We start from the raw sequence: 461373 nt of genomic DNA on the forward strand, positions 1-461373 counted from the left end.
CAACGAGCGCGACATGAATTCCGAACTTTCTTCCTCTACCCCGGCGGCGCCGGACGCCGATGCGCGCAGCACGACCGGTCGTCAAACCGGCAGTCCGCTTCGCCAGGTCTTCGCGCGCTACAAGGTGCTCGCGCTGCTGTTCGCGGTCGTGGCGATCTGGGCGTTCTTCTCGGTGCTGACCGACGGCGCGTTCGTCACGCCGCGCAACGTGTCGAACCTGCTGCGACAGATGTCGATCACCGGCATGCTCGCGTGCGGCATGGTGTTCGTCATCATCGCGGGTGAGATCGACCTGTCGGTCGGCTCGCTGCTCGGGCTGCTCGGCGGCGTCGCGGCGATCCTCGACGTGAACCGCCACTGGCCGGTCGCCGCGACGGTGCCGGCCGTGCTTGTGCTCGGCGTGCTGGTCGGGCTCTTCAACGGCTGGTGGTCGACCTACCGGCGCGTGCCGTCGTTCATCGTCGGGCTCGGCGGGATGCTCGCGTTTCGCGGGATCCTGCTGGGCGTGACGGGCGGCTCGACGATCGCGCCCGTATCGGACGGCTTCGTGTTCATCGGGCAGGGCTACCTGCCGCGCGTGGCGGGGGACGGCCTCGCGCTGCTGCTGTTCGCGCTCGTCGCGCTGCTGGTCGTGCGGCAGCGCGGCACGCGGCGCCGCTACCGGCTCGCGGTCGCGCCGCTGTGGCAGGACGTCGTGAAGGTCGCCGGCGCGGGCGCGGTGCTGTTCGCGTTCGTCGCGACGCTCGACCGCTACGGCGGCATTCCGGTGCCGGTGCTGCTGCTGCTCGCGTTGCTCGGCGCATTCTCGTGGATCGCGACGCAGACCGTGTTCGGCCGGCGCATCTATGCGGTCGGCTCGAATCTCGAGGCGACGCGGCTGTCGGGCGTCGATACGGATCGCGTCAAGCTCGCGATCTTCGCGTTGATGGGGCTGATGTGCGCGTTCGCCGGCATCGTAAACACCGCGCGGCTCGCGGCCGGCTCGCCGTCCGCGGGCACGATGGGCGAACTCGACGCGATCGCCGCGTGCTTCATCGGCGGCACGTCGATGCGCGGCGGCTCGGGCACCGTCTATGGCGCGCTGATCGGCGCGCTCGTGATGGCGAGCCTCGACAACGGCATGTCGATGCTGGACGTCGACGCGTACTGGCAGATGATCGTCAAGGGCGCGGTGCTGGTGCTGGCGGTATGGATCGACGTGGTGTCGCGGTCGAACCGGCGGTGATACGGCGGTCAACGACGGAAAACATGAAACGGAACACGGTTCCCATGCCCGGCGTCTCCACGCTGGCGGCCGCGCCGCTCGCGAAGCCGCCGGATGGCTGCAAGCCGCGACGTTCGTCAAGCCGGTTGCGGCACGGGTTCCGCGTCGCCGCGGCACACGCGGTTTCGTCCCTGGCGCTTCGCCGCATATAACGCAAGGTCTGCCTGATGCGCGAGCGCGTCGACGGACGTCGGGTATGCGCGATGTCCGGTCGCGCACCCGATGCTGACCGTGAAAGCCGGGACTGCCTCGGCGAATTCGGCGAGCCGGTTGCGTTCCACTTCCCGGCGAATGGCTTGCGCGACTTTCGCGGCGCCGCTTTCATCCGTGTCCGGCAGCACCGCGACGAACTCTTCGCCGCCGTAACGCGCGGCGATGTCGCCGCGCCGCCGTGTATGGGTGCGAATGCATTCGGCCAGGAATCTCAGTGCCGTGTCGCCTTGCGCATGCCCGTATCGGTCGTTGTACTGCTTGAAGTGGTCGGCATCGATGAACAGCACGGACAGGCTGCCGTCGGTGCTGCGCTGGAGCCGTTCCCATTCGTCGGCCAGCGCGACATCGAGCGCGCGGCGGTTGTGCAGGCCCGTCAGCGGATCGGTGCGGGTGAGGTCGGTCAGCAGGGTCTGCTTGCGAAGATTGTCCCGCAACGCGAATGCGAGCAGCCAGACGACGGCGCAGAAGAGCGCGCAGATGATCGATGCCGACACGCCGACCGACCACGACATCCGTATGAAGCCGGCCAGCACGTCGTGTTCGGCTGGCGCGACGACGGCAATCAGCGGCGTGCCGGGCACCCGCTGGAACGTATAGAGCCGCAACGTTCCGTCGATGCGCGAATGGGCGGCATAGAAGCCCGCGTCCTGGCTCAGCATGCGATCGAAGGCTTTCGAACGGCGCAGGCGGACCATCTGGTGGTCGCTCAATCGCGGATTCCTGGCCAGGATGGTGCCGTCCGCGCGCAGGATCGCGCTGATGCCGTGCGGCCCGACGTTCAGTCGCGACAGCAGCTGATCGAAGTAGGCGAGGTCGATGGCGACTACCGCGATCCCGTTGAACGCGTGGTCCGGCCGTTCGATGCGCCGCGACAGCGCGATGGACTCCGTGCCGCCGCGCGAGCGCGCACGATAGGCCTCGGACACGTAAAGGCCGACATTCGCCGCGTCGCGATGAACCTTGAAGTAGTCGCGATCGCTGAAGTCCCAATGGTGAGACGGGCCGCAGCACCCGTCGATCAGCCGGCCGTACCGGTCCGTCACGCCCATGCCGGTCACGTATTGCGCTGCCGCGCGCTGGAACAGCAGATCGTGCCGCAGCCCGGCGTCCATGCGCCGGACCGCCGGCCTGCCGAGATCGGCGGCGAGCGACATCAGTGCGTTGTTGGACGTGTCGACGGTTCGCGCGATCTCGCTGACCAGCACGGCGGCGACATTGCGCGATGTCTCGTGCGCGTGCTCGACGGCTTCGTTTTTCGTGACCCAGAGCGTCATCGCGCTGATGCTCAGCGCCGCGAGCGACATCAGTGTGCCCAGCGCGCCGACGACAAGATGGTTTCGTCCCGCCCAGTCGGCGATTTTCTCGATGAAAGTGGATGCGGACATGCTCGCGCTCGTGGGGAATGCCCGGTGCGATGACCGAGGCTGCGCTGAAATCCGGGTTAACGGCAAGTCGGCGAGGAAATCGAGGTCCGCATGCGAAGCGAATCGGCGCGACGTGGCCGCAAACGTGTGCGGCCAGCCAGCCGGTTGTGCCGAATCCGGTATGTCAGCCGGGTGCGCGCGGCACGGGGGCTTCGGCTTGACGTTTCGTGGGCAATGCCGGGTCGACCGGTTCGCTCGACAGGGCGCGTATCGGAAAGAGTGGGCCGGCGACACGGCCGACCGGCGAGTCGATCGTTTTAGCAGCGAGGTCGAGATCCGGGGATTGCGCCACGATTGTCACGCGCACGTCTGCCCGTCGCCAATCCGCTGCCCTCATGCACTTTGTCGATCAACGATCGTGAAGCCCGTATCGATGCGCACCTTGTTCCCGGGTGCTTCGGGCTGCGAATCGACTGCAAGGCGCGCCAGCAGCGCCTCGGCCGTCTTCATGCCGATCGTCGTGCCATCGATGCGAACCGTCGATAACGACGGATAGACGTGTGCGGCAGTCGAGAGATCGCCGAAACCCATGACGGCAAGATCGCGCGGCACGTCGAGCCGCCGGCTGGCTGCCTCGGCAAGCACGCCTTGCGCGAGCGTATCCGAGCTGCAGACGACGACGTCCGGCGATGCCGCGGCCAGCATCCGGCTCAGGCCCTCGCGGCCGGCCTGCAAGGTCGCCGGTGCGGGCAGGACTTCGAATGCAGGCGGCGCGATGCCTTGCCGGGCCAGCTCGAGCTTCACGCTTTCGCACCGGCGCAGGCCGCGCGGATCGTCGACCGAGACGATGCCGAACCGCTTGTATCCCTTGGCAACCAGATGGCGTGCCACTTCGCTGCCGACCCGTTCGTGCGAGAACCCGATCATCATGTCGATCGGTTTGTCGGTCAGATCCCAGATTTCGACGACCGGAATGTTCGCTTTCGACAGCCGCTTGATCGTCGCCCTCGTGTGGCTCGTGCCTGCCAGCACGATGCCGTCCGGCCTGCGTCCGAGAATGGCTTCGACCAGTGCCTCTTCGCGCGCCTTCGAATAGGCGGTCAGGCCGAGCAACGTCTGGTATCCCGACGCGGCGAGCCCGTCCATGATCGCCTGGACCGTGTCGGCGAAGATCGAGTTTGCGATGGTCGGCAGCAAGATGGCCACGAGCCGGCTTCGATTGCTGGCGAGGCCGCCGGCGAGCAGGTTCGGAACATAGCCGGTCGCGCGAACGGCATCGAGCACTTTCTTCTGCGTGTCGCTGCGAACGAGTTCCGGACGATTGAGCGCGCGCGACACGGTCATCGGCGCGACGCCTGCCACGCGCGCCACGTCGATCAGCGTCACGCTTCCACTCGTGTCTGCGGCGGCAGCCGACTGGCGTTCGTTCTTTCTTGCCATCTCCATGCGTCCTGCGTTGGTCTGTTCTCACATCGTCTGCTTCGGCGGGCCGGGTTCCGTCGACATCGTGCAGCGGAAAGGGCGGGGCCTGGCGTCAGACCGGCATTAGAGCACGAAGCCGGGCGTCGCCGGGTAATGGGGCTGGAACCTGTGTTTTCCAATGTCGGTGTAAACGATGATGATTGCGCAATCATATCGACCTTGAATGATTGCGCAATCATTGTATGATCATGTCCATCGACAAGAGACATAGCGAAGATCAAGGAGACGACAGTGGCAATCGACCAGCGCGTCGGCAGGCGAACGAACGTTCGATGGTTCATCCTCGCGATGATTTTCATCGTCACGGTGTTCAACTACGTCGACCGGGCGACGTTGTCCATCGCGGCGCCCAGCCTGCGCCACGACCTGGGCTTCGATGCACTCACGATGGGGATCGCATTTTCGGCGTTCGGGTGGGCCTATACCGCGCTGCAGATTCCGGGCGGGCTCGTCCTTGACCGGCTCGGCGCGCGGCTCGTGCTCGGCGTCAGCCTGATTGTCTGGTCCGCGCTCACGTTCGTGCAGGGCTACGTGCATCTGTTCGCGTCCGCATTCGCCGCGTTGTTTGCGTTGCGATTCCTGATGGGGGTGGCCGAGGCGCCGGCGTTCCCGTGCAACAGCCGGCTCACGGTGATGTGGTTTCCGAACGCGGAGCGAGGGCTCGCCACGTCGATCTTCCAGTTGGCGCAGTACTTCGCGCTTGCCGTGTTCACGCCGGTGATGACCTATACGGTTAGCCGCTGGGGCTGGCACTACGTGTTCTTCACGACGGGCGCGATCGGCGTGCTGATCGGGCTCTGGTGGCTGAAGTCGGTTCGGGAGCCGCAGTGCGACCACCGCGTGAATGCGGCCGAGCTGGACTACATCGCGTCCGGCGGCGGGCTGCCGACGATGGGCGACAGCCCGCGGCCGTTCAAATGGCGCGAGGCCGGCGCGATCGCGGCCAACCGCATGATGATCGGCATCTATATCGGCCAGTTCTGCCTGACGTCGATCACGTGGTTCTTCCTCACCTGGTTTCCCACGTACCTGATCGAAGCGAAGGGCATGTCGATCCTCAAGGTCGGCCTGGTCGCCGCGTTGCCCGCCGTCGCCGGGTGCATCGGCGGCCTGATCGGCGGACTGTGGTCCGACTGGATGCTCAAGCGCGGCTTCAGCCTCACGGCCGCGCGCAAGACGCCGATCATCAGCGGTCTCGTGCTGTCCAGCACGATCGTCGCGGCGAACTACGTCCACTCGACCACGATCGTCATCCTGGTGATGTCCATCGCGTTTTTCGCGAAAGGCGTCGGCAATCTGGGCTGGTGCATCGTCGGCGATGTGTCGCCGAAGCATGCGATGGGCATCAGCGGCGGCATCTTCAATTTCTGCGGCAACCTCGCGAGCATCGTCACGCCGCTTGCGATCGGCTGGATGATCGAGCGCACCGGCACGTTCGAAGTCGCGCTCACGTATGTCGCGGCGCTCTCGCTGCTGGGCGCGTTCTCGTATCTCTTCATCGTCGGCAAGCTCGAGCGCATCGAAGGCGATGCGTCCGATGCGGCAGCCCAAGGCGGCGCTGCGGCCGTCTCTCTGAAGCCGACACGCAGCAGCTGACACCACGTACCGATTTTCTCTCGCCAAAGGCCCTGTTCATGCATACCTCGTCCTCCCTCGTCTCCGGCACGTCGAACGACCGGATCAAATGGGTTCGCGTCGCGTCGACGTTTCTTCCGCTGGCCAATCCGATCAGCGATGCAAAAGTGCTGACCGGCCGCCAGAAGCCGATGACGGAAATCGCGATTCTGTTCGTCGAGATCGAAACCGCCGACGGTCACCGCGGTCTCGGCTTCAGCTACTCGAAGCGGGCGGGCGGCCCGGGTCAGTTTGCGCATGCGAAGGAGATCGCGCCGACCCTGCTGGGCGAGGACCCGAGCGACATCGCGCGATTGTGGGACAAGCTTGCGTGGGCGGGCGCGTCGGTCGGCCGCAGCGGCATGGCGGCACAGGCGATCGGTGCATTCGACGTCGCGCTGTGGGACCTGAAGGCGAAGCGTGCGAACCTGTCGCTGGCCAAATTGCTCGGCGGGCATCGCGATTCGGTGCGCTGCTACAACACGTCCGGCGGTTTCCTGCATACGCCGCTCGATCAGTTGCTGACCAATACGGACGCGTCGCGCGAGAAAGGCATCGGCGGCATCAAGCTCAAGGTCGGCCAGCCGGATTGCGCGCTCGACATCCACCGCGTGCAAACCGTGCGCAAGCATCTGGGCGACGCGTTCCCGTTGATGGTCGATGCGAATCAGCAATGGGATCGGCCCACTGCGCAGCGCATGTGCCGCACGTTCGAGCAGTTCGGCCTGGTCTGGATCGAGGAGCCGCTCGACTGCTACGACGCCGAAGGTCATGCGGCACTGGCCGCGCAATTCGACACGCCGATCGCGACCGGCGAGATGTTGACCAGCGTGTCGGAGCACTGGGAATTCATCCGGTTGCGTGCGGCCGATTACCTGATGCCGGACGCGCCGCGCGTCGGCGGCATCACGCCGTTCCTGAAAGTAGCGGCGCTCGCCGATCATGCGGGACTGATGCTTGCCCCTCACTTCGCCATGGAACTGCATGTGCATCTTGCCGCCTGCTATGCGCGCGAGCCGTGGGTCGAGCATTTCGAATGGCTCGAGCCGCTGTTCAACGAAAGGCTCGAAACCCGCGACGGCAGGATGATCGTCCCCACGCGCCCGGGGCTGGGCGTGACGCTCAGCGATCGCGTCGCAGGCTGGACGGTTGACGAAGCGGAATGTGGAACCCGGGCCTGAAGTGACGCCGGCGATGTCCCCGGGCGATGACGGGGACGTCTTTCCATGCTATCCGGCCATACCAATCAATGGCGCGTTGGTGCAAGTGGCGGGTTGTGGCCAAATGCCGACCTAGGTTGTCGGTGACGCGTTGTGTCGCTTGCCAAAGCGGGCACGATAATCGCTCGGTGACACGCCTACCTGCTTGGCGAACGCGCGCTGCAGCGCGTCCACGCTTCCGAATCCTGCGCGTTCCGCTATCCGTTCGAGCGGCCAGTCGGCCCGCTCCAGCAGAGCCTTCGTGCGTTCGATCCGTGCTGCCAGGACGAACTGCGCGGGCGATCGTCCGGTTTGCTCGTGGAAATGGCGGGCGAACGTCCGCTCGCTCATGTGCAGGCGTGCTGCCAGGGCGGGCACGCTGAGATTGCCTGTCGGGTCATCGACGATGGCGGTGAGCAGCGACCGCATGCGCGGCGTCGCGTTCGCCTGAATGTCGAGTCCGACGCTGAACTGTGCTTGTCCGCCGGGACGGTGCATGAAGAGCACGAGTTCGCGTGCGACCGCGAGCGCGGTCGGTGCGCCGCAGTCTGCTTCGACAAGCGCGAGACACAGGTCGATGCCAGCCGTCACGCCCGCCGAGGTATGGAACGGTGGATCGCTGACGTAAATCGCGTCCGGCTCGACGCGAGCGTCAGGACATAGTGCCTGCAGCGTCGAACACTGGGCCCAGTGCGTGGTCGCACGTTTTCCGTTTAGCCATCCGCCTGCGGCAAGCACGAATGCACCCGTGCAGATGCTGGCGATTCGCCGCGTGTTTGCGATGCGCGTGTGCAACCACGGCAGCACACCGGCTTCCGATGCCGCGTGCCGTAGCGCAGCATCGCTGCCACCGGCGATGATGATCGTGTCGATGTGCTCGGGCAGTGCCGTGAGTGCGATCGGGCCGGCAAGTCGCAAACCGGCGTGCGTAAGGATGTCGTCGCCGAGTTGCGATGCGAGCGTGAGCCGATAGGGTTCGGCATGATCCGGCAGGTAACGGTTCGCGACCGCGAACACTTCCATCGGACCGGTGATGTCGAGCGACTGCACGCCTTCGAAGCCGACGACAACGATGTCGCGGGCCGGACGGATTGACTGAGACATGGCAGAAAGTGCGGTGGAGTTGTCCTTGTGACCGCATGCATGATCCTTGTAATGTTCCGGACGTGCAATCGATTAGCGTGGGCGGGCGATGCCGGGAAGAACGAGGAGCAGGACGACGCGCACCACGGTGGCGCTGTTTGCCTGCGTGCAGTTTTGCACGTGGGCGTGGAGTGTGTCGACGCATGCGCTGGCTGAGCGCATGTTGCCGGCCACACAAGCGCTGACGGTGTCCGCGCCAAAGGACGGGCGCAAGCGGCCGCTCGTTGCGATCGTCGCGGACAACACCGGAACGGAGACGACCGATTTCATCGTTCCCTATTCGATCCTGAAGGCGTCCGGCGCGGTTGATGTCGTCGCCGTGTCGGTCGACGCTGGGGCCGTCGAATTGATGCCCGCGCTGCGCATGCTGGCCGATACGAACTTCGACCGGTTCGATGCCGCGATACCTGCCGGGGCCGATGTTGTGATTGTGCCCGCGATGCATCGTGCCGACCGACCGGTGGTAATGGCATGGCTGCAAAAACAGGCCGCTGCCGGTGCGACGATGGTGGCGATCTGCGATGGCGCGGCGGTGCTCGCGAATGCCGGACTGCTGCGACATCGTACTGCGACGTCTCATTGGTACTCGCGCGACGGCCTGCGCCGCCGGTTTGCCGAGACGACCTGGGTTGACGATCGCCGCTACGTGATGGACGGCAATGTGATGACAACGAGCGGCGTGTCGGCGTCCGTTCCCGCCTCGCTTGCTCTGGTGAGCGCGCTTGCCGGGCCCGCGGCGGCGCGTGAGACTGCACGGAACATCGGTGTGCAAGCCTGGAACGACGATCACGACGGCAGCCGGTATGGGTTGACCGCGCGTACGATGGCGACCGCGCTGACGAATCGCGTAGCGTTCTGGCGGCACGAGACGTTCGATCTGCCGGTTGAGCCGGGTTTTGACGAATTGCCGGTCGCGTTGACCGCGGATGCGTGGGTACGGACGTGGCGCAGCGATGTCGTTGCGACGGGAGAGGGGCGGGAGGTTGTATCAAGGCACGGGTTGAGGTTGTTGACCCGGCCGGCAAGTATCGAGCACGAGCGCGTTACGATTCCGGATGGGCGGCGTGGCGATGCCGTGCTGCCCGGTGCGCTGGGAGATATAGCGGTGCGCTATGGCGCCACGACGTCAGACTGGGTTGCGCTGCAGCTCGAATACGCGAACGAATAGGATCAGGCCGGCCCGGCCGCGTCCGTCTCGGCGTCGAACGACGCATCCGCGATACGCGCGCGTTTCAGCGAGCCGGCCAGCTTCTCGATCGCGTTCAGGTCCAGCGTATCGAGGTGCTCGCGCACGTCCTGCACGAAGGCTGCATGATCCGGCTCGTCCGCATACTGAGCGAGCCAATCCTCGATATCGGTGAGCCGCCCCTCGCCGACGAGCAGGATCAGCTCGTCGAGCGCATCGGTGGGCGGGCCGTGGATCGCGTGTGCGGCGATGGCCGGTTCGGCATCGTCGGCCGGATGAAACCGCCGGACGAGCTCCGACGCCGGCACGAGCGCGTGCCCGTCGGCCGGCGCGACGATCGCGAACGAGAACGACGTGCCGACGCCCGGCCGGCTGGCGACGGCCAGTTCGCCGCCCATCGCGGCGACGATGCGCTGCGCGATGAACAGGCCGAGCCCGGTTCCGCCGTTTACGGCCTGCACCTGCTGGTAGGCGCGAAAGATGTCGCGGGTTCCGCTGATGTCGATTCCGATGCCGGTATCGGCGACTTCGAACAACAGGCGCCATGCATCGCCTTCCCGCGACGCGTGAACCGACAGCGTGACCATGCCGTCGCGCGTGAACTTCGACGCATTGGACAACAGGTTGAGCAGCACCTGCTGCAGTCGCATGCCGTCGATCGATACCGTGCGCGGCACCGCCGTGGCCGGCCGGTAGACGAACCGGTTGTCCTGCTGCGCGCACAGCGCGACCGCATAGTGGCCGATGTCGTCGAGCAGGCCGGGCAGGTCGGTCGTGTCCGGTGAAACGCCGAGCGGTTGCAGTTCTGCTTTCGTGAACGCGAGCAATTCGTCGATCAGTGCGAGCTGGTAGCGGATGCTGCGGTCGATCGACCGGATCAGCCGCGCCTGGCCGCGCGTCGCGCTTTGCAGCAGCAGCTTCGCGTAGCCGTTGATGGTGGACAGCGGCGCGCGCAGGTCGTGGCTGACATAGCCGAGCGTCTCGATCTTCTGCTGCATGTGCGTCGTCACCTGTTGCAGCGCGTCGTTGAGCGCGAGCGTGCGCTTCGCGACCTCGTCGCGCAGCCGATCCTGTTCGGTGAGCTGCCAGTGTTCGAGCCGCTTCCTCGCCTCGGTGCGCTGACGGCCCACGTGGTGGATCCACGCGGCCAGCACCAGCAGGTGCGTGGCGAGCCCGATGATCGCGACGACGGGGTTGGGCGTGATATCGGACTTCAGCCAGGACAGCATCGGCGGTAGCGCACCCAGGCCGTCGAGCGTGCGCAGCATGATGTTGAAGCTGGCGAACGTGACCGCGATCAGCATCACACGGCCCGTCGGCGTCCGGCGGATCGCTAGCGTCAGCGCGATGCCGATGTTCACGAGCGTCAGCACGGTGTTCAGCCGCACGCAGAACCACGTGAAGGTCAGCAGGTCGCCGAATGCGGCGCCGGCCATCCCCGCGCATTCGAGGCAGAGCATCGTCACGTAGACGGCACGCATCGGTAGCCGTGCCTTCTCGCGATGCGCGACCGTCAGGACGAACACGATGAAGAGCGCGATCGCCAGGTATGCGAAGATCGGCCCGCTGCGCGCGGCCCACTCGCGCGCGCCGGGCCACAGATACAAGCCCGTATAACCGCGGTACGCCGCTTCGAACAGCGTCGTGCACAAGGCGATCGCGGCCAGCAGATGGAACACGCTGCTGCGCGAAAAGAACCCGATCAGCAACGCGCACCATACGAGTGCGAGCAGCCCGCCGAAGAAACCGAAATCCCACATCGCGGCGCGCAATTCCTGCGCATTCCACGCTTCGCGGGTGAACGCCGCCGGCGCGAGCCGCATCTCCCTGCGCGACGTGACGCGTATCAGGACGGGCACCTGTTCGCCCGGACGCAGCGTCATGTCGAGTGTCGGATAGCGGGAAGGCGGGTGGTTCGCGTCGCCGCGGTCGGCCGGGAAACGGCTGTCGAGTGCCCACTTGCCGTTTTGGCCGACATAGAAGTCGACCTGGTCGACGCGCGCGTCGCGAATCACCAGCACCAGCGGGCGCGCCGCGTTGTCGCGGTTGGCCAGCGTCGCGCGAACCCACCAGGCCGACCGGGAGAACGAGACGTTGAACGAAGGTGTGGTTGCCGCGGGCGCGCCGGGAGACGGGGCGGCGAGCCGTGCGGCGACCTGGTCGACGGACATCGTCGTGCTGGCGTCCTCGAATACCGACACCGATTCCAGTTGTGCGGGGTCGGGCGTCGATGCGGCCCGGGCCGTCGCGCAGGTGACGGCCAACGCCATCAGGAGCGGCAGCAATGCGCGACGTCCGGCTGCCCAGGCCGCGTATGGCCTATGCATCGCCGTGGTGCTCCCGGGGCGTGGCGGGCGAATTGACCGCGTTGCGCTGGCGTCGCCAGTCGGACGGCGTGATGCCGAAGCGTTCGCGGAACGCCGTCGCGAAATTGCCCGGCGTGGAAAACCCGATTTCCTCGGCGATGTCGCCGATCCCCATCGACGTTTCCGCGAGAAAGTGCATCGCAGCCCGCAGGCGCGTGTCGCGCAGGTACTCGAACACGGTCTGGCCGAGATTGTCGCGGAACACGCGCGACAGGCGTTTTTCGTGCGTGCCGACTTGCCGGGCGAGATCCTCGAGCGCCGGCGGGTGGCGCAGGTCGCGCAGCAGGACGCCGCTCGCCGCGCGCACCAAGGCCGTGTCGGGATTGTCGGGAAGGTCGGGCAGATGCGTAAACGGCTGGTTGCGCCGCACGCGCTTCAGGTGATTGCGGATTCGGGCAATCACCTCCACCGGTTCGAACGGCTTGACGATGTAGTCGATCGCGCCGGTTTCGAGCCCCGCGATGCGATCTTCGAGATCGCCCGCGGCCGTCAGGATGATGACCGGGATGGACTGCGTGGACGGCGTCGACGCCAGCAGCCGGCACGCGGCGAAACCGTCCATGCGCGGCATGCGGACGTCCATCAGGATCAGGTCGGGCGCGATCGCCTGCGCACGATGATAGGCCTGCAGCCCGTCGAACGCGACGCTGATCCGGCACCGCGCGGTACGCAGGATCTCGGTCAGGAGCCGCAGGTCGTTCGGGCGATCGTCTACGACAAGAATATGTGCGCCAACGAGATCCGGCGTGGCGCGAGGCGACGCCGGACTGGACGTGCGGGATGACATGGTTGCGAATGCGTAGGGAAGCCAGACCTGGTCAGACGGGAAGCATCTTTGTGCTCGATTGTTGCAAAAAATTATATGCCGACAACGGCATCGACGGTGGGGATTCCGTGCGGTCTGTGGGGGCATGTTGGACGCGGCGCCGCGCGTTCCCGGCAACGGCAAGCGACCTGAAAGAAACGAAGTGGAAAAACATGCCGAATGCCTTTTAAATATCGGTCTTTATTTCCGCTTTAATGGGTATGAAATCGAATTTGCATGAATAATAAATTTGTGCGCGTTGTGTCGAGAAATCCGATGTGCTTGACGGAATTGAATGTCTCAATTAGCCACTCTCTTGATTAAGATTTTGTCGATGATCGGTCGAAATTTCTCTCACGTTTAAACCGGATTCGAGTCGCTATGTATGAATGTAAATGTTGTCCGCTCGGGAAAAGATTTTTTCCGCTCCGGAAAAGGTTTGTTTGGACGAATGCCCGCACACTAGGCCGGATGCGGCTGGAATCGGTTCTTTCGATACGGGCCGATTCCGCTTGAATTTTTGCCGCTGCGGCATCCCGAGACGCGACATTCAATGTGACATTGAATAATGTCATTCTCGATATGTGGGAGCGCGACAGCGGCAGGGTGATCGGCACGAGGGTAATGCAAATTTCATAATTCCGCGAATGCGTTGATATATAAGATAAGCCAGCGGGTTCTGAGGTTGGTTTGGTTGTGATGCATCGAGCAAGAAGAAATCGTCAAAGAAATTCGATCGGTTAATTGGATGCAGGGGTTGTTCGGCAAGTCGCCGATTTTCCGGAAATCCGGAAAAATCGTTTGACGGCCGGGCGGAAAGGGGTGAGTGGCTTCGCGTTGGCAACCCGGCGGTTTGTTCCACCCCGGGCGGTCGCGCGCGGCGCTCCATCGAATCAGGCGGGCACGAAAAATATGAGCACGACAAGCATGGCAGGTCAGGGTCCCGGTTCGATCGAACCGGGGCCGGCTGTCAGCGCCAGCGATCCGGCGGCGCATGCTTCAGACCCGGGGACCACACGGTGTCATCCTCCTCCTGAATGAAACATGACGGGCCGCCTGCGGTGCGGGCCGGCATCCGTCCATCCGGCGTCTGAACGACGCCTTCCCATGAGATTCGAGGTCGCCCTGCGTTCGGCGCGACGGTGCACGCACGCGCGGATTCGCGGTGCGCGGAGCATCGCGCCGTCGTTTTGCCGGCGACATCGGCTTCCATGACTCGATAACCGGCGATCGTCGTCGCGCAGCGTGCCGAACGGGCACGTGCGGCGTTCGGTCGCGCGATCGCGACGTGTATCGCGAGTGTCGTGCAGCGCTGTGCATCAATTTGTTTAGTGGTACGAAGTTGAAAAGCGGAGCGTCGCGAGGCAGGCAAAAGCGGGGAGGATGCGCTCTTTGCCGGCCGTCGCGTTCGCTGTTGCGTCATCCAGCACATGAGAACCGAGGGAAGACAAGATGAACAAGTCGTTCAAGTCGATCTGGAACGAAGCATTGGGGGCCTGGGTTGCGGCGTCGGAGCTCGATCGCGCGCGCGGCAAGCGCGTTGCTTCGTCGAGTAGCGCGCCGGAACTCGCCGCGAACGGGTGTGCCGCGACACGCGCGGGCATGCTGTCACCCCCGTCGCCACGGCGGCTGGCCGTGCTGATGGCATCGGTGTATCTCGGCTTGTTCCATCCCGCCGCCCATGCGCAGTATGCGCAGGACGGCGGCTCCGCCACCGGCGGCATCACTTCGATTTCGATCGGCGTCGGCTCGGTCGCCATGCAGCAAAACTCGACGGCGCTGGGCAACCTGTCGAGTGCGACGGGCCTTTCCGCCACCGCGTTGGGACCGGGCGCACACGCGACCGGTAACGCTTCGACTGCTGTCGGCATCAACGCGCAGGCGACCGGCGTCAACAGCGCGTCGCTCGGCGTGCAGGCGATCGGCTCGGGCGACTATTCGGTTGCCATCGGCAACCTGTCGAGTGCGACCCAAAGCGGCTCGGTGGCGATGGGTAGCGGCGCGGCCGCGACCGGCGTGTCGGCCATCGGGCTCGGCAACAATGCGCTGGCCTCCGGCCAGTATGCGGCGGCGCTCGGTCTCGGGGCGAGCGCGGTCGGGGTCCAGAGTGTCGCGCTCGGTTATGCATCGCATGCCACCGATACGGGCACGATCGCGATCGGCAATCAGTCGACGAGTTCGGGCGCGGCCGGGGTGGCCGTGGGCAGCGGTGCGCTGGTGACCGGCAATTCCGGCGTCGCGATGGGCGTCAACAGCGGCGCGAAGGGCGCGACGTCGATTGCGATCGGCTGGGGTGGCACGGCCGGCGTGCCGGGATCGGGCACGCAGTCGCTCGGCATCAGCTCGATCGCGCTGGGCTCGAGCACGACGGCCGGCGCCAATCAGGCGGTGGCGGTCGGCCTGAGCGCCAATGCGTCGGGCGTCAGTTCGGTCGCGATGGGCGTGCAGTCGACCGCGACGCAGCAGTTCGCTGTCGCGCTCGGCAATCTCGCGCTCGCGAGCGGCATATCGGCGACCGCGTTGGGGCCTGGGGCGACGGCATCGGCCGTGAATGCGACGTCAATCGGCATCAACAGCGTCGCGGCGGCGGGTTCCACCGTCGCCATCGGCGACACCAATTCGGTCGCTGCCGCGGCGGGCGCGGGTTCGATCGCGGGCGGCAACAACTCGAAGGTGCTGAGCGGTACCGGCGCCGTCGCGCTCGGTGAGGGCCAGACGGTCAGCGGCAACGGCGCGGTGGCCATCGGCGACCCGAGCACCGCGATCGGCACCGGCGCGGTCACGGCCGGTTCGAACAACACGGCGAACGGCGACGGCGCGGTGGCGATCGGCAATTCGAACAACGCGCAGGGCACCGGTTCTCTTGCGTTCGGCAATACGTCGACGGCGGCAGCGGCGGGCGCGGTGGCGTTCGGCGCGTCGGCCGTGGCGAACAACGCAAACGATGTCGCGCTCGGCTCCGGTTCGGTGACGGCCGCGCCGAATCCCACCGCGACCGGGACCATCGGCGGCGTCACGTACAGCTTCAACGGCGTCAATCCGACCAGCGTCGTCAGCGTCGGCGCAGTGGGCAGCGAGCGCCAGATCACCAACGTCGCGGCGGGGCGGATCAGTTCGTCGAGCACGGATGCGATCAACGGTTCGCAGCTCGATGCGACGAACCAGGCGGTCAATTCGTTGTCGACGTCGACGTTGACGAGCATCACCTCGTTGTCGACCGGGGTTTCGTCGTTGTCGACGGGCCTGAGTTCAACCAACAGCGCGGTGACTTCGTTGTCGACGTCGACGTCGACCGGCATCAGTTCGCTGTCGACGGGCCTGAGTTCAACCAACAGCTCGGTGACTTCGCTGTCGACTTCGACATCGACCGGTCTGTCGTCGGCCAATAGCGCGATCACTTCGCTATCCACATCGACTTCGACGGGGTTGTCGTCGGCTAACAGCGCGATCACTTCACTGTCCACGTCGACCTCGACCGGCATCAACTCGCTGTCGACGGGCCTGAGCTCGACCAACAGTTCGGTGACCTCGTTGTCGACCTCGACGTCGACCGGTCTGTCGTCGGCCAACAGCTCAATCACGTCGCTGTCCACGTCGACCTCGACCGGCATCAGCTCTCTGTCGACGGGCCTGAGTTCGACCAACAGTTCGGTGACCTCGTTGTCGACCTCGACGTCGACCGGCCTGTCGTCGGCCAACAGCTCGATCACGTCGCTGTCCACGTCGACGTCGACCGGCATCAGCTCGCTGTCCACCGGCCTGAGCTCGACCAACAGCTCGGTGACCTCGTTGTCGACCTCGACGTCGACCAGTCTGTCGTCGGCCAACAGCTCAATCACGTCGCTGTCCACGTCGACTTCGACGGGCATCTACTCGCTGTCGACGGGTCTGAGCTCGACCAACAGTTCGGTGACCTCGCTGTCGACGTCGACGTCGACCGGTCTGTCGTCGGCCAACAGCTCAATCACGTCGCTGTCCACGTCTACGTCGACCGGCATCAGTTCGTTGTCGACGGGCCTGAGCTCGACAAACAGTTCGGTGACCTCGTTGTCGACGTCGACGTCGACCGGTCTGTCGTCGGCCAACAGCTCGATCACGTCGCTGTCCACGTCGACGTCAACCGGCATCAGCTCGTTGTCCACCGGCCTGAGCTCGACCAACAGCTCGGTGACGTCCCTGTCGACGTCCACGTCGACCGGCATCAGCTCGCTGTCGACGGGCCTGAGTTCGACCAACAGTTCGGTAACCTCGCTGTCGACCTCGACGTCGACCGGCCTGTCGTCGGCCAACAGCTCGATCACGTCACTGTCCACGTCGACGTCAACCGGCATCAGCTCGCTGTCCACCGGCCTGAGCTCGACCAACAGCTCGGTGACGTCCCTGTCGACGTCGACGTCAACCGGCATCAGCTCGCTGTCGACCGGCCTGAGCTCGACCAACAGCACGATCACGTCGCTGTCGACGTCGACGTCGACCGTCGTCGGCTCGTTGTCGACCGGCCTGAGCTCGACGAACAGCAACCTGACATCGCTGTCGACCGCCACGTCGACCGGGATCAGTTCGTTGTCGACCGGCCTGAGCTCGATCGCGAACAACAACACGAATCTCGGCAACAGTACGGCGGGCGCGATCGGCGGCGGCGCGACCTACAACCCGACGACCGGGGTGATCTCGGCACCGTCCTACGTGACCTACAACAAAGACGGTTCGACGACGATCAACAACAACGTCGGCTCGGCGATCGACAACATCAACGCGAACGGCATCAAGTATTTCCACGCGAACTCGACCGCGCCGGACAGCCAGGCGCTCGGCGTCGACAGTGTCGCGATCGGCCCGAACGCGATCGGGAAGGTGGACGGCAGCATCGCGCTCGGCGCCGGTTCGGTGGCCGACCGTGCGACGGTGCCGGCCTCCGGCATCATCCGCAACGGCAGCGCGTCGATTCCGTTCAACACGGCCGACCAGACCTTGCTGGGTGCGGTATCGGTCGGCGATGCGGCCAGCAAGACGTATCGCCAGATCACCAACGTCGCGGACGGCACCGGCCAGCAGGATGCCGTGACCGTGCGGCAGTTGGCCGGCGCGATGCAGTCGTTCGCGGTCACGAGCCAGAAGTATTTCCACGCGAACTCGACCGCGGTGGATTCGCTCGCGGTCGGTGCGGATTCGGTCGCGGTCGGCCCGACGACGGTTGTCAACGGGGATAACGGCGTGGGCATCGGCAACGGTGCGATCGTCGACGCCACCGCGCCGGGCGGCGTGGCGATCGGTCAGGCCGCAAGTTCCGCACAGGCCGACGCGATCGCGCTCGGCAGCGGCGCGACGGCGACCGGTGCGCAGTCCGTCGCGCAGGGTGCCAATGCGGTCGCGGCCAGCGTGGGCAGCGTCGCGCTCGGATCGGGCGCGCGCAGCAACGCGACCGACGCGCTCGCGCTCGGCGCCGGTGCGTCGGCGACGCTGGCGAACAGCGTCGCGCTCGGCGCGGGTTCGCTGACCACGGTCGGCGCGCTGACGAACTACATCGCGTACGGCCTGAGCAGCCCGCAGTCGTCGTCCGGCGAAGTGAACGTCGGCAACCGGCAGATCACCGGTCTCGCCGCCGGCAAGAGCGGCACCGACGCGGTGAACGTGTCGCAGCTCGACTCGGTCGCGAACCAGCTGACGACGCTGATCACCCAGCGCACGTCGAACCTCGGCGGCTCGTACACGACGAATCCGGCCGGCACGAACGTGACGCCGGGCTCGACCGGGGCGAACTCGTCGGCGGGCGGCTCGGGCGCGGTCGCGTCGGGCTCGAACAGCACGGCGGTCGGCAACGCTTCGCTGGCGTCCGGCAACGGGTCGACCGCGATCGGGGTCGGGTCGACCGCGTCGGGCAGCAATTCGACGGCGATCGGCACGGGCAGCAACGACGGCGGCCGTTCGAACGTCGTCGCGGTCGGCTCGGCGGATTCGGCGCGCCAGGTGGTCAACGTCGCGGCGGGTACGCAGGGTAACGACGCAGTGAACGTCAATCAGCTGAATGCGGTATCGAACCAGTTCACGCAGTCGCTGAACACGGTCAACAACCAGCTCACGCAGATGCAGCAGCAGATCCAGCAGACCGATTCGATGGCACGTGAAGGGATCGCCGCAACCGCCGCGATGGCATCGATCCCGCACATGGACCGCGACTCGAATTTCGCGATGGGTGTCGGTACGGCGACGTTCCAGGGTCAGAAGGCCATGGCAGTCGGCATGCAGGCGCGCATCACGGAGAACCTGAAAGCGACGGTGAATGGCGGCTTCGCCGGCAGCCAGCGCGTCGTCGGCGCGGGCATGTTGTATCAGTGGAAGTGATCGCGCAGCGGTTCGTTCCGGCACGGACTGCCGGAGCGAACCGCGCCGAACGCAAACGCACGCGAATGCGGCCGCGCGATCGCGCCGCACGCGCTGCGCCCATCGCATTTTCGGAGTAATCAAGTGAAAAACATCCATCTTGCACTGCTGGTGTCCGTCGTTTCCCTCACCGCCTGTTCGAGCGCGTCGGGGCCGACGTACAACGCATACGAACTGCAGCCGAGAGACGGCATCCGAACCTTCCGCGTCGACTGCCACGGCATCCTGTCGAGCGCCAAGACCTGCATGAAGGTCGCGACGCGCATGTGCGGCAACGAGGCCGTGCGCCTGGTCGATTCCACGACGCCGTACCGCGATGGCGCCGATCCGCACTCGATCGCGTTTCAGTGCGGTGCGGCACCCGCGCCGGTCGCCGCGGCCGCTGCGCCGGCGCCTGCCCCGGTCGAGAAAGTGAGCCTGACCGGCGATGCGTACTTCGCGACCGACTCGGCAGTGCTGACGTCCGCAGCCAGCGCCGCGCTCGACAAGCTGCTGAACCGGCAGGGCGACAAGCATTTCGCGCGCGTGGAAGTGGACGGCTATACCGACGCGACCGGCTCGGATGCGCACAACCAGGCGCTGTCGAAGCGCCGGGCCGATGCGGTCGCGGCGTATTTGCGCGAACACGGGCTGAAGGCGGATTCGTTTGCAGCGACGGGGCATGGAGAAGCCGAGCCGGCAGCCTCGAACGATACCGCCGAGGGAAGGGCGCGCAATCGCCGTGTGGAGATTTCGCTGCAGAAGTAGCGACCGGGCTGCCGCAGGCGTGACCGTCGGAATCGACCGGACTGCTTGCTTGCGGCAGCGATGCCCTCCGGAAACGCGGGCCGTGGCGGAACGAAACGCGTCACGAGGTGCGGCTGCCGGCGTCGGTGCGAACGCCTACGCCTACGCGTTGCGCGGGATTGCGCACATACAATGGAGGTGTCCGTCGGCAGGCACTTCACCATGACTTTGGTGACGCGCAGGCCGATTCACCTGCGAACCTCCAAGACCGACATGGAAATCAAATGGATCGAGGATTTTCTCGCCCTCGCGCAATATCAAAGCTTTTCCCGGGCGGCTGAATTTCGCAACGTCACGCAATCGGGCTTCAGCCGCCGCATTCAGTCGCTCGAGCAGTGGATCGGCGCCGAGCTGATCGACCGCAGCAGCTTTCCTCCAGTGTTGACGCCGGCGGGGCGCCTCTTTCGCGAGACGGCCGAAGACGTGCTCAGCCGGTTGTTCGACACACGAGCGATTATCCGAACCGAGCAGCGAATTGCCGGCAAGAGCTTGCAGATCGCCGCGGGCCACACGATCGCGCTGAGTTTCCTGCCGGCCTGGCTCAAGGCGCTTGCACCGCATTTCGGCGAGGTGCGCGCGCGCGTCATTCCGACGAACGTCCATGACTCGATCCTGATGCTCGTCAACGGCAACTGCGAGCTCATGTTTGCCTATCACCATCCGGAGCTTCCGCTCCATCTCGACCCGGCGAAGTACGAGCACCTGACCGTGGGCCTCGACACGTTGATGCCGGCGTGCAGGCCAAACCGTCGATCGGCGCCGGCCTTTCGCCTGCCCGGAACGAAGCAGAACCCGCTGCCGCTTATTTCGTATACGGAAACCAGCTACTTCGGGCGGTGCCTCGCGTTGCTGCTCGGTCGCGCAGCGGATGCGCCGGCCTTGCAGTTGCACTACGAGTCCGACATGGCCGAGGTGCTGAAGAAACTCGTGATGGAAGGCGAGGGCGTCGCGTGGCTGCCCAGGAGCGCGATCGCCGCCGAACTGGCGGCCGGCGAACTCGTACCGGCCGGGCCGGCGGCGTGGAACCTGGAAGTCGAGCTGCGCGTATATCGCGACGTGTCCAATCGCAGTGAATTCCTGGACACGCTCTGGCAGCATCTGCGCGCGGAGCCTTCCCGGCTCGTCTAGGGTTTTCCCGCCTTATGCGGAACTCGCATACCGCCATGATGCACCGGCATCATGGTTTTATCGACCGTCCCTACCATTCGTTCCAACGGCAAATGTGACGCGTGGCCCGCGTCGCGCGGCCCTATTCGCAGCGCTCGTCGATCGCCTCCCGGCGGTCGGGCGCCACCCACGGACGGATGGACATGAAAAATCGCCTTACCTTAAGTATTGCAGTCGGCATGATCCTCGGTGTCATCGCCGGCTATGCGTGTCACACGAGCATCTCGGACCCGGGCACGCTCAAGACGATTGCCGGTTATTTCTCGATCGTGACGGACATCTTTCTGCGGCTGATCAAGATGATCATTGCGCCGCTGGTCTTTGCGACGCTCGTTTCCGGTCTCGCGGGCATGGACAGCGGCGAAGACGTCGGGCGCATCGGCCTTCGATCGGTCGGGTGGTTCGTCTGCGCATCGCTGATTTCGCTGGGCCTCGGCCTGGTCATGGCCAATGCGCTGCAGCCTGGAGCCGGTCTGAACCTCACGGAAACCGCGGGCGAGGTCAATGTCGGCTTGAATACCGCCGCGCTGAACGCGAGGGATGTGATCACGCATGCCTTCCCGACCAGCCTGCTCGATGCGATGGCGCGCAACGATATCCTGCAGATTCTGGTGTTCTCGGTCTTTCTCGGCATCGCGCTGAGTGCGCTGAAGCACGACAAGCGGGTCGGCATCGTCATCCAGTCGATCGACGGCATGGTACCGGTGATGTTGCGCCTGACGAACTACGTGATGCGCGCGGCGCCGCTCGGTGTGTTCGGTGCAATTGCTTCGTCGGTCACGCTGCGCGGGCTCGATGTGATCTACACGTACGGAAAGCTGATTGGTTCGTTCTATCTCGGGCTGCTGATCCTCTGGACGATTCTGATCGGCGTCGGGTATCTGTTTCTCGGGCGACGCGTCGGGGGCCTGCTGAAAGCCGTACGCGAACCCGCGCTGATCGCGTTCTCGACCGCGAGCAGCGAGGCCGCCTATCCGCGCCTGACCGAACAACTCGAGAAGTTCGGCGTCGACAAGAAGGTGGTCGGTTTCACGCTGCCTCTGGGTTACGCGTTCAACCTGGACGGTTCGATGATGTATCAGGCGTTTGCGGCCATCTTTATCGCGCAAGCCTTTGGCGTTCATATGCCGCTCTCGCAGCAGATCTTCATGTTGTTGATTCTCATGTTGAGCAGCAAAGGCATGGCAAGCGTACCGCGCGGATCGGTGGTCGTTGTCGCGGCGGTCGCGCCGATGTTCCATTTGCCGGCCGCCGGCGTTGCAATGGTCCTGGCGATCGACCAGATTCTCGACATGGGCCGTACGATGACGAACGTGATCGGCAACAGCGTGGCGACGGCGGTGATCGCGAAGTGGGAGGGCAGGCGAGCAGCGAAGTCGAGCGATGCCGTGTTCGACCGGTCGGAGCTGAACGCATGACGGGCCCGGAAATCATGAATGCCCGGCGAAAATTCGGTGTGGTCGGTGGCCTCGGGCCGCTGGGGAGCGCCGACGTTTTCTTCAAGCTGGTGAAGGCAACGCCTGCATCGTCCGACGAGGAGCACGTCGAGCTGATCTTCGAGCAATACCCGTTCAAGGGATCGGGGGCGGGCAGTGCGGCGACCATCGAACGCAAGCTGTACGTGTTCGACATGATTCGGGCGTTCGAGATGCGCGGCGTGACGACGGTGGTGCTTCCGTGCTTTCTGAGCCACACGTTCATCGACGAGCTGAAGGCGAATACGCGCCTGCCTATCGTGGATATCGTGGAAGCCGTTCGCAGCCACGTACAGTGCAAGTATCCCGACGCGACGCGCATCGGCGTGATGGCCTCGGACTACGTGCGGGCCAACGGACTGTTCGACAGGTACTTCCCGTTACCGCAATTCGAAATCGTCTATCCGCGCTCGCACGAGGGTATCGACCTCGTGACCGAAGCCATCTACGGATCCGATGGCATCAAGCGCGGCAATCTTCGGGGCCGTCCGGCCGAACTGTTGCGCCGCGCATGCGAGGACCTTGTCGATCAGGGCGTACAGGTCATCGTCCCCGGCCTGACCGAGATTGCGCTGGTCGCGGATGAAATCGGCCCGCAGCGGGTGCCGCTCGTGGATTCGAATCTGGCGTATGCGCAGTACGCCGTGACCGGGCAGTCGGGTTCGTGCGCGGCGACGTTCAAGATCGGCGTGGTCGGCGGCGTTGGACCGGCCGCGACGGTCGATTTCCTGGACAAGATCGTTCGCAACACGCCAGCGTCGCGCGATCAGGAACATATCAAGCTGCTGGTCGAACATAATCCGCAGATTCCAGACCGGACCGAAAATCTGGTGGGCACCGGCGCGGATCCGACGATCTCCTTGTACGCGACATGCAAGAAGCTCGAGGACGGCGATGCCGACGTTATCGCGATTCCGTGCAATACCGCGCATGCGTTTGTCGAGCGGATTCAGCCCTACCTCGGTATTCCGATCGTCAATATGCTGACCGTCACGGTCGCCTACCTGCGCGACACCTGTCCGGCGCTGCGGGAAGTTGGCGTGCTGGCGACGTCCGGTACGATCGAAAGCGGTGTCTATAAAAAGGCACTGGAGTCGCAAGGGCTTCGGCAAGTGGCGCCGGGGCCGGCGTTGCAGGCGCGCGTGATGGAAGCGATCTACGGAAAGCAGGGCGTCAAGGCCGGCTTCACGACCGGACAGTGCGAGGAAGATATCGGCGCCGCCATCGAGGCACTGATTGCCGAGGGCGTGAGCGTGATCGTGCTTGGATGTACCGAACTGCCGATCCTGCTTCCGGGCGGAGAATACGTCGCGCGGAACGGGAGTCGGGCAACGCTCGTCGATCCGACCGACGTGCTCGCCCGCACATGCATTGCCTATGCGATGGCGGCGGGCGGCTGAGCCGGCTTCCAGTTTGGGGCCGGCATCGATGACGCGATCGATGCCCGTCGGGCTCGAGGCGTGGTTCAAGCGCCTCGGCATTGGATCAGGTTTTGTCGGCATCGCCGGCGCCCGGCCCGGACACGCGCGTGACGAAATGGCGTCCGGACGAGGGCGCCGCCGCGTAGTCCTTTCCTTGTACGAGGAAAATGCGTCATTCAGCAACCGGACCGCACTCGATATTCTTGCGGCGGCAGTGGGCGCACCCGCCGATCATCGTTCAGCGTGCACTGTCGATGATCGAACCACCGTCCGGCGTGAGGCTGTATCCCGTCAGGAACTGTGCGTCCTTGCTCGCCAGGAACAGGACGACCGGCGCGATGTCATCGTCTGGCGTTCCGAAGCGGTCGAGCGGGTTGGTCGGTGGCGGCACGTCGGCGTCTTCGCCCCACGTTTGCGCCAACGGCAGCACGTTATTGACCGTGATCTTGTCCGCCGCCCATTCGCGTGCGGCGGTTCTCGTCAGCGCGCGCACCGCTTCTTTCGCCATGTTGTACGGACCGTACCCGGCCAGCCCCATGACCCCGGCCATCGAGCCGAAGTTGATCACGCGACCTTCACCGCTCGCTTTCAGGTGCGGGTAGGCCGCCTGCATCATTCTCAGGTATGAGATGGGACCGAGTTCGAAGTTCCGCTGGAGTTTCTCCACCGACAGGTCGACGATCGACGAGAACGGTGCCGATGGATCGAATGCGTTGTTGACGAGTATGTCTATTCCACCGCAGGTTGCGACTACCTTGTCGACGGTTGCGTTGATCTGGTCGGCATTGCCGAGATCGCACGGCACGCCGAGCGCGTTGCCGCCGGCAGCCTCGATGTCGGCCACGACCGCATCGACGTTGGGGGGGTGAGCGAGACAACCGCTACCGTGGCGCCCTCGGCTGCGAACCGTTTCGCGGTGGCGCGTCCGATTCCTCGGCCGGCGCCCGTGACGATGGCAATTTTCCCGCTGAGTCGGGCCATGACGTTCTCCTTCAGCTAACTGCTGTGTGATGCATCGTCGCGACCGGGCCATAAGGCGACGGGATGTCGCGCGCTGCGTTTTGCGTGGTGAATGAAACGAAGAGGCATGCGAGGCCGACCGCTGCCGGCAGCGCACCGGCCGGCTTGCGAACCCCGACGTGTGCCAGTGCCGAGAGCAGCAGGTGATAGAAGATGCCGGCGTAGGCGAGATCGCTGAGCGGCACGCCAATGCGTGTGAGGATGGCTGCCACGGCGAGAATCTTCGCGATGGTCAGGATCGAGACGAGGTAGGCGGGGTAGCCGAATCCGGCGAGGATCTTGCGAACCCGATCCCGCTTGACGATGTATAGCGTCGCGGACGCTAGATATAGCAGCGACAGCAATGCCGTGCTGATCCAGTATGCGTAATTTACCGCCATTTTTACGGGTTCCTGAAGTTTGTCGATATCGACGTGACTCAAGAATGTCGTCTAAGATGAAAGCCCGCAAGTAGGATGATTTTCTGTCTGCTGGTATGGAAAAGATGACTAATGACGACGCCGGCGAAGTGAACATGCACGACGAAATGCGGCGTGCATTTGCGTTGCTGTCAGGCAAGTGGAAGCTGGAGATCATGTGGTTGCTCAACCAGCGAATCTATCGATTTGGAGAACTACGAAAATCGATTCCGGGCATTACGCAGCACATGCTGACGGCGCAACTTCGGGAACTCGAAGCGGACGGCCTGATAACCCGCACGGTTTTCGCGGAAGTGCCGCCGCGCGTCGAATACGAAATTACCGCGAAGGCGCGTGGGCTGGGACCGACGATGGAGGCGCTGACAGCGTGGTGGAACGAATATGGGCGCAGCGTGCCGGTCAAGCCGACGACGCGCGGACGCAAAGCCAACGCAGTCAAGTCGAAACCGGAATGACCATGGGCGTTTCCGGGCCTTCGCTCCGGCCATGGAAAACTGTATGAATATACAGTATAGTATCCGTCGAATTCGAGCCGCGCGGGCGCACCCCTTGCGGCACGTGCGCCGCGCCTGCGGGTATCCGCCGCAGCGTTCCGGCACCGTGAACTCTGGCTAACTTATTCAGACGGGCAGGCAAATTGTCATCCAGCAATCTGATCCGCATTCGCGGAGCACGTCAGCACAATCTCAAGAATATCGATCTCGACCTGCGTACCGGCGAAATGACGGTCGTCACCGGCCCGTCGGGCTCCGGCAAGTCGAGCCTCGTGTTCGACACGCTGTACGCGGAAGGCCAGCGGCGCTATGTCGAGACGTTCAGCGCGTACGCGCGGCAGTTCCTCGACCGGATGGACCGGCCGCAGGTCGAGCGCGTCGACGGCGTGCCGCCCGCGATCGCGATCGACCAGACCAACCCGGTCCGCAGTTCGCGTTCGACCGTCGGCACGATGACCGAGCTGAACGACCACCTGAAGCTGCTGTACGCGCGCGCGGCCGAGTTGTTCGACCGCCAGACCGCGCGGCAGGTGCGGCACGACACGCCGGAGACGATCTACGCGGATCTCGTCGCGCGCACGCAGGCGGACGATCCGCGCGTCGTCGTCACGTTCCCGGTCGAGCTGCCGGAAACGGCATCCGACGACGAAGTCGCGCAGTGGCTGTCGGCGAGCGGCTATACGCGCGTGCAGGCGCAGCGCGAAGTCGCGTCGCCCACCGGGCCGCGCAAGGTGCTCGACGTGGTGGCCGACCGCTTCCGCGTGCAGCAGGCCGACAAGGTGCGCGTGGTCGAGGCGATCGAGGCGTCGCTGAAGCGCGGCGGCGGGCGCGTGAACGTCTACGTGCTCGCGCCGGAGCCGGAAAACGCCGGCGGCGCGGCCGCGGAGCCGCAGGTGTGGCGCTTTTCCACCGGGCTCCATGATCCCGACAGCGACCTGCGCTACGCGGAGCCGCAGGCGGCGCTGTTCTCGTTCAACTCGGCCTACGGCGCGTGCGAAACCTGTCGCGGCTTCGGCCGCGTGATCGGCGTCGATCTCGGCCTCGTGATTCCCGACGCGCGCAAGACGCTGCGCGGCGGCGCGATCAAGCCGATGCAGACACCCGCGTGGAAGGAGTGCCAGGACGACCTGATGCGCTACGCGGCGAAGGCCGGGATCCAGCGCGATACGCCTTGGGCCGAGCTGTCGGACGCCGAGCGCGACTGGGTCGTCAACGGGTCGCCGGACTGGAACGGCAAGTGGCAGAGCCAGTGGTACGGCGTGAAGCGCTTCTTCGGCTACCTCGAATCGAAAGCGTACAAGATGCATATCCGCGTGCTGCTGTCGAAATACCGCAGCTACACGCCGTGCGACGTGTGCGGCGGCGCGCGCCTGAAGACGGAATCGCTGCAATGGCGGCTCGGCTCGAAGGCGAACGCCGATGGCGTGCTCGCGCCGGCCGATCGCTTCATGCCGCGCGGCGTCGACTGGAGCCGCGCGCAGCTCGAAGCGCTGCCGGGCCTGACCGTGCACGACCTGATGCTGTTGCCGATCGAGCGCATCCGCCGCTTCTTCGATGAAGTCAGCCTGCCGAGCGCGCTGCTCGACGATGCGCTGAAGCTGCTGCTCGCCGAAGTGCGTACGCGCCTGAAATACCTGTGCGACGTGGGGCTCGGCTACCTGACGCTCGATCGGCAGAGCCGCACGCTGTCGGGCGGCGAGGTGCAGCGGATCAACCTGACGACGGCGCTCGGTACGTCGCTCACGAAAACGCTGTTCGTGCTCGACGAACCGAGCATCGGGCTGCATCCGCGCGATCTCACGCGGATCGTCGAGGCGATGCATCGGCTGCGCGACGCGGGCAATACGCTGGTGGTCGTCGAGCACGATCCATCGGTGATGCTCGCGGCCGACCGGCTGATCGACATGGGGCCCGGCCCGGGCGAGCGCGGCGGCACGATCGTCTATGACGGCACGCCGGGCGACATCCGTTCGGCGCACACGCTGACGGGTGAATATCTCGGCGGCCGCAAGCATGTCGCGCACGCGTCGAACTGGGCGCGCCGGCCGGTCGATGCGCACACGCCGCGCATCGTGCTCGACGGCGCAAGCGAACACAACCTGCGCGATGTAACGGTCGAGATTCCGCTGCAACGGCTCGTTTGCGTGACCGGCGTGTCGGGTTCCGGCAAGTCGACACTGCTGCAGGACGTGCTCTATCCGGCGATGGCGCGGCACCACGGCAAGGCGACCGAGTCGCCGGGCGCGTTCCGCGGCCTCACGGGCGCCGACCAGGTGGGCGATGTCGTGTTCGTCGACCAGTCGCCGATCGGCAAGACCACGCGCTCGAACCCGGCGAGCTATGTCGGCGCGTTCGACGAGATCCGCAAGCTGTTCGCGAAGGCGCCGCTCGCGCTGCAGCGCGGCTACGGCGCCGGCACGTTCAGCTTCAACTCGGGCGACGGCCGCTGCCCGACCTGCGGCGGCTCGGGCTTCGAGCACATCGAGATGCAGTTCCTGAGCGACGTCTACCTGCGCTGCCCGGACTGCGACGGCAGCCGTTACCGCGCCGAGATTCTCGAAGTGCGCATCGAGCGCGACGGCCGTGCGCTGAACATCGCCGACGTGCTCGACCTGACCGTCAGCGAAGCGGCCGCGTTCTTCGCGACCGACGCCGAAGTGCTGCGCGTGCTGCAGCCGATCGTCGACGTCGGGCTCGAATACGTGAAGCTCGGCCAGCCGGTGCCGACGCTGTCGGGCGGCGAAGCGCAGCGGCTGAAGCTGGCCGGCTTCCTCGCCGAATCCGCGGCGGCCGGCAACGGCCGCCGGGTGGTCACGGCAGAGGCGCGCGTCGCGCGTGCGCGCTTGTTCATGTTCGACGAGCCGACCACCGGGCTGCACTTCGACGACATCGCGAAGCTGATGCAGGCGTTCGGCAAGCTGCTCGCGGCCGGCCATTCGCTGATCGTGATCGAGCACAACCTCGACGTGATCCGCGCAGCCGACTGGCTGATCGATCTCGGCCCGGAAGGCGGCGATGGCGGCGGCCTCGTGCTGTGCGCGGGCACGCCCGACGACGTGAAAGCCTGCGCCGAGTCGCATACGGGCGTGGCGCTGCTGCAGTACGACCGCGCGATGGATGCCGGCATGGCACTCGCCGACGAAGGCGTGCCGCTGCAGGCCGCGCTGAACGCCGCGCGCGCGCGCCGTGCGATCGAGGGCGAGGACGTCGTGCGGATCGTCAACGCGCGCGAGCACAACCTGAAGTCGCTCGACGTCGATATCCCGCACGGCAAGTTCAACGTGATCACCGGCGTGTCGGGGTCCGGCAAGTCGACGCTCGCGTTCGACATCCTGTTCCACGAAGGCCAGCGGCGCTACCTCGAATCGCTGAATGCGTATGCGCGCTCGATCGTGCAGCCGGCCGGGCGCCCCGAAGTCGACGCGGTGTACGGCATTCCGCCGACCGTCGCGATCGAGCAGCGGCTGTCGCGCGGTGGCCGCAAGAGCACGGTCGCGACGACGTCCGAAGTCTGGCACTTCCTGCGGCTGCTGTATGTGAAGCTCGGCCTGCAGCATTGCATCCACGACGGCACGCCGGTCACGTCGCAATCCGTCGAATCGATCGCCGCGCAGTTGCTGCGCGATCATCGCGGCGAGCACGTTGGGCTGCTCGCGCCGCTCGTCGTCAACCGCAAGGGCGTGTATACGGATCTCGCGAAGTGGGCGAAGGCGCGCGGCAGCACGCACCTGCGTGTCGACGGCGAGTTCGTGACGGTCGACCCGTGGCCGAAGCTCGACCGTTTCCGCGAGCACACGATCGAGCTGCCGGTGGCCGATATCGTCGTGTCGCCGGACAACGAGGCCGAATTGCGGCAGCGGCTCGACGAGACGCTCGAGCTCGGCAAGGGCGTGATGCATCTGCTCGCGCCGCTCGACGGGCTGCACGATGCGATGCGGAACGATCATTCGACCGCGCGCGTCGGCGCGGTCAAGGTGCTGTCGGTCAAGCGCGCGTGCCCGGTGTGCGGCACGAGCTACCCGGAGCTCGACCCGCGGATGTTCTCGTACAACAGCAAGCACGGCTGGTGCACGACCTGCGTTGGCACCGGCGTCACGCTCACGCGCGAACAGCGCGCGGCGTATGACGATACCGTTGTCGCCGAGGACGGCCGCGGCCGCGAGCAGACGCTGCCGTCGGACGAGCAGGAGCCGGAAGGCGTCGGCAACGAGCCTTGCCCGGATTGCAGCGGCACGCGGCTGAACCCGTCCGCGCGCGCGGTCACGTTCGACGCGCATCCGATCGTCGAGGTCGCGCAGTGGACGGTGTCGGACACGCGCCGCTGGATCGACGGGCTGCAGCTCACCGGGCGCGATGCGCAGATCGCACGCGACATCGTTAGCGAGATCGGCAGCCGCCTCGCGTTTCTCGAGGAAGTCGGCCTCGGCTACCTGAGCCTCGATCGTGCGGCGCCGAGCCTGTCGGGCGGCGAAGCGCAGCGCATCCGGCTCGCCGCGCAGCTCGGCAGCAACCTGCAGGGCGTCTGCTACGTGCTCGACGAACCGACGATCGGCCTGCATCCGCGCGACAACCAGATCCTGCTGGACGCGCTGCGCAAGCTTGGCGACAAGGGCAATACGCTCGTCGTCGTCGAGCATGACGAGGACACGATCCGCCGCGCCGATCACATCATCGACGTCGGCCCGGGCGCCGGCAAGCGCGGCGGCACGCTGGTCGCGCAGGGCGCGGTCGCGGATCTGGCCGCGCAGTCCGATTCGGTGACGGGGCGACTGCTCGCGCAGCCGATGACGCATCCGCTGCAGCCGCGCCGTAGTGTGAGCCTGCCGGGCAAGAAGGGCGGTGCCGCGGTGCCGGAGGCCTGGCTGACCGTGCACGGCGCCAGGCTGCACAACCTGCGCGACGTCACGGCCGGCATTCCGCTCGCGCGGCTCGTCGCGGTGACGGGCGTCAGCGGGTCGGGCAAGTCGACGCTCGCGCGCGACGTGCTGATGACGAACCTGCTCGACGCGGTCGGCCGCTCGGTGCTGTCGTCGCCGGCCACGCGGCGCGCGCGCAAGGCCGCGCAGCAGGATGCACCGGCGGCCAACCGCCGCTCGAGCGTGCTCGCGCGCAGCGCGCCACGGCCGTCGCTGAACGTCACGCATGCGTGGCAGGGCTGCGCGTCGCTCAGCGGCTGGGAGCAGATCGATCGCGTGCTCGAAGTCGATCAAACGCCGATCGGCAAGACGCCGCGCTCGTGTCCGGCCACCTACATCGGCGTATGGGACACGATCCGCAAGCTGTTCGCGGATACGCTGGAGGCGCGTGCGCGCGGCTATACGGCGTCGCGTTTCTCGTTCAATACCGGCGACGGGCGGTGCCCCGCGTGCGAAGGGCAAGGCGTACGCACGATCGGAATGAGCTTCCTGCCCGACGTGAAGGTGCCGTGCGACGTGTGCCACGGGCAGCGTTTCAACCCGGAGACGCTTGCCGTCACGTGGCGCGGCCGGAACATCGGCGACGTGCTGACGATGGAGATCGACGAGGCGGTGGGGTTTTTCGCACCGATCTCGAACATCGCGCATCCGCTGCAGCTGATGAAGGATGTCGGCCTTGGCTACCTGACGCTCGGCCAGCCGTCGCCGACGTTGTCCGGCGGCGAGGCGCAGCGCATCAAGCTCGTCACCGAGCTGACCAAGGTGCGCGACGACATCACGCGGCGCGGCCAGAAGGCACCCCACACGCTGTACGTGCTCGACGAACCGACGGTCGGCCTGCACATGGCGGACGTCGCGAAGCTGATCCGCGTGCTGCACCGGCTCGTGGATGCGGGGCATAGCGTCGTCGTGATCGAGCACGACCTCGACGTGATCGCGGAAGCCGACTGGATCATCGATCTCGGGCCGGAGGGCGGCGTGGGCGGCGGCACGATCGTCGCGGCGGCGCCGCCGGAAGCGCTTGTGCAGGTGAGCGCCAGCCACACCGGGCAGGCGCTCAAGCCCGTGCTCGCGCGCACGGGTTCGGATGAGGGAGAAACCGAGCGCCAGGGAGAAGCGCGGGTCGGTTGAACGCGACGCTTCGAATGAGCGGCCCCGGTGTCTGGCGAGACATCGGGGCCGTTTTTACGTCAGGCGGTTTTCGATCAGGCTGGCGGCGCGACGGATGCGCCGGTGATGCCATGCCGTCGCAGCGAATCTGCGACGAAGCCCGACGCCTTCATTTCCTCGACAAATTCATTCAGCACCGCTGCGGCTGCCTCGCCGCGGCTCTTCGGCACGCCCATCGCCTGCCGGATCACCATGAAGCGCTCGTCGAGCAGGCGCAGGCCTGCGGCCTTAGCTGCGTCGGCTTCGAGCTGCTGCTTCACGCCGGCCGCCACTTCCAGCTGCTGATCGACGAATGTCTGTACGACGGCCTGCGACGTCGGCGCGCGCACGATCTGCGCAGCCTTCAGCTCGCGCGTGAGGAACAGGTCGTACGCGCTGCCGTTGCCGACGGTTACACGGTTGTGCGGCTGGTCGACGTCCTCGTTCGCGCGGATCGGCGAAGCGTCGCGCACCAGATAGAAACCCTCGATCAGCACGTACGGCGCCGTGAACGCGACCGTTTCGCCGCGCAGCGGATCGACCGCGAAGAAGCCGAAATCGGCGCGCTCATCGGTCAGCGCCTGCACCGATTTCCCGGCCGCGTCGAACACCACGAGTTCCAGCTCGGCCGACAGGCGTTCGGCGAACGCGCGCGCCAGGTCGATCGACACGCCGAACGGTTCGCCGGTCGCCGGATCGCGGTTCGCGAGGATCGGGTTGCCGAGATTGATCGACGCGCGCAGCTTGCCGGTCGGCGTGAAGGCGGAGAGAACGGAAGGGGCTAGGGGCATGAGGGGGCTCGTTGAGGTCACCTGGGCGGTCAGCGGTTGAGGAGGGGGGATGCGCGACTGTGCGCCGGCTTCGAGCTTATCACCCGCTGGAGATTCAGCGGGCCGCGGCGCATACCTGTTATGACGCGCCGCGGCGGGACGCCCAGTCCGTAGTGATTCGCCGCGCCGCCCCGGGAACGTTGCCGTCACTCCGTTGGTTGAATCCGCCATTTTCGGGCACCAGAATTCGTGATATTGGGGGCAAGTCACTGGCTACGGAGGTTCTCCCTTCGGGTGAACCTCCCTTGCTTCCCGCCGCTGTCTTTATTTAGTATGCGGAATACGAGTCCCGAGACCTTTTGGCGTGCGTCGAGCGCCGCCCCAGCCAACAAGGACAGTCATGCAATCGCGGTCAGCGGCTCCTTTCTACGTCGTGGTGGTCGGCGTTGCTATCGCGTTCGCGTTGATGGGCTTGTGCACGCTCCAACTGCTGCAAAGCCGCCACGACGCGCTTGACCGCGCGCGGGAGACGTCGCGCAACCTTGGCTTGATCGCCGAACGCGACATCGAGCGCAATTTCGAACTCTACGACCTCTCGCTGCAGGCGGTGATTCAGGGTTTGCGGCGTCCGGACGTGATGGAGGCCTCGCCTGCCTTGCGCCGCGGCGTGCTGTTCGACTATGCGATGACCGCCCAGTATCTCGGCTCGATGCTGGTCCTGGATGCCGGCGGCAATATCGTGCTGGATTCCGCCAACGATGTACCGCGCAAGGGCAACTTCTCCGATCGCAAGTACTTCACGATTCACCGCGACAACCCGAGCGTCGGCCTCTATATCAGCGATCCGTATACGTCGCGCTTGCGCGGCGGCAGCCCGAGCATCGCGCTGACGCGTCGGATCTCCAGCCCGGACGGCTCGTTCGCCGGCATCGTGATGATCGCGGTCAACCTGGAGTATTTCCGCACACTGTTCGCGGGCTTGTCGCTGGGATCGCACGGCTCGATGTCGCTGATCGACAAGGACGGCCTGATGGTGATGCGACATCCGTACGATCCGCACATCGTCGGACGCGACATCAGCCATGCCAAGACGTTCCGGCGTTTTCGGTCGGCCCCGGAGGGCACGTTCTCCGAAACGGCGTCGATCGACGGCGTGCGCCGGCTCTACTATTTCAAGAACCTGCCGAACCTGCCGCTGATCCTCATGGTCGCGGAGGCCGAGCAGGACATCTATGCGGCATGGCGGAATCGCGCGGTGACGATCGGCATGCTGGTCGCCGCATTCGGCGTGGGGTTCATCGCGCTGGCGGTCGTGCTCAGCATGCAATTGCGCCGCCGGATGCGCGCGGAATCGGAACTGGTGTTGTTGGCCCGGACCGACGGCCTGACAGGATTGAACAACCGCCGCACCTTCGGCGAGATCCTCGACCAGGAGTGGCGCCGCGCACGCCGGGGACGCTGCGTATTCTCGCTGCTGTTCGTCGACGTCGACCGTTTCAAGTCCTACAACGATACCTATGGGCATCAGGCGGGAGACGATGCGCTGGCCGCCGTCGCGCGGTGCATCGGCGAGAATATCCGCCGCCCCGGCGATGTCGCCGCTCGCTACGGCGGGGAAGAGTTCGTGGTGCTGCTGCCGGATACGCCGGATACCGGGGCCGCGCAAATCGCGGAAAGGATTCGTGCTGCAATTGACGGGCTGGCACTCGAGCATGCCGGCAGCGAATTCGGGCGTGTGACCGCCAGCATCGGGCTGGCGAGCTGGACGTCGGATCAGGATGGCGAGGCCAGCGCCTTGATCAAGGCCGCCGACGAAGCGCTGTACTACGCGAAGGCAACCGGCCGGAACAAGATCGCTACTTTCCAGGCAGGGGGTTGACGGGGATCGGACTATTGGGAGCGGCGCCATGAAACCCGTTGCTGTCGTATTGCACGGTTCTACCAGCGCAGGGAAGAGTCGCTTGGCAAGGGCACGCCAGGATAGGTCGGACATCAAACGAAACGCTCGCATTTCGGTCGGTTGCCCGAGATCGCGACCGACAGCTGCCGACTGCGGATTCAACCCGTCGATGCAACGAATTGATGAAATCGCTCACCCGGCGCGCTCAGTCCACAAGCGCTTTACCGGAGGCGTCCTTGATTTTCGCCTTCCACTGCTTGCGGATTTCGGATACGACCGGATCGGGAAGCGAGATGTAGTCGAGCTCCGTGGCAGCCTGATTGCCATTGCGGAAGGCCCAATCGAAGAACTTCAGCGTTTCCGCGCCCTGTGCCGGCTTGTCCTGCTTCGCGTATAGCAGCACGAACGTCGCGCCGACGACCGGCCATGCGTCCTTGCCCGGCTCGTCAGTCAGGATCTGGTAGAACGACTTCGACCAGTTTGCACCGGCAGCAGCGGCCTTGAACGTTTCCGTCTTCGGCTCGACCACCGTGCCCGTCGAGTTCTTCAGCGCGGTGTAGATCATGTTGTTCTTCTTCGCGTACGCCCACTCGACGTAGCCGATCGCGCCCGGCAGGCGCTGCACGAAGGCCGCGACGCCGTCGTTGCCCTTGCCGCCCGTGCCCGTCGGCCAGTTGACCGTCGTGCCTTCGCCGATCTTCGATTTCCACTCGCCGTTGACCTTCGACAGGTAGTTCGTCCAGATGAAGCTCGTGCCCGAGCCGTCTGCGCGGCGAACCACTGCGATGTCCGTATCCGGCAGCTTGACCTTCGGGTTCAGTGCGGCGATCGCCGGGTCGTTCCACTTCTTGATCTTGCCGAGGTAGATGTCGCCGAGCACCGGGCCCGACAGCGTCAGCTCGCCTGCCTTCACGCCCGGCACGTTGATGACCGGCACCACGCCGCCCACCACCGTCGGGAACTGGAACAGGCCTTCCTTCGCGAGCTCGTCATCCTTCAGCGGAGCGTCCGAACCGGCAAAATCGACCGTCTTCGCGTTGATCTGCTTCATGCCGCCCGACGAACCGATACCTTGGTAGTTGACCTTGCCGCCGCCGGCCTTCTTATAGGCGTCTGCCCATTTTGTGTAAATCGGTGCTGCAAACGTGCTGCCTGCGCCCGTGATATCGGCAGCTTGAGCGGCGATGGCAACAAGGGCGAGGGTGCAGGGAACCAAGGTCCGGATCTTCATCTAACACCTCCTACGGTCGGCATGGTGGTTTACACGCTACCGCCGGCTTGTGTGCACTTTGTGACTTGCGACGATGTCGTTGTAATTGCCTGCCGCTGCAAGCATCGCCACTGCCGTCGGACAGATCGGAGCTGGCGATCAAGCTTGTTGGGTCAGGCAACAGGCAACGATCCAGGCGCCGCCCACATGCCGGTTTAGATCTGGAAGTCTGATTTATCGAGTCGGACGTGCCGGCCGTCGTTCGGCAATGCATGTCGGTTGACAGCGACAGTGATCTTCTCGCGATTGCATTCGAATGCGATGAGCAACTGCTCGGGTGTAGCTGTGCTTGCGCCGAGCCTCTCTCGAATGACGTCCGCCGGGAGCTTGATTGCAACGTACCCCCAACCCGGGCCATAGGCAGAGAACGACAGGCTCAGATCGTCGCAGACGATCGGGTGCGTCAGACAAGTGGCGGAGTCCGTGATGGCGCGCGGTAAGTGATCTCGCATCGAAGGGTGATAGGAGTATCGCATCTCGATGCGAAAACTCAAGGAGCGTGTCCGTGCCCGATGCGCCAAGTTCAATTCCCGTCACTGGCCACAATGGTGGCCAATGCTCGATCGCCGTCGCGTTGGGCAGTGTCTTCAGCGGGAAAGATGTGCTGACTGAATGCGATCAGTTTGAACCCGGATCCCACGGAACGCGGAACTGTGATGCCCCAGTGCCAACCTCCATCTTGTTCGAACACGTGGAGGACGGGGGGCGTCTGGCTCAGTGCGGGTGAAGAAGTCGTGATGGCGTGCTCTCCCGTCATGGAGCGACTGAGAGGCAACTGCTGCGAAGTCGCGAATTCAGTCTACGGGCATTTATGTTGCGGTGCAATATCTGGAATGTTACGAAGATGTCGATACGCCAAACGCCACAATTTTGAAATATTGATGTGCTGCTTGAGCATAACTGGCATATTGGTACGACGATTAAGATTTTCGGAGGCTTCATGGATGGCGGTGCGCTTGTGTGGGCAGGAGTACCGCATAACAGCGATGGGGTGGTCTTTCAGATTCGCGTGGGGCGCGGGCTTCAGCGTTTTCATATTTCGCGGATGGTTCTTGAGAAGGCGCTCGATCTTGAGCGATTGGCGTCCGACGCGCGGCAGCTCGAGTGCTTCTATGAACACTTGGCCCCGATCCTGGGCGTTGCACGGAAGGCGCGCTCGAACGCCAAGGCGGATACTGTTCCGCTGAACATTGCCGATTTCGCCCGAACGGCCAAGACGGGGGCCGGACAGGATGCTTGGGCAGTGACGCGACGAGCACCGTAGAGGGAGCAACGTCGCGTGTGGGTTGGGCGCGGCCAGTATGTCCGGCGGCTGGGCTGGGTAGGGAGCGGCTGAACGCCATGGCAGCGTGTCGAGACTACCCCGCATCCGGCTCATTCGCCACCCGTTCGAGCACGCGCGCCACGATCCGGTCGCACTGCTCGCCGCCGATTTCGAACGCGTCGCGCTCGACGAGATCGACGTCGTGCGCCAGCGATTCGCGCAGCAGGCTCTTCGCGCGAAAGTGCCGGCTGCGCACGGTCGCTTCGGGGATGTCGAGGCATTGCGCCGTCTCCTCGACGCTCAATTCCTCAACCGAACGCAGGACGAACACGACGCGCAGCGCCTGCGGCAGTTCGTCGATCTTGCGTTCGATGAGGGCACGCATCTCGGCGCGCGCGGCCGCCTTGTCGGGAGAATCGGAATCGTACGCGGTCATCGCATCGAGGTCGTGAGCGGTCGCGTCCACCATCGGGATCACGTTCTGACGACGCGCTTCCCGGCGCAGGCGGCCGAAACATTCATTGAGCACGAGCCGCGACAGCCAGGTGAACAGCGTGGAATCGCCGCGGAACCGTGCAATCGAACGGTAAGCGCAGAGGTACGCCGTCTGCAACGCGTCCTCGGCTTCCGCGTCGTCGTGCAACGTGGCGCGAGCCAAACGGTACAGGCGCCGGTTGTGCCGGCGCATCAGCCACTCGAACGCGGAGCGCTCGCCCGCGACAATGCGGCGAACCATCTCCCCCTCATCGTCAGGACCATGTGCCGCGCGGGAACCCGCCTTGTTGGTCATGAAGCCTTCGTCCAGGTTCGATCGAGCCGTCTCATCGGACGGTCAGCGTGGCGCGCATCGCGGGATGGAAGTTGCACCGGTACGGATAGCTGCCCGACTTCCGCGCAACATAGCTCCACGATGCATTCGGCGCGATGCTCTGCGAATCGAACGCCTTCGAAGCCGAGCTCGCCGTATGCGGGAACAAGTCCTTGTTGATCCACACCACGCGGTCGCCTTGATGCACGGTGAGCGCCGGGGGATTGAAGCGCATCTGTTCGATGACGACGACGTAGGTCCCCGGCGCTGCCACGGCCGCGCCGGCCGACGTCATCCCGAACGCGGCGGCGCACGCGCAGGCAAGCACGAAGCCGCCCGCGCGTGTTGCCTGCCGGCGCTCGTTTGCCGCGTCAGTAACCCCCTTTCTCATGGCTCTTGCCCAACGTGGCCTGCAATCGCTTGGCATGGTCAAGGTGCGCGACGAACGCCGGCCGCACCTTGACGAGGAGCGCTTTCAGCTCCGCGTTCTTTGCGTTCGGGATCAAGGTCTTGTCGAGCGCGTCGATCACGGATTCGTGATACGTCACTTCGTGGTCGATATACGCCTGGTCGAAACCCTTGCCGCTCAGCGTTTTCAGATTGGCGAGGTTGGCGTCGCCGCCTTGCTGAAGGCTTTGGCTCGTCGCGTTCGCTTCCGGCGTCACGCCGAGCTTGTGGACAAGGTCGGTGGCGGCCTGGTTGACGCCGGTGTGGTCGGTGATCATCCGCTGCGCGAATGCCTTGACGTCCTTCGAATGCGTTTTCGACTCCGCCAGCTTGCCCGCATCGATATCGACCTGGTTGGCGGTCACGACGATGGCGGCGATTTGCGGGTCGGTGGGGCCGCCGCCTTGCGCCCAACAGGGCGCGCTGGCTAGGGCCAGTGCGGCGAACGATACTGCGGCGATCATCTTCATAAGGTATCTCCTTTGGGTTTCGAAAGTGTCCGATTCGGACTTGGATACCGGTTTAGATGTCACGTGTGCGCGCCGCGTTTCAGCGGCGAACGCGAAATCGGTATGACAAACGGGAGGGGGCTGGGGCTGCCCAGTACCGCCTCGGGCAGTGGCGGTCCGTCCAGTCCATCATAGGCACAGCTTGAACCTCCGACCACCTGAACCCCATTCAGTGCGCACTGAGACATCCCCAGAACGGTTTCGCCAAGGCTGCGCTAGCTCTGTCGCGTTGACATAACGCCTGTTTCCTCGGGCGGCTCCTGGTGTGGCTGCTTTTGAGCGCGGGGCTGACATTCGCAGAAATTCACTGAAGGGCAGGAACGAGTCGGTAATGGACGATTCCGAACAGGATGAGCGTAGGTCTTGGCCTGGCTTTCTGGATGGGGCCTCGTCAGATAACGCGCAGGTACTGCTGCGTCATTGGGGTGACGTTTGCAGGTACGGCGGTGGGTTGCGAGCTCATGTGACCGGGAAAATTTTCTTTGGCGGCCGAGTTTGCCAGCGGCCCAGACGGGTAAGCGCGAAGTTCGCCATTCGGCCAGTAGCTGGAGGTCGCGATCGGCGTGGCCAACCATATACGGACTCTCGATCGACCAAGCTGGTTTGCCGACAACCGGCTTCATACTTTGCTCGGGTACACTCGTGCCTCTGCCACACGCACCGCAAGAGCATGGACAGTCAGCTTTGGATCATTTGCGGGCTTACATTCGTAATCCATGTGATCGCGACATTGGCCTATGCTGTGCGGATCGCCGGCGTTCGCACGCGCCGTATAGCCTTGTCGTTTTCTTTGTTCGGAATCATCGCGCTGGTTTCCCGGACAGCCAACTCCTTTCAGGGGCCGTTCATCGCGAAACGGGTCGAAATAGATATCGCCCATCGGATGGGGAGTGGGTTACTCACCGACTTTCGGCTCTTCCTGCTGACCGCTACCGTGGCGAGCATTGTTGGATCATTCCTGATTCCGACGTTCCAGCGTTATTTCAGCCGAGCCGTCGAACACTTTCAGGTAAACCGCTCGATTCCTCGGTTGCTGTTGGACGCATGCAGTCGTGCAGGTGTTAGCTATCTTCGCATCGGTGCTCGATTTCCTTCCCGGAACAACGTAACGCAACTGGCCGCGAGTACCGGCGTGTCTTGGCAAGTTGTCGTGCTGAACATTGTTGCAATGGCAATATGGACAGTCGGTGTGTTTGCATCTCTGTATGCGGGTTACCTGAAACCCGACCTGAGAGTGACATGCGCGAATCTATCGTCTGTCATCAACGGCTTCGCGACCGTGGTATTGGCAGTCGTCATCGATCCGCAAGTTTCAGTAATGACCGACGATGTCATCGAAGGCCGGATATCAGAAAACAGCTTTCGGCGGGCCATCACGACGCTCGCCGGCGCACGTGTTCTCGGTACGCTATGCGCCCAGGCGGTGCTCGTTCCGGCGGCACTGGTCATCGTCCGCGTTGCTGAACTCATTTAACGCGATAACCTGAGTTTATCAGCGCGCACAACCTGCCTGCGCGAAGTTCGCCGTTCGGCCAGTTGCCCGAGAAGACAGGCGGCAGCTGCCGGCCAACACATGCCCATCTGAGCTACTGGAAAAACTGTCGGTGCATCTTCGTGAATGCAGCAGGCGTCGGTTGGGTTTGTAACCACTCCAGAACCAGCCGACCGCATTCAGCGCTGCTCGAAGACGATGTGTCCACAACGTAATCGTAATGTCGGTTAGCGTGAATCGAGTCAAATTGAGACTCAGCCAGTCCGATCTTACGGTCGCCGCGGGTCTGTTCGCGCTCGATCAGGACTTCGAGCGCACAAAAAACGCCAATAACGAGTACCGGTAGCCCGATCAGGTCTTCAAGCATGTAGCGCCACGCATCGGACGAGAGAACATGATCGACGATCACGGGTTGGCCGTGTCTGGAAAAGGTGGCAGCCGTGGCATTAATTGCTCGACACAGGGCTGCCACGCGAATTCGTGCCAACTGTTTTTCGACTTCCCAATAGTTGGCAGGCTCCATCCCTCGGAATACATCAAGCTCGACATGCAAATGATGCTCGTCCAAGTTCTCGCACAGATACTTGGACAGCGTACTTTTGCCCGAGCTGCTTGGACCGTTGAGTACAACGATGGCCCCCGGGGGGCGCAGCGTTTCGGTGATTGGCATCAAGGAACCCATCGGAAGCCTGCGAACGCAGGAGATCACTCGATTGTCTTCGAAGTGAAGCACACCGTGTCGAACATCGGTCCCTGGTCGATAACGGCCCCAAAAAGGGAGAGCGTAGGTTCTGGCGTAGCTTTGTGCCCAGTGCCTTCTCAAATAAGGCACAGGTACTGCTGCATCATCAGTGCCTGCACGTCAGACATCATTCGAACCATCGCCGACCGTCCAACAAGTCACGAAATCGCCGCTCGCCGTCGCTTCGATGGCGCTTGCGTTTGTTTGTTCGCTGTATCCTCGTCGTCAATGCAGCGGCCACGAACTGCCGCATGCATCCTCACCGGATCGAATGCGTTTTCCGTGTCGTGAAGAACCGGGCGGCAATGAACCCGGATCGGAATCAATACGAACGCATTGGTGTTTCCACCGATATGGAATACGCCGGGCAGGCCGATGTAGCAGAGGTGGTGCAGATAATAAATCCGAGGCCAATTATGACGACATCTGCAACAAACGGAATGAATAACGTATCGCCTGAAACGACCGAAGCGGCAGCAGTATCCGACGACGCGCCCGCCGCACCGTCGATCCTGCTGGTCGACGACGAGCCCAACGTGCTGTCGGCGCTCAAGCGCGTGTTCCGGCCCGCGCGCTACGACATCCTGACTGCCGACAGCGGCGACGCCGCGCTCGAGATACTGGCGTCGACCGAAGTCGACCTGATCGTGTCCGACATGCGGATGCCGCACATGAACGGGGCGGAATTTCTGGCCCGCGCGCGGGCGCTGTATCCGGACACGATGCGTATTCTGCTGACCGGCTATTCGGAGATCGCGTCGGTCGTGCAGGCCGTCAACGAAGGCGGCGTGTATCGCTATCTGAACAAGCCCTGGGACGATCACGACCTGTTGCTGACCATCGAACAGGCGCTGGAGCAGCGGCGTTTGCGCCGCGAAGCGGCTCGGCTGACTGCGCTGACGGAAGCGCAGAACGAAGCGCTGCGCCGTTTCAACACGGAACTCGAAACGCAGGTTCGTGCGCGTACCGAGGAACTCGGCCAGACCGTGATGTTCCTCGAAGCGGCGCAACGCGACCTGAAAAGCAGCTTTACGGCGATGGTCCAGGTCTGCGCGAGCATGATCGAGTTGCGTTGCGGGACCGCCAGCGGACACGCGATGCGGGTCGGCGAGATTGCGCGCCGGCTCGCGCTGTCGTCCGGGATGAGCAGTCTGCATGCGCAGGACGTCTATTTCGCGGGGCTGCTGCATGGCATCGGCAAATTGTCGCTGCCCGACGAATTGCTGCACAAGCCGACCACGCGGATGACGACGGACGAACACAGCCTGTTCCAGCAGCATCCGCTGCGCGCGCAGATGGTGCTGACGCCGGTCGCGCAATTGCACAAGGTCGCGTCGATCGTGCTTCACCAGTACGAGCGATTCAATGGACGCGGCACGCCGGACGGGCTGGCCGGCGACACGATCCCGCTCGGCTCGCGGATCATTGCGATCGCGCGCGATTTCGAAGGGCTGCGCAACGGCGAAATCGGGGCGCCGCATTCGGTCGAGCAGGCGCTCGATGCGTTGCGGTCGCAAGCCGGCGTGCGTTACGACCCGCAGATCGTCGAGCGCTGCATCGAGCTGATGCGGGACCCGGCGAGTCTCGGCATCGCGGCGTCGGTCTCGGAGATCAAGTCCGCGCAGTTGCGCGAAGGGATGCAACTCGCCGACGATCTGCGCACGCATCGCGGCGTGCTGCTGATGACCAAGGGCAGCGTGATGTCGGCGCACCAGATCGAGCTCGTGCGCCGCTTCGAGACGAGGGAAGGGACGCCGTTCGATATCCTCGTTCTGGCCGGTTCGGCCGCATCGATGCAGGCGCCCGGCGCGGGCGCGTCGCCCGGCTGACGCCGGCCCCGCGGCCCGATGGCTGCGGGTCGCACCGGACCGCGCGTCGCGGCAACGCATTCACATCGATTCGGGCGCTTGATCATGCACGGCACCTACGACCTTCTGCTCGTCCTGCTGTCGCTCGCCATCGCGACGCTGGCCTCCTATACGGCGCTCGACCTGGCCGCGTTCATTTCGTTGCTCGACAACCCGAAACTCAAGCGTGCGTGGCTGGGCGGCGGCGCGGTGGCGATGGGAACCGGGATCTGGTCGATGCATTTCGTCGGCATGCTCGCGTTCTCGTTGCCGATCCCGCTCGGCTATGCGTTGCAGGATACCGGCGCGTCGCTGGCGATCGCCGTGCTCGTGTCGTATTTCGCACTGAATGTCGTCACGCGCGCACGGCTGGGCTGGCGGCGACTGTGCGCGGGCGGCGCGCTGATGGGCGCCGGGATTGCCGGCATGCACTACACGGGGATGGCTGCGCTGCACATGCGGCCCGACATTCGCTACGATCCCGCGCTGTTTGCCGCATCGATCGGCATCGCGGTGATCGCGTCGACCGCCGCGTTATGGATTGCGCAGGCGCTGCGCGTGCAGCAGGCGCGTCATGCGACCGCGCAACGGGTCGGCGCGGCCGTCATCATGGGCATCGCCATTACCGGCATGCACTATACGGGGATGGCGGCCGCCCATTTCGCGCCGGATGCCCGATGCGGCGCCGCGAACGGGATCGACGCGCCGTGGCTCGCGACGACCGTCGCGCTGTTTACGATGGCGACCCTGATCGTCACGCTGCTGTTGAGCCGCTTCGATGCGCGCACAACCTTTTTGCGCGGGATGACCGATACGCTCGAGCGGCTCGTGCGATTGCGCACCGCGGAACTCGAACGCGCGTTGCGCCGTTACGAGCAGACGACGGAGATGCTGCAGCGCACGCGCGAGAACATGGCGACCGAGATCGACGAACGCAAGGCCGCGCAGGCGCGGCTCGAACAGGAGAAGGAAGAGCAGCGGCGCCTGCTGCATGCGCTCGAGGAAACCCACGTGCAGTTGCTGCAGTCGGAAAAGCTCGCGTCGATCGGCCAGCTCGCGGCGGGCGTCGCGCACGAGATCAATAATCCGATCGGCTTTGTCAGCGCGAACCTCAATACCTTGAAGACCTGGGTAAGAAGTCTGCTCGACGTGGTCGCGGCGCATGAAGCCGTGCTGCCGCAGCTCGACCCGGCCGCCCGCGACGCGCTGGCGGCCATGGGCCGCACCGCGGATCTGGACTACGTCCGCGACGAGATCGTGACGCTGATCGACGAATCGATCGATGGCGCGGTGCGGGTGCGGCGCATCGTGCAGGACCTGCGCGATTTCTCGCGCCCGGCCAACGACGAGTGGAGCGTGGTCGATCTGCATGCAGGCCTCGAGAGCACGCTCAATGTCGTCCATAACGAACTCAAGTACAAGGCCGACATCGTGCGCGATTACGGCGACGTGCCGCACGTCGAATGCCTGCCGTCGCAGTTGAACCAGGTATTCATGAACCTGCTGGTCAACGCGGCGCAGGCGATTCCCGAGCGCGGCGTCGTCACGATCAGCACGTCGAGCGATGGCGAACAGGTGTCGGTCGCGATCAGCGACACCGGAACGGGCATGGCGCCCGACGTCGTCCGGCGGATCTTCGATCCGTTCTTCACGACGAAGCCGGTCGGGCAGGGAACCGGGCTTGGATTGTCGGTCTCGCACGGCATCGTCGAGCGCCATCGCGGCACCATCGACGTGTCGAGCGAGCCCGGGCGCGGCACGACATTCCGCGTGAGGCTGCCGGTCCGGCAGGCACGCGACAACGCGAACGTGGCGGCACTGGAGCAGCGGGCATGAGGATGTGATCGTGGGCGCTGCACGTGTGCGGTCACGCGCGCTCGAATCCGTTCGGGGGGCCGTTGCGGAACTTCGATGGCAGCGTCGTCGTCGCGTCAGAGGCGGCTTGCGCCGCTCAGGTCAAGCCGGCCGGGACACGGGTTGACGCGCTATCCGGCGAGCGTCGGCCGCGCGACGTTGCCGATCCCGGTCGACGAACCCGGCTGCTCCGCCGCGTCATGCGCGACCGGCAGCGCGACACACACATAAAGAAACGCGCGCCGTTCGCGATCGGGCAGCACTTGCGGCCCGTAGCTGATCGTGACCGCGCCGTCGTTGATCTCGCCGGCCTGCGCGAAACGCCACGCGCCGGGATCGCTGTCGAGCAGGAATTCTGCGCGTGCATACGCATGCGGCTCGAACAGCGCGGGAATCGCCACCGGGCGTCCGTCGAGCTTGTCGAGCAATGCTTCGACCACGTTGAAGCCATAGCCGTCGCGCACGATGTCGCAGATGAAGCTGCCCGCGATGCGCGGATTCAGTTCGATCACGTGCGGCACGCCGTCGTGCACGATGCAGTCCAAATGCACGGGCCCCCACGTGAGCCCGGCTGCTGCGGTGGCGCGCGTGCCGACATCGATCAGCGCGCGCAGCGTGTCGGCATCGAGGTCGAGTTCGGACGTATAGCCGCGTTCGAGAAAGCCGGTGCCATGCCGCTTCAGCTTGCGAAGCGCGCCGACATAACGACCGTCGAAATACTCGATGCAGTATTCGCTGCCGCTCAGGAATTCCTCGATCACGACGCGCTCGGTCGCGAGCGACTGCGCATCGGTTTGCGCGGCGGCGAGCGCGTCGAGCTGCGCGCGCACTTCGGCGATGTCCTCGCAGCGCCGGACGCCGTCGCTCGCCGATCCTTCCGACGGCTTGACGACGACGGGAAAGCGCAACGGCGCGGCTGCGGCCGCGAGCGCCGCCGGCGCGGCCAGCGTGCCCGCGACGAATTGAGCGGCCGGGAGGCCGTGCGCAGCGAGCAACGCCTTCTGGTTCGACTTCGATACGGCGTGCGCGACGTGCCGCGCATCGGGGCCGGGCAGGCCGAGCGCGTCGGCGACCCATGCGGCGGTGCGCGCATAGGTGTCGTGCGCGGTCGTCACGCGCAGCGTGTCGATTTCGTCCGGAAAACGCGTGCGCAGCCAGCCGGCGAGCTGGCCGGCGTCGGGCGCGAGGTTGACCGTTTCGACACCGTCGGGAAAGACGCCGTCGAGACGATGGCCGGGCGCGGTGATGACGGTCACGGCCACCTGACGCGCGAGCGCGGCGCGCACGAGCGCGAGGCTGCTGCCGGTGGCGCGTGCGCCGATCACGATGAGTCGCTTCATGCGGGCTCCTTGAGCGAGGGCGGGAGAGTGGGGCCGCGGCGCGCGCCGGCTAACGCACGCGCCTGCGCAGGCGCTGCGCTTCGAGGCGCGGCAGCAGGTGCTGCACGACGCGCGGCAGCGTATAGATCGGCAACTGCGCGCACGTGAACACGAGCGCCATGGTCGGCGTCGCGGCGAGCCCGAGCGCGGCCCACATCAGACCGACGTTGCGATTGGCGACGATCAGCGCGACGTTGAGCCGCGTGCGGACGTCGCCGGGCGTGAGCCCGTACGCGATGATCTGGAAGCCCGCGTTGACGGCGAACGCGAGTGCGATCGCGGTCAATGCACGGTGCGGCGCATCGATGATCGATTGCTGCATGCCGGCCATCGTGCCGAGCGCAAACACCAGCAACGCGACGACGACGATCGCGTCGATGGGCATCGCGTAGCGGTCGAGCCGCGAACCGGCAAAGCGCCGCACGAGCAGCGCGACGCCTTCGGCGCTGCCGATCAGCAGCGCCAGCCGCAACGCGAGGCTTACGGGCGAGATCGACACGGCCGCATCGTGGCTGAACCAGGCCGTCAGCAGCGGCGCGGTGAGCGGCACGAACGCCATCGACGCGAGGGTCGCAACGAGCGCGACGCTCGCGTCGAACGACAGCATCCGTGCGATCGTCGACGTGCCGCTCGACGGCGGCGCGCAGTACGCGATCACCAGCGCCACGACCCAGTCGTACGGCATGCCGGCGAGCCGCGCCGCGATGCCGAGCGCGATCGGGCACGCGATCATCGTCACGGCAGGCAACAGCAGCGACACGGCCGGCCGCCGCGCGACCGCGCGCACGGCGCTGGGCTCGACGCGCAGCAGCGTGCCGAGCACGAACAGGAACACGGTGACGGGCATCAGCGGCCGCGCGAGAGCCGCGAGCGGCGGAACCAGCAGCCCGAGGCCGACGCCGCACGCGAGCACGGTCGGGCCGCGCCGCACCGTCGCGGCGATCAGTGCGCGCACGGGCGAGCCTTGGGCCGACGGCGAACGGAGGTGAAGCCGGAGCAGACAGCGGATGGCATGCGGATTCCTCGGAAAGGGGCCGGCCGGCACGGAATATCCGCTAGGCTAATCCGGATGATCGGCGAAGTAAAATGATATAAGATGAATCAGTAACAATAGAAAGTGATATGAACATACCTCTGCTCGAAACCTTCCGGGCTGTCGTGCAGGAAGGCAGCGCGTTGCGTGCGGCCGAACGGCTGGGCTGCACGCAGTCGAACGTGACCGCGCGGCTTCGCCAGCTCGAAGAGTCGCTCGACGCGCCGCTGTTCGACCGGCATGGCAAGCGGCTGGTGCTGAACGAAGCCGGGCGCCGGCTGATCCCGTATTGCGACCGTATCCTGCGTCTCGTCGACGAAGCGACGCAGGTGGTGCGCGAGACGCCGGTCGCGCGCAGCTTCCGGCTCGGTTCGATGGAAAGCACGGCGGCCACGCGGCTGCCGGCGCTCGCCGTAGCATTGAAGGCACGCGATCCGGCACTCGGTCTCGCGGTGCAGATCGGCAGCGAGCCGGAACTGGCCGACGCGCTGCTGCGCGGCCGGATCGACGCCGCGCTCACCGCGCGCGCGGTCGTCCGGCCCGGGCTGCGCTACGAGCCCGCGTTCGCCGAGGACATGGTGCTGGTGAGCGCGGCCACGGTCACGCGCCGGCAGTTGCTGGCCGACAACACGGTGCGGCTGCTGGCGTTTCACGACGGCTGCCCGTATCGTGCGGTCGCGGAGCACTGGCTGAAGGCGCGCGGCTTCGCGATCGAGTCGGTGTCGTCGTTCGGCACGTTCGGCGCCATCCTCGGATGCGTGGCGGCCGGCATGGGCGTCGCGATCCTGCCGAAGGGGATCACGACCGGGCACGTGGCGCGCAAGGAGTTGCGCGCGCACGCATTCGACGACCTCGACAGCGTGACGACCTACCTCGTCACGCCCGAAGCCACGCCCGCGCTGCCCGAACTCGACGCATTGCGCGCAGTGCTCGGCCGGCAGGCGGGCGCGCTGCTCGCGCGCTAGCGCCGGCGAGAGCGGGCAACGCCCGCCGCGCTATGCCGGCGCGACGGCGCGTTCGTCGGCGAAGAAATCGGCCTCGATTTCGCGGATGCGCCGGCAATCGTCGAGCAGCCGCTCGAACGTCGGGCTATAGAGGCCGACCGTGCCGAGCGCCGTCTGCAGGTCGGTGGTCACGCGCAGCGTGTCGCCGACCTTGATCCATTGCTTGAGCCCGACGAACGACGGCAGCGCCTGGATCGCCTGCCACGTGAAGTCCTGCGCGAGCACGCCGTTGCGCGACGACAGCAGCAGCACATGCCCGCAGTAGCCACGAAAATCCGCAGGCGCGGCGACTTCGCCGAACAGCCGCTCCGGATGCAGCACGGCTTCGACCGCGGCCGACACGTGATTCTCGCCGCTGACCGCGCTCGTCAGCCGCGGATCGAGGCTGCCGTGCAGCCGCGCGTTCAGCTCGACGATCGTCGGGCCGTCGGCGGTATCGAACAGCTCGAGATGGGTCGGCCCGAAGCGTACGTCGAGCGCGTCGAGCACGTCGGCTGCGTAATCGAGCAGCGGCGCGTAGCGCGGGTCGGCATGGTTCAGCACCAGCATCTTGTCGAGCCGCGGCGCGTGCGTGCGGTCGCGGTGCACTTCCCACAGGCTGACCACCCGATGGCGGCCCTCGAACGACACCGAATCGACGATGTATTCCTGCCCCTCGGAATAGCTCTGGATCACGATGTCGTCGTTCGGCTGGTTGTACAGCGAACGGGTGGCCAGCACGTCGCGCGCGGCCTCCTCGACCTGCGCAAGCGTCCGACAGATCTTCACGCCGGCCACGCCCGCGCTGCGCGCCGGCTTGACCACGAGCGGCAGCGTGCCGTGCGCGCGCGCCCAGGCGAGCGCTTCGTCGACCGACGTACTGTGGAAGTGCGCCGGTGCGCGCAGGCCGGCTTCCCGGATGCGCTCGTTCATCACGAACTTGTCGCGCCGCGCGGTCGACGTCGCGAGCGGGTTGCGATACGGCACGCCGAGCCGCTCGGCCAGCGTGTCGGCCAGCTCCAGCGCCGCGTCGAGGCCGTGCAGTACCGCGCCGATCCGCAAGTCGGCGAGCTGCGCGAGCGTCGCGTCGAGGTCGCCGTGATGCTGGACCTGGCGGATGTAGTCGGACGGGACGAACTGGTTCCGGTAGATTTCCGGCAAATCGGGGTCGCTGATCACGTGCACGCAACGGATGCCGTATGCGCGAAAGGCGGGCGCCAGATAGGCGGCCGTCGACGCGCCGTCGACGATCAGGACGGTGTCGATGAAGCGATGCTGCATGGATTCCTCGCTCGGCTGTGGGATCGGTTGAAGAGAGGCGGTCTGCACGTGCTCAGGCCCGCGTGCGGGTGTCCGGTGCGTCGCTGGGCCAGCGCGCGGCCAGCACGATGCAGACGGCGACGAGCACGGCCGCAATGGCGAACGCGCGCGACGCGCCGGCCACGATCGCCACGCCCTGGCCCGCAACCAGCGCGCCGAGCGCCGCGACACCGACGGCGGCGCCCACCTGGCGCGCGGTATTGAGGATTGCGGAAGCCGTGGCCGAGCGGCCGGCGTCGACGCTGCCGAGCATCGTCGACGTCAGCGCGGGAATCGCGATACCGCCGCCGATCGCCATCGCCGCGAGCCCCGGCGCCAGCAGTGCGTACGGCGTGTGCGCGGCGAGCGTTTGCCACAGCCACACGTAGCCGGCGAGCGACACGGCGAGGCCGACGATGACGGTCGTGCGGAACCCGTACCGGACGGAGAGTCGCGCACTCGCGAGGTTGGCGAGCATGATGATCGTGAGCGGCGCGAGCGCGAGCCCCGATTCGGTCGCCGTGAAGCCGCGTGCGTTCTGGAAATAGAGGCTGAGCGAGAAGATCAGCCCGTAGAACGCGGCATTCGTGACTGCGCCGACCGCGAGCGTGCCCGGCACGCGCGCGATCCGAAACAACGCGAGCTGCAGCATCGGCGCGGTCACGCGCCGCTCGATCGCGACGAACAGCGCGCCGAGCACGACCGACGCGGCCAGCGCGCCGGCCGCATACGGGTCGCCCGGCCCGTGCGCGCCGGCCCGGATGATTCCGCCCGTCAGCAGCCCGAGCACAAGCACCGCGACGATCTGGCCGGCCGGGTCGAACAGCCGTGTGCGCGCGGCGACCGAATCCTGCACGTGGCGCAGCGTGAGCCACAGCCCGACCGCGCAGATCGGCAGGTTGATGAAGAAGATCGCGCGCCAGCCGAACGAATCGATCAGCAGGCCGCCGAGCGTCGGCCCGGCCGCGCTGATCGCACCGCCCGTCGCGCTCCACCACGCGACGGCCTTCACGCGGGCGGCGGCGTCGTTCGCGCAAGCGTGCGTGATGAGCGCGAGCGACGTGGGCAGGATCATCGCGGCGCCGACGCCCTGCGCGACACGCGCGGCGATCAGCGCCGCCAGCGACGGCGCCAGCGCACAGCCGAGCGACGCCAGCAGGAACAGCGCGAGGCCGTACGCGAACAGCCGGCGGCTGCCGAAGCGGTCGGCCAGCGTGCCGGACGTCAGCAGCAGCGCGGCGAACGACAGCGTGTACGCATCGACGATCCATTGCAGCCCGTGGACACTCGATCCGAATGAATGACCGAGGCTCGGAATCGCGACGTTGACGACGGTCACGTCGAGCTGGACGATCGCGAAGCCGAGGCTTGCGGCCGCGACGGTCGGGAAGATCGCGCGCAGCGACGTGCGGTGCGACGGCGCGGCGGCGGTCAGCGCGCTGTCGAGCGCCGGAACGCGTTCGCTCATCGCGGCTTCCGGGCCGGGTAGTTCGGGAGGCAGTACAGCAGGCGGTATCGGTTCATCTGGCGGGTTTCCGTATGGCGGATGGAGGGAGCGGTTGCCCGTCGAAGGCCCGCCGCATCATCGAATCCGACAGAAAACTAGCATCGACCCGCTAGCGAATACAAATAATAACCAGCGATTTTTTAACAAGTATTCGTGTTAAAGACGGGCTCGATCGATGCGGCATGACATCAGCCGCGTTGCTGAACTTATATCGATAATTTTTGTTTGCAATCGACTTAATATCATTTCGCAACGGGATGACGGTCTCCTAGTCTTGTCGAGCGCTTCGCACCGAGGACGGCGAAGCGCGGCGGTGGTGCCATACCGCCCTTCGACCCAGGATATTGATACGAGAGACCTATGACCTATCTCGCAGATGAACGCATCGTTTTGACGGCAGTGGAGTCCGGTCACATCCGGAAGACGCTCGGCGCGCTGGCCTACGACCCGGCCGGCGGCGCCGGCTACATCAGCGTTGTACGCAAGCTCGCGTACAACGCGTTTCCCGACCGAATCGTCGACGCATTCGACCGCGCGAAGGCGCCGACCGCGGACGCGCACGGCTCGATCGAGATCGACAACCTGCCGATCGACGACGACGTGACGGGCAGCCCGAGGTTCGAGGAAACCGGCCGCTCGTTCAAGGCCGGCGTGCTGAGCGAGAACGTGCTGGTCGCACTGAGCACGCTGGCCGGAGAGCCGTATTCGATCGCGCACGAAGGCCGCGAGCTGGTGAACAACCTGACGCCGCACAAGACGACCGCGCGAGACTATACGGGCCTCGGCTCCGAGGTCGAGCTCGATTTCCATATCGAGAACGCCGCGCAGGCGCACATGCCCGAAGGCGACACGTCGCCGTTCGCGTTGCTGCTGCTCGGCGTGCGCAGCGAAGCCGGCGGCGGCCCGTACACGCGGCTCGCCGATGCGCGCCGCGCGCTGCAACTGCTGTCGCCGGACGATATCGCGCAACTCTACGGCGAGCACTACATCATCCGCGTGCCGTACCGGTGGCGCGGCGCGTCGCCGACGCCGCGCGACAACACCGACCTGAGCGCCGTGCTGTCGGGGCCGCTCGACGCGCCGCGCGTGACGGTCGCGTTCTATCCGGACATGGTGCTGGCGGTCAATACGCGCGCGCAGGAAGCGCTGGCGAACCTGTATCGCGCGGTGCGCGAGGTGTCGTTCGGCGTCCAGGTGTCGCCGGGCAAGCTGGTGCTGATCAACAACCATTTCACGCTGCATTCGCGCGATCGCTTCGATCCGCAATACGACGAGAACGACCGCGCGTTTCGCTGGGTGCAGCGCGTGTTCGTCGCACGCAGCCTGTGGAATTTCCGCGCGTTCACGCCGCTGCAGGCGCGCGTATTCGATCCGAAAGCGCTGTACGCCGGCGAGTCGCAAGCGGCGCGCCCGGCACCCGTCGCGCAACCGGTGCCTCAGCGAGCGGCCGCAGCCGAACTCGAAGCGACACCCGCGTGAGCGGGCCGCGAACGCAGGGCGGGGCGGCGGCGTGCGCTGAAAATCGTTCCGCTCGCGTTCGCCGCATGCATCATCGAACAGGAAGGAATCCGGAAGACATGAGAAGAACAGCATTTCCCGTTGCGCGCGCCGCTCGCGTGCTGGCCGCCATCCTGATCGGCGGCAGCGTCGCCGCGCAGGCCGCGACGTTCGACCTGAGCCCCGAGCAGCCGGGCCGGCAGCGCGGCACCGTGAACCCGGCGGTCGAACAGGCGTTGCCGGGCGGTTTCAAGTTTGCCGAAGCGCACACGCTGACGATCGGCATCGCGCCGAACCTGCCGCCGCTCAGCACGTACGCGACCGATGCGCGGACGGTGGTCGGCTTCGATCCCGATCTCGCGCAGCTCATCGCCGACAGTGCGGGGCGCAAGCTGAAGATCGTGCCGCTCGCGTGGGCCGACTGGCCGCTCGCGCTGCAGTCCGGCAAGGTCGACGCGGTGATCTCGAACGTGACGGTCACCGAGCAGCGCAAGGAGAAGTTCGACTTCTCGACCTATCGGAAGGATCAGCTCGGCTTCTATGTGAAAACCGGCAGCCGGATTGCCGCGATCCGCGAGCCGAAGGACGTCGCCGGGCTGCGCGTGGTGACCGACTCAGGAACCAACCAGGAAAAGATCCTGCTTGAATGGAACCGGCAGAACGTCGCGCGCGGCCTCGAACCGGTCGCGATCCAGTATTACGCCGATTCGGCGGAGCGCTGGGTCGCGCTGCAGTCGGGCCGCGTCGACACGATCTTCAGCGTGAATTCGATGCTTGCGTACCAGGCGTCGCTGCGCGGCGATGCGAAGCTGATCGGCACCGTGAGCGGCGGTTGGCCGCGCACCGCGGACATCGCGATCACGACGCGCAAGGGCAGCGGCCTCGCCGATCCGCTGACGGCCGCGATCAATGCGCTGATCGCGAACGGCAGTTACCGGAAGGTGCTCGACCGCTGGCGTCTCGACGCCGAAGCGATCGACCAGTCGCAGACCAATCCGCCGGGGCTGCCGCGCACCTGAGGGACGAACGCAGCGACGCTCAGGTGATCGGCCATTGCAGGATGACGATCCCGTCGTTGTAGTCGCTGTCGGCGCCGTCGTCGGCCCCGAGCCGGCCGAGCCGCGCCGCGATGGGCCGATCGATTTCGGCAAGGGCGGGGAAGAGGCCGCCCGCGATCGCCAGCTTACCGGTACGTCCAGAGCCGATGCAGCACGAACGTCGTCGGCGGGATCAGCAGCGCGATCACGACGACGCTCATTGCGCGCGACACGTCGAGCAGTTCGGCGGCACGCGCGAGCAGCAGCGTTTCGACGAAGCCGGCCAGTGTGACCGTGAGAAAACGCAGCGCGTTGCGCGTGCGTACCGTCGACGAAAAGCTCCACAGCGTATTCGCGAGATACGAGAACGCGGTGGCGCACAGGAACGCGACGGCATTCGCGGCCACCAGCGTCGCATCGAACAGCGTGAACAGGGCCGCCGCGACCAGCGTATGGATCGCGGTCGAGCAGAGCCCGGACACGCCGAAGCGCACGAGCCGCGTGCGCTCGGCGTAGAGCAGGTTGATCATGGCCGTTCGTGCGCGTCAGCGTGCGCCGATCCGCGCCCGGGCCGGCTGCACGCGCCGGCGAGCAAGCTGGCGGCGCGCGTCGCGTGCGACCGGCAGTTCGATCACCTTGCCGTGCGCCTGGTAGCGGCGGCGGATCAGGTAGACGGGCCGTTGCTTCGACTCGTCGTAGATCCGCCCGATGTATTCGCCGACGACGCCGATCCCGATCAGCTCGATGCCGCCGATGAACAGCGTGACCGAGATCAGCGACGCGTAACCGAGCACCGGATTGCCGAACAGCAGCGTGCGGAAGATGACGAACGAGCCGTACAGGAACGCGAGCGCGGCGATGCCGACGCCGATGTAGGTCCAGCTGCGCAGCGGCACGGTGCTGAAGCTGGTGATCCCTTCCAGCGCGAAATTCCACAGCTTCCAGCCGGAGAACTTCGAGTGTCCGGCGCTGCGCGGGTCGCGCTGGTATTCGATGATCACGGTCTGGTAGCCGACCCACGCGAACAGCCCCTTCATGAAGCGGTGCCGCTCGGGCAGGCTGCGCAGCGCGTTCACGACCTTGCGGTCCATCAGCCGGAAATCGCCGACGTTTTCCGGCAGTTTCACATCCGACAGCAGGTTGTGCACGCGGTAGTAGATCGCGGCCGCGGTGCGCTTCGCGAACGAATCGCACGCGCGGTTGCTGCGCTTGGCTGCGACGACTTCCGCGCCGTTGCGCCAGTGTTCGATCATCACCGGAATCAGGCTCGGCGGGTCCTGCAGATCGGCGTCGAGCGGGATCACCGCGTCGCCGGCGGCTTCGTCGAGGCCGGCCGTCAGCGCCGCTTCCTTGCCGAAGTTGCGGGTGAGATCGATGACGCGCACGCGCCGCTCGCGGGTGCTGATCCGGATCAGGCGTTCGAGCGTGTCGTCGCGACTGCCGTCGTTCACGCAGACGATCTCGAAGCGGATCGCGTCGATGGCCGTCAGCAACGGAATCACGACGTCGAAGAAGTGCTCGACGGCCTCGCCTTCGTTATAGAACGGCACGACCAGCGAAACGAGCGGCGTGTAGAGTGATTCGCGCATGATGGTTCCCCTTGTGATGTCGCTTCACCGACCCGCGCCGATCGTCGGGCGGCCGGCGCGGTGCAATCCGTACGCCGGGCGGTGGTGCGATCGGACCGGATGCGTGAACCCGGTCTCGGTCGAGTTGTCGCGTGCGTCCGGCATCGACGGCACGTCGTGTCTTTCCTGTGCGATCCGGCTGACGAGCAGCGCGAGCGATGCCAGCGTGACGAGCGGCAGGAACTGGAACGACAGATGCGGCACGACCGCGAGGCCCGCGAGCGGCATCGGCCACAGCAGCATCAGCCATTCGCGATCGAAGCGCCGCCAGCCGTGCGTCCACGCATAGCGCGCGTACCACGCGATCACGAGGCCGTACCAGGTCAGGTCATAGTCGTACAGATAAGGGCTGACGAGCAGGCATGCGCATGCAAGGGTCGCGGCGCGCAGCGCATAGGAACACGCGCCGCGCCATGCATAGACGACGGCGATGGCCGCGGCCGCAGCCGACAGCAGCTGAAGGCCGCGCGCGACAATCGCGGGCCAGCCGGCCATCGTCGCGAGCGCGAACACGGACGGCATGCGCGCGAGCTTGGCGTGACCGGTGCCGACGATCGCGTAGACGTTGCCGATCACGTGCGCGAACGTGATCCACGGACCGACGCCGAACGCGAGCGTCGCGAGCGCGACGCTGCCGGCGATCGTCGCGGCCCACGCGGCCAGCGCGCGCCATTGGCCTGCGCACAGCAGCGCGAGCGGGAACAGCACCGCGAGCTGCGGTTTCATCGTCAGCAAGCCGAAGCAGATCCCGGCGCACACGGGGCGGCGGTTCAGCACGAGCAGGCCGACGCCGGCGAGCGTCGCGGTAAAGAGGCTGGTCTGTCCGACGATCACGGTGAGGAACGCGCCGGGGAACGCGAGCGCGCACAGCCACGCGGCATCGCGCTGCACGGTCGCGCGGATCGTTGCCGCGAACAATGCATAGGTGCCTCCGAGGCACAGCACGAGCGCGAACATGTACGGCATCCAGCCGAGCGGCAACACGAACAGCAGCGTGGTGGGCGGATAGAGCCATGGCAGCGTGCCATCCGCGATGCTTATCGTCGGGATCGCGAGCTTCTGGACTGCGAACAGCGCGGGGAAATGCCATGCGTCGGCGCCGTGTCCGTGCGCGGCGAGCCACGCGGCGCTCCAGATCGGCGAGAAATCAGGCGACAGCGGTTCCGGTGCGGCGTGGTGCGACAGGAACAGGCGGACCAGATAGATGCAGACGAACAGCAGCTCGGTCAGCAGCACGGCACCCGCATAGAGGCGCACGCGATCGCGATTGAGCCAGTGCGGATAGCGGCGCGGGCCCGCGATCGGAAGTTCCGGATGCACATCGATGGCCGGATGCGCGTGACGGGCGAACGAAGGCGCTTTCATCGCACGCTCCGGGATGCGAGCGCCGTGCGGCGCACGACGACGAACAGCACCGCGAGCAGCACCACCGGCCCGATCTGCGGCAGCTTCATCAGCCGGTTCAGCATTTCGAAGATCGGCAGCAGCCACGCGAGCACGAGGATGCCTTGGTCGCCGGGCAGCCAGCCTTCGTCGAGGCCGTGCGCGATCAGGCAGAAGATCGCGATGCCGAGCCACGTCAGTTCGTAGTGCCACAGATACGGCGTCGTCAGCAGCGTGGCGACCGCCAGCACCGCGCCGCGCAAGCGCATGTCGCACGTGCGGCGCCATACATCGATAGCCGCGGCGATCGCGAGCAGCGCGACCGCCGCTTGCGCGGCCAGCGCGGCCGCCACCGGCGCACCGGCGAGCCGCAGCGCGGCGAACGGTGTCGGCGACGCGAGCCAGTACGACGCGAGCATGAAATGCTGATCGCGTACCGTCGACATGGCGTGGCTCAAGCCGTGCAGCGCGCCAGGGCCAGCCAGTGCAATCCCGGCGGCCGCGAACAGCGTCGCGCTGATCGCCGCCGCCGCGAACGTGCGCCACGCACGCGCCGCGATCAGCACGAACGGGAACACCACGGCCAGTTGCGGCTTGATCGCGAGCAGCCCGATCACCACGCCGGCCGCGACCGGGCGCTTGCCGAGCAGATGCAGCGCGAGCGCGGCGAGGCCGGCGGTCAGGATGCTGTTCTGTCCGAACAGCGCGGACAAGCACACCGCCGAATACGCGACCATGACGAGCGCCGCGGCGCGCGGGTGGGGAAGATGCGCGCGCAATCCCGACAACCGCGAGACGGCGAACGCGTAGCATAAAAGACTGCCCGCGGAAAAGAGGAAGTAAGCGGGCAGGAAAGGCACAAGGGCAACCGGCGCGATGAACAGCAACATCGTCGGCGGATAGAGCCAGGGAAGCGGCCGGTTTTGCAGATACGCACCGAAGTGCGCGAACTCGGCCTGCAGGAATGACGAAGGGTCGTAGGCCGATGCGGCATGGCCTTGCAACACGAGATGCGATGCGGTCCAGAAGACCGAAAAGTCGGTGCCCGGGCGGGCGGTGGCGTTCGACGTGAAGCCGTCGGTCACGACGCCCCAGACAACCAGCAACGATACGAAGAGCATCAGCATGATGCAGCTGTACGGAATGATCCGGTCGGCTGTCAGCCATTGAGCACAGCGTATTGCGCGATCGCGCGTTCCACGATTGGCTGTGTACATGATGCCCCGTCTGTAGTGGTGGCTGCGTGGTCTGTCGCAGCGGTTTCATGTTGTCGTGCCTGCGGATCGAATCGCTCTGAAACGGCGTTGTCCGGTGAATGCATTGTTGAAGAAAAAATCGCGTGTTGCAAATCACCCACTGACAGCCGGGATTTCGATGTGCCGGTAACCGGCGTGAAAACCGCGTTTTCAAGTATGAGAAATCGACACGGCCGGGTTTCGTGTATCTGGTTTGAAACATTCCGCTTGTTTCATTTTGTTACACCCCGCCAAACGCGCGGCACGCGACCGAATTTCCGCGTTCGGGAAAATCCTGACGAAATTTTTTGCGCCCTTTGTGCAGCACGTCGGCGAGCGTTCCGGCCTGCCGCGCATGCGGGAGCGGATATATCAAATCTGAAACATTTCCGGCATCGCGCTTCCGGCCGGAGAAGGCGGGGATCGCCGGAACCCTTGATACGTCTGGATTTTGCCCGGGATGGCCTGCTCTTTGCGTAAGCGTTGGCACGGCAGTCGACGATGTGACGACCGGGCGGTTCCAGGAACAGACAGATGGAGCCGGCTTCGGAATCACCTGCGGAAACGAAGGCCGGAGCGCGTCGGGGAACACGCAGCTCCAGGTCGATGAACCGCGAGAACCGTTGTCGATCGACCGATGAGACCCGGTATTTCCAGGGCAATAAGAAATCGGCATGGCAGCACATGGGGAATAAAAATGAAAGACCACAGCACACAGCGGCCCGCGAGCCGCGACAAAGACGAGTTGCTGCATCGCCGGGAGTTCGACTCCCGTTCAATTGAATACCGTGCGTCGAACGGCAGCCACGCCGTTCCGGTCGATCGGCATGCCCGGTTTATCCGGCTGATCGAACCGTCCGCGCATCTCTTGCGTTCCCTCTTGCTGAAATCCGTTCACACGGACAGGTGTGCGCATCCCTGTCCTCGCAGCTGAGCGTCACGTTTCGATTTTCTTGTAGTGCCGGTGGTGCCCATCCCCAACGTCCTGACAGACGAAGGGTTTTTTGTAGCAGTCCGAAAGGAGAATGCTCATGTCTAGTTTTATCGAAAAGATCGCCTGGTTCATCGAGGATCAGGACGGCGTGACGGCCATTGAATACGGCCTGATCGCCGCGCTGATCGCGATCGGCATCATCGCCGCGCTGACGACGGTCGGTACGGATCTGAAGACCGTATTCGGTACGGTCGCAGACGATCTGGACTCGGTAGTAGCAGCCATTTGATGGACGGTACGAAGAACGGCTCGTCTGAATCGTTCGTCGGCACCACACGGCATCAACGACATTCCTCGACGTATCGACGCCAGATCAATCGATCCAGCCGGCACGCGAGGGCTTTGAAAGTAACTACGCAAGGAGATCATCATGTCCAAGTTCATTCAGCAAGCCAGCCGTTTCGTCCGCGATGAAGACGGCGTGACGGCCATCGAATACGGCCTGATCGCTGCACTGATCGCCATTGGCATCATTGCCGCGCTGTCGACGGTCGGCAAGGACCTCAAGACCGTGTTCACCACGATCGCGGACGACCTCGATTCGGCGGTCGCAGCCATCTGATGGACCGTACCGCGGGCGGCTCGGCTGGTGCAGTGCTCGAGCCGTCCCCGGTCTTCTGATCAACCCGGAACCGGAGACCATCATGCAAGCCATTGCGCGTGTCGTATGCCGCTGGATCGACGACGAGCAGGGCGTGACGTCGATCGAATATGCGTTGCTCGGGTCGATGTTCGCCGTCGCGGTACTCGGCAGCGTCGTCACGCTGAAAGGCTCGCTTGCCGATACGTACGAGGTGATCGCGACGGCCGTGACGGCTGCCGTGACCACTGCGCTGGCAATGGTCTCCTGATCCATCGATTCGACCCGCGAGGTTCGCCATGTTACCTGTTGCGCCGCCTTACCCGGTTCCGTTATGCGTGACGCTGCTCGCGGTCGCCGCGGCCAGCACGGACATCGCGACCCGACGCATCCCGAACCGCCTCGTCGCGATCGGACTCGTCGGCGCGCTGGTCGCCCAGTGCCTGCTGCACGGCGTCCAGGCAGGCGCACTCGGATGGCTCGCCGGCGCTGCGACCGGATTCGGCCTGCTGCTGCCGTTCTACCTGTTGCGCGGGATGGCGGCCGGCGACGTGAAGCTGATGCTCGCGATCGGCGCATGGGTCGGCGCGGAAATGACGTTCTACATCGTGCTGGCCACCTTCGTGGCCGGCGGGATCGGCGCCATCGCGTTCGCGCTGTTGCGCGGCCGCATGCGCCAGATGTGGGCGAACGTCCGCGCGCTGATCGCGCGGCGCTCGCAAGGGGCAAGCACCGGGGCCGCCGACAGCCCCGCGGAATTCGCTTCGGTCGGCACGCTGCCGTACGGCGTGGCGATCGCAGCCGGCACGCTGGGCATGCTGTTCGCGTCGTGCGCATAGCGCGACGAATCCGCAACGAGGACGGAACGACCATGAACACGAACCACACCGAACCGAGACGCGACGCGCAGGTGGCCCACCTGCCCGACCCGTTGCCGTCGCGGGAGGCCTATACGAAACTGGGCTCGCAGTTGCCGGCGGCGCCGCGCACGCTCGAGGAAACCGGGCTGAGCATGACGTTCGTCGCCGGGCTCGTGCTGAAGTCGACGCTGATGCTCGGCCGTCCGTCATACGGCGATCTGGTCGAGCGGCATTGCCTGCCGCTCGCGGTGCTCGACGACGTCTTCGCGTTCCTGGTGCGCGAGCATCTCGTCGAGCTCACTCATCGCGGCGCGACCGATCTCGACGTGACGTTCCGCCTGACCGACGCGGGCCGCGTGCTTGCGCTGGAGGAACGGGCGCGCAGCGGCTACAGCGGGCCCGCGCCGGTGACGCTCGACGCGTATCTCGAATGCGTGGCCGTCCATTCGGTGCGCAAGCTGCACATCGGCCAGAGCGACGTGTGGGCTGCGTTCGAAGGCATCGTGATCGACACGGCGGTCCTCGACGCGGCGGCCGCGGCGCTGAATGCGGGCCGCCCGCTGCTGATCTACGGCCCGGCCGGCAGCGGCAAGACCTTTCTCGCCGAGCGGCTCGGCACGCTGATGCACGGCCGCGTGCCGGTGCCGCACGCGATCTGTGCGGCCGGTGAAGTGATCCAGATCTACGATCCGCTCGTGCATGTCGACGCGCCATCGCAACCCGGCGGCCCGTCGGTCGATCGCCGCTGGCGCCTGTGCCGGCGGCCGGTCGTGCTGTCCGGCGGCGAACTGACGCTCGAAGAGCTCGATCTTCGCCGCGACGAGGCCGCGGGCTTTTACCAGGCGCCGCCGCACATGAAGGCGAACATGGGCATGTACATCATCGACGATCTCGGCCGTCAGCGCGTCGAGCCGCGCGACCTGCTCAATCGCTGGCTGCGCCCGCTCGATCGCGGCGTCGATTTCATGACGCTCGAGTCGGGCAATCGCTTCGTGTTGCCGTTCGACGTGTGGCCGGTGTTTTCGAGCAACCTGTCGCTGGAATTGTTCTGCGACGACGCGTTCCTGCGCCGCCTTGGCTCGAAGCTTCACGTCGGTCCGCTGTCGATCGACGACTACCGCACGGTGTTTGAGGCGGCCTGCGCGTCGCTCGGCCTCGTATCGGCGAGCGATGCATTCGACTACCTGCTGCATCGGCTGCACCTGCCGACCGGCAAGGCTTTTCTCGCGTGCTTTCCGGCCGACCTGCTGCGCCTCGTGGCCGCCGGCGCGCGGTATCGCGGCGACCCGCCCGAGGTGACGCACGACGCGTTGTACGACGCGTGGGCGAGCTACTTCGGCGCCGCCCCCGAACGGGACGGCAGCCATCCGCCGCCCATCGAGCGCGGTGGCCGTACGTTCGTCACCGGTTGAGCCGTTTCTTTCACGAATCGTCGAGGAGCATTGCCATGAAAAACAGTCGAGCGCTCATGATGCTGGTCGTCGCGATGGTCGCGGGTCTTGCCGCGGTCGTGTTCGCGTCCCACTGGCTGGTGCAGACATCCACGAGCTCGGTCACGCCGGTCGCGGTGGCGACCAACGACCTGAACCTGGGCGAACCGCTCGGGCCGAACCAGATCCACCTGGTGAGCTGGCCGTCGGGCAGCGTTCCGACCGGCGCGTTCACCGATACGAAAGGGCTCGAAGGGCGCGTCGTGCGCACCAGCCTGTCGCGCGGCGAACCGGTGATCGAGTCGAAACTCGCGCCGGTCGGCACGAAGGGCGGGCTGTCTGCGGTGATCGCCGACGGCAGCCGCGCGATCACGGTGCGCGTGAACGACGTGGTCGGTGTCGCGGGCTTCGCGCTGCCGGGCAACTACGTCGACGTGATCGTCAACACGCAGGAGCAGCAGGGCAAGACCGACGGGCAGAGCATCTCCAAGATCGTGCTCGAGCACATCCTCGTGCTCGCCGTCGCGCAGCAGGTCAGCCGCGACGACACGGCGCCGAAGGTGGTCAACGCGGTGACGCTGGAAGTCACGCCCGACCAGGCCGAACGGCTCGACCTCGCGCGCAGCGTCGGCACGTTGTCGCTCGTGCTGCGCAACCAGGTCGACCAGAAGACGCTGAACACCGATGGCGCGACCAAGCTGACGCTGCTGGGCAAGGAACCCGCGCCCGAAGCGCTGCCGGCTCCCGCCCACGTGCGGACGGTGCGCGTGCATGTCGCGTCTCGCGCGGCGCCGGAAGCGCGGCGCGACTGCGTCGGCGTGCTGACGGGCGTGAAGGGCAGCGTCGAATGTTTCTGAAGCAGATCAACACATCCAGATAGATAAACAGCCTGGCCGTCGGCACACGGTGGCCTTGGAAGTCGACAACCGGCACGGCGCCGGTCTCTCGGGGATCAGACAAAATGAAGATCAAACCGCAACGTACAGGTACTGGCCCACTGCGGACGCGCGTCGCACGGGGCACGATGATGGCCGCGATCCTCTGTTCCGGATGGCTGACCGTCTATGGCGCACTGGCCCAGGAAGGCATCGAATCGGCCGTGCTGACGAAGGGCGGCGCCAGCGCGCCGACCGCGGTCGGCAAGGGGCCCGTGCAGATGACGATCAGCATGGCGGCGGCACCGGTCGCCGCGGCCGCCGCGTCGTCCGGGCCGCTGCGCGGGCCGAACTGCATCGGCGCGGTGCGCGATTCGACCAGCGTCAGCGTGCCGCTCGGCAAGTCGCTGCTGGTGCCGATGCCGGAGCCGGTCCGCAATCGGACGATCGGCAATCCGGCCGTCGCGCAGGCGACGATGGTGTCGCCGCAAACGCTGTACATCCTCGGGCTGTCGGTCGGCACGACCAACATGATCGTGCAGGGCAGGAGCGGCGCATGCCGCGTGATCGACGTGGCGGTCGGCGCGGACGCCGGCGGCCTGCAGGCATCGCTGCAGCAGCTGATGCCGGGCGAGCGCGACATCCATGTGACGACCGCGGCCGGCACGATCGTGCTGTCGGGCAACGTGTCGAGTTCGCAGGCCGCGCAGCAGGCCGTACAGATCGCGCATGCCTACGGCGACAGCGCCGGCGAACCCGCTGCGGGCGGCAAGGCGGGCGGCGGCGTGCTCAACATGCTGAGCATCACGTCGCCGCAGCAGGTGATGCTCGAGGTGAAGGTGGCCGAGGTGTCGAAGACGCTAATCAACCAGATGGGCAGCGCGTTCAACATCCAGGGCGGGTTCGGTTCGTGGAGCGGCGCGCTGGTCAGCAACCTGCTCGCGGGCGTCGCGAGCGGGGCCATCTTCAACAAGGCGAACAACAAGCCGTTCAGCATCGCGGCCGACGCGCAGAACACCGACAACCTCGTCAAGATCCTCGCGGAGCCGAATCTCGTGACGATCAGCGGCCAGGAAGCCACGTTCCTCGCCGGCGGCAAGATCTTCATCCCGATCCCGCAAAGCAGCGGCAACGGCACGTCGTCGATCACGCTGCAGGAAGAGGAGTTCGGCGTCGCGCTGAAGTTCACGCCGACGGTGCTGTCGAACGGCCGGATCAGCCTGAAGGTCGCACCGGAGGTGTCGGAGCTGTCGCAGACGGGCGTCACGCTGAGTGCGTCCAACATCGGCGGCACGTCGATCCTGCCGCTGATCACGACGCGGCGTGCGTCGACGACGGTCCAGATGAGCGACGGCGAATCGTTCGCGATCGGCGGGCTGATCAAGGACAACGCGAGCGGCGCGCTGAAGGCGATCCCGGGGGTCGGCGAAGTGCCGGTGCTCGGCGCGCTGTTCCGCAGCACGTCGTTCCAGCAGGATCGCACCGAGCTGATCTTCCTGATCACGCCGCACCTGGTTAAGCCGCTGCAGACCGCGGACGTGCCGATGCCGACCGACAGCTTCTCGACGCCGAACGAAGCCGACGTGTATGCGACGGGCAACATGGAAGGTCGTGGCGGGGTCCGCAGGGCGGGCGCACAACCCGCGAACGGCGCGGCAGCTGCACCGCAGGCTCCTGCCCAGGCACCGGTACCGGCGCCGGCGCCGCAATCGGAAGCCCCGGCCGGTCGGGCCGCCGCACTGCCCGCGCCGCGCGCGCCGCAAGGCGCGGACGCGCAGCCGCCGGTGCCGGTCGAGCCGCAGAAGGCGCCCGCGCCAGTGGCGGCAACCGCGCCGCAGCACGACGCGGCAAATGCGGCAAATGCGGCAAACGCGGCAAACGCGGCAAACGCGGCAAACGCGGCAAACGCGGCCCGCATCGCGCATATCGAAGCCGCCGCCGCGCGCCTCGCGGCGGCCGGCCCCGACACGCCGGCCACGCCGGCGGCGCGACCGAAGCACCGGATGCCTGAGGCTGCCCGAGCGCAGGTCGCGCACGCGGAACCCCAGTCCACCGATCGTTGAAGCCATCCAAGGGGACGTTCATGAAATCCGCCTACCTCGTATTCGTGCGCCGCGCGGCGCTCGCCGTACCGCTCGCCTTCGCGCTTGCCGGCTGCATGTCGTCGACCCCGGTGTGGGACACCCGCTTCGGCGAGTCGGTCCGCGCCGTGATGCAGGCCCAGATCATCGATCCGCATGCCGCCGAACACGCGGCGTCGCCGGCGGTGGTCGACGGCGGCGCGGCCACGGCCGCGCTCGACAACTACGACAAGTCGTTCAAGCAGATCCAGCCGCCAGCCAATGCGTTTGTGATCGGCATCGGCAAGGCCAGCCAGTAACGACGGCACGCTCAGGGAGAACGCCATGACCAGCGCAGTTCGTTATCCGAAAGTCACGCGTCGAGGCCTGCATCGCCAGCGCGGCGCCGTCGCGATCATCGTCGGTCTCGCACTGGCGGTGATGATCGGGTTCGTCGGCCTCGCGCTGGATCTCGGCAAGCTGTACGTCACGCGCAGCGAACTGCAGAACAGCGCCGATGCGTGCGCGCTGTCGGCTGCGCGTGACCTGACCACGGCCATCAGCCTGTCCGTCGCCGAGGCGAACGGCATCGCCGCCGGCCACCTGAATTTCGTGTTCTTTCAGAACAAGTCGGTGCAGATGCTGACGAATTCGAACGTCACGTTCAGCGATTCGCTGACCAATCCGTTCCTGCCGAAGAACTCGGTCACGACGCCGGCGAACATGAAGTACGTGCAGTGCACCGCGACGTTGAGCAACATCGCGCACTGGTTCATCGAGGTGCTGAACGTGCTGCCGGGCACCCAGCTCGCGAACGCGGCGGAAGTATCGGCGAGCGCGATCGCGACGGTCGGCGGCGGGCAGACGACCTGCGCGATTCCGGTGTTCGTGTGCCGCGCGACGGGTGCGCCGTCCTACAACGTCGGCGACTGGCTCACGTCGCCGTCCGGTTCGTCCTACGGGCCCGGCAACTTTGGCTGGGCGGCGCTCGACGGCTCGACGAACGAACCGACCATCTCGAGCGAGCTGTCGGGCAACACCTGCAATATCAAGAGCCCGCCGGACCTCGGCAGCACCGGCCTGAAGTCGGCGTCGCTGCGGGCATGGAATACGCGCTTCGGCATCTATACGAACGGCGCGAACGGCTCGAGCGGCCAGCCCGACTTCACCGGCTACGCGTATGTCGGCCCGAACTACGGGCCGCCCGGAACGGCGGGCATCAAGGGCGACGCGTACACGCAGTTCGTGACCGACCGCACGACCTACAAGCCCTACCAGGGCGACGGCACACCGCCGTCGGGCAGCGGGATCTCCACCAACGGCACCGTGACGGCGAGCAACTACCAGACCAACGGCGGCGATCGCCGCGTCGCGCTCGCGCCGGAGGGCGACTGCTCGACGCTGAACGGGAGCAGCGGCAAGGTGCACGTCACGCAATGGGATTGCGTGCTGATGCTCGATCCCTTGCCGTTCAGCCCCGGCAGCGGCGGGGTCATAGCCCACCTCGAATACCTCGGCTCGTCCGTATCCGGCAACAATCCGTGCGCGACGCACGGCTTGCCCGGCAGCGGCAGCGCGTCCGGGGTCCAGGTGCCGATGCTCGTTCAATAGGGAGAGGCGATCATGAAAAGGCCCCCGTTTCGCCGTTCGCGCACCCGTGGTGTCGCTGCCGTCGAGTTCGCGCTCGTGCTGATGCCGATGATCGTGCTGGCGACCGGCGTGGCCGAGTTCGGCCGCGCGATCTACCAGTACGAGACGCTGACCAAGGCGACGCGCGACGCGGCACGCTACCTGTCGGTCTGGCTGCCGACCGACAGCGCGTATCCGGTGTCGGCTGCGCAGTGTCTCGTCGTCTACGGCAGCACGACGTGCGGCGCGTCCGGCACCGAGCTGGTGCCGGGGCTCACGACCTCGATGGTGACCATCTGCGACGCGCAGCATACGACCGGTTGCAGCGACGCGTCCGACCCGGCTCAGTTCGCGAACCTGCCGACCTACGACGCGAACAACAACGCGGCGAGCGGCACGGCGACGGGCAGCATCAACGTCGTCGAAGTGAAGATCACGGGCTACACGTACCAGCCGATCCCGGCGTACCCGGGGCTGACGTCGATCACGTTCGGCAACATCGTCACCGTGATGAGGCAAGTGTCATGAACGCGCGCCATTTCCCCCCGTCGCGCCGTCGCGCCCAACGCGGCTCGACGATCGTCGAGTTCGCGCTCATCGCGTCGATCCTGATCATGCTGCTGATCGGCATCTTCGAATTTGGCCGCGTGCTGTTCTACTGGAACACCGCGAGCGAGGCCGTGCGCCTCGGCGCGCGCACGGCGGTGGTTTGCGACGTGAATGCCGCCGGCGTCGCGAAGCGGGTGACGAAGCTGCTGCCGCTGCTGTCGACCGCGAACGTGTCGGTGAATTACTCGCCGGCGAGTTGCGATGTGAACACGTGTTCGTTCGTGACCGTGAGCGTGACGAACGTCACGGTCAAGACGATGATCCCGTTCGTGAACGTCACGCTGACGATGCCACCGTTCACGACGACGCTGCCGCGCGAGAGCCTGAGCTCCGCGACCGGCGGCACCGCTTGCAATTAATTGAACAGACGAGGCACACGAAATGATCAATATCCTCGTAGCTTCCGACGATACCGCGCGGCTCACGCAGATCGCGCGCCTCGTGGCCGACTGCGGACGCTATCGCGCGACGCGTGCGACCGGACGCCCGTCACAGATCGAACACCGCAGCGACGGACTCGACGCGTTCGACATCCTGCTGGTCGACGGCACGTCGCTCGACCCGTCGGAGCTGTCGGCGATCGAGCGGATCTGCCGTGCTCACGCCAGCCTGACCTGCATCCTCGTGACGGCGGACGCGTCGCCGCACGTGCTGCTGGACGCGATGCGCGCGGGTGCACGCGACGTGCTGCAGTGGCCGCTCGATCCGCAGGCGCTCGGCAACGCGCTCGGGCGTGCCGCCGCGCAAAGCACGCGGCGCGACACCGACGATACGCGGATCGTGTCGTTCATGTCGTGCAAGGGCGGGGCCGGCACGAGCCTGGTCGCCAGCAACGTCGCGTTCGAGATCGCCGAGGGCTTCAAGCGCCGCGTACTGCTGATCGACCTGAACCAGCAGTTCGCCGACGCGGCGTTCCTCGTCAGCGACGAAACCCCGCCGTCGACGCTGCCGCAGCTTTGCGCGCAGATCGAGCGGCTCGACAGCGCGTTTCTCGACGCGAGCGTCGCGCACGTGACGGAGAACTTCCACGTGCTCGCCGGCGCCGGCGACCCGGTCAAGGCCGCCGAGATGCGCGAGGACGCGCTCGAATGGATCCTGGGCGTCGCCGCGCCGCGCTACGACTTCGTGATCTTCGACGTCGGCGTCTGCATCAATCCGCTGTCGATGGTTGCGCTGGATCGCAGCGACCAGATCCAGCTCGTGCTGCAGCCCACGATGCCGCACGTGCGCGCCGGCCGCCGGTTGCTGGAGATCCTCGTGTCGCTCGGCTACTCGACCGACCAGATGCGACTCGTCGTGAATCGCGCGACGCGCGCGAGCGACCGCACCCGCACCGCGCTCGAGGAAGTGCTCGGCTTGCACGCGGCGTGCACGATTCCCGACGACGCCGACACCGTGCTCGAAGCGATCAACCAGGGGCATCCGGTATCGCGGCTCGCGCGCAGCACGGCGGTCGTGCGCGCGCTGCAGGGTTGCGCGAAACAACTCGTCGACGGGGAAGTGCGCGCGGGGCACGGTGCGGCGCGCAGCGAGCCGCTGATGTCCAGGCTTTTCGGCCGCAAGGCCACGCCGAAGCTCAAGTCCATGTAATTCTTTCGGGGAAACCATCATGTCATTGCGCGAACAGATGTCCTTGCACCGGGCGCAGCCGCTGGCGGCGGGCAGCGAACCGGCCGGCCCGGCGCATTCGTCGGTACGCGACGCATACCAGAAGCTGCGCCGCGAAATTCACCTCGCCGTGCTCGAGCGCGTCGAACTGGAGCGCCTGTCGCGGCTGCCGCAGGAGCAGGTCCGGCAGGAAATCTCCGCGCTGATCGCACGCATCCTCGACGACGAACGGACGCCGGCGAACGACATCGAGCGGCGGCAGCTCGCGATCGACGTGTACGACGAGATGTTCGGCTTCGGCCCGCTCGACGCGTTGCTGCGCGACCCCGGCATCTCCGACATCCTCGTGAACACGTACCGGCAGGTCTATGTCGAGCGCTGCGGCCAGCTCGAACTGACTGACGTGACGTTCTACGACGACGCGCACCTGATGAAGGTGATCGAGAAGATCGTGTCGCGCGTCGGGCGCCGCATCGACGAATCGAGCCCGATGGTCGATGCGCGGCTGCCGGACGGTTCGCGCGTGAACGCGATCATCCCGCCGTCGGCGATCGACGGGCCGCTGATGTCGATTCGTCGCTTCGCGGTCAACCCGCTGATGATGGACGACCTCGTGCGCTACCACAGCCTGACGCCGCCGATGGCCGAGCTGCTCGATGCGCTGTCGCGCGCGAAGGTGAACGTGCTCGTGTCGGGCGGCACGGGCAGCGGCAAGACGACGCTGCTCAACATCCTGTCCGGCTTCATTCCGCGCAACGAGCGGATCGTGACGATCGAGGACGCCGCCGAGCTGCAGCTCCAGCAGCCGCACGTGCTTCGGCTCGAAACGCGCCCGCCGAACATCGAGGGCAAGGGCGAGATCACGCAGCGCACGCTCGTGCGCAACGCGCTGCGGATGCGGCCGGACCGGATCATCCTCGGCGAAGTGCGCGGTGCCGAAGCGCTCGACATGCTCAACGCGATGAACACCGGCCACGAAGGCTCGCTCGCGACGATCCACGCGAATACGCCGCGCGACGCGCTGACGCGGCTCGAGAACATGATCAGCGTGTCCGGCCTGTCGCTGCCGCCGAAGACGATGCGCCAGCAGATCGCATCGGCGATCTCGGTAGTCGTACAGGCGGCGCGGCTGACGGACGGCAAGCGCAAGATCGTCAGCATCCAGGAGCTGACCGGGATGGAAGGCGACATCATCAACATGCAGGAGATCTTCACGTTCAAGCGCACGGGCGTGGACCGCGACGGCACGGTACGCGGCCACTTCTGCGCGACCGGCGTGCGGCCGAAGTTCGTCGAGCGGCTGCAGGCATTCGGCATCAACCTGCCGGATTCGCTCTACGACCCGTCTCAGCGCTACGAGACGGACTGACGGCCCGTCGCCGCTTGTGAACCGGGGAGGCTTCATGAACACGATCTTTTACGGTTTTGTGATTCTCACCTTCGTCGCGGTCGTGCTCGCGATCGAAGGCGCCTATCAATGGTGGAACGCGCGGCACGGCAGCGCCGCGCGCCGGATCGAATCGCGCATTCGCTCGATGTCGGCCGGCGGCAACGTGCAGCAGGAGCGGCTGTCGATCCTGAAGAAGCGAATGCTCGACGATTCGAAGCCGTTCGACCGCCTGCTGCTGCGCATGCCGCGCGTGCATGCGCTCGATCTCGTGATCCAGCAATCCGGCCTCGACTGGACGCTGCCGAAGCTGATCGTGCTCAGCGCGGTGTTCGCGGCGCTCACGTGGCTCGCACTGAGCTTCGCGACGTTGCCGCAACTGGCCGCGCTGCCGGTCGCGATGTTTGCCGCATGCGTGCCGATGATGTACGTGATGCGCCGCCGCGGGCGCCGCATGCTCAAGCTCGAGCGGCAATTGCCGGACATCTGCGACATGATCGCGCGCGCGCTGCGTTCCGGTCATTCGTTCACGGGCACGCTCGGGATGGTCGGCGACGAGTTTCCCGATCCGATGGGCGGCGAGTTCCGGATCACGTTCGACGAGGTCAACTACGGCGTGTCGCTGCACGACGCGCTGATGAACCTCGCGACGCGCGTGCCGGTGCAGGACCTGCGCTATTTCGTGATCGCGGTGCTGATCCAGCGCGAGACGGGCGGTAACCTGGCCGAGCTGCTCGACAGCATCGCCGGGCTGATCCGCGAGCGCTTCAAGCTGTTCGACAAGGTGCGCGTGCTGTCGGCGGAAGGGCGGATGTCGGCGTGGATTCTCGGGCTGCTGCCGTTCGGCACCGCCGCGGTGATGGCGCTGGTTAACCGCGAGTTCCTGTCCGTGCTCTGGGAGGATCCGGCAGGGATCAGGATGGTCGGCACGATGCTGGTGTCGATGCTCTTCGGCCTGTTCTGGATCCGCCGTATTGTCCGGATTCGCGTCTGACGCGCGAAACGAATAACAAACCGTTGCGAGGTTGTCATGCAAAACCTGAGCGTGGTCCATGCCGTGATGCTGGGCGGCTTGTTCCTCTTCGTGGCCGGCGGGGTGCTCGTCGCGATGCTGCTGTTCGCGCCGCGCAGCATCCAGCGCCGGCTCCAGCAGGCCGGCGGGGCCGGTGCGGGCACGGGTGTCGTCGCGGGCGCCGGCGACGGCGACGACATGACGTCGCGCTGGGTCGCGAAGCTGGTGGAGCTGTCCGCCCCGATCTCGAAGCTGTCGGTGCCGACGGACGGCTGGGAGAATTCGCCACTGCGCATCCGGCTCATGAATGCCGGATGGCGCAACCAGAGCGCGGCCGCGCTGTATTTCACCGCGAAGACGGTGCTCGCGCTCGCGTTGCCGTGCGTGGCGCTGCTGGTGCTGATCACGACTCGGCTCGGCGACGAGCGCGCGCTGCTGTCGGTGATCCTTGTGGCGCTCGCCGGGATCGGCTACTACATACCGAACATCGTGCTGTCGCAGCGGGTCAAGGTGCGCCAGCAGAAGATCTTCGAGGATTTTCCGGACGCGCTCGATCTGCTGACGGTATGCGTCGAAGCGGGGCTGGGGCTCGACGCGGCGCTGATGAAGGTGAGCGAGGAACTGCGATTTCGCAGCGAGGTGGTCGCGAGCGAACTCGACCTGCTGCTGCTCGAGATGCGCTCCGGCTTCACGAAGGAGAAGGCGCTGCGCAATCTCGCGTTGCGGACCGGCGTCGAGGACATCGAGTCGTTCTGCGCGATGCTGATCCAGGCCGATCGCTTCGGCACGAGCATCAGCGAATCGCTGCGCGTGCTGTCGGATATGCTGCGCACGCGGCGGCGGATGCGCGCGGAGGAGCGTGCGGCGAAGATCGCGCTGAAGCTGCTGTTCCCGCTGATCTTCTGCATCTTTCCCGCGCTGATGATGGTGCTGCTCGGGCCGGCGATGATTCACGTCTATCGTGTGCTGCTGCCGACGTTCGTCAGCGTCGCGCCGTGAGCGGCGGGCAGGCGCTACTTCGAGCGCATCGATAAAAGATTTGCGTGCCGGCCCCGACACACCCGCCGGCCGGCACGGCAACAGGCTTCATGGAGACTCTCTCCCCAGGCGGCGCCGCGAGACAGGTTGACCATAGCGGCGTCAAGGCAACCTGGACCCATGGTCGGCCATGGAACAAGCCGTAGTCCACCGCCCTGATCGGCTGCCCCCTACTGCTTACCTTGAAGACCGCCCGCGGCAGCGAGGCGGTCGCGAGCGAACCCGGCCTGCCGGTCGGGCCGGCGCTCATCCACTACTGTCGCGTGTGGCTGCCGACGTTCGCCGGCATCGCGCCGCGAGTGGCGGCCGCAGCAGTGGCACCGGATCGTACGGGTGATCGCGATGACCGGCCTGACCGTGTTCCTGGTTCCTGATCTACCAGTGGATCGATCGCAAGGCATCGCGACCTGAAAGCAAACTGGAAGCTCGTGGTGAATACCACGGTTCGGTCACGTTGTCCGCGAGGCGGAGGACACGTCCGATCATGTCCGATCCGCTCGAATGTTTCATTCCTGGCGGCAATCGCATCGATACCTTGAGTTTCATCATCCGCCGCGCTACATTGCCGCTCGCAGAATTCCGTACGGACACCTGCGCACCCTGTAACGCGTACGTAAGGAACCCCGATGGGGCAACAGGCGGAAGGCAACGACGACATTCCCGACGGCCCGGCCGGCCGTGACGCACTCGCGCCGGTCGCAGGGGCCGCCGCGTTGCTGGTCGCCGCGCTCGGCACGCTGAGCGCCGTCGACATCCTGCCAGTCGACCTGCGCTGGTGCGCACCGCTCGCAAGCGCATGGTGCAACGTGCTCGTCGTCGCGATCGGCGTGCTGCTCGCCGACCGCGCGCGCCGCCACCCGCCGGACGGATCGGCTGCCGGCCTGCTCACCGACTGGTTGAGCAGTGCGTTCCGCCGCAAGCAGGCGCCGGCGCCTCCCGACAACCCGTGGCCGGCGATTGTCGCTGCGATCGACTGGCGGCCGTGGGCCGTCACGGCAAGCGCCGCGCTCTCCGTCGCGATTGCCGCGCTCGCATGGCAGCCACCGTCGCCCGCCACGCTGATCCGCGCGATGGCTGCCCCCGAACCCACGCTCGCGGCCGGCGCGGCATGCATCGTCCTCGCCTTTCTCACGCTCGTCACCGAACGCCATCATGCGGCGGCCGCATGCGGTTCGGCGGTATCCGCATCGCTCACGCGGGCGCTGCGCGTGGCGCTCGTCACCGCGCTTACGGGCGCCCTGGCCGCGGCATGGTTCGCATTCCGGCACCGCGCGGCAGACGGGCTCGTGCATGCCGTTGCGCTGCTCAACGCCGTCGTAGCCGCCGAACTGGCCATCCGCGGCGTGCTGTCGTGGTTTGCGGCGCGACGCGGCGCCGTCGTGCCGACCAGCGCGATCGCCGGCCTGCTGAGCCGTCGCCCGTCGCCGTTCGCGTCGCTCGGCGCCGAACTGCGCGATCGTTACGGCATCGACCTGCGGCAAAGTTGGGGCTGGCGCAGTTTCGTGCGGCTGCTGCCCGGCGCGCTCGGCGCCACCATCGCCTGCGCGTGGCTGCTCACCGCCGTCGTCGTACTGAACCCGGAGCAGCGCGCGGTCTATGAACGTTTCGGCGCGCCGGTCGCGGTCTGGCAGCCCGGCCTGCACGTCGGCCTGCCCTTGCCGTTCGGCCGTGCGCGCATCGTCGACAACGGCGCCGTGCACCAGGTCGCGATCGCGGGCAGCGCGAACGACGGCAGCGCCGACACGCCTGCCGCGCTTGCGGACGGCCCGACGCCCGAACGCCTCAACCGCCTGTGGGATGCGCCGCATCCGTGGGAAACCACGCAGGTGATCGCCGGCGCGAACGGCGACCGCCAGAACTTCCAGATCGTCAACGCCGATGTGCGGGTCGACTACCGTCTCGGCCCGACCGATGCCGACGCCCGTGCGGCGCTCTATCGCACGATCGATCCGGAAAGCACGGTGCGCGTGAGCGCCAATCGCGAACTGGTCCACTACCTCGCGTCGCATACGCTCGAATCGCTGCTCGAGACGAATCAGGCTGCGATGGCCGACCATCTGAAGCGCGCGATCCAGCAACAGCTCGACCGGCTGCAGAGCGGCGTCGACGTGATCGCGGTCGTGATCGAGAGCGTGCACCCGCCGACGGGCGCGGCGGCCGCCTTTCACGACGTACAGGCCGCGCAGATCCGCGCACAGGGCAGCGTCGCGCAGGCGCGCGGATTCGCGGCCGGCCTGCTCGGCAACACGCAGCAGCAGGCGTTCGCACGGGTCGCGCAGGCCGAAGCGCAAGCGGGCGATACGTTGTCGTCGGCGCGCGTGCAGCGGATCGATTTCGACGCCGATCTGGTTGCTTACCGGCTCGGCGGCCCCGCGTTTCCGTTCGAGTATTACCTCGACCGACTGCAACGCGGCCTGCGCAATGCACGCATGACGATCATCGACGACCGGCTTGCCGACGGCACGCGGGCGACCGTCGACCTTCGCAATACTCCCGCCGGCGATCTGGCCGGCATCCATTGACATGTCGCGGCGATTTCCGCGCGGGCGGCGCAAGTCGGCGGCAGGCCGTGCCGCCGCACCGCACGCGTGCGACGCCGCACCCGGGGTGACATCGTGAGTCTGTTTCATTCGCACGCGCATGATCATGCGCACCACGGCCATGGCCACGACCACCACGCGCATCGCGGCGCACCGCAACCACCCGGCGCGTTCCGCCTGCGCGTCGCCGTCGCGCTGCTGTGCGTGCTCGTCGCGCTCGCGGTCGCGAGCTTCGTGCAGGTGCGCGCCGGCGAGGCATCGGTGATCACGCGCTTCGGGCGTCCCGTGCGCGTGCTGCTCGAACCCGGGCTGGCGTGGCGCCTGCCTGCGCCGATCGATGCGGTGACACCCGTCGACCTGCGCCTGCATACGACGTCGAGCGGTCTGCAGGACGTCGGCACCCGTGACGGACTGCGCATCATCGTCGAGGCCTACGTCGCGTGGCGCGTGCCGGCCGATGCGCACGACATCGGGCGTTTCATGCGGGCAGTCGGCAACGAACCGGACGAAGCGGCACGGCAGATCCGCTCGCTCGTCGGTTCCGTGCTGCAGACGACGTCCGCCGGGTACGACCTCGCGTCGCTCGTGAACACCGATCCGGCACAGGTGAAGATCGGCGAATTCGAGGACACGCTGCGCCGGCAGATCGACGCGCAGCTCTATGCGGCCTATGGTGTGCGCGTTGCCCAGGTCGGGCTCGAGCGGCTCACGCTGCCGGCCGTCACGCTCGCCGCGACCGTCGACCGGATGAGCGCGGAGCGCGAGACCGTGGCCGCGCAGCGCACCGCGGACGGCAATCGCGAGGCCGCGCAGATCCGCTCCGACGCCGAGCGCGACGCCCGCATCGCGCTCGCCGATGCGAACGTGAAAGCGGCCGACATCGAAGCGCAATCGCGCAAGGACGCGGCCGATATCTACGGCAAGAGCTATGCGGGCAACCCGCATCTGTACACGATGCTGCGTTCGCTCGACACGCTGAACTCGGTGGTCGGCACCAATACGAACCTGATCCTGCGCACCGATGCCGCGCCGTTCCGCGTACTCGTGCAGGGTCCGGCCGACGCGTCGGGCCCGGCCGCGCCGGCGCCCAAAGCGCACAAGGCCGCACGATGAGCGTCCAGTCTGCAGCGCCGCTCGGGCCCGGCGCCCAGGCCGTGCGCCTGTCGTTCTGGTTCGTCGCCGCGCTCGCGGTGCTCGCCGCATGCGCGTGGGCCGGCTCGAACATCCGGCGGATTCCGGCGGACAGCCGCGCAGTCGTGATGCGCTTCGGCGCGCTTGTGCGCACGCAGGACGCCGGGCTCGTGATCGCGTGGCCGCGACCGTTCGAGTCGGTCTTGCTCGTGCCGGGCACCGCACGTGTGCTCGAGCAGAAGATCCGCTCGCTCGACCGCGATCCGCGGGCGCTCGTGCCGTCCGCGTCGGGCGGCGCGCGGCTGCCCGACGCGCTCGCCGGTTCCGGCTACGTGCTGACAGGCGACGGCGGCGCCGTCGCGTTGAGCGCGGTCCTCTACTACCGGGTCAGCGATCCGTACGCGTATGTGCTGCAGCAGGACCGTCTCGACGCGGCGCTCGAGCGGATCGTGTCCGCGTCGGCCGTCGAGGTCGCGGCGACCCGCGATCTCGACGCGATCCTGGTCGCACGCCCCGAACAGTTGGCCGCCGACCGGCAGATGGCCGCACGTCGCGAACGGCTGCGCGGCGATCTCGCCGACGCGATCGCGCGGCACCTACGCGCGCTCGACGCGGCGCACGCGGGGCTCGGCATCGAAGTCGCGCGCGTCGACGTGCAGCCCGCGTTTCCCGGCGCGGCAGCCGATGCATTCAACTCGGTGCTGACGTCGCTGCAGCTCGCCGAGCGGACCATTGCCGAAGCCCGTACCGCCGCCGAACAGCGGCGGCAGGACGCGCAGCAGGACGCCGACCGGATCGTCCAGGATGCACAGGCACGCGCGACCGAACGCGTCGCGACCGCGCAGACCGACACGCTGGAAATCCGGCAGCTCGACGCGACGCTGCGCGAGAACGGCGATCCGGGGCTGCTGGCGCGGCTTTATCGCGATCGCGTGCAGCGCGTCCTGTCGAAAGCAGGGCGCGTGACGACGATCGATCCGCACGACACCTCGAACCTGATCCTGCCCGGGAGCGCCCGATGAATCTGCTCGCCGAACCGGCCGCGCGGTCGGACCCCGTGCCCGCCGCGACGGTGTACGCGCTATCCACCGACGAACGTCGCACGATCACGCGGCAGATCGCGCTGGCGCTGCTCGCGGGCGGGTTGCTCGTGCTGTCGTTTGCGTGGCGGACGCTGTCGGCCGGCGGCGAAACGCTCGCGCAAATGCTTGCTGCGCTCGCATCGCTGATCGTCGCGGGGCCCGTCTTTGCGAGCGCGTGGCACAGCCTGCGCGCGCCGAGCCTGCACGGCGTGACCGATCGCCTGATCGCGCTCGCAATGCTTGCCGCGTGGGCGATCGGCGACATGACGACGGCCGCATTGCTGCCGATCGTGATGACGTTCGGGCACGCGCTCGAAGAGCGCAGTGTGCTCGGCTCGCAGGAAGCGATCCGCGCGCTCGGCCGGCTGACGGCCGGCCGGGTGCGCCGCATCGGCGCAGACGGCAGCGTTGCCGAAGTCGCTTACGACGCGCTCCGCGTGGGCGACCGGATCGAAGTGGTGGCCGGCGCGCGCATTCCGGTCGACGGCGTCGTGTATGCCGGCACGTCGAGCGTCGACAACGGACCGATCACGGGCGAATCCGTGCCGCTCGACGTCGACGAAGGCAGCGTCGTTTATGGCGGTGCGCTGAATCTCGACGGCGTGCTGCGCATCGAGGTCACCCACACCGGCAAGGATTCGACGCTCGGCAAGATCATCGCGCTGATGCAGCACGCGGAACAGGCGAAGCCGCCCGTCACGCAGGTGCTCGAGCGGCACATGGGCGCCTATCTCGCGCTGGTCCTGCTGATCGCGGCGATCGTCTGGTTCACGTCCGCGAGCGCGTCGGCGATGCTCGCGGTCATCGTGGCCGCATGCCCGTGCGCGCTGGTGCTCGCCGCGCCGTCCACGGCCATCGCCGGGATCGCGGTCGGCGCGCGGCACGGCATCCTGTTTCGCAACGCCGCCTTCCTCGACAAGATAGCCGAGGTCGACTCGCTCGTGATCGACAAGACGGGCACGCTCACCCGCGGGGAATTGCAGGTCCGGCAGGTGTGGCTGCAGCCCGGCGTCGACGGTGTGCAGGCGCGCGCGCTGGCCGCCCGGCTCGGCGAAAGCAGCGCGCATCCGGCGAGCCGCGCGCTCGTCCGCGATGCCGCCGCGTCCGGCCTCGCGGGCGCAGCCGTTGCGCCGTTCGAGCGGACCCGGGAATTGCGCGGGCTCGGCGTCGTCGCCGACACACCGGACGGCACGGCGGTACTGGGCCGGCCCGCGCTGCTTGCCGATCATGCCAGTGCGTTGCCGCCGCCTCCCGACGGTTTCGACGGGCCGCTCGTCGGCCTCGCGCTCGACGGGCGGCTGCTCGCGTGGTTCGGTTTTGCCGACACGCTGCGGCCCGACGCGCATGATGCGCTCGCCGAGCTGCGTGCGCTGGGCCTCGCGCGGCAGACGCTGCTGACGGGCGACCTCGAGCCCGTCGCACGCAAGGTCGCGGCCGAGACCGGCATCGAGCGGGTGGTCGCGCAGGCGCTGCCGCACGACAAGCTCGACTACGTGATGCGCGAGATTGGCGCCGGCCTGCATCCGCTCGTCGTCGGCGACGGGCTGAACGACGTGCTGGCGATCAAGGCCGGCTCGACCAGCATTGCGATGGGCGACCACGGCGTGGACATCGCGATCGCGTCGGCCGACGTCGTCCTGCTTGGCGACGACCTGCGGCGGATTCCGACCTGCATCCGCCTCGGCCGGCACTGCCGGCGCACGGCGACGACCAATGCGGCGATCGGGCTCGCGTGGACGCTCGCGGTGATCGCGCTGGCCGCGACCGGCGTGCTCGGCGCGGTGTGGGCCGCGATCCTGCACAACGTCGGCACGTTCATCGTGATTGCCAACGCCGGCCGGCTGCTGCGGATCGACGAGCCGGCGCGCGCCGCATGAACGAATAGACGATCGAAGGGCTGGTGCAGGGCGGCAGGCTGTCGCCGTTGCAGCATCAGCGCGTCACGGCCGCCCTTCGCTCGGCACTTCCGCCGCCTTGCTGAGCTCGCCCATGATGATCTGCGCGATCACGTTGGCCGGCGCGCGTCCATCGGGCGCGGCAGCCGTGTTCGTCCACGTGACGATCGTCGTTTTCGTGACCGGGTCGTAGCCCATGAAGGTATTGAAACCCGGTATCTCGCCCGTGTGTCCGTAGAACGTGCCGAATTTGGCCAGGCCCATGCAGTAGCTCGGCGACATCGGGTCGGACGGATTGAGCGGCGTGCAACTGGCGAGTCGTTGCGCCTGCAGGTTGGCGTTCAGGTAGCCGCCACCGACCATCCGCTGCACGTACGCGGCCAACTCCGTCACGGTCGAAATGCCTGAGCCGGCCGTCCATGCCCACGACGTGTTGACACCGGTCACGTTCGTCGGTTGCAGCGTGCCGTTTTTCGCGGCCGCCTGGCGTTCGGGCGATAGTGCGTCGCTATCGGTCGTCTCGGCATTGGTGCCCCATTGATAGCCCTGCGGAGCCGGCGCCGGCAGCGACGTATTGTTCTGCGGCGGAAGAAACGTGTTGGTCAGGCCGAGCGGCGCAAAAAGACGCGCGTTCATCGCATCGGCCGCGCTCATGCCGGTGAGTTGCTCGATGATGAGCCCGAGCAGCACCGTGTTCGTGTTCGAGTAGCGAAAATCCGTACCCGGCGCGAAATAGACCGGCTGGTTGTCCGCGATGTCCAGCAATTCCGCCGTGGTCCATACCTTGTCCGGCTGCGCATCGAGCGTCTGGTTGAACGCGAGATTGGTCGAGTAGTTGTAGAGGCCGCTGCGCATGGTCAGCAACTGCTCGATCGTGATCGAATTGCCGTTGGGCACGTTCGCGATGAACTTGCCGACGGTGTCGCCGAGGCTCAGCCGGCCTTCCTGGACGAGCTGCAGAATCACCGTGCCGGTCCATGTCTTCGTCACGCTGCCGACGCGAAAGTGTGCGTTCGTCGGGATCGGCGTATTCGACCCTCGCACGGCCGTGCCGAACGATTCGAGCCAGTTGCCCTGCGGCGATTGCACGAAGACGACCGCGCCGGGCGTCATCGTGTCCGCGAGCAACGCGTTGATCTGCGGGCGCGCCGCGTTCGCGTAGGCGGGCACGCTGGAAGTCGGCGAATTGTCGCCGCCACACGCGGACACGGTGACGCCGATCACCACGGCCGGTGCGACGGCAACGATGCCATGCACCAGCCGCTTCGCCGCGTTCGACAAAAACCGGGAGCTTGCTGAAGTAGCCATCGCGCATTCCCTTCCTGTTCGTGACGTGCTGCTCTCCTTGCTTCTCCAGAACTATAGGACAGGCGCGCCTGTGCCGGCGGCGCGCCTTTTATTCGTCTTGGGATAACGATCCGGTGCGCTCATTCGATCGCGAGCATCACTGGAAGTGATGCACATAGCGCAGCACCATCCGCGTCCCCTGCGGGCGGTTGCGCGTAAAGGTCTCGAAGTACGCGTTGAACAGCAGGTGATCGTGCGGCGAGAAGCTGACCATGGCACCCGGGCCGATCGCGAACACGGCCTCGCGCGTGCCCGGCACGTCCTGCCCGTTCTCCTTCATGTCGGTGGTCTGGCGCAGCCAGTAGCCGTTGAGCCCCAGCCGCAGGCCGGGGCGCACTTCGTACTCGGTCGCGAAATTGGCATGGATCGCCTGGCCGGCCTGGGTCGACGTCACGTCGGGGCCGAGCGACGTGGCCGGCTGATGGTTGGTCGCGTTCCACAGATAGTGCAGCCGCCATGACACGGTCCATTTGGGCGTCAGCCACAGCGTCGCCGCCCAGTACGGATCGAACGACCAGACATGACTGCCCGGGTTGATCGCGCGCGACGGATCGTACGCGCCGGTCGGTGCGATGAACTGGAATTCCACGCGCTGCGCGAAGCGCGGGCCCTGCGCACCCATCACCGGGTCGAACTGGATGAACGGGCCGATCAGCAGGTCGCCGAAACCGGCGCGCGCATTCAGCGCGACGTTGCCGATGCCGTCGTCGGACCGCGCGGACGCGATCCACGGCAGGATCACGTCGAGGCCCGGATGCATCCCGGCGAACGTCAGCGGCGACTGGTAGACGAGCTGGCTCAGCCCCGCGAACAGATCGATGTCCTGCTTCGGCAGGCCGACCTTGTTGCCGGCATTGTCGTTGACGCGGCCGGCCGTGTAGTACTGGAAGTACTGCGTACCGTACCAGCCGGAGCCGGCCGGCGGCATCCCGTCGAGGAAACTGGTCATGCCGAGGTTGACCGACGGCAGATCGGTCGCGTTGGCCGGCGCGTGACCGGTCATGCCGGCGATCGCGAGGCCTGCGACGACGAGCAGGCGAGAGCCGAATTTCATGTTCACCATCTCCTGTGTATTTATTCGTATAGCTAATTAAACGGTGCGTAAAAGATCGGGATGATCGGCGATCGCACGATACTGGCCGGCATGGAACACGAGCGGCGCCTTGCCGAACGCATCGAACTGCTCGATCTGGCCGATGAAGAGCAGGTGGTCGCCGCCTTCGTAATGACCGATATTGCGGCACACGAAGCACGCGCTCGCGCCGTCGAGGCAGGGCACGCCACCGGTATCGGCATCCACGTGAAGCACGCCGTCGAACTTGTCGGCGCTGGGCGTCGCGAAGCGGCGTGACAGGTCGATCTGGTCGTGCGCGAGGATGTTGATCGCGAAGTGGGTGGCCGCGACGAAATCGGGGCGGCTCGGCGCGACCTTCCGGAGGCTCCACAGCACGAGCGGCGGATCCAGCGACAGCGACGAGAACGAATTGGCCGTGAGGCCCACCTTGCGCCCGTCGGCCGCGCACGTGGTGATCACGGTGACGCCGGTCGGGAACTGCCCGAATACGGCGCGCAATTGCATCGGGTCGATGGCCGGACTGCCGGTAACGGTGGTTTCCATGTCGGTCACTCCGAACGTGCGCTGTGTTCGCGGATCAGCGCCGCGCAGGCCGACGGCTCGAACCACCACGGCGAGAACCGGCGCGGGTCGTCGAAGCCGTCGACGATCGCCGCGGCGAGCGAAGGCAACTGGCCGGCCGCGCCGAGCAGTTCGAGGATGTGCGGCGGCGGCGGCGTGAGCAGCGAGTTGGTCCAGCGCACGACATGCTGCGCGTAGGCCCAGTAGCCTTCGAACGTCTGCTGCATCCAGTCTTCGCCGAACGGCGCGGCCTCGCGCGCGACGATCGCGTCGAAATACGCGTGCGCGCATTTCGCGGCGTTGTTCGATCCCTGGCCGGTGATCGGATCGTTGACCACCACGGCGTCGGCCATCCCGAACACCGTGCGGCCCGACGGCAGCCGGAAGAACGGCTTGCGCACCGTCGGCGCGAAGCGCCCGGACAGCGTGCCGTTCGGATCGGTGAGCTCGACGTCGCGGCAGCGTTCGAATTCCCACGGCACGTAGTGCTGCAGGAACGACAGGCTCCGGTCGAGATGCTGTTCGGGTGTCTTCACGTCGGTCCAGCAGTCGAGCGGCCCGCCCGGAATGCCCTCGAACACCATGATTTCGCACGGGCCTGTCGTGGTCAGCGCGGGGAACACGAAGTACTCGCCGATGCCGGGCAGCAGGTTGAAGCGCACGCGCGAATACGGCTGGCTCGGCGTCATCCCTTTCACGTAGGTGAGGGCGAGCGCGCGTTGCGGGCGGTCGAACGCGCTGCGCGCGTCGTCACGGCCGAGCAGGTTGACGATTTCGCCTTTGCCGGCCGCGAGCAATACGAGGTCGTGGCTGCGCGCCAGTTCCTCGAGTTCGGGCACGCCGACGTCGCCAATGCGCACGTCCGCGCCGCGACGCCGGACGCCATCGAGCCAGTCGGCCATCTTCACGCGCTGGTCGACGGACTGCGCATAGCGGGTCAGCCGCGACGACCAGTCGATCGCCTTGCGGCCGTTGCCGTCCGGATGCGGCACCGCGATGCCGATGCCTTCGACGGACGGGCAGGCTTCCTCCCACGTGTTCAGGCCGAGATCGCGCTCGATCTGCAGCGCGGTATGGAACATGCATTGGCTCGACATGACCTTGCCCGAGCGGATCTGCTCGGCGTCGCGGTTGGTCGCGAGCGTGACGTGGTAACCCTGGTCGAGCAGGGCGAAGGCGAGTTGCAGGCCGGACTGGCCGGCGCCGACGATAGCGATGCGTCTCATGGGAATGTCCTTGGGTGGCCGGATTCCGGCCGAAATGGTTGCAGGGAGCGGTGGCGAAGCGCGGTCACTCGGCCAGGCGTGGAATGGCCGGCACCGCCTGCTCCGGGCCCATCGCGGAATAACCGCCGTCCACCGCGTAGTCGGCGCCCGTCACGAAGCTCGCCGCGTCGCTGCACAGGAACGTCACGACCTGAGCGACCTCCGACGGATCGCCGACACGGCCGAGCAGGTGAAACGGCGCGGCGACGCGATCGGTCTTCGCGCGGTCGCCGCGCGTCATCTCGTCCATCACGCGCGACCACGTCCACCCCGGCGACACCGAGTTGACGCGAATCCGATCGGGCGCGAGATCCATCGCCATGCTGCGCGTGAGCTGGCGGATCGCCGCCTTGGACGTCGGATACAGCCAGCGGCCGGTTTGCGCGCACCGGGCCGAGATCGAACTGAAGTTCACGATCGCGCCGCCGCCGCGCCGCGCCATGTGCGGGTGAACGGCCTTCGCCAGCATCGCCGCCGACACGACGTTGACGTCCATCGCGGCGAGCCAGTCGTTGCGGGTCGCGTGGATGCCGTTGTCGACGTAGCTGCACGCGAGGTTGACGAGTACGTCGATCGCGCCGAACCGTTCGGCGATGGCCGATACCGCATGCTCGATCGCGCGGTCGTCGGTGATGTCGATCGCGACGAACATCGCGCGTTCGCCCAGCGAATCGGCGACGCGTGCGCCGTTCTCCGCATCGAGATCGAGTATCGCGACGCACGCGCCGGCGCGGCTCAGGTCCTGCGCGACCGCGGCGCCGATCAGCGTGGCGCCGCCGGTGACGATCGCGACTTTGCCAGCAAGGGCTGTCATGGGGTATCTCCCGGAATCGATGGGTGAGGGAAGGGCGGCATCAACGCGCACCCGGCGCCGGCTCGCTGTCCTGCCAGCGGCGCATCAGGCGGTTCGACGGCACGGTCTCGTCGAGCAGCTTGCGGGCCGTTTCGGCGCCCGCGACCGGCAGGCCGGCCGGGTCGAGCAGGCCGATCTGCACGAGCACGCTCGCCTGATCCCAGTAGATGTGTTCGTGATAGAGCTTGTCGCCGCGAAACTTGACGATCGCGACGAGCGGGATCTCGACCCGCTTGCCGGTCGGCGCGACGCCGGGCAGCATCCAGTCGATCTCGGTGGTGTGCGTGAAGCGGAACAGCAGCTCGTCGACGATCTGGCTCGCGCCGATCGTGCGCGAGATCGGCGTGATCGTGGTGTCGGGCGGATTCGCATGCACGAAGTGATGCGTGTAGAAACGCTTGAGCTCGTCGTAGCCGACGCCGCCCGTCAGTGTCGGAATATGGTTGACGTATGGCTCGGCGACCATCGTGGCCATCGTCGCGTCGACGTTGCGCGTGTCGAATTCGTGCTTGAGATGCGCTTCCCACAGCGCGGAGAGGTCGTAGTGCGGGCCGAGCGCACCGCGGAAGGCGGCGATCGCGCGCTGATGGGCCATGGTCGCGGCAGCCTTGTCGAAATGATCGCCGCCGATGCGGGCGAACGCGTGATCGACACCCGGATAGACATACACTTCGACGCCTTCGCGCCCGCCCAGCGCTGCGGCGATGCGCTGCTGCGCGTCGGGCGGGCAGAAGCGGTCTTGCCCGGCAATCTGCAGCACGAGCCGCCCGCGCAGTTGCGCAGCCTCGTCCAGTGCATGCTCGATGCCCACGCCGTAATAGCTGACCGCCGCGGCCACGCCCGGCAGCCGGCACGCGGCGAGATACGCGAGCTTGCCGCCGAGGCAGTAGCCGAGCACGCCGGCCGCGCCCGTGCATTCCGGCCGTTGCGTGAGCACGCTCAGCGCGGCGCCGATGTCCTCGACGCCCTTGTTTTCGTCGTACTCGCGGTACAGGGCCATCGCGCGCTCGACATCGGCCGCGGCGTGGCCGAGCTCGATGCCGGGAGACTGGCGCCAGAACAGGTCGGGCACGAGCACCGTATAGCCTTCCTCCGCGAAGTAGTCGGCCGTTTCCCGCATGGTCGCGTTCGCGCCGAAGATCTCGTGACACAGCACGATGCCCGGCCCCGTGCCGCCGGCCGGCGTGCTCAGGTATGCGCAAAACGTCCCGCCGTCCGGCGACGGAATCTCGATGTGACGTCCTTTCATGTGTCCCTCCATGCTGTTGGTGTTCGTGACGGGCCCAGTATTGGCGGACGAAACGCGCGTTTCTATCCGCTTTCTTCGGCCGGTATCCGAGAATTCCGGAAACCTGACGATCCGGCCGCCGCGCCTGGACGCGCGCGCGGTCGACTGCGGGTATGTGCGGATGCGGAAGTCCCGCACAGTTTTCTACGATGCGCGAACGGTCCGCTTCTTGCGTCGTTTGCGCGGGACTTGCGTGTGTGGATGGCCGGACTGTCCGGATACGCCGGGCGCTGTCCGGATCGTGCGACGGATTCCCCGATACCGGGAACGCATGCACGGCGCGAGTGCGATCGAGCATGACGGGAGAACTTCGATGGCGCAATTTTCCGAAACCGGCTGGCTTGCCGACGCCGCCTGTTTCAATCACGACAACCTGATGCTGCAGTCGAACGATGTCGACGAAGTTCGCGCACGCGTCGCCGATGTCTTCAAGCCGCATCGGCTCACGCCGACCGGCGAATCGCGCGCGCTGCACAGCTGCATGCATCATGCGCGCTGGGGCAACCTGTCGCTGAACCTGCTCGATTACGGCGGCGGCGTCAGCATCGAGCCCGGGCCGCTCGAGCATTTCTTCCTGTTGCAGATCCCGCTGCGCGGCGACGCCGAGATCGAATGCGGCTCGACGCGCTTCGTGTCGTCGCCGGGCACCGCGTCGCTGATCTCGCCGACGCTGCCGCTCAAGATGCGGTGGGGCGATGCGTGCCCGCAAGTCATCCTGCGCATCGAGCGCGAGGTGATGGAGCGGCACGCGCAGCGGCATTTCGGCGACGAGCGGCGCGTACCGGTCGAATTCGAGCCGGAATTCAGCCTGTCGTCGCCGCAGGGGACGTGCCTCGCCCAATTGCTGCCGATCCTCGCCGGCGCGATCGCGACGGACGCGCATCCGCTGCGTCACCCGCTCGCGTTCGAGCAGCTCGAATCGACGTTGCTCAACCTGCTGCTGCACGGCCACCCGAACAGCGCGCGCAACGGCACGCGGTACCTGCCGATGGCGCTCGCGCCGTTCTATGTGCGGCGCGCCGAGGAGTACATCCGCGCGCATCTCGACGAACCGCTGACGATCGAACGGCTCGCCGAACTCGCCGGCGTCAGCCCGAGCACGCTGTTCGCGGGCTTCCGGAATCGCCACGGGATCACGCCGATGGGCTTCGTGCGGCAGTTGCGGATGCAACATGTGCGCGAGGAACTGCTGGCCGACGACACGCCGGGGCTCGCGTCGGTGACGGACATCGCGCTGAAATGGGGGTTCGCGCACCTCGGGCGGTTCGCGATCGAGTACAAGCGCGCGTTCGGGGAGTCGCCGTCGGCGACGCTCAGGATGCGGCGCGTGCGGGGGTGAAGGAAACGGCAGGCCCGCATTCAGCGCGCCCGTCCGCCGATCATCAGGCCGGCGCCGTACCGGTCGATTCCCGCACGACGAGCTCAGGCGTACCGATCGTATGCACGGCCGCGGTCGGCTCGATCCCGTCGATCATGTCGAGCGTCAGGGCGATCGCGCGCGCGGCGATCAGTGCGGTCGGGAAACGAACCGTCGTCAGCGCAGGACGGAACTGGTGGGCGAGCTGGATATCGGTCATGCCGACGATCGACAGGTCGGCCGGCACGCGCCGGCCAAGATCGGCCGCCGCCTGCATCGCGCCGATCGCCATCAGGTCGTTGGTCGCGAACAGCGCGGTGAGGTCGGGCTTCGCGCGCAGCAGCGCGGCGGCCGCCTCGTAACCGCCTTCGATCGAGTCGTGCGCCGACACGGTCGTCACCGCGTCCGGCGGATGGCCGCGTGTCGCGAGTTCGTCGGTAAAGCCGCGCAGCCGCATCGACTGCGGGCCGCCCGAACCCTTGCCGACGAGCGCGCCGAACGCGCGATGCCGCAGCCCGGACAGGTGCGCGGCCGCGAGCGCGCCCGCCGCCGCGAAATCGACGGTCACGCAGGGCAGCGCGCGCGACGCGTGCACGTGCTCCCACATGCACAGCACGATCGCCGCACCATGGCGCGCGATGTCGGCGAGTTCGGCCTCGGCGAGGTCGGTGTTCATCACGATCGCGCCGGCCGCAAGCGTGCCGGCGATCCGCTCGAGATAGTTGCGCGTGATCGCCGGGTCGTCGTCGGTATTGGACACCAGCAGGTAATGGCCGCGCTTGCGCGCCTCGCGCTCGGCGGCGAGCACGAACTCCGGATAGAACGGGTTCGTGATGTTCGACAGCATCAGCGCGAGCGTCGACGTGCGGCCCTCGGCGAGCGCACGTGCGGTGAGATTCGGCCGATAGCCGAGCTCGCGAATCGCCGCCATCACGCGTTCGACGGTCGCCAGCTTCACCTTCTGCGGATTCCGCAGCACGTTCGAGACCGTCGCCGCGGTGACGTTCGCGCGTCGCGCGACTTCCGCGAGCGTTACCATGCGCGGCCACCGGCCTGGCGGGCAGCGCCGTGCGGGATGGATGAAGCGGGGGTGTGTTTGCTCATATTCTGGGAGCGCATCCCACAAGTTGCACAGGGGCAGGCGATACGCTAATTTCTCGACACATCACATGAAGGAGACGACATGGTACGGCGAACGAGGCGGATCGCGCCATCGGAATTTAAGCGTTTAAATTTTTCGATTCGACACGCGTGATTCAAGAGAGGAGGGCGCGATGACCGCCATTTCATTGAAGGACGTCTCGAAGCGCTACGGCGACCATGCGCCGGTGCTGCGCGACGTGAACCTCGAGATCGCGTCGCACGAGTTCTGCGTGTTTCTCGGCCCGTCGGGCTGCGGCAAATCCACGCTGTTGCGGATGATTGCCGGGCTCGAGGACGTGAGCGAAGGCGAACTGCGAATCGGCGGCGCGCGCATGAACGACACGCCGCCGGCCGAACGCGGCGTCGCGATGGTGTTCCAGAGCTACGCGCTGTTTCCGCACATGACCGTGTTCGACAACATCGGTTTCGGGCTGCGTATCGCCGGCGTGCCGAAGGACGAAATCCGCCGCCGCGTGACCGAGGCCGCACGCGTGCTGCAGCTCGACGCGCTGCTCGAGCGCAAGCCGAAGGCGCTGTCGGGTGGCCAGCGGCAGCGCGTCGCGATCGGCCGCGCGATCGTGCGCGAGCCGCGCGTGTTCCTGTTCGACGAACCGCTGTCGAATCTCGACGCGACGCTGCGCGGGCAGACGCGTGTCGAGATCGCGCGCCTGCATGCGCGCTTCACGCAATCGAGCTCCGTTTACGTGACGCACGACCAGATCGAGGCGATGACGCTGGCCGACCGGATCGTGTTGCTGCACGCGGGCGACGACGTCGCCCGCTTCGGCAGCATCGCGCAGTCCGGTGCGCCGCTCGAGCTGTATCACCGGCCGGCCAACCGCTTCGTCGCGGGCTTCATCGGCTCGCCGCGGATGAACTTCCTGCCGGCGGTGGTCGTATCGAACGATGCGCACGGATGCCGGCTGCGTCTGGATGGCACGGACGAAGTGCTGACGTTGCACGACCGTCCGTTGCCGTCCGGCGTCGGCCCGGGCGCGCGCATGACGCTCGGCATCCGTCCCGAGCATCTGTCGGCCGGCCCGGCCGGCGACGCCGGGCTGCCCGCGATCGTGCGCGAGGTCGCGCTGGTCGAGCAACTGGGCGAAGCGGCCTACGTGCATCTCGACCAGCCCGGCGGCGTGCCGCTGCTCGCGAAGCTGCCGGGGCAGGCCGCGCTGCGGCGCGGCGAGCGCCATGCGTTTCGCGTGCCGCCGGCGTGCTGCCACCTGTTCGACGAGGCCGGACTCGCATTACCGGCCGTGCGTGCCGAGGCGACCTTCGCCTAGCGGCGCGACGCCGATCCGCCGCGCGCGACGCGGCACCCATCACACCAATACCAGGAGACAACGATGAGATTTCGTGCGAGCCGACTGCTGCTTGCCCTGACGACTGCCGCCGCGTTCGCCGCGGGTACGGCCGACGCGGGCACGCTGAAGGTGAACGTAGCCGCGCGCGGTAACCAGCGCGCAACGTGGCAAGCGGTGTTCGACCAGTTCCACAAGGCGAATCCGGACATCGACCTGAAGGTCAGCTACGTCGGCGAGGAGGCGTACAAGGTGCAGATGTCCGGCTGGCTCGCGACCGATCCGCCCGACGTGCTGAGCTGGAACAACGGAGAACGCCTTGCGTACTTTGCGAAGCGCGGGTTGATCGAGGATCTTGCGCCGGACTGGCAAAAGAACGGCTGGAACGACGCGTATGCCGCCGTGAAGCAGTCGTCGACCTATGGCGGCAAAATCTACAGCCTGCCGCTCGGCTATGACGCGTATGGCCTGTTCTACCGCAAGGATCTGTTCGAGAAGGCAGGCATTCATGGCGAGCCGGCCGACTGGGCGCAGTTTCTCGACGCATGCCGCAAGTTGAAGGCGGCGGGCATTGCGCCGATCGCGGTGGCCGCGCGCGATGCGTGGACGCTTGCCGCGTGGTTCGACTATCTCGACCTGCGGATCAACGGCTACGCATTCCATCAGAAGCTGATGTCGGGCGACGTCGCTTATACCGATCCGCGCGTGCGTGCCGTGTACGCGGCATGGAAGAAGCTGATCGACGACAAGTATTTCATCGACAACGCGCTGTCCTACGATGTCGATTCGCTGAGCCCGTTGATCGTCAACGGTCAGGCCGCGATGACGCTGATGGGCACCTGGTATTCGGCGGGCTTGCTGAGCGCGACGCGCAACCCGATCAGCTTTTTCCGCTTCCCGGTGATCGACGCGTCGGTGCCGCTTGCCGAGGACGGCCCGGTCAACGTGCTGATCATCCCGGCGAAGGCGCACAACAAGACGGATGCCCGGCGCCTGCTCGCGTTCATCGGGCAACCTGCGATCAACGGCGAATTTTCGAAGGGCATGGGGCAGCTGCCGTCGAACAACAAGGCGCCCGAGCCGCAGGACCCGATCTCGAAGATCGGCTTCCACACGCTGGCGACGACGCCGGGCGGCATCGCGCAGTTCTACGACCGCGACATGACGAAGGAAATGGCGGACGAGGGGATGAAGGCGATGCAGCAGTTCCTGTCCGACCCGACGCAGCTCGACGCGATCCTCCAGCGCCTCGAACAGACCCGCAAGCGCATCTACCGGAAGTAGCGCGCCGCTCGACCGGACCGGCCCGGCCGGTCCGGCGCTCCGTCGTCACCGTCATGTTCGTTTCGTCGAAGGTCACATCATGTCAACCAGCCTGTCCGAAGGCGCCGCGCGTCGCGACGCCGGCCCGCAGCGGCCTGCCCGCGCGACGCTCGCGCGCCGACGCAACCGCGCCGCGCTGCTGTTCGTGCTGCCGGGTTTCGCGCTCTTCACCGTGTTCGTGCTGTACCCGATCGTCAGCAGCATCTGGCTGAGCTTTCATCACTGGGACGGGATGACGCCGATGACCTATGCGGGGCTCGACAATTATCGCGAGCTGCTGCAGTCCGACACGTTCTACGTCGCGCTGAAGAACAACCTGGTCTGGCTCCTGCTGTTTCTCGCCGCACCGCCGCTCGGCCTCGCGCTCGCGCTTTACCTGAACCAGAACGTGTTCGGGATCCGGCTCGTCAAGTCGCTGTTCTTCGCGCCGTTCGTGCTGCCGGGCGTCGTCGTCGGCCTCGTGTTCTCGTGGTTCTACGACCCGACGTTCGGGTTGCTCAAGCTGGTCGTCGGGCACGGCATCCCGGTGCTCGGCGATCCGCGCTATGCGACCTACGGCGTGATCGTCGCGGCGCTGTGGCCGCAGATCCCGTTCTGCATGATCCTCTACCTGACCGGGCTCACGGGCATCAACAGCGAAATCGTCGAGGCCGCACGGATGGAAGGCGCGCGCGGCTTCACGCTGCTGTGGCACGTGATCCTGCCGCAGTTGCGCCCCGCCACGTTCATGGCGGTGGTGCTGACCGTGATCGGCGCGCTGCGCAGCTTCGACCTGATCTCGGTGATGACGGGCGGCGGCCCGTTCGACAGCTCGACCGTGCTCGCGTACTTCATGGTCGACCAGGCGATCAAGTACTACCGAGAAGGCTATTCGGCCGCGATCGCGGTGGTGCTGTTCGCGATCATGCTCGTCTATATCGTGTGGCAGCTGCGCAAGCTGGTGCGCGTGGAATCTTAGGGTCTGTTTACATATGGAACGCACAAGCGAATGCCCGAAATCGCTCGTAGGGCAAGAAGTGAGGAGCGCCGTTTGGCCGAGCCAAACGCCCCGAAGGAAGTCCCCTTGGGGGACAAGCGACGAGCGACGCCGCCATACGGGCGATTTCGGGCATTCCCGTGGAATGTATTTTTTAATTTGGGGTTGCCACGAGAACGACCGCTCGCCGCGTTGCGCTCCTTGCGAATACGTCAGTATTCGCGGCGTCACGCGCCTCGCGAGCGGCCGTTCTCGTGGCAACGCTTGTGCGTTCCATATGTAAACAGACCCTAAGGACCGCCATTCATGTACCCGATGCCCGTATCACGCTGGGGACGTTCGTCCCGCTGGCTGTACCGCCTGTCGCTGCCGTGCGCGCTCGTGCTGTGGCTCGTGCCGCTGCTCGCGGTGCTCGTCACGTCCATTCGCTCGACCGACGAGGTGATGGCCGGCAATTACTGGGGCTGGCCGAAGCAGTTCGCGTTCGTCGACAACTACGGCACCGCGCTCACGCAGACGCCGATGCTCCACTACTTCGCGAACAGCCTGCTGATCACGCTGCCGTCGGTCGCCGCATCGATCCTGCTCGCGTCGCTCGCGGGCCATGCGCTCGCGAACTACCGGTTCCGCGGCAACGCCGTGCTGCTCGGGCTGTTCGTCGCCGGCAATTTCGTGCCGATCCAGATCCTGATGATTCCGGTGCGCCAGATCATGCTCGACATCGGCCTCTACAACACCGTGTGGGCGCTCGTGCTGTTCCATACCGCGTTCCAGACCGGGTTCTGCACGCTGTTCCTGCGCAACTTCATCCGCGAGTTGCCGTTCGAGCTGATCGAGGCCGCGCGCGTCGAGGGCGCGTCCGAGTGGGCCATCTACTGGCGCGTCGTGCTGCCGCTCGTGCGGCCGGCGCTCGCGGCGCTCGCGATCCTCGTGTTCACATTCGTGTGGAACGACTACTTCTGGGCGCTGTGCCTCACGCAAGGCGACGATGCGGCACCGATCACCGTCGGCGTCGCCGCGCTCAAGGGGCAGTGGACCACCGCCTGGAACCTCGTGTCGGCCGGTTCGGTGCTCGCCGCGCTGCCGTCGGTCGCGATGTTCTTCGCGATGCAGAAGCACTTCGTCGCAGGGCTCACGTTCGGCGCGACGAAAGGCTGAATCCGTCCACCCCTTCCTCTTCCTGCAAGGAATCCACGATGCACCTCGGCGTTTGCTACTACCCCGAACACTGGCCGCGCGAACAATGGGACCGCGACGCGCGGCGGATGGCCGAACTCGGCCTGACGCACGTGCGGATCGCCGAATTCGCGTGGAGCCGGATGGAGCCGGAGCCCGGCCGCTACGACTGGGCGTGGCTCGACGAAGCGATCGACACGCTCGCGCGCCAGCACCTGAAGATCGTGCTCGGTACGCCGACCGCAGCGCCGCCGAAATGGCTCGTCGACCGTCATCCGGAGATCCTGCCGGTCGGCGCGGACGGCACCGTCCGGCAGTTCGGTTCGCGTCGCCATTACGACATCTCGAGCCCCGTGTATCGCGAACACTGCGTGCGGATCGTCGACGCGATGGCGCGGCGCTACGGCGCGCATCCGGCCGTGATCGCGTGGCAGACCGACAACGAACTCGGCTGCCACAACACGCTGCCGAGCTACACGCACGCGGCGTTGACGGTTTTTCGCGCATGGCTCGCCGCGCGCTACGGCGACGTCGGTGCGCTGAACCGCGCGTGGGGCAACGTGTTCTGGAGCATGGAGTATCGCGGCTTCGACGAGATCGAACTGCCGCACCATACGCCGACCGACGCGAATCCCGCTCACGTGCTCGATTTCCGCCGCTTTCAGTCGGACGAGGTCGCGCGCTTTCATGCGGCACAGGTCGATGCGATCCGCGCGCACGCGCCGGGGCGCGACGTGCTGCACAACTTCATGGGCTTTTTCACCGAGTTCGATCACTACGCGTTCGCGCGCACCGGGACCGGGCTCGATGTCGCCGCGTGGGACAGCTATCCGGTGCCGCGCACCGAAGTGCTGCCGCTCGACGAGCAGGACAAGCATCGCTGGGCCCGCACGGGCCATCCGGACGTGTCGGCGTTCTCGCACGATCTGTATCGCGGCGTCGGCAACGGCCGGATGTGGGTGATGGAGCAGCAGGCGGGGCCCGTCAACTGGGGGCCGCACAACCCGGTGCCGCATGCCGGTGCAGTGCGGCTGTGGACGTGGGAAGCGTTCGCGCACGGCGCGGAACTCGTGTCGTATTTCCGCTGGCGGCAGTATCCGCACGCGCAGGAGCAACTGCATTCGGGCCTCAATGCCCCCGACGACAAGCTGTCAGCGGGCGGACATGAAGTGGCGCGCGTGGCCCGCGAGCTGGCCGCGTTCGACCGCGCGCTTGTCGAGGGCGCGGCCGCTCCAGCGCGCGTCGCGCTGCTGTTCGACTACGAGGCCGACTGGATGATCCGGATCCAGCCGCACGGTGCCGATTTCGACTATCAGCAGCACGCGTTCGACTGGTATCGCGCGCTGCGCGAGCTGGGGCTCGACGTCGACATCGTCGCGGCCGATGCCGACGTGTCGCGTTATGCGCTGGTCGTCGTGCCGACGCTGCCGGTCGTCCCGGATAGCGTCGCCGCGCAGGTCGCGCGCGGGGGTACGCACTGGCTGTTCGGGCCGCGCACGGGTTCGCGCACGGCCGACTTCGCGATCGTGCCGGGCCTTGCGCCCGGCAAGCTGCGAGACGTGCTGCCGATGCGGATCGCGCAAGTCGAATCGCTGCGGCCGTCGCTCGCACCGCGCGTCGCGTTCGACGGTATCGACGGTCACGCGGTGAAATGGCGCGATCACGTCGACATGGACGCGGCGACCGGAATCGACGTGCTCGCGGCGTGCGACGACGGCGTACCCGCGCTGGTGCGGCGCGCGCACGTGACGATGGCGACCGCGTGCTTCGATCGCGCGCTGTTGCGCGCGATCATCGGCCGCTGCGCGCGCGATGCCGGATTGTCCGTGGCGGCGCTGCCCGACGGCCTGAGATTGCGCCGGCGCGGGCGCGTCGTGTTCGCGCTGAATTACGGCGACGCGCCGTGCACGCTGCCCGCGCCGGCCGGCGCGCGATTCGTGCTCGGCGGCCCGGAACTCGGCGCGGTCGACCTGGCCGCATGGGTCGAGCCGGACTGACGCGATGCGATTGCTGCGGTCGCTGCATGCGCATTTCGGCGGCCTGGCCGGGATCGCGCATTTCGTTCCGCTGTCCGCCGCGGCGCTGATGCTCGGCGTCGCGATGTCGTTTACCGCGCCGTACCTGTCGCTGTTCGGCGTCGAGGCGGCCGCGATGTCGCCGTTTCTCGCGGGCGTGTTCATGACGCTGATCGCGGCGAGCGGCGTCGTCGCGAGCGCGTGGGCCGGCCGCTGGTCCGATCGCCGCGACCGGCACCGGCCGCTGCTCGTCGTGTCGCTCGCGGCCGCTGCGCTCGGGTTCGCGCTGCTGTGCGTGCTGCGCGCGCCGGTGCCGGTGATCGCGGCCGGCACGATCCTGCTCGGCGCGGGCGCCGTGTCGCTGTCGCAGATCTTCTCGTTCGCGCGGGCGGTGCTGCCGGTCGACAGCGACGCGCAGCGCGAGCTGGCCTCGGCCGCACTGCGCACGATGTTGTCGGTCGCATGGGTGTTCGGCCCCGCGCTCGGCGCGCTGATCCTCGCGCAGGCGGGCTTCACCGGGCTCTTTCTCGCGGCGGCCGCCGGCTTTGTCGCGTGTGCGGTGATCGTCGCGCGGATTCCGGAACCCGCGCGCCGGCCGGCGGCGGCCGATGCGGACAGGGCAGCCACGACGCGTGCATCCGGCAGCGATCCGGTGCTGCCGGACGAGCACGCGCCGGTCGACGCGGCGCCGGCCGTCGTCGCGCCGCGCGCAGTCGTGCTGCGCACGCTTGCCGCACTCATGCTGATCGGGCTCGCGGCGAACGCGACGATGATCGTGCTGCCGCTGTATATCGTGCGCGGGCTGGGCGGCACACCGACCAACGTGTCGGCCGCGCTCGGCCTCGCCGCGTTGCTCGAGATCCCGATGATGCTGTGGCTCGGCGTCCGTTCGACCCGGCTGAACAAGGCGCGCTGGCTGACGGGGTGCGCGGCCGTGCATGCTGTGTACTTCGCCGGGCTCGCCGCGGTGACGCGCGTCGACGCGATCCTGCCGCTGCAACTGCTGAGCGCGTGCGTGGTCGCGATCACGTCGTGCCTCGGCATGACGCGCGTGTGCGACCTGATGCCGACGCGCCCCGGCACCGCGACCGCGATGTTTTTCAGTACGGCGCGCGTCGGCTCGATCGTGTCGGGTGTGCTGTCGGGCGCGTGCGTCGACCTGTTCGGCTATCGTGCGACGTTCGCGGGCTGCGGCGCGCTCGCACTCGTGGCGCTCGCGCTGCTCGTTCACGATGCGCGCGACCCGCAGGCCGGCGCAACACGCGTGCCGAAGCGGCCGCGCGGCCGCTTCGACGCACCGCACTGACGCGCGGCGCGCGCCAGTGCGGTGGCGGGTCAGCGTCGCCGGTATGCGTCGAGCGACGACAGCGCGTGGCCGTGGAAGTCGAACAGCGTGTTGTTGTCCCACTGATCGCCCGCGCCGAGCTTCCAGCCGACGCCCGGTGTCGGGATCCATTCCGGTTCCCACCAGAACACGCCCGAGCCGCGGTTGCCCGGCACGCCCTTCACGATGTCGACCACGGCCGAGAGGAACTGCGCCTGCCCGGCCGGCGACGGCGGGAAAGCCGTCGATCCGGTGTTCGTCATCGCGTTCGGCTCCGAATCGCCATCGCTCGTGGTCCACGGATACGCGGTTTCCACGACGATCAGCTCCTTGTCGTAGCGCACCGCGAGATCGTTCGCGTTGTTGCGCAAGTCGTCGAGCGCGCCTTGCCATTGCGGGTAGTACGACAGGCCGATCACGTCGAACGCGACGCCGCGCTGCGTCGCGCTGTCGAACCACCAGCGGCTCTTCCCGTTGTCGCCGCCGCTGTCGACGTGCAGCATCACCTTGATGCGCGGATCGACGGCCTTCACCGCGTCGTGGCCCGTCTTCAGCAATTGCGCGAGGTTGTCCCACTGATCGTAGCGACCGAGCGGCCACAGCATGCCGCCCGTGATCTCGTTGCCGATCTGCACCCACTCGGGCCGCACGCCGACGCGTTCGAGCCGGCGCAGCACGTCGGTCGTGTACGCGGACAGCAACGCACAGGTGTCGGCCAGGTTCTTGCCGGCCCACGCATGCGGCGGGTATTGCTTGCCCGGATCGGCCCACCAGTCGCTGTAGTGGAAGTCGATCAGGATGCGCATCCCGAGCGCGGCCGCACGTCGCGCGAGCGCAATGGCGTGCGCCGCATCGTTGTAGCCGGCCGCGGCGCTCTGGTTCGCGGGGAAGAAGTCCGGGTTGCCGGGGTCGTTCCAGACCTTGATGCGGATCGCGTCGACGCCGTGCGCCCGCAGGATCTTCAGGCAGTCGCGCGCGGCGCCGCCGCGGTCGAAGAAGGTTGCGCCATGGGCTTCGAGTTCCGGCAGCGTCGATACGTCGGCACCCATCGCGAACGGGCTCGCCGCCGCGCCGCGCGCGGTGCGTTGCGCGAAGGCCGGCAGCGGGCCGGCCAGGTCGAGGCACGCGAGCGCCGCGGTTGAAACGCTCCAGCGCAACATCGATCGTCTGTTCATCGTCATCCTCCAGTAATGGGCCCGGTCGCTCGACGGATCACGGGCTTCTGAGATTTAAGCGCTTAAATTTTCGACCTCGATACGAGGCCGGATCGAGCGTAGCGCAGTCGCCGTTGCACACGCAAAGAACGCATGCGTTGCCTACTATCTGGCGATGGCGATGGCGATGGCGATGGCGATGACGACGCAAACCGTACGACGTGCACCGGAGCGCATGCGCTTGTCGTTCATGCGTCGAGCGTGCGCCCGGTCGCCGCGATAAACGTTCGTACCGCGCTCAGCCGCGAGGGCGCGCTACGCGCGAACCGCCACACGATACCGGGTCGTCTGCCGATAGGTGTCGCGGCCGAACCGGCGGTGAGGTGGCCGGGCCGGGATGCTGCGGGCGCGGGCGCGGTCGCGATACGCTCTCGGCGTCCGCGCGTGGCGCCTGCCCGCGTGTCCTTGTCTGGCGCGCCGGCAGGCGCATCGCGCTACGAACGGTCGCGATTCCGTGCGCGCGTCGCACCGGTAATGACCGCGATGCCGAACAGAACGACGGCCACGATCGCGATGATGTGCTGCGAGACATGCAGCGTCGTCAATCCCCACGCCACGCCGCCGATGAAAATGATCCATCCGACCAGGTAGATAAGCAGGGTCATCGTTTTTCTCCTTGCGGTTTGGTTTCATAGCGCGGACTGCTGGCGCGCGGCGTGCCGAAACGTGAAACCCGGCGGCGTTTGCTCGTACCCGTGCAGCCAGCTGTCGAAAGCTTGCAAGCTGTAATGCGTACCGTTGATTTCAATCGTTTGCATCCGACCCGATGCGTACCGCAGCTCGGCGGCCTGCTTCAGCCCTTTCGGATCGAAGGTGCCGCGCCAGCCGTCATGGCGCCAGCTCGAGATGCCGATGTGAATTTCGCCTGATTTGCTTGTCACGTCGATGCCCGGAGGTTAGTGGATGCCGTCGCGAGCAGCAAAGTACGTGCCGCCGCGCGGCACGTACTTTGCTTCGGGTGGAGGATCATCAGTTCGGGCCAACGGCGAGCGAAGCCGACACCTTGCCGTTGGTCCGTGCGCTGCGGCGCGAACGGGCCGGCTTGCGCCGCAGCGGCGCGCTCGGGCTGCAGCAGATCAGCGAACTGAAGGTGACGCCCGGCATCGATTTCGCGGGTCCGCTGCCGGCCGACGTGCAGAAGACGAGCATGATTTCGTCCGCGATCGCCGCGCATGCACGGGCAGCCGACGCGTCGCGTGCATTCGTGGCGTTCCTGAAGACCGCGCCGGCCGCGGCCATCCTGCAACGCAGCGGTCTCGATCCGCGGTGACGCGAGCGCCCGGACGGCGCTCGCGACGAGACGTTCGAAGCGGGGAACGTTCCGCCGACGCGCCGCGTGTCGGCTACGCCGCCGACAACGTGATCGACACGCCCGTCGCCGTATAAACGGGCGTCGCCTTGAACCCGTCGACCGTCACCGTCGAGAACTTCGCCGAACCGGCTGCGCCATCGATCAGCGCGATGGTGTCGCCGGCTTTCGGCGCATAGCCGTTCACGAACTTCACGTGCAGCGTGCCGCCCGCGACGGTGAGCGCGCCGCCCACGCGCAGGCGCCCGCCGCCGTTGCCGTCGATGTCGAGTTCGAGCGTCGTATTGTCGAGCTGCGTATAGCGGGTCGCGACCGTCACGGGCGCGCCTGCCGCGATCCGGATGCCGCCGCCGGCGCCGACATACACGTCGCCGTTGCCGAACGCTTTCGCTGACGCGGCAGCGAGCGTGCCGCCGCCGACCTGCGTGCCGCCCGTATAGCTGTTGTTGCCGGCCAGCGTCAGCGTGCCGGTGCCTTGCAGCGTCAGCTTGCCGGCGCCCGCGATGTCGTTGCGCCACAGGTCGGCGGCGTTGAGTCCGCCCTTCGACGCGTCCATCGACACGATCACGTTGCCGTTGAATGCACCGTACCCATCGGCGGCGGCGAACAGGTTCAGGCGGCCCCAGCCTTCCGCATCGTCCATCACAGGGAAGCCGGACGGCAGTTCGGTGGTCTTCAGCACGACGCGCCGCTGGTCGGCGCCCAGATACGGGAAGCGCGTCTGCAGCAGGATCTCGGCGCCCTTCGGCACGACCGGCGGCGCGTCGGTCGATTCGATCGCGCCGAAGCCGAACGTCATGCGCCGCATGAACGCCGCCTTGCTCGTCGCGTAGTTGGCAAACCGGTCCGTCGTGGTCGTGCCCGAGCGCGCGAACGTCGTGAACGTCGCATCGGTGGTGCCGGTGAGCTGCTGCAGCGTCTGGTGCGCCTGGCCATACGCGGCTTGCGCGTCGCCGGTGTACGCGGTCAGGTTGGCCGCGCTGACGGCCAGCGCGAGCATGCGGCCGCCGATCACGTCGAGCGGCGAGTGCATGCCGGCCAGAATCCGGTTCTCGCCCAGTTCGAGGCCGCGGCCGACCATTTCCTGGAATCGCTCCGGCACGAGCCATGCCATCGTCATCGCATCGCGCATCGCTTCGGCTTCGTGGCCGCTGATGAAACCGCCGTCGGTCGCGGGCGTCGTGCTTTCCGCGGGAACGAGCGTCGGCGCGACGACGACGCTCGTGCTCCAGCGATACGGTCGCGCATACTTGTAGAAGCGCTTCGCGGGTTCGGTCGACGCGTTGTTGCCCATCTCGTTGAGCAGGTCGACGACTTTCCCAAAATTCGCGTTGCCGCTGCTGCCGACGCCGACGTTGTTGCCGCTGTCGTTGTACAGGACGGTCGTGGCATCGGCGGGAACGCTGGTGATGCTGGTCGTCTGCTGCGCCGCGGTGCGCCATGCCGTGGTGAGCGGGCCCATGCCGTCGGTCACGCTGTAGCCCTTGCCGCGCCGGTCGTCGTAGTACGCGGCATCCGCCTGCTGCTGCGTGCGCGCGGTCGTCGCGTTGACCACGTACTGCACGTTGGCCGACAGCACCGTGCCGTTCAGGATCGTGCCGCACGGTGTGCCGCTGCCGGGCAGTCCCGAGCAGGTGGACGGCGAGATGGCCGGAAACGCGCCGTTGGCCGGCGCGGTGACGCCCGCATCGACCAGCATGGTCGACGGTTGCCACAGATCGAGGAAGCGGCTCACCACGCGCACGGCGGCGTTCGTCGACAGCGTCGCATAGCGCGCGTCGCCACGCTGGTTGGTCGCGATGTTGTCGACGAAGGCCGCAACGCTCGGCACGGGCGCGCTGTCGACGAAGCCGGGGTCGGCCGGCGGCGCCGGAACTGCCGCAGTTGTCGGGTTAGTCGAGACGACATCGTCGCCGCCGCCGCAGGCAGCCAGTACGATCGCGCTCGACAGGGCTGCGACGTGCAGCGGGAAACGGCTTCGTGATGCAAACATGCAAGACTCCATCCTGATGATCGAAGATGGCGAATTGTGGTGGTCGATCGTGACGCGGCGGTTAAGGATTTGCTTCGATTCGTTTGTGCGCGTGAGCGTGTCTCATCCTCTCGGGATGATGTTTAGTCAGCGTTCCTGAACGGCATGAGCGTTGGAGGAAAAGCGCCGGTCGATGCCGGTACGTTCGTCGCGGGAACGAGCGGGCCGTCGCCGTGTACGGCCGGCCTGCCGTCACCATCGAAACCGGCGTGTCAGTCGGGCACGCCGGTTTCGTCGATGAAGCGCATCGCGTAATGAAATTGAAAGAAACGGGCGCGCGATCAGTCGAGCCCGCCCTGGCACAGGTACTTGATCGACAGGTAGTCGTCGAGGCCGTGGCGCGAACCTTCGCGGCCATAACCCGATTCCTTCACGCCACCGAACGGCGCGGCCTCGCTCGCGAGCGCGCCCTCGTTGATGCCGACGATGCCCGTTTCGAGCCGTGCCGACACGCGCGCGATCCGCCGGACGTCCTGCGTGTAGAAATACGCGGCGAGCCCGAACGGCGTGTCGTTCGCGGCGCTGACGGCTTCGTCCTCGGTGTCGAACGGAAACAGCGCGGCGACCGGCCCGAACGTCTCCTCGCAACCGAGCTGCATGCCGGGAGTCGCATCGGCGAGCACGGTCGGCGCGTAATAGTTCGGCCCCAGTTCGGGCAAGCGCCTGCCGCCCGTCAGTACGCGGGCGCCGCGCTCGACCGCATCGTCGACGTGACGCGCGATCTTGTCGACCGCGCGCGCGTTGATCATCGGGCCGATCTGCGCGGCCGGGTCGGTCGCCGGCGCGACTTTCAACGCACCGACCCGCGCGGCGAGCTTCGCGGCGAATGCGTCGTAGATTCGCGCCTGCACGTACACGCGATTCGGCGACACGCACGTCTGGCCGCCGTTGCGGAACTTGGCGGCCATCAGCCCGTCGACGGCGGCGTCGAGCTCGGCATCGTCGAACACGATGAACGGCGCATTGCCGCCGAGCTCGAGCGACAGCTTCTTGAGCGTCGCGGCCGATTCGCGTGCGAGCAGCTTGCCGACGGGCGTCGATCCCGTGAACGTGATCTTGCGTACGCGGCCGTCGGCGAGCCAGTCGGCCACCGCGTTGATGCCGTGCTCGCGCGATGCGGCGATCATGTTCAGCACGCCGGGCGGCACACCGGCTTCCTGCGCGAGGAACGCCAGCGCGAGTGCCGTGAGCGGCGTGTCTTCGGCCGGCTTCGCGACGACCGTGCAGCCGGCCGCGAGCGCGGGCGCGATCTTGCGCGCGATCATCGCGAGCGGGAAATTCCACGGCGTGATCGCGGCGACGACGCCGATCGGCTCCATGACCGCACTCAGCCGCTTGCCGCGCTGCTGTTGCGGAATCAGGTCGCCGTACGTGCGGGTCGCTTCCTCGGCGAACCACATCACATACGACGCGCCATACGCGACTTCGCCGCGCGCTTCGGCGAGCGGCTTGCCTTGTTCGCGCGACATCAGTTTCGCGAGATCCTCGGTGTGCGCAACGATCGCCGCATGCCACGCCCGCAGGATCGCCGCGCGTTCGCGGGCCGGTGTCGCGCGCCACGCGGGCAGCGCGCGCGCGGCCGCGTCGGTCGCGGCCCGTGCGTCGGCGGCGCCGCTGTCGGGTGCGTCGGCGACGCGCTCGAGCGTTGCCGGATCGGTGACCGTGAAGTGACGGCCGTCGAGCGCGTCGCGCCACGCGCCGTCGATCAGGTTGGCACTGCGAACGAGTTCGGTGCGAGAGAGGGTAAGTGACATGGCAGGTCCTTGGATGAGGGCGGCTCGACGGCGGCCGGCGGACCCGTCGCGACGACGCGCGTATGGCGCGCGGCTGCGCTCGGGGTAGCCGCCGCCGCTCGTCAGTGCCGGTCGCCGAACAGAGACTCGAGCGGATAGTGCCGCTTGACGAACGGCGACTTGATGATCACGTAGCTGAAATACTTCTCGATGCCGATGTTCTGCTCGAGCAGCCCTTCGACGATCGTCTGGTAATGGCTCACGCTGCGCGTGACGAACTTGAGCAGATAGTCGTAGCCGCCGCTCGCGAGATGGCATTCGACGATCTCGTCGACATTGCGGATCGCCGCGACGAACCGGTCGAAGTCCTCGCGCCGGTGGTCGGCCAGCGTGACCTCGGTAAACACCACCTGCACGTCGCCGAGCTTCTCGAGCTGGATGTGCGCGCCGTACCCGGCGATGTAGCCGGCTTTCTCGAGCCGCTTCACGCGGATCAGGCACGGGCTCGGCGACAGTCCGACTGCATCGGCCAGTTCGACGTTGGTCATGCGCCCGCGCTTTTGCAACTGGGAAAGAATGCGCAGGTCGATCCGGTCTAGCTTGCTATCCGTCATGTTCGCGTGAGAAGGCAGAAATGGAATGTCCGGTTACTTTAGAGTCGAACGGTAGCCGCCACAAGCCCGGCTTTCCCTCGCCCGATTCACGCCCGACTCACGCCGGCTGCGCGTGGGCGGCGTCGAGCGCGCGCTGCACGCCCGCGTCGGCCAGCACGTCGTCGAGCGTCTTGCGCAAGCGATCGAACATCAGGTCGAATTCGCCGGCGGTAAAGCTCAGCGCCGGCGCGAAACCGAGCACGCCGTCGCCGAACGCGCGGAACACGATGCCGTTCGCGTACGCGGCCGCCGTGATCCGGTCGGATAGGTTCAGCGCCGGGTCGAAGCGCGTCTTGCGCGCCTTGTCGGCTACCAGTTCGAGCGCGCCGAGCAGGCCAACCGAACGCGCATCGCCGACCAGCGGGTGATCGCGCAGTGCGGCAAGGCCCGCCGCGAAGCGCGGCGCCATCGCCTGGCCGTTCGCGAGCAGCCCGCCGTCGTGATAGAGCTTCAGCACCTCGAGGCCGATCGCGGCGCTGACCGGATGCGCGGAATACGTCTGGCCATGCCCGACCACCGCGGAATCGGTGCGACTGCCCGCGATCCCTTCATAGATCTCGTCGGACATCAGTACCGCGCCCATCGGCGCATAGCCGGCCGTCAACCCCTTGGCAACGGTCATCAGGTCCGGCTCGACGCCTTCGGTCTCGCACGCGAACAGCGGGCCCGTGCGGCCGAAGCCGGTGATCACCTCGTCGGCCACGAACAGGATGCCGAGGCGCCGGCATGCGTCGCGCATCGCCTTCAGCCAGCCTGCGGGCGGCACGATCACGCCGCCCGAGCCTTGCACCGGCTCGCAGAAGAATGCCGCGACGTTGTCCGCGCCGAGTTCCGCGACCTTCGATTCCAGCGCGGCGACGGATGCGGCGATCAGCGCCTGCGGATCGTCGCCGAGCGGGTGGCGATACGGGTAGGGCGACGGAATGTGGTGCTGGTCGGCGCGCGGCAGGTCGAAATGTCGATGGAACGCCGGCAACGCGGTGAGTCCGGCGCCGATCGACGACGAGCCGTGATAGCCGCGCTCGAGCGCGATCATGTGCTTTTTCGACGGGCGGCCGGTGGCGTTGAAATAGTGCGTGATGAAGCGCACCGCGGAATCGACGGCGTCCGAGCCGCCGAGCGTGAAGTACACGCGGTTGAGCGACGCGGGCGCGAGGGCCGCGAGCCGCTCGGCGAGTTCGATCGCCGGCTGCGACCCGAAGTGGAAATAGCCGGTTGCGTACGGCAGCTTCGCCATCTGGTCGGCTGCCGCCTTGACGATGCTGTCGCGGCCGTAGCCGACGTTGACGCACCACAGGCCGGAGAACGCATCGAGCAGCGTGTGGCCGTCCGCGTCGCGCAGGAACACGCCGTCGGCGGATTCGAGCACGGTGACGCCGCGCGCTTCGTGCACGCGATAGTTGACGACGGGATGGATCAGGTGTTGACGATCGGCTTCGATCAGCGCGGATTGGGTCATGGCGGGGCGGGACTCTCGTCGGGTGTCAGAGGTGAACCCATCCTAACGAGCGAGAAAGCCCCGCGTGCCTTCAATTTGCAGCCTGAAACGTACGGATGCGGCGTTTGCACGGGGCGCATCGACATTTTCTGCTGCGCCCCCGGCCCGGCGCGGGTCACCCGTTCAACCCGTTCAATCCGTTCAATATCCGCGCACGCGATCGACGACGCCGATCATCGGCTGTCCTGCACGGTGGCGCGCGAGGTTCGCGAGCACGGCGTCGACGGCCGTGTCGGGCCGCGTCGCGCTGGCAATATGCGGCGTGATCCGGATGCGCGGATGCAACCAGAACGGATGGCCGGCCGGCAAAGGTTCGGGGTCGGTCACGTCGAGGATCACGCTGTCGAGCCGGCCGCTGTCGAGCGCCGCGAGCAGCGCGTTCGCGTCGAGTTGCGGGCCGCGTCCGACCTGCACGAGCGACGCGCCGTCCGGCAGCGCGTCGAACACGCGCGCGCCGAGCAACCCGCGCGTGTCGTCCGTCAGCGGCAGCAGGCAGATCAGGATGTCGGTGCGCGCCAGGAACGCATCCAGCGCCGTGTCGCCCGCATGGCACTCGACGCCGTCGAGCGTGCGCGGCGTGCGGCTCCAGCCGGCGCACGGGAAGCCGAAGCGCCGCAGCATGTCGAGCACGGCCTGGCCGAGCGTGCCGAGCCCGAGCACGCCGATGCGGCGCGACGCGGCCGCGCACACCGGCCGCTCGTGCCATACCTGCGCGCGTTGCTGCGCCGCGTAGTCGAACAGGTCGCGGTGGATCGTCAGCACGGCCTGCGTCACATACTCGACCATGCCGTCGACGATGCCGGGCTCGATCATCCGCACGACCGGGATGTGCGCGGGCACGCGCGACAGGTCGAACTGGTCGATGCCGGCGCCGACGGAGAACACGATCTCGAGGTTCGGCAGCAGCGCGACCGGATCGTCGGGCGGTTGCCATGCAGCGAGGTAGCGCACCGCGTCCGGATCGCCGATGTCCGGCCAGATCCGGAACGCGAGATCGGGCGCCTGTTGCGCGAAGCGGCGTGCCCATTGCGCGCCGCGCACCGGATCGGCCTTGTAGACGAAGCTCGTCTCACCCATCGCTCAGCCGAGCGCCTGGTTGACGATCGCGAATGCGCGCAGCGCCGGATCGCGCGCGGGCGCCGCGCCGCGCACCATCGCGACGACCGTGTCGACGCGAGGCAACCCGAGCCCCTGCAACCAGTCGGACAGCCCGCTGTCGCCCGGCGCGTCGAGGCGCACGAACATGCCCTCGTGCAGCGCGAGCCAGTGGCTGATGAGCGCCTGCGCGCGCAGCGCATCCGGCGCGATCACCGGGCCGATCGCATGGCCGCGGCCGAACCGGCGAAACAGCGCGAAGCCGAGCAGTTCGCCGTCGCGATCGAGCGCGATGCCGTTGGCGACGCCGAGCAGCGCATCGATCACCCCGTCGCGCGGATAGCCGGCCGCCCGCGACGCGAGCGCGGCGAGTCGCGGGCCGTCGTTCGCGCCGATCGGCCGCAGTCGTTCGCCGGGCGGCAGCGAGATCAGCGGCGGCTGGAACGCGGCGCCCTGGTGCTGATCGATCGTGTCGACCACCTCGAATCCGAATTTCTCGTACAACGGTTCGCCGGCTGGCGTCGCATGCAGAAAGACGGTCCGCTCGCCGAAACTGTCGACGATCCGCGCGAGGAGTTCGCGGCCGATGCCGCGGCCCTGGTACTCGGGCGACACGATGACCATGCCGAGCGACGCGTGCGACTCGCCGAAACGCCAGCCGAGCGCGGTGCCGACGACGCCGGTCTCGTCCTCGGCGACGAAGCCGCTGCCGAGCTGCAGCACGAAGCGCCAGTCGTCGACCCGATGCGGCCAGTTGAACGCTTCAGACAGCCGATGCGCGGCGGGCAGGTCGCGTTCGGCGAACGGGCGATAGGTAAGCGTGCGGGAAGGGTTGAGGTCGGCCACGCCGGACTCCGGATCGGTAGGAATGACGCATCCACTCTGCCAGCGGCGGTACGGCGCGGATAGGACGATTCGCCTGTTTTACGCCGGCAGCGGCCGGTTGCGCGAGATCGACGCAAACCCGCTCGACCAGCGCGACGGAACGCGCGCTTCGTGCCGCGCGGGACGGTCATTCCGGCAGCTTCTGCTGCGCACGCGCCAGTACGATTGAAGCAGTGCGAGGTGCGGCGCGTTGCTGTCTCGCAGCATCCCGCGCACGGTCCGGGCGGCGCCGCAGATCGTGCCGTGCAGGCCCGGCAACACGCGGCGGTTCTGCGTTTTGAGCGGCGCGGAACGACGTGCGAAGGATTTTTTGCCTTGATTCAATTTCGTTCAACCCAGCCCGTCCCCGGCCCTGCCGGGGCTTTACACCGACAGGACGTCACATGATCAACTTTGAACCGAAATTCATCACGTTCGACTGCTATGGCACGCTGACCCGCTTCCGGATGGGCGACATGGCGCGCGAGATTTACGCGGACCGGCTCTCTCCGGTCGATCTCGAGGAATTCGTGCGCGTGTTCTCCGGATACCGGCTCGACGAGGTGCTCGGTGCCTGGAAGCCGTACCGCGACGTCGTCGTCAATGCGATCCGGCGCACCTGCGACAGGCTCGGCGTGAAGTTCGACGAAGCCGAGGCCGAACGCTTCTATCTGGCCGTCCCGACCTGGGGGCCGCACCCGGACGTGCCGGCCGGCCTGTCGCGGCTCGCGAAGAAGTACAAGCTGGTGATCCTGTCGAATGCGTCGGACGACCAGATCATGAGCAACGTCGACAAGCTGGGCGCGCCGTTCCACGCGGTCTTCACCGCGCAGCAGGCGCAGTCGTACAAGCCGCGCATGCAGGGTTTCGAATACATGTTCGGCAAGCTCGGCTGCCAGCCGCAGGACGTGCTGCACGTGTCGTCGAGCCTGCGCTACGACCTGATGACGGCCGAGGATCTCGGCATCAAGCACAAGGCATTCGTCAATCGCGGCCACGAGCCGGGCACGCCGTTCTACAACTACTACGAGGTATCCGACATCGGCCATCTCGCGACGCAGCTCGGTCTGTAAGCGACCGTCGCCTGCCGCGTACCCGGGAGAACCCGGGTACGCGGCAGGCTGTCGGCGTCAGAAGATCACGTAGACCTTGCGCATCGTTTCGCGCACCTGCCACAGCCCTTCGGTATTCGCGGCGAAGAACAGCGTGTCGCCCGCGCCGAACTCGGCCGCCTCCTCGCCGTTCGGCGCAAACGTGCCGGCACCCGCGAGGAAATGCATCACCTCCGCTTCCTTCACCGTGCGCCGGTAAGTGCCCGGCGTGCATTCGAATACGCCGGTGTCGAACGCCTCGCTGCCCGGGATGACCACCTGGCGGCCCGCCACGCGGGCGGGCTCGGTGCCGGGCAATCCGGCCGTGCCCCAGTCGTCGGGCAGATCGGCTTCGTGCAAACGGGAAATCTTCTGAACTTTCATGCGTGTTTTCCTGGAGACGGTGGAGAGGGCGGCTCACTGCGGCATGCGGGCGTCGCGGCCGACCAGGACATTCGGCTCGCCTCGACCATCTCCGGCTCGCGGACGCGCAGCAAATCATGCTGCGCAGACGGCCCAAAACGGTCGAATCGTGTCGTGCAGCCGCCCCGAATCGCGACAACCGGCATTTTGGCGGTGCTTAAATGAACTCAATACGCAAGACGTTGCGCTCGCCACCAGCCGGCGGGCGCGGCGGGATTCTCGAACCACGCTGGACCCCAGGACCCACTTTCCACAGTCAGGAGCAGTTCGGATGAGCGACGATATCGACAACGGCGGCGACAAGGGCGGCTTTACGCGCCGCGACATGATGCGGGTCATGGCAGCGAGCGGCATGATGGCCGTTGGCACCGGCGGGCTGCTGATGGGGACGAAGTCAGCGTTCGCCGCGCCCGCGCCCGTGCCGAAGCGCGGCGGCAAGATCCGGGTGGCGAACGAATCGAGCTCGACGGCCGATACGCTCGATCCGGCCAAGGGCTCGACGGGCGCCGACTACATCCGCTTCTTCATGTTCTACAGCGGCCTCACGCAGCTGGATGCAAGCCTGACGCCGCAGATGAACCTGGCCGAGTCGCTGCAGACGACCGACGCGAAGACCTGGATCATCAAGCTGCGCAAGGGCGTCACGTTCCACGACGGGAAGACGGTCGGCCCGGCCGACGTCGTGTTCTCGCTGATGCGCCACAAGAACGCGGCCACTGCATCGAAGGTCAAGACGATCGCCGACCAGTTCACCGACGCGAAGGTGACCGGCCCCGACGCGGTCACGCTCACGCTCGCCAGCGCGAACGCGGACCTGCCCGTGATCCTCGCGACGCCTCAACTCGTGATCGTCAAGGATGGCACGACCGACTTCACGACCGGCATCGGCTGCGGTCCGTACAAGCTGAAGTCCTTCAAGCCCGGCGTCTCGACGGTCGGCGTGCGCAACGACAGCTACTTCAAGCCCGGGATGCCGTATCTCGACGAGGTCGAGCTGATCGGCATCAGCGACAGCGCCGCGCGCCTGAACGCGCTGCTGTCGGGCGACGTGCAACTGGTGAATGCGATCGATCCGCGCTCGACGCAGCGTGTCGCGTCGACGCCCGGCTATGCGCTCAAGGAAACCAAGTCGGGTCTTTATACCGACCTCATCATGCGCAGCGAAAGCCCGCTGACCGCGAACCCGGATTTCGTCGAGGGGATGAAGTACCTGTTCGACCGCGAGCAGATTCGCTCGGCGGTGTTCCGCGGCTACGCGGTGATCGGCAACGATCAGCCGATTCCGCCGGGCCATCGCTACTTCAACGCGTCGCTGCCGCAACGACCGCACGATCCGGACAAGGCGAAATTCCTGTTCCAGAAGGCCGGCGCGCTGGGCGTCGCGCTGCCGCCGATCTACGCGACGTCGGACGCGAACGGGTCGATCGAAATGGCCGTGCTGCTGCAGCAGGCCGGCCAGAAGATCGGGCTGAACCTGCAGGTGAACCGCGTGTCGCCCGACGGCTACTGGTCGAACCATTGGATGAAGCATCCGCTCGGCTTCGGCAACATCAACCCGCGCTCGAGCGCCGACGTGCTGTTCACGCAGTTCTTCAAGTCGGATGCGCCGTGGAACGAGTCGGGCTGGAAGAACCCGAAGTTCGACCAGTTGCTGCTCGCCGCGCGTTCGGAGACCGACGATGCGAAGCGCAAGCAGATGTATGGCGACATGCAGGTGCTCGTCGCGCAGCAGGGCAGGATCGGCATCCCGGCATTCATCAGCTTCCTCGACGGGTACGACAAGCGCCTCGCGGGCCTCGGTTCGATCCCGACCGGCCCGATGATGGGTGGCATGTTCGCCGAGCACGTGTGGTGGACCGCTTGACGCCGCTGCGTGCCCGCGTTGCGTTGCCGGCGCGGGTTCCCGCTCCGGCAACGGACGCCCTTTCCGGGAGTGCCGCGCCATGAACCGTATCCTGCTCGGACTGATCGGCCGCCGCATCGCGGTCACCGCGCTGACGCTGCTGATCGTGTCCGTGATCATCTTCACGATCACGAACCTGCTGCCGGGCGACGCCGCGCAGGCCGCGCTCGGCCAGTCCGCGACGCCGGAGACGGTCGCCGCGCTGCGTCAGCAGTTCGGCCTCGACATGCCGGCCCACGTGCGCTACGTGCACTGGCTCGCGGGCCTGATGCACGGCGATTTCGGCCGCTCGCTGTCGAGCGACATGCCGGTGTCCGACATGATCGGCGGCCGCTTGCCGAAATCGCTGACGCTCGCGGCGATCACGACCGCCGTGTCGGTGCCGATCGCGCTGCTGTTCGGCATCCTCGCCGCGGTCAAGCGCGGGTCCGTGATCGATCGCGTGATCAGCCTCGGCACGCTGTCGCTCGTCGCGACACCGGAATTCCTGATCGCGACGGTCGCCGTGCTCGTGCTCGCCGTGAAGCTGCACTGGCTCTCCGCACTGTCGTACAGCGGCCCGATCGAAAGCGTCCACGACTTCCTGCGTGCCTATGCGATGCCGGTGCTGACGCTCTGTGCGGTGGTGATCGCGCAGATGGCACGGATGACGCGCGCCGCGGTGATCGAGCAGTTGAGCGCATCGTATGTCGAGATGGCCGTGCTCAAGGGGGCGAGCCCCGCGCGCGTCGTGCTGCGCCATGCGCTGCCGAACGCGATCGGGCCGATCGCCAATGCGATCGCACTGAGCCTGTCCTATCTGCTCGGCGGCGTGATCGTCGTCGAGACGATCTTCAACTATCCGGGCCTGGCCAGCCTGATGGTCGATGCTGTCGGCAACCGCGACTTCCCGCTGGTGCAGGCGTGCACGCTGATCTTCTGCGTGGCCTATCTGATGCTCGTGCTGTTCGCCGACCTGTGCTCGATCGTGTCGAACCCGCGACTGCGGACCTGATCGCCCACCATTCTCCCGAGAGACGGACCATGCACCCGACCGAACCCGTACAACGCAGCAGCGCGCTGCCGCCGCCCGGCGATCCGCTCCCGTCGTGGGGCGACCCGCCACCGCCCGCCGCGCCTTCCCCGGACCGGCCGCGCAAGCGCCGCGCCATGCGCCTGAGCCTGACGACGGGCGGCTGGGTCGGCCTGTCGATGGTCGGACTGATGCTGTTCATCGCGGTGTTCGCGCCGCTGCTCGCGCCGCACGAGGTCGGCTCGATCGTGACGCCCGACGTGTTCGCACCGTTCGGCGCGAAGTTGCCGTTCGGTTCGGACTTCCTCGGCCGCGACATGTTGAGCCGGATCCTGTACGGCACGCGACTGACCGTGCTGCTCGCGCTCGCGGCGGTGCTGCTCGCCGCGCTGTCCGGCACCACGCTCGGGCTGCTCGCGACGGTGTCGGGCCGCGTGGTCGACGAGACGATGAGCCGCGTGCTCGACGCGCTCACGTCGATCCCGTCGAAGATGTTCGCGCTGATGATCGTCGCCGCGTTCGGCTCGTCGCTGCCGCTGCTGATCCTGACCGCGGCGATCAGCTACATGCCGGGTTCGTACCGGATCGCGCGCGCGCTGGCGGTCAACATCAGCACGCTCGAGTTCGTGCAGGTCGCGCGAGCACGCGGCGAGAGCGCGCTGTATATCGCCTGCGTCGAGATGCTGCCCAACATGATTCACCCGATGCTCGCCGACACCGGGCTGCGCTTCACGTTCGTCGTGCTGCTGCTGAGCGGCCTCAGCTTTCTCGGGCTCGGGGTGCAGCCCCCGTATGCGGACCTCGGTTCGCTCGTGCGCGAGAACATCGCAAGCCTCGGCGACGGTTCGGCCGTCGCGATCATGCCCGCCGTTGCGATCGCGATCCTGACGGTGGGCGTCAACCTGTTGATCGACGGCTTGCCGCATCGCGGCCGCCGCAAGGCCGCGGCCGGCGCTGCGGGAGGACACTGATGCGACACGAATCGAACCCGCTCGTCGAGGTGCGCGGGCTGCGCGTGGTCGGCGGCCGGCCGGGCGGTGCGGAAACGACGATCGTCGACGGCGTCGACTTCGATATCCGGCGTGGCGAGGTACTCGCGCTGATCGGCGAATCGGGCTCGGGCAAAACCACGATCGCGTTGTCGCTGATGGGCCACGCGCGCGCCGGTTGCCGGATCGCCGGCGGCTCGGTCAAGCTCGACGGCAAGGACCTCTGCACGCTGTCCGCGCAGGCGCTGACCGCGCTGCGCGGCCGCCGGGTCGCCTACATCGCGCAGAGCGCCGCCGCCGCGTTCAATCCGTCGCGCACGATCCTCGACCAGGTGATCGAGAGCGCGCTGATCCACGGGACGATGACGAAGCGCGACGCGCAGGCGAAAGCGGTCGAGCTGTTCCGCGCGCTCGCGCTGCCGGAGCCCGGGACGATCGGCAAGCGCTATCCGCACCAGGTGTCGGGCGGGCAGTTGCAGCGGCTGATGGCCGCGATGGCGCTGATCACCGATCCGGAGCTGGTCATCCTCGACGAGCCGACGACGGCGCTCGACGTGACCACGCAGATCGACGTGCTGCAGGCGTTCAAGAGCGTGATCCGGCGCTGCGGCATGAGCGCCGTGTACGTCTCGCACGATCTGGCCGTCGTCGCGCAGATGGCCGACCGGATCGTCGTGTTGAGCGACGGCGTGATCCGCGAATCGGGCGATACCGAACAGATCCTGCATGCGCCCGCGCATCCGTACACGCAGAGCCTGATCGCGGCGGTGACGCCGGGCGAGGCCGAACGGGACGCGAAGCCCGCGCCGGCGCCGCTGCTAGACGTGCGCGGCGCGGTCGCCGGCTATGGTGGCCGCACCGCGAAGGGCTGGCCGGCGAAAGTGATCCTGCATGAAGTCGACTTGCGCATCGGGCGCGGGCAGACGGTCGGCGTGATCGGCGAATCGGGTTCGGGCAAGACGACGCTCGCGAAGGTGATCGCGGGCCTGGTGCCGGCCACGGGCGGGCAGATTCTGCTCGACGGCGAGCCGCTCGCGCGCGATGTCGGCAAGCGCACGAAGGAGCAGCATCGCCGCGTGCAGATCGTGTTCCAGAACGCGGATACCGCGCTCAATCCGGTGCATACCGTCGAGCGCACGCTCGCGCGGCCGCTCGCGTTCTATCACGGGATCCGGGGTGCGCGCGCACGGCGGCGCGTCGCGGAACTCCTCGAACTCGTGCGGCTGCCGCAGGCGGTCGCCGGGCGACGCACCGGCGAGCTGTCGGGCGGGCAGAAGCAGCGCGTGAACCTGGCGCGCGCGCTCGCGGCCGAGCCCGACCTGATCCTGTGCGACGAAGTCACGTCGGCGCTCGATACCGTGGTCGGCGCCGCGATCATGGATCTGCTGCGCGACCTGCAGGCGAAGCTCGGCGTGTCGTACGTGTTCATCACGCACGACATCGCGAAAGTGCGCGCGATCAGCGACGACATCGTCGTGCTGTATGCGGGCCGCCGTGTCGAGACGGGCAGCCGCGACGCGCTGTGCGCACCGCCTTACCACCCGTACTCGCACCTGCTCGTCTCGTCGGCGCCGGAGCTGCGCGCGGGCTGGCTCGACGATGCGGCCGAGCGCTGCCACCGTCCGCTGGTGCCGATCGGCGCGAGCGTCGATGAAGCCGAACTGTGTCCGTTCCTGTCGCGCTGCTCGATGCGGGTGGACGGCGTCTGCAACCGGACCGCGCCCCCGCTGTGCACGCTCGACAACGGCGCGCAAGTGCTGTGTCATCGCAGCGAAGAAGACCTCGTGCGCTTCCAGGCACAGCCGGTGGCGGTCGTCCTGCCGGTGCAACCGGCGCGCCTGTAGCGTGCCGCACCCTTCGTTCATCGCACGCGCCTGCGCCGGCGATCGGCTTTCCGCATGGTGTGCTGCGGCAGTCGCACAAAACGGTGGATTGCACGCGCGCCGTGCGCGAATACGGGGCAACTGCGCTTTTTGACGATGATTAAATGGCTTTCAATGGGCGATCGCCGATCGTCGTCGCCGGAATGCTCGAGAAGGATGCGATGAAATTCGAATCGTACTGGCTGGATACCCGCCCCGCGTTTCGCACCAGCTGCGAAGGGCCCGTCGAAGGGCGCGCCGACGTGGTCGTGATCGGCGGCGGCTTCACCGGCCTGTCGGCCGCGCTCGCGCTCGCACAGCGCGGCGTATCGGTGATCGTGCTCGAAGCCGCGCAGGTCGCGGGCGAAGCGTCCGGCCGCAACGGCGGCCAGTGCAATACCGGCGTCGCGCAGGACTACGCGTCGCTCGTCGCGCGGATCGGCGCCGAGCAGGCGAGGCAGTTCTATCGCGCATACGAAAGCGCGGTGAAGAGCGTCGAGACGATCGTCGCCGAACACGCGATCGACTGCGACTTCCGGCGTGCAGGCAAGCTGAAGCTCGCCGCGAAGCCGCAGCATTTCGCGGGGCTCGCGAAGACATTCGATGCGTTGCGGCGGGACGTCGATCCGGACATCGAACTGATCGAGCCGTCGCAGATCCGCGACGAAGTCGGCTCCGACGGTTTCCACGGCGGGCTGTTGCAGCACAATGGCGCGCAGATGCACATGGGCAAGTTGGGCGTCGGGCTCGCGCAGGCTGCCGTGCGGGCGGGCGCACGCATCTACGAGCACGCGGCCGTCACGCAGCTCGAGCGGCTCGAAGGCGAGCGCCACGTGATCACCTGCACGCGCGGCACGATCGTCGCAGACCGCGTGCTGGTCGCGACCGGCGCATCGCAACACGGCCCGTTCGCATGGTTTCGGCGGCGTATCGCGCCGGTCGGCAGTTTCATCGTCGTCACCGAGCCGCTGCCCGACGCACAGCTGAGCCGGCTGTTCCCGCACCGCCGCGCGTACGTGACGTCGCGCCAGATCGGCAACTACTTCCGCGTGACGCCCGACAACCGGCTGCTGTTCGGCGGCCGCGCGCGCTTCGCGATGTCGAGCCCGCGCTCCGACGCGAAAAGCGGCGACATCCTGCGTGCCGGCATGGCCGGCTATTTCCCGGAACTGGCGAACGTGCGACTCGATTACTGCTGGGGCGGGCTGGTCGACATCACCGCCGACCGGCTGCCGCGCGCGGGCCAGCACGACGGGCTCTATTACTCGATGGGCTATAGCGGCCACGGCGTGCAGATGTCCGTGCACATGGGCCGCGTGATGGCCGACGTGCTGTATGGCGCGGCCGCATCGAATCCGTGGCGCGAGCTCGACTGGCCGGCGATGCCCGGCCATTTCGGGCACGCGTGGTTCCTGCCGTTTGTCGGCGCGTATTACCGGATGCAGGACTTCCTGCATTGAAGCGAGTGCCCGGGGGATTCGATATGACAGTGCGATTCGTTCGTCTTGCTGAAGCCGGCCGGCGCCCCGTCGCGTTCCGGACCGACGGCGGGATCGTGAACGGGCTCGAAGGCGATACGTTGCTGGTTGCGATGCCGACGCAGACCGGTCACGTGCGGCAGTCCGGGTTCGGGCCCGAGGAGCGGGCCGGATGCTGCCTGACGGGCGCATGCCACGATTGCCGGGTATGGGCCGCCGACGGTGCGCGCCTCCGCGCATGCACGACCGTTGTCGCGTCGCCCACTGCCGCGCAAGCGGCCGCATGAGGACGGCGAGCATGGTCACCCTGTTCCACGATCCGCTCGACGCGGCGACGATCCGCACCGCGAACGTTGGGCGGACAGTCTCGCCGGCGATCGGCGACGTGCTGCGCACCATCGATGCGTCGTTCGCGCAGCCGCTGAACCTCGACACGCTCGCAGCGGTGGCCGGATTGAGCGTGTCGCGTTTTACTGCGCGTTTTCGCAGCGAAGTCGGGTTGTCGCCGCATCGGTATCTGTGTCTGGTGCGGGTACGGCGCGCGCAGGACTTGTTGCGCGCCGGTCTGGCACCGTCGGTCGTGGCGACCGAAGTCGGTTTCTTCGACCAGAGCCACCTGTGCCGGCATTTCCGGCGCGTGCTGGGGATGACGCCGCGCGATTACGTGGTCGCGCGGCCGGGTGGCGCGCCGGCGCGAATGTCGCCGATGCGCACGCGCGTTGAACGACGCGACGCGTGCTGTCATGCCGTGTAGGCGCCAGGCGCGGAGGGCGTGCATGCCCGGCGCGCCCGTGGCCGAAGAGCGCGTGCGTCGAACCGGCCTGGCGAACACTACCCGTTTAAAAAGATTAATTATCCTGATCGTTTCGAATTGAGAATCCCCGGGAACAACGATTTCCGATACCGCGCGACGGGTTCCGACCGGATCGTCGCGCAATGCGCAGGAGCAGAAATGACCGCAGCGTTCGTGTTGCACCGTGCCGACGGCACGCCTTCTTCAACCGTCTTTCGCAGCGGGGCATTCGGCGAGCACGACCCTTTTGCGCGGCATCGGGAGATCGCCTGGGAAGGGCCCGACTCGATGGCGGCGGGGCGTATCAGCTTCGTCGGCGAACTCGATATATCGAGCTTTCCCCACATCGAAACCATCGTCGTTGTCGAAGGCGTGCTGACGCTCGAAGCGGCGGGGGCGGCGCCGCTGGTGCTCGGTCCGCGAGAGGGCGCAGTCATCGGTAGCGGCACGGCGCTTCGCGTCAATGCGGAATCGCACGTGCTTTTCATGTTCTGCGCAGCCGCTTGCGGGAAACCGACGAAGCGCGGCCTCTTCCCGTTGCGCGCCGACGCTGACTTCAAGCCGTCCGCATCGCTGCCGGCGGAGGTGCTGCTTGGCCCCGCTCCGCAGTGCCGCAGCGACAATGTCTTCATTGACGACGGCGCGGAATACTGCGCGGGTACGTGGGATTCGACGCCCTACCATCGGATCATTCGCCCGCATCGCGTGAACGAGTTCATGCAGCTGCTGGACGGCAGCGTACGGTTCGCCGCGCCTGACGGCAGCGTGCTGTCGCTCGGTGCCGGCGATGCGCTTTTCATACCGCGGGGCACATCGATCGGTTGGGAAAGCAGCGATCGTGTGGCGAAATTCTACGTCGTGCAAAACGTCCGCGCATCAACCGAACGAGAATGATCATGTCGCCTCCGCTGCGCCATATACAAACTTCACCCACGCCGCCCGCCGCGGCCGACGTCGTCGTGATCGGCGGCGGCATCATCGGCGTCTTTACCGCCTACTATCTGGCCCGGCGAGGCGTTTCAGTCGTCCTGGTCGAGAAGGGGATGATCGGGGCCGAACAATCGAGCCGCAACTGGGGCTGGTGCCGGCAGCAGAATCGCGACGCCCGCGAATTGCCGATGGCCAGCAAGAGCCTCGATCTGTGGGAACGATTTGCCGTCGAATCCGGTGAAGACACGGGCTTTCATCGCTGCGGGCTGTTGTATCTGAGCAATGACGAGGCCGAGCTGTCACGTTGGTCCAGTTGGGGCGAGTTTGCAAAGACCGCCGGCGTGACGACGTCCATGCTCGACAGCCGGCAAGCGAGCCAGCGGGGTCACGCAACCGCGCGGACCTGGAAAGGCGGCGTCTTCTCGCCCACCGACGGCACGGCCGACCCCGGGAAGGCCGCGCCGGCCGTGGCGGCTGCACTCATGAAGCTCGGCGGCAGCGTCCACCAGCACTGCGCGGCTCGCGGCATCGAGCTGGAGGGCGGCCGGGTCAGCGGCGTCGTCACGGAGGCAGGGGTCATCAAGACCAGGACGGTGGTGCTTGCCGGTGGCGCGTGGGCGTCGTCGTTCTGCCGCCAGCTCGGCATCCGTTTTCCTCAGGCATCGATCCGCCAGTCGATCCTGAGCGTGTCCCCTGTCGAACATCGGTTGCCGGATGCGCTGTTCACCTCTGGCGTGTCCATTACGCGCCGCAGCGACGGACGCTATGCACTGGCCATCAGCGGCCGCGCGCGCGTAGACGTGACGCCGCAGTTCCTGCGATTCGCGCCTCATTTCGTGCCGATGTTCGCCAAGCGCTGGCGCAGCCTGCTTCCGGGAGGCCTGGAAGGCGTGCGCGGCGGCCATGAAACGCTGAAGCGGTGGCGGCTCGATGCACCGACACCGATGGAGGCAGTGCGCATCCTGGATCCGAAGCCCGACATGCCGACCGTCAACGAAACGTATCGCCGTGCCGTCGAACTGCTGCCCGAACTTCGCGAAGCAACGATCACGCACGCGTGGGCCGGGTTCGTCGACAGCACGCCGGACGGCGTGCCGGGGATTGGCGAAGTCCCGGGCGTGCCGGGCTTGATCCTCGCAGCAGGCTTTTCCGGCCACGGCTTTGGCATTGGCCCGGGCGCGGGGCACTTGATCGCGGATCTCGCTACCGGTGCGCAACCGCTGGTGGACCCCGTACCTTATCGGCCGGGCCGATTCGGCGATTCCGCATGGGGCAAGGTCGCCGATTTTTAGTTCGTGGGCGTCACGCGGCAGACGGTAGCGGCATCTGAACGATGCCCTTTGGTCGGCAACCGGAACTCGGCGTCAATTCCGCCAGGGCGGGAGGGTAAAGGCTTGTTTCGCTGCTTCCAGAAAGACGCGCTGACGGATCGTCAGGCCCTGGCGCGTCGGCATCAGTGCCATGACCGGTGCGGAATCCAGGCGCCATGCCGGCAACACGCGCATCAGTTTTCCGTCCGCGATCAGCCGTGCGCAATCCCATTCGGATCGCGCGACGATTCCGAGGCCGTCGACTGCCCAGTCGGTGATCACGTTGCCGTCGTTCGACGACAACGCGCTGTTCAGCCGGACCGTAACGGCTTTGCCTGCCCGTTTGCCTGCGGCATCGTGTTGAGTGAAACGCAGGCGGGTCACGTCTTCGTCGTTCTCTCTCAAGCTCAGATATTCGTATCGAACGAGTTCGGACGGATGCCTGAGCGTCGACAGGCTGCGTGCAAGGGCAGGGCTTGCGCACAGGAGGCGGTCGTTCGGGGCCAGAAAATGTCCTATCCACGACGACCCTTTGATGTGGCCGATGGAAACGACCACGTCGGCGCTCGACGCGGCTGCGAGCGGGCTTTCGACCAGTACGAGCGAAATCGCGAGATTCGGGTGCGAGCGATGCAGGTCCCGAACCAGTGGTGCGACATAGCGGCGGCCGAACCCGAACGGTGCCACGACGCGCAGATGGCCGGTTACGCTGCCCGACTCACCGGAAACGCGCGACGGAATCGACTCGATTCGTTCGAGGATCTCGATGGCTTCCTGAACGAGGCGCTGACCTTCGTCAGTGACGGAAACGCCTCTGGCGGTGCGCGTGACGAGGCGTACCCCCATCCGCTGTTCGATGCGCTGAAGGCGCACCGTGACGGCGGGCGGTGTGAGATCCAGCAGCCTTGCGGCGGCGGCAAGCGATTGCGATACGCCAAGCGCACGCAGCAGTTGCATGTCTTCCAGTTGAAGCATTAAGAACTCTTTAACGATGGGTTCATTGGATATTAAACACGACGAAAATATTTTTTCCTATAGTGGGTCGCGTGTGCTCGACACCAGCGTGGACCGATCGACGCTGCCGGAGGACTGATGCGGTGTCCATATAAGTCTGGAGAGTGTGATGCATTTCGGTTCTTATTGGCTGGATACGTCCGAGCCATTCGTCAGTACCTCACCTGACATGCGTGGCGGAAGTTGCGACGTGGTTGTGGTGGGTGGGGGGATTACAGGCTCAGCGGCTGCATTGGCGCTAGCAAAAAAAGGCGCGCGCGTCATCGTCTGCGAAGCGGGAACCGTGGGGCAGGCGGCGTCGGGCCGCAATGGCGGCATGTGCAACAACGGCTTCGCGCAGGATTATGCGTCGCTGTCGCAGCGGATCGGTGCCGAATTGGCCAACCGGTTGTATCTGGCGTTCGACGCGGGTGTCGACACGGTCGAGCGGCTGGTCAGGGAAGAGTCGATCGACTGCGATTTCGTTCGCCGGGGAAAGCTCAAGCTCGCGGCGAAGCCGGAGCACTTCGACAAGCTCGTGCGAAGTCAGGCGTTGCTCGCGGAGAGCGTGGACCCGGATACGCGCATCGTGACGAAGGCAGAGCTGCGTGACGAGATCGGCTCGAACCGTTATCACGGCGGGTTGATCTTCGAGAAGAGTGCCGGGATGCACGTCGGACGCTACGTGCGTGGCCTGGCGAACGCCGCGCAAGCGCGTGGCGCGCACATTCTGGAGCATGCGCCGGTTCTCGGGTTAAAGAGGGACGCGGGTGGCGCATACGCGGTGCGAACGCCGCTCGGAGAGATCCGTGCGCGCCAGGTGCTGCTGGCGAGCGGCATTTCGCAGGTGGGGCCGTTCGGCTGGATCCGGCGCAGGATCGTGCCGGTCGGCGCTTTCATCATCGTCACCGAGCCTTTGCCGCACGAACTGCTCGACAGGTTGCTGCCGACCCGCCGCATGGCCACCGACACCAAGAATTTCGTCAACTTCTTTCGCGTCACGCCCGACAACCGGATGCTGTTCGGCGGGCGCGCGCGTTTCGCGACGTCGAATCCCCGTTCGGACGAAAAAAGCGGGCTGATCCTGCGGCAGCAGATGGCCACTGTGTTTCCCGAACTGGCGAACGTGCGCATCGACTATTGCTGGGGCGGCATGGTCGACATGACGGCCAACCGCCTGCCGCGCGCGGGCCAGCGACACGGCGTCTACTACTCGATGGGCTATAGCGGGCATGGCACGCACATGGCCACGCTGATGGGCACACTGATGGCGGAGATCATGGACGGGCGCGCGGATCTCAACCCGTGGAAAGGTTTCGACTGGCCCGCTATTCCCGGTCACTTCGGCAAACCATGGTTCTTGCCGTTCGTGGGCGCGTGGTACCGACTCAAGGACACCTTACAATGAATTCACCTGCCAATTCGCCTGTTCGTCACCTGATGCAAGCTGGAAGGCTGGATCGGTTCTTCATCGACGGCGAATGGATCGTGCCCGACGGCGGCGATCTGTTCGCGGTCGTCTGCCCGTCCACTGAAGACACGCTGTGCGAAATCCCGCTTGGGAACGCACGCGACGCCGACCGCGCGGTACAGGCCGCGCGCAACGCGTTCGAACGCTGGTCCGCGACTTCGCCACAGGAACGCGCCGCGCTGCTCGACCGCGTTCATGCGCTGATACTCGAGCGTGCGGAACTGTTCGCCACGGCGCTCGCGATGGAAATGGGCGCGCCGATCGGCTATGCGCGCGGCGCCCATGTGCCGCTCGCGGCTGAACATATTCGGGTTGCGCGTGACAACCTGGCCAGCTACCCGTTCGTCACCCGCCGGGGGACGACCGCGGTCGTACGCGAGCCGATCGGCGTGTGCGCGCTGATCACGCCGTGGAACTGGCCGATCTATCAAATCACGGCAAAGGTCGGCCCGGCGCTTGCGGCAGGTTGTACGGTTGTCCTGAAACCCAGCGAACTGTCGCCGCTCAGCGCGTTGCTGTTTGCGGAAGTCATTGCCGATGCGGGCGTTCCCGCGGGCGTATTCAATCTGGTGAGCGGCAGTGGAACGGAAGTGGGCGCGTCGCTTGCATCGCACCCCGAGGTCGACATGGTGTCGATCACCGGTTCGACGCGCGCCGGCGTGCTGGTCGCACAAGCGGCTGCTCCGACGGTCAAGCGCGTCGCGCAGGAGCTTGGCGGCAAGTCGCCGAACATCGTGCTGCCCGACGCTGACCTGGCGCGTGCGATCCCCCCGGGCGTTGCCGCCGCGTTTCGGAACATGGGGCAGTCGTGCAGCGCGCCGACCCGTCTGATCGTGCCGCGCAATCGGCTCGGCAGGGTCGAGGAACTGGCCGTCGAGGCAACGGAACGGATGGTCGTGGGCGACCCGTTCGCCGACGCGACAACGCATGGCCCGCTGGCCAATCGTCCGCAGTTCGACCGGGTTCAGCAGATGATCGAAGCGGGCATCGACGAACGAGCGAAGCTCATCGCCGGCGGCCCCGGACGGCCCGCAGGATTCGACAGGGGCTTCTATGCGCGGCCGACCGTCTTTTCCGATGTCCGCACCGATATGACGATTGCACGGCAGGAGATCTTCGGGCCGGTCCTCGCGATCCTGCCTTACGATACCGTCGAAGAAGCGATCGCCATCGCGAACGACACGGTGTACGGGCTCGGCGCACATGTGCAGGGCACCGACGACGCACTCGTGCGTGCGGTGGCTGCGCGCATCCGGTCGGGGCAGGTGCATCTGAACTATCCGGCATGGGACCCGCAAGCGCCGTTTGGCGGGTACAAGCAATCGGGGAACGGCCGCGAGTACGGGATCGAAGGGATGGAAGAGTACATGGAGGTCAAGTCGATCCTCGGGTTCTACGATTGAAGCAGCCGCTGCGCCTGAACGAGGCGGCAGCACAGATTCGAATCCGTTTGCTTTCCAAAGGTGCAGAAATTGGAATTTCCCATCATCCCCGAAACGTCGCTGAGAACGCATCACGCACACTGGGCGCAACTGCGCCGCGACCTGCATGCTCATCCCGAGTTGCGATTTGAAGAACACAGGACGGCCGACGTCGTTGCCCGCGAGCTTGAAGACATCGGCTATGCGGTGACGCGTGGGCTGGGAGGCACGGGAATCGTCGCGAGCCTGCCCGGTTCGAACCCGGGCCGGGGGATCGTGCTCCGTGCGGACCTGGATGCGCTGCCGATCCAGGAAGCGAATGACTTCGCACACGCATCGGGCGCGCAAGGGATCATGCATGCGTGCGGGCATGACGGCCATACCGTGATGTTGCTGGGGGCGGCGCGCATCCTGAAGGACTTGCCGCAGTTGCCGGGCACGGTTCATTTCGTGTTTCAGCCCGGAGAAGAGGGCGGCGCGGGCGCGCGCAAGATGATCGACGACGGGCTGTTCGAGCACTGTCCGACGGAAGCGGTATTCGGCATGCACAACTGGCCCGGTTTGCCTGCCGGGCATTTCGGGTTGCGCACCGGCCCGATCATGGCCGCGGGCTCCCGGTTCAGGATCACGGTAACGGGCAAGGGCGCGCATGCGGCGCAGCCGCATCTGGGCGTCGACCCCATACCGCTCGCGTGTTCGATGGTGCTGCAGTGTCAGACCATCGCTGCGCGGCACAAGGATCCCGTGGATCCGGCCGTCATTTCCGTCTGCATGTTCCAGGCAGGCAGTACCGACAATGTCATTCCGGACAGCGCCGAGTTGCGCGGGACGATTCGCACGCTGTCGTCGGCATTGCAACTGAAGCTGCAGCGCGACGTCCAGCTCATGTGCGAGGGGCTGGCCTCCGCGTATGGTGCGCAAGTCGAGGTGACGTTTTTTCAATACTACCCCGCGACGATCAATACGCCGGCGGAGACGGCACTCTGCGAAGCGGTCATTCGCGAGACGTTCGGCGACGCACGCCTGTACCGCGATGTGCCCCCGAACATGACGTCGGAAGACTTCGGCTTCATGCTCGAGGAGCGGCCCGGCGCTTATGTGCTGATCGGTAACGCCCCCGAAGGCATGGCGGCGCCGGCGCTGCATCACCCGAAATACGATTTCAACGACGCCATCATTCCGGCCGGCGTCCGGTATTGGGTCGCTTTGGCGCAGCATTACTTCCGCACCGTGTAACGCGGCGTTAAGCCGCATTGAACGGTAATGCGCGAAGGCGCCATGGGGGCTGCGGGTGGGCGCGAGATGCGGCAGCCGCGCGGCTGAATCAAGCAATCGTGCTGCGCAACGGACCGAACAGTTCAATGCCGTCCGATTTGAATATTAAAGACGAGTTAACGATGGGTTTATTGGTTGTTAAGCACGGCCAAGACATTCCTTCCTATAGTGCGTTCGATGAACTTGCCGGTGGGCGTGCCACGGACGCTGAATGCCAGGCGCGGATGCTGCTCACGCCCGGTGACACCCGCTCGCGCCGCGTTGCGCGCCCGGTTGCGGAACAACACGATCTGGAAGGGACGGTTGATGAAACAGGAACGCGATATCAACGTTGCGCTGTCGATGACGAAGCCTCGCTATCGAAGATTCGCTCCGGCCGACATACCAGCGGCCCACGCTCTTTCGATGGCGCTTGCCTGGCCATTCAGAGCGGAGGACTGGCAGTTTTCAGCCGATACGTCGATCGGGTTCGTGGCTGAAGAAAGCGGCATCGTCATTGGTACGGCAATGTGCTGGAAGTACGGCGCGGACCGCGCTTCCCTCGGACACGTCATCGTGTCGTCCGCGCACCAGGGCAGAGGTATCGGACGCGTGTTGATGGAAACCGTCCTCGAAGAACTCGGACCACGGATGACGTTCCTGCATGCAACGCCGGCCGGCCAGCCTCTTTACGAAAAGCTCGGTTTCAACGTGTGCGGATCGCTGGATCAATATCAGGGAAACGTCGGCCACGCTGCCCCGGTTGCATTGCTCGATGGCGAGCGACTGCGCGCCGGGACGCCTGCCGATTTGCCGCGTCTCATCGAACTGGATGCGCGCGCTTCCGGTCTCGAGCGCGATGCGCTTCTGTCGGCATTGCTGAAGCGGGCGGAAAGCGTCGTGCTCGAACGTGACGGCGAGATCGTCGGATTTTCGGTGCTGCGCCGCTTCGGCCGCGGTTATGTGATCGGCCCGGTGGTCGCGCCGGATTCGCGCGACGATGCGCGCGCGGGGGCTTTGATCGGCTACTGGCTGACGCGTCGAGAGAGCGAATTCGTTCGTATCGACGTGCCTTCGGGAACAAGCTTGCCGGGCTGGATGAACGAGCAGGGATTGAAGCGAGTGGACACCTGCTCGAAGATGGTCCGCAACGCGCCCGCCGGCGCATACGGCGGGGCGCCCGATCCGGCATGCAGGCTGTACGGGCTTCTCAGTCAAGCCATGTTGTAGGCCTCGGCCGGTCGGGCAGGTCGCGCGTCGCCGGATGCTGCCCGTGCGTGTCAAGGCATGCACACCGGCACGCATCACGCTCGCTGCGCGAGCGCCTTCACCTGGTCGGCCGACATCGCGCCGCGATAGACGCGGAACTCGTCGATCGAGCCGTTGAAGAACGGATCGGACGGATACTGCGAACGTCCGATCCAGTTCTGCGCGGTGTGCCCGATGCGCCAGGGCGCGAAGATGACGTCGCTCGCCGTGCCGATCGCGTTGCCGTTCAGATAGAGCGTCGCCGTCGTTGCCGCCAGCGTGACGGCCACGTGCGCCCATTGTCCGGCCGGCAGTGCGGCGTTGCCGTCGATCGCGCGTTCGCCATGTCCGCCATTGGTCGTGATCGCAAAGCGCATCGTCCCGCCATGACTCCTCGGCGTGACGAACAGATAGCGTCCGGTGCCCGAACCGAAATCGAAGAGGCGCGCCCACGTCTGTCCGCCGTTCCAGTTCACCCAGGCCGCGATCGTGAAATCCGACACGTCGGCGACGATGTCGTTCGGCAGCGCAACGTAGCCGGTCGAACCGTCGAGCGACACGGCGTTGCCGGTTTTCCCGGGTACATGCGACACGCCGCCGGCGAGCGTACCCGCATGACCGTTGCCGGACGAGTCCGCGGCGGCCGTGCCGCCCGTTTCGTCGAAGGTCAGCAGCGTATGCAGTTGCAGTGCCGTCGACGCGGCGACTTCCGCCGAATTCGCGGTTTCACCCGACGCGGTCTGCGCGCTGATCACGTAGTACCAGGTGCCCGTCGCCGGGCTGTCCGTGCAGGTCAGCGGATCGACGATGCCGCTCGCGACGGTCGTGTAGGGGCCGCCCGAAGCGGATGCGCGCTTCACGTCGTAGCTTGTCGCATTCGCCACGCCCCACCACGACAGCACGACCTGTCCGGCGGCCGGCCACGCGGTCAGACCGCTCGGCGCGGCGGCGGGCGCGACCCGATCGCGCGTGCAGGTGAGCGTGCCGTAGCCGAGCTGATCGTAGCCGCCGCTCGCTTCGCCGTAGTTGCCGCCACCGCCTTCGGGCTGGAGCGCGAGCGCGAACTTCGTCGACCACGGCGCCGACAGCCCCTTGCGGTTCACGTAGTGGTTGTAGACGAGCGCCCAGCACGGACGGATCGTCCCCTGGCTGGCGGTCGAGAATTGTGCCTGCGTGACATCGACGTTCGCGTACTGGACGTACGGCACCGACAGAAACGTGCCGTCCGGCTGCACGAGGTTCGCCTTCGCGACGTATTCGGCGCCGGCGAGAAAGCGGTTGTTGTCGTAACCGTACAGGTCGATGCCCTGGTTCCACGCCATCTCGCAGATCGCGCCGCCAAGCGCGATGCCGAGCGTGTTGTGCCCCTGGTCGCGGCCCGACTCCTGCCATTGGCCCAGGTGGCCGGGGTGCACGTAGTAGACGGCCTGCGCGATCGCGCCGTTGCCGGGCCCGTCGATGAAATAGTTGACGGCCTCGTCGAACTTCGCGTGATCGTCGCACAGCACGCCGATCGCCATGAGCGATGCGAGGTTGCACAGATCCCAGTTGGCCCAGTAGTGCGTGATGTCTGTGTTGTTGTGGCGATTCAGGAAGTCGGCGTTGATCGGGTAGAACTTGTCGACCATCATCGTCCGGAACGCGGCGAAGTCGGCCGCCGCCCAGCCGGGATAGGTGCGCATGATTTCGCCGGCGTTGGCGAATTCGTAGCCGTAGATGCCGGCTGCCAGATCGACGTTCGAGTCGCCGGCGAGATTCTGCAGCGTCGACGACCACGCGTTCATGATCTGCACGGCCTTGTCCGCATACGCGGCATTGCCCGAGATCTTCCAGCGCAGCGCGCATGCATAGGCGGCTGCGATGTCCTTGTACAGCACCGGGTAGTTCTGCGTGCCGGTGCCGCCGCGCGTCACGACGGCCTGCGGTCGCGGCGACCACGACAACTGTGCATGACCGTTCGTAATCAGCCTGTTCCAGCCGTCGAGCCAGGGCGACGCGGCGGCCGATACCTTTTGTGCGATCCGGTCGAAATCGGCTTGCGTGTGCAGCAATCCCGGATGCGCGAATGCTTGATCCGTGGCGATGCTCGCGTTGCCCGTCGCCACGCGCGCGAGCGCGCGGTTGCCAGCAGTGGTGGGGGCGATGCCGGGGGCACTCTCGGTTGCCTCCGTGCCGCCGCACGCTGAAAGCGCGAGCGCACCGATGCTGTAAAGGAAGGTGCGACGGGAGATGCTCGTACCGGATCCGAACTGAAATGGCGTGTCGTTCATGGTTGCGTCGTGCGTTGAAGAGACCCGGTTGAAACAAACGATTCGCGCGACGGTGGACGGGGCCGGCCGCGGCTCGCACACACGGCAAGCGAGCGGGGCGACCCTCCGTCGAATGTCGCCTCGAGCGACGACGAAATCAGTCGTCGCATAACGACGCGGATTGTAGCGGAAGCAACACCCTTCGGGAGCGCAAATTTGTCACGGGACAACTCGTTTATCCGATATCGATTGTCACGGATTCGTTGATTAACATGCTAATAAAACGGAAACGAATGACGATTGAACCGTTTGCGAGATATTATCGTCGCCGGCCTGCGAGCAGGAGACGCTTCACGTGTGCCGATCGATACCTGGCAGCTATTTTTATGGTTGTCACACAACCGACAACATAATGAGCTTTCCGCGTACGGCATGCCAGCCCGCGGGCCAGTGCAACCCCATCCCGGCGCAGCAACGCCGGCGTCGCTCGACGTACTAAAAACCGGAGAACAACACGATGACGAGCAGGATCGCAGTCCTTGACAATCGATTCGCACGACGCGCGGTTTGGATGGCTTCACTTGCCGCGCTGGCCGGCGCGGGCGGGATGGTCGTGCCGGCCACGGCCGCGACGACGGTCGGCACGCAGTGGGGCACCGTCAGCGAGCCGGCGCTGCCGACGCGCGTATGCGGCACCGTCGCGGCGCAGCTCACGCCGGCCGGCGGCTCGGTCGACGCGCTCGACTCGACCGCATCGAATGCCGAACACGATACGACGCGAATCCAGAACGCGATCGCGCAATGCGCGGCCGGCTCCGCCGTGCATCTGACCGCCGGCGCGAGCGGGCAGACAGCGTTCATCAGCGGGCCGCTGACACTGAAATCGGGCGTGACGCTGTGGCTCGACAAGGGCGTCACGCTGTTCGCGTCGCGCAATCCCGCGCTGTATGACAACGGTGTCGGCACCTGCGGCACGGCGACCTCGAGCAGCAAGAAATCGTGCAACCCGTTCATCAGCGCGTCCGGCACGGTGAATGCGGCGCTCGTCGGCGATGGCGTGATCGACGGGCGCGGCGGCAGTCTGCTGACGAGCGGGCCGAATGCGGGCCTGCGCACATGGTGGGACGTCGCGTACCAGAACAAGACGCAAGGCTTGAACCAGCAGAACCCGCGGCTGCTGGAAGTGAAGGGCGGCAGCAACTTCACGCTGTACCGGATCACGCTGCAGAACTCGCCGAACTTCCACGTCGTGACCAACGGCGTGACCGGTGTGACAGCGTGGGGCATCAAGATCGTCACACCGAGCGCGGTTTACACGAAGAGCGGTTACGCGTGCCCGACCGGCACCCAGCCTAACGAGACGACGCCCGCGACCTGCTTCACGCCCGATACGGTGAAGAATACCGACGGCTTCGATCCGGGGCAGTCGAGCCAGGTGCTGCTCGCGTTCTCTTACATCAGCACCGGCGACGATCATGTCGCCGTGAAGTCGAGCGCGTCGCCCGGCGTGAAGCAACTGACGATTGCGCACAACCACTTCTACTACGGCCACGGCATGTCGATCGGCAGCGAAACGAATGCCGGCGTGTCGGACGTGGACGTGCGCGACCTGACGATGGACGGCTTCGACAGCCCGAACGGCAACGGCCTGCGGATCAAGTCCGATTCGTCGCGCGGCGGCCTGGTGAACAACGTGCGCTTCGCGCAGGTCTGCATGCGGAACGTCGCGCGGCCGCTCGTGTTCGATCCGTTCTACAGCACGTCGACCGGTACGCTGTATCCGGATTTCAAGAACATCACGGTTCAGGATTTTCATTTCGTCGGCAGCACGAAATTCGGCGGCGGAAAGGTCAGGTTCTCCGGCTACGAAGCGAACGGGCAGCACTTTCCGCTCGGCATCACGCTGAACAACGTGGTGTTCGACGGCACGCAACCGACGTTCGAGCAGGACGTCGCGACGCACTATACGCTCGGACCGGGCGCCGTGAGCTTCTCCGGCTCGATCGTCACGTCGAGCGCGAACGACGTGACGGTCACGGGCACGCCGGGTACGTCCGCACCGTACGACTGCAGCGCTGCGTTTACGACGCTGAAATCCGTCGCGCCGACTTCGCCGATCTGATCCGCATTTTTTTAAAGACCGCGCCACGTTCCGCCGGTATGATCGCTGCGCTCGCGAACGACGCCCGTGGTCAGTGCATACCGCCTCGCGCGCAACCAGCATCGCCAGCACAGCAATACAGGACGGCCGCCGGCGGCGCGCCGCTCCACGATCGGGCCGAATCGGCCAGCAGCACGACGGAGCATTGAACAATGGCAACGGGGACAGGGGCGGCGCGACACGCAATGGCGATCGCGGCCGGGGGAGCATTGTGCGTGGCGGCAGCGGGCGCCGCGCACGCGCAGGCATCGAGCGCAGCCGCGACGCCGCAGGCCAACGCGGCGGCCGTGCTGCCGGCAATCGACGTGAAAGGGCAGGCCGACGCCTCGTCCGTCGGGCTCGTCGGGCTGCGAACCACGGCCGGAACGAAGACCGACACGCCGGTGGCCGAGATCCCGCAAACGATCAACATCGTGACCGCGCAGCAGATCGAGATGACCGGCGCGGCCAACCTGAACCAGGCGTTGCGCTACGTGCCGGGTTTCGCGACGTTCGGCGCCGACAGCCGGACCGACTGGTACGCGGCGCTGCGAGGCTTCACGCCGACGCTGTACGTCGACGGCGTGCCGGCGCCGAATACGACCACCATCGCGAACTGGCGTGTCGATCCGTACACGATCGACTCGATCGCGGTGCTGCGCGGCCCGACGTCGGTGCTGTACGGCGCGGGCGAGCCCGGCGCGATCGTCGACGCGCACACGAAGCTGGCCGACGGCGAGCGCGTTCGCGAAGCCGGCGTGCAGATCGGAGACTACGCGCGCAAGCAGTTCATGCTCGACGTCGGCGACACGCTCGACCCGGACGGCCGGTATGCGTATCGCTTCGTCGGCGTTGCCCGCGACGGCAATGCGCTGACCGGCCCGCATGGCGACCGGCGCGTCGCGCTGGCGCCGTCGTTCCGATGGCGGCCGAACGCCGACACGTCGCTGACGTTCTCCGCATCGTTCCTGCAGGACAGCAGCGACATCACGTCGAGCTTCCTGCCCGCGTCGGGCACGGTGCTGCCGAACCCGAACGGACGCCTGTCGCCGGACATCTACATGGGCGACCCCGGGTTCAACGACTACCGGAAGAAACAATGGTCGCTCGGCTACACGCTGGAGCACCGCGTGAATGCGATGTGGACGCTGCAGCAGGACGTGCGCTGGTCGCACCTGTCGCTCGACGACGCGACGGTGTTCGGCAATGGCCTGGCGCCTCGCAGTACGACCAACATGATGCGTGTTGCGGGGCTGTTCCAGCTCAACTACAGCCGGCTCGATATCGACAACCACGCACAGGCGCGCTTCGGCACGGGGCCGCTCGAACACACGCTGCTGCTCGGCGTGCAGTTCGACCGGCAGACGACGACCAACAGCGTGTGGCTCGCGGTGGCGCCGTCGCTCAACCTGTACCACCCCGTCTATCGGCCCGTGACGGCCGCGATCTTTTCCGGCCCGACATCGCTCGGCCATGTCGACCAGTACACGGCGATGAACGCGTTCGGCGTGTACGCGCAGGACCAGATCCGGTGGAAGCGCTGGACGCTGACGCTCGGCGGCCGTGAGGACTGGGCGAATGCGCGGTTCGACGACCGGACGGCCGGCACGCAGACGCAGCAGGACGTCAGTGCGTTCTCCGGGCGTATCGGGCTCACCTATCAGGGCGACGCCGGGTTGTCGCCGTACGTGAGCCATTCGACGTCGTTCGATCCGGTCATCGGCGTGCGCCTGTACGGTGGCGGCTTGCCGAAACCGACGCGCGGCACACAGACGGAGGCCGGGCTGCGCTGGCAGCCGCCCGGCAAGAACCTGATGCTGGGCGCGGCCGTCTATCAGATCGACCAGACCAACGTCGTGACGCCGACGCCGGTGAATCTCGACCCCACCGGCACGTCGTCCGTGCAGACCGGCAAAGTGCGCTCGCGCGGCATCGAGCTGAGCGCGGTGGGCAAGGTGACTCGCGAGCTGTCGATCGTCGCGTCGTATGTCTATCAGGACGTCAAGAACGTGCAGGCGAACGACGCGTCGCTGAACAACTGGCCGGTAGCCGTGCCGCTGCCGCGGCAGATGGCGTCGATGTGGGCCGACTGGACCTGGCATACGGGCGCGCTGTCGGGCCTCGGGATCGGCGCCGGCGTGCGCTACCAGAGCGCGTTGGCCGGCGCAACCGACAATTCGCTGACGGTGCCGAGCACGACGCTGTACGACCTGGCGATGCACTACGACATGCCGCACTGGCGCTTCGCGTTGAACGTCGCGAACCTGTTCGACCGCCATTACATCAGCGGCTGCCAGTCATACGCCGCGTGCGTGTTCGGCAACGAGCGGACCGTGCTGGCCAGCGCGAAATACAACTGGTAATCGCGATCGGGCCGAACCCGGCCTATGCGCCGCGTTGCGGTTCCCGCGTCGCGGCGGGCGTGCCTGCGTTGCGCTGGCGGCGCCACTCGGTCGGCGTGATGCCGAACCGTTCGCGGAAGGCGGTCGCGAAATTCGCCGGCGTGGAAAAGCCGATTTCCTTCGCGATGCTGGCAATGCTGAGCGACGTCGAATCCAGCAGATCCTGCGCGATGCGCAGCCGCTCGTGTCGCAGATACTCGAACACCGTCTGGCCGAGATTGTCGCGAAACGCGCGCGACAGCCGCTTTTCATGCGTGCCGACCGCGCGCGCCAGTTGCTCCACCGTCGGCGGATCGTTCAGCGTGCGCGACAGGTGGCGGATCGCCGCGCGCACGATGATGTCGTCGTCCTTGCCGGCCTCGAACGGGCTTTCCGTGTCGACAGGCCGTTCGGGCTTCGCCCGCGCGAGCTGCACGCGAATCCGTGCGAGCACTTCGGCCGGCTCGAACGGCTTTACCACATAGTCGACGCCACCGATTTCCAGCCCCTCGAGACGTTCGTGCAATTCGCCGGCCACGGTCAGGAAGATGACCGGAATCGTGCACGTCAGCGGATCGGCGGCAAGCAGCCGGCACGCGGTGAAACCGTCCATGCGCGGCATGCGGACATCCATCAGGATCAGGTCGGGCATCAGGGCCTGCGCGCGCTCGCACGCTTGCGCTCCGTCGAATGCGATGCTGATCCGGCACCCGGTGCTGCGCAGGATGTCGATCAGCAAACGCAGCTGGTCGGGTTGATCGTCGACGATCAGGATATGGGTGTCGCTCAATGCGGAGATCGATGGAGGCATCGTGCACCTGTTCTGGAAAGGCTGCTGGCTGCGTTCCTGCGGGTGGTCGGCCCGGTTCGGATATTAGTTGGAAGCCGCGCGATGAAGACGCGCAAACGCATCGCACGCTCGCATCGACATCCGGATTTCGCCGGACGACGCGGCAGGCAACCGGCCGGCGCGATACACGGCGTTCGTTGTTTTGATCGCTGAGCCGGTAAAGACGCAGAGCATTGCCGTAGTCGCGCCTGGAATGCAAGCGGCTGCCGGTATCGATGCGAGCGGAATTGTAGGAGCATATTTCGATTCCCGCCAGACGCGTTGACTCTATTTACGCCATTTCACTTTCCGGATTTGCCGTCATGTGTTGCGGTTTCCACGTGTGTCCGACGCGCAATCATGCAGTCGGCCGGTTTTTCGGCAGCGATTTGTCTGGTGGCATTTAATTCGCATCCGCTCCGGCAAAGTATTTATCCGTTTCTAAAAACATTTCGATTAATCGCGGTGGCGCGAAATCGTTTGCGCGATGGCTATGTTTTACCTAACTCATTGAATATAATGGGTTTTACAATCTATAAAGAATGTCGCCTTTAATAAAAACCAATCGTGTCTCATAATTCGTCCGAGCTTTGAATGACGGGTAGCGCAGGGCAACGGAAGGCACGGCGGGTTGTGACGGACGTTGCGCGATTCGGGTCCGGGGCATCATTTGATGCGCGTTCGAACGAATGTTCGTTGCACGGAAACGAAAATCCGGCTGTTGCAGATGAAATAAAAGAAACGGGGTTGGTCGCGGTCGGCGCGACATCAAATCAGGGTTGTTTATAACGGCGAGTTGAATCTCCGGATTCAGTCGGGAGCGAACTCGTCCATAAACAACACTATGTATTCCTGACGTAATTATCGGATTAACGGAACGGGCCGTAAGACGAACGGCGTGCCCGGGCCTTCGAACGCCTTGTCGATGCGTGTCGCCTTCGACATGGCCAGGCCGGGCATCGGAAACAGGTTCCGAACGGGAGTCGCAATCGAAGTCGTAGCTGTCAATAAAAATCAGTAGTCCGTATTCAAACCAGACGAATCAAAAACGGAGCAGAACAGCATGAAGAGGAATCAGATTTCGGCGCTCGCCGCCGCGATGTTCACGGGTGCAGGTGTCCTGATCGCGGGCGTCGCGCACGCAGACAATTTCGTCGACCGCGGCAACCCGGACAACGCGTTGAACGGCCAGTGCATCGACGGGACGAATCCGCTCTGCGTGGCAACGAAGAGCGGGAGTTTCGTGGCGGTGAGCACCGCAAACGTGACGATGGGAACGAATGCAAAGGCCGGCACCAGCGGCATCGCGATCGGCGACCAGTCGAATGCAGGCAGCAACGGCGGCACCGGCAGCGGCGGTGCGATTGCGATCGGCGTCGGTTCGCAGGCGCTGGCGAACTCGTCGATGGCGATCGGCACGGTGGCGGTTGCGCAAGGTAATACGGCACTCGCGGTCGGCCGCCAGTCGGCTGCGGTCGGCGATTTCTCGATGGCGCTCGGCAACGTCGCGGATGCGCACGGCACGAGCTCGATCGCGCTCGGCCACTCGGCGCTGGCCAGCGGCGATCGCTCGATTGCGATCGGCGGCGCGAATCCGACCACGAGCGACGGCGTATCGAACGGCGCATCCTACGATGCGGCGACGCAGACGCGCGCGGGCGGCACGCAATCCGTGGCGATCGGTGCCGGCGCGCAGACGAACGACAACAACCAGGTGGCGATCGGCTCGGGCAGCGTCGGCGCGAACAACGGCGGCACGCCGGTGTTCGGCGGCACGGCCGCGCCGGTCGGCGGCGCGGTGTCGTTCGGCGCGCTCGGCAGCGAACGCCAGCTCAAGAACGTCGCGGCTGGCGCGGCCGATACGGACGCCGTCAACGTCCAGCAGCTGAAGAACGTGAACAGTGCGCTCGGCACGAGCATCAGCAACGTCGACGCACGCGTGACGTCGGTCGGCAATTCGCTGTCGACCACGATCTCGAACGTCGACCAGCGCGTGACCAGCGTCGGCAACAGCCTCAGCACGAGCATCGTGTCGGCGACGCAGAACGTCGTGAAATACACCGACAATTCGCATGCGGCGATCGCGCTCGACGGCAGCAACGGCACCACGATCGGCGGCGTCGCGGCCGGCGTGGCCAATACCGACGCGGTGAACGTCGGCCAGTTGAAGGGCAGTATCGCGCCGCTGCAAACGTCGATTTCGACGGCGGCTTCGAACATCACGAACCTGCAGAACAGCGTATCCGGCATCAACACGTCGCTGAGCACGGCGACCTCGAACATCGGCAACCTGCAGGCGGCCGATACGCGCAACGTGAAGTACGACGGCGCGAGCGGGTTCGACTCGGTGACGTTCGCCGGCACGAACGGCACGACGCTGCACAATGTCGCGGACGGCAAGGACGTGCACGACGCCGTCAACGTCGGGCAACTGAACGGCGGCCTGGCTTCGCTCAGCACCAGCGTGACGAACAACCTCAGCACGACGCTCGGCAACCTGAGCACGTCGATCACCAGCCAGATCGGCAACGCGACGAAGAACGCCGTGCAGTACGATGACGACGCGCACGGCGGCGTCACGCTCGGCGGCCAGGGCGCGCAGGCGCCGGTCGGCCTGCACAACGTCGCGGACGGCACGGCCGCGAGCGACGCCGTCAACGTGGGTCAGCTCGGCAAGGCGACCGACACGCTCAATCAGTCGATCACGACCGTCGGCAACCAGGTCACGGCGAACACGGGCAACATCGCGGCGCTCCAGCAGGATGCGCTCCAGTGGAATCCGAGCCTCGGCGCCTACGATGCGAGCCATGGCGGCACCGGCCCGCACCTCATCAGCAACGTCGCGGCCGGCAAGAACGGAACCGACGCGGTCAACGTCGACCAGTTGACCACGGCGATCCATGACGGCACGAGCCAGCTCGATGCGCTGGCCGTGAAGTACGACGATGCGAGCAAGCAGCAGGTTTCGCTCGGCGCGGGCAACGGCGGCAGCCCGGTGCGCGTGACCAATGTCGCGGAAGGCAACGTGGCGTCCGGCAGCACGGACGCGGTGAACGGCGCGCAACTGCGCCGCGCGATCGACGGTACCGCGGCCGCGCTGGGCGGCGGCGCGACGGCGAACCCGGACGGCTCGATCAGCGCGCCGGCCTACAAAGTCGGCGGCGGCTCGTTCAACAACGTCGGCGACGCGCTCACGAACCTCGACGGCCGCGTCGGCAGCAACACGACGACGCTCGAGAATCACGAAACGCGCATCGGCAATGCCGAAACGAACATCGCCGGCAACACGGCCGCGATCGCCGGGCTGCAGCAGGACGCGCTGCAGTTCGACCCGAAACTCGGCGCATACAGCGCGGCGCGCGCCGGTGCCCCGACGAAGCTGACGAACGTGGCCGACGGCAACGTCGCCGCGGGCAGCACGGATGCGGTGAACGGCGGCCAGCTGTCGGGCGTGAAAACCACGCTCGAGCAGCAGATCACGCAGGTGTCGAACCAGACCGGCGAAGCCGTGAAGAACGTCGTCAAATACGATGTCGACACGAACGGCAACCGGCTGAATTCGGTATCGCTCGTCGGCGGGGACGCCAATTCGGCGGTCGTGCTCAAGAACGTCGCCGCAGGCACCAGCGACACGGACGCGGTGAACGTGAAGCAACTGAAGGACGTGCAGTCGAATCTCAACCAACTCGGCGCGCTCGCAGTGCAGTACGACGACAGCTCGAAGAGCTCGATCACGCTCGGCGGTGCGGGCGGCACGCGCATCACCAACGTGAAGGCCGGCACGCTCAGTGCAACCAGCACGGATGCGGTGAACGGCTCGCAGCTCTACGCGACCAACCAGCAGGTCTCGAAGAACACCACCGATATCGCGAACCTGCAGGGCAACGTGACCAACATCGCGAACGGCAAGGCCGGCCTCGTGCAGCAGCAGGATCCGAACGGCGCGATCACGGTCGGGAAGGATTCCGGCGGCACCAGCGTGAACTTCTCCGGTACGTCGGGAGACCGCGTGCTGACCGGTGTCGCGGCCGGCGTGAACGCCAACGACGCGGTCAACATGGGGCAGTTCAACGAAGCAATGAAGAGCGCGGCTGCCAACGACCAGATCCGCGCGGTGGCGACCGATGCGAACACGTCGTGGATCGCGCGTGCCGATGCAGGCTCGATCGGCTCGACGGCGACCGCGACCGGGAAGAATGCGGTGGCGGTCGGCCAAGGCTCGGTTGCCGATCGCGACAATTCGTTCTCGGTCGGTGCGAAGGGCAGCGAGCGCCAGATCACGAACGTCGCGGCCGGATCGGCGCCGACCGACGCGGTGAACGTGCAGCAACTGAACGACAACCTCACGTCGGCTTCGACGCAGGCGAAGAGCTACACCGACCAGCGCATCGGGCAGGTGTACAACTCGTTCAACGACCTGAAGAAGGACATGTACGGCGGCGTGGCGTCGGCGATGGCGGTGGCCGGCCTGCCGCAACCGACGGGCGCGGGGCGGTCGATGGTGTCGGCGGCGACCTCGAACTATCACGGGCAGCAAGGGTTCGCGGCCGGGTATTCGTACGTGACGGAGAGCAATCGCTGGGTCGTCAAGGCGTCGGTGACGGGCAATGCGCGGTCGGATTTCGGCGCGGTCGTCGGCGCGGGTTATCAGTTCTGACGCAGAGAGCCGTCTGTTGAATGGTCGGCAGCGGCGGGCATGCGGGTGATGCCTGACGCCGCCGACGAGTGCGGGGCCCGGGGTCGGCATGTCGACCCCGGGCTATTTCGTTTTGCATGACCACGCGGGTCGATGCAACAAGCCGCGTCGCGGTTACCTGCCATCGTCGCGATGATCAATCCACAACCTTGAACACCCGATTCTTCTCGATCACGACAGCCTTCGGCAGTTTGCCGTCGTCCCCGTCCGCTGCGTCGGCGCGTAGATGCCGTTCGTCGAGTGTCGGACCGGTATAGCGACTGCGCGGCCGGATCACCTTGCCAACGCGCAGCTGCTCGATGCAATGCGTGAGCAGCCCGACGCTGCGTGCGATCGCGAACAGCCCGAAGGCCGCATCGCGCGGCAATCGAAGCTGCACCGACAGCATCGCGAGCGCGACGTCGATGGTCGGCCGCTGGCCGGTGAGCGTCATTACCTTGTCGATGAAGCGGGCGAGTTCCGGCGGCGGATCGAGCCGCGCGAGCAACGCGGCCGCACGCGGGTCTCCATCGGGGTACAGATGATGACCGAAACCGGGAATCGGAATCGCGGACTTCAGGTGATGGTCGACCACGTGCTCGGCGCCGAGCCGTTCCACGTCGTCGAACACCGCGCGCACACGACCCGATGCGTCGCCGTGCAGCGGGCCCGACAAGGTCACGAGCCCGGTCAGCAGGCAGCCGGCGAGCGACGCGCCAGTCGACGCGGTGATGCGCGCGGCGAACGCCGAACTCGTGATCTCGTGATCGGCCACCAGCACCATCGCGCGGCGCAACAGATCCGCGCCACGACTGTCCTGGCCCCAGCCCGCCGCGAGCCGCTGATGGGTCCATAGCAGGCTGCCATCGTCGTGCGCGCCGAATGCGCGCGACACGATCGCGACGAGCTGGCCCGCCTCGGTGTGCAGCGCACTGTCGAGCCGGCCGAGCGTCGAGTGGCCGTGGGCGGCCAGTGTCGCGAGCATCGTGAACGCACACTGGCGATCGCGCTCGCCGGGCGGCAAGGCAACCTCGGGCGCGTCGAACGACACAGGCGTGGTCGCATTCCACAGCAGCGCAGCTGTTTCCTCTAGCGTGGCGCTCTCCGACAGCTGAATGCTGTCCCGGCCGCGATACCACGGGCGGCCCTTCGAAAAGGTGGTGATGCTGCTGTAGATACAGGGCTCGGCACCGAAGATCGTGCTCGCCGCCAGCGCCGCACGCTTGCGGCCGACCTGTTTCTTGCGGCACAGCGCGATCACGTCCTCGGCGCGATACAGGCTCTTGCGCGGATCGTCGGGATCCTGCATCACGGCGATGCTGCCGCGGCTCGCATACGCGTAGACGGTCTGCGCCCGCACGCCGAGCCGCCGCGCTGCTTCCGTCAGAGTGATCCAGTTGTGCATGAGGAGTCGTGATGAGGACGCGGCCGGTGCCCGGCCGCTTGCGCCGACTATAGACCGGGTTCAGTTGAATGTCATCTCGGCCGGGCGCCGCTCGAGCACCTCGACGAGGATCCCGCCCGGCGCCAGCACGAAACAGCCGCGCACGCCGGCGCGAATCCGCGTCACTGGCTGGACAATCTCGGCGCCGTGCTCGACCAGGTGCGCGTATGCGGCATCGAGATCCTCGACCCGTACGCCGAAGTGATCGATGCCCTGCACCCGCGGGCCGTCGGGCACGGCGGCCGATCGCGCGTCGGGCAGTGCCGTGATGAACAGGTCGACGGTGCCGATGCGCAGGTCGACGCGGCCGGGGCGCCGCACGATTTCGGCGTTCAGGCAGCGCGCGAACCACGCTGCGGTGGCCTCGGCGTCAGCGGAGCAGAGTTGCAGGTGATCCCATTTGAATTCGATCATGGTCGTGGACTGACTGTATATGAATCGCCGGAGTGGCAGGTGGAGAGGGTCGAACGGGGTCAGAGCTCGATGCGCGACAGCTTGCCGAGCAGCACCGAATACGACAGCGTGCCGACGAGGCAGATCGCGCCCATCAGGTTCAGCGCCCAGAAGAAGCTGCCGGTGTGCTGGGTCACGTAGCCGATCATCAGCGGCGTGGTGACGGCCGCGATATTGGCTGCGAGACTCGTGATGCTGCTGGTGAGCCCGACATAGCGTTTCGGCGCGATCTCGCATACGGCGGCCCAGGACATCGAGCCGATTCCCTGCGCGAAGAACGCGACGGTCAGGATCGCGATCACCAGCGCGTTCGAGTGCACGAAGTTGACGAGCACGATCGACGCGCCGAGGAAGGTGCCGATCACGAGCGGGGCCTTGCGGGACGACGACATCGACACGCCGCGCCGGATGCAAAGATCGGACAGGTAGCCGGCGATCAGGATCCCCAGCGTCGCACCGATGAACGGCATCGCCTGGAAGAAGCCGACCTTGATCATCGACATGTGCCGTTCCTCGACCAGGTAGGTCATGAACCAGGTCGTGAAGAACACCAGCAGCGTGTTGTTGCAGAACTTGCCGAGACAGATCGCGAGGATCTGCCGGTAGCCGAGCAGGCGCAGCGCCATGCGCCAGTCGAAACGCTCGCGCGCGGCCGCGACCGGACGTCCTTCGCTGATGTACTGCAGCTCGGCCGCGTTGACGCTGCGATGTCGCGATGGATCGCGATAGAGCCGGTACCAGACGATGCTGAACAGGATGCCGAAGCCGCCGGTGGCAAAGAAGACGGCGCGCCAGCCGAACGCCGACGAGATCCAGAGCAGCAGCCCGGTGAAGAGCGGCGTGCCGACATACTGGCCCATCACGTAGACGCTCGTCGCGAAACCTCGCTCCTGAACCGGGAACCACATCGTCACCGCGCGCGCGTTCGACGGAAAGGCGGGCGCCTCCAGCGCACCCATCGCAAGACGCGAGCCGAGCAGCATGTGATAGCCGTGCGCAAACCCCTGGGTCAGCGTCGCCAACGACCAGCCGACGAGCGACAGCGCATAGGCGACGCGCGAGCCGAGCATGTCGGCAAGCACGCCTGCGGGCAGCAGCGCGATCGAGTACGCGAGGCCGAACACCGCGAACAGCTCGCCCATCTGGACGCGAGTGAGCGCGAGATCCCTCGACAGTGCCGGTGCGACGATGCCGAGCGCCGAGCGGTCGACGTAGTTGAGGATGGTCGCTACCAGCAGCATCGACAGCACGCCGTAGCGCACCCTCGATCTTCTGGCGACGTCCGCGCGCGTGTCGAACTCGCGCATGACCGATACCTGCTCTTCTGCGGCTTTCAATGTCGTCTCCTGATTGTGGGCCGGCGCATGGTTGTTGTGCGCACCGGCGATCGTCCGGTCAGCCGCGCCCGACGAAGGGCATCGCGCTCGCCATGATCGTCATGTTCAGAATGTTGGCTTCGAGCGGGAGGCTCGCCATCTGCACGATTGCGTCCGCAACGTGCGCCACGTCGACGCGCGGCTCGGGTGCGACGCGGCCGTCGGCCTGCAGCACGCCGCTGTTCATGCGCTCGGTCAGCGACGTGGCGGCGTTGCCGATGTCGATCTGGCCGCATGCGATGTTGAACGGCCGGCCATCGAGCGCGAGCGAGCGGGTCATGCCGAGGACGGCATGCTTGCTGGCCGTATAGGCGATCGTGTTTGGGCGCGGCGTGTGCGCGGAGATCGAACCGTTGTTGATGATGCGGCCGCCTTGCGGGGTCTGGCGCTTCATCTGGCGCCACGCGGCGCGTGCGCACAGGAAGACGCCCGTCAGGTTGGTCGCGACCACGTCGTTCCAGAATTCGAGCGAGTAGTCGTCGAGCGGCACGGCGCCAGCATTGCGACCGGCATTGTTGAACAGCACGTCGAGGCGCCCGAATTCGCGCTCGATCTGCGCGAAGCTGGCGTCCACCGACGCCTCGTCGGCCACGTCGGTCGGGATCGCCGCGGCCACCCCGCCGGCCTGTTCGATGATCTCCTTCGTCGCCAGCAGCGGTTCGATGCGCCTGCCGAGCAACGCCACGCTGAATCCGGCTCGCGCCAATGCGGCGGCCGCTGCCTGGCCGATTCCGGTGCCGGCGCCTGTCACTGCCGCGATTTTTTTCCGTGCCTGCATTTTCACGACCTCGTCTTCAGTCCGTTGAACATGCAAAAAGCATTGCGCGGCGGCGATTCCCCGGCAATCTTGATTCTTTGAATCAATATCAACCGCCCCGTCGCGACGGGGCAGCATCAGGGTTTTCCTGAGTTCGCGGACACGCCGCTCACGAGCCGACACGGCGTGACAAGGCAACCGGAACAGACCCTGCAAGCCTGAGGCCGATACCGCGCAGACACGTTGATTGAATCAATCAATATTGACCTGCGCGGCGTGCGCTTCGTAGGCTGTGCTCCGTTTTCCGACCCAAGGACGAGACCATGCCTGACAACAATCGCACCCGCCTCCTGGTAGCGCGACGGGTTCCTGCGGCCGTGGCCGCACGTGCCGAATCCGAATTCCATGCCTATGTGACAGACGCCGACATGGACGCGCCGTCCGTCGTCGAGTTTTGCAACCGCTACCACCCGCCCGCGATCCTGGTCGGCAAGAAATCGGGGCTGCAGGCCGAGCACATCGCGGCATTGCCGCCGAGCGTGAAGATCATCGCGAACGCGAGCGCCGGCTACGACCACATGGATGTGGCCGCCGCGCGCGTACGCGGGATCGTGGTCAGTAATGCGCCCGACGCGCTGACCGAGTGCACGGCCGATTTCACGATGCTGCTCATGCTTGCCGCGTGCCGGCGTGCATCGGAGTACGAACGCATCGTGCGCGCGGGGTGGGGCAAGTCGTTCGGCATGACCGATCTGCTCGGCACCCGCGTGAACGGCAAGACGCTCGGGATCGTCGGCTTCGGCCGGATCGGCCGCGCGGTTGCGCGGCGCGCACGCGGCTTCGGGATGCGGATCGTCTATACGGACAGGCGGCCGGCACCGCCCGAGGTCGAGGCGGGCGCGCGCTATTGCGCGGATCTCGACACGCTGCTGCCGCAGTGCGACATCCTCACGCTGCATGTGCCGGGCGGCGGCACGCCGTTGATGACGCGCCGCGAGTTCGGCTTGTTGCGCGACGGTGCGGTGTTCGTCAATGCGGCGCGCGGCAGTCTCGTCGACGAGGATGCGCTGTACGACGCGTTGACTTCGCATCGGCTGTTCGGCGCCGGACTCGACGTCTATCGGAACGAGCCCAATATCGATTCGCGCTTCGCCGCGCTCGACAATGTGTTTCTGTCGCCGCACATGGCCAGCGCGACGATCGAGACGCGTGACCAGATGGGTTTTACCGCACTCGACAACGTTGCGGCGGTGCTGGACGGGAGGGCGGCACCCAACGCGCTGTGAAGGGCGCGGCGGGACAACTCATCCATGCCGGGGTTGCCGATGACCGCAAGCCCCGGCTGACCGCCGATCCCTCACTTCACTGCCCCCTCGGCTACCGGCACTTCATTGATGTCGGTCCAGCCGATGTTCGAGAATCGAACGTTGCGGCATGTTGCATCGTCGCGGGCCGATGCGGCGGCGGGTAGCGAGAATGCGGTCGCAAGCATCCCGGACGCATGGACGTTCTTGAGCGCGAAGTACCGCCACTCGACCTTCCGGCGCTCAACACGCCCACACAAGCGCGATCAATTCACCCCGACCGCACGCCACGCGCGCGCGACCGTTGCGCTCTCGGCCGAGTTCGCGCCATACAGGTCGTTCGCCGCCTGGATCGACGCACGCCGCGCGCTCGGGTAGCTCGAGTTGGCGTTCAGGTACACGGTCAGCGTCCGGTACCAGATCTTGCCGGCCTTTTCGCGGCCCAGGCCGCTGAAGGTCGTGTCGCCGTTGCAGACCAGCTGCGTCCTCGACAGACCGGTGTCGGTCGACGGCACCGCCGGGCCTTCCGACAGCAGGTAGAAGAAGCGGTTGCCGACACCCGACGTGAAGTGCGGATCGTGGCGCGGATTCGACCACGAGAAGCCGCCGGACGGATAGCAGCTGAACGACCGGCCATCGAGGTCCTGCTTGTACATCTTGCGCAGGCCGCCGCTCACCGCGCGCGCGCCGATCACGTAGTTGCCGGGATCATTCGGGTTGTTCGCAAAGAACTTCACGAGCGTGCCGAACATGTCGGAAGTCGACTCGTTCAGGCCGCCCGCGTCGCCCGAATAGTTCAGGTTGGCGGTGGCCTCGGTCACGCCGTGGCTCATCTCGTGCCCGGTCTTGATCAGATCCTGCGCGTCGAGCACGGTGCCCGTGCGTGCGTCGACGTAGTACAGCACGGCATCGCCGTGCGCATCGGTTGCCTTGCCGTATACGCGCACCGCGTAGGCCAGTGCCGGCGTGCCATCGCGCGCGAATACGACGAGTTCCGCGTCATCGACGCGGCGCACGTCCGAGTTGAAACGCGCGGCCGCGATGCGCCTGACCCTGGCCGCGCCCACGTCGGGCGCGTTGCGCACCACGAAGCGGTCGCCGACCTTGCCGATCTTGCCGGCGAGATTGATCGGTGCAGGCTGGGTCAGGCTCGCTTGCTTCAGCTGCCCCTGGTTCGATTTCAGCGCACATTGATTCGTCGCTTCCGACGATGGGCGCTCCGCGCCTAGCCTTCTAGACTTCACTGCATTCTGGTCGGTGCCAGTAGGAGTCGTCGTGTTTCAAGGGCAAAGCTTGCGTGTTTCGCCGCTGGGCGATAACGGCATTTTCGAATTGTGCTTCGATCGTCAGGGCGAATCCATCAACAAATTCGACCGCAGGACCATCGATGAATTGCGGCAGGCCAACCAGTACCTGCTGAATCAGGCGAGCCTGCGCGGTGTCCTGGTGACCAGTGCGAAGGACGTTTTCATCGTCGGTGCGGATATCACCGAATTCGGGGCCAAGTTCGCGCAGCCAGCGGCCGCTATTGCGGCTGACGTGGCCGGAAGCAACGAAGCATTCATCCAGTTCGAAGACCTGCCGGTTCCTTCCGTGGTGGCAATCAATGGCTTCGCATTGGGCGGTGGCCTCGAATTTGCGCTGACCGGCGCAATGCGAGTCATGTCGAGTGAGGCACGGATTGGTGTGCCAGAGGTGAAGTTAGGTCTGTTCCCCGGATTCGGGGGCACGGTCCGGCTGGTGCGCATTGCAGGGGCTGCGGTGGCGTGCGACTGGGTTGCCGGCGGCAAACCTGCCACGCCGGCTGCGGCCTTTGCAGCCGGCGTGGTGGACGATATTGCGGCGCCGGACGAACTGCGCTCCCGTGCGATCCATTTGCTTGAGCGGGCGATTGCCAACGAAGTCGATTGGCAGGCACGACAGGATCGAAAGCGCAAGCCATTGTCGATGGAGGCAGGGCAAGCCGCAGCTGCTTTTGAGCAAGCTCGCGCCATTGCAGGCGAACGTGGCTCGCCGCACCAACCTGCTGCGCTGGCAGCAGTCGCCATGATGGCTGAGGGGGCGGCCCTTGACCGTGCTGGCGCCCTGGCTTTGGAAGCGCAGGTGTTCGGCGAGATCGCTCGTACTCAAGCCGCGTCGTCAATGGTTCAGACCTTTCTGAACGAACAGGCTGTCAAGAAGATCGCGCGCAACCACGCAAAAGGGGCGGACAAAGTGTCTCGCGCGTTGGTGCTGGGCGCGGGGATCATGGGCGGCGGGATAGCGATTACCCATGCCCTGCGGAAGATCCCGGCCCGTATGTACGATCTGCAACAGCGAGCGCTCGACCAAGGCATGGCCGAGGCTCAAAAGCACGTTGCGCGTCAGGTCAAGACCGGGCGCCTGAGCGAATCCGCAAGCCTCGAGATTCTGTCGGCTGTCCAGCCGCAGCTGGATCTTGCGGGAATCGGCGAGGCGGATGCCGTGGTCGAGGCGATCGTCGAGAATCTGGACATCAAGCGCAAGGTCCTGGCGAATCTGGAGCCGTCGCTCAAAGAAGGGGCGATCCTGCTGTCCAACACGTCAAGTCTGCGCATCGACGACATTGCGGCGCCGCTCGAGCGTCCTGAACGGTTTGTCGGCATGCATTTCTTCAATCCGGTACCGATGATGTCGCTCGTGGAAGTCGTGCGCGGCACGCGTACCTCTGATCAGGCCGTGGCGACCGCAGTGGGCTACGCAACTGCCCTGGGAAAAACTGCCATTGTCGTGCGTGATTGCCCCGGGTTTCTCGTCAACCGGGTGCTGACCGCATACATGCGTGGCTTTCTGAGGCTGGTTGCGGACGGCGCGGACTTCGAGCAGGTCGACAAGGTCATGGAGTCCTTCGGCTGGCCGATGGGGCCGGCCTATCTGGAAGACGTGGTCGGCATGGACACGGGTAGCCATGTCAACAACGTCATTTCAGCTGGCTATGCGGACCGCATGCCCGAGTTCGCTGACGACGCGCTGCGAGTGATGGTGCGCAACGGTCGGTTCGGTCAAAAGAACGGCCTGGGCTTTTACCACTACGAGGCGAGTGCGACCGGCGGCAAGCCGCGACGTACATCTTCAACGGATGCACACGCGTTGCTTGCACAGCTGCAATCCGGGGGACGCCGGGATTTTACTCGCGAACGGATCATCGACCGCATGATGCTCCCGATGGTGCTCGAGGCAGCGCGAACATTGCACGAGGGCGTGGTCGGAACTGCGGCGGAAGTGGACCTGGCGATGCAGCTTGGCCTCGGCTTCCCTGCCTATGCCGGTGGCCCCCTCAAATATGCCGACTGGCTGGGCCTTGCCGAAGTGGTGCGCCGTTGTGACCAACTGAGTGCACTGGGGCCGGCCTACGAGCCCAGCCAGCAACTGCGCGAGATGGCGTCGGCAAACGAGCGCTTCTATCCGATTACTCAATGAGGGCTTGACGTGCACTTCCAGCTTCCCGAAGACGTTCAGCAAATGCGGCAAACGCTGCGCCGGTTCGTAGATGAGCGGATACTCCCTCTCGACAACGAGTATCAGCGCATCGCCGATTCCGGCCGCTTTCCGACGGAGGTCGTCGAACCGCTCAAGCAGCAGGCGCGCGACGCAGGTCTCTGGAATTTGTTTCTTCCGGGTCTGCTCGACAACGAGCCGGGTACTCGCTTGACCAACATGCAGTATGCGCCGCTGGCCGAGATCATGGGCCGCGTTCCCTGGGCTTCCGAGGTCTTCAACTGTAACGCGCCGGACACCGGCAACATGGAGTTGCTGCACCTCTTCGCGAATCCCGCACAGCGGGATCGATGGCTGGTTCCGCTTCTCGAGGGGACCATCCGCTCCTGCTTCGCCATGACTGAACCGGATGTGGCTTCGTCAGACGCGACCAATATCCAGACGTCCATCAGGCGCGAGGGCGACGAGTACGTCATCAACGGGCGAAAATGGTTCACCACGGGCGCGATGCACCCCAATTGCAAGTTGGCTATCGTGATGGGGGTGACCGATTTCGATCCGGACGCGGCCAGGCATTGCCGACATTCGATGGTGCTTGTTCCGATGGACACCCCGGGTGTGCGCATCGTCCGCAACGTGCCGATCATGAGCCACCATCTGCCAGAGGGGCACTGCGAAATCGCGTTCGAGAACGTGCGCGTGCCGGTGTCCAACCTGCTTGGCGAAGAGAACAGCGGGTTCGCATTGGCGCAAGCCCGCTTGGGACCGGGGCGAGTCCATCATTGCATGCGAACGATCGGTCAGTGTGAAGTCGCGCTGGACTTGATGTGTGAGCGAGCGCTCTCGCGCCGCGCGTTCGGCAAGACCTTGTCGGACTTCGCCAACATTCAGGACTGGATTGCCTATTCGCGCGTCGAAATCGATCAAGCTCGTCTGTTCGTTCTGCAGGCGGCCTGGAAGATGGATACCTATGGCAACAAGTCCGCACATCTGGATGTTTCGGCCATCAAGCTCGTGGCGGCACAGCTTCAGACGCGGGTCGTCGATCGAGCGATTCAGGTATTCGGTGCGATGGGTATCACGCCCGACACGCCGCTGGCTTACCTCTGGTCCTGGGGGCGGGCAATGCGCTTCTTTGATGGCCCGGACGAGGTCCACCTGCGCGCCATCGCTCGAGCCGAGTTGGCGAAGGCCAAGGAACAACTCGGGTCAACGGCACCGTACTACCGTCACCACTGAAGACGCGCTGTCTGTCATGCCCATGCCATCCCGGGCCACGGTCTGGCTGTGACGGGGCGACGGAACATCGTCCCTCGCCACTCGCCCGTACCGGCCGTACTCGATGTGTTCGTCGGTGTGGCCAACACTGTCGCTTAGGTACGCGGCAGTGCCGCTGATTCTGAGGGTGGCGTGAATGCCGTCCTCATCAAACGTAACGCCAGCTTTCAAGGAAGTTGAACGATGAAGACTCGTATCACTGAGATGTTCGACATCCGCTACCCGATCATTCAGGGCGGAATGCAATGGGTTGGCACCGCCGAAATGGCTTCCGCGGTGTCGAATGCAGGTGGGTTGGGCATCCTCACGGCGCTCACTCAGCCGACGCCGGACGCGTTGGGCGCCGAGATCGATCGCTGCAGGACGATGACCAACCTCCCGTTCGGCGTCAACCTGACCATTCTGCCTACGGTGAAGCCGCCTCCGTATGACGAGTATCTCGACGTGGTGATTGCGAAGGGCATTCCGGTGGTCGAGACCGCCGGTAGCAGTCCCAAGGAATTCACCGCACGCTTGAAGGCAACTGGCGTTCGGGTGATCCACAAGTGCACGAGTATTCGCCACGCACTCTCGGCTGAACGCAATGGTGTCGACGTTGTCAGCATCGACGGCTTCGAATGTGCCGGTCACCCGGGCGAAGATGATGTCGGGGGATTGGTGCTCATTCCGCTTGCGGCACAGGTGTTGAGCATCCCGGTGATTGCGTCCGGCGGCATCGCTGATGGCCGGGGGCTGGCTGCAGCATTGGCCTTGGGGGCGGAGGGCGTAAACATGGGAACGCGCTTCTGCGCGACCGTCGAAGCACCGATCCACGAAGACATCAAACATGCACTGGTGTGCGCCAATGAGCGGGAGACGAACCTGATCTTCCGGACCTTGCACAATACCGGTCGGGTTCTGCGTAACCAAGTGTCGGATGAAGTCGTCTCGATCGAACGCCGTCCGGGCGGATGCGAGTTCAAAGACATCCAGCCCCTGGTCTCTGGTCAGCGGGGGCGCGCCACGTTGCAAAGTGGACAGGTGAACGCCGGCCTCGTATGGGCAGGACAGACTGTCGGCTTGGTCAAGGATATTCCGACCTGTGGTGAACTGCTGGAGCGGATGGTGGCCGATTGCCGCGCTGCACTCGCGAGCGCAGCCAGCCGGGCAAGTGGAGCTGCATCATGCTAGCGCTGCGCGTGCACGGATTTGACGGTCTTCATCAATGGGCGCTCGAGCAGGCACCGGAAATTTCGCCCGGTGTCGGTGAAGTCCAGGTCAGCGTTCTGGCAAACGCGATTTCGTATGTGGATTTGCTCTTTGCACGAGGAGGCTACCAGGTAAAGCCGCCGCTGCCGCTCGTACCCGGCACCGAGTTCACCGGTGTCGTTGCGGCCCTTGGTCCCGGCGTCGAGGGTGGGTTGCAAGTGGGGCAGCACGTGGTGGGAATGACTGTTGGCGGAGCATGGGCTGAGCGCACCAATGTGCCTGCGAGTGCCCTGGAGGTCTTGCCCCCGCATGTGGACATGCACGCGGCATCGGCGCTGCCCGTTACGTATGCGACGGCACTGTATGCGTTGAAGCACCGCGGAGCCCTCCAGATGGGGGAGACCGTTTTGGTACTGGGTGCGGCAGGAGGTGTCGGCCTTGCTTGCGTGCAAGTCGCGAAGGCACTTGGTGCAACTGTCGTTGCCGGTGTGACCGGCGACGAAAAAATGAAAGCCGTCCAGCAAGAAGGGGCTGATCACGTCGTCGACGTTGGCCATACTGAATGGCGTACCGCCGTGCAGGCGGCCGTACCCGAAGGAATCGACGTCGTGGTCGACATGATTGGCGATTCGTTCACGGAGACGGCCTTCCGCACCCTTCGATGGGAAGGGCGTCATTTGGTCATCGGCTTTGCCGGCGGCAATATTCCCGCAATCCGCGCCAACTTGCCGCTACTCAAGGGCGCCTCGCTCGTCGGCGTGGACATTCGCCAGTTCCGGGAGCGCGAGCCTGACCGCGCACGAGCCAATCTGGCCGAAGCGGTTGCGATGCTGGCAGCCGGTCGGCTTCGACCGCGCGTGGCCCAGGTTTATTCCGCTCTCGATTGGGCAAAGGCGATCAGGCAAGCACAGGATGTTTTGACCGTGGGCCGAGTCGTGCTGGACTGGGGCACGAATACGCAGAAGGCACCAGGCTGACCGCAGGGAGAACTGCGGCGAATTGACCGGCCGGCTGGCGTTCTATTAGGAAATCACATCTATGACGATCCAATTCAACCGCTCGTGGAGTGATCCCGATCTCGAGCAGTATCGCGACACCGTCGTACGGTTCATCGAAGAGGAAATGCTTCCGCACGACGAGGCGGCTCGCCATCGCGGACACGTCGGGCATGACTTGTGGCGGAAAGCTGGAGCACTCGGGATCCTGTGTGCCGATCTCCCGGAAGAATGGGGCGGCGCGGGGGGCGACTTCCGGCACGAAGCCGTATTTCATGAAGAGATGGCTCGACGCGCGCTCTCGGGGATGAATGCCTCCGTGCACGCGATCGTGGCTCACTATCTCTTGAACCACGGCACCGAAGCGCAGAAACGTCGCTACCTGCCGCGCCTGATATCGGGCGAACTGGTCGGCGCGATTGCGATGACTGAACCGGGCGCCGGATCGGATCTGAAGGGTATTCGTACTCGGGCCCAGCGCGGGCAGGACGGATGGTGCATCAATGGCGCCAAGACGTTCATTTCGAACGGTTTGCTGGCTGGCCTTGTTTTGGTGGTGGCGAAGACGGAGTCGGGTGAGGGTGCTCGCGGCATTTCGATCTTCCTGTTGGAGACAGCCGATTGCGCCGGCTTTCGGGTCGGACGGTTGCTGGACAAGATCGGCATGAAGGCGCAAGACACCGCCGAGCTGTTTTTCGACGACGTGTTTGTCAGTGAGGACCAGATCCTCGGCGGACTGCCTGGACAGGGGTTTTACCAGCTCATGGCGGATCTTCCCTACGAACGGTTGCTCATCGGCGTGATGGCCCTGGCAGCAATGGAGGGGGCGTATGAGGAAACACTGGCCTATGTGCGTGATCGGCAGGCATTCGGGCAGGTAATTTCCACGTTCCAGAACACCCGATTCAAGCTCGCGGAGATCGCCACGGAAATACAGGTCGGACGGGCATTCATCGATCGTTGCGTGCAGGACTTGCTGGTCGGCCGGCTGGACACGGCAACAGCGTCAATGGCGAAACTCTGGGGTTCAGAAGCACAGGGGCGAGTGGTTGATGCGTGCTTGCAGTTGTTCGGCGGTTACGGCTACATGAACGAATACGTGATTGCCAGGATGTACACCGACGCCCGGGTTCAGCGCATCTACGGTGGCACGAGCGAGATCATGAAGGAAGTGATCGCACGCGCATTGTGATCGTGCAGGTTGCGTCGAGCGTAAAGCACGGCGTATGAATTGCAAGCGAGGCTCTACGAATTGGTCAAGTTCGTAGGGCTTTTTGTGTTTCCGACTCGCGCTGGAATTTCGGCGGACGCTTTAAGATCAGCATCTGCGCGTGAAATTTCACACCCATAAAAGTATGATGGACTACTAATATAATGGCCTATTTTGAATCAACGATATTGAGTGAAGCGGGCTAGAGGCCGAGCACGCTCACACGTGTGTCATCAAACACGCATGGTAGGGCGTTTGAGCGAAGGCGGGAATACCCGCCACACCCGATCGGGGTGGCGGAAGAAGTACATTCTCAAGAGTTCCCCTGGACTGGCGAGCTCGACGTACACGCATCGTCGACTGCCGCGCCCAGCCAAACGAACCACTCTGGTTTGCGTGGCTGAGGGCTGTCCCAGCCAGTACTCGACAAGCGCGTGCAGGGATTTTGCTCCTGTACTCATTTGATCACCAATCTCGTCCTTGGAGCTCGTCCCGATGCTACTCGAAAAAATACGGGAAGAGGATTCGGGCGCGCCTGGTACATCAGGAGTTTTCGCGAGCGAGATACTGCTTTCGCAATTCGCCCTTCTGCAGTTTTCCGGTAGGAGTTCGTGGCAACTCGTCGACAAAGTCGACGCTCTTCGGTGCCTTGTATGAGGCAATCCGTGACTTCGCGAAGTCTATGATCTCCTTCTCGAGCTCCGTCGTTCCCGCATAGCCTTCTGCGAGGGTGACGACAGCCTTTACGCGTTCCCCCATCTCCGGATCGGGGATGCCGATTACTGCCACGTCCAGAATGGCCGGATGGAGTGCGAGTGCGTTTTCGACTTCCTGCGGATAGATATTGACTCCGCCAGAAATGATCATGAAGCCTTTTCTGTCGGTGAGGTAAAGGAACCCATCTTCGTCGACATGTCCGATGTCGCCAACCATCGTCCACGTCGAGTGAATCGGGTGTTGGGTCGCACGTGTTTTCTCCGGATCCTTGTGATACGAGAATGGCATCGTTTCACGCTCGAAATAGACGAGCCCATCCGATCCGGCGGGCAGCTCGTCGCCGCTCTCGTCACAGATGTGAATTTTGCCGAGTATCGAACGCCCGACAGACCCGGGTTTTTGCAGCCATTCCGATGGGCTGATGGTCGTAATCCCGTTCAACTCCGTGCTCGAATAGAATTCGTAGAGTACCGGCCCCCACCAGTCCATCATCTTGCGCTTCACGTCGACAGGGCATGGTGCCGCCGCGTGTATTGCAACCTTCATGCTGCTGACGTCATGCGCACCTCTGATGTCGTCCGGGAGTTTCAACATCCGGACGAACATTGTCGGAACCCATTGGCTGACGTTCACGCGATATTTCTCGATTGCCTCGAGTGCTGCTTCGGCATCGAATTTGTCCATGACGACGACGGTGCCGCCCATGGCCTGAATGGCAGCGCAAGTCCGCAGGGGGGCAGCATGATAGAGCGGAGCCGGGGAGAGATAAACCGTGTCGGTGCCGCACCCGAAATGTCCGCCAAACATGGCTACCATGCTGTCGCCGGCGTCCGATACTTGACGGTCGGGCAGCGGAAGTCGAACCCCCTTCGGACGTCCGGTCGTTCCCGACGAATAGAGCATGTCCGCGCCCCGGGGTTCATACTCGGGACGCTCCGAGGACGCCGTTTCCAACACGGAACTCAACGAAACCGAACCGGGCAGGGCCACGTCAAAATGCACGACATGCGAAAGAGACGGGAGGTCGGCCCATGCACGCGCGAGATCCTGCCCCACGTCTCCGACAAAGAGACATTTCGCCCCCGAGTTCTGGAGGATGTACTCGATTTCCTCGCTCTTGAGATGGAAGTTTATCGCCGCGACGTAGAGCCCTGAGCGCTGGGCTGCCCAGTAGACGTCGAATATACGGTGATCGTTCTCCGAGAGGATGGCGACGACGTCACCTCTGTTCATTCCTTGCGCGCGAAGCCAGTTCGCAATCCTGAGAGACCGGCCTTCGAGCTCGGAAAAAGTGACATGCAGCCCTGATGCAGCCATGATCACGGCCGGCTTCGAGGGGTGGGTTTGGGCGTGCGTTCCGGGGTACATTGCTTTTAGGGAAGTAGAGTTTCTCTGGAGATGAGATCCAGCCTGGATGGCATTGCGGATCAACAAGAAGGCGGCATCGAGGGCGACTTCCGGATCACGCAGGAGCGCTCGGCGTTTGCGAAAACGCGAATGAAGCCCGGGAAAACGGGGGGGCGCGTCGCTGCAGGGCAGGCGCCGCAACCGCACCGAAAAGTTCGTGATGAGTCGACGATTAGCGACTCCATGAGCATGTTGACCTGGCACATCGTCTGTCTCCATCTTGCATCGTTCTACGAACAAGGGCTCCATGCGACCGCCGCTCTTTCGGCACTGACGTCAGCGCACCACCGGCCCAAATCCTACTTTGAAGTATATACAATACTTCGACGTAAGAACAATGTCGATTGTGTGTTTGTGTGTCGCCGGTAGAGACAGCTACTAAAGCGGGCTATCGATATATACCGTGGTGCATCGGTTGATTCATTGCACGTCGGTGACATCTTCACGTGCGACCACCGATTTCTCGTACCAACCGCCATAGCAAGGCATTGTGCACGGCGGGTTATGGTCCTTTGTAATGTTGTTCATATGAACTAGTTCGTCATGGAACCGGTCCTGCGTCACTTCCTGGGCCTTGCCATTGGGGTATCTGCTGAGTCGTTAGTTCTGCGCACTGCGATCTCGTCTATTTCGACGATGGTCTCACCTACGCGAGTGCGCGCCTAATCCGTGTGCCGGCCGCGGTGCGCAACGTTGGCCGACACACTCAGACAAGGTGGAGACAACATGACCGACGAATATCAGACAACCTCGAGCTTCTACAGAGGGTTGGCCGCGACTAGCATCGTGGGCGCGGTGGTGGCTTTTGGCCTCGCTGCTTGTGGGGGGGAGGTTGACAACGCTGCAGCGCCAACGCCGACGCAGACGGCACCGACTACGATGCAAGTGCGGAATGCTGCGAGCGCATGTTCTGCTCTTGCTGGCGCCGGCGTTCCGGCCAGCGCCATTGCACTGCCGACGCAAGGCGCAACCATCACATCGGCGTCGCTCGTTGCAGCCGACAACACGACGGGCCTTCCGGACTACTGCCAAGTACTGGGCAAGGTGCTGGCCACCAATTCCTCGGATCCGGCGATCAACTTCGAAGTCAATCTGCCGACCACCTGGAATTTCAAGGCTTTGCAACTGGGAGGGGCCGGCTTCAACGGGCTGTTGGTAACTGGCCTGGGTGGGCCGATTGGAGGCATACAAAACTGGCCATCGGACGAAAAACAGCCGCTCGCCATGAATTACGTGACGTTTGGCAGCGATGGCGGAACGACTCCGGACGGGACATTCGGCCTCAATGCTCAGGCACTGGCGAATTATGGCGGGGAAAGCGTCAAGCGCACGCATGACACGGCGCTTTATATTCTCAAAGCTTTCTACAAGACCGTGCCGCATCGGATGTACCACATTGGTGGGTCCAAGGGCGGCCACGAAAGCCTGGTCGCCGCGCAGCGGTACGGTAGCGATTATGACGGAATCGTCGCCTACTATCCTGCGAACCAGAATCAGGCCATGGTGATGTCATGGTTCCGCATGTGGAATGCCGCGTACGCTACGCCTGGAGGCGCACTCGATCCGGCCAAGCAGGCTCTGGTGAGAACCAAGGTGCTAGCCGCGTGCGACGGCCTGGATGGTGTGGTGGACGGTATCGTGAGCAACACTGCGGCTTGCCAGGCCACATTCTCGATCAACAGCTTACGCTGCTCGGGCGGAGCGGATACTGGCGATACCTGCCTTTCCGACGCTCAGATCAACACCTTGATGACTGCCGCGACGCCAATGGAATTTGCTTTCCCGCTGGCCAACGGAGTCACGAGCATTGGACCCTACCCAGTGTTCCAAGGTGGTGACGTGGAGAGAGCGCTGTTCGACCCCTTTGGGACCGACGGTACTCATACCGTGTACTACAGCCTCGACGAACCGGTCATCAAGTACTTCGACCAGCAAAATCCGAATGCCACGAGCACCGGTTTTGACTACCGTGCGTGGCAGCCGCGGGTCACGCAGTTGTCCAATGAGCTGGATGCGACAAATCCGGATATCGATGCGTTTCACCTGAAAGGCGGAAAGCTGATCCTGGTGCAGGGCACCACCGATATGTTGGTGACGCCCAATCAGACGACCGCTTACTTCAATAAGGTCGCAGCGCGTTACGGAGATTCGGCGAGCAGCTTTGTTCGGTATTACGTCGCACCGGGATTTGGCCACGCGGGCGGCACGTTCGCCTTGCAATGGGACCCGCTGACGGCACTGGACGGCTGGGTGGAATCGGGGCAAGCGCCCATCAATCCTGTCGTGACGGACGGCAATCCTGCCACCAAAGGACGCACCCGTCCATTGTGCGAGTACCCACAGTTCCCGAAGTACAAGGGAGCAGGCGACGCAAATAGTGCGTCCAGCTTCGTGTGCGCCGACAGCTAAAGGACGCGACTCGGCTTCTCCAAAAGAAGCCGAGTCCATGCGAATGTCTGGCCAGCTCATCCGGTGAAATGGGTGAGATGACCGGGGCGGGTGTCAGGTCGTGTGGTTGGGGCAAGGTGCTGCAGCGCCGAATCGGAGGAACTCGCCCTGTCAAGCCTTGCTCGCTTTGCCGGAGATCGAGTAGAGGTATTGGAGCAAGCCAGCTTACTTGATGGTAAACGGCTATCCGGAAACAAAAAAATATTCTTATATTTGGTTAGGAGATCTATGTATGAAAAAGCCGTTCTATCGAAACCTTCTCTGCACGGCCCTCTTCGGTGCATTCTCGGTTGCGAGTCATGCGCAAAGCACCGTTACGTTGTATGGCGTCATCGACGAAGGCGTGGTTTTTCAGAGCAACAGCGGGGCCGGCAAGCGGGTCTCTCTCGACTCGCTGGGCGGCATCTTCGGCAGCCGGTGGGGGATGACGGGCAGTGAAGACCTGGGCGGCGGCCTCAAGGCGATCTTCACACTCGAATCAGGCATCAACCTGAACAACGGTGCATTCGGACAAGGTGGAACTGCATTCGGCCGCCAGGCATTCGTGGGTCTCAGCAGTGATCGCCTCGGGAGCCTTACCCTCGGGCGGCAATATGACATGATCTTCTATTTCCCGGAGGCCCTGACCGCCGAAGGGCTGCTCGGAGGCCCGGCCTCGTCGCATCCGGGGGATCTCGATAACGCCGCCAATACTGTTCGCGTGAACAACGCGATTCGCTACATGAGCCCGACATTCAACGGGTTGAAATTCGGTGGCGAATACAGCGTCGGCGGTGTTGCCGGCAACTTGACGGCCAATAGCGGCTACTCGGTCGGCGCATCGTATGAATACGGCCCGTTCAAGGTTGCGGGCGCGTACGAATACTTCAAGAATCCGACTTCGGCGACGGCCGGATCGGGCTTCTTCACCGACAATGCCAGCGGTGCATCGCCGCTGGCATTGTCACTCAACTCCGGATACAAGAGCGCGCAGTCCTTCCAGAATGCGATCGTGGCGGCCAACTACAAGATCGGGGCACTGACGCTGGCGGCGTCATACTCGAATATCCAGTATGGTCATCTCAACGGTGAGTTGCTGGGCGGAACGGCACGCTTCAACAATTTCGACATCGGTGCGCAGTATCAGTTTTCACCGTTCTTCTTCGCCGGCATCATGTACAACTACTTGAACGGCCGGAGTGTCGGTACTGCCAGTGGCGCGACCATTGGTGGTCAGCACTATAACCAGGTCGGGCTGATGGCTGACTACTTCCTTTCCAAGCGTACGGACGTCTACTGGACCATGGGCTGGCAACGTGCGTCCGGCATCTCGTCGACTGGCGCGCCCGCCGTTGCGGATTTCGCCAACTACGGCGATTCGTCGAACAATCATCAGATTCTGATTCGCGCTGCGCTGCGCCATCGATTCTAAATCCGAGCGGGGTTGCATGCGGCCGCGTCCACGAGACCGTGCCGCGTGCAACTCTCCGCGATAGTTGTGCTTATCCGGTCGACTGTCTGCATTGACGGCGAAGATCGAAGCACCAATGGAGTCTTCGGTGCTTGACAGTGGGAGAACATCGTCCCAATATCTACTCACGAGTAGAGTGAGTACTTTTAAGTATTTTTTTGATTCGTGACGTTTACCAAGACGCCTGAGAGACGAGTCGTACTTTTATCCGAATGGAGATTGGCATGCATATCGAGGGATTGGCTGCAATTGTGACCGGTGGCGCATCCGGACTTGGCGGTGCGGTAGCGCGCTTGCTGGCGGAGAAAGGCGCCAAGGTCACCATTTTCGATCTCAATGAGGAGTTGGGTCGCGCCTGCGCGAAGCAAGTTGGCGGCAATTTCATCAAGGTCGATGTGTGCGACGAGGTTGCGGTCGATGCTGCGCTCGCAGAGGCGGAGGGACTCTATGGAAAGGCGCGCTTGCTCGTGAACTGCGCCGGCATCGGGCCGCCGGGAAAGGTCATCAATCGCGATGGATCACCGCTCGCGCTTAACGACTTCGCGCGGATCGTCAACATCAACCTGATGGGGACGTTCAACGTCTTGTCAAAATTTGCGGCTCGGTTGCATACGGAGGCGCCGATTGGTGAGGAGCGCGGCGTCATCATCAATACTGCGAGCGTGGCAGCGTTCGACGGACAGATCGGTCAGCCCGCTTATGCCGCGTCGAAGGCAGGTATTGTCGGTATGACGCTTCCCATTGCACGCGAGTTTGCGCGGTACGGGATTCGGGTCATGACGATCGCTCCCGGCATTTTTCTTACCCCGTTGTTGGCCAGCTTGCCGCAGGATGCTCAGGATTCGCTTGGCAAGCAGGTTCCGTTTCCGAGTCGTCTCGGGCAACCGGACGAATTCGCCAAGCTCGTGCAGTCCATCGTTGAGAACTCGATGCTCAACGGAGAGGTGATTCGGCTCGACGGCGCAATCCGGATGGGGCCGCGGTGATGTATTGCAGGTGCGGGCGGCGCCTTTAAATTGTGCGCTACAAGCAGTCGCTCTGAAAATATGCTTGTGATCGCCATGCGGTAGACGATCGGAAACGTTGTTGAAACGTCCGATCGTGAAATATAGGAACGTGTATGAATGGAGAAAGCTTGCTGGTCGACATTGAGGATGGCATTGCAACCCTTGCACTCAATCGACCGGAATCCGGAAATGCAATCGATTTGCCTCTCGCCCAGGCGCTCATGAGGGCAGCAATCCAGTGCGATCAGGATCCGTCTATCCGATGTGTCGTACTCACGGGCATGGGGCGGCTCTTCTGCACAGGGGGCGATCTGGGCTCGTTCGGGGCGGTCGGTAATGACCTGCCCGGATTTCTGAGCGAGCTGGCAGGTACGCTTCATCTTGCGCTTTCGCGTTTCATGCGGATGCCCAAACCGCTTCTCGTCTTGGTCAACGGGCCCGCCGCCGGGGCTGGCTTCAGCCTGGCAATCGCTGGAGACATTGTCATTGCCGGGCGCTCCGCGCATTTCACTCCTGCATATGGCGCGGTTGGACTCAGTCCGGATGGCGGGATGTCTTGGCAACTTCCCAGGCTGGTGGGATTCAGGCGCGCCCAGGAAATGCTGCTGTTGAACCAGCGTGTTCGGGCCGATGACGCACAGGCCATGGGGCTGATCAATCGTGTCGTCGATGATGAAGATCTCGTGAGTGAGGGGCGAGCGATCGCGCGTACGCTCGTCGAATCCGCGACGAAGGCAATTGCCGCATGTCGTGAGCTGCTGCTCGAATCGTTTCACGGGGAGTTCGAGGCTCACCTCGAGCGGGAAGCGCGCTCGATCGCCGCGCTCGGTGCGGGAGACGAGGCTGGCGAAGGCATTCGAGCTTTCACCGAACGGCGAAAACCTCAATTTCATCGAGGCGTCTGAATCGGCTGAAGTGCCATCCCGGCGATCGCCGTGCGGAAACCTGAGCCATGCCAGTCCGCGGGAGTGGCTCCCGCGGACTTCCGGGCACGCACGGTAGGGCGGCGTCTTGGATTGGCCGGAAACGTGCAGCACGCATGCCCTGATACGTGCGCGGCCAACTTGATATCGAGAAGGCATGTTCAGCGCTTTCGCGCAGAAAGAAGGCGAGGCAGCGCTAAATTGTGACGCGGCAACTGACAGCAGTCGCCGGATGCAGGAGTGGATATGGCGGGATCGGGTCAGGCGCCGCGGTTGCGCACCGACCACGACTTCATCGTGCTCGCAGGCCGTTCAACAAGATGGAGGTGGCCTGGCGAGCGATTTCCTCCGCGGTCATTTGTCCGTCTTCGCGATACCACCGGCCAATCCAGCTCAGCGCGCCCGCGACGACGAAGGCACCGAGCTTGGGCTCGATCGGGGCGAAGGCTTTCTCCTCGATGGCCTTTTCGAGCAGAATCCGGAACTCATGATCGATGTCTGCCTTGAGCCTGCGAAGCTTGACCCGGTTCTCCGGAATCAAGGATTCTTCACCGATGCGAATGACGCACATGCCGAAATCCATCGTGACGATCTTCGCGTATTCGAGCATGGCCGCTTCAAATTTTTCGACTGCGCTGCCACCCGTCACCGTGATATCGCGGATCGCCTGTTGCATCATGTCCAGGCCCATGCGTACGCATTCGAACAGGATTTCGTCCTTGTTCTTTGCATAGTAGTAGACCGTCGGCTTCGTGATGTGGAGCCGTTCGGCAACCTCGTCCAGAGACGATGCGTGAAACCCCTTTTCATTGAAAAGACGTGCGGCGGTTCGAAGAACGGCCAGCCGTTTTCGTTCTCTTTCGCTTTCGCGAGCTTCAGCCTTCTTCCACGGTGAAGCGGTAGCGCCCATGAAGACTCCCTCAGATTCGTCGTGTCCGCCTCCCGTGAACGTCTGCCTTGCACGAGGCAAGTAACGGATCGACACGCGGCGGCGGTAACCGCAGTATGCGAATGGCGGATACTACCATGGCGTCGAATCTATACTTTCGGGTAGTGCTGCGCGTCATTGAGTCTTCCGGGGCGGCGTATTGCCGACCCGGCATCGCGAGGCGCGGGCGTCGGCGCGATGCCGTTTCAAGAGACGCTCGTTATCCGGGGCACCCGGATAAACGAGCCAGTCGGTGTCCTACTCCGTGACGAACGTGGCAACCTGGTCCAGCGGCGCCCTTTCGGTTCGAAATGCATTCGCGGGATGCGAAGGATCCGCATATCCGAAGGAGATGCCGCAGACGACGCGTCGCTCCGGCGGGATCGACAGGATCTCGCGCAGGACGTGCGCTTTGGACGCAAGGGCGGCTTGTGCGATCGCCGACACGCCAACGCTCGCTGCAGCGAGCATGAAGTTGTTCACGTACGCGCCGCAATCGAGAACACCATAGGTGCCGAGCAGTGCGTCGGTCGTGATGACGGCCACATGCGGCGCGCCAAACAGCCTGAAATTCTCTTCGGCTTGACGAGCGGAAGCCTCGCGGTCTCCGGCGGTGATGCCCACACTTTCATACAACTGCAAGCCGCAGGTGCGTCTGCGATCGCGGTACACGCCGCGATATTCCGCTGGCGGAGCGATTTCCCACTGATCGTTGGGTAGCGCGGATGCCGCCTGTAATGCGGAACGAAGCCGATGCGTGGCAGCGGGCCTGGTGACGATGATTTGCCACGGCTGCGAATTGCACCAGGAAGGCGAGCGTTGTGCGATCGAGAGAATCGCGTCGATCGTTTCGGCAGGCACCTCCCGGGAGAGATAGCCGCGGCAACTGAATCGAGCGTCGAGAACGGATCGCAGAGCGTCGAAAAGGGGCGTGTCTGTCATGGGTCCTGTCGCGCATGCGCGCGCGTGTTCGTGTCGGGGAATCTCATTGGTCTTTGAAGACCGGTCTGCGTTTCTCCAGGAAAGCAGCAATACCTTCTTTCGCGTCGTCGGTTTCGAGCACACGCCGCATCAGTGCGGCTTCCCTGTCCATCCCGGCCTGGTCGGCAGGGCCGTCGGTCGCGGGAAGGCTGGCGAGGATGCTCCGATACGCGATGGCGCCGAACCCCGCCACCTCGGTACCTAACGCTACCGCATGGTCCAGTAGAGCAACACGGTGTTCTTTCACGAAGCTCACGAGCCCCCACATCAGGGCTTCCTGAGCGTTTAGCACTCGTCCGGTCAGCATCAATTCCGCCGCGCGCGAACGACCGACGACGGCCGGCAGGAATTGAGTTCCGCCGTATGTCGGCATCACGCCCAACCGGATTTCCGGCATCGCGAACGTGGCGTTATTCACCGCGGTCCGCACGGTGCACGCGAGCGCGAGCTCCAGTCCTCCGCCAAACGCGGCGCCGTTCATCGCCGCGATCGTGAACAGCGGCGATTGCGAAAGTCGCAGCAGCAGATTGCGAATGCGGTCGTTTTTCCTGGCTTGCTGATCCCACGTCTCGATGGCGTTGTCTTTCAGATCGCTACCGGCGCTGAACGCACGCTCTCCTTCGGCCGATATCAGCAGAAATCGCGTGCCGTCCCGTTCCACTGCGTCCAGACAAGACTCCAGTCCGTCCCAGACTGCTCGATTGAGTGCATTCAACCGATCGGGACGGGTGATGGTGAAGACGGCACCGGACTCGATGCGCTCAAATCGGAAATCCAAAGTCGCTCTCCGCGGAGCGGGCGCCGCCCGGACGGCACCCGCGAAACACCAGCGACATCACTTGCCGCTGCCGAACACGCCGGCCATGAGCTCGTAGCGCGTGCCGTTGAATTGCATCAACTGCAGCTTTTTGATCGGATAGGCATCCGTCGGCGACGTCTGCACGTTGATCCCGGGTTGAAGCATCGGCAGGGTCATGTTCAGGCTCAGCGCCTGCTTCATCACATTCTCTCGCGTGAGATTGTCGCCCGCCTGCTTCAAGGTTTGCACCAGAGTCTGGGCAATCGAGTAGCCGAGCACGTTCAGCGTGTCCGATACATCACCCGCGGGGTAGTACTGCTTCATGAAGGCCGCGTAATCCTGGTACTCCTTGGTTGCCTTCGTGGCCAGATCCGTCGGGTCCCTCAGATAGGTCGCGCTGATAACGCCTTTGGACGCGCCAAAGCCAGCCGGCTTGAGAACCGAGCCCACGGAGCTTGCCGAACTGACGACATACCGAGCCGGTTGCCAGCCGATTTCGGCCGCTTTCTTGATGGCCATGGCCGAGAACTTCGGCGTGGTCAGCAGAATCAGCGTATCGGCGCCCAAGCCCTTCATCGACACGATCTGGCTGTCGACCGTCGGGTCGGTGGTCTCGTATGTCTGGAACGAGACCACCATCGACTTGGCCTTGCTTCCCAGGCCGTCGACGATGCCTTGGTAATAGTCTTTGCCGAAGTCGTCGTTCTGCATCAAGATCGCGACCTTTGCATTCGGCTGGGTTTGCAGGATGTGCTGCGCGTATGCGACGGCCTCGGCGTGGTTGGTGGGCTGCCAGCCAATGGTCCACGGGTTCTGCTTGACCTCGCCGAAGCGGATGGCACCCGAGCCAACGAAAAGTTGCGGCACCTTCTTGACAGTCAGGTATTTCTGAATTGCGAGATTGTTGGCCGTCCCGAGCGGCAGGAAGATAGCCAATACTTGATCCTGTTCGACCAGCTTGCGAGCCTGTTCGACCGTTTTGGATGGCGTGTAGGCATCGTCAACCGAGACGAAATTGATCTTGCGGCCATTGACCCCGCCTTCGGCGTTGATCTTCGCGAAATAGGCTGCAGCCGATTTGCCGATCGTGCCATAGGCCGACACCGGGCCCGAGTAGGGCAGGATGTTGCCGATCTTGATCTCGGTATCGGTGGCGCCGGGATCGTATTTCTTTTGGGCGTAGGTCTCGGTCGTGACCAGCATCAGGGATGCGGCGGCCAGGCCTGCGATAAACGCTCTGCGGTCGATTCGGACGGTCATGTTGTCTCCTGGAATGCAGGGTGCGGATGCCCCTAGGGTTTTTTTTGCTAGTAGTCCCTTGGCATCCTAGGCGCGGCGCAGCCGGCACCCCATCGTCGGAAGCGACGAATTGCACATCGGCAGGCAAGCTGTTCAGCGTACGATGCCCAACCGGCGCGCGATCGCCACAGCCTGGGTGCGGCTGCGGCTGTTGAGCTTGGTGTTGATGTTGCGAAGATGTGTGCGTACGGTACTGTCGGAAATGAACAGCTTTTCGGCCATCGCGGTGTTGGAGTAGCCCTCCGCGAGCAGTTGGAGAACTCGGATCTCTTTACGCGTAAGCGGTTCCGTGGGCCCCGATACTGCCTGGCCGATGTCGGCTTCGTCGTCGGCACCGACCGGGCCCAGGCGGTCGGCCAGACGCTGGACGTACTCCTGCAAGATCGGGTCCTGGGCGGAATCCGCCGAACTCGATTGCATGCGATGCAGGAGCGGCGCCACGATGGGCCCTTCATCCAGCAGCAAGCGGACGAATCCCTCTCGGCAGGTTTCCTGCAGAAGCGGATTCGCCCAGTTCATCGCTCGACCCACGTCACCATTGCGGAAGAAGGCGAGCGCCAGAAACAGGCGGAGTTTGAGGGCGCGATGCTGGCGGCCGGACTGCTGGGCAAGTCGCAACTGGGCTTCGAGTGGTTGCACCAAGGAATTGGGATCTCCGGCATGGAGATCAAGTCGCATCTGTGCGATGAATGCATCATCGACGTCTTGTGCGGGCTTCGTATCGGAATTGAGGGCGTCCAGCGCCAGGGCCCGTCCCAATTCCTCGCGCGCTGCGACAGCGTGACCTTGCAACGTCAGAAGTCTCGAACGTTCCAGCTTCGCGCTGGCAGTGACGCGTGGCAACTGGCGCTGATGGCCGAGGTATTCGAGCTCTGTCAGCGTTAGCAACGCCGTATCGACTTCTCCGCGCAAGAACGCAAGACGCGCGCGCAGGCGGTGACTGGAGATCATGTGGTCGGGCAGCCCGACATCCCTTGCCAGGGGCAGGTAGACGTTCAGCAGGCGTTCGGCCGCCACGAGATCGTCGGCTTCGTAAAGAGCGCCCGCATAGGGTACGCCGGCCCATGCATTGCCATGCGCGTAGTTGTAAGCGGAGGTGCTCGACGTAGCCGTGACCGCCATACGAAAGCGGGCCGTCGCCTGGCGCAGATGGCCTTCGCGCAGGTCCAGCATGCCCCCGACGGTCTCGGTGTACATGCGGTTGAAGGCTCCGTCTGCCTGGGCATGGCGTGCGTCCTCGAGGAAGCGGTGCGCCTCCTTGCGCTCGCCGATGACCGACAGGATATGCGCCATCGCATTGAGCAGCACACTGTCGACGAAGGCATTGCCGGTCGGTAGTCGAGCCAGGCCGCAATGTCCCGCTTCATTGGCCTCTTCGTAGCGATCCATCATCGCCAGCAGCACCGGAAGGAGTGCCCGGACATGAGCCTGAACCTGCGGATCGTCGCGTTCCTGGCAGCCGGACTCTTCCAGCCACTTCATCGCGGTCCAGGGGCCCTGACTGAAGCAGCGTGCCCATACCGCGATCACCTGCAGCCGTGGTCGAGCGCGCAGCAAATCGGGCGTGACCGTGGCAAACCAGCGATCGAGCAGGCGCATGCGGCCTTGTTCGAGGAGCCCGTGCGCATGGTGCTCGAGCAGTTCCAGCGCATGCGGATAGTCCCCGCCGGCAATAGCGTGGTCGATCGCGGGCACGGGCCGCTGCTGCGACTCGTACCAGCCGGAGGCGGCCAGATGTAGTCGCGCGGCGTCGTCGGGGCGTTCCCGCTCGAGCTGACGGCGCAGGAAGTCCGCGAACAGGCTGTGGTACCTGAACAGATCGGGCGCATCTTCCACCGGGATAAGAAAAACATTGCCGCGGTGCAGCGACTGCAGCATGGCATCGCAATCCACCGGCGGGAGCAACGCTTGGCACACCGGCGCGCTGAGGTGATGCAGCACGCTCGTGCGCAGCAGAAACTCCCGCACGACGGGCTCTTGCTGCGAGAACACCTCTTCGGTGAGATAGTCCGCCACATCGCGGTCCGACGCGGATAGTCGGGCGACGACATCTGCGGACTGGTCTGAACGTTGCAGCGCCAACGACAGCAGCCAAAGGGCCGCTACCCAGCCTTCGGTCTTTCCAAGGACGCGGTCCAGCGTTTCCAGCGATAGCTCGGCTCCTCGCAGCCTGAAGAATTCAGCGGCCTCCGAGGGCGAGAAACGCAACGAATCCGTTTCGAGCTCCAGTAGCAGGCCCCGCGCGCGCAGGCGACCGACGCCAAGGTCGGGCAGGTTGCGCGAGCCGATGATCACTTGGCCGTTGCGCGGCAACTGCTCCAGCAACTCTCGCACCAGGCCGAGCACGCCGCCTTCCCGGATGACCTCGAAATCGTCCAGGAACAACGCGTAGGGGGTTTGTTCCGAAACCAGTTGAGCCAGCGGATCCTGCGCGGCGGCCCCTCGCTCGAGGCCCATTTGGCCGAGTGCGGCTGACAAGCCGGCCAGAAAACGCGGCACGTCGTTGTCGGCGGCATCCAGCGTCAGCCAGGCCGTCGCCACCCCGCGATCTTCGAGTGCTTCGCGGATCTGGACCATTGCCATCGTTTTGCCGAATCCGGCGGGGGCACGCACGAGGATCAACTTGACCGCGCCGGCGTTGGCGAGTCGGCCGGCGACGCCTGCGCGCTTCACCTCGGCCGCGCGTTGCACCAATGGTGCCAGCTTGGCTAGTGAAATCATCGGCGTGGTCTGGTGGGAGGGATGGACGGACACTGGAGGCGCAGAAGTGGATCGCATACTGGGATGTGTCGAATTGTTGCGTGTGAAGGTCTGGCGTGCACTCGTCTCTTCCGACGATGGTATCGCACCAGGTGCGTCCCTAGACTACGAATCGCAGTGGACGGATGGCCGTCCAGCAGACATTGCTCTCACTATGCATCTCGATTCTTCTATTGCTGCCGTCGTGACCGGTGGCGCGTCCGGCCTCGGGGCTGCAACGGCCCGTCGTCTGGCGACCATCGGTGTCAAAGTCGCCGTGTTCGATCTCAACGCCCAACTGGGTGAGGCCTTGGCCAACGAAATCGGAGGGATCTACTGCTCCGTGGACGTCACGTCCGAGGAGCAGGTGGATGCTGCTTTCGCCAGGGCGCGTGCTGCACACGGTCAGGAACGCGTCATGATCAACTGCGCCGGTATCGGCCACCCCGCGAAAACGGCGAGTCGCGACAAGACCACCGGTACCGGGCGGCATTTTCCGATGAGGGATTTCGAACGGGTCATCCAAATCAACCTGCTCGGGACCTTTCGCTGTGCGGCAAAGTCTGCAGCAGGCATGCTCGATTTGCCCCCGGGCCCGGACGGAGAGCGCGGCGTCATCGTGAACACCGCGTCGGTCGCCGCGCAGGATGGCCAGATGGGGCAGGTAGCCTACGCGGCGTCGAAAGCAGCGATCGCAGGTATGACGCTGCCGATCGCCCGTGACCTGATGGACGACGGTATCCGTGTTAACAGCATTCTCCCCGGCATCTTCGACACGCCGCTGATGCAGGCCGCGCCGGACAAGGTGAAGGAGGCGCTGGCCGCGTCGGTTCCGTTCCCCAAACGGTTCGGTTCGCCGACCGAATTCGCTCAGATGGTCGAAATCACGATTACCAATGGATACCTCAACGGCGAGTGCATCCGCCTCGACGGCGCGATTCGCATGGCGCCGCGCTGACCAATCCCTTCATTACCGCAGGAGAAGTATTCATGGCTGAAGCATATATCGTCGCTGCTCGCCGCACTGCTGGCGGCCGTCGCAATGGCCGCCTGTCGGGCTGGCATCCTGCCGACCTGGCGTCCGTCGTCCTGGACACCCTGGTGGATGACGCCGGGATCGATCCGGCTGCAGTCGAGGACGTGATCATGGGCTGCGTGGGGCAGGCCGGCGAGCAGTCGATGAACATCGCCCGCAACGCCGTGCTGGCATCCACGCTGCCGAATTCGGTGCCCGCGACGTCGGTCGACCGGCAGTGCGGTTCATCGCAGCAGGCGCTGCATTTCGCGGCGCAGGCCGTGATGTCGGGCACCATGGACTGTGTGATTGCAGCGGGCGTCGAGAGCATGACGCGCGTGCCGATGTTCACGCCCAGCGAACTTCCGCGCAAGGCGGGCTTGGGCGTATACAACAGCCCGCGCATGGACGAGCGATTCCCCGGCGTCGAGTTCAGCCAGTTCTCCGGCGCCGAGATGATCGCCCGGAAGTATGAACTGACCAAGCAGCAACTTGACGAGTATTCGCTCGAGAGCCACCGGCGTGCTGCCGTGGCAACGCGAGAGGGGCGTTTCGAGCGCGAGATCATCGCGCTGGAAGCCCGTACCAAAGAAAGCGGTGCTACTGGTGAAATGCATGCCGCGGACGAGGGCATCCGCTTCGATGCAACCCTCGAAGCCATCGCTGGCGTGAAACTGCTGCAGGAAGGCGGCGTCATCACTGCGGCCAATGCCAGCCAGATCTGCGACGGTGCCGCTGGCGTCCTGGTGGTCAGCGAGCGTGCCCTCAAGACCTTCGGGCTCACACCCATCGCACGCGTGCATCACATGTCGGTGATGGGCCACGATCCGGTCATCATGCTCGAGGCGCCCATTCCCGCGACCGAGATTGCCTTGCGCAAGGCCGGTCTGAACATTCGGGACATCGATGCCTACGAGGTCAACGAAGCATTTGCTTCGGTGCCTTTGGCCTGGCTGCAAGCGATCGGTGCGGATCCCCAGCGGCTGAACGTCAATGGCGGCGCGATCGCCCTGGGCCACCCGTTGGGCGCGTCGGGAACCAAGCTGATGACCACGCTGATCAACGTCCTTCAACAGCGCGGTGGTCGCTACGGCCTTCAGACCATGTGCGAAGGCGGTGGCATGGCGAACGTCACGATCGTCGAGCGCCTCTGATACAGCGCCGCGGGCCAGCCAGGCCCCACCCATGGAGACTGGGATGCAACAAAGACAAGAATGCGCGGAGGCGCCTTTGCTCACGGTGGACAGTGTGTCCGTGCGCTTCGGTGGGATCGTGGCACTGGACCGTGTCAGTTTCGATGTGCGTCGGGGCGAAGTTCGGGGCTTGATTGGCCCGAACGGCGCAGGCAAGAGCACCTTGTTCAACTGCCTGTCCCGACTCTATCGCTGCGACAGCGGCACGATCCACTTCGATGGCCATGTGTTGTCCCGAATGCCGCGACATCGCATTGCGAAGCTGGGCGTGGGTAGAACCTTCCAGAATCTGGCGTTGTTTCGAACCATGACGGTGCGTGACAACGTACTGGTCGGCGTCCATTCGCATCACCACAACGGCTTCCTTGCGGACGCGCTTCGACTGCCGGCGGCTGTCGGCACCGAGCGCGCGGCCCAGGCACGCGTGGATGAAGCACTGGAGCTCGTCGGATTGCAGGCGTTTTCCGACCGGATCGTCGCCGACCTGCCGTTCGGAACACAAAAGCGGGTCGAACTGGCGCGTGCGCTTGCAAGCGAGCCGTCGTTGCTATTGCTGGACGAGCCGGCATGCGGCCTGAACCATGAGGAGCTCAGCGGTCTCGGCGAACTGATTCTGGACATTCGCAAGCGCCTGAACCTTACGGTGTTGCTGGTGGAGCACCACATGGGTCTGATCATGGGTGTGTGCGACCGAATCGTCGCGTTGAACTTCGGTCGCAAGATCGCCGACGGGAGCCCCGAGTATGTGCGCAACCATCCCGATGTGATTCGGGCCTATCTCGGAGCGGAAGAAGGGGAGACGGCATGACTCGGCTCTTGGAAATCCGCGATCTGCGGGCAAGCTATAACGCATCGCAAGTCTTGCACGGCATCGACATGAACGTGGAAGCCGGTCAAGTGACGGCTCTGCTGGGCGCCAACGGAGCTGGCAAGACGACCACATTGCGCGCGATCTGCCGCTTCATGGCGCGTACAAGCGGCAAGGTCACGTTTCGCGGGCAGCAGATCGAAGACCGTTCGACTGAACAGATCGCTGTGCTCGGCGTCGGGCATGTGCCTGATGGCCGCGGGACGTTCCTGGGGCTGACGACCAAGGAAAACCTGTATCTGGGGTGTCATGCGCGCAAGGACCGGCGGGCAGTCGAGGAAGACGTCGAGCGCATGTACGACTACTTTCCCCGTTTGAAGGAGCGTCGCGCGCAGCAGGCCGGCACGCTTTCCGGTGGGGAGCAGCAAATGCTGGCGATCGCGCGCGCGCTGATGGCGCGCCCCGGGTTGCTATTGCTGGATGAGCCTTCCTTCGGCCTGGCGCCGATGATGGTGCGGGACATTTTCGCCATCATGCGCCGCATCCGTGACGAGCAGCAGGTTGCCATCCTGCTGGTTGAACAGAACGCGCGGATCGCACTGGAGCTGGCAGACACGGCCTATCTGCTCGAGTCGGGCCGCATCGTCAAGCACGGCACCAGCGAGTCGATGCGCGGCGACGATGCCGTGCGTCGCGCCTACCTCGGAGAGTGAGCATGGAGTCTTTCATTCAACAACTGGTAACCGGATTGTCGACAGGCGGTATCTATGCCTGCCTGGCACTCGCGCTCGTCATGATCTACCAGGCGACACATCAAGTGAACTTTGCGCAAGGCGAGATGGCGATGTTCTCGACCTTCATCGCGTGGGCGTTGATTCAGGCAGGCGTGCCGTACTGGGGTGCGTTCTTCCTCACGATCGTGTTGTCTTTCGCGATGGGGGCGGCATTGGAGTTCGTCGTGATACGGCCGTTGCACAAGGCGCCCGAATTGAGCGTGGTGGTGGTGTTCATCGGTCTGCTGGTGATCTTCCATAGCCTGGCCGGTTGGCTGTTCGGCAGCCAGATCAAGGCGTTTCCGAGCCCGTTTCCGAAAGATGCGTGGTTCGGAAGTGCGCTGATGTCGGCTCATCAGGTCGGGACGATCTTCGTTGCGCTGTGCATCGTCGCCGCACTGTTCACCTTCTTCCGCTTTACCACGCTGGGTCTCGCAATGCGCGCCGCTGCGCAAAACCCAGGCTCGTCTCGTCTACTGGGCATTCGTGTGGGCCGGATGCTCATGCTCGGATGGGGCTTGGCCGGTGCAATCGGCGCGGTTGCCGGAATGATGGTCGCGCCGGTGGTTTTCCTCGACCCCGGCATGATGAGCGGCGTCCTGATCTATGCGTTCGCGGGGGCGCTCATCGGGGGCATCGACAACCCGATCGGTGCCGTGATCGGCGGGTTCCTGGTCGGGGTGCTTGAAAACTTGATCGGTACCTACGTAGTCGGCACTGAGCTCAAGCTTTCGGTGGCGCTGGTTCTTATCGTCGTCGTCCTCATCGTACGGCCCGCGGGTCTGATGGGGCGTCGCATCGTGCAACGTGTCTAAGCCATGAATCCGAAGTCCATGACCTCTCATCCCGCTCCCTTTTCGGGACCCGCGCGCAGTCAGCGTGCCCGTTTGCCGCGAAGTCTGATTCTGCTGGCTCTCGCGATCGTCCCCGTGTTCGTCGCTCATGGATATGTCCTGTTCCAGATCACCATGGTGCTTTCCTATGCCGTCGCACTGGTCGGACTGAACATGCTGACCGGTTACAACGGCCAGATCTCCTTGGGACACGGCGCGTTCTATGCGATCGGCGCCTATACCGTCGCCATCCTGATGGACAAGGCCTCGGTTCCCTACTGGTTTTGCATTCCTGCCGCCGGCCTGGTGTGCTTGCTGGTCGGGTACCTGTTCGGTCGCCCGGCGCTGAAGTTGCAGGGGCTCTACCTGGCGCTCGCGACCTTCGCTCTGGGTGTGGTGACGCCGCAGTTGCTGAAGTACAAGTACCTGGAACCATGGACCGGCGGCGTGGGCGGTATCGTCTTGACCAAGCCGGATGCGCCGTTCGGTCTGCCGCTCGATTCCGATCAGTATCTCTACCTCTTCGCGCTCATCGTAGCGGTGGTGGTCTTCGTACTGGCCCGGAACATGATCGACAGCGGGACGGGGCGTGCCCTGCGCGCCATTCGCGACCACGAGATCGCCGCCGAGTCCATGGGAATTGACAACCGGCACTACAAATCCATGACCTTCGGCGTATCCGCTGCATTTACCGGCATCGGCGGGGGGCTGTCTGCGCTGGCCGTTCAATTCGTTTCACCGGATTCTTTCACGATGTTCCTGTCCATTTCGCTTCTGGTCGGCGTGGTCGTCGGTGGCATCGGTACGCTTTGGGGCGCGCTGTTCGGCGCCGCTTTCATCATGTTCGTGCCGAGCGTTGCCGAGACGATTTCCAAGGATGCGGCCTGGGGAATCTACGGTCTGGTATTGATCCTCTTTGTCTTTGTTCTGCCAGGCGGCGTGATGGGGCTGATCACACGCGTGCGCACGCGTCTGCAGGGGCAAGGGGGGGAGCAAGCATGAGCTGCAACCTCGAGTTCGATCCGGTTGTCCTTGCCGACTACCTGCAAACTTGCATGCCGGAACTGCTTGGCCGGATGGACCTGCAACGCATTGGGGGCGGCCAGTCCAATCCCACGTTTTTCGCCACTTTCGAAAATGGTCCGCGCCTGGTCCTGCGCAAGCAGCCGCCCGGGGAACTGCTCAAGTCGGCGCATGCGGTAGATCGAGAGTTTCGTATCTTGCGCGCGTTGCATAAGACTGACGTACCGGTACCCCATGCACTCCTGTACTGCGAGGACCGCGAAGTCATCGGAACGCCGTTTTATGTGATGGAGCGTCTTGAAGGCCGGGTCATGAGCAACTACGCAATGCCCGAAATTGACCCGGGACAACGGCGCAGCTATCTGTTCGCCCTGGCCGAAACGCTGGCTCAGCTGCACGCAGTCGATTGGGCCAGCGTCGGTTTGGCCGACTACGGAAAGCCGGGCAATTTCTTCGCGCGTCAAATTGATCGCTGGACTCGCCAGTGGCAGGCATCCAAGATCCAGGACAACCCGGATATCGAACGTCTGATTGAATGGCTGCCGAGTCATATTCCGCCGGGCGACGAAACGACGATTGCCCACGGAGACTTCCGCCTTGGCAACGTGATGTTCCACCCGACCGAGCCGCGCGTGATCGCGGTGCTGGACTGGGAACTCTCGACACTGGGCCACCCGTTGGCGGACGCGGCGTACAGCAGTTTGCCGTGGCTAACCGAGCCGGACGTGTTCGAAGGTGTCAAGGGCCTGGATCTGCAGGCATTGCATCTGCCTGCCCAGCAGGAGTACCTCGCAGCCTACTTGGCCGCCAGCGGCCGACGGGACGCTGTTCGCCCGTTCCATCATGCGTTTTCGCTTTTCCGCTTTGCCGTGATCCTGGAGGGAATCACAGCACGAGCGAAGGCCGGAAACGCCGTCGGCGATGACGCCGTGGCGGTCGGCCGCTTGTCGTCTCGCTTTGCGCGCTATGCGGCGGAATTGATCGCAATCGATAAGGGAGCGCAATGATGGCTGGACCCCTTGCAGGATTGAAGGTTGTGGAATTCGCAGGGATTGGCCCGGGCCCTTTCTGCGCCATGGTGTTGGGCGACCTGGGCGCAGACGTGGTGCGCATCGCACGGCCCGGTCAGTCGCCTGACGCGCGTGACGTGACTACCCGCAACAGACGCACCGTACAACTGGATCTGCGTACCCCTGGTGCGAGGGAACAGGTCATGTCATTGATCGGCGCGGCCGATTGCCTGATCGAGGGATTCCGGCCCGGCGTGATGGAGAGGTTGGGTTTGGGGCCACAAGACTGCCTTGAGGCCAACGCTCGGCTGGTCTATGGCCGGATGACAGGGTGGGGGCAACATGGGCCTCTGTCACAGTCGGCAGGGCATGACATCAACTATATCGCCCTCTCCGGCGCACTCAACGCGATCGGTCGGCCCGACGAGGCACCGCCGCCGCCGTTGAACTACGTGGGCGATTTCGGTGGGGGCGGCATGCTGTTGGCCGTTGGACTGCTGGCGGCATTGCTCGAGGCGAAGGGTTCCGGCCGCGGTCAGGTTGTCGATGCGGCGATGACGGATGGTACGGCGTTGTTGTCGGCTTTCCTTTACGGACTCCGGGCCATGGGGCAATGGGGTAACCCGCGCGGTGAAAACCTGCTCGACGGCGGCGCCCATTTCTACGATACGTATGCGTGCGCAGACGGGAAGTTCATCGCGATCGGTGCCATCGAGCCGCAGTTCTACGCAGAACTGCGTGCACTTTGCGGACTTGATGATCCATTATTCGATGAGCAATTGGACGCCGCACGGTGGCCGCTGTTAAAGCTACGCTTGGCAAACGTGTTCCGCACGCGTACTCGACAAGCGTGGTGCAACCTTCTTGAGGGCACCGATGCCTGCTTTGCGCCCGTGCTGGATTGGGATGAGGCACTCGTGCATCCTCACAACGTTGCGCGGGAGACCTATCTGACTGTAGATGGGGTGGCTCAGCCGGCACCGGCACCGCGATTCTCAAGGACCGTCAATGGGACACCGCAGCCGACACGGTCCGCGTCGATACAAGAAGCATTGGCGACTTGGAGCGTCAACGCGTTTCCCGGTGCAGCGTGATCTGTGCCGTGCCCGTTTCAACGCATCGCGTCAAGCGTCTTTCACCTGGCTGGCACCATGTCCTGTTTCGCTGGCCGATACGTATTGCGGCTCGGCCCATGATCATCGGGTGAGCCGGCCTTGCCACCGTCCTCCGTGACGTCGGCGCGGTTCCACCATCCCCCACCCAGAGCCTGAAAGAGCGCGACGACATCCGAATACCGCGTGGCCCTGGCCCGGACCTCGCTGATGCGGGCCTGCTGGTAGGTCCGTTCAGCGTCGAGGAGGGCGAAATGGCTGATTGCGCCGCAGCGGAACTGGCGCTGTGATGCGGCGAGGCTATCCGCAGCGGCGCGTTCGGCCGCGACTTCGGCATTGACCGCGTTCGCGTCCGATTGCAGCGATCGCAATGCGTCCGCCACGTTCTGGAACGCGGTGATGACCGTGTTGCGATATTGCGCAGCCGTTTCATCGAAAGCGGCAATCGCTGCCCGGCGTCGGTGCAGTAGCGTGCCGCCTTCGAAGAGCGGTTGCATCAACCCTGCGCCGAGGTTCCAGATCGCGGTTCCCGGTCCAAACAAGGCATTGGCGCTCGCGCTGCCGTACGCGGCGCTGAGCGTCAGTTGCGGCAGCATATTGGCGGTGGCAACCCCGACCTCGGCGCTCGCTGCATGTAACAGCGCTTCCGATGCGCGAATATCGGGACGCTGCTCGACGAGCTGCGAGGGCAGACTGACGGGCAAGGTATCGGGCAACTGCAACGACTCGAGATCGAACGTCTCCGTGGGTTCCTCGCTGGGAAAGCGACCGAGATAGGCGGTGAGCTGGTCGCGGGTCTGGGCAAGCTGCTTTTGCAGCGGCGGCAATTGGGCGCGCGCCTGAGCAAGCGCGGCGGCCTGAGCCAGCACGGCGGTGTTGGCCGTCGCGCCGATCGCGAATTCGCGTTTCAGCCCTGCGAGTTCCTGTGTTTCGATGTCGATGATCTCCTGCGTCGCGGCAATCTGTGCGCGCAAGGAGGCGTCCTGCATCGCCGTCATCACGACGTTCGAGGTCAGCGTCAGATAGCTTGCCTCGAGTTCGAATCGCTGGAATTCGGCCTGTGCGGTCAGTGATTCGATCCGTCTGCGTGTCCCGCCCCAAATGTCGAGAAGATAGGTGACATTCACGGACGCGGTCTTGAGCGTGAAGACCGGGATCCTGTTGCCCGTGCCGAGCGACGCGGCCGAAATCCGTTCGCGCGTGATCGACGTGCCGGCGCTCACCGTCGGAAAGAGCGATCCTTCGCCGGCATAGCGTTCTTCGTTCGCCACGCGCAGCGCAGCCTGCGCGGCTTGCAGGCTCGGATTGGCCGCCAGCACACGTTCGATGATCGCGTTGAGCGCAGGTGAACGGAACAGCGTCCACCACTCGCCCGAAATGTCGCGCCCCTGCACGAAGCGCTGCGCTTCGCCGCCATGGACATCGGACGCGACGGTCTGCTCCGGCAGCGGCTCACGCGAATAGCCATTGACTTGAGGCGGCGCCGGCCTCACGAAGTCGGGCCCGACGGCGCACCCGGCAAGCATCGCTGCCGAGAGCGCGACGCACACCATGCCGCTTCCGAATCCAGCACCGGCCCACGGAGGATGATCGTGACGTGATGTCATGGATTGCGACTCCGTGTGGGCGCTGCCGCTTGCGGCGTCGCGAGCGGAGTCGGCCGCACCACCGCGCCCGGGCCGAGCTTGAGGAGATTGCCGACGACGACCGATTCCCCGTTGACGACGCCTTTGAGCACCGCGACGAACGGCGCGTAGTCGGCGCCCAGTGTGACGTAGCGCTGCTCGAGATGGTTGCCGGGGCCGACAATGTAGACGTACTGACCAAGCTGGTTCGAGCCGACGGCCACCTGCGGCACCAGCAGGGTGTCGGGCTGGTCGGCGACATGCAGTCGCACGTGAATGAATTGCCCCGGCAGCAGCGTATGGTCGGGGTTCTCGATCGTCGCGCGCGCGGTGATGGTGCCGGTGCCGCGCACGATGCTGTTGTCGAGAAAGGTGAGCCTGCCGTGGTATTGCAGCGTGCGGGTCTGACCGACGATGACGTCGGCCGGAATCGCACCCTTCGACTGGCGCATTTGGATTTCCGGCAGATCGGTGTCCGGGGGATTGAAGGTCGCATAGATCGGGTCGAGCTGCACGAGGGTGTTCAGTTGCGTCCCCGCGGTGCTGATGAGCGCGCCTTCATGGACCTGGCTCAGGCCGAGACGGCCGGCAAAGGGGGCGCGGATCCCGGTGAAGTGCAGGTTGAGCTGCGCCGTTTCGATGAGCGCGCGGTCGGCCGCGACGGCCGCCTTGCCCTGATGCTCGCTGCTCGCCGATTGCTGAAGCGTATCGGTCGACACATCGCCTGTCTCGCTCAGTACCGCATTGCGGCGATGGCTGGCGGCGGCATATTCGAGCGCAGCCGCATCCTTTTCCGCCTGCGCCTTCGCCGCGTCGAGCGTCGCTTGATAGGTGCGCGGGTCGATCTGGTACAGGAGTTCGTTGCTGGTCACGTCGGAGCCGTCCGGCACCGCTTGCTTCAGCAGATAGCCGGTCACTTGCGCCTGAAGCGTGACGGTGCGAATGGCATCGGTGGTGCCGACATACTCGAGAAAGACCGGTACCGTCCGCGTGACGACCGGGGTGACGGGCACCTCGAGTATGGCGACCGGCCTGGATGGAGGCGGGTCGCCGGCAGCGCCGTGTGTGCCGCGCGGAATGAACAGCGGGACGCACAGAGCGACAACCGCCGCAAGGGCTGCGGCAACCAGACTGAACCTGCTGAGTTTCATCGTGGCCTCGCTGTCGCATCATTCCCCGGGCGGTGGCTGGCCGTGATGCTCGCGCGCGTGTCCGAGTCGCTCGAGCAACGCTTCCCGCAGCCGTTCGATGACTGCGTAGAAGATCGGCACGAATGCGAGGGACAGGAGTGTGGCCGCGAGCATGCCGCCTACCACGGTGGTGCCGATCGATCGTCGGCTCGCGGCGCCGGCGCCGGTCGCGATCATCAATGGGACAGCGCCGAAGATGAAAGCGAAGGCCGTCATCAGGATCGGGCGCAGACGCAGGCGTGCCGCCTCGGTCACCGCCTCGACGATATCGAGGCCTGCCGCGCGGCGCCGCTTGGCGAATTCGACGATGAGGATGGCGTTCTTTGCCGCGAGTCCGATCAGCAGAACGAACCCGATCTGCGCATAGATGTCGACCTGCATGCGGCGCAGCCAGAGCAGCCCCAACGCGCCGAACAATGCGAGCGGCACCGTGAGGATGATGGTGAAAGGCAACGACCAGCTCTCATACTGCGCCGACAGGAAAAGGAACACGAAGACGAGCGCGAGCGCGAACACGATACCGGCGACCGATCCGGCCTTCAGCTCCTGATAGGTGATGCCGGTCCAGTCAATGCCGAAATCCGCGGGCAGCACGCGGGCGGCGCGCTCCATCGCGGCGATCGCCTGACCCGAGCTGTAGCCGGGCGCTGCGCTGCCGGTGATCTCTGCCGCGCCGTACACGTTGTAACGAGGGACCGTCTCGGGGCCAACCATCGACTGGAGCTCCCCAAGCGTGCCGAGCGGCACCATGCCTTGCGCGGAATTGCGCACATAGAGGCGCGACAGGTCGCTTCTGTTTCCTCGTGCGACGCTGTCCGCCTGAAGTATGACCTCGAAATTGCGGCCGAACAGTGTCACATTGTTGACGAAGAGCGAGCCGAGATAGATCTGCATCGTCTGGAACACGTCGTTCATGTTCAATCCAAGCAGCTTGGCTTTGTCGCGGTCGAGATGGAAATTGAATTGCGGTGTCGACGTGTTGAAGCTGGTCAGGAGCGTGCGCGCGTCAAGTTCCGGCTGTTTGCGCGCCTCGGCGAGAAAGGCCTTGGCCGCCTCGTCAAGCGCAATGCTGCCGCGGCCTGTCTGATCCTCGATCTCGAAATCGAAGCCGCCGAAGGTGCCCAGTCCGGAAATGGCCGGTGGGTTCAACGCGAGCGATACGGCCTCGGAAATTCGGGCAAGTTTGGGCTGCACGGTCGCAATGAGGTTTGCGACACTCTGCTTCTCCCCGCGCTCGTCCCACGGCTTCAGGATCACGAACTGGGCGGCGCTGTTCGACGCGGTGGCCCGCGTGACGAAATTGAGGCCGCTGATGGACAGCACATTGGCCACGCCGGGCGTCGCCCGGAGAATCTGGCGCGTTTGCTCGACGACGGCTTCGGTGCGTTGCAGCGACGCACCGTTCGGCAATTGCGTAATCACATAGAAATAGCCCGGGTCCTCGATCGGCAGAAACGCATGCGGAATCGTCGAATAAAGCAGATAGGTGACGCCGAGGCCACCCGCGAACAGCGCAAGTGCGACCCAGCGCGCGCCGATCAGTTGGCGCACCGAACCGGCGTATCTTTGTCGCGCCCAGTTGAAGCCCCGGTTGAATGCGCGGAACAGCACGAACCGACGCCGCTCGTCATGCCGCAGCAGCACGGCGCAGAGGGCGGGGCTGAGTGTCAGCGAATTGAACGCCGAGAGCATCACGGAGATCGCGATGGTCAGCGCGAACTGATTGTAGAGCCGGCCCGTGATGCCCGGCAGGAAGGCAATCGGCACGAACACCGCACCGAGCACCGCCGAGGTGGCGACAATCGGCCCTGTCACTTCCCGCATGGCCTGCTTCGCCGCCGCCATGGGCGCAAGCCCACTCTGGAGCTGGCGCTCCACGTTCTCGACCACGACAATGGCATCGTCGACCACGAGGCCGATCGCGAGAACCATGCCGAGCATGCTGACCGTGTTCAGCGAAAAATGGAGGATCAGCATGATCGCCAGGGTGCCGATGAGTGCCACTGGAATGGCGATCATCGGTATCACGGTGGTCCGCCAGCTCTGCAGGAACAGATACACCACGCCGAGCACGAGCAGGAGTGCGAAGCCAAGCGTTTTCATCACTTCGATCATCGACGCGGAGACGAACATGGTCGTGTCGTAGGTGATTCCCCACGCCATGCCTTTGGGGAACCGCCGCGCAAGCGTTTGCATCGTCGTCTTGACGCGCTTGTCGAGATCCAGCGCATTGGCAGTCGGCAACTGGAAAACGGCGAGCAGCACCGCCGGGTTTTCGTTCACGGATGCACTCGACGTGTATTGCTGCGCGCCCAGATCGGTGCGCGCCACATCGCGCAGATGCACGGTGGCGTCGTTTGTGGTGCCCGAGCGCAGCACGATGTCGCCGAATTGCCGCTGGTCCGCAAGCTGGCCCTGCGTGTTGATCTGATACTGGAACGTCGTGCCGGGCGGCGACGGCGCTTCACCGAACTTGCCGGCGGCGACCTGGACGTTCTGCTCGAGGATCGCATTCCGGACATCGGTCGCTGTCATGCCGAGCGCGGCGAGCTTGTCCGGATCGAGCCAGATGCGCATCGAATAGCGGCGCTCGCCGAAGATCGTGACGTCACTCACGCCGGGCAGGCGCTTGAGCGAATCGACGACCTGAAGATAGGCGAAGTTGCTGAGCGTGACCGGATCGATCGAGCGATCCGGCGAATAGAGGTTCACGGCCAGAACGAAGTTCGGGTTCTGTTTCTGGATGGTGATGCCGGTCTGGGTGACGATGCCGGGCAACTGCGCTGTCGCCTGCGATACCCGGTTCTGAACGTCGACAGCGCCGATATTGATGTCATAGCCGACATCGAACGTGACCGTGATCGTCGAACTGCCGTCGTTGGCGCTTACCGACGAGATGTAGCTCATGCCCTCGACACCGTTGATCTGGGCTTCGAGCGGCGTGGTCACGGTATCCGCGACGACCTGTGCGCTTGCGCCCGTATAGGTCGACTTGACGAGAACCTGAGGCGGCGTGATTTGCGGAAACCGCTCGACCGGAAGGTTGAACCAGGCAATAAGTCCCGCAAGCACCATGATGATGGCGATCGACGATGCGAAGACCGGACGCTCAATGAAGAAGTCGACCATTGACCGCGCCCCCTTGAGAGGGGTAGGTTTTTGCGAAACGCAACGGTATAGTTTCCACCGCAGCCCCGGAATGTCAATAGATTGCGATCGCAATGCAAACAGCCTTGGTTCCTAAGACGAAATCTGGAGGCCGCCCGACGCGGCAGGAGTCGGAGGACCGCTTGCAGCGCCTGCTCGACGTTGCCAGGCGGCAATTCCTGACCGCGGGCTATCGCGAGACGAGCCTGGAAGGCATCGCGCGCGAGGCCGGCGTGGCAAAGAAAACCCTCTATGGCCGATTCGGCAGCAAGGCCGGTTTGTTCGCCACGATCGTCGACACGCTGCGACGCTCATGGGTCGCGGAACTGCAAGGCCTCGTGCTTGAATCGAATCGTCCCGAAACCGTGCTCGAGACTGTCGCGCTCCACCTGCTGGAGGTGGGCACGCGGCCCGACATGATCGAGTTGTACCGCTTGCTGTTGCTCGATGCGCACCGCGTTCCCGAACTGATCCGCGGTTATTACGATAAAGGGGGCGGTCTGAGCGGGATGGAACCGCTCTCCGACTACCTTCGCGAGGCGGTTGCGGAACGCGTGCTGACAATCGAAGACGTTACCCTTGCTACCGAGCAGTTCGTCTATCTGGTGCTCGGCGGCATCCGGACCAGGATGCTGCTTGGGGCCGCCCGGCGCCCCAATGCGTCTGCGCGCGCCCGTATCGCGCGACAAGCCGTGCGTATTTTCTTGGCCGGGTGCGCCACGTAGTCGTTCCGGCAGGAAACATCGCGACGCTGCGTGCTGAGGATGCCGGGAATTTTTGAGCCTGAAGGCGAGTCCAGGGAGCCGGGAAAGGCAGGATTGTCGAGACTGCCGGGACTGTCGTCCCGCGAGGCGGTGACAGGCCGACGGTACCTGCCAACATCGACAGGTTGTTCCGCTGTACTGCGTGCGACATTATTTGTGTGATCATTGCGAGCCTGCACCTCTTGCGTTCCGTGCAATCAAGGCGTCGCCGCTGCGCGTCCAATTCCAGCCCGCAGCGGCGTAAAAGGCCAGGAATCGGTTTCTTCGCAATGGTTACCTTCCGCAGCGCAACGACGAGGCGACGAACCATGACATCCAGCAGACTCGAGCAAATGCAGGTCAATCTCACGTTGGCCTATGTCCTTAACAATGCAGCAACCGATAAGTTCGGGAACGAGATCCAGCATCCAACTGTCAGGCAGGTCAGGGAGATCATCGTGGATCGCCTGAACGGATCAAAAAAGACCCAGAACAATCGGTTCGAAATTGTTTGGGGGCCTGCCATCGTGAATCCGAATGGTTTTGCTGCCAATGTCACAGCCGTCTTGCAATTGGCAGGCACCAACGAGTATTCAGTGGTGACAAGCGGCACCGATTTCCGATCCTGGCTTGATATTCTGGGCGATTTTTCGTATGGCTCACTTGAACCGTTCAGCGCGTATGTGCCGAACTGCCCGTCGGACGCACGCATCTCGGCGGGTACAAACGGAGCGCTGTTTCTCGTATTGGGGCAGGCTGATTCAAGCGAGACAAAGCTCGCCGACTTCCTGAGGACTCTGCAACCGTCATCGGTAATCAACGTTATCGGGCACAGCCTCGGAGGAGCGCTGGCATCCGCGATCGTGTTGTACCTGAAGAATCAGAGCGGCTTGCAGACTCACACGTACCACTGCCAGACGTTTGCCGGCCCGACAGCAGGCAACAAGGCGTTCGCCGACTATTTCAACGAGCAAATGCGAGGCAATGCGGTACGCATATTCAACTCGCTGGATATCGTGCCGATGGCATGGAATGCGGACGATATTCTGAATGTGAAAACCGTCTACAGTAACGCCGGCATTCTGAACCCCATTCCGACCCCGATTGATATGAAGCTTAAGGTCGATGCGGTCAGCCTTGTTACAAGGCCTCTGAATTACAGCCAATGGGGAACGTCCGATCCTTCAGGGCCCGTGACGCCTGTAATGCAGTACAAGCTTGACGGGAAGGTGAATAAGGATATCGGAAATAATGATACAGAGGATTCGAAATTCCAGGCGCAAGTTGGCTATCAGCATATCTTCGAATACATTACCTGCCTGGATATGGCTTTTGCCGATATAGACATTCCCGGGCCTGGCGTCGGAGATGCGAAGTGAGTCTCCAATGAATCGGTGAGGCTGCGTGTGTCTTAAGCCGCGCAAGAACGCGTGGACAAAGCCCAAACCGAGGGTAAAACGCCAGCGGGAAGTAGTGCGAAGCAAAACACATAAGAAAAAGTTATACGCAGTGTGAAAGCCCGCTTCGGCGGGTTTTTTTATGCTCGGTTTCTGCTGGACGCGAACCGGACGCATGTAGGCAACCGGGGGAAGCGGGGACCAATGAGGCAGGTGATCTGGATAGCGTAAGCGGCCTGAGCTGCGGGGCTCAGCGTAGATGACCAGCCGGCGGGGCGCTCGCCTACGAATCATTCAGGGGCATCCGGAAGATCGGGGCGGAGTTCGGCCTCGATCTGATCGATTGTTGGCAGGCCTGTCTCCAGCGACGCTGGTACCTCCCGCATGAGTTGATACTCGGCCACGCCCATCGGTTTGGTCACGCCACGCAGCGCGTATTCTGCGACAAGCCGATTTTTCTCCTTGCACAGAAGCAGGCCGATAGTTGGCTGGTCTTCCGGTGCCTTGACCTGCGCGTCGAGCGCGGAAAGGTAGAAGTTCAACTGTCCCGCGTATTCCGGCTTGAACGGCGTCGTTTTCAGTTCGACGACGACATAGCAGCGAAGCTTGAGATGGTAGAAGAGGAGATCGATGAAGAACTCGTCGCCGCCTACCTCCAGTCGGTACCGACGCCCGACGAATGCGAACCCGGCGCCCAACTCGAGAAGGAAACGTGTGATGTGCTGCGTGAGCGCACGTTCGATGTCGCGCTCTTGGGCATTCTCGGTCAGTCCGAGGAAGTCGAAGATATAGGGATCCTTGAGCGCGTCACGGGCGAGATCCGACTGCGGAGGCAGCAGCCGGTCGGCGAAATTCGTTACGGCGTTGCCGGCGCGCGCATGGGCAGCCGTCTCGATCTGCCGCGTCGTCAGCTCGAGTCGCTCGGCCGCCCGCCACGGTTGCAGCTTGCCGTCTGCCACGTCCTGAATGACCTTGAACCTGTCCAGCTCGCGCATCGTTATCGTGATCCGTTCCGTTGCAGCCATCGAAGGCTCCGGCGCTGGACACCCGGCGGCCGAACAGCTTACGCGGCACGAAAGCGGACATTTCTATGTAGCCAGAACACGACATTTCTACTTTGCTCTTACAATCAAAAAATTGATCATCAGCATTATGTCAAATAAAAACATCCTAATAATAAAATCCTAAGGCGGAACGCATGCCGCTCTGACACCGGACACCGGCGCATTGTGCGCGCTGCAAACCGGCGATCACGCGATGCTCGGCCGGAACCCGATCGATGTGACGCCGGCAGGCCTGCAGTCCGACCTGCTGCGTCGGGCGATCCGCACGCTCGCCGACAGCCCGTCGTACGATGCCATCGTCGTGATCGAGAGGTGATCGAGAGCTCGTCCAGCATCGGGATGCCGGACCTGACGGCCGGCGCTGTCCGCGATGCATTGCCCGGCACCGACAAACCGGTGGTCGCGTTCGTCAGCCCGCATGCGCTGGCCGTCACGCGCGCGATGAACCGGCTCGGCGTCCCGGCGTTCGTGTCGCCGGCGAGCGTCGGCAGCGCAATGGTCACCATGCGGGAAACCGGGTGCTGGCACCTGCGCGCGGCTGCGGCCGAATCAGCCGCCGAAGCGGGCACGGTCGACGTGAACGACCTGCCCTCCGGACTGCTCGACGCAGCACAGGCCAAGGCGCTGTTCGCACGATTCGGCGTGACGCCCGCGCGCGAGCGCATCGTCCGGACTTCTACTGATGCCGAGCAGGCTGCGCGCGATTTCGGCGATCGCGTCGCGCTCAATCTGCTGTAAAACCGCATCACGCACAATAGCGACGTCGGCGGCGCTGCGGTCGCCCTGACCGCCGACGAGGTCGCCGCGCGGCTCGCGCGCATGCGCTGTGAGGTCGAGACCGCGGCCGGCACCGGCACCGGCGATCGACATCCACCTGCGCCGTGTCGATCTTGCCCGGCAACTCGACTTCCCCGAGCCGGGCGAATCCAACCGGCGTTTGATTCGTCACGGCAGGTCAGCCTTCGCCTCTCGGGACTCGTACCGACTATGCATGGGCAGAATCGTGCAAAATACTCCGCATCTGATATGCCGGGGTTTGCACGTGGGGATCAACTTCGATTTGACTGACTTGCAGGCGTTTCGCGCGGTGGTGGAGATGGGAAGTTTCCGAAAAGCCGCCGACGCAGTAAGCATTTCCCAGCCTGCATTAAGTCGTCGGATCGACAAACTCGAGGCAGCGCTTGGCGTGCGTCTCTTTGAGCGTACCACGCGTAGCGTCACGCTAACCATCGTCGGCCGTGTATTCGCCCAGAGTGCTGAACAACTGCTGGACGATCTCGACGTCGCCCTGCTTGGCATCCGCGATGTGTCATCGAGCCGCCTTGGTCATGTGACCATCGCATGCGTGCCGTCGGTGGCCTACTACTTTCTGCCGAACGTGATCGCGAGCTATCATCGCCGCTTCCCGCGCATCAGGGTCAAGCTGCTGGATGCGAGCGCGAACGAGGTGCTGAGCGCCGTCATCAACGGCGAGGCCGATTTCGGCGTGAGTTTCATGGGCAGCCAGGAGCCCGAGATCGAGTTCAAACTTCTGCTGCAAGAACGGTTTGTTGCCGCGTGCCGGCGCGACCATCCGCTCGCGCGCAAGAAGCGCGTGACCTGGAACGAGCTTTACGAGTACGAGTATGTGTCGGTGGACAAGACTTCCGGCAACCGCCTGTTGCTCGACCAGGCCCTGACGACCGTCGCGCCGCGTGCGCCGAGCGTGTGCGAAACGCGCCACGTGACGACCATGCTCGGGTTGATCGAAGCGGGGCTCGGCGTCGCCGCGGTACCGTCGATGGCGATGCCCGGACATGACCATCCCGTACTCACGAGCGTGCCCCTCGTCGAACCGGTGGTCAAGCGCCGGGTGGGCATCGTGAAGCGACGCGGACGCCCGCTCACGCCGGCCGCGGAGGAGTTTCACCGGGCGATCGTCGACGCGAAACGCGCTGGCGCCGCAAGCAGCGATGCATCGAGGAAGACCGCATCGTGAGGCTGGCAAGACCGCTTCATTCGCTCTACGTGCAGGTCCTGATGGCGATGGTGCTCGGCGTGACCGTCGGCCACTTCTGGCCGTCGGCAGGCGCAATGCTCAAGCCGCTCAGCGATGCATTCGTCGGCCTCGTGCGGATGATGATCACGCCGATCGTGTTTTGCACGATCGTCTCCGGCATCACATCGCTGGCGAACGGAAAAACCATTGGGCGCACGATCGTCTGCGCGCTCGTGCTTTTCTATCTGCTGACCGCCGTCGCGCTCGCATTCGGGCTCGTCACCGCATTCGTGCTGCGGCCCGGCGCCGGCATGCACGTCGACGTGCACCATCTCGATTCGAGCATCCTTGCGCAATATTCGCAGCATGCGCAACCGCACGGGCTCGTCGAGTTCGCGCTGAGTGTGATCCCGGACACGACGCTCGGCGCGTTCCAGAAAGGCGAAGTGCTGCCGGTGCTGCTGCTGTCGCTGCTTTTCGGTTTTTCGCTGAATGCGTATCCGCAGGCCGGTCGGCCCGTGCTGGTGCTGATCGACGGCGTCGCGCAGATCGTCTTTCGCGTGCTCGCGATGATCATGCGACTCGCCCCGCTTGGCGCATTCGGCGCGATGGCCTTCACGGTGGGTCGCTTCGGTATCGGCTCGGTCGGCTCGCTCGCGAGGCTGATGGTGTCGTTCTACGTGGCCTGCGTGCTGTTCGTCGCGCTGGTGCTTGCGCCGCTCGCACGACTGCACGGTTTCGCGTTGTGGCGCCTGTTGCGCTACATGCGCGAGGAATTGCTCATCGTCCTCGCGACCTCGTCCACGGAGCCGGTGTTGCCGCGGCTGATCGTCAAGCTGGAGTCGCTGGGTTGCGACAAGGGCGTCGTCGGGCTCGTGCTGCCGGCCGGCTACTCGTTCAACCTGGACGGCACCGCGATCTATCTGACGCTCGCGGCATTGTTCATCGCGCAGGCGTGCGACGTGCCGCTTTCCGCCCCGCAGATCGCGGCGCTGCTGGCCGTCATGCTGCTGACGTCGAAGGGTGCGGCCGGCGTGTCCGGCAGCGGGCTCGTCGCGCTCGTCGCGACACTCGCCGTGATGCCCGACCTGCCGGTTGCCGGCGTCGCGCTTCTGGTGGGCATCGATCGCTTCATGTCCGAAGCGCGTGCGCTGACGAGCGTCATCAGCAATGCGTGTGCGGTGATCTTCGTTTCGTCGTGGGAAGGGGCATGCGATCGTGCGCGTCTCGCACAGATGCTGAGCGCGGCCGAGCCGGCGTGCCCGAACGGCGCCGATGATGCTGCGGCCGACGCCGGGCGCGACGGGAAGGCTGTCTGACGCACGCCTTCCCGTGGTTCGTGCTCAATGTGCGGAGACGGAATCCAGCCCGGTCGATTTCACTTCCGCTTGTACGTCGGGCGACGCGAGAAAGTCGAGGAGCGCCTTCGCTTCCTTCGGGTGCTGCGCGCCGACGGGGATGCCGGCGGCGAAGCGCGTGACGGACTGCAGCGATTCGGGAATCTTGCCGACGAAGGTCGCGCCCTGGACGGGCAGCAGTTCGCTCACCTGCTGGAAGCCGATTTCGTAGTCACCGTTCGCGACCACGGACGCGACCGGGATCCGCGGGATCATCTTCGCCTTCGATTTCACCTGGTCCTCGATGCCGAGCTTTTTGAACAACTCCCGTTCGATGTAGACGCCGCTTGCGCTGTCCGAGTAGGCGATCGACTTCGCATGCAGCAGAACCTGCTTGAGGCCCTCGGTCGAGCTGATGTCGGGTTTCGCCGTGCCGTCGCGCACGACCATGCCGATGCGCGAATCGGCCAGATCGACGCGCGATCCGGGGATGACCTTGCCTTGCTCGATCAGCTTGTCGAGCGCATAGCCGACCATGATCACCGCGTCGGCAGGCTCGCCGCGCACGAGCCGGTTCGGGATCGCTTCGGGCGACTTGCCCATCGACGGACCGAGCGCGGTGTCGAGCGTGTTGCCCGTGCGGGACGCGAACTGCGGGCCGAGCAGCTTGTAGGCGGCGGTGAAGCCGCCCGAGCTCATCACGTGCAGGTCGGCGGCCTGCACATTCGCGGCGACTGCAGAGGTGGCGACGAGCGCGGTCGCGCACAGTTTCAGGAGCAGGTTTTTCATGGTCGTGGTCGTGCTGAGTCGGGGTTGGTTGCTCGGCATGGGGCGTCAGTGCGCAGGCGTCAGCGTCACCGTCTGCCGACGATAGATTGCGAACGTCGCAAGCAGCGCACACACCGCGGCGAGGCTCATCCAGTAACCCGGTGCGGCCTTGTCGCCGGTCATGTGAATGAGCGCCGTCGAGATGGCGGGCGTGAAGCCGCCGAACACGGCCGTCGCGAGGCTGTAGGCCAGCGAGAAGCCTGCCACGCGCACCTCCACCGGCATCACTTCCGTCAGCGCGACGATCATCGCGCCGTTATAGATCCCGTACATGAACGAGAGCCACAGGAGCACGAGCAGCATGTTGACGAACGACGGCGCGTGAGCCAGCAGCGACAGCGCCGGATAGGCGGTCGCGATCGCGAGTACCGTCATGCCGACGAGCAGCGGCCGGCGGCCGATCCTGTCCGACAGCGCACCGCCGATCGGCAGCCACACGAAATTCGACACGCCGACGCACAGCGTCACGAGCAGGCTGTCCGCGGTGCTCAGATGCAGAACCGTCTTGCCGAAGGTCGGCGCGTAGACCGTGATCAGGTAGAAGCTCGTGGTCGTCATCGCGACCAGCATCATGCCCGCGAGAACGATGCCCCAGTTCTGGACCAGCGTACCGAATACTTCCTTCATGCCGGGACGATGCTGACGCGCCTTGAACTCCTGTGTTTCCTCCAGGTTGCGACGCAGCATGAAGATGAACGGCACGATCATGCAGCCGACGAAGAACGGGACGCGCCATCCCCACGCGGCGATGGCCGGTGCGCTTAGCCATTGATTGAGCGCGAAGCCGAGGCCCGCCGCGACGACGATCGCGACCTGCTGGCTGGCGGACTGCCAGCTCGTGAAGAAGCCCTTGCGGCCGGGCGTGGCCATCTCGGCGAGATAGACCGATACGCCCCCCAGTTCGGCGCCTGCCGAAAAGCCCTGCAGCAGTCGTCCGATCAGCACGAGCGCGGGCGCGAGCAGGCCGATCGTCGCATAGCCCGGTACGAACGCGATCAGGATGGTGCCGCTTGCCATGATGGCCAGCGTGACGATGAGGCCCTTGCGGCGGCCGACGTCGTCAATATACGCGCCAAGCACGATCGCGCCCAGCGGCCGCATCAGGAAGCCGGCGCCGAAGACGGCGAATGTCATCATCAACGACGCGAACTCGCTTTGCGCGGGAAAGAACACGTTGGCGATTTGCGTGGCATAGAAGCCGAACAGAAAGAAGTCGAACTGCTCCAGGAAATTCCCGGCCGTTACGCGGAAAACCGCAGTGGCCTTCGAACGTCCGGTCGAAAGGCTAGATGAGAGGTGCATCGGGGGTGTCTCCAGAAATGCGCGGGGGCTGGTCGATTGTCGTTTTGGAAATATTCGCCCAGAGTCGGACAAACGATAAGTGCAATCTTTGGAATGATTGATGCGTTTAGATTATCAATCGATGCCCTGACCTGCTCCCGTCATCGAGTCCGGTGACGCCCCCTTTGATCATTGATTTGCAACAGAATTAATTGGGGTCGCAAAGAAAGACCGGACGGGGGCAAGCGATGCCTAAGCGGAATAAGGCAAAAGCATCAAAGGCCCCCCGATTGCCACCTCGCAATCTCCCGGATACATGCACGTCGGCGTAATCGCACACGCCGCCTTCACAGCCCCTTCGCCAGCGCGCGCAAGTCCTGGGCAAGATCCGCCAGCACGTGCGGCGCTACCCTCGCGCGCCGCTCGATCAGCATGCGCACGCTGCGCATGTCCTGTCCGCGAGCGAGCGTCACGCCACCCGTCACGACGCCGTCGCGCAAACCGAACAGCACGCACGCAGAACCGGCAAGATCGCCGCGCACAACCCATGCGTCTGCCGCGACATCACCCGCGAACTGCACGTTCACGCCGCATTGGTCGGTCCAGAACCACGGCACATGCGACGCATCGTCCGGCACACCGAGCATCGCGGCGGCCGCGCAAGCGGCTTGGCGGTTCGCGTTGTCCCAGGTTTCGCGCCGCACGGCGCGCTCGCCCTGCGCATGTTGCTGCGCGACGCTGTCGCCTGCCGCGAACACGTCCGGATGCGACGTCCGGCACGCGGCGTCGACGAGGATCGCGCCGTCGGTGCGCAGGCCCGCCGCGCGTGCCAGCGCGTCGTCCGGTTCGACGCCGATCCCGTAGACGATCGCATCGCCGTGCAGTTCGGCATCGTCATCGAGCGTCAACACGAATTCACCGGCATCGCGCGCGGCGCGGACGACCCGCCGCCCGGTCAGCACGTCGACGCCGCGCGCGACATGCAACGCACGCAAATGCTCGCGCACGATCGGTGGAGCACATCGTTCCATCACGTCGTGTGCCTGTTCGATCACCGTCGCGCGCACATCCAGATCGACCGCACTGGACGCAAGCTCCATCCCGATCACGCCGCCACCGACAATCAACAACCGCCTACCCGCGTGCAACGCGCGGCCGAGCGCACGTGCATCGTCGAGCGTGCGCAACGTGTAGACGCCATCACCGAGCCGATCGAGCATCGGCAGCCGACGCGCGCGTGCACCGGTCGCCAGCAGCAGTTTGCCGAAATCGAGCGTCGTACCGTCGGCGAGCGTCATTGCGTGCCGATCGGGATCGATGGCCACGACGCGCGTACCGAGTCGCAATTCGATCCGCTGTTCGTCATAGAACGACGCAGGGAACAGCGCGATGCGCGTGTCGCCGGGCTTTACGAGCACGTCCTTCGACAACGGCGGCCGCTCATACGGCAGATGGGCCTCGTCGCCGATCAGCACGATGCGCCCGTCGAAGCCGCGTCGCCGCAGTTCAGCTGCTGCGGTCGTGCCGGCCTGCCCCGCGCCGACGATCACGCAGTCGCGCGTCGTCATCGCGCCCCTCCCGACACGTGCCGGATGCCGCGAATGCCGAGTCCCGCGTCGGCCTGGATCATCACGCCGGACAGCGTCCGGTTGTTCGCACGCGACGCGAGCAACACGAACGGCCCCGTGAAATCAGCCGGTGCCGGAAAGAACTGCAGCGGCAGAATGCTCGCGATCGCTTCGGGCGTACGCGAATCCATGATGCGCTGCTGGGCCTGACCCAGGGCCGCGGGCCCCCGCAGGTCGCTTGCCATCCCGCATGGCGCGACGCCGTTCACGCGAACGCGCGGCGCAAGCTCGTACGCGACCTGCCGGATCAGCCCCGTCGCGGCGTGCTTGCTTGCCGTGTACAAGGGCCCGCCGCCCCCCGGATAGAACGCCGAGTTCGACAGCGTGAAAATCATGCTGCCTTCCGACGCCAAGAGCGCATCGGCCGCGGCCTTCGCGCCGAGCAGATAGCCTTTGACGTTCACCGCGAACAGCTCGTCGAAGCCGCCTTCGAGACGTTCGGGCGACAGCGACAACAGGCTCGCGCCGTGATCCCACAACGCGGCGTTGCCAACGAACACGTCGAGTTTGCCGAAGCGCGCGAGCGTGGTTTCGACTGCGCAGCGGTTGTCCTCATAGCTGCGCACATCGCCTTCGACCACCGCGACATCCGCGCCGAAGCGTGCGCGCAGCGCTTCGGCCTTCTCCGCCGATTTCTCGAGCACGCCGACCCGCGCGCCTTCGGCGACGAAGCGTTCGACGAGCGCAAGGCCGAGCCCCGACCCTCCGCCCGTGATCAATGCAACTTCATCCTGCAGCCAGTTCATGCTGCCTCCGGTTCGTCTACGTACAGCGCGCCCGCGTCGACGACGACCGCAAACGTCTTCAGCGGTTCGGTCGCGGGCTGGCACAGTGCCGCGCCGGTCTTCAGGCAGAAACGCGCGGCATGCAGCGGGCATTCGACGGTCGCGTCGTCTTCGACATAGCCGTCCGACATCGAAGCGTTGCCATGACTGCAGCGATCGGACAGCGCATAGAACGCCCCCTGCACGTTGAACACCGCGATCGCTCCGTGCGCGCCGTTCACCTTGATCGCACCGCCATCGCCGAGCGCATCGGCGGAACCTACGAGAATTCGAGCCATGGTCAGAAAAGCACACTCAGGTTATGGGAAGACAGCACCGCCTGGTCGAGCACGATCTCGCGGCGGCAGACTTGCCAGCCGGCGACGTTGCCCGCCCGGCGCACGCGGTCGCGCCGTGCGCCGACGTAGAACGTCTCGTCGCGCTCCTTCTGCGAGCGGTACAGCAGATAGTTGACCTGCACGTCGTATTCGTCCGGCGCGTCGGCAGGCTCGATCCGCACGTTCGCGAGCAGGTGCCGCGTGCGCGACGGCGGTTCCTCGGCCCACGCCATGCCCGTCTCGAGTCGCGCAATCCGGCGTTCGAGCTGCGCGTTCGAATCGTTGAAGATCCACGTCGTCGGCGGTTGCACGCCCTTTCGGCGGTCGCGCGTCTGCGCGTTGACGGTCGTGCGCATCGTGTACCGCACGTCGTCGCTCAGCAGTTCGAGCCAGTCGCGGAAACGCCAGGCATCGAGGCATTCGGCCTCGCGGTACAGGAACTGCGTGATCTCGTGATGCAGCGCGAGCGTCACCGGTGCGCGTTCAATCGTGGCGGCCTCGCTCATTTCATCAGCTCCTGTTCGTATTCCCGGGTGCGCCTCTCGACCTCGTCCCAGGTCTCCGACTGCAGCAGGTCGGCCCAGCGGCGGTACATCCCGCGCGCGGCCGTTTCCGAGAAAATGTAGTTCGTGATGCCGGGAATCCCGTCGCCGCGCACGCGCTCGCCGCCGAGCCCCATTTCCATGCAGAGCCGTGTCTTGCGCGCACGGCTGCCGCGCAGCACTTTCTGCACTTCCACCCAGTTCTCCGAATCGTCCTGTTCGAGGAAGCCGGCCGGCCCGAACGCGCGCGTTGCGCTGCGCTCGAACGCGGCCTTCACGTCGTCGGACGCTTCCTTGTCGGCGATGCAGAACGCCCACACCTCGACCTGGTTCGGGCCGCGCGGATGCCACACGCGCAGCGTCGCGGTGCCGTTCAGCCAGGACATCGTCGGGAACAGGTTGTTGTGGCCCGCGAGCCGTCGAGCACGCACGTCGCCGAGGCGGGCCTTCGCTTCGTCGTAGGTATCGCGGAAGTATTGCGAGACTTCGCCGTCGACCCATACGTTCGCGTCCGGCTGCTCGGTGAAGAAAAAGCCGCTGCCGTGCCCGGCCTGACCGTACTGCAACGCATCCTTCGCGGTCTCCCACACCGGGCGCGCAGTCTGTCCGGCGCCGAGCGCCTTGTCGCCGCCCGCCTTCGCGCCGAGCACCTCGACCGCTGACGCGTGCGTAAACAGCGCGTGATACTGGTCGCTCGCGAATTGCTCGGCCGGGAATTTCCAGTTGCAGTCGATCACCCACTTGTGCACGCCGCCGACGATCTCGGTGCCGCCCGCACGGCGATCAAGCACGCCGTCGAGATACCACGCGATGTCACCCATGTACGTGTCGAGATCGGGAGCGGCCGCGTCCCAGTTGCCGAAGACCAGCCCCTTGTAGATCGCGACCCGCGTCACTTCCTGCAGCCCGAGATGCTGCTTGCAGAGCCCCTGCGGAAACGCGCGTTCCTCGAGCGGCACGTCGATCAGTGCGCCGTCGGTGCCGTACGACCAGCCGTGATACGGGCATGTGAACGAGCGCGTGTTGCCGGAATCGGCGAAGCTCACGCGCATCGAGCGATGCCGGCATTGATTGAGAAACGCCTTCACCGAGCCGTCCTTCTGCCGTACGACGACGATCGGATCCTCGCCCATGTACGTGTTGAAGAAATCGCCGGCGTTCGGGATCTGGCTGACGTGCGCGAGGAACAGCCAGCAGCGGCCAAAAATGCGTTCGAGCTCCAGCGCGTAGATCGCCGGGTCGGTATAGATCGACGACGTCACGCGACCGTTCTTCGCGTCGACGAGCGCGTCGATATCAAGCTTCTCTGTCATTTGCGTCTCCTCCGTGGCACCATCCGTTCCATACGGACAGGCACGCGACGATGATCGTCGGCCACGCATCCGTTGTGAAATAGTTTGTTTGTTTGCCGTTAGACGTTTTGACGATGACAGCCGAATGGAACTCCGACACCTGCGCTATTTCGTGGCCGTCGCCGACGAGCTGAACTTCACACGCGCCGCGCAACGGCTGCATACCGCGCAGCCGTCGCTGAGCCAGCAGATCCGCGATCTCGAGGACGAGATCGGCACGCAGTTGCTCGAGCGCTCGAAGCGCAAGGTGGAACTGACGGAAGCGGGCCGCGTGTTCCTGGCGGAAGCACGGCTCGTGCTCGCGCAAGCCGATCGCGCGGTCGAACGCGCACGGCAGGCAGGCCGCCAGCAGGCGCTGACCGTGAAGATCGGGTTCGTGCCCGCGGCGGAGGTCGCGATCTTTCCCGCGATCCTGCCGAAGCTGCGGATGCAGTTCCCGGGCGTGCATGTCGAGCTTCGCAGCCTGCCGACGATGGAGCAGGAAGATGCGCTGTTGCGCGGCGACATCGATATCGCATTCATGCGCCGGCCGATTCACGCTCCAGGCCTGCACGCGGAAGTCGTGCTGACCGAGCCGCTCGTCGTGCTGATGCCGGCCGGCCACCCGCTTGCCGCGCACGCACGGGTCGAGCCGGCCATGCTCGACGGTCAGCCGTTCATCCAGACCAACCCTGCGTATGCGGGCCAGCTGTACGACATCGTCGGACGGTATTTCGCCGATCATCGGATCGCGCCCGACGTCGTGCAGGTCGCGACGAACATCCTGCTGAACCTGAATCTCGTCGGCATGGGGCTCGGCGTCGCGTTGCTGCCCGCGTATGTCGACGCGCTCGCGGGCGAATCGATGTGCTGCCGCCCGCTTGCGGACCCCGCGCCCGACATCGACCTGCTGATGGTGACGCGCACCGAACCGCATTCGCCGGAGCTCGACGCGCTGATCGACCTGATGCGCCGCGCACCGTTCCGGCGTCACGGCTGAACGCGGCATACCGACGTGCAAAAGCCGCGCCGCATACTGCACGTTGCAGCTCGCGGCGCGGCCCGACAGTCCTGCGCGGCCGTCACACCTGATGCAGGCGCGTCAGCCGCCGAGGAATTCGATCACCATCCGGTTGAACTTCTCCGCATGCTCCCACTGCGCCCAGTGGCCACATCGGCTGAACACGTGCAGTTCGGCGTTCTGCATTCCCCATACGAGACGCAGGCCGATGTCGAGCGGCACGAAGCGGTCGTCGCGCCCCCAGATCACGAGCGCAGGCGCCGAAATCTCGCCGAGGCGCGGGCCGTAGTCGGTGAACTGCTTCGGATTCGCCGCGAGGCTCTTCACGAAATTCTCGAGATGATCGCGGCGTGCGAGGATGTTCGCGAGGCGCGCCTGCATCAGATCGTCGGTCAGGCTGCTCGTGTCATACACGAAGATGTTCAGCATCTGCTTCAGGTTGTCGAGCGTCGGCTCGCGATACACCTTCTGCAGCAGCTTGATGCCCTCGGTCGGCATCGGCACGAACTGGCTCGGGCCGCCGGTGCCGCCGCCCATCAACACCAGCTTGCCGACCTGCTGCGGATACAGCAGCGCGAACGCGACCGCGCTATGGCCGCCCATCGAGTTGCCGACGATATGCACGCGCTCGATGTCGAGCGTATCGAGCAGCGCCTTGAGCGCGCGCGCGTTCAGCTCGGAGCGCGAACCCCTGTTGACGATCGTGTCGCTCTTGCTCCAGCCCGGGCAGTCGAGCAACACGACGCGATAGCCGGCATCGACGAACGCGCCGACGTTGCGGTGGAAATTCGCCCAGCCACTGGCTCCGGGCCCGGAGCCGTGCAGCATCACGACCGTCTCGCGGCCCTGCCCCGCGTCGTTGTAGTGCAGCTTCAGGTCGTGCTCGCCGAGCTTCACCTGCACGAACCGGCTCGTGCCTTCATCCGTCAATGTGTTTCCCTGCTGCGTCATGTCGTACCTCGTTCGTTCATGCATCGATCAAGCGAATGCACGCATGCGCATCCGCCGCTGAAAAACACGAAGCGGCGTGCGGCGGCCGCCTCGTCCCCGAAAAACAACCCCTACTCGGCTGAGAGCACGGACACCCCCGCACGATCGCGAGCGACGACGGTCAACGCCGACAGCGCCGCAACGACGACGAGCGGGATGCTCGACGCCATCAGCATCGTCGTGCTCTCGCCGAGCGCGAGCAGTTGTCCTGCGACGAACGGACCGAGGATCGAGCCGAGCCGCCCGACCGCGACGGCCGCACCGACGCCCGTGCCGCGCATGCGCGTCGGGTAGATCGCGCTCGCGAGCGCATACAGCACCGACTGCCCGCCGACCAGGAACATCCCGCACATCAGTGCACCGCCGGCAAGCCACCGGGCATCGCTCGCACCCGTTAGCAGCGCGAGCGCGCACGCGATACCGACGTACATGCCGACCACCGTACGGCGCCGGCCGATATGATCCATCAGGCTCGCGATGCCGATCGCGCCAAGCCCGCCGCCGACGTTGAACATCACCTGCACGAAGCTCGATTGCGCATGGGTGAGGCCGCGCGTCATTACCATCGACGGCAGCCAGTTCAGCAGGAAATACAGCACGACGAGCGTGCCGAGATAGCTGACCCACAACGTGGCCGTCGTCGCCGCGCGGCCTTCACCCCACAACGCGTGCGCCACGCTCGCGTCGGCCGGGCCCGCCGCGTCCGCGCGCGTCGCGGCGAACTGCGCCGACTCGTTCAGCCATAGCGCGAGTAGCGGCAACACCAGCAGCGGCCCGATCCCGCCGACGTAGAACACGTGCCGCCAGCCGGCCGGATCGGTGCTGACCACGCCGATCGCGGCGCCGAGCGCCGCGCCGAACGGCATCCCGCAGTACATCGCGCCGACCGCCGTGCTGCGCTGCCGCGGCGGCACCGCTTCCGAGCACAGTGCGATCAGGTTCGGCATCGCCGCGCCGAGCCCGAGACCGGTCAGGAAACGCGCGGCAAGCAGACTCTCGAAGTTCCACACATGGGTGGTTGCCAGCGAGAACACACCGAACAGCGCGACCGACAGCATCAGCACGCGCTTGCGGCCGAACCGGTCCGCCAGCCGCCCGCCGAGCGCCGCGCCCGGCAGCAGTCCGAGCGCGCCCATTCCGAATGCCCAGCCCATCTGGGCGGCGCCGAGCGAAAATTCATGCGCCATCCGCGGCGCGGCGATGCCGGCCGATTGCAGGTCCAGTCCTTCCAGCAACGCGACGAGCAGGCATAAGCCGATCGTGCGTGCACCGCCAGCGCGGCCGTATTCCGACGTGTTCATGAAAAGTCTCCAATGTGATTGGCATCGCTCTTTGCGGCGATGTCGATGAAGGTGCGGCGGTTGCCGAACACAAACCGAAGGGCCGCGCCGCCACGGCCCCTCGCGGCGTCAACCGTGCGCGCGCTTCAGGTCGAGCGCGACGTCGACGATCATGTCCTCCTGCCCGCCGACCATCCGGCGCTTGCCGAGCTCGACGAGGATGTCGACCGTCTTCAGCCCATATTTCTTCGCCGCCGCCTCCGAATGGCGCAGGAAGCTCGAATAGACGCCCGCATAGCCGAGCGCGAGCGTCTCGCGGTCCACGCGAACCGGGCGGTCCTGCAGCGGGCGCACGATGTCGTCGGCCGCGTCCATCAGCGTGTAGAGATCCGTGCCGTGGTGCCAGCCCATGCGTTCGGCCGCCGCGATGAACACTTCGAGCGGCGCATTGCCGGCGCCGGCGCCCATGCCGGCGAGACTCGCGTCGATCCGGTCGCATCCTTCCTCGACCGCGACGATCGAGTTCGCGACGCCGAGGCTCAGGTTGTGGTGCGCATGGATGCCCGTCTGCGTGTCCGGCTTCAGCGCGGCCTTGATCGCGCGGAAGCGATCGCGCACGTCGTTCATGTTCAGCGCGCCGCCGGAATCGACCACGTAGATGCAGGTCGCACCGTAGCTTTCCATCTTCTGCGCCTCGACAGCCAGGTTCTCCGGCGTCGTCATGTGGCTCATCATCAGGAAGCCGACCGTGTCCATTCCGAGCTCACGCGCGTATTCGATGTGCTGCTTCGAGATGTCCGCTTCCGTGCAATGCGTCGCGACGCGCACGACGCGCGCGCCGGCATCGTAGGCGGCCTTCAGGTCGTGGATGGTGCCGATGCCCGGCAGCAGCAGCGTCGCGATCTTCGCGTGCTCGACGACGTCGGCCACCGCCTCGATCCATTCGAGATCGCTGTGCGCACCGAAGCCGTAGTTGAAGCTCGATCCTTGCAGGCCGTCGCCGTGCGCGACTTCGATGCTGTCGACTTTCGCGTGGTCCAGCGCACGCGCAATGTCCTGCACGTTCCGGATCGAGTACTGGTGACGAATCGCGTGGCTGCCGTCGCGCAGCGTGACGTCGGAGATGTAGAGTTTCTTGCTCATCGAGAAGCTTCCTTACGCACTCAAGCGTTGCAGCGACTGCGCCATGCGCTCGGCGGTCGCGAGTGCGGCGGAGGTCATGATGTCGAGATTGCCGGCATACGCGGGCAGGTAGTGCGCGGCGCCTTCGACCTCGATGAAGATCGACGTCTTCAGCCCGCTCACGCGGCCGAGGCCCGGGATGTTCAGCGGCGCGGATGCGGGAATCTCGTCGAACTGCACCGCCTGCTTCAGCCGGTAGCCAGGCACGTACGCCTGCACCGCGCGCGCCATCGCCTCGACGGAGGCGGCGATCTTCTCCTGATCGGCCGGCTCGGACAGCACGTACACGGTGTCGCGCATCATCACCGGCGGCTCGGCCGGGTTCAGGACGATGATCGCCTTGCCGTGTGCCGCGCCGCCGACCGCCTCGATCGCCTTCGACGTCGTCTCGGTGAATTCGTCGATGTTTGCGCGCGTGCCGGGCCCGGCCGACTTGCTGCTGATCGACGCGACGATCTCCGCGTAGTGGGCCTTCGCGACGCGCGACACGGCCGCGACCATCGGAATCGTCGCCTGCCCGCCGCAGGTGACCATGTTCACGTTCGGCGCATCGAGGTGCGCGTCGAGGTTGACGACCGGCACGCAGTACGGGCCGATCGCCGCGGGCGTCAGGTCGATGCAGCGGATGCCGGGCTTCAGCGCGCGCAGGAAGGCGTCGTTCTTCACGTGCGCACCGGCCGACGTCGCGTCGAACACGAAGTCGATGTCGTCGAATACCGGCAGCCGCGCAAGACCTTCGACGCCTTCATGCGTGGTCGCGATGCCGAGGCGGGCCGCACGAGCGAGGCCGTCGGACGCCGGATCGATGCCGACCATTGCGGCCACTTCGAGATGCTTCGCGTGCCGCATGATCTTGATCATCAGGTCGGTGCCAATGTTGCCCGAGCCGATGATCGCGGCCTTGAGTTTCTGAACGCTCATGGAAATCCTCAATCGATGAAGGTGGCGCGCACGCCGCCGAGGCCGGCGATCTGCGCGGTGAACGTGCCGGGCGACTTGACGGCGACCATCGGCCCGAGCGCGCCGGTCAGGATCACGTCGCCCGCGCGCAACGGCGTGCCGTGTCGCACCATCCGGTCGGCGAGCCAGACGGCCGCGTTCAGCGGATTGCCGAGGCACGCCGTGCCGCTGCCGCGCGACAGCACCTCTCCGTCCGACGACAACGTCATCTCGCAGCCCGCGAGATCGACATCCTTCAGCGGCACCGGCCGGCTGCCGAGCACGAACAGCGCGCTCGACGCGTTGTCCGCGACGGTGTCGACGAAGCGGATATCCCAGTCCTTGATGCGGCTGTCGACCACTTCGATCGCCGCGAGCGCATACGCGGTTGCGCGCTGCAGGTCGGCGAAGGTGTGCTTCTCGTGCACGAGATCCTGTTCGAGTACGAGCGCGATCTCGGCTTCGACCTTCGGCTGGATCAACCGCGACAGGCGCATCGGTTCGGCATCGCCGTAGGCCATCGATGCGAACAGCGTGCCGAAATCGGGCTGGTCGACACCGAGCTGCTTCTGCACCGCGAGCGAGGTCAGGCCGATCTTGCGGCCCACCACCCGTTCGCGCCGCAACGCGGCGTTCGCCTGCTGGATCGCGTACGCGGCTTCGGCGCTCTGCTCGCCGATCTCCGCGCGCAGCGGATCGATCGCGGTTCGTTCTCGTTCGGCGTCGCGCAGGCGGTTTGCCAGCGCGTCGATCTGTTGTTGGGTCAGCATGTCGTCACTCCTTGTCATTCGATCTCGGCGCGGGGTCGCCCGCGGACCAGCCGTGCATCGCGGCGAAGCCCGCGATCCATTCCGGAATCGGTCGGTAGAAATCCCGCACCGCGCGATACGGGCCTGCGGCCGCCAGCGCGGCGAACGCGGCGACCCACGCGCGGATCTCGTGCGCGGACTTGCCGCCGTCGCGTGTGATCGCGTCGTTGGTCATCCCGTCAACGGCCTTCAGTTCGCCGCGCACAAGCACGTCGAGAAATGCCTGGTCCCATTCGGGATTGAGCGCGTGCAACGGGCTGTCACCCGCGGCGAACGCGCGCGCGGCGGCGACCGTGCGCGCCTGGCGCGCGGCACGCGCGTCGGCGTCCGGATTGCGGCCGGCGATCAGCCGCTCGGCCATCTCGGGGCTTGCGGTCGCGAGTTCCGGCACCGGCGGCTCGTGCGAGATGCCACCCGAGCCGACCACGAGCACGCGCTTGCCGGTGCGCGCGAAAAAGCGGCCGATCGCGTCGCCGAGCAGCCGTGCGCGGCGCAGCGTCGCCATCGGCGCCGCGACGGAGTTCACGAACACGGGAATCACCGGGTAGCGGTCGAGGCCACCCGTCAGCACTTCGAGCGCCTGTGCGAAACCATGATCGATCTGCATCCGGTACGACACCGACACGTCGACGTCGCTATCGAGCACGGCTTCGGCCAACTCGCGGGCGAGCGCGGCCGGCACGTTCAGCGGGCCTGCAAGGCTCCGGTAATCGCCGACCGACTCCGCGGCGATGCCGATGCAGAACGGCGGCATCAGGTCGTAGAAAAAGCCGTTGTAATGATCGGGCGCGAACAGCACGATGCATTCGGGGGCGAACGCTTCGACGCGTGCGCGCGCCGCGGCCTGCGCACGTTCGACTTCGGCCACCACGTCCGGCGCCGGATCGAAAGAGCCGACCAGCGGCGTATGGGACAGGCATTCGAGCAGGATCGGCATGTCACACCCCCGCCCGTTGCGCGGCCGCCGCATGCACGACCGCCTCGGCCTGCGCCGACTGCACGGTCGGCACGCTGTCCGTCAGATGCAGCAACGACGCCAGTTCGACGATCGCCGCCGACACCTCCTGCGGCGCGCATACGCCCGCGACGAAACGGTCCGGCCGCAACAGCACGACCGACTGCGGGATCCGGCTGAACCAGTCCTTCAGCCGGCCCGTCGTATCGCCGATCGCGATCACGCCGTCGGGCACGTCGGCCGCGTAGTCGAGCTGCACGTCCGGCTTCGCGAGCACGAAGCACGCACCGAGCCGCTCCCACACCGCGCGCGCCGCGTCGGTGAGCCCGAAGGTCGGGTCGCTGCCCCAGCCGATCACCGCGAAGCGGTTGCCGATCGCATCGTCGAGTCGCACCGTGCGGCCGTCGGCCGTGCGCACGCGCGGCTGGATGAACATCCGGCCGACCGGCGACCGACCGAACGCATCGCGGCCGTAAACGAGTTGCCCGAACCACGAACTGCGCTTCTGGCTCATCAGGCCGAGCAGCCGCCCCGGCGCGGTACCGCCCACGCGGTCGAGCAACCGCGCGAGCGCGCCGCCGTCGCGTGTGCGTTGCGGCAGCATCACGACGCCGGCTTCGTAGCGCGGCATCGGCTTGAAGCGCATCTCGACGAAGTAGCGCTTCGCGGCCGGGATCACGCCGAGCGTGCGCACGAACCCGTCGCGTACGAAGCGGCCGAGCCGCGTCGTCGGCGCGAAGATGTCGCCGGCCACTTCCGACAGATGAATCATCGAACGCGCATGGTCGCGCCGCTCGAGCGTGTAGCTCGCGAGCAATTCGGGCCGGGCCCATCCCTTGGCGACCATCGCGAGCTTCCAGCCGAGATTGCTCGCATCGCGAATCCCGCTGTTGTAGCCCTGCCCCTGCCAGACCGGCATGATGTGCGCGGCGTCGCCCGCGAGCAGCACGCGGCCGATGTCGAAGCGACGTGCGAGCCGTGCGTTGTGTGTGTACACGCGCTTGCGGATGGTGTCGACCTTGTCCGGATCGGCGACCACCTTGCGGATCAGCGCGGCGAGGTTGTCCGGGCGCGACAGCTGTTCCTCGGTCTCGCCGGGCATCACCATGAACTCGAAGCGGCGGATCCCGTGCGGCAGCGCGGCCGACACGTAAGGCCGTTCCGCATCGCAGTGCAGGTACACGTGCGGCGAGCCGAGCGGGTCGTTGCGCACGTCGACGACAATCCACTGGTTCGGCTTCGTGCGGCCTTCGAACGGCACGTTCAGCGCACGGCGCACGAAGCTGTTGCCACCATCGGCGCCGACCATATACGCGGCGCGCACGGTCTTCTTCGCGCCCTGCGCGTCGACGATGTCGATCGTCACGCCGTCGCGGTCCTGCGCGAACGCGTCGACGCCATACCCGAACAGCACGTTGACGTGCGCGAAGCGCTTCAGCCCGTCGTACAGCACGCGATCCGCGAGCGGCTGGATGAATGCGTTGCGGCGCGACCAGCCGAATTCGTCGGTACGCGGCTCGATCGACGCAAAACAACGGCCGCTGCCGGTCACGAAGCGCATCCAGTGATCGGGGGTCGTATGCGGGAGCAGCGCGTCGACAAGGCCGACGGTCTGGAACACGCGCAGCGCCTCGTCGTCGAGGCCGATTGCGCGCGGGTAATCGATGATCTGCTCGAGCTTCTCGATGATGATCGTGCCGACGCCTTGCTGGCCCAGCAGGTTCGCGATCATCAGGCCGACCGGGCCGGCGCCGACGATCGCGACGTCGGTCGCGATGACAGGCGGATGGGCCGATGCGGGCGCAGCTTCGTGTTGGGCGGGCATTCGTGTCTCCTGCAATGCTGTTTCTGTCCGGCGCGGCATGCGGCCGCGCGTCTCCACCTTCGAACCGGCGCCGCCGCAAATCAGGCTCTGCTACGATGAACGGGTCTTCGCCGACGCCATTCACCGGGCCTTCTTCGCCGTCCAGTCATCCGGTTTCGAACAAAGTCTAAGGAGCGCGATACCGCGCCTCAACAATTTGAGCGGAACGTGCATCTGATGCACGTCATTGATTCATAAGGACTTTATTGTGTCGAAATACACCAGCGTGCGCGGGCTCGCACGTGGCCTCCAAGTGCTGCGCGCGCTCAACGCAATGGAGAACGGGCGGGCGACGAGCCAGCAGATCAGCGAGGCAACCGGGCTGCACCGGACCACCGTGCGGCGGCTGCTGGAAACGCTCGTGGACGAGGGCTGCGTGCGGCGCAGCGTGTCGGACGACAGCTTTCGGCTCACGCTCGGCGTGCGCGCGCTGAGCGAAGGCTTCACGGATGACGAATGGATCGCGACGGTCGCGCCACCGGTGATGGCACAGCTCACGCAGCGCGTCGTATGGCCGTCCGATCTGACGACGCCCGACGGCGACGCGATGATCATCCGCGAGACCACCCACCGTTTCAGCCCGCTGTCGTTTCACCGGTCGATGGTCGGGCGACGACTGCCGATGCTGCAAACCGCAGCCGGTCGCGCGTATTTCGCGGCCTGCCCCGATGCCGAACGCGAGGACATCCTCGCGCTGCTGCGTGTGAATGCCGACAACGACGAACAGCGCCGCCTCGCGCTTGACGACACCTATGTCGCGAACCTGATTCGTCAGACGCGCGCGGACGGGTTCGGGCTCAATGCGAGCGACTGGGGCGCACAAAAGAAGATCGGCGCCGTCGCGGTGGCGATCGCCGCGCACGGACATGTGCTCGGCAGCCTGAATGTGATCTACCTGTCGAAGGCGATCGCGTCGGCCGAAGCGATCCGTCGCTTCGTACCCGAACTACAACGCGCGGCACGGGACATCGTCGCGGGACTCGAAAGCGAGGCCGGGAAGGGCTGACCATGGTGCCTTGCGCGACACGCGTGGCGTGCTGCGTTCACACGACTGCTGGCTGCGCATCGCACAAGCTGATGTAATCCGACACCGCCCGTCAAAACCCGCTCGAACGCGTAACGCCTTTGCTACACTGCCTGACATTCACCCTACGCAACAAGAATTACTTCCCGCGAGTCGGAATTCGATCGATTTCGACGAGATTGATTGCGGATTTCCGCGCTTTCGAATCGAATCACACTTCGGCGACGAACCGGTCACGATCCGTCGTTTCAGGCGATCGCGAGCCGGCGCAAACTGATGTCGGCATTCATCGCGCGCAAGCAAGACCGTCTGCGTATCGCCATGCCACGAACACCACCGCAGGCTCCTCGCATTCGCACAGCCCATGACGCCAGACAATCCGGTTTCCGAGGTACAGCGGCTCGTACAGCGCGGCGCCATTGACGAAGCCCGACGCGTGCTCGACAACCTGGGCGCCACCGACGGTACCAGCGCGCAATATTTCCATGCCTGCGCGCAGTTCCACTACTTCCTCGGGGAGTTCGAAGAAGCCGTCGACCGGTGCCTGACCGTCACGCAACGCGCGCCCGGCTATACGAACCACCGGCTGATCTTTTTCCATGCGTGCGCTCACCTCGGCAGAATCGACCTGATCGACGCGCAGTTCGAAGCGCTCGTGCTCGGTCTCAACGAGTGGGAGCGTCAGCAAGTGCTGCTCGAGATTCTGACCATCTCCGGCCGAGACGACGAAGCGATAGCGAGATCCGCGTCGTATCAGGCGGCGCACCAGGCAGGCGCGATCCCGCACGCCACGGCCATTCAGTTGCGCAAAAGTCGCAGCACGTCACTCATGCGCGCTCACGGTATCGCCGCGGGCCTCGGCGAATATGCATCCAGCTTTACGAGCCGATCAGCCGTGGCGGCGATATATGGCATCAACGATCCCGGCTACTGGTGCGGCGACACGCCGTTGCCGCGCGTGCTGCGCTACATCCGTGGCGGCGGTTTCGGCGACTGGATCCAGTTCCTCCGCTATCGCGCGCTGCTCGCGCAGGTCGGCACCGAGCTCATCTGCCATGAACCCTGGCCATGCCCGGATATCAATCCGGCCTGGTTGAACGACTATCGCGACGTCGGGGCCCGCGATCTGCTGGCGCCCCTCGCGGGCAACGCTCCGCTCGACGACATGTGGGCGACGCCGTTCTCGCTGTTCACCGCGATGTTCCCGCTGGCCGGTTACCTGCCGGCACAGCGCGCGATGGTCGAATCGACGCCGTCGCCCGAACTGTCGGAGCAAGTGGAACGCATTCGCCGCGCCGCGCGCGGACGTCCGCGCTGTGCGCTGTTCTGGTCTTCTAACGAATCCGCTCACGGGGATTTCGCATGGAAGAGCCTGCGCCTGCACCAGATACGTCCGTTGCTCGAAAACCAGGAGATGCACTGGATCGTCTTCCAGCGCGGTCTCGAAATGCAACGCTGGCTTGCCGACGATCTATCGCAGACGACAACCAACCTCGACTCGACGACCGATCTGCATGCGCTTGCCGAGCTGCTGTCGGCTGCGGCAGACGTAGTCATCAGCGTCGACAGCGGCCCGTTGCACCTTGCCGCCAGCCTCAACCTGCCGACCATTCTGCTGTCGCCGCTCCACGGAGACTGGCGCTACGAACGGTTACCGACGTCAACGCCGTGGTATCCCGGTGTCCGCATCGTTCGGCAACCGGCAATCGGCGCGTGGGATGCAACGGTCGCCGATGCCCGGTGGCTACTCGACGGATGGTGCCGGACCGGAAGGTTGGCGTGAGCTTCGCCCGGTAGCATCACGCCGACGCCACCAGCGAATTGAACGACGTATCCCAGAACGGCGCGACATTGGCCGGCCCATCCAGCACGCCGATCCGGGCAAACACATCCGCGACCTGCTGATGCTGCGCCACCACGTCGGGCGTCACCGGCCGCAGCGCGTAGTCGTCGCTGCGCTGCTCGAACATCGCGACAAGATCGGCAACCGGCACGCGCGTCTCGCGGTTCTGCACGAGCGCATAGTCGCGGAAATGCCCGTTCGCCCACGCATACGCGCGGCGAAACCGCAGCAGCAGATCGCCAGTCGCCGCACGACGGCGCGCGTCGTCGAGCGTGCGAGGGTTCGCGTAGACCGGGAAATTACCCGACAGATAGCCCTTCCCCGTCTTCAGCACGCGCGCGCCGTAGCGGTTGCGCGCGAGCTGGCCGTTATAACCGTAGATCGCCCATGCGTCGATGTCGCCGCGGTCGTAGGCGGACAATCCGTCGGTCGGCGACAGGTTGATCGGCTGGATGTCATCGAAGCTCAGGCCGGCCTCCGCAAGCTGGCGATACAGGAAATAGTGCGACGTCGTTGCGCGCACATAGCCGACACGCTTGCCCTTCAGGTCCGCGATGCTGCGGATCGGCGTGTCCTTGCGCGCGAGCGTGACCTGGTTGTTCAGATCTTCGCGCGCACGCGAGATGAACCGGACATTGGCCTTCTGGCGCGCGGCGAATACCGCCGGAATTTCGCTGCCCGAACCGATATCGAGCGCATCCGCATTGAGCGCCTCGATGTGCAGCACGCCGTTGTTCAGCTCGCGCCAGTCGATCCGGTATGGCGTGTCGCCGAGCCCGGCCGCCTGCAGCAGCGCGCGCCAGCCACCCTTGTAGGTCGCGACGCGCAACGTCGTGCCGGCGAGATCGGCGTTGATGGCCGGCGCCGCGAACGCGGCCCGCGCGGCCATGGGGGCCGCCACGACCGCGACGCCGGCGAGCAGCAGGCGGCGGCGTGCCGCCGAAATTGACGACATCGGATACTCCTGTCAATCGGATGGGAAGTGAAAACCGTCGCGTCAATGAAGCGCCGGAAATCCGTGGCGCTCGGCCAGCAGTTCGAGGATGCGGCGCGCGACCGGATGCCCGACTCTACCGTCACGCATTGCACGGCCCTACCAACGTTTTGCGGAATCGATATGCAGGCGCGCTTAGCGCATCGGCCGTTCGCCGCACAGAGGGCCGTTGCATAAAAGCATCGCGAGCCGGGCGGCATGGATTGCGCACATCGAACGATTTCATCGATCGATATGACGGCGCTCGCACGTTTTCGACGATCGACGTTCGCCGTCGGTGCGATGCGTTCGCCACAGCATGCGTGCCGGACGCGATCGCGGCGCACGTGCCGGGCTTGCGGCAATGCACATTACAAATCGACCGCGCAGCGATTTACAAACCACGGATCGACCGTTCATCGGCGCGCCCGTCGTCAATAGCATCGTGATCCTCGCAGACGTACCCATAAAAACAGAGGATAGTCATGATCAAAAAATCGGTAGTCCTGGGTTTGGTTTCGATCGGTTCGGTCAGCGCGCATGCGCAGAGTTCGGTCACGTTGTACGGCGTCGTCGATGCCGGTATCGCCTATACGAACAACCAGGGCGGCGCCAGCAACATCCAGCAGACCAGCGGCAAGCTGAGCGGCAGCCGCTGGGGCCTGAAAGGCGCGGAGGATCTCGGCGGCGGCGTGCAAGCAGTCTTCACGCTAGAAAGCGGGTTCCGGCCGAGCGACGGCGGGCTTGGCCAGGGCGGCCGCCTGTTCGGCCGCTCCGCGTACGTGGGCCTCGGCAAGAAAGGCCTCGGCACGCTGACGCTCGGCCGCCAGTACGAGCCGATCACCGATCTCGTCGCGCAGTACTCGGGGTCCGGCTTCTGGTCGCCAGCCACGCACGTGGGCGACAACGACAACATGAACCAGAGCTTCCGGCTGAACAACGCGGTGAAGTTCCGCAGCGACACGATCGCCGGCTTCACGGCCGACCTGCTCTATGCGTTCAGCAACCAGGCGAACGGCGGCGCGGGCACGGGCTTCTCGAACAACAACGCGTGGGGCGTGTCGGCGAACTACGTGAACGGCCCGCTGTCGGTGGGTGGCGGCTATGTGCGATTCAATCATCCGAATGCGACGTCGAATACGAGCGGCGCCGTGGGCGGCGCGACCTCGACAACCGGCAACGACTACAGCGGCGCGTTTTTCTACGGACTGAACGGCGGCGTGCTCAAGCAGCAGATCGGCGCCGTAGGCGCGAACTACGCACTCGGCCGCGCGATACTGGGCTTCGCATGGAGCCACACGCAGCTCGATTATGTCGACGGTTCGTCGCGCAAGTTCAACAACTACGACGTGAACGCGCGCTACCAGATCACGCCGGCGGCCACGCTGATCGGCGTCTATACGTTCACCGACGGGCGCGCGAGCGGCTTGCCGGGTACCGGCGGCCAGACGCTGAAGCCGCGCTGGCACCAGTTCACGCTCGGTTTCGACTATGCGTTGTCGAAGCGCACTGACATCTACCTGTCCGGCATCTACCAGCTCGCGGCCGGTGATCCGAGCACGGCCACGGCGGGCGGCTATCGCAAGATCGCAGCGATCTCGAACATCGGCAGCGCGTCGTCGACGAACCGCCAGGTCGCGCTCGTCAGCGGGCTGCGCGTGAAGTTCTGACGGCACGCGCATCGGGCGCGGCGCGATAAGCAAAGCGGGAATCGTTGTTTGTCGCGTCGCGCCCGGTTGCCGAGAATGTCGGTTTCCCCGCGTGCGGCCCCTGGATGCGCGAACCGCGCAGGCTTCGTGCCGCGATCCGCGGCCGGGCGGGCTATGACGCGGCGCGATCCGCTCGCCGGAGCAACCGGCATCGTTCCCGGGCGAACCGCCGCAGCGCATACCCCGCAAGAAACCCATCATGAGCGACACCTCCCTCGCAGCCCCCGTCGCGACGCCGGAATCCGCAGCACGCCCAGCGCCGAGCGCCGGAAGATTGCGAAACCCTCGAACGGCAGTTCGCGACGCGCCTCGCGTGGCGCGGCATCCTGCCCGATCGCGTTCGCAAGATCGGGCAACACGGCGAGCGCGTCGCGCAACGCGGATCGACGGCATCACAGGCAGTCATTCGGCAAATTCTTGTTCGAGAAGATCGGGAACGTTGCTGCGTAGCGCGATTGCGGCACCCACGACACGGTGCACGCGCAGCGCCGAAAAGTAAAGGGACGCACCCGGTGCGCGTGAAAAACCGATTTCAGATTTCGTTATGCGCGTGCCGAGAATGGTCACGCACCATCGCGTCAGTGCGGGATACCCCAGCGCCGCACGGTCGCGCGTTCGAGCGTGTCGAACACGAGGTTCTCGACGAGCAGGCCGATCACGATGACCGCCGCGAGACCCGCGAACACGCGGTCGGTATACAGCTCGTTGCGGTTCTGGAAGATGTACCAGCCGAGCCCGCCCTGCCCCGCGCTCGCGCCGAACACGAGTTCGGCCGCGATCAGCGTGCGCCACGCGAACGCCCAGCCGACGCGCAAGCCCGACAGGATCGACGGCAGCGCGGCCGGCACGAGGATCAGCGCGATCTGGCGCAGGCCCGTGAGGCCGTAGTTGCGCCCGGCCATCTTCAGCGTAGCCGGCACGCCGGCGAAGCCCGTGTACATGCTGAGCGCGAGCGGCCACAGCACCGCATGCACGAGCACGAACAGCAGGCTGCCGGTGCCGAGCCCGAACCACAACAACGCGATCGGCAGCAACGCGATCGACGGCAGCGGATTGAACATCGACGTAAGCATCGTCAGCAGGTCGCGACCGATGCGCGTCGATACCGCAAGCGATGTCAGCGCAAACGCGAAGAACACGCCCAGCGCATAGCCGCGCAGCAGCACCGACATCGAGATGCCTGTCTTCACGAGCAGTTCGCCCGACTCGATGCCCTGCACGAACGCGGCCAGCGTCGCGCCGAAGGTCGGCACGAGCAGATCGTTCGCGACGATGCGCGCGACGATCTCCCACACGGCGATCAGCACGAGCGCGATGATGCTGCGACGAAACCACGCGGCGCCGGCGATGCGGCGCAACAGCGGGGCTGGCGCCGCGCGTTCGGCGTCCGGCAGCGTATCGAGCGTGCGCGCGTATTCGGCGCGAACGGGCGGCAGCGGCGGCAGGACCGGCTCAATCGTACTCATGATGCGGCTTCCTCCGTCGTCGGCGCGTTCGTTAGATCGGTATCGAACAGCAGGCGATGGATTCGCGCGACGTTGTCGCGGAATTCGCCGGTGCCGACGCTGTCGAGCGAATGCGCGTGACTGTTGAGTTCCGCGCGCACGCGGCCCGGATGCGGCGACAACAGCAGGATCCGATTGCCGACGACGAGCGCTTCCTCGATCGAATGCGTGACGAACAGCAGCGTGAAGCGAAACTCGTCCCACAGCCGCAGCAGTTCCTCCTGCATCTTGCGGCGCGTGAGCGCGTCGAGCGCGGCGAACGGTTCGTCCATCAGCAGCACGCGCGGCTGCATCGCCAGTGCGCGCGCGATCGCGACGCGCTGCTTCATGCCGCCCGACAGCGTGTGCGGATACGCGTCCGCAAACGCGCTCAGCCCGACCTTGTCGAGATAGTGCAGCGCGCGCTCGCGTGCCTCGGCGCGCGGCAGCTTTGCGGCGGCACGCAACGGGAACGCGACGTTCTCGACGACCGTCTTCCACGGCGGCAACTGGTCGAATTCCTGGAACACCACGACGCGGTCGGGCCCCGGCCCGCGCACGGGTTTGCCGTCGAGCGCAATCGAACCCGACACGGGCTCGATGAAGCCGGCAATCGCCTTCAGCAGCGTCGATTTCCCGCAGCCCGACGGGCCGAGCAGCACGAAGCGGTCGCTGCCGTACACGTCGAAGCTCACTTGGTGCGTGGCGCGAACGATCCGTGCGCCGCTCCGGTATTCGAGGCTCACGCGGTCGATGGCGAGCAGGCGTTCGCTGTGTGCGCCGGCTTGCGCGGCATCCGACGCGGGCCGGATTGCGGCACGCGTGTCGGGCACGGTCTGCGCGGCCGGCAATGCGCCGCCGCGCGCCGCAAACGGCGGCAACCAGGTTCGGGGAGAAGTGGCGTTCACGATCGAAACTCTTGCGGGAAAAACGTCAACATACGGCCAGGGATTGTGCGGACCAACCAACGATTGCACATATCGAAACCGTGCCGACGCATAAGCGTCGATCGCGGCGTCGAAGCGGCGGCGCCGCTCAACTGCCGCCGGCGGTCGCCGGATCGTCGAAGAAGTAGTCGCGCCACGACTTCGGCTCGTTGCGGATCGCGCCGGTGCGATGCATGAACTGCGCGAGCGGCAACGTGTTCTGCGGCGCAGTCTTGAACTGAACCTGCGGATTGCGCAGGATCTTCAGCAGCAGCGCGCGATCGATCTTCGACGCGTTCACGCGGATGTAGGTATCGGCTGCGCGCTCGGGATCGGCAGCGATCTGCCGGGCCGCGTCGGCCAGCGCGGCGACGAACGCGCGGTAGGTCTTCGGGTTGTCGTCGCGGAATTTTTCGGTGGCGTACAGCACCGTTGCGGAGCTCGGGCCGCCGAGCACGTCATAGGAGTTCAGCACGATATGCGCATTCGGGTTGCCGGCGAGTTCCTGTTCCTGGAACGGCGGATTGCCGAAGTGGCCGGTGATCACGCTGCTGTTCGCGAGAATCGCGGCCGTCGCGTCGGGGTGCGGAATCGCCTGCGTGAGCGCGTCGAGCTTGTCGAACTGCTTGTCGCCCCACTGCTTCGCCGCCGCATACTGCAGCACGCGCGACTGCACCGATACGCCGACCGCAGGCACCGCGATGCGGTCCTTCGCGCCCAGGTCGGCGATCGTCTTCACGTTCGGGTTGCTGCTGACGAGGTAGTACGGGAAATTGCCGAGCGACGCGACGCCCTTCACGTTCTGCCGGCCGCGCGTGCGATCCCATACGGTCAGCAGCGGCCCGACGCCTGCGCCCGCGATATCGACCGCGCCGGACAGCAGCGCGTCGTTCACGGCCGCGCCGCCCGACAGCCGCACCCAGTCGACCTTGATGTCGACGCCGGCCTTGCGCCCTTCCTTTTCGATCAATTGCTGGTCGCGCGCGACGTTCAGCATCAGGTAGACGACGCCGAACTGCTCGGCGATGCGGATGCGGCCTTCCGCGTGCGCGGCTTGCGGGGTGATGGCGCCCGCGAATGCGAGCGCGGCGGTGAGCGTGGCCGCCAGCGCGCGTCGCGCCGGCAAAAACGAAAACGACATCGGAACTCCGGTCTGGATGGGGCGGAAGAATGACGCGGCACGCGCCTCAGAAAGGCGCGTCGCCTTCGATCGTCGTGCGGTACAGCTTGCGGCGCAGGTGGTCGGGCGTGCCGGCGGCGAGATGCATCAGCGAACGGTTGTCCCAGAACACGAGATCGTGCTCGCGCCACGGGTGCCGGTACAGGTGCCCGGCACGCACGCTGTGCGAGAACAGTTCGTCGAGCAGCGCGCGGCTTTCGTCTTCGGGCAGCCCGACGATGCGCGTCGTGAAATGCTCGCTGACGAACAGCGCTTGGCGGCCCGTTTCCGGATGCGTGCGCACGACCGGATGGACGACCGCGTCGACCTGCGCGATCTGCTCGGGCGACAGGTTCGGCCGCCACGGGCTGCGCGCCTGCAGTTCCGCATAGCGCGCGAGATACGTATGCTCGGCGCGCCGCCCTTCGACCGCGCGGCGCAGGCGGGCCGGCAGCGTGTCCCATGCGAGATGCATGTTTGCGAACAGCGTGTCGCCGCCCTCCGCCGGCAGTTCCTGCGCGTGCAGCAGCGAACCGAGGCTCGGCTTTTCCTTGTACGACAGGTCTGAGTGCCAGAAATGGCCCGCGTCGCCGAGCCCGATCGGCGTGCCGTTCTCGACGATGTTCGACACGATCAGCACCTCCGGGTGCCCGGCGAGCGCGAACTGGTGCAGCACGTGGATCTGCAGCGGGCCGAAGCGGCGGCTGAACGCGACGTGCTCGCCCGGCGTGATGCGCTGGTCGCGAAACACCAGTACGTGATGGTCGAGATGCGCGCGATGGATGCGCGCGAAACCGTCGGCGTCCAGCGGACGAGACAGGTCGAGGCCGACCACTTCGGCGCCGAGCGGCGCGTCGAACGGAATGATGTCGAAGCGTTGCACCGCACTGCCCGGCCGCGAGGCGGGCAGATGCCCGGCGGACAGCGATGCGGCGTCGCGGATGGCGGTAGTCGTCACGGCACGGCCCCTGATTCGGTCAAAACGCGAATCTACGAGTGCGTGCCGGACTGCGTCAACGAAGCGATTCGGATACGTTTATCTGCTGCGGTCATAAAGATCGCTGCTCGCGCATACGCGCGGCAACGGGAGGTTGCGCACGGCGCGAAACGGTCCGATCCGAACCGTCAGGATTCCGTCGACGGGTCGGGCACGCGCACGACGCCATCCGGATATCGAAGGTCGATCAACCCGTGTTTGTCGCGGATGCCCATCGGCGGCACGACCTCCACGCTCGCGCAGTCGACTCCTTCGCAAACGACCAGGCTCGGTGCGGGTGTCGCGCCGCTGCCGCGCTTCGGCCTCCTGTTGACGCTGCGCCTCCTCGGCGTCGTAGATCGCCTGCTGCTCCGGCGCGACCGTCGATGCGAACGGAGTTGACGTATGCCGCACGAAGCGTACGGTAGGCACCAAACGCGCTCGCACACATCTCGCCCGGCGACGCCGCACGCGGCGCCCACGCCTGTTCAGCTCACCCTGTCCCGCACAAGGAGTCCGACCATGCTTACGCAGAAAACGAAAGACATCGTCAAGGCGACGGCCCCCGTCCTCGCGCAACACGGCTACGACATCATCAAATGCTTCTATACGCGCCTGTTCGATGCGCATCCGGAGCTGAAGAACGTTTTCAACATGGCGCACCAGGAACAGGGGCAACAGCAGCAGGCGCTGGCCCGCGCCGTCTATGCGTATGCGGAGAACATCGAAGACCCGGGCAGCCTGGCCGCCGTGCTGAAGAACATCGCGAACAAGCACGCAAGCCTTGGCGTGCGGCCCGAGCACTATCCGGTCGTCGGCGAGAATCTGCTCGCCGCGATCAAGGAAACGCTCGGCGATGCGGCTACCGACGACATCATCTCCGCGTGGGCGCAGGCTTACGGCAACCTCGCCGACGTGCTGATGGGCATGGAAAGCGAACTGTACGAACAATCGACCGACCGCGTCGGCGGCTGGACCGGCTGGCGCACCTTCGTCGTGCGCGAGAAGCGGCCCGAGAGCAGCGTGATCACGTCGTTCATCCTCGAGCCGTCCGACGGCAAGCCGGTCGCGAACTTCGAGCCCGGCCAGTACATCAGCGTCGCCGTCGACGTGCCCGCGCTCGGCCTGCAGCAGATTCGCCAGTACAGCCTGTCGGACATGCCGAACGGGCATACGTACCGGATCTCGGTGAAACGCGAAAGCGGCGGCACTTATCCGGCCGGCTATGTGTCGTGCCTGCTGCACGATCACGTGAACGTCGGCGACGAGATCAGGCTGGCCGCGCCGTACGGCAGCTTCCACATCGACGTCGACGCGAAGACGCCGATCGTGCTGATCAGCGGCGGGGTCGGGCTGACGCCGATGATCAGCATGCTGAAGCGCGCGATCCAGGATCCGCAGCGACAGGTCGTGTTCGTGCACGGCGCGCGCAACAGCGGCGTGCACGCGATGCGCGACCGGCTGCGCGAAGCGGCGAACACGTATGCGAACTTCGACCTCGTGGTGTTCTACGACGATCCGCTGCCGCAGGACGTCGAAGGACGCGACTTCGACCGCAAGGGCCTCGTCGACGTGAACGCGATCAAGGATACGATCCTGCTGCCCGACGCCGATTACTACATCTGCGGCCCCGTTCCGTTCATGCGGATCCAGCACGACGCGCTGAAGCAGCTTGGCATCCCGGAAGCGCGCATCCACTACGAGGTGTTCGGGCCGGACCTGTTTGCCGAATGACGCGACGGGCGGCAGCGACGCCGCCCGGATCCCGTGCTGGCACTTCGTGAGGGTGACGCCGTCGCCCGACCGCGCGAGCGTCGGATACACGTGCATGCTCGCGCGACACGTCGGCCAATCGCGTACCCGCCCGGATACGAATACGTCATTGGCCACGATTCCACGCCATTCGGTTCCCGATCGGAAACGAAATGATTATCCCGTTGCCCGCATGACACTTTCGTTCCTGTACGGATACGAATGAATGCCCGCACCCGCGAGTTGTGCAATACTGTTCCCGATCAGATACGAAGCACGGAGAACGTCATGTCGGAGATCCGGTCCGTCAGCACGATCGGCGCACTCGCCAACCTCATCCGCGCGGCGCGGCTCCAGCAGGGGTTCACGCGGGACGAACTCGCGAACGCCACGGGGCTCTCGCCGAAGTTCATCAGCCAGGTGGAAGCCGGGAAGCCGACCGCGCAAATCGGCAAGGTGCTGCTGCTGCTCGGCGAGCTGGGCGTGAGCCTGCTCGCGCAGTCGTCGATCGAGATTTCGGCTGAAAACGCGCTCAAGGCCGCTCAACGCCGCAGGAGCCGCCATGGTGGCTAGAACGCTGATCGCGTCCGCAAACGGGCTGTGCATGGGCCGGCTGACCGACGACAAAGGCGTCTGGTCGTTCACGTACGACGCGCAGTGGCTGGCATCGCCACGCGCGTATCCGCTGTCGCCTGCTTTCGCGCTGCGCGCCGGCACCTTCACCGACAGCTCGACCGATCGCCCGGTCCAGTGGTTCTTCGACAACCTGCTGCCCGAAGAAGGCATGCGGATGTCGCTCGCGCGCGAGGCGAAGGTCGATGCCGCCGACGCGTGGGGCCTGCTCGCGTACTTCGGGCGCGAATCGGCCGGTGCGCTCACGCTGCTGGCCGAAGGTGAGCAGGAAGCGGCCGGCAGCATGCAGCCGTTGCCGCTCGACGAACTCGAGCGGCGCATCCGGGCAATGCCCACACGCGCGCTGACGGCGACCGCGCCCAAGCGCATGTCGGCGGCCGGCGCGCAGCAGAAGCTGCTGCTGATCCTGCGCGGCGACGCGCCGGACTACGCGCTGTTCGAGCCGATCGGCAGCGAGCCGTCGATGCATCTGCTGAAGCCGGACATGCGCGCCGCCGGCTACCCGCATTCGGCGATCAACGAATTCTTCTGCATGAAGCTCGCGAAGCGGATGGGCCTCGACGTTCCCGACGTGCATTTTCTGCGTGCACCGTCAGCGTGCTACGTGATCGACCGTTTTGACCGCGATACTGCGGCGGAACCGGCCGGACGCCTGCACACGATCGATGCGATGCAATTGCTCAACTACGATCGCGGCTTCAAGTACCAGCGGGCGAACGCGGCGGAACTCGGCCGCGCGATCGGGCAGACCAGCACGCGCGCGCTGGCGCGCCTGTCGGTGTTCCGCTGGACGATCTTCAACGTGGTGGTCGGCAATGGCGACGCACATCTGAAAAACCTGTCGTTCTTCGTCGACGCGCGCGGCTACCGGCTGGCGCCGTTCTACGACATCGTCAGCACGGTCGTCTATCACACGCCCACGCACCGGCCCGACCATCGCGGCGATCATTGGCCGCATTGCGAACTGACGATGCCGCTCGGCGCGGCGACACGATTCTCCGACATCGACACGGGCGCGCTGATCGCATTCGGCCACGCGCTCGGGCTCAAGGAGAAGGCGGCCGAAGACGAGCTTCGGCGGTTTCTCGAACCGCTCGACCGCAGCGTCGCGCAGACGCTCGATGAAGTGCGCGAGATCGCCCGCCCCGACGCCGGGGAAATCCGCCTGCTGAACTCGATTGCCGCGATGCCGATCGCGGAGATGCGCCGTGCGCTTCGCCAGATGCGCGGTTAGGAGGCTGCGGGCGGGTAGTAAGCGGGTTGAATGATCCTGCCCTCACCAGTGCTCGCGCGTCGGCCGCGATGCCATTGCGGCCCGGCGATGCGAGATGACCGTTACAACGTTGCAAGACTGCCGGCCGCATTCATTCGCATCAAAGACATCAGGATAAGTATTCTTATCACAATAGGCTTGTTGACGATTCAAACTTGAATTTTCCAGAACGCCCCGCATGCACGGGGCGCGGCCCGCTCAACGCCCGATCGGCAACCCCGTCGGCTCGATCCAGCCGAGCTTGTACGCGATGAGCAGCGACAGGAATAGCGTGACCGACAGCCCGACGCGTGCCGCGAGCGACCACGCCATTCGCTTGGACCTTCCGCGATCGTGATTCATGAAATACAGCGCGAAGATCAGGCTGGCGATGATCAGCGCGAATGCCACGGAAACCAGCAGAGTTTTCATTTGTGCTGCCCTTGAAGATCGGAATCGGCCTGAATCAGTTCGGCCAGTTTATGTCGTTCGTCGGCGATCTCGCCGACGCCTGACGCCGGCCAGTCCAGCGCGACGCCATTGCCCAGCGAATCGCGCACGAGTGCCTGGTAGCGCCGGTCGTTGATCCGGCCGTGGTCCATCGCTTCCGAGATCTCGTGCCGGAACGGCGGCGGGAAGCTCGCGTACGCACGCGACAGCGCCGCATATTGTCTCGCATCGATCTCTTTCGACGATGGTATGACAGTCCAGATCACCACGGCCACGATGGCCGTGAAAGGGATCGCCGTGTAGCGAAGAATGAACTTGGTCGGGGTCATGAAGCGGTGGGCAGAAGTGATCGCGAATGCGGGCCGCGCGGCAGCGAAGCTGCAGGCCGGCTGCACTGCACGTCATTGTACTGAAAGCCCTATCCGGATAACAGAGTATGATAATGACATTATCATGTTCATCACATGATTCGAGAGACCCGGTGCCCTGCGCAGGCGGCCTGCCTGCACGGCCGTCCGGCGCCGGTCTTCCCGTCCGTGCCCGCGATCCGCGGCGAGTGAGTGAAGCCCCTATGCCAGCGCAGTACTTTCGAAACCTGACGGGAAAACACCGCAGCGCGACCGCGAACCGTCAGCTCGGGTTTTCGCTGGCGTTCGTCGCCGGCGCGACCAATGCCGGCGGCTTCCTCGCGGTCAGGCAATACACGTCGCACATGAGCGGCATCGTATCGGCGATCGCCGACCAGACGGCGCTCGGCGACGTGCAGCTCGCACTGGCCGGCATCAGCTCGCTGGGTTCGTTCCTGGTCGGCGCGAGCTGCTCGGCGATCCTCGTCAACTGGGGGCGCCGTCGCGGCCTGCAAAGCCAGTTCATGCTGCCGCTGCTGGTCGAGGCCGCGCTGCTGCTCCTGTTCGGGCTGCTCGGCAGCCACCTCGCGCTGTGGGAAACGTTCTTCGTGCCGGTGACCGTGACGCTGCTGTGCTTCATCATGGGGCTGCAGAACGCGACGATCACGAAGCTGTCGGGCGCGGAGATCCGCACGACGCACATGACGGGCATCGTGACCGACCTCGGCATCGAACTGGGGAAGCTGTTCTACTGGAACCGGTCGGCCGTCGACGTCGACGCACACACGGTGATTGCCAACCGCTCGAAACTGAGGATTCACGCCACGATGCTCGTGTCGTTCTTCGTCGGCGGCCTGGCCGGCGCGATCGGCTTCAAGCATGTCGGTTACGTGTCGACCGTGCCGCTCGCCGCCGTGCTCGTCACGCTCGCGATCGTGCCCGTGATCGACGACCTGCTCGCGTTGCTCGGCCGCAGACGCTGATCGGGCACCAGGGTGGCGCTTCCGGTGGCGGCGCCGAAATTTGATCGATTATAATTTGATTAACATACCGACCACCCTCGCCTCGCAATGGAAACGAAAACCGCCCGCTTGACCGTCCTGATCGACCCCGCCAAGAAGGAAGCCTTCGAGATGCTCTGCGCGGAGCAGGATCTCACGCCGTCGCAAGTCGTGCGGCAGTTGATCCGCGAGTATCTCGACCGGCACGGCGTGACTTACAAGACCAAGAGCGCGCTCGGCAAGCGCGTGAAGTAAGCGCGGCCGCACAGGCCGCACCAGCGGCGCCGATTACGTACCGGTTACGCGCCAATCTCCCATCGCCCATGCGGTTGCGCACGCCGGACCAGCCGCTGCGGATCGACGCCTTCCCCGTTCTTCATGCGCCTTGCCGTGGCCGCCAGCTTGAGCTCGCCGGCCCGCGCACACGCGAGGGCGCGCTCGAGCAGGATGCGCAGCGACGGCAGCCGGCGGTCGTCCTTCCATGCGAACGCGACGAAGTTGTTGTCGTCACCGCACGGAACCAGCGCATACGACGCACCGAATACCGATCTCAGCCGCTCGAGATGCTGCGGCAGCGCCGGATCGTCGTCCATCAAGTTGATCGCGAGCACGCCGGTTTCGCTCAGGCGCGCGCGGCACGCGTCGAGGAATGCCGTGCCCGTACACCGGCCCGGCATGCCGTCGGCAACAAACGCGTCGTGCAGGATCACGTCCGTCCGGATGTCCGCCCTTTCCATATGATCGGCGCCGTCGGCGCACACTACCGTGAACCGTGCGCTATCGGCAGGAATCCTGAACACGTCGCGCAGCGCGATCACGTCCGGGTTGATCTCGACCGCGTCGATTGCCGCACCCGGCAGGTGCCGGTAGCAATACTTCGCCAGCGAGCCGCCGCCGAGCCCGAGCATGCAGATGTGCGCGGGCTCGGGCTGCAGCAGCAGGAAGCCCATCATCACGCGCGTATAGCCGAGCTCGAGCCGGACCGGATCCCTGCGCGACATGCAGCTCTGCGTGCCGAAATGATCGAAGTGCAGCGACACCGCGTGCTGCGTCTCCAGCACGAAAGGCCGACCGTCGTTCAAGGGCGTCGACAGGAATCTGACGAACGCGTCGTAGGAAGTTCGATCCTCGGCCATGCCCGGGTAGCCAGATGCAAGCGGTTGATTGAAGCGTGCGCGCTCAGACCTTCTTCAGATAGCAGGCCTTCAGCATGAAGGCACCCATGTCGGTCTTGCAGTCGATTTCGTGATCGCCGCCGACGATCCGGATACTCTTGACCTTGGTGCCCATCTTCAGCGTGATCGACGAGCCCTTCACGCGCAGGTCCTTGATCAGCACGACCGAATCGCCATCCGACAACACGTTGCCGTTCGCGTCCTTGACGACGTCGCCCGCCGGTTCGTCGCCCGCGTCAGCACCGGCGCCGGCCGACCATTCGTGGCCGCAGTCCGCGCACACGGTCAGCGTGCCGTCCGGGTAAGTGTTTTCCATCGCGCATTGCGGGCAGGCGGGGGCGGCGTTCATTGCAGCTTCCATTCGGGAGGAGTTCGGGTCGTCGATAAAAAAATGCCGGGCGAGCAGGCTGCGCACCCGGGCGGCAGTGCGGTCGGGACACACCCGCCGACGGAGCGACGGGCCGCCGTCGATGCACACGACATTATAATGCAATTCACATAACCGAACCGATGCATTATAATCCTCGACTTCACGACATTCTGCGAACTTGAAGACTGCTTCACTGCGGATGTCGGCATGTTCGCGCCGGATAGCGCGCCTCAACCACCCGATCGGCACGCCGCGACCCTGCGGGAAATCGTGAAATGCCGGCTGCCCGATGTACGCGACACGCGCCGCGCCACCGCGTTTCGCGCGTTCCCGGCGCGCTGCCGGCCCGACGCCGCGTGCCGCCCCCGACCACCCGCCCAGAGGCCTTCCAACATCGTGGCAACCGTTGTGTACGTTCAAATCGGCCCCGCGTGGAACCGCAATCGCGGCGGCGCCGCACGCGACGCGACCGTCGACGCGGCATGCCGCTTCGAAAGCGACATCCTGCTGATTGCGAACGGGCACAGCGGCAACGCGAAGGACGGCGGCGCAATCGCGTCGCTGCAGGTGCACGGCGGCACGGCGGCCCAGGTGCTGGCCACCGGCCCCGACGAGGAAGCGGCGCTTCACGCGCTGTTGCCCTTGCTGCAGGCGGGCTGACGCTTGCAGCGTCAATCTCACGGCATTGCGCCGTCCACTCCGAATCTCCATTCCCCGAGGAAGCGATGAGCGACAACGACACGTCAAACACCCCCAACCTGTCAGCCTCCGCAATCTGGGCGCTCGAACGCCTCGCCGACGTTCGCTATGGCCGCGATGCGCCGGCACTCGGCTGGTCGATCGCGCGGGAACTCGTCAGCGCAGGCTTCGTCAGCCACCCCGTGCACGGCCGCTCCGGCGCGTCGATCACGACCGAAGGTCGGACCTTCCTGAAAAGCCGGAAGTAGATCGCCTGCGCCCCGCCGGACTTGGAGCCGGTGCCGGATGCCGACGATCGCGAGCCGTCGCGCATTCGATTGAAACTTTTGAGCATTTATTTGGCGATTTTACGTCTTACAAGGATCAATCTGCGCTTCTAAAGTGGAGTCACCCCGAACGAACGGGCCTCAACTTTCCGATCAAGGAGCCAGTCATGAGCCGCATCGCCATTCCCGCCATCGAATCCGCCACCGGCGCAACCGCCGACGTGTACGCACAAGTCCGCAAGATCGCCGGCGGCACCGTCCCCAACCTGTTCGCCGCCGTCGGCCATCTCGCGCCGAACGCGCTCGCGGCCGTACTCAACGCCGAAGGCGTGCTCGCCGGCGGCACGTTGAGCAAGCAGGATCTCGAAACGATCAAGCTGCTCGTCAGCGCCGACACCGGGTGTGACTACTGCGTCGCCGCGCACAACCTGCTCGGCAAGATGACCGGCTTGTCGGCCGACGCGCTGCGCGCGATTCGCTCGAGCCAGCCGAATACCGGCGACGCGAAGCGCGACGCGCTGATCCGCTTCGTGCTGAACCTGCAACGGACCAGCGGCACGATCGCGGACGACGAATTCGCGGCGATCCGCGAAGCCGGCTACACGGACGCGCAACTCGCGGAAATCTCGCTCGCGATCGCGCTGACGATCTTCACCAACACGTTCAACCGCATCAACGACACGGTCGTCGATTTCCCGCCCGTGAAGTAAGCACCGCGGTATCGCCGGCATTCGGGACGGCATCCGGTCCCGATGCCGGCTCCCGCCTCCCGCCTCCCGCCTCCGTTTCGACCGCGCCCGTCGCCGGCCCCGTTGCCGCGACGGGCGCGCTGCGTCGATGACTGCGATGGCGCCGGATATGCCGCCCCATTCCCGCCGGGAATGGAAGTTATGCGCGGGCGCCCGCTACCGACGCGACAGCGCTTCGCCGAAGATGGGTTCCACGACGAGCCGATCGCTCGCCCGCCACGCAACCCGACTTCCATCCACGCACAGGAGATTCGCCATGTCGCTCCAGGACAAACTCGACGCATTCAAGGCCGACTTCAAGGCCGGCAAGCCGCCGTACAACGCGCCGCCCGAAATCCACCCGATCATGGAACGCGCGACAGCCGAACTGATCGCGAGCGGCCAGGCCGCCCGCGCAATCAAGGCCGGCGATCCAGCACCGACGTTCCGCCTGAAGGACCAGGACGGCAACGACGTGTCCTCGGCCGACCTGCTCGCGAAGGGGCCGCTCGTCGTCACGTTCTATCGCGGCGTCTGGTGCCCGTATTGCAACCTCGAACTGCAGGCGCTGAACGAAGCGTTGCCGCAGCTCCAGGCGCTCGGCGCGCACGTGGTCGCGATTTCGCCGCAGACGGCCGTCAACAGCCGCAAGTCCGTCCGCACGAATCATCTCGACTTCCCCGTGCTGGGCGACGTGAACGGCGAGACGGGCGCGGCGTTCGGCCTGCGCTTCAACCTGCCCGACTATCTGGTCGACCTGTACAAGATGCTGAAGAACGACCTGCCGGCATTCAACAACGATCCTGGCTGGACGCTGCCGATGCCGGCACGCTACGTGATCGGTCAGGACGGCGTCGTGCTGTACTCGGAAGTCAATCCCGACTACACGCATCGCCCCGATCCGTCGGACATGTTCCCGGTCATCGAAAAGGCCGTGCACGCCTGAGCGCGAGTCGCCGCGCCACCGCACGTGGCGCGGCGGCTGCTCCTGCCTTGTAGTTCAATTTGGAGTCCTTCATGACTGCACGCACTTTTCTCGTCACCGGCGCGACCAAGGGGATCGGACGCGCGCTTTCCGAACGGCTCGTGCGCACCGGGCATCGCGTCATCGGCCTCGCGCGCGACGGCGCGGATTTCCCGGGCGAACTCGTTCGCGTCGATCTCGCCGACAGCCGGGCGACCGATGCCGCGCTGAAAGCGCTCGTGCAGCGGCACACGATCGACGGCATCGTGAACAATGTCGGCCTCGTGCGCCCGCAGTCCGTCGGCGACGTCACGCTCGACGACCTCGACGACGTACTCGCGCTGAACCTGCATCCGGCCGTCCAGACCGTCCAGGCGCTGCTGCCCGGCATGCGCGAGCGCGGCTGGGGCCGCGTCGTCAACATTTCCAGCCTGACCGTGCTCGGCATCGTGCAGCGAACCGCGTATGCGGCGGCGAAAGCCGCGCTCGTGAGCTTTTCGCGATCGTGGGCGCTGGAACTCGCGAGCACGGGCATCACGGTCAACGCGGTGGCGCCCGGGCCGACCGAAACGGAACTGTTCCGCGCCAACAATGCACCGGGCAGCGAGGGCGAGCGGCGCTATCTCGCCGCCGTCCCGATGGGACGCTTCGGCAAGCCCGACGAAATCGCGGCGACGATCGCGTTCCTGCTGTCGGACGACGCCGGCTTCATGACGGGGCAAACGCTCTACGTCGACGGCGGCGCGTCGATCGGCAAGGCAGCGTTCTGAGCGGCGGCCGCGGTTCGACGGAACCGGTGCCCCTGCCCGGGCACCTTCATCGCACCGGCGCCGGCTCGCCCTCCGCCAGCGCCTGTTCGACGAATTCGACGAACGCGCGGGCGCGGGCCGTCACGAGCCGACCGGCCGGAAACACGGCCCACAGGTCGACCGGCGGCAGTTCCCAGTCGGTCAGCACGGCCTGCACGGCGCCGGACGCGAGCTCGGGCGAGAACATCCAGCGCGACGCGACCGCCAGCCCCATGCCGCCGATCACGGCGGTCCGCATCCCTTCGGCCGCGCTCACGCGCAGCCGCCCGGAAACCGCCACCGCGACTTCGGCACCGTTACGGCTGAACGACCAGGCTTCGCCGCCGCCACGCTGCGAATACACGATCGCCTGGTGACGGGCGAGATCGGCCGGCGCTTTCGGGATGCCCGCCCGCGCGAAATACGCCGGCGTGCCGACGACGAGCCGCGGGCTGCGCGCAATGCGGCGCGCGATCATCGACGAGTCGATCAGCGTGCCCATCCGCAGCGCGACGTCGGTGCCCTCTTCCAGCAGGTCGATGTTGCGGTCGTCGAGCGCGAGGTCGATCTCCAGATCGGGATGACGGCTCAGGAACGTGTCGAGCAGCGGCAGCACATGCAGGCACGTGAAGCTCACGGCGGCGCTCACGCGCAGCTTGCCGGACAGGCTCGCAGACGCATCGCGCACCACGTGCTCGGCCTGGTCGGCCTCGCGGATCGCCAGCTTCGCGTGTTCGTAGAAACGCTGTCCGGCGTCGGTCGTCGTCAACCCGCGCGTCGAGCGCAGCAGCAGGCGCACGCCGAGCCGCTCCTCGAGCTGCGCGATCGACTTCGAGATGGCCGGCTGGCCGAGATTCATCCGCTTCGCGGCCGCCGAGAACGAACCCGCTTCCACGACGCTGACGTAGGTTTCCATTGCCGCGAGTCGATCCATGCGCTGCTTCTCCGTGTCCGTGTTCAGTGCGGCATCGCCGTTCGGCACGCGCTGCGTGTGTCGGCAGCCACCCGCGCAAATTGTAGTACGGTGCTCCCGTCTCGCCCGCCGGCCGTGCGGTTCGCCGGAATAGCAGCTATCGCCGCGAGCCGGCTTCTTCAGCGCGCGGCCCGCGCGCGCATTGAAGGTGTCACGCGCCGCGGCGGCAAACGCAGCGAGCACCGCCCGCTTCCTGCCTACTCCGCGTCGCCGGCGACGCGATCGTCCGGTGCCGCTGCGCCGCGCCGGTCGCCGCGCGACTGGCGCCGCCAGTCGCCGGGCGTCATCCCCGCCCAGCGCGTGAAGACGCGGCGAAAGGCGGCCACCGACTGGTAACCGACGTCGGCTGACACGGCCTCCGCGCTGGCCGATGGCTGGCGCAACGCATTCGCGGCGAGGCTCATCCGGATGTCCATCAGCAGGTCGGCGGCCGAGTGCCCGAGCTTCGACTGGAAATGACGCATGAAGGTCGCGCGCGACATGCTGCACAGCGCGGCCAGCTCGGGCAGCGTCCACGGCCTCGCCGGATCGTCGAGCATCGCGACGATCGCGGGCGCGAGGCGCGGATGGCCGGCCAGTGCCAGCAGGCCGGTCGGCGCCTGCCCCGAATCGCTGATCGCGCGCAGCGCGAGCGCAAACAGCGCTGCCGACAGTGCGTTCAGGATCGCGAGACCGCCGAGCTGCTGCTCGAGCGATTCCGCGCGCATCAGTTCCACGAGGGCGGTCAGCCGCGCGGTGGCGGCCAGCGCATCGGGCGTCCGGCTGTCCGCCGCCGCGCGCACGACGAGATCCGGCGGCAGATGACGCCGGATCAACCGGTCGTGCGGCGGCGCGACCACGAAACGCCCGCACAGCATGTCCAGCCGCTCGCCCGTGCCCGCGTTCTCGCCGATCAGGACGTGACCGCCGGGCCGCGCGAACGCCGGCACCGGCGGCAGCCCGCTGCCGTCGTGCAGCACGTGCGGGGAGCCGTGCGGCAACAGCACGAGGTCGCCGCCGCCGAGTTCGCGCACCGTGCCGTCGTCGGGATTCTCGAGGATCGCGCGGCCGCGCAGCACGACGTGGTACGGAATCTCGCGCGCCGGCGACCGCTCGTACGTGATCGCCCACGGCGCGCCGAACGCGCAGCGGATTTCGAGCTTCCCCGTGACCGTGACGAGCGCCATGAAGCGGCTGAGCCAGTCGAATTCGAGCGTCATGTCGAGTGGTGGAGGCAGATCGGGAATGCGGCGCGCGCACGACGCGCGCTGCGTGAAAGCCCGATTATCGCGCGGGAAGCCCGAGTAATCGCGTCCGGCCGCGTTGCGGGCGGCGGCAGCGCGCGGGTTATTCCGCGGGGGAATGGGTTTTATCGCCCCGACCGGTCTTCTGACGAACGGCGTTCGGGACGACCATCGAGTCGTCCAACACCCGTTCCAAGGAGAACACGATGAACAAGCTGTTCAATCCGCTGAAGCTCGGTCCCGTCACACTCAACCACCGTGTCGTGCATGCGCCGGTGACCCGGATGCGCAGCGGACCGGGCAACGTGCCGGGCGACCTGATGGTCGAGTACTACACGCAGCGCGCGACCGATGGCGGCCTGCTGATCACGGACGCCACCGCGATCTCGCCGCTCGCGATCGCATACGTAGACGCACCGGGGATCTATACCGACGCCCAGGTCGCGGGCTGGAAGCGTGTCGTCGACGCCGTGCATGCGAAAGGCGCGCGCATCTTCCTGCAGCTCTGGCATGCGGGCCGTCAGGCCCATCCGGCCAACACCGGCGGCGTGACGCCCATCGCGCCGTCCGCGCGGCGCTCGCTCGAGCATGCGGCGATCCGCGACGCGCACGGTGCGATCGCCGAAGCCGAGCTCGTCGAGCCTCGTCCGCTCGCGCTGCACGAGATCCCGGGCATCGTCGAGCAATTTCGCGCCGGCGCGCAACGCGCGAAGGCCGCCGGTTTCGACGGGGTCGAACTGCACGCGGCGAACGGCTACCTGCTCGACCAGTTCCTGCTCGACGGTGCGAACGACCGCACCGATGCCTATGGCGGCCCGATCGAGAATCGCGCGCGATTCCTGTTCGAAGTCGTCGATGCGGCGGTGTCCGTCTGGGGCGCCGGCCGCGTCGCGGTACGGCTGTCGCCGAGCGGCTCGTACGGCACGGTATCCGACAGCGATCCGCACGCGACCTTCGGTTATGTCGCGCTGCGCCTGAACGACTACGGCCTCGCGTATCTGCACGTGATCGAGCCGCGGATTCGCGGCAACGAGGAAAACGCGGCCGCGAGCGAACACGACGTGTCGGCGAAGGATCTGCGCCAGGCGTTCCACGGCACGATCGTCGCGGCAGGCGGCTTCACGCGCGACAACGCGGAACAGATCCTCGCGGACGGTCACGCCGACCTCGTCGCGTTCGGCCGCATGTTCGTCTCGAACCCCGATCTGCCGGAACGGCTCAGGACCGGCGCGCCGCTGACGCGCTACGATCGCGCGACATTCTATGGCGGCGATGCGCGCGGGTATACGGACTATCCGTTTCATCGGGAAGCATCGGCTGCATGATGCCGACGATGGTCAGCGGCGACAGGTGGCGGCCCGCATGTCGGCGCGGCAGTCCACGCGGCCAGTCTGGAGGACATGCCGCGCGAACCATCGGCGTTGCGCGCGCTCACCGCGGCAAGGGGGTTTGATATCATTTCAGCGCTCTGCCTTGCCGGCCATCAGATCGCTGGCGGCTCAGCGTTCACCCCCTTCCGGAAACCACGATGCCGCCCGTCTCCTCCCCGCCCGTTCTCGACACGCCGCGACTCGTCCTCGAAGGCCATCCGCTCGGCGACTTCGACGCGCTCGCCGCGATGTGGGCCGAGCCGGACGTCGTCGCGCACATCTTCAACGGCGAGCCGTCTGCGCCGCGCGACTCGTGGATGCGCATGCTCGCGTATCGCGGGCTGTGGCCGCTGCTCGGCTACGGATACTGGGCGATTCGCGAGAAGGCGTCGGGCCGCTATGTCGGCGATCTCGGTTTCGCGGATTTCCACCGGAACATCGAGCCGTCGGTTCGCGGCGTGCCAGAAGCCGGCTGGGCGCTCGCGACCTGGGCGCACGGCAAAGGCTACGCGACCGAGGCGCTCGCAGCCGCGCTCGCGTGGCTCGATGCGCAGCAACGGTTCGAGCGCAGCGTGTGCTTGATCGCACCGACCAACGTTACGTCGATCCGTGTAGCTGAGAAAGCCGGTTACGGCGAGCCGACGCGCATCCGCTTCAACGACGCCGATTCGTTGATGTTTTCGCGCAAGAGCCGGTAGACGCGGGCGTCCCGGCCTCCGGTAGCCGAGTCACTCCGCTACCGGTTCGTAGAAATGCTTGAAGAGGCTGGTGTCCATCGGCCAGCAGTTACCGCGTTCATCGAGCAGGATCCAGTCGCCCGGCTTCACCGAACGCCAGCCTTCCGGCGTCGCGACCGCCCACGTGCCGTGACGGGTCTCCACCCGGTCATGGTCGCGGTTGCCTGATCACGCACCCTCGCCAGCTCCGCGCCAGATATCGCGCCGAACCGTTTCGGCCGAAGGCGCGAGCCCACACTCGACCTGCTGTGGGCCCTTGCCTGCCGCGCCGGCGAAGTGGTCAGCCGGGAAGACCTGACGTTGCTGTTGCGCGGCATCGCGTTCGACGGCCTCGATCGCTCGATCGATGGCCGCATCTCGAAGCTGCGTCGCAAACTGTGTGACGACGCGACCGAACCGAAGCGGATCAAGACCATCCGCTCCAAGGGCTATCAGTTCAGCAAGCACGCGTGGGAATGACGCAGCATGTGTGCCGACGTGCGGCATCGCGCGACGCGTCAAGGCCTCGCGCCGGCCGGTGCATCGGGTCATGTACCCGTCGTCTTCTCGCCGGGCGAGGTAACAGGCAACTGCGCATCGCGCGCGAGCCCTTGCGCGAACACCTTCAATCCTTCGAGCAACGGCGTCAGCGCATCCCACAGCGCTTCATCGTGCAGCAGCCGGTACGCGCCGCGCACGCCGGGCGCGACGTGTTCATGCTGCGACGGCTGCCATGCGCCGACATGATGCAGCGCGTCGGCGGCCGCGAACACGGCCTTGCCGAACTGCTCGGGCGGAATGCGCGACAGCGCCATCAGCAGCACCGCGAGATTCTGCATGCCGCTCTGCATGCCCGGCTTGTCGAGCGTGTCGACGAACGTGTCGGCCAGCCGCGCATTCGCGCTGACGACCTCGTTCGCGAAATGCAGGAAGCCATGCCGGTGCAGGCTGCCGAGCAGGTGTTCGAGCGCGTCGTGCGCACTGGGCTCCGACTGCGGAGGCGTGATGTCGGGGGGCTGGCGTTCGGTCATCTGCTGTGCTCCGGATGGGGCGCCAGGCAGCCGTCGCTCCGGCAGCCCTGCGTGCGCCGAATTCGTGTCGTTCGTCGTTCATCGAGCCGGCTGCAACCGGCTCGCAACCCGCGTTCGTCGCGCGGATGCCGTCCACTCTGCGACGCCTCGACAGAAATGACAAGCGGTTGAAAAATCGTCCGCAGTTCCCGTGCTGATCGTTCCGCAGCCGTGCTGCGCGCCCGTTCTACCGTCATGTCCGTCGCGATTCGGGCGGATCGTCAGCCGAATCGCGTTCGTGATCGGCGCCCGGTTCGCTCTCCTGCGCGGCCACCCGCTTCGCCATTTCGAGGTAGGTCCGCGCCATGGCGCGCAACTCGTCCTCCGATGCGTCCTCGATCCCGATCAGCCGGTCGCTGGCTGCATGCGTGACGGCAACGAGCTCGTCGAGCTTCAGGTGCATCGCGACGCTGTCGCGGTTCTGGTTGCGCTGCAACAGGAACACCATCAGGAACGTGATGATCGTCGTCCCGGTATTGATGACGAGTTGCCACGCATCCGAATAGTGGAAGACCGGCCCGGTGGCGAGCCACAGCACCGTGACGGCAACCGCGCTGCCGAACGCGACCGGCGAACCGGCCCATACGGTCACATGAGACGCGAAGCGCTCGAAAAGGCGCGTGACGGGATGCCGTACCGTGACCGCGCGGGGATCGGCCGAGGCCCGGTCGCCCGCGCCGGGCCGGTCGCAGGATGGATCGTTCGATTCACGCATGGTGCCTCCCGAGTGATGGTGGATCTCGGCGCACGCGCGGGGCCGGCCGCGAACGGCGGCACGGCGTTCGGTCCCGTATGCGGGCGTCGTCGAGCGGACGAGCATCTCGCATGCCCGGTAGCCTCGTTCATGGCCTCCATCGCATTCGGAGCATCTTGCGGTCACGCGCTTGCCTTCCGCGTTGATCCGCAGCGCCAGCTGGCGGCCGTGCGGTCGGGCAACGGCGAACGCAGCGGCAAGGGCGGGAAGGACGGCAACGGCGAATCGTAAGGAAAGCGTGCGGAACGGCGCGGCGCCCTAACCGATGTCGACGTCGCCCTGCAGCGCGAGCGCCGTATTCACGAGTCCGACCTGCGCGAGCGTGAACGGGAAATTCCCGCACATGCGCCGCGCCTTCACGTCGTATTCCTCCGACAGCAGCCCGACGTCGTTGCGCAAGCCGAGCAACCGCTCGAACAGCGCACGCGCGTCGTCGTCGCGCCCCTGCATCCGGTAGACCTGCGCGAGCCAGAAGCCGGCCGCGAGAAATGCGCCTTCGTCGCCTTCGCAACCGTCCGCGAAACGCGGCGGGCGATAGCGGAACGGCAAGCCGTCGTCGACCAGTTCGCGTTCGATCGCGGCGACCGTCGCGACCACGCGCGGGTCGGACGCGTCGAGCATCCCCGTGAGCGGAATCAACAGCAGGCTGATGTCGAGCCCGTCGCCGTCGAAACGGTCGACGAAGCGGCCGAGCTGCGCGTGGTAGCCGCGCGCAAGCACGTCTTCACGGACGGTATCGGCCCAACGCCGCCACACACCGAGCGGCGCGCGGTGGTCGAACGCGCGCGCGGAACGGTACGCGCTTTCGACGGCGGCCCACACCATCACCTTCGACGACGTGAACAGGTGCCGGCCGCTGCGCACTTCCCAGATCCCCTCGTCCGGTTCGCGCCAGATCGTCGCGAGATGCTCGATCAGCCGCCGCTCGAGCATCCATGCGTCGTCGTCGGGCGGCAGCCCGTGCCGGCGCGCCTGGTACAGCGCTGCGAGCACCTCGCCGTAAACGTCGAGCTGCTGCTGCTCGGCCGCCGCGTTGCCGAAGCGCACCGGCCGCGCGCCTTCGTAGCCGGCCAGATGAGCGGCCTCCCATTCGTCCGCGCGGCGCCCGCCGTCGGCCGCATACAGCACCTGCAGTTGCGACGGATGATCGGCGATCGCGCGCACGAGCCAGTCACGCCAGCGTGCGGCCTCGTCACGGTAGCCGCAGCGCACGAGCGCACGCAGCGTGAAGCTCGCGTCGCGCAGCCAGCAGAATCGGTAATCCCAGTTGCGCGCGCCGCCGAGGCACTCGGGCAGCGAACTCGTCGGCGCCGCGACGATGCCGCCCGTGCGCACGCTCGACAGCAGCTTCACCGTGATCAGCGCGCGCTCGATTGCGTCGCGATACGGCCCCTCCGCCGCATTGCAGTCGGACCACGCGCGCCAGAACGCGTGCGTGTCGCGCAGCGACGCGTACGCATCGGGCACCGGCGGCGGCCGATCGTACGAGCGCGCGTAACCGATGCAGAAGTCGACGCGCTCGCCCGCCGCGACGCGCTGCGTGCCGACGAGCCGGTCGCTCTGCACGTCGAGCCGCGCGTCGGTGTCGAGCCACATCGCGTCGCCGCCCGTCATCATCCGCCAGCGCCGGCCGAAGCGGCGGCACCACGGCAGCGCGCGACCATAGTCGAAGCGCACGCCGAGATCGATGTCGAGTTCGACCGTCCCGCGTTCGCCGCGCACGCTGCGGATCAGGCAAGGATCGGGCGCGGCCCAGCTCATCCAGTCGATCACGACGATGCAGCCCGACGCAGTGTCGAACGTCGTTTCGAGAATCGCGGTGCCGGGCAGATAGCGGCGCGTCGCACGGGCCGACCGATCCCGCGGCGACAGCCGGAACCGGCCGTTCTCCGGCGTGCCGACGAGTGCGGCGAAACACGGCGGCGAATCGAAGTCCGGCCAGCACAGCCAGTCGATGCTGCCGTCGCGCGCGACGAGCGCGGCGCTGCGGCCGTCGCCGATGAGCGCGTAGTCCTCGATCCGCATCGCGCTCACCGGTTCCACTTGCGCGCGGCGGCGAGACCTGCCGCGAGCACGGCGACGGCCGGCTCGGAACGTTGCTGGCCGCGCACGGCCGTATGCGCGAGATCGCGGTCGAAACAGCCGGGCGTAATACCGTTCGCGACGATCGCCGTGAGCGACGACCAGCCGACGCAGCGCTCGCGGCACGGACGACGTGCGGTGTGCACGATTGCATCGGCCGCCACCTCCGGCGCGTAGACGGGCGCCACGGGGCGCGGATCGCGCGCCAGCAGCGCGACGTTCGCACCGCGCCGCGCGAAGGCGTGGGCGGTCGCGCGGCCGACGCCGGCGCTCGCGCCCGTGATCGCGACGGTTTTCACGTTCGGACCCTCCCTTTTTAGGGTGGCTGGCATGCCGCCGCCGCTTCGCGACAGCCACACCGGAACGCGATCTGCGTAGCAAGCGGCGTGCCGTATCGCGCACCGCCCTTGCGATCGGTGCGCCAGCCGCGCTCGGGCGCCAGATTTACAACGGGCTGTAACACGCGGAACGTTGTGCACGCAACGCGCTGGTCGCATGCTTCCGCACCGGGTGCGCACGGGAATTGCTCCAGCGCGACTTGCTGTCCTCATGTCGTCGAACTCGGCAAGGAGTCGCGTTGCCCGTCCCGCCGCCCATGAAAGCGCGCCATGCCGCGTGCATCGCCGTGCCGGCCTGCGCCGTCGCGCCGGCCGCCGCGCGTGCGGCCGGCGAGCCGCTGCCGCTCGCGTATGTCGTGCACGCAGCCGGGCCGGCCGCGCAGCCCGTGTTCGTGCTCGGCTGGGCGCTGCTCGCGCTGTGCGCGTTCGTCTGCATCGCGATCGCCGTGCTGCTGCTGGTCGCGCTGTTTCGCCGCCGCCCGCCCGCCGGCGGTCAGCGCGACGGCCTGATGTTCGTGGCCGTCGGCAGCGCGATATCGATCGTGCTGCTGTTCGGCGTGCTCGTCTACATGCTGCGCGTGCTCGGCGCGGTCGCATCGCCGCCGCGACCGCCCGCGCTGACGATCGTCGTGACCGCATACGACTGGTGGTGGGCCGCCCGCTATCCGGACAACGCGGACAGCGCGGGCGGCGCCACGTTCGTCACCGCAAACGAGCTGCATATCCCGGTGGGCGAGCCCGTCGCGATCGAGCTGAAGAGCGCCGACGTGATCCACGCGTTCTGGGTGCCGCAGCTCGCCGGCAAGACGCAGACGATTCCCGGCCAGACCAACCGGCAATGGTTGCAGGCCGACCGGCCGGGCGTCTATCGCGGGCAGTGCTCGCAATACTGCGGCGCGCAACACGCGCACATGGCATTCGAGGTCGTGGCCGAGCCGCCCGACGCGTTCCGTGCATGGCTCGCCGCGCAGCGGCAGCCGGCGCCGGCTGCCGCCACCGGCACCGAACGGCGCGGCCAGCGCGTGTTCGCCGCGCGCTGCGCGGGTTGTCACGCGGTGCGCGGCACCGACGCGACCGGCGACGCGGGCCCCGATCTCACGCACGTCGGCACGCGCCGGCTGCTCGCGGCCGGCACGCTCGACAACACGCCTGACAACCTGCGCCGCTGGATCGCGCATGCACAGCAGATCAAGCCGCAGACGCTGATGCCGTCGATCGCGCTCGCACCGCGCGACGCCGACGATCTCGCCGCGTATCTCGCGACGCTGCACTGAACGGAGGACGCCGATGGACGTTGCCCGCGACACGCCCGTCCCGCTCAGCCGCGTGCCCGACCTCGGCGAAGCGCCGCCGGGCTCCGCGCACGAGCGCGCGCTCGCCGGGCTGTGGGAATCGGCGCCCGGCTGGCGCGGCTGGCTCGGCACCGTCGACCACAAGCGCATCGGGCTGCGCTACATCGTCACGGCGTTCGTGTTCCTGCTGCTCGGCGGCGTCGAGGCGCTCGTGATGCGCATCCAGCTCGCGCGGCCAAACGCGACGCTGCTCACGCCTGCTCAATACGACTCGCTATTCACGATGCACGGCGTCACGATGATCTTCCTGTACGCGCTGCCCGTGCTGTCCGGCTTCGCGAACTACCTGTGGCCGCTGATGCTCGGCTCGCGCGACATGGCGTTCCCGCGGCTGAACGCGTTTTCGTACTGGGCGTTCCTGTTCGCCGGGCTGTTCCTGTACGCGAGCTTTCCGCTCGGTGCGGTGCCGGACGGCGGCTGGTTCAACTACGTGCCGCTCACGTCGCTCGACTACAGCGCCGGCGCGAACATCGACATCTATGCGCTCGGGATGATCCTGCTCGGCATCTCGACGACCGGCGGCGCCGCGAACTTCGTCGTCACGCTGCTGCGGATGCGCGCGCACGGCATGTCGATCGACCGGCTGCCGATCATCGTGTGGGGCACGCTGACGGCGTCGGTCGCGAACCTCGTCGCGGTGCCGTCGGTGAGCCTCGCATTCCTGCTGCTGTGGCTCGACCGCAATGCGGGCACGCATTTCTTCGACGTCGCGCACGGCGGCCGGCCGCTGCTGTGGCAGCACCTGTTCTGGATGTTCGCGCACCCGTGGGTCTACGTGGTCGTGCTGCCCGCGATGGGCATCGTGTCGGACGCGCTGCCGACCTTCTGCCGGCGGCCGCTCGTCGCGTACGAGGCCGTCGCGGTATCGACCGTCGCGACGATGCTGATCGGCTTCGAGGTGTGGGTCCACCACATGTTCGCGACGGGCATTGCGCCGCTCGCGCTCGCGTTCTTCGGCGCGGCGAGCATGCTGATCTCGATCCCGAGCGCGGTCGCGGTGTTTGCATGGATCGCGACGATCTGGACCGGCCGCCCCGTGTTCCGCACGCCGTTCCTGTATTTCGCGGGCTTCGTGCTGATGTTCGTGATCGGCGGCGTATCGGGCGTGATGACGGCCGCCGTGCCGCTCGACTGGCAGCTCACCGATACGTATTTCGTCGTCGCGCACCTGCATTACGTGCTGCTCGGCATCAACGTGTTCCCGGTGCTTGGCGGGATCGCGTACTGGTTCCCGAAGTTCACCGGGCGAATGATGAACGAACGGTTCGGCCACGTGACGTTCTGGGTCGTGCTGGTCGGCTTCAACCTCGGCTTCTTCCCGATGCACATCTCGGGGCTGCTCGGGATGCCGCGCCGCATCTACACGTATCCGGCGGGGATGGGCTGGGACACGTCGAACCTGCTGACGACGATCGGCTCGTTCGTGTTCGGGCTGGGCATCGTGATGTTCATCGTCAACGCGCTGGTGAGCGCCCGGCACGGCGCGCGCGCCGGCGAGAATCCGTGGGGCGCGGCCGGCCTCGAATGGTCGGTCGCGTCGCCGACGCCCGTGTACAACTTCGCGGTACTGCCGCTCGTCGCGTCGCGGCATCCGCTGTGGGAAACGCGTGACGATGCGCGGCGCACCAGCGTGCATGTCGGCTACCGGCTCGCGGACGGCCGCGAGGCGCTCGCCGTCACGCCGCTTGCGGCCATGCCGAACGCGATCCTGAAGATGCCCGACGACACCTGCGTGCCGTTCGTGCTCGCGCTGCTCGCGACCGGCGTGTTCGCGGCGATGCTGGTGCGCTCGCCCGCGCTCGTCTGCGTGGCCGTGGCCGGCTGCGCGATCGCCACCAGCGCGTGGCTGTGGCCGCGTCGCACGCTCGGGCAGCGCAGGCGATTGCCGGCTCGCGACCTCACGCAGGCACCGGCGGCGGCGGCCGGGCCTCATCCCGACGCGCCGTCGTCGGCCACGGTGCCGCGCGGCGCGCCGACCGCATGCGTCGAACCGCTGCCGGTCGGCAGTTGCGGCGAGCGCGCGGGCGGCTGGTGGGGCGTCGTGACGCTCGTCGTGACCGAGGCCGGGCTGTTCGGCTACCTGCTGTTCTGCTATTTCTACCTGCAGTCGCAATCGGCCGCGCCGTGGCCGCCCGAAGGGATGCCGAAGATCGGGTTCGCGGCCGGCAACACGGTCGTGCTGCTGTCGAGCAGCGTGTTCGTGTGGCTCGCCGAGCGCGCGGTGCGGGCCGGCCGGCGGCGGCGCGCGGTGGCGGCGCTCGTCGTCGCACTGGTGCTCGGCACCGTGTTCGCACTCGTCCAGCTGCACGAATGGCGCGACCATCCGTACGGGCCAACCGCGCATCTGTACGGCAGCCTGTACTTCACGATCACCGGGTTCCACCTCGCGCACGTCGTCGCCGGTCTCGCGATCCTCGCGCTGCTCGCCGGGTGGACGGCCGCCGGCTTCTTCGGCCGCGAGCGGCGCGTCGCGCTGACGGTCGGCGGGCTCTACTGGCATTTCGTCGACATCGTGTGGCTGTTCATCTTCACCGCGCTGTACGTGTCGCCGTACTGGCTCGGGAGCGCGGGATGAACGGCGCGCGACGCGCGTGGACGCCGCTGCTGGCGATCGCGGCCGGCCTCGTCGGCGCACCCGCGCTATGGTTCGCGCAGATGCTCGTGTCCGAAACGCTCGCGTCGACCGCGTGCTACCCGCTCGGCGTCGCGCAGGCCGTGCCGCGCTGGGCGCACGTAGGCGTCTGGCTCGCGCTGATCGCCGCGTGCGCGTTCGCGCTGGCCGCGGCGTGTGCGACCTGGCTCGCGCGCGCATGGCGGCACCGGCGCGATGCCGACGCGCCCGCCGCGACGCACGACGACAGCACGCGTTTTCTTGCGCGCTGCGGCATGCTCGCCGCGCTCGGGTTCGTGACCGGTCTCGTGTTCACCGGGATCGTCACGGCTTTCGTGGGGCCTTGCAGTCCATGGCGCTGATCGCGTTCGCATCGTCGTTGCACGTTCGGCGCCGCCGCGCCGGTGTCGTGCTGGCCGCTTGCATCGCGCTCGCCGGCTGCGGCCGGGCCGACGAGAGCGGCATGGCCGACGATGCGACCGAAACGGCATCGTCGGCTTCGGTGCCGGCGGCAGAGCCCGCGTCCGACTGGCATTACGTGCGGATTCGTGAATCGGCTGCGGCGGCCGGCGCATCGATGTCGGCGCGTGCGAGCGAGGACCCGCGGCTTTCGCAACCGCGTGCCGCCGCTGCGTCCTCCGCCGCTTCCGCCGCGCCGCCGGCGACTGCTTCGGCGTCGGCAGCCCGCCGCCCGACTATCGCGGCCGCCGCCGCGGACACCGACGCCGCGACGATCGCGCGCGGCCGCTATCTCGCGCTCGCCGGCGACTGCGCGGCCTGCCACGACGCGGCCGACCACACGCCGTACGCGGGCGGCCAACCGGTGAATTCGCCGTTCGGGCCGATCTACGCGCCGAACATCACGCCGGACCCGGCGCACGGCATCGGCCATGACACGCTGCGGCAATTCGACGATGCGCTGCGCCGCGGCGTGCGCGCGGACGGCAGCCGGCTGTATCCGGCCATGCCCTACCCATCGTTCGCACGGCTGAGCGCCGACGACGTGCGAGCGCTGTATGCGTATTTCATGCGCGGCGTCGCGCCGTCCGCGAACGTGGTGCGTGTCACGCGCCTGCCGTTTCCGTTCGACCAGCGCTGGGCGCTCGCACTGTGGGGTTTCGCGTTCGCCAACCACGACCGGTTCGTGCCGTCGCCGTCGCGATCGCCGGAATGGAATCGCGGCGCGTATCTGGTGCAGGGGCTCGGCCACTGCGGCGCATGCCATACGCCGCGCGGCCCGGGTTTCAACGAGCGCGGCTACGACGAGCACAGCACGGCGTTCCTGACCGGCGGCATCAACGATCACTGGTTCGCGCCGAACCTGACCGGCGCGGACACGGACGGCCTCGGCCGCTGGTCGGCCGATGACATCGCCGCCTTCCTGAGCAGCGGCCATGCGGCGCGCGGCGCGGTGTTCGGCGCGATGGCACCCGTGGTCGGCGAGAGTACCGCGCTGCTCACCGACGCCGATCGTTACGCGATCGCCACCTACCTGAAATCGCTGCCGGCGCGTCCGACCGCCGCGACGAATCCGCTGGGTGTCGGCACCGCGCGGCTGACGGCCGCCGGCCCGCGTCCGGAAGGCGGCCAGCAGGCGCCCGGGGCCGGTGTGTACGCCGCGTTCTGCGCGCGCTGCCACGGCGCCGACGGTGCGGGCGTACGCGATCACGGGCCGCCGCTCGCCGGGAACCCGGCCGTGCTGGCGGCCGATCCGACGAGCACAATCCGCATCGTCGTCGAAGGCGCCCGGCGGTAGCCCCGGGCCGCTGCGGCGCATGCCGGCGATGCGCGGCGTGCTGACGAGCAGCGAGATCGCGGCGGTGGTCAGCTATGTGCGCGGCGCGTGGGGGAATCGTGCCGCGCCAGTGTCGGAGCAGGAGGTCAGGCGGTTGCGGGAAGCGATTCGCAAGTAGCGCGGGGGACGTCCTGCATCAACGCGGTGCGCCGGCTTCCCTGGCGGAAGCGAGTCCCGATCGGGCAGGTCGACGCGCCGACCGCAATCGCACGCGTATTCGACATCCCGGCAGCCCGTGCGCGACTCGCCGAACTGCGCTGCGCGGCACGCTCGCGACAGCCGGAATGTCGTCAAGCCCGCTTTTCTCAGAACGGCAACCGGCTGGCGAACTGCGTGACGGCGTCGCGCGACCGAAGCATGGTCTTGTCGCCAGCGAACTGATCGAACAGGGCCTCGTGGGCGGCATGCGAGCTTGACCCGCTTCGCGACCGGTAGGTCGCGGCCCAATCCTGCAACGCGGCGAAAGCATCGGCGGAGCCGCCGCGACGAATGCCGCGCCGCCGAATATTGGCCACGCATTCGGCTTCGTCGATGCACAGCCAGATCAGCGCGCTCGCATCCCGCTTGACTTCGTCGACGAGCCAGCCGTAAATGCCTTCGATGATCCAGCGATCGGCGCCCGCGGCCTGTCGAACCAGCCGAATCGCGTCCGCCCGCTCGCGGGCAGCGTTGTAACCGCCAGGAAGCCAATGGATCTGATCGAGATCGACGCAGGGGGCGCCGATGTGCCCAGCGATACGTTCGGCCAGCCAGCTCTTCCCGGAACCCGAATTGCCGATGACGAGCGTTCGGCTCAAGTCCATCGCGCACGCATGCATGAAAGTCGTCCTTCCCGGCCTCGAATAACATTCACCATTCATTGAAAACACAACCGATGCGACTCCGACACCTCCGATCCCGCTTGGGTAAGTTTGCCATGCCGGCGCTGCCGTTTGCGCTGTTTCCGTCGGTAAGCCGTGCCGAAGCCGGTGAACTGGGCGGCATCGCGATGGCTGCGTTGACGGTTGCGTCGGTGTTCTGGGTCGTGCTGACCCTGGTGGTCTTCGTGCTGCTCCGTCGCCGAATGCCGATATTGAAGCGGCTCGCCTGCACCGTACTGTTTTTCTTCCTGCCCGCGTTGCTGCTCGGCGGCGAACTCCTCAAGGAATACGCGCTGGACGGATACAGCGGCCGGGACGAGGTCACGACCCAACCGCTGGTGGTGCTCGGGGCGACCTTCCCGCCCGGAAGTCACGCCGTCTACGACGGAGCCGGCGGCTTTTTCGGCTGGGGTGCAAAGCGCGCGCTGCAGTCCATCCATAGCCCGCACCCTGTCCTGCTCGGCAACGTTCCGATCGACGGCCTGATTTTCATCCCCGAGAACTGTTGCGACCGGGCCAGGGCCGAGGTCAGCGCCGGCACGATCATCGACGGCCTGCCTTGCGGCGACGCGGTTTTCGACCTCACCCCGACGGGACCCGCCTTGCGGTCGTGCTTCATGGCCGCGCCAGTCTTGTGGCGCGGGAACCAGTTGGTCGCCGGATCCTTTGTCGACCTGACGGCACCGCTGAGCATGCAGGGATTGCAGGACACGAAGTAGATTTCAACGGCACAGCCACCGCGTCGTCAGCCACACCCAAAAATGCGCGCGGCCTGCTCCGCCGCGCGCATCCGGTCGCCCGCCCTTACTTGCACGAATAGTTCGCCGCGTCCTTGATCGAACCCGAACCGTTGTACGTGGCCTTCGCCGGATACATGCAAACGGGCTGGCTGGCGCTGCCGTCCGCCGACGCCAGCTTGATGCTGGTCGGTGCGTTCCCGTGCTCGACCCAGTCGACCAGCTTCGCATACAGGTCCTGGCGGTCGGCATGCGGCAGCGGCACCGTATTCGCCGTCTGCGTGGGGCCGGCCGTACCGGTGACGCCGCCGTAGCCGCTGCAGTGCCCCATGCCCGGAACCAGGAACAACCGGTCGAACTGCTGCACGGCCGGGATCCCGCCCATCCGGCTCGCCACGCGTTCGTAATAGTTGATGCTGCCCGACGGCGTGATCAGCGGGTCGGCGAGGCCGTGATAGTGCAGCACCTTCGCACCGGCCTTCACGAGCCCCGACAGGTCCGGATTGTCGGTATTGATGTTGCCGAACGACGTCTGCAGCGCGATGCCCTGATCGTATGCGTTCGCGAGGCCCGCATAGTTCAGGTTCTTCCACTTGTTCGCGCCGTTTCCGGTCGCGTTCGTGAAGTTCGCGCCTGCAATCGTCGGATCCTGCAGTTCCAGCGCAACCAGGTCGGTCGAGATGCTGAACGGCGACGATCCGGCCAGCGCCCCGGTGAGGGTTCCGCGCATCAGGCCGAACCACAGCTGATTGCTGGCCAGCGACGTTGCCGTGCCGATGTCGGCAGCCGGGCTCGGCACCGAACCGTCGCGCGTCATTCCATACCAGGTCTTGTTCATCGCGGTCGCTTGCGCGGCCGTCACGCACGCGGCCGTCACGTTCGTTCCGGTGACGGCGCCGATCTTCACGCCGGCGCACAGCACGTTCGCGTCCTGCGTCGGATCGTAGCGACACTGGGCCGGGTCCATCGGATAACCGAGATGCTGGCCGCCAACCGAATCGCACGCACTGACAGCCGCCCCCGACAGCAGCGTCTGCTGCGCGTCGGTCAACGTCATGCCGCCCAGATCGTTTTGCGCGACGACCTGCGGATAGAGCTCGCCCGTAATGAACTTCGACCAGTTGAACGCAGGCGCGCCGTTCAGATAGCCGTCGTAGTCGGACGGGTTGTTCTGCACCTCGTTGTAGCCCTGCCGGCCGCCCGTCGAACAGCCGTCCCAGTACGCATACTTCTGCGGCGTCGCGTAGTAGGCCGCGACCAGCGCCTTCGTCTTCAACGCCAGTTCGTGCAGGCTGCGCTGCGCGAAGTCGCCCCACAGCGTCGTGTTGATCGTTCCATCCGGATTCATCGCAAACGAACCGTTCGGGATGGCATGCCCGGTATCCGTCGTGCCGACCACCGCGCCCTCGGCGGCCGCGATCGTCGCCGCGCCCGGCACGCCGCCGGCGCTGGCGATCTGCGTCGGGTCGTCATAGGCGCCGCCTTGCCACCCGCCGCCGCCGAGGTTGTGGATCCGGTGATTCCAGTTCGCCGGCGTCGGCAGCCAGATTTCCATGCCGATGCCCGCCGACGTCGACGGTGCGCCCGCCGGGCCCGCGTTGCCCGGGCCGACGTTCAGCTTGACGAGGCACAGATCGCTGCCGGCCACCGGTGTCGCGGACGTGGCGGCCGACGCAGCAAGCACGAGCGGGTCGCCGGCCTTGAACGACTTCACGGCAATCACGGTGGTGTTCGCGTCCGGCGCGAATCGCGCTTTCATCGTGTCGTTGCATTCCAGCGCGACGGATGTCGTGCCGCTTCCGGACGTTTCAACGTCGTGATCGTTACAGCCGGACAACGCCATGGTTCCTATTGCGGACGCAACAGCCACCACCCCCAAACGCCGTGCCCTGCGACTGCTCTTGCCGCTGATCGTCGACTCCATACCGTCCCTCCGTGTTCTTTCGAGTTATTTGCATGATTGAAAGCGAACCGGCGCGCACCGATTCGCTCCGTGGTCGTTCAAAGCGAGCCGCTCAGAACATGTGCCGGATACCGGCCATCACCCCCACCTGGTTTTGCCCCGGCGCGGGCGTCGTGCCGCCACCGCCGGCACTGATCGTGAATGCCGCGTGCGCGCTGTTGGCGAGATACGCGCCCTGCAGATAGACGGCCGTCTGCTTCGACAGGAAGTAGGTGCCGCGCAACGCGCCGAGCGTCGCGCGCGCATCCTGGCCCGACACGTTGACGTGATAGACGCCGCCGTCGACCAGGAAAGCCGGCGTCACGTAGTAGTTGGCGGTGAGATAGAACAGGTTCGAGTGCACGTTCGGGCCGCCCGACGAACCGGTGTCGACCCAGCGGCCGATCCACCCGCCGCCGACCTTCACGCCGAACGCGTTGACGTAACCGTTGAGCTGCGCGCGATCGTCCTTGTCGCCGTTCGACGTCAGCGGCATCGGCTTGACGCCGTCGAAGAAGTTCGCGGCGGCCGTCGCGCCGCCGCCGCGCTGTTCTTCATACGACGCGGCCGCGCCGAACGACGTCGAATCGTATTTCAGCATCGCGGACCACAGCCGGCACACGGTCATGTCGCCGGGCGTCGGGCCCGCGCACGTGCCTTGACCCGGCGAGTTTCCGGTACCGGCCGAATCGCGACCGAACGAATACATCGCGCCTGCCGTCAAGCCGCCGAACTTGCCGCGCCACGCAACGGCATTGTCGGCGCGGCCGTTCGGGATGTACGCGTCGAGGGACGGCAAGCCGTAGATGTTCGGGCCGAGCAGGTCGGAATCGAGCACCGCGTAATACGTCATCGTGTACTGACGGCCGAACGACAGCGTGCCGTATGGGCTTTCGATCCCCACCCAGCTTTGCCGGCCGAACAGCCGGCTGCCTTGCCCCATCGTGCCGTTGCCGACGTTGAAGCCGCTTTCGAGCGCGAAGACGGCCTTGTAGCCGCCGCCGAGATCCTCCGACCCGCGCAGCCCCCAGCGCGACGGCAACTCGCCGGTGATCGAAGGCATGCGCACGATGCCCTTCCCTTGGGCATTGGCGTGCGACACGTATTCGACGCCCGTATCCACGACGCCATACAACGTCACGCTGCTTTGTGCAAAACCGGCCGTCGCAAATCCGAGCAAAGCTCCGCCTGCGAGATGCTGAAATCTCATGCTGTCTCCAAACCTTGATATGGGTAAGTCCGATTCCTACGGATGACTGATCAATAATCCGGAATCGTTGAACTTTTTCCCCGCTGACTCGGTAAAGCCCCCGTCGGTATCCGCCGGGTTGAAACGCGGGTTCTTCTCTGAAAAATGCGAATGGACCGGATCAAGCACGCCATGCACGTCGAGCGTCGACACGCTGTGGTTCGACTCGCCGCTGGCTTCCGGCCGATAGGGAATGTAATCGGGGGGCGTCTCCTTGTTGCATGGTTCCGTTCGGGTTTGCAACCTGTTTGCGGCGATAGTAGCGACCACAAATTGGCCAGTCCAACACCGAATGGGTATCGGTTTATATCTGAGAGGTATGCAAGGGTTGCTCGCCCTTATTTGGTGCAGATACGGTTGTCGCATCGAATGAATCCATCTGCAAACCGAACTAATTTACCTGCTAAAGCCGGCCACACCCGCGTTGAAGCTGCCGTAGAATGTGGAAAGCCAATTCACGGCCCCGCGGCTTCATCCCCTCTCTCCACTCGACGGCAAGGAACATGGAGCTACGCCATCTGCGCTATTTCGTTGCTGTCGCCGAAGAACGCAGCTTCACGCGGGCCGCACAAAGGCTGCACATCGCGCAGCCGCCGTTGAGCCGGCAGATCCAGCAACTCGAACAGCAACTCGGCGCGTTGCTGTTCGAGCGCGAATCGCGCCCGCTGAAACTCACCGAGACCGGCCGCTTCTTCCACCAGCACGCAGTGCAGTTGCTCGAGCAAACGGCCGAGCTCGAATCGATGACGCGCCGCGTCGGCAAGATCGAACGCAGCCTGTCGGTCGGCTTCGTCGGCTCGACGCTGTACGGGATGCTGCCGAAAGTCATTCGCCGCTATCGACAGCTGCATGCCGAGGTCGAACTGAGCCTGCACGAGATGTCGACGATGGATCAAATCAAGGCGCTCAAGGAAGGCCGCATCGACGTGGGATTCGGGCGCATCCGCCTCAACGACCCGAGCGTGCGCCGCGTCGTGCTGCGCGAGGAACCGATGATCGCGGCGCTGCCGCTCGGCCATCGGCTGTGCGAAACGAACGCGGCGCTGTCGCTGCACGACCTGCTCAACGAAACGCTGATCGTGTTTCCGAAGGCGCCGCGCCCGAGTTATGCGGACCAGGTGCTCGCCGCGTTCCACGATCGCGCGCTCAAGCCGGCGCGCGTGCTGGAGACGCGGGAACTGCAGATCGCGCTCGGGCTCGTCGCGGCGGGCGAAGGCGTGTCGATTGTGCCGAAGAGCGTGTACGGGCTCAAACGCGACGACGTGTCATACCAGGAGCTGGACGACACGCGGCTCGTGTCGCCGATCATCATGAGCATGCGCATGCTCGACGCATCCGACGACATCGAACGCATGCTGCGGCTCATCTACGACCTGTACGACGAGCAAGGCATGGCGTATTTGCCGGCGGCGGAACGCGACGATCCGGCCGCGCCGGGCTGAGCCGGCGCGTGGCCGCCGCGATCACGCCGGCAGCACGGCCACCGCCTTGATCTCGACGATATAACCGGGCGACCCGCCCAGCATGTGCGCGCCGACCGCCGTCCATGCCGGCTTCGGATGCGCATCGAGGTAGCGGTCGCGCACCTGCATGAACAACGGCAGGTCGCGCATGTCGGTATGGAACGTCGTCAGGTCGACCACGTCGTTGAACGATGCGCCGGCGGCCTCCAGCACGAGCTTCAGATTCTCGAACGCCTGCACCATCTGTGCTTCGCGGCCTTCGACCAGCTGCATCGCCGCGTCGCGGCCGATCTGGCCGGATACGTAAAGCGTATCGCCGACTTTCAGGCCGGGCGCGTAGCCGATTTTCTCGTACACCGCTTCCATTCCCGCCGGAACGAAGGCTTTGCGATCACGCATGGATGTCTCCGTGGCCGGCGTCTTTCCGCCGGCCGGTTGGTTGTCGATGAACACGTGCAAGCGGCTTCACGGCACGCCGCTCAACCCGTATCGCCGCCCGCGACCGGCAGCACCGTGCCGGTGATGTAGCTCGCCTCGTCGGACGCGAGGAACAGGATCGGCGCGATCTGCTCGTCGAGGCTGCCGTAGCGCTTGAAGAACGTCGAATCGTTCACTTGCCGCACGGCTTCGGCCATCCACGCCTGTTCCTGCTCGCTGTCGCCGGCCGCATTGCGCGGCACGCGGCGCGGCGGCGCACTGGTGCCGCCCGGCGCGGTCGCGACGACCCGGATGTTGTGCTCCGCGTATTCCATCGCGAGCGCCGCCGTCAGTGCATTGACGCCGCCTTTCGCCGCCGAATACGGCACGCGGCGAATACCGCGCGTCGCGTTCGACGAGATGTTGACGATCGTGCCGCCGCCGCGCGCGAGCAGGTGCGGCAGCACCGCGTGGCAGGTATAGAGCGTCGGCATCAGCGAACGGCGTATTTCCGCGTCGATCTGCGCCGGCTCGAACTCGGCGAACGGACGCATGCGAATCGCGCCGCCGACGCCGTTGATCAGGATGTCGATGCCGCCGAACGTCTGCACCGCGCAGGCGATCGCCGCGTGCGCGCCTTCGTACGTTTCGAGATCGGCGACGAATCCGGCCGTCTCGCCCTGCGGCGCTTCGGCCGCCACCTCGGCGACGAAATCCGCGCGATCGACGAACAGCACCCTGCCGCCTTCGGCCGCCACGCGCAGCGCGACGCCGCGGCCGATGCCCTGCGCCGCGCCGGTGACGACGACGACCTTGCCAGAGAAGCGTTGCATGATCAGGCCGCCTTTGCCGTGACGTTGGGGGTGAACTTCTCGTAGTGGAAGCTGTTGGGCTTCACGCCTTCGTCGTCGAAGTACTTGCGCACCGCATCGACCATCGGCGGCGGCCCGCACAGATACACGTCGACGTCGCCATCGTTCAGCGCGTCGGCCGGAATGTGCTGCGTGACCCAGCCCTTGCGCGGATGGCTCGACTCGGCGTCCGCGATGACGGTCGCAAAACTGAAGTTCGGCAGCTTCGCCGCCAGCGCCTCGATCGCGTCGACCAGCACGAGGTCGAGATCGCGCGTCACGCCGTAGATCAGGTGCACCTTCTGCTGCGAACCGGTGCGCACCAGCACTTCGAGCATCGACAGGAACGGCGCGAGACCCGTGCCGCCGGCGAGGAACAGCAGCGGCCGCTGCACGTCGCGCAGGTAGAAGCTGCCGAGCGGCCCGTGCAGTTCCAGCGTGTCGCCCGGCTGCGCGGATTCGAGCCACGTGCTCATCACGCCGCCGGGAATCTTCTTGATCAGGAAACTAACCTTCGCGTCGGCCGGCGCCGACGAGAACGAATAGGAACGGTGCTGGCCGCTCGCGGGCACGTCGATGTTCACGTACTGGCCCGGCAGGAACACCGGCGCGGCGGTGCCGACATCGAGTTCGAGCACGACGGCCGCATCGTTGTGCTGCTCGACCTTCGTCACGGTCGCGGCAAAGCCGCTTTGCCCGGTCTTGCACGCGACCGACGACGTCGGCACCGCGATCACGCAATCGCTTTGCGGCACCATCTGGCACGTCAGCACGAGGCCGCCGTCCTTCTCGTCTTCGGTCAGCGCATCGTCGATGTAGTCGTCGCCAAGGTCGTAGCTGCCGCTTTCGGCGCGGCACTTGCAGGTGCCGCACACGCCGTCGGAACAGTCCATCGGCAGGTTGATCTTCGCGCGGAAGGCGGCGTCGAGCACCTTCTCGCCGGCCTTGCAGTCGATGAAGCGGGTCACCCCGTCCTCGAAATTCAGTGCAATCTTGTAACTGGACATGGCATCACCTCCACTTCATTTCATGACAAAGCAACGGCGTCAGACGTGGTAGACGTCGAGCACCTGCCGGATATAGTCGTTCTTCAGCTCGATCTTCTTGTGCGAAATCAGCAGCGCGTCGCCCGCCTGGCGCAACGTGACGAACATCGTGCCGAAGAAGTGATCGGTCACGCGGTAGCGATGGTTCAGCGTGTGAAAGTTGTAGCGCACGTCGACTTCGTACTCGCGTTCGGCCAGCACCTCGACGTTCGTCACGTTGTGGCTGGTGCGCGGCTCGGGCGTCGACGCGCCGCTGCGCTCGGTCTTGATCCGGAACACGCGATCCTCGAGGCCGCCGCGATCCGCGTAATACATCAGCGAGATCTGACTCTGGTGGTCGTCGGTCGGCCGATCGTCGTCGTCCCACGCGGGCATCCAGTACGTGACGTCTTCCGTGTAGCAGGTCAGCCACTCGTCCCACTGGCGATCGTCGAGCAGGCGCGCTTCGCGATACAGCGTCGCGCAGACAGTCCGGTAATCGATGTTCATGCCGCCACCTCCCCGCGTTCCTTTTTCAGCGCATCGCGCATCACATGCACCCAGTGTTCGTGCTGGCACACGAACAGCCCTTCGTCCTCGCTGCGCTCGCCCGAGATGCGCGGGTTCAGCCCCATCTTCTTCGCGTTCTCGTCGGGGCCGTCGACCCACAGCGGCGCACCGCGCGACAGGTCGTTCCACATCGCCGTGATGCCCGCATAGCCGGCCTGGCACGCGCGAAACTCCTCGAGATCGTCGGCGGTGCCCATGCCCGTCACGTTGAAGAAATCCTCGTACTGGCGGATGCGGGTCGTACGGTCGGCTTCGCTCTCGCCCTTCGGCGCGAAGCAGAAGATCGTGACTTCGGTCTTGTCGACGCCGAGCGGCCGCACCACGCGAATCTGCGTACTGAACTGATCCATCAGGAACACGTTCGGGTACACGCACAGGTTGCGCGTCTGGTTCACGATGAAATCGGCCTGAACTTCGCCGACGCGCGCCTTGATCTCGTCGCGATGCTGATACACGGGCCGCACTTCCGGGTTCATCGTCTGCGTCCACAGCAGGATGTGGCCGTTGTCGAAGCCGTACACGCCCGCGACCGACTTGCTCCAGCTGTTCGCGTCGACGGCCTTGGTGCCGTCTTCCTTGCGGCGGCCCATCGTCGCCGCGTAGTTCCAGTGCACGGTGCTGACGTGGTAGCCGTCGCAACCGTTCTCCATCTGCATCTTCCAGTTGCCTTCGTAGATGTAGGACGAGCTGCCGCGCAGCACTTCGAGCCCGTTCGGCGCCTGGTCGACGATCTGGTCGATGATCACGCGCGCTTCGCCGAGGTAGTCCTCGAGCGGCAGCACGTCGGCGCTGAGGCTGCCGAACAGGAAGCCGCGATAGTTCTGGAAGCGCGCGACCTTCTTCAGGTCGTGCGACCCGTGCGTGTTGAACTGCACCGGATACTCGGTCGTCTTCTCGTCCTTCACCTTCAGCAGCTTGCCGGTGTTCGAGAAGGTCCAGCCGTGGAACGGGCACGTGAAGCTGCCCTTGTTGCCGTGCTTGCGGCGGCACAGCATCGCACCCTTGTGTGCGCACGCATTGATGACCGCGTGCAGCTCGCCGGTCTTGTCGCGCGTGATCACGATCGGCTGACGGCCGATCCACGTCGTGTAGTAATCGTTGTTGGCTGGAATCTGGCTTTCGTGCGCCAGATACACCCAGTTGCTCTCGAAGATGTGCTTCATCTCGAGCTCGTACAGCTCCGCGTTGGTGAAGATGTCGCGGCGGCAGCGGAATACGCCGGCCTCTTTGTCATCCTGCACGGCAGTGGCGAGCAGGTGATCCAGTTCGTTGGCTTGGTCGATCGTGGCAGACATGTTGGCTCCTCCCATGCGCGTGCCGGGTCCTGCAAGGCACGCTCGCATCGGTATCGATTGAATCTCGCGGGGACCCGGCGGCGGCGCATCCGCGCCGCGCCGTCGGGCGGTTACGCCGTCGCGTCAGCGCGCAGGCGGTGGACGATCTGGTTGTCCTTGCCCTGTACCAGCGGCGTCAGCACGAAGTTGAACTCGATGTCCTGGTACGCATCGGTCTTCATGCCGAGCGCCGTGCCGCCGGTCTTGTCGACGACGGGCGGAATCAGCTCCTCGCGCGTCGCATACGCGAAGTCATCCCAGATCAGCGGATCGCCGTCGATGTTGAACTGCGTCGTCAGCTTGCGGTGATCGTTGCTGTCGACGAAGAAGTGCACGTGCGCCGGGCGGTTGCCGTGGCGGCCGAGGCCGTCCAGCAACTGCTGGGTCGCGCCCTGCGGCGGGCAGCCATAGCCGACCGGCATCAGCGTGTGGAATTCGTACTTGCCGTCCGCGCCCGTCTTCACCGCGCCGCGCAGGTTGAAATCGGTCTGCGCGCCGGTCGGGTCGAAATGCGAATAGAAGCCTTTCGAGTTCGCGTGCCAGCATTCGACCAGCGCGCCGGCTACCGGCTTGCCGTCGAGACCGGTCACCGTACCGTGGATCACGAGCGGGCCCGCGCCTTCGTCGGCGTCGAGGTCGATCTTCGACACGCCGTCGCGCACCGGTGCGCCCGCCACATACAGCGGCCCTTCGATCGTGCGCGGCGTGCCGCCGTCGAGGCCGACCGCCTTGTCCTCGGCGTCCATCCGGATGTCGAGATACTTCTCGAGGCCGAGGCCGGCCGCGAGCAGCGCCGCTTCGCCGTCCTGGCCGAGCTTGTTCAGGTAGTTGACGCCGGCCCACACCTCATCGGGCGTGATGTCGAGATCGTCGATCGCCTTGAACAGGTCGCCCAGCAGCCGCTGGACGATCTGCCGGGTCCGCGCGTTGCCGCCGTTCCCGCCGGCGTTCGACGCGGCCTTCAGCAGATCCTGCACTTCGTTGGTATCGAAAACTTTGACGCTCATGATGGTGTCTCCACGTGTATTTGGGGGAATGACGGCCTTGCCTGACTCGGGTTACCGCGCGACTTTCGTCAGCCCGTCGCGGGTGAAGCGCCTGACCTTGTCCTCGTCGAGTTCGATGCCGAGACCGGGGCCGCCCGGCACGGTCAGTTCGAAATCGCTGTAATCCAGCGGCTGCGTCAGGATCTCTTCGGTGATCAGCAGCGGCCCGAACAGTTCGGTGCCCCACTGCAGGTTCGCGAAGCTCGCGAACAGATGGGCCGACGCGACCGTGCTGAACGCGCCTTCGAGCATCGTGCCGCCGTACAGCTCGATGCCCGCCGCGTCCGCGATCGCGGCCACGCGCTGCGCGGCGAACAGCCCGCCGCTCTGTTCAATCTTGATCGCGAACACGTCCGCGCCGTGATGCTTCGCGATGTCGAATGCGCTGTCGGGGCCTTGCAGGATTTCATCGGCCATCAGCGCGACCGGGAAGCGGCGCATCAGGCGCGCAAGCGCCGCGGCGGACGCGACCGGTTGCTCGACCAGTTCGCAGCCGGCATCGGCCAACGCCGGAAGCGCGCGCACGGCCTGCGTTTCGCTCCATGCCATGTTGACGTCGACGCGCACCGACGCGCGATCACCGACGGCCTTCTTGATCTCGGCCACGTGGCGGATATCCGCGTCGAGCGCCTTCGCACCGATCTTCAGCTTGAACACGTTGTGGCGGCGCAGGTCGAGCATCCGCTCGGCTTCGGCGATGTCGCTTGCCGTATCGCCCGAAGCCAGCGTCCACGCAACCGGCAGGCGGTCGCGCCGGCGGCCGCCGAGCAGTTCGCTGACCGGCACGCCGAGCCGCTTGCCGTGCGCATCGAGCAGCGCGGTTTCGAGCGCGCTCTTCGCGAAGTGGTTGACCTTCGCGAGCTTGCCGAGGAACGCCATCAGCGTCTGGATGCGCGTCGCGTCCTGGCCGACGATCGCAGGCGCGAGGTACGTGTCGATCGCGAGCTTCATCGCCTCGGGGCTTTCGGGACCGTATGCCATGCCGGCAATCGTGGTGCCTTCGCCGATACCAGTCACGCCGTCGCTGCAGAACACCTTCACGAGCATCAGCGTCTGGCCGTGCATCGTGGCGACCGACAGCTTGTGCGGACGGATCGTCGGCAGGTCGACGAGGCGGGTTTCGATGCGTTCGATGGTGACGGAGGACATGGGGCACGCTGCGTGTGGGGAGTTCATGGGACGGATTTATACGCGCCGCGCAAATGGAGCGTCCAATACTTTTGGGCGTGTTTTTCGATACCTGTCAGGTATCGAGATTCGACTGGATACGCGAAATATTGCGATGCGTCATACCTTATTTGGCTAGATATATGGGCCGGAAGGCTTGATGGAACAGGGTCATGCGCGCTCGGGCCACTGCTTGCGCGAGCGCGTGACGCGGCTGCTGTCCGGGCCGGGGAATACGGCTGAAACCCGCGGCCCGCCGGGAGGGGATCAGGGTTTTCCTGAGGGAACGACGGCGCGGTTGGCCTTCGGTTTTCGGGCGTGCGGAAACGACACGCCCTTCGCCTGGCGGTATCGGAGTGTCCAGTTTCCGCACACGTCAACGCGTGCACCCACCGACCGGCGCGGGCGCGGCGGGTGGGAAGAAACCCGGATAGCTCCGCTTCCTCCCGGCCGCCTACCCTCGCGCGCATGCCGGTCGGGGCCATCCAATGCCCGATCCGGCGAGTCGGAATTTCCTCAGGAGCGTAAATGGATAGCAGCAGCAATACGGCACTGTTCGACGCCGACGTCTGGCACGGCAAGACTTTCAACGGGCGCTGGCACGCCAGCCCGCACGCGGCTGACGTGATCGAACCCGCGACCGGCAACACGCTCGGCCGCATCGGCCTCGCGGACGGTACGGCGGTGGCCGACGCGGCCGCCGCCGCGCATCGCGCGCAGCCCGCTTGGTGCGGCCTGCCGTACGACGAGCGCGCGGCCGTCCTGCGCCGCGCGGCGGCCGTCGCGGAAATGCACTTCGATTCGATCGTCGACTGGCTCGTGCGCGAAAGCGGATCGACGCGCGCGAAGGCGTCGTTCGAAACGACCGTCACGATCAAGGCGCTGCACGAGGCGGCGGGGTTGCCGTCGCGCGCGGCCGGCGAAGTACTGCCGTCGGCGGCCGGCCGGCTGTCGCTCGCGCGGCGGCGTCCGCGCGGCGTCGTTGGCGTGATCTCGCCGTTCAATTTCCCGCTGTACCTCGCGATACGCGCGGTCGCGCCGGCGCTCGCGCTGGGCAACGCGGTCGTGCTGAAGCCCGATCCGCGTACCGCCGTGTGCGGCGGCGTCACGATTGGCCGCGTGTTCGAGCTCGCCGGCCTGCCGGAAGGCGTGCTGCACGTGCTGCCCGGCGACGGCGCGGCCGGCGCCGCGCTGGTTGCCGATCCGAACATCGCGATGATCCAGTTCACCGGCTCCACCGCGGCGGGGCGCAAGGTCGGCGAGGCGGCCGGCCGCTACCTGAAGAAGGTGTCGCTCGAGCTCGGCGGCAAGAACTCGCTGATCGTGCTCGACGACGCCGACCTCGACCGCGCCGTCGCCAATACCGCATGGGGTGCGTATCTGCATCAAGGCCAGATCTGCATGGCGACCGGCCGCGTGCTCGTGCAGCGCGGCATTCACGACCGCTTCGTCGCGAAGCTCGTCGAGAAGGCCCGAAGCCTGCGCGTCGGCGATCCCGCGACCGCGGACGTCGGCCTCGGCCCGCTGATCAATGCCGCGCAACGCGACCATGCGGCGAGCCTGGTGGACGCGGCCCGTCGCGCGGGCGCGTGCGTCGAGACGGGCGGCGGCCATCGCGACCTGTTCTTCGAGCCGACCGTGCTGAGCGGCGTCGCGCCGGGCAATCCGGCGTTCGACGAGGAGATTTTCGGTCCGGTCGCGGTCGTCGTGCCGTTCGATACGGACGAGGACGCCATCGCGCTCGCAAACCGGAGCGAATACGGGCTGTCGATGGCGATCCTGTCCGCCGACGTCGGCCGGGCGCTCAGGATCGGCGAGCGCCTGAACACCGGGCTGCTGCACATCAACGACCAGACGGTCAACGACGAAGTGATCAACCCGTTCGGCGGCGTCGGCGCATCGGGCAACGGCTCGAGCATCGGCGGCGCCGCGAACTGGGAGGAGTTCACGCAGTGGCAGTGGCTGACGATCAAGGGTGAAGCGCCGCTGTATCCGATTTGACAAGGAAACCGAACATGTACACGGAAAACGATTCACGCGTCGTCACCGCGGCGGTCGCGCGCGCTGCCGGCGCGCCCTTCTCGATCGAATCCGCCCGCCTGCGCGCGCCGCGCGGCGACGAGGTGCGGGTGCGCGTCGTCGCGACGGGCCTGTGCCACACCGACCTGATCGTGCGCGACCAGTATTACCCGGTGCCGCTGCCGGCCGTGCTCGGTCACGAGGGCGCCGGCGTGGTCGAGGCAGTCGGCCCGAACGTGACGACGCTCGCCGCGGGCGATCACGTCGTGCTCACCTACGGCGCGTGCGGCCACTGCCCGTCCTGCGTCGGCGGCCACGGCGCGTATTGCCGGCACTTCTTCGGGCTGAATTTCGGCGGCGCCGACGCCGACGGACAGACCGCGATCCGCGACGAGCACGGGCAGCCGCTGCACGATCATTTCTTCGCGCAGTCGTCGTTCGCCAGCTACGCGCTCGCGCGCGAGAACAACGCGATCAAGGTGCCGCCGGAAGCGCCGCTCGAACTGCTCGGGCCGCTCGGCTGCGGGATCCAGACCGGCGCCGGCGCGGTCATCCATTCGCTCGCGGTGCGCCCGGGCAGCAGCTTCGCGAGTTTCGGCGCGGGCGCGGTCGGCATGAGCGCCGTGATGGCAGCGCGCGTCGCCGGCGCGACGACCATCATCGCCGTCGACATCGTGCCGTCGCGGCTCGCGCTGGCCATGGAGCTCGGCGCGACGCACACGATCAACAGCAAGGAAGTCGACGTCGTCGACGCGATCCGGGCGATCACCGGCGGCGGCGTCGACTTCGCGCTCGAATCGACCGGGCTGCCCGCCGTGCTGTCGCAAGGAATCGAAGCGCTCGGCTCGCGCGGCACGATGGGCGTGGTCGGCGCACCGAAGCTCGGTACGAAGGCGGAATTCGACGTCAACAACCTGCTGCTCGGTGGCCGCTCGATCCGCGGCATCGTCGAAGGCGACAGCGTGCCGCAGACGTTCATTCCGCAGCTCGTCCAGCTCTATCTGCAAGGGCGGTTTCCGTTCGACCGGCTGGTGAAGTTCTATCCGCTCGAACAGATCAATCAGGCAGCGGAAGACAGCAGCAACGGCATCACGCTCAAGCCGATCCTGCGTTTGCCGCATTGAGCGCGGGGGCGCTGCCGGCTGCCGGGGCCGCTCGGCGGCACGTGGCGGCGCTTTTTTCGGGAAAATACCCCGCTTCGGGCGCCGGGCTATATTACGCATTCGCGCGACACGCCGGGCCCGCACGCCCGGCCTGGACATTCGACCCTAAATGGAGCGCAGCGTGAAGACGCTACCCGAATCCCCCTCGCGGGCGGTCGACCTCGACCGGCTCCGCGTCCGCTTCGCGGCGGGCGAGCCGCTGCCGGAAACGGCGTTGCCGGCCAGCGTCGCGCGCTCGTGGCTGCGTTCGCGCGACGCCGGGCTCCGGCCGTGGCAAGCCGCCCGCTATGAAATGCAGCGCGAGCTCGACGAATCGCGCGCGGACCGGCGGCTGTACCGCTGCGTCGCGCAGGAAATCGAGCAGCTATGGGCCGCGTTCGGCGGCAGCGAGTGGACGATCTTCTGCGTCAATCCGCGCGGCACGATCGTCCATGCGCGACGCAGCCCGCATTGCGACGACGCGCTGCTGACACCGATCATCGCCGGGCGCCGGATCGTCGAACCGAACATCGGCACGACCGCGCCAAGCTGCGTGATTCACGACGGCACCGAGACGGTCGTCGCGGGCGCCCAGCACTATCTCGACGAATTTTCGCGCGTGTTCTGCCTCGCGGTGCCGCTGGTCGGTTTCGATGGTGAAGTGATTGGCGCGCTGGACATCACCGGCGTCGGCCGGCGCAATGTCGTACAGCTGCGCGAGCAGTTCCGGCACGCGGCGCTGTCCGCCGAGCAGCGGCTGTATGCGATGCTGCGCGACTGCCACCTGCTGCAGGTGCAGTACGATCCGCGCTGGCTCGGCACACCGCTCGCGGGCGTCGTCGCACTCGACGAGGCGGGCCGCGTGCGCGCGGCGAGCCGGCTCGCGCGGCAGATGCTCGACCTCGCGCCTGCCGGGTCGATCGAACTGCGCGATCTCCGGCAACTCTTTCCCGGCGCGACACCCGCGCAGCAGCGTCGTTTGCTGACACCGGCGCGTACGCCGCAGCGGATCGCGCGCGACGACGGCAGTCACGTCTGGGTACGGGCCGTGCGCGCGCCGCTCGATCGGGCGACGATGCTGCGGCAATCCGATACGCTGGAAGACGCCGCCGACGTGTGCGGCACGGCGCCGGCCGCCGGCCCGCAGGCAAGCCTGCACGAACAGTCGCTCGACGCGATCCGCCGTGCGGTCGACGAGCACGACGGCAATGTGTCGGCCGCCGCGCGGCAACTGGGCATCTCGCGCACCACGCTGTACGCGAAACTCAGGCAGCTCGATGCAGCGGGAATCACGAACGACGGGCCGCATTGACGCGACGTGTGGCGATGGCGCCTACGCCACCGCCCGTTTCGCATGAAGGCGCAACGCGAGCCACGCGAACCCGGCCGAGCACACGCCGACCACGCCGCCGAACGTGCCGACCCAGGGCAGCCCGAAGTCGCTCGCGATATGGTTGCCGAGGAGCGCGCCGGCGCCGATGCCGATGTTGTACAGGCCCGAGTAGATCGACACCGCCAGGTCGGTCGCCTCCGGCGCCAGTTTCAGCACCCACGCCTGCATCGCCAGGCCGAAACAGACGATCGCCCCGCCCCAGACGAGCGTATGAACGGACAGCGTGACAATGTTCAGCGCGCTCGGAAACAGGATCAGCAGGCAGCCCGACAATGCGACGATCGACGCCAGCAGGAAATCGTCCGGCCGGTGCGGATAGACGCGATTGAAGCAGAGTGCGGCCGGCATGCCGGCGATGCCGAACAGGATCAGCACATACGTGATCCGGCTGCTGCTGGCATGGTTGACGCTCTGGACGAAGGGCTCGATGTAGGTATACGACGTGAAATGCGCGGACACGACCAGCACGGTGATCGCGTACAGCGCCACCAGTGCCGGCTTGCGCAGGAACACGCCGATGCTGCTCAGGGAGCCGGCGCCCTGGCTCGGGAGTGCCGGCAACGTCGCGCGCAGCAACAGCAGCGCAATGCCCGCCGCGCCCGCGATGATCAGGAACGTAACGCGCCAGCCGAACGCCTCGCCGATCACGCGCCCGAGCGGAATGCCGGCGACCATCGCGATCGACGTGCCCATCGCCAGCAGGCTGAGCGCGCGGCTTTTCCGGTCGCCCGGCGCGAGCCGCACGGCCAGCGGGACGGAAATCGACCAGAACACGGCATGGGCGCACGCGATGCCCAGCCGGCCGACCATCAGCACCGCGAAATTCCACGCGACGCCGGTGACGACGTGGCTGCCGATAAACCCCAGCAGCGCCCAGGTCAGCAGCTTGCGACGCTCGACATGACGCGTGGCCAGCGTCAGCGGCAGGGACACGACGGCGACGGCCCACGCGTAGATCGTCAGCATCAGGCCGACGTCGGTCGGCTGCATGTGAAGACTGTCGCCGATCGCGCTGAGCAGCGCGACGGGCACGAACTCGGTGGTATTGAAGATGAAGGCAGTGAGTGCCAGGGCCAATACGCCCCACCACGCATGCTCGGAACTGACGGCGTCCGGTGTTGCCATACTTGAGATCGACAAGGGTTGGGGGCGCGCACGGCGCGGCAAGCCCGGCCCGGCGCATCGCCGCGATTGTAACAGCGGCGATCGACACGTCGCGGCGGCAGGACATGGCGATGACACGGCCGCGCGCCGATAATGGGTCGACAGGATTTTCGCGGACGATTCGCCCGAACGTTATCGGGCTGGGAGATTCACATGCGCATTGAAACGTCGTTTCTGTTCGATCTCGACGGCACGCTCGTCGACAGCGTCTATCAGCACGTGCTCGCGTGGAAGGAAGCGCTCGATGCCGAGGGCATCGAACTGTCGGTGTGGCGCATCCACCGCAAGATCGGCATGAGCGGCGGCCTGTTCCTGAATCAGCTGCTGCGCGAGACGGCGGGCGACATCGACGCCGAGCGCGTCGAACGGCTCGCCCGGCTGCATGCGGCCGCATACCAGCGGCTGCGCGCGCAGGTGCGGCCGCTGCCGGGCGCGCGCGAATTGCTGGCCGCGCTGTCGGCGGCGGGCATTCGCTGGGCGATCGCCACCAGCGGGCGGATGGAAACGGCCGCCATCAATCTCGAGGCGCTCGGCGTCGATCCGGCCAGGAACGTCGTCGTCACGCGCGACCAGGTCAAGTACGCGAAGCCGGACCCCGACCTGTTCCTGACCGCGGCCGCGCAGCTGAACGTGCCGATCGAACACACCGTCGTGGTCGGCGACAGCATCTGGGACATGCTCGCCGCCAGCCGCTGTCGCGCACTCGGCGTCGGGCTGCTGTCGGGCGGGTACGGCAGCGACGAACTGGAACGCGCGGGCGCGCTGCGCGTGTATGACGATCCGGCGGATCTGCTGTGGCATCTCGACGAAATTGCCGCGCGACCCTGAATCGCCCGGATCGCCGAAAACACCTTCGCTGGATTGATGTCGATCGCATCGCGCCTCATGCGGGGCTGCATGTTGTGGCCGCGATCGACGCCCGCGAGCAACGCTTCGTTCTCGGTCAGCCAGTCGGGGCCGTCGGCCGTCGACACGACCAACTCGATGCGCGCGTCGTCGACATACACCTGCACCTCGTCACACCACGCGCCGCTTTCGTCGTAGACCGCATTAAAACTGTCACCGCTGCGATAGCAAATGCGTCAATTCGCGCTCGCCAGACTCACCGAGGACGGCGGGCCTTACAGCGCATGGGTTTCGACCTCGTGAAATCAGCGTGTCTCGGCTTGGCCGACTGGATCTTCGCTCCGCCGGGCATGACGCCTTGGCTCCCGTCGGGCGGCTCACGGCCAGCTTCGGCCGCCCAGACGGTGCGCGCGGGCGCGGCCGCTTCCGCGCCGACATGAGACGGCCATCGAGGATAAAAGGCCTCAGCTGGATGGACTTACCGCTCGCTCCTCCGTGCCCACTTGGCGACAAGTGGCAAAGCGGCATGCAGCCGCACAAAAACAAAAACCACGGGGCGAGGCCCGTGGCAATTCACTATCGGCGCAGCCTGACCTGCCAGGACGGGCTTGCAGTGTACTATTCGTACGTTCCAGTAGAATGCCGCCTGCGTACTGCGCTTGCTGGCAACATTGACGGTCTTCGTCTGATCGCGATTCTTGTAGGTCGCGTGCACCGTATAGCGGCCGGGACGCAGCTTGACCAGCATGAACGGGCCGAGCGAATCGGCCTGCAGCACCTCGTTGTTGTGCGCGTCGACGATCGGACGTCGACATCAGCGAGAAAGTCAGATCCCTGTCCGAAGAACTGCATCGACAGCGGCCAACGGGTTTGCTCTCGCTCCAGCGCCTTCGATTCGTCCTGGCCGACGCCGCCCGACACGTAGGATAGGTCGCCCTGATGCTGGATCTGCGGCAAGCCGCCGGCACAGCTGCCGTCAATGCCGGTGCCGCCGACCGCCCCAGTGGCCTGCGTCGCAAACGCGCTGCCGGCAACGCCGGACACGAAGGCTGCTACAACGGCTGCGGCGACAACCATACGCTTGTTGCTTTGTACTTCCATGGCATTCCCCCCTACGTCTGAACATCTGGATTGCACGGAAAATCGCGGGTACGTTCGCCGCCCGCGTGCGCGCTCCTCCTACGAACCGGCTATTTACCTCCGAGCCACTGACCACAAGCAGTACTTATTGAAAAACCATTCATGTTTCCCAGTAAATTGCCGTGGTTGCTGGCTTTTTCTGGTTGTTATTCGGCGGCCTTCAGCGATGTCCCGGCTCAAGAACCGGATCGAACCGAAAGCGCATATCTGCCGCGCATGTCGGTGACGCCGATGTTGACTTGCGGGAAAGCGCCGCGCCTGACGGAACGGATGCTGGATGGGAAGCCCCCGAACAGTTCGTCGATCTGCCGCTGTAAGCGGTAGAACTCGCTGAAGAGGTCGTTCCCGAAGTAGAGAGACCACTCATGGTCGTATCCTCCTTCACGATGGTGGAAAGAGGCGAACGGGCACACGCACTCCAGTTCGCCTGCCAGGCCTCTGGCAAACAAATCGAAACACGCAGCGCGATAACGCGACTGCTTGAGCGACACCCAGAATAGGAACGTCCGCGCGAAATTTCAAGGAGATGCGCCAGAGGGTTGCAAGGGTGCGAAGGCTGTCGGGACGCTGCGAGTTTCACTCACTGAATCGGCGGCACCGAGCCGAGCTTTTGTGCGAGCAGGCGTTCATAGACGCCAAAACTCAGGTCGACCTCGGCCTGCGCAACCGTGTTCACCGTCAGCGTCAGCTGCTCGGGCAGCAAGCCGAGCACGGTAGCCAGCGCCACCTCTAATTGTGCGGCGCACAGGCGGTCTTCCGCCACGGTGGTGCCGACAAAGATGTCATAAGCCTTGTCCTGATCCCGGAACACGACTTCCACGAGCCGCGCACGAGCGCTCATGTTGTTTTCGATTGCAAGACGCGCTACGTTGGCGACCGTGCGCAACGTCTCTGTCGGAAAACCTCTTGTCGAGCGAAGTCTCACCCTGTGTTTGCCCAGTGTCAGCCATTCCACGTCGAAATCCATACCCGTCTCCTTATAAAAAAACGCAATGCGCGTCGAGAATAAGGGCGGCAAAGGGGATTTCAAGGCCCGCGCGACATGACCCTGCGGCCATCCAACGCACCCCTCTTGAAATTTCGCTTGGGCGTTCCTATTCTGGGTGTCGCTCAGGCAGTCGCGTTATCGCGCTGCGTGTTTCGATTTGTTTGCCAGAGGCCTGGCAGGCGAACTGGAGCGCGTGTGCCCGTTCGCCTCTTTTCAGCATCTTGAAGGAGGATATGACCATGAGTGATCTCTACTTCGGGGACGACCTCTTCAGCGAGTTCTACCGCTTGCAGCGGCAGATCGACGAACTGTCCAGGGGCTTCCCATCCAGCATCCGCTCCGGCAGGCGCGGCGCTTTCCCGCAAGTCAACATCGGCGTCACCGACGACACCATCGAGATCGTCGCTTTCGCGCCCGGGATGAGGCCGGCTGAACTCGACGTTTCGATCGACAAGGGCCTGTTGACAATCAGCGGCGAGCGCAAGCCATCAACGCCCGATGGCGATAGCGACCGCAAGGTCCACGCCCAGGAGCGCTTTTCCGGCACCTTCAGGCGGGTCATCGAACTCCCGCAGAACGCCAACCCCGACAAGGTGCAGGCGCGTTATGTGGATGGCTGTCTGTGCGTGACGGTCAACAAGCAGGAGTCGTCCAAGCCCCGGTCGATTACGGTCCAATGATTTGAGGAGAGAGCCATGAGCGATACCACTCAAGTTATCGAACGCGATCAGCAAACCAGCGTGACGCCCAGCACGCAGGCGAAGTCCGTGGAACGTCGGGCGACCATCGTGCCGGCCGTCGATGTCTTCGAGGACCAAACGGGCATCACGGTTGTGGCCGATCTGCCCGGCGTCTCGAAGGACCGGCTAGATGTGAAGGTGCAGGATGGCAACCTCGTTATCGAGGCGGAGGCCAGCGTGCCGACACCCGACGGCTTGCGGCTGCGGCATGCCGAAATCCAGGCGCCTGGCTACTTCCGTGCCTTTACACTGGGTTCGGATTTCGACACGACAAAGATCGAGGCGCACCTGCAGGACGGCGTGCTGACACTGCACATTCCCCGTCGCGAGGAAGCGCGCCCTCGTCGCATCGAGGTCAAGGCCGGATAACCCGGAGCACGCCATTACGACAATCAGGAAAGCGGGTGACGCCGACGCGGCGCCACCAGCGCGCTTGTGGGAGTTCGTTATGGAAAACGTCACACGGGAGCCCTGGAAAGGGCACCAGATCAACATCCGTGCAGTGCCGGTTCGATACATTCAGACGCCGGCATCCGCTCCTGATGGCTATGTGGCGGTGGTGCAGATCTGCCTGAACGGCGAGGTGCTGGCGGACTGGCACCTGCCGCGTTACGGTGAACTATGGCGCAGTCGGCAGGAAGCCGAGCGCGAAGCCATGCAATACGCCGTGCGGCTGATCAATCGTGGTGTATTCGATGAACCGGTGCAAGCGTTGGGTTTGGCCTCGTAGCACGTTGGAGCGACGTCGGACCTTCCCACGCATACTTCATGCAAATCATCATGCAATTCGTAGGAGGATGAAATGAACACTGAGCTGAGTAAATGGAACCCGTTCAAATTCCTGCGCAAAACGCAAACCGAAAAGGTTGGCGAGCAATCGTCATCCAACGCGCCAACGTCGAAGCACTGGCCGGCCGAGTGGCCCGATGTGTCGCGGCTCCTCTCGTCGGACCCGTGGCACGCGATGGGTGAATTGCTGCGCGATCCGTTCGCAGGCTTCGGCGGTCTTGACCGATGGTTCGGCGACTTCAGCTCGTCGCGCTTCCAGCCGCGCATCGATGTCGTCGACGACGGCGACGCGCTGCGCATCACCGCCGAGCTGCCGGGAATGGATCGCGAGGATTTGCAGACGTCCATCGAAGACGGCGTCCTGGTCCTGCGTGGCGACAAGAAGCAGGACACGAGGAGCGAGGAAAACGGCTGCTATCGGCTGGAACGGTCGCACGGCTCATTCACGCGCACGATTCCGCTGCCCGATGGGGTCGATGTCGACAAGGTGGACGCGAAGTTTGATAAGGGCGTCTTGACGCTTCGATTGCCGAAGACGGCTTCCGCTCGCTCCGCAGTCAGGAAGATCGAGATCAACTAAAAACCTTCTGCACGTAGGATCGAACGGTAGCGTGCCCCGGGCGGCGTGGTATTCATTCGCTACGCCGCCCGGCGACACTGCGGGATCGACACCGCTAACGGCGAGCATACTACACGCTCGGAAGAAGCTCGCAAGCACGCACCAACGAACAAGGAAGCCTGCGAGCAACCAGGGGTAGCTGGAAACAACGCGGCGATAGCAGAAACCACGAACAATCTGGAGGGACACAATGAATGACATAAGGAATGTGGCCAACAGACTGATGGACGCACTCCGGTGGGAGCCGCGCGTCCTTGGCTTTTACGAGCGTTTCGAACAGGCTGTCGCGCACATCCTGAGCACCGTCATTTCCGTCATCATCGCCATATCACTGTGGCAACTCATCCGTGCGGTAGGCGTATTGCTCGTTCGGGAAGCGCTGAACCCGCTGGATCATGCCGTGTTCCAGACGGTCTTTGGCATGATCATGACGTTGCTGATTGCGATGGAATTCAAGCACTCCATCATCCGCGTGATGCTTCGACGTGACCATATCGTGCAGGTGAAAACGGTCGTGCTGATCGCTTTGCTCGCGATTGCGCGCAAATTCATTATTCTTGATCCGAACACCGATCCGGAACGGATTGGAGCCTTGGCCGCTGCCCTTCTGGCTCTGGGCGGGGTCTATTGGCTCATGCGTCAGCGCGATGATCGGGTTGAAGTGGAAGGCTTGCCGGACTGACATTGACTGACGACGCTCTCACAGCGGGACGCCGAACAGACTCGATTGAAAGGGCTACAGGCCGGGTCGAGAGGGATCCTGCGGCGCGGACAGCCGCGGCGGTGAGCGACCTTTGCCCGCGATCCGCAGGCGTCCGGAAAGGCCGACAGCGGTGAGTCCGCGCGTCAGGATCGACTGTCTGATGTCGACGTGAAAGCTGCCCGTCGCACATTGCATCCGACCGTCTCTTGCGGGTCGGGTGGCACCGATCGGGACGGCGGGGAAAGGATCTCGTTGATTAGCGCATCGATCTCCTATGCGAAGTCTCTGACGCGAATTGACGACATTATTTTGGTGAGACTGTCGACAAAGTCGTCAATTCAAGCGCCAGATACGATGAAGCGTGAGGATTCTGGCTCGATGCCGGTCAATCATCATCAATGCGCTTGTCAATCAGGTAGCGACCGCGCTCGACGCCCGCGAGCAACGCTTCGTTCTCGGTCATCCAGTCGGGGCCGTCGGCCGCCGGCACGACCAGTTCGATGCGCTCGCCGCCGACATACACCTGCACCTCGTCGCGCCACGCGCCGCTGTCGTTGCGCCGCGCCCACACGCGGATCTCGTGGCCGCGATACGGGTCGCGAATCTGTGCGTCCTGTTGATGCTGCACGGTGGCCTCCAGTGCTTGTCTGCGATGACGATGCAAAAAGCGATGCAAAAAATGCGCGCTGCAAAGCCGCCGCGCGCCCCGTCGGCGCTGCGCGCACGCGCCGTGCCCGGTGCCGGCCGGCACGCGGCTTGCGTCCTCCCTGATTGCGCGTCGAACCGCTACCGGCACGCGCCGTGTGCACATGGGGCGCTTCCTCACCCGGCAATCGGACGGCGAACCGGGCACCGATGCCGTCCCTGTTTCGCCCCCGCGAACCGGCGAACCGGAATGCGCAGCGATCCGCCAGCCTGCGGATCGACCATCCCGACACTTCGCCAAGGAGTTTCGTGTGAACCAGACGACCGACCTGCTCTCCTATCTCGTGACGAGCCAACTGGCCACGCGCATGCGGTCCGGCGCATGGCTCACGACCGGTCAGCTCGTCGGCGCGCAGCGCGCGTGGCTCGCGTGCCATCACGCCGAACGCAGCTGGCTCGCCCGGATCAGGATCGCGAACGCGTCCGCGACGATCGCGCAAGGAATCTACGACATCGCGGTCGCGAACGGCGATCCCGACAACGGCGAACGCGTGCGGCTCGACGCGGATTCGCCGGAACTGCACGCGCTGCGCGCACGTTGCGATGCACTGTTGCAGCGCATCGACGGCGATCGGGACCTCGACCCGCAATGAGCGCGCGGAACCCCGATCGTGTAAAAACGACAGTCCCCGACCACCGGCATCCCGCCCAAGCCCCGTCGCACGGGAAACCGCGCCGCAGGCACGCGCGTTGCGGCGAAGCGCCGTCACCGATCGCCACCGCCCGCCCCGCGCCATGGACTCCACGCCGACCTTCGCTCCGCACATCTATTTCTGCGACGCCCGCCTCGTCGGGCCGCTCGACGCGTGGCCGCAGACGTTCGCGCGAATCGCGGGAATGGGCTTCGATCACGTGCTCGTCGGTGCATTCTGGGCCGCGGGCGTCGCCGGCTTTCCGCGCCACGTGGCCGATTTTCGCCGGCCGGCCCAACCGTTCGCGACACGCGCGAGCGCGCTCGAGACGTTCTCGCGGCTCGCGCAGCTCGCGCACGGCCACGGGCTGCGCCTGCTGCTCGAAGTCGTGCCGGATCGCATCGCGCGCGAGAACCCGCTGCGCGCCGAGCATCCGGACTGGTACGTCGAGCGTACGCACGACGACGCGCTGATCGATCCGCGCGGCACCGCACACGCACTGGACGTCGCGCACGCGAACCTTGGCGACGAGGCGGCACGCGACGCGCTGTCGGCGTGGTGGTGCGCGCACCTCGCCACCTTCGCGGATGCGGGCGCGGCCGGCTTCCTGATCGACGCGCCGCATCATCTGCCGGCCGACTGGTGGCCCGGCTGGCGCGCGGCGCTGCGCCGCGCGCGCCCGGATGTCGCGGTGCTGGCCGCCGTGCCCGGCCATGCGCGCGACGCGCTCGCGCAGCTCGAAGCGGCCGGGTTCGACGCAGTGTTTTCATCGGTGCGCTGGTGGGACCTGCGCGCACCGTGGTTCGCCGACGAACACCGGCTGCTGCGGCGCATCGGCTCGCCGATCGCGTTTCCCGACGCGCTCGACGGCCCGCGCCTCGCCGACGACTGGCCCGACGCGCCGGACGATACCGTCGCACGCGCGTACCGCCGCGCGCTGTGGACGGCCGCGGCCGTCGGCACCGGCTGGCTCGTGCCGATGGGCTTCGAGCACGGCGTCGCGCTGCCGCTGATGGCGCGCGACGCGGACGCCGGGCGCTATCGCGCCGCATTCGAGCGCGCGCGCTTCGACCTGTCCGGCACGATCGCCGATGCGAACGCATGGCGCCGCGCGACGCCCGTAGCAGCCGCGCGCGGCGAAATCGCGCAACTGAGCGCGCCCGGCGCACCCGCAACGGTGCTGCTGCGCGGCACCGGGCCGTCGCTCGAACACGACGAAGCGGCACTGCTGATCGCGTTGAATCCCGATCTAGACGCGGCGGTGACGGTCGATCCCGCGACGATCCTGCCCGGCGTACCGGGCGGATTCACACGCGTCGTCACGCAGCATGGCGCGCAAACCCACCCGCCGGCCGCGCTCGAACCCTTCACGCTCGGGCCCGGCGCGTACGCGATGCTGCATGCGTGGCAGGCGCCGCCCGTCACGACGCTTCCCGACGATGCGCGCGAGCGCACGGCGCTGTCCGATGCACTCGTGGCCGACCGGATCGCGATCGAGCGCGTCGAGCCGTCGGTCGATGGCGGCCGCTTCGCGGTCAAGCGCGTGATCGGCGAACCGCTCGTTGTACGCGCATCGATCTTCTCGGACGGGCACGCGCATCTGGCGGCCGCGCTGCAGTGGCGCGCGGACGGCGAAGACGGCTGGCGCGAAGTGCCGTTCGAAGCCGAACCGAACGACCGCTGGCACGCGTGCGTCACGCTCGATCAGCTCGGCCGCCACGCCTTTCGCGTGATCGCGTGGCGCGACGACTGGGCGTCGCTGGTCGACGACGTCGCGAAGAAACACGCGGCCGGCCAGGACGTGACACTCGAACTGCGCGAAGCGCAGCTGCTGCTCGCGACCGCGCTCAAGCTCGCCGAGCCGGCCGATGCACGCGCGGTCGCGCAGATGGAACGCCTCGTCGCCGAGTTCAAGGACGCGCCGGCCGACGCCCGCCTCGCGCTGCTCGGCGCGGCGCCGCTCGCCGATGCGTTCGCGGCGCTGCGCTACCGCCCGTTCGTCACGCACGACGAAACCACCTACCCGGTCGACGTCGAGCGCCGCGCGGCGCGCTTCTCGAGCTGGTACGAGATGTTCCCGCGCTCGGCGAGCAACGATCCGCATCGGCACGGCACGTTCGACGACGTGATCGCGCAACTGCCGCGCATCCGCGACATGGGTTTCGACGTGCTGTATTTCCCGCCGATCCACCCGATCGGCATGGCCGCGCGCAAGGGCCGCAACAACAGCCTGACAGCCGGCCCCGACGATGTCGGCAGCCCGTACGCGATCGGCTCGCCCGACGGCGGACACACGGCCGTGCATCCGCAGCTCGGCACGCTCGCGTCGTTCCGCACGCTGGTCGATGCCGCGCGCGCGCACGGGCTCGAGATCGCGCTGGATTTCGCGATCCAGTGCTCGCCCGACCACCCGTGGCTCGCCGCGCATCCGGGCTGGTTCGCGTGGCGGCCCGACGGTTCGCTGCGCTTTGCGGAGAATCCGCCGAAGCGCTACCAGGACATCGTGAACCCCGATTTCTACGCGCCGGATGCACTGCCCGGCGTGTGGCTCGCGTTGCGTGACGCCGTGCTGTTCTGGGTCGACGCGGGCGTGCGGATCTTCCGCGTCGACAACCCGCACACGAAGCCGCTGCCGTTCTGGGCATGGATGATCGACGACGTGCGCGGCCGGCATCCGGACGTCGTGTTCCTGTCCGAAGCGTTTACGCGGCCGGGCATGATGTACCGGCTCGCGAAAATCGGTTTCTCGCAGTCGTACACGTACTTCACGTGGCGCGAGTCGAAGCGCGAATTCATCGATTACCTGACCGAGCTTGCGACCGGCCCCGCGCGCGAATTCTTCCGGCCGAACTTCTTCGTCAACACGCCCGATATCAACCCGCGCCACCTGCAGAACGCGCCGCGCACGCAGTTCGTGATCCGCGCGGCGCTCGCGGCGACGCTGGCCGGTTCATGGGGCATGTACTCGGGCTTCGAGCTCGGCGAATCGGCGCCCCTGCCGAACAGCGAGGAATACGCGAACGCGGAGAAGTACGAACTGCGCGCGCGCGACTGGAGCCTCGCCGCGCACATCGGTACAGAAGTCGCGCGGCTGAACCGCGCACGGCGCGAGCACCCGGCGCTGCAGACGCACCTCGGCATCACGTTCGCCGACGCGGACAACGACATGGTGCTGGTGTTCGTCAAGGCCACACCTGCGTTCGACAGCGTGATCGTCGTCGCGATCAGCATCGACCCGTGGCATCCGCAGGCCGCGAACTTCACGCTCGATTCAGCGCTGTGGCGCGGCTTCGGGCTCGTCGACGGCGAACCGCTCGATGCGCTCGAACAGGACGCCGCGCAAGCGGAAACGTGGCGCGGGCATCGCCAGTACGTGTCGCTCGATCCACATGTGCGGCCGTACGCAATCTGGCGGCTCGCGCCGTCTCCGGGCGCCGCGCGGGCGGCGGCGCCGATGTCGGACCACGCCCGATCCCCTTCGGGAGCCCACGCATGATGAAACGAGAAGATTCCCTCGACGACGTGCGCCGCGCGCAGTTCCCGTCGCTCGCGCCGGCCGGCACGCCGCGCCGGCGCCGTGCGCGCCGCCGCGCACCCGCGCTCTGCGCGGACGACCCGCTGTGGTACAAGGACGCGATCATCTACCAGGTGCACGTGAAGTCGTTCTACGACTCGAACAACGACGGCATCGGCGATTTCCCGGGCCTGATCGCGAAGCTCGACTACATCGCCGAACTCGGCGTCGACACGGTCTGGCTGCTGCCGTTCTACCCGTCGCCGCGCCGCGACGACGGCTACGACATCGCCGATTACCGCGACGTGCATCCCGACTACGGCACGCTCGCCGACGTGCGGCGCTTCATCCGCGAAGCGCATGCGCGCGGCATCCGCGTGATCACCGAGCTCGTGATCAACCACACGTCGGACCAGCATCCGTGGTTCCAGCGCGCGCGCCGCGCGAAGCCGGGCTCGATGCACCGCGACTACTACATGTGGTCCGACACCGACACGAAATACGCGGGCACGCGGATCATCTTCCTCGATACGGAAACGTCGAACTGGACGCACGATCCGGTCGCCGGCCAGTACTACTGGCACCGCTTCTATTCGCACCAACCCGACCTGAATTTCGACAACCCGGCCGTCGTGCGCGAGGTCATGCAGGTGATGCGCTTCTGGCTCGACCTCGGCATCGACGGGCTGCGGCTCGACGCGGTGCCCTATCTCGTCGCACGCGAAGGTACGAACAACGAGAACCTGCCGGAAACGCACGCGATCCTGAAGCGGATCCGCGCGACCATCGACGCCGAGTATCCGAACCGGATGCTGCTCGCGGAAGCGAACCAGTGGCCGGAAGACGTGCAGGAATATTTCGGCGACGAGGACGAATGCCACATGGCGTTCCACTTCCCGCTGATGCCGCGCATCTACATGTCGATCGCGAGCGAGGACCGCTTCCCGATCGTCGACATCATGCGGCAGACGCCTGCGCTCGCGCCGAGCAACCAGTGGGCCGTGTTCCTGCGCAACCACGACGAACTGACGCTCGAGATGGTGACCGATTCGGAGCGCGACCTGCTGTGGCAGACCTATGCGAGCGACCGGCGCGCGCGGCTGAACCTCGGCATCCGGCGCCGGCTCGCGCCGCTGATGGAACGCGACCGGCGACGCATCGAACTGATCAATTCGCTGCTGCTGTCGATGCCCGGCACGCCCGTCATCTACTACGGCGACGAGCTCGGGATGGGCGACAACATCCACCTCGGCGACCGCGACGGCGTGCGCACGCCGATGCAGTGGTCGTCGGACCGCAACGGCGGCTTCTCGCGCGCCGACCCCGAACTGCTGGTGCTGCCGCCCATCATGGGTTCGCTGTACGGCTATGACGCGGTCAACGTCGAGGCGCAGACGCGCGACCCGCATTCGCTGCTGAACTGGACGCGCCGCATCCTGTCGACGCGCCGCGCGTCGCAGGCGTTCGGGCGCGGCACGATCCGCTTCCTGCGCCCGGAGAACCGCAAGGTGCTCGCGTACCTGCGCGAGCTCGACGGCGACGATCCGGTGCTGTGCGTCGCGAACCTGTCGCGCGCGTCGCAGGCGGTCGAGCTCGACCTGTCCGAATTCGCGGGCCGCGTGCCGATCGAGATGACGTCGGATTCGCCGTTTCCGCCGATCGGCCAGCTCCCGTATCTCCTCACCTTTCCGCCGTACGGGTTCCTGTGGTTCGTGCTCGCCGAGCACGGGCGCGAACCGTCGTGGCGGCAGCCGCATGCAGAGCCGCTGCCCGAATACGTGACGCTCGTGATGCGGCGCGACGAGGCGCGGCCGGACGTCGCGCAACTGCACACGCTCGCGCACGATGCACTGCCGTCGTGGCTCGCGCGGCGGCGCTGGTTCGCGTCGAAGGATCGCACGATCGGCGACGCGCGGCTGAACGTCGTCACGCCGGTGCCGGGCGAGCCGTTCCAGTACGCGGAGGCATGGGTCACCTCCGGCCGGCATGGCGACGTCGAACGCTACGTCGTGCCGCTTGCGGCCGCGTGGGGCGGCGAGACCTCGCAGCCGCTGTTCGCGCAGCTCGCGCTGGCGCGCGTACGGCGCGGCCACACGGTCGGCTACCTGACCGACGCGTTCGCGCTGCCGTCATTCGCACGCGGGATGCTGCGCAAGCTGCGCGACGGCGCGACGGTGCCGACCACAGACGGCGGACGGCTCGAATTCCTGCCGGAAGACGCGCTCGCCGCGCTCGATCCCGGCGACGACGCCGAAGTGCGCTGGCTCGCGGCCGAGCAGAGCAACAGCTCGCTCGTGATCGGCGACGCGATCGTGCTGAAGCTGGTGCGCAAGGTCGCGCACGGCGTGCACCCCGAAGCGGAAATGAGCCGATACCTGACGCGGATCGGCTATGCGAACACCGCGACGCTCGCGGGCGAAGTCGTGCACGTCGATCCGGACGGCACGCCGCACACGGTCGCGATCCTGCAGCGCTATGTCGACAACCAGGGCGACGCGTGGACGCGTTCGTTCGACTTCCTGCGGCGCGCGATCGACGAGCTCGCGCTGCCGGCCGCCGACGAAGAAGAAGCGGCCGAAGAGGACGAAGAACCCGAGGCGCTGCTCGGTTATGCGTCATTCGCGGGCATCGTCGGCACGCGGCTCGGCCAGCTGCACGTCGCGCTCGCGCAGCCGTCCGACGATCCCGCGTTCGCGCCAGAACGCGCGACGCCCGACCATGTCGACGGCTGGTGCGCGGACGCGATCGCGTCGTTCGAGCAAGCGCTCGACGTGCTGCGCACGCGGCTCGATGCGCTCGATCCCGTGATGCGCGCTTCCGCCGACGTCCTGCTCGCGTCCCGCGACGCGGCCGTGCGCGCGCTCGGCGAACTCGTGCCGCGCACGCTCGATGCGCAATGCACGCGGATTCACGGCGATTTCCATCTCGGCCAGGTGCTCGACGTGCAGGGCGATGCGCTGCTGATCGACTTCGAGGGCGAACCGGCGCGCCCGCTCGACCGGCGCCGCGCGAAATCGCATCCGCTGCGCGACGTCGCCGGTCTCCTGCGCTCGCTGTCGTACGTGAGCGCGATCGCGCAATTCGCGATCGAGAAGGCGCCGCCGCAGGCGGCCGGCCGCAAGCGCGCGCTGTTCGACCGCTTCGGGCAGGCCGCCGCCGATCGCTTCGTCGAATGCTATCGCGCGGCCGCCGAGCTGGCGCCCGCGCGCTTCGTCGACCCGCGCTACGCCGATCGCCTGCTCGCGCTGTTCCTGATCGACAAGGCGTCGTACGAGCTGTGCTACGAAGCCGCGAACCGGCCCGACTGGCTGAGCGTGCCGGTCGGCGGGCTCGCGGCGCTCGTCGAACGCCTGCTCGACGACGGCAGCACACCCGACGACGGAGGCACGCGATGACCGATACGCTGTTCGAACGCGCCGATATCGATGCGCTGCTCGCCGGCCGCCATCCCGATCCGTTCGCATGCCTCGGCCCGCACGGGCAAGCCGACCGGATCGTCGTGCGCGCGCTGCTGCCCGGCGCCGAACGCGTGCGCGCGCTGTCGCCGGACGGCGACGAACTCGGCGCGCTCGCGTGCGTCGATCGCGCCGGCTGCTTCGCGGGAACGATCGCACGCAACGGCGATGTTTCCCGTTACCGGCTCGCGATCGACTGGCCTGACGCGCGGCAGGTGACCGACGACGCGTATGCGTTCGGCACGCTGCTCGACGACGCGGCGCTCGCGCGTTTCTCGGCCGGCGACCCGGCTGCCGTGCTCGACTGCCTCGGCGCGACGCCCGCGCGCATCGACGATATCGACGGCGTGCGTTTCGCGGTATGGGCGCCGAACGCGCAGCGCGTGTCGGTGGTCGGCAATTTCAACGCGTGGGACGGGCGCCGTCATCCGATGCGGCTGCGGCGGCCGTCGGGCGTGTGGGAGCTGTTCGTGCCGGGCATCGGCGCGGGCGAGCACTACAAGTACGAGCTGCGCGCGCCCGACGGGCGCGTGCTGCCGAACAAGGCCGATCCGTGTGCACGCGCGACCGAAGCGCCGCCGCACACGGCGTCCGTCGTCGCCGACGTCGCGGCGCTCGACGCGTTCGCATGGCACGACCACGGCTGGATGCACGCGCGGCCGCACACTGACCGCTACCGCGTGCCGTGGTCGATCTACGAGGTGCATGCGGAATCGTGGCAGCGCGTGCCCGAGGAGATGGACCGCAGCGCGACGTGGGACGAGCTTGCCGAGCGGCTGATTCCGTACGTGCAGGGGATGGGCTTCACGCACGTCGAGTTCATGCCGATCGCCGAATACCCGTTCGGCGGCTCGTGGGGCTACCAGCCGCTCGCGCAGTTCGCGCCGTCGGCGCGCTTCGGGCCGGTCGACGGCTTCGCGCGGTTCGTCGACCGCGCGCATGCGGCCGGCATCGGCGTGATCGTCGACTGGGTGCCCGCGCACTTCCCGGACGACCCGCACGGCCTCGCGCAGTTCGACGGCAGCGCGCTGTACGAGCACGCCGATCCGCGAGAAGGCTTGCATCCCGACTGGCACACGTGCGTGTTCAACGTCGGGCGCACCGAAGTCGGCGCGTTCCTCGTCGCGTCGGCGCTCGCGTGGGCGCGCCGGTATCACGTCGACGGCATCCGCGTCGATGCGGTCGCGTCGATGCTGTACCGCGACTATTCGCGCAAGGAAGGCGAATGGGTGCCGAACGTGCACGGCGGCCGCGAGAACCTCGAATCGGTCGCGTTCCTGCGCCTGCTGAACGATACGATGCACGGTGCGGCCGCACCGGCCGGCGTCGTCACCGTCGCCGAGGAATCGACCGCGTGGCCGGGCGTCACCGCGCCGACCGGCGACGGCGGGCTCGGCTTCGACTTCAAGTGGAACATGGGATGGATGCACGACACGCTCGCGTATCTGCGCGAGGACCCCGTGCACCGCCGCTATCACCACGACCGGATGACGTTCGGGCTCATCTATGCGTTCTCCGAGCGCTTCGTGCTGCCGCTGTCGCACGACGAGGTCGTGCACGGCAAGGGCTCGCTCGTCACGAAAATGCCGGGCGACGCATGGCAGAAGCTCGCGACGCTGCGCGCGTATTTCGGCTTCATGTGGGCGCACCCCGGCAAGAAGCTGCTGTTCATGGGCAACGAATTCGCGCAATGGGCCGAGTTCGCGCACGACGCGACGCCGCACTGGGACCTGCTCGACGCGCCCGCGCATCGCGGCGTGCAACGGCTCGTGCGCGACCTGAACCGCGCGTATGCGGCCGAACCGGCGCTGCATGCGCTCGACTGCCACGCGGCCGGCTTCGCCTGGCTGATCGGTGACGATCGCGACAACAGCGTGTTCGCGTTCGCGCGCCGCGACGAGGCCGGGCACATGGTGGTCGCCGTCTGCAACTTCACGCCGGTGCCGCGCACCGGCTACCGCGTCGGCCTGCCCGCGCCCGGACCGTGGCGCGAATTGATGAACACCGATGCCGCATCGTACGGCGGCACCAACGCCGGCAACGACGGTACTGTGCAAGCCGAGGCCGTCCCCGCGCACGGCGAGGCGTGGTCGGCCACGCTGCGCCTGCCGCCGCTCGCCACGCTGTGGCTGAGCCCCGCCTGATTTCCCGCGCCTTCGACACGGAGATTCGCCCCCATGCCGACCGCCCTGCCTGCCCGTCTCGAATCCGGCCGCAGCTATCCGCTCGGCGCGACCTGGGACGGTCTCGGGACCAACTTCGCGGTGTTTTCCGCGCACGCGCAGCGCATCCAGCTCTGCGTGTTCGATCCGACCGGCCGCAAGGAACTCGCGCGCCTCGACCTGCCCGAGTGCACCGACGAGGTGTGGCACGGCTACCTGCCCAACGCGCATCCGGGCACCGTGTACGGGTTTCGCGCGGACGGCCCGTACCAGCCGCAGAACGGCCATCGCTTCAATCCGACCAAGCTGCTGCTCGACCCGTACGCGCGCAAGCTCGTCGGCCACTTCCGCTGGTCGGACGCGCTGTTCGGCTATCGCGTCCATTCGAACCGCGCGGACCTGTCGATGGACCGCCGCGACTCGGCGCCCGCGATGCCGAAGTGCGTGGTGGTCGACGAGGCGTTCGACTGGGGTAACGACCGGCGCCCGCGCGTGTCGTGGCGCAACACGGTGATCTACGAGACCCACGTGCGCGGCGCGTCGATGCGGCGCGCCGGGTTGCGCCCGCCCGAACGCGGCACCTTCTCGGCGTTCGCGCATCCGGCGTTCATCGATCATCTGCTGTCGATCGGCGTGACGACGGTCGAGCTGCTGCCCGTCCACGCGTTCCTGCAGCAGCGCGCGCTGGTGAACCGCGGGCTGCGCAACTACTGGGGCTACGACACGGCCGCGTTCTTCGCGCCGGAGCCCGCGTATCTCGCGACGCGGCGGCTCGACGAGATGCGCATCGCGATCCGCCAGCTTCATGCGGCCGGCATCGAGGTCGTGCTCGACGTCGTCTACAACCATACCTGCGAGGGCAACCAGCTCGGCCCGACGCTGTCGTGGCGTGGCCTCGACAACGCGAGCTACTACCGCCTCGTGCCGGGCGACCACCGCCTGCATGTCGACGAGACGGGCTGCGGCAACACGCTGAACCTGTCGCACCCGCGCGTCGTGCAGATGGTGATGGATTCGCTGCGCTACTGGGCCAGCGCATTCAACGTCGACGGCTTCCGCTTCGATCTCGGCGTGACGCTCGGCCGCGAGGAGCACGGCTTCGATCCCGGCGCGGGTTTTTTCGACGCGTTGCGGCAGGACCCGCTGCTCTCGCAACGCAAGCTGATCACCGAGCCGTGGGATCTCGGCCCCGGCGGCTACCAGCTCGGCCGTCACCCGCCCGGCTTCGCCGAATGGAACGACCGCTTTCGCGACACCGTGCGGTGTTTCTGGCGCGGCGACGCCGGCCAGCGGCCCGAGCTCGCCGCGCGGCTCGCGGGGTCGGCGGACCTGTTCAACCACCAGCGGCGCCATACGTGGGCATCGGTCAATTTCGTCACCGCGCACGACGGCTTCACGCTCGCCGATCTCGTGTCGTATGCGGCGAAACACAACGACGCGAACGGCGAGGACAACCACGACGGTCACGGCGGCAACTGCAGCGCGAACTGGGGCGTCGAAGGGCCGACCGACGATCCGGCGATCCGCGCCGTGCGCGCGCGCGTCGCGCGCTCGATGCTCGCGACGCTGTTCACCGCGCTCGGCACGCCGATGCTCGTCGCCGGCGACGAATTCGGCCGCACGCAGCACGGCAACAACAACGCGTACTGCCAGGATAACGAAATGTCGTGGCTCGACTGGGATCTGGCGCGCAGCGACGAAGCCGTGACGCTGATGCGCTTCGTGTCGCGGCTCGCCGCGCTGCGGCGCATGTATCCGGTGATGTCGGCGCCGCGCTATCCGTCGGGCGATCGCGACGGCGCGCCGGGAATGGCCGAGATCGGCTGGTTCGACGAGCGCGGCGATGCGCTGACCGTGCCCGCGTGGCAGGACCGCGAGCGCCGCGCGCTGACGATGCGGCGTGTCGGCACGGGCCGCACCGGCCGCACCGAGGCGCTGCTCGTGATACTGAACGCGTCGTCCGAGACGATCACTTTCGCGCCGCCCGCGCCCGTGCTCGATTATCGCGTGCTGGTCGACTCGGCCACGCCGGACGCCGGCCCGCGCGCGTGGCCGGCCGACGGTCTCGAGGTCGCCGCGCACGCGGCCGCGATCGCGGTCGCGCCCGTGACGCCGCCCGGCCCGCCTTCGTGAGGATCGCCATGACGTCAGGTTCCGCCCGTCCACCCGGCACGCACGCGTTCGAATCGTCGTTCGGCGCGACCTGCATCGATGCCGATCACACGCGCTTCCGGTTGTGGGCGCCCGCGAGCCGCACGGCCGCCGTCGAGCTGCACGACCAGCGCGACCACACGTTCGCGATGACACCCGTCGGCGACGGCTGGTTCGAGGCGGTCGCGCCGTGCGGCCCCGGCACGCTGTATCGCTACCGGCTCGACGGCGAGCTCGCGGTGCCCGATCCCGCGTCGCGCTTCCAGCCTGCCAGCGTGCACGGCCCGAGCCAGGTCGTCGATCCGGCCGCGTATCGCTGGTGCCACGACGCGTGGCGCGGCCGCCCGTGGCACGAGACGGTGCTGTACGAGTTGCACGTCGGCGCGTGCGGCGGCTACGCGAGCGTCGCGCGGCGCCTGCCGGCCATCGCCGCGCTCGGCGTGACCGCGATCGAGCTGATGCCCGTCAATGCGTTCCCCGGCGCGCGCAACTGGGGCTACGACGGCGTGCTGCCGTTCGCGCCCGACGCGTCGTACGGACGGCCCGAGGAACTGAAGGCGCTGGTCGATGCCGCGCACGGGCTCGGGCTGCAGGTGTTCCTCGACGTCGTCTACAACCACTTCGGCCCCGAAGGCAACCTGCTGCCGCGCTACGCGCCCGCGTTCTTCCGCGCGGACCGGCAGACCGCGTGGGGGCCCGCGATCGACTTTTCGCGCGCGCAGACGAGTGCATTTTTCATCGGGAACGCGTTGTACTGGCTCGACGAATACCGTTTCGACGGGTTGCGCATCGACGCCGCGCACGCGATCGACAACGACGCGTGGCTGCGCGAACTCGCGCGCCGCGTGCGCGCGTATGCGGGCGACGCGCGCCACGTGCACCTGGTGCTCGAGAACGAGCGCAATACGGCGAGCCTGCTCGGGCCCGGCGGCTTCGACGCACAGTGGAACGACGACTTCCACAACAGCGCGCACGTGCTGCTGACCGGCGAGCGCGCCGGCTACTACCGCGCTTACGCCGATGCGCCGCTGCGCCATTTCGCGCGCACGCTCGGCGAAGGCTTCGCGTACCAGGGCGAACCGTCGCCGCTGCACGACGGCGCCGCGCGCGGCGAGCCGAGTGCGCACCTGCCGCCGACCGCGTTCGTCACGTTCCTGCAGAACCACGACCAGATCGGCAACCGCGCGTTCGGCGAACGGCTGCGCGCGCTCGCGAACGACGATGCGGTGCGCGCAGCCACCGCGCTGATGCTGCTCGCGCCGCCGATCCCGCTGCTGTTCATGGGCGAGGAAGACGGCAGCACGCAGCCGTTCCAGTTCTTCACCGACTATCGCGGCGCGCTCGCCGACGCCGTGCGCGAAGGCCGGCGCCGCGAATTCGCGGCGTTTCCCGCGTTCGCCGACGCCGTGCATCGCGCCGCGATTCCCGATCCGAACGACATCGCGACGTTCGTCCGCTCGTCGGCGAGCCACCCGGCCGACGACACCTGGCCCGACGCCGCCGCATGGCGACGCTTCTATCGCAGCGCGCTGACGGTTCGCGCAGCACTCGTGACGCCGCACCTGGCCGGCGCGCGCGCGCTCGGCGTCGACCTGCTCGCGGGCGACGGCAATCCGCCGGCGCTCGTCGCGCGCTGGCGTCTCGGCGACGGCAGCACGCTGACGATCGCGCTGAACCTCGGTTCGCACGACGCGGCGCTGCCCGCGCTGCCGGTCGGCAAGATCGTGTTCGAGACGCCGCCGCGCGCGCGCGACCGGCTGCCCGACCAGCGGCTGCCGCCACGGACCTGCATCGCGTGGCGCGACGGCGCAGTCAATCACGATGCGCTCAATCACCGCGCGAACGGGCGGAGGCGATCATGACGACCGACGTCTCGATCGCGGAACTCGCCCGTGCGGCCGGACTGGACACCGACTGGACCGACGCGGGCGGCGTCGCGCGGCGGGTGGACGACGAAGCGCTCGTCGCGCTGGTCGATGCGCTCGGCTGGCCGTGCGGCACGGCGATCCAGCGGGTCGACAGCGCGGCGGCGCTCGCCGATGCGAACGCGGAGGCGCCGCGCATCGTCACCGGCGACGCGGGCCTGCCGCTGATGCTGCCGGCGACGATCGCGCCGCCTGGCGCGCGCTTCCGGATCGCGCTCGAGACCGGCGGGCATGTCGACGGACGCGTAGACGCGCACGGCACGCTGCCGCCACTCGCGATGCCCGGCTATCACGTGCTCGACATCGAAGATCAGCGCATCGGGCTCGCGATCGCACCGCCGCGCGCCCGCCCGTTCGATGCGCGCGCAGCAGGCGCCGACAGCCGCTGGGGCATCGCAGCCCAACTCTACAGCCTGCGCCGCACCGGCGACGACGGTGCGGGCGACTACACCGCGCTCGCGCGGCTGGCCGCGCACGCGGCGCGGCACGGCGCGCAAGCGGTGGCGATCAGCCCGACGCACGCCGGCTATCCGGCGCTACCCACACATGACAGCCCGTATTCGCCGTCGTCGCGGCGCTGGCACAACGTCGCGTATCTCGACTGCGACGCGGTGCCGGGCGCCGAAGCCGCGCGTCACGTGCCCGACGCGGCCAATGCGATCGACATGCCGCTGATCGACTGGCCGCGCGTACTGCCGATGAAGCTGCGCCGCCTGCGCGCGCACTTCGATGCATGGCGCGCCGGCGACGATCCATCGCGCGACGCGTTCCAGCGGTTTCGCGCGACGGGCGGCGCGGCGCTCGACGCACATGCGCGCTTCGATGCGCTGCAGGCGTTCTGCATCGAACACGGGATCGGTGCGGACTGGCGGCATTGGCCGGCGCCGTGGCGCATGCCGGCCTCGGCCGAGGTCGACGCCTTCGCGCACGCGCATGCCGACACGATCGCGTTCCATGCATTCCTGCAATGGTGCGCGGCGCGCGCGCTCGGCGACGCCCAGCACGTGGCGCGCGGCGCCGGCATGGCGACCGGGCTGATCGCCGATCTCGCGGTCGGCTCCGATCGGGCCGGCAGCGACGCGTGGGCGCACGGCCCGACGCTGCTGCGCGGCGTGTCGCTCGGCGCGCCGCCCGACCTGTTCAATGCGGCCGGCCAGGCGTGGGGCGTGACGACGTGGACGCCCGCCGCGCTGCGTGCGGACGGTTTCGCGCCGTTCGTCGAGTTGTTGCGCGCCGCGTTCGCGCATGCGGGCGGCATCCGCATCGATCACGTGCTCGGCTTCGCGCGGATATGGATCGTGCCGGACGGCGGCACGCCGCGCGACGGCGCGTACCTGCGCTATCCGGTCGACGACCTCGTGCGGCTCGTCGCGCTCGAAGCGGCCCGCCATCGCGCAATCGCGATTGGCGAGGATCTCGGCACGGTGCCGGCCGGTTTTCGCGAGCGGCTCGGCGCGCAGGGCATCGCGGGAACGCGCGTGCTGTGGTTCGAGCGCGACGCGAGCGGCGCGTTCCGGCCGCCGTCGGCGTGGGATCGCGATGCGATCGCAATGACGTCGACGCATGATTTGCCGACCGTGGCCGGCTGGTGGCGTGGGGTCGATCTGGGGTGGCGGCGGGTGGCGGCCGACGCCGCGAAACAGCGCAACGCAGCGGGCGCGCACGATGTGGCCGGCACCGCGCCGAGCGATGCGAGTGCGCATGACTCGAACGAAATCGTGCAACACGCAGCGCTCGGGCACGACGCCGTGCCCCGCACGGAAGCAGGCAGCACCGCGCCCGCCATGCCCCCGCCTGCGTCCCATTCCGACCTGATCGCCGCCCAGGCGGAACGCGCAACCGAACGCGCGGCGCTGTGGCGCGCGTTGCAGCACGCGGGCTGTGCGCCCGCCGACCGTGCTGTCCCGCCGGCCAGCGCGCCGCCCGTTGGCGCCATACTCGCGTACGTCGCGCGCAGCCCGTCGCCGCTCGCGATCCTGCCGCTCGAGGATCTGCTCGCGCTGGACGCGCAGCCGAACCTGCCGGGGCCGCCGTGCGGCCATCCGAACTGGCGGCAGCGCCTGCCGCGCGCGATCGACGCGCTATTCGACGCCGACGTGCGCGAACGCATCGCGGCCATCGTGCACGCACGCCGTTCGCGCGAGCGCGGCCCATGACACCGCGCGCGACGCTGCGGCTGCAGTTGCATGCGGGCTTCACGTTCGACGACGCAGCCGCACATGTCGACTACTTCGCGCGGCTCGGCGTGAGCCACCTGTACCTGTCACCGGTCTCGACGGCCGAACCCGGTTCGCTGCACGGCTACGACACCGTCGACTACGGCGCGCTCAGTGCCGAACTCGGCGGCGAGGCCGGCTTCGTCCGGCTCGTCGACGCGCTGCGCGCACGCGGCCTCGGCCTGATCGTCGACATCGTGCCGAACCACATGGGCGTCGGCGGATCGTCGAACGGCTGGTGGAACGACGTGCTCGAATGGGGGCCCGCGAGCCCGTACGCAAGCTACTTCGACATCGACTGGCATCCGCCCGACGCGACGCTCGACGGCAAGGTACTGCTGCCCTGCCTCGGCGCACCGTACGGCGACGCGCTCGCGGCCGGCGACATCGCGCTCGGCGCCGATCCGGCCACCGGGCGCTTCTTCGTTGCGTGCCCGGGCAGAAGGCTGCCGGTCGCCGCCGCCACCTATGCGGACATCCTGCGCGTCGCGAACCGCGCGGACCTGAACGCGCTCGCCGAACGCTTCGACGCCGCGCCGGCACGCGACAGCGCGCGGCTGGCCGCCGCGCACGCGGCGTTGCGCGATTACGCGGCCGCGCACGGCCCGCATGCGCTCGACGCGGTGCTGCGCGGCGCCGATCCGCGCCGTGCGCGCTCGCGCGCGTGCCTGCACCGGTTGCTCGAACGCCAGCACTACCGGCTCGCGTGGTGGCGCACGGCCGCCGACGAACTGAACTGGCGGCGCTTCTTCGACATCGCGACGCTCGCGGCCATGCGCGTCGACGACGATGCAGTGTTCGACGCCGTCCATGCGCTGCCGTTGCGCCTGCATGCGGCCGGGCTCGTCGACGGCGTGCGTGTCGATCACGTCGACGGCCTCGCCGATCCGCGCGCGTACTGCCGCCGGCTGCATGCGCGACTCGCCGCGCAGCGCGACGCGCGGCCGTATGTCGTGGTCGAGAAGATCCTCGCGCGCAGCGAGACGCTGTGCGCCGACTGGGCCGTCGATGGCACGACCGGCTACGACTTCATGAACGACGTCGGCGCGCTGCTGCACGATCCGGCCGGCGCCGCGCCGCTGGCCGCGCACTGGGCGGCTATTTCAGGTTCGTCGCGCACGTTCGCGCAGGAGGCGCTCGACGGCAAGCGGCGCGTGCTGATGCGTCAGCTCGCCGTCGAGCATGCGCGCGTCGCGCGTGCGTTGCACGGCATTGCGCGCGCCTCGCCCGCGACGCGCGACGTCAGCCTGATCGCGATTCAGCGCGTGCTGCGCGAACTCGCGGTGCGGCTGCCCGTGTACCGGATGTATCCGGCGCGGGACGACGAGCCGTCGAACGCCGACCGCCGGGTGCTCGCGCATGCCTATGAACGCGCATGCGCGGCCGTCGATCCGGCCGACCGTTACGCGCTCGACCGCGTCGCCGCGTGGCTCGGGTTGCCGGTCGTGCACGTGCCGCGTGCGGACGCCACCGCGCTGCAGGCAGCGCGCGTCGCATTTGCGCAGCTCACCGCGCCGCTGGCCGCGAAGGGCGTCGAGGATACGGCCAACTATCGCTACGGCCGGCTGCTGTCGCGCAACGAGGTCGGCGCCGACGCGGACGACTTCAGCCTGTCGCGCGGCGCATTCCATGCGCGCAACCGGCGCCGCGCGCGCACCATGCCGCATACGCTCGTCGCAACAGCCACGCACGACCACAAGCGCGGCGAGGATGCGCGTGCGCGACAGGCCGTGCTCAGCGAGATGCCCGACGCGTGGCGCGCGGTGTCGCTCGACTGGTCCGCGCTCAACCTGTCGCATCGCGGCGGCGCGCAGCGCGACCTTGCGTGGGCGCCGGGGCCGGCCGCCGAGGCGACGCTGTATCAGACGCTCGTCGGCTGCTGGCCGCCGGAACTCGCACCCGACGATGCAACGGCTCTCGCGGCGCTCGCCGACCGCGTGGTGCGGTGGCAGACGAAGGCACTGCGCGAAGCGAAGCAGCATACGGACTGGCTCGCGCCCGATGCGGACTACGAGCGCGGTTGCGAAGCGTTCGTTCGCGCAATCCTGACGCCGCGCGGCGCCGGCGATTTCGTGCACCGGCTGCATGCGTTCGTCGCGCGGATCGCGCCGGCCGGCGTCGTCAACAGCCTCACGCAGGCCGTGCTGCGGATGGCGTCGCCCGGCGTGCCCGATCTCTATCAAGGTACCGAGCTATGGGACCACTCGCTCGTCGATCCGGACAATCGGCGCGACGTGCCGTTCGCGACGCTCGCGGCCGAACGGGTCGACGGGCCGGTCGCGTCGTACCTGCCCGCATGGCCCGATGCGCGCGTGAAACGGGCGCTGGTCGAGCGGATGCTGGCGCTGCGCGCGCGGTGGCCGGCGACGTTTGCTGATGGGGCGTATGTCCCGTTGCGCGTGCGCGGCAAGCTCGGGCGTCATGCGGTTGCGTTCGCGCGGTGCGACGATGCGGCCACCGTGGTGATCGTGACGACGCGGCTCGCGTGCCGGCTGCTCGGCGAAGCGCCCGGGTTGCCGCGTGTCGAGCCCACGCTATGGGGCGATACGGCGGTCGTGCTGCCGCGCGGAGCCGACGGGCCGTGGTCGGACTGGCTGAATGCGCAGGACGAAATCGACGCGGCGGGCGGCTTGCTCAGGCTCGATCGCTGTCTGGCTGCGATGCCGGTTGCGGTGCTCGTTGCGGCGCATGCCGGCGATTGAAACCCGCTTGGACGTGGGTAGCACGTGCCGTACCGGAATCGATTTTGCGCAAATCACGCCGCAGATAATCGATTTTGGACGCCCGTAATCGATTTCCGACCGAAACTGCCGTCCGTAATCGATTTTGTGCAGGCCCCGATACCGCTTGCATCTTACGACCACTCTTCCGGCGGCAACGCGCCGCCGTCGTCCTCCCAAAGCGGCTTGCCCGCCGCGTCGCCGCCGCTCGTGGTCACTGGCCCGCTCGCGCCGCGTTCCTGCCGCCGCCGCGTCTCGCGCGACGTTGCCTTGGCCGCCCGCGTATGCGTCGGCGTCGGCGTATGCTGCCCGCCGCCGCGACGCTCGTCGGCCGATCCCGGATCCTTCTTCGTCTGTCGCGCATTCGAAACCGCGTTCATCTTGCTTCTCCCGTGTCATAAAAACCGGTCGAACGATCGCAGCAATTTCGATGCCGCCGCCAGGCAAGCATGTTGCTATGCGTACTTACCCCGTATCCATTCCCGGAGATGACGATGCCGACAGACTGCAACACGCCGCCCGCCACGCGCCATCGGCTCGGCGAATGGTTGGCCCGCGAGGAAGCGCACATGGCCGCGTTCCGCGAAAAGATCGCGGCCGACGCCCGCGCAAATGCCGGCGAGCATCTGCGCACGCCGGCCGTACAGGATCTCGCGCGGTTGTTCGACGACGATCCCGTGCTGCGCATGGCTCTGACCCGCGCGATCGACGAGGCCGTCGAAGCCGGCCGCCGGCTCGGCTACGCATCGATCGCCGAGCTGATGACCGTGATCGACCACCTGATGAGCTACACGCCGCCGTTCAGCGAATCGAGCCTGATCGTGTGCCCGCTGAACGCGTTCCTCGACTGGCCGATGTGCATGCCGTCGGGCCACGCGGTGTTTCGCGACGCAGCCGTAAACGCGCAACTGAAACGCGTGCTGAACGTGTGGTGCGATTTCCTCGGCGGCCCGCATTCGCGTGCGCATCTCGACACGTCGGCACCCGACGGCTGGTTCTGCGACGAAGCGCGCCAGCGCATCGGCCTGTCGCAGTTCCGGTATCGCGACGACCAGCCGCACGGAGGCTTCGATTCGTGGAACGACTTCTTTACGCGGCGCTTTCGCGATGGCGCACGGCCTGTCGCCGCACCCGACGATCCGCACGTGATCGTCAGCGCGTGCGAGGCCGCGCCGTATCACACCGAGTCGAACGTGAAAATGCGCGACACGTTCTGGATCAAGGCGCAACCCTATTCGCTGCGCGACATCTTCGCGCCCGCGTGGCTGCCGCTCGCCGAACGCTTCGTCGGCGGCGATCTCTACCAGGCCTATCTCAGCGCATACAACTACCATCGCTGGCATGCACCGGTGCGCGGCCTCGTCACGCATGCCTACCGGATCGACGGCACCTACTACTCGGTCGCCGAAGCGGAAGGCCCGGACCCGGCCGGGCTCAACGACTCGCAGGGCTACATGACGGCTGTCGCCGCACGCGCGATCGTCGCGATCGCGAGCGACGATCCGGGCGTCGGCACCGTGGCGGCCGTATTCATCGGAATGGGCGACGTGTCGTCGTGCGTGATCGAGGCCGTGCCGGGCCAGCGCGTCGACAAGGGCGACGAGATCGGCTACTTCCAGTTCGGCGGCTCGACGTACTGCCTGCTGTTCGAGGCCGGCGTGATCGACCGCTTCCTGTACGCGCCGCCGTTCGACGGCCACACGCCCGTCGTGCCGGTCAACGCGCCCGTCGCGATCGCACGGTGAACGCCGCGCCTGCGTCAGTCCGTCATGTGTCGGTGACGTCGGGCTCGCCCGCGTCATTGCGCTGCACGCACTGCAGGACCGACAGGCCGTCGGCCGTCAGCGCGGGCCGGTGCTCGCCCGACGCGTCGTCGTGCTGCATCACGATCAGGTGCTGTTCGACCAGCGCGACGACATCCTCGCGGTCGGTCTGGATCTGTTCCGGTGCGCGATGCACCAGGAACAGCGCGGAAAATTCGTGGGCAGTCAGCATGCTCGTTTCCCCGTTGAAGGCTGCGCGCGATGCGACAACGGCGTCGCATCGGCATGCGGCGCACATTGCGCGCCGGCGTCGGGAAAATGCACGCAGGGACCATGCCAATGCGCACGATGCGACGACCGTCCACGCCGCCCGCGCGCGGCGCGATGTGGCACTGCGAAGCGTCCGGCGGTCGGTGCAAAGTTTTCAACCGCATGTAATGGCGGACGCCAGCCAGAGCAAACGTGCGAGGAAACAGCCAACGGGTCAGGACTGCCGCGGGCGAGACAGGCCGGCCCTCGCGGTGCCCGTCGGCGCGCGGAAATAGCCGCTATGCAGCACCAGGCCGCCAGTGCCGTCGGCCAGCGCTTCCGCGCACGCGGTTTCGATACGCGCACGGCCGCGTTCGAACGCCTCGCGCAGGTCGGCTTCCAGCGCGGAAGGCGCGCCGAAATGATCCTCGAGCGCCTCGGCCGTGATCGCCCAGGTTTCCGGTTGGCCGTCGACGTCGACAGTGAAGCGCAGTTGCAGCGCCGCGCCGTCGAACTCGGGCGGCACGTCGGCCAGCGTGACGCGGCGGGTGGAATCGGCCGGCATCGGTTTATGCGCCCCGCGCCGCGAGACGATCGACCAGCGCGCCGTTGAACGCGGGCAGGTCGTCGGGCTTGCGGCTCGTGATCAGGTTGCCGTCGCGCACGACCTCCTCGTCGACCCACTTGCCGCCCGCATGACGGATATCGTCCTGCAGGCTCGGCCAGCTCGTCATCGTGCGCCCGTCCACGAGCCCGGCTGACACAAGCAGCCAGCCGCCGTGGCAGATCGCGGCGATCGGCTTGCCGGCGCCGACGGCCGCCGTCACGAACTCGCGCGCCGCGGGGATCATCCGGATCGCGTCGCCGTTCACGACGCCGCCGGGCAGCACGACCGCATCGTAATCGCCCTCGCGCGCATCGTCGAACGTGCGGTCGACCTTCACGCGCTCGCCCTTGTCGACGTGCCTGAATCCCTGGATCTCGCCGCGCTTCTGCGAAATCACGTCGACCTGTGCACCTTCGGCCGCCAGCGCACGCTGCGATTCGACGAGTTCGGCTTCCTCGAAGCCGTCGACCGCGAGGATTGCCACCTTGCAATGGTCCAGCCTGCCGCTCATGAGCGCCTCCGTCGGAATGGCGGCACGCGTCGTGCCGTGCCGGTCGTGCAGCAATCCGCGTGCCGGCCGTGCCCCGGATTGCGCGCGTCAACGCATCGGCCGGGGTTCGACCCGCGACCGGACGACAGCCGCGCGCGCCCGCGCCGATACGGTTACTGCAGGTGACGCGCCGTGTCGAGCATCGCGTCGGTCAACTCGACCGTCAGCGTCACGTTCTCGTCGACGTCGGGGACACGGTCGAGCATGTCCTGCACGGTGTCGTGCAGGAGCGCATGCACGCGCCTCCGCGTGCTTTCGTCGAGATCCGCATAACGCTCCATCGTGTCGCAGTCGAGCACGAGCACGACCGAATGCCGCGCGGTCTCGGGCGGCGGCTCGGCCGCCAGCGCCCACGCCGCATGAAACATGATCCTGCCCGTTGCGACGTCGACCTGAACCGTCGTATCGAGATCGTCGGCGTCGATCGCCTCGCCGTCGGTCTCATCGTTCCCCAGCCAGATCCGGGAATTCGATTGCATGATGTCCTCCTGCGTGGTGGCGGGATGGCATGTCCAGCTTGTCTTTGTCAGCAAGACCCATGCCGCCGGCGGCACGGGTTCGCCGCGCATGCGATGCGCGCCGCACGGCACGCGATTTGCGTCGCCAACATCCGTACTACGTCCCTCTGACCCCATACGGAGCCCATCCAATGTCTTCAGCTTCCGCTTCCCACGCGCACGGCAAGCGCCTGACGCGACACCCGGGTCGCGCCCGCAATACCGATCCGCAACACCGCAAGCGCTGGTCCGGCGAAGTCACGCAAAAGAGCGACGCGCTCGACATCGAGCCCGACATCTTCAAGTCCGACGATCCGGGCGCGATCGCCGCGTCGCTGAAGCGTTCGGCCGAGCACAGCCGCCGCCGCAAGGCATCGCCGTTCCAGTCGGCGATGTCGATGCTGAACTTCTACGTGAACCGCGCGGGCCGCAACCTGCCGAAAACGCGCCGCGCGACGCTGGAACGCGCGAAGCGCAAGCTGCGCGAGGCATTCGGCCGCAAGCCCTGACGGCGCGCGCGACCGCCGTATCGACCTGCCCCGGCTACACGCATGCACGAAACGCTGTGGTACCTGATCATCGGCGCGGTGCTGCTGGCCATGGGCATCGCGACGTCCGCGCTGCGCCACCTGCCGTGCAGCGCCGCGATGATCTATCTCGCGCTGGGCGTCGCACTCGGCCCGACCGGCGCCGGGCTGCTGAATCTCGACCTCGCGCGCGATGCGCGGCTGCTGCGCGAGATCGTCGAAGTTGCGCTGCTCGTATCGCTGTTCGCGATCGGGCTGCGGCTGCGCGTGCCGCTGTCCGACAAACTGTGGCTCGTGCCGTGCCGCCTCGGGCTGCTCGCGATGAGCATCACCGTGCCGCTGCTCGCCGCATGCGCGGTGCTCGCGCTCGGGCTCGACCTGGGCCCCGCGCTGCTGCTCGCGGCGATCCTCGCGCCGACCGACCCCGTGCTCGCGCACGACGTGCAGGTGCACGACCCGGGCGATCGTGATCTCGTGCGCTTCGCGCTGTCGGGCGAAGGCGGCCTGAATGACGGGATCGCGCTGCCGTTCGCCCTGGCCGGGCTCGCGCTGTGCGGCGCGCACGACGCGACGCACGGGCTGCCGCCGCTGTCGGGCGCGTTCGCGCTCGCCGCGCTGTGGGGCATCGCGGGCGCGGCCGCGATCGGCGGCGGCCTCGGCTGGGTGACGACGAAGACGATCGGCTGGCTGCGCACGCGTCACGCGCAGGCGCTCGGCCTCGAAGGCTTCTTCGCGCTCGCGCTGATCGTGCTGTCGTTCGGCGCCGCGCAGTTCGCGCATACGTTCGGGTTCATCGCGGCGTTCGCGGCCGGCGTCGCGATGCGCCGCGTCGAGCATCGCGCAAGCGGCGACCGCACGCCGCGCGAAGTGATCGGCCAGATCGATTCGGCGGACGTGGTCGCGACCGAGAAGCATCCGGATAAAGCGCACGCGTACATGGCCGAATCGGTGCTCGGCTTCACGATCGAACTCGAACGGATCGCGGAAGCCGTCGTGATGACGATGATCGGCAGCGTGCTCGCGACGCTGCCGGGGCCGCTGATCACGTGGGGCACGGCCGCGCTGGCCGCCGTGCTGTTCGTCGTCGTGCGGCCGTTCGCGGTGCTGGCCACGCTTGCCGGTTCGCGCGCGACGCTTGCGCAGCGGCGACTGATGGCGTGGTTCGGGATACGCGGGATCGGCTCGTTCTACTACCTGCTGTTCGCGCTGGAGCTCGGGCCGTCCGGCACGATACGCCCGCTCGCGGCGCCCGTGCTGGCCATCGTGTCGGCGTCGGTGATCGTGCACGGAATCTCCGCAACGCCGCTGATGAACTGGTATCACCGGCTGCAGCAGCATCGGCGCTGACGCGCTCACGACGCGTCACCGAGCCGAGCGCGCATTGACGCAGTGATCCGCTGGCGCGTGTCGGCATAGCCTTCCCACGGATCGTGTTTCAGCGTGTCGAGACGCGCGCGGAGCGTATCGATCGTCCATTGCGCACCACCCGTCGTATCGGGTACCTCGTCCCAGCCGAGCGGCACCGACACGCCCATGCCGGGCCGCGCGCGCACCGAATACGCGGCGATCGTGCTCGCGCCGCGGCCGTTGCGCAGATAGTCGACGAAGATCTTGCCGCGCCGGTGGCGCGGCCCCATCGTCGCGGTGAAGCGATCGGGCAGCGCACCGGCGACATGCTGCGCGATCGCGCGCGAGAATTCCTTCACGTCGTCCCATCCCGCGTGCCGCGTGATCGGCACGACGACGTGCAGCCCCTTGCCGCCGCTCGTCTTGCAGAACGACGCGAGGCCGAGCTCGTCGAGCAGCCCGCGCACGAGCTGCGCGGCGTCGATCATCGCGCGCCACGGCAGCGCCGGATCGGGATCGAGGTCGAACACGATACGGTCCGGCCGCTCGATGTTCGATGCATGCGCGTTCCACGTGTGCAGCTCGATCGTGCCCATCTGCGCGGCGCCGAGCAGCGCATCGACGCTGTCGATCGACAGCAGCGGCCCGTGGCCGGGATCGAGCCCTTCGTGCTGCGTGACGAACGGGATCTCGCGGCGCTCCGCATGCCTCTGGAAGAACAGCTCGCCCGCGATGTCGCCCGGCGCGCGTACGAGCGAGACGGGCCGGCCCTTCAGGTCCGGCAGCAGCCACGGCGCGACCCATTGCCAGTAGTGCGCGAGATCGATCTTGCGCGTGCCGTGCGGCGGATCGAGCACGCGATCGGGATGCGTGATGCGCACGCGGCCGACCTGGTCGGCGCCGGATTCGCCGCGCGCGCTGCCGGAGGCGGCCGGCGATCGCACGCGCCGCCTGGGTCCGTTCGCCGTATCCGTGCGAGGTGCGCGTTCAGGTTGGTCGTGCGCGGCGTGGCGTTCTCCCATCGTCGTCTCCGTTTCGGTGCGGCGCGGCATCTCGCGGACGATCCGCGACGCCGGCTTGTCGTCGCGCAGCGCGATGAACGCCGCCTGCCGCACGATGCCGTCGCCCGTCCATTCCGCGAATTCGCATTCGGCAACGAGCGTCGGCTCGATCCAGTGCACGTGCGTGCGCGACCGTTCGCGCGGCGGTGGGTCGAACGGCGTCGTGTCGCGTTCATGCTTGCGCAAGGTGGCGGCGAGCCGGTCGAGCATCCGTGCATCGAACCCGGTGCCGACGCGGCCGACATAGTGCAGCGGCGGCTTGCCGCGCCGCCTCCTGCCGTCCGGCGCCGGCTCATACACGCCGAGCAGCAGCGCGCCGAAGCCGTGCCGGCTGCCCGACGGTTCCGTGTAGCCGCCGATCACGAACTCCTGCCGCCGCCGGCATTTCAGCTTGATCCATGCGGACGAGCGGCCCGCGCGATAGCGCGAATCCGCACGCTTGCCGACCAGCCCTTCGAGTCCCGTGTCGCACGCGCTCGCGATCAGCGACGCGACATCGCCGCCGAGATCGGGCGAGTAGCGCAGTCGCGCGGGATCGCTGCCGGCCAGCAGCGGCTCGAGCAGCGTGCGGCGCGCGGTGAGCGGCGCATCGCGCAGGTCATAGCCGTCGAGATAGGGCAAGTCGAACACGAACAGCGTCACCGCGTCCGAGCGTCCCGCGCCGAGCGCGTTCTGCAATGCCTGGAAATCGGGCAGGCCGGTTTCGCCGAGCACGACGGCCTCGCCGTCGAACCACGCATTGCCGAGATCGAGCGCGGCGAGCGCGTCGCACTGCGCGCGCAATTTCGCGGTCCAGTCGCGGCCCTCGCGCGTCATCAGCGCGACGTGCCGCCGCGCACCACGGCCCGAGACGCGCGCAAGAATCCGGTAGCCGTCGAACTTCACTTCGTAGCGCCAGTCGCCGTGCGCGGGCGGCCCGTCGACCAGCGTCGCGAGTTGCGGCGCGACGCGCTCGGGCAGCGGTGCGCGGACGGCGCCTTCGACGCGCGCCGGTTCGACCGCCGGCCTTCGATCGTTGCCGTCGCGCCGCATACCGCGTGGGCCGCGCGCGTCGGGCGAAGCGGCGCGGCCGCTGCGCGACGCGCGCGAGCGTGGCGGCGCATCGGCGGCCCCCGCTCCGCTGCCATGCACGCTGCCCGGCCGCTGCGCGACGACGTCGAATTCATCCGCGTCGCGCGCGTCATCGTCGCGTTCCTTGATCAGCAGCCACTGCTGCTGGCGCCCCTGCTGCCGACCGCTGCGCACGAGCGCCCAGCCGCCGTGCAGCTTTTCGCCGTCGAGCCGGAACGTCAGCTTGCCCGCGCGATAACCGTCGCGCGCGTGCGCGATGCCGCCGTCGGGCGTCCACGTGCCTTCGTCCCACACGACGACCGAGCCCGCGCCGTAATGCCCGGCCGGGATCTCGCCTTCGAACGACGCGTATTCGAGCGGATGATCCTCGACATGCACGGCCAGACGCTTCACCGCCGGATCGACGCTCGGCCCCTTCGGCACGGCCCACGATTTGAGCGTGCCGTCGAGTTCGAGACGGAAGTCGTAATGGAGCCGCCTCGCGTGATGTTCCTGGATCACGAACCGCAACGGACGGGTCGTGCGTGCGGACGGTTGCACCTTCTTCGATTCGGCATCGCCGTTCGCGCGACGCCCCCCGTGCGCGCCTTCGGGCTCCGGCGTTGCGTCGAAACGGCGTTTGCGGCGATAGGGATCGAGCTTGCCGGGCATCGCGTCACCTCGTGTCGTGCGGCGTCATGCGGCGTGTTTCCGGCGCGCGGAGGTTTTCTTCGCCGCAGGCGCGCCTGTGGCACCCCGCTTCGCGGCCGTGCGTTTCGCGGTGGCTTTCGCGGTGGCTTTCGCGGCGGCGTGCGTGACGCGTGCCTTCGCGGCCGGCTTGCGCCGCCCGCCGCCGGCTCGCGACGTGGACGGTGCGGCATCCTCGTCGCCTGCGCCGCCGGCTGCACGCGCGCCGCCGCCCTTCAGGCTGCGCTTCAACAGCTCGGTCAGGTCGACGACGTTGGACGCCGCGCGCCCCGTTTTCGCCGGCCGGTCCTCGATCGCCTCGACGCTGCCCGCGCGCACCTTGCGCTCGACCAGCTCGAGGATGTCGTCGCGGAACGTGTCGCGGTATTCGTCCGGCGTCCAGGTGCCCGACATGTCGTCGATCAGCTTCTTCGCCATCGCGAGCTCGCGCGCGCTGACGCCCGCGCGCTTCGCGTCGGCAGCCGGCACCGAAAGCTCGTCGAGCGGGCGCAGTTCCTCCTGCCAGCGCAGCGTATCGAGCGCGAGCAGCGGCCCGACCGGGATCAGTGCACCGAGATGCTGCCGATCGTGCATCACGACATGCGCGATACCGACCTTGCCGCTGTCCTTCAACGCGTCGCGCAGCAGCGCATAGACTTTCTCGCCCTTGCGGTCGGGCACCAGGTAGTACGGCGTGTCGAGATACAGGAACGATACGGCGTCCTCGTCGACGAACGTGACGATGTCGACGCTCTGCGTCGATTCGGGGTTCGCCGCGCGGATCTCGTCATCGGTCAGCACGACGTAGCGCTCCTTCTCGTACTCGTAGCCGCGCACGATGTCCTCGCGCGCGACCTCCTTGCCGGTGCGCTTGTTGATCTGCCGATAGCCGACCGGGTCCATCGAACGCTTGTCGAGCAGCCGGAACGACGGCTTCACGGTGCGCGTCGCCGGGAACAGCTGCACCGGCACGTGAACGAGCCCGAAGCTGATCGCGCCTTTCCAGATCATGCGTGCCATGCGTGTCCTCCTTGCGGCGTCGTTGGCCTCGTCCGTGGCCAACGCTATGGCCTGCGGCAGCGGCTACGGCGCACGATGCTCACGCGCCCGTTGCGCTCCAGGATCGCCGCGTCGACGTCGGCCAGATCGGTCGCGCCGATCGTCTGCCGCACGCTTTCGCGTATGTCGGTCGGCGTGATCAACGCGGCGCGCATCTGCGCGTCGTCGAAGCGGCCGTTGCGATACAGCTCGCGCTCGGCACCCACCAGCAGCCGCTCGAGCCGGCGCGAGCGCACGCATGCCCAGCCGATCGCGCGATGCAGCAGCGCGATCGCGAACGAGGCCGCGACGGTTGCCACGAACGGCGACGCACCGACCACCGCACGACTCAGGATCGCGCCGAGCAGGATCCCGACCACGTAGTCGAACGGCGAACGCTGGCCGAACGCGCGGCGCCCGGCGATGCGGATCAGCACGAGCGCGACCACGAATATCACGATCGCGCGCAGCGCCATCTGGCCGGGGCCGAGCATCCGCCCCTGTCCGAATAGCGCGACGACGGCGTCCATGATCGCGGGGCGCTATGCCGGCGGCTCGGCCGCCTGCGCGTCGCGCGCCCACACGCGGTGCCGGCCGATATCGCCCGGGAATGCGCGCGGCACCGCGTCGAACTGGTGCGACTTCGCGCTACCGTATGGCCGCGCGGGCGGCGGTATCTTGCCAGCGGGTGGGGGATGCGTCATCGAAAGGTCCTCATGCAGTTCGGTGAGCGGCCGACGCGCGCGCAGCCGCGCCGCGGCGCGCGCGGGCGGCAGGACAGGCCCGCGCAGCGATCGCGACCGTGCCCCGCGGGTGTCGGCTCCGGCGTCAGGGCGCGCGCAGTGCCGCGTCGAATTCGGCGCGCGTCACGTCGAGCGCCACATTGCATTCGATCGCGGTGTCCTCGACGCGCGGCTTGCGCTCATCCACCGCGCGTCGCGCACTGTCGCACAGATGCGTGCGCACGCGCAGCCGGTCGGCCGCGTCGAGCGACGCGTAGCGCGTGATCACGTCCGGATCGAACCGCAGGTCGACCGCGCAGCGCCATTCGCGCGCGCTTTCGTCGACCGGCTCGCGCACCCACGACACCTGGATCGTCAGCCGCCCGGACGCGTCGTCCGCATGCACGACGACGGTCGATTGCGACGGGAAGCCGATCGCGAGCGCGTGCTCGAGTTCCGCGACGCGCTGCGACCGGTCGGGCGCGCTACTCATCGTCGCACGACCCCCAGCAGCAGCGTCACCAGGAAGATCACGACGAAGATGTAGAACAGAATCTTCGCGATCTCGGCAGCACCGGCCGCGATGCCGCCGAAGCCGAACACGGCCGCGACGATCGCGATGATGAAAAAGATGATGGCATATCGCAGCATGGATACCTCCTGGATGACAGCACTCGTCACAGCACGCCGTCGTCGTCGTTCACGCATCGTGCTTGTGCCTGGGTTTGCCGTGTACCGGCGTGGAAGCCATTTTTTCCAGCTCCTTCTCGCTCATCGACCTGGCCATCGACTTCGCCGGCGACTTGAGATCCTTCATTTTCGTGTCGCCGCGCTTGGCCGACAGCGCCGCCCCGGCGGCACGCTGCTGGGCCTGGGATTTTGCTGGCATGGTTGCGCTCCTCTCGTTGACACGCGCGATAGGTCGGGATGTCGACGCGACAGGCGGCACGCGCGCGGTTTGGGCCGCCCGACCCGTCACGCGGCATCGCGCCGCCGCAGGTCGGCCGGCGGAATCTTCATTGCCTGGCGATACTTCGTCACCGTGCGGCGCGCAAGCAGGATGCCGCGGCCCTCGAGGTTGTGCGCGAGCGCGACGTCGGACAGCGGTTCGGTGTGCCGCTCGGCCGCGATCATGTCGCGGATCAGCACCTTCGCGGACGCTGCCGAGCACACGCCCTTGCCGGCCGCCTCGAGCTTGCGCGGGAAGAAGTGCTTGAATTCGAATGTGCCATGCGGCGTGGCCATGTACTTGTTGCCCGTTGCTCGCGACACGGTCGATTCGTGCAGGTCGAGTTCTTCCGCGATGTCGCGCAGCACCAGCGGCTTCATCGCGATCTCGCCGTAGCGGAAGAAATCGCGCTGCCGCGCGACGATGCATTCGCCGACGCGCTGGATCGTGTCGAAGCGCTTCTGCACGTTGCGGATCAGCCAGCGCGCTTCCTGCAGTTGCTGGCCGAGCGGCGAATCGCGCTCGCCGCTCGACTGCGCGAACAGCGTCGCATAGCGCTCGTGCAGGCGCGCGCGCGGCAGCACGGCCGGGTTGATCGTCACGATCCATTCGTCGCGCACCTGGCGCACGATCAAGTCGGGCACCACGTAGTCGCCGCGCGTGCTGCCGTAGTGATTGCCGGGCCGCGGGTCGAGCCCGCGCACCAGCGCGCAAGCCGCATGCATCGCCTGCTGGTTGCAGCCGATGCGCCGCTGGATCTCGGCCGTCTCGCGGCGCGCGAGCCGTTCGAGATGCTCGCGCGCAATCGCTTTCGCTTCCGCGAGCGCCGGCGTGCCGGCCGGAATCGCGTCGAGCTGCAGCACCAGGCATTCGGACAGCGAGCGCGCGGCGATGCCCGGACGGTCGAGCATCTGCACGAGCCGCAGCGCGATCGCGAGATCCTGCTCCGACAGCAGCAGCGCCGGATCGGCCGCGACCAGCAGTTCGGGCAGTTCCTGGCGCAGGTAGCCGTCGTCATCGAGCGCGTCGATCACGAGGCGCGCGGCTTCGCGGTCGCGTTTGTTCAGCGGGTAGAGCCGCAACGCATCGTGCAGTTGCTGGTTCAGCGACGGCTCGGCCGCCATCCATTCGCCGGGCGACAGGCCGTCCGCATCGTCGCCCTGGCGGCCCGTGCTACGCGGCGCGGGCGCGGCCGTCAACGGCACCTCGCCGTCAGGCGGGCGCACGTCGTCCGGTTCGGGCGCCGCTTCGGGCGCGGCCGCTTCGGCCGTCTGCCCGGGCGCATCGGCGGCGGTTTCCTCGTCGCCCTGGCCGTCTTCGAGAAACGGATTCTGGTCGAGCGCCTGCCGCAATTCCTGTTGAAATTCGAGCGAGGACAACTGCAGCAGCCGCAGCGACTGCTGAAGCCTCGGCGTAAGTGCCAGATGCTGTCGCATCTGCAGCGCAAGCGAGACGGTCATCGAAAGCCCTCCTGACGTTTCGGTTCGCGGTATTTCGTCTACAGGATTCATGCAGCTTTCGTGCCAGCCCGGCCAGGGGCGGCTCGTCACGGTTTTCGCGGATTCGTACCCCGTCGCACAGCCCGCCGGAGCCGCTTTTTTACAAGCCGGCGGCAAGTTTTGGGCATGCATTTCGCGCGTCAGAAAACGCACCCGCCCGCCTGCACCGTCCCCGCTTCGCATCGACGCGATCGACCGCCGAGCGATCAAGAAACGCCGTGGTCAGCGCCGGCAGATGGTGCAGCAGCCACGCGGCGTCGGTTCAGTACTGCATCGGCGGCGGCGTGCCCGGCAGCGGCGGGGCGCCCTGCACGCCGTTCGGGCCCGGTGGCGGCACGTCGGCCGGTTCGCCGCCGCCCGCCCCCTGCGGCATCATGTTGCCCGGCGACGGACGCGTCTCGTAACGCGTGTTCGCGTCCGGCATCGTCGCGGTCGGCGGCGCAGCGTGGCCGTCGGGCGGCGCGGGCGGCGCGGCCCGCGTGCCGTAAGTGGTGGTTTGCGTGCACGCGACCAGCGCGCACGCGGCGGCAATCACGCATGCGCCCACGCGTATCGTCTGAATCGTGCTCATCGGATTCCTCCCTCGGATCGACGGCTCAAAGCCGGTTGAAATGGAAATCCCCCGCATACGCGGTGGATGCGCGGCGCGCCATCATCGCGTCGAATTCGGCCGCGACGCGCGTGAGCGTGCCGCGTTGCCGCCCGATGTCGGCCTGTTCGAGCGCGGTGAATGCATCGATGTCGAAGGTCACGGTCAGCGACACCGGATGACCGTCGGCGCGAAAGCCGATATGCAATGCGCCGGCCGGTTGCTCCTCGACATGGAACGGCATCGCGCGCGCCTCGAAATGGCGGCCGAGCGTCTCGGCGATGTCGCGCAGCATGCCGGGTTTCACACGAATGCTCATCGCATGCCCTCCTTTCGCGCCGGCGTCGCCTCGCCCGCCGGCGGTGCGTTGTCCTGGCGGATGGTCCGCAATCTGCGTGCCGTCCGTTCGCGGCGCCCGCACGCATCCATCCATGCCGCCGATACGCCGGAGCGCAGCCACGCGCAATGCGCCGTGTCTTCGCTACACCGTTCGCTGCAAATCTTGCAAGCATGCCGCTACGCGTCGTACGCGGCCATCACGAGCCACAGCTCGCGGCCGTCGTCCTGCACGCGCGCCGCGAGCGCATACGAATCGGCCGGCTCGCATGCGCACTGCAGCGCGAACCGCGCCGGCTCGGTCGAGCCGAATGTCTCGTCGCCGAGCGGCCGCACGTCGGCCTTGCCTTCGAACATCCGGCGCTCGGGCCGGTAGATCAGCGGTTCCTGCTTCCATTCGCTGAAATGACTCTTCACCGAATTGAATTCGCCGCCGCATACGTTGACTTCATAGCGCACGCCTGGTCGTCGTTTCGGAATCATTGTCGTGGCTCCCGCTCAATGTGTGCACGGCAGGCACCGATTGCGCCGCGCGTGGTCGTCACCTTCATCGTCGTCGCCGTCGACATGGCAAGTCGCGTGCCGCGCCGCGATTCGGGAACGGCCGTTGCGGAGAAATGCGCGTCATCGCCAACGACACGGAGCCTCGCCATGAAGGATTCGACCCGGTCCGGCCATCATGCGCCGGCGCGCGAGCGGGGGACCGACCCGTCGCCGCCGCTGAAGCACCAGGATCGCACCCACACGCGTCATTCGGAACGCCATATCGACCAGCAACTCGAGGACACGTTTCCGGCCAGCGACCCGCCTGCGACCGGCGGCGTCACGCGCATCGAGCCGGACACGCCACCCGGCACGCATGACGAAGGACCGTGGCAGGACAAGCGCGAACGCGGCGGCGAATGACCGGCCGTGCATGCCGGACGGCATGCGGTTTGCTGAGGAATCGCCCCCAATCCGCAAGGAGGACTTCATGCATCGCGTCAACGAAATCATGTCGCAGGACGTCGTGCGCATCGCGCCGACCGATTCGATCCGTCATGCGGCGCAACTGATGGAGCGCTACGACATCGGCGCGCTGCCCGTGTGCGACAACAACCGGCTGGTCGGGATGGTGACGGACCGCGATCTCGCCGTGCGCGCGATCTCGGCCGGCAAGCCGCCGGAAACACGGATCCAGGAAGTCGCGTCAGGCCCGATCGAATGGTGTTTCGACGACGATTCACTGGACGAGATCCAGCACTACATGGCCGACGCACAGTTGCGCCGCCTGCCCGTCGTCGATCACGACAAGCGGCTGGTCGGCATGCTGTCGCTCGCGGACATCGCGACGCGCACAGCGGGCCCGGCGCGCGACGACGTCGCGAACACGCTCGAAGGTGTGTCGCAACCGAAGCGGACGTGACGGGGCAGATCGCCGCTTCGCCCCGCCCCGACCACCCGCGCGACCCGCGGCCCGCACGGGCACGGCCGCGCTCACACAGCCTGGAGGAAACCATGCAGACTTCCGATCAAGGACAGACCCGCATCATCGGCAAGGGCGCCGCGACGGCGGCCGGCCCCGGCCCCGACGTGATGGCCGCCAACACGCTGGAAGGCGACAAGGTCTATACGACCGATGGCGACGATGTCGGCAAGATCAAGGAAATCATGCTCGACGTGCGCTCGGGCCGCGTCGCGTACGCAGTGCTGTCGAGCGGCGGCCTGCTCGGCATCGGCGACAAGCTGCTCGCGATCCCGTGGAGCGCGCTGACGCTCGACACCGAGCGCAAGTGCTTCCTGCTGTCGGTGTCGTCCGAACGGATCCGCAACGCGCCCGGCTTCAACAAGGACCATTGGCCGGCAATGGCCGATCCGCAATGGGCCGAGCCGCTGCACGCGTTCTACGGCAGCGTGCCGTACTGGAGTGCCGGCGACGAGCTCGGGCTGACCGACCCGACCGAAGAGTTGAACGATCCGCGCACGCGCGGCGACCATCACTGAGCGCGATGATGCGGTGCCGGTTCGCCGGCGCATCGCTCGACATGCCCCGCACGCGCGGGGCATTTTTCATGCGCACCGGGCGTGCGGCGCACGGGCCGCGATCGCGGCCGGCCGCACGACGCGTTACGACCGGTGCCGCAACGCGTCGATCACGATGGAAAACGCGCGCGATGCCTGGCGACGGCTCGGATAGTACGCGTGGAAGCCGGGAAAGACCGGACACCAGTCCGGCATCACGATTTGCAGGTCTCCGCTGCGGAGGTGATCGCGCACGACGTCCTCGGCGACGAACGCGATGCCGAATCCGTCAAGGGCCGCCTGCACCATGTGCGGCTGCGTATTGCAGGTAATCCGGCCGTTCACGCGCGCCTGAATCTCGTTCTTGCCCTTCCTCAGTTCCCACGCGTAGATGCCCTTCGCAGTCGCGAGCCGCAACGTGACGCAGTCGTGATCGAGCAGGTCCTGCGGTGTTTTTGGCGGCTTTCGGCCGTCGAGATAGGACGGCGCCGCGACCATCGCCATCCGGATGTCCGGGCTGATGCGCACCGCGATCATGTCCTTCGCCACCTGGTCGCCGTACCGCACGCCGATGTCATAGCGTTCCTCGACGATGTTCGACAGCCCGTAGTCGACCGACAGCTCGATGCGGATGTCCGGGTAGTCGGGCAGGACTTTCCTGAGTTTCGGCCAGATGACCGTGTCGATCGGATGCTCGGTGGCCGTGATGCGCACGACGCCGGCCGGCTTGTCCCTGAAATCGGAGAGCGCGGCGAGCTTCGCCTCGATCTCGTCGATGCGCGGTGCGACCGCCTCGAACAGCGCTTCGCCCGCCTCGGTCGTCGACACGCTGCGCGTCGTGCGCGTCAGCAGCCGCACGCCAAGCCGCGCTTCGAGATCGCGAACGGTCTGGCTGAGCGTCGACTGCGACACGCCGAGCCGCGCCGCCGCGCGCGTGAAGCTCCGGTCGCGAGCCACCGCGAGAAAGACGAGCAGGTCGTTGAGATTTTCGCGCGCCATGTCGGAAGGCTCCTGTCGAAACGGACGCCAATCCTAGCACTGCCCAGGGCGCCGCGAGCCGATTCATCGGCGTGGCTAATAAGTCCAAGCGGGTCACGCTACTTAATCGATCGCGCATGCATCGATAGACTGCGAAGCCGTCGGGTCCGCCGCGTCGCTGCACCGCCCGACGGCGCCGTCCCCTATTTTCCGGAGTCGAACATCGTGAATACCCGCCTTTTGCCCGTCATCGCCGCGCTTGTCGCTTCCAGTCCTCTGCTCGCACACGCGCAATCCGCGCCGGGCCTGACGCGCGAGCAGGTTCGCGAGGACATGATTCGCTACGCGGCGGCCGGCTTCAACCCCGCGCACGCGAATCCCCGCACGTGGGTCGACGATGCGCAGGCCGCGTCGGCCAACATACTGGCTGCACGCAACGACGCCCCCCGCACGCGTCTGGCCGGTCGCGGCATGGCCGCCGGTTGCGACTGAGTGCGCAACCGGTGCAAGACAGGCCCGAATGAACAAGCTCGTCGCCCTGTTCATCTGTTCGCGTTCAGTCATGGCTCAACCCGTTTCAGGCAGCGCCGATAATTTTTACAAAAGCGACAAGGTGTCCGTACCGAAGATCGCGTGAACCTGATTCCGTTCGACACGCTGACCGCGTTCTTCCGACGCAATCTGGCCTGAACCAATTTCCATCATGCAATCCGTTTCCACTCCCTCTTCAGATCGCGGCGCGACACCCGACAGCACCGCAGCGTGGGGCGCCGTCCTCGCGATGTCGCTCGGCGCGTTCGCGCTGGTCGCTTCCGAATTCATGCCGGTCAGCCTGCTCACGCCGATCGCGCGCGACCTGCACGTCAGCGAAGGCCAGGCCGGCCAGGGCATCGCCGTATCGGGCGCATTCGCGCTGGGGACGAGCCTGTTCATCGCGTCGATCGCCGGACAGCGCGATCGCAAACGGATGCTGCTGTCGCTGACGCTGCTGATGATCGTATCCGGAACGGTCGTCGCGTTCGCGCCGAACTATGCGGCGTTCATCGTCGGCCGCGCGCTGATCGGCGTGGCGATCGGTGGCTTCTGGTCGATGTCGGCCGCGACCGCGATGCGCCTCGTGCCGGACCGGCACGTCCCGCGAGCGTTGGCGATCGTGAATGGCGGCAATGCGCTGGCGACCGTCGTGGCGGCCCCGCTCGGCAGCTTTCTCGGCGGAATCGTCGGTTGGCGATGGGCGTTCTTCTGCGTCGTGCCGGTCGCCGCGATCGCGTTCGGCTGGAAGCTGGTCAGCCTGCCGTCGATGCAATCCGCGCAGCGCGGCAGGCCCGGCAACGTCGCGCGGCTGCTGGCCCGGCCGCCGGTCGCGCTCGGCATGGCGGCAGTCGGCCTCTTCTTCATGGGGCAGTTCGCCCTGTTTACCTACCTGCGCCCGTTCCTCGAAACCGTCACGCACGTGGGCACCGCCACGCTGTCGCTGATGCTGCTCGTCATCGGCGTGGCGGGCGTCGCGGGAACGGTCCTGATCGGCGGTTTCCTGAAGAACGGGCTCTACCGGACGCTCGTCGTCACGCCGGCGCTGATGGCCGCGATTGCCGTGGCGCTCACGTTCTTCGGCGAATCGACCGCGGCAACCGCCTGCCTGCTCGGTCTGTGGGGCCTGCTCGGCACGGCGGCGCCCGTCGGCTGGTGGACGTGGCTCGCCCGCACGCTGCCGCACGATGCGGAGGCCGGCGGCGGGCTCATGGTGGCGGTCGTGCAGTTGGCGATCGCGCTCGGGGCGACGGGAGGCGGGCTGCTGTTCGACCTGCACGGCTACCGGGCGACGTTCGCGACGAGCGCGGCGCTGCTCGTGCTCGCCGGCGGGCTGGCCATCGCGGCAGGCCGGTCGGCCAAGCGCGCTGCGCAGCGCAGCGACGACTGACGGCCGCATGCTCGACCGTGCGCTCGACGAAGCCGGGATCGAGCGCACGCATGTCTACCTGACGAACGCGGTCAAGCATTTCAAATGGGAACCGCGCGGCAAGCGGCGGCTGCACAAGACGCCTGCGCAACGCGAAGTGGCCGCATGCCGCTACTGGCTCGAGCGCGAACTCGACGCGGTGCGGCCACGCGTGATCGTCGCACTCGGCGGCACCGCGTTGCGCACCGCATCGCGCCTCGCACACGACATGGACCACGGCGGCAGTCGCGATGCCCATGGAGACGCCGGATGAACGGGCTGGTCGAAGACGCACGGCCGGCGGCGGGCGCCGCGAAGCCGTGGTACCGGCGGCTCGACCCGTCACATCATCTTGGCGCGCGAGCGTTCGGCACGGGCCGCGTCGGCCGCCGATTCGATCTTCTTCACGAAGCAGGCCGCACGCGCGGCCCGGGCTTGAATCGGGCACGCGTTACCGCGCGCCCACCTTGCGTTCGAGCGCCTGCGCCATGCTCAGGTGATGCCTGAGCGTCGGCAGCGTGGCATTCGCGAACGCACGCAGGTCGGCGTCCTTGCCGTCGCGCGCCTCGCTTTCGAACAACGCGACGGCCTTGCGGTGCGCGTCGGGGCCGACCGCCGCGACATACGCGACATCGAAGTCGCGACCGCTCTTGCCGCGCAGCGCCTCGACGTCGGGGTCCGCGATCTGTTCGGCCTGCGGCTTCATGCCCTTGCGCGCGGCGATTTCGTTGAGCCGCGCGTTCGCCTTGCCGTGATCGGCCACCATGCGCTGCGCAAACGCGCGCACCTCTGGCGACTGCGCCTGCTTCAGCGCGAGCTGGCTCGCCTGCACTTCGGCCTTGCCGGCCATCGCGGCCTTGTCGATGAATTCCGCGTCACCGCCTTGCGGCGCCTTCGCGATTCGCGCGTCGCCCGCGCCGGACGCCGGATTGATCAGGTCGCCCGGCGGATGCGAATGCGACGCGGGTGGCTCGCTCGGCATCTGTGCGCGGGCCAACCCCGGGACGGCGAGTACACACGCGGCGAGTGCCGCGATCGTCCAGTTGGGTTGTTTCATACAATTTCTCCTTGCAATTGCGTAGAGGCGGCGTCCGCGCCGTCATGTCGCTCGCGCCGTCCGACGCGGGCAGCACGTAGCAGTCGATCAGTTCGTCCGACCGCCCGACGCGGCCTCGTCGGGCCGGCGCACCGGATCGAAGTCGCGCCATTGGCCGTCCTGCCAGTCGCCTTCGACGCGCTCGATCGATGCAGCGCCGTTCGCGCGCAGCACCTCCTCCGCGGTGTTCGCTGTGTCGGTCGTCACGCGCGCCGCGAGGATCACACCTGTTTCGCTGTGCGCGAGCGTGCCCTTGCCTTCGGCCGGCTCGCCGCGCATCCGGCCGAGCGCGCCGACCAACGCGCCGAGATAGGCGCCGGCCAGCGCGCCGGCGGCCGGCACGAACCAGTAGCGCACGCCGAGCGCATAGGCGACCAGCCCCACGACGATGCCGATCAGCAACCCGCAGAGCGTGCCGACCATGGCGCCGCGGCCGCCGGGCTTCGCCGCCGTATCGGCATACACGTCGCCGCCGATCGGAAAGCGCGCATGCTGGCCGCCCGGGTTCAGAAAGAAGATCGACACGTCGTCCGACCCGAACGCGCGCTCGTAAAGGTGGCGCGCCCCACCTTCCGCTTCATCGAACGTCGTGAAGCGGCCTGCGACGATCATCGCCATGCTCGTGCTCCTCGTGACGATAGTGCGCCGCGCGCGGTGGCGCACGGCGCGCGGGGCGGCGCTTACATCAGCCGCCCCAGTTCCTTCGCTACGGATGCCGGCGTGCCGTACTCGCGATCAGGAATGCGCGTAAGCATGTCGATCACGTCACGGCCCGCATGCGAGCGCTCCGCGCACTGGACGACCTCCGCCTTGCTCGCCGGATAGTCCATCCCCTTCAGCGCCTTCTGCACGTCGACCGGGCTCGGCGCCTTGCCGTGCCCAGTCTGGTGGCCGCCCTTGTCGTGATCCTGCTGTATGCGCTCGCCTTCGTGCGCGCGCGAGTGACTGAGCTCGTGGCCCGTGTGCAATCGGGATGTCATCGAAACCTCCTTCGGAAAACGTACCGGACTCACGTGGAAGCGCGCCGCGAACGCGCCAGCGCGGCCACCACGAGCGCCGCCGCGCCGAGCACGACCGCGCTCGCGAGCTTCGGTCGCTGCACCACCGCGTTGTATGCGCAGCCGCGCAGCACGTACCCTTCCATGCCTTCGCGCTCATGCAGCGCATGGCGCGACTCGTACAGCGCGTTGTCGTCGCGCGGCCGCGCGGGCCGCACCGTGCGCTGGGCACGCGAGAACAGCGTGGCCGCGACGCGATCGAACAGGCGCGGCGCGTGGTACGCGCTCGCCGATGCGAATTTCGCGGCGCCGCCGACGAACAGCGTGCGGCGCACATGCGCGGCCGCGAACAGGATCGCGTCGGCCACGAGGCCGGGGTCGTAGATCGGCGGCGGCAGCTTCGCCTCGACGTCCATGTAATTCTTCGCGTGCATCACGAACATCGTATCGATCGCGGCCGGCTTGATCAGCGTGACGGACACCGGCAGGCGATCCGATTCCATCTCGAGCCGCAGCGAATCGGTGAAACCCTTCACCGCGTGCTTCGACGCCACGTACGCGCTTTGCAGCGGCACGGGCGCGTCGGAGGCCTCGCTGCCCATGTTGATGATCGCGCCGCCATGGAAATCGCTCTTGCGACGGAAATGATCGGCCGCGACCAGCGAGCCGTGCACGACGCCCCAGTAATTGGTGTCGAACAGCCGGCGCTGGTCCTCGAGCGGCACCGCGGCCGCTGCACCGAAGATCGACACGCCCGCGTTGTTGATCCACGTGTCGATGCCGCCGTACGTGTCGACCGCCTTCGCGGCCGCGCGCTGCAGGTCCTCGAGGTTGCCGACGTCGCCGGCAACCGGCACCGCGAGGCCGCCGTGCTGGCGGATTTCCTCGCACAGCGTGTTCAGCGCATCCTCGTTGCGCGCGAACAGCACGAGCTTCGCGCCGCGCCGTGCCGCCTTGCGCGCGGTGACAAGGCCGATGCCGCTGGTCGCGCCGGTGATCACGATCGTCTGTTCGCCGACCGGTTTGAGCATGCAGTTCATCCATGGACTCCTTTTACGGCGCCGCCGTCACTTGGGCCGGATGGTCAACTGGTCGTGCACGTTCCGCACGCCGTCGATCTGCTTCACGACGCCGACAGCCTGCGTGCGTTGCTGCTCGTCGGGCACGCTGCCGGTGAGCGTCACCGTGCCGCGCCGCGTCTTGACGTGGATGTCGCCTGATGAAAGGCCGTTCGTGCCGACGAGTTCGGCCTTCGCCTTGGTCGTGATCGTCACGTCGCGGATCTTCGTGCCGGTCGTCGAATGTGACGACGACTCGGACGACGAAGCGGCGCTATCGTCGCCGGCGGCGAGCACGTTCGGCGCGACTGCCGCGCAGGCAGCGGCCGCCGCGATCGCGACGGCCATGCCGATGCGCTTCGCGGGTTGACGACGAAATCGCGGGGAGCGGGCCAGCAGTGGGAATACCTTCAACGTGACCTCCTTTCGTCAGGGCCGGCATTGCCGGCGGGCACCGGGCACCGCGCAAGGCGCGTGCCGCGGCGCCGGTGCCGTATGCGCCTGACTGACGCCGACCGGAAGTCCTTTCATCCAACGCGTTGTAATTTTTTCGGCGCACGGTTGCCGGGCATGACGATTGCCGGACGACGGGAAACGGGCGCGCATCGGCGTGGCCCCGACAGCGGACACCATGCAGGAAATCGCATCGATCAGTGAATACGCATCGGCGCGGGCAAGGACATGCGCGCGGAATCCCCGGGCATGACGGCGCACGACGGCATGCGCAGCCTCAGCCGTCGCGCTTCGTCACGTGCGCGATCTTGTGCGCCAGTTCGCGCACGTCGACGGGCTTGCACAGGTAGCCGTCGAACCCGGCTTCGAGCGCGCGGCGCTCGTCGGCAAGGCCCGCGTGCGCGGTTACGGCCAGCACACGCACGGCGGGCGAACCGCTGCCGCCGTTCATCGCACCGTGCCGCAGCGCGTCCAGCAGCCAGAAGCCGTCGCCGTCCGGCATCGCGAGATCGGACAGCACGACGGTCGGCCGCATGTCGGCGACCACCGCGAGCGCCTCCCTGCCCGACGACGCGATCGAGACGGCCGCGCCGAAGGTGGTCAGCGCGGCGGTCAGGCTCGCGCGCGTCGTCGCATCGTCGTCGACGATCAGGATGCGCTGCGTATCCAGCATGAGCGGCTCGCGATGGCCGGCCACCTGCGCGCCCCCCCAGGCCATCACGCCCATCGGCTGCCAGCCGGTCGGCAGCGTCACCGTAAAGGTCGCGCCGCGATTACGGCCCGCGCTCTCGACGGCGACGCTGCCGCCGTGCAGTTCGACGATATGCCGCACGATCGACAGGCCGAGTCCGAGCCCGCGCCGCGACGATGCGGGCGAATCGTCCGCGCGGCGGAACATGTCGAACACGAACGGCACGAACTCCGCCGCGACACCCTGCCCCGTGTCGGATACGGTCAGCACTACGCGCGCGTTGTCGCGCGCGAGCGCAACCGTCACGGCGCCGCCGCCCGGCGTGAACTTGAGCGCGTTCGACACGAGGTTCGACAGCATCTGCCTTAGCCGCTCGGCATCGCCCGACACGATGCAGGTGGCCACGGCGCAGTCGAACTCGAGCGTGATGCCGGCCGACGACGCCGCTGTCTGGAACGCGCCGACCGAATCGGAGAACAGCCGCACGACATCCACCGGCATCGCGTCGAGCTGCAGCTTGCCGGTCGCGAGCGACGATGCGTCGAGGATGTCGCCGACCATCCGCGTGAGCGAGCGCGCGCTGCGGTCGATCGCGTCGATCGCCTGCTGCTGCAGCGTGTTGTCGCCCGAATTGCGCAGCACCTCGATCCAGCCGTAGATCACGTTCAGCGGCGTACGCAGTTCGTGCGACACCGTCGCGAGCAGTTCGTCCTTCAGGCGATTCGACGTAGCGGCCCGGTCGCGCGCATTGCGCGCCCCTTGCAGCGAACGCTGCGCGCGCAGGTCGCGGCGGCGCTGTGCGCCGGCTTCGCGCAGCGTCAGCGACAGCGCGACACAAGCGCGCGCATCGCCGTGCACCGGACACGCCGCGACCGTCGCACGAAAGCGCCGGCCATCGCGTCGCACGCACAGCAGGTCGATCGGCCCGACCGCTTCGCGCATGTCGTCAAACGCTTCGAAGAACGGCCTGCGTTTCAGCCAGCGCATCGCAATCAGTGTTTCGAACGCACGCCCGCGCGCATCGCTTTCGTCATAGCCGAACATGCGCTGCGCGGCCGGGTTCCAACTGACGATTCGGCCGTCGGCGTCGATGCCGACGATCGCGTCCGGCGACGCGTCGACGACCGCGCGCTGCAGCCGCAACGCGTCGGCGCGCGCGCGATCCGGGCCCGCATCGCGCAGCAGCAGCACGGCCCCCGCGACATTGCCGTCGGCATCGCCGATCGGCGACGCGACCTCGACGATCGGCACCGGCTCGCCGCCGTCCGCATGCAGCCAGTGCCGATCGGACACTGTGCCGGCACCGCCGAGCGCCCGATCGAGCGGCGTCGCCTGCACACGGCGGCCGTCGCGGTCGAACACCCGCAGCACGTCGCGCGCGGCACGGCCTGTCGCATCGCCCGGCCTGCAGCCAACGAGCGCGGCCGCGGCCGCGTTCATGTACGTGAGCCGTCCGTTCGTGTCGGTTGCGATCACACCATGCGGCAGCGCCTGCAACACGGCCTCGAGCCGCCGATGCGCGGCCGCCTCTCGCCGGCGCGCGTCGTCGTTCGTGACTCGCGCGTGTCGCAGCATCGACGCGATCGCGCACACGAGCGCGCCGACCAGGACGAGCGTGCCAAGCCGGACGAGCCGTTCGGGCAGCGGCTCCGTGTAGGCGGCCGGATCGGACAGGAACAGCGTCCACGCCAGCATGCCGCTGACGACGGTCGCGACCATCCCGAACAGGAACGAGGTGGCCCATGCGGTGCCTGCGAGCAGCGGGTAGTACAGGACGAACGGCAGGTTCACGCCACCGAAGCGGATCGCCAGCGCCTGCAGCACGGTCGCGATCGCGACCAGCATCACGGCCGTCGCGTAATTCCCGGCGTGTGTCCGCGAGAAATCAATCATCAGGCATGCTCCCGCCGGCCGCGCCGCCGCGCGTGACGACGATGCGCGGCACCAAGCGGGAACGGGTGCATGAGCGCGATCGCGGCGGCATCAGGAATCCGGCTTTTCTGCTTCGTCTTCCAGTTGCGCGAGCCGGTTGTAGATCGTCTTCAAGCTGACGTCGAGCACCTCGGCCGCCTGCGCCTTCACGCCGCCGCACTGCGCGATCGTACCGAGGATCAGCTTGCGGTCGACCTCCTCGAGCGGCGTGCCGAACGGTACGGTCACACGATCCTCGTGCGAGTCGACCATGTTCGACAGCTCGTCCAGGATCGGCGGCGGCAGCGTGTCGATCACGTCCGCATCGCTGAAGATGCCCGCGCGCTGCACGAAGTTGCGCAGCTCGCGCACGTTGCCGGGCCACGCATAGGTTTTCAGCGCCTCGCGCGCGGCCGGCGCGAAGCGCAGGTTCCGGCCGCTCTCTTCGTTGAACCCCTGCAGGAATGCATCGGCGAGCATCGGGATGTCGTCGCCGCGCTCGCGCAGCGACGGCAGCGGAATCGGAAACACGTTGATCCGGTGGAACAGGTCGGGCCGCAGCTTGCCGTCCGCCATCGCGGCTTCCGGGTCGCGGTTCGTCGCGGCGACGATGCGCACGTCGACGTCGATCTCGCGCGTCGAGCCGAGCCGCGTGAGGCGCCCCGTCTCGAGCACGCGCAGCAGCTTGACCTGCGATTCGAGCGGCATCTCGGTGATCTCGTCGAGAAACAGCGTGCCGCCGTCCGCGCGTTCGAAGAAGCCCTTGTGCTGGCGCTCCGCGCCGGTGAAGCTGCCGCGGTCGTGGCCGAACATCTCGCTCTCGACCAGGTTCGCCGCGATCGCGCCGCAGTTCACCGCGAGAAACGGGGCGCGGCGGCGCAGGCTCAGGTCGTGCACCGTCTGCGCGGCCAGTTCCTTGCCGGTGCCCGATTCGCCCGTCAGCAGCACCGACGCCTCGGTGCGCGCGACACGGCCGATCGCGTCGTAGACGGCCTGCATCGCAGGCGAGCTGCCGAGCATGCGGCCGAAGCGGCCGAGACGCTTCAGTTCCGAGCGCAGCTCGGCGATTTCCTCGTGCAGCGCGGTCGTGCGCGGCACGCGCGCGAAGATGCTGTTGAGCCGCTGCATGTTGAGCGGCTTCACCAGATAGTCGGTCGCGCCGCGCCGCAACGCGTCGATTGCGGTTTCGAGGCTCGCGTGGCCGGTGGTCAATACCATTTCGCAATGCGAGCGCTTCGGCAGCGCGTCGAACAGGTCCATGCCGTTACCGTCCGGCAGCACGAGATCGCACAGCACGAGGTCCGGCGTATGCGTCGAGACGAGCGTGCGCGCTTCCTCGAGCGTCGCGGCCGTATCGCACGCAAGCTGCTGCGTGCGCGCAAGCGTCGCGAGCATCGTGCGCGTATCGGCATCGTCTTCGACGATCAGGACATAAGGCATCGAGGCTCCTTGTGATGCGGCCCCGGCTTAAGCGCTGGCGCTGGCCGGAACCGCGACGGGCGTGCAGCGCAATCCCGCGACAGGCACACGACAGTACACATTCCGCGCTGCACACTAACGAGCAGACAAGCTGTCCTGCCATGACGTACGAATGCTTAGAAGTATAGAAGAAGCGCGTTGCGCATTCGCCCGTCATCGAATAAATCTATCCGTTCACGCAGCCCGCATTGCGAGATTCAATGTCCCGCCGCCGGCATAAGCAGTAAGCTCGGTTCATGAAATAGGGCGCGTGCCACGTCATTTTTTCATCCGATCCGGACGCGTTCGGTCAGATCTTCCCCATCCGAAGTCACGCCATGTCGAAATCCGTCGATGACGGCATGCGGCTGTCCGGCCGCTCGCGTTCGATCCAGACCCTGTTGCTGCAGGTGTCGCGCGTGGCCGCGACCGGCGTCGGCGTGCTGATCGTCGGCGAGAGCGGCGCCGGCAAGGACATCGTCGCGCGGCTGTTGCACGACATGAGCCCGCGGCGGCGCGGGCCGTTCGTCCCCGTCAACTGCGGCGCGATCCCGCACGACATCGCGGAATCGCATCTGTTCGGTCACGAGAAAGGCAGCTTCACCGGCGCGATTGCCCAGCATGTGGGCCTGTTCGAGGCCGCGTGCGGCGGCACGCTGTTTCTCGACGAGATCGCCGAGATGCCGGCCGAGTTGCAGGTCAAGCTGCTGCGCACGCTCGAATCGAACACGATCGTGCGGGTCGGCGGCCACGAATCGATTCCGCTCGACATACGGATCGTCGCGGCCACGCATCACGATCCTGTCGAGGCCGTGCGCAGCGGGCGCCTGCGCGAAGACCTGTTCTTCCGGATCGCGACGGTCGCGCTGCACGTTCCCGCGCTCAGGAAGCGCGGGGACGACGTCGGCGACATCGCGCTGCAGATCGTCGAGCGGTTGAATGCGCGGCACCGCACGCGCAAGCGGCTGTCGATGCAGGCCATGAAGGCGCTGCACGCGTACACGTGGCCCGGCAACGTGCGCGAACTACGCAATGCGCTCGAGCGCGCGTTCATCCTCGCGGACGAGCAGATCGAGCTGCAGTTGCCGCGCCGCCAGCCGCCGCGCGAGGAAGTGCGCCACAACGCGATGACGCTGCATATCGGCACGACGCTCGCGCACACGCAGCAGCGCTTCATCTTCGCGTCGCTGCAGCATTTCAAGGGCGACAAGCCGCGCACCGCGAAGGCGCTCGGCATCAGCCTGAAGACGCTATACAACCGTCTCGCGTTGCTGCCCGAGCACGAGCGCGACGCGGCCAGCGCGGACGGCGCGCCGCCCCCGAACGCGACGAGCGCCGCCAACGCCGCCGCGCCGAACCTGCCGCATCACTGAGTGACGCCGCGCGGCGTCACTTGCGACGCGACGTCGTGCAGTGCGTTGTCCCGGTCGCGCACGCACCGCCCGATGCCGACGCACTCGCATGCCGCGCGGCGCGCGATCGCGGCCGGGCTGCCTCGCGCATGAGCGGTCAGTGACGCGGTTCGCGGTCGCGGTCGGCGGTGCTGCCCGGCTCGGGATCGCGCGCGACCGGCTCCGTCGGCGTGACGGTCCGTTGGTCGGGATGCAGCACCATGCCCGTATCGTGCTCGCCGTCGCGACGCACGCGCACGCGGTTCTCGACGTCGCGCACGCACATGCAGTTGTCGGCGATATCCTCGATGTCGTGCTTCATCCAGCGCGCGGGCACGGTGCCGTCGAGTTCGACGCGGCCGTCGTGTACCTGGACCTCGACGTCGCTCACATCGATGTCGAGCGCATGCGCGAGCCGCTCGCAGACATCCTCGCGGATACGTTCGTCCGAACGCGTATAGCCTTTCGGCCCGCGACGATGGCGCAATGCCTCGCGCTCCGCGTCGCCGCCGAAGCGCGACACGTCCCGTGCACCGCCACCGTAGCGCGGATCGTCGTCGCGCTCGCCGCCGTACCAGCCCGGCCGGTGATGGCCACGAAACTCCGGACGGTCGCCGCTGTACTGCGCACGGCTTTCTCCGTGGCGGCCGGGGCCGCGCTCGGTCTCCCAAGCCACGTGGCGCGACGCACCCGGCTCACCGTGCCAATCCGCGCCGTAACCGCGGCTGCGCTGTTCGGCCGCCGGCCGCGCCGAGCGTTCGCTCCACTCGCTGCCCCAGTCTTCCGGGCCGACGTCTTCGTTCGCGAAACGGCGGTATGCGGACGCATCGTCGTCGTCCTGACGAGATGCCGCGTCATCGGGAATGCCGTGCTTGCCGGCGCCCCGGTACGCGCGTTCGCCACGTTCCTGCCAGTCGGGCGGGCCGCCGCGCTCGCCCTGTCGTCCGGGATATCGTCGTTGCATCGTGTCTCTCCTTGATCGCGCCTGCGCCGCGAACGGCCCCATGCCGCTCCGCGGCCTGGTTCGGTCAGTGCAAATCGCGTGCCGCGGCCGTTGCCGGCGCACGACAGATGCGCGGCGCGACGATGATCCGTCGCCGGCCAGGGCGCCCCTGGCCGGGCGCCCCTATCTGCAACGCGATTGCAGTTTTTGCGCACGGCGGCACTACGCACCGCCGGAATCCGGTTCATCCGGGTCCTCCGGTTCGCCGGTGCGGCCAAGCTCGTTCAGCCACCCGGTACGGTCCGGCCCGATGTCCGCGCCGTCCTCCAGCGTCGAGTCTCCGTCCGCCGACGCGCGTTCGCCGGTGCCCGCGCGATCGGTATCGCTGTCGAGCGACGCATCGCCGCGCTCGAGCGCATGATCGTCGAGCGGCGAATCGACGTCGAACGGATGACGCCGCGCGCCGGCCATGTCGCTGCCGCTGTCTGACGAATCGCTCGGCCCCAGCGCGCGGCCGTCGCGGCCGCGCCGCGCGTTGTCGTCGTCCGGGCCGGCCGGTTCGTTGTCGGGGTCCAGTGTGCTGTTCATGTCGATCTCCTTGCCTGACGCGTCGCCGCACGCGGCCGGGCGGTCGCGGCACGGCATGCGGGTCGCATGGCCGGGCAAGCGGCATGCCGCACCGGGCACCCGCCGGTACGTCGGCGACCATTTTTCGGCGCGCATGCCGCGCGGCACGGATGATGCGCGTCGTCCATTGATCAGCCGAATCGAGCCCCTTTACGCTTTCGGGGTGCCAATCCGGTTCGTATCGCCATATCGCCGCGGGCGGGCCGCGATTGCCCGCCTGCATTCGACCTTTCGCTCCGATGACGACAGACGACACCGTGCCTCACTCGCATCAGTTGCCGCCCGGGTTACCCGATGCGCGCGACCTGCTGCACCGTTTCGCCGAGTTCCGTTTCCAGACCGTGGTCGAGTCGATCACGGACTACGCGGTCTTCATGCTCGACCCGGATGGCAACGTCGCGACCTGGAATGCGGGCGCGGAACGCATCAAGGGCTACCGCGCCGCCGAGATCATCGGCCGCCACTTCTCGCGCTTCTATCCGCCCGACGCGATCGCGGCCGGCCGCCCGTCGCACGGGCTCGACGAGGCAGCCGCGCATGGCCGCTTCGAGGACGAGGGCTGGCGCGTACGCAACGACGGCTCGCTGTTCTGGGCGAGCGTGACGATCACGGCCGTGCGCGACTCTACCCATCAGCTCCGCGGCTTCATCAAGATCACGCGCGACATGACGGAGCGCAAGCGACTCGAGGAACTCGAAGCGTCGACGCACCGGCTCAGCGTGTTCATCGCGATGCTCGCGCACGAACTGCGCAACCATCTCGCACCGCTGCGCCATTCGGTCGGCGTGCTGCAGAGCCTGCCCGATCCCGCGCCCGCGCTCGCGCAGTGCCGCGACGCCGTGGATCGCCAGATCGGGCAACTGACGCGGCTTGTCGACGATCTGCTCGACGTCGGGCGCATCACGGCCGGCAAGGTCGAACTCGACGACCACGCCTTCACCGTGCGTGACATCGTGTGCCGCGGCGTCGAGAGCATCCAGTCGAAACTGGCCGTGCGCGGGCAGCACATCCACGTCGATCTGCCGGCCGAATCCGTGGTGCTGCACGGCGATGACGCGCGGCTCGTCCAGGTGCTGCACAACCTGCTCGACAACGCGTCGAAATTCTCGCCGCGCGGCGGACGCATCGACGTGGGCGCGCGCGTCGACGGGCCTGTCATCGCGATCCAGGTTGCCGATCACGGCGTCGGCATCGCGGCAGGCGCGCTCGAAACGATCTTCGACCTGTTCGAACAGGAAGGCATGCCGGGCCGGCGCCCGTCGGACGGTTTCGGACTCGGGCTGGCGATCTGCCGATCGTTCGTCGAACTGCATGGCGGGCGGATTTCCGCGGAAAGCGACGGGCCGGGCCACGGCGCGACGATTACCGTGCGGCTGCCGATCGAGCGCATGGAACGCTTCGCGCCCGCCGATACGCCCGCGCCGGCGGCACCCGTGCGGCCGGCCACCGCACCGCTGCGCATCGTCGTGGTCGACGACAACCGCGACTCGGCCGACACGCTTGCCGTGCTGCTGCAGGTGAAGGGACACGCGCCGAGAGTCGCGTATAACGGCGACGACGCGCTGGCGCTCGCCGTCGACTACGCTCCTCAGTTGATGTTCGTCGACCTGTCGATGCCCGACATCGACGGCTTCACGCTGCTGCACGCGCTGCGCGCGCTCGACACGCTGGCGAACACGACCTGCGTCGCGCTGTCCGGCCATGCGCGCGCGTCCGACCTCGCGCGCACCGAGCGGGCGGGTTTCGACGACCACCTCGTGAAGCCCGTCGAGATGGCGGTGCTCGACGCGCTGCTGCAGCGCGTCGCACGCAACGCGCAGGACAATGCATGAGCGCGCACGCAGCGCACGCGTGCATGCGTGCATGCGTCATGAGCTTGAGCTTCAACTTCACCCAGCCCGGTTCGCGTACGTCGAATGCGCCGCGGTCCACCTTCCGGGTCCGGCACGTATCGATGCGCATGTCGCCGATGCCGGGTTGCGTCGGGCCGGGCGCCACGCTCAATGCAGCGGTGCAAACGCAGCCTTCAGGCTCGCGACGATCATCTGCATCGCGATCGCAGCGAGAATCATCCCCATCAGGCGCTGCGTGACAGCCGTCACGCGCGGCGACAGGTAATGGCCGATCAGCGGCGCCGACAGCAACGCGACGGCCAGCAGCACGAGAAACGCGGCGAGCCCGAGTGCGAACGCAAGTTCCTGCCCGCTCGAGAACGCGCTGTGCCCGAGCACGATCATCGTCGCGATCGTGCCGGGGCCCACGAGCAGCGGAATCGTCAGCGGATAGATCGCGATGCTCTCGGCCGCCGCCGGATCGGCGCCTTCGTCATCGCCCGGCGAATGCTGGCGGCTCGGCGCGCCGTGCAGCATCGATAGCGCGATCAGCAGCACCAGCAGCCCGCCCGCGAGGCGGAAATCGTCGATCGTCAGGCCGAACACGTGCAGGATCGTGCCGCCCGCGACGGCCGACACGATGCAGCCGGTCGTCACGCCGATCGCGGCCGTCAGCGCGACCTTGCGGCGCACGCCGTCCGCCGCGCCTTCCGTCAGCGACAGGAACACCGGGATGTTCGCGATCGGGTTCATGATCGCGAACAGCGCCGCGAACACCTTGATGGAAAACGTCAGGTCGAAGGCCACAGGTCCGCTCCCGTATTGCTCGGCAAATCGAAGGAAAATATCGATTCGTTTCCGGTGCGCGGCGCGCGCCATGCTGATACGATCGACGCACCGCGTTCATGCACGACGGAGGGCCCCGACCGATGCAAGCCACCGATACCTTCATGGATCACGAGATTCGCGTCGAAGCGACGCGCAACCCGAACGGCGCGTGGGTCGCGCAGGTGCGGATCTTCCGCGACGGCGCGCCGGTCGACCTGCCGGCGCCCGAGCTCGTCACGCCCGAATGGCTCACGTGCGATGAAGCGCTGCGCGGCGGCATCGACCAGGGGCGCGTGATGATCAAGACGCATGACCGGTAACGGCGATCGGTTCATCGGCGGGCATCGCACCGGTAGTCAGTCAGTCGTCCGCACAGCTCGCGTGCATCGCACGATGCGATCACGCGTCGAAATCCAGGTCGCCGATCAGGATCTCGCGGTCGCGCTGGGTCCGTGTGCTGAAGTCGACCGGCAATTCCATCTGCCATCGTTCGATCGTGACCGGCAGCGCCGCGAGATAGCGATCGAAGCGGCTGCGGTCGGGCTCGGCCAGCAGCGCGTCGATCGCGTCGTCGCGCCACGCGAGCCGCACGTTCAGCCGGTTCGACAGCCCGGGCGTCGACGTGAGGCCGATCACTTCGACGCAGGTCGGGCTGCCTTGCCCGTCGTGCGGCACGACGTCGACCTTCACTTCGCCAGGCCGGTACAAGCCGAGCACGCGCGCCGCAATGTGCGGCGCGAACTCGGTTTCGAAACGTGCGCGGACGTCGGAATTCATTTCGCCTCCAGGGTCGCATCGTGTGGTCAGGCCGCTGTCACGCGGCTGCAATCTGCCGCTCCAATGCCGCTTCCGCCTTCAGGCTGTCGAGATCGCGACCGACCGTCGCGACCGCGAGCCGTACGTCGCCGCGCCAGTACGCGATCGAACAATCGTGCGCGCCGAGGTCGCCGTCGATCTCGACGCGGTCCCATTGCTCCGCATGCCCGACATAGTTGATCGTCATGTCGTAATGCTGGCTCCAGAAGAACGGCACTGCGTCGAACGGCCGCTGCTGCCCGAGCATGTTGCGCGCCGCGACGATGCCCTGCCGCTCGGCGACGACCCAGTGCTCGACGCGAATGCGCTCGCCCGTCAGCGGATCGGGCCAGCGCGCGATGTCGCCGGCCGCGTAGATGCCGGGCGCACTCGTCTGCAGAAAGCGGTCGACGGTCACGCCGCGCTCGACGGCCAGCCCCGCGTCCTGCGCGAGCGCCACGTTCGGATGAACGCCGATGCCGACCACCACGAGGTCGGCCGGCAATACGTCGCCGGTCGATAGCGTCACGCTGTCCGGCGCGATCTGCGCGGGCGTCGCACCGAGATGGAACACGACGCCGTGCGACTCATGCAGCGCCTTGATCGTGTCGCCGAGCGCATCGCCGAGCACACGCGCCATCGGACGCGCTTCGGGTGCAACGACATGCACGTCGAGCCCGCGCGTGCGCAACGCAGCCGCCGCTTCGAGCCCGATGAAGCTCGTGCCGACCACGACGCAGCGGCGCGCGGTTTTCAGCTTGCCGATCAGCGCATCGCAATCGGCGCGCGAGCGAAGCACGCATACGTGCGGCAGATCCGCACCGGGCACGGTCAGCCGGTTCGGCTCGGCGCCCGTTGCAAGCAGCAGCGCACCGTACCCGACGCGGCTGCCGTCGGCCAGTTCGACCGCATGCTGCGCGGGATCGATCCGTGCGACACGCGTGTCGCACCGCACGTCGATGCGATGGTCGGTATAGAACGACGGCGCGCGCAGCGGCAGCCAGTCGGCCTCGGCCGTGCCCGCGAGATAGTCCTTCGACAGGTTCGGCCGGTCGTACGGCGGATCGCGATCGGCGCTCAGCAGCGTGACGGGATGCGGATAGCCTTCCTGCCGCAGCGTCACGGCGGCCGCGATCGCAGCGGCGCCGCCGCCGACGATCACCACCGATGCGGGCAACCCGGCCGCATTCAGCACAGGCGGCGCGGCCGGCTGCGCATCGAGCACGACGGCGCGGCCGGCGCGGCGTTCGACGCGCCAGCACGGCAGCCCGTCGAGCGCCGGCGCGCGCAGCAATCCGCCCGTGCGCAGGCAGAACGCCGCGTGGTGCCACGGGCAGCGGATCGTGTCGCCGACCAGCAGGCCGTCGGCCAGCGGCGCACCGTAGTGCGGGCATTGTGCGCCCACGGCAAACAGTTCGTCGGCGCGGCGGATGAGCAGCACCGCTGCGTCGCCGACATGGCCCTCGATCATCGCGCCGTCGGCGAGATCGTCGAGCGCGATGCCCTGCGCGAGATCGGGGCGTGAAGACGAGGAATCGCTTCCGGACATGACGTCGCTCCCTGAGAGTCGGGTAACGATCCCATTATCGGCGTCCTTCATGAAAAGAACAGGTACAGACGACCCCGCAGCGCACGCAAACACCGACTGTAGCTTGTACGCGGTCCATGACCGGCGTAGAACGTCATCAACGTTGCGGCGCAGCACACCGCTGCCATCCGCGAAGGTTTCCGCACGGCCCGCGCAATCCGCGTGCCACGCCCGCCGTCATTCCGTCACCAGGAGCGCTACCCGATGGCCACCGTCCTGTGCGTGCTCTACCCCGATCCCGTCGACGGTTATCCGCCGCGCTACGTGCGCGACGCGATTCCGGTCATCACGCAGTACGCGGACGGACAAACCGCGCCGACGCCGGCCGGCCCGCTCGGCTTCAGGCCCGGCGAACTCGTCGGCTCGGTATCCGGCGCGCTCGGATTGCGCGAGTACATGGAAGCGCACGGTCACACGCTGATCGTGACAAGCGACAAGGACGGCCCCGACTCCGAATTCGAGCGCCGGCTGCCCGACGCGGACGTGGTGATTTCGCAGCCGTTCTGGCCTGCGTACCTGACGGCTGAACGGATCGCCCGTGCGCCGAAGCTGAAGCTCGCGCTGACGGCCGGCATCGGCTCGGATCACGTCGATCTCGATGCCGCGGCGCGCGCGCACATCACCGTCGCCGAAGTCACCGGCTCGAACAGCATCAGCGTGGCCGAACACGTGGTGATGACGACGCTCGCGCTGGTGCGCAACTACCTGCCGTCGCATGCGGTCGCGCAGCAAGGCGGCTGGAACATCGCCGATTGCGTATCGCGCAGCTACGACATCGAAGGGATGCATTTCGGCACGGTCGGCGCGGGGCGCATCGGTCTCGCGGTGCTGCGCCGGCTGAAGCCGTTCGATCTGCATCTGCACTACACGCAGCGGCGCCGGCTCGACGCCGCGATCGAGCAGGAACTCGGGCTCACGTATCACGCCGATGCCGCATCGCTCGCCGGCGCCGTCGATATCGTCAACCTGCAGATCCCGTTGTACCCGTCGACCGAGCATCTGTTCGACGCGGCGATGATCGCGCGGATGAAGCGCGGCGCGTACCTGATCAACACCGCGCGCGCGAAGCTGGTCGACCGAGACGCGGTCGTGCGCGCCGTCACGTCCGGGCATCTCGCCGGCTATGGCGGCGACGTGTGGTTTCCGCAGCCGGCGCCGGCCGATCATCCATGGCGGGCGATGCCGTTCAACGGGATGACGCCGCATATCTCCGGCACGTCGCTGTCCGCGCAGGCGCGCTATGCGGCCGGCACGCTGGAGATCCTGCAGTGCTGGTTCGACGGGAAGCCGATCCGCAATGAATACCTGATCGTCGACGGCGGCACACTCGCGGGAACGGGCGCGCAATCGTACCGGCTGACCTGATGCGACGCGCGACGGCGCGCCCTGGCCGCGTGGTCAACCGAGGCAGGACGCGGCGAGCTTGCCGACGGTGACGACCGCGCGCTCGATCTCCGGCGACCACGGGCTGCTGTAGTTCAGGCGGATGAAGTTCCGGTAGCTGTCCGCGATCGAGAACATGTAGCCGGGCCCGATCGTGATCCCCTGCTCCAGCGCGAGCTGGTACAACCGCATCGCATCGACCTGTGCCGGCAGCTCGATCCACAGCACGTACCCGCCCGCCGGGGTCGAAATGCGCGTCCCTTCCGGAAAGAACCGCGACACCATCGTGCGCATCAGGTTCGCCTGCTGTGCATACGCCTTGCGAATCCGCCGCAGGTGATGCTCGTAGCCGTCCCGTTCGAGAAACTCCGCGATCGCAAGCTGCGGCAGCGACGGCGTCGCGAGCGTGTTCAGGAATTTCAGCTTCTCGACCTGTTCGCGATAGCGGCCCGGCAATGCCCAGCCGATCCGGTACGCGGCCGTCAGGCTCTTCGAGAACGACGAGCAATGCAGAACGATGTCATCGCGGTCGAACGACTTCAGCGTGCTCGGATGCATGTTGCCGAAGTACAGTTCGTTGTACACGCCGTTCTCGATGATCGGCAGGTCGGCCTTCGTTGCGAACGCCACCAGTTCGCGCTTGCGCTCGTCGGGCATCTGGAAGCCGAGCGGGTTCTGGAAGTTCGGCATCACCATGCACGCGGCGATCGGCTGCGACTTCGCGATCGCGGCCAGTGCCGCAATGTCGATCCCGTATTCCGGATGCGTCGCGACCTCGATCGCCTTCATCCCCATCCGCTCGATCGCATGCAGCATCGCGTAGAACGTCGGCGATTCCACCGCGATCGTGTCACCCGGCTTCGCGACCGCCTGCAAACACAGGTTGATCGCCTCCGTCGCGCCGACCGTCACGATGATCTCGTTCGGGTCCACCGACATCCCGTTTTCCAGGTAGCGGCGCGCAATCTGCCGGATCAGCCGCGGATGGCCGGGCGGCAGCCCGTCCGTCACGCCCCACAGCGACTTGTCGCGGCCGGCCGCATATGCGTAGCGGTTCAGCTTCTCGAACGGAAACAGGCTCGGGTCCGGATATGGCGAGCCGAGCGGCACCGCGTCGTCCGTGCCGATCGAGCGCAGCGTCGACAGCACGAGCCGGCTCACGTCGACCGACGACGAGATCGCGATCGGCTTCGACGGCCGCAGCTCGCGCACGGGCGCATGACTGTCGTCGCGACGCAGGTTCACGAAATAGCCCGACTGCGGCCGGCTTTCCAGCAGCCCGCGGCTTTCGAGCAGCAGGTACGCATGCAGCACGGTCGTGATGCTGATCCGGTGCTGCTGGCTTGCCTGCCGCACCGACGGCACACGATCGCCGTGTCGATACACGCGTTGCCGGATGAGTCGCTCTATGTCGTTTGCAAATTTCTCGTAGAGCTTCATCCGCCTCGCCCCGCCGGCGGTGAACCGACCTGCAATGCATGGGCGTTCCGGCCGCGCCGATGCACGAAGCCGGATAGCCGTGGCCGGCCGCGGGCGTCCCGGTTCGAGCCTCGTCCGTTACCGAAATTGAAGGCGGATAGCAATGCGGATTCCATCAAGACAAGGATCGGCATCCTACTGCTTCAATTCGACGAATGTAAGTGACAGTTTGACGATCAAACGTCAAATTCGGTCGACGTGGTGAACAGATTGAAATGCCACGGCATGGCACCACGCGATCGCGCGGTGCTGCATCGTCGCCCGGCGTTTTGTATTTCTGATTGACGTCAGCCGGCGCCGACGCGATGCGTGGTCGGCCCGGCGATGCGCGGGCCTGCGCGAACTCAAGCGTCGTCGACGTTGTCCGCATAGTGGTCGATCGCCACCTTGCACTCGTCGAACACCACCGTCAGCAGCTCGATGTCGTTCGACTCGACCCACTTCCTGATCTGCAGGAAATAGCCGGTGCCGAGATCGGCGATGCGGGCCGGATCGTCGGTCGTCACGTCGACGGTCGCGAGCGCGCGGTTGCCGGGCAGCGGCGACAGCGTCGCCGCAATGTCGAAGCGCCGGTACGATTGATCGATGCGCATGCTGTTCTCCCGAGAAGCGGTTCGAAAATGGCGCGCTCAGTCGAGCGCCTGGCGGAAGACCTTGCCGCCGAATCCCGTCACGACGTTGTCGACCGAGAACGGCGTGGCTTCCTTCGCCTCGAGAATGATCGCGACGCTGCCGGGCACGAGCCGCGCCGCCACCGTCTCGACGAAGGTGCCATCGAGCAGCGCGTTGCCGGCCGCTTCCGCGAGGATGCCGGCGCCCGCGCCGGCCGCCATGCCGGTGACCACGCCGAGCGGCCCGGCGAGTACCCCGAGCAGGCCGCCCGCGATCGCACCGATCAGGCCACCCTTGAACGGCCGCGATTCGGCGTCGAGCACCGCGAGCTTGCCGGCCGCGTCCTTTTCGACGACGACGCCGTTCTCGATGTGGAATCCTTCATTCTTCTCCGATAGCGCCTCGAAATCGTTCGCGGCCTGGCGGGCCGTTTCGACGCTGCCGAACACGGCGACGATCAGTTGCTTGGTCATTCGACACCTCTCCCGTGAAGATGGGCTGCGCGGCCGCCGCACGCCGTACGGCGCGACGGTCCTGCGCAGCAGATTCGGACCGGGCACGCACGGCGCGCCGGCAACCCGGTGTTCGATTCAGAGGCCGGTGGCCGCCGCACGTGCGCGGGCCGCATCCCCATACGCGTGCGCGGCCGCCTGCTGCATCGCGACGACGGACGGCACCCGTGCGCGTGCCGTATCGGCGTCACGCGCGTCGCGCGCCTGCCGGTACGCGTCCGACGCCGCATGCTGCAATTCGATCGCCTGCTCCGCTTCGACGGAATGCGTGCTCATCCGACACCCTCCTGTAAAGACATTGCATAGCACCGCGGCATGCCGCTCGCCTGTCATCTGCGCGCATGCACATCGTCCTCGACATCGTCGACGTCGGCCGGAAAGCGATGCTGGCCGAAACTCAGGATCAGCACGCCCACCGCGAGCAGCACGATCCCGAACATCGTCATCAGCATCCGCTCGGGGCTGTCGGTCGCGCCACGCAGGATCAGGTCGCGCGCGAGCGACGTCATCGCAATGAACAGCGGAAACCGCACGGGCAGCCGGCCGAGCCGCAGATAGCGCACGTCCATCGCGAGCACTTCCAGATAGAGGAACATCAGCAGCAGGTCCGTCAGCGATACCTCGCCCGCCAGCACGACCTTCCACGCTTCCTGCATCATCGCGAACGCGGTCGCGAGCCCGATCACGATCAGCCCGGCCAGTTCGGCCGCGTGAAGGAAATGACCGAAGCGACGACGGATGCGCTCGGCGGGCGAACAGGAAACGGTAGACGTATTCAAGGTGACAGTCGCTGTGATGATGCGCGTGCGGCGCCGGGCGGCGGAAAATCGGTGCAATGCGCGGTGTCGTGTGCATCCGGCGCTTGCGCACCGGCCGAGTCAATCGCCTGCTCGACCGCGGACAGCGTCCGGCGGCAGCACACATGGAACGCGACGCCCGCGTCCGTGCAAGCGACGTCGTGCACGCGGCACTGCAGCAGCCGACAGCCGAGGTAACGTTCGAGGCAATCGATCCGGTCGCTCACCTGCGCCTCGTCGAGCTTCAATTCGGACGCGGCGCCGGACAGGCCGCCATGCTCGACCACCGCAACAAAAACACGCATCGCTTCCAGCAGGTTCATGATGTCGCTCCTCGTCCGCGGGCGCAGCGGGACCTAATCTACTGCACGCGGCACGCACGCTCAAGAGCACAGCGCCGCAGGCGCCAGGAGTACAGCTGCGCGGGTCCGACGCAAAATCCGGCCCTGTTTGACGCATTCGAATGACAGATTGACGATACGTGTTCCAAAGACCTGCCGAAGCTGCTAGATTGCATGCTCGACGACGTTACGCGGTGCGGGCAGGTCACGCGCCGGGCGGCCGGCCGCCGCCGCTGCGGCCCGTTGCGCGATGCCCGCGCAACGTCCTTCATCCGCATGTCACAAAGAGAACAGTCGCATGACACAGTTCAACCGTTCGCCTTCGCGCGCCGCGGCAGCCGCGGCCCGTCCGCCTCGACATGACTGACCGGCAGGCCGCGATGCAGACACCTCCCCCGCTCTCCCAGGCCGTTCACAGCACGATCACGCGCAGCGCGATCTTCCTCGTGGCGACGATCAATCCCGGTGCCGATCATGCCGACACGATCCGTGCATGGTGCGGCGACATCGCCGCGCTCGTGCGCTCGGTCGGCAAGCGCGTGCCGGGCGGCAACCTGACGTGCGTGTGCGGCTTCGGCGCCGACGCATGGAATGCGCTGTTCGGCGACCCGCGCCCCGCGTCGCTGCATCCGTTCCGCGAATTCGGCGCCGGGCAGCGCGTCGCGGTCGCGACGCCGGGCGACATCCTGCTGCACATCCGCGCCGACGCGATGGACCTGTGCTTCGAACTCGCGACGCAACTGCTCGGCGCGCTCGGCGAAGCCGTCACGGTGGTCGACGAGGTGCACGGCTTCCGCAATTTCGACCAGCGCGCGATGATCGGCTTCGTCGACGGCACCGAGAACCCGGAAGGCCGCGACGCGGTCGACTTCACTGTGATCGGCGACGAAGACGCGGCATTCACGGGCGGCAGCTACGTGATCGTGCAGAAGTACCTGCACGACATGGCCGGCTGGAACGCGCTCGCGGTCGAGACGCAGGAGCGCATCATCGGCCGCACCAAGCTGTCCGACATCGAGCTCGCGCCGGACGTGAAGCCGTCGTCGTCGCACAGCTCGCTGACCACGCTCGACGAGAACGGCCAGGAAGTGAAGATCCTGCGCGACAACATGCCGTTCGGGCGCCCGGGCGCCGGCGAATTCGGCACCTATTTCATCGGCTATGCGCGCTCGCCGGCACCGATCGAGCAGATGCTCGAGAACATGTTCGTCGGCCGCCCACCCGGCAACTACGACCGCCTGCTCGACTACAGCCGCGCCGTCACCGGCTCGCTGTTCTTCGTGCCGTCGGCCGACCTGCTCGAGGCGCTCGCCGATCGCGCGGCGCCGGCCGCCGACGTCGCGCAACCGGAATCCTCGTCGTCCGCGCCGCATCGCGACGGCTCGCTGAAAATCGGATCGCTGAAAGGGACCCAAGCCTATGAATAACCTGCACCGCGAACTCGCCCCCGTCTCCTCGTCCGCCTGGGAACAAATCGAGGAGGAAGTGGCGCGCACCTTCAAACGATCGGTGGCCGGCCGCCGCGTCGTCGACGTCGACGGCCCCGAGGGCCCCGAGTTGTCGGCCGTCGGCACCGGGCACCTGGTGGAGGTCGCCGCGCCGCGCGAGCACGTGAGCGCACGGCTGCGCGAAGTCCGCACGATCGTCGAGCTGACGGTGCCGTTCGAGCTGAGCCGCGATGCGATCGACAGCGTCGAGCGCGGTGCGCGCGACGCCGACTGGCAACCGGCGAAGGACGCCGCGCAGCGGCTCGCGTTCGCCGAAGACAACGCGATTTTCGACGGCTACCTGGCCGCCGGCATCGTCGGCATCCGCGAAGGCACGTCGAACCGCAAGCTCACGCTGCCGGCGGACGTCGGCGCGTACCCGGACGCGATCAGCGACGCACTCGAGGCGCTGCGCCTCGCGGGCGTGGACGGCCCGTACTCGGTGGTGCTCGGCTCGGACGCGTACACGGCGCTCAGCGAAGCGCGCGACCAGGGCTATCCGGTCCTCGGCCACATCAAGCGCATCGTCAGCGGCGAGATCATCTGGGCGCCGGCGATCAGCGGCGGCTGCGTGCTGTCCACGCGCGGCGGCGATTATGAGCTGCACCTCGGGGAAGACGTATCGATCGGCTACACGAGCCATACCGACAAGGTCGTCCGCCTGTACCTGCGCGAAACGTTCACGTTCCTGATGCTGACGAGCGAAGCATCGGTGGCCGTGGCGCCGCAGGCCAATCCGGCGGCCTGACCCCGGTTGCCTGCGCGCGATGCCCGCCGGGCGTCGCGCGCGACCGGCCGCGCCGCCGGCCGCATGTTCGTCGCCGATCGAACCCATCTTGCATGGAGAATGTCATGAGCGATACGAATGATGCACTGCAGGCGCTGCAAGCGTCGGTCGACAGCCTGAAGAAGACGGTCGATGCGAACGCGGGCAGCCAGGCCGGCGACACCGCCGTGCTGTTTACCGTCGTGTCGTTGCTGCTGGCCGAGTTGCCGCCCGACACGCGCAACCTGATCGAGGATTCGTTCTCCGTCTGGGCCAATGGTCTGCCGAATGCGACACTCTCGACCGACGTGAAGCAGATCGCCCGGCAGCGGCTCGCGATGAAATTCGACGGTTGACGCCCGTTCACCACGGTTGCGCCATGTCCGGCCCGTACCGTGCAACCCGCCCGCTCCGTCGCCGGCCCCACGGCACGCATCGGCCACGCTGCGCGCGCGGCAGGATGTGACCGGCTTGCGCCCGCCACCGGCGCATGCGCTCACACTGCGGCACTTTTGCCGCGTTTGCCCTCCTGCATCGCCGTCCGTTTGCCGGCAACCGGCGCCCTGCGCGCCGATGTCGCACCGCGATCCGTCCGCGTTCCGCGCCTCCCTGCTTCCTGCCACCGCGTGCCACGCATGCTGCGCACGCCCGCGCCGCCGCGTGCGCGCCCGTCTGTACTCCTTGCCCCCCGTGCGCACGCGCATGTGAGGGTGCAATTCGCAGTCGGCCCGGTGTGGAACTGTGTCTTGGATGACCCTCGCCGATTCGCTATTTTGAACGCAGTCGAAGCGATGCCGTGGGCTCCTCGCAGCACTCGCGCTTCCCGCCCCGACCGCGACCGTGTGCCACGCCGGCGCGCGCTGCGCGACTGCGTGGGCGCGGCACGCGCGCCGCCGTGCTGCGCATGGCGGTCGCGTGTTCGCAGTCGGGACGCGCGAGCGCCGCACCGCATCGGGACTTCACCCTTCGACCCACCTTCACCGACAGGAGCCAGACCACCATGCCCGCACTTTGCGATATCTGCCACGCCCGACCGGCCGTCGCGCGCGCAACCGTGATGCAGGACGGCGAGCGCAAGACGATCTCGATCTGCGACTACCACTTCCGTCAGTTGATGCGGCACCAGAGCATGCTGAATCCGTTCGATTCGCTGCTGGGCGGTGGCGGCCCGCCCTCGCTGTTCGGCGGGCTCGACGACGAATCGCCGCTCGCCGAGATTCCGCGCGAATCGGTCGACCCGACCGACGCGTTCAGCGAACAGACGCTGGAACTGCTGCAGCGCGCGGCCGAAAAGGCGCACGAGTTGCGCCGCAGCGAGCTCGACACCGAACACCTGCTCTACGCGCTCGCGGACACCGACGTGTGCGCCGCGCTGCTGAAGGAACTGAAGCTGTCGCCGCAGGACATCAAATCGTACATCGACGAGCATGCGCACACCGGCACGGCCGCCCCCGACGCGCCGCTCGACAAGCTGTCGATCTCGCCGCGCGTGAAGAAGGCCGTGCAATACGCGTTCCAGGCGTCGCGCGATCTCGGCCACTCGTATATCGGCCCCGAGCACCTGCTGATCGGGCTCGCGTCGGTGACGGACAGCATCGCCGGCACGCTGCTGAAGAAATACGGCGTAACGCCCGAAGCGTTGCGCCAGAAGGTCGTGAAGGTGGTCGGCAAGGGCGCGGAGGACGGCCGCGTCGATGCGCCGACCGGCACGCCGAACCTCGACAAGTTCGGCCGCGACCTCACCGCGATCGCGCGCCAGGGCAAGCTCGACCCGGTGCTCGGCCGCGCGCAGGAAATCGAGAGCACGATCGAGGTGCTCGCGCGCCGCAAGAAGAACAACCCGGTGCTGATCGGCGAGCCGGGCGTCGGCAAGACCGCGATCGTCGAAGGGCTCGCGCAGCGGATCGTCAACGGCGACGTGCCCGAGGTGCTGCGCGGCAAGCGGCTCGTCGAAGTCAACATCAACTCGATGGTGGCCGGCGCGAAGTATCGCGGCGAATTCGAGGAGCGCGCCAAGCAGCTGATCGACGAAGTGACTGCGAAGCAGAGCGAACTGATCCTGTTCATCGACGAGCTGCACACGATTGTCGGCGCGGGCCAGGGCGGCGGCGAAGGCGGCCTCGATATCGCGAACGTGCTGAAGCCCGCGCTCGCGCGCGGCGAACTGAGCCTGATCGGCGCGACGACGCTCAACGAATACCAGAAGTACATCGAGAAGGACGCGGCGCTAGAACGGCGCTTCCAGCCGGTGTTCGTGCCGGAGCCTAGCGTCGAGCAGACGATCGTGATCCTGCGCGGGCTGCGCGACAGCCTCGAGGCACACCACCAGGTGACGTTCGCCGACGACGCGTTCGTCGCGGCCGCCGAATTCGCCGACCGCTACATCACGTCGCGCTTCCTGCCCGACAAGGCGATCGACCTGATCGACCAGGCCGCCGCGCGCGTGCGAATCGGCGCGACGTCGCGCCCGGTCGCTATCCAGGAAGGCGAAGCGCAGATCGCACAACTGAAGCGCGAGCAGGACTACGCAACGTCGCGCAAGCGCTTCGACGAAGCGAAGCAGTTCGAGGAGCAGATCAACGCGAAGCAGAAGACGGTCGACGAGATGATGGAGGCGTGGCAGCGCAAGACCGGCTCCGAGACGCTCGAGGTGACGGTCGAGGCGGTGGCGGAGGTCGTGTCGCGCCTGACCGGCATCCCGGTGTCCGAACTCACGCAGGAAGAACGCCAGAAGCTGCTGAAGATGGAAGAGCAGTTGCGCGAGCGTGTGGTCGGCCAGAGCGACGCGGTAGTGGCCGTCAGCGATGCCGTGCGGCTGTCGCGCGCGGGGCTCGGCCAGACGCACCGGCCGATCGCGACGTTCCTGTTCCTCGGGCCGACGGGCGTCGGCAAGACCGAGCTCGCGAAGGCGCTGGCCGAGACCGTGTTCGGCGACGAGCAGTCGATCATCCGCATCGACATGTCCGAGTACATGGAACGGCACGCGGTCGCGCGGCTGATCGGCGCGCCGCCCGGCTACGTCGGCTACGACGAAGGTGGCCAGCTCACCGAGCGCGTGCGGCGCCGCCCGTACAGCGTGATCCTGCTCGACGAGATAGAAAAGGCGCATCCGGATGTGTACAACGTGCTGCTGCAGGTGTTCGACGACGGCCGCCTGACCGACGGCAAGGGCCGCGTGGTCGACTTCAGCAACACGATCATCATCGCGACGAGCAACCTCGGCGCCGCGATCATCATGGACAACCTGACGCAGCCGGAAGCCGCGCGCAAGACCGACAAGGCGCTCCGCGACGAACTGATGCAGGTGCTGAAGGGCCACTTCCGCCCCGAGTTCCTGAACCGGATCGACGAGGTGATCGTCTTCCACGCGCTGTCGAAGGAGAACATCCGCGCGATCGTGCAGATCCAGCTCGACCGCGTGGTGCGTACCGCCGCTGCGCAGGACATCGCGCTCGTGATGGGCGATGCGCTCGTCGAGCACCTGACCGAAGCCGGCTACCAGCCGGAGTTCGGCGCGCGCGAGCTGAAGCGCCAGATCCGCCAGACCATCGAGACCAAGCTCGCGAAGGAGATCCTCGCCGACCGGCTGACGTCCGGCGATCGCGTCAAGGTCGACTACGACAAGGACAGCGACGAAGTGAAGTTCGACAAGATCGCTGCGCCTGACGCGAAGGAGGCGAAGAAGGACGCCGACGGCAAGGCGAAGGTGAACGGCAAGGCGGCCAAGGCGTCCGGCGACGGGAAAGCTGGCGACGCGAAGGCCGGCGATACGCCCGCCGACGTGCCGCCGCCCGCCGCGAAACCGTCCGGCAAGAAGTCGTCCGGCGCGAAGAAGGACACGCCCTGAAACCCCGCCTGCCCTGCAACCCCGGGGCACGCATGACCGGCTCCGTCCACGCGACGGAGCCGTCCCACGCCGCGACACGGCGCAACCCGAGCCACCCGCCACGGGCCCGGCTCATGGAGACTCACATGACAAATCGACGCGAAGTGCCAGGCATCAGGAAGTACGATGGGCCCGCCGGTGGTTGGGGCGCGCTTCGCGCGACAGCCGACGCGGTGCGCACGCAGATGGAAACCATCGAGGCGCCGATCGTGCTGATGCGGACCAACCAGCCCGACGGCTTCGACTGCCCGGGCTGCGCCTGGCCCGACAAGGAACACAAGTCGACGTTCCAGTTCTGCGAGAACGGCGCGAAGGCCGTCACGTGGGAAGCAACCACCAAGCGCGTGACGCCCGAGTACTTCACGGCGAACACCGTGTCGTCGCTGCTGCGCATGTCGGACTACGAACTGGAGAACATGGGCCGGCTCACGCATCCGCTCGTCTACGATCGCGCGACCGATACGTTCAAGGCAATCGAATGGGACGACGCGTTCGCGCGCATCGGCGAAGTGCTGCGCGCGCTGCCGCCCGAGCAGGTCGAGTTCTATACGTCGGGCCGTGCGTCCAACGAAGCCGCGTACCTGTACCAGCTGTTCGCGCGCGAGCTCGGCACCAACAACTTCCCCGACTGCTCGAACATGTGCCACGAGCCGACCAGCGTCGGCTTGCCGCAGTCGATCGGCATCGGCAAGGGCACTGTGTCGCTGGAGGATTTCGACCAGTGCGAGCTGATCATCTCGATCGGCCACAACCCCGGCACCAACCACCCGCGGATGATGGGCACGCTGCACGAGTGCGCGCGGCGCAACGTGCCCATCATCGTGTTCAATCCGCTGCGCGAGCGCGCGCTCGAACGCTTCGCGGATCCGCAGGACATGATCGAGATGGCGTCGTTCGGCTCGACGCGGATCGCGTCGACGTACTACCAGGTCGACGCGGGTGGCGACGCGGCCGCGCTGAAGGGCATCATGAAAGCGCTGCTGCAGCTCGAAGCCGAGCGCGGCGACGTACTCGACCGCGACTTCATCGCACAGCATACCGACGGCTTCGACGCGTTCTCGACCGACCTGCAGGCCACGTCGTGGGACGATATCGAGCGCGCGAGCGGCCTCAGCCAGGCGCAGCTCGAACAGGTCGCGCTCGCGTATGCGAAGTCGAACGCGACGATCATCACGTACGGGATGGGCGTCACGCAGCACAACAAGGGCACGGCAACCGTGCGCCTGATCGCCGACCTGCTGCTGATGCGCGGCAACATCGGCAAGCCCGGCGCCGGCGTCTGCCCGCTGCGCGGCCATTCAAACGTGCAGGGCAACCGCACGGTCGGCATCACCGAAAAACCGTCGGCCGAATTCCTGAAGAAGATCGAGGACGTGTGCGGCTTCACGCCGCCCGCGCATCACGGACACGACGCCGTGCAGGCGATGCAGGCGATGGTCGACGGCAGTGCGAAGGCGCTGCTGTGCCTCGGCGGCAACTTCGCGGTCGCGCTGCCCGATCCCGAGCTGTCGTTCCCGGCGATGGCCAAGCTCGACCTGAGCGTGCATCTCGGCACGAAGCTGAACCGGTCGCACCTGCTGGTCGGGAAGGAAACCTTCATCCTGCCCGTGCTCGGCCGCACCGAGCTCGACATGCAGGCGAGCGGCCGGCAGTCGATCACCGTCGAGGATTCGATGTCGATGGTCCACGCATCGGCCGGCAAGCTCAAGCCGGCGTCCGACCAGTTGCGCTCGGAACCCGCGATCGTCGCGGGGATCGCGCATGCGACGCTGCCGAACAGCAAGGTCGCGTGGCTCGACCTGATCGCCGACTACGACCGCATCCGCGACCTGATCGACCGCACGGTGTCCGGCTTCGAGGCGTTCAACGCGCGCATCCGCACGCCGGGCGGCTTCCGCCTGCCGCTGCCGCCCACCGAGCGCGTGTGGCCCACGGCGACCGGCAAGGCGATGTTCTCGGTGTACAAGGGCGTCGCGGAAGACGCGGAAGTGCTCGGCGGCGAGCAGGTGCTGCGGCTGATCACACTGCGCAGCCACGACCAGTACAACACGACGATCTACGGGCTCGACGACCGCTATCGCGGCGTGTTCGGGCGGCGCGACGTGCTGTTCATGAACCCGGCGGATCTCGCGAAGTACGGGCTCGAACACGGCGACCTCGTCGACATCGAGACGATCACCGCGTCGGGCCGGACGCTGCGTCTCGAGAAGATCACAGCCATCGAGTACGACATCGCGCCGGGTTCGGTCGGCGCGTACTACCCGGAAGCGAACGTGCTCGTGCCGCTCGACTACATCGACAAGGAAAGCGGCACACCGTCGTACAAGTCGGTGCCGGTTCGCGTCGCGCGCTCGGCAGTCGTCTGATGCACGGGCAGGCTTGCGACGCGTCACCCGCCGCGAGCCTGCCCTTTACCTGCCGAATCTCCTCCGCACGCCACCGCATCGCAACCGGTGCGGTGGCCCCACCCTTCCTTCGCTACTTCTAAAAGCGCGCCGCTTACCGCGCCGCCGTCGGCGGCAAATGCGCACCGGTCTGCCGACGCCGATACGCGCTGTCGCGCGTCGCGAGCCAGTAGTACAGCGGCGACGTCAGCACCAGCCCGACCACCCACGACAGGTCCGCGCCGCCGAGATGCGCGGGAATCGGGCCCGCATACATCGGCGTGTTCATGAACGGAATCTGCACGAGGATGCCGATCGCGTACGCGAGCAGCGCCTGCGGATTGAAGCGTCCGTAGATTCCGCCATCCACCATGAAGATCGACTTGATGTCGTACTTGCCCTTGTGGATCACGTAGAAATCGATCAGGTTGATGGCTGTCCACGGCACCAGCACGACAAGCAGCGCGAGCACGAGATCGACGAGGTTGCCGACGAAGTTCGTCGACGCGCCGATCGCCGCGTAGCAGCACGCGACGAAGATCACGACCGACACCACCGCGCGCGCCTTCGCGGTGGGAATCCACTGGTAGGCGAACGTCTGCACCGACGTGATCACCGCGAGCACCGCGCCGTACAGGTTCAGCGCGTTGTGGCTGATCACGCTCAGCAGGAACAGCACCAGCATCAGCGGGCCGAGCGGGCCGGTCGCCTGCTTGACCGCGTCCATCGTGTCTGCGCCGGCCGGCACCGCGAGCACCGCGACCGCGCCGAAGATGAACGCGAGCGTCGAGCCGATCGTGCAACCGAGATAGGTCGCCCAGAACGTCGACGCGACACCGACATTCTCCGGCAGATAGCGCGAATAGTCCGACACGTACGGTGCGAACGCGATCTGCCACAGCGCCGACAGCGACACCGTCGCGAGCCAGCCCGCGAAGTCGAAGCCGCCGCGCGTCAGGAAATCGTCGGTCGTCACGTGCGTGAGGATCGTCCAGAAGCCGACGAGAATGCCGATGCCGAGCACCCACGTGCCGATGCGGTTCAGGATGTGGATGAACCGGTAGCCGACGATGCCGATCAGCCCCGAGCCCACCGCGCCGATCACGATGCCGACGGGCACCGGCACCGACGACGCGATGCCGTGCACCGATTTGCCGGCGAGCACGATGTTCGACGCGAAGAAGCCGACGTACATCACCGCCGCGATCACCGTGACGAGCAGCGCGCCCCACGAACCGAACTGCGCACGGCTCTGGATCATCTGCGGGATGCCCATCTGCGGCCCCTGCGCCGAATGCAGCGCCATCAGCACGCCGCCGACGGCCTGGCCGACGACGATCGCGACGATCCCCCACATCAGGTTCAGGTGGAAGAGCTGCACGCCGAGCGCGCCGGTCACGATCGGCAGCGGCGCGATATTGCCGCCGAACCAGAGCGTGAACAGGTCGCGCACCTTGCCGTGCCGATCCGCGGGCGGCACGTAGCCGATCGTGTGTTTCTCTATCATCGGGGACGCGTTGCGGTCCACGTTTGTCATGGCGATGTCTCCTGTCCTGCGCGGCGATGCGCGCTTGCCGTGTCAGCCGGCGCGCGACGGTGTGCGCGCCTGCAATCGGGTCCGGATACGCGAGCGACGACGCGCCGCGTGCTCGCGCGGCGGTGTCGGCCGAAGCGGTCAATGCACGGCATGCGGGGACGGATGACATGTCCCGCCGGCGCGTGCACGGCTTCGTCGTGATCCAGGTTGGAGGCGATGGTGCACCCCGGTTGGCGCGACGGAGAAATACTAAAAATATTTTCGGGACATACGAAAAAGCTCTGCAGCGGAAATTCCGGCCTCAGGCTTCTTCAGGTAAGGTGCTACGCAAAACCATGGACAGATTGCGCCCGCGGCCGCTCGCCGTGGGCCGGGCATCAGAGGTGCGTGTGGCTCACTACACTTTGCGGCAACTGAAATACTTCGTGACGACGGTCGAATCCGGCAGCGTGGCCGAGGCGTCGCGCCAACTCTTCATCGCGCAGCCGTCGATCTCCAGCGCGATCAAGGGGCTCGAAGAAAGCTTCGGCGTGAAGCTGTTCATCCGTCATCACGCGCAGGGCGTGTCGCTGACGCCGAGCGGCACGCGCTTCTACCGGAAGGCGCAGGAACTGCTGCGCATTGCGCACGAATTCGAACAGAATGCGCTCGCCGACAACGACGTCGTCACCGGGCAGATCGACATCGGCTGCTTCGAGACGGTCGCGCCGCTCTATCTGCCGCAACTGATCGCAGGCTTTCGCGAACGCTATCCGGGCGTCAACATCCGACTGCGAGACGGCGACCAGCAGGAACTCGTGCAAGGGTTGACGGCTGGTTCGTTCGATCTCGCGTTCCTGTACGACCACGATCTCGACGGCACGATCGAGACCGAGCCGCTGATGCCGCCGCAGCAGCCGTACGTGCTGCTGCCGGAGGACCACCGGTTCGCGGGTCAGGCGCAGGTGTCGCTGCGCGATCTCAGCGTCGAGCCGATGATCCTGCTCGATGTGCAGCCGAGCCGCACGTACTTCGTCAGCCTGTTTCACGAGCTCGGGCTCACGCCCAACATCGTGTTCGCGTCGCCGTCGATCGAGATGGTGCGCGGGATGGTCGGCCAGGGCTTCGGCTTCTCGTTGCTGGTCACGCGCCCGCATTCCGAATACACGTATGATGGCCGGCGCGTCGTGACGATCGGCCTCAGCGAAACCGTCAGTCCGTCGGGGCTCGTCAGCGCTCGGCTGAAACGCGGGCAACTGACCAAGCAGGCGCAGTCGTTCGTCGATTTTTGTCGCGAGCGGCTCGCGGAGATCAACGCGGCGTTGCTGCGATAGCGGGAGGCCGGCGTCACGCCCAAACAGCAAAAAGCACGCGCTCCAGACGGGGCGCGTGCTTTTCGATTCGATTCGTGGCTTGGAGCTTGCAGCGATCCGGTCAGGCGGCCGCGGACAGATGGTCGGCCAAACGTCGCAGCATCGCGTCGCAGCCATGCAACTGATCGAGCGTCACGAACTCGTCGGGTTTGTGCCCTTGGTCCATGCTGCCCGGCCCGCACACCACCGTCGGAATGCCGGCCTGGCCGAACAGCCCGCCCTCCGTGCCGAACGCCACCGTGCCGAATGCGTCTGACCCGGTCAGCATCGCCAGCAGGCGCGCGGCTTCGCTGTCGGGCGCGGTCGCCAGCCCCGGATACGCGCCCAGCGACTGCAAGCGGATATCGGTATCCGGCTGCACCGCGCGCATCCTCGGCAACAGTTCGGATTCCGCATAATCCTGCAGTTTCTTCGGTACGTCGTCGGGATCGAAATCCGGCAGCGCGCGCACCTCGAAATCGAACTCGCATTCGGCCGGCACGATGTTCTGCGCGCGGCCGCCCTTGATCAGCCCCGTCTGCACGGTCGAGAACGGCGGATCGAAGCGGTTGTCGTGATGCTCCGGCCGCGCAAGCGCCGCGCCGATCTCGCCGAGCCGGCCGATCAGCTTCGCCGCGTAGTCGATCGCGTTCACCCCGTACGGCGCGTACGCAGAATGACACGCGGCGCCCTTCACGTGGCAGCGCATCGCAAGCTTGCCCTTGTGACCGAGCACCGGCTTCAGTTCGGTCGGCTCACCGATCAGGCACAGGCGCGGGCGATGCTCGCGCGCGGCCAGTGCTTCGAGCATCGGCCGCACACCAAGACAGCCGACCTCCTCGTCGTACGAGAACGCGAGGTGCACGGGCTCGCGCAGCGGCCGCGCGACAAATACCGGCACGGCCGCAAGCACCGACGCGATAAAGCCCTTCATGTCGGCCGTGCCGCGGCCGTACAGACGACCATCGCGTTCGGTCAGCCGGAATGGCTCGACCGTCCACGCCTGCCCGTCGACCGGCACCACGTCGGTATGGCCCGACAGCGCGATGCCACCGCGATCGCGCGGCCCGATCGTCGCGAACAGGCTCGCCTTCGTGCGTTTCGCGTTGTAGAACAGTTCGCTCGATACGCCGAACCCGTCGAGATAGTCGCGGATGAATTCGATCATCTCGAGGTTCGAATCACGGCTGACCGTCGCGAAACCGATCAGCCGTTCGAGCAACGCGCGGCTCGACGTGTCACTCATCGCCCGGCACTCCGTAGCTCGGCGCGGTGGTCGGGTTCAGCGCGCGCGCCTGGTAGTCCTGCATCTGCGGACGATACGCTTGCCACAGCGCATCGAGCTGCCCGATGGGATCGGCGTCGGCCCAGTCGACACGCAGGTCGACGATCGGCCAGGTCACGTCGCCGGCCACCTTCAGCGCCGCCGAATGGACCGGCCCCGCCTCGCCGCCGGCCGCCATCGCCGCGTGCATCGCGGCCAGCAGGCGATCGGCGAGCAGGCCGGGCGCCTGTTCGAACGCGCGCACCATCGCATCGATCACGGCCGGTGCGGCCAGCAGGTTGCCGGCCGCCACGCATTGCTCGCCCTTCACCGCATGGTGCGTGCCAAGCGCTTCCTTGCCGGTGAAGCACGCCGTCTGCCCCTGCCCGTCGATCACCGTGACCTGCCGGTACTGGCTCCAGCCGTTCGCGCTCAGCGCGCGGTCGAGCGCAGCGGCCGGCGCGAGCTGCTCGTGCTCGATCAGGTCGAGGATCTGCGGACCGAGCGCCGGCAGCGTGATGTTCTGCGTCGCGACTGCGCCGACGCCCGCGCGCACCCACGGGCAGCGCGCGCCCACCGCGATGCTCGACGAGCTGATCGCGATCCCGAGCTGGCCCGTCTCCGGGCAACGCCCGACGATGGAGAAAGTCATGTCGCCTCCTATGCGCGGTTCGGCTGCCAGTTGTCCGGGATCACCGCGATCACGTCGATCTCCATCAGCCACTGCGGCTGGCCGAGCGCCGACACGACGAGCCCCGTCGAGATCGGATAGACGCCCTTCAGCCACTTGCCGACTTCCTGGTACACGGGCTCGCGATAACGCGGGTCGATCAGGTAGGTCGTCGTCTTCACGATGTGCGTGATGTCGCTGCCGGCTTCCTCCAGCAGCTGCTTGACGTTCTTCATCGCCTGCTCGGCCTGCGCGCGCGGATCGCCGAGGCCGATCAGCTTGCCGTCGAAATCGGTGCCGACCTGGCCGCGCACGTACACGGTGTTGCCGGCCCGCACGGCCTGGCACAGGTCGTTGTCGAGCGTCTGGTTCGGGTAAGTATCCTTCGTGTTGAACATGCGGATACGCGTATGGGTAGGTTGGCTCATCGAGGTCCTTCGATCGTCGGTGGAAACACCCGCCGCGCCGGAAGCAGACGCGGCGCGGCGGGTTCAGGTCAGTTCGTCGCTTCAGCGAGCGGGCGCGTGTCGGCCGGCGCCGATTGCGCGGCCGCGCGGTGCTGCGACGCGTCGTGGTAGTCGAGGTACTTGCGCTGCGTCACGATGTGATCGGCGATGTGCTTCGCGTCGTGCCAGACGCCCCAGATGAAGCTGGAGCCGCGCCGCGACAGCCACGGCAGCCCGAGGAAATAGATGCCGGGCTCCTTCGACACACCGCGCTGGTGCTGCGGCTTGCCGTTCGCCGCGAACGCGTCGACGTTCAGCCAGCCGTAGTCGACCGCATAGCCTGTTGCCCAGACGATCGACGTGATGCCGGCACCGGCGAGGTCGAGCGCAAGGATCGGCTGCGCGACGCATTCGGGGTTCGGCAGGATGCGGCGTGCTTCCGGCTCTTCCGGCAAGTCGAGGCCGTTGCGCGCCGCATAGGCATCGGCCGCGTCGAGCAGCGACAGGTAGTTCTCGTCGCCGCGCGCGAGATTGATCGCGAGATCGCGTTCGAACTCGACCACGCCGCCGTCGAACGACTTCGTCAGCCCAACGAGCATCACGCCCTGGTTCGCGAGCTTGCGGAAATCCACCGTATGGCCGCCGCGCGCGCCGCTCACCGCGATCGTCACGTGTTCGCGGCCGGGCGTTGCGACTTCCTTGTCCCATTCGCCGAGCACGCCGAGCCACCAGCAAAAATCGCGGCCGCGATACGCGCGCGGCGGGCGATCGTGCGGCCCGACCGACAGGTAGACCTGCCGGCCCGCGCGCTGCAGTTCGTCGGCGATCTGCACGCCCGACGACCCCGCGCCAACCACCAGCACCGCGCCTTCCGGAAGCTGGCCCGGGTTGCGATAGTCGGCGGAATGGATCTGCACGAGACGCGCGTCGTCCGACGCGATCGGCGGAATGACCGGGCGCTGGAACGGCCCCGTCGCGACGACCACACGGTTCGCCTCGATCGTACCGTCGGACGTCTCGACGACGAAGCCCGGCTTGCCCGCGTTGCGCACGACCTTCTTCACGTCGACGCCCGTGCGGATCGGCGCGTTGAATTTGCGCGCATACGCTTCGAAGTAGTCCGCGACCTGGTCTTTCGATGCGAACGCATCGGGATCGAGGCCGTCGAATTCGAGCCCCGGGAAGCGGTCGTGCCACGCGGGGCCGTTCGCGACCAGCGAATCCCAGCGCCCCGTGCGCCAGCGTTCGGCGATGCGGTTGCGCTCCAGCACGAGATGCGGCACGCCGAGCTTGCCCAGGTGTTCGCTCATGGCCACGCCGGCCTGCCCGGCGCCGACGACGAGCGTATCGATTGAGATTGTTTCAACTGCCACGGCTGTCTCCTTCTGAAGTGCGGCTCGATCGAGGCCGGTCGTCGCGTTCCGGCCATCGCTGCGATCAGCGGGCGATCGCGTGAGTTGGAATGGAGACATTCTGCTGACACGCTGGCGCGCGCGAAATGATGATTTTTGTTGGTGTTGACGAGCAAAAAGCTGGGCGTGACGGGGGTGGGGCCTGCCTGACACTCTCGCGCCGCGCTACTTGACGGCAATCCTTCCGATCGCGCGGTGCGCCATTCTGTCCGGCGCGGACAGTCGGGGCGCGATTCAGCGTTGAGTGGGGAGAAGCTGGAATGGCCGATTCGCCATATTCCGTTGCTGCACGGCATGCCATCGCGCAACACGTTCATGCCGGATGTTTGCCGCGCTCGGTCCTCGTCAGCTTGAGGCCTGCTTCATATGCAGGATGAGCGCACTTTTGCCCGCTCTGGGCAGGCAGATAGTCGCGATTGACGGTAAAGCGGCTCGAATCTCATGCGGCAAGTTCGAACCACGCCGCCATGAGCGGCACAAAACGGGGCCGGTAACCGCTGTGGGCCGATCCGCAGTCGCGTTGAGGAACCCCGTTGACGGGCACGACTTCGATTCAATGCCCGCCGTTGATCTCGGTGTCCTCGAACGCCAGATGCTCGAAATAGCTGCCCGTGAAATCCACATCCAGCCCTTTGAGCCCGTGCGCTTCAACCGTGGTGCCGGTACAATCAAGCACTTGCACCGAATGCCACGTGTTGCCATCGAACCTAACGCCGTTCCATTTGCATCTCAGAAACTTCACGCCATTGAAAGTGCTGCCGTGAAAATTCGCTTCATCAAAACTGCAATCGACGAACGTACATCCGGAAATTGCAATTCCTGTGAAGTCGCAGCCGGCAAACGCACAGGTCGAAAACCGGCAACCCGCCCAACCGGCCTGCCGGAATGACGTTCCGGTAAAGCTACTACCGCTGAAATTGCTGCCGGCAAATTGCGCGAGACCCAGATCAAGGCCGGCATAGGCCGAACTGTCCGACTGGCCGGACAACCCCGCGGGCATACCGCCCGCGCCCTTGCGCCACTGGTCATGCTTGTAGATGATTTCGGAACTGCTCATCAGTCTGCATCCCGATGCGCAGGAGCAGACGGATCGCTCCCGTCCTTGCCCGAGGGCTGTTCGTCATCATCGTCAGATGTTGCCGAATCCCGGCTGGCGAACCATGCGACCAGGCCACCCAAGGCAATCAGCGGACCGAGAAACAGGAAATTCTCGATCGCGAAATCGCTCACATCGTGCGAACCGTAGCTGCCTCCGCTGATCTGGGCCACGGCCCCCACGGTTGCAATCACGCCCCAGGCAGCCAGGATCAGACCTCCGGCAAACACCATCGCGGCCATCGTCGACTTACGCATCCCCTCTCCGTCAAGCATTCTCGGAAGCGTTGCCGACGCTGACCTGAGGCAGCTTCGCAAACCCGAGGTGATTGGCTTCGTTCCACCACGTCCACGTCACGTCCGTCGGCGATACCTCCAGATGCATGGCCCGCGGATCGGGAAACGTGTCACCCTGCATGACGTAGGCCTGGCGATACCACTGATTGAACGTGGCCGCCCGAGGATGATCGTCCGCCACGCTGGCCTGCCAGACGCCCGTCACCGGGCACGCGCGCGTACCGCGACACTGGATGGCAGGGTCGGGGAATTCGGCGGCGCGCGCAATGCCCTGCGTCACGCGGGGATGCGACTCCGCCTGTTGCGCGGGCATGGGAATCGCGTCGCCGACATAATGGAAGAAGATGCGACCGTCCTCAGGCATCAAGCCGGGACGGCTCCGATCGAATAATTCGTCCTTCCGGTAATGCATCGGCGCCTGTGCCGCATTCCACGCGAAGTGACGTTCGGCGGTCGGATATTTCAGCTGAGCGATCCAGTAGCCGCCGACAGGGGCGGCGGTCGTTTCCGCCTGCGGAGGAACGGCAACCGGCGGCTTCTCCGGCAGCATGTAGCCATCGGGCACATGCGCGCGGCCGGTTCGCAGCGACACGGGGTGCGCGGCGGGTTTGGCCGGCGACACCGGCGCGGACGTCACCGCCTTCGCCGCGTCGATCAACGTCTCCTTGTTGCCATCCCACTTGGGCAATTTGACCGGCGGCAGCGGCACCACCTTGTCCAGATTCGGCAGACGCAGGTCGGGGTCGCGCTCGAGGCGATCGGCAAGAACTCCGTAGCGTTCGGCGCGGGCTTCGTCCTTGACATGACCGACGAGCGCATCTCCCTTGCCAAACGACGCACTTAACCATCCGGCACTCTCGGCACTGCCGAATTTCACGCCCGCGTGCAACGTTTTGAGTGCGCGTTCGTTGTTCTCGCTCAACTCGGCTCGATCGCCCGCAATCGTCGTCCCCAACTCATATGCCGCACGCCCGTTTCCTTGCGCGACGGCACATTCAAGCATCTGGAGTGCAATCTTGCGGTTGCCCCAGAAGCCCGCTTTCGGATCGTCATAGAGCGCGTCCATCTTGCCACCCAGATACGCCATCGCACTCGGGCTGCCCATTTCCGCGGCGAGTTGCCAGAATGCATAGGCCCGGCTCGCATCCTGCGTTACACCCATGCCGTTCATGTAATACGTACCCATCAGATCGTAGGCCGCTGGAATACCCAATTTCATTGCCTGTTCGGTGATCTTCACGGCATGTTCGGAATCGCGATCCACGCCCTGCCCCTGGGCGTAGGCATTCGCCAGATTCAGCATTGCCTTCCAGTGCTTGCGTTCGGTGGCCTTCGTCCACAAATCGACAGCGCCCTTGTAATCGCGCTGGTTCGGCCACAACAGCGAGCTGGTAAGCGCCACTGCCTGCTGGTTCCATCGATCGGCCTCCGGATCGAGCGGGGGAACAACGTCAACCTCGTGCTTGCACTCAAATGCGTCGCGGTGAGGGTTAAAGGCGGTCAACGACATGTTGCGAGGGAGAGAATCGTTCATTGAGCAGGCGGTACATGCAAAGAACAGGAAAGCAGAAACTAATCGGGTAAAGCCGATACGGTTGGCGGAAGTCGAACGCAATTGATTTCGCACGATATAGGAAACCTATTCAGGAAAAGCGAACGCCTGTCTCGCGCTCATCATGGAACGGATGCAGGAAGCCGGTTGGCGCGTCCCCCTTCTTCCGGGCAATCTCATTGGCCCGCAACAATTGCACCCAGTTGCGGAACGCCTTCGACATGGCCTGCGGAGTCAGTGACGAGGGATTGCAATCTGCTGCATTTCCGGTGTGAAGCTTCCACACGCGCTTGCGCAGATCTTCGCTCTTCGTCTGGTCGTCCGTTCCCACGTTGATCTCGGCATCAACCACCATGCTCCGCAAATTCAGGTTGGCGCTGCCCAACGTGAAGAAGCTGTCGTCGATCAGCAGCAGTTTACTGTGGATGTAGATCTCCCTGTACCGGGCCGCGAATGATTGCGTTGGCAACGGTAGCATCGGCGCCAGATCCGGGTCGGGCAGTTCGCCTTTGGCTTGCTGCTTCTTCACATATTCATCCCAGCGAGCCTGCTTCTTTTCCGTCTCGATGTTCAGCTTGGAACTGCGCCAATTGTGGTCAAAAGTCCAGAGACTACCGACCAGCGCACGGATACCCATTTGATCCAGCGAATTTGCCAAGGATGCCTTGTCGCCGAGGTCCTTGGCGCTTTGCGCCGCAGGCGACAGCGGTGCAGGATAAAGGTCGGGGTCGATCCTCGCGCCGCTCGCTTTCTGCCGCTTGACATAGGCGTCCCAGGTCGACTGTTGCTTCCGGTTGCGCGCGAGTTCGTCTTCCACAGCCTTGTCCTGATTGGGCATAGAAGTGCCATAGCCCAGCACCTTAACCGTATCGTGTGTGCGCGGCACCATCTGTATCCGCTCAGGCGTGGGAATGACAGCCATCACGTGCAAATTCGGTATGTCAACCGGACTCTTGCCGGCCGCCTGACTGCACGAGAGAAACTCGGTTCGCCATTCCTTCAGCTTCTTCGGCCACTCGGTGTATTGAAAATACTGGTTCTCGACGTAGATATAACTGCGCGCGAAGGACGTCGCCTGTTCATACAAGGCCTTGACGGATTTGTCCTTTTCTTCGGGCTGGGTACGGACGACTTGCGCCCGCTGGCACGGGGTGCCGAGATTTTGCGTCAAGCCCGGGGGCACTTTTTTGAAATCGTGCGTTCGCGACACGTTCGCGCCCTTGCCCTTGGCCCGGTTCCACGCATCGGTGAAGTTCTTGCTTACCGCCACCAACGCTTCGCCCCGAATCCGACTCGCATAATCCTGATACGGCTTCAGGCCTGGTTGCGCGTCATTGGCCCCCTCCCATGCCTCGCCGCGGCGAGGATCGTTGAAGAGGTGCTGCTGCGTGTCCCAATAGTCCGTCACGCTGTTCAGGCCCATCACATAGCCGACCGCGTGCGCACCGCCCTCGTGGTCGTAGTCGATCAGGATGGTTTTCTGATGGTCGGTGGCTAACTTCTCCAGACCCAGCACTTCCACGTAATCGCGCTTGCCCGGCTCGTTTGCCAGGCTTTCACGAACATCCTTACTGCTGCCGTCCCGCGTGCGAAGAGACAGGTTGGGCAGCCGGCCGGCAAACGCATCGTCGTACCATCGCGCATTGAAATCCTCGCGCCGCTCCTGGGGAGTCTGCGGCTGGGGCGGATTGTCCGTCGGCAAATAGATGCCGCCCGCCATGCCGACCGCCCTCGCCATCTTCTCTTCGTAGTTCAGGCGGCCACCGCTGTGGCCCGGCATGTTGTTCGAGAGGGAACTTCCGATCACGCCATACCACGAGAGCAAGCGAACCTGCACCGGTTTGCCGTTGTTGAATTTCCCGGCCGCCACATCGCGCAGCAACCCGCCCCAGGTATCCCCTCGCGGCCAGACTTTTCCATTCCGGATCAACTCCATCCCGGGATCGAAGCCCCAACAAATGATCTCGACACTGTGCTTGGCCGCCTTCAAATCGGCCGCTATCTGTGTGAACGCATCCTCGCCGCAAATGAATACGTCGAGATTGTTCTTTTCGTACGGCGGCGCATAGTAGTTCTCCGTCTTCTCCAGAAACCACTGCGCACTGGCGACCGTCTGACGCTTGCAAACGTCGACCGGCGCCTTCGATTTGTTTTGGGTATTGGTGTCGGACATCAAGTATCTCGTCGAGAACCGGGGGATTGCGCGTCAGCCCTGTGCGTGGCGCTGGCGCGATTCCGGATCACCGTCAACTGCCCGCCATCCCTGCGCAGCCAATTGATCGTCGTCGGTCAACCCTCCATCCATCACGGGCAAGTCGATCTCGTGCCCGTTGTGAAGCTTGACCATATAGGAAGACGTACCTTTTTGGTGATTGGAAATGATCAACTGACCATGTTCGTCCGTCACGCCGTCTGCAATCTTGGCGGTGCCCTTGTAAAGCGTGTACGGTTCGAAGGCGAGCGGTCGGCCACCCTCCGGATGCGAACGGAGCACCACAGCGAGACTGTCCTGTTGCTCCAGTTCCTTGAAGGTAACGGGATCAGGCGCTTTCACCGGCTTGTTGTCCGGCCCGACGAGGCTATGCGACGCCGCATGTTCGCGCCACACACCGCTCGTGCCGTGCACGACGCCGCCGCCATTCCACTGGCTGTAGCTCGAACCGCCGTTGATCGACGCTTCGTCGCTCGCCTGGGTATTGACCTTCGGCGAGCGGAACACGATTTCTTCGCCTGCCTCCAGAATGATGCGTTTGGCGGCCTTCACGACGACATCCTCTTTGTGCGCCTCGATCCGGAACTTGCCGTCTGCCGTGACCAGTGTCATGCCCTTGGCCGCGAAGGCGCTCATCCAGTCTCCGACCCGCATCAGCAGACGACGTCCCGCGCTGATCTGCGTGTTGCCGGTGCTCACGGCATCGATGTTGGTTTGCGCACCGAGCATCATCGCGTCCTGGCTGACCACGGTCACGCCGGCCGGCCCCTCGATCGTAACCATCGGTGCGCCGCCACCGCCACCGCCCTGGTTGACGTTGCTTCCGGCATCCCAACCCTTGATCTGCGATGCGATCTTCTCGATGCGTGCGAGGTCGGTGTTGTCGGCGTCATTCGCAGCGGATGCATCACCGAGGTTCCGTACCAGTTCCTGCAATTGCTCGATCAACGTCTGCAACGCCGTGCGTTCGAGCATCTTGCCTTCGGCACGTCCCTGCTGCTGCGCGGTCACATAGACGCCCTTCGCGGCGCGAATGACGGCCTGGGCGTCGGTTCTGGCCTCCAGACCGTCACCGCGAGGGGCCCCTTTGCCGTCATCGCGAGGCTCCGTCAGGTAGCCCAGGTTCAGCTGGGTATAGGTGTGCTCGCTGGCAAGCTGACTGCTGATCTGGCCGGGCGTATCGTCGAAACGCAACTGGTTGTAGCGATTCGCCTTGACTTCCTTGGTCTTGATGCCGGAAAGATATCGATTGCCCGGAAGCGAGCCCGTATGGCTGAACGTCGTCGGCATGTTGGGACTGCCGTGCAGCACCCCGGTCACGACCATCTTGTCGGGATCGCCATGCAGATGGTCGATCAGCACCTCCATGCCGGCGCGCGGCAGCATGTCCATGCCGTAGTTCGGGCCGGCCCAGGGGCTGACCCATCTCACCCACGCACTGTCCCGCTCGGTTCCGCTGGTGCCGGCGCCCTGCGCATGGGTATGGTCGTCGGCGCGCAAACCAAGAATCTGCACCTTGATGCGGCCCAATTCGTCGCAGTGCACTTCCTCACCATCCTGGCCAACCACCTTTGCGGTAAACGGATGCACAGGCGGCAAATCGACGCGCGGATCGTAGGCAGGTGTCAGTGGCACGCCACGGCGTACGCAAATGAAAGTGTTCTCGTAGCGGACCCCGACACCCTCTTCGACCGGCAACGCGTCGAAACTCCAGCGACTCGCTGCAAACAACGCCTGTGCCCGCTCATCGAGTGCCTTGGAAAAATTGTTGGTGGCCCGGTGGTGAAGACTGGTAACGACGAATTGCCGCTGCTCCTCAGGCCGGGTATCGACCTCCGGATGCCCGAGCAGCGTGAACCAAAAACCCGGCGAGACATCCCGGACATCGCTCGACGCATACACGCACTCGGCGCGACGTTCGTGCGCCAGAATGCGGGCCTTCGCCAAGCGTTCTTGATCGGCGTCCGAATCACCCGCATGCGGGACATCGATGACCGAATCGGCCAGCAACTTCGCGAGATCGTTGCCGGTCTCGCCCTGATCGACGATCGTCTCCTGCTCTGATTGAGCCATTCTGCCAGTCTTGTAATCCCAGCTGGAGCGTCGCACACTTCCTGGTGTCAGCGCACGGGCAGTGGACCAGAGTGTGACCGAATCGCGCTCCCTGGACTGCGCACCGCGGTGGTAAGACACGCGGCCCGCTGCCGCCTGCGGCAACTTCGCCGGATCATCGCAGAACACAAGCGTATGAACTGGCGTATCGGTCGACGCGCCGTCATGCTTGCCGGCCCGGGCATACCAGAAAATGCCATCGCGCCGACACAGTCGGCGGATGAAAGCCGCATCCGACTCATCCGCCTGGCGCGACTGCTCGCGCTTCGGATACTGGCTGCGATCGAGCATGAGTTCGAAATCAAAGGCCTGCGCCAAGGCAGAACTGCGTTGCTGCCATTCATGCAACAGCGTTTCCAGAATGTCCGGGACATTCATCGAACGGAACGTTCTGCTGTTGACACGCTGCTCGAGGATGCCCAGTGCATCTCGCAACGTGAGTTGGACGCACGTGAGAGAGCCGTCCGATTGGCCAGCGCGCACGTCGGTGATGATCCCGTTGATCGGGTACGGCTCACCTCGGTCCGTTATCAATTGAACCGAAAGCGGCAGCCCCAAAAAAGCGGACAGAGGAAGGTCCGGGCGTGAAGACAGACAGGTCAAATGCCCTTCGATGCCGGCACACAGACCTTCCGTCAAATCCACATTCTGCGGGACAAGGACATGCGCCAGCGCATCCTGATGACGGCCCCAATGAAACCGGATCGCACGATTGTTCTGATCGAGCGCGCTAACGAAGGCGCGCAGCATTTCGGTCACGTTCACTTATCGGTGGGCATTCGGCGACGACGCTCTCAGACTGCACGTCACCTGCGCGCGTAATTGTTTGGTTGTCGATTTTAAAGGCAACTTTCACACAAAAACAACCTTATTGTAATAATCACGCAGCGATTGCATGAAGGAAGGCACGCTGGACACTTGGGGGCCGCGCCACCTCCATCTGTCCCCTTAAAAAATAATCTCAACCATTTGATTTTATTGAATATCTCACTATTTTCGACGCTTGACTGCAAACGCCACCTCTTGCGGCCACCCTTTAATCCAATCATTACCCAACAATTCTTGACGGTCTGCGAACCACCGAACTGGTAGCATGCGCGTCGCGTCGCAATATGCGATACGCAGCATGGGTGCCGACCGGGCTCCACGGAACGCGCGCAGCACATCTGATCGATCCCCTTTTGATACCGTATAGACTGCCGCACTGGCATCGAGTCGCTGTCCGGCGATTCGACCGGACGACACCGGCTCCGGATGATCCGTCCGCGCCCGTGGCATGACGGACCTGCGACCGTACCGGCTCCCGGATCAAACACGACGTCGTGCGCACCCCCGTTGTCATCGCCCTGCCCGGCCCCCGTTGACCCCGTAACACCTCGGCGTCGCCCCGCGCGACCCGTTGCAGCAACCGTTGGAGTGGCGCATCGCGCGCCTGCAAGCATGAAGAGATTGAAGCAGCCCATCCGCACCCTGCGCGAGAAAGACCGGACGCCGCTGGTGCGCGCGGGCGCGCTGCTGCTGATGGCCGGCCTGCTGTACCTGCTGTGGCCGTCCGCCGAAATCGCGTACCTCGCAATGGAGTCGGTGGTGCGCTGACGCGCAGGGCCGGCCCCGCGCTGCGCTATACTCGCGCGATGGAAACCCGACCTGCCTCGCCGAACGTGCTTTGCTGGTGGCGCGCCTGACCCAGGCGGCCCGTTTCCTTTTGCATGTCCCAAACGTGATGCCGCCAGCCATGGCGGCATTTGCGTTTCTGCGCTGACATCATGGCTGGCGGCTTCGATCATCCGGAGCCAACGACCACCATGACCCACCCGAACCGACCGACCATCCTCACCGGCGACCGCACGACCCCCGCTACACCTCGGCCATTACATCGGCTCGCTGAGCGCACGCGTGCGCATGCAGCACGAAGCTCGGCAGTTCCTGCTGCTCGCCGATACGCAGGCGCTGACCGACAACATGGGCCGGCGCCAGCGCGTCACCGAGAACGTGATCGAAGTCGCGCTCGACTATCTGGCCGTCGGCATCGATCCGGCGCTCTCGACGATCGTCGTGCAATCGCAGGTGCCCGAACTCGCCGAGCTGTCGCAATACCTGCTCAACCTCGTCACGGTCGCGCGCCTTGAGCGCAATCCGACCATCAAGGAAGAGATCCGCCTGCGCGGGTTCGAGCGCGACATCCCGGCCGGCTTCCTGACTTACCCGGTCAGCCAGGCGGCCGACATCACCGCGTTCAAGGCGACGCACGTGCCGGTCGGCGACGACCAGTTGCCGATGATCGAGCAGACCAACGAGCTCGTGCGACGCTTCAACACGACCGTCGAGCAGCCTGTGCTGGTCGAATGCGAGGCCGTGCTGTCGTCGGTCACGCGGCTGCCGGGCATCGACGGCAAGGCGAAGATGAGCAAGTCGCTCGGCAACGCGATCACGCTCGGCGCGACGCCGGACGAGATCGCGCAGGCCGTGAAGGATATGTATACGGACCCGAACCACCTGCGCGTGAGCGATCCCGGGCAGGTCGAGGGCAATGTGGTGTTCACGTTCCTCGATGCGTTCGAGCCGGACGTGCAGATGGTGGACGAACTGAAGGCCCACTATCGCCGCGGCGGGCTCGGCGACAGCGTCGTCAAGCGCGTGTTGAACGAGCGACTGCAGGCGCTGATCGAGCCGATCCGTGCGCGCCGCCGTGAGTTCGAGGCGGACAGGGCCGAGGTGATGGCGATCCTGAAGCACGGCACGATGCACGCAAGGGAGGTGGCGGGGGCGACGCTGGCGGAGGTGAAGGGAGCGTTGGGGTTGACGTATTTCGGTTGAGCGAACGGGGGGGTGGTGAATCGCCTGGCGTTTCTGGATAGTGCCGAGCGCTAGTGCCCGGCACTACTGCGACACATTGGTGACAATAAAGGTATCGAACGGCAAATCGGCATTGATTTAACCAACATACATCCAAAATATGGAGCTATCATCTAGTCTGGATTGGTAACGGAGTAATATATGCCAATGAAGCTGGACGCGATCGACAAACGTATTCTGCGGGCGTTGCAACGAAACTCGAATCAGACGAATGCGGAGCTCGCGCAACACGCGGGGCTATCTGCCACCCCTTGCCTGCGCCGTGTTCACCTTCTTGAGGAACAAGGCGTCATTAATGGGTACGTCGCACTACTCAATCCAGCGGCGATTGATCTGAAGTTTGCAACTTTTGTGCGGATTACGCTGGATCGTCAAGACAAAGCCACGATAGAGCACTTCGCGCGGGAAATAGAAAAGGCGCCGGAAGTGCTCGAGTGCCATTTAATGGCCGGCAGCTACGACTACCTCCTGCGCGTCATCGCGAAAGACCTCGATGATTACCAGCGCTTCCAGATGGAAACGCTCACGAAGATCGAGGGGGTACGGAACGTCGAAACCGAGATTCCGCTCAGGCAAATCAAACACACGACGAATCTGCCAGTCTGGTGACGGGCTCATCGACGCCACTTCGGCCCCCGTGCCACCTTTCGCGCATGGGTGTATATTGGTCATATATCAACATGTATCGCAAGATTGCATGAGCAGGACGTTGCCGTATTTATCTTGCGACAAATACGGCGATAAGCCGTACGCAGTTGCCACTTCCGCCACAAAGGCGGATCAGATTATCGACCCGCAATCTTGTTTTCATGTGAGAAACACCTAAGGCCACAGAGACCATTAGATTCTTTCGAGTCGATAGCCGATCGTATAGACGGATTTCAGCGCCATGCCATTCTCGGCGCGGAGTGCGAGCTTGCTTCTGAGGCGATAGACATGGGTATCCAGCGACCGCGAGCACATATCTTCGTTCTTCCCCCAGAGGAGCGTAACAAGATGATCGCGCGGAACGGCACGGCCGAGATTCTTGAAAAGAATAGTAGCAAGCCCGAACTCTTTTTCGGTCAACGGGATTTTTACCCCATTTAAATAAGCACCTTTTATTTTATCGTCTAAAATATAACCGCCGATCTCAATCAACTCTGGAATTTCTCGATCGAGCTTGGCTCTTCGTGTGTTCGACTTCACCCTCGCCAGCAGAACCTCTGGACCGATGGGCTTAAGGATGTAGTCGTCGGCGCCCGCATTCAATGCCTCCGCGACATATTGCTCAAACACTCGATTGGTCAAGAATAACACCGGAAGATCTCCGCCGATATTTCGGCGAATCCACTTTAAGACATCCATCCCCGACATTAGAGGTGTCACCCAGTCAAGAATAACCAGATCGAATATCGATTTTTCGAGCTTTCGTATCGCAACCGCCCCGTCTCGGCAAACCTCAACATTATGCCCATGCCGATCCAATGTCAGACTAACAAAATCCGACATGGCAATATCGTCTTCAAGTAAAAGTATCTTCATCGGAATCAACCAGTTTCAAAAGGCATCCGCGCATACCCAGGGAATCAAGATATTCGCCAAGTCAAATTCGTGCCACCATCAACGATCACAACTATTTGATCGAGTTATTTTTGAGTGCAGGCAACCCCGCAAATCCTTGACTCGCGCATAGATACATGAAAATCGTGGAAGCGATTCCGGAGGCTTTCTTTATTTAAATCTATCGAATAATTTTCATTTGCCAACCGATGACGAGATTATTCCCCTGTCCCGGTAGAAATTGGATGCAAATATGGCCAGCGCACGCTTCCAAGTTGGAGGACATCACCATAGATTCGAGCATCAGTAGCGAAATATTCCAATGCAGTCGTATAAAGGGCGATAGCACCGTTTCGGTGCGTTGCAACCACATTTAATCTGACAAATAAAGACTTCCATCAGCCGGCTAGCTTCCAGGCTGTTCTCACCTCGGCGCAGAGCGACGCGTTCCTGGTGATTCCGCCGCCCGTCTATGTTCTGGGCCCGACCCATTGCAAGAATCAGTGATGGGACTTCCGTCCCCTAAACCGAAGGCGTGGAACTGCGCGGCCGGACAATGCGTTCTACATACCTGTCACCGTGACACCGGCGACGACGCATTGCCCCACCTGGGGCAGACTCGGACAGCACGCTTGAGAATGGACGCCGGCGTGCGGTTTCGCGCGCCCCATTTTTCTGAGATCCAACGCTTTTAGCGTGGACCGAGACGGATCACGACCGCTGCCGATTGACGAAGGTGCTCCGTTTTAGTCGGAGTCTCTTTCGCAGGCCTTCCTCTGAGGGCCTCGTAGTAGCCAGTACCGTCCTGTCGATCGCGGACCATAGCCGTTCAGGTCGTTGCGAGATGTCGGCAATCAAATTTCGGGAAGCGATGACGAACGTGGAATTGCGTTCCACCACCGCCCTGCATCGCTCCGCGTGAGAAGGCTTAAATAGCGCGTTGCTCGATGGACAACTGGACTCGCCGCGGCCACTTCGTCGCAGCAGCTTGCCCAAGCGCGAATACCTTGCCGCGCAGCCCCGCCCCATACGCCTCTTGATCGTCGCACTACACCTCACTGGATCAATTACCCATCGAACATCACATCAGTGGACAAATACTCCAAAATTGACAATTGTTATAGTAAATCATGCATCCAATCTCTACGAGAAGACCGCGATAATCGACTGACCGCCCCGCCTGCAACACGCAGCGCGGTCTTCGTCAGGCCATCTTCTTCAGGAGATATCCCATGTTGCACCTCTCGTGGCTGCCGTTCATCGCTACCTCCCTTCTGATCATTCTTACCCCCGGCCAGGATATGGTTCTGGTGATGTCCCGGACACTGTCAGGCGGAACCCGGGCGGGTATCGTCACCGCAGCAGGCGTCAGCGTTGGGCTGATTGTGCACACGATGCTGGCGACGCTCGGCGTGGGAGCACTTCTTCAGGCTTCCGAATGGCTGTTTACGTTGCTGAAGCTGGCCGGCGCGCTGTACCTGCTGTACCTCGGCGTGGTGCTGCTGCGCTCGTCGGGCGAGTTGACGCTGTCTGGCAGCCACGGTGCACCGGTATCGGCGCTACGTACCTTCACGCAGGGCGCGCTGTCCAATGTATCGAATCCGAAGATCGTGCTCTTCTACCTCGCCTTTCTGCCGCAATTCGTCCCTGCAGATGCGCCGCGGCCGATGCTGTCGCTGTTCGTACTGGGCGTGACGTTTGCCGGCCTGACGTTTCTGGTCAAGGGACCGGTCGCGCTGTTTGCCGGCCTGTTGTCTGCATCGATTCGACGCAACCCGCGCATCCTGACCCGGATACACCGGACCAGCGGCGTCGTCCTGTTGGCGCTCGGCGTCAAGCTCGCACTCGAGCGCCAATGAGTGCAGGTCGTTACTCCGCGCGGCTGCCGGAGTACGGCCAGTTCGGGATGTGATTCGGAAGATGACGACCAGCCTCGGCATTGTCGGTCAGCTTCCCCAATCACGATCGCCTGCGACGCGGCGGCTTCAGATGACACAGTGTTGACAACACCACACTTTACGGAGTGAACGCGCCGCAGTTCGCAAGAGCGATCACGCTCCTTATGAGCCCGCCGCTGCAAGCCGTCAGCGCTGCCACCGAGAAGGCGTGTTGAGGTGCCCATGCCGATCATTTCGATCCGCATCCGGGGCGACGACGATGCGGACAATGTGACCGTTGCTGCTTATTCGATATGATGAAATTCGGTCGCCGCGCGTCTTAATCAGGATATGTGACATTTGTTCACAATAGATTGCATCACATTTGATATCGTAGACAACCTTTCTCCAATTCATATTTTCAAGCGGCACAACTCCATGGAGTCTTATCATTCATATCTGAAAAAAAAGGCGAGACTCGAGGATGAGCTGCTTCAGGAAAGGCGTCGGATAGTAGATTGCGTCATCGCCGAGATCAGAGCATGCGTTAAGTCATTCGAACTCAAGCCGGACGATATATTTCCTGGCATTGACAAAAAACCGAGAAAACGAAAGGCAAAATATTTCGATCCCAAAACGGGGCGCACGTGGTCCGGGGTCGGCAGAGCGCCACTATGGCTTAAAGGTCGCGACTGGAAGGATTTTCTGATTGACGCATCTGCTGACGAAAAATAATCCATTAACGCATTCTGCTACGCGTCAGCCCCCTCCCCCCGAAAGCACTCAACCGGATGTGGCGAACTGTTACCTCCAGACAGCCCCCGAGGAACGTCATTTTCTGCAGCGAACCGGCCAGCAATCGATCAATGCGATTTTTTACAGGAACGGATGCGGGTGATCTTCCACGCGATCAACAGTCCGCATAATGAAGATCCTTATACTCGACGACGATGTCGCCCACACTGAATTCGTTGGTCATTTCTTGCATCAGCAGGGACACGATGTGCACGTTGCCGGAGACGGCGCACGCGCCGTGCGCTTCCTCGAAAAATCGATGTTCGATCTCGTCATTCTCGACTGGATCGTCCCGGTAATATCCGGTCTCGACGTACTACATTGGATTCGGGCCAATCTTGGCCGCAAGATTCTAGTCTTGTTCCTGACCAATCGGCCGTTCGAGCAGCATATCGCGGAAGCCCTGAACGCAGGCGCGGACGACTACGTCGTAAAGCCCATCGGCTCAAGCGAACTGATCGCCCGGATCAACGCGCTTGCACGGCGGATCTATGACTGCGACGAGCAATCGGACGCGATCGTAGTCGGGAATTACATGGTGGACAACAAGGGCAAATGCATATATTTCAAGGGTGAGAAAATTCCCCTGACCCAGAAGGAGTTCGATATCGCATCGGCGCTATTCAGAAGTGTCGGCCGTGTCGTACCTCGCGATTACCTGATCAAGCTGATCTGGGGGAAGTCGGTAGATATGCTGTCGCGCTCGCTCGACACGCACATCTACCGCGTTCGTAGCAAACTTGCTCTTTCCGCAGAGAACGGTGTGGCATTGAAATCGGTCTACACGATCGGATACCGACTCGAAAAGATTTGACTGCATCCCCCGGCCGCGATGGCTGACCCGACGGACCGGCGTGCATGCTGCATGTCGGCCGCGAACTGATCCTGCTTGATGCGCGCCTTTACGAACGTGGCGGCATTGCTCCAAAGCGCACCGCACTGGTCGGCGTCGAACTGCTTGAATACGACGTCGGCGTCGCGCAGCAGCGCGGCGGCCGATTCGCCGCCGGATTGCACATGCGCGCCGATCGAGATCGATGCGGCGACGCACCCAATCAGTCATTTCGTGCGGGTCGGAGGGGGAAGTACGTTCATGTCGGCGCCGGAGACGGACCGCGCGTCACGCGTCGCGATAGAGGGCGGCAATCGCGTCCGTATACACGGCGACGTTGTCCGGGTTGTAGATGCTGACCGAGTCGAGCACGTATTTCGACTGCTCGCGGTACGCGTCGAGCTTCGCATCGTGCTCGGCGAACGCCTGCAGCAGCGCGCGGCCGCCGGCCTGGCAGTCGAAGTCCGGATAGAAATACCCGGCCTTGCCGAGGAACGGCGAATTGTGGATCAGCGGATAGTCGCCGTACAGCAGCTCGTAATACAGGTAGTTCTGCGCGTTTTCCCACGTGTGCGATACCACTGCATCGCCGTAAGCGGCCATGAACTCGTACACCGCATAACGGCTTTCGAACGTCGTGATGCCGTGCCCGACGATGTCGAGGCGCTTCGCGAAGTGGACGAACGTCGTGTGATCCTTCAGGTGCACCGTGTTGCACACGCGCACCATCTCGACGAAATCGGGCTTCGCGCGATACGCTTCCTCGGCCACGAGCATCGGGATGATGCTGGTCTTCACCATGCAGATGTTCGGCTCGAACATCGTCACGCGCCAGCGCGGCTTGCCGGGCTGATAGCCGAACGACAGACCGGCGCCGAGCGACGCGCGCGCCTTGTCGAACAGCATCGGATGCCAGATGTGCGGGACGATCGTGACGGGAGCGCGCAGGCCTGTCTGGTAATAGTGCAGGCACGAGCGCTCGAACTCGGGAATCGTCCACACGGCATCGTACGGCGCGCCCGAGAACAGGAAGCCCGACGGCTTGTTGAACATCGCGCGTTCGATGTCGATCACGTAGTCGTTGCCGACCCGCATCGTGACGACCTTGCCGCCGCGCTCGCGGAACGCGCGCAGGTAGTCCGCGCCGAACTGCGCGCTCATTTCGATCAGCACGTCGCAGCGCTGCAGCGCTTCGTCCATCGTCAGGAGCGGCACGTCCCATTCGCCGAGCATCATCTGAGGATCGGCGATCTGTTCGCCACCGTTCACCATCACGGCTTCCGCGACGAGCGGCGACTGGCGCAGCAGCAGGATCAGCAGCAGGCAGTTCTGGAAGATGCCGTTTTCCCACAGCGACTGGCCGGCGCCGCGCACGAACAGCGACACGCCGACGACGAGACGCTTGCCTGCGCTGGGCGCCTGGCGGGTGTTCGACCTTGCCATGTGTTCCTCCAGGTTTAGCGGCTTGGTGTAATTGAAATTTCCAATATCGGCTCTTCCGTCTACGGTGTCATGGGATCGACTCCCGGTCTGATCGAACGCGCCAATGTTTGCCCATTGAGTCGGCCGAGCATGACAAAACACCGAAGCAATTGCACCGTGGTTTCCGATTGGCGAGCCCTCGCCCGCATAACGTCAATCAAGCTGCTGCGCAGACTCGCGGCGATGGCGGAACGCTTGCCGTACACTGCGCTTGAAAGTCCAGTCGCATAAGCGAGCTTTGCGTCGCTGCGCGTCTTGTCGTCGACATACTGGTCTACCAACGCATCCGCGATGCGCTCAAATTGCTGCATCGATCGCTCGACCAAGTCGCCGGTCGAGCGCCCTATTTTCCCTAAACGGCGTGGCTTGCCGGTATGGTAGCCCTGCACCCAATGCGCCCCCGCCAACGAGGCCGTGAGCAATGCGCCGGCGCTTTCTACGCCCTCCACCACCACGTGCGGTGCATTGTCCAGCGCACGGGCCACCAATTTTTCAAACTGATCGAAACGCGCTCCGTCTTGCGCGGCAGGTGGCAGCATTCGGCCGGCAATCTTGATGATGTCGGGCGAAGCAATCCGAGCGCCATTCTCGACGCTGAATCCATCGCCGAAATCGTCCACGGCGACACTGCAACCCATGCGCTGCAGTCGCTCGACAAATTCTCGACCTGACACGGGCGACAGCTGCGTGGTTTCGGTAATCTCCACTACCAGGCGACACGCAATTTCAGGCCTGCCCTCAAGCAGCAGAAGAATCGATTCCCACCACCATGCCTCATTCGCGCTTTGCGCGGAAATATTGACGCCCAAGCGAAGATCGTGATTCGACTCCATGAATTCAATGACCATGCCCACGACATAGCGGTCCAGGAATCGCATGAGTTCAAGGCGCTCCAGGCTGGGAATAAACTTCGACGGATACTCGATCGTATGATCATCGTCGCCGAGAACTCGCACCAGGCACTCGTGATACAGCACCTGCTCACCGTCGTGCGCGCTGAAAATCGGTTGAGCACACAGAATCACTCGGTCTCGAGCGATCGCCGTCAGCACCATGCACGCGACACGCATGTCTGAATCCGCATGAAGCGTCGTATCGCGTGCAAGAGCATGTCGCACCAGCGCGTTTACGCAGTAGCTCATGTCGTTTCCTGGTACTCAAAGGTGGAAAGGGACATGCCACGAGTGATGAGCCACGACTGCTTCAACGGCTTGCGGTTATGGAAGATCCCGTTTCCCCACAGCGACTGGCCGGCGCCGCGCACGAACAGCGACACGCCGACGACGAGACGCTTGCCCTCGCCGGGTGCTTGACGGGCATTGGAGTCCGACATGCGTATGCTCCGGTTCAGGCGACCAGACGCGAGACGAACGCGTCGAGGTTCGCGGGGTTGTCGATCGACACCGACTGCAGCAGCCGGCCGGCCTTCGCACGGTAGTCGTCGAGGCGTTCGTCATGATGCAGCCATGCTTCGAGCAGCACGCGGCCGCCTGCGGCAGAGTCGAAGTCCGGGTAGTAATAGCCGGCGTCGCCGAGCAGCGTCGAGTTGTGGATCAGCGGATAGCCGCCGTGCAGCACGTCGTAATACAGGTAGTTCTGCCCGTTTTCCCAGTGGTGCGATACGACGGCATCCGCGTGGCGCGCCATGAAGCCCGGCAGGTCGATGCGCGGTTCGAAGGTCGCCTTGTGCTGGCGCACGAGATCGAGGCTGTTCGCGAAGTGCACGAAGGTCGGATGCGCCTTCATGTGCATCGAGTTGACGACGAACATGTGTTGAACCGCGTCCGGCCGCGCGCGGTAGAACGCGTCGCACGCGAGCATCGGGTAGTGACAGGACTTGACGACCGAGATGTTCGGCTCGAGCGTCGCGAGCCGCCACGGACGCTGGCCGCCCTGGTAGCCGAAGGTTGCGCCTTCGGCCGCGAGCGCCGCGACGCGGCGATCGAGGAAGTACGGCGACCAGATGTGCGGCATCAGGTGCACCGGCGCGCGCAGGATGGTCTGCAGCATCGGCGCCGCGGTCTTGTCGTATTGCGGCAGCAGCCACACTTCGTCGAACGGCGCGCCGTTGAAGACGTGCCCGGACGGCTTGTCGAAGATCGGGGTTTCGCACAGGCCGGCATACACGTGCCCGCAGAAGAACGCGGCGAGTTTCTTGCCGAGCGCCTTCATGTGCTTCATCCATTCCACGGGCAGTTGCGCGCCCATTTCGATCACGATGTCGAGTTCGTGCGTGACGTCGGCGGGTTTCACGAGCGGGATGTCGAGGCCGTCGAGTTCGAGGCCGGCCGGCAGCGCGTTGGCGTCGCCGCCGTTCAGGAAATAGACGGGGCCGACGCGATCCGAGCGCTTGAGCATCATCGCGAGGAACGCGATGTTCTGGTGAATGCCGTTTTCCCAGATCGCCTGGCCGTCCCGCGCAAACAGCGAGATGCCGACCGTCGGCCTCATGCCGATGTGATGCCGGGGAGCATCGGGACAGTAGGTTGTCTGCATTGAATTCTCGTCGCAAGAGCGGCGCAATGCCCACGAATTCTCGTGAGGTTCTGGTGAGCGAATTGGATCGGGCAGTATCGTAGGGAGGGAAACTGCTTGCGGGATCGCTTCGGCGTCATGTATCAACGGGCCGCATCCACCCAATCGTCAAGCAAGCCAGTACTTCATTCAACACGACCGTCGAAATGAAACTCCCCGGGCGGCAGCCGCCACGCTGCGCCCGGGGGGACGAGTCAACTACTTACCACTGGTACGAGACGCCGGCGCCGTAGGTGCTACCGTTGCCGCTGATGCCTACACCGAGCTTGGCCTTCAGACTGTCGCTGAACCGCACGGACACCCCGATTGCGGATGCTGCGTACCCTTGGTAGCTGCCGCCGCCGATCCCGACCGCGATCGTCTTCCCGGGATCTACCTCCGGAATCATGGTCAAAGCGGTTGCCGCAGCAATGCCCGAGTACGCACGACGCGCCACTTCATTGACGGTCGACTGGACGCCCCAAAGCTGATTCATATTGGCGGCATCGGTGCCGTTGATCCCCGGTGCCACGTTCGTCAGTCGACGTTCATTGCCAGGAGACCCGAACGAAACGGTATTCGGCGCCGAGGCCACCGACCCGGTGCCGATCGCGACGGAATTCGGTGCAGTTGCCGTGCTGCCTTGGCCCACCGCAGTCGTATTGGCTCCGGAAGCGGTCGATCCTTGGCCCAATGCCGTCGAGTTGTCGCCCGTTGCAGATGCTGCCTGACCGTCGGCCTTGGAGTTGTTGCCCGACGCGATCGCTCCTTGACCTTCTGCAGTCGAGTTCTGTCCCGAGGCCGTTGCGCCTTCACCCACCGCAGTCGAATTCGCACCCGACGCATTCGCACCCTGGCCAACGGCTGTCGAGTTGGCGGCTGCAGAGGCGCTCGAACCGATAGCCGTACTGCCATCCGTCGTCTGAGTCTTGATCGACGTCAGCGGGGCAACCGCAGTCGAGAGTGAGGCCAGATTGGCGTCGGTCGTGGAAAGCCCGGTCGAAAGAGACGCGACATTGCTGCTTGTCGTGCTCAACCCCGTCGACAACGAACTGACGGTGGATGCCGTCGAGGTCGACAGCGACGTGATCGAACTCGTCGCCGACGACAGACCCGTGGACGTGGACGTCGACAGCGACGTCACCGCGCTGTTGGTCGTGCTTAGGCCGGTCGACAGCGAGCCAACGCTGGATGCTGTCGAAGTCGACAGCGACGTGATCGAGCTATTTGCACCCGCGATACCCGTCGACGCGGACGTCGACAGCTGGTTCAGGTTGTTGGTAGTCGTGCTCAGGCCGGTCGAAAGCGAGCCGACGCTGGATGCCGTCGAGGTCGACAGCGACGTGATCGAGCTCGTCGCCGATGACAGACCCGTCGCCGCGGACGTCGACAGCGACGTCACCGCGCTGTTGGTCGTGCTCAGGCCGGTCGACAGCGAGCCAACGCTGGATGCCGTCGAAGTCGACAGCGAGTTCACGTTGCTGTTGGTCGTGCTCAAACCCGTCGACAACGAACCAACGCTCGATGCCGTCGAGGTCGACAGCGACTCCACGTTGCTATTCGTCGTGCTCAGGCCGGTCGACAGCGAACCAACGCTCGATGCCGTCGAAGTCGACAGCGACGTGATCGAACTCGTCGCCGACGAAAGACCAGTCGACAGCGAGCCGACGCTGGATGCCGTCGAGGTCGACAGCGAGTCCACGTTGCTATTCGTCGTGCTCAGCCCGGTTGACAGCGAACCGACGCTGGATGCCGTCGAAGTCGACAGCGACGTGATCGAACTCGTCGCCGACGAAAGACCCGTCGACGTGGACGTCGACAGCGAATCGACATTGCTGTTGGTCGTGCTCAGACCCGTCGACAACGAACCGACGCCCGTCGACAGCGAGCCAACGCTGGATGCCGTCGAAGTCGACAGCGAGCTCACGTTGCTATTCGTCGTGCTCAGACCCGTCGACAACGAACCGACGCCCGTCGACAGCGAGCCAACGCTGGACGCCGTCGAGGTCGACAGCGAGTCCACGTTGCTGTTCGTCGTGCTCAGGCCCGTCGACAGCGAACCGACGCTCGATGCCGTCGAGGTCGACAGCGAGTTCACGTTGCTGTTCGTCGTGCTCAGGCCCGTCGACAGCGAACCAACGCTCGATGCCGTCGAAGTCGACAGCGAGTTCACGTTGCTGTTCGTCGTGCTCAGGCCCGTCGACAGCGAACCAACGCTCGATGCCGTCGAAGTCGACAGCGAGTCCACGTTGCTATTCGTCGTGCTCAGACCCGTCGACAACGAACCGACGCCCGTCGACAGCGAACCAACGCTGGATGCCGTCGAGGTCGACAGCGAGCTCACGTTGCTATTCGTCGTGCTCAGACCCGTCGACAACGAACCAACGCTGGATGCCGTCGAAGTCGACAGCGACGTGATCGAGCTCGTCGCCGACGAAAGACCCGTCGACGTGGACGTCGACAGCGAATCGACATTGCTGTTGGTCGTGCTCAGACCAGTCGACAGCGAGTTCACGTTGCTGTTGGTCGTGCTCAAACCCGTCGACAGCGAGCCCACGTTGCTGTTCGTCGTGCTCAGGCCCGTCGACAGCGAACCGACGCTCGATGCCGTCGAGGTCGACAGCGACGTGATCGAACTCGTCGCCGACGAAAGACCCGTCGACGTGGACGTCGACAGCGAATCGACATTGCTGTTGGTCGTACTCAGACCCGTCGAAAGCGAACCAACGCTGGACGCCGTCGAGGTCGACAGCGAGCTCACGTTGCTATTCGTCGTGCTCAGCCCCGTCGACAGCGAACCGACGCTGGATGCCGTCGAAGTCGACAGCGACGTGATCGAACTCGTCGCCGACGAAAGACCCGTCGACGTGGACGTCGACAGCGAATCGACATTGCTGTTGGTCGTGCTCAGACCCGTCGAAAGCGAACCAACGCTGGACGCCGTCGAGGTCGACAGCGAGCTCACGTTGCTATTCGTCGTGCTCAGACCCGTCGACAACGAACCGACGCCCGTCGACAGCGAGCCAACGCTGGATGCCGTCGAAGTCGACAGCGAGCTCACGTTGCTGTTGGTCGTGCTCAAACCCGTCGACAGCGAACCAACGCTGGATGCCGTCGAAGTCGACAGCGAGTTCACGTTGCTGTTGGTCGTGCTCAAACCCGTCGACAGCGAACCAACGCTCGATGCCGTCGAGGTCGACAGCGAGTTCACGTTGCTGTTCGTCGTGCTCAGGCCCGTCGACAGCGAACCAACGCTCGATGCCGTCGAAGTCGACAGCGAGTCCACGTTGCTATTCGTCGTGCTCAGACCCGTCGACAACGAACCGACGCTGGATGCCGTCGAAGTCGACAGCGACGTGATCGAGCTCGTCGCCGACGAAAGACCCGTCGACGTGGACGTCGACAGCGAATCGACATTGCTGTTCGTCGTGCTCAGACCCGTCGACAGCGAACCGACGCTGGACGCCGTCGAGGTCGACAGCGAGTTCACGTTGCTGTTGGTCGTGCTCAAACCCGTCGACAGCGAACCAACGCTCGATGCCGTCGAAGTCGACAGCGAATCGACATTGCTGTTGGTCGAGCTCAGACCCGTGGACAACGACGTCACACCGCTTTGCGCCGTGCTGATCCCGGTCGAGGCCGACGTCGACAACGACGTTACCGAGCTATTGGTCGAACTCAGGCCAGTGGACAACGACGTCACACCACTTTGCGCCGTGCTGATGCCCGTCGAGGCCGACGTCGACAGCGACGTTACCGAACTATTGGTCGAACTCAGGCCCGTGGACAACGACGTCACACCACTTTGCGCCGTGCTGATGCCCGTCGAGGCCGACGTCGACAGCGACGTTACCGAACTATTGGTCGAACTCAGGCCCGTGGACAGCGACGTCACACCGCTTTGTGCCGTGCTGATGCCCGTCGAAGCCGACGTCGACAACGACGACACCGAGCTATTGGTCGTGCTCAGGCCCGTGGACAGCGACGTCACGCCACTTTGCGCCGTACTGATGCCGGTCGAAGCCGACGTCGACAGCGAGGTTACCGAACTATTGGTCGAGCTCAGGCCCGTCGACAGCGACGTCACACCACTTTGCGCCGTGCTGATGCCCGTCGAAGCCGATGTCGACAGCGAGGTTACCGAACTATTGGTCGTGCTCAGACCCGTGGACAGCGACGTCACGCCACTTTGCGCCGTGCTGATGCCCGTCGAAGCCGACGTCGACAGCGACGACACCGAGCTATTGGTCGAGCTCAGCCCCGTGGACAGTGACGTCACACCACTCTGCGCCGTGCTGATGCCCGTCGAAGCCGACGTCGACAGCGACGACACCGAGCTATTGGTCGAGCTCAGCCCCGTGGACAACGACGTCACACCACTTTGCGCCGTGCTGATGCCCGTCGAAGCCGACGTCGACAGCGACGACACCGAGCTATTGGTCGAGCTCAGCCCCGTGGACAACGACGTCACACCACTTTGCGCCGTGCTGATGCCCGTCGAAGCCGATGTCGACAGCGAGGTTACCGAACTATTGGTCGTGCTCAGACCCGTGGACAGTGACGTCACACCACTCTGCGCCGTGCTGATGCCCGTCGAGGCCGACGTCGACAGAGTATAGAGTTGAGAGCCGTTCACGGCGTTAGTACTCGTCGCGCTTATCGCGCCAGCTGCCACCCCGTTAAGCAGAACACCGCCCGCGACGTTCGCCATGGTCAAAACATTGCCGCTCGAGTTACCCGAAGTCGAACCGCCAGGCCGGAAATATATGAGACCGGTGTCCGCACTGACTTCGACCATCGTTCCGCCAGAATCCATAGAGACAAAAGTGCCGGAATTGCCGTAGGAGCCGACTATAGGTGTGCCAATAGGTCCACTGCAGTAATTCAGGCCCCCGGTATTAGTATAATTTTCACATGTGGTCCCATTGTTTACGGCGATCCCGGGCTGCACTGCCGCCTGCGCCTCCGACATGAAAGCGCCTCCGCCAAAGAAAACCAATGCGCCCAAAGCAACCGCAGCGGCAACTTTACTTTTACTCGGCTTTCCTCTCGCCGCATCATTTTCCGAGGCTGCGACCCAAGCGCCAAGCGCTTCGTTCCAAATGGTTTTGTAGCACTTATTCATTTAACTTCCCCGCTTAAATCAGCGCCCGGCGCAATTTGTTAATTAATGTAAAAAATCAATTAAACTTATGAAGAAGAACAAGAACGACCGATCTCATAAAGTCGGCTTGACCGATTGAGATTTCCAGACAATCTTGCTTTGGGATGGATTATGAAATCCGCGACAACAGGGAAACTGAACAAATGTCACACGCACCTGGAGCGTGTTCACATTAATTTCACGGACGATGGACAACCAATATTCATATGATTGCCGCGGATACTCGAACAGAGGTGGCCGAGTGAATTCGGACCGCCAGATAAGCGGGTCGACCCGGGCCTGAGCCAGCGACAATGCCTGCAAAGGAACCCAAAAAATGACGAAGAGAACCCGACGGACGCACTCAGCGGCGTTCAAAGCGAAGGTGGCGCTGGCAGCAGTCAAAGGCGAGCGGACGCTGGCCGAACTGGCGCCGCAGTTCGATGTGCATCCGAACTGTGCATCCGAGCCAGATCACTGAATGGAAGCGGCAGTTGCAGGAACGCGCGGCAGACGTATTCAGTACGGCTGGCACGCCGTCAAGCGAGCCGCCGGTGGACCTGAAGGCGCTGCATGTCAAGATCAGCCAGTTGACCCTGGAGAACGATTTTTTAGAAGGCGCGCTCCCCAAGGCGGGATTGCTGAGCGCAAAGCGATAACCGACCGTACGCATGTGCTGTCGGTTTCGCAGCAGGTCCGGCTGGTCTGCATCGCGAGATCGAGCGGGTCATCCAGGCGTGAGCACTCGACACGACGTACGATCCGATGGCGCGCGGCTTCGTGTATCTGACAGCGGTGGTGGACTGGGCAAGCCGCAAAACCCTCGCGCACCGGGTCGTCATCACGCTGGAAGCCGTGCATGCCGTCGAGGCGCTGGAAGAGGCGTCCGCCCGCTACGGGCTGCCCGACATTGTGAACACCGATCGGGGTAGCCAGTTCACGGCGAACACGTTCATCGATGCCGTGCTGGGCCGAGGTATCCGGCTGTCGATGGACGGCAAGGGAAGCTGGCGCGACAACGTATTCGTCGAACGGGTGTGGCGCAGCGTCAAGTACGAAGAGGTCTACCTGAAAGCATACGAGTCGGTCAGCCATGCCCGGCGCTCCATCGGCAAGCATATCGAGCTGTACAACCGGACTCAGCGACCAGAAGTTTCCGCCATCGCGTCTGTGCGGCCACCGCACAAACAAAGGCGACGTTCGTGCCCCCGGTGTCGCGCTGCCGACAGTAGCCACGACACTTTCCATTGCGGAATTAAAGACTTCAATGTCATTACGCCACTCGACGAATCGAACCGGTTGTCGATGAAATTCCGATAATGCTGCGCTGGCCCCCTTCCATTTGTCCGACACATGCTGCTTCTCGGTGACGAACGACTATAAGAGGACCGCTTTCCGAGCGCCAACGATCTCTCAGATGCGGAATTGTTTTCCCGCATATGGAATCAGACCAATGACCAGCGAGGCCGCCTCCATCGCGAATTGCGATCAGCACGCTCGACTCATGCGATGCATTCGGTGGCGGCCAGTCCGCACGTGAACTAGTGTTGAGGTTCGCATCGTCCGCATCGTTCGCAACAGCAGATTGCGCGCACTGGATACGGCGATGCCGCCCCCCCATTCCTTTCCAATAACGTCCTTATGAGCAAAGCAAAACAACTTCGTGACCGCGTGGCCGAATCCGGCCTGGCCCACATCATGGCCACACACAGTCCGCTTTCCGCCATCCTGGCCGAGGAAGCCGGATTCGACGGACTGTGGGCGTCCGGCTTCGAGCTTTCCGCGCTGTTCGGTTTGCCGGACATGAGCTTGATTTCGATGACGCAGCATCTCGACATGTTGCGCGCGATTGCCGCGCGCTCGTCGTTGCCGATCGTCGCGGATATCGATACCGGCTACGGCAACGCCATCAACGTCATTCACGCCATTGCAGAGTACGAACGCGCTGGCGCAGCCGCGGTCGTAATCGAGGACAAGACGTTTCCGAAGGTCACGAGCCTCGCCACCGGTGGCCGCCAGGAATTGCTGCGCACGGAGGAATTCGAAGGCAAGATCCAGGCCGCCGTCGCGACACGCGGCGATCCGGACTTCCTGGTCATCGCCCGAACAGAGGCACTGATCGCGGGCCTTGGCGAAGCGGAGGCATTGAAGCGCGCCCGAGCGTATGAACGCGCCGGTGCGGACATGATCCTCGTTCATTCGAAACAGAAAGATCCTGCGGAAATCGAGCACTTCGCGCGCGCGTGGAATGGCGATGTCCCGCTCGTTCTCGTACCGAATGCCTACCCGGAACTCGACGCCCAACGTATCAAGGCACTCGGCAACGTCCGAATGGTCATCTACGGGAACTACGGCATCCGGGCTGCGGCAACCGCCATGCAACAGACGTTCCGCCGCATCGTTGCGGATGGCGGTGTACAGCATGTCCATCAGGACATCATCGCGGTCGACGAGATTTTCCGCCTGCAGGGTATGGACGCCATCCACGCGCAGGAATCTCGCTTCCTGCGCTGACGGCAATGCACCGGCGCATATCGATTCGATATGCGCCCTACTCGCGAACGCGCACGCACCCAGTCGCAATCGCAACACGCACGACATGCACGGCTGTCAGTTGACCCATTGCATCAACCGACACATCTGACCCGATTCGTTTCCCGACCGTCGGGCAAACGCGCGGCACGACTCCCCCTCTATCCCTCCCGAAAGATCAGCGGACCGAGCGATTCGGTTCGCCGATTGGTCACGCAGCCGTCCCCTGCATGGACGCCCTCGCGCCGTTTCGATCCATCGGCAAACGCATCTCAACAATCGATTTATTCGATGGATTTCATCGGAGTGTCGCCATCGGATTCCTATAATCCGGCCCGATTGAGTAACCGATCCATCGAAAAAACGCATTTCTTCTGACGAACAAATCAAGGGAAAGATCATGTCGAACAGACGAGCATTCCTCAAGACCGGCATCGCCGTCGGCGCGGCGGCACTCGCCCCCGCCCTTGCCGGCGCGGCGACCGATACGCGCCGCCAGCTGCGAGTGGGCATGTCGCGATATCCGGTCCAGATCGATCCGGTGATGCTGAACGACACGGCAACACGACGCGTGTCGACATCCATGTTCGATACGCTGATTGCCTTCGACCATGCGAACAAGATGCGGCTGAAGCCGGCGCTCGCCACGAGTTGGCAACGCGTCGGTCCCGACGCGCTGCGCGTGAATCTGCGCAAGGGCGTGCGCTTTCACGACGGCGGCGAGATGACCGCGGCCGACGTCGCCTTCAGTCTGAGTCCCGAGCGTCTACTTGGGCCCAAGCGCGCCGGGCAGACGGTCGCCATGCAGACGCTGCAGCCGATCGCAGGTGTTGACATCATCGACGATCACACGGTCGTGGTGCGAACGTCCGGGCCGGATTTGCTGCTTGAACAACGACTCGCAGGATGGTCCTCCGAGATCGTCAGCAAGCGCGCCTTCAACGCAGCCGGCTCGTGGGCAAAGTGGCTCGAGGCGCCGGTTGGTACTGGCGCCTATGCGATCGTGTCAAAGCGAACGGACGTAGCGGTCAAGTTGAAGGCCTTCGACGATCACTGGGCGGGCCGGCCGCCGTTCAAGACGATCGATTTCATGATCATCCCCGAAGCGTCGAGCCGCGTGAATGCACTATTGGCGGGCGACGTGGACATCATTACGGATGTGGCGCCCGACCAGTTCTCGACGGTACGCGGCAATTCAGCCACGGAGATTGCCGGGGGCGCTGTCCAGAATATTCGGTCGCTGGCCATCGACACGACAGGGCCCGTCCTTCGGGATGCCCGCATTCGTCGCGCGATGAGCCTCGCGATCGACCGCAAACTGCTCATCGATTCGCTGTGGGAGGGGCGGCTGTCCGTGCCGCGCGGCTGGCAGTTTGCGTCGTTCGGCGACTACTTCGTCGCGGAGCACCCGGCGGTCAAATACGATCCGGCCGCCGCGAAGAAATTGTTGGCGGAAGCCAAGTACACCGGCACGCCGATCTCGTACCGCCTGCTGAACGACTACTACCCGAATCAGGTGTCAGGTGCGCAGGCCATGATCGCGATGTGGAAAAGCGTCGGCCTGAATGTGGAAATTCACATGATGGAGAATTTCTCGCAGATCCAGAAAGCACCGATCAACGCGATCTACGACAACTCGACCACGGCCACTCTGCAGGATCACATGGGTTGCCCGTGGCGCGTGTTCGGCCCACAAGGCGAGTTGACTACCCTGCACGAGTGGTCGAACAAGGCCTATATGGATCTCGGCCGACAGGCCCAGAGCACGCCCGACAAAACGCAGAGGCGGCAAGCCGTCGCCAACATGCTGGATATCCTCGACAACGACATGCCGGCGATCATCCTGCATGCCTCCGGGCAGTTTTATGGCAAGCGCAAGGACATCAACTGGCGCACCGGCCAGACGCTCGACATGAACTTCGGGCCCGGTTGGACTGCTTGACCGGTGCACGAACGCCACGCAAGACGGCGCCGAGCGGATACCGGCAGCCCGCTTGCGTGGCCGACGTCAGTCCGGCGAAAAAACCTCGCATACATGGAGTCAAACGCATGATGCCCATCGTGGAGATCGAGGACCTTTCCGTGTCCTTCGACAACCTCCCCGCCCTCCACGGAATCAACCTGTCGCTGGAGTCGGGTGAGGCCGTTGGATTGATTGGCGAGAGCGGCAGCGGCAAGTCGGTCACATGGCTGGCGACGCTCGGCCTGTTGCCCGGCAAGGCAAAGGTTTCCGGACGCGTCCGCCTGTCGGGAGACGACATCCTGGGAGCGTCCGCCGAACGACTCGAAGCAATCAGAGGAAGCCGGATCGCCATGGTGTTCCAGGACCCGTCAAGCGCCCTGAATCCCGTGCACCGGGTTGGCGCGCAGGTCATGGAAACCCTTCGGCTGCATCGCGGCATGACGCGTACCGCGGCACGCGTGGAAGCCCGGCGCTTGTTCGACCAGGTCGGCATTCCGGATGCCGCGACGCGGCTCGACGCGTACCCCCATGAACTCTCCGGAGGACAGAACCAGCGCGTGATGATCGCGATTGCGTTGGCCGGGCGACCCGACGTACTGGTCGCCGACGAGCCGACGACAGCGCTCGACGTCACGGTCCAGGCCCAGATCCTGAGCCTGTTGCGCGAAGTGCAGCAGGACACGGGCATGGCGCTGGTGCTGATCTCCCACGACCTCGGCGTCGTCGCGGAGCTGTGCGAGCGCGCCTACGTCATGTATGCCGGCCGCGTAGTCGAGCAAGGCGCCATCGACGCACTTTTCCACGCGCCGCGTCATCCCTATACGAAGGGATTGCTGGGTGCGGCCCCGTCTCTGTCCGGGCCGCGTGCGAGGCTGAATGCAATCCCCGGCACTGTCCCCAAACCGGGCGAAGCTGGCGCAGGCTGCGCGTTCGCACCGCGCTGCCCGGAGCGGGCGGAAGCGTGCGACAAGGCGGTTCCGGCACTTTGCGGCACGGGTGGATCGCACCAGCTCGCGTGTCACCGTTTTGTACCGATCAAAGAGTTGAGGATTGCATAGTGAACACCCCGCTCCTGATGGAGGCCGAGGGCCTCGTCAAGCGTTACGTTTCATCGCGCGGCATGTTTCGACACGGACGTGTCGTTCAGGCAGTCAACGGTGTATCGCTCGCCATCGGCAGGCATGAAGCCGTCGGCCTGGTCGGGGAATCCGGTTCGGGCAAGTCCACGACGGGCCGGTTGTTGCTGGGACTCGAGAAGGTCGATGCAGGAACCGTGAAATTCGACGGCACATTCCTTCCTGCGGCCGGCAGCGCTGCGTGGCGCAGTCAACGAGCCCGGATGCAGATGGTCTTCCAGGATCCGCTCGCCGCGCTCGACCGGCGCCTGGTCGTGCGCCGTCAGATCGAGGAACCGATGATCATTCACGGCCTTTCTGACGTGCGCGATCGCGTGGCCGCCCTGCTGGACGCGGTCGGCTTGCGTCCGGATCATGCGGAACGCCTGCCCGCCAGCCTTTCCGGTGGCCAACGCCAACGGGTCGTCCTGGCCCGAGCCCTCGCGACCGATCCGGATCTCATCGTCTGCGACGAACCGATCTCCGCGCTCGACGTGTCGATTCAGGCCCAAATCCTGAATCTGCTCGCAGATCTCAGGCAGTCACGCGGAACCGCAATCCTGTTCATCAGCCACGACTTGCGCGCGGTTCGCCAGATCAGCGACCGGATTGCCGTCATGTACCTCGGCACCATTGTCGAGGAGGGGCCGACCGATGCGGTGCTTGAAGATCCACAGCATCCGTATACGCAGGCGCTGGTTTCGGCGGCGCCGACGCACGAAGGCTTGAAGAAGGATCGCATCATCCTGCAGGGCGAACCGCCGAACCCGGCGGACCGCCCCGACGGCTGCGCCTTCCATCCGCGCTGCCCGATGGCACGCGACACGTGTCGGCAAACCGTACCCGTGCTCGCACCGTTCGCGCCGGACGCCTCGCGACGCGTGGCCTGCCATCTCGTCCCCACCTCGATCACGGCAGTGGAGCCGCGCCGATGACCCGCTACATTCTGACTCGCACGGCACGCGCGCTCCTGACGGCGCTGCTCGTGGTGACTTTTGCTTTTTTCATCCTGCGTCTCACCGGCGATCCCGCGCTGGAAATTCTCGGCAACGAGGCGTCGCCGCAGGCGCTCGCCGCCTTCCGGGCATCCTGGGGGCTGGACCAGCCGTTGTGGGTTCAATTTGTCTACTACCTGCATGCGATATTGACCGGCGATCTCGGGCAATCGATGCGCGACGGGCGAGCCGCGCTCACCGTCGTGACGGAACGCATTCCCGTCACGCTGGCGATCACGGTGCCTGCGCTGGTCATCAACCTGGCCATCGGCATTCCCGCCGGCATCTACGCCGCACTCCATCGCGGCAGCGCCATCGACCGGATCGTGATGATCGGTGCCGTCGCCGGCTTCACCGTCCCGTCGTATGTGCTGGGGCTGGTTCTCGTGCTCGTGATATCCGTCTGGCTGAAATGGCTGCCGTCGGGGGGCGCACACGGCTGGTCGAGCGCTGTTTTACCGGTGGTCACACTCGGCATCAACGGCTCGGCGATCCTGGCGCGCTTCGTTCGTAGCGCGATGCTCGAAGTTCTTGGCCAACCCTACATCCGCACCGCGAGCGCCAAGGGCATGCCATGGCGAAGGGTCGTGCACCACCACGCCGTGCCGAATGCCGCCATTCCGACGATTACGATTGTCGGCTTCATGATTGGTGGCCTGATCTCCGGCGCAGTCATTGTCGAGAGCGTCTTCTCGTGGCCCGGCATCGGGCAGCTCCTGGTGGTATCCGTCGTGGCGCGCGATGTTTCCGTGGTCCAGTGCCTGCTGTTTCTGGTGACCGTAACCATGGTCGTCTCCAACATTTTCGTTGACATCGCCTATGGATTGCTCGATCCGAGAATGGCGAAGGAAGGTAACCTGTGACATCGATGGCTTCCGTGAAGAACAGCACCGATACCGCCGGCAAGGCGCGGTCAATGCAGCGCGTTCCGGCGTCAGTCGGCCTCGCGATCCTGTGGATCGCTGCGATGATCATCCTCGCCGTTCTGGCCGACAAATTGATGCCTTTCGACTTTTCGGCCATCGATCTGCGCAACCGTCTTGCGCCGCCGATTGGCTTTGGCGGAACCGCGACGCACTGGCTCGGCACCGACGAACTCGGGCGCGACATGCTTTCCCGGCTACTGCTGTCGATTCGAATGAGCATCATGATTGCCTTCGGCGCCACCATCATCGGCGCAGCCATTGGAACAATCATGGGCTTCGTTGCCGCCCACTTTCGCGGCCCGGTCGAGAGCCTCGTGCTGATCCTTGTCGATTTCCAGGCGTCGATGCCGTTTCTTATCCTCGCGCTTGCCGTTCTCGCGTTCGTTGGCAATTCGCTCACCATCTTCGTTATGCTGCTTTCGCTCTACGGATGGGAGCGCTATGCCCGTATCGCGCGTGGCCTGGCCTTGCGTGCCCAGGGCGAAGGCTATGCCGCCGCGGTACGGCAGCTCGGGGCCCATCCGCTGCGGATCTACGTCCGTCACATCCTGCCCAATATCGCGTCGACGCTCATCGTTTCGATGACCCTGGCGTTTCCCGAAATCATGCTTGTGGAAAGCGGCCTGAGCTTTCTCGGCCTCGGCGTGCAACCGCCGATGACGTCACTTGGCGCGATGATTGGCTACGGCCGGGACTACCTCACGCGCGCGCCGTGGATCTTGTTGTCGCCTTCCCTGGTGATTTCGCTGACGGCACTCGCCATATCGATCGTCGGAGACTGGCTTCGCGATCGACTCGACACCACCGAATGACCACGCAGGCATCCCGGGCCGAGGATGCGCTTGGCTTCACGCTGATTTTCCACCGTCGAACTTCAGGAACACGCATCATCCAATGACTCCTTCAATCACCACCGAATCAACGTTCCTGGCACAACGTGTCCTGAACGCCAAGCCCTCCGCGACAGGCGCGATGACGCGCCTCGCCCGTCAGCTCCGGCGCGAAGGCCGGGATGTCATCGCGCTCAGCCAGGGCGAGCCCGATTTCCCGACGCCGCAGCACATACGTGAAGCGGCCAAATCCGCCATCGACCTCAACCAGTCCCGCTATACCGACGTCGCCGGCACGCAGGCCCTGCGCGAAGCCGTTGTGCGTAAATTTCAGCGCGACAATAGCCTGAGCTTCGATCCGGACCAGGTCCAGATCGGTTGCGGGGCCAAGCAACTGCTCTACAACGCCTTGCAGGCCACCGTCGGCGCCGGCGATGAAGTAGTGATCCCGACGCCTGCATGGGTGTCCTATCCCGAAATGGTCAGGCTCGCGGGCGGGCGGCCCGTCATCGTTCGCTGTGGCGCCGACAGCGGGTTCAAGCTGACGCCTGCGCGCCTCGAATCCGCCATCACGCCACGCACGAAATGGCTGATGCTGAATTCGCCCTCCAATCCGAGCGGGGCGGTATATGGCCACGACGAACTCGTCGCGCTGGGCGAAGTGTTGCTGCGCCATCCCCACGTCTGGGTGATGGCGGACGACATCTACGAGAAAATCCGCTACGACGACACCCCGTTCTCGACACCGGCAGCCGTGGTGCCCGAACTGGCCGCCCGCACGCTGACCATCAACGGCGTATCCAAGGCCTACGCAATGACCGGCTGGCGGGTCGGCTTCGGCGCAGGGCCGCTTGCACTGATCAAGGCAATGAATCTCGTGCAGTCGCAGTCGACGTCGCACACGAGCTCGATCAGCCAGGCCGCTTCCATCGCGGCACTTGACGGTCCGACGGATTTCCTGCGCGACTTCGTCGACACATTCCGACAGCGCCGCGACCGCATGGTGGCGGCGCTGCGTGCAGTCGATGGACTGACATGCGACGTGCCGCCAGGCGCCTTTTACGCGTTTCCCGGCTGTCACGGCCTGCTCGGCCGCCGCACGCCGGAGGGCGCGCGGATCGAGACCGATGCGGATTTCGCGATGTACCTGCTGCGTAATGCGGGTGTCGCAGTTGTACCGGGTACCGCATTTGAGCTCCCCGGTCATTTCCGCGTGTCCTACGCCGCCTCGGACAAGGAACTGCATGATGCGACGCATCGAATCGCCCATGCGTGCGCGGCGTTGCGATGACCGGAGACGGGAGGTAATGCCCCGCTTTCTCCAATGTCACGTGGGATTCGCAGCCGATCACCGTCATGACAGACATTCACTGAACCGTGCATGACGCCTATCGATAAATACGATAACGTGACGGCCCAGGGCGGTGATCGCCTGCTGATTCAAACTGGTTTTACTCCGGTCATTTTTTGCAGGGAACAGGTGTGTCGGACGAAGAAGATCTGTCGCTCAACGCGGTACGGGCATTCGTGCAAATTGCCCGCGAACGCAGCGTCACGCGTGCCGCGAAGAGCCTCGGCATCACGCAAAGCTCGGTCAGCCGTCACCTCGCGGTACTGGAGGCCTATCTAGGGTCCAAGCTGATCGAGCGGCGCGGTCGCTACAGCGAACTGACCGAATTCGGCCGCCTGTTCGCCGACGCGGTAGGTGAGCCGCTGGAAACCATCCTGTTCACCGCCCAACGCATGCGGCGGCGTGATCTCAGCGAAACCAATCGGCTCGTTGTGCGCACCTCGTTGTCCACGTTCGCCTATACACTGCTCGTCCCCAATCTGCAGGACTTCTCACGCGAAATGGGCGGCACGCTCGTCGACATCACGACGTCGCTGTCGATGCCGTCGTCTACCGACGGTTTCGACGTCCTGCTGACGCGTGATCTGGTGCTGGCCGAGCCGTCGGACCGCTGGGACATTCACGACGAGCAGCTCGTCTGCGTCGGCGCCCCGCAGAACATCGCGGGCCGCGGCCTCGACGCGGTCAGCGCCATGCCGGTACTCGCCGTCACGTCGCGCCCCGACATCATGCCGACCTGGCTCAAGGCCATGGAACTGAAGCCCGCCGACATCCTGTCGGGGGCCCGCTACGACCACCACTATCTGGCATTGCCGGCAGTCACCACCGGCCGCTGCCTGCTGGTCGCGCCGGAGATTGTCGTCGCCGACCTGATTCGCCAGGGATTGCTGGGAATCGTACCCGGCACGCGTACGCCGAGCGGCATGCGCTATCGTGCTTACGCAACCGACCGCAGCCGCAATCCGGATCTCGCCCATGCCTTCTGCCGCTGGATGACCCAGCTGTGCAAACGCGTCGGGGCACCTGCCCAGCCGTAAGCCATCATCCGAAGCGCTTCGAGCAAATCCGCAGGCAACCGCGGGAGCGAGGTGCGAAAGGGGAAGACCGATCCGTGCAACGACGAATCGTCCTTCCCTTCATCGCGATTGGCCGTCAGAACCGGTGACGCAGGCCGACTACCACCAGCGCCTGCTTGCTCGAACCCGAATCGACATTGTTCGAACCGATCACGGCCTGAGCCGCGCCCTTGCCGTTTTGTCCGCTCGCGTGCGCATAGGCCGCGACGCCGTAGACGTCCGTGCGCTTGCTCAGGAGATAGTCCACGCCGACGGAAAACTGGTTCTGCCGGGCCGACGAATCGCCATACGACTTCAGGTAGTCGTACCCGATCTGCGTCTGCAATGCAGGTGTCGCCTGCCACAGCGCATACACTTCGCCGTTGTGGTATTTCTCGGACTTTCCGAACGCCGAACTCGCGTCCGGATTGTATTGCGAAAAGCTGTAGTAGCCCCCCAACGTGATGCTCCCAAGCACGTAGCTGCCGCCCGCGCGCGTGATATCGATCGACCGCGACGACGCGTATGCGTTGTTCACCGAACTATTGAACAGTGAATCGGAGGATGTCGTGCCGCGCGAAGACAGCACCGCGTTGCCGTTGTCGATATGCAGGTAGCCGGCAGCCAGCGACAGCGCGCCGCTGCTATACGAGGCCGCGCCGCTATATGTCTGACCTGAACCTACCGAGCCTGCAATACCGCCGAACGAGTACATGGCGACGAGCTGCAGCCCCGACCAGTTCGGGCTCGCCCACTTCACAGAATTGTTGAATCGCGCGTTGTTATCGGCGTTATCGATGTCCCCAGGGGTGCTGAAAAAGCCGCCAAGCCACTTGTTCCCTTGAACGGGCTGCACAAGATCGACCAGCGGATCCAGCTGACGACCCAGCGTCACGGTGCCCCAGTTGTCGCCCGCCAATCCGACATAAGCCTGCCGGCCGAACATGCGCCCGCCCTGCCCCAGTTTGCCATTCGCCGCATTGAAGCCGTTCTCGAGCCGGAAGATGGCTTTCAGGCCGCCGCCGAGATCCTCGGCGCCCCTCAGGCCGAATCGAGATCCGGATTCCGCGCCGCTGACCAACGAGAGCTGCGTCGGGCGCCCTCCGCTGTTATGGATATACATCACGCTGGTGTCGATGACGCCATAAAGCGTCACCGTCGACTGCGCCTGCGCCTGAGTAGCGATCAGTGCGATGCCGGCCGACATGGTTGAAACCGCAATTGTCCTCATGCATTCTCCATGCGTAGTTAGGATTACTGTTTAATTTGAATTGATTTATGGGGTCGACCCAACGGATCACGTTCAACCGTTTTCCGAGCCGGTGGGCAAATACGTCAACACCATTGTGATGCGCCAATCGCCGGCGCGTGCTCCGCCGTCCGGGTCAGCCGCTCAGCCCTTCCGCAGTGCCGCTGTCGACATACGCCGTACTTCCGACATGAACGCGGTGCAGACGCTGCCTGTAATTGCCAAGCCGTGTCTCGATTACTTCATGGCGGACATCTGGGGCCGGCATGTTCTGGTGCGCCAGAACCTCATGAAGCACACGTCCGGTCATACCGGTGGGTGGCGCAATCCCGAGCAAATGCAGAACGGTCGGCGCGAAATCACAGATGCCCGAAGGCAACGTCGATACCGTTCCATGCGCTGCAAACGCTGCCCCGGCGACCACGCCGACAGCAGCCATTTCGTTTCGATGCAGGCCACCATGAACGCCGCGTCCCGGGGCTCCGTTGCCGGCAAAGAACGCGCCGCCGACGAGGCCGAAAGCATCGACATCGTCATTGGCACGGAAGGAAAACGACACATCGGGCGCACGCGCATGATCGGCGAAGACGAGATGCCGGCCGAGGCTGCCGGGCGCGACCCCAAACGTGTCATCCTTCCCGCGCGTGAAGACAGGGCCGCACCACGGTTCGCCAGTAATCGCGGCCACGACGCGAGAAACCTGTCTGTCGCTCGGGTCGGCAAGATACAGCGCCCCGACCTGTCCCGGCACGACCACGACATCGACATCGGGCGCTGGCGCGGCGCCGGGCTTGAAACCCGCGTCTCGCAGACTATCAATCACGGAAACACGGGTATGGCCAGTGATATGGCCATGGTCGGAGATGGCCAGAAGCTCGACACCGGCGGCGCGGCCTTCAGATTCCCACCAGTCGAGGACACGGCCAAACTCGTAGTCGCAATAGGCGATGATGTCCTGTGTCGCGGCGGCCGCCGTGCCGTGATAGTGGGATGCGTTATCCGGCTCGCCATAGGAAAGTATCGTCACATCGGGCCGGTGGTCGGGCCAGACCACGTCGAGAAACGCCGACGTGATCCAGCGCTGTCCGGCCCTGTCGGGTTCATATTCGGGTGGTATCGCCGTCAGCGGCCCGACTCGCGTCTCAACAGCTTCCAGTACGTCAGCTGGCGTGCACGCCTCGCGGAAATAACCTGACAGGCGAATATCGCCGAAGTCTTCCGCCTTGTGGTGAAACAGGCGGGTCGTGCCCGCATAGTTGGTGGAAAGCACGGCAAGGCTGCGACCGCCAGCGGCCAATATCTCGCCAAGCGTCCGCACGGACATCAGGCGGCCGCGGCTCTGCACGTCCAGTTGCCGGACCAGTATGGCGTCCGCTGTATTGATATATCGCTGCGGGATAACGGAACGGTCGAGATACGCGTTACCTACCATTCCGTGTGCTCCGGTCGTCGCGCCGGTGACGAAGCTTGGGAAGCCGGTACGTGTCTCGCTCGGGTAGACCGTACGGTGGCTCGATAACGTGATGCCCATTCGCTGCATGCGGTGCAAATTCGGCGTCAGGTGGCGAGAAATCAGATCAGGGCGAAGACCATCAAAACTGACGACGAGTACACGTTTCCTTGCTTCCATTTCCGTACCTTTTCCAATCCAGTCTCGATGTAACTGCCAGTGACCGTTGCTCCATTACTGCGGCCAGCGATTCCCGGCTCGGCCAAGTCAGTTGATTTGACGATCGACACGAGAAGTCCCGCAAAGCCGAGGCGCGCCCCAATCCTGGCCGCGGACGGCAATACAATCATCGCTTTTCGTCATGGTCAAACGATTACTCAAGCAGTGCTTGGTGCAGTCAAACCACACTGACCACGAGCCGTGCCGGTTTGCTTTCAAAAAACACGAATGGATTTTCGAGTCCGTCCGCGACATGCCAATGACGTTGATCGCAGAATGCGATGGATTGAATTTCAAACGCCATTATCGCGCCCATCAAACCGTCGGAATATCCGAGCTATTTTTGACGGGGCTTCCGTACACGTTTGCACGTAGAGGCGCCTTCGGGATGACAGATGTACGGACCGTGTGTACGCCGTTTCCAAGAAAGTTGCCGTCGCGGCTACGCCATAGACAAACGGCTTTCCATGGGCCGCAGACATCGAGCCATCATCACGAAGACCGAGCGACGTCGACAGCAAACTCACAATGCCCTCGCTAAGGCATATCGAGCAATAGCATCGGGTGACGCGACACAAGCGACAAGCACGATGAACAGATCAGTTCGTCGGCCAGCGGCCGCTATGCGGCCATTTCAGCATGATCGATGCATGCATGTTCTGAATCAACGCGTCCATCTGTAACGCGACGCTTCCGCCACGTGTTAAAACACATGCCCCGCCGATCTTCACCCTCCCCTTCGTTTCTCCATTCACACGAGCCTGGCGTAGCCTCGCTTTCACTAACAGTACGCGCGCGTGGCGATCAACCAGACCTCGTAATCGGCGCAAGTATCGGACGAGGCGTCGACACACGTCGACGCCGTGTCGGCCGCCGACAACGAGGGCGGCTGGCGCATGGCGCTCGCCGGGCTCACGGCGCAGGTCGGGACGGACTAGCGCGAGGCGACGTGCGTGGGACGCGTCAGGCGAGCCGGTACGCGCGCGTGACCGTACCCCGGAACAGCGCGTCGCGCTCATCCGGGCTCGCATGCGCGGTCAGCCGCTTGAACGCATTCCAGCCGCTCCCGTACGGATACGAACCCTTGTCGACCGGGAAATTGCTCTCGAACATGCAGCGCTCGGCGCCGAACGCCTCGATGCAGGTGAGCATCCACGGCTTCCATGCATCGGCGAGCTGTTCGGACGATGGCGGCCGCTCGCCTTTCTCGAAATCGAACCCGTTGATGCGCATCCCGAGGCCGCCGACCTTCACGAATACGTTCGGCAGCTGCGCCAGTTCGCGCATCGACGCCCGCCAGCGCTCGAAGACCTCCGGCCGCTTGTCCGCATAGCTCGCGATCCGCACGACGCCGCCGCAGTGATTGACGACTATCCGCGTGTCGGGGTTCGCCTTCGCGAGATCGAACAGCTCCGGCAATTGAGGAAAGAACAGCCACGCGTCATACGACAGCCCGAGCGGCGCGAGCTGCGCGACGCCCGCCCGGTACGCTGCATCGAGCAGCAGCCCGCGCGGCACCGCCGACAACGGGTTGGCGAGCGTCGGATCGGCATCCCACGTGCTCAGGTGCCGCACGCCGCGAAACCGCCCGCGTCCCGCCTCGAGATGCGCTTCCAGCACATCGCGCACGCGTTCGCCGAGCCGCAGGTCCGCGTGGCCGACGATGCCTTTCGCGACGGCCGGACGCCCGTGCTGGAGCGGCTCGGTCACATCGGCGACATAGGCCGTCTCGCCAGCCGGTTTCAGTTCGGCCGGGCCGGCATCGCGGTAACGCGTCTGCGCCTGCATGTATACGGACGCCTGGATGTTGTGGCCGGACCGCGCATCCTGCAGATAGTCGTCGAGCATATAGATCCAGCCCGGCCGCTCATAGAAATGATGGTGTGAATCGACGATTGGCAGATCCGGTTCGAGTGCGGGTTCGAGCCCAGAGGCAAGCCAGTCGTTGCGCACCGCGAGATAGTTGCTTTGCGTCATCATGCGGGTAGCTCCTTTCTGGGCCGGCGCTTGCGTATCGGCGAACGCGGGCAGCGCGATTGACGCGGCGGCCGCGCCGAGCAGCCGGCGTCGTTTGATCGAAACGGTCGTGTCCATGTCATTCGCTCCGGTCGAATGCGTACAGCGACAGCGTGAGCAGCGTCGTGATCGCCAGCACGATCGCGAGGCCGAGCATGCCGGCCGTGAAGGTGCCGAAGCTGTCCTTCAGGTAGCCGACGAGATAGGGGCCGGCAAACCCGCCGAGCGCACCGATCGAGTTGATCAGCGCCAGTCCGCCGGCCGCTGCCTGGCCGGACAGGAAACGCGACGGCAGCGTATAGAAGATCGTGCGTCCGGCTATCGTGCCGATCAGTGCGAACGTGATGCCGACCAGTGCGGGCCCGAGCGTCAGGAAATGCGTCGACACGCCGAGCGCCACCGCGCCGATGAACAGTCCGATTGCAAGGTTCGCGACCGGGCCGCCGCGGCGATCCACACGCTTCGCCCACCACAGCAGCGCGATCGTGGCGAAGAAGTACGGCACCGCGGACAGCCAGCCCGTCTGCATCGTCGACATCCCGTGCGCTTTCAGCATCTGCGGCAGCCAGATGCCGATCCCGTACGAGCCCATCGTGAAGCCGAACGAGATCAGCGCGAGCACGTACACGCGCACGTCGCGCAACGCGACGCCGAAGCGCTTCTTCCGGCCGGCGGCCGCGCCTTCGCGCTCGAACGCGCGCTGCAGCGCGGCGCGTTCGTCGCCCGACAGCCACGCGGCATCCGCCGGTGAATCGGACAGCAGCTTCAGCACGAAGAAACCGAGCGCGCACGCCGGCAGCCCTTCAACGATGAACATCCACTTCCAGCCCGCGAGCCCGAGCGCACCGTCGAGCTGCAGCAGCCATGTCGACAGCGGGCCGCCGATCAGCGACGACAGCGGCGTCGACACGGTGAACCACGCCAGCACGCGCGTGCGGTAGCTCGGCGGAAACCACACGGCGAGGAAGAAGATCACGCCCGGAAAGAATCCGGCCTCGCCGATGCCCAGCAGCAGCCGGATCGCGTAGAAGCTCGTCGGCCCGGTCGCGAGCGCGGTCGCCGCCGCCATCAGCCCCCACGTGATCATGATGCGCGCGAGCCAGCGGCGCGCGCCGAAGCGGTACAGCGCGAGATTGCTCGGCACCTCGAACACGCAGTAGCCGGCGAACATGATCCCCGCGCCCCAGCCGAACTGCGTCGCGCTCAGCCCGAGATCGCGGTTCATCGTGAGCGCCGCGAACCCGACGCTCGTGCGGTCGAGATAGTTGAAGAAGTAGGCCAGCGCGAGCAGCGGAATGAAGCGCCATGCTGCCTTGCGCACGGCCCGTTGCTCGATCGCCGCGTCGGACTCGCGGTCGGCGGCGAACGCCGGGGAAGCGGTTGTCATGATTGTCTCCGTGGATGTGGCGGCCCGCGCCCGCGCGTTGCGCGGCCGGGGCGCCTTTGTTCGTTCGATGGATCGCGGCCGCGCTACGCGCTCGCCACTTCGTTCGGCGAAGGTGCGCCGCCCGGCCCGTCGCCCTGCGCTGCGCCGTCCGCGCCGTGCTGCCCCGCGACGACGCCGGCGTCGATCAGCGCACGCGCGTCGTCCGGCGTATAGCCGAGCTCGCCGAGCAGCGCGCGCGTGTCCTGGCCGAGTGCGGGCGGCGCCGCGCGCAGCCGCAGGCGCTCGCCCGCGAGCGTCAGCGGCAGCAGCGCGGTGCGCGTGTCGACCGGCCGCCCGGCGCTGCTCGCATCGGCCGGCAGCGTCACGGCTTCGAGGCCGCCCGTTGCCAGCAGATGCGGATCGTCGAACAGGTCCTGCGGCTTCGTGATCGGCGCATACGGCAGGCCGATCGATTCGAAGATCGCGCCGATCTCCGCGGCGGAGTGCGGTGCGAGCCGCGCGCGCAGCTCGGGCAGCAGCCACTCGCGCGCCTGCACGCGCAGGTTGTTGGTCGCGACCCGCGGATCGTCCTTCAGCGCGGCAAGGCCGAATGCATCGCAGAACAGCGCCCACTGCGTGTCTGACACGACCGCGAGAAAGATCTGCTCGCCGTCCTTCACGGAGAACACGTCGTAGACGGCCCACGCGGAAATCCGGCTCGGCATCGGCGACGCGGCCTGCCCCGTCACCGCGAACTGCATCATGTGCTGCGCGACGAGGAATACGTTGTTCTCGAACAGCGAACTCTGCACCTGCTGGCCGCGGCCGGTGCGCTCGCGCTGCGCGAGCGCGGCCATCGCGCCGATCGCGCCGAACATGCCGCCCATGATGTCGTTTACGCTCGAGCCCGCGCGCAGCGGCCGCCCGTCGGGGCCTGTCATGTATGCGAGGCCGCCCATCATCTGCACGACTTCGTCGAGCGCCGTGCGATGCTCGTAGGGCCCCGGCAGGAAGCCCTTGTGCGATACGTAGACGAGGCGCGGATTGAGCGTCGACAGCGCGGGATAGCCGAGGCCGAGCCGGTCCATCGTGCCGCTCTTGAAATTCTCGCTGAAGACATCCGCCGTCGCGATGAGGCGCAGCACGATCTCCAGCCCGCGCGGATCCTTCACGTCGACCGCGAGGCTCTTCTTGTTGCGATTGAACATCCCGAAGAAGCCCGCGCCGGAGCCGCGCAGCGCACGCGTGCTGTCGCCCGCGAGCGGCTCGATCTTGATGACTTCCGCGCCGAGATCCGCGAGCAGCATTCCACAGGTCGGACCCATCACCATGTGCGTCATCTCGATCACGCGCACGCCTTCGTACGGCAGCGCCGAAGCCGGTTGGCGATCGTTCATTGCGCGACTCCCGTCAGGCAACCTTCCGGTTGGGCCGCGGTCGGTGCGCGGCCGTCCGCATAGCGGAAGCCCTTCGGCAACCCGGCGTCGGGCACGTGGCCGTATAGCGCCTCGGACGGCAGCGCCGCATGCAGGATCGCGCGCGCAGCGAGCAGCGCGTCGACGTCGACACCCGTGTCGCACCCCATCGACTCGAGCAGAAACACGAGATCCTCGGTGACGATGTTGCCGGTCGCGCCCGGCGCATACGGACAACCGCCGAGGCCGCCCTGGCTCGCGTCGATCGTCGTCACGCCCGCGTCGAGCGCCGCGACGACGTTCGCGAGCCCCTGCCCGCGCGTGTTGTGGAAATGCGCGCCGCCGGCCTTGTCGCCGACTTCGCGCCGCAAGCTGGCGAACAACCGGCGCACCTGCGCCGGGTTCGCATAGCCGCTCGTATCGGACAGGCCGATCTCGTCGACACCGCATTCGGCCATCGCGACGGCCATCGCGATCGTCTCGTCGTCGCTGACGGCGCCCGCGATCGTGCAGCCGAACGCGACCGACACGCCCGCTTCGATCTGCACCGACGGAAACCGCGCATCGCGCAGCGCGACGATCGCGCGCACTTCGTCGATCATCTGCGCGGGCGTCTTGCGGATGTTCGCCAGCGAATGCGCTTCCGTCACCGATACCGGCAGCGTCAGCTTGTGCACACCCGCGTCGAATGCGTGTTCGGCACCGCGCAGGTTCGGCGCGAGCGCGGCGACGTGCAGCCCCGGAATCGCCAGCGCGTGCACAACGACTTCGCGCACGTCGGCCATCTGCGGCAACAGCCTGGCCGGCACGAACGACCCCACCTCGATCTCGCGCAGGCCGGCCGCGGCCAGCGCGGTGATCCAGCGCAGCTTGCCAGCCGTCGGCATCACGGTCCTGATGCTCTGCAGGCCGTCGCGCGGCCCGACCTCGCTCACCAGCACCTTCGGATATTCGGAAACGCTCATTCGACACCTCATAGTTCTATCTGAAAGAACATCGTTCTGTTTGACAGAACTTTAGATGCGCATCGAATGGGCTGTAAGCGGGGTATACCCGTGAAATTGCGATTTTATGGAACTTGAGTTCTGCCAGACGGAACGATATAGTCGGCAGAACATCATCCGAAGGAAGCACGCAGTGCCTACGACTCAAGCAGATCACGCCGGCGAAGAGCCCGATTCGTCGGCCGAAGCCTCCAGCGGCGTCGCCGTTCTCGATCGTGCGTTCGCGATCCTCCGTGCATTCGGACCGACCGACGACCGGCTGTCGCTCGCCGAGCTGTCGCGCCGCACCGGGCTGTACAAGAGCACGATCCTGCGCCTGCTCGCCGCGCTCGAACATGGCGGCTTCGTGCGCAAGCTCGACGACGGCCAGTACGCGATCGGGCACGAGCCGCTGCGGCTCGCCGCGCTGTACCAGCGCTCGTTCCGGGTCGGCCCGGTGGTCGAGCCGCTGCTCGAGACGCTGAGCCGCGAACTCGGGGAAACGGCGTCGTTCTACGTGCGCCAGGGCGACATGCGCTCGGTGCTCTACCGGGTCGAGCCCGCGCGCGCGGTGCGCGTGTCGATTCGCGTCGGCGAGGAATTTCCGGTTCGCCAGGGCGCGTCCGGGAAGGTGCTGCTGGCCTTCACCGACACGCATGACGCACGCTGGAACGACGTGCGCGAACACCTGTGGGCCGCGTCGTACGGCGAGCGCGACCCCGAGACGGCGTCGGCGTCCGCGCCCGTGTTCGGCGCGGCCGGCGAATGCGTCGGCGCGCTGACGGTGTCGGGCCCGAAATCGCGGCTCGCCGCCGCGCCGGCGATGGCGGCGGCACTCGCGATGCTGCTGCCGCTCGCGCAGAAGGCGACCGTCGCGCTCGGTGGCGCGGGCGCACGCTACGATGCGACCGCCGTGCGCGACAGTCTCGCGCGGCTCGCGTCGGCAGCGGACGACCCCGCATAGTATTGCGAGCGTGGGTTGGCCGTTCTCGCAATATAGGCGGTGGCCAACTCACCGACCAGCGCTGGCTCAAATCCAAGTAATTCAGTCGATTCAGGTTTTCTCAGCCTGCCAAGCGCCTGATCGAACAACGGTCGATTCGAATCATCCTTTCAGTCACATTCACAGGTCGCCGTGGCCTGATCGGCCCGCGCGACGCGTCACTTCATCTGCATCAGCTGAATCAGATTCCCGCACGTATCGTCGATGATCGCGACGCGCACGGGCCCTGCGTCCATCGGCTCCAGCGTAAACCGCACGCCGTGCGCCGTGAGCCGCGCGAACTCGCCGTCGAGATCATCGACCTGGAACGATGCCGCCGGAATGCCGTCCTCGTACAGCGCCTGTTTGTAAGGCCCCACCGCACGATGGTTGCTCGGTTCGAGCAGCAGTTCGGTGCCGTCCGGCTGGTCCTGCGACACCACGGTCAACCAGCGGAACTCGCCCACCGGGATGTTGTTCTTCAGCTTGAACCCGAGCTTGTCGGTATAAAACGTCAACGCCTTGTCCTGGTCGTCGACAAAAATACTCGTCACGTAGATTCGCATCGCGCGTTCTCCTGAAATGATCGCCCTTCGCTATTCTTCGTCGAAATCGATGACAAACGCATATCCGCCGTCTATCGGCTTGCGCAGATAGCCGTCGAAGTCGTCGGCGATCACCGCGTAGCTGTGATCGTGCAGGAACCGCTGGCGGCCCGCTTTGCGCCCGCTTACGTGATCTGGTACGTCGACGCCGGCACGAACTCCTCCGGCATCGCGCGATCACGCAGTTCGAGCACCGACCGCTCGATCGTCCGCGTCATCGCATCGAGCGCCAGCGCATTCGGCGCGAGACCGAACGGTTCCGCCACCTCGCTTGCGATCGCTTCGAGCGCGATCAGCGTGTACGAGATGAACACGCAGATCAGCGGCGTGAAGAACTCCGTCGAATCGACGAGACCGAACGGCAGCAGCACGCAATACGCGTACACGGTACGGTGCAGCAGCACGCTGTACGAGAACGGAATCGGCGTGGTCAGGATCCGCTCGCAGCCGCCGACCGACTTGCCCAGCTCGTCGAGCTGCGCGTCGAGCATCCAGCAGGTCACGTCGCTGCCGGGTGCACGGCCCAGTACGCGGACGATCTCGCCGCGCAGTTCGTCGAGGATCGCGACCGGCTTGTAGCACTTGCGCGCAAGCACGTCGGCGTGCGCCGTGCCAAGGATCCGCTGCAGGTCTTCGGTCGGATCGGTATGACGCAACTGATGCTTCAGCGCATAGGTGACCGCGATCAGCAGATCGGCGAGCCGGTTGCGTTCCGCGTCGCCGATGCTGTCGGGCAGATAGCGCCGGATCTGCGACGTCAGCGTGCGCGACGCGATCAGCAGGTTGCCCCACAGATGCCGCGCTTCCTTGAAGCGCTCGAAGCTCGCGTTGTTGCGAAACCCGAGGAAGATCGCGAGCGCGAGCCCGAACAGCGTGAACGGCGCGGTGTTGAGCGGAATCTTCTCGCCGAAGATGCGCCCGTTCGTGAAGACCGCCAGCGTGCTGACGATCGCCATGAACACGAGTTGCGGAATGATCGATTGCAGCACGGAGCCGTTCCACACGAACAGCATCCTGAGCCAGTTTTGTTGTGGTCTGACGATCATGATGTTTTCTCGACTGCCGAAGAAATACGCTATGCGGCTCGCATCGCGCCCGATGCGCAACGGCCCGCGCGTGGCGGGCCGCTTTCGGGTAAGTACCGTGCCGGGCACAGCGCTGCGCGTGATGATACGCCCGCGCGCGCCGCGCCCCGTCACATCGCGCGCCGCTCAGTGATAGCCGATGTCGCCCTCGCGCACCTTGCCGCGAAACACGCGGTACTGCATCGCGTTGTACACGAGGATGATCGGCAGCACGATCACGGTGCCGACAAGCGCGAACAGCTGGCTCGAATGGCTCGACGACGCGTCCCAGATCGTCAGCGACGGCGGCACGATGTTGGGCCAGATGCTGATCACGAGCCCCGTGTAGCCGAGGAACACGAGCGCGAGCGTCAGCAGGAACGGCGTGGCCTCGTGCTGGCGCTTCACCGTGTGGAAGATGCCCCACACGCAAGCGACGACGAGAATCGGCACCGGCACGAACCAGCCGAGATTGCCGCTGCCGAACCAGCGGTGCGCGACGGCCGGCAGCCCGATCACGGTCCACAGGCTCACCACGGCCATCACGCCGAGCAGCACGCCCGTGAGCGGCTTCATCAGCAGCCGCATCTTGCGCTGCAGTTCGCCGTCGACCTTCAGGATCAGCCAGCCGCAGCCGAGCGTCGCATACGTGACGAGCACGCCGATCCCGCAGAGCAGGCTGAACGGCGACAGCCAGTCGAACGGCCCGCCCGCGAACCGGCCGTTCTCGATCCGGATGCCCTGCAGCAGCGAACCGAGCACGATCCCCTGGCAGAACGCCGCGAGCGCGGAGCCGCCAATGAACGCGAGATCCCACATGTGTTGCGTGCGGGTCGCCTTCGCGCGCAGTTCGAACGCCGCACCACGAAAGATCAGTCCGACCAGCATCAGCACCAGCGGCAGGTAATTCGCGGGCAGCAGCGTCGAATACACGACCGGGAACGCGCCATAGAGGCCCGCGCCGCCGAGCACGAGGAACGTCTCGTTGCCGTCCCACACCGGCGCGACGGTGTCGAGCATCACCTGGCGCTCGGCCTTCGCATCGAAGAACGGAAACAGCAGGCCGATACCGAGATCGAAGCCGTCCAGCATCACGTAGATGAACACGCCGAGGCCGATGATCGCGGCCCACACGACAGGAAGATCGATTTGCATGACTTACTCCGCTTCGGTGACGTTCAGCGGCGTGGACAGCGCGCTCTTGCGCAGCCCCGGATGCCGGTGGAGCTCGATGTATCCGGCCTGTGCAGCCGGCCCGCGCTTCATCAGTTTCATCATGTAATAGATGCCCGTTCCGAATACCAGGAAGTACACGACCACGAAGATCAGCAGCGACACGCCGACCTGCTGCGCGCTGAGCGGCGCGACCGAATCGATGGTGCGCAGCACGCCGTACACGGTCCACGGCTGCCGCCCGACCTCGGTCGTGATCCAGCCGGCCAGCAGCGCGACGATGCCCGATGGCCCCATGCCCACCACGAACCACTGGAACCAGCGGGTTTCATACAGGCGCCCGCCCTTTCTCAACAGCAGCCCGAGCAGCGCGGTCAGCAGCATCAGCATCCCGAGGCCCGCCATGATCCGGAACGTCCAGAAGATGATCGGCGAATACGGGCGGTCCTGCGGCGCGAATTCCTTCAGCCCGCGAATCTCGCCATCCCAGCTGTGCGTGAGGATCAGGCTGCCGAGGTGCGGCACCTGGATCGCATAGCGCGTGGTTTCGGCCTGCATGTCGGGCAGCCCGAAGAGGTTCAGCGCAGTGCCGCCCTTCTCGGTTTCCCACAGCCCCTCGATCGCCGCGATCTTCGCCGGCTGGTATTCGCGCGTGTTCAGCCCGTGCGCATCGCCGACGACGATCTGGATCGGCGCAAGCACCAGCAGCATCCACAGCGCCATCGAGAAGCTGCGCTTCACCGGCTCGTCGCGACGCCCCTTCAGCAGGTGCCACGCGCCGCACGCGGCGACGATGAAGCCCGCGACGATGAACGCCGCGATCGTCATGTGCACGAGACGGTACGGGAACGACGGGTTGAAGATGATCTTGAACCAGTCGACCGGCACGACGAGACCGTTCTCGATCTTGTAGCCCTGCGGCGTCTGCATGAAGCTGTTCGACGCGAGGATCCAGAACGTCGAGATCAGCGTGCCGACCGCGACCATCAGCGTCGCGAAGAAGTGCGCGCGCGGGCTCACGCGTTGCCAGCCGAACAGCATCACGCCGAGAAAGCCGGCTTCGAGGAAGAACGCCGTCAGCACTTCATACGTGAGCAGCGGCCCCGTGATGTTGCCCGCGACGCGCGAGAAGCCCGCCCAGTTCGTGCCGAACTCGTACGCCATCACGACGCCGGAGACCACGCCCATCCCGAAGCCGATCGCGAAGATCTTCGACCAGAACTGGAACATGGATTTGTAGGCGGCGTCGCCAGTGACGAGATAACGCCATTCCAGCACCGCCAAGAAGCTCGCCATGCCGATGCTGATCGCGGGAAACACGATGTGGAACGACACCGTGAACGCGAATTGCAATCGTGCGAGATGGAACGCATCGAAGATTTCCATGACCGTAATTTGCTCGTGGTTGTGAGGACGTCCGCCCGAAGCAGGAAATCGCGCGACGGCTTGGCGACGGCACATGCGAACACAAACGGTCACTCGCACGGCGTCGAAGCGTGAATGACGATATCGCGTTTCAGACGATACTCGCAATCGCCGCAGCGTGTACTGAAACTGTGCTCGTTGCGTCGCCGAAGATGTGTGTACGGAAAACACATTTCGTGCTCCGGGGATGGCCAGCTGTACTGCTTTCTGCGTTGCGGCGCTGTGCATCCGGCGCGCTGTCCACCGCCCTTAACATGTCATCCAACGCCTGTCCGCGGCGACGGCCCGCCCGGCAGCATCCATTCCCGTCGTTCGGCGTACGCGCCGAACCCGGCCGACCCACCGGCCGCCCCGCCTGGAGAAAACCGCATGGAGTCCTGCACCCGCCGCGACGATCCGACCGGCAGCACCGCGTGTCATGTGACGCGTCATCGTGCCGGCGAAGCGCGCGACAGCGTCGATCGCGTCGTCGACGAAACGCCGGTTGCACTCGTGTTCAACGGCATCTCGCACACGGTCATGATGGCGACACCGATCGACCTCGACATGTTCGGCCTCGGCTTCGCGCTGAGCGAAGGTATCGTCGAGCGTGCGTCGGACGTGTTCGACATCGAAAGCGAATGCCGGCGCGGCAGCGCCGAAGTGCGGCTCACCGTGTCGCAGCAGGCGTTCATGGCGCTGAAGGCGCACCGCCGCGCGCTGGCCGGCCGCACGGGTTGCGGCGTATGCGGAATCGAAAGCATCGCGCAGCTCGACCTGCACCCGCCGCGCATCGATGCCGCCGGCGCGGCTGCCGGTATCGACGCCGACGCGATTGCACGCGCCGCGCGCGCGTTGCCCGCCCGCCAGACGCTGATGCGCGAGACGGGCGGCATCCACGCGGCCGCATGGTGCGACCGCGACGGCACCGTGCTCGACGTGTTCGAGGACGTCGGCCGCCACAACGCGCTCGACAAGCTGATCGGCGCACTCGCGCGCCGCCGCGCCGACCTGCGCGCGGGCTTCGTGTTCCTGTCGAGCCGCGCGAGCTACGAACTGGTGCGCAAGGCCGCGCGGGTCGGCATCCCGATGATCGCGACGATTTCGGCGCCGACGTCGCTTGCGATCGACGTCGCCCGTGAAGCCGGCGTGCGGCTGCTCGGCTTCTGCCGCAACGACGGCTTCGTCGAATACGTATCGCCCGACGCCGTTCATCCCGACCCACCGGCGCTTGCGCAAGCGCATCCGGCCTTCCCTTCATGAAACCACTGATCGATTTCGATACCGCGCAGCAGCATTTCGCCGGCGCGTTCGCGCCGCTTGAAGCAACTGCCTCCATGCCGGTCGCGGAAGCAGCCGGCCACGTGCTGGCCGCGCCGCTGACCGCCGTGCTCGACCAGCCGCCGGCCGACCAGAGCGCGATGGACGGCTACGCCGTGCGTCACGCGGACCTCGCGCACGGCGAGCCGCTGCGCGTCGCGCAGCGCTGCTATGCGGGCGATACGCCGGCGCCGCTGGCCCCGCGCACGGCCGCGCGCCTCTTCACCGGTAGCCTGATTCCGCCCGGCGCGGACACCGTCGTGATGCAGGAGCACGCACGCGAACAGGACGGCTGGGTCGCGTTCGACGCGCCGCAGCGCAGCGGCTCACATATCCGCCGCCGGGGCGAGGAAGTGCGCGCCGGCGACCTGCTCGTGCCGGTCGGCGTGCGGATGGGCGCGATGCATGTCGGCGTGGCCGCCGCACAAGGTTTCGTGCGCATCGATGTGCGCGCGGCGCTGCGCGTCGGCATCCTGACGACCGGCGACGAACTCGTCGCGTGCGGCCAGCCGCGCGCACCGCAGCAGATCTACAACAGCAATGCGCCGATGCTCGCCGCGCTGGTATCGGGAACCGGAGCCAGCGTCGCGATGCGCCGGCATGCGGCCGACACCGCGCCCGCCGTCGATCGTGCGCTGCTCGACCTGCACGCGTGCTGCGACCTGGTGATCTGCGTCGGCGGCGCGTCGGTCGGCGACAAGGATCTGCTGCGCCCCGCCCTGGCCGCGCTCGGCGCATCGTTCATCGTCACCGGCGTGCGCATGAAGCCCGGCAAGCCGGTCGCGCTCGCGCGGCTCGACGCGCGGCCCGTGGTGCTGCTGCCCGGCAACCCGGGCGCCGCGATGACGGCGTTCGCGCTGTTCGTCGCGCCGCTGATCCGCTGCCTGCAGGGGCGCGACGCGCGCCTGCCGATCGTGCCGTCGCTGCCGATCGACATCGACTTCGAACCGGATGCGCAGCGCGAGCGCTTCGTGCGCGTGCGCTGCGCCGTCGGCCCCGGCGGCACGCCCGTACTCGATACGCTGCGGCAGCAAGGCGCCGGCACGCTGCAGTCGCTCGTGCAGGCGAGCGGGCTCGCGCGGCTGCCGGCCGGGCGGCGCATCGCGCGCGGCGACGCGGTACCGTATTACGAATTCGCGCACTGGCTCGCATGAGCGCGACGCCGCATAGCCGCCTGATGCAACACATTCGCCGCGCATCCCGCACGGCGAACTGTATTCCTGCAATTCGGGGGCGATTGTGTCCCTGCCGGAAAAGTCCGGCGGACTATGCTCACGATGAGGCTCGTCACGACCCGTGCGCCGACACGTCGGCCCACACGCGGCCGATCGGCGACGCCCCTCCGCTCACCTCATGCAGGCCGACGAACCGATCGTGAACGCCCTCGCTTCCGCCACACCGGCCGCCGCCGCTTCATCCGGCGACGCATCGCCCGGCGCCTTCCCCCGCACGTCCGACACGCTCGGCCGCCCGCTGCGCGACCTGCGCCTGTCCGTGATCGACCAGTGCAATTTCCGCTGCGGCTACTGCATGCCGCGCGAAAGCTTCGGCGCCGACTATGCATTCATGCCGTCGTCCGAGCGGCTGTCGTTCGCGCAGCTGGAAAAGATCGCGCGCGCATTCACGTCGCTCGGTGTCGAAAAAATCCGCATCACGGGCGGCGAGCCACTGCTGCGCCGCAACCTCGAAGCGCTGATCGAGCGGCTCGCCGCACTGACGACCGTCGACGGCAAGCCCATCGAAATCGCGCTGACGACCAACGGTTCGCTGCTCGCCGCAAAGGCGCGCACGCTGCGCGACGCGGGCCTGTCGCGTGTGACCGTGAGCCTCGATGCGCTCGACGACGCAGTGTTCCGCCGAATGAGCGACACCGACGTGCCCGTGTCGCGCGTACTGGCCGGCATCGAAGCCGCGCAGGCGGCCGGGCTCGCGCCGGTCAAGGTCAACGCGGTGATCGAACGCGGCGCGAACGACGACCAGATCCTGCCGCTCGTGCGGCACTTCCGGCATACCGGCGTGGCCGTGCGCTTCATCGAATACATGGACGTCGGCGGCGCGAGCTTCTGGTCCGGCGACAAGGTCGTGCCGGCCGCACGGATGCGCGCGCTGATCGACGGACACTATCCGCTCGTGCTCGTCGGCGAACCGGCGCACGACGCGACCGCGATCCGTTGCCGCCACATCGACGGCGCGGGCGAGGTCGGCTTCATCGCAAGTGTGTCGCATCCGTTCTGCGGCACCTGCTCGCGCGCCCGCGTGTCGGCCGACGGGAAACTCTATACGTGCCTGTTCGCGACGCAAGGCACCGACCTGCGGCCGTGGCTCGACGATGCGGCGCCGGTCGACACGCTCGCCGCCGCCGTGCGCGATCGCTGGACGCAGCGCGACGACCGCTATTCCGAGCGCCGGGCCGCACGGCCGGCCCGCGCGCCGGGCAAGACCTATCCGACCGTGCGCATGTCGCTCGTCGGCGGCTGACGGGCCGCCGCGCGCCGCACGACGCACCGCCACAGGAGAACCGTCATGACGAGCTTCACCGAATCCCGCGCCGGGCTGCCGGACGATCCGTTGCGCGCCGGCAGCCACCCGCATCCCGCCGACGCGGCCGACCCGCACACCGAGCCGCCGCCGGCGATTGCCGCCGGTTTCGAAGTGCGCGTGCAGTACGCGCCGATCGACGCGGGCGCCGAGCTTGCGCCGATCGTTCGCAATCCGAATGTCGGCGCGGTCGTGAATTTCCTCGGTGTCGTGCGCAAGGAAGGCGATGTCGACGACGTCGTCGCGCTGGAAGTCGAGCACTATCCGACGATGACCGAACAGGCACTGTGGAGCATCGTCGAGGAAGCCAGCGCGCGCTGGCGGCTCGAAGCGGTCAAGATCGTGCACCGCGTCGGGCGCATTCCGCTCGGCCAGGCGGTCGTGCTGGTCGTGGTGGCCGCCGCGCATCGCGCGTCCGCGTTCGATGCGTGCGAATTCCTGATGGACTTCCTGAAGACCCACGCGCCGTTCTGGAAGAAGGAGATCCGGCACGACGGCGCATCCGGCTGGGTCGAGGCGAAGTCGCACGACGAGCAGGCGATGCGGCGCTGGGGCTGACCGCGCCCGCTTCGCGTTTACCGATTCCGCCGATCCTGCTCACGACCTCGCCATGAAACTGACGATCAAATACTTTGCAAGCATTCGCGAACAACTCGATCTCGACGAGGAAATCGTCGAGATCGATGCGCGAGAACTCACCATCGACGCGCTGCGCAGCACGCTCGCCGCGCGCGACGCGCGCAGCGCGGAAGCGCTGCGGATGGACCGGCCCGTGCGGGCGGCCGTGAATCTCGAGATGGTGACGGGGGGATTCGTCGTGCGGGAGGATAGCGAGGTGGCGTTTTTTCCGCCGGTGACGGGCGGGTAAGACGCGCGTCAAACGCGCTGCTTCGGTGCGGCGCTCTCGCCGAAGCGGCGCGCGTATTCCGTGGGGCTCATCGCGAAGCGGCGTGTAAACGCCTTTCTCAACACATCGACGCTACGGTACCCGTTCCGGCGACAGATGTCGGGCATCGATTTCTCGCCCAGCGCAAGCGAACGACAAACCGCCTCCAGCCGGACGTTTTCGACATATTTCGCGGGCGTGGTCTGCAATTCCCGCTGAAACATCCGCATCAACGTTCTGACGCTGGTCGAAGCCCTGGCTGCCATTATCTCGACGGTGAGGTCCATATGCAGATGCTCGCCGATCCAAAGGCATAACGCGTTCAGACTTGAATCGTGTGCGTGCTGCGACTGAAGTGCGAAGCTGAACTGCGCCTGTCCGCCCGGGCGGCGCAAGAACAGGACCAGATTCTTCGCGATTTCCAGCGCAAAGTCGTTTCCCAGATCTTCGCCAACCAGCGAGAGCGCGAGGTCGATTCCCGACGAGATGCCGGCCGACGTATACACGTTGCCGTCTTTCACCCAGATGGGCGCCGGGTCCACCTGCACCTTCGGATAGCGCTCCGCCAGGCGCCGGGCGACACCCCAATGCGTCGTCGCCCGGCGTCCGTCCAGCAGGCCGGCGGCCGCGAGTGCGAACGCGCCAACACAGATGGAGCACACGCGACGCACTGTCGGCGAGCGCGTTCGAAGCCACTCTATCGCGGCCCGATCAACCTGTTCGTACGTCCTGGAGCCCGTCGTCACGAGCAAGGTGTCGATGGGTCTGTTGTCACGACGCTCCTGCTCGAGCGTGCTATGCCCTCTGAGCCCGATGCCCGTTTCGCTGTCCAAGTGGTTATCGGCAGCCGAGCAGACCAGTTCGAGCACGTACGGCGCAGTACCGCCGCCGTAAAGCTGATTCGCCCACGCGAATACTTCCGCCGGGCCGATCACGTCGAGCGCGTCCACCGGCGGCAAACCCAATATGACAACCCGCTTCTGCCCCGCGTCTGCAGGCGGGGCGACCGGTTTCGTCGGTTTTCTCATGAGCGCGGTCCACGTGTCAGGGCGTTCGGGCAGGCAATTGTGGCAGAAATCGTCCTGTATCTGTCATTTGTGCCATCGTCGCGCCGCCTAGACTGGGCAACTCTGCTACTTTGCATGTCCTGGAGATATACCGTGCTTAAACCCGTGGTTATCGGCGAAGTCAGTGCGCCGGACTCGAAGATTGCCGCCCAGGCCGCTTCCCTCGTCGAACAGGTCCATTCCCCGGCCATGATGCATCACGTGCACCGGACCTGGTGGTTCGCCGAATTCCTGGGCAGGAAGCGGGGCTTGAAATACGACCGGGAAGTGGTGTATCTCGCGTCGCTGCTTCACGACCTTGGCCTCACGAACGAATTTTCCGCCGACCAGCGCTTCGAAGTGGACGGTGCCGATGCGGCCAGCCGCATCCTGCTTGCCCACGACTACCCGAAAGCGAAAACGGAACTCGTGTGGGATGCGATCGCGCTTCACTCTGCCGGCGGCCTCGCCGATCGCAAGCAGCCGGAAATCGCGCTCGTTTATATGGGTGCCCACCTCGACGTCTTCGGACTGTTTCTCGACGAAGTCACGCCATCGCTGATCGACGACACGCTCGCGCTCTATCCTCGCGTCGGATTTAAAGCAGCGTTTACCGAAGCGCTGGCTGAAGTCGCCAGAAAAAAGCCTCATACGACCGTCGGCACCGGGATCGCCGATATCGGCCGGCGCCACGTACACGGTTTCGACATTCCGGACGTATGCGATCTGATTCATGATGCGCCGTTCGAAAGCTGACGCAACCTATCGCCAGCCCCCTCCCTCGCAGCGACCATCCACCGGTTTCTCGCACCAGTGATGTGCATGGCAACCGTCAGGCATCTAAAGCAATCTGCATAGTTGGAGAATGAACATGCATGTCAAGACTCGAGGAACGCGAATTTATACGGACGAGCGCGGGAACGGTGAACCGGCGCTCCTGTTTCTGCATTACTACGGCGGGTCGAGCCGAACCTGGAACGGCGTGATCCATGACCTGGGCGGGCGGTATCGAACGGTCAGCATGGACCACCGCGGTTGGGGCAACTCGGACGCGCCCGAGCAGGGTTATGCGATCGGCGATCTCGCAAACGACGTGCAGGACGTCATTGAAGCCCTGAAGCTCGAACGCTACGTGATTGTCGGCCACTCGATGAGCGGAAAGGTCGCGCAGCTGTTCGCGTCGCGCCGGCCGCCGGGACTCGAGGGCCTCGTCCTCGTCGCACCGTCGCCGCCGTCACCGATGCACTTTTCCAGCGAGCAGCGTGCCGAGATGGCCCAAATCTACGACACCCGGGAGTCGATCGGCTGGGCGCTCGACAACGTACTCACCGCGAAAAGGCTGGCGCCGGAACTTCGCGAACAGGTTATCGCCGACAGCCTGCGCGGCGCACCGCAGGCGAAGCGCGCATGGCCGCTCGGCGGCATGGTCGAAGACATTACCGCTGACGTCACGTCGATCGACGTACCCGTCGTCGTCATCGCCGGGGAACTCGATCAGGTCGATCGGCCGGAGACACTGCAGAACGAATTGCTGCCGCGAATCCCGGCAGCCCGAATGCTGGTGCTCCCCGGTACAGGGCATCTTTCTCCCCTCGAAGATCCAGTTGCGATCGCAACGGCCATTCGACAATTCATGGAACAACCGGGGATATCACTTCACGGAGATGCCTGAAGGTCCGCCCTCAAAACGGTTCACCGCCTGCAGGCCACGCGATTCATCGCGCTGATCGGCGGCCCGTTACCGCCGAGGCGCGCGGCGTGAAGTGACAAAGGCGGCAACCCGGCGCCCGACTGCTTGCCGGTCGCGCCATCGACGCGCTCGTTCAGGCCGAACGCTTCTTGACCGACACCGCGTACATCGCCGGCGATACGTTCACGCTCGCAGACATCGCCGCCTATACGAGCGCCTTTGCCATGAGACAGGCGCTCGATTGGTCCGCGCTGCCCCTGCTTCACGCCTGGTACACGAAAATCGGTGCGCGGCCGGGCGGCGCTCACGCCCCGTCGCACATCGCGGCACCCTGGGCCCGGCTCGCCAGATAGTCGACCATCCGCTGCGCAGCTGGCTGCAGCGCGTCGAAGTTCCTGAACCTCCGCGCGTATCTGGAACGGCGCGATTGACGGCGATTGATACGGCGGCGCTACCGTATCGTCAAAAAAACAAAGCCGGCACAAGGCCGGCTCCGTCGTTGAAGCGCAAGACGCCCTACGCCCCCCCTTCACCGCATGCACGCCGCGGCCAGCTTGCCGACCGCGATCACCGCCTGCTCGACCTCCGGCGACCACGGGCTGCTGTAGTTCAACCGGATAAAGTTCCGGTAGCTGTCCGTGATCGAGAACATGTAGCCAGGCCCGATCGTGATCCCCTGCTCCAGCGCAAGCTGGTACAACCGCATCGCATCGACCTGCGCGGGCAACTCGACCCACAGCACGTACCCGCCGGCCGGGCTCGAGATGCGCGTGCCTTCCGGAAAGAACCGCGACACCATCGCACGCATCAGGTTCGCCTGCTGTGCATACGCCTTGCGCAAGCGCCGCAGGTGATGCTCGTAGCCGTCCCGTTCGAGAAACTCCGCGATCGCCAGTTGCGGCAGCGACGGCGTCGCGAGCGTGTTCAGGAATTTCAGCTTCTCGACCTGATCGCGATAGCGGCCCGGCAACGCCCAGCCGATCCGGTACGCGGCCGTCAGGCTCTTCGAGAACGACGAGCAATGCAGCACGATCCCGCTGCGGTCGTAGGACTTCAGCGAACTCGGATGCGTATCGCCGAAATACAGTTCGTTATACACACCGTTCTCGATCAGGGGCATGCCGGCCTTCGTTGCGAACTCCACCAGTTCGCGCTTGCGCTCGTCGGGCATCTGGAAGCCGAGCGGGTTCTGGAAGTTCGGCATCACCATGCACGCGGCGATCGGCTGCGACTTCGCGATCGCCGCCAGCGCCGCAATGTCGATCCCGTATTCCGGATGCGTCGCGACCTCGATCGCCTTCATCCCCATCCGCTCGATCGCATGCAGCATCGCGTAGAACGTCGGCGATTCCACCGCGATCGTGTCGCCCGGCTTCGCGACCGCCTGCAAACACAGGTTGATCGCCTCCGTCGCGCCGACCGTCACGATGATCTCGTTCGGGTCCACCGACATCCCGTTTTCCAGGTAGCGGCGTGCGATCTGCCGGATCAGCCGCGGATGGCCGGGCGGCAGCCCGTCCGTCACGCCCCACAGCGACTTGTCGCGGCCGGCCGCATACGCGTAGCGGTTCAGCTTCTCGAACGGAAACAGGCTCGGGTCCGGATACGGCGAGCCGAGCGGCACCGCGTCGTCCGTGCCGATCGAGCGCAGCGTCGACAGCACGAGCCGGCTCACGTCGACCGACGACGAGATCGCGATCGGCTTCGACGGCCGCAGCTCGCGCACGGGTGCGTGACTGTCGTCGCGACGCAGGTTCACGAAATAGCCCGACTGCGGCCGGCTTTCCAGCAGCCCGCGGCTTTCGAGCAGCAGGTAGGCGTGCAGCACGGTCGTGATGCTGATCCGGTGCTGCTGGCTCGCCTGCCGCACCGACGGAATCCGGTCGCCGTGCCGGTACACGCCCTGGCGGATCAGGCGCTCGATGTCGTCCGCGAGTTTTTCATAGAGTTTCATCGTGCGCCCTCCGCCCGCACGCGCAGCCGCGCCGCCATGCCGTGTGCGTCCGCGTCGCACGCGTTCCGCCCGCCGACCGGGCCGTCGTGATTCCTGATCTTTCCCTCCGGTTTTGCCTTTTCCATCGCACTGGCTCTCTCTTGAAGATGCGCCGACAGGGTCCGGACCAACTGGATCTGCGGCACTGTGCACTTGATGGTTGAATCTTAAAAGCAGAACAGTCGGCGACGAGTACACACATCGATCATGCGAACAAGAGTACAGTTCGGCGCGAATCGCGCATGGCGGGAGAACTGTACATCTTATGAAATGGCAGTGCGGCCGGAAGCCTTGCGCGGCGCGGCTGAACCGGGCTGAACCGCCCTGAAGCGCCGGCCGCACGGCCTTTCGTCCGACTGTCGCAATCGGGGTGCAATACTGTGCGATCGCACGGTTTTCATTGGTGGAGTCAGACCATGCAGCACACGATCGAACAGGCATCCGACCTCGGCGGCGTGATCCGCGCCGCCCGCAAAGTACAGAAATGGCGCCAGAACGACGCGGCCGGCCGCCTCGGCGTCAGCGAGTCGTTCATGGTCAAGGCCGAGCGCGGCGCGGACACCGTCCAGTGGGGCATGGTGTTCCGGATCCTGCAGGGGCTCGGCGTGCGGATCGTCGTCGACCTCCCCGATGCGGGCGACGAACTGCTCGCACGCGAATCGGCACGCGCGAGCCACCGCGCCGACGTCCGCGCATCGCGCGCCGCCGGCAAGGAGACCGCGCATGACTGACCGCAATCTTGCCGCCCTGCTCGTCGCGCGGTTGACCGGCAGCGCAGACCATCCGCGCTTCACCGGTACGCCGATCGATCTGTCCGCGCTCGACGCGCACACGCTCGGCGCGGTCTGGCCGGCGCTGCGTCGCACCGAGCGCGAGATCATGCAGCGCGAGTACGCGTACGACGATCCGCGCGCCGAATTCGCACGCTGGCTGCGCGGGCAGATCGATGCGCTCGGCCTCGTGCCGCTGGTCGACGCCGATGCCGCGCTCGAACTGTTCCGCGACATCCCGCCCGGCGCATGGCAGCGCGCGCTGGAGGAACTGCCTTGCCTCGACGCGCTGCCGTCGCCCGCGCTGCAGGCCGAACTTGCCCGCATCGCGGGCGAACCGGAGGAAGGCGGCCTGCGCGCCGCGTCCGCGTACGGCGCCTATGCGCTCGACTGGTTCGCCGGCCTTCGAGATTTCTCGGCGCGACGCGACGCGTATGCGCAAGCGCTGGCGGATTCGCCGTTTCGCGTGCGCGAACTCGACGTGCTGCCCGAGCTCGGGCCGCCCGCGCTGCTCGCGCTGGCCGCGACGAACGACGGCTATTTCGCGCCGAAGCGGCTGTGGATCGACTTCAGCGATCCGGCCATCACGCTCGCGGAAGACGTCGCGTACGTCGAATTCGCGCGCGACGCGCTGACCGAGGCCGCGCGGCAAGTCGCGGCGCTGCATGCCGGCGCTGTTCCGTACGAGGCCGATCGCGCGTTCACGACCGACGACGCGCAAGTCGTCGCACGCGCGGCGCGCGTGGCCGCCTACCGCGACGAAGCCTGGCTGCGCCCGCTGATCGGGCCGCTGCTGACGGGAGTGTGCGTCGCGCCAACGGCCGCGAAGACGGCGCCGTCGCAGTCGCTCGCGATCGCACTCGGCCATGCGGTCGAGACGATCCCGACGCCCGAGAGCGTGCGCGCGCTGCGCGACGCGCTGGCCGCCGTGCGTCATGCGGGCGTGCAGAAGAAGCTCGCGCGCAACCTGAAGCCGGCCGAACGCGCGCTCGGCGAGCGGCCGCATACCGCGCTGCGCATGACGCTCGACGCGAAGCCCGACAAGAAGCAGCTCGCGATGCTCGCCGCGTGCATGGAAGCGGGCTTCTGGCAGCCGATGACGCTCGGCCACGCCGAATGGCGCGAGCGGCTCGTCGATGCGCCGGCCGGCGCCGCGTTCTCCGCGCGCATGATCTGGCACGCGCGCAGCCGCGACGGCACCGCGCGGTCATTCATGCCCGAGATCGCGAAGGGCAAGGTCGTGCTGCGCGATGCGGCCGGGCACGCGTGCGACGTCGCCGACGACAGCGACATTCGCTTATGGCACCCGTTGCTGGCCGCTGCGGACGAGCGGCTCGCGTGGCAGCGCGCGGTCGTTGGCCGCGCGCTCCGGCAGCCGGTCAGGCAGGCATTCCGCGAGTACTACGTGCCGGCCGACGGCGACGCCGCGGCCAGCGATTCCGCGATGTTCGAAGGTCACGTGCTGTCGAGCCGGCCGCTGCTCGGCGTCGCGCGCCGCGAAGGCTGGTCGATCCGCGCATACGACGACGGTCTCGTCCGCGAATTCGGCGACGTGCGCGCAACCTTCCTGGTCGATGCACGGCTCTATCCCGGTTCCGAAAGCCACGGCACGTCGCGCCGGCTGCACTTCGAACGCCGGCACGAACGGCGCTGGGTGCCGCTGCCGATCGGCGAGATCGATCGCGTCGTGTTCTCGGAAGTGGCGCGCGCGGTCGACCTGCTCGTCAGCGTCTCCGCGTTCGCGCTCGACGACGACACAACGCATGCGGCGGCCGCCGCGCTCACGATCGACCCGGTTCGCCTGCGCGAAATGGAAACGGAACGCTGGCAGCGCCTGAACCGGCTGTCGGATTTGCCGCTGGGCGTGATGGCGCGGCATCGCAAGCACGTGCTGTCGCTCGTGTTCGCCGAGCCGATTGCACAAGGCAGGATGACGATCGATGAACGCCACGTGCGCGTCGGCGCGTGGTCGGTGCATTGCGCGACCGGGCGCGTGACGCGCGACGGCGAGCCCGTCGATGCCGCGATCGAGCCACCGCCATCGCCGCTGCGCGCGGTGCCGTGGCTGCCTTACGACGAAGCGCTGCTGCAGCGGATCGTCGACGTCGTCGCGGGCTTGCTCGCCTGACCAGCCGCCGTCAGATCGAGCCGAACAGCGCGCGCGGCCGGTCCTTCAGCGTGCCGGACAAAATCCGCAGCCCGTTGACGAGCTCGTCGCGCGTGGCCGGACACGCGAGGTTGATGCGCACGCCGTGCTCGATTTCCGCGCGATCGACCGCGAACGTCGACGACGGCATCACGATCACGCCGCGCGCCTTCGCGTTCGCGGCGAAGTCGTCGGCACGCCATGGCGGCGGCAGCCGCAGCCACACGAACATGCACGCGGGGTCGGACTTCAGTTGCCCGGCCGGCAGCAGTTCCCGCGCGAGATCGACGCGCGCGCGGATCTCCGCGAGTTGCGCGCCCATGATCCGCTCGGCGGTGCCGTCCTCGATCCACACCGTGGCGATCAGCATCGACGTCGGCGCGGGCATCCACGCGGTCGTGCGCACCGCTTCCGCGCACAGCGCGACGCTGTCGCGCGGGCAGCTCAGGTAGCCGAGGCGCAGCCCCGGCGCGAGGACCTTCGAGGTCGCGCCGATATGAAACGTCAGCTCGGGGCACAGCCCCGCGATCGCCGGCAGCCGGTCGCGCACGAGCGGCCCGTATACGTCGTCCTCGATGATCGTCACGTGATGCCGCCGCGCGATGTCGACCAGCGCCATCCGCCGTGCGAGGCTCATCGTCGTCACGGTCGGGTTCTGCAGGTTCGGCACGACGAAGATCGCCTTGACCGGCATGCGCTGGCAGATCCGTTCGATCTCGTCGGGCAGCAGGCCGTCGTCGTCGGCCGGCGCACTGACGATCTCGAACTGGAACACCGGCGCGAGCGCCTTGAGCCCGTAATACGTGAGCCGATCGGCCACGATCACGCCGTCGGTGCCGATCAGGCTGTTCAGCACCGCGTACAGCCCGTGCTGCGCACCGCTCGTGACGACCACCTGGTCGCGCGACGGCGCGAAGCCGGGCGCGGCAAGCCACTGCGCGCCGGCCGCACGCGCCCACTCGGGCCCCTGCGGCGGCTGGTATTCCTGCAGCGCGGCGAAACGCGGGTCGTTCGGCAGCGTGCCGAACGTCTGCGCGAGGCTCGCCAGAAACTCGCCGGTTGCCGGGCGGTTCACGGTCAGGTCGATCACGCCGTTGCCCGCTGCGAGCGACGCGCGGGCCGGCTCGATGCTCGGCATCGCACCGCCGGTGACGAGCGAGCCGCGACGCTTGCTGCCGATCACGAGGCCGCGCAACTGCAGTTCCTTGTACGCGCGGGACACGGTCGACACGTTGATGCCGAGTTCGGTCGCGAGCTGGCGCTGCGGCGGCAGGCGGCTGCCCGGCGGATACATGCCGCTGCGGATTTCCGCCTCGATCGAGCTCGATACCTCGACATAAGTCGGCCGCTTCGCCTGCGCCGGCGCACCGCTGTCGCGCTCGCCGGAAAGTTTGTCTGATGCCATTTGTCGCCTGTGACCACACAAAAAGCGTTTGTCTGCCATTTTTGCCTGCCCAGCGATTGTATATGACATCCCCTCCCCGTCAAACGTCAGCCGAAAAGTCTATCGAATCAGCCAGTTGAAATCGGGTAAACGCTAGCGCCACACAATCTTTTGTTGATTGCACACAAAAAATTACTGTGTGATTCTTAATCCCATCTTTGTGTGAATCGTGCGGACCGGGGAGATACGTCATGGCGAACGTCGCCATCGTGGGGGCAGGCTTCATCGGGCTCGGCGCCGCGGCATGGCTGCAGCGCGACGGGCATCGCGTGACGCTGTTCGATCCGGCCGGCGTCGGCCATGGCGCGTCGTTCGGCAATGCCGCGACGTTCGCGCCGTACGGTTGCGTGCCGGTGAACGGCCCGTCCGTGTTCCGCGACATCCCGCACTTCCTGTTCGCCGCCGACAGCCCGCTGCGCATCCGCTGGCCGTACCTGCTGCGCGGCGCGCCGTGGCTCGCGCGGTTCCTGCTCGCGTCGACGCCCGCGCGCCATGAACGCAGCGCGAGCGCGCTGGCCGCGCTGCTGACGCGTGCCGCCGACGGCTATGCGCCGCTGCTCTCCGCGCCGAGGCTCGCGGCGTTCGTGCGTCCGAGCGAATGCCTGTACCTGTACGCGCGGCAGGCATCGTTCGACGCCGCGCAGCCGTCGCTCGCGCTGCGGCGCCGGCTCGGTGTGTCGTTCGACACGCTCGACGCGAACGCGATCCGCCGGCTCGAGCCCGCGCTCGCGCCGATCTTCACGCGCGGCGTGCTGTTCGACGGAAGCTGGCATTTCTCCGATCCGCACGGGTTTCTCGGCGAACTGTTCGCGCATCTGGCAACCGGCGGCGCGACGCTCGAACGCGAGCGCGTCGAGCGGATCGAGCCCGCCGGCGACGGCGTGAACGTGCATGCGGGCGGCTCGGTGCGTGCGTTCGATCACGTCGTCATTGCCGCGGGCGCCCGCTCGCGCGAATTCGCGGCCGCCTGCGGCGACGCGGTGCCGCTCGATACCGAGCGCGGCTATCACGTGCAGTTCGCCGCCCATGAGCAGATCGTCACGCGGCCGGTCGGCTGGGCCGAGCGCGGCTTCTACATGACGCCGCTCGACGAAGGGCTGCGCGCGGCCGGCACCGTCGAACTCGGCGGCTTCGACGCCCCGATGAACCGCTCGCTCGTCGCGCTGCTCACCCGCTCGGCCCGCGAGGCGCTGCCGTCGCTCGGCGCGCCGACGCGCAGCTGGCTCGGCTTCCGGCCGACGCTGCCGGACGGCGTGCCCGTCATCGGCCGCGCGCGGCGCAGCGCGCGCGTGATCCACGCATTCGGCCACCAGCATCTCGGCGTGACGCTCGCCGGCATCACCGGGCGGATCGTCGCCGACCTCGTCGCCCAGCGCGCCCCGCCGCTGGACCTCGCACCGTACCGGGCCGCGCGATTCTGACGCGCGCCGCGATTTCAACCAACGCAAGGAAATCATCATGAATCGTCGTCACTGGCTGGTTTGGCTGGCCGTCTGCTCGCTCGGCACGGCCGCGGCCGCATCCGCGTACGGCGCGGACCCCGAAACCATCAAGCTCGGCTTCGCCGGCCCGCTGACGGGGCCGGTCGCGCGCGTCGGCAAGGATCTGCAATACGGTGCGCAGCTCGCGCTCGACGAGGAGAACGCGAAGCATCCGACCGTCGGCGGCAAGCCGGTGCGCTTCGTGCTCGACGTACAGGACGACCAGGCCGATCCGCGCATCGCGATCCAGGTCGCGCAGAAGCTCGTCGACGACGGCGTGGTCGGCGTGGTCGGCCACTACAACTCGGGCTGCAGCATTCCCGCGTCGGCCGTCTACAAGCAGGCGAACGTCGCGATGATCACGCCCGGCTCGACCAATCCGCAACTGACGATGCAGGGTTTCAAGAACGTGTTCCGCACGATGGGGCACGACGGTATCGGCGGCGTGGTGGCCGGCCGCTTCGCGGTCGAGCAGCTGAAGGCGAAGCGGATCGGCATCATCGACGATCGCACCGCGTTCGGCCAGGGCCTCGCCGATGCATTCGAGAAAGGCGTGAAGGACGCGCACGGCAATATCGTCGGTCGCGAATACACGAACGACAAGGCGGTCGATTTCCGCGGCATCCTGACGACGATGAAGAGCAACAACGTCGACCTGATTTTCTTCGGCGGGCTCGACGAACAGGGCGCGATGCTGATCAAGCAGATGCGCTCGCTCGGCATTCGCGCGCAGCTGTTCGGCGCCGGCGCATTGAAAAGCAACGCATTCCTGAAGATCGCCGGCAGCTCGGGCGAAGGCACGCAGGATCTCGAGCCGGGGCCGGCGCTCGACAAGCTGCCGTCCGCCGTCGCGTTCGCGCAGCGCTACAAGGCGCGCTTCAACCAGGACGTCGAGCTGTATGCGCCGTTCGCGTACGATGCGGCGCTCGCGATGATCGCGGCAATCCACAAGGCCGATTCGGTCGATCGCGGCAAGCTCGTCGCGAGTTTGCCGGGCGTGTCGGTCACCGGCGTGACCGGCAAGATCTCGTTCGACGAGCGTGGCGACCTGATCAAGCCGCCCTACACGCTGTTCCGCGTCGAACAGGGGCAGTGGCACAGCATCCGCACGGTCGGCGGCGCGTCGAACTGAGCGGCAACCCGGCGGACAGCGCCGCTTATCGCGCCGTCTGCTGCCGCTGCACCTCCTGCGCTTTCATCTGCAGATACGCGCTCTTGTCGACTTCATGCAGTTGCTGCGGATACTGCTCGGTCGCGTCGAACCAGCGCGCGAGGCGCTGGTCGAGCGGCTTGTCGAGCGTCGCGAGATACGTGTCGATCGCGAGGTAGTAGCGCATCGTGTTGCGCTCCAGCAGCCCGCGCACGCCGCCGACATATTGCGGCTGCGCGGCCGATGCGCCGCCGATGGTCGTGAACCCGACCTTGTCGCTGCCGACGGTCGCGAGGTAGGTCTTCATCGCCATCCGGCCGACGGTGCCGAAGCCGTACGAATACGTGAGGTGCAGGAACGTGCGCGACGCGCCGACCGGCACGGCCTCCAGCGCGATCCGGTAATCCTTCGTGCCCATCGGGCCGCTGTCGGCGGTCAGGTCGACCTGGAAGTAGTCGGGTGCCGCAGCTACGACGCGATAACGAAACTGCACGCGATAGGTATCCGACAGCTTCTGCTGGATCTTGCGGCCGAGGTTCACGTCGAGCACCGGGCCGTTGCTGCCGCTCGACGCGTGACAGTACTTCGTGTTCAGGTGCAGGATCAGCACCGCGCACCAGTTCGCAGGGCCTTGCCCGGGATCGTCGAGCTGGCCGCTCACGACCGCGAACGGATAGTCGACCACCGCGTAGATGTCGCCCTTCAGCGACGACGCTGCCTCCGACGATTCGAGGGTCAGCGGCCGGTGAAACGCGTTGTCCTTCAGTTGCGCGCCGAGGCTGTGGTAACGGTCGAGCAGCGCCGCCGCATCGCCCGCGCCGAACGACAGCGCACTCCAGCCGACACAAAGGGCCGCGACGAGCGCGTGCCAGGTGCGGCGGGCAAGCCACGTGCCGCGCGGATGTTCGGATGTCTCCATTTTTGTGCTCCCGCCGGGCGCGCGCTGGTCGCGCGCATGTGTCACAGAATACGCCTGTGCGACGTCGCGCACGGCGCACGGCCGCTATCGGCGCCGCTTCACCGGCACCGGCAACTGCGCGGCGGTGATCCGGATCAGCGCCGACAGCCATTCGCGGTCGTCCCAGCGATCGCCGGCGATGACGAGGTGCGGCTTCGCGGTCGGATACGGCGGGCCTTCGTCGCAGGCGCCGAGAAACGCGCGGCCTTCGGGCGTCGGCTTGACGAACAGCCGGTCGTCGCACACGAGCGCGACCATCTTGCCGTCGCAATAGATGCCGTATTCGCCGAACATCTTGCGGGCCGATACCGTACCGGCCGCCGCCATCTGCTCGACGATGAAATCGACTGTGCCCTGGCTCGATGCCATCGGATGCTCCGTTATCGAATCAATCGTCTGACCTTCATCGATGCCGCGCCGTTCCGCTCATTTGTCCGCAGAAAACGCACTCGACATCTGCCGCGCCCGCTTCACGTCATCGCCGTGCAAATAAATCGACGTCGTCGAAATCGACGCATGCCGCAGGTTGTCGCGCACGGTCGTCAACTCCGCCCCGCGCGCGAGCGCGTGCGTTGCATGCGTATGGCGCATCCAGTGCGGGCTCGCCTGCCGCAGCTTGTGCGCGAGCGCCGGGTTATCGGCATCGACGAGATCGGCCGTCTGCGCAAAAAAGCGCTGCATCACCTTCCACAGCCGCACGCTCGTGATCGCGGCCGCGCCGTCTTCCGCGAGGCTCGGGATCAACGGCGTATCCGGCCGCCAGCGCACCGGCGTGACCGGCAGCCGGCGCGCGACCAGATGGCGATCGAGCGCCGTGCGCGCCAGCGGCGGCAGCGCGACGCGTGCGGCCTTGCGCCCTTTGCCGATCACCTTCAGCCATGTGTCGCCGTGCGCGTCCGTCTCGATGTCGCCGAGCGTCGCACCGACCAGCTCGCTCGCGCGCAGGCCGGTCGCATAGCCCAAGTCGAGGATGAAACGCAGCCGTTGCGCGGCGGCCGGCGTCCAGCCCGACTGCGGCGCGCCGGCGGCCGTGCCCTTGCGGAACTCGAGCCCGTCGGCGATGGTGCGGACCAGCAGCCACTCGCCTTCGGTGAACGCATGCGACGTGTCGAGTGCGTTCGCGACGCGCGTGTCGCGCACCTTGACGCCCGCGAACGGATTCGCGAGCAGGTAGCGCTGCTCGATCAGCCAGCGGAACAGCGCGCCGAGCACCGACAGCGTGTACGCCGCCGAACGCGCGGACAGCGCGCCCGAGAACGGCCGCCAGTCAGGTGCGCCGCGCGGCCGCACGGGGCCGACCCAGCGCTCGTGCGGCGTCGGGCGCCGCAGGAACGCGCGATATGCGACCGCATCCTCGGTCGTCAGCGACGACAGCGCGCGGCCGCGCTCGACGATCGCCCACAGGATCAGCCGCTCGGCTTCCTTGCGGTACGCGCGCCGCGTCGCGGCCGATTCGTGCAGCGACAGCCACGCGTGCACGGCCGCGTAATCGTTGTCCGCATCGAGCGTGCTGGTCGCGCGCGGCGCGCGGAACGTGCCGGCCGAGCCGTCGACCTCGTGCGGCAGCTTCAACTGCTCCCACGGCACGATGCTGCCGCGCGGCGTCGCGGCGATCAGCGCGCGCGCTCGTTCGGTCAGGTCCGGATGCGCGGCGAAGAACGCCTCGATGCGCCGCGCGCCGGCCACGCCGAGGCCCGCAATCGCACGCCACCACTGACGCCGGCGCGGAATCCGCACCGTGAGGTCGGCCAGCGTCGCGATCCCGTGCGCACGCAACGCGACGACCGCGCGCGCGGGCAGCCACAGCCCGACGTCGTCGCTGATCTGCGGGACTGGCGCGCGCGCATGACGCAGCAGGCCGATCGCTTCGGTGGCCGCCTTCGCCTCCCGTAAACGCTCACCGTCGGGATGACCGAGCCGTTCCGCGAGATCGGGTCGGCCAGCCTGCCGCGCGACGCGCACGAGGCGACGGCGAATACCGCCGATCACGCCGCGCGACGACCGCCCTGCGCCGAGACGATCGGGCAGGTAGCGCTCGACGGCCTGGCGCACGGTCATGCCCGCGTACCACGCGCGCAGCGCGGCCAGTTCGTCGGCGTCGGGAAAGCCTGCGGGCGCAGGCGCGGAATCTGAGGAAGGCAGTGAGGCGAGGCGCGGTTTCATGGCCGCCAGTTTGACAGAAGCGCGCGCGGCCGGGTACGTCGTGCGCAGCCTTCCCGGCACCACCATGCGCTTGCGCGACGCCGAACCCGCCCGGCATCGCGCAAGCGCATCGAACGGGAGCCGTCAGCCGGTAACGGGCGTGCGCCGCACTTCCGACATATAGATGAGGATCAGCGACACCCACACGATCCCGTACAGGAACATGAAGCAGGTCGTGCGCACGCGCAGCAGGTCGAGCAGCACGCCGAACAGGATCGGCAGCAGGAAGCCGCCGAGCCCGCCCGCGAGCCCGACGATGCCCGTGACGACACCCATGTTGTCCGCGAAATCGTCGGCAACATACTTGAAGGTCGACGCCATCCCGAGCGCGAACACCGCGCCGAGCACGAAGGTCAGCGCAACGAAGCCGGCCACCGGCATCGACATGTTCAACGTCGCGGTGCCGTCGATCGTGTGGATCACGAAGTCGGTCGCGGGATACGACAGCAGGAACAACGCGATCCACGCAACCCACAGCCCCCACCACGTGACCGCATGCGCGCCGAAGCGGTCGGACAGCGCGCCGCCTAGCGCGCGCAGCACGGAGCCCGGCAGCGAGAAGCCGGCCGCGAACGCGGATGCCATCACGAGCGACATCCCGTATTCGCTCTTCAGGTACTGCGGAATCCACAGCGACAGCGCGGTGAAGCCGCCGAACGTGATCGAGTAGTACTGGCAGAGCCGCCACACGCGCGGGTCGCGCAGCACCTTGAAAGCGTCGAGCATCGAACCGCCGCGTTTGCCCGCGCCGGGATCGGGCGCCGACGCGAACCAGAAGATCGCGGCCGTGACGAGCAGCGCGACCGCGTAGATGCGCGGCACGAAACGCCAGCCGTACGCATCGAGCAGCAGCGGCGTGACGAACAGGTTGACCGCCGCGCCGACCGTGCCCGCGCCGAACACGCCCATCGCGAGCCCGCGCCGCTGCGGCGGGAAGAAACGCGCGACATACGGCGTGCCGACCGCGAACGACGCGCCGACGCAGCCGAGGAACAGCCCGATCAGCAGGAACTGCCAGAGCTGCGTCGCGTAGCTGATGATATAGACCGGCACCGCGCACACGACGAGCAGCACCGTCATCACGATGCGGCTGCCGAAGCGGTCGGTCCACGTGCCGAGCGGCAAACGCATCAGCGCGCCGGTCAGCACGGGCGTCGACGTGAGCAGCCCGAACTCCGTGCTGTTCAGCCCGAGATCGATGCGCAGTTGCACGCCGAGCACGCCGAACATCATCCACACGACGAAGCACACCATGAATGCGAGCGTGCTCGCGGCCAGCACCGACCATGCGCGCAGCGGGATGGCCGGCACGTTCGCGACCGAACCGGCGTTACCTTGTTGAGTTGCCATACACCAGACTCCGTTATTGGACGAGCGGCCCGTTCGCGCCGTCGAATTCAACGCCTTCGACGCGCGCGCCACCCGCGAGAATCGCCACGTACTGCCGCATCGCCCGCTGCCGCACGCGTTCCGACAGGTACGCGGCGATCTGCGCGGCGGCTTCGTCGAACGGCACCGCGTCGCCCGGCACGCGGCGCTCGATGCGCACGATGTGGAAGCCGAAGCGCGTGTTGACGAGTTTCGGCAGCACGCCGAGCCCATCCGTATCGAACAGCGCGGCCTCGAATTCCGGCACCGTATCGCCACGCAGCAGTTGTCCGAGGCTGCCGCCGACTTGTGCCGACGGGCAGTTCGACGACGCGCGCGCGACCGCTTCGAACGTGTCGGGCGCGGCTACCACGTCGGCCAATGCGCTTTCCGCGCGCTGCCGCAGCGGCGCGAGCGGCACGCGGTCCGTCACCGCGAACAGCACGTGGCTCGCATAGACGATGTCGTTGCGGCGAAAGTGCGCCGGATACTGCACGTAGTAGCGCTCGCAATCCGCGCGATCGGGTTCGGGCACGTGCGTCAGCTCGCGTTCGAGCAGCGCGTCGACGGCCGCGTCGTCGAGCGGTGCGCCTTCGTCGAGCAGCGCCAGTGACACCGCGCGCTGCCGCAGCAGCTCGCGCACCGCGAGCGCGCGCCGTGCCGCATCGAACGGATCGGGCGCGTCGCCGTGATGTGCGGCTTCGGCCGCGACCGCGTCGTCGTCGATCGCGACGCCGTTGATGCGCAACGCGATCGGTGCATCCGAGAGAATGTCGTTCATACGCCTCCTCAGCGCTTGCGCACGAGTTGGTACGGACGGATCAGGTATGCGACCGACGCGATACCGCTCCAGATGTGCACCATCCGCGTAAACGGCGACACGAGGAAGATCGTGAAGCCGAGCAGGATATGCAGCCGGTAGGTCAGCGGCACGCCGACGAGCAGGCTCGCGATATCCGGCCGGAACGTGACGACGCCCTTCACGTAGTCGGTGAGCTGTTCGAACATCGCGCCGTCCATGTGGCGCGTCGACAGCACGACGGTGCCGAGCCCGAGCGCGAGCTGCACCCACAGCATCAGCACGATCAGGATGTCCGACTTGCGGCTGTTGCGGCGGATGCGCGCGTCGCCCAGGCGGCGCCAGATCAGGATCGTCAGCCCGATGATCGCCGCGACGCCGGCCGCACCGCCCGCGACCATCGCGACGAGCTGGTGCCCGGACGCCGACAGGAACGGCGACACGAGCCAGTGCGGCGCGAGGAAGCCGCCGAAGTGCCCGAGCACGACGACGAGCACGCCCCAGTGGAACAGGTTGCTGCCGAGCCGCAGCATGCCGTGGCGCAACAGCTGCGACGAATCGCTTTTCCACGTGTACTGCTCGCGGTCGAAGCGGATCAGGCTGCCCACCAGCAGCACGGCGAGGCAGATGTACGGGTAGATCCCGAACAGGAACTGATGCAAGGTGTCGTTCATGAGTTTCCCCAGTTGGGCCCGCGCTTACGCGCCGCGGGCCGGCCGCTTGTCGTGGAACCGCACCGTCTGCTCCGCCGGTGTCGCTGCGCCAACGAAGCGCACGGCCTCGTCCGCATACGACGCATCGAGTGCGCGGTAGTCGTCGGCGCTCGGCCGCTCGGCGGCCACATCGTCGGCGGCCGCATCCGGTGCATCGGCCGGCGCGAGTCCGGCCATCGGCAACAGCGCACCGACGACGAAGCTGTAATGGCTGCCGCGCTGCGCGAGCTGTCCGGCCAGCGCGCGCAGGATCTCGCCGGTTTCGGCGAGCAGCTTGCGTGCGTCGGGCGCCGGCAGCCGCGACAGGTATTCGAGGAACACGGGCAGGTAGTCGGGCAGCTCGCCCTGGTTCAGGAACAGCCCGTGGCGCTCGTACATCTGCAGCAGATCGACCATCGCCTGCCCGCGGTCGCGCGATTCGCCGTGCACGTGCTCGAACAGGTACAGCGACGTCGCGCGGCCACGGTCGAACAGCGCGACGTAGTTCTCCTGCAGCGTCAGCAGGTCGCGCTCGCGCACATAGGCAAAGAACCGGTCGAGGCCCGCGCGCACCGCTTTCGGCACGCGCGCACGGTCGCGCAGGTGCGCGTCGATCGAATCGAGCGCGGCGACCAGCGAATCGTCGGGATAGTCGAGCAGCGCCGCGAGCGCCGCATAGGTCGGATCGGGTGCGGTGCTCATCGGGAGGCCTCGTGGATCGGAATCGTCTTCTTGCCCTTCTTCGTGCTGAACAGGCTCGTCTCGGAACGGCCGTCCGAGCAGCCGTTGCCGAACGAGAAGCCGCACGATGCGCGCAGGTCGTATGCATCCTCCGCGTACTCGCGGTGCGTCGTCGGGATCACGAATCGATCCTCGTAGTTCGCGATCGCGAGATAGCGGTACATCTCCTCGACCTGCGCGAGCGACAACCCGACCTGGTCGAGCACGCCGCGCGCATCGACGCCGTCCACGTGACGCGCGCGCATGAACGCGCGCATCGCGAGCAGCCGTTCGAGCGCGAGCTTCACGGGCGCCTCGTCGCCGGCCGTCAGCAGGTTCGCGAGATAGCGCAGCGGAATGCGCAGCGATTCGACGTCCGGCAGGTAGCCGTTCATGCCGAGCGCGCCGCTGTTCGCGGCCGAGTTGATCGGCGACAGCGGCGGCACGTACCACACCATCGGCAGCGTCCGGTATTCCGGATGCAGCGGGAACGCGATCTTCCAGTCGATCGCCATCTTGTAGGTCGGCGAACGCCGCGCGGCGTCGAGCCACGCGGCCGGCACGCCGTCGCGCTCGGCCTGCGCGATCACGGCCGGGTCCTCGGGGTCGAGGAACAGCGACAGTTGCGCTTCGTACAGGTCCTGTTCGTTTTCCGTGCTGGCCGCCTCGCTGATCCGGTCGGCGTCGTACAGCAGCACGCCGAGATAGCGGATGCGGCCCACGCAGGTTTCCGAGCACACGGTCGGCTGGCCCGCCTCGATGCGCGGATAGCAGAAGATGCACTTCTCGGCCTTGCCGCTCTGCCAGTTGTAGTAGATCTTCTTGTACGGGCAGCCCGACACGCACATGCGCCAGCCGCGGCACTTGTCCTGGTCGATCAGCACGATGCCGTCTTCCTCGCGCTTGTAGATCGAGCCGGACGGGCACGATGCGACGCATGCCGGGTTCAGGCAGTGCTCGCACAGGCGCGGCAGGTACATCATGAAGGTGTTCTCGAACTGCCCGTAGATCTCCTTCTGCACGGATGCGAAGTTATAGTCCTTCGCGCGCTTCTCGAATTCGCCGCCGAGGATTTCCTCCCAGTTCGGCCCCCACTCGATCTTCTCGAGCCGCTGGCCGCTGATGAGCGAGCGCGGCCGCGCGACCGGCATCGCACGCGTATTGCCGGCTTCCTGCAGATGCGCGTAGTCGAACGTGAACGGCTCGTAGTAATCGTCGATCTCGGGCAGGTGCGGATTCGCGAAGATCTGCGCGAGCAGCCGCCACTTGCCGCCGAGGCGCGGCTCGATCTTGCCGTCCGCGCGCCGCTGCCAGCCGCCGCGCCAGCGGTCCTGGTTCTCCCAGTCCTTCGGATAGCCGATGCCCGGCTTCGTCTCGACGTTGTTGAACCACGCGTATTCCATCCCTTCGCGGCTCGTCCACACGTTCTTGCAGGTCACCGAGCAGGTATGGCACCCGATGCACTTGTCGAGGTTCAGCACCATCGCGATCTGTGCGCGTACCTTCATGACGTTTCTCCTGTGCGAGCGGTGACGGGTGCGGTTTCCTCGCCGTCGAGCCAGTCGATCTTGCTCATCCTGCGCACGATCAGGAATTCGTCGCGATTCGAGCCGACCGTGCCGTAGTAGTTGAAGCCGTACGACAGCTGCGCGTAGCCGCCGATCATGTGGGTCGGCTTCAGCGCGATGCGCGTGACCGAGTTGTGGATGCCGCCGCGCGTGCCGGTGATCTCGGAGCCCGGCGTGTTCACGATCTTCTCCTGCGCGTGGTACATCATCACCATCCCGGACGGAATCCGCTGGCTGACGACGGCCCGCGCGCACAACGCGCCGTTCGAGTTGTAGCACTCGATCCAGTCGTTATCGACCGCGCCGATCGCCTTCGCGTCGTCTTCCGACATCCACACGATCGGGCCGCCGCGCGACAGCGTCAGCATCAGCAGGTTGTCCGTGTAGGTGCTGTGAATCCCCCACTTCTGGTGCGGCGTCAGGAAGTTCAGCACGCGCTCGGGGTTGCCGTTCGAGCGCTTGCCGACCATGTGCGCATAGCTGCCCGTATCGACCGGCGGCTTGTACGCGCACAGCGATTCGCCGAACGCGCGCATCCACGCGTGATCCTGGTAGAGCTGCTGGCGGCCGGTCATCGTGCGCCACGGCACCAGTTCGTGCACGTTCACGTAGCCGGCGTTGTACGACACGTGCTCGGATTCGATCCCGCTCCACGTCGGCGACGAGATGATCTTGCGCGGCTGCGCCTGGATGTCGCGGAAGCGGATCTTCTCGTCCGCGCGCGCGGCGGCCAGGTGCGTATGGTCGATGCCGGTGATGCCGGACAGCGCGCGCCACGCCTTCACCGCCACTTCGCCGTTGGTTTCGGGCGCGAGCGCAAGGATCACCTCGGCCGCGTCGAGCGCCGTGTCGATGCGCGGGCGCCCTTGCGCCGCGCCGTCGGCCACCTTGTAGTTGAGCTCGCCGAGCAGCTTCACTTCGTCCTTCGTGTCCCAGCCGATGCCCTTGCCGCCGTTGCCGAGCTTGTCCATCAGCGGCCCGAGCGACGTGAAACGCGCATGGGTATTCGGATAGTCGCGCTCGACGACGGTCACGGTCGGCATCGTGCGGCCGGGCACCGGCTCGCATTCGCCGCGCTTCCAGTCCTGCACGTCGAACGGCTGCGCGAGTTCGCCCGGCGTGTCGTGCGCGATCGGCGCGAGCACGACGTCGCGCTCGACGCCGAGATGCCCGTCGCACAGCTCGGAGAAGCGCTTCGCGATCCCCTTGAAGATCTCCCAGTCGCTCTTCGATTCCCACGCGGGATCGACCGCCGCCGACAGCGGATGGATGAACGGGTGCATGTCGGACGTGTTCATGTCGTCCTTCTCGTACCACGTCGCGGTCGGCAGCACGACGTCCGAGTACATGCAGGTCGTCGACATCCGGAAGTCGAGCGTCACGAGCAGGTCGAGCTTGCCGCGCGGCGCGTCATCGTGCCACGTCACTTCCTCGGGGCGCGGGCCGCCCGTCACGCCGAGATCCTCGCCCTGCACGCCGTTGGTCGTGCCGAGCAGGTGCTTCAGGAAATACTCGTGGCCCTTGCCCGACGAGCCGAGCAGGTTCGAACGCCACACGAACAGGTTGCGCGGGAAGTTGCCGGGCGCATCGGGATCTTCGCTCGCCAGCTTCAGCGCGCCCGACTTCAACTGCTGCGCGATGTCGGCGCCGGCGTGCGCGGGATCGGCGAGCGCCGCGCCGACCTTCAGCGGATTCACCGCGAGCTGCGGCGCGGACGGCAGCCAGCCCATCCGTTCCGCGCGCACGTTGTAGTCGATCGGCGCGCCGTGGAACTGCGACTTGTCCGCGAGCGGCGACAGCAGCGTGGCCGGGTCCATCGGGTCGTAGCGCCACTGGTCGGTATGCGCGTAGAAGAACGACGTCGCGTTCATCTGGCGCGGCGGGCGATTCCAGTCGAGCGCCGCCGACAGCGCCGTCCAGCCCGTCTGCGGCCGCAGCTTCTCCTGGCCCACGTAGTGCGACCAGCCGCCGCCCGGCTTGCCGACGCAGCCGCACATGATCAGCATGTTGATGATCGCGCGGTACGACATGTCCATGTGGAACCAGTGGTTGATCCCCGCGCCGATGATCACCATCGACTTGCCTTGCGTCTTGTGCGCGTTCTCCGCGAACTGCCGCGCGACCGAGATCACGTCCGCGCGCTTCACGCCGGTGATCGTCTCCTGCCACGCCGGCGTGTAAGGCAGGTCGTCGTCGTAGCTCGCAGCCACGTCGCGGCCGCCCAGGCCCTGGTCGAGCCCGTAGTTCGCGACAAACAGGTCGTAGACGGTCGCGACCAGCAGGTCGCCGTTGCGCGTCGCAATGCGCCGCGCGCCGATCCGGCGCGACAGCTCCGAGCCGTGCTGCGTCGAGTTGAAATGCGCGTGCGGCTGGTTGCCGAAGTACGGGAACAGCACATCGACCACGTCGTCGTGCGCGGCCGTGCACGACAGCCGCGGCGACAGCGCCGCACCCTTCGACGTCTCGCCGCGCAGGTTCCATTTGCCCTTTTCTGCGTCGTCCTGCTGCCCCCAGCGGAACCCCACCGAGCCGACCGGCACGACGAACTCGCCGGTCGCGTCGTCGATCATCACGGTCTTCCAGTCCGGATGCGCGGCCTCGTCGAGCGCGTCGTCGAAGTCGGATGCGCGCACGAGGCGCTCGGGCACGTAGCCGTCGCCGTGCGGCACGAGGCGCACGAGGCACGGCATGTCGGTATAGCGCTTGCAGTAGTCGACGAAGTAGTCGCTCTTCCCGGCCAGATGAAACTCTTTCAGGATCACGTGGCCCATCGCGAGCGCGAGCGCCGCATCCGTGCCCTGCTTAGGGTGCAGCCACAGGTCGCCGAACTTCGCGCCTTCCGAGTAATCGGGGAACACCGACACGACCTTGGTGCCGCGATAGCGCGCCTCGACGAGGAAGTGCGCGTCCGGCGTGCGCGTCTGCGGGACATTGGAGCCCCACATCATGATGAACGTCGAGTTGTACCAGTCGGCCGATTCCGGCACGTCGGTCTGCTCGCCCCAGGTCTGCGGCGACGCGGGCGGCAGGTCGCAATACCAGTCGTAGAAGCTCAGGCATACGCCGCCAATCAGCGACAGGTAGCGCGAGCCGGCCGCGTACGACACCATCGACATCGCCGGAATCGGCGAGAAGCCGACCACGCGATCGGGGCCGTGCCGCTCGATCGTGTGCACGTTGGCCGCCGCGACGATCTCGTTGACCTCGTCCCAGCTCGCGCGCACGAAGCCGCCGAGCCCGCGCCGGCCCTGGTACGAACGCCGCGCTTCGTCGTCATCGACGATCGAGCGCCACGCTTCGACGGGGGCGAGCGTGCGGCGGCGCTCGCGCCACAGCTTCACGAGCGCGCTGCGCACGAGCGGATGCTTGAGCCGGTTCGCGCTATACAGGTACCAGGAGTAAGAAGCGCCGCGCGAGCAGCCGCGCGGCTCGTGGTTCGGCATGTCGGGGCGCGTGCGCGGGTAATCGGTCTGCTGGGTTTCCCAGGTGACGATCCCGCCTTTCACGTAGACCTTCCACGAGCACGAGCCCGTGCAGTTCACGCCATGGGTCGAGCGGACGATCTTGTCGTGCTGCCAGCGCATCCGGTAGCCGTCTTCCCATTTGCGGTCTTCGTCGGTGACGGCGCCGTGTCCGTCGGAAAAGCGTGGCCTCGTGGTGGAGAAATAACGCAATCTATCCAGGAAATGGCTCATGGGGATCTCGTTTTTCCGGTCTTTTGGCAGACCCTGATTATTTAAGGAGGTGAAATACCGGTTGTAAAGGACGATCGGATTTCGATCGTTCCGCCCTTTTCTCGGTGGTCGAACAGATTGTCGTGCGGGTTGACATATCAAGGCTTGATACAAATCACGATATCGTTCATCGCCCCGCAACAACAAAACCGAATGGGGAGCGAGTGCGCGGCGCGCGCCTGATATGCTGCGCACTGCATTCGCGTATCACCCGTCCGCCTCCTCCACGCATCGCGTTGCGGCGGGCGGGATCCGCATTGAATTGCGCTGGACGATCCGGCAATCCGCATCGGGATTCGCGGGCCGCAGCCCGTTGTTTATCGAAGGTTGCGCAGGTTGTTCAGTGCATTTCCGGCCGTCGGTCAATAAAACCCTTACCTATAAAAACGGCAATTTCATGACATCACGCCTTCTCGCCGCGCTCGTTGCCGCGGCCTTGAGCTGCACCGCCCTGCCCGCCGCCCACGCGCGCACCTACATCGCGCCGACGGCGTCGCTCGGGAAAGGGGCTCATGTTCACCAGTTCGTGCTGCGCGACCCCGTCACGCACCAGCCGCTGCCGAATGCGCGATACCGGCTGTTCCTGCCCGGCCAGGTCATCGCGGGCCTGCCGGTCAAGCCGGACCAGCACGACAGCGTGATCTTCGGCACGACCGACGCTGCCGGGCGCACCGTCAGGATCCGGCTGCCGAAATCGCATCCGGAGAAGCAATGGGTGTTCAACCCGATCATCGGCGAAGGCGATATGGGCGAATCGTTCCATCTGGTCGACCCGTCCGGCAAGCAGCCGCTCGGCAGCTTTCCGTATGTGCTGGACGTGGAAAGCGAATATCTGGCGTGCGGCTACTCGGATGCCAACGGCTACACCTACTACGCGCAATCGCGCACGCCGCGGAACATCAATCTCTACATGGGCATGCTGACCGCACCCGACGACACCGACTGGTGCGCGGGCCCGGGTGCGGCCATCGCGAACGGCGCGGACCGTGCAAACGCCCCCGGCGCGCCGGACCTTTACACGCAATACCTCGGCAGCCTGGTCGCCAACGGCAACCGGCTCAGCGACGCGTTGCGGCAACAGATCGTCACCAAGCTGCTGTCGCTCGCGATCGCCGAACGCGACGCGGGCCGCGTCGCCGCCGTGCTCGACCTCGGCGACATCCCCGACGACCGCCTGAACGACATCGGCTATCGGCTCGCCGACGCGGGCATGCAAGTCGATCGCGGGCTCGCGATGATCGACGCGCATCTCGCGAAATCGCCGGACGATGCGTATGCGCTCGACAGCAAGGGCTGGGCGCTGTATCGCCTCGGTCGCAATGAGGAAGCGCTCACGTGGTTCGACCGGTCGATCGCGATCTTCGCGAAGGACGGCGACGAGGACAGCGACGGGCGCGCAGCCTACGCGACCGGCCTGACGCACAAAGGTGAAGTGCTCTGGAAGCTGGGCCGCCAGGACGAAGCGCACGATGCGTTCGCGCAGGCACGGAAGATCCAGCCGAAGAACGCGGAGTTGGAGGAAACGTTGAAGCGGTTGAACATCCAGGCCGGCCCGGACAACGCGGCGGTGTCCGGTACGACCGGCACGTAACCGCATCCGCAACGTGCGCAGCGGGCAACGATCGTCAGGACAACGCCGGTCATTGCTCGCCGGGATCGCCGCGCGCGGTATCGGGTCAGGGTATCGATTCAGGAAGGTATGCGGCTTCCCGCGTCACCCCTCGCCTGTCGCGCCCGGATTGAGCATCACGACGAAGCCGGCCACACCGACGACCAACGCGATCGCGCCGCCGCGCAGCGCCATCGCGTCATCGAACAGCAGCCCGGTCACGACGGCCATCATCCCCGCGAGCGACACGAACACGGCGACCGCCGCGACGACGATCCGGTACTGGCGACGTATCATCGCGCGCCCGCCACGTTACGCCGCAGCGGCGGCGGCCGGCACATCGGCATCGTCGCCGCGAATCAGCAGCACCGGGCACTTCGAGCCGCGCACGAAGCGCTCGGCGACGCTGCCGAGCAGCACGCGCCGGATGCCGCGCCGCCCGTGCGTGCCGACCACCGCGAGATCGATCCCGCGCTCCTTCACGTAGCGCTGCAGGCGTTCCGCGATGTCCTCGCCGATGCTCTCGGTCTCGACGAGTTCGGCCTCGCCCTTCGCACCGGCCAGCGCGATGACCTGTTCGGCTTCGTGGAGCACCTTGAACCCGTCGCCGCGGATTTCCTCGACGAGTGCGTGCGGGTCGATACGGCCCGCGTAGGTAAACAGCACCGACTTGTCGACCACATACACGGCACTGACGTGCGCGCCGCTCGTGAGTGCCATCTTCACTGCCTCGGCAAGCGCCTGTTTCGACGAAGCGCTGCCGTCGACGGCCACCATGATCTTCTCGTACATGCGAACCTCGCTGGGGTGAACTGCCGCGCACCCTGTCGCGCAGCCATGTCACCATCATCGGCGGATGGCGGGTTCGGTTGTTGACGGCGGTCAAGCGTCGCGGGAATCCGGCCATGCGGCAAAGCGACGCGCCGCACGTGTCCGCACTTCGTGCCTGCTGCCGGAGTGGCGCGCACGGCAGGCGACCGGCTGCCGCGCAGCGATCGCGCCGAAGGCGCTATCATCGGAGCTTCAACCTTCGTCCGGCCCTTTTTTGCCGGCTCACCTTCAACTCGCTCAACCGACATGACAACGACTACCGAACGCGTGGACGGCGCCGCCCAGCATCTCGTCGCCGCCCGCCATGCCGGCTCGCCCGGCCCGCTGTTGCCCGATGCACTGCGTCCCGAGGACGTCGACACCGCGCTCGCGATCCAGCAGCGCGTGGCCGACCTGCTCGGCGAACCCGTCGGCGGATGGAAATGCGCGCTGCCGCCGCCCGACCGCGTGATTCTCGCGCCGATCTTCGCGTCGACGATCCGCGAAGCCGATGCGCCGTACCGCGTCGTCGGCGGGCCGATCGTGCGGATCGAACCGGAAATCGCCTTCGTGCTCGATCGCGACCTGCCCGCGCGCGAGCAACCGTACGACGAAAACGACGTGCGCGACGCGATCCGCGAAGTGCGGATCGTGCTCGAAGTGCTCGGCTGCCGCTATGCGGAGCCGGCGCGCGCGTCGAAGTTCGAGCTGCTGGCCGACGGCCAGTTCAACCAGGGGCTGTGCGTCGGCCCGGTCGTGCACGACGGGCTGAACGTGCCGCTCGCGACGCTGGCGCTGTCGCTCGAAGGCGCGCTGAACCGCGCGATCGACGGTCGCCATCCGGACGGCGATCCGCTGAAGCCGCTGGTGTGGCTCGTCAATTTCCTCGCATCGCGCGGCGATGCCGTGCGCGCCGGCCAGATCGTGACGACCGGCTCGTACGCGGGCGCGATCGACGTGCCGCTCGGCGATGCGCTGACAGTCCGGTTCGGCGAACTCGGCAGTTTGTCGGTGACGTTGACGGCGTGATGTGCGCGGCATGCGGACAGGCCCGACCCGGCCGGTCGCTTGCCGCGGTGCGATGACCGCAACAGACGCGCGGCCCGCTTCGTCGTCAGGCGCGCTGCCGCCCGACCTTGCGTGACGGCAGCATCATCGCAACCACGCCCGCGACGACACATCCGAGCCCCAGCCATGCCGACACCGACAGCGACTCGCCGAGCAGCACGATGCTGATGCCGACACCGATCGGCACGCGCAGATAAGCCTGCGCCGTCGTGCCGACCGACCCGAGCGTCTGGACGAGCCGGAAGTAAATGACGAACGCCAGGGCCGTCGAGCACACCGCGAGCGCCGCAAGCGCCAGTAGCGATTGCGGCAAAGGATGAAGCGTCCACGGACGGTCGACGACGATGCCGGCGGGAACCAGCACGGTGACAGGCCGCGCCACCTTGCACGACACGGCCCGGCACCCCGCATCCGTGATCAACGCGCCGCGATCGCTTCCGTCATCGCGAGAAACCACTCGATCTCTTCGCCCGTCTGGCAATGAAGCGGCGACACGCGCACCGCGCCATCGAGATTGAACGACTTCAGCATCCGGCCTGAATACAGGCTCGACGCGACCCGCTCGTAGACGATCGCACCGCGCTGCTCATATTCGCGCACCGCCTGCGTCGCGTCGAGATTCGCGAACCCGATGCCGACGATCAGATCGCGCGTCTCGAGCGCGTCGTGGTCCCAGAACACGCGGACGCCTTGGATCGCCCTGAGCCCGCGCCGGCCGCCGTGACCGTCGAGCAGCGCCGCCAGCAAAGCACGTTCGTGCAGTTCGATCCGGTGCATGCCTTCGGCGAACAGCGCGCGCCGATCGTCCGAATCGTTGAAATACGCGCCGATCCACGCAACGTAATCGACGATCGCCGTGACGACCGCGAATTGCGCCGGCGCCGGACTGCCGAGTTCCCACACGCCCGACTCTTTTGCCGCGAGCCGGTGATGCGGCAACGACGCCGCGCGCGGCGACAGCCACGACATCCCGGAACCGCGGCAGCCGAAAAACTTGTACGGCGCGAAGTTGATGCCGTCGACCGGTGTTTTCTGCAGATCGATCACACCGTGCGGCGCATGCTGGACCGCATCGACGACGATGAAAAGATCCGGCTTTTTCTCGCGCGCCCGCGCAACGATCGCGTCGATATCGAGTTTCGCACCGGAAATGTTCGACGCGGCCATCACGCTGAGCAGCGCCGTATCCGCGTCGACGAGCGACACGATCGCATCGACGTCCACACCACCGGTTCGCGGATTGCTCGGCGCGATGCGCAACGTCTTGCCGGTTCGCTCCGCGTAATACGTCATCGCGTCATGGGAAGAAGGATGCTCGAGCACGGTCGTGACCGCGTTCGTGCCCGGCACGTTCTCCATGATCGCCCTCACCATGTCGAACATCGCGCCTGACGCAGTCAGCGATGCGTAAATCGAGCCGCCCTGCGCGTTGAGGATCGTGCGAACGTCGTCTTCGCCGCGTGCCTGTATCGCCTGCAGGTCGAGCGCACGTTCATGAATGCGCTCCGGGCAGTCGGGCAGCGCATCGACACGCGAATACGCATCGATCGCCGCCTTCAGCCGAAACGACCCGCCGGCGTTGTCGAGGAACAGGCGCTCGCGCCCGTCGATGTCGCGGTCGAGGTGATGAAAGCGCGAGCGGATTTCGCGCATCAGCGCGTCGGGAAAGAAGGCGCCACGGATACTGCTCATCTGCAATGCTCCTGTTTGCTTCGAAATTTTGTCGGTAGAGGTCGTACGGCCGAGGTCATGCGTCGAGCGACGCGAGATACGCGCGGCCCTTTTCCGCGTCGTACCGGCCTTCCCACTTCGCGATGACGAGCGGCGCGAGCGCATTGCCGATCACGTTCAACGCGGTGCGTCCCATGTCCATCACGCGATCGACCCCGGCAATGAAAGCGAGCCCCTCGAGCGGCAGCCCCGCGCTCGCCAGCGTCGCGAGCAGGATAACGAACATGAAACCCGGCACGCCCGCCGCCCCCTTCGACGTGACGACCATCGTCAGCGTCAGCACGATCTGCTCCTGCCACCCCAGGTGCACGCCGTACAGCTGGGCGACGAACAGCGTGCCGATCCCGAGATAGATCGACGCGCCGTCGAGATTGAACGTGTATCCGGTCGGCACCACGAACGTCGTGATGCTCTTCGGCACGCCGTAATCCTCCATCTTCTTCATCAACTGCGGCAGCACGGTCGCCGAACTGCAGGTCGAAAACGCGATGATCAGTTCGTCCTTGATCACGCGCAGCAGCGTGAAGATGCGAAAACCGCACAGCCGCGCGACCAGACCGAGCACCCCGATCGCGAACAGCAGGATCGCGAGGTAGGTCACGGCGACCAGCTTCAGAAGCGGCAGCAGCGAACCGAAGCCGAAGCTCGCGACGGTCACCGCGATCAGTGCGCACACCCCTACCGGCGCGTAGTGCATGACCATGTTCGTGACCTTGAACATCGCGTCGGCAATGCCCTTCAGCGTCGCGAGAACCGGTGTCCGATACTCGTCCGATACCGATTGCAGCCCGAGTCCGAACAGCAGCGAAAAGAAGATCACCGGAAGCAGGTCGCCCTTCGCCATCGACGCGACGATGTTGTCGGGAATCACGCCGAGCACCAGTGCCATCAGCCCGTGGTGGTCCTGTGCCTGCTGCGCCGCCTGCCGGTAGTGCGACATGTCCGCGTGGCCGAGCTGCGACAGATCGGTGCCGAGGCCCGGCTGCAGCACATTGCCGATCACGAGACCGAGCACGATCGCGACGGTCGTCACCGCCTCGAAGTAGACCAGCGTCTTCAGGCCGATGCGCCCGAGCGACTTGCCGTCGCCGACACCCGCGATGCCGATCACCATGCTCGTGAACACGATCGGCACGACGATCATCCGGATCAGCTTGATGAAGATGTCGCCGACCGGCTGCAGGAACCCGGACACCACCGCGTCGCGCATCTGCGGAAAGCGGTTCAGCACGAGTCCGGCCGCGATGCCCACGACGAGCCCGATGACGATCTGCCACGCAAGCCCGACGCGGGGCTTGCGCACGGCATGTGCGGTATGCCCGGCCGGCGGGTTCTCGATGACGGTGTCCATGTCTCTCTCCATATTCGGGGTCCAAGCGGTTGAAGGTGGCGCACCGTGCGACACGCGTTCCGGCCACGGGTTTGCCGGCCGGTTCGGGCCGCGCAGCACACGCCGGGCGACACGACATCGACACCTTAAGCAGCCTAAATAAACGAAAAAAGCGATTTTTTTATATGTCAAACTATCGCTTTTATTCATGAATTGGCGGGCGAGATGCTGACGTTCAAGCAGATGGAGGCGTTGTACTGGATCGTGCAGCTCGGCTCGTTCGAAGCGGCGGCGACCCGGCTGAACACGACGCAGTCGGCCATCTCGAAGCGCATCCAGGAGCTCGAGCGCGCATTCGACCTGACGGTGTTCGATCGCGCGCACCGCAGCGCGAGGCTCACCGACAAGGGAGCCGAGCTGTTCGATCACGCGAAGGAATTGCTCGAACGGCGCGACCAGATCGTCGAGCGCATCAGTTCGAAAGAGGTATTGGTGCGGCAGGTTCGGATCGGCGTGACCGAACTGACCGCGCTCACGTGGCTGCCCCGCCTGATCGCCGCCATCCAGGCCGCCTATCCGAAAGTGCGCGTGGAAGCCGAGGTGGACCTGAACGCGACACTGCGCGAGCGCCTTGCGGCCGACACGATCGACCTGATCGTCGTGCCGCAGATCCATGCCACCGAGTCGTTCGAGTCGACCGCCGTCGGCGAGGTCGACAACGCGTGGATGTGCGCGGCCGGATTCGTGCCGAAGCGAAAGACGGCCATCCCGCTCGCGGACATCGCGCAATTTCCGCTGATCCTGCAAGGCAGCCTGTCGGGCACCGGCCATCTGTACACGCGCTTTCTCCAGGAGCACGGTGTCGGCATGCAGCGTGTCCTGGCCAGCAACAGCCTGATCGCACAGATCGGCCTCGCACTGTCGGGGCTCGGCGTCAGCTATCTGCCGATGGCGTGCCTGTCGCGGATGGTCGCGTGCGGCGCGCTCGACATCGTGCAGACGCGCCCCGCGCTGCCGCCGGTTCGCTACGTTGCATTGCACCGGGCCAACCGGCCGCATTCGCTGAATGCCGAGATCGCGCGGCTCGCCGCGCAGTCGTGCAACTTCAATGCGAATCTGCTCGATCCCGGCGAGCATCCGCAGCCGGGAACGCGCAAGCCGTAGGCGACGATCGGCATCCGGCCGGGTGCATCGGCGGCGGCGGTATCGAATCCCGCCGCACCTTCGGCCGCGCGATCCGTCCTGCCCGACCCGACGTGATAACGTTGCACATCACCGCGCGGCCTGACTCGAACACCGGGCACGCGAACCGCGTCCACCCCGATACCCGCCATGTCGCTGACACCGCTGCCCGCCCTGTTCGACGAAATACTGCGCACCGTCGCGCGCCGCTACCGGCTGCCGCCGCTCGACAGCGTGTCGTCGCCGGCCGATGCCGCGAACCCGGCCACCACCCTTGCGCGCGTGATCGAGGAAGCGTGCCGGATGCTCGGCGACGGCCAGTCGCCCTGCGCGGAACTGCGGCAGCGCTTCATCGATGCGCTCGCGCGGATGATCCGCGACGCCATGGATCCGCGATCCGGCGATCCCGCCTTTCAGGCTTCGGTGCTGCGGCACGATGCGCCGAGCGTGCGCGAATACGCGTCGTTGTCCGCGCACGCCGAGCAGGACCGGCGCGCGCTGCACTCGGCCGTCAATGCAATCGCGCATCCGGCCAAACTCGAGCGAAGCGCACAGGCGTGGCGACGCGACGGGCTCGCCCGGCTGCATGCGGCCGCAACCGCCGCGTCGTGGGTCGATCTTGATGCCGCGCTGGCGCAACTGCTCGCGCTGCCCGACATGGCGGCCGACACCGCGTTCGAGCAAGACATCGTCAAGCTGAAAGACAGCCCCGCGCTCGAACGCATGCTGCGTCTTGACGCACTGGCATCGGACGAACACGTCCGTCGATACCGCGCACTGTGGGTGCGTCAGGGCCCACTCGAAGGCAGCACGGTCGCCGTCGCGCAGGGCGTCGCGTCACAGCAGCGCGGCGCGGCCGTCGAAGCGCTGGCTGCGCAGGTGCTCGACGCGTTGGCCCGCAGGCTCGAAGCCGTGGACGCGCGGCGCACGTACCGCGTGGTCACGTCGATGCGCGTGCCGTCATCGATACCGGGCCGGCACGACCGCGCGAAAACCGAATGGGATGCGATCCTGCTCGAACGCATGCGCGGCGATGAAGCGGCGCCCGTCTGGAACGTCCGCTTCCTCGTCGAAGCGAAGGCGTCCGCGGATGCCGCGACGACCGATTTGTCGCGGCTGCTGCGCGGCCTGAACCTGCTCGCGCAGGCCGACGCGGACACGATCTATGCGTTCGAGACGCACCAGGGCACGGTGCGCGTGCATGGCGCGTCGCTCCGCGCGTTGACGACCGACGACGCGGCGCTGCAACGGGAAGTGCTCTATTGCTGCGATGCGTCCGCGGATGCGACGCCGCGCCTGCTGGGCGCCGCGAGCCGGATGCAGTTGCTGTCGGCGCAAGCCAGCCTCGAATACGCGAGCGCGCTGGCGCAGCAGCCGGATGCCGATCCGGGCGGCCTCGGCGTCATCTGGCACGCGCTGCTGACACTGCCGCCATGGCATGCCGTGCTGCATCAATACCCGTCGTTGCGGCAGGTCCGCGAACTGATGGTGGCGATCGACGACTTGCGGGCCGCGATCGGCGATGTGGCCGACGATGGCGTCGCAAGCAGCGTGTGCGCGTAATGCAGGAGCCGCGCCGCCGCGCGACTTGCCGACGTGCCCGCAACCGCTTCCGAAGTGCCCTGACCGCGGCACACGCCGACGGTACTCGTCACGCCCGTGAGGTACGATACACGCCGGGGCTCGACGCCCCCTGAGAGACCCGGCCGTCGCGGCCCCACCCCAGCACAAGAAAAATGCCCAAAAAGCCTACGCTGCCCCAAAACCTCCTCGCCGCGCTGGCGGCCGGCCTGCTCTGGATCCCCGCCGCCCATGCCAGCTCGGACGACAGCTGCTTTGCGCCGACCACGCTCCGGCAGAACGCCTACTCGTGCGGCAACCTGCCGATGCTGAGCCCCGCCAACGACACGCGCATCAACGCGATGCTGCTGATGGTCGACAGCGGCAAGGTCGCGCAGGTGTTTCCGGACCCGAAAACCATCCCGGCGAAAGACCGGATCAACCAGATCATCGTGCCGTTCCCGATGGACTTTTCCGGGTGGATTTATATCGGCCAGAAGGAGCCCGACAAGACCGGTGGCGCGTCGGATGCCGATGCGCCGTCGAACCGGTACGCCGACGGCGAAGGCAGCATCTGCCGCAGCATGAATGCCGGCGCCGATGCGTTCAACGACGCACTGAACGCCGCCGGCAGCATCCCCGCCGACGAAGCCACGCGCCTGCGCGCGGCGCGCGCCGACATCGCGCAGAAGACCTGCGCCGCAGGCGGCACGAGCGCCGCATGGGCGAAGCCCTCGGTCAAGTCGCCGGTCGGTCAGCAGTTCGCCGCCTACCTCGACGGCACGAACGCGTTCTACCGCGCCGACTTCCTCGCCGCGACCAAGGCCTTCGCGAACGCCTCGCACAGCGCGAATCCGTGGCTGAAGGAAACCGGCCTCTATATGGCCGGGCGCGCGCAGTTGAACGCCGCGCAGGCCAATGTCTTCGACAACGACAGTCCCACGCCGTCGCGCGGGCGTGTGACGAAGGTCTCGCTCGACGCCGCGAATACGGTGTTTCGCACCTACCTGAAGGTGTATCCGCAGGGGCGCTATGCGGTCTCCGCGTCGGGGCTGTTGCGGCGTGTCGCGTGGCTCGGCGGGAACGCCACGCAGCAGGCCGACCTCTACGGCAACGCACTTGCGCGCTGGTCGCCGGCGACGTCGAACGTGCCGCTGATGCAACTGGCGAACGAACTCGACAGCAAGCTGCTGTTCGGGTCGGAACTCGACGCGCGCCAGATCCAGTCGCCGACCGTGCTCGCGACTGTCGACCTGCTGCGCATGCGCACGTCGGACAGCAGCGATTCGAGCCGCAGCAAGCCGCTGACGCTGGACGATCTGCAGGCGCAGAAGCCGCACTTCGCGAACGCGCCCGCGCTCTACGACTACCTGCTCGCGACCTGGTATGTCCAGATCGGGCACAAGCCGGATGCCGCCCTCGAGTTGCTGCCGCAGACGCCCGCCGCGCCGCTCGACTACTTCGGCCTGAGTCAGCAGGCGCTGCGCGCGTTCGCGCTGGAGGATAGCGGCCAGACCGACAAGGCCCGCCAGCTGTGGCGCGACCTGATCCCGCTCGCGAAATTCCGCTTTCAGCGCGAGGCGCTGGAACTCGCGCTCGCGATCAACCTGGAACAGGCCGGGCTCGTCAACGACGTGTTCGCCGACGATTCGCTCGTGCAAAACGCCGCGATCCGGGCAGTCCTGTTGCAGCGCACGGCCAATGCGGACCTGCTGCGCGCGCAGGCGCAAAACCAGGCGACCGGCGGCGCGCTGCGCGACACCGCGCTGTACACGCTGCTATACAAGGAACTCACGCGCTCGCACAACGCCGACTTCATCGCCGATGCCGCGCTGGTGTCCGGCGCGCCCGCCGATCCGTTGAAGCCGTTCGTCGCACCCGGCGCCAAGAACGAAGACGGCTACGCGTGCCCGTCCGTACGCGACATCGCCGCGGCGCTGCAGCAGAATCCCGGCGATGCGAAAGGGCTGAACTGCCTCGCCGATTTCGTGCGCCTTCATCCGCCCGCGTTCGGCCTCGAAGGTGATCCGGTGCCGCCGTGGATGCGCAACGCGTCGTCGGCGACCGCCACGCGCATACCGCCGACGCTCGGCGCCTCGCCGTCGCAGTTCGCGGGCCAACCGTACGCGCGGATGTCGAGCTACGTGACGGTGATGGCCGATGCGCAGGCGAACCCGAACGACCGCGCGTACGCGCTCTACCGCGCAATCAAGTGCTATGCGCCGGGGGGCTATAACGAATGCGGCGGCAAGGACGTGCCGAAGAACACGCGCAAGCGCTGGTTCGATACGCTGAAAGCCAGCTATGCGGGCAGCCCGTGGGCGCAGAAACTCCGCTATTACTGGTGAGCACGGCGTGAAGCGCATCGTGTGCGTCGCGCTGCTGCTGTATGGGCAGTTGACGCTGGCCGGCACCGTCGATCCCGCGCAGTACGACGCGTTCTGGCTATGGGCGGGCGTGAAGCCGCAGGCGGTCGTACGCGGCGCGCGCACCGTCTACGTGCTGCAAGGGCAGATCGAAGCGTCGCCGCGGGACGAGTCACAGGTACGCGTCATCGCGCAGGGCGTCGCGCTGCCGCCCGCGCCCAACGCGCACGTCTGGCTCGTCTATCGTGCGCATACGCTGCGCTGGACGCCGCGCGTCACGCAGATCATGCTGGCGCAGCTCACGCGCTGGCGCGCGTCGGGCCGCACGATCGCGGGCATCCAGATCGACTTCGATGCACGCACACGCCATCTGCAGGATTACCTCGAATTCCTGCGGACGCTGCGCGAGACCTTGCCCGCCGATTGCCGGCTGAGCATCACGGGGCTGCTCGACTGGAGCAGCCGCATCGATACCGATCAGGTCAACCAGCTCAGGGGAATCGTCGACGAAGTGGTCGTGCAGACCTACCAGGGGCGCAGCACGATCCCCGGCTACGCAGCCTATCTGCCGCGCGTCGCGCGGCTGCCGCTGCCGTTTCGCATCGGCGTGATCCAGGGCGGCGAGTGGGACGCGCCGCCGTACCTCGCGGCGAACCCGTGGTTCCGCGGCTACGTCGTGTTCCTGCGCAACAGCTAGCGGGCGGAAACGCGGCGGCGGTGATCCTGCCCGTGAACCGAATTCAGCCCGGGCGCGGCGAACCTGACGTATCCAGGCGTCCGCTTCAAGGGTTTGGGCTGAAACGTGCGGCGGTGGATCCGGCAGTCTTTCGATCGATGCCGCCGGGCGTCGCGCGTCATCGAAAATGGCGCAGCCCGCCGAAGCGGGCATGCGCCGGCACCGTTATGCCTGCACGAAAGCCAGCAGGTCGGCGTTGAGGACGTCCGCGTTGACCGTCAGCATGCCGTGCGAGTATCCCGGATACGTTTTGAGCGTGCCGTTCTTCAGCAGCTTGATCGACTTCAGCGCGGCATCCGCGATCGGCACGATCTGGTCGTCTTCGCCATGCAGCACGAGCGTCGGCACGGTAATCGACTTCAGGTCGTCGGTCTGATCCGTTTCCGAAAAGGCCTTGATACCTTCGTAATGCGCTTTGGCGCTGCCCTCCATCCCCTGCCGCCACCAGTTCCGGATCACGCCCTGATGCACCGTCGCGCCGGCCCGGTTGAAACCGTAGAAGGGGCCGCTCGGCACATCCAGGAAGAACTGCGCGCGGTTGTCGGCGAGCGCTTTCCGGAAGCCGTCGAACACCTCGATCGGCAAGCCTTCCGGGTTCGATTCGGTTTTCAGCATCAGCGGCGGCACCGCGCTGACCAGCACCGCCTTTGCGACGCGACCGGCCGGCTGGCCGTGCTTCGCGACGTAGCGGGCCACTTCGCCGCCGCCGGTCGAATGACCGATATGAACCGCATTGCGCAGGTCGAGGGCTTCGGCCACCGCGAACGCGTCCGCCGCGTAATGATCCATGTCATGGCCGTCGGACACCTGCGCCGACCGGCCGTGGCCACGCCGATCGTGCGCAATCACGCGATAGCCCTTCTGAACGAAGAAGAGCATCTGCGCATCCCAGTCGTCGGAAGACAACGGCCAGCCATGATGGAAGACGACGGGCTGTGCGTCCTTCGGGCCCCAGTCCTTGTAGAAGATCTCGACGTTATCCTTCGTTGTGACGTATGGCATCGCGATTGACTCCGGTGAGGTGGATGAACCTGGCGTGCTGGCCGAGGGCCATTATCGGACATTATTGCGAAACCGCGATGCAACGGCATGCCACGACTGTCGACAATCCACTGGTAAGAAATGAACGATGCCGTCGCGCCGGGCGTCAGCCGTCCGTCGAGACCGTCACGGCCTCCCACGCACGGATTTCCTCTTCCAGTACCGACAACTTGTTCCGCACCAGCCGCAGCGCATCGCTGCCGAGCAGCAGATGCGCGGGCGGATGTTCCGCCGCGATGGCCGCGAGCATCGCCCGCGCGGCCTTCGCGGGATCGCCCAACTGCTTGCCGCTCTTCTCCTCGCGCGCGTTGCGGATCGGGTCGAAGATCGCGTCGTAGTCCGCGATCGAGCGCGGCGTGCGCGCCATCGAACGGCCGGCCCAGTCGGTGCGGAACGAACCCGGCGCCACGGCGGTCACGGCAATGCCGAGCGGCGCGAGTTCCTGGCCGAGGGTTTCGGAAATGCCTTCCAGCGCGAATTTGCTGCCGCAGTAGTACGCGATTCCAGGCATCGTGATGTGACCGCCCATCGACGTGATGTTCAGGATGCGGCCGTGCCGGCGCACGCGCATGAACGGCACGACGGCCTTCATCATCGCGACCGCGCCGAATACGTTCACGTCGAACTGCCGACGCATCTCCGCGAGCGGTGCTTCTTCCATGATGCCTTCGTGCCCGTAGCCGGCGTTGTTCACCAGTACGTCGACGGGCCCGACGTTCGCCTCGATGTCCGCGACGACGCCGTCGATACGATCGAAGTCGGTCACGTCGAGCACACGCGCGACAGCCGCCTGCGCGGACAGCGCTTCGAAATCCCGCGCCGCCTGCGCGCTTCTCACGGTGCCGACCACCGTGTGACCTGCCGCCAGCGCCTCCTGGGCGAGCGCGCGGCCGAAGCCGCTGCTGACGCCGGTGATGAGCATGATGTTGCCGGATGCCATTTGAGCTTCTCCCGAATGCCGATTGAAGCGTGCATACTAGTCTGACGAACAAGGCAGAATAAGCCAGATTCCACTGATTTTCTTGCACAAAACTATGAGCGCCGAGTCCACCTCCGCCCGATCTCCGTCGCTGTCGCCGCGCAACCGGAAGCGCCTGGTTACGCTGCTGCGCGCACTGGCGCCCGACGAAGGCTACAACCTGACGGCCCTGCCGAGCGTCCGCGTCCTGCGCTCGAACCGCGCGCTGTCGCGCACGCCGGTCCTGTACGACCCCGGCATCGTGATCGTGTGCCAGGGGTGCAAGCGCGGCTACTTCGGCGGCGAGCGCTATCTGTACGACGAGCACCACTACCTGGCCGTGTCCGTGCCCGTACCGTTCAGCATGGAAACCGACGCGACGCCCGAGCGCCCGCTTCTCGCGCTGTATCTGCACCTCGACTTCACGATGGCCGCCGAACTCGCGGCGCAGATCGACCGCGAAGGCATGACGGAACACGTGCAAGCACCCAGGAGCATGATGTCGACGCCGATGGATGAAACGATGCACGCGTCGGTGCTGCGTTTCGTCGAAGCGATGCATCGGCCGCTCGAAGCCGCGGTGCTCGGCCCGGCGCTGCTTCGCGAGCTGTATTTCCGCGTGCTCACCGGTGCGCAGGGCAGCGCGATGCGAAGCGCGCTGGCGATGCGCGGGCAGTTCGGCCGGATCGGCCGGTCACTGCGCGTCATCCATGCCGATTACGCGCAACCGCTCGACGTGCCGCAACTGGCCGACGCGGCCGGCATGAGCGTGCCGAGCTTTCACAGCCACTTCAAGGCGATCACCCAGGTGTCGCCGATGCAGTACCTGAAGTCGACGCGCCTGCATCAGGCGCGGCTGTTGATGGTGCGCCAGGACCTGACGGCGGAGGCGGCCGGCTACGCGGTGGGTTATACGAGCCCATCGCAGTTCAGCCGCGAATTCAAGCGTCTGTTCGGCTTGACGCCGGCGAAGGAAACACAGCGCATGTGCGAGCGTTTCGCGGTTCCGGAGGCGTTCGAGGATGCGGTGTTCGTGTCGTCGCATTGAGGCTGGCACCGCCGGATGGTGAGCGTGCGTCAGAACCTAACCTCGACGCACGCTTTCGCCGCACGCAGCGTCGAGAACCAGACCTGCGAGCGACTTCAGGATGCGTGCGGTCACTCCCCAGATGTCCTGCGTCTGGTCCGCCCAATACCAGGCGCCCGCGCGTTCGCCGTCGCTGTATTGCCTTGGCAGATCCGGATTCAGCAGCGTGGAAAACGGAAACTCGAAGATCTCCTCGACTTCGGCCGGTGCCGCCTCCCAGTTAGCCGTTTCCGGCAGGATGCCGATCACGGGAAAAATGGCGTGGTTGCGCTTTCTGGTTTTATGAATCGGCAAGCACCCGACTACCCGGATCGCGCCGGGCTCGAGGCGAATTTCCTCGAACGCCTCGCGCAGTGCAGTCGCACCGATATTGCCGTCGGACTCCGCCGGACGTCCGCCCGGGAAACTCACATGCGACGAATATTCGCTGAGCCCCGACGAACGCTTGGTCAGCAGGATCGTCGGCTCGCGCCGCGCTACGATCGCGACCAGGACAGCCGAGAATTTCCACTGCCTATCGTCGTCCGCGAGGTATCGCTTCGCCGTGGTCCAATCCGTTTCGACGGGGATTCCGCAGCCTTCCACGCCGCGTACGATCGTTTCCAGGACGTTTCTGTCGGATTCCATGTCTTCCTCCTGCACGCTTGAATCGTCGAGCTCCGAGCGGCACCGAACGCGACACGTGTTGCATGGGCACGGCGTCGCAGTGTTGCGGAAATTTGAGCGTCTGGTATCAGATCGCCGTCGAGGAATCGGAGAAACCTGATCATGCACGAAAAACAGACGGCAGGTACGCTGCGCCCTTCATCGAATCTTGCAGGCACAATCGCGTACTGCATGGCAACGACATGCATTCATGGCGCCCACACAAGCGCCGCCCCCTCCCCGAAGTCCGGCGATCGCCACACCCGCACGAGATTCAAATGACCCCGTATGCCTTCCGCCTGCTGAATGTATTCGCCGAATCGACGTTCGGCGGCAATGCCGCCGCGAACCTTCAGCTCGCGAGCGCCTGGCCAGCCTGCCGCAGCTGACCGAGCATTTCTTCCATACCGTTTTCGGCTATCCGCTTGCCGATTGCACCGAGGTCTGCGTCTCCGGGCATGGCGATCAGCGCATAGGTGATCCTGGCGCGGCGCCAGGTCACGACATCCATACTGCCGACCTGTTGTTGGGTGAGCACCGTGTCGGGCCTTTCGTCCTTCATCACGCACAGCGCCACGGGCATGCCTTTTTCTGGCAGATAGACGATCTGCACCAGCGGTTTGCGGTTGAAATTCAGTCGCTGTATACGCTTGAATGTCAGCCCGACCGAGCGCAGGTCCGGAATCCGTATCCGCAGCCCGTCGTCCCGGCGAATGTTTTCCACCGTATGCGCGGCGGCAGCAAGATTCGACGAATCGAAAGCAACGGTGTCGCGCGTATAGAGCCGCTGATAATTCACGGCCGCCATGATCCATGGGGACGTCCTGGTCTGCGCAGTCACCGGTGCGCCCTGCGGCGCGAAACCGCTTTGAGCCGCGCCCGGCGCGAAGTGCAGTATCGCGCCACAACAGAACGCACCCGCGACGAAGGCCACTGCGAGCCACGGCACCATCATGCGAAAGCGCGAGCGTACCGGCGCGGAAGACGGCCCGCGTACGTCGGGCCGTGACACCGGCGGATTCATGAGACGACCGTCGCCAACCGCGGAGAGGTCCGAAGGTGCGGCGTACGCTTGCGCGATTTCGGCGACCTTGCGTACCAGGCTCTGCGGCACCGGCGGCGATTCCTCATGCTGAAAGGCACGCTGATAGGGCAACACCGATGCTTCGAACAAGGCAACCCGCCTGGCGATATCGGCCGACGTTCCAATCGCCCTGTCGACTTCCTCGCGCTGGTGCGACGTGAGTTCTCCATCCACGTATGCCATGAGCAGGATGTCGTCCATTTTCATGCCCCCTGATCCTCACTATTCGCCGCGCTTTTCACACGTCGTTCTTTTCGATCGCTGAACAGGGAACCGATCGCCTGGCGAGCGCGCGAAAGCCGGCTCATGATCGTACCGATGGGTACGTCGAGCGCTTCGGCCGCCTCGCTATAGCTGAACCCCTCCACGCCGACCAGCAGCATGACCACGCGCTGCGCTTCAGGCAGCAGCTGCACGGCCCTGACGATCTGTGCATCCAGCGCCTGCTGTTCGAGTGTCGGTGCAGCGGGATCGGAGACGGTTTCGAGGAAGTCGTCGTCCCAGTCCATGCCCGAGCGCCGGCGCACGCTTCGTGCGCGGAGCTCGTTGAGCCAGGTGGATTGCACGATCGAAAACATCCAGCTAAGCGGCGCAGTTCCCGGTCGCAATTGATGCGCGCGTTCGAGCGCGCGAACGCACGCGCACTGCACGAGATCCTCGGCGTCGTGTCGATCACCGGCGATTCGCAGCGCGAATGCCCAGAGACGCGGAAGCATCGCAGGGAGCATGGCGGACAGTTCGGCTGCGGTCATCTACGTCGATCCTCCCACGGTGCGACCAGGCCGACGTTGATGAACTGCAGTATCTGACGTGTATCCATGGCTTTAGGCGAAATTAAGCGGGCGACACCGCTCCAGTCCTCGTAAACAGCTGGACGGCGCAGATATTCCATCTGCCGTCGCGTGTTGCCCGAACTGCCTGATCACAGGTCCTCGCGGCCAGGGCGCAGGGTCGTTCAGGCCCGAGCGATGAATGGATAGGTCAACAAGCCGAACTGCACCAGATTGACACCGAAGTGCGCGAGCATTGCCGATTGCAGTCCGCCGGCGCGATAGGCGAGCCCGTATCCGACGCCGGACAAGCCAGCCAGCAGAACCAGCAACGCGCCGCCCTGATAATGAGCAAGGCCGAACAGAACGGCGCCAACCAGCAGCGCGAACCAGCCTGCATCCGGTTGCGCGCGCATCAACCGCGCTGTTCCTCCCTGGATATAGCCCCGGAAAAGTGCTTCTTCCGCGAACGCGACCAGGAGCACGTTATCGAGTACCCACAGCCACGCGAAATGCGGCCACTTCGGCGCCCATGCAATCGCCCCACCCCACCACGCGAACAAGAGGCACACCGCCGATGTTGCCGCGCACGCCACGACCGTCAAAATCGCCAGCGTCGACATGGACCTCTTCGGCTGAACCCAAGGGTATGCAAGGACCAGCCAGAACGCGACCAGCGGCTTATCGAAGTTGAGATACATCGTGTAAGGCGCGGCGTCCGGCGTAAGACGCTCCGCTTGAACCACCTTGAGGTTGTCGAAACCGGGGAGCCAATGCTGAAACAGGCCGACCGCAATGATGCAGAAGACGGCGTTGCACAAAAACGTGCCGACGGACGACGGATTCCGCTGCAGCAGCACGCCGGTGCCGACCAGAAGCGCGATCGGCACGAGCGCGATCGGTTGCAACTGTCCCGACGCGAACGCGAGTCCATAGCCGATCGCGAGAAGGACCAGGGTCAGTCGGCGAGACGTCTTTAAAATCGCCGCCAGTGCCGCAAGAAAAATCGCACACCACGTCAATGCGGCCATTAAACCTTCCGGAGATTCGCTAAAGGGTTGTCGATGGCGTCGAACGCCGGCCGGGTTTCAGGCAGCTCGCGACGCCAGCGCCGACGCCTCCGGGACATCACGGCGATTCGGACGCCGCCGGAACGGGCGCGTGTTTCGCCACCGAAGCAGGCCGCAGCAGCGGCACCATCAGCGTGATTCCCGCGGCAACCAGAAACAGCATGAAATAGGACGCGAAATAACCATCCGTCCGGTCGCGCAAATATCCGAAAGCCAGCGGTCCCAGCGCGGCGATCAGATAGCCGACGAAGAGCATGAATACGCTCCACGCGTTGGCCGCGGCGGGTGTGGGTGTGTTGTCGAGCGGCAGGGTCATGGCGAGCGTGAAGCACATGCCTTGTCCGATCGCGATCAGGACAATGCACGATACCGGACAGGCTGTCGGCGCAAACGCCAGTCCGCCGAGGCCGACTGCCGTGATGGCCGACGCGAGGCCGAGCCAGCCGCGCCGATCGGTGGCGCGGCCGGCCTTCATGCCCATTCCGAAGCTGCTGAGCGCGAACACGCACGCGAAGAGGCCCAATACGAGACCGGGAGAGAGCGTCTCGATACGCAGTTCGGCACTCGACGACGCGAGCCATGCAAAGCATGCATACACGATGAACTGGCTGGCGCCGAAGTAGGCCGCGACCCGCCATGCGTGGATGTTGCCCCACGGAAGGCCGACCGCTCGCGGCACGTGCACTGCTTTCGGAGGTTGCGCTTCAGCGGTCTTCGCCTCCTGGAAACGCCGAGCCAATCCGCGCCAGCTCACGATCGCCGTGACGCAGAGCACGCTCCACCATGCGACGGCCACGCGCCAACCGCCGAAGTTCTGCGCGATATAACCCGAAGCGCTCGCCGCGACAGTCGCGCCGACGCTGAGCCCCGCGCTGTATATGCCCATGAAGAACGTCGCGTCGCGCGCAAAGTGCTGCTTCACCCAGCCGCCGATCAGCGAACCTGAAATCGCGATGCCGATTCCGGTCAAGACGGTACACAACAGCAGCACGCCGGCAGAGCCGGCCAGCGCGCGGGCGATCATCGCGACGCACAACAGCGCCAGCGCGGCCACGACCGCGTTGTCCGTCCCCAGTCTTCGCGCTACGCCCGGTGCGGCAAGTGCAAAGACGCCCATGCAGATGTCCGGGATCGCGGTCAGCAGCGACGCCTGCGTGTAGCTCAGGCCAAAGCTCTGCTGGATCGATTCGAGTACCGGCCCGATCGAAACGATAGGCGGTCGCAATGCGACCGAGAGTATCAACAGCGCGACGGCTGCAACTGCCTTTCTGGTATCAGTGGATTGACGCATGATTTTCCCTGACCTGACCGTGCCCACTTTGCGTCGACGTCGAAACGCAACGGCGACCGCGGCAGGCGTTCGCCGTCGAGATCGACCTTTGCAACGCGGCGATCGGAATGCGGCGGCCCCCATCGACGAGAGCGACCTTTGGCACGCTGGCGCCGAACGGACGAAGACGGCAACAGAAGCGGCAAGCGCGTGGCGTCGACGCGGACACCCGGGTGCGGACGACACGACGGGTATCCTGACGCGCGACGCATGCCGCGTAGCGTTCACGACGCGCGGAGACCGCTCACCGGAAAGGCGCGCGGCACGCGCGTCAAACGACGGTGACGGTCACGTCGATGTTGCCGCGCGTCGCCTTCGAATACGGGCACGTCTGGTGCGCTGCGTCGACCAGTGCTTGCGCGACGTCGGCGTCGACGCCCGGCACGCTGACGTTCAGTCGTGCCTGCAGGAAGTACGCGCCGTCGTTCATGGCCAGATCGATTTCCGCGTCGACATGCGTGTCGCGCGGCAGGGCAACCTTCAGCCTTTGCGCGGCCAGGCCCATCGCGCCGATGAAGCATGCCGACCAGCCTGCGGCCAGCAACTGTTCGGGATTCGTGCCGGGCGCGGCCGAGCCGGGACCGGAGAGCTTCACGTCGAGGCGGCCATCCGGGCTGCGGGCAGCGCCATCACGCCCGCCGGTGGTGCGGGTCTTGCCGGTATACAGAACTTTGGTTTCCTGGCTCATGATCGGTATCGTATTGAACTGGGTTGGTGACGATGGTGGGTGAATCACGACGCTTGAAATCAGCCTCGCGTCGGCAGTTGGAAATCAGCCGCCCCGATACAGCTTGTCGAGCGCGGCGAGCTGACCGTCTTTCTCCGCTCGCACCAGTTCCTCGCGCACTTCGGCACGCGTCTTGCCCTTCGGCACGCCGCCGACCGACACCGATTGGCGCGCTTGCGGTGCGTCATGGTCGGCACGCGTGTCGACCGGGCTGCCTGCGAAAGCGAAAGTGGTGGTTGCAACGGCAGCGCAAGCCGCAAAGGTCAAAGCGATCATCTTTACTTTCATGTCGTTCTCCTGAAGCAATTCAAGTGTCACGAATCTGTCCGATGCCTCGGTGACGCCGCCATCCCGTGACGTCTGCCCGGGCGCCTTGAACAGATTCCTTCGTTGAGGTGCATTAAATCCAGACCACGTATCGGGTATGTTTCTCGAGTGCGGGCTATTGCAATGCCATGTATCCATTCCAGCCTCATACACATTGAGAAACAAATCTGCCGCTCCGTTTTCGCCCATGCTCGAAATGGCGAGCGTTTTTCCGACACAATGACGCGGCAATGGCGAGGCCGCCCTTTTTGCCTCGTTGCCATGGAAATACCCAAGGAGAGATGGCCGATGTACCGATACGCACTCGCAACGCTGGCGTTGGCCGGCATCACGATCTCGACCGCCGCGTGCGCAGAGACGATCAAACCGGTCAAGGCGTCGAAGTCCGACCTTGCCGGTGCGATATTCACGCGCGCCGACGCGGTGAAAAAAGAGGACCACGGAGAGCGGAGCACGGACGTCGTGACGTTCACGTCCACCGACACGGCTTACCAGACCGGCGTCTATCGGTCCGGGCCTTCGCATGAGGAAATCACCGGGCCGCAAGGGTTGCCGTACAACGAGTTCCTGTACTTTCTGTCGGGCAGCGTGAAGCTCACGTCGTCCGATGGTTCGGTGATGATCGTGAAAACCGGCGAAGCCGTCACGCTTCCGCAGGGATGGACCGGACATTTCGATACGCCCGGCTATACCAAGCTCTACGTGACCTACAGCCCCGACGATGGAAAAAAGCAGTCCGATATATCGGGGCATCCGAACACGGAGGAATAGCGCTCCGTCCTCGGGTGTTCTGTTGATGCAGACAACCCTTCCGGAGTGAAACGGTGCAAAACCACCAACATGGAATCGAGGACATTCAGTCGACCGCGCAGGCGTACGTGCGGGCGCTCGGCAGCACGGAACATCTGTTCTGGTTGCTGGATCAGAATCGGCCGACGCATTTCGCGATGGTCGCGGAAATCGACCGGCGTTTTACGCCGAACGCGTGGCGTGCGGCTTTTCAGGCACTCCAGCGCAGGCATCCGCTGTTGTCGACCTGCATCGGCACCGACGCGCAGATGAATACAGGCTTTTATCGCGCGCCCGACGCCGCGGTGCCGTTGTGCGTGATCGAGCAGGGCACGACTTCGTGGCAGGCGGAAGCAGCCCACGAAATCGCGACCCGCTTCGACTGGTCGACAGCGCCCTTGTTGCGCGCGACGCTATTGCAAGACGAATGCGGCTCAACGCTGATTCTGATCGCGCATCATTCCGTGCTCGACGGCATGGGCGCCGCGTATCTGATCGATGAGCTGTTGCGCATGCTGTCGGGCGAGTCGGCGGCGCCGCTGCCGTTGGTGCAGTCGCTGGAGACGCTGCTCGATGCCGACCTGAACGATGCCGCCGTCGTGCCGGCTCCGCTCCCTGCGCCCGCGCCAAAGCCGTTTCGTCCGGACGCCGCGGACGTGCCGCATATCGACGCCGTTGCACTTTCGGCCGAATCGACGCGCCGGCTCGTCGCTCGCGCACGGCTCGAGCAAACCACCGTACATGGCGCCATTGCCGCAGCCATTCATGAAGCGGGCCGGCGCCTGTCGAGCGAGTGGGCCGAGCGCGCGTTGAGAACCGTCACACCGATCGACGTACGCGATCTCGCCGGCGAAGTGGGCGTCGCGAACGGCGTGTACATCACTCAGACCATCACGATCGACGATCACCCGCGCAGGTCCGACTTATGGACTGCCGCCCGCAAGATCAAACAGGATCTCGCGCCTTCGCAAACGCGCGCGAGCGTAGCAGCGGAACTGAAAGCACTTGACACCGCGATGTCCGCGCGGCCGAGCGTTCAACACGCAGCCGGTTTTTTGTCGAACGTGCTGGCCTTCGACGTCCTGCTGTCGAATCTGGGCAATCAGCCCATTGCTGCCACGTACGACGGCTTGACACTCAAGGCGCTATGGGGCCCCTTCGTGACTTCAGGCTTCGCCGACGATCAGGTCGTCGGCGTGTGCACGATCGATGGCATCCTGCGTCTCACGCACACGAGCCATGGCGCAATCAGGGGACTTCTCGGCGAAGTCCGCGCGATTCTCGAGGAAGCCGTGAGCTGAGCGCCCGGCTGCTCGACGTGCGTTCAGAACACCCCCAGCGACACCCTCTTCCGGTGCTCGACGACCGAGAGAAACAGCGCTGCCAGCCCGCATGCGGCAATGAGCGTCAACAGCATCGTGCTGCCCATGCTGACCAGCACCAGGCTGCCGAGCGCCGGAAAGCCGAACACGCCGACGAAATACGATGCGACGAACCACGTGAGCACGGCGCGCCGGTGCCGCGCATCGGTACTGTTGACGGCTTGCGCCTGAACAATCGGATAGATGAGGCCGTATCCGGTGCCGAGCAGCACGGCGCTGGCCGAATGCAGCAACGCGTTGTGCGGCACGGCGAACGTCACGGCGACGCTCAGTATCATGAAGCCGAGGAGAATCTGCGTGGTCGCATCGACGCGCATCCGGATCACGATCGCACTGAGCAGCCAGCGTGTGACAACCACGGTGGCCGAATAAAGACCGAAGAACGTACCCGCCTTCACGCCCGTTTCCTGTGCCATCGACATCTGGAACGTCATCAGCCCCGAGAAGACGCTTGAGCCGAGCGCGATAATGGCGATCGGGTAAATCGCATGCGTGCGGGCGATCGCACCGATCTCGCGGACCCAACGTTCCCGTACCGGTGGCGCAACGGGGAGCGCCGCGGGCGAGAGGCGGCCGAAGCATTCCAGCATCAATGCGGCCATCGCGCACAACCCGCCGACGGTGCAGAACACCGTGCCCGTCGTCCAGTGCCAATTGCGTATCGCGAGCGCCGCAAATGCCGGGCCGCCGCCGACGCCAGCCATTTGAAACGATCCGAACCGCAAGAACCAGCGCTCGCGTTCGGTATCGGTTGTCCGCTCCACGAGCATCATTGGCGCCGCGAGATAGAACCCGCCCCAACCGATACCGACCAGCAATCCGGGCACGACGCTCAACGAGCCGGTGCGCCCGATCAGCGCGAAGCCGACGACCCCCGCGCCGACGACGAGCGCAGCCAGCGCGGTGGTACGCGCAGTCCCGATCCAATGCGCAAGCCAGGCGACCAGCGGCAGGCCGATCAGCGCACCGACCATGGCTTCAGCCAGCGCGAACCCCGTGTCGACGTCGCCTCCGCCCGCCGAACGAAAATGCATCGACAGCAAGAACGTCGCGCCGTATCCGCATGCAGTCAGCAGCGCGCCGAGCAGCACAAACGAGGCAACGCGCGGGGACATCGTGCGTGGATAGGCCATCATGCCTCCCCTTGTTTCAAAATTCCGGTCGACTCGATCCCGAGCGCGAAAAGGTCAGGGCCCGGTCGCGACATGATCCACACAATCTGTCGGCAAGGAAACGAACCGTTCCGATGGTGCGCCGCATACGTTCGTATGTGCCCGACAGCGGTCCGCACCTGTCTGGTTGCGCGCCGTTCATGCAGATGGGCACACAAGCGGTCGAGCCAATCCCGCACTGCCCAACGCCGCACTTCCGTTACCCGATCATTGAGTCGCGGGCGTGCATCCTTACGGCTAGCGGCACCCGGCGGTGGCCGCGGAAAGCATGACCGACAGCGCATATATGCCAGGCAGCGCGACCTCGATAGCGGCGCGATTCGCTCAATCGCATGAACCTCGGCATCGTCGCCACCGGCATCGCCTCGATGCCGTCATGCAAGGGCGATCGGCAATGTCACTCTCGCTTCGAGGCCCCCGGTACTGCGATTGTTCAACTGCAGTTCCCCCTGCATCGCCTGTGTCAGGCGACGCGCGATCGCGAGCCCCAACCCCGATCCCGGTGCGCGCGCCGACGTCTGCGGTGCACGGTACCAGGGCGTGAACACCGCCTCCAGCTCCGCCGGCACAATACCCGGCCCCGAATCCACCACGGTGAGCATCACGCGCCTGGCGTCGACCCGGACACACAGGCGGACGTCGCCCCCGTAACGCAATGCATTGTCGATCAGGTTGACGAGCACGCGGCGCAGCGCGTGCGGGAACGTCACGAGCGGACGGCCCACCCGTCCGTCGAGGTCGACGGTCAGGCCCGCGTCACGATAGTTGTCGACCAGCACGCCGAGCAACTCGTCCGCGTCGACGTGGCGCGGACGCTCCGGCACACTGCATTGAAGTCGTGCGCAGGCGACGCTCGCCTCGACCAGTTCCCCCATCTCGGCAAGATCGCGCTCTATCGCGTCACGCAACGCGCTATCTTCCAGCATCCCGCTACGCAGCATCATCCGCGTCAGCGGCGTGCGCAGGTCGTGCGCATAGGCGGCCAGCACATGGAGCAATTCCGTCATGCGGTCCGCGTGCTGGCGATGCGCACCGTTGATCGCGCGCGCGAGTCTTGCGATCGAGGGCACGCCGCGTTCGACCAGTGTCTCGGGCAGCGCGTCGACCCCGTGATTCTCGATTGCCGCGGCAAGTTCGCTGATGGTCGCATCCAGTCTCAGCATCCGCAGCCACAGCACGGTCGCAACCAGCGCGAACACGACCGCTGCCACACCGACGATCAGCAGATCATGGCTCGCCACCGGGCGCAATGCGCTCGCCAGCATCGCACGCGCGTCATACATGCCCCCCACGACAAGCAGCACGCCGGCCGCAAGAACCAGGCGGACGGGCCACACGACGAGCTCACGCGCATGCGGGAACACTACGCGGGCGACGTTGCGCAGGCTGCGCGTGATCCGTGATTCAAACAAGGCCCCTGACGATAAGCTAGGAATGTTCGCCATCTTCGTTCTCCTGTCGCCGTCGCGGCGGACGGTACGGGAGAGATGAAAACACGCACGGGGGGCTCGCACCATCAAACGAGCGGCCATCCACCCCCTACGAAGGTTTAGGTTGCCGTTGCGGCAACCGGCGGACGGTCAGCCGTGCCCGAGCGCGCGGGCGAGCCACGCTTCGAGCTCCTGCGCGTCGATCGGCTTCTCGAGGAGACACAGCGCGGCGCTCGCCCGCACGCGCTCGCGCTCGCGCGCGGTGGCGAACGCCGTGACGAATACGGTCGGAATGCGCAGGCCGCGCGCTTCGATCCGGGACAGCACTTCGATGCCATCCATCCCGGGCATCTGGATGTCGCAGATCAGGCAGCCCGTTCGTGACGCAACGTCCGAAGCCAGGAATGCCGGCCCCGACGCAAACTCGCACGCCTCCCCGCCCAGCGAACGCACGAAGCTTCTCATGGCGGTGCGCACGAAGGGATCGTCGTCGACAATCGATACGAGATCGGTGACTGAGAGTGAAAAAGGCATCCCTGCTTAAGGCTAGGTGAACGGACAGGCCCGTCCCAGATACGACTACCCAAGTTGCCAGCATACCGCCACACCGCCGCACCGCCACCATATCTACGTATGGGTCGGCTTTCCCCCAATGGCGCCACCGCTAGTGCGCGGGCAGCTCAATGCCGAGCGCACTCATCTTGCGCACCAGCTCGGCGACCGAGCGGCACTTCATCTTTCGCATCGCCTGGCCGCGATGGATCTTGGCCGTGATTTCCGCAATTCCCATGTTGCCCGCGACCTGCTTGTTCATCAGGCCCGTCGCGACGTGTTGCAACACCTCGCGTTCTCGCGGCGTCAGCGATTCCCAACACGCGCACAGGTCGAGCAGCGACTGACTGGCCTCCAGCCTTTTCGCGTCGCAGTCGAGCGCCGCGACCACCGCATCGATCAGCTCCTGGTCATGAAACGGTTTCGTCAGGAAATCCATCGCGCCGGCCTTCATCGCTTTCACCGTCATCGCGATATCGCCGTGCCCCGTGATGAAGATGATCGGCATCTGTGGACCGCCGTTCTCGGCCAGCGACTTCTGGAACGCAATCCCGCTCTGCCCGCGCAATCGCACGTCAAGCACGAGGCACGACGGTCCCGTGCCCTTCGTCGCCGCGAGAAACTCTTCGGTCGAGGAAAATGCGCAAACGTCCAGGTCAATCGATCGCAGCAGGCTGATCAGCGCGGCACGAACGAATTCGTCATCGTCGACGACGTAGACGACTCGGCCGTTCCGAACCGCGGATGAAGGCGCAGCGTAGAGCATTCTGGTTTCGGGCATTGAAATATTCGCTTGTGAATTTGCAGGGATGGCCGCGAGGCGGCTCGAATACATCTCGAAGAACCTGCCCGACCACTGCGTCGCGCGCCGACCGACGCCCCGGTCATGGATCGGCGCGCGGCAGAATGACGGTCGCGCGCGTGCCGGTGTCCTCGCGGGGCGACAACGTCAGCGTCCCGCCGTGCGCGTCGACGATCGAATGCGAGACGGCGAGGCCCATGCCCATCCCGTTCTCCTTGGTCGTAAAGAGCGGCTCGAGCAGCCGGTCTGCAATGTCCGGCGCAATCCCGCCGCCGAAATCCTCCACGGTCACGCGTACGCTGTCAACGCCAACCGCTTCACAGGCAAGCGAGAGGCGACGCGCCGTGTCAAGCTCCGCCATCGATTCGGCGCCGTTCGCGAGCAGATTGATCACGACCTGCTGGAGCTGGATACGGTCGCCGTACACGTAGACGGGGCTGTCCTGGCTGTGCTGCTCCAACACGACGCCGAACGCGTCGAGTTGCCGCGCGACAAGCGTCGCAGCGTCGCGGACGGCCTCGACGAGATCGACTGTCGAGAACGGCGGCGCGGCTTTGCGTGACTTCGCGCGCAGTGACTGGATGATGCGCTTGGCTCGCGCCGCCCCCCGGTTGATGTGCACGAGCATCTCCCGCGCTTCGCCGATGTCCGGAGGCTCCCGGTTCAGCCAGCGCAACGCGGCGCTCGCCGACGTATCGACGGCAGCAATCGGCTGTCCAACTTCATGAACGACAGACGCGACGAGTTCGCCCATCGCTGTCAGGCGGCTGGCACGCTCGAGACCGGCAAGTGCGGCACGCAATTGCTCCTCGGCATGCGCACGCTGACGGTTCTGTTCGAGCAGTTCCTCGTAGAGTCGCGCATTCTCGAGCGCGAACGCGGCCTGCGACGCGATCACTTCCACCAGGGCCGCCTTCGCCGCTGTAAACATCCGCGCCGCCAGATTGTTCTCCATATATAGAACCCCGACGAGCGTCGCATAACGCATCAACGGCACGCACATCACCGAACGGGAACGCCTGCGCCGAACGTAGGGATCTAGCGCAAGGACCGGCGACGCGGAGGCATCGTCGATCACCGCGGCGTCCCGCGTACGCGCAACCGCCTGCACGAGCGAAACGGGAAGCACGTCCGCCGTGAAAGACACCGGCTCTTGCATCACGACGATCGTACCGTCGATCAAATCAGCGCGCGCCGGCACATGCCAGACGCCGTGGCGCAGCACCGCGAGCGCGCCGTGTTCGGCCCCGGCGCTTTCGAGCGTCGTGCGCAACAGCGTCTCCACGAGGCGCGCCGGCACGATGTCGCTCGCAAGCGCGTTCGAGATGTCCAGCACTGCCCGGACGTCCAGTTCGTGCAAACGGCTCCCGGCAGGATTGCGCGTTTCCGCCTCTGCGCCAGCGGCGACGCCACGGCACGGCGCGGGCAACCCGTCGATTCTGTCTTCGCGGCCCGCCGCATGATCGGCCTGCTGCACACGTTGCAGCGCCGTCGGTCCGTCGATCGCGAACATCGGAATGCGACCGTCACGGCGATAGGCCCGTTCGCATCGCCGCAGATCGGCAACGAGGCCCGCGGCAGTCCCGTAGCGTTGCTCCGGGGCGTGTTCGAGCAACTTCATCACGATCCGCGAGATCTGTTCGGGTACGAGCCGGGCAAGCTCGCGAGACGCCCGCGCCGAATGCGTGGCGTGCGCATGCACGCGTGCGGCGGCGTCGGTCACGCCAGACGGCGGCACACCGGCCAGTTGCTCATGGAGAATGCACCCGAGCGCGTAGAGGTCGGCCCGCGCGTCGACACATCGGTTCGGACGCGCGCCGAGTTCCGGCGCCATGTAGAGGAAATGCGTGTCGTCCCAATCGAGTCCGGCGTCGCCCAACGGGCCGATCGTGCCGGAGCAGGCGGCGTAGCCGAAGCCGGTCAGGAACGCACGGCCGTCACTATCTACCAGGAAGCGATGCGGCACGAGTGCGCGATGCACGACACCGGCCGCGTGCATTGCATCCACCGCCGTCGCGAGCGCAATCGCGAGTCGCAGAAACGCGGCCGGCCCTTCCTGCGACACACCGCCAACGGAAAGCGGCGTTCCCCCCGGATCGGTCAGTACGAGCGCGGCGTCGCCGCCGTGCGACACGATCGTTTGTGGAACGGCGCACCAGCCGGCGCGCAGTACCGGGCGCAACGCATATTCGCATTGCAGCAGTGCGACGGAGGCGGACGACGACGCACCGTTGCCGGCGATCAGGACGGCAGGTGCATTGTCATCGATCGCACGTTGCAGCCGCGGCGGCCCGGGGCAAAGTTCAATCAAGCGTCGTGTCGAAAGTTCGATCATGCGAATGCGGTAAGGAAACGGTAGCGGGCATGAACTCGGACGCCGCTGGCACGGCGGCGCGGCACGCAGCCTGTCGGCACCCGTGCGCAAGCTCGGAGCGGGATGTCCCGGTTGTATCCGATCGGTCGGACACGCAGCTGCAGCGCATGCCACCGATGCCCTCCAACGATCGCAATGCCCTCTGCCGGCACCCATGAAAACACGCGAACCTTCAGATTATTCCAGTCGCATTTCACCGACGCAACAGCGGGCCCCGGATCGGTACACGCCGGCTGTCTGACGCGGCCCGCGCCCCATGGCGACGAGTGCATTCGTATCCCAATGTGTCGGACTTCCGGACGGATACATGACATTGCAAAACGCCGCGCGCCGGACACATGCGAGATACCTCTTCGGCGCTCAATACACACACGGCGGAATCTGATGAAAACCACGAAGCGGCAGGCCCAGGCGGGCTCCTGCCGGCATCAGATCCCGTGTGTACGTTCCGATCCATCTCTTCTCAGGAATCCGACATGAATACTTTCAAGATCACCTTCGCGCTCGCCGCGCTTGCGATGACGGCCTCGGCCCATGCGGCCTCCCCCGTTGATTCGATCTCGGGAAATTTCGATGCCCAGACCGCGAACCAATGGGCACCGGTCGCAATGGCATCGATGGCAAAGACGCGCGCGGAAGTACGCCAGGAGCTCACGCTGGCGCGACAGAACGGCGAGATCGAGGCCATCAGGAAACTCTATTCCGGGCATTGAACGCCAGTCTTTTTGTTCGGCCCGGCACTGGCGGCGCGATGTTGGCACCCTTCCAGCACCCGGGCCGTCCCTGCATTCCGCCCGATGTATCGGCACACGTCGCGGGCACATTGCGTTGCATTCATCCCGTCTGACGACATCAGCCGAAACGTTCCGGCGTTCCATTCCGTCGGTACAGCCGTCGCACGGCAGGCTTGATTGCAACGAACCCCGCCATCGGCCCGACCGCCGCATCAGGACACACCTTTCCCCGGTATTCATTCGCAGCGCCCTGCTTGTCGACGCGACGCATGATTTTCAGCCGGAGTCCCATGCCGGACTTGTCAGTCAATGAAGCAAACCGAACTTTCAATGATGCTTCCCGATATGCTGCCCCGCTTCCGGTCGTTCTCAATGCGGTTGACCGGGAACCGATACGATGCGGAAGAGCTCGTGCAGCGCGCTTGCATTCGCGCACTCGAGCGGGCTCATCAGCTACGTTCCGACACGTCGCCGGTGAGTTGGGTCTTCTCGATCATCCATTCGATATGGCTCAACGAATTGCGACAGCGCAATCATCGCGAGCGCCTGCTGCTCGAGTGGAGCGACGCGTTGCTGGAAACAGTCGCCGATCCCCGCTCCACGTCCGAAACCGGCCTGGCCGTCCGGCAGATCGTCGATGCCGTGGAGCGGTTACCGGAATCCCAGCGCATCGCACTGTTACTCGTCAGCATCGATGGGTTCAGCTATCAGGAAGCAGCCGCTACGCTCGACATCCCCGTCGGCACCATCATGAGCCGGATATCGCGCGCGCGCAAAGCGATTCGCATGGCGCTCGATGCGTCCGGCGCATCGCGCATGCAGCCGGGAAACGTCCTCGAAATCGCGACCCGCGGATGACGCTGGAATATATGACGTGCGTCGCGTGTTCAGTGTAGGCAATCGCATCCGCTGCGGCGGAAGTGCCCGAGCACCAACCACTCAATGCGAAACATGTCATCGCTTTCCAGAATGCTACTCGTCTATGACGGGACCGATGAGGCTCAGGCCGCACTCGCGCGATGTTCAGCGCTTTCGCGGGCATTGTCTGCCGCGGTCGACGTCGTGGCCGTGGTCGACCCCGTCACCGCGAACGCACAGTCGGCCGGACTGCTCAGCGAGCTTGCCCATCATCGACTCGAGGAATTCGCGCGCCGCGAACTTCAGTGTGCGGTCGGCAAACTAGCGGACGATGGCATCGCCGCGTGCGGCTACGTGCGGTTCGGACGCGCAGCCGACGCCATCGCGGCACATGCGATGACCACCCGTCCGGATATGATCGTTGTCGGGCATTGCGCCCGCAGCGGATTCGCGCGCTGGTGGCGCGAGCGTCCCGTTCACGTCGACCTGGCCGAGCGTCTTCGCGGTACGGCACTGATCGTCGTGACAGCCCCGTCGACCTAGGCTCGGCTGGCACCCACGCTCGCGGCAAGAATCATTCGCTGCCGGTTGGCGGACAGACAAACATCGCTCGCACGCGGCCGAAACACGGGATCGCCGCGTTGTATTGCGCAGCCCGTCAGTGCGCAGACCGCCGGCGCACGCGCACGGCTCCTGCACCAGATTTGCTCGGTATAACGCCCTGAACGCGAGTCGCTCCATGAAACGCTGATCATGGATAACGAAAGGCGCTCCGTCACCGCGATGCTGGAAAGCGGCTCGACTCGCACGAGCGCGTCATGCTCATCGCATTGACGCAGGCCGAAGCGACGCGCCTTGTATCGTGCGCGCTGCGCTCGCAAGCAAACATCGCGTTGTTCCAACGAAGGATCGAGGACATGGATCAGCGTGCGAACCACGATGTCCGCTTCAGGCAGTCCCTGCATCAAAGATTCTCCCGCGCAGTCGTGTCGGTCGTGTGAAAGCGGACGCACGAATACCACTGATGCCGGGCCACCCGCCCCGGCGGTGCGTCCGCCCGTCGCTCAGGCGCCGCCTTCCGATCGCAGCGTGATCCTGCTGTTCACCGACGTGACGCCGCGGACCTTCTTGGCCGCCTCGACCGCCAGACGATCCTGATCTTCGCTTTCCACCTGGCCTGCCAGTGTCACCCGCCCGGTCGACGCATTGCCGAATGCCGTGATCGCTTTCCCTTCCAGCCCCTTGGTCCGGGACAGTGCTTTCTGAACCGACCGCGAGAACGTTCGATTGGCGGTGCGCACCGCCTTTTTCGCCGTGCCGGTCGCCGGGGTCGACGTTACCGCGACATCTGCACTCGTTGCATCGGGCCGTTCGTCTGCAAATGCTTGCAGATTCACGCAGGCAGTCAGGACGACGGCCAGGCCGCCACTTACGACGAATTGTCGGAATTTCATGATGGGTTCCTTGGATTTCTGGTATCGAATCGAGAAGCACGCATGTTCCGGCGACCTGCATCATCGCGATGCACACGAATCGCATCTCCGCCGCATCCTGCATCCGACTCGACGAGCCGTCGCTCGAGCCGTTGTCAATGCGATTCGTGTACCGGTGAGGCGAGCATAAGGCGACGCGTCGACACGATCCATAGCATCTGCAGCTAGCCGCATGACCCGTCAGAATAAGTAGCCGCATACATTTGTATAGGTACCCGATCTGTTACCGTACCCGCGCCATTCCCGCCACACCCGCCAGTCGCTCCGCGATTCACGCCGCTTGACGTGGAATCGGCGCGCCTTCACATGGAAAAAAGCGGGAGCGTCACCGTTGCCCGGGTACCGCCCTCCAGACGAGGCGTCAGCTCCAGTTGCCCGTGGTGCGCGTCCACGATGGAGTTGCAGATGGAAAGCCCCATGCCCATGCCATGGGGCTTGGTGGTGAATAGCGGTTCGAAGATGCGCTCTGCCAGCTGTGGATCGAAGCCGTCGCCGCTATCGTCGATGCGAATGTGCAAGAGGTTCTGACCGGATTCGCATGTCAGTACGAGGACGCGTTCATGTTCAGGTCTGCAAAGCATGGATTCCGCGCCATTCATCAGCAGGCTGATGATGGCCTGCTGCAGCTGGATGCGTTCGCCGCACATCGGCATCGGCGACGAGCATCCGTCAACGCGCAAGCTCACCTTCATCGCGTCCAGCGTGCTTTCCAGTATCTCGGCCGCCTCGCAGAGTGCATCCGCAAGATCGAACACGGCGAAGACAGGCGCCGCGTGCCGTGCCTTGGCACGCAATGCGCTGATGATGTTCCGCGCGCGCACGGCGCATGCACAGATGTGGGCGAGCATCTCGCGGGCGGCATCGATATTCGGCGCGCTGCGGTTGAGCCATTTCAGCCCGGCGCGCGCGGATGTGTCGATCGCAGTGACGGGTTGGGCGACTTCATGCACGATCGAAGCCGCCAGCTCGCCGTAGGCTGTCAGCCGGCCGGCGCGATCCATTTCGGAAAGCGTGTCGCGCATGGCGGCTTCGGTGCTGCTCAAGCGGGCGTGCTGCGCGGCAAGCTCGTCGTGAAGACGAAGGTTCTCCAGAACGAACCCGGCATGCAGCGCAATGATCTCGACCAACGCGATTTTCGCCGGTGTGAAGTTGCCCGGCAGGCCCCCGTGTTCCAGATACAGGGCGCCCATCAATGCGCCATTGCACCGTATCGGCACGCAGATCACCGAGCGCGGCTTGCAGCGGCGCACATAATCGTCCGTCCGCCAACGGTCGGCAATGCAGGCATCGCGCAGCACCAGTCCGTTGCGTAGATGGACGGCGGCGGCAATGATGGGGACCGGCAGCCGGTCGATCGGCAGCCGGTCCACGTGCGGCGAATCCGCCACCGTCGCATCGGCGACCCCCTCCCAGCCGCTTTCGCGAATGACCGCAATCACGCCCCACGTAGCCGCCGCCCCCTGGATCGCAGCCTCGAGCAATTTCCCGACGCGTCTCGCGGGCGGAACCTCGGTCGCCATCGTATTGGAAACGTGCCGCAACACGTGCATGTCCAGCGCGAGCAGCGATTGAGACATGAGTTCCTCGAAGACCGGGGTCATTTCAGGACCGCTCGCGTCGGAGAGCGATTTCCAGGTAGTCCGCGCAGCGAAAGCGCTGCAGGAATCGTCGAGTTCGTTGTTCATTCGTCTATCTCCTGCGTACCGGGCATCGGCCTCTTCCAACCTGAAATCGACATTTCATGTAGTGAGTACTCCACAAACGAATGGTAGCAGCACTTTCTCAAAATAAAAACTTGTAGATGTCGAATATTCGTTCGCCCCGCTGACCATCCGGCAATTCACTACGAATATAACCCTTTGAATTGACGACATATTTATGTCTTGTTGCAGACACGCAAAGAGTTCCGTAGAATTCCGGATTCATGTAGCGTTCCCCGTACGAAAGTCGAGGAATCCCGCTACTTCAAGTTTTCTTCAGGCGGCTTGGCCAGGTTGTCGGCCGCCATAGGAGCGGTATGGCTCAAGCAGCAAAAGGCAAGGCTGTGCGCGGAACCGGTGTCCGGGAGGCAGCGGCACAGGAAACCCGCGACAAGATTCTTCGTGCGGCGACCAAGGTCTTCGCGCGTTACGGCTACGAAGGCGGCAGTGTGGAAAGGATTTCCAGGCTGGCGAAGTCCCATGACCGGATGATCTACTACTACTACGGGAGCAAGGAAGGCCTGTTCGTTGCGGTGCTCGAAGGCATCTATCGACGGATGGACGAGGCGGAAGTCAAGATGGCGCCCGATCCTTCGGTTCCCGTGGAAGCGCTCAAATCCGTGATTCGCTTCAAGCTGGATTATTATTGGCGCAATCCCGATTTCATCACGCTGCTGAACACGGAGAACCTGCACAAGGGCAAGCACTTGTCCAAGCTCGAGCGCCGGGGCGAATACTCGTCGCATGCGGTGCAGATCGTCGCGAAGATTCTCGAAAACGGCGTCGAGCAAGGCCTGTTCCGCAAGGACCTGAATGCGCGCGACGTTTTCCTGCTGATCATCTCGGCAGCGTATTTTTATACGTCGAACCGCTATACGTTGTCCGCGTTCCTCGGCGAGGAACTGAATGCGCCAGATGCCGTGCGTCATTGGGAGGCATTCGTCATCGACAGCGTGCTGCGGATCGTCCGCAAGGATGCGTCGGCCAACGACTAGGCGCGTACCCGTGCCAATGTCGACCCTCGTGACCACGAAGATGCAGACACCCTTGCGATGAACTACCTTCGCGCCAACACCATCGAGGAAGTGCTAGACGGGCTTGCGGCGCAGCCGCGGCCGCGCATCGTTTGCGGAGCCACCGATGTCTTCGCCGATATCGGGCTGGTGCCCGCCCGATCGGCATGGGTGGATATCAGCCGCGTCGACGCCTTGCACGGCATCGAGCAGCGCGACGGCGTTGCCCGTATCGGTGCCGCGAGCACCTGGGAAGCCATCGCCCGGACAGCCTGGTTACCCGTGGCGCTCACGGAGGCAGCAGCTTCCGTCGGGCCCCGGCAAATTCGCGTCCAGGGCACCATCGGCGGAAACGTGTGCCACGCTTCTCCCGTGGCGGACGGTATCCCTGCGCTGCTGGCACTCGACGCTCGCGTCGAGCTGGCGAGCATGCGGGGCGTGCGCTGCTTGCCATTGGCCGATTTCCTGCTGGGCAGCCGCCAGACCGCGTTGCATGCGGACGAACTGCTGGTCGCCATCCTGTTTGCGCAACCGCGCGCGCAAGATCGGACGTCGTTCGTCAAATGCACGAATCGCGACGGCGCAGCGATCGCCGTCGTTTCGGCCGCCGCGCATCTGCGCGTGTGCGCGGACGGCACGGTAGAGACGGCCACCGTTGCCATCGGTGGCGCAACCGGCGTTGCGCTTCGGATACGGTCGCTCGAGGCGGCGCTGGCGGGCCGGCGGCGCGAAGATCTGGCCAGCGTGATCGAAGCGGCACCCCTTGCGGAACTGTCCCCGATCGACGACTGCCGGGCGACAGCGTTGCATCGCATTCATCTCGCGCGGCTGGCGGTCACGCGCGCTTTCACATGCTGCATCGAGGAGAACGCACGTGGCGCATCCACTGCTTGACGAGCTTGCCGACGTTCGCGAAACCACCGCAGGCGGCAGCGCTCCGGTTTCGCCGGAACTCGACTGGTTCGAACTCAACGGCACGCGGCTGCGCCTGCCGGCAGACCACTCGCAGCGGCTGGTCGACTACCTGCGCGCGGACTTGCGGCAGTTCGGAACCAAGGAAGGTTGCCGCCAGGGCGACTGCGGAAGCTGTACCGTGATCGTCGATGACGACGCGCGTTATGCCTGCCTGATTCCCGTGGGACAGGTTGCGGGGCGCCGTGTCGTCACCGTCGAAGGCCTCGCCGACGGCACCCGGTGCGGCAACCGCCTGCAACAGGCGTTTCTCGCGCATCAGGCGGTGCAATGCGGCTTCTGCACGCCCGGCATGCTCACGGCATCGGCGGCGGCAATCGACGCCGCCCGGGTGACCGACCGCGCCAGTGCGCGGGCCGCCATCGACGGCGTGCTATGCCGATGCACGGGCTACCAGAAGATCGTCGACGCCGTGACGGAGGTGGGATGCGGCGCCGCCGCGCGGTGCCGGACGGTTGCCCCGTCCGAAGGGCCGTCGGTCGGCGTACCGCTGACGCGCCTCGACGGGCCCGAAAAGGTCGATGGCAGCCAGCGTTTCGGCGCCGATGCCTATCCGGCCGACAGCCTGTTCCTGCGCGCGATCCGTTGTCCGCATCACCGCGCGCGATTCGGGTTCGGCGATCTCGACACATATGTCGACGCCCATCCGGGCGTGCATCGTATCCTCACCCACGCCGATGTGCTCGGCATGAATCTGCACGGTGTCGCGACACCATACGCGGACCAGCCCGTCCTTCCGGAGACGGAGACGCGCCACCATCTCGAGGCGGTGGCGCTGGTGGTTGGCGAACGCGCCGCAATCGCGGCGCTCGACCTGGAGCGCTTTCCGGTGAGTTGGGAACCGCTGAAGCCGGTTCTCGCGATCGCCGAGGCCGTGCTGGACGAAAGTCCGCAGCTGCACGCCGATCGTCCCGGCAATGTGCTGATCGAAGGACGGGTGCGCCGCGGCGACCCGGAAGGCGCGACGCAAGGCGCCCGTCACGTCGTAAGCGCGACGTTCGAATCCAGCTTCGTCGAGCATGCCTACCTCGAGCCCGAGGCCGGCTGGGCTCGACGCGAGGGCGACACCATCGAAATCCATTCGTCCACGCAGGCACCCCATCCGCATCGCGGCGATCTCGCGCGCATTCTTGCCGTCCCGCCGGAGCAGGTACGCGTCGTGGCGACTGCGGTCGGTGGCGGCTTCGGCGGCAAGCTCGACATGACGGTCCAACCGCTGCTCGCGATCGCGGCCTGGCATCTCGACAAGCCCGTCGTCATGGTGTTGTCGCGCGAGGAATCGATGGCCACGTCGACCAAGCGCCATCCCGGCCGAATGACGTCCAGCATGGCCGCCGATGCCGATGGCCGACTCCGTGCCGTGACGTTCGACGGCGACTTCAATACCGGCGCGTTCGCGTCCTGGGGCACGGCCGTCGCCAATCGGGTACCGGTGCATGCCGGCGGCCCATACGTCATTCCGCACTACACGGCGCGTGCACGTGCGATTCATACGCACGTCACGGCCGCGGGCGCATTCCGGGGCTTCGGCGTACCGCAAACGACGATGTCGCAGGAACAACTCATCGACGAGCTGGCGCTCAAGGCCGGCATCGATCCGCTCGAGTTCCGCGCGATGAACGCACTGCGGCCGGGGGACACGCTGCCGACGGGACAAGTCCTGGACGACAGCGCGGGCCTCGTCGCGTGCCTCGATGCGCTGCGACCGGCGTGGCGTGAAGCGCACGCCCGCATCGCCACGCTGAATGCAGCGTCGCCGGGTCATATTCGCCATGGCGTCGGTCTGGCAGCGTTCTTCTATGGTTGCGGCAACACCGCATTGCCGAACCCGTCGACCGTCCGCTTCGGCATCCGGTCCGACGGCACGATCGTCTTGCACCAGGGTGCTGTGGACGCCGGCCAGGGCGCAAACACGGTCATTCCACAAATCGCAGCCGATGCGCTGGGCGTACCGGTCGATCGACTGCGGATCGTCGGCCCGGACACCTCGCTGACGCCGGATTGCGGCCGCACGTCGGCTTCGCGCCAGACGTTCGTCACCGGTCGGGCGGCCTTCCTGGCCGGAACGGCGCTGCGCCATCGGCTGCTCGCACTGGCAGGCGCGGCACCCGATGCACGGATTTCGTCCGATACGCGCGGCATTGCCGTCGACGGCAATGCACTGGACCTGCGGACGCTACCGGTCGATGCAAACGGCTACGTCGTCGCGGCGGAAGAAAGCTTCGATCCCCCCACGACGTCGCTCGATGCGTCAGGGCAAGGCACGCCTTACGCAACCTACGCGTTCGGCGCGCAGATAGCCGAAGTCGCGGTGGACTGCGAGAGCGGGCGCGTCCGGGTACTCAAGGTCGTGGCCGCACACGACGTCGGCAGAATGGTCAATCCGACGCTGCTCGAAGGACAGGTCGAAGGCGCAGTGGCACAAGGTATCGGTATGGCGCTGATGGAGAAATATCACCCCGGGCAATACAACAATCTGCATGACTACGTGATTCCGACGGTGCATGACATGCCCGACGTGCAGTCGATTTTCATCGAAGCGCCGACGGCCATCGGCCCCTACGGAGCAAAAGGCATTGGCGAGCCGGCGCTGGTCCCCACGGCTGCGGCCATCCTGAATGCCATCCATGACGCAACCGGCGTACGCGTCCGCGAAGCCCCCGCCACACCGGATGTCGTCCGTCTGGCGCTCGCGACCCGAAACCAGCCTTCAGGGCTTCGATAAAGCCGTTTCCACCCGCGGATAACACGATGACGTCAACACGAAATGTCGAGCAAGTCTCGCTACCTGCCGTATCCCGCCCGTCCTGGTACGGAGAACTCGATCCTGCGGGAAAGCGGGCGTTCAAGGCGTCGTTCGCTGGCTGGGCAACCGATGCATTCGATTTCATGGTGTTCAGCTTCGTTCTGGCTTCGCTGATCGACCTCTGGGGCCTCGATCGCGGCAAGGCAGGCCTGCTAAGCACCGTGACGCTGATTTTCTCGTCAGTTGGCGGCTGGATTGCCGGCATCCTCGCGGATCGATACGGACGGGTCAAGGTACTGCAAGGGACCATCCTGTGGTTCTCGGTCTGCACGCTGGCGATCGGATTCGCGCAGAATTTCGAGCAGATCTTCGCCCTTCGCGCGCTGCAAGGGCTCGGCTTCGGCGGCGAATGGGCCGTAGGCGCGGTGTTGATCGGCGAGATCGTCGCGCCGGCGCATCGCGGCAAGGTAGTCGGAATGGTGCAGAGCGGATGGGCCATCGGTTGGGGGGCCGCGGCGATCCTCTACAGCATTGCATTTTCCGTTCTACCCGAGTCGCTGGCCTGGCGCAGCCTTTTCTGGGTCGGGATCCTGCCCGCATTGCTCGTGCTGTATGTGCGAAGGCACGTGCCGGAACCCGACGTGTTCGTGCAGGCGGACGCAGCCAGGAAACAAGGCGCGAGCCAGCCGTCGGTGTGGGCCATCTTCTCGCGTTCGCAGGTGCGACACACGGTCCTGGCCGCGCTGCTGTGCACCGGCATTCAGGGTGGCTTCTATGCGATGTCCACCTGGCTGCCGGCCTTCCTCAAGATCGAGCGACACCTCTCCGTGCTCGACACAAGCGCTTATCTGTTCGTGATCATCGTGGGGTCGTTTTGCGGATATGTCGTCGGCGCGTACCTTTCCGACTTTTGGGGGCGCCGACGCAACTTCATGCTGTTTTCCGCACTGTCCCTCGTGTCGGTGTGTCTGTACCTGACGCTTCCGCTTTCCAACGCGCAGATGCTGTGGCTTGGCTTTCCGCTGGGCTTTTCTTCATGCGGCATCTTCAGCGGGGTCGGCGCATACCTGACAGAATTGTATCCGTCGAATTTCCGCGCAAATGCACAGAGCTTTACCTATAACTTCGGTCGCGGAATCGGCGCACTGTTCCCGAGCCTCGTCGGAATGTTGAGTCACTCGCTCGGCCTGGCGCTGGCCATCGCGATCTTTTCAGGCGCGGCCTATGGGGTGGTGCTGTTGGCGGTTCTCCTGTTGCCGGAGACGAAAGCCAGATCGCTTTGAATGGCGGCGATGAAATGAAAGCAATGTCTGTCAGCAACCGACGTATACCTGCCATTCCTCGCCAGTGGTAAAGCCCATCGACTCGTACACGTTGCGTCCCGCCGGCGTGCAATGCAGAAACGCGGTATGAGCGCCTTTCGCGAACGCCGCATCCAATACCGCCTGAGTCGCGGCCCGCGCGTAACCTCGCCGCCGATATGCGGGTAGCGTCGACACATTGAATACGCCTACCTGACCGTTTCGCACGACGCCAAACGATGTCGCGACCGGCATGCCGGCGAATTCCACTAAAAAGCCCATCATGCCGTCAGCCTCCAGAACCGCTGGCGCGCTCAGTCGTCGAAACACGCCCTCCGGTGCGTCATAGCCCGCGGCAAGCGTGCCGTTGTACCTTTCGCTGTCCGCTGCCGTTACACACCGCACGACCACCCGCTCATCGCTGCTCGCCGGTGCTTCAGCGCGGTCCAGCCGCTTCGTCATGAACGGCAACACGACACATTGCGTCAGGCCGTATTCGGCTGCGATCCGTCGAATGTCCGCAGCTTGCGCGCTCGCATCGCGTGTCTGAATGCTCCACGGCAATTCGCAATCGCCAAACGATTCGGAAAAGGCCCTCATCTCCTCGACATCGGGCTCGCGCGTCATGCTGATGACCGCGTTCAGTACGGACACGGGCGCGCCACTGTAGATCGACTTTGTTCCATGCACGCCGCGCTCCACGGAGCCGACGTCCTGCAAGCGACAAAACGCGTCGATCGACTCGTGCCACGCGGCGACAGAAGCATCCAGCAGTTCGGTCAATGCGCTCATTTCGTTCCCGGAATAAATTCAGTAGCTGTTCTATCGACAACACCCGAGTCACCGATTCATTCCGCGCTGCGGTGAAATGACACCAGCGGGAACTCGCCGGCCACGCGCCGTCCCGCCCCGATCGTGTCGGGCGTGCCGATGAGCCGCCGGATCGCGATGTCGCGCCGGCATCCCACACAGTGACCCACATAACACGCAGCGGTTGTATTTTCACATTTAATGTGATTTTATTACCATTCGTTGCAGGCCGCCTGCCGACCACGCATGCGGCACCCCATTCCAAGGAAGAGACGCAGATGGAGACAATCGCCGTCATCGGCAGCAACATGGTCGACCTCGTGACCTATGTCGCGCGCATGCCCGCCCGGGGCGAAACACTCGAAGCGCCGAACTTCGAGCTCGGCTGCGGCGGCAAGGGCGCGAACCAGGCCGTCGCGGCCGCGCGCCTCGGCGCGCACGTCGTGATGGTGACGAAGGTCGGCGACGACGTGTTCGCCGACAACACGATCCGCAACTTCGAGCGCGAAGGAATCGACACCACGCACGTGCGCAAGGTCGCCGGCGTGCCGAGCGGCGTCGCGCCGATCTTCGTCGAACCCGATTCGAGCAACAGCATCCTGATCGTCAAGGGCGCGAACCGCCACCTGAAGCCGGCCGACATCGACGCGGCCGCGCCGAAGCTCGTCGAATGCGCGCTAATCGTGCTGCAGCTCGAGATCGAGCTCGACACCGTCTATCACGCGATCGCGTTCGGCGCGCAACACGGCATCCCCGTGCTGCTGAACCCCGCGCCCGCGGTGGCCGATCTCGATTTCGAGCGGATCCGCTCCGTCGAATTCTTCGTGCCGAACGAAACCGAGCTCGCGATCGTGTCGGGCATGCCCGTCGATTCGCGCGACACCGCGACACGCGCCGCCGAAGCGCTGGTCGCGCGCGGCCTGAAGCACGTGCTCGTCACGCTCGGCGACAAGGGTTCGCTGCTCGTGTCGCGCGACGGTGCGCGGCACGTGCCGGGCGTGCCAGTCGACGCGCGCGACACGACCGGCGCCGGCGACGCGTATATCGGCTGCTTCGCGCGCTGCTACGCCGCGTCGCACGACGCGGTCGATGCGATGCGTTACGCATCCGCGTACGCCGCGCATTCGGTCACGGGCCTCGGCACGCAGAAGTCATACGCCGACGCCGCGACATTCGAACGCTTCCTCCGCGACGCCGGCCTCTGACCGGCGCCGTCCATCGACGAGACAATTGGGAAGGAGACACCCATGAGCCGAGCCAGAATCGAACACACACCCGACGGCTATTACCTGAACCGCACGCCGCTTTTTGCATTCACGCTGCTGTGCTGCCTGTTCGCGCTGTGGGGCACGGCCGCGAACCTGAACGACGTGCTGATCGCACAGTTCAAGAAATCGTTCTTCCTGTCCGATTTCGAATCGGCGTTCGTGCAGTCCGCGTTCTATCTCGGCTACTTCTTCCTCGCGATTCCCGCCGCGACCGTCGTGAAGAAGTTCAGCTACAAGACGACGATCCTCGTCGGCCTGCTGCTCTATACGACCGGTTGCCTGCTGTTCTTCCCGGCCGCGTCGATGGCGAAGTACGGGATGTTCCTCGTCGCGCTGTTCGTGATCGCCGCCGGCCTGTCTTTCCTCGAGACGGCGTCGAACTCGTATTCGACGCTGATGGGCCCGCGCGACACCAGCACGCGGCGGCTGAACATCTCGCAGACGTTCTATCCGTTCGGCGCGATGGCCGGCGTCTACATGGGCAGCTTCCTGATCTTCAAGGAAGGCGATGCGTCGCATGCGCAGCTCGCGGCGATGTCGGCCGCCGACGCGCACGTGCACCAGCTCGCGATGATCCAGGCCACGCTCGAGCCGTACAAGTGGCTGATCGTCGTGCTCATCGCCGTGTTCATCGTGTTCGCGCTCACGCCCTATCCGGCCTGCAAGGGCAACGGGCCGGGCGCGGCCACGCACCGGATCGACGCGCGCGGCACGCTCGCGCGCCTGTTCGGCAACCGGCGCTTCGTCGCGGGTGTCGCCGCGCAGTTCCTGTATGTCGGCGCGCAGGTCGGCGTGTGGAGCTTCACGATCCGGCTCGCGATGCAGATCGGCGGCCTCACCGAGCGCGGCGCATCGCGCTACCTGCTCGCGACGTTCTTCGCGTTCTTTGTCGGCAAGCTGGTCGCGACGCTCGTGATGAAGCGCGTCGGCCCGGCCAAGGTGCTGATCGTCTACGGCATCCTGTGCATCGCGCTGCTCGCGTACACGATCAGCGTGCACAACATCACGGCCGTCTATGCCGCGGTGTGCGTGAGCGTATTCCTCGGCCCGTGCTGGCCGACGATCTACGGCCTCACGATCGACGGCCTCGGCAAGGACACCGAATACGGCGGCTCGATCCTCGTGATGAGCATCGTCGGCGGCGCGGTCGTGCCGCTGATCCAGGGGCTGATCTCCGACCACACGGGCGGCAACATGCAGCTCGCGTTCGTCGTGCCGCTCGCGTGCTTCGTCGTGATCGTCTACTACGGTTTCTACTGCCTGCGCCACCTGCCGGCCGCGACGCCCGACGCGACGGCCGACGGCAACGCCCCCGCGCGCTACGCCGCGACGCGCAACACGTCGGGCGCGTGACCATGCGAGGCGAGATCGAACTGCGGCGCGACGACTTCCGCGACACGCCGCGCACGCTGTACCGCACCGACGGCCTCACCGTCACCGCGTTCGCGTATCCGTCCGGCGTCGAGGCGCTGAAGCTCGAGAACCGCCGCGGCCACCTCGTCGTGCTGCCGTATCTCGGCCAGATGATCTGGGCCGCCGCGTTCGACGGCCGCGACCTGACGATGAAGCACATGTTCCGGCAGCCGAAGCGCGCGATGCGTAACGCGATGCGCGGCCGCGTTGCGTCAGGTCACGAGCGCGATCCCGTGTTCGCGGATCGTCGTTTCGTACCGGCGGCTCAGTTGCCCGTCCGAGATCACGTAGTTGAAGTCGGTCAGTTCGGCGAAATAGGCCGCGCGCACTTCGTCGAACTTCGTATGGTCGACGAGCAGGAAGCGGTTCTGCGCGCGTTCCATCACCTTCTTCTTCGCATCGACTTCGTGGAAGTTGAAGCACGTGACGCCGCAGCGGTCGCTCACGCCGGCCGCCGAGATGAACGCCTTCGACACACGCACCGTGTCGAGGATGCCCGTCTCGGCCACCGACTCGAACACCATGTTCTTGCGGTGATACGCGCCGCCGCACAGGATCACGCTGCAGTGCGGCTTCTGCTGCAGCTTCGCGAACACGTTCAGCGAATTGCAGACTGCCGTGAATTCGAGGTCGTCCGGAATGAAGTCGACGATGAACGGCGTGGTCGAGCCGCAGTCGACGAAGATCGTGTCGCCGGTCGTCACGAACTGCGCGGCAAGCTTGCCGATGCGGCGCTTTTCCTCGGTCTGCCGGTTGTTCTCGGCGCTGATCAGGTACTCGCCGATGTCGCTGCGCTGCGCGGCGAAGTGGCGCGTCACGTAGCCGCCGATCAGGCTGAGGCCGTGCGGGTTGTCCGCGAGATCGCGGCGGATCGTCATTTCGGACACGCCGAACAGCTCGGCGACTTCCCTCAGATGAATCGCGTTCTGCCCTTGCAGCACGTTCATCAGTGTCTTGATCCGTTCGCCCTTCTTCGTTTCCATGCCAGTATCCTGCCTGCCCGTCGCACCCGATGCTTGTCGTGCCGGGCGCGCGGGCCCGGCCGGAATGTCGTATTTGTAACAAACCGATGTGAAAACATCAACTTTCCGTGTGCCTTTCCCGCACACGATCCGTGGAGTCCTGAAACATGCCGCTTTCCAACGCCCAACTCGCCCAAACCATCGATCACACGCTGCTCGCGCCCGACGCGAACGACGCGCAGATCCGCGAACTCTGCCGCGAGGCGGCCGGGCATCGCTTTTACTCGGTCTGCGTGAATTCGGCGAACGTGCCGCTCGCCGCGCGCGAGCTGGCCGGCACCGGCGTGCTCGTCTGCGCGGTGGTCGGCTTTCCGCTCGGCGCGGCACTGTCGGCCGCGAAGGCATTCGAGGCGTCGGCCGCGATCTCGGCGGGCGCCGGCGAGATCGACATGGTGATCAACATCGGCGCGCTGAAGAGCGGACGCACCGACGACGTGAAGGCCGACATCGCAGCCGTGCACCACGCGTGCGGCGCGGTGCCGCTCAAGGTGATCCTCGAAACGGGGCTGCTGACCGACGACGAGAAGGTGCGCGTGTGCGAGATGTGCCGCGATCTCGGCGTCGCGTTCGTGAAGACCTCGACGGGGTTCGGCCACGGCGGCGCGACGCTCGCGGATGTCGCGCTGATGCGCCGCACGGTCGGCCCCGAACTCGGCGTGAAGGCGTCCGGCGGCGTGCGCGACCGCGCGGCCGCGCTCGCGATGCTCGAAGCCGGCGCGACCCGGCTCGGCACGAGTTCGGGCGTGGCGATCGTCACCGATCAGGGGGGCGGCGACTCGGGGTATTGACGATACGAGCCGGCCTGCTCAACAGCTTCGTCGGCACCTGCCTGCTGCCGGGTCGCGGCAAGCGCCAGCCGCTGCACCTCGTGATGCGTTCGCAGGTTCGACGCGCGATAGCCGGACCCGTCGCGTCGCGTCGCGTCGCGTCGCGCGCAGTTTACGCGGCGATATCCGACTTGAACGCGCCAGGCGCGTGCCTGCGCAGGATCTCGAGGCATTTTTTCCGATCGTCGATGCGCATTTCGGCAAAAGGCAGCCTGACCTTGCGCACCTTGCTTCCGCCCGACCTTGTCGCGACACGATAAAACACGATCAGCGAGAACGTGCCGCGCTTCACTTCGACGACATCGCGATACGGGACGGAGATTCGTTGCACCTTGAAGGTGTCGTCGAAGAACACGGCACGCGTCATCACGAACATGTACGCGAGGCCGCCCAGCGCCCCGATGAACGGCATGATGAACGACGTGAAGCTGAAAAACGGATCCGAGTTGACGGCCCAGACGAAACCGCCGCCGATCGCGACCAGCGCGAACACCAGCACCGGCAACGCAAAACGGCTGCCGCGCACGATCAGCTCGGGCTCGGATTGCTGCGCCAGATCATTCATGTTCGCCTCCCGGCGTGAAAGAATATGTGTCGTTGAATTCGTCTCGTGATGCGCGGCCCTTCGATGCCGAAGCACAAAGCATGGCGACGGAGATTCTACGCGCGATCGGTGCGACCGCAACCGCGCGCATTCGCGCCCGGCTCGGCGGGTCGCCGCTGCGCCGCCTCTTCCGCCCGCGGCGCAACCCCGGCACAATGCCGCCCATGCGCTACGACAACGCCTTCGTCCACCCGTCCGCCGGCCTCGCCGGCCGTGCCGCCAACCGGATCGTCGCGAGCCGCCCGCTGCTGCGCGCACGCCGCGCGCTGCTGTCGCGGCTGCCGTTCCTGCAGCTCGCGAGCGACGTCGAAAACGTCGTGTATTGCACGTGGGTCGTCGATGTGGCGGCCGTCGCGCACCTGGTGCCGAGCGGCGTCACGCTCGCGAGCCGCGACGGCCGCACGCTGTTCACGACGCTCACCTACGCGCACCGGCACTTCGGCCCACGTCTCGCCGGCCCGCTGCGGCGCCTGTTTCCGTCGCCGCTGCAGAGCAACTGGCGGCTCTACGTCGATGGGCTGCCAGGCGGGATGCCGGCTGACCGCACGGTGCTGTTCGTGAAGAACGTGTTCGACCACCCGCTCTATGCGCTCGGCAGTCGGCTCTTCAGCGACGCGCTGCCGTCGCATCTCGCGCAGCGCTTCACGCATGCGGTGCGCGACGGACGCTACGACACGCTGCTGGCGGGCGGCGGCGGCAGCGCGCCGGACTTCCGCTGCACGGCGCAAGCGTCGGGCGATCGAACGCTGCCCGACGCGTTCGCGCCGTTCTTCAAGGACTGGCGCGATGCCGTCGCATCCGTGTCGCTGCAGCACGCGGCAATCGCGCATGTCGAAGACTGCGACCGTCTTGCGTACGCGTCGATCGACCTGCCGATCGACGTCGACGCGGTCCGGCCGCTGAAGACGGTCGGCCCCGCGGGAGGCGGCGACTTCCTCGCACGCATCGGCGCCACTGGCGAACCGATGTGCTTCGTCGTGCCCGACGTCGCGTTCCGCGTGCTGTCCGAGCAGCTGCTGTAGCGCCTCGCGCACGGCGTCATGACGTACGGCGCTACCGCGTCGCAATCCCCGCGATAAAAAACACGCACGCGGCTACCGACGCCACCGTGCGCACATGATTCCACATCGTCCAGTCGTACACGTAGCGCGTCCACAGCGCCGCGCCGTGCGCGGTCGCCGGATCGGCCGCGGCGAGCGCATCGTTGAGCGGCACGTTGACGGCCATCGTCACTGCGAACATGCCGAACACGTAGAGCACACCGCCCGCGACCGCCGCCATCGCCCCCGGCTGGTTGCGATCGAACAGCGCGATCACGACCAGCGCAAGCGCCATCAACGTCGTGCCGAGGAACAGCGGCATGAACGGCGAACGCACGATGTCGACGTTGATCGCGTTCATCGCGGCCACGCCGGCATTCGGCGCGATCCGCGCGAGCGACGTCATCACGAAGGTCGAGAACGCGAAGTACACGCCGGCCATCAGCCCGCAGCCGATGGCCGAACCCCACAGCAGTGCGGAAGTCACGAACGCGATCATGGTCACACGCTCCACACGCCGGTTGCCGCCGCCGCGCGCGCATAGTCGGCGAAATCGCGCGCCGGTCGCCCGAGCACAGCCTCGACGCCCTGCGTCACCGCACTGTTACGCCCATCGAGCACCACGCCGAACAATTCGTCGAGCAGCTCGACGACCGGCTCCGGCACGCCCACCTCGCGCAGCCCCGCGACGAACGCATCGGGCGGAATCTCGCGATAAACGATCGGCCGGCCGGCGGCCCGTGCGATCTCGCCGACGGCTTCGGCGAACGTCAGCGCACGCGGGCCTGTGACCTCGATCACGCGGTTCGCGAACCGCGCATCGGTGAGCGCGGCCACGGCCACGTCCGCGATGTCGTCCGTATCGACGAACGGCTCGCGCACCGCGCCGGCCGGCAGCGCGACCTCGCCGGCCAGCACGCCGTCGAGCAGGTAGCCCTCGGAGAAATTCTGGTTGAACCAGCTTGCGCGCACCACACCCCAGCCCACGCCCGACGCCTGCAGCGCGGCTTCGGCAGCCTGCGCGCCGGGCTCGCCACGCCCGGACAGCAGCACCACGCGCTCGACGCCGCTTTTGCGCGCGAGCCGAGCGAATGCGGCGATCGCTTCCACCGCCCCTTCGACGGACAGGTCGGGCTGGTAGGTCACGTACGCGGCCGACACGCCGTCGAGCGCGGCGGGCCAGGTCGCGGGCGCCGTCCAGTCGAAGCGGACGGCCGACGTACGCGACACGGGCCGGGTCGCGATATCGCGTGCGCGCAGCCGTGCATCGACGCGGGCGCCCGTCTTGCCCGAACCGCCGACGATAAGGATGGGAAGTGCCGACATGTGCGTCTCCTTTGGTTCAAATACGAGAATTTCTCATGTTTCAAAAACACGATAGACTCTCGCATTAGCAACGTCAAGTTTTCCGGAGGCGGCATGGGTCGACAGAAATCGGGGCAGAACGACGAGCCCGAAGCAGCGGCAGCGGACGCGCCGGCGCGCGCGCGGCTCGTGCCGACGCAGCAGCGCAGCCGCGAGCGGTTCGAGCGCATCCTCGCGTGCGCGTCGGAAGTGATGATCGAGAAAGGCTGCGACGCGTTCCGGATGAGCGACATTGTCGAACGCACGGGCATCTCGTTCGGTTCGCTGTATCAGTACTTTCCGGACAAGGCAGCCGTGATCGGCACGCTCGCGGAGCGCTACAACGAAGCCGGGCACGACTGCGTGCGGCGCGACCTCGCCGCGATGAAGACGCTCGACGACCTGCACGGCACGCTCGTCCGCATCACGGACAGCTACTACCGGATGTTCGTCGACGAACCGTTGATGCGCGACATCTGGCGGGCCACACAGGCCGACCGCGCGCTGCAGGAACTCGACCGGGCGGACGGCGAGTTTCTCGCCGGGCTGTTCGCGGATGCGTTGGGAGAGGTGGCGCCCGACACGACACGCGCGCAACGGCGCGCGTTCGCCGAGCTGATGATGATCCAGATCGCGGCCGCCGTGCGCCATGCGATCACGCTGCCGCCGAAGGCGGCGCGGCAGATCCTTGCGATGTTCAAGCGCGCGCTGCCTCGGGATCTGGCGGTGCTTGACGCGTAGTCGTGCCGCTCAATGCACGCGGCCGCCCGAAGGCGGCCGCGCGAAGTGGCATGGCTTGCCGCTTACTGGCTGTAGTCGTACACCCCACGCCCCGTTTTCCGCCCGAGCCGCCCTGCCGACACCATCTCGCGCAGCAGCGGGCACGCACGATACTTCGGATCGCCGAAGTCCTTCACGAACACGTCCATCACCGCGAGGCACACGTCGAGGCCGACAAGGTCGGCCAGCGCGAGCGGCCCGATCGGGTGGTTCGCGCCGAGCTTCATCCCCGCGTCGATCTCCTCGGCCGACGCGATGCCTTCGGCCAGTACGAAGAACGCCTCGTTGATCATCGGCACGAGGATCCGGTTCACGACGAAGCCCGGCGCATTGCGCACGCCGATCGGCGACTTGTCGAAACGCTCGGTCAGCGCGCGCACGGCCGACGCCGTCGCGTCGCTCGTCTGCAGCCCGCGGATGATCTCGACCAGCGGCATCAGCGGCACCGGGTTGAAGAAGTGCATGCCGACGAAGCGCGCCGGATCGGCGAGCGGCGCCGCGAGCGCGGTGATCGAGATCGACGACGTGTTGGTCGCGATGATCGCGTCGGGCCGCGCAACGGCCTCGATCTGTTTCAGGATGCGCCCCTTCAGCTCGACATTCTCGGTCGCGGCTTCGATCACGATGTCGGCCGACGCGAGCTTCGCGTAGTCGGTCGACGTC

The 461373-nt window shown here is 65.8% G+C and carries 393 protein-coding genes and 16 pseudogenes (2 of these 409 running past the window's edge); 198 read left to right on the forward strand and 211 right to left on the reverse strand.

Translation table 11 applies throughout. The features are described 5' to 3' along the window. Together xylG and CUJ89_RS33650 are read left to right on the forward strand one after the other, a co-directional pair. Nucleotides 1-17, forward strand: partial view of a D-xylose ABC transporter ATP-binding protein gene (gene xylG / locus CUJ89_RS33645; RefSeq protein WP_114181793.1) — the final stretch only. Its footprint begins 1543 nt before the window's first position; the window shows 17 of its 1560 coding nt (coding positions 1544-1560); its start codon lies off the left edge, out of view; the stop codon is at nucleotides 15-17. Continuing rightward, nucleotides 14-1225: a sugar ABC transporter permease gene (locus tag CUJ89_RS33650; RefSeq protein ID WP_114181794.1), complete on the forward strand. Its 1212-nt coding sequence runs from the start codon at nucleotides 14-16 to the stop codon at nucleotides 1223-1225. The genes xylG and CUJ89_RS33650 overlap by 4 nt, the downstream gene beginning before the upstream one ends. 116 nt (nucleotides 1226-1341) lie before the next feature. Here the strand turns inward: CUJ89_RS33650 and CUJ89_RS33655 are convergent, their stop codons facing one another. Together CUJ89_RS33655 and CUJ89_RS33660 are read right to left on the reverse strand one after the other, a co-directional pair. Further along, the gene (locus tag CUJ89_RS33655; RefSeq protein ID WP_114181795.1) at nucleotides 1342-2862 is read right to left on the reverse strand and encodes a sensor domain-containing diguanylate cyclase; all 1521 of its coding nucleotides are present in this window, start codon (nucleotides 2860-2862) and stop codon (nucleotides 1342-1344) included. A 372-nt stretch (nucleotides 2863-3234) separates the two neighbouring features. Further along, nucleotides 3235-4281: a LacI family DNA-binding transcriptional regulator gene (locus CUJ89_RS33660; RefSeq protein ID WP_114182435.1), complete on the reverse strand. Its 1047-nt coding sequence runs from the start codon at nucleotides 4279-4281 to the stop codon at nucleotides 3235-3237. A gap of 273 nt (nucleotides 4282-4554) precedes the next feature. On the opposite strand from CUJ89_RS33660, the gene CUJ89_RS33665 reads away from it, so the two are divergent. Both CUJ89_RS33665 and CUJ89_RS33670 read left to right on the forward strand, forming a co-directional pair. Further along, entirely contained in the window at nucleotides 4555-5919 is a 1365-nt protein-coding gene (locus CUJ89_RS33665) for an MFS transporter (RefSeq protein ID WP_201752442.1), read from the forward strand. Between the two features lie 38 nt (nucleotides 5920-5957). Beyond that, complete coding sequence (locus CUJ89_RS33670) at nucleotides 5958-7118, forward strand: L-talarate/galactarate dehydratase (RefSeq protein ID WP_114181796.1); 1161 nt, start codon at nucleotides 5958-5960, stop codon at nucleotides 7116-7118. A gap of 111 nt (nucleotides 7119-7229) precedes the next feature. On the opposite strand, the gene CUJ89_RS33675 is transcribed toward CUJ89_RS33670, so the two are convergent. After that, a complete protein-coding gene (locus CUJ89_RS33675) occupies nucleotides 7230-8240 on the reverse strand; it encodes a GlxA family transcriptional regulator (protein WP_114181797.1) in 1011 nt (336 codons plus the stop codon). Nucleotides 8241-8328: 88 nt separating this feature from the next. On the opposite strand from CUJ89_RS33675, the gene CUJ89_RS33680 reads away from it, so the two are divergent. Beyond that, nucleotides 8329-9447, forward strand: a complete 1119-nt coding sequence (locus CUJ89_RS33680) for a DJ-1/PfpI family protein (RefSeq protein ID WP_415859064.1) — start codon at nucleotides 8329-8331, stop codon at nucleotides 9445-9447. Nucleotides 9448-9449: 2 nt separating this feature from the next. Here the strand turns inward: CUJ89_RS33680 and CUJ89_RS33685 are convergent, their stop codons facing one another. Both CUJ89_RS33685 and CUJ89_RS33690 read right to left on the reverse strand, forming a co-directional pair. Further along, entirely contained in the window at nucleotides 9450-11792 is a 2343-nt protein-coding gene (locus CUJ89_RS33685) for a sensor histidine kinase (RefSeq protein WP_114181798.1), read from the reverse strand. After that, nucleotides 11785-12618, reverse strand: coding sequence for a response regulator (locus CUJ89_RS33690; RefSeq protein ID WP_114181799.1), 834 nt, complete (start codon nucleotides 12616-12618; stop codon nucleotides 11785-11787). Before CUJ89_RS33690 ends, CUJ89_RS33685 begins: the two co-directional genes overlap by 8 nt. Before the next feature lie 1470 nt (nucleotides 12619-14088). On the opposite strand from CUJ89_RS33690, the gene CUJ89_RS33700 reads away from it, so the two are divergent. From CUJ89_RS33700 to CUJ89_RS33720, 5 genes are all read left to right on the forward strand, one after another. Beyond that, a complete protein-coding gene (locus tag CUJ89_RS33700; RefSeq protein ID WP_114181800.1) occupies nucleotides 14089-18978 on the forward strand; it encodes a YadA-like family protein in 4890 nt (1629 codons plus the stop codon). A gap of 123 nt (nucleotides 18979-19101) precedes the next feature. After that, nucleotides 19102-19764 (forward strand): OmpA family protein, encoded by a 663-nt coding sequence (locus CUJ89_RS33705; RefSeq protein ID WP_114182438.1) that lies wholly within the window; start codon nucleotides 19102-19104, stop codon nucleotides 19762-19764. A 252-nt stretch (nucleotides 19765-20016) separates the two neighbouring features. Further along, entirely contained in the window at nucleotides 20017-20931 is a 915-nt protein-coding gene (locus CUJ89_RS33710; RefSeq protein WP_114181801.1) for a LysR substrate-binding domain-containing protein, read from the forward strand. Nucleotides 20932-21113: 182 nt separating this feature from the next. After that, the gene (locus tag CUJ89_RS33715) at nucleotides 21114-22388 is read left to right on the forward strand and encodes a dicarboxylate/amino acid:cation symporter (RefSeq protein WP_114182439.1); all 1275 of its coding nucleotides are present in this window, start codon (nucleotides 21114-21116) and stop codon (nucleotides 22386-22388) included. After that, a complete protein-coding gene (locus tag CUJ89_RS33720) occupies nucleotides 22385-23845 on the forward strand; it encodes an amino acid racemase (protein WP_114181802.1) in 1461 nt (486 codons plus the stop codon). Before CUJ89_RS33715 ends, CUJ89_RS33720 begins: the two co-directional genes overlap by 4 nt. Before the next feature lie 259 nt (nucleotides 23846-24104). Here the strand turns inward: CUJ89_RS33720 and CUJ89_RS33725 are convergent. Then, a pseudogene (locus CUJ89_RS33725) lies at nucleotides 24105-24847 on the reverse strand (SDR family NAD(P)-dependent oxidoreductase). 11 nt (nucleotides 24848-24858) lie between these two features. Beyond that, nucleotides 24859-25308 (reverse strand): DoxX family protein, encoded by a 450-nt coding sequence (locus CUJ89_RS33730; protein WP_236655129.1) that lies wholly within the window; start codon nucleotides 25306-25308, stop codon nucleotides 24859-24861. A gap of 53 nt (nucleotides 25309-25361) precedes the next feature. On the opposite strand from CUJ89_RS33730, the gene CUJ89_RS33735 reads away from it, so the two are divergent. Both CUJ89_RS33735 and uvrA read left to right on the forward strand, forming a co-directional pair. Beyond that, entirely contained in the window at nucleotides 25362-25760 is a 399-nt protein-coding gene (locus CUJ89_RS33735; protein WP_114181804.1) for a winged helix-turn-helix transcriptional regulator, read from the forward strand. A gap of 182 nt (nucleotides 25761-25942) precedes the next feature. After that, on the forward strand, nucleotides 25943-31846 hold the full coding sequence (uvrA, locus tag CUJ89_RS33745) for an excinuclease ABC subunit UvrA (RefSeq protein ID WP_114181806.1): 5904 nt from the start codon (nucleotides 25943-25945) through the stop codon (nucleotides 31844-31846). Nucleotides 31847-31920: 74 nt separating this feature from the next. On the opposite strand, the gene CUJ89_RS33750 is transcribed toward uvrA, so the two are convergent. After that, on the reverse strand, nucleotides 31921-32655 hold the full coding sequence (locus tag CUJ89_RS33750) for an ABC transporter substrate-binding protein (protein ID WP_114181807.1): 735 nt from the start codon (nucleotides 32653-32655) through the stop codon (nucleotides 31921-31923). A 379-nt stretch (nucleotides 32656-33034) separates the two neighbouring features. On the opposite strand from CUJ89_RS33750, the gene CUJ89_RS33755 reads away from it, so the two are divergent. Then, complete coding sequence (locus CUJ89_RS33755; protein ID WP_114181808.1) at nucleotides 33035-34513, forward strand: sensor domain-containing diguanylate cyclase; 1479 nt, start codon at nucleotides 33035-33037, stop codon at nucleotides 34511-34513. A 226-nt stretch (nucleotides 34514-34739) separates the two neighbouring features. Here the strand turns inward: CUJ89_RS33755 and pstS are convergent, their stop codons facing one another. Both pstS and CUJ89_RS38410 read right to left on the reverse strand, forming a co-directional pair. After that, nucleotides 34740-35765, reverse strand: a complete 1026-nt coding sequence (gene pstS / locus CUJ89_RS33760; RefSeq protein WP_114181809.1) for a phosphate ABC transporter substrate-binding protein PstS — start codon at nucleotides 35763-35765, stop codon at nucleotides 34740-34742. A 194-nt stretch (nucleotides 35766-35959) separates the two neighbouring features. Next, nucleotides 35960-36298 carry a hypothetical protein gene (locus tag CUJ89_RS38410; protein ID WP_201752444.1) on the reverse strand — a complete coding sequence of 113 codons (339 nt, stop codon included), beginning with the start codon at nucleotides 36296-36298 and terminating at the stop codon, nucleotides 35960-35962. A gap of 389 nt (nucleotides 36299-36687) precedes the next feature. On the opposite strand from CUJ89_RS38410, the gene CUJ89_RS33775 reads away from it, so the two are divergent. Beyond that, nucleotides 36688-37068 carry a hypothetical protein gene (locus CUJ89_RS33775; RefSeq protein WP_415859065.1) on the forward strand — a complete coding sequence of 127 codons (381 nt, stop codon included), beginning with the start codon at nucleotides 36688-36690 and terminating at the stop codon, nucleotides 37066-37068. Between the two features lie 94 nt (nucleotides 37069-37162). Here CUJ89_RS33775 and CUJ89_RS33780 read toward each other — a convergent pair whose 3' ends face one another. The 3 genes from CUJ89_RS33780 to CUJ89_RS33790 all read right to left on the reverse strand — a co-directional run bounded on the left by CUJ89_RS33780 (nucleotide 37163) and on the right by CUJ89_RS33790 (nucleotide 38793). Next, the gene (locus CUJ89_RS33780) at nucleotides 37163-37804 is read right to left on the reverse strand and encodes an RNA polymerase sigma factor (RefSeq protein ID WP_236655130.1); all 642 of its coding nucleotides are present in this window, start codon (nucleotides 37802-37804) and stop codon (nucleotides 37163-37165) included. An 85-nt stretch (nucleotides 37805-37889) separates the two neighbouring features. Then, nucleotides 37890-38267: a cupredoxin family copper-binding protein gene (locus tag CUJ89_RS33785; protein WP_114181812.1), complete on the reverse strand. Its 378-nt coding sequence runs from the start codon at nucleotides 38265-38267 to the stop codon at nucleotides 37890-37892. Further along, nucleotides 38248-38793, reverse strand: coding sequence for a DUF4142 domain-containing protein (locus CUJ89_RS33790; protein ID WP_114181813.1), 546 nt, complete (start codon nucleotides 38791-38793; stop codon nucleotides 38248-38250). Before CUJ89_RS33790 ends, CUJ89_RS33785 begins: the two co-directional genes overlap by 20 nt. Nucleotides 38794-39502: 709 nt before the next feature. Here CUJ89_RS33790 and CUJ89_RS33795 point away from each other — a divergent pair. Then, nucleotides 39503-40306 carry a lipid II flippase Amj family protein gene (locus tag CUJ89_RS33795; protein ID WP_114181814.1) on the forward strand — a complete coding sequence of 268 codons (804 nt, stop codon included), beginning with the start codon at nucleotides 39503-39505 and terminating at the stop codon, nucleotides 40304-40306. 112 nt (nucleotides 40307-40418) lie between these two features. On the opposite strand, the gene CUJ89_RS33800 is transcribed toward CUJ89_RS33795, so the two are convergent. After that, nucleotides 40419-41006 carry a chloramphenicol phosphotransferase CPT family protein gene (locus CUJ89_RS33800; RefSeq protein ID WP_114181815.1) on the reverse strand — a complete coding sequence of 196 codons (588 nt, stop codon included), beginning with the start codon at nucleotides 41004-41006 and terminating at the stop codon, nucleotides 40419-40421. Between the two features lie 476 nt (nucleotides 41007-41482). Here CUJ89_RS33800 and CUJ89_RS33805 point away from each other — a divergent pair, with 476 nt between their 5' ends. Then, complete coding sequence (locus CUJ89_RS33805; RefSeq protein WP_114181816.1) at nucleotides 41483-42895, forward strand: HD domain-containing phosphohydrolase; 1413 nt, start codon at nucleotides 41483-41485, stop codon at nucleotides 42893-42895. Nucleotides 42896-42979: 84 nt separating this feature from the next. Beyond that, nucleotides 42980-44749 carry a histidine kinase gene (locus tag CUJ89_RS33810; protein WP_114182441.1) on the forward strand — a complete coding sequence of 590 codons (1770 nt, stop codon included), beginning with the start codon at nucleotides 42980-42982 and terminating at the stop codon, nucleotides 44747-44749. Between the two features lie 149 nt (nucleotides 44750-44898). Here CUJ89_RS33810 and CUJ89_RS33815 read toward each other — a convergent pair whose 3' ends face one another. Both CUJ89_RS33815 and CUJ89_RS33820 read right to left on the reverse strand, forming a co-directional pair. Continuing rightward, nucleotides 44899-46107 (reverse strand): ATP-grasp domain-containing protein, encoded by a 1209-nt coding sequence (locus CUJ89_RS33815; protein ID WP_114181817.1) that lies wholly within the window; start codon nucleotides 46105-46107, stop codon nucleotides 44899-44901. 49 nt (nucleotides 46108-46156) lie between these two features. Next, nucleotides 46157-47101 carry a hypothetical protein gene (locus tag CUJ89_RS33820; protein WP_114181818.1) on the reverse strand — a complete coding sequence of 315 codons (945 nt, stop codon included), beginning with the start codon at nucleotides 47099-47101 and terminating at the stop codon, nucleotides 46157-46159. Nucleotides 47102-47268: 167 nt separating this feature from the next. Between CUJ89_RS33820 and CUJ89_RS33825 the strand changes: the two genes are divergently transcribed. After that, complete coding sequence (locus CUJ89_RS33825; RefSeq protein ID WP_114181819.1) at nucleotides 47269-48144, forward strand: LysR family transcriptional regulator; 876 nt, start codon at nucleotides 47269-47271, stop codon at nucleotides 48142-48144. Between the two features lie 30 nt (nucleotides 48145-48174). Here CUJ89_RS33825 and CUJ89_RS33830 read toward each other — a convergent pair whose 3' ends face one another. Together CUJ89_RS33830 and CUJ89_RS33835 are read right to left on the reverse strand one after the other, a co-directional pair. Continuing rightward, nucleotides 48175-49443: an ATP-grasp domain-containing protein gene (locus CUJ89_RS33830; protein ID WP_114181820.1), complete on the reverse strand. Its 1269-nt coding sequence runs from the start codon at nucleotides 49441-49443 to the stop codon at nucleotides 48175-48177. 52 nt (nucleotides 49444-49495) lie between these two features. Then, nucleotides 49496-50929: an MFS transporter gene (locus tag CUJ89_RS33835; protein WP_114181821.1), complete on the reverse strand. Its 1434-nt coding sequence runs from the start codon at nucleotides 50927-50929 to the stop codon at nucleotides 49496-49498. A gap of 399 nt (nucleotides 50930-51328) precedes the next feature. Here CUJ89_RS33835 and CUJ89_RS33840 point away from each other — a divergent pair, with 399 nt between their 5' ends. Next, the gene (locus tag CUJ89_RS33840) at nucleotides 51329-52447 is read left to right on the forward strand and encodes a TauD/TfdA family dioxygenase (RefSeq protein ID WP_114181822.1); all 1119 of its coding nucleotides are present in this window, start codon (nucleotides 51329-51331) and stop codon (nucleotides 52445-52447) included. 98 nt (nucleotides 52448-52545) lie between these two features. Continuing rightward, on the forward strand, nucleotides 52546-53484 hold the full coding sequence (locus CUJ89_RS33845; protein ID WP_114181823.1) for an ABC transporter substrate-binding protein: 939 nt from the start codon (nucleotides 52546-52548) through the stop codon (nucleotides 53482-53484). A gap of 19 nt (nucleotides 53485-53503) precedes the next feature. Here the strand turns inward: CUJ89_RS33845 and CUJ89_RS39110 are convergent, their stop codons facing one another. From CUJ89_RS39110 to CUJ89_RS37905, 6 genes are all read right to left on the reverse strand, one after another. Continuing rightward, entirely contained in the window at nucleotides 53504-53671 is a 168-nt protein-coding gene (locus tag CUJ89_RS39110) for a fucose-binding lectin II (RefSeq protein ID WP_114182442.1), read from the reverse strand. Beyond that, nucleotides 53649-54032: a GtrA family protein gene (locus CUJ89_RS33855; protein ID WP_114181824.1), complete on the reverse strand. Its 384-nt coding sequence runs from the start codon at nucleotides 54030-54032 to the stop codon at nucleotides 53649-53651. The genes CUJ89_RS39110 and CUJ89_RS33855 overlap by 23 nt, the downstream gene beginning before the upstream one ends. Nucleotides 54033-54047: 15 nt before the next feature. After that, complete coding sequence (locus tag CUJ89_RS33860) at nucleotides 54048-55091, reverse strand: glycosyltransferase family 2 protein (protein ID WP_114181825.1); 1044 nt, start codon at nucleotides 55089-55091, stop codon at nucleotides 54048-54050. A 24-nt stretch (nucleotides 55092-55115) separates the two neighbouring features. Next, entirely contained in the window at nucleotides 55116-56495 is a 1380-nt protein-coding gene (locus CUJ89_RS33865; protein WP_114181826.1) for a glycosyltransferase family 87 protein, read from the reverse strand. Further along, the gene (locus CUJ89_RS33870) at nucleotides 56492-57730 is read right to left on the reverse strand and encodes a glycosyltransferase family 87 protein (RefSeq protein WP_114181827.1); all 1239 of its coding nucleotides are present in this window, start codon (nucleotides 57728-57730) and stop codon (nucleotides 56492-56494) included. The genes CUJ89_RS33865 and CUJ89_RS33870 overlap by 4 nt, the downstream gene beginning before the upstream one ends. Nucleotides 57731-57989: 259 nt before the next feature. After that, on the reverse strand, nucleotides 57990-58502 hold the full coding sequence (locus CUJ89_RS37905) for a hypothetical protein (RefSeq protein ID WP_152036690.1): 513 nt from the start codon (nucleotides 58500-58502) through the stop codon (nucleotides 57990-57992). A 277-nt stretch (nucleotides 58503-58779) separates the two neighbouring features. Between CUJ89_RS37905 and CUJ89_RS33875 the strand changes: the two genes are divergently transcribed. From CUJ89_RS33875 to CUJ89_RS33965, 19 genes are all read left to right on the forward strand, one after another. Further along, nucleotides 58780-58971 carry a Flp family type IVb pilin gene (locus tag CUJ89_RS33875; protein WP_114182443.1) on the forward strand — a complete coding sequence of 64 codons (192 nt, stop codon included), beginning with the start codon at nucleotides 58780-58782 and terminating at the stop codon, nucleotides 58969-58971. Nucleotides 58972-59112: 141 nt separating this feature from the next. Then, nucleotides 59113-59304 carry a Flp family type IVb pilin gene (locus tag CUJ89_RS33880; RefSeq protein ID WP_114181828.1) on the forward strand — a complete coding sequence of 64 codons (192 nt, stop codon included), beginning with the start codon at nucleotides 59113-59115 and terminating at the stop codon, nucleotides 59302-59304. An 82-nt stretch (nucleotides 59305-59386) separates the two neighbouring features. Beyond that, nucleotides 59387-59593, forward strand: a complete 207-nt coding sequence (locus tag CUJ89_RS33885) for a Flp family type IVb pilin (protein ID WP_114181829.1) — start codon at nucleotides 59387-59389, stop codon at nucleotides 59591-59593. Between the two features lie 28 nt (nucleotides 59594-59621). Next, on the forward strand, nucleotides 59622-60161 hold the full coding sequence (locus CUJ89_RS33890; protein ID WP_114181830.1) for a prepilin peptidase: 540 nt from the start codon (nucleotides 59622-59624) through the stop codon (nucleotides 60159-60161). Between the two features lie 32 nt (nucleotides 60162-60193). Beyond that, on the forward strand, nucleotides 60194-61594 hold the full coding sequence (locus tag CUJ89_RS33895; protein ID WP_114181831.1) for an ATP-binding protein: 1401 nt from the start codon (nucleotides 60194-60196) through the stop codon (nucleotides 61592-61594). 35 nt (nucleotides 61595-61629) lie between these two features. Next, complete coding sequence (gene cpaB, locus CUJ89_RS33900) at nucleotides 61630-62469, forward strand: Flp pilus assembly protein CpaB (protein ID WP_114181832.1); 840 nt, start codon at nucleotides 61630-61632, stop codon at nucleotides 62467-62469. Between the two features lie 104 nt (nucleotides 62470-62573). Next, on the forward strand, nucleotides 62574-64550 hold the full coding sequence (locus CUJ89_RS33905; RefSeq protein ID WP_114181833.1) for a type II and III secretion system protein family protein: 1977 nt from the start codon (nucleotides 62574-62576) through the stop codon (nucleotides 64548-64550). A 20-nt stretch (nucleotides 64551-64570) separates the two neighbouring features. After that, on the forward strand, nucleotides 64571-64867 hold the full coding sequence (locus tag CUJ89_RS33910; RefSeq protein ID WP_114181834.1) for a hypothetical protein: 297 nt from the start codon (nucleotides 64571-64573) through the stop codon (nucleotides 64865-64867). Between the two features lie 25 nt (nucleotides 64868-64892). After that, complete coding sequence (locus CUJ89_RS33915; protein WP_114181835.1) at nucleotides 64893-66158, forward strand: pilus assembly protein TadG-related protein; 1266 nt, start codon at nucleotides 64893-64895, stop codon at nucleotides 66156-66158. Between the two features lie 12 nt (nucleotides 66159-66170). After that, a complete protein-coding gene (locus CUJ89_RS33920; RefSeq protein WP_114181836.1) occupies nucleotides 66171-66704 on the forward strand; it encodes a TadE/TadG family type IV pilus assembly protein in 534 nt (177 codons plus the stop codon). After that, on the forward strand, nucleotides 66701-67144 hold the full coding sequence (locus CUJ89_RS33925; protein WP_114181837.1) for a TadE/TadG family type IV pilus assembly protein: 444 nt from the start codon (nucleotides 66701-66703) through the stop codon (nucleotides 67142-67144). The genes CUJ89_RS33920 and CUJ89_RS33925 overlap by 4 nt, the downstream gene beginning before the upstream one ends. Before the next feature lie 22 nt (nucleotides 67145-67166). Then, a complete protein-coding gene (locus tag CUJ89_RS33930) occupies nucleotides 67167-68375 on the forward strand; it encodes an AAA family ATPase (RefSeq protein WP_114181838.1) in 1209 nt (402 codons plus the stop codon). A 19-nt stretch (nucleotides 68376-68394) separates the two neighbouring features. Then, nucleotides 68395-69762 (forward strand): CpaF family protein, encoded by a 1368-nt coding sequence (locus tag CUJ89_RS33935; protein ID WP_114181839.1) that lies wholly within the window; start codon nucleotides 68395-68397, stop codon nucleotides 69760-69762. Nucleotides 69763-69796: 34 nt separating this feature from the next. Continuing rightward, nucleotides 69797-70774 (forward strand): type II secretion system F family protein, encoded by a 978-nt coding sequence (locus CUJ89_RS33940; RefSeq protein WP_114181840.1) that lies wholly within the window; start codon nucleotides 69797-69799, stop codon nucleotides 70772-70774. Between the two features lie 36 nt (nucleotides 70775-70810). Next, nucleotides 70811-71791 (forward strand): type II secretion system F family protein, encoded by a 981-nt coding sequence (locus CUJ89_RS33945; RefSeq protein ID WP_114181841.1) that lies wholly within the window; start codon nucleotides 70811-70813, stop codon nucleotides 71789-71791. A gap of 665 nt (nucleotides 71792-72456) precedes the next feature. Beyond that, nucleotides 72457-74352 carry a protease modulator HflK gene (gene hflK / locus CUJ89_RS33950; RefSeq protein WP_114181842.1) on the forward strand — a complete coding sequence of 632 codons (1896 nt, stop codon included), beginning with the start codon at nucleotides 72457-72459 and terminating at the stop codon, nucleotides 74350-74352. A 93-nt stretch (nucleotides 74353-74445) separates the two neighbouring features. Next, complete coding sequence (gene hflC / locus CUJ89_RS33955; RefSeq protein ID WP_114181843.1) at nucleotides 74446-75483, forward strand: protease modulator HflC; 1038 nt, start codon at nucleotides 74446-74448, stop codon at nucleotides 75481-75483. Continuing rightward, a complete protein-coding gene (gene hflK, locus CUJ89_RS33960) occupies nucleotides 75480-76523 on the forward strand; it encodes a protease modulator HflK (protein ID WP_114181844.1) in 1044 nt (347 codons plus the stop codon). Before hflC ends, hflK (CUJ89_RS33960) begins: the two co-directional genes overlap by 4 nt. Continuing rightward, nucleotides 76520-78460: a heavy metal translocating P-type ATPase gene (locus CUJ89_RS33965; protein WP_114181845.1), complete on the forward strand. Its 1941-nt coding sequence runs from the start codon at nucleotides 76520-76522 to the stop codon at nucleotides 78458-78460. Before hflK (CUJ89_RS33960) ends, CUJ89_RS33965 begins: the two co-directional genes overlap by 4 nt. 63 nt (nucleotides 78461-78523) lie before the next feature. On the opposite strand, the gene CUJ89_RS33970 is transcribed toward CUJ89_RS33965, so the two are convergent. The 6 genes from CUJ89_RS33970 to CUJ89_RS33995 form a co-directional block, all read right to left on the reverse strand. Beyond that, a complete protein-coding gene (locus CUJ89_RS33970; protein ID WP_114181846.1) occupies nucleotides 78524-79786 on the reverse strand; it encodes a serine hydrolase domain-containing protein in 1263 nt (420 codons plus the stop codon). Nucleotides 79787-79922: 136 nt separating this feature from the next. Beyond that, nucleotides 79923-80879, reverse strand: coding sequence for a transporter (locus CUJ89_RS33975; RefSeq protein WP_114182444.1), 957 nt, complete (start codon nucleotides 80877-80879; stop codon nucleotides 79923-79925). A 36-nt stretch (nucleotides 80880-80915) separates the two neighbouring features. Continuing rightward, nucleotides 80916-81443 carry a flavin reductase family protein gene (locus CUJ89_RS33980; RefSeq protein ID WP_114181847.1) on the reverse strand — a complete coding sequence of 176 codons (528 nt, stop codon included), beginning with the start codon at nucleotides 81441-81443 and terminating at the stop codon, nucleotides 80916-80918. 5 nt (nucleotides 81444-81448) lie between these two features. Next, complete coding sequence (locus CUJ89_RS33985; RefSeq protein ID WP_114181848.1) at nucleotides 81449-82687, reverse strand: styrene monooxygenase/indole monooxygenase family protein; 1239 nt, start codon at nucleotides 82685-82687, stop codon at nucleotides 81449-81451. Nucleotides 82688-82751: 64 nt separating this feature from the next. Continuing rightward, the gene (locus tag CUJ89_RS33990) at nucleotides 82752-83540 is read right to left on the reverse strand and encodes an SDR family oxidoreductase (RefSeq protein ID WP_114181849.1); all 789 of its coding nucleotides are present in this window, start codon (nucleotides 83538-83540) and stop codon (nucleotides 82752-82754) included. A 40-nt stretch (nucleotides 83541-83580) separates the two neighbouring features. Beyond that, nucleotides 83581-84828, reverse strand: coding sequence for a dienelactone hydrolase family protein (locus tag CUJ89_RS33995; protein WP_114181850.1), 1248 nt, complete (start codon nucleotides 84826-84828; stop codon nucleotides 83581-83583). Nucleotides 84829-85180: 352 nt separating this feature from the next. Between CUJ89_RS33995 and CUJ89_RS34000 the strand changes: the two genes are divergently transcribed. Continuing rightward, complete coding sequence (locus CUJ89_RS34000) at nucleotides 85181-86206, forward strand: AraC family transcriptional regulator (RefSeq protein WP_114182445.1); 1026 nt, start codon at nucleotides 85181-85183, stop codon at nucleotides 86204-86206. Between the two features lie 43 nt (nucleotides 86207-86249). Here the strand turns inward: CUJ89_RS34000 and CUJ89_RS34005 are convergent, their stop codons facing one another. Beyond that, entirely contained in the window at nucleotides 86250-87263 is a 1014-nt protein-coding gene (locus CUJ89_RS34005) for a LacI family DNA-binding transcriptional regulator (RefSeq protein WP_114181851.1), read from the reverse strand. Nucleotides 87264-87498: 235 nt separating this feature from the next. Here CUJ89_RS34005 and CUJ89_RS34010 point away from each other — a divergent pair, with 235 nt between their 5' ends. From CUJ89_RS34010 to CUJ89_RS34035, 6 genes are all read left to right on the forward strand, one after another. Continuing rightward, nucleotides 87499-88653, forward strand: a complete 1155-nt coding sequence (locus CUJ89_RS34010; protein ID WP_114181852.1) for an ABC transporter ATP-binding protein — start codon at nucleotides 87499-87501, stop codon at nucleotides 88651-88653. Between the two features lie 63 nt (nucleotides 88654-88716). Continuing rightward, the gene (locus tag CUJ89_RS34015) at nucleotides 88717-89955 is read left to right on the forward strand and encodes an ABC transporter substrate-binding protein (protein ID WP_114181853.1); all 1239 of its coding nucleotides are present in this window, start codon (nucleotides 88717-88719) and stop codon (nucleotides 89953-89955) included. 79 nt (nucleotides 89956-90034) lie between these two features. After that, nucleotides 90035-90952 (forward strand): carbohydrate ABC transporter permease, encoded by a 918-nt coding sequence (locus CUJ89_RS34020; protein ID WP_114181854.1) that lies wholly within the window; start codon nucleotides 90035-90037, stop codon nucleotides 90950-90952. Between the two features lie 324 nt (nucleotides 90953-91276). Continuing rightward, nucleotides 91277-92128, forward strand: a complete 852-nt coding sequence (locus CUJ89_RS34025) for a carbohydrate ABC transporter permease (protein ID WP_114181855.1) — start codon at nucleotides 91277-91279, stop codon at nucleotides 92126-92128. Nucleotides 92129-92166: 38 nt separating this feature from the next. Beyond that, entirely contained in the window at nucleotides 92167-94143 is a 1977-nt protein-coding gene (locus tag CUJ89_RS34030; RefSeq protein WP_114181856.1) for a beta-galactosidase, read from the forward strand. Nucleotides 94144-94147: 4 nt separating this feature from the next. Continuing rightward, a complete protein-coding gene (locus CUJ89_RS34035) occupies nucleotides 94148-95467 on the forward strand; it encodes an MFS transporter (protein ID WP_114181857.1) in 1320 nt (439 codons plus the stop codon). 29 nt (nucleotides 95468-95496) lie between these two features. Here CUJ89_RS34035 and CUJ89_RS34040 read toward each other — a convergent pair whose 3' ends face one another. The 3 genes and pseudogenes from CUJ89_RS34040 to CUJ89_RS34045 form a co-directional block, all read right to left on the reverse strand. After that, entirely contained in the window at nucleotides 95497-96660 is a 1164-nt protein-coding gene (locus tag CUJ89_RS34040; RefSeq protein ID WP_114182446.1) for an arabinogalactan endo-beta-1,4-galactanase, read from the reverse strand. A gap of 473 nt (nucleotides 96661-97133) precedes the next feature. Then, entirely contained in the window at nucleotides 97134-97304 is a 171-nt protein-coding gene (locus tag CUJ89_RS38415) for a hypothetical protein (protein ID WP_201752445.1), read from the reverse strand. Between the two features lie 57 nt (nucleotides 97305-97361). After that, a pseudogene (locus CUJ89_RS34045) lies at nucleotides 97362-97580 on the reverse strand (DUF72 domain-containing protein); the annotation flags it as partial. A gap of 122 nt (nucleotides 97581-97702) precedes the next feature. Here CUJ89_RS34045 and CUJ89_RS34050 point away from each other — a divergent pair. Beyond that, nucleotides 97703-97969, forward strand: coding sequence for a substrate-binding domain-containing protein (locus CUJ89_RS34050; RefSeq protein WP_236655131.1), 267 nt, complete (start codon nucleotides 97703-97705; stop codon nucleotides 97967-97969). Nucleotides 97970-98042: 73 nt separating this feature from the next. Here CUJ89_RS34050 and CUJ89_RS34055 read toward each other — a convergent pair whose 3' ends face one another. From CUJ89_RS34055 to CUJ89_RS34080, 6 genes are all read right to left on the reverse strand, one after another. Beyond that, nucleotides 98043-100001, reverse strand: a complete 1959-nt coding sequence (locus CUJ89_RS34055) for a phosphatase PAP2 family protein (protein ID WP_114181859.1) — start codon at nucleotides 99999-100001, stop codon at nucleotides 98043-98045. Between the two features lie 320 nt (nucleotides 100002-100321). Beyond that, on the reverse strand, nucleotides 100322-101794 hold the full coding sequence (locus CUJ89_RS34060; RefSeq protein ID WP_114181860.1) for an NAD-dependent succinate-semialdehyde dehydrogenase: 1473 nt from the start codon (nucleotides 101792-101794) through the stop codon (nucleotides 100322-100324). A 101-nt stretch (nucleotides 101795-101895) separates the two neighbouring features. Next, nucleotides 101896-102387, reverse strand: coding sequence for an Lrp/AsnC family transcriptional regulator (locus tag CUJ89_RS34065; RefSeq protein ID WP_035975765.1), 492 nt, complete (start codon nucleotides 102385-102387; stop codon nucleotides 101896-101898). 97 nt (nucleotides 102388-102484) lie between these two features. Then, nucleotides 102485-103885, reverse strand: coding sequence for an aspartate aminotransferase family protein (locus tag CUJ89_RS34070; protein ID WP_114181861.1), 1401 nt, complete (start codon nucleotides 103883-103885; stop codon nucleotides 102485-102487). A 180-nt stretch (nucleotides 103886-104065) separates the two neighbouring features. After that, a complete protein-coding gene (locus CUJ89_RS34075; RefSeq protein ID WP_114181862.1) occupies nucleotides 104066-105001 on the reverse strand; it encodes a 2-hydroxyacid dehydrogenase in 936 nt (311 codons plus the stop codon). Nucleotides 105002-105004: 3 nt separating this feature from the next. Beyond that, nucleotides 105005-105865, reverse strand: a complete 861-nt coding sequence (locus CUJ89_RS34080; RefSeq protein WP_114181863.1) for a GNAT family N-acetyltransferase — start codon at nucleotides 105863-105865, stop codon at nucleotides 105005-105007. Nucleotides 105866-105887: 22 nt separating this feature from the next. On the opposite strand from CUJ89_RS34080, the gene CUJ89_RS37910 reads away from it, so the two are divergent. Together CUJ89_RS37910 and CUJ89_RS34090 are read left to right on the forward strand one after the other, a co-directional pair. Further along, nucleotides 105888-106073 carry a hypothetical protein gene (locus CUJ89_RS37910; RefSeq protein WP_152036691.1) on the forward strand — a complete coding sequence of 62 codons (186 nt, stop codon included), beginning with the start codon at nucleotides 105888-105890 and terminating at the stop codon, nucleotides 106071-106073. 214 nt (nucleotides 106074-106287) lie between these two features. Further along, a complete protein-coding gene (locus CUJ89_RS34090) occupies nucleotides 106288-106956 on the forward strand; it encodes a haloacid dehalogenase type II (RefSeq protein WP_114181865.1) in 669 nt (222 codons plus the stop codon). A 57-nt stretch (nucleotides 106957-107013) separates the two neighbouring features. Here CUJ89_RS34090 and CUJ89_RS34095 read toward each other — a convergent pair whose 3' ends face one another. Next, nucleotides 107014-107358 carry a cupin domain-containing protein gene (locus CUJ89_RS34095; protein ID WP_114181866.1) on the reverse strand — a complete coding sequence of 115 codons (345 nt, stop codon included), beginning with the start codon at nucleotides 107356-107358 and terminating at the stop codon, nucleotides 107014-107016. Between the two features lie 310 nt (nucleotides 107359-107668). Between CUJ89_RS34095 and CUJ89_RS34100 the strand changes: the two genes are divergently transcribed. From CUJ89_RS34100 to CUJ89_RS34140, 9 genes are all read left to right on the forward strand, one after another. Next, a complete protein-coding gene (locus tag CUJ89_RS34100; RefSeq protein WP_114181867.1) occupies nucleotides 107669-109261 on the forward strand; it encodes an ABC transporter substrate-binding protein in 1593 nt (530 codons plus the stop codon). A gap of 79 nt (nucleotides 109262-109340) precedes the next feature. Beyond that, the gene (locus CUJ89_RS34105) at nucleotides 109341-110294 is read left to right on the forward strand and encodes an ABC transporter permease (RefSeq protein WP_114181868.1); all 954 of its coding nucleotides are present in this window, start codon (nucleotides 109341-109343) and stop codon (nucleotides 110292-110294) included. A gap of 29 nt (nucleotides 110295-110323) precedes the next feature. Then, on the forward strand, nucleotides 110324-111283 hold the full coding sequence (locus CUJ89_RS34110) for an ABC transporter permease (protein ID WP_114181869.1): 960 nt from the start codon (nucleotides 110324-110326) through the stop codon (nucleotides 111281-111283). After that, nucleotides 111283-113145, forward strand: coding sequence for an ABC transporter ATP-binding protein (locus tag CUJ89_RS34115; RefSeq protein WP_114181870.1), 1863 nt, complete (start codon nucleotides 111283-111285; stop codon nucleotides 113143-113145). The genes CUJ89_RS34110 and CUJ89_RS34115 overlap by 1 nt, the downstream gene beginning before the upstream one ends. A 200-nt stretch (nucleotides 113146-113345) precedes the next feature. Then, nucleotides 113346-114623, forward strand: a complete 1278-nt coding sequence (locus CUJ89_RS34120; RefSeq protein ID WP_114182447.1) for an NAD(P)/FAD-dependent oxidoreductase — start codon at nucleotides 113346-113348, stop codon at nucleotides 114621-114623. A gap of 23 nt (nucleotides 114624-114646) precedes the next feature. Then, on the forward strand, nucleotides 114647-114928 hold the full coding sequence (locus CUJ89_RS34125) for a 2Fe-2S iron-sulfur cluster-binding protein (RefSeq protein WP_114181871.1): 282 nt from the start codon (nucleotides 114647-114649) through the stop codon (nucleotides 114926-114928). A gap of 11 nt (nucleotides 114929-114939) precedes the next feature. Continuing rightward, entirely contained in the window at nucleotides 114940-115395 is a 456-nt protein-coding gene (locus tag CUJ89_RS34130; protein WP_236655132.1) for a helix-turn-helix domain-containing protein, read from the forward strand. Between the two features lie 198 nt (nucleotides 115396-115593). After that, a complete protein-coding gene (locus CUJ89_RS34135) occupies nucleotides 115594-116328 on the forward strand; it encodes a cupin domain-containing protein (RefSeq protein WP_114181872.1) in 735 nt (244 codons plus the stop codon). A 2-nt stretch (nucleotides 116329-116330) separates the two neighbouring features. Further along, nucleotides 116331-117656, forward strand: a complete 1326-nt coding sequence (locus tag CUJ89_RS34140; protein WP_114182449.1) for an NAD(P)/FAD-dependent oxidoreductase — start codon at nucleotides 116331-116333, stop codon at nucleotides 117654-117656. A 72-nt stretch (nucleotides 117657-117728) separates the two neighbouring features. On the opposite strand, the gene CUJ89_RS34145 is transcribed toward CUJ89_RS34140, so the two are convergent. Further along, nucleotides 117729-118649 carry a LysR family transcriptional regulator gene (locus CUJ89_RS34145; protein WP_114181873.1) on the reverse strand — a complete coding sequence of 307 codons (921 nt, stop codon included), beginning with the start codon at nucleotides 118647-118649 and terminating at the stop codon, nucleotides 117729-117731. Between the two features lie 148 nt (nucleotides 118650-118797). On the opposite strand from CUJ89_RS34145, the gene CUJ89_RS34150 reads away from it, so the two are divergent. The 4 genes from CUJ89_RS34150 (at nucleotide 118798) to CUJ89_RS34165 (ending at nucleotide 124043) form a co-directional block, all read left to right on the forward strand. Further along, entirely contained in the window at nucleotides 118798-120075 is a 1278-nt protein-coding gene (locus CUJ89_RS34150) for an NAD(P)/FAD-dependent oxidoreductase (RefSeq protein ID WP_114181874.1), read from the forward strand. Further along, the gene (locus CUJ89_RS34155; RefSeq protein ID WP_114181875.1) at nucleotides 120072-121541 is read left to right on the forward strand and encodes an aldehyde dehydrogenase family protein; all 1470 of its coding nucleotides are present in this window, start codon (nucleotides 120072-120074) and stop codon (nucleotides 121539-121541) included. The genes CUJ89_RS34150 and CUJ89_RS34155 overlap by 4 nt, the downstream gene beginning before the upstream one ends. 69 nt (nucleotides 121542-121610) lie before the next feature. After that, nucleotides 121611-122795, forward strand: a complete 1185-nt coding sequence (locus CUJ89_RS34160; protein ID WP_114181876.1) for a M20 aminoacylase family protein — start codon at nucleotides 121611-121613, stop codon at nucleotides 122793-122795. 345 nt (nucleotides 122796-123140) lie between these two features. Continuing rightward, nucleotides 123141-124043, forward strand: coding sequence for a GNAT family N-acetyltransferase (locus CUJ89_RS34165; RefSeq protein ID WP_114181877.1), 903 nt, complete (start codon nucleotides 123141-123143; stop codon nucleotides 124041-124043). Nucleotides 124044-124117: 74 nt separating this feature from the next. Here the strand turns inward: CUJ89_RS34165 and CUJ89_RS34170 are convergent, their stop codons facing one another. Beyond that, a complete protein-coding gene (locus CUJ89_RS34170; protein WP_114181878.1) occupies nucleotides 124118-126331 on the reverse strand; it encodes a LamG-like jellyroll fold domain-containing protein in 2214 nt (737 codons plus the stop codon). A gap of 550 nt (nucleotides 126332-126881) precedes the next feature. Between CUJ89_RS34170 and CUJ89_RS34175 the strand changes: the two genes are divergently transcribed. Beyond that, nucleotides 126882-128432, forward strand: a complete 1551-nt coding sequence (locus CUJ89_RS34175; protein ID WP_114181879.1) for a glycoside hydrolase family 28 protein — start codon at nucleotides 126882-126884, stop codon at nucleotides 128430-128432. A gap of 191 nt (nucleotides 128433-128623) precedes the next feature. Further along, complete coding sequence (locus tag CUJ89_RS34180) at nucleotides 128624-130813, forward strand: TonB-dependent siderophore receptor (RefSeq protein ID WP_114181880.1); 2190 nt, start codon at nucleotides 128624-128626, stop codon at nucleotides 130811-130813. 22 nt (nucleotides 130814-130835) lie between these two features. Here the strand turns inward: CUJ89_RS34180 and CUJ89_RS34185 are convergent, their stop codons facing one another. After that, nucleotides 130836-131642, reverse strand: a complete 807-nt coding sequence (locus CUJ89_RS34185; protein ID WP_114181881.1) for a response regulator — start codon at nucleotides 131640-131642, stop codon at nucleotides 130836-130838. 1081 nt (nucleotides 131643-132723) lie between these two features. Between CUJ89_RS34185 and CUJ89_RS34190 the strand changes: the two genes are divergently transcribed. Beyond that, nucleotides 132724-136317, forward strand: a complete 3594-nt coding sequence (locus CUJ89_RS34190; protein ID WP_114181882.1) for a YadA family autotransporter adhesin — start codon at nucleotides 132724-132726, stop codon at nucleotides 136315-136317. A 175-nt stretch (nucleotides 136318-136492) separates the two neighbouring features. On the opposite strand, the gene CUJ89_RS34195 is transcribed toward CUJ89_RS34190, so the two are convergent. From CUJ89_RS34195 to CUJ89_RS34210, 4 genes are all read right to left on the reverse strand, one after another. After that, the gene (locus CUJ89_RS34195; RefSeq protein WP_114181883.1) at nucleotides 136493-137740 is read right to left on the reverse strand and encodes a citrate synthase family protein; all 1248 of its coding nucleotides are present in this window, start codon (nucleotides 137738-137740) and stop codon (nucleotides 136493-136495) included. A gap of 60 nt (nucleotides 137741-137800) precedes the next feature. Then, nucleotides 137801-138193, reverse strand: coding sequence for a VOC family protein (locus tag CUJ89_RS34200; protein WP_114181884.1), 393 nt, complete (start codon nucleotides 138191-138193; stop codon nucleotides 137801-137803). Nucleotides 138194-138252: 59 nt separating this feature from the next. Then, nucleotides 138253-139539, reverse strand: a complete 1287-nt coding sequence (locus CUJ89_RS34205) for an MFS transporter (RefSeq protein WP_114181885.1) — start codon at nucleotides 139537-139539, stop codon at nucleotides 138253-138255. A gap of 88 nt (nucleotides 139540-139627) precedes the next feature. Further along, nucleotides 139628-140386 (reverse strand): SDR family oxidoreductase, encoded by a 759-nt coding sequence (locus tag CUJ89_RS34210; RefSeq protein ID WP_114181886.1) that lies wholly within the window; start codon nucleotides 140384-140386, stop codon nucleotides 139628-139630. 302 nt (nucleotides 140387-140688) lie between these two features. Between CUJ89_RS34210 and CUJ89_RS34215 the strand changes: the two genes are divergently transcribed. Next, entirely contained in the window at nucleotides 140689-141651 is a 963-nt protein-coding gene (locus tag CUJ89_RS34215; protein ID WP_114181887.1) for a 2-hydroxyacid dehydrogenase, read from the forward strand. A 284-nt stretch (nucleotides 141652-141935) separates the two neighbouring features. On the opposite strand, the pseudogene CUJ89_RS34225 reads toward CUJ89_RS34215, so the two are convergent. Then, nucleotides 141936-142847 (reverse strand): annotated as a pseudogene (locus CUJ89_RS34225) (M4 family metallopeptidase); the annotation flags it as partial. Between the two features lie 97 nt (nucleotides 142848-142944). On the opposite strand from CUJ89_RS34225, the gene fadB reads away from it, so the two are divergent. The 5 genes from fadB to CUJ89_RS34250 all read left to right on the forward strand — a co-directional run bounded on the left by fadB (nucleotide 142945) and on the right by CUJ89_RS34250 (nucleotide 149778). After that, nucleotides 142945-145107: a fatty acid oxidation complex subunit alpha FadB gene (gene fadB, locus CUJ89_RS34230; protein WP_114181888.1), complete on the forward strand. Its 2163-nt coding sequence runs from the start codon at nucleotides 142945-142947 to the stop codon at nucleotides 145105-145107. Nucleotides 145108-145116: 9 nt separating this feature from the next. Continuing rightward, nucleotides 145117-146364, forward strand: a complete 1248-nt coding sequence (locus CUJ89_RS34235; RefSeq protein ID WP_265341777.1) for an acyl-CoA dehydrogenase family protein — start codon at nucleotides 145117-145119, stop codon at nucleotides 146362-146364. Between the two features lie 222 nt (nucleotides 146365-146586). Continuing rightward, nucleotides 146587-147573 carry an NAD(P)H-dependent flavin oxidoreductase gene (locus tag CUJ89_RS34240; protein ID WP_114181889.1) on the forward strand — a complete coding sequence of 329 codons (987 nt, stop codon included), beginning with the start codon at nucleotides 146587-146589 and terminating at the stop codon, nucleotides 147571-147573. Then, a complete protein-coding gene (locus CUJ89_RS34245; RefSeq protein ID WP_114181890.1) occupies nucleotides 147567-148568 on the forward strand; it encodes an NADPH:quinone oxidoreductase family protein in 1002 nt (333 codons plus the stop codon). Before CUJ89_RS34240 ends, CUJ89_RS34245 begins: the two co-directional genes overlap by 7 nt. 61 nt (nucleotides 148569-148629) lie before the next feature. Next, complete coding sequence (locus CUJ89_RS34250) at nucleotides 148630-149778, forward strand: acyl-CoA dehydrogenase family protein (protein WP_114181891.1); 1149 nt, start codon at nucleotides 148630-148632, stop codon at nucleotides 149776-149778. A gap of 561 nt (nucleotides 149779-150339) precedes the next feature. On the opposite strand, the gene CUJ89_RS34255 is transcribed toward CUJ89_RS34250, so the two are convergent. Next, nucleotides 150340-152139 carry an acyl-CoA synthetase gene (locus tag CUJ89_RS34255; protein ID WP_321970394.1) on the reverse strand — a complete coding sequence of 600 codons (1800 nt, stop codon included), beginning with the start codon at nucleotides 152137-152139 and terminating at the stop codon, nucleotides 150340-150342. Between the two features lie 507 nt (nucleotides 152140-152646). On the opposite strand from CUJ89_RS34255, the gene CUJ89_RS34260 reads away from it, so the two are divergent. From CUJ89_RS34260 to CUJ89_RS34275, 4 genes are all read left to right on the forward strand, one after another. Beyond that, entirely contained in the window at nucleotides 152647-154329 is a 1683-nt protein-coding gene (locus CUJ89_RS34260; protein WP_152036692.1) for a tannase/feruloyl esterase family alpha/beta hydrolase, read from the forward strand. A 271-nt stretch (nucleotides 154330-154600) separates the two neighbouring features. Next, a complete protein-coding gene (locus CUJ89_RS34265; RefSeq protein ID WP_114181894.1) occupies nucleotides 154601-155779 on the forward strand; it encodes a porin in 1179 nt (392 codons plus the stop codon). Nucleotides 155780-156042: 263 nt separating this feature from the next. After that, nucleotides 156043-156804 carry an SDR family NAD(P)-dependent oxidoreductase gene (locus tag CUJ89_RS34270; RefSeq protein ID WP_114182451.1) on the forward strand — a complete coding sequence of 254 codons (762 nt, stop codon included), beginning with the start codon at nucleotides 156043-156045 and terminating at the stop codon, nucleotides 156802-156804. A gap of 134 nt (nucleotides 156805-156938) precedes the next feature. Next, nucleotides 156939-157730, forward strand: a complete 792-nt coding sequence (locus CUJ89_RS34275; protein ID WP_114181895.1) for an enoyl-CoA hydratase/isomerase family protein — start codon at nucleotides 156939-156941, stop codon at nucleotides 157728-157730. Nucleotides 157731-158040: 310 nt separating this feature from the next. On the opposite strand, the gene CUJ89_RS34280 is transcribed toward CUJ89_RS34275, so the two are convergent. The 5 genes from CUJ89_RS34280 to CUJ89_RS34300 all read right to left on the reverse strand — a co-directional run bounded on the left by CUJ89_RS34280 (nucleotide 158041) and on the right by CUJ89_RS34300 (nucleotide 164476). Further along, nucleotides 158041-158658, reverse strand: a complete 618-nt coding sequence (locus tag CUJ89_RS34280) for a TetR/AcrR family transcriptional regulator (protein WP_059731761.1) — start codon at nucleotides 158656-158658, stop codon at nucleotides 158041-158043. A gap of 276 nt (nucleotides 158659-158934) precedes the next feature. Next, nucleotides 158935-159618, reverse strand: coding sequence for a nitroreductase (locus CUJ89_RS34285; RefSeq protein ID WP_114181896.1), 684 nt, complete (start codon nucleotides 159616-159618; stop codon nucleotides 158935-158937). 43 nt (nucleotides 159619-159661) lie between these two features. Further along, nucleotides 159662-160435 (reverse strand): enoyl-CoA hydratase-related protein, encoded by a 774-nt coding sequence (locus CUJ89_RS34290; RefSeq protein ID WP_114181897.1) that lies wholly within the window; start codon nucleotides 160433-160435, stop codon nucleotides 159662-159664. Between the two features lie 57 nt (nucleotides 160436-160492). Beyond that, nucleotides 160493-161716 (reverse strand): ABC transporter substrate-binding protein, encoded by a 1224-nt coding sequence (locus tag CUJ89_RS34295; protein ID WP_114181898.1) that lies wholly within the window; start codon nucleotides 161714-161716, stop codon nucleotides 160493-160495. A gap of 132 nt (nucleotides 161717-161848) precedes the next feature. Next, the gene (locus CUJ89_RS34300; protein WP_114181899.1) at nucleotides 161849-164476 is read right to left on the reverse strand and encodes a LuxR C-terminal-related transcriptional regulator; all 2628 of its coding nucleotides are present in this window, start codon (nucleotides 164474-164476) and stop codon (nucleotides 161849-161851) included. Nucleotides 164477-164669: 193 nt separating this feature from the next. On the opposite strand from CUJ89_RS34300, the gene CUJ89_RS34305 reads away from it, so the two are divergent. From CUJ89_RS34305 to CUJ89_RS34340, 8 genes are read left to right on the forward strand one after another with little or no spacing between them, the layout of a single operon-like run. Continuing rightward, complete coding sequence (locus CUJ89_RS34305) at nucleotides 164670-165452, forward strand: SDR family NAD(P)-dependent oxidoreductase (protein WP_114181900.1); 783 nt, start codon at nucleotides 164670-164672, stop codon at nucleotides 165450-165452. Between the two features lie 32 nt (nucleotides 165453-165484). Next, nucleotides 165485-166663: an acetyl-CoA C-acetyltransferase gene (locus tag CUJ89_RS34310; protein WP_114181901.1), complete on the forward strand. Its 1179-nt coding sequence runs from the start codon at nucleotides 165485-165487 to the stop codon at nucleotides 166661-166663. Between the two features lie 43 nt (nucleotides 166664-166706). Beyond that, nucleotides 166707-167510, forward strand: coding sequence for an ABC transporter ATP-binding protein (locus CUJ89_RS34315; protein WP_114182452.1), 804 nt, complete (start codon nucleotides 166707-166709; stop codon nucleotides 167508-167510). Then, nucleotides 167507-168223 carry an ABC transporter ATP-binding protein gene (locus CUJ89_RS34320; RefSeq protein WP_114181902.1) on the forward strand — a complete coding sequence of 239 codons (717 nt, stop codon included), beginning with the start codon at nucleotides 167507-167509 and terminating at the stop codon, nucleotides 168221-168223. The genes CUJ89_RS34315 and CUJ89_RS34320 overlap by 4 nt, the downstream gene beginning before the upstream one ends. Nucleotides 168224-168225: 2 nt before the next feature. After that, nucleotides 168226-169098 (forward strand): branched-chain amino acid ABC transporter permease, encoded by an 873-nt coding sequence (locus CUJ89_RS34325; RefSeq protein WP_114181903.1) that lies wholly within the window; start codon nucleotides 168226-168228, stop codon nucleotides 169096-169098. Nucleotides 169099-169101: 3 nt separating this feature from the next. After that, on the forward strand, nucleotides 169102-170118 hold the full coding sequence (locus CUJ89_RS34330; RefSeq protein ID WP_114181904.1) for a branched-chain amino acid ABC transporter permease: 1017 nt from the start codon (nucleotides 169102-169104) through the stop codon (nucleotides 170116-170118). Then, nucleotides 170115-171146, forward strand: a complete 1032-nt coding sequence (locus CUJ89_RS34335; RefSeq protein ID WP_114181905.1) for a phosphotransferase family protein — start codon at nucleotides 170115-170117, stop codon at nucleotides 171144-171146. Before CUJ89_RS34330 ends, CUJ89_RS34335 begins: the two co-directional genes overlap by 4 nt. Further along, nucleotides 171146-172243, forward strand: coding sequence for a CaiB/BaiF CoA transferase family protein (locus CUJ89_RS34340; RefSeq protein ID WP_114182453.1), 1098 nt, complete (start codon nucleotides 171146-171148; stop codon nucleotides 172241-172243). Before CUJ89_RS34335 ends, CUJ89_RS34340 begins: the two co-directional genes overlap by 1 nt. Before the next feature lie 41 nt (nucleotides 172244-172284). Here CUJ89_RS34340 and CUJ89_RS34345 read toward each other — a convergent pair whose 3' ends face one another. Genes CUJ89_RS34345 through CUJ89_RS34355 form a run of 3 tightly spaced genes read right to left on the reverse strand, consistent with a single transcriptional unit; the run spans nucleotide 172285 to nucleotide 178205 of the window. Then, a complete protein-coding gene (locus CUJ89_RS34345; RefSeq protein ID WP_236655133.1) occupies nucleotides 172285-173868 on the reverse strand; it encodes an efflux transporter outer membrane subunit in 1584 nt (527 codons plus the stop codon). After that, nucleotides 173865-175037, reverse strand: coding sequence for an efflux RND transporter periplasmic adaptor subunit (locus CUJ89_RS34350; RefSeq protein WP_114181907.1), 1173 nt, complete (start codon nucleotides 175035-175037; stop codon nucleotides 173865-173867). The genes CUJ89_RS34345 and CUJ89_RS34350 overlap by 4 nt, the downstream gene beginning before the upstream one ends. Nucleotides 175038-175055: 18 nt before the next feature. Continuing rightward, complete coding sequence (locus tag CUJ89_RS34355) at nucleotides 175056-178205, reverse strand: efflux RND transporter permease subunit (protein WP_114181908.1); 3150 nt, start codon at nucleotides 178203-178205, stop codon at nucleotides 175056-175058. Between the two features lie 161 nt (nucleotides 178206-178366). Between CUJ89_RS34355 and CUJ89_RS34360 the strand changes: the two genes are divergently transcribed. Beyond that, nucleotides 178367-178948, forward strand: coding sequence for a TetR/AcrR family transcriptional regulator (locus CUJ89_RS34360; protein ID WP_236655134.1), 582 nt, complete (start codon nucleotides 178367-178369; stop codon nucleotides 178946-178948). A gap of 347 nt (nucleotides 178949-179295) precedes the next feature. Then, entirely contained in the window at nucleotides 179296-180345 is a 1050-nt protein-coding gene (locus CUJ89_RS34365; RefSeq protein ID WP_114181910.1) for a lipase family protein, read from the forward strand. 308 nt (nucleotides 180346-180653) lie between these two features. Here the strand turns inward: CUJ89_RS34365 and CUJ89_RS34370 are convergent. Next, nucleotides 180654-181298 (reverse strand): annotated as a pseudogene (locus tag CUJ89_RS34370) (PDDEXK nuclease domain-containing protein); the annotation flags it as partial. A 292-nt stretch (nucleotides 181299-181590) separates the two neighbouring features. On the opposite strand from CUJ89_RS34370, the gene CUJ89_RS38750 reads away from it, so the two are divergent. From CUJ89_RS38750 to dctA, 4 genes are all read left to right on the forward strand, one after another. Next, nucleotides 181591-181743, forward strand: coding sequence for a hypothetical protein (locus CUJ89_RS38750; RefSeq protein WP_236655135.1), 153 nt, complete (start codon nucleotides 181591-181593; stop codon nucleotides 181741-181743). Continuing rightward, nucleotides 181740-182165, forward strand: a complete 426-nt coding sequence (locus CUJ89_RS38755) for a hypothetical protein (protein WP_236655136.1) — start codon at nucleotides 181740-181742, stop codon at nucleotides 182163-182165. The genes CUJ89_RS38750 and CUJ89_RS38755 overlap by 4 nt, the downstream gene beginning before the upstream one ends. Nucleotides 182166-182469: 304 nt before the next feature. Next, nucleotides 182470-183405, forward strand: a complete 936-nt coding sequence (locus tag CUJ89_RS34380) for a LysR family transcriptional regulator (protein WP_114181911.1) — start codon at nucleotides 182470-182472, stop codon at nucleotides 183403-183405. After that, entirely contained in the window at nucleotides 183402-184724 is a 1323-nt protein-coding gene (dctA, locus tag CUJ89_RS34385) for a C4-dicarboxylate transporter DctA (RefSeq protein ID WP_114181912.1), read from the forward strand. Before CUJ89_RS34380 ends, dctA begins: the two co-directional genes overlap by 4 nt. A gap of 24 nt (nucleotides 184725-184748) precedes the next feature. Here the strand turns inward: dctA and CUJ89_RS34390 are convergent, their stop codons facing one another. From CUJ89_RS34390 to hcaE, 7 genes are all read right to left on the reverse strand, one after another. Then, nucleotides 184749-185531, reverse strand: coding sequence for a substrate-binding domain-containing protein (locus CUJ89_RS34390; RefSeq protein WP_114181913.1), 783 nt, complete (start codon nucleotides 185529-185531; stop codon nucleotides 184749-184751). 45 nt (nucleotides 185532-185576) lie between these two features. Beyond that, nucleotides 185577-186872, reverse strand: coding sequence for an MFS transporter (locus tag CUJ89_RS34395; protein WP_114181914.1), 1296 nt, complete (start codon nucleotides 186870-186872; stop codon nucleotides 185577-185579). 326 nt (nucleotides 186873-187198) lie between these two features. Next, the gene (gene hcaD, locus CUJ89_RS34400) at nucleotides 187199-188419 is read right to left on the reverse strand and encodes a 3-phenylpropionate/cinnamic acid dioxygenase ferredoxin--NAD(+) reductase subunit (protein WP_236655137.1); all 1221 of its coding nucleotides are present in this window, start codon (nucleotides 188417-188419) and stop codon (nucleotides 187199-187201) included. Next, nucleotides 188416-189225, reverse strand: coding sequence for a 3-phenylpropionate-dihydrodiol/cinnamic acid-dihydrodiol dehydrogenase (gene hcaB / locus CUJ89_RS34405; RefSeq protein WP_114181915.1), 810 nt, complete (start codon nucleotides 189223-189225; stop codon nucleotides 188416-188418). The genes hcaD and hcaB overlap by 4 nt, the downstream gene beginning before the upstream one ends. After that, nucleotides 189222-189542 (reverse strand): 3-phenylpropionate/cinnamic acid dioxygenase ferredoxin subunit, encoded by a 321-nt coding sequence (gene hcaC, locus CUJ89_RS34410; RefSeq protein WP_114181916.1) that lies wholly within the window; start codon nucleotides 189540-189542, stop codon nucleotides 189222-189224. Before hcaC ends, hcaB begins: the two co-directional genes overlap by 4 nt. Before the next feature lie 2 nt (nucleotides 189543-189544). After that, nucleotides 189545-190087, reverse strand: a complete 543-nt coding sequence (hcaF, locus tag CUJ89_RS34415) for a 3-phenylpropionate/cinnamic acid dioxygenase subunit beta (protein ID WP_114181917.1) — start codon at nucleotides 190085-190087, stop codon at nucleotides 189545-189547. After that, nucleotides 190084-191436, reverse strand: a complete 1353-nt coding sequence (gene hcaE / locus CUJ89_RS34420; protein ID WP_114181918.1) for a 3-phenylpropionate/cinnamic acid dioxygenase subunit alpha — start codon at nucleotides 191434-191436, stop codon at nucleotides 190084-190086. Before hcaE ends, hcaF begins: the two co-directional genes overlap by 4 nt. 124 nt (nucleotides 191437-191560) lie before the next feature. Between hcaE and hcaR the strand changes: the two genes are divergently transcribed. Then, complete coding sequence (gene hcaR, locus CUJ89_RS34425; RefSeq protein ID WP_114181919.1) at nucleotides 191561-192454, forward strand: DNA-binding transcriptional regulator HcaR; 894 nt, start codon at nucleotides 191561-191563, stop codon at nucleotides 192452-192454. A gap of 102 nt (nucleotides 192455-192556) precedes the next feature. Here hcaR and CUJ89_RS34430 read toward each other — a convergent pair whose 3' ends face one another. The 7 genes from CUJ89_RS34430 to CUJ89_RS34460 form a co-directional block, all read right to left on the reverse strand. After that, the gene (locus CUJ89_RS34430; protein WP_114181920.1) at nucleotides 192557-193426 is read right to left on the reverse strand and encodes an alpha/beta fold hydrolase; all 870 of its coding nucleotides are present in this window, start codon (nucleotides 193424-193426) and stop codon (nucleotides 192557-192559) included. Nucleotides 193427-193536: 110 nt separating this feature from the next. Further along, a complete protein-coding gene (gene mhpT, locus CUJ89_RS34435) occupies nucleotides 193537-194766 on the reverse strand; it encodes a 3-(3-hydroxy-phenyl)propionate transporter MhpT (protein ID WP_114181921.1) in 1230 nt (409 codons plus the stop codon). A 108-nt stretch (nucleotides 194767-194874) separates the two neighbouring features. Beyond that, the gene (gene dmpG / locus CUJ89_RS34440) at nucleotides 194875-195888 is read right to left on the reverse strand and encodes a 4-hydroxy-2-oxovalerate aldolase (RefSeq protein WP_114181922.1); all 1014 of its coding nucleotides are present in this window, start codon (nucleotides 195886-195888) and stop codon (nucleotides 194875-194877) included. Between the two features lie 12 nt (nucleotides 195889-195900). After that, entirely contained in the window at nucleotides 195901-196848 is a 948-nt protein-coding gene (locus CUJ89_RS34445; RefSeq protein ID WP_114181923.1) for an acetaldehyde dehydrogenase (acetylating), read from the reverse strand. A gap of 8 nt (nucleotides 196849-196856) precedes the next feature. After that, nucleotides 196857-197636, reverse strand: coding sequence for a 2-keto-4-pentenoate hydratase (locus tag CUJ89_RS34450; RefSeq protein WP_114181924.1), 780 nt, complete (start codon nucleotides 197634-197636; stop codon nucleotides 196857-196859). 4 nt (nucleotides 197637-197640) lie between these two features. Beyond that, nucleotides 197641-198612, reverse strand: a complete 972-nt coding sequence (locus CUJ89_RS34455; protein ID WP_114181925.1) for a 3-carboxyethylcatechol 2,3-dioxygenase — start codon at nucleotides 198610-198612, stop codon at nucleotides 197641-197643. 1 nt (nucleotide 198613) lies between these two features. Beyond that, on the reverse strand, nucleotides 198614-200455 hold the full coding sequence (locus CUJ89_RS34460; RefSeq protein WP_114181926.1) for a bifunctional 3-(3-hydroxy-phenyl)propionate/3-hydroxycinnamic acid hydroxylase: 1842 nt from the start codon (nucleotides 200453-200455) through the stop codon (nucleotides 198614-198616). A gap of 247 nt (nucleotides 200456-200702) precedes the next feature. Here CUJ89_RS34460 and CUJ89_RS34470 point away from each other — a divergent pair, with 247 nt between their 5' ends. Next, the gene (locus CUJ89_RS34470) at nucleotides 200703-201500 is read left to right on the forward strand and encodes a DNA-binding transcriptional regulator (protein WP_114181928.1); all 798 of its coding nucleotides are present in this window, start codon (nucleotides 200703-200705) and stop codon (nucleotides 201498-201500) included. Between the two features lie 382 nt (nucleotides 201501-201882). Then, entirely contained in the window at nucleotides 201883-203301 is a 1419-nt protein-coding gene (locus CUJ89_RS34475; RefSeq protein ID WP_114181929.1) for a tetratricopeptide repeat protein, read from the forward strand. Between the two features lie 16 nt (nucleotides 203302-203317). On the opposite strand, the gene CUJ89_RS34480 is transcribed toward CUJ89_RS34475, so the two are convergent. Beyond that, a complete protein-coding gene (locus CUJ89_RS34480; RefSeq protein WP_114181930.1) occupies nucleotides 203318-204316 on the reverse strand; it encodes an ABC transporter substrate-binding protein in 999 nt (332 codons plus the stop codon). A gap of 503 nt (nucleotides 204317-204819) precedes the next feature. Here CUJ89_RS34480 and CUJ89_RS34485 point away from each other — a divergent pair. Next, nucleotides 204820-206004: a porin gene (locus CUJ89_RS34485; RefSeq protein ID WP_114181931.1), complete on the forward strand. Its 1185-nt coding sequence runs from the start codon at nucleotides 204820-204822 to the stop codon at nucleotides 206002-206004. Between the two features lie 251 nt (nucleotides 206005-206255). Here CUJ89_RS34485 and CUJ89_RS38760 read toward each other — a convergent pair. The 6 genes and pseudogenes from CUJ89_RS38760 to CUJ89_RS34510 all read right to left on the reverse strand — a co-directional run. Next, nucleotides 206256-206420 (reverse strand): annotated as a pseudogene (locus tag CUJ89_RS38760) (acyl-CoA dehydrogenase); the annotation flags it as partial. A 25-nt stretch (nucleotides 206421-206445) separates the two neighbouring features. Next, the gene (locus CUJ89_RS38120) at nucleotides 206446-206610 is read right to left on the reverse strand and encodes a hypothetical protein (protein WP_161556579.1); all 165 of its coding nucleotides are present in this window, start codon (nucleotides 206608-206610) and stop codon (nucleotides 206446-206448) included. An 11-nt stretch (nucleotides 206611-206621) separates the two neighbouring features. After that, nucleotides 206622-207509 carry an ABC transporter permease gene (locus CUJ89_RS34495; protein ID WP_114181932.1) on the reverse strand — a complete coding sequence of 296 codons (888 nt, stop codon included), beginning with the start codon at nucleotides 207507-207509 and terminating at the stop codon, nucleotides 206622-206624. Next, entirely contained in the window at nucleotides 207506-208495 is a 990-nt protein-coding gene (locus CUJ89_RS34500) for an ABC transporter ATP-binding protein (RefSeq protein WP_114181933.1), read from the reverse strand. Before CUJ89_RS34500 ends, CUJ89_RS34495 begins: the two co-directional genes overlap by 4 nt. Before the next feature lie 67 nt (nucleotides 208496-208562). After that, nucleotides 208563-209594, reverse strand: a complete 1032-nt coding sequence (locus CUJ89_RS34505; RefSeq protein WP_114181934.1) for an ABC transporter substrate-binding protein — start codon at nucleotides 209592-209594, stop codon at nucleotides 208563-208565. 46 nt (nucleotides 209595-209640) lie between these two features. Beyond that, nucleotides 209641-210570 carry a TauD/TfdA dioxygenase family protein gene (locus tag CUJ89_RS34510; protein ID WP_114181935.1) on the reverse strand — a complete coding sequence of 310 codons (930 nt, stop codon included), beginning with the start codon at nucleotides 210568-210570 and terminating at the stop codon, nucleotides 209641-209643. Between the two features lie 540 nt (nucleotides 210571-211110). Between CUJ89_RS34510 and hmpA the strand changes: the two genes are divergently transcribed. The 3 genes from hmpA (at nucleotide 211111) to CUJ89_RS34525 (ending at nucleotide 214207) form a co-directional block, all read left to right on the forward strand. Then, on the forward strand, nucleotides 211111-212322 hold the full coding sequence (gene hmpA / locus CUJ89_RS34515; RefSeq protein WP_114181936.1) for an NO-inducible flavohemoprotein: 1212 nt from the start codon (nucleotides 211111-211113) through the stop codon (nucleotides 212320-212322). Between the two features lie 306 nt (nucleotides 212323-212628). Then, nucleotides 212629-212913, forward strand: a complete 285-nt coding sequence (locus tag CUJ89_RS34520; protein ID WP_114181937.1) for a helix-turn-helix domain-containing protein — start codon at nucleotides 212629-212631, stop codon at nucleotides 212911-212913. Next, nucleotides 212903-214207 (forward strand): HipA domain-containing protein, encoded by a 1305-nt coding sequence (locus tag CUJ89_RS34525; RefSeq protein ID WP_114181938.1) that lies wholly within the window; start codon nucleotides 212903-212905, stop codon nucleotides 214205-214207. Before CUJ89_RS34520 ends, CUJ89_RS34525 begins: the two co-directional genes overlap by 11 nt. A 237-nt stretch (nucleotides 214208-214444) precedes the next feature. Here the strand turns inward: CUJ89_RS34525 and CUJ89_RS34530 are convergent, their stop codons facing one another. Both CUJ89_RS34530 and CUJ89_RS34535 read right to left on the reverse strand, forming a co-directional pair. Beyond that, on the reverse strand, nucleotides 214445-214657 hold the full coding sequence (locus CUJ89_RS34530; protein ID WP_114181939.1) for a twin transmembrane helix small protein: 213 nt from the start codon (nucleotides 214655-214657) through the stop codon (nucleotides 214445-214447). Further along, the gene (locus CUJ89_RS34535; protein ID WP_114181940.1) at nucleotides 214654-215004 is read right to left on the reverse strand and encodes a hypothetical protein; all 351 of its coding nucleotides are present in this window, start codon (nucleotides 215002-215004) and stop codon (nucleotides 214654-214656) included. Before CUJ89_RS34535 ends, CUJ89_RS34530 begins: the two co-directional genes overlap by 4 nt. Before the next feature lie 242 nt (nucleotides 215005-215246). On the opposite strand from CUJ89_RS34535, the gene CUJ89_RS34540 reads away from it, so the two are divergent. Next, the gene (locus CUJ89_RS34540; RefSeq protein ID WP_114181941.1) at nucleotides 215247-216005 is read left to right on the forward strand and encodes a YoaK family protein; all 759 of its coding nucleotides are present in this window, start codon (nucleotides 215247-215249) and stop codon (nucleotides 216003-216005) included. 87 nt (nucleotides 216006-216092) lie between these two features. Further along, nucleotides 216093-216278, forward strand: coding sequence for a ribbon-helix-helix protein, CopG family (locus CUJ89_RS34545; RefSeq protein WP_021158209.1), 186 nt, complete (start codon nucleotides 216093-216095; stop codon nucleotides 216276-216278). 44 nt (nucleotides 216279-216322) lie between these two features. On the opposite strand, the gene CUJ89_RS34550 is transcribed toward CUJ89_RS34545, so the two are convergent. Together CUJ89_RS34550 and CUJ89_RS34555 are read right to left on the reverse strand one after the other, a co-directional pair. Continuing rightward, complete coding sequence (locus CUJ89_RS34550) at nucleotides 216323-217159, reverse strand: spermidine synthase (RefSeq protein ID WP_114181942.1); 837 nt, start codon at nucleotides 217157-217159, stop codon at nucleotides 216323-216325. A gap of 43 nt (nucleotides 217160-217202) precedes the next feature. Then, the gene (locus CUJ89_RS34555) at nucleotides 217203-217547 is read right to left on the reverse strand and encodes a zinc ribbon domain-containing protein YjdM (RefSeq protein WP_114182455.1); all 345 of its coding nucleotides are present in this window, start codon (nucleotides 217545-217547) and stop codon (nucleotides 217203-217205) included. 429 nt (nucleotides 217548-217976) lie between these two features. Here CUJ89_RS34555 and CUJ89_RS34560 point away from each other — a divergent pair, with 429 nt between their 5' ends. The 5 genes from CUJ89_RS34560 to CUJ89_RS34580 all read left to right on the forward strand — a co-directional run bounded on the left by CUJ89_RS34560 (nucleotide 217977) and on the right by CUJ89_RS34580 (nucleotide 220995). Beyond that, nucleotides 217977-218228 (forward strand): HPr family phosphocarrier protein, encoded by a 252-nt coding sequence (locus CUJ89_RS34560; protein WP_114181943.1) that lies wholly within the window; start codon nucleotides 217977-217979, stop codon nucleotides 218226-218228. 65 nt (nucleotides 218229-218293) lie between these two features. Next, on the forward strand, nucleotides 218294-218515 hold the full coding sequence (locus CUJ89_RS34565) for a hypothetical protein (protein WP_114181944.1): 222 nt from the start codon (nucleotides 218294-218296) through the stop codon (nucleotides 218513-218515). 185 nt (nucleotides 218516-218700) lie between these two features. Beyond that, nucleotides 218701-219243, forward strand: coding sequence for a carboxymuconolactone decarboxylase family protein (locus tag CUJ89_RS34570; protein ID WP_114181945.1), 543 nt, complete (start codon nucleotides 218701-218703; stop codon nucleotides 219241-219243). A gap of 295 nt (nucleotides 219244-219538) precedes the next feature. Further along, a complete protein-coding gene (locus CUJ89_RS34575; RefSeq protein WP_114181946.1) occupies nucleotides 219539-220207 on the forward strand; it encodes a peroxiredoxin-like family protein in 669 nt (222 codons plus the stop codon). A 71-nt stretch (nucleotides 220208-220278) separates the two neighbouring features. After that, nucleotides 220279-220995, forward strand: coding sequence for an SDR family oxidoreductase (locus tag CUJ89_RS34580; RefSeq protein WP_114181947.1), 717 nt, complete (start codon nucleotides 220279-220281; stop codon nucleotides 220993-220995). A 46-nt stretch (nucleotides 220996-221041) separates the two neighbouring features. Here the strand turns inward: CUJ89_RS34580 and CUJ89_RS34585 are convergent, their stop codons facing one another. Continuing rightward, nucleotides 221042-221947 carry a LysR family transcriptional regulator gene (locus CUJ89_RS34585; RefSeq protein ID WP_114182456.1) on the reverse strand — a complete coding sequence of 302 codons (906 nt, stop codon included), beginning with the start codon at nucleotides 221945-221947 and terminating at the stop codon, nucleotides 221042-221044. Between the two features lie 236 nt (nucleotides 221948-222183). Further along, nucleotides 222184-223185: an AraC family transcriptional regulator gene (locus tag CUJ89_RS34590; RefSeq protein ID WP_114181948.1), complete on the reverse strand. Its 1002-nt coding sequence runs from the start codon at nucleotides 223183-223185 to the stop codon at nucleotides 222184-222186. Nucleotides 223186-223415: 230 nt separating this feature from the next. Between CUJ89_RS34590 and CUJ89_RS34595 the strand changes: the two genes are divergently transcribed. After that, the gene (locus CUJ89_RS34595) at nucleotides 223416-224534 is read left to right on the forward strand and encodes an alkene reductase (RefSeq protein WP_114181949.1); all 1119 of its coding nucleotides are present in this window, start codon (nucleotides 223416-223418) and stop codon (nucleotides 224532-224534) included. 203 nt (nucleotides 224535-224737) lie between these two features. Beyond that, nucleotides 224738-225277: a GNAT family N-acetyltransferase gene (locus tag CUJ89_RS34600; RefSeq protein WP_114181950.1), complete on the forward strand. Its 540-nt coding sequence runs from the start codon at nucleotides 224738-224740 to the stop codon at nucleotides 225275-225277. Between the two features lie 30 nt (nucleotides 225278-225307). Here CUJ89_RS34600 and CUJ89_RS38125 read toward each other — a convergent pair whose 3' ends face one another. Next, entirely contained in the window at nucleotides 225308-225460 is a 153-nt protein-coding gene (locus CUJ89_RS38125) for a hypothetical protein (RefSeq protein ID WP_161556580.1), read from the reverse strand. A gap of 96 nt (nucleotides 225461-225556) precedes the next feature. Here CUJ89_RS38125 and CUJ89_RS34605 point away from each other — a divergent pair. Beyond that, nucleotides 225557-225775 (forward strand): annotated as a pseudogene (locus CUJ89_RS34605) (winged helix-turn-helix domain-containing protein); the annotation flags it as partial. Nucleotides 225776-225843: 68 nt separating this feature from the next. Here the strand turns inward: CUJ89_RS34605 and CUJ89_RS34610 are convergent. The 4 genes from CUJ89_RS34610 to CUJ89_RS34630 form a co-directional block, all read right to left on the reverse strand. After that, entirely contained in the window at nucleotides 225844-226326 is a 483-nt protein-coding gene (locus tag CUJ89_RS34610) for a DUF1641 domain-containing protein (protein WP_114181951.1), read from the reverse strand. Between the two features lie 232 nt (nucleotides 226327-226558). Beyond that, nucleotides 226559-227080 carry a low affinity iron permease family protein gene (locus CUJ89_RS34615; protein WP_114181952.1) on the reverse strand — a complete coding sequence of 174 codons (522 nt, stop codon included), beginning with the start codon at nucleotides 227078-227080 and terminating at the stop codon, nucleotides 226559-226561. Nucleotides 227081-227377: 297 nt separating this feature from the next. Further along, entirely contained in the window at nucleotides 227378-229144 is a 1767-nt protein-coding gene (locus CUJ89_RS34625; protein WP_114182457.1) for a glycoside hydrolase family 15 protein, read from the reverse strand. Between the two features lie 5 nt (nucleotides 229145-229149). Then, nucleotides 229150-229500 carry an SDR family NAD(P)-dependent oxidoreductase gene (locus CUJ89_RS34630; RefSeq protein WP_114181954.1) on the reverse strand — a complete coding sequence of 117 codons (351 nt, stop codon included), beginning with the start codon at nucleotides 229498-229500 and terminating at the stop codon, nucleotides 229150-229152. A 296-nt stretch (nucleotides 229501-229796) separates the two neighbouring features. Here CUJ89_RS34630 and coxB point away from each other — a divergent pair, with 296 nt between their 5' ends. The 4 genes and pseudogenes from coxB (at nucleotide 229797) to CUJ89_RS34650 (ending at nucleotide 235415) form a co-directional block, all read left to right on the forward strand. Then, nucleotides 229797-230813, forward strand: coding sequence for a cytochrome c oxidase subunit II (gene coxB / locus CUJ89_RS34635; protein WP_114181955.1), 1017 nt, complete (start codon nucleotides 229797-229799; stop codon nucleotides 230811-230813). A 13-nt stretch (nucleotides 230814-230826) separates the two neighbouring features. Next, nucleotides 230827-233466 carry a cytochrome c oxidase subunit I gene (ctaD, locus tag CUJ89_RS34640; protein ID WP_114181956.1) on the forward strand — a complete coding sequence of 880 codons (2640 nt, stop codon included), beginning with the start codon at nucleotides 230827-230829 and terminating at the stop codon, nucleotides 233464-233466. Continuing rightward, nucleotides 233463-233864, forward strand: coding sequence for a cytochrome C oxidase subunit I (locus tag CUJ89_RS34645; RefSeq protein ID WP_114181957.1), 402 nt, complete (start codon nucleotides 233463-233465; stop codon nucleotides 233862-233864). The genes ctaD and CUJ89_RS34645 overlap by 4 nt, the downstream gene beginning before the upstream one ends. Further along, nucleotides 233855-235415, forward strand: a pseudogene (locus CUJ89_RS34650) (c-type cytochrome). Before CUJ89_RS34645 ends, CUJ89_RS34650 begins: the two are co-directional and overlap by 10 nt. 187 nt (nucleotides 235416-235602) lie before the next feature. Here the strand turns inward: CUJ89_RS34650 and CUJ89_RS34655 are convergent. Continuing rightward, nucleotides 235603-236100 (reverse strand): adenylate kinase, encoded by a 498-nt coding sequence (locus tag CUJ89_RS34655; protein WP_114182458.1) that lies wholly within the window; start codon nucleotides 236098-236100, stop codon nucleotides 235603-235605. A gap of 98 nt (nucleotides 236101-236198) precedes the next feature. Between CUJ89_RS34655 and CUJ89_RS34660 the strand changes: the two genes are divergently transcribed. Beyond that, nucleotides 236199-236876, forward strand: coding sequence for a hypothetical protein (locus tag CUJ89_RS34660; protein WP_152036693.1), 678 nt, complete (start codon nucleotides 236199-236201; stop codon nucleotides 236874-236876). 85 nt (nucleotides 236877-236961) lie between these two features. Here the strand turns inward: CUJ89_RS34660 and CUJ89_RS34665 are convergent, their stop codons facing one another. From CUJ89_RS34665 to CUJ89_RS38130, 3 genes are all read right to left on the reverse strand, one after another. Continuing rightward, nucleotides 236962-238818: a tannase/feruloyl esterase family alpha/beta hydrolase gene (locus CUJ89_RS34665; protein WP_114181959.1), complete on the reverse strand. Its 1857-nt coding sequence runs from the start codon at nucleotides 238816-238818 to the stop codon at nucleotides 236962-236964. A gap of 91 nt (nucleotides 238819-238909) precedes the next feature. Continuing rightward, nucleotides 238910-240046: a porin gene (locus CUJ89_RS34670; protein WP_114181960.1), complete on the reverse strand. Its 1137-nt coding sequence runs from the start codon at nucleotides 240044-240046 to the stop codon at nucleotides 238910-238912. Between the two features lie 36 nt (nucleotides 240047-240082). Beyond that, nucleotides 240083-240238: a hypothetical protein gene (locus CUJ89_RS38130; RefSeq protein ID WP_161556581.1), complete on the reverse strand. Its 156-nt coding sequence runs from the start codon at nucleotides 240236-240238 to the stop codon at nucleotides 240083-240085. A 350-nt stretch (nucleotides 240239-240588) separates the two neighbouring features. On the opposite strand from CUJ89_RS38130, the gene CUJ89_RS34675 reads away from it, so the two are divergent. Continuing rightward, nucleotides 240589-241527: a LysR family transcriptional regulator gene (locus CUJ89_RS34675; RefSeq protein WP_114181961.1), complete on the forward strand. Its 939-nt coding sequence runs from the start codon at nucleotides 240589-240591 to the stop codon at nucleotides 241525-241527. Nucleotides 241528-241548: 21 nt separating this feature from the next. Here CUJ89_RS34675 and CUJ89_RS34680 read toward each other — a convergent pair whose 3' ends face one another. The 7 genes from CUJ89_RS34680 to CUJ89_RS34710 form a co-directional block, all read right to left on the reverse strand. Then, entirely contained in the window at nucleotides 241549-241947 is a 399-nt protein-coding gene (locus CUJ89_RS34680; RefSeq protein WP_114182459.1) for a RidA family protein, read from the reverse strand. A gap of 80 nt (nucleotides 241948-242027) precedes the next feature. Continuing rightward, nucleotides 242028-242798 (reverse strand): benzoate diol dehydrogenase BenD, encoded by a 771-nt coding sequence (benD, locus tag CUJ89_RS34685; protein WP_114181962.1) that lies wholly within the window; start codon nucleotides 242796-242798, stop codon nucleotides 242028-242030. 2 nt (nucleotides 242799-242800) lie between these two features. Beyond that, a complete protein-coding gene (gene benC, locus CUJ89_RS34690) occupies nucleotides 242801-243823 on the reverse strand; it encodes a benzoate 1,2-dioxygenase electron transfer component BenC (protein ID WP_114181963.1) in 1023 nt (340 codons plus the stop codon). A gap of 39 nt (nucleotides 243824-243862) precedes the next feature. After that, nucleotides 243863-244351: a benzoate 1,2-dioxygenase small subunit gene (gene benB, locus CUJ89_RS34695; RefSeq protein WP_114181964.1), complete on the reverse strand. Its 489-nt coding sequence runs from the start codon at nucleotides 244349-244351 to the stop codon at nucleotides 243863-243865. Next, entirely contained in the window at nucleotides 244348-245706 is a 1359-nt protein-coding gene (locus tag CUJ89_RS34700) for a Rieske 2Fe-2S domain-containing protein (protein ID WP_114181965.1), read from the reverse strand. Before CUJ89_RS34700 ends, benB begins: the two co-directional genes overlap by 4 nt. A 110-nt stretch (nucleotides 245707-245816) precedes the next feature. Beyond that, on the reverse strand, nucleotides 245817-246752 hold the full coding sequence (catA, locus tag CUJ89_RS34705) for a catechol 1,2-dioxygenase (RefSeq protein ID WP_114181966.1): 936 nt from the start codon (nucleotides 246750-246752) through the stop codon (nucleotides 245817-245819). 51 nt (nucleotides 246753-246803) lie between these two features. Beyond that, entirely contained in the window at nucleotides 246804-247940 is a 1137-nt protein-coding gene (locus tag CUJ89_RS34710) for a muconate/chloromuconate family cycloisomerase (protein WP_114181967.1), read from the reverse strand. Nucleotides 247941-248486: 546 nt separating this feature from the next. On the opposite strand from CUJ89_RS34710, the gene CUJ89_RS34715 reads away from it, so the two are divergent. The 3 genes from CUJ89_RS34715 to CUJ89_RS34725 all read left to right on the forward strand — a co-directional run bounded on the left by CUJ89_RS34715 (nucleotide 248487) and on the right by CUJ89_RS34725 (nucleotide 252431). Continuing rightward, a complete protein-coding gene (locus CUJ89_RS34715) occupies nucleotides 248487-249959 on the forward strand; it encodes a benzaldehyde dehydrogenase (RefSeq protein WP_114181968.1) in 1473 nt (490 codons plus the stop codon). A gap of 14 nt (nucleotides 249960-249973) precedes the next feature. After that, nucleotides 249974-251101: an NAD(P)-dependent alcohol dehydrogenase gene (locus tag CUJ89_RS34720; RefSeq protein ID WP_114181969.1), complete on the forward strand. Its 1128-nt coding sequence runs from the start codon at nucleotides 249974-249976 to the stop codon at nucleotides 251099-251101. A 160-nt stretch (nucleotides 251102-251261) separates the two neighbouring features. Further along, nucleotides 251262-252431: a helix-turn-helix domain-containing protein gene (locus CUJ89_RS34725; protein ID WP_236655140.1), complete on the forward strand. Its 1170-nt coding sequence runs from the start codon at nucleotides 251262-251264 to the stop codon at nucleotides 252429-252431. A gap of 21 nt (nucleotides 252432-252452) precedes the next feature. Here CUJ89_RS34725 and CUJ89_RS34730 read toward each other — a convergent pair whose 3' ends face one another. Then, a complete protein-coding gene (locus CUJ89_RS34730) occupies nucleotides 252453-253637 on the reverse strand; it encodes a sugar transporter (RefSeq protein ID WP_114181971.1) in 1185 nt (394 codons plus the stop codon). A gap of 192 nt (nucleotides 253638-253829) precedes the next feature. Here CUJ89_RS34730 and CUJ89_RS34735 point away from each other — a divergent pair, with 192 nt between their 5' ends. After that, nucleotides 253830-254504, forward strand: a complete 675-nt coding sequence (locus CUJ89_RS34735) for an HAD family hydrolase (RefSeq protein WP_114181972.1) — start codon at nucleotides 253830-253832, stop codon at nucleotides 254502-254504. A gap of 80 nt (nucleotides 254505-254584) precedes the next feature. On the opposite strand, the pseudogene CUJ89_RS38990 reads toward CUJ89_RS34735, so the two are convergent. From CUJ89_RS38990 to CUJ89_RS34755, 4 genes and pseudogenes are all read right to left on the reverse strand, one after another. After that, nucleotides 254585-254755: pseudogene (locus CUJ89_RS38990) on the reverse strand (DUF6566 family protein); the annotation flags it as partial. A gap of 389 nt (nucleotides 254756-255144) precedes the next feature. Continuing rightward, a pseudogene (locus CUJ89_RS34745) lies at nucleotides 255145-255623 on the reverse strand (carboxypeptidase regulatory-like domain-containing protein); the annotation flags it as partial. 257 nt (nucleotides 255624-255880) lie between these two features. After that, nucleotides 255881-256075, reverse strand: a pseudogene (locus CUJ89_RS34750) (hypothetical protein); the annotation flags it as partial. A gap of 167 nt (nucleotides 256076-256242) precedes the next feature. Next, on the reverse strand, nucleotides 256243-256629 hold the full coding sequence (locus CUJ89_RS34755; RefSeq protein ID WP_114181974.1) for a hypothetical protein: 387 nt from the start codon (nucleotides 256627-256629) through the stop codon (nucleotides 256243-256245). 260 nt (nucleotides 256630-256889) lie between these two features. Between CUJ89_RS34755 and CUJ89_RS34760 the strand changes: the two genes are divergently transcribed. The 5 genes from CUJ89_RS34760 to CUJ89_RS34780 all read left to right on the forward strand — a co-directional run bounded on the left by CUJ89_RS34760 (nucleotide 256890) and on the right by CUJ89_RS34780 (nucleotide 259480). Beyond that, on the forward strand, nucleotides 256890-257330 hold the full coding sequence (locus CUJ89_RS34760; RefSeq protein WP_114182460.1) for an Hsp20/alpha crystallin family protein: 441 nt from the start codon (nucleotides 256890-256892) through the stop codon (nucleotides 257328-257330). A gap of 15 nt (nucleotides 257331-257345) precedes the next feature. Then, nucleotides 257346-257759 (forward strand): Hsp20/alpha crystallin family protein, encoded by a 414-nt coding sequence (locus CUJ89_RS34765; RefSeq protein WP_114181975.1) that lies wholly within the window; start codon nucleotides 257346-257348, stop codon nucleotides 257757-257759. A gap of 79 nt (nucleotides 257760-257838) precedes the next feature. Continuing rightward, entirely contained in the window at nucleotides 257839-258120 is a 282-nt protein-coding gene (locus CUJ89_RS34770; RefSeq protein WP_114181976.1) for a hypothetical protein, read from the forward strand. A gap of 72 nt (nucleotides 258121-258192) precedes the next feature. Next, nucleotides 258193-258759, forward strand: coding sequence for an Hsp20/alpha crystallin family protein (locus tag CUJ89_RS34775; protein WP_114181977.1), 567 nt, complete (start codon nucleotides 258193-258195; stop codon nucleotides 258757-258759). Nucleotides 258760-259021: 262 nt separating this feature from the next. Next, on the forward strand, nucleotides 259022-259480 hold the full coding sequence (locus CUJ89_RS34780) for a phosphate-starvation-inducible PsiE family protein (protein ID WP_152036710.1): 459 nt from the start codon (nucleotides 259022-259024) through the stop codon (nucleotides 259478-259480). Nucleotides 259481-259886: 406 nt separating this feature from the next. On the opposite strand, the gene CUJ89_RS34785 is transcribed toward CUJ89_RS34780, so the two are convergent. Further along, the gene (locus tag CUJ89_RS34785; protein WP_236655141.1) at nucleotides 259887-260252 is read right to left on the reverse strand and encodes a DUF6566 family protein; all 366 of its coding nucleotides are present in this window, start codon (nucleotides 260250-260252) and stop codon (nucleotides 259887-259889) included. Between the two features lie 262 nt (nucleotides 260253-260514). On the opposite strand from CUJ89_RS34785, the gene CUJ89_RS34790 reads away from it, so the two are divergent. The 8 genes from CUJ89_RS34790 (at nucleotide 260515) to treY (ending at nucleotide 278963) form a co-directional block, all read left to right on the forward strand. Continuing rightward, a complete protein-coding gene (locus tag CUJ89_RS34790) occupies nucleotides 260515-260799 on the forward strand; it encodes a hypothetical protein (protein WP_114182461.1) in 285 nt (94 codons plus the stop codon). A 142-nt stretch (nucleotides 260800-260941) separates the two neighbouring features. Beyond that, entirely contained in the window at nucleotides 260942-264334 is a 3393-nt protein-coding gene (locus tag CUJ89_RS34795; protein ID WP_114181980.1) for a maltotransferase domain-containing protein, read from the forward strand. Next, on the forward strand, nucleotides 264334-267747 hold the full coding sequence (treS, locus tag CUJ89_RS34800) for a maltose alpha-D-glucosyltransferase (RefSeq protein ID WP_114182462.1): 3414 nt from the start codon (nucleotides 264334-264336) through the stop codon (nucleotides 267745-267747). Before CUJ89_RS34795 ends, treS begins: the two co-directional genes overlap by 1 nt. Then, nucleotides 267744-269951 carry a 1,4-alpha-glucan branching protein GlgB gene (gene glgB, locus CUJ89_RS34805; RefSeq protein ID WP_114181981.1) on the forward strand — a complete coding sequence of 736 codons (2208 nt, stop codon included), beginning with the start codon at nucleotides 267744-267746 and terminating at the stop codon, nucleotides 269949-269951. The genes treS and glgB overlap by 4 nt, the downstream gene beginning before the upstream one ends. 33 nt (nucleotides 269952-269984) lie before the next feature. After that, the gene (gene glgX, locus CUJ89_RS34810) at nucleotides 269985-272102 is read left to right on the forward strand and encodes a glycogen debranching protein GlgX (protein WP_114181982.1); all 2118 of its coding nucleotides are present in this window, start codon (nucleotides 269985-269987) and stop codon (nucleotides 272100-272102) included. 8 nt (nucleotides 272103-272110) lie between these two features. Beyond that, the gene (gene treZ / locus CUJ89_RS34815) at nucleotides 272111-273982 is read left to right on the forward strand and encodes a malto-oligosyltrehalose trehalohydrolase (protein WP_114181983.1); all 1872 of its coding nucleotides are present in this window, start codon (nucleotides 272111-272113) and stop codon (nucleotides 273980-273982) included. Next, a complete protein-coding gene (gene malQ, locus CUJ89_RS34820; RefSeq protein ID WP_114181984.1) occupies nucleotides 273979-276201 on the forward strand; it encodes a 4-alpha-glucanotransferase in 2223 nt (740 codons plus the stop codon). The genes treZ and malQ overlap by 4 nt, the downstream gene beginning before the upstream one ends. Beyond that, nucleotides 276198-278963, forward strand: coding sequence for a malto-oligosyltrehalose synthase (treY, locus tag CUJ89_RS34825; protein ID WP_114181985.1), 2766 nt, complete (start codon nucleotides 276198-276200; stop codon nucleotides 278961-278963). The genes malQ and treY overlap by 4 nt, the downstream gene beginning before the upstream one ends. A 152-nt stretch (nucleotides 278964-279115) precedes the next feature. Here treY and CUJ89_RS38135 read toward each other — a convergent pair whose 3' ends face one another. Then, nucleotides 279116-279361 (reverse strand): hypothetical protein, encoded by a 246-nt coding sequence (locus tag CUJ89_RS38135; protein ID WP_161556582.1) that lies wholly within the window; start codon nucleotides 279359-279361, stop codon nucleotides 279116-279118. 114 nt (nucleotides 279362-279475) lie between these two features. Here CUJ89_RS38135 and CUJ89_RS34835 point away from each other — a divergent pair, with 114 nt between their 5' ends. Next, on the forward strand, nucleotides 279476-280726 hold the full coding sequence (locus tag CUJ89_RS34835) for a phosphatidylserine decarboxylase family protein (RefSeq protein ID WP_114182463.1): 1251 nt from the start codon (nucleotides 279476-279478) through the stop codon (nucleotides 280724-280726). 22 nt (nucleotides 280727-280748) lie between these two features. Here the strand turns inward: CUJ89_RS34835 and CUJ89_RS34840 are convergent, their stop codons facing one another. The 4 genes from CUJ89_RS34840 to CUJ89_RS34855 all read right to left on the reverse strand — a co-directional run bounded on the left by CUJ89_RS34840 (nucleotide 280749) and on the right by CUJ89_RS34855 (nucleotide 282629). Next, nucleotides 280749-280976, reverse strand: coding sequence for a hypothetical protein (locus CUJ89_RS34840; RefSeq protein WP_114182464.1), 228 nt, complete (start codon nucleotides 280974-280976; stop codon nucleotides 280749-280751). Nucleotides 280977-281228: 252 nt separating this feature from the next. Next, nucleotides 281229-281558 carry a DUF1488 domain-containing protein gene (locus CUJ89_RS34845; protein ID WP_114181986.1) on the reverse strand — a complete coding sequence of 110 codons (330 nt, stop codon included), beginning with the start codon at nucleotides 281556-281558 and terminating at the stop codon, nucleotides 281229-281231. Between the two features lie 4 nt (nucleotides 281559-281562). Next, a complete protein-coding gene (locus tag CUJ89_RS34850; RefSeq protein WP_114182465.1) occupies nucleotides 281563-282111 on the reverse strand; it encodes a type 1 glutamine amidotransferase domain-containing protein in 549 nt (182 codons plus the stop codon). Nucleotides 282112-282263: 152 nt separating this feature from the next. Beyond that, complete coding sequence (locus tag CUJ89_RS34855) at nucleotides 282264-282629, reverse strand: hypothetical protein (RefSeq protein ID WP_114182466.1); 366 nt, start codon at nucleotides 282627-282629, stop codon at nucleotides 282264-282266. 170 nt (nucleotides 282630-282799) lie between these two features. Between CUJ89_RS34855 and CUJ89_RS34860 the strand changes: the two genes are divergently transcribed. Both CUJ89_RS34860 and CUJ89_RS34865 read left to right on the forward strand, forming a co-directional pair. After that, nucleotides 282800-283156, forward strand: a complete 357-nt coding sequence (locus tag CUJ89_RS34860) for a DUF3175 domain-containing protein (RefSeq protein WP_114181987.1) — start codon at nucleotides 282800-282802, stop codon at nucleotides 283154-283156. Between the two features lie 42 nt (nucleotides 283157-283198). Then, nucleotides 283199-284521: a cation:proton antiporter gene (locus tag CUJ89_RS34865; protein ID WP_114181988.1), complete on the forward strand. Its 1323-nt coding sequence runs from the start codon at nucleotides 283199-283201 to the stop codon at nucleotides 284519-284521. A gap of 5 nt (nucleotides 284522-284526) precedes the next feature. On the opposite strand, the gene ligD is transcribed toward CUJ89_RS34865, so the two are convergent. The 11 genes from ligD to CUJ89_RS34915 form a co-directional block, all read right to left on the reverse strand. Beyond that, nucleotides 284527-287304, reverse strand: coding sequence for a DNA ligase D (gene ligD / locus CUJ89_RS34870; RefSeq protein WP_114181989.1), 2778 nt, complete (start codon nucleotides 287302-287304; stop codon nucleotides 284527-284529). Between the two features lie 24 nt (nucleotides 287305-287328). Further along, the gene (locus CUJ89_RS34875) at nucleotides 287329-288339 is read right to left on the reverse strand and encodes a Ku protein (protein ID WP_114181990.1); all 1011 of its coding nucleotides are present in this window, start codon (nucleotides 288337-288339) and stop codon (nucleotides 287329-287331) included. 44 nt (nucleotides 288340-288383) lie between these two features. Beyond that, on the reverse strand, nucleotides 288384-288887 hold the full coding sequence (locus CUJ89_RS34880) for a DUF421 domain-containing protein (RefSeq protein ID WP_114181991.1): 504 nt from the start codon (nucleotides 288885-288887) through the stop codon (nucleotides 288384-288386). A 12-nt stretch (nucleotides 288888-288899) separates the two neighbouring features. Continuing rightward, nucleotides 288900-289061 carry a hypothetical protein gene (locus CUJ89_RS38140; RefSeq protein ID WP_161556583.1) on the reverse strand — a complete coding sequence of 54 codons (162 nt, stop codon included), beginning with the start codon at nucleotides 289059-289061 and terminating at the stop codon, nucleotides 288900-288902. 124 nt (nucleotides 289062-289185) lie between these two features. After that, a complete protein-coding gene (locus CUJ89_RS34885) occupies nucleotides 289186-289572 on the reverse strand; it encodes a DUF3022 domain-containing protein (RefSeq protein ID WP_114181992.1) in 387 nt (128 codons plus the stop codon). Beyond that, nucleotides 289569-289730, reverse strand: coding sequence for a DUF1328 family protein (locus tag CUJ89_RS34890; RefSeq protein ID WP_027792525.1), 162 nt, complete (start codon nucleotides 289728-289730; stop codon nucleotides 289569-289571). Before CUJ89_RS34890 ends, CUJ89_RS34885 begins: the two co-directional genes overlap by 4 nt. Before the next feature lie 49 nt (nucleotides 289731-289779). After that, a complete protein-coding gene (locus tag CUJ89_RS34895; protein ID WP_114181993.1) occupies nucleotides 289780-289968 on the reverse strand; it encodes a DUF3008 family protein in 189 nt (62 codons plus the stop codon). An 86-nt stretch (nucleotides 289969-290054) separates the two neighbouring features. Continuing rightward, the gene (gene rpoN / locus CUJ89_RS34900; RefSeq protein ID WP_114181994.1) at nucleotides 290055-291488 is read right to left on the reverse strand and encodes an RNA polymerase factor sigma-54; all 1434 of its coding nucleotides are present in this window, start codon (nucleotides 291486-291488) and stop codon (nucleotides 290055-290057) included. A 301-nt stretch (nucleotides 291489-291789) separates the two neighbouring features. Then, nucleotides 291790-292098: a hypothetical protein gene (locus CUJ89_RS34905; protein ID WP_114181995.1), complete on the reverse strand. Its 309-nt coding sequence runs from the start codon at nucleotides 292096-292098 to the stop codon at nucleotides 291790-291792. A 25-nt stretch (nucleotides 292099-292123) separates the two neighbouring features. Continuing rightward, nucleotides 292124-292435, reverse strand: a complete 312-nt coding sequence (locus CUJ89_RS34910; RefSeq protein ID WP_114182467.1) for a hypothetical protein — start codon at nucleotides 292433-292435, stop codon at nucleotides 292124-292126. A 197-nt stretch (nucleotides 292436-292632) separates the two neighbouring features. Continuing rightward, on the reverse strand, nucleotides 292633-292935 hold the full coding sequence (locus CUJ89_RS34915) for a hypothetical protein (protein WP_114181996.1): 303 nt from the start codon (nucleotides 292933-292935) through the stop codon (nucleotides 292633-292635). A 168-nt stretch (nucleotides 292936-293103) separates the two neighbouring features. Here CUJ89_RS34915 and CUJ89_RS34920 point away from each other — a divergent pair, with 168 nt between their 5' ends. The 3 genes from CUJ89_RS34920 to CUJ89_RS34930 all read left to right on the forward strand — a co-directional run bounded on the left by CUJ89_RS34920 (nucleotide 293104) and on the right by CUJ89_RS34930 (nucleotide 294435). Beyond that, entirely contained in the window at nucleotides 293104-293358 is a 255-nt protein-coding gene (locus tag CUJ89_RS34920) for a hypothetical protein (RefSeq protein WP_114182468.1), read from the forward strand. A 67-nt stretch (nucleotides 293359-293425) separates the two neighbouring features. After that, on the forward strand, nucleotides 293426-293857 hold the full coding sequence (locus CUJ89_RS34925; RefSeq protein WP_114181997.1) for a CBS domain-containing protein: 432 nt from the start codon (nucleotides 293426-293428) through the stop codon (nucleotides 293855-293857). A gap of 92 nt (nucleotides 293858-293949) precedes the next feature. Then, entirely contained in the window at nucleotides 293950-294435 is a 486-nt protein-coding gene (locus CUJ89_RS34930; RefSeq protein ID WP_114181998.1) for a PRC-barrel domain-containing protein, read from the forward strand. A 123-nt stretch (nucleotides 294436-294558) separates the two neighbouring features. On the opposite strand, the gene CUJ89_RS34935 is transcribed toward CUJ89_RS34930, so the two are convergent. Then, nucleotides 294559-295452: a LysR family transcriptional regulator gene (locus CUJ89_RS34935; RefSeq protein WP_114181999.1), complete on the reverse strand. Its 894-nt coding sequence runs from the start codon at nucleotides 295450-295452 to the stop codon at nucleotides 294559-294561. 204 nt (nucleotides 295453-295656) lie between these two features. Between CUJ89_RS34935 and CUJ89_RS34940 the strand changes: the two genes are divergently transcribed. The 3 genes and pseudogenes from CUJ89_RS34940 to CUJ89_RS34950 form a co-directional block, all read left to right on the forward strand. Further along, entirely contained in the window at nucleotides 295657-295923 is a 267-nt protein-coding gene (locus CUJ89_RS34940; protein ID WP_114182000.1) for a DUF4148 domain-containing protein, read from the forward strand. 211 nt (nucleotides 295924-296134) lie between these two features. Next, nucleotides 296135-297352: an MFS transporter gene (locus tag CUJ89_RS34945; RefSeq protein WP_114182001.1), complete on the forward strand. Its 1218-nt coding sequence runs from the start codon at nucleotides 296135-296137 to the stop codon at nucleotides 297350-297352. Nucleotide 297353: 1 nt separating this feature from the next. After that, a pseudogene (locus CUJ89_RS34950) lies at nucleotides 297354-297575 on the forward strand (uracil-DNA glycosylase family protein); the annotation flags it as partial. A 246-nt stretch (nucleotides 297576-297821) separates the two neighbouring features. On the opposite strand, the gene CUJ89_RS34955 reads toward CUJ89_RS34950, so the two are convergent. The 7 genes from CUJ89_RS34955 to CUJ89_RS34985 all read right to left on the reverse strand — a co-directional run bounded on the left by CUJ89_RS34955 (nucleotide 297822) and on the right by CUJ89_RS34985 (nucleotide 305017). Then, complete coding sequence (locus CUJ89_RS34955; RefSeq protein ID WP_114182002.1) at nucleotides 297822-298427, reverse strand: DUF4142 domain-containing protein; 606 nt, start codon at nucleotides 298425-298427, stop codon at nucleotides 297822-297824. Nucleotides 298428-298514: 87 nt separating this feature from the next. Beyond that, nucleotides 298515-299084 (reverse strand): hypothetical protein, encoded by a 570-nt coding sequence (locus tag CUJ89_RS34960; RefSeq protein ID WP_114182003.1) that lies wholly within the window; start codon nucleotides 299082-299084, stop codon nucleotides 298515-298517. A 62-nt stretch (nucleotides 299085-299146) separates the two neighbouring features. Then, nucleotides 299147-299446 (reverse strand): DUF2795 domain-containing protein, encoded by a 300-nt coding sequence (locus tag CUJ89_RS34965; protein ID WP_114182004.1) that lies wholly within the window; start codon nucleotides 299444-299446, stop codon nucleotides 299147-299149. Nucleotides 299447-299475: 29 nt separating this feature from the next. Further along, nucleotides 299476-300504: an SDR family oxidoreductase gene (locus CUJ89_RS34970; protein WP_114182005.1), complete on the reverse strand. Its 1029-nt coding sequence runs from the start codon at nucleotides 300502-300504 to the stop codon at nucleotides 299476-299478. Nucleotides 300505-300531: 27 nt separating this feature from the next. After that, nucleotides 300532-300936: a BON domain-containing protein gene (locus tag CUJ89_RS34975; RefSeq protein WP_114182006.1), complete on the reverse strand. Its 405-nt coding sequence runs from the start codon at nucleotides 300934-300936 to the stop codon at nucleotides 300532-300534. Nucleotides 300937-301252: 316 nt separating this feature from the next. After that, nucleotides 301253-303559 carry an ATP-binding protein gene (locus CUJ89_RS34980; protein WP_114182007.1) on the reverse strand — a complete coding sequence of 769 codons (2307 nt, stop codon included), beginning with the start codon at nucleotides 303557-303559 and terminating at the stop codon, nucleotides 301253-301255. 90 nt (nucleotides 303560-303649) lie between these two features. Then, a complete protein-coding gene (locus CUJ89_RS34985) occupies nucleotides 303650-305017 on the reverse strand; it encodes a sigma-54-dependent transcriptional regulator (protein WP_114182008.1) in 1368 nt (455 codons plus the stop codon). Between the two features lie 356 nt (nucleotides 305018-305373). Between CUJ89_RS34985 and CUJ89_RS34990 the strand changes: the two genes are divergently transcribed. Continuing rightward, nucleotides 305374-306408 (forward strand): sigma-54 interaction domain-containing protein, encoded by a 1035-nt coding sequence (locus CUJ89_RS34990; protein WP_114182009.1) that lies wholly within the window; start codon nucleotides 305374-305376, stop codon nucleotides 306406-306408. A 136-nt stretch (nucleotides 306409-306544) separates the two neighbouring features. On the opposite strand, the gene CUJ89_RS34995 is transcribed toward CUJ89_RS34990, so the two are convergent. Together CUJ89_RS34995 and CUJ89_RS35000 are read right to left on the reverse strand one after the other, a co-directional pair. Continuing rightward, complete coding sequence (locus CUJ89_RS34995) at nucleotides 306545-307390, reverse strand: BON domain-containing protein (protein ID WP_114182010.1); 846 nt, start codon at nucleotides 307388-307390, stop codon at nucleotides 306545-306547. Nucleotides 307391-307591: 201 nt separating this feature from the next. Further along, entirely contained in the window at nucleotides 307592-307957 is a 366-nt protein-coding gene (locus CUJ89_RS35000) for a chemotaxis protein (protein ID WP_114182469.1), read from the reverse strand. Nucleotides 307958-308235: 278 nt separating this feature from the next. Here CUJ89_RS35000 and CUJ89_RS35005 point away from each other — a divergent pair, with 278 nt between their 5' ends. After that, nucleotides 308236-309828, forward strand: a complete 1593-nt coding sequence (locus tag CUJ89_RS35005; RefSeq protein ID WP_114182011.1) for an ATP-binding protein — start codon at nucleotides 308236-308238, stop codon at nucleotides 309826-309828. A 168-nt stretch (nucleotides 309829-309996) separates the two neighbouring features. Here CUJ89_RS35005 and CUJ89_RS35010 read toward each other — a convergent pair whose 3' ends face one another. Continuing rightward, nucleotides 309997-310635, reverse strand: a complete 639-nt coding sequence (locus CUJ89_RS35010; protein ID WP_114182012.1) for a MarC family protein — start codon at nucleotides 310633-310635, stop codon at nucleotides 309997-309999. Nucleotides 310636-310757: 122 nt separating this feature from the next. Here CUJ89_RS35010 and CUJ89_RS35015 point away from each other — a divergent pair, with 122 nt between their 5' ends. Continuing rightward, the gene (locus CUJ89_RS35015; protein WP_114182013.1) at nucleotides 310758-310976 is read left to right on the forward strand and encodes a DUF6566 family protein; all 219 of its coding nucleotides are present in this window, start codon (nucleotides 310758-310760) and stop codon (nucleotides 310974-310976) included. A gap of 79 nt (nucleotides 310977-311055) precedes the next feature. Here CUJ89_RS35015 and CUJ89_RS35020 read toward each other — a convergent pair whose 3' ends face one another. Both CUJ89_RS35020 and CUJ89_RS35025 read right to left on the reverse strand, forming a co-directional pair. Continuing rightward, nucleotides 311056-311433 (reverse strand): DUF5594 family protein, encoded by a 378-nt coding sequence (locus tag CUJ89_RS35020; protein WP_114182014.1) that lies wholly within the window; start codon nucleotides 311431-311433, stop codon nucleotides 311056-311058. Between the two features lie 37 nt (nucleotides 311434-311470). After that, nucleotides 311471-313000, reverse strand: a complete 1530-nt coding sequence (locus CUJ89_RS35025) for an FAD-dependent oxidoreductase (protein ID WP_114182015.1) — start codon at nucleotides 312998-313000, stop codon at nucleotides 311471-311473. A gap of 243 nt (nucleotides 313001-313243) precedes the next feature. Here CUJ89_RS35025 and CUJ89_RS35030 point away from each other — a divergent pair, with 243 nt between their 5' ends. Continuing rightward, nucleotides 313244-314404 (forward strand): NAD-dependent formate dehydrogenase, encoded by a 1161-nt coding sequence (locus CUJ89_RS35030; protein ID WP_114182016.1) that lies wholly within the window; start codon nucleotides 313244-313246, stop codon nucleotides 314402-314404. A 33-nt stretch (nucleotides 314405-314437) separates the two neighbouring features. Here the strand turns inward: CUJ89_RS35030 and CUJ89_RS35035 are convergent, their stop codons facing one another. The 6 genes from CUJ89_RS35035 to CUJ89_RS35060 form a co-directional block, all read right to left on the reverse strand. Further along, the gene (locus CUJ89_RS35035; protein WP_114182017.1) at nucleotides 314438-315862 is read right to left on the reverse strand and encodes a PLP-dependent aminotransferase family protein; all 1425 of its coding nucleotides are present in this window, start codon (nucleotides 315860-315862) and stop codon (nucleotides 314438-314440) included. 383 nt (nucleotides 315863-316245) lie between these two features. Continuing rightward, on the reverse strand, nucleotides 316246-316494 hold the full coding sequence (locus CUJ89_RS35040) for a hypothetical protein (RefSeq protein ID WP_114182018.1): 249 nt from the start codon (nucleotides 316492-316494) through the stop codon (nucleotides 316246-316248). A gap of 36 nt (nucleotides 316495-316530) precedes the next feature. Beyond that, nucleotides 316531-316986 carry a DUF1269 domain-containing protein gene (locus CUJ89_RS35045; protein WP_114182019.1) on the reverse strand — a complete coding sequence of 152 codons (456 nt, stop codon included), beginning with the start codon at nucleotides 316984-316986 and terminating at the stop codon, nucleotides 316531-316533. Between the two features lie 117 nt (nucleotides 316987-317103). Beyond that, on the reverse strand, nucleotides 317104-317301 hold the full coding sequence (locus tag CUJ89_RS35050) for a hypothetical protein (protein ID WP_114182020.1): 198 nt from the start codon (nucleotides 317299-317301) through the stop codon (nucleotides 317104-317106). A 53-nt stretch (nucleotides 317302-317354) separates the two neighbouring features. Beyond that, nucleotides 317355-317804 carry a phosphate-starvation-inducible protein PsiE gene (locus tag CUJ89_RS35055; RefSeq protein ID WP_114182021.1) on the reverse strand — a complete coding sequence of 150 codons (450 nt, stop codon included), beginning with the start codon at nucleotides 317802-317804 and terminating at the stop codon, nucleotides 317355-317357. Next, nucleotides 317801-318145, reverse strand: coding sequence for a helix-turn-helix domain-containing protein (locus CUJ89_RS35060; protein WP_114182022.1), 345 nt, complete (start codon nucleotides 318143-318145; stop codon nucleotides 317801-317803). The genes CUJ89_RS35055 and CUJ89_RS35060 overlap by 4 nt, the downstream gene beginning before the upstream one ends. Nucleotides 318146-318522: 377 nt before the next feature. Between CUJ89_RS35060 and CUJ89_RS35065 the strand changes: the two genes are divergently transcribed. The 5 genes from CUJ89_RS35065 (at nucleotide 318523) to CUJ89_RS35085 (ending at nucleotide 326668) form a co-directional block, all read left to right on the forward strand. Continuing rightward, entirely contained in the window at nucleotides 318523-319590 is a 1068-nt protein-coding gene (locus CUJ89_RS35065) for a Dyp-type peroxidase (protein WP_114182023.1), read from the forward strand. After that, nucleotides 319583-320398 carry a family 1 encapsulin nanocompartment shell protein gene (locus CUJ89_RS35070; RefSeq protein ID WP_114182024.1) on the forward strand — a complete coding sequence of 272 codons (816 nt, stop codon included), beginning with the start codon at nucleotides 319583-319585 and terminating at the stop codon, nucleotides 320396-320398. The genes CUJ89_RS35065 and CUJ89_RS35070 overlap by 8 nt, the downstream gene beginning before the upstream one ends. A 104-nt stretch (nucleotides 320399-320502) precedes the next feature. Continuing rightward, nucleotides 320503-320772, forward strand: a complete 270-nt coding sequence (locus tag CUJ89_RS35075; RefSeq protein WP_114182025.1) for a hypothetical protein — start codon at nucleotides 320503-320505, stop codon at nucleotides 320770-320772. A gap of 644 nt (nucleotides 320773-321416) precedes the next feature. Next, a complete protein-coding gene (locus CUJ89_RS35080; RefSeq protein ID WP_114182026.1) occupies nucleotides 321417-324263 on the forward strand; it encodes an ATP-dependent Clp protease ATP-binding subunit in 2847 nt (948 codons plus the stop codon). 125 nt (nucleotides 324264-324388) lie between these two features. Continuing rightward, nucleotides 324389-326668 carry an FdhF/YdeP family oxidoreductase gene (locus tag CUJ89_RS35085; protein ID WP_114182027.1) on the forward strand — a complete coding sequence of 760 codons (2280 nt, stop codon included), beginning with the start codon at nucleotides 324389-324391 and terminating at the stop codon, nucleotides 326666-326668. Between the two features lie 133 nt (nucleotides 326669-326801). Here CUJ89_RS35085 and CUJ89_RS35090 read toward each other — a convergent pair whose 3' ends face one another. Next, nucleotides 326802-328223 (reverse strand): purine-cytosine permease family protein, encoded by a 1422-nt coding sequence (locus tag CUJ89_RS35090; RefSeq protein WP_114182028.1) that lies wholly within the window; start codon nucleotides 328221-328223, stop codon nucleotides 326802-326804. Between the two features lie 389 nt (nucleotides 328224-328612). Between CUJ89_RS35090 and CUJ89_RS35095 the strand changes: the two genes are divergently transcribed. After that, nucleotides 328613-329536 (forward strand): LysR family transcriptional regulator, encoded by a 924-nt coding sequence (locus CUJ89_RS35095; RefSeq protein ID WP_114182029.1) that lies wholly within the window; start codon nucleotides 328613-328615, stop codon nucleotides 329534-329536. 100 nt (nucleotides 329537-329636) lie between these two features. On the opposite strand, the gene argE is transcribed toward CUJ89_RS35095, so the two are convergent. The 9 genes from argE to CUJ89_RS35140 all read right to left on the reverse strand — a co-directional run bounded on the left by argE (nucleotide 329637) and on the right by CUJ89_RS35140 (nucleotide 341364). Continuing rightward, nucleotides 329637-330800: an acetylornithine deacetylase gene (gene argE / locus CUJ89_RS35100; protein ID WP_114182030.1), complete on the reverse strand. Its 1164-nt coding sequence runs from the start codon at nucleotides 330798-330800 to the stop codon at nucleotides 329637-329639. Further along, nucleotides 330793-331470: a DUF1028 domain-containing protein gene (locus CUJ89_RS35105; RefSeq protein WP_114182031.1), complete on the reverse strand. Its 678-nt coding sequence runs from the start codon at nucleotides 331468-331470 to the stop codon at nucleotides 330793-330795. The genes argE and CUJ89_RS35105 overlap by 8 nt, the downstream gene beginning before the upstream one ends. Before the next feature lie 8 nt (nucleotides 331471-331478). After that, nucleotides 331479-331916: a RidA family protein gene (locus CUJ89_RS35110; RefSeq protein ID WP_114182032.1), complete on the reverse strand. Its 438-nt coding sequence runs from the start codon at nucleotides 331914-331916 to the stop codon at nucleotides 331479-331481. Between the two features lie 68 nt (nucleotides 331917-331984). Beyond that, nucleotides 331985-333307 carry a flavin-containing monooxygenase gene (locus CUJ89_RS35115; RefSeq protein ID WP_114182033.1) on the reverse strand — a complete coding sequence of 441 codons (1323 nt, stop codon included), beginning with the start codon at nucleotides 333305-333307 and terminating at the stop codon, nucleotides 331985-331987. A gap of 592 nt (nucleotides 333308-333899) precedes the next feature. Next, complete coding sequence (locus tag CUJ89_RS35120; RefSeq protein ID WP_114182034.1) at nucleotides 333900-334403, reverse strand: pentapeptide repeat-containing protein; 504 nt, start codon at nucleotides 334401-334403, stop codon at nucleotides 333900-333902. Next, entirely contained in the window at nucleotides 334403-334699 is a 297-nt protein-coding gene (locus CUJ89_RS35125; RefSeq protein ID WP_114182470.1) for a hypothetical protein, read from the reverse strand. The genes CUJ89_RS35120 and CUJ89_RS35125 overlap by 1 nt, the downstream gene beginning before the upstream one ends. Nucleotides 334700-334709: 10 nt before the next feature. Further along, entirely contained in the window at nucleotides 334710-336272 is a 1563-nt protein-coding gene (locus CUJ89_RS35130; RefSeq protein WP_114182035.1) for a DUF6396 domain-containing protein, read from the reverse strand. A 109-nt stretch (nucleotides 336273-336381) separates the two neighbouring features. Beyond that, nucleotides 336382-338463: a phospholipase D-like domain-containing protein gene (locus CUJ89_RS35135; RefSeq protein WP_114182036.1), complete on the reverse strand. Its 2082-nt coding sequence runs from the start codon at nucleotides 338461-338463 to the stop codon at nucleotides 336382-336384. A 33-nt stretch (nucleotides 338464-338496) separates the two neighbouring features. Beyond that, on the reverse strand, nucleotides 338497-341364 hold the full coding sequence (locus CUJ89_RS35140; protein ID WP_114182037.1) for a type VI secretion system Vgr family protein: 2868 nt from the start codon (nucleotides 341362-341364) through the stop codon (nucleotides 338497-338499). 699 nt (nucleotides 341365-342063) lie between these two features. Here CUJ89_RS35140 and CUJ89_RS38420 point away from each other — a divergent pair. From CUJ89_RS38420 to CUJ89_RS35150, 3 genes and pseudogenes are all read left to right on the forward strand, one after another. After that, nucleotides 342064-342210, forward strand: coding sequence for a hypothetical protein (locus CUJ89_RS38420; protein WP_201752456.1), 147 nt, complete (start codon nucleotides 342064-342066; stop codon nucleotides 342208-342210). Between the two features lie 209 nt (nucleotides 342211-342419). Further along, nucleotides 342420-343431, forward strand: a pseudogene (trpS, locus tag CUJ89_RS35145) (tryptophan--tRNA ligase). A gap of 180 nt (nucleotides 343432-343611) precedes the next feature. Continuing rightward, on the forward strand, nucleotides 343612-344079 hold the full coding sequence (locus tag CUJ89_RS35150) for an Lrp/AsnC family transcriptional regulator (RefSeq protein ID WP_114182038.1): 468 nt from the start codon (nucleotides 343612-343614) through the stop codon (nucleotides 344077-344079). Between the two features lie 231 nt (nucleotides 344080-344310). On the opposite strand, the gene CUJ89_RS35155 is transcribed toward CUJ89_RS35150, so the two are convergent. Further along, on the reverse strand, nucleotides 344311-344994 hold the full coding sequence (locus CUJ89_RS35155; RefSeq protein WP_114182039.1) for a response regulator transcription factor: 684 nt from the start codon (nucleotides 344992-344994) through the stop codon (nucleotides 344311-344313). Between the two features lie 1250 nt (nucleotides 344995-346244). Here CUJ89_RS35155 and CUJ89_RS35160 point away from each other — a divergent pair. From CUJ89_RS35160 to CUJ89_RS35170, 3 genes are all read left to right on the forward strand, one after another. Then, nucleotides 346245-346871 carry a LysE family translocator gene (locus CUJ89_RS35160; RefSeq protein WP_114182040.1) on the forward strand — a complete coding sequence of 209 codons (627 nt, stop codon included), beginning with the start codon at nucleotides 346245-346247 and terminating at the stop codon, nucleotides 346869-346871. Between the two features lie 456 nt (nucleotides 346872-347327). Further along, nucleotides 347328-347624, forward strand: a complete 297-nt coding sequence (locus tag CUJ89_RS39115) for an H-NS family nucleoid-associated regulatory protein (protein ID WP_114182041.1) — start codon at nucleotides 347328-347330, stop codon at nucleotides 347622-347624. Between the two features lie 190 nt (nucleotides 347625-347814). Continuing rightward, nucleotides 347815-348498, forward strand: a complete 684-nt coding sequence (locus CUJ89_RS35170) for a response regulator transcription factor (RefSeq protein WP_114182042.1) — start codon at nucleotides 347815-347817, stop codon at nucleotides 348496-348498. On the opposite strand, the gene CUJ89_RS35175 is transcribed toward CUJ89_RS35170, so the two are convergent. The 6 genes and pseudogenes from CUJ89_RS35175 to CUJ89_RS35200 all read right to left on the reverse strand — a co-directional run bounded on the left by CUJ89_RS35175 (nucleotide 348465) and on the right by CUJ89_RS35200 (nucleotide 357637). Then, nucleotides 348465-348701: a DUF4019 domain-containing protein gene (locus CUJ89_RS35175; RefSeq protein ID WP_415859066.1), complete on the reverse strand. Its 237-nt coding sequence runs from the start codon at nucleotides 348699-348701 to the stop codon at nucleotides 348465-348467. The genes CUJ89_RS35170 and CUJ89_RS35175 overlap by 34 nt on opposite strands. A gap of 103 nt (nucleotides 348702-348804) precedes the next feature. Beyond that, nucleotides 348805-349959 (reverse strand): DUF2827 domain-containing protein, encoded by a 1155-nt coding sequence (locus CUJ89_RS35180; RefSeq protein ID WP_114182043.1) that lies wholly within the window; start codon nucleotides 349957-349959, stop codon nucleotides 348805-348807. Nucleotides 349960-350018: 59 nt separating this feature from the next. Next, a complete protein-coding gene (locus CUJ89_RS35185) occupies nucleotides 350019-351140 on the reverse strand; it encodes an EAL domain-containing protein (protein ID WP_114182044.1) in 1122 nt (373 codons plus the stop codon). 74 nt (nucleotides 351141-351214) lie between these two features. Beyond that, nucleotides 351215-351331, reverse strand: a pseudogene (locus tag CUJ89_RS35190) (DUF2827 domain-containing protein); the annotation flags it as partial. A 14-nt stretch (nucleotides 351332-351345) separates the two neighbouring features. Further along, complete coding sequence (locus tag CUJ89_RS35195) at nucleotides 351346-352494, reverse strand: DUF2827 domain-containing protein (protein ID WP_236655142.1); 1149 nt, start codon at nucleotides 352492-352494, stop codon at nucleotides 351346-351348. Nucleotides 352495-352735: 241 nt separating this feature from the next. Next, on the reverse strand, nucleotides 352736-357637 hold the full coding sequence (locus CUJ89_RS35200) for a YadA-like family protein (RefSeq protein WP_114182471.1): 4902 nt from the start codon (nucleotides 357635-357637) through the stop codon (nucleotides 352736-352738). A gap of 355 nt (nucleotides 357638-357992) precedes the next feature. On the opposite strand from CUJ89_RS35200, the pseudogene CUJ89_RS38765 reads away from it, so the two are divergent. The 9 genes and pseudogenes from CUJ89_RS38765 to CUJ89_RS35250 form a co-directional block, all read left to right on the forward strand. After that, nucleotides 357993-358804, forward strand: a pseudogene (locus CUJ89_RS38765) (DDE-type integrase/transposase/recombinase); the annotation flags it as partial. Between the two features lie 492 nt (nucleotides 358805-359296). After that, nucleotides 359297-360169 carry an isocitrate lyase/phosphoenolpyruvate mutase family protein gene (locus CUJ89_RS35215; protein WP_114182048.1) on the forward strand — a complete coding sequence of 291 codons (873 nt, stop codon included), beginning with the start codon at nucleotides 359297-359299 and terminating at the stop codon, nucleotides 360167-360169. 418 nt (nucleotides 360170-360587) lie between these two features. Continuing rightward, nucleotides 360588-362129 (forward strand): ABC transporter substrate-binding protein, encoded by a 1542-nt coding sequence (locus tag CUJ89_RS35220; protein WP_201752447.1) that lies wholly within the window; start codon nucleotides 360588-360590, stop codon nucleotides 362127-362129. A gap of 107 nt (nucleotides 362130-362236) precedes the next feature. Then, nucleotides 362237-363208, forward strand: coding sequence for an ABC transporter ATP-binding protein (locus CUJ89_RS35225; protein WP_201752448.1), 972 nt, complete (start codon nucleotides 362237-362239; stop codon nucleotides 363206-363208). After that, complete coding sequence (locus tag CUJ89_RS35230) at nucleotides 363208-364200, forward strand: ABC transporter ATP-binding protein (RefSeq protein WP_236655143.1); 993 nt, start codon at nucleotides 363208-363210, stop codon at nucleotides 364198-364200. The genes CUJ89_RS35225 and CUJ89_RS35230 overlap by 1 nt, the downstream gene beginning before the upstream one ends. Beyond that, nucleotides 364197-365123 (forward strand): ABC transporter permease, encoded by a 927-nt coding sequence (locus tag CUJ89_RS35235; protein WP_114182050.1) that lies wholly within the window; start codon nucleotides 364197-364199, stop codon nucleotides 365121-365123. The genes CUJ89_RS35230 and CUJ89_RS35235 overlap by 4 nt, the downstream gene beginning before the upstream one ends. A gap of 5 nt (nucleotides 365124-365128) precedes the next feature. Continuing rightward, a complete protein-coding gene (locus tag CUJ89_RS35240; protein WP_114182051.1) occupies nucleotides 365129-365998 on the forward strand; it encodes an ABC transporter permease in 870 nt (289 codons plus the stop codon). A gap of 82 nt (nucleotides 365999-366080) precedes the next feature. After that, nucleotides 366081-367307, forward strand: coding sequence for a pyridoxal phosphate-dependent aminotransferase (locus CUJ89_RS35245; RefSeq protein WP_114182052.1), 1227 nt, complete (start codon nucleotides 366081-366083; stop codon nucleotides 367305-367307). A 191-nt stretch (nucleotides 367308-367498) separates the two neighbouring features. After that, nucleotides 367499-368404: a LysR family transcriptional regulator gene (locus tag CUJ89_RS35250; RefSeq protein WP_114182053.1), complete on the forward strand. Its 906-nt coding sequence runs from the start codon at nucleotides 367499-367501 to the stop codon at nucleotides 368402-368404. A 115-nt stretch (nucleotides 368405-368519) separates the two neighbouring features. Here CUJ89_RS35250 and CUJ89_RS35255 read toward each other — a convergent pair whose 3' ends face one another. The 6 genes from CUJ89_RS35255 to CUJ89_RS35280 form a co-directional block, all read right to left on the reverse strand. Then, the gene (locus tag CUJ89_RS35255) at nucleotides 368520-369653 is read right to left on the reverse strand and encodes a porin (protein ID WP_114182054.1); all 1134 of its coding nucleotides are present in this window, start codon (nucleotides 369651-369653) and stop codon (nucleotides 368520-368522) included. A 154-nt stretch (nucleotides 369654-369807) separates the two neighbouring features. Next, nucleotides 369808-371301: an alkaline phosphatase family protein gene (locus CUJ89_RS35260; RefSeq protein WP_114182055.1), complete on the reverse strand. Its 1494-nt coding sequence runs from the start codon at nucleotides 371299-371301 to the stop codon at nucleotides 369808-369810. A 1002-nt stretch (nucleotides 371302-372303) separates the two neighbouring features. Next, nucleotides 372304-373434: an amidohydrolase family protein gene (locus CUJ89_RS35265; protein WP_114182056.1), complete on the reverse strand. Its 1131-nt coding sequence runs from the start codon at nucleotides 373432-373434 to the stop codon at nucleotides 372304-372306. 1 nt (nucleotide 373435) lies between these two features. Further along, nucleotides 373436-374743: an MFS transporter gene (locus CUJ89_RS35270; protein WP_114182057.1), complete on the reverse strand. Its 1308-nt coding sequence runs from the start codon at nucleotides 374741-374743 to the stop codon at nucleotides 373436-373438. 83 nt (nucleotides 374744-374826) lie between these two features. Then, nucleotides 374827-376119: a CaiB/BaiF CoA transferase family protein gene (locus tag CUJ89_RS35275; protein WP_114182058.1), complete on the reverse strand. Its 1293-nt coding sequence runs from the start codon at nucleotides 376117-376119 to the stop codon at nucleotides 374827-374829. Beyond that, nucleotides 376116-377102 (reverse strand): hydroxymethylglutaryl-CoA lyase, encoded by a 987-nt coding sequence (locus tag CUJ89_RS35280; RefSeq protein WP_114182059.1) that lies wholly within the window; start codon nucleotides 377100-377102, stop codon nucleotides 376116-376118. Before CUJ89_RS35280 ends, CUJ89_RS35275 begins: the two co-directional genes overlap by 4 nt. Nucleotides 377103-377274: 172 nt before the next feature. On the opposite strand from CUJ89_RS35280, the gene CUJ89_RS35285 reads away from it, so the two are divergent. Next, entirely contained in the window at nucleotides 377275-378084 is an 810-nt protein-coding gene (locus tag CUJ89_RS35285) for an IclR family transcriptional regulator (protein ID WP_114182060.1), read from the forward strand. Nucleotides 378085-378281: 197 nt separating this feature from the next. On the opposite strand, the gene CUJ89_RS35290 is transcribed toward CUJ89_RS35285, so the two are convergent. From CUJ89_RS35290 to CUJ89_RS35310, 4 genes are all read right to left on the reverse strand, one after another. Continuing rightward, complete coding sequence (locus tag CUJ89_RS35290) at nucleotides 378282-378668, reverse strand: VOC family protein (protein WP_114182061.1); 387 nt, start codon at nucleotides 378666-378668, stop codon at nucleotides 378282-378284. Between the two features lie 164 nt (nucleotides 378669-378832). Next, entirely contained in the window at nucleotides 378833-379753 is a 921-nt protein-coding gene (locus tag CUJ89_RS35300) for a bestrophin family protein (RefSeq protein ID WP_114182062.1), read from the reverse strand. Nucleotides 379754-379918: 165 nt separating this feature from the next. After that, on the reverse strand, nucleotides 379919-380926 hold the full coding sequence (cydB, locus tag CUJ89_RS35305; RefSeq protein ID WP_114182063.1) for a cytochrome d ubiquinol oxidase subunit II: 1008 nt from the start codon (nucleotides 380924-380926) through the stop codon (nucleotides 379919-379921). Between the two features lie 3 nt (nucleotides 380927-380929). After that, nucleotides 380930-382330 carry a cytochrome ubiquinol oxidase subunit I gene (locus CUJ89_RS35310; protein ID WP_114182064.1) on the reverse strand — a complete coding sequence of 467 codons (1401 nt, stop codon included), beginning with the start codon at nucleotides 382328-382330 and terminating at the stop codon, nucleotides 380930-380932. Between the two features lie 408 nt (nucleotides 382331-382738). Between CUJ89_RS35310 and fdhD the strand changes: the two genes are divergently transcribed. The 5 genes from fdhD (at nucleotide 382739) to CUJ89_RS35340 (ending at nucleotide 387074) form a co-directional block, all read left to right on the forward strand. Further along, nucleotides 382739-383611: a formate dehydrogenase accessory sulfurtransferase FdhD gene (gene fdhD, locus CUJ89_RS35315; protein ID WP_114182065.1), complete on the forward strand. Its 873-nt coding sequence runs from the start codon at nucleotides 382739-382741 to the stop codon at nucleotides 383609-383611. Beyond that, on the forward strand, nucleotides 383608-384822 hold the full coding sequence (locus CUJ89_RS35320) for a molybdopterin molybdotransferase MoeA (protein WP_114182066.1): 1215 nt from the start codon (nucleotides 383608-383610) through the stop codon (nucleotides 384820-384822). Before fdhD ends, CUJ89_RS35320 begins: the two co-directional genes overlap by 4 nt. Nucleotides 384823-385021: 199 nt before the next feature. After that, a complete protein-coding gene (gene moaA / locus CUJ89_RS35330; RefSeq protein WP_114182067.1) occupies nucleotides 385022-386146 on the forward strand; it encodes a GTP 3',8-cyclase MoaA in 1125 nt (374 codons plus the stop codon). A 45-nt stretch (nucleotides 386147-386191) separates the two neighbouring features. Further along, a complete protein-coding gene (locus tag CUJ89_RS35335; RefSeq protein WP_114182068.1) occupies nucleotides 386192-386764 on the forward strand; it encodes a molybdenum cofactor biosynthesis protein MoaE in 573 nt (190 codons plus the stop codon). 52 nt (nucleotides 386765-386816) lie between these two features. After that, nucleotides 386817-387074, forward strand: a complete 258-nt coding sequence (locus CUJ89_RS35340) for a MoaD/ThiS family protein (protein WP_114182069.1) — start codon at nucleotides 386817-386819, stop codon at nucleotides 387072-387074. Between the two features lie 8 nt (nucleotides 387075-387082). Here CUJ89_RS35340 and CUJ89_RS35345 read toward each other — a convergent pair whose 3' ends face one another. Continuing rightward, nucleotides 387083-388120 carry a GlxA family transcriptional regulator gene (locus CUJ89_RS35345; RefSeq protein ID WP_114182070.1) on the reverse strand — a complete coding sequence of 346 codons (1038 nt, stop codon included), beginning with the start codon at nucleotides 388118-388120 and terminating at the stop codon, nucleotides 387083-387085. Between the two features lie 132 nt (nucleotides 388121-388252). On the opposite strand from CUJ89_RS35345, the gene CUJ89_RS35350 reads away from it, so the two are divergent. From CUJ89_RS35350 to CUJ89_RS35360, 3 genes are all read left to right on the forward strand, one after another. Then, nucleotides 388253-388894 (forward strand): HD domain-containing protein, encoded by a 642-nt coding sequence (locus CUJ89_RS35350; RefSeq protein WP_114182071.1) that lies wholly within the window; start codon nucleotides 388253-388255, stop codon nucleotides 388892-388894. Nucleotides 388895-389009: 115 nt separating this feature from the next. Next, nucleotides 389010-389810, forward strand: coding sequence for an alpha/beta fold hydrolase (locus CUJ89_RS35355; RefSeq protein ID WP_114182475.1), 801 nt, complete (start codon nucleotides 389010-389012; stop codon nucleotides 389808-389810). A gap of 137 nt (nucleotides 389811-389947) precedes the next feature. After that, on the forward strand, nucleotides 389948-390181 hold the full coding sequence (locus CUJ89_RS35360) for a glutathione binding-like protein (RefSeq protein ID WP_265341779.1): 234 nt from the start codon (nucleotides 389948-389950) through the stop codon (nucleotides 390179-390181). Between the two features lie 176 nt (nucleotides 390182-390357). On the opposite strand, the gene CUJ89_RS35365 is transcribed toward CUJ89_RS35360, so the two are convergent. After that, nucleotides 390358-391782: a PLP-dependent aminotransferase family protein gene (locus CUJ89_RS35365; RefSeq protein ID WP_114182073.1), complete on the reverse strand. Its 1425-nt coding sequence runs from the start codon at nucleotides 391780-391782 to the stop codon at nucleotides 390358-390360. A gap of 455 nt (nucleotides 391783-392237) precedes the next feature. Here CUJ89_RS35365 and CUJ89_RS35375 point away from each other — a divergent pair, with 455 nt between their 5' ends. Beyond that, nucleotides 392238-392552: a helix-turn-helix domain-containing protein gene (locus CUJ89_RS35375; RefSeq protein WP_114182075.1), complete on the forward strand. Its 315-nt coding sequence runs from the start codon at nucleotides 392238-392240 to the stop codon at nucleotides 392550-392552. Then, complete coding sequence (locus tag CUJ89_RS35380) at nucleotides 392545-394719, forward strand: DUF4132 domain-containing protein (protein ID WP_114182076.1); 2175 nt, start codon at nucleotides 392545-392547, stop codon at nucleotides 394717-394719. Before CUJ89_RS35375 ends, CUJ89_RS35380 begins: the two co-directional genes overlap by 8 nt. 10 nt (nucleotides 394720-394729) lie before the next feature. Here CUJ89_RS35380 and CUJ89_RS35385 read toward each other — a convergent pair whose 3' ends face one another. Further along, a complete protein-coding gene (locus CUJ89_RS35385) occupies nucleotides 394730-396142 on the reverse strand; it encodes a PLP-dependent aminotransferase family protein (protein WP_114182077.1) in 1413 nt (470 codons plus the stop codon). A 230-nt stretch (nucleotides 396143-396372) separates the two neighbouring features. On the opposite strand from CUJ89_RS35385, the gene CUJ89_RS35390 reads away from it, so the two are divergent. Together CUJ89_RS35390 and CUJ89_RS35395 are read left to right on the forward strand one after the other, a co-directional pair. Further along, entirely contained in the window at nucleotides 396373-397602 is a 1230-nt protein-coding gene (locus tag CUJ89_RS35390; protein WP_114182078.1) for an NAD(P)/FAD-dependent oxidoreductase, read from the forward strand. A 37-nt stretch (nucleotides 397603-397639) separates the two neighbouring features. Further along, a complete protein-coding gene (locus CUJ89_RS35395) occupies nucleotides 397640-398794 on the forward strand; it encodes a branched-chain amino acid ABC transporter substrate-binding protein (RefSeq protein WP_114182079.1) in 1155 nt (384 codons plus the stop codon). A gap of 25 nt (nucleotides 398795-398819) precedes the next feature. Here CUJ89_RS35395 and CUJ89_RS35400 read toward each other — a convergent pair whose 3' ends face one another. From CUJ89_RS35400 to CUJ89_RS35440, 9 genes are all read right to left on the reverse strand, one after another. Further along, nucleotides 398820-399731: a hypothetical protein gene (locus CUJ89_RS35400; RefSeq protein ID WP_114182080.1), complete on the reverse strand. Its 912-nt coding sequence runs from the start codon at nucleotides 399729-399731 to the stop codon at nucleotides 398820-398822. A gap of 84 nt (nucleotides 399732-399815) precedes the next feature. Further along, complete coding sequence (locus CUJ89_RS35405) at nucleotides 399816-400139, reverse strand: TfoX/Sxy family protein (RefSeq protein WP_114182081.1); 324 nt, start codon at nucleotides 400137-400139, stop codon at nucleotides 399816-399818. A gap of 57 nt (nucleotides 400140-400196) precedes the next feature. Next, nucleotides 400197-401933 (reverse strand): site-specific integrase, encoded by a 1737-nt coding sequence (locus CUJ89_RS35410; RefSeq protein ID WP_114182476.1) that lies wholly within the window; start codon nucleotides 401931-401933, stop codon nucleotides 400197-400199. Nucleotides 401934-402056: 123 nt separating this feature from the next. Then, nucleotides 402057-403322 (reverse strand): MFS transporter, encoded by a 1266-nt coding sequence (locus tag CUJ89_RS35415; protein WP_114182082.1) that lies wholly within the window; start codon nucleotides 403320-403322, stop codon nucleotides 402057-402059. Between the two features lie 13 nt (nucleotides 403323-403335). Beyond that, nucleotides 403336-404121, reverse strand: a complete 786-nt coding sequence (locus CUJ89_RS35420) for a peptidylprolyl isomerase (protein WP_114182083.1) — start codon at nucleotides 404119-404121, stop codon at nucleotides 403336-403338. 8 nt (nucleotides 404122-404129) lie between these two features. Further along, on the reverse strand, nucleotides 404130-404813 hold the full coding sequence (narI, locus tag CUJ89_RS35425) for a respiratory nitrate reductase subunit gamma (protein ID WP_114182084.1): 684 nt from the start codon (nucleotides 404811-404813) through the stop codon (nucleotides 404130-404132). 24 nt (nucleotides 404814-404837) lie between these two features. Continuing rightward, nucleotides 404838-405533, reverse strand: coding sequence for a nitrate reductase molybdenum cofactor assembly chaperone (gene narJ, locus CUJ89_RS35430; RefSeq protein ID WP_114182085.1), 696 nt, complete (start codon nucleotides 405531-405533; stop codon nucleotides 404838-404840). Then, entirely contained in the window at nucleotides 405530-407059 is a 1530-nt protein-coding gene (narH, locus tag CUJ89_RS35435) for a nitrate reductase subunit beta (protein ID WP_114182086.1), read from the reverse strand. The genes narJ and narH overlap by 4 nt, the downstream gene beginning before the upstream one ends. After that, entirely contained in the window at nucleotides 407056-410814 is a 3759-nt protein-coding gene (locus CUJ89_RS35440) for a nitrate reductase subunit alpha (protein ID WP_114182087.1), read from the reverse strand. Before CUJ89_RS35440 ends, narH begins: the two co-directional genes overlap by 4 nt. Before the next feature lie 436 nt (nucleotides 410815-411250). Between CUJ89_RS35440 and CUJ89_RS35445 the strand changes: the two genes are divergently transcribed. Continuing rightward, nucleotides 411251-412444, forward strand: a complete 1194-nt coding sequence (locus tag CUJ89_RS35445; RefSeq protein ID WP_114182088.1) for a tetratricopeptide repeat protein — start codon at nucleotides 411251-411253, stop codon at nucleotides 412442-412444. Between the two features lie 123 nt (nucleotides 412445-412567). Here CUJ89_RS35445 and CUJ89_RS35450 read toward each other — a convergent pair whose 3' ends face one another. Both CUJ89_RS35450 and CUJ89_RS35455 read right to left on the reverse strand, forming a co-directional pair. Then, on the reverse strand, nucleotides 412568-412759 hold the full coding sequence (locus CUJ89_RS35450; protein ID WP_114182089.1) for a DUF2964 family protein: 192 nt from the start codon (nucleotides 412757-412759) through the stop codon (nucleotides 412568-412570). Between the two features lie 15 nt (nucleotides 412760-412774). After that, nucleotides 412775-413254 (reverse strand): universal stress protein, encoded by a 480-nt coding sequence (locus tag CUJ89_RS35455; RefSeq protein ID WP_114182090.1) that lies wholly within the window; start codon nucleotides 413252-413254, stop codon nucleotides 412775-412777. A gap of 285 nt (nucleotides 413255-413539) precedes the next feature. Here CUJ89_RS35455 and CUJ89_RS35460 point away from each other — a divergent pair, with 285 nt between their 5' ends. Then, entirely contained in the window at nucleotides 413540-414301 is a 762-nt protein-coding gene (locus tag CUJ89_RS35460) for a 2-keto-4-pentenoate hydratase (RefSeq protein WP_114182091.1), read from the forward strand. 85 nt (nucleotides 414302-414386) lie between these two features. Here the strand turns inward: CUJ89_RS35460 and CUJ89_RS35465 are convergent. The 3 genes and pseudogenes from CUJ89_RS35465 to CUJ89_RS35475 all read right to left on the reverse strand — a co-directional run. Beyond that, nucleotides 414387-414704, reverse strand: a pseudogene (locus CUJ89_RS35465) (EamA family transporter); the annotation flags it as partial. 53 nt (nucleotides 414705-414757) lie between these two features. Beyond that, complete coding sequence (locus CUJ89_RS35470; RefSeq protein WP_114182092.1) at nucleotides 414758-416032, reverse strand: aminotransferase class V-fold PLP-dependent enzyme; 1275 nt, start codon at nucleotides 416030-416032, stop codon at nucleotides 414758-414760. 55 nt (nucleotides 416033-416087) lie between these two features. Then, complete coding sequence (locus CUJ89_RS35475; protein ID WP_114182093.1) at nucleotides 416088-417422, reverse strand: cation:dicarboxylate symporter family transporter; 1335 nt, start codon at nucleotides 417420-417422, stop codon at nucleotides 416088-416090. 204 nt (nucleotides 417423-417626) lie between these two features. On the opposite strand from CUJ89_RS35475, the gene CUJ89_RS35480 reads away from it, so the two are divergent. The 4 genes from CUJ89_RS35480 (at nucleotide 417627) to CUJ89_RS35495 (ending at nucleotide 423206) form a co-directional block, all read left to right on the forward strand. Continuing rightward, nucleotides 417627-418565 carry a LysR family transcriptional regulator gene (locus CUJ89_RS35480; RefSeq protein ID WP_114182477.1) on the forward strand — a complete coding sequence of 313 codons (939 nt, stop codon included), beginning with the start codon at nucleotides 417627-417629 and terminating at the stop codon, nucleotides 418563-418565. 168 nt (nucleotides 418566-418733) lie between these two features. Then, nucleotides 418734-420146, forward strand: coding sequence for a 3-deoxy-D-arabino-heptulosonate 7-phosphate synthase (locus tag CUJ89_RS35485; protein WP_114182094.1), 1413 nt, complete (start codon nucleotides 418734-418736; stop codon nucleotides 420144-420146). A 173-nt stretch (nucleotides 420147-420319) separates the two neighbouring features. Then, nucleotides 420320-422491, forward strand: coding sequence for a hypothetical protein (locus CUJ89_RS35490; RefSeq protein WP_114182095.1), 2172 nt, complete (start codon nucleotides 420320-420322; stop codon nucleotides 422489-422491). A gap of 7 nt (nucleotides 422492-422498) precedes the next feature. After that, on the forward strand, nucleotides 422499-423206 hold the full coding sequence (locus CUJ89_RS35495) for a DUF3142 domain-containing protein (RefSeq protein WP_114182096.1): 708 nt from the start codon (nucleotides 422499-422501) through the stop codon (nucleotides 423204-423206). A gap of 204 nt (nucleotides 423207-423410) precedes the next feature. On the opposite strand, the gene CUJ89_RS35500 is transcribed toward CUJ89_RS35495, so the two are convergent. Further along, complete coding sequence (locus tag CUJ89_RS35500) at nucleotides 423411-424247, reverse strand: alpha/beta fold hydrolase (RefSeq protein WP_114182097.1); 837 nt, start codon at nucleotides 424245-424247, stop codon at nucleotides 423411-423413. A gap of 145 nt (nucleotides 424248-424392) precedes the next feature. Further along, nucleotides 424393-425226: an oxidoreductase gene (locus CUJ89_RS35505; protein WP_114182098.1), complete on the reverse strand. Its 834-nt coding sequence runs from the start codon at nucleotides 425224-425226 to the stop codon at nucleotides 424393-424395. A 94-nt stretch (nucleotides 425227-425320) separates the two neighbouring features. On the opposite strand from CUJ89_RS35505, the gene CUJ89_RS35510 reads away from it, so the two are divergent. Continuing rightward, nucleotides 425321-426292, forward strand: a complete 972-nt coding sequence (locus CUJ89_RS35510; RefSeq protein ID WP_114182099.1) for an AraC family transcriptional regulator — start codon at nucleotides 425321-425323, stop codon at nucleotides 426290-426292. Between the two features lie 36 nt (nucleotides 426293-426328). On the opposite strand, the gene CUJ89_RS35515 is transcribed toward CUJ89_RS35510, so the two are convergent. The 8 genes from CUJ89_RS35515 to CUJ89_RS35545 form a co-directional block, all read right to left on the reverse strand. Beyond that, nucleotides 426329-426958: an NUDIX hydrolase gene (locus tag CUJ89_RS35515; protein ID WP_114182100.1), complete on the reverse strand. Its 630-nt coding sequence runs from the start codon at nucleotides 426956-426958 to the stop codon at nucleotides 426329-426331. A 370-nt stretch (nucleotides 426959-427328) separates the two neighbouring features. Continuing rightward, nucleotides 427329-428267, reverse strand: a complete 939-nt coding sequence (locus CUJ89_RS35520) for an anti-sigma factor family protein (protein WP_114182101.1) — start codon at nucleotides 428265-428267, stop codon at nucleotides 427329-427331. Further along, nucleotides 428264-428812, reverse strand: coding sequence for an RNA polymerase sigma factor (locus CUJ89_RS35525; RefSeq protein ID WP_114182102.1), 549 nt, complete (start codon nucleotides 428810-428812; stop codon nucleotides 428264-428266). Before CUJ89_RS35525 ends, CUJ89_RS35520 begins: the two co-directional genes overlap by 4 nt. Beyond that, nucleotides 428809-428952: a hypothetical protein gene (locus tag CUJ89_RS38770; RefSeq protein ID WP_236655097.1), complete on the reverse strand. Its 144-nt coding sequence runs from the start codon at nucleotides 428950-428952 to the stop codon at nucleotides 428809-428811. Before CUJ89_RS38770 ends, CUJ89_RS35525 begins: the two co-directional genes overlap by 4 nt. A gap of 63 nt (nucleotides 428953-429015) precedes the next feature. Continuing rightward, nucleotides 429016-429861 (reverse strand): CPBP family intramembrane glutamic endopeptidase, encoded by an 846-nt coding sequence (locus CUJ89_RS35530; RefSeq protein ID WP_114182103.1) that lies wholly within the window; start codon nucleotides 429859-429861, stop codon nucleotides 429016-429018. A 97-nt stretch (nucleotides 429862-429958) separates the two neighbouring features. Beyond that, nucleotides 429959-431218 (reverse strand): CynX/NimT family MFS transporter, encoded by a 1260-nt coding sequence (locus CUJ89_RS35535; protein ID WP_236655098.1) that lies wholly within the window; start codon nucleotides 431216-431218, stop codon nucleotides 429959-429961. A gap of 283 nt (nucleotides 431219-431501) precedes the next feature. Next, the gene (locus CUJ89_RS35540) at nucleotides 431502-431918 is read right to left on the reverse strand and encodes an organic hydroperoxide resistance protein (RefSeq protein ID WP_114182105.1); all 417 of its coding nucleotides are present in this window, start codon (nucleotides 431916-431918) and stop codon (nucleotides 431502-431504) included. 84 nt (nucleotides 431919-432002) lie between these two features. After that, a complete protein-coding gene (locus CUJ89_RS35545; RefSeq protein ID WP_415859061.1) occupies nucleotides 432003-432275 on the reverse strand; it encodes a DUF4148 domain-containing protein in 273 nt (90 codons plus the stop codon). A gap of 297 nt (nucleotides 432276-432572) precedes the next feature. On the opposite strand from CUJ89_RS35545, the gene CUJ89_RS35550 reads away from it, so the two are divergent. Together CUJ89_RS35550 and CUJ89_RS35555 are read left to right on the forward strand one after the other, a co-directional pair. Then, nucleotides 432573-433055, forward strand: a complete 483-nt coding sequence (locus CUJ89_RS35550) for a cupin domain-containing protein (RefSeq protein WP_114182107.1) — start codon at nucleotides 432573-432575, stop codon at nucleotides 433053-433055. A 107-nt stretch (nucleotides 433056-433162) separates the two neighbouring features. Continuing rightward, the gene (locus CUJ89_RS35555) at nucleotides 433163-434374 is read left to right on the forward strand and encodes a phthiocerol/phthiodiolone dimycocerosyl transferase family protein (protein WP_236655099.1); all 1212 of its coding nucleotides are present in this window, start codon (nucleotides 433163-433165) and stop codon (nucleotides 434372-434374) included. A gap of 23 nt (nucleotides 434375-434397) precedes the next feature. Here the strand turns inward: CUJ89_RS35555 and CUJ89_RS35560 are convergent, their stop codons facing one another. From CUJ89_RS35560 to CUJ89_RS35580, 5 genes are all read right to left on the reverse strand, one after another. Next, entirely contained in the window at nucleotides 434398-435591 is a 1194-nt protein-coding gene (locus CUJ89_RS35560) for an MFS transporter (protein WP_114182108.1), read from the reverse strand. A 410-nt stretch (nucleotides 435592-436001) separates the two neighbouring features. Continuing rightward, on the reverse strand, nucleotides 436002-437072 hold the full coding sequence (locus tag CUJ89_RS35565) for a sensor histidine kinase (RefSeq protein ID WP_114182109.1): 1071 nt from the start codon (nucleotides 437070-437072) through the stop codon (nucleotides 436002-436004). 135 nt (nucleotides 437073-437207) lie between these two features. Then, nucleotides 437208-437591 carry a response regulator transcription factor gene (locus CUJ89_RS35570; RefSeq protein WP_114182110.1) on the reverse strand — a complete coding sequence of 128 codons (384 nt, stop codon included), beginning with the start codon at nucleotides 437589-437591 and terminating at the stop codon, nucleotides 437208-437210. 130 nt (nucleotides 437592-437721) lie between these two features. After that, on the reverse strand, nucleotides 437722-438375 hold the full coding sequence (locus tag CUJ89_RS35575; protein WP_114182111.1) for a response regulator transcription factor: 654 nt from the start codon (nucleotides 438373-438375) through the stop codon (nucleotides 437722-437724). A gap of 118 nt (nucleotides 438376-438493) precedes the next feature. Beyond that, nucleotides 438494-440746 (reverse strand): ATP-binding protein, encoded by a 2253-nt coding sequence (locus CUJ89_RS35580; protein WP_114182112.1) that lies wholly within the window; start codon nucleotides 440744-440746, stop codon nucleotides 438494-438496. Between the two features lie 515 nt (nucleotides 440747-441261). Between CUJ89_RS35580 and CUJ89_RS35585 the strand changes: the two genes are divergently transcribed. The 3 genes from CUJ89_RS35585 to CUJ89_RS35595 all read left to right on the forward strand — a co-directional run bounded on the left by CUJ89_RS35585 (nucleotide 441262) and on the right by CUJ89_RS35595 (nucleotide 442920). Continuing rightward, a complete protein-coding gene (locus tag CUJ89_RS35585; protein WP_114182113.1) occupies nucleotides 441262-441498 on the forward strand; it encodes a DUF4148 domain-containing protein in 237 nt (78 codons plus the stop codon). A gap of 330 nt (nucleotides 441499-441828) precedes the next feature. Further along, nucleotides 441829-442377, forward strand: coding sequence for an RNA polymerase sigma factor (locus CUJ89_RS35590; protein ID WP_114182114.1), 549 nt, complete (start codon nucleotides 441829-441831; stop codon nucleotides 442375-442377). A gap of 111 nt (nucleotides 442378-442488) precedes the next feature. Continuing rightward, nucleotides 442489-442920: a universal stress protein gene (locus tag CUJ89_RS35595; protein WP_114182115.1), complete on the forward strand. Its 432-nt coding sequence runs from the start codon at nucleotides 442489-442491 to the stop codon at nucleotides 442918-442920. On the opposite strand, the gene CUJ89_RS35600 is transcribed toward CUJ89_RS35595, so the two are convergent. The 3 genes from CUJ89_RS35600 to CUJ89_RS35610 form a co-directional block, all read right to left on the reverse strand. Then, nucleotides 442917-443342 carry a DUF3331 domain-containing protein gene (locus CUJ89_RS35600; protein WP_114182116.1) on the reverse strand — a complete coding sequence of 142 codons (426 nt, stop codon included), beginning with the start codon at nucleotides 443340-443342 and terminating at the stop codon, nucleotides 442917-442919. The genes CUJ89_RS35595 and CUJ89_RS35600 overlap by 4 nt on opposite strands. A gap of 99 nt (nucleotides 443343-443441) precedes the next feature. Then, nucleotides 443442-443831 (reverse strand): BON domain-containing protein, encoded by a 390-nt coding sequence (locus CUJ89_RS35605; protein WP_114182117.1) that lies wholly within the window; start codon nucleotides 443829-443831, stop codon nucleotides 443442-443444. Nucleotides 443832-444172: 341 nt separating this feature from the next. Continuing rightward, nucleotides 444173-445555 (reverse strand): ATP-binding protein, encoded by a 1383-nt coding sequence (locus tag CUJ89_RS35610; RefSeq protein WP_114182479.1) that lies wholly within the window; start codon nucleotides 445553-445555, stop codon nucleotides 444173-444175. Nucleotides 445556-445887: 332 nt separating this feature from the next. On the opposite strand from CUJ89_RS35610, the gene CUJ89_RS35615 reads away from it, so the two are divergent. From CUJ89_RS35615 to CUJ89_RS35630, 4 genes are read left to right on the forward strand one after another with little or no spacing between them, the layout of a single operon-like run. Further along, nucleotides 445888-446565, forward strand: coding sequence for a TetR family transcriptional regulator (locus CUJ89_RS35615; protein ID WP_114182118.1), 678 nt, complete (start codon nucleotides 445888-445890; stop codon nucleotides 446563-446565). A gap of 57 nt (nucleotides 446566-446622) precedes the next feature. After that, nucleotides 446623-447477 carry an FAD binding domain-containing protein gene (locus tag CUJ89_RS35620; protein WP_114182119.1) on the forward strand — a complete coding sequence of 285 codons (855 nt, stop codon included), beginning with the start codon at nucleotides 446623-446625 and terminating at the stop codon, nucleotides 447475-447477. After that, complete coding sequence (locus tag CUJ89_RS35625; protein ID WP_114182120.1) at nucleotides 447458-450280, forward strand: molybdopterin-dependent oxidoreductase; 2823 nt, start codon at nucleotides 447458-447460, stop codon at nucleotides 450278-450280. Before CUJ89_RS35620 ends, CUJ89_RS35625 begins: the two co-directional genes overlap by 20 nt. Before the next feature lie 26 nt (nucleotides 450281-450306). Further along, entirely contained in the window at nucleotides 450307-451584 is a 1278-nt protein-coding gene (locus CUJ89_RS35630; protein ID WP_114182121.1) for an MFS transporter, read from the forward strand. 30 nt (nucleotides 451585-451614) lie between these two features. Here the strand turns inward: CUJ89_RS35630 and CUJ89_RS35635 are convergent, their stop codons facing one another. Continuing rightward, nucleotides 451615-452394 carry a GNAT family N-acetyltransferase gene (locus CUJ89_RS35635; protein ID WP_114182122.1) on the reverse strand — a complete coding sequence of 260 codons (780 nt, stop codon included), beginning with the start codon at nucleotides 452392-452394 and terminating at the stop codon, nucleotides 451615-451617. A 296-nt stretch (nucleotides 452395-452690) separates the two neighbouring features. Between CUJ89_RS35635 and rbsK the strand changes: the two genes are divergently transcribed. The 3 genes and pseudogenes from rbsK to CUJ89_RS38995 form a co-directional block, all read left to right on the forward strand. Further along, entirely contained in the window at nucleotides 452691-453617 is a 927-nt protein-coding gene (gene rbsK / locus CUJ89_RS35640) for a ribokinase (RefSeq protein ID WP_114182123.1), read from the forward strand. Nucleotides 453618-453659: 42 nt separating this feature from the next. Continuing rightward, nucleotides 453660-455033, forward strand: coding sequence for an L-fucose:H+ symporter permease (fucP, locus tag CUJ89_RS35645; RefSeq protein ID WP_114182124.1), 1374 nt, complete (start codon nucleotides 453660-453662; stop codon nucleotides 455031-455033). A gap of 2 nt (nucleotides 455034-455035) precedes the next feature. Then, nucleotides 455036-455275: pseudogene (locus CUJ89_RS38995) on the forward strand (DUF4432 domain-containing protein); the annotation flags it as partial. Nucleotides 455276-455305: 30 nt separating this feature from the next. Here CUJ89_RS38995 and deoR read toward each other — a convergent pair. Beyond that, nucleotides 455306-456076 carry a DNA-binding transcriptional repressor DeoR gene (deoR, locus tag CUJ89_RS35655; protein ID WP_114182125.1) on the reverse strand — a complete coding sequence of 257 codons (771 nt, stop codon included), beginning with the start codon at nucleotides 456074-456076 and terminating at the stop codon, nucleotides 455306-455308. 146 nt (nucleotides 456077-456222) lie between these two features. Between deoR and deoC the strand changes: the two genes are divergently transcribed. After that, nucleotides 456223-456903: a deoxyribose-phosphate aldolase gene (deoC, locus tag CUJ89_RS35660; RefSeq protein WP_114182126.1), complete on the forward strand. Its 681-nt coding sequence runs from the start codon at nucleotides 456223-456225 to the stop codon at nucleotides 456901-456903. 151 nt (nucleotides 456904-457054) lie between these two features. Here the strand turns inward: deoC and CUJ89_RS35665 are convergent, their stop codons facing one another. Beyond that, nucleotides 457055-457507: a hypothetical protein gene (locus CUJ89_RS35665; protein ID WP_114182127.1), complete on the reverse strand. Its 453-nt coding sequence runs from the start codon at nucleotides 457505-457507 to the stop codon at nucleotides 457055-457057. A 194-nt stretch (nucleotides 457508-457701) separates the two neighbouring features. On the opposite strand from CUJ89_RS35665, the gene CUJ89_RS35670 reads away from it, so the two are divergent. Next, entirely contained in the window at nucleotides 457702-458568 is an 867-nt protein-coding gene (locus tag CUJ89_RS35670; protein ID WP_114182480.1) for a DUF2071 domain-containing protein, read from the forward strand. 31 nt (nucleotides 458569-458599) lie between these two features. On the opposite strand, the gene CUJ89_RS35675 is transcribed toward CUJ89_RS35670, so the two are convergent. Together CUJ89_RS35675 and CUJ89_RS35680 are read right to left on the reverse strand one after the other, a co-directional pair. Beyond that, nucleotides 458600-459085: a DUF1772 domain-containing protein gene (locus CUJ89_RS35675; protein WP_114182481.1), complete on the reverse strand. Its 486-nt coding sequence runs from the start codon at nucleotides 459083-459085 to the stop codon at nucleotides 458600-458602. Nucleotides 459086-459087: 2 nt separating this feature from the next. Continuing rightward, nucleotides 459088-459912 carry an NAD(P)H-binding protein gene (locus CUJ89_RS35680; RefSeq protein WP_114182128.1) on the reverse strand — a complete coding sequence of 275 codons (825 nt, stop codon included), beginning with the start codon at nucleotides 459910-459912 and terminating at the stop codon, nucleotides 459088-459090. Between the two features lie 93 nt (nucleotides 459913-460005). On the opposite strand from CUJ89_RS35680, the gene CUJ89_RS35685 reads away from it, so the two are divergent. Next, nucleotides 460006-460671 (forward strand): TetR/AcrR family transcriptional regulator, encoded by a 666-nt coding sequence (locus tag CUJ89_RS35685; protein WP_114182129.1) that lies wholly within the window; start codon nucleotides 460006-460008, stop codon nucleotides 460669-460671. Nucleotides 460672-460733: 62 nt separating this feature from the next. Here the strand turns inward: CUJ89_RS35685 and CUJ89_RS35690 are convergent, their stop codons facing one another. Beyond that, nucleotides 460734-461373, reverse strand: the 3' portion of a protein-coding gene (locus CUJ89_RS35690) for a 3-hydroxybutyryl-CoA dehydrogenase (protein WP_114182130.1). 215 nt of this gene lie beyond the right edge of the window; the window shows 640 of its 855 coding nt (coding positions 216-855); the start codon falls outside the window, past its right edge — the gene reads right to left on this strand; it ends in the stop codon at nucleotides 460734-460736.

Origin of the sequence: Burkholderia pyrrocinia (assembly GCF_003330765.1) — a bacterium.
Lineage (GTDB): Bacteria > Pseudomonadota > Gammaproteobacteria > Burkholderiales > Burkholderiaceae > Burkholderia > Burkholderia pyrrocinia_B.

Coding starts and splice junctions, on each gene's coding strand:
- CUJ89_RS33650 (WP_114181794.1), top strand. CDS start 14: ATGAATTCCGAACTTTCTTCCTCTACCCCGGCGGCGCCGGACGCCGAT.
- CUJ89_RS33655 (WP_114181795.1), bottom strand. CDS start 2,862: ATGTCCGCATCCACTTTCATCGAGAAAATCGCCGACTGGGCGGGACGA.
- CUJ89_RS33660 (WP_114182435.1), bottom strand. CDS start 4,281: ATGGCAAGAAAGAACGAACGCCAGTCGGCTGCCGCCGCAGACACGAGT.
- CUJ89_RS33670 (WP_114181796.1), top strand. CDS start 5,958: ATGCATACCTCGTCCTCCCTCGTCTCCGGCACGTCGAACGACCGGATC.
- CUJ89_RS33675 (WP_114181797.1), bottom strand. CDS start 8,240: ATGTCTCAGTCAATCCGTCCGGCCCGCGACATCGTTGTCGTCGGCTTC.
- CUJ89_RS33680 (WP_415859064.1), top strand. CDS start 8,329: ATGCCGGGAAGAACGAGGAGCAGGACGACGCGCACCACGGTGGCGCTG.
- CUJ89_RS33685 (WP_114181798.1), bottom strand. CDS start 11,792: ATGCATAGGCCATACGCGGCCTGGGCAGCCGGACGTCGCGCATTGCTG.
- CUJ89_RS33690 (WP_114181799.1), bottom strand. CDS start 12,618: ATGTCATCCCGCACGTCCAGTCCGGCGTCGCCTCGCGCCACGCCGGAT.
- CUJ89_RS33700 (WP_114181800.1), top strand. CDS start 14,089: ATGAACAAGTCGTTCAAGTCGATCTGGAACGAAGCATTGGGGGCCTGG.
- CUJ89_RS33710 (WP_114181801.1), top strand. CDS start 20,017: ATGGAAATCAAATGGATCGAGGATTTTCTCGCCCTCGCGCAATATCAA.
- CUJ89_RS33715 (WP_114182439.1), top strand. CDS start 21,114: ATGAAAAATCGCCTTACCTTAAGTATTGCAGTCGGCATGATCCTCGGT.
- CUJ89_RS33720 (WP_114181802.1), top strand. CDS start 22,385: ATGACGGGCCCGGAAATCATGAATGCCCGGCGAAAATTCGGTGTGGTC.
- CUJ89_RS33735 (WP_114181804.1), top strand. CDS start 25,362: ATGGAAAAGATGACTAATGACGACGCCGGCGAAGTGAACATGCACGAC.
- CUJ89_RS33750 (WP_114181807.1), bottom strand. CDS start 32,655: ATGCCCCTAGCCCCTTCCGTTCTCTCCGCCTTCACGCCGACCGGCAAG.
- CUJ89_RS33755 (WP_114181808.1), top strand. CDS start 33,035: ATGCAATCGCGGTCAGCGGCTCCTTTCTACGTCGTGGTGGTCGGCGTT.
- pstS (WP_114181809.1), bottom strand. CDS start 35,765: ATGAAGATCCGGACCTTGGTTCCCTGCACCCTCGCCCTTGTTGCCATC.
- CUJ89_RS33780 (WP_236655130.1), bottom strand. CDS start 37,804: ATGGTTCGCCGCATTGTCGCGGGCGAGCGCTCCGCGTTCGAGTGGCTG.
- CUJ89_RS33785 (WP_114181812.1), bottom strand. CDS start 38,267: ATGAGAAAGGGGGTTACTGACGCGGCAAACGAGCGCCGGCAGGCAACA.
- CUJ89_RS33790 (WP_114181813.1), bottom strand. CDS start 38,793: ATGAAGATGATCGCCGCAGTATCGTTCGCCGCACTGGCCCTAGCCAGC.
- CUJ89_RS33795 (WP_114181814.1), top strand. CDS start 39,503: ATGGACAGTCAGCTTTGGATCATTTGCGGGCTTACATTCGTAATCCAT.
- CUJ89_RS33800 (WP_114181815.1), bottom strand. CDS start 41,006: ATGGGTTCCTTGATGCCAATCACCGAAACGCTGCGCCCCCCGGGGGCC.
- CUJ89_RS33805 (WP_114181816.1), top strand. CDS start 41,483: ATGACGACATCTGCAACAAACGGAATGAATAACGTATCGCCTGAAACG.
- CUJ89_RS33810 (WP_114182441.1), top strand. CDS start 42,980: ATGCACGGCACCTACGACCTTCTGCTCGTCCTGCTGTCGCTCGCCATC.
- CUJ89_RS33815 (WP_114181817.1), bottom strand. CDS start 46,107: ATGAAGCGACTCATCGTGATCGGCGCACGCGCCACCGGCAGCAGCCTC.
- CUJ89_RS33825 (WP_114181819.1), top strand. CDS start 47,269: ATGAACATACCTCTGCTCGAAACCTTCCGGGCTGTCGTGCAGGAAGGC.
- CUJ89_RS33830 (WP_114181820.1), bottom strand. CDS start 49,443: ATGCAGCATCGCTTCATCGACACCGTCCTGATCGTCGACGGCGCGTCG.
- CUJ89_RS33835 (WP_114181821.1), bottom strand. CDS start 50,929: ATGAGCGAACGCGTTCCGGCGCTCGACAGCGCGCTGACCGCCGCCGCG.
- CUJ89_RS33840 (WP_114181822.1), top strand. CDS start 51,329: ATGACCTATCTCGCAGATGAACGCATCGTTTTGACGGCAGTGGAGTCC.
- CUJ89_RS33845 (WP_114181823.1), top strand. CDS start 52,546: ATGAGAAGAACAGCATTTCCCGTTGCGCGCGCCGCTCGCGTGCTGGCC.
- CUJ89_RS33855 (WP_114181824.1), bottom strand. CDS start 54,032: ATGATCAACCTGCTCTACGCCGAGCGCACGCGGCTCGTGCGCTTCGGC.
- CUJ89_RS33860 (WP_114181825.1), bottom strand. CDS start 55,091: ATGCGCGAATCACTCTACACGCCGCTCGTTTCGCTGGTCGTGCCGTTC.
- CUJ89_RS33865 (WP_114181826.1), bottom strand. CDS start 56,495: ATGAAAGCGCCTTCGTTCGCCCGTCACGCGCATCCGGCCATCGATGTG.
- CUJ89_RS33870 (WP_114181827.1), bottom strand. CDS start 57,730: ATGTACACAGCCAATCGTGGAACGCGCGATCGCGCAATACGCTGTGCT.
- CUJ89_RS37905 (WP_152036690.1), bottom strand. CDS start 58,502: ATGCAGCAACTCGTCTTTGTCGCGGCTCGCGGGCCGCTGTGTGCTGTG.
- CUJ89_RS33875 (WP_114182443.1), top strand. CDS start 58,780: ATGTCTAGTTTTATCGAAAAGATCGCCTGGTTCATCGAGGATCAGGAC.
- CUJ89_RS33880 (WP_114181828.1), top strand. CDS start 59,113: ATGTCCAAGTTCATTCAGCAAGCCAGCCGTTTCGTCCGCGATGAAGAC.
- CUJ89_RS33885 (WP_114181829.1), top strand. CDS start 59,387: ATGCAAGCCATTGCGCGTGTCGTATGCCGCTGGATCGACGACGAGCAG.
- CUJ89_RS33890 (WP_114181830.1), top strand. CDS start 59,622: ATGTTACCTGTTGCGCCGCCTTACCCGGTTCCGTTATGCGTGACGCTG.
- CUJ89_RS33895 (WP_114181831.1), top strand. CDS start 60,194: ATGAACACGAACCACACCGAACCGAGACGCGACGCGCAGGTGGCCCAC.
- cpaB (WP_114181832.1), top strand. CDS start 61,630: ATGAAAAACAGTCGAGCGCTCATGATGCTGGTCGTCGCGATGGTCGCG.
- CUJ89_RS33905 (WP_114181833.1), top strand. CDS start 62,574: ATGAAGATCAAACCGCAACGTACAGGTACTGGCCCACTGCGGACGCGC.
- CUJ89_RS33910 (WP_114181834.1), top strand. CDS start 64,571: ATGAAATCCGCCTACCTCGTATTCGTGCGCCGCGCGGCGCTCGCCGTA.
- CUJ89_RS33915 (WP_114181835.1), top strand. CDS start 64,893: ATGACCAGCGCAGTTCGTTATCCGAAAGTCACGCGTCGAGGCCTGCAT.
- CUJ89_RS33920 (WP_114181836.1), top strand. CDS start 66,171: ATGAAAAGGCCCCCGTTTCGCCGTTCGCGCACCCGTGGTGTCGCTGCC.
- CUJ89_RS33925 (WP_114181837.1), top strand. CDS start 66,701: ATGAACGCGCGCCATTTCCCCCCGTCGCGCCGTCGCGCCCAACGCGGC.
- CUJ89_RS33930 (WP_114181838.1), top strand. CDS start 67,167: ATGATCAATATCCTCGTAGCTTCCGACGATACCGCGCGGCTCACGCAG.
- CUJ89_RS33935 (WP_114181839.1), top strand. CDS start 68,395: ATGTCATTGCGCGAACAGATGTCCTTGCACCGGGCGCAGCCGCTGGCG.
- CUJ89_RS33940 (WP_114181840.1), top strand. CDS start 69,797: ATGAACACGATCTTTTACGGTTTTGTGATTCTCACCTTCGTCGCGGTC.
- CUJ89_RS33945 (WP_114181841.1), top strand. CDS start 70,811: ATGCAAAACCTGAGCGTGGTCCATGCCGTGATGCTGGGCGGCTTGTTC.
- hflK (WP_114181842.1), top strand. CDS start 72,457: ATGGGGCAACAGGCGGAAGGCAACGACGACATTCCCGACGGCCCGGCC.
- hflK (WP_114181844.1), top strand. CDS start 75,480: ATGAGCGTCCAGTCTGCAGCGCCGCTCGGGCCCGGCGCCCAGGCCGTG.
- CUJ89_RS33965 (WP_114181845.1), top strand. CDS start 76,520: ATGAATCTGCTCGCCGAACCGGCCGCGCGGTCGGACCCCGTGCCCGCC.
- CUJ89_RS33970 (WP_114181846.1), bottom strand. CDS start 79,786: ATGGCTACTTCAGCAAGCTCCCGGTTTTTGTCGAACGCGGCGAAGCGG.
- CUJ89_RS33975 (WP_114182444.1), bottom strand. CDS start 80,879: ATGAAATTCGGCTCTCGCCTGCTCGTCGTCGCAGGCCTCGCGATCGCC.
- CUJ89_RS33980 (WP_114181847.1), bottom strand. CDS start 81,443: ATGGAAACCACCGTTACCGGCAGTCCGGCCATCGACCCGATGCAATTG.
- CUJ89_RS33985 (WP_114181848.1), bottom strand. CDS start 82,687: ATGAGACGCATCGCTATCGTCGGCGCCGGCCAGTCCGGCCTGCAACTC.
- CUJ89_RS33990 (WP_114181849.1), bottom strand. CDS start 83,540: ATGACAGCCCTTGCTGGCAAAGTCGCGATCGTCACCGGCGGCGCCACG.
- CUJ89_RS33995 (WP_114181850.1), bottom strand. CDS start 84,828: ATGAAAGGACGTCACATCGAGATTCCGTCGCCGGACGGCGGGACGTTT.
- CUJ89_RS34000 (WP_114182445.1), top strand. CDS start 85,181: ATGGCGCAATTTTCCGAAACCGGCTGGCTTGCCGACGCCGCCTGTTTC.
- CUJ89_RS34005 (WP_114181851.1), bottom strand. CDS start 87,263: ATGGTAACGCTCGCGGAAGTCGCGCGACGCGCGAACGTCACCGCGGCG.
- CUJ89_RS34010 (WP_114181852.1), top strand. CDS start 87,499: ATGACCGCCATTTCATTGAAGGACGTCTCGAAGCGCTACGGCGACCAT.
- CUJ89_RS34015 (WP_114181853.1), top strand. CDS start 88,717: ATGAGATTTCGTGCGAGCCGACTGCTGCTTGCCCTGACGACTGCCGCC.
- CUJ89_RS34020 (WP_114181854.1), top strand. CDS start 90,035: ATGTCAACCAGCCTGTCCGAAGGCGCCGCGCGTCGCGACGCCGGCCCG.
- CUJ89_RS34025 (WP_114181855.1), top strand. CDS start 91,277: ATGTACCCGATGCCCGTATCACGCTGGGGACGTTCGTCCCGCTGGCTG.
- CUJ89_RS34030 (WP_114181856.1), top strand. CDS start 92,167: ATGCACCTCGGCGTTTGCTACTACCCCGAACACTGGCCGCGCGAACAA.
- CUJ89_RS34035 (WP_114181857.1), top strand. CDS start 94,148: ATGCGATTGCTGCGGTCGCTGCATGCGCATTTCGGCGGCCTGGCCGGG.
- CUJ89_RS34040 (WP_114182446.1), bottom strand. CDS start 96,660: ATGAACAGACGATCGATGTTGCGCTGGAGCGTTTCAACCGCGGCGCTC.
- CUJ89_RS38415 (WP_201752445.1), bottom strand. CDS start 97,304: ATGACCCTGCTTATCTACCTGGTCGGATGGATCATTTTCATCGGCGGC.
- CUJ89_RS34055 (WP_114181859.1), bottom strand. CDS start 100,001: ATGTTTGCATCACGAAGCCGTTTCCCGCTGCACGTCGCAGCCCTGTCG.
- CUJ89_RS34060 (WP_114181860.1), bottom strand. CDS start 101,794: ATGTCACTTACCCTCTCTCGCACCGAACTCGTTCGCAGTGCCAACCTG.
- CUJ89_RS34065 (WP_035975765.1), bottom strand. CDS start 102,387: ATGACGGATAGCAAGCTAGACCGGATCGACCTGCGCATTCTTTCCCAG.
- CUJ89_RS34070 (WP_114181861.1), bottom strand. CDS start 103,885: ATGACCCAATCCGCGCTGATCGAAGCCGATCGTCAACACCTGATCCAT.
- CUJ89_RS34075 (WP_114181862.1), bottom strand. CDS start 105,001: ATGGGTGAGACGAGCTTCGTCTACAAGGCCGATCCGGTGCGCGGCGCG.
- CUJ89_RS37910 (WP_152036691.1), top strand. CDS start 105,888: ATGACGCATCCACTCTGCCAGCGGCGGTACGGCGCGGATAGGACGATT.
- CUJ89_RS34090 (WP_114181865.1), top strand. CDS start 106,288: ATGATCAACTTTGAACCGAAATTCATCACGTTCGACTGCTATGGCACG.
- CUJ89_RS34095 (WP_114181866.1), bottom strand. CDS start 107,358: ATGAAAGTTCAGAAGATTTCCCGTTTGCACGAAGCCGATCTGCCCGAC.
- CUJ89_RS34100 (WP_114181867.1), top strand. CDS start 107,669: ATGAGCGACGATATCGACAACGGCGGCGACAAGGGCGGCTTTACGCGC.
- CUJ89_RS34105 (WP_114181868.1), top strand. CDS start 109,341: ATGAACCGTATCCTGCTCGGACTGATCGGCCGCCGCATCGCGGTCACC.
- CUJ89_RS34110 (WP_114181869.1), top strand. CDS start 110,324: ATGCACCCGACCGAACCCGTACAACGCAGCAGCGCGCTGCCGCCGCCC.
- CUJ89_RS34115 (WP_114181870.1), top strand. CDS start 111,283: ATGCGACACGAATCGAACCCGCTCGTCGAGGTGCGCGGGCTGCGCGTG.
- CUJ89_RS34120 (WP_114182447.1), top strand. CDS start 113,346: ATGAAATTCGAATCGTACTGGCTGGATACCCGCCCCGCGTTTCGCACC.
- CUJ89_RS34125 (WP_114181871.1), top strand. CDS start 114,647: ATGACAGTGCGATTCGTTCGTCTTGCTGAAGCCGGCCGGCGCCCCGTC.
- CUJ89_RS34130 (WP_236655132.1), top strand. CDS start 114,940: ATGGTCACCCTGTTCCACGATCCGCTCGACGCGGCGACGATCCGCACC.
- CUJ89_RS34135 (WP_114181872.1), top strand. CDS start 115,594: ATGACCGCAGCGTTCGTGTTGCACCGTGCCGACGGCACGCCTTCTTCA.
- CUJ89_RS34140 (WP_114182449.1), top strand. CDS start 116,331: ATGTCGCCTCCGCTGCGCCATATACAAACTTCACCCACGCCGCCCGCC.
- CUJ89_RS34145 (WP_114181873.1), bottom strand. CDS start 118,649: ATGCTTCAACTGGAAGACATGCAACTGCTGCGTGCGCTTGGCGTATCG.
- CUJ89_RS34150 (WP_114181874.1), top strand. CDS start 118,798: ATGCATTTCGGTTCTTATTGGCTGGATACGTCCGAGCCATTCGTCAGT.
- CUJ89_RS34155 (WP_114181875.1), top strand. CDS start 120,072: ATGAATTCACCTGCCAATTCGCCTGTTCGTCACCTGATGCAAGCTGGA.
- CUJ89_RS34165 (WP_114181877.1), top strand. CDS start 123,141: ATGAAACAGGAACGCGATATCAACGTTGCGCTGTCGATGACGAAGCCT.
- CUJ89_RS34170 (WP_114181878.1), bottom strand. CDS start 126,331: ATGAACGACACGCCATTTCAGTTCGGATCCGGTACGAGCATCTCCCGT.
- CUJ89_RS34175 (WP_114181879.1), top strand. CDS start 126,882: ATGGCTTCACTTGCCGCGCTGGCCGGCGCGGGCGGGATGGTCGTGCCG.
- CUJ89_RS34180 (WP_114181880.1), top strand. CDS start 128,624: ATGGCAACGGGGACAGGGGCGGCGCGACACGCAATGGCGATCGCGGCC.
- CUJ89_RS34185 (WP_114181881.1), bottom strand. CDS start 131,642: ATGCCTCCATCGATCTCCGCATTGAGCGACACCCATATCCTGATCGTC.
- CUJ89_RS34190 (WP_114181882.1), top strand. CDS start 132,724: ATGAAGAGGAATCAGATTTCGGCGCTCGCCGCCGCGATGTTCACGGGT.
- CUJ89_RS34195 (WP_114181883.1), bottom strand. CDS start 137,740: ATGCACAACTGGATCACTCTGACGGAAGCAGCGCGGCGGCTCGGCGTG.
- CUJ89_RS34200 (WP_114181884.1), bottom strand. CDS start 138,193: ATGATCGAATTCAAATGGGATCACCTGCAACTCTGCTCCGCTGACGCC.
- CUJ89_RS34205 (WP_114181885.1), bottom strand. CDS start 139,539: ATGCGCGAGTTCGACACGCGCGCGGACGTCGCCAGAAGATCGAGGGTG.
- CUJ89_RS34210 (WP_114181886.1), bottom strand. CDS start 140,386: ATGCAGGCACGGAAAAAAATCGCGGCAGTGACAGGCGCCGGCACCGGA.
- CUJ89_RS34215 (WP_114181887.1), top strand. CDS start 140,689: ATGCCTGACAACAATCGCACCCGCCTCCTGGTAGCGCGACGGGTTCCT.
- CUJ89_RS34240 (WP_114181889.1), top strand. CDS start 146,587: ATGAAGACTCGTATCACTGAGATGTTCGACATCCGCTACCCGATCATT.
- CUJ89_RS34245 (WP_114181890.1), top strand. CDS start 147,567: ATGCTAGCGCTGCGCGTGCACGGATTTGACGGTCTTCATCAATGGGCG.
- CUJ89_RS34250 (WP_114181891.1), top strand. CDS start 148,630: ATGACGATCCAATTCAACCGCTCGTGGAGTGATCCCGATCTCGAGCAG.
- CUJ89_RS34255 (WP_321970394.1), bottom strand. CDS start 152,139: ATGGAGACAGACGATGTGCCAGGTCAACATGCTCATGGAGTCGCTAAT.
- CUJ89_RS34260 (WP_152036692.1), top strand. CDS start 152,647: ATGACCGACGAATATCAGACAACCTCGAGCTTCTACAGAGGGTTGGCC.
- CUJ89_RS34265 (WP_114181894.1), top strand. CDS start 154,601: ATGAAAAAGCCGTTCTATCGAAACCTTCTCTGCACGGCCCTCTTCGGT.
- CUJ89_RS34270 (WP_114182451.1), top strand. CDS start 156,043: ATGCATATCGAGGGATTGGCTGCAATTGTGACCGGTGGCGCATCCGGA.
- CUJ89_RS34275 (WP_114181895.1), top strand. CDS start 156,939: ATGAATGGAGAAAGCTTGCTGGTCGACATTGAGGATGGCATTGCAACC.
- CUJ89_RS34280 (WP_059731761.1), bottom strand. CDS start 158,658: ATGGGCGCTACCGCTTCACCGTGGAAGAAGGCTGAAGCTCGCGAAAGC.
- CUJ89_RS34285 (WP_114181896.1), bottom strand. CDS start 159,618: ATGACAGACACGCCCCTTTTCGACGCTCTGCGATCCGTTCTCGACGCT.
- CUJ89_RS34295 (WP_114181898.1), bottom strand. CDS start 161,716: ATGACCGTCCGAATCGACCGCAGAGCGTTTATCGCAGGCCTGGCCGCC.
- CUJ89_RS34300 (WP_114181899.1), bottom strand. CDS start 164,476: ATGATTTCACTAGCCAAGCTGGCACCATTGGTGCAACGCGCGGCCGAG.
- CUJ89_RS34305 (WP_114181900.1), top strand. CDS start 164,670: ATGCATCTCGATTCTTCTATTGCTGCCGTCGTGACCGGTGGCGCGTCC.
- CUJ89_RS34310 (WP_114181901.1), top strand. CDS start 165,485: ATGGCTGAAGCATATATCGTCGCTGCTCGCCGCACTGCTGGCGGCCGT.
- CUJ89_RS34315 (WP_114182452.1), top strand. CDS start 166,707: ATGCAACAAAGACAAGAATGCGCGGAGGCGCCTTTGCTCACGGTGGAC.
- CUJ89_RS34320 (WP_114181902.1), top strand. CDS start 167,507: ATGACTCGGCTCTTGGAAATCCGCGATCTGCGGGCAAGCTATAACGCA.
- CUJ89_RS34325 (WP_114181903.1), top strand. CDS start 168,226: ATGGAGTCTTTCATTCAACAACTGGTAACCGGATTGTCGACAGGCGGT.
- CUJ89_RS34330 (WP_114181904.1), top strand. CDS start 169,102: ATGAATCCGAAGTCCATGACCTCTCATCCCGCTCCCTTTTCGGGACCC.
- CUJ89_RS34335 (WP_114181905.1), top strand. CDS start 170,115: ATGAGCTGCAACCTCGAGTTCGATCCGGTTGTCCTTGCCGACTACCTG.
- CUJ89_RS34340 (WP_114182453.1), top strand. CDS start 171,146: ATGGCTGGACCCCTTGCAGGATTGAAGGTTGTGGAATTCGCAGGGATT.
- CUJ89_RS34345 (WP_236655133.1), bottom strand. CDS start 173,868: ATGACATCACGTCACGATCATCCTCCGTGGGCCGGTGCTGGATTCGGA.
- CUJ89_RS34350 (WP_114181907.1), bottom strand. CDS start 175,037: ATGAAACTCAGCAGGTTCAGTCTGGTTGCCGCAGCCCTTGCGGCGGTT.
- CUJ89_RS34355 (WP_114181908.1), bottom strand. CDS start 178,205: ATGGTCGACTTCTTCATTGAGCGTCCGGTCTTCGCATCGTCGATCGCC.
- CUJ89_RS34365 (WP_114181910.1), top strand. CDS start 179,296: ATGACATCCAGCAGACTCGAGCAAATGCAGGTCAATCTCACGTTGGCC.
- CUJ89_RS34390 (WP_114181913.1), bottom strand. CDS start 185,531: ATGAAAAACCTGCTCCTGAAACTGTGCGCGACCGCGCTCGTCGCCACC.
- CUJ89_RS34395 (WP_114181914.1), bottom strand. CDS start 186,872: ATGCACCTCTCATCTAGCCTTTCGACCGGACGTTCGAAGGCCACTGCG.
- hcaD (WP_236655137.1), bottom strand. CDS start 188,419: ATGACGACGCGCGACTGCGTGATCGTCGGCGCGGGGCAGGCCGGCACG.
- hcaB (WP_114181915.1), bottom strand. CDS start 189,225: ATGAACTGGCTGCAGGATGAAGTTGCATTGATCACGGGCGGAGGGTCG.
- hcaC (WP_114181916.1), bottom strand. CDS start 189,542: ATGGCTCGAATTCTCGTAGGTTCCGCCGATGCGCTCGGCGATGGCGGT.
- hcaF (WP_114181917.1), bottom strand. CDS start 190,087: ATGAGCGAGGCCGCCACGATTGAACGCGCACCGGTGACGCTCGCGCTG.
- hcaE (WP_114181918.1), bottom strand. CDS start 191,436: ATGACAGAGAAGCTTGATATCGACGCGCTCGTCGACGCGAAGAACGGT.
- hcaR (WP_114181919.1), top strand. CDS start 191,561: ATGGAACTCCGACACCTGCGCTATTTCGTGGCCGTCGCCGACGAGCTG.
- CUJ89_RS34430 (WP_114181920.1), bottom strand. CDS start 193,426: ATGACGCAGCAGGGAAACACATTGACGGATGAAGGCACGAGCCGGTTC.
- mhpT (WP_114181921.1), bottom strand. CDS start 194,766: ATGAACACGTCGGAATACGGCCGCGCTGGCGGTGCACGCACGATCGGC.
- dmpG (WP_114181922.1), bottom strand. CDS start 195,888: ATGAGCAAGAAACTCTACATCTCCGACGTCACGCTGCGCGACGGCAGC.
- CUJ89_RS34445 (WP_114181923.1), bottom strand. CDS start 196,848: ATGAGCGTTCAGAAACTCAAGGCCGCGATCATCGGCTCGGGCAACATT.
- CUJ89_RS34450 (WP_114181924.1), bottom strand. CDS start 197,636: ATGCTGACCCAACAACAGATCGACGCGCTGGCAAACCGCCTGCGCGAC.
- CUJ89_RS34455 (WP_114181925.1), bottom strand. CDS start 198,612: ATGCCGATCCTGCTCGAATGCCTGTCCCATACGCCGCTGGTCGGCTCT.
- CUJ89_RS34460 (WP_114181926.1), bottom strand. CDS start 200,455: ATGCCCGCCCAACACGAAGCTGCGCCCGCATCGGCCCATCCGCCTGTC.
- CUJ89_RS34475 (WP_114181929.1), top strand. CDS start 201,883: ATGACGCCAGACAATCCGGTTTCCGAGGTACAGCGGCTCGTACAGCGC.
- CUJ89_RS34480 (WP_114181930.1), bottom strand. CDS start 204,316: ATGTCGTCAATTTCGGCGGCACGCCGCCGCCTGCTGCTCGCCGGCGTC.
- CUJ89_RS34485 (WP_114181931.1), top strand. CDS start 204,820: ATGATCAAAAAATCGGTAGTCCTGGGTTTGGTTTCGATCGGTTCGGTC.
- CUJ89_RS34495 (WP_114181932.1), bottom strand. CDS start 207,509: ATGAGTACGATTGAGCCGGTCCTGCCGCCGCTGCCGCCCGTTCGCGCC.
- CUJ89_RS34505 (WP_114181934.1), bottom strand. CDS start 209,594: ATGTCGTTTTCGTTTTTGCCGGCGCGACGCGCGCTGGCGGCCACGCTC.
- hmpA (WP_114181936.1), top strand. CDS start 211,111: ATGCTTACGCAGAAAACGAAAGACATCGTCAAGGCGACGGCCCCCGTC.
- CUJ89_RS34520 (WP_114181937.1), top strand. CDS start 212,629: ATGTCGGAGATCCGGTCCGTCAGCACGATCGGCGCACTCGCCAACCTC.
- CUJ89_RS34525 (WP_114181938.1), top strand. CDS start 212,903: ATGGTGGCTAGAACGCTGATCGCGTCCGCAAACGGGCTGTGCATGGGC.
- CUJ89_RS34530 (WP_114181939.1), bottom strand. CDS start 214,657: ATGAAAACTCTGCTGGTTTCCGTGGCATTCGCGCTGATCATCGCCAGC.
- CUJ89_RS34535 (WP_114181940.1), bottom strand. CDS start 215,004: ATGACCCCGACCAAGTTCATTCTTCGCTACACGGCGATCCCTTTCACG.
- CUJ89_RS34540 (WP_114181941.1), top strand. CDS start 215,247: ATGCCAGCGCAGTACTTTCGAAACCTGACGGGAAAACACCGCAGCGCG.
- CUJ89_RS34545 (WP_021158209.1), top strand. CDS start 216,093: ATGGAAACGAAAACCGCCCGCTTGACCGTCCTGATCGACCCCGCCAAG.
- CUJ89_RS34550 (WP_114181942.1), bottom strand. CDS start 217,159: ATGGCCGAGGATCGAACTTCCTACGACGCGTTCGTCAGATTCCTGTCG.
- CUJ89_RS34555 (WP_114182455.1), bottom strand. CDS start 217,547: ATGAACGCCGCCCCCGCCTGCCCGCAATGCGCGATGGAAAACACTTAC.
- CUJ89_RS34565 (WP_114181944.1), top strand. CDS start 218,294: ATGAGCGACAACGACACGTCAAACACCCCCAACCTGTCAGCCTCCGCA.
- CUJ89_RS34570 (WP_114181945.1), top strand. CDS start 218,701: ATGAGCCGCATCGCCATTCCCGCCATCGAATCCGCCACCGGCGCAACC.
- CUJ89_RS34575 (WP_114181946.1), top strand. CDS start 219,539: ATGTCGCTCCAGGACAAACTCGACGCATTCAAGGCCGACTTCAAGGCC.
- CUJ89_RS34580 (WP_114181947.1), top strand. CDS start 220,279: ATGACTGCACGCACTTTTCTCGTCACCGGCGCGACCAAGGGGATCGGA.
- CUJ89_RS34585 (WP_114182456.1), bottom strand. CDS start 221,947: ATGGATCGACTCGCGGCAATGGAAACCTACGTCAGCGTCGTGGAAGCG.
- CUJ89_RS34590 (WP_114181948.1), bottom strand. CDS start 223,185: ATGACGCTCGAATTCGACTGGCTCAGCCGCTTCATGGCGCTCGTCACG.
- CUJ89_RS34595 (WP_114181949.1), top strand. CDS start 223,416: ATGAACAAGCTGTTCAATCCGCTGAAGCTCGGTCCCGTCACACTCAAC.
- CUJ89_RS34600 (WP_114181950.1), top strand. CDS start 224,738: ATGCCGCCCGTCTCCTCCCCGCCCGTTCTCGACACGCCGCGACTCGTC.
- CUJ89_RS34610 (WP_114181951.1), bottom strand. CDS start 226,326: ATGACCGAACGCCAGCCCCCCGACATCACGCCTCCGCAGTCGGAGCCC.
- CUJ89_RS34615 (WP_114181952.1), bottom strand. CDS start 227,080: ATGCGTGAATCGAACGATCCATCCTGCGACCGGCCCGGCGCGGGCGAC.
- CUJ89_RS34625 (WP_114182457.1), bottom strand. CDS start 229,144: ATGCGGATCGAGGACTACGCGCTCATCGGCGACGGCCGCAGCGCCGCG.
- coxB (WP_114181955.1), top strand. CDS start 229,797: ATGAAAGCGCGCCATGCCGCGTGCATCGCCGTGCCGGCCTGCGCCGTC.
- ctaD (WP_114181956.1), top strand. CDS start 230,827: ATGGACGTTGCCCGCGACACGCCCGTCCCGCTCAGCCGCGTGCCCGAC.
- CUJ89_RS34645 (WP_114181957.1), top strand. CDS start 233,463: ATGAACGGCGCGCGACGCGCGTGGACGCCGCTGCTGGCGATCGCGGCC.
- CUJ89_RS34655 (WP_114182458.1), bottom strand. CDS start 236,100: ATGGACTTGAGCCGAACGCTCGTCATCGGCAATTCGGGTTCCGGGAAG.
- CUJ89_RS34665 (WP_114181959.1), bottom strand. CDS start 238,818: ATGGAGTCGACGATCAGCGGCAAGAGCAGTCGCAGGGCACGGCGTTTG.
- CUJ89_RS34670 (WP_114181960.1), bottom strand. CDS start 240,046: ATGAGATTTCAGCATCTCGCAGGCGGAGCTTTGCTCGGATTTGCGACG.
- CUJ89_RS34675 (WP_114181961.1), top strand. CDS start 240,589: ATGGAGCTACGCCATCTGCGCTATTTCGTTGCTGTCGCCGAAGAACGC.
- CUJ89_RS34680 (WP_114182459.1), bottom strand. CDS start 241,947: ATGCGTGATCGCAAAGCCTTCGTTCCGGCGGGAATGGAAGCGGTGTAC.
- benD (WP_114181962.1), bottom strand. CDS start 242,798: ATGCAACGCTTCTCTGGCAAGGTCGTCGTCGTCACCGGCGCGGCGCAG.
- benC (WP_114181963.1), bottom strand. CDS start 243,823: ATGTCCAGTTACAAGATTGCACTGAATTTCGAGGACGGGGTGACCCGC.
- benB (WP_114181964.1), bottom strand. CDS start 244,351: ATGAACATCGATTACCGGACTGTCTGCGCGACGCTGTATCGCGAAGCG.
- CUJ89_RS34700 (WP_114181965.1), bottom strand. CDS start 245,706: ATGTCTGCCACGATCGACCAAGCCAACGAACTGGATCACCTGCTCGCC.
- catA (WP_114181966.1), bottom strand. CDS start 246,752: ATGAGCGTCAAAGTTTTCGATACCAACGAAGTGCAGGATCTGCTGAAG.
- CUJ89_RS34710 (WP_114181967.1), bottom strand. CDS start 247,940: ATGTCCTCCGTCACCATCGAACGCATCGAAACCCGCCTCGTCGACCTG.
- CUJ89_RS34715 (WP_114181968.1), top strand. CDS start 248,487: ATGGATAGCAGCAGCAATACGGCACTGTTCGACGCCGACGTCTGGCAC.
- CUJ89_RS34720 (WP_114181969.1), top strand. CDS start 249,974: ATGTACACGGAAAACGATTCACGCGTCGTCACCGCGGCGGTCGCGCGC.
- CUJ89_RS34730 (WP_114181971.1), bottom strand. CDS start 253,637: ATGGCAACACCGGACGCCGTCAGTTCCGAGCATGCGTGGTGGGGCGTA.
- CUJ89_RS34735 (WP_114181972.1), top strand. CDS start 253,830: ATGCGCATTGAAACGTCGTTTCTGTTCGATCTCGACGGCACGCTCGTC.
- CUJ89_RS34755 (WP_114181974.1), bottom strand. CDS start 256,629: ATGGATTTCGACGTGGAATGGCTGACACTGGGCAAACACAGGGTGAGA.
- CUJ89_RS34760 (WP_114182460.1), top strand. CDS start 256,890: ATGAGTGATCTCTACTTCGGGGACGACCTCTTCAGCGAGTTCTACCGC.
- CUJ89_RS34765 (WP_114181975.1), top strand. CDS start 257,346: ATGAGCGATACCACTCAAGTTATCGAACGCGATCAGCAAACCAGCGTG.
- CUJ89_RS34770 (WP_114181976.1), top strand. CDS start 257,839: ATGGAAAACGTCACACGGGAGCCCTGGAAAGGGCACCAGATCAACATC.
- CUJ89_RS34775 (WP_114181977.1), top strand. CDS start 258,193: ATGAACACTGAGCTGAGTAAATGGAACCCGTTCAAATTCCTGCGCAAA.
- CUJ89_RS34780 (WP_152036710.1), top strand. CDS start 259,022: ATGGACGCACTCCGGTGGGAGCCGCGCGTCCTTGGCTTTTACGAGCGT.
- CUJ89_RS34790 (WP_114182461.1), top strand. CDS start 260,515: ATGCGGTCCGGCGCATGGCTCACGACCGGTCAGCTCGTCGGCGCGCAG.
- CUJ89_RS34795 (WP_114181980.1), top strand. CDS start 260,942: ATGGACTCCACGCCGACCTTCGCTCCGCACATCTATTTCTGCGACGCC.
- treS (WP_114182462.1), top strand. CDS start 264,334: ATGAAACGAGAAGATTCCCTCGACGACGTGCGCCGCGCGCAGTTCCCG.
- glgB (WP_114181981.1), top strand. CDS start 267,744: ATGACCGATACGCTGTTCGAACGCGCCGATATCGATGCGCTGCTCGCC.
- glgX (WP_114181982.1), top strand. CDS start 269,985: ATGCCGACCGCCCTGCCTGCCCGTCTCGAATCCGGCCGCAGCTATCCG.
- treZ (WP_114181983.1), top strand. CDS start 272,111: ATGACGTCAGGTTCCGCCCGTCCACCCGGCACGCACGCGTTCGAATCG.
- malQ (WP_114181984.1), top strand. CDS start 273,979: ATGACGACCGACGTCTCGATCGCGGAACTCGCCCGTGCGGCCGGACTG.
- treY (WP_114181985.1), top strand. CDS start 276,198: ATGACACCGCGCGCGACGCTGCGGCTGCAGTTGCATGCGGGCTTCACG.
- CUJ89_RS38135 (WP_161556582.1), bottom strand. CDS start 279,361: ATGAACGCGGTTTCGAATGCGCGACAGACGAAGAAGGATCCGGGATCG.
- CUJ89_RS34835 (WP_114182463.1), top strand. CDS start 279,476: ATGCCGACAGACTGCAACACGCCGCCCGCCACGCGCCATCGGCTCGGC.
- CUJ89_RS34840 (WP_114182464.1), bottom strand. CDS start 280,976: ATGCTGACTGCCCACGAATTTTCCGCGCTGTTCCTGGTGCATCGCGCA.
- CUJ89_RS34845 (WP_114181986.1), bottom strand. CDS start 281,558: ATGCCGGCCGATTCCACCCGCCGCGTCACGCTGGCCGACGTGCCGCCC.
- CUJ89_RS34850 (WP_114182465.1), bottom strand. CDS start 282,111: ATGAGCGGCAGGCTGGACCATTGCAAGGTGGCAATCCTCGCGGTCGAC.
- CUJ89_RS34855 (WP_114182466.1), bottom strand. CDS start 282,629: ATGCAATCGAATTCCCGGATCTGGCTGGGGAACGATGAGACCGACGGC.
- CUJ89_RS34860 (WP_114181987.1), top strand. CDS start 282,800: ATGTCTTCAGCTTCCGCTTCCCACGCGCACGGCAAGCGCCTGACGCGA.
- CUJ89_RS34865 (WP_114181988.1), top strand. CDS start 283,199: ATGCACGAAACGCTGTGGTACCTGATCATCGGCGCGGTGCTGCTGGCC.
- ligD (WP_114181989.1), bottom strand. CDS start 287,304: ATGCCCGGCAAGCTCGATCCCTATCGCCGCAAACGCCGTTTCGACGCA.
- CUJ89_RS34875 (WP_114181990.1), bottom strand. CDS start 288,339: ATGGCACGCATGATCTGGAAAGGCGCGATCAGCTTCGGGCTCGTTCAC.
- CUJ89_RS34880 (WP_114181991.1), bottom strand. CDS start 288,887: ATGGACGCCGTCGTCGCGCTATTCGGACAGGGGCGGATGCTCGGCCCC.
- CUJ89_RS38140 (WP_161556583.1), bottom strand. CDS start 289,061: ATGACGCATCCCCCACCCGCTGGCAAGATACCGCCGCCCGCGCGGCCA.
- CUJ89_RS34885 (WP_114181992.1), bottom strand. CDS start 289,572: ATGAGTAGCGCGCCCGACCGGTCGCAGCGCGTCGCGGAACTCGAGCAC.
- CUJ89_RS34890 (WP_027792525.1), bottom strand. CDS start 289,730: ATGCTGCGATATGCCATCATCTTTTTCATCATCGCGATCGTCGCGGCC.
- CUJ89_RS34895 (WP_114181993.1), bottom strand. CDS start 289,968: ATGCCAGCAAAATCCCAGGCCCAGCAGCGTGCCGCCGGGGCGGCGCTG.
- rpoN (WP_114181994.1), bottom strand. CDS start 291,488: ATGACCGTCTCGCTTGCGCTGCAGATGCGACAGCATCTGGCACTTACG.
- CUJ89_RS34905 (WP_114181995.1), bottom strand. CDS start 292,098: ATGAGCACGATTCAGACGATACGCGTGGGCGCATGCGTGATTGCCGCC.
- CUJ89_RS34910 (WP_114182467.1), bottom strand. CDS start 292,435: ATGAGCATTCGTGTGAAACCCGGCATGCTGCGCGACATCGCCGAGACG.
- CUJ89_RS34915 (WP_114181996.1), bottom strand. CDS start 292,935: ATGATTCCGAAACGACGACCAGGCGTGCGCTATGAAGTCAACGTATGC.
- CUJ89_RS34920 (WP_114182468.1), top strand. CDS start 293,104: ATGAAGGATTCGACCCGGTCCGGCCATCATGCGCCGGCGCGCGAGCGG.
- CUJ89_RS34925 (WP_114181997.1), top strand. CDS start 293,426: ATGCATCGCGTCAACGAAATCATGTCGCAGGACGTCGTGCGCATCGCG.
- CUJ89_RS34930 (WP_114181998.1), top strand. CDS start 293,950: ATGCAGACTTCCGATCAAGGACAGACCCGCATCATCGGCAAGGGCGCC.
- CUJ89_RS34935 (WP_114181999.1), bottom strand. CDS start 295,452: ATGGCGCGCGAAAATCTCAACGACCTGCTCGTCTTTCTCGCGGTGGCT.
- CUJ89_RS34945 (WP_114182001.1), top strand. CDS start 296,135: ATGCAATCCGTTTCCACTCCCTCTTCAGATCGCGGCGCGACACCCGAC.
- CUJ89_RS34955 (WP_114182002.1), bottom strand. CDS start 298,427: ATGAAACAACCCAACTGGACGATCGCGGCACTCGCCGCGTGTGTACTC.
- CUJ89_RS34960 (WP_114182003.1), bottom strand. CDS start 299,084: ATGGCGATGATCGTCGCAGGCCGCTTCACGACGTTCGATGAAGCGGAA.
- CUJ89_RS34965 (WP_114182004.1), bottom strand. CDS start 299,446: ATGACATCCCGATTGCACACGGGCCACGAGCTCAGTCACTCGCGCGCG.
- CUJ89_RS34970 (WP_114182005.1), bottom strand. CDS start 300,504: ATGAACTGCATGCTCAAACCGGTCGGCGAACAGACGATCGTGATCACC.
- CUJ89_RS34980 (WP_114182007.1), bottom strand. CDS start 303,559: ATGATTGATTTCTCGCGGACACACGCCGGGAATTACGCGACGGCCGTG.
- CUJ89_RS34985 (WP_114182008.1), bottom strand. CDS start 305,017: ATGCCTTATGTCCTGATCGTCGAAGACGATGCCGATACGCGCACGATG.
- CUJ89_RS34990 (WP_114182009.1), top strand. CDS start 305,374: ATGTCGAAATCCGTCGATGACGGCATGCGGCTGTCCGGCCGCTCGCGT.
- CUJ89_RS34995 (WP_114182010.1), bottom strand. CDS start 307,390: ATGCAACGACGATATCCCGGACGACAGGGCGAGCGCGGCGGCCCGCCC.
- CUJ89_RS35000 (WP_114182469.1), bottom strand. CDS start 307,957: ATGAACAGCACACTGGACCCCGACAACGAACCGGCCGGCCCGGACGAC.
- CUJ89_RS35005 (WP_114182011.1), top strand. CDS start 308,236: ATGACGACAGACGACACCGTGCCTCACTCGCATCAGTTGCCGCCCGGG.
- CUJ89_RS35015 (WP_114182013.1), top strand. CDS start 310,758: ATGCAAGCCACCGATACCTTCATGGATCACGAGATTCGCGTCGAAGCG.
- CUJ89_RS35020 (WP_114182014.1), bottom strand. CDS start 311,433: ATGAATTCCGACGTCCGCGCACGTTTCGAAACCGAGTTCGCGCCGCAC.
- CUJ89_RS35025 (WP_114182015.1), bottom strand. CDS start 313,000: ATGTCCGGAAGCGATTCCTCGTCTTCACGCCCCGATCTCGCGCAGGGC.
- CUJ89_RS35030 (WP_114182016.1), top strand. CDS start 313,244: ATGGCCACCGTCCTGTGCGTGCTCTACCCCGATCCCGTCGACGGTTAT.
- CUJ89_RS35035 (WP_114182017.1), bottom strand. CDS start 315,862: ATGAAGCTCTACGAGAAATTTGCAAACGACATAGAGCGACTCATCCGG.
- CUJ89_RS35040 (WP_114182018.1), bottom strand. CDS start 316,494: ATGCGCATCGATCAATCGTACCGGCGCTTCGACATTGCGGCGACGCTG.
- CUJ89_RS35045 (WP_114182019.1), bottom strand. CDS start 316,986: ATGACCAAGCAACTGATCGTCGCCGTGTTCGGCAGCGTCGAAACGGCC.
- CUJ89_RS35050 (WP_114182020.1), bottom strand. CDS start 317,301: ATGAGCACGCATTCCGTCGAAGCGGAGCAGGCGATCGAATTGCAGCAT.
- CUJ89_RS35060 (WP_114182022.1), bottom strand. CDS start 318,145: ATGAACCTGCTGGAAGCGATGCGTGTTTTTGTTGCGGTGGTCGAGCAT.
- CUJ89_RS35065 (WP_114182023.1), top strand. CDS start 318,523: ATGACTGACCGGCAGGCCGCGATGCAGACACCTCCCCCGCTCTCCCAG.
- CUJ89_RS35070 (WP_114182024.1), top strand. CDS start 319,583: ATGAATAACCTGCACCGCGAACTCGCCCCCGTCTCCTCGTCCGCCTGG.
- CUJ89_RS35075 (WP_114182025.1), top strand. CDS start 320,503: ATGAGCGATACGAATGATGCACTGCAGGCGCTGCAAGCGTCGGTCGAC.
- CUJ89_RS35080 (WP_114182026.1), top strand. CDS start 321,417: ATGCCCGCACTTTGCGATATCTGCCACGCCCGACCGGCCGTCGCGCGC.
- CUJ89_RS35085 (WP_114182027.1), top strand. CDS start 324,389: ATGACAAATCGACGCGAAGTGCCAGGCATCAGGAAGTACGATGGGCCC.
- CUJ89_RS35090 (WP_114182028.1), bottom strand. CDS start 328,223: ATGACAAACGTGGACCGCAACGCGTCCCCGATGATAGAGAAACACACG.
- argE (WP_114182030.1), bottom strand. CDS start 330,800: ATGAGTGACACGTCGAGCCGCGCGTTGCTCGAACGGCTGATCGGTTTC.
- CUJ89_RS35105 (WP_114182031.1), bottom strand. CDS start 331,470: ATGACTTTCTCCATCGTCGGGCGTTGCCCGGAGACGGGCCAGCTCGGG.
- CUJ89_RS35110 (WP_114182032.1), bottom strand. CDS start 331,916: ATGAGCCAACCTACCCATACGCGTATCCGCATGTTCAACACGAAGGAT.
- CUJ89_RS35120 (WP_114182034.1), bottom strand. CDS start 334,403: ATGAGCAGTTCCGAAATCATCTACAAGCATGACCAGTGGCGCAAGGGC.
- CUJ89_RS35125 (WP_114182470.1), bottom strand. CDS start 334,699: ATGCGTAAGTCGACGATGGCCGCGATGGTGTTTGCCGGAGGTCTGATC.
- CUJ89_RS35130 (WP_114182035.1), bottom strand. CDS start 336,272: ATGAACGATTCTCTCCCTCGCAACATGTCGTTGACCGCCTTTAACCCT.
- CUJ89_RS35135 (WP_114182036.1), bottom strand. CDS start 338,463: ATGTCCGACACCAATACCCAAAACAAATCGAAGGCGCCGGTCGACGTT.
- CUJ89_RS35140 (WP_114182037.1), bottom strand. CDS start 341,364: ATGCTGCGCGCCTTCGTTAGCGCGCTCGATCAGAACAATCGTGCGATC.
- CUJ89_RS35150 (WP_114182038.1), top strand. CDS start 343,612: ATGCCAATGAAGCTGGACGCGATCGACAAACGTATTCTGCGGGCGTTG.
- CUJ89_RS35155 (WP_114182039.1), bottom strand. CDS start 344,994: ATGAAGATACTTTTACTTGAAGACGATATTGCCATGTCGGATTTTGTT.
- CUJ89_RS35160 (WP_114182040.1), top strand. CDS start 346,245: ATGTTGCACCTCTCGTGGCTGCCGTTCATCGCTACCTCCCTTCTGATC.
- CUJ89_RS39115 (WP_114182041.1), top strand. CDS start 347,328: ATGGAGTCTTATCATTCATATCTGAAAAAAAAGGCGAGACTCGAGGAT.
- CUJ89_RS35170 (WP_114182042.1), top strand. CDS start 347,815: ATGAAGATCCTTATACTCGACGACGATGTCGCCCACACTGAATTCGTT.
- CUJ89_RS35180 (WP_114182043.1), bottom strand. CDS start 349,959: ATGGCAAGGTCGAACACCCGCCAGGCGCCCAGCGCAGGCAAGCGTCTC.
- CUJ89_RS35185 (WP_114182044.1), bottom strand. CDS start 351,140: ATGAGCTACTGCGTAAACGCGCTGGTGCGACATGCTCTTGCACGCGAT.
- CUJ89_RS35195 (WP_236655142.1), bottom strand. CDS start 352,494: ATGCAGACAACCTACTGTCCCGATGCTCCCCGGCATCACATCGGCATG.
- CUJ89_RS35200 (WP_114182471.1), bottom strand. CDS start 357,637: ATGAATAAGTGCTACAAAACCATTTGGAACGAAGCGCTTGGCGCTTGG.
- CUJ89_RS35215 (WP_114182048.1), top strand. CDS start 359,297: ATGAGCAAAGCAAAACAACTTCGTGACCGCGTGGCCGAATCCGGCCTG.
- CUJ89_RS35220 (WP_201752447.1), top strand. CDS start 360,588: ATGTCGAACAGACGAGCATTCCTCAAGACCGGCATCGCCGTCGGCGCG.
- CUJ89_RS35225 (WP_201752448.1), top strand. CDS start 362,237: ATGATGCCCATCGTGGAGATCGAGGACCTTTCCGTGTCCTTCGACAAC.
- CUJ89_RS35235 (WP_114182050.1), top strand. CDS start 364,197: ATGACCCGCTACATTCTGACTCGCACGGCACGCGCGCTCCTGACGGCG.
- CUJ89_RS35240 (WP_114182051.1), top strand. CDS start 365,129: ATGGCTTCCGTGAAGAACAGCACCGATACCGCCGGCAAGGCGCGGTCA.
- CUJ89_RS35245 (WP_114182052.1), top strand. CDS start 366,081: ATGACTCCTTCAATCACCACCGAATCAACGTTCCTGGCACAACGTGTC.
- CUJ89_RS35255 (WP_114182054.1), bottom strand. CDS start 369,653: ATGAGGACAATTGCGGTTTCAACCATGTCGGCCGGCATCGCACTGATC.
- CUJ89_RS35260 (WP_114182055.1), bottom strand. CDS start 371,301: ATGGAAGCAAGGAAACGTGTACTCGTCGTCAGTTTTGATGGTCTTCGC.
- CUJ89_RS35265 (WP_114182056.1), bottom strand. CDS start 373,434: ATGGACACGACCGTTTCGATCAAACGACGCCGGCTGCTCGGCGCGGCC.
- CUJ89_RS35270 (WP_114182057.1), bottom strand. CDS start 374,743: ATGACAACCGCTTCCCCGGCGTTCGCCGCCGACCGCGAGTCCGACGCG.
- CUJ89_RS35275 (WP_114182058.1), bottom strand. CDS start 376,119: ATGAACGATCGCCAACCGGCTTCGGCGCTGCCGTACGAAGGCGTGCGC.
- CUJ89_RS35280 (WP_114182059.1), bottom strand. CDS start 377,102: ATGAGCGTTTCCGAATATCCGAAGGTGCTGGTGAGCGAGGTCGGGCCG.
- CUJ89_RS35290 (WP_114182061.1), bottom strand. CDS start 378,668: ATGCGAATCTACGTGACGAGTATTTTTGTCGACGACCAGGACAAGGCG.
- CUJ89_RS35300 (WP_114182062.1), bottom strand. CDS start 379,753: ATGATCGTCAGACCACAACAAAACTGGCTCAGGATGCTGTTCGTGTGG.
- cydB (WP_114182063.1), bottom strand. CDS start 380,926: ATGCAAATCGATCTTCCTGTCGTGTGGGCCGCGATCATCGGCCTCGGC.
- CUJ89_RS35310 (WP_114182064.1), bottom strand. CDS start 382,330: ATGGAAATCTTCGATGCGTTCCATCTCGCACGATTGCAATTCGCGTTC.
- fdhD (WP_114182065.1), top strand. CDS start 382,739: ATGGAGTCCTGCACCCGCCGCGACGATCCGACCGGCAGCACCGCGTGT.
- CUJ89_RS35320 (WP_114182066.1), top strand. CDS start 383,608: ATGAAACCACTGATCGATTTCGATACCGCGCAGCAGCATTTCGCCGGC.
- moaA (WP_114182067.1), top strand. CDS start 385,022: ATGCAGGCCGACGAACCGATCGTGAACGCCCTCGCTTCCGCCACACCG.
- CUJ89_RS35335 (WP_114182068.1), top strand. CDS start 386,192: ATGACGAGCTTCACCGAATCCCGCGCCGGGCTGCCGGACGATCCGTTG.
- CUJ89_RS35340 (WP_114182069.1), top strand. CDS start 386,817: ATGAAACTGACGATCAAATACTTTGCAAGCATTCGCGAACAACTCGAT.
- CUJ89_RS35345 (WP_114182070.1), bottom strand. CDS start 388,120: ATGAGAAAACCGACGAAACCGGTCGCCCCGCCTGCAGACGCGGGGCAG.
- CUJ89_RS35355 (WP_114182475.1), top strand. CDS start 389,010: ATGCATGTCAAGACTCGAGGAACGCGAATTTATACGGACGAGCGCGGG.
- CUJ89_RS35365 (WP_114182073.1), bottom strand. CDS start 391,782: ATGAAACTCTATGAAAAACTCGCGGACGACATCGAGCGCCTGATCCGC.
- CUJ89_RS35375 (WP_114182075.1), top strand. CDS start 392,238: ATGCAGCACACGATCGAACAGGCATCCGACCTCGGCGGCGTGATCCGC.
- CUJ89_RS35380 (WP_114182076.1), top strand. CDS start 392,545: ATGACTGACCGCAATCTTGCCGCCCTGCTCGTCGCGCGGTTGACCGGC.
- CUJ89_RS35385 (WP_114182077.1), bottom strand. CDS start 396,142: ATGGCATCAGACAAACTTTCCGGCGAGCGCGACAGCGGTGCGCCGGCG.
- CUJ89_RS35390 (WP_114182078.1), top strand. CDS start 396,373: ATGGCGAACGTCGCCATCGTGGGGGCAGGCTTCATCGGGCTCGGCGCC.
- CUJ89_RS35395 (WP_114182079.1), top strand. CDS start 397,640: ATGAATCGTCGTCACTGGCTGGTTTGGCTGGCCGTCTGCTCGCTCGGC.
- CUJ89_RS35400 (WP_114182080.1), bottom strand. CDS start 399,731: ATGGAGACATCCGAACATCCGCGCGGCACGTGGCTTGCCCGCCGCACC.
- CUJ89_RS35405 (WP_114182081.1), bottom strand. CDS start 400,139: ATGGCATCGAGCCAGGGCACAGTCGATTTCATCGTCGAGCAGATGGCG.
- CUJ89_RS35410 (WP_114182476.1), bottom strand. CDS start 401,933: ATGAAACCGCGCCTCGCCTCACTGCCTTCCTCAGATTCCGCGCCTGCG.
- CUJ89_RS35415 (WP_114182082.1), bottom strand. CDS start 403,322: ATGGCAACTCAACAAGGTAACGCCGGTTCGGTCGCGAACGTGCCGGCC.
- CUJ89_RS35420 (WP_114182083.1), bottom strand. CDS start 404,121: ATGAACGACATTCTCTCGGATGCACCGATCGCGTTGCGCATCAACGGC.
- narI (WP_114182084.1), bottom strand. CDS start 404,813: ATGAACGACACCTTGCATCAGTTCCTGTTCGGGATCTACCCGTACATC.
- narJ (WP_114182085.1), bottom strand. CDS start 405,533: ATGAGCACCGCACCCGATCCGACCTATGCGGCGCTCGCGGCGCTGCTC.
- narH (WP_114182086.1), bottom strand. CDS start 407,059: ATGAAGGTACGCGCACAGATCGCGATGGTGCTGAACCTCGACAAGTGC.
- CUJ89_RS35440 (WP_114182087.1), bottom strand. CDS start 410,814: ATGAGCCATTTCCTGGATAGATTGCGTTATTTCTCCACCACGAGGCCA.
- CUJ89_RS35445 (WP_114182088.1), top strand. CDS start 411,251: ATGACATCACGCCTTCTCGCCGCGCTCGTTGCCGCGGCCTTGAGCTGC.
- CUJ89_RS35450 (WP_114182089.1), bottom strand. CDS start 412,759: ATGATACGTCGCCAGTACCGGATCGTCGTCGCGGCGGTCGCCGTGTTC.
- CUJ89_RS35455 (WP_114182090.1), bottom strand. CDS start 413,254: ATGTACGAGAAGATCATGGTGGCCGTCGACGGCAGCGCTTCGTCGAAA.
- CUJ89_RS35460 (WP_114182091.1), top strand. CDS start 413,540: ATGACAACGACTACCGAACGCGTGGACGGCGCCGCCCAGCATCTCGTC.
- CUJ89_RS35470 (WP_114182092.1), bottom strand. CDS start 416,032: ATGAGCAGTATCCGTGGCGCCTTCTTTCCCGACGCGCTGATGCGCGAA.
- CUJ89_RS35475 (WP_114182093.1), bottom strand. CDS start 417,422: ATGGACACCGTCATCGAGAACCCGCCGGCCGGGCATACCGCACATGCC.
- CUJ89_RS35480 (WP_114182477.1), top strand. CDS start 417,627: ATGCTGACGTTCAAGCAGATGGAGGCGTTGTACTGGATCGTGCAGCTC.
- CUJ89_RS35485 (WP_114182094.1), top strand. CDS start 418,734: ATGTCGCTGACACCGCTGCCCGCCCTGTTCGACGAAATACTGCGCACC.
- CUJ89_RS35490 (WP_114182095.1), top strand. CDS start 420,320: ATGCCCAAAAAGCCTACGCTGCCCCAAAACCTCCTCGCCGCGCTGGCG.
- CUJ89_RS35500 (WP_114182097.1), bottom strand. CDS start 424,247: ATGCCATACGTCACAACGAAGGATAACGTCGAGATCTTCTACAAGGAC.
- CUJ89_RS35505 (WP_114182098.1), bottom strand. CDS start 425,226: ATGGCATCCGGCAACATCATGCTCATCACCGGCGTCAGCAGCGGCTTC.
- CUJ89_RS35510 (WP_114182099.1), top strand. CDS start 425,321: ATGAGCGCCGAGTCCACCTCCGCCCGATCTCCGTCGCTGTCGCCGCGC.
- CUJ89_RS35515 (WP_114182100.1), bottom strand. CDS start 426,958: ATGGAATCCGACAGAAACGTCCTGGAAACGATCGTACGCGGCGTGGAA.
- CUJ89_RS35520 (WP_114182101.1), bottom strand. CDS start 428,267: ATGAAAATGGACGACATCCTGCTCATGGCATACGTGGATGGAGAACTC.
- CUJ89_RS35525 (WP_114182102.1), bottom strand. CDS start 428,812: ATGACCGCAGCCGAACTGTCCGCCATGCTCCCTGCGATGCTTCCGCGT.
- CUJ89_RS38770 (WP_236655097.1), bottom strand. CDS start 428,952: ATGGAATATCTGCGCCGTCCAGCTGTTTACGAGGACTGGAGCGGTGTC.
- CUJ89_RS35530 (WP_114182103.1), bottom strand. CDS start 429,861: ATGGCCGCATTGACGTGGTGTGCGATTTTTCTTGCGGCACTGGCGGCG.
- CUJ89_RS35540 (WP_114182105.1), bottom strand. CDS start 431,918: ATGAGCCAGGAAACCAAAGTTCTGTATACCGGCAAGACCCGCACCACC.
- CUJ89_RS35550 (WP_114182107.1), top strand. CDS start 432,573: ATGTACCGATACGCACTCGCAACGCTGGCGTTGGCCGGCATCACGATC.
- CUJ89_RS35560 (WP_114182108.1), bottom strand. CDS start 435,591: ATGATGGCCTATCCACGCACGATGTCCCCGCGCGTTGCCTCGTTTGTG.
- CUJ89_RS35565 (WP_114182109.1), bottom strand. CDS start 437,072: ATGGCGAACATTCCTAGCTTATCGTCAGGGGCCTTGTTTGAATCACGG.
- CUJ89_RS35570 (WP_114182110.1), bottom strand. CDS start 437,591: ATGCCTTTTTCACTCTCAGTCACCGATCTCGTATCGATTGTCGACGAC.
- CUJ89_RS35575 (WP_114182111.1), bottom strand. CDS start 438,375: ATGCTCTACGCTGCGCCTTCATCCGCGGTTCGGAACGGCCGAGTCGTC.
- CUJ89_RS35580 (WP_114182112.1), bottom strand. CDS start 440,746: ATGATCGAACTTTCGACACGACGCTTGATTGAACTTTGCCCCGGGCCG.
- CUJ89_RS35585 (WP_114182113.1), top strand. CDS start 441,262: ATGAATACTTTCAAGATCACCTTCGCGCTCGCCGCGCTTGCGATGACG.
- CUJ89_RS35590 (WP_114182114.1), top strand. CDS start 441,829: ATGAAGCAAACCGAACTTTCAATGATGCTTCCCGATATGCTGCCCCGC.
- CUJ89_RS35595 (WP_114182115.1), top strand. CDS start 442,489: ATGCTACTCGTCTATGACGGGACCGATGAGGCTCAGGCCGCACTCGCG.
- CUJ89_RS35600 (WP_114182116.1), bottom strand. CDS start 443,342: ATGCAGGGACTGCCTGAAGCGGACATCGTGGTTCGCACGCTGATCCAT.
- CUJ89_RS35605 (WP_114182117.1), bottom strand. CDS start 443,831: ATGAAATTCCGACAATTCGTCGTAAGTGGCGGCCTGGCCGTCGTCCTG.
- CUJ89_RS35610 (WP_114182479.1), bottom strand. CDS start 445,555: ATGAACAACGAACTCGACGATTCCTGCAGCGCTTTCGCTGCGCGGACT.
- CUJ89_RS35615 (WP_114182118.1), top strand. CDS start 445,888: ATGGCTCAAGCAGCAAAAGGCAAGGCTGTGCGCGGAACCGGTGTCCGG.
- CUJ89_RS35620 (WP_114182119.1), top strand. CDS start 446,623: ATGAACTACCTTCGCGCCAACACCATCGAGGAAGTGCTAGACGGGCTT.
- CUJ89_RS35630 (WP_114182121.1), top strand. CDS start 450,307: ATGACGTCAACACGAAATGTCGAGCAAGTCTCGCTACCTGCCGTATCC.
- CUJ89_RS35635 (WP_114182122.1), bottom strand. CDS start 452,394: ATGAGCGCATTGACCGAACTGCTGGATGCTTCTGTCGCCGCGTGGCAC.
- rbsK (WP_114182123.1), top strand. CDS start 452,691: ATGGAGACAATCGCCGTCATCGGCAGCAACATGGTCGACCTCGTGACC.
- fucP (WP_114182124.1), top strand. CDS start 453,660: ATGAGCCGAGCCAGAATCGAACACACACCCGACGGCTATTACCTGAAC.
- deoR (WP_114182125.1), bottom strand. CDS start 456,076: ATGGAAACGAAGAAGGGCGAACGGATCAAGACACTGATGAACGTGCTG.
- deoC (WP_114182126.1), top strand. CDS start 456,223: ATGCCGCTTTCCAACGCCCAACTCGCCCAAACCATCGATCACACGCTG.
- CUJ89_RS35665 (WP_114182127.1), bottom strand. CDS start 457,507: ATGAATGATCTGGCGCAGCAATCCGAGCCCGAGCTGATCGTGCGCGGC.
- CUJ89_RS35670 (WP_114182480.1), top strand. CDS start 457,702: ATGCCGCCCATGCGCTACGACAACGCCTTCGTCCACCCGTCCGCCGGC.
- CUJ89_RS35675 (WP_114182481.1), bottom strand. CDS start 459,085: ATGATCGCGTTCGTGACTTCCGCACTGCTGTGGGGTTCGGCCATCGGC.
- CUJ89_RS35680 (WP_114182128.1), bottom strand. CDS start 459,912: ATGTCGGCACTTCCCATCCTTATCGTCGGCGGTTCGGGCAAGACGGGC.
- CUJ89_RS35685 (WP_114182129.1), top strand. CDS start 460,006: ATGGGTCGACAGAAATCGGGGCAGAACGACGAGCCCGAAGCAGCGGCA.